Source organism: Succinispira mobilis DSM 6222, from assembly GCF_000384135.1.
In the GTDB taxonomy this organism is placed as follows: Bacteria; Bacillota; Negativicutes; order Acidaminococcales; family Succinispiraceae; genus Succinispira; species Succinispira mobilis.
Map to the genome: position 1 here is coordinate 302,022 of NZ_KB913028.1, position 404,829 is coordinate 706,850.

365 protein-coding genes, 8 tRNA genes, 1 other RNA gene, 5 pseudogenes, 6 riboswitches and 2 other annotated features (1 of these 387 cut by a window edge) are annotated in these 404,829 nt (G+C 37.3%); of the genes and pseudogenes, 318 read left to right on the forward strand and 61 right to left on the reverse strand.

All coding sequences use genetic code 11. The features are described from left to right. Together SUCMO_RS0101455 and SUCMO_RS10860 are read right to left on the reverse strand one after the other, a co-directional pair. A protein-coding gene (locus SUCMO_RS0101455) for a calcium-translocating P-type ATPase, PMCA-type (protein WP_019878620.1) crosses the window boundary here: on the reverse strand, positions 1 to 2,071 show its 5' portion. The gene continues 557 nt to the left of window position 1, outside the view; only the first 2,071 of its 2,628 coding nucleotides appear in the window; its start codon is at positions 2,069 to 2,071; its stop codon lies beyond the left edge, outside the window. Between the two features lie 106 nt (positions 2,072 to 2,177). Continuing rightward, on the reverse strand, positions 2,178 to 2,804 hold the full coding sequence (locus tag SUCMO_RS10860) for a TerD family protein (RefSeq protein WP_019878621.1): 627 nt from the start codon (positions 2,802 to 2,804) through the stop codon (positions 2,178 to 2,180). 106 nt (positions 2,805 to 2,910) lie between these two features. Between SUCMO_RS10860 and SUCMO_RS0101465 the strand changes: the two genes are divergently transcribed. After that, the gene (locus tag SUCMO_RS0101465) at positions 2,911 to 3,732 is read left to right on the forward strand and encodes an MBL fold metallo-hydrolase (protein WP_019878622.1); all 822 of its coding nucleotides are present in this window, start codon (positions 2,911 to 2,913) and stop codon (positions 3,730 to 3,732) included. A gap of 157 nt (positions 3,733 to 3,889) precedes the next feature. On the opposite strand, the gene citX is transcribed toward SUCMO_RS0101465, so the two are convergent. Further along, positions 3,890 to 4,399, reverse strand: a complete 510-nt coding sequence (citX, locus tag SUCMO_RS10110; RefSeq protein ID WP_019878623.1) for a citrate lyase holo-[acyl-carrier protein] synthase — start codon at positions 4,397 to 4,399, stop codon at positions 3,890 to 3,892. 21 nt (positions 4,400 to 4,420) lie between these two features. Further along, a complete protein-coding gene (locus SUCMO_RS0101475) occupies positions 4,421 to 6,019 on the reverse strand; it encodes a putative polysaccharide biosynthesis protein (RefSeq protein ID WP_019878627.1) in 1,599 nt (532 codons plus the stop codon). Positions 6,020 to 6,142: 123 nt separating this feature from the next. On the opposite strand from SUCMO_RS0101475, the gene SUCMO_RS11360 reads away from it, so the two are divergent. Further along, the gene (locus SUCMO_RS11360) at positions 6,143 to 6,310 is read left to right on the forward strand and encodes a hypothetical protein (protein ID WP_156819221.1); all 168 of its coding nucleotides are present in this window, start codon (positions 6,143 to 6,145) and stop codon (positions 6,308 to 6,310) included. A 62-nt stretch (positions 6,311 to 6,372) separates the two neighbouring features. Here the strand turns inward: SUCMO_RS11360 and SUCMO_RS0101485 are convergent, their stop codons facing one another. Beyond that, positions 6,373 to 6,807: a C-GCAxxG-C-C family protein gene (locus SUCMO_RS0101485; RefSeq protein ID WP_019878628.1), complete on the reverse strand. Its 435-nt coding sequence runs from the start codon at positions 6,805 to 6,807 to the stop codon at positions 6,373 to 6,375. A 269-nt stretch (positions 6,808 to 7,076) separates the two neighbouring features. Between SUCMO_RS0101485 and SUCMO_RS0101490 the strand changes: the two genes are divergently transcribed. From SUCMO_RS0101490 to SUCMO_RS0101515, 6 genes are all read left to right on the forward strand, one after another. Then, a complete protein-coding gene (locus tag SUCMO_RS0101490) occupies positions 7,077 to 7,625 on the forward strand; it encodes a hypothetical protein (protein WP_019878629.1) in 549 nt (182 codons plus the stop codon). Positions 7,626 to 7,638: 13 nt separating this feature from the next. Then, positions 7,639 to 8,109, forward strand: a complete 471-nt coding sequence (locus tag SUCMO_RS0101495) for a CYTH domain-containing protein (protein ID WP_019878630.1) — start codon at positions 7,639 to 7,641, stop codon at positions 8,107 to 8,109. A gap of 51 nt (positions 8,110 to 8,160) precedes the next feature. Beyond that, positions 8,161 to 8,382, forward strand: a complete 222-nt coding sequence (locus SUCMO_RS0101500; RefSeq protein WP_019878631.1) for a hypothetical protein — start codon at positions 8,161 to 8,163, stop codon at positions 8,380 to 8,382. 293 nt (positions 8,383 to 8,675) lie between these two features. After that, positions 8,676 to 8,907: a binding site (T-box leader), on the forward strand. A gap of 68 nt (positions 8,908 to 8,975) precedes the next feature. Continuing rightward, the gene (locus SUCMO_RS0101505) at positions 8,976 to 9,233 is read left to right on the forward strand and encodes an ACT domain-containing protein (RefSeq protein ID WP_019878633.1); all 258 of its coding nucleotides are present in this window, start codon (positions 8,976 to 8,978) and stop codon (positions 9,231 to 9,233) included. A 9-nt stretch (positions 9,234 to 9,242) separates the two neighbouring features. Next, positions 9,243 to 10,934 carry a biosynthetic-type acetolactate synthase large subunit gene (ilvB, locus tag SUCMO_RS0101510; RefSeq protein WP_019878634.1) on the forward strand — a complete coding sequence of 564 codons (1,692 nt, stop codon included), beginning with the start codon at positions 9,243 to 9,245 and terminating at the stop codon, positions 10,932 to 10,934. A gap of 187 nt (positions 10,935 to 11,121) precedes the next feature. Continuing rightward, positions 11,122 to 11,901: a histidinol-phosphatase HisJ family protein gene (locus tag SUCMO_RS0101515; protein ID WP_019878635.1), complete on the forward strand. Its 780-nt coding sequence runs from the start codon at positions 11,122 to 11,124 to the stop codon at positions 11,899 to 11,901. Here SUCMO_RS0101515 and SUCMO_RS0101520 read toward each other — a convergent pair. Beyond that, positions 11,898 to 13,064 (reverse strand): right-handed parallel beta-helix repeat-containing protein, encoded by a 1,167-nt coding sequence (locus SUCMO_RS0101520; RefSeq protein WP_083938632.1) that lies wholly within the window; start codon positions 13,062 to 13,064, stop codon positions 11,898 to 11,900. The two genes, SUCMO_RS0101515 and SUCMO_RS0101520, sit on opposite strands and share 4 nt — an antisense overlap. Then, complete coding sequence (locus SUCMO_RS0101525) at positions 13,051 to 14,562, reverse strand: dynamin family protein (protein ID WP_019878637.1); 1,512 nt, start codon at positions 14,560 to 14,562, stop codon at positions 13,051 to 13,053. The genes SUCMO_RS0101520 and SUCMO_RS0101525 overlap by 14 nt, the downstream gene beginning before the upstream one ends. Positions 14,563 to 14,880: 318 nt before the next feature. Next, positions 14,881 to 15,033: riboswitch (cobalamin riboswitch) on the reverse strand. 225 nt (positions 15,034 to 15,258) lie between these two features. Here SUCMO_RS0101525 and serS point away from each other — a divergent pair. The 31 genes from serS to SUCMO_RS0101680 all read left to right on the forward strand — a co-directional run bounded on the left by serS (position 15,259) and on the right by SUCMO_RS0101680 (position 47,729). Then, positions 15,259 to 16,530 (forward strand): serine--tRNA ligase, encoded by a 1,272-nt coding sequence (serS, locus tag SUCMO_RS0101530; protein ID WP_019878638.1) that lies wholly within the window; start codon positions 15,259 to 15,261, stop codon positions 16,528 to 16,530. Between the two features lie 559 nt (positions 16,531 to 17,089). After that, positions 17,090 to 18,928, forward strand: a complete 1,839-nt coding sequence (locus tag SUCMO_RS0101535) for a methyl-accepting chemotaxis protein (RefSeq protein WP_019878640.1) — start codon at positions 17,090 to 17,092, stop codon at positions 18,926 to 18,928. A 538-nt stretch (positions 18,929 to 19,466) separates the two neighbouring features. Continuing rightward, positions 19,467 to 20,180: a precorrin-2 C(20)-methyltransferase gene (gene cobI / locus SUCMO_RS0101540; protein ID WP_028953827.1), complete on the forward strand. Its 714-nt coding sequence runs from the start codon at positions 19,467 to 19,469 to the stop codon at positions 20,178 to 20,180. Positions 20,181 to 20,188: 8 nt separating this feature from the next. Then, the gene (locus tag SUCMO_RS0101545; RefSeq protein ID WP_019878642.1) at positions 20,189 to 21,253 is read left to right on the forward strand and encodes a FecCD family ABC transporter permease; all 1,065 of its coding nucleotides are present in this window, start codon (positions 20,189 to 20,191) and stop codon (positions 21,251 to 21,253) included. A 4-nt stretch (positions 21,254 to 21,257) separates the two neighbouring features. After that, positions 21,258 to 22,028 (forward strand): ABC transporter ATP-binding protein, encoded by a 771-nt coding sequence (locus tag SUCMO_RS10115; RefSeq protein WP_019878643.1) that lies wholly within the window; start codon positions 21,258 to 21,260, stop codon positions 22,026 to 22,028. Continuing rightward, a complete protein-coding gene (locus SUCMO_RS0101555) occupies positions 22,028 to 22,951 on the forward strand; it encodes an ABC transporter substrate-binding protein (RefSeq protein ID WP_019878644.1) in 924 nt (307 codons plus the stop codon). The genes SUCMO_RS10115 and SUCMO_RS0101555 overlap by 1 nt, the downstream gene beginning before the upstream one ends. Positions 22,952 to 23,395: 444 nt before the next feature. Further along, entirely contained in the window at positions 23,396 to 25,084 is a 1,689-nt protein-coding gene (locus SUCMO_RS0101560) for a methyl-accepting chemotaxis protein (protein ID WP_019878645.1), read from the forward strand. A 130-nt stretch (positions 25,085 to 25,214) separates the two neighbouring features. Then, positions 25,215 to 26,366 (forward strand): sensor histidine kinase, encoded by a 1,152-nt coding sequence (locus SUCMO_RS0101565; protein WP_019878646.1) that lies wholly within the window; start codon positions 25,215 to 25,217, stop codon positions 26,364 to 26,366. An 18-nt stretch (positions 26,367 to 26,384) separates the two neighbouring features. Next, on the forward strand, positions 26,385 to 27,824 hold the full coding sequence (locus tag SUCMO_RS0101570) for an aminotransferase class I/II-fold pyridoxal phosphate-dependent enzyme (protein WP_019878647.1): 1,440 nt from the start codon (positions 26,385 to 26,387) through the stop codon (positions 27,822 to 27,824). A gap of 14 nt (positions 27,825 to 27,838) precedes the next feature. Next, on the forward strand, positions 27,839 to 28,456 hold the full coding sequence (tmk, locus tag SUCMO_RS0101575) for a dTMP kinase (protein ID WP_019878650.1): 618 nt from the start codon (positions 27,839 to 27,841) through the stop codon (positions 28,454 to 28,456). 18 nt (positions 28,457 to 28,474) lie between these two features. Next, positions 28,475 to 28,924, forward strand: a complete 450-nt coding sequence (locus tag SUCMO_RS0101580; protein ID WP_019878651.1) for a YaaR family protein — start codon at positions 28,475 to 28,477, stop codon at positions 28,922 to 28,924. A 12-nt stretch (positions 28,925 to 28,936) separates the two neighbouring features. Beyond that, complete coding sequence (locus tag SUCMO_RS10865) at positions 28,937 to 29,914, forward strand: DNA polymerase III subunit (RefSeq protein ID WP_019878652.1); 978 nt, start codon at positions 28,937 to 28,939, stop codon at positions 29,912 to 29,914. 17 nt (positions 29,915 to 29,931) lie between these two features. Beyond that, positions 29,932 to 30,774, forward strand: a complete 843-nt coding sequence (locus SUCMO_RS0101590) for a PSP1 domain-containing protein (RefSeq protein ID WP_019878653.1) — start codon at positions 29,932 to 29,934, stop codon at positions 30,772 to 30,774. Next, complete coding sequence (locus SUCMO_RS0101595) at positions 30,764 to 31,504, forward strand: tRNA1(Val) (adenine(37)-N6)-methyltransferase (RefSeq protein ID WP_019878655.1); 741 nt, start codon at positions 30,764 to 30,766, stop codon at positions 31,502 to 31,504. Before SUCMO_RS0101590 ends, SUCMO_RS0101595 begins: the two co-directional genes overlap by 11 nt. A 12-nt stretch (positions 31,505 to 31,516) precedes the next feature. Continuing rightward, on the forward strand, positions 31,517 to 32,374 hold the full coding sequence (gene rsmI, locus SUCMO_RS0101600; protein ID WP_019878657.1) for a 16S rRNA (cytidine(1402)-2'-O)-methyltransferase: 858 nt from the start codon (positions 31,517 to 31,519) through the stop codon (positions 32,372 to 32,374). Between the two features lie 31 nt (positions 32,375 to 32,405). Then, positions 32,406 to 34,310, forward strand: a complete 1,905-nt coding sequence (gene metG / locus SUCMO_RS0101605) for a methionine--tRNA ligase (RefSeq protein ID WP_019878658.1) — start codon at positions 32,406 to 32,408, stop codon at positions 34,308 to 34,310. 1 nt (position 34,311) lies between these two features. Then, positions 34,312 to 35,085, forward strand: coding sequence for a TatD family hydrolase (locus tag SUCMO_RS0101610; protein ID WP_019878659.1), 774 nt, complete (start codon positions 34,312 to 34,314; stop codon positions 35,083 to 35,085). A gap of 77 nt (positions 35,086 to 35,162) precedes the next feature. Beyond that, positions 35,163 to 36,149, forward strand: coding sequence for a resuscitation-promoting factor (locus SUCMO_RS0101615; RefSeq protein ID WP_019878660.1), 987 nt, complete (start codon positions 35,163 to 35,165; stop codon positions 36,147 to 36,149). Positions 36,150 to 36,216: 67 nt separating this feature from the next. After that, positions 36,217 to 36,759, forward strand: a complete 543-nt coding sequence (rnmV, locus tag SUCMO_RS0101620; protein ID WP_028953830.1) for a ribonuclease M5 — start codon at positions 36,217 to 36,219, stop codon at positions 36,757 to 36,759. Positions 36,760 to 36,763: 4 nt separating this feature from the next. Further along, positions 36,764 to 37,627, forward strand: coding sequence for a 16S rRNA (adenine(1518)-N(6)/adenine(1519)-N(6))-dimethyltransferase RsmA (gene rsmA / locus SUCMO_RS0101625; protein WP_019878662.1), 864 nt, complete (start codon positions 36,764 to 36,766; stop codon positions 37,625 to 37,627). Positions 37,628 to 37,728: 101 nt separating this feature from the next. Further along, entirely contained in the window at positions 37,729 to 38,580 is an 852-nt protein-coding gene (gene ispE, locus SUCMO_RS10125) for a 4-(cytidine 5'-diphospho)-2-C-methyl-D-erythritol kinase (RefSeq protein ID WP_019878663.1), read from the forward strand. A 60-nt stretch (positions 38,581 to 38,640) separates the two neighbouring features. Continuing rightward, positions 38,641 to 39,330 (forward strand): GntR family transcriptional regulator, encoded by a 690-nt coding sequence (locus tag SUCMO_RS0101635; RefSeq protein ID WP_019878666.1) that lies wholly within the window; start codon positions 38,641 to 38,643, stop codon positions 39,328 to 39,330. 19 nt (positions 39,331 to 39,349) lie between these two features. After that, the gene (locus SUCMO_RS0101640; RefSeq protein WP_019878667.1) at positions 39,350 to 40,105 is read left to right on the forward strand and encodes a nucleotidyltransferase family protein; all 756 of its coding nucleotides are present in this window, start codon (positions 39,350 to 39,352) and stop codon (positions 40,103 to 40,105) included. A gap of 156 nt (positions 40,106 to 40,261) precedes the next feature. Continuing rightward, positions 40,262 to 41,068, forward strand: a complete 807-nt coding sequence (purR, locus tag SUCMO_RS0101645; RefSeq protein ID WP_019878668.1) for a pur operon repressor — start codon at positions 40,262 to 40,264, stop codon at positions 41,066 to 41,068. A gap of 26 nt (positions 41,069 to 41,094) precedes the next feature. After that, positions 41,095 to 42,306 carry a threonine ammonia-lyase gene (gene ilvA, locus SUCMO_RS0101650; RefSeq protein ID WP_019878669.1) on the forward strand — a complete coding sequence of 404 codons (1,212 nt, stop codon included), beginning with the start codon at positions 41,095 to 41,097 and terminating at the stop codon, positions 42,304 to 42,306. A 14-nt stretch (positions 42,307 to 42,320) separates the two neighbouring features. Then, positions 42,321 to 43,682: a bifunctional UDP-N-acetylglucosamine diphosphorylase/glucosamine-1-phosphate N-acetyltransferase GlmU gene (gene glmU / locus SUCMO_RS0101655; protein ID WP_019878670.1), complete on the forward strand. Its 1,362-nt coding sequence runs from the start codon at positions 42,321 to 42,323 to the stop codon at positions 43,680 to 43,682. Positions 43,683 to 43,769: 87 nt separating this feature from the next. Continuing rightward, positions 43,770 to 44,738: a ribose-phosphate diphosphokinase gene (locus SUCMO_RS0101660; RefSeq protein ID WP_019878671.1), complete on the forward strand. Its 969-nt coding sequence runs from the start codon at positions 43,770 to 43,772 to the stop codon at positions 44,736 to 44,738. Between the two features lie 75 nt (positions 44,739 to 44,813). After that, on the forward strand, positions 44,814 to 46,745 hold the full coding sequence (locus SUCMO_RS10130) for an LTA synthase family protein (RefSeq protein WP_211209215.1): 1,932 nt from the start codon (positions 44,814 to 44,816) through the stop codon (positions 46,743 to 46,745). Between the two features lie 114 nt (positions 46,746 to 46,859). After that, positions 46,860 to 47,492: a cyclodeaminase/cyclohydrolase family protein gene (locus tag SUCMO_RS0101670; RefSeq protein WP_019878674.1), complete on the forward strand. Its 633-nt coding sequence runs from the start codon at positions 46,860 to 46,862 to the stop codon at positions 47,490 to 47,492. Positions 47,493 to 47,544: 52 nt separating this feature from the next. After that, positions 47,545 to 47,633 (forward strand) — tRNA-Ser (locus SUCMO_RS0101675). 5 nt (positions 47,634 to 47,638) lie between these two features. Then, positions 47,639 to 47,729: transfer RNA gene (locus SUCMO_RS0101680), tRNA-Ser, on the forward strand. 75 nt (positions 47,730 to 47,804) lie between these two features. Here SUCMO_RS0101680 and SUCMO_RS0101685 read toward each other — a convergent pair. Further along, entirely contained in the window at positions 47,805 to 48,077 is a 273-nt protein-coding gene (locus SUCMO_RS0101685; RefSeq protein ID WP_211209216.1) for a GHKL domain-containing protein, read from the reverse strand. Between the two features lie 337 nt (positions 48,078 to 48,414). Here SUCMO_RS0101685 and SUCMO_RS0101690 point away from each other — a divergent pair, with 337 nt between their 5' ends. Next, complete coding sequence (locus SUCMO_RS0101690) at positions 48,415 to 49,374, forward strand: glycosyltransferase family 8 protein (protein ID WP_019878677.1); 960 nt, start codon at positions 48,415 to 48,417, stop codon at positions 49,372 to 49,374. A 5-nt stretch (positions 49,375 to 49,379) separates the two neighbouring features. Next, complete coding sequence (locus SUCMO_RS0101695) at positions 49,380 to 51,344, forward strand: autotransporter outer membrane beta-barrel domain-containing protein (protein WP_019878678.1); 1,965 nt, start codon at positions 49,380 to 49,382, stop codon at positions 51,342 to 51,344. Between the two features lie 537 nt (positions 51,345 to 51,881). On the opposite strand, the gene SUCMO_RS10870 is transcribed toward SUCMO_RS0101695, so the two are convergent. The 4 genes from SUCMO_RS10870 to SUCMO_RS0101710 form a co-directional block, all read right to left on the reverse strand. After that, positions 51,882 to 52,325, reverse strand: a complete 444-nt coding sequence (locus tag SUCMO_RS10870) for an ATP-binding protein (protein WP_019878679.1) — start codon at positions 52,323 to 52,325, stop codon at positions 51,882 to 51,884. A gap of 4 nt (positions 52,326 to 52,329) precedes the next feature. Continuing rightward, positions 52,330 to 52,926: a hypothetical protein gene (locus SUCMO_RS11365; protein ID WP_156819222.1), complete on the reverse strand. Its 597-nt coding sequence runs from the start codon at positions 52,924 to 52,926 to the stop codon at positions 52,330 to 52,332. A 350-nt stretch (positions 52,927 to 53,276) separates the two neighbouring features. Further along, a complete protein-coding gene (locus SUCMO_RS0101705; protein WP_019878681.1) occupies positions 53,277 to 54,140 on the reverse strand; it encodes a hypothetical protein in 864 nt (287 codons plus the stop codon). A gap of 25 nt (positions 54,141 to 54,165) precedes the next feature. Next, positions 54,166 to 54,891: a LytR/AlgR family response regulator transcription factor gene (locus SUCMO_RS0101710; RefSeq protein ID WP_019878684.1), complete on the reverse strand. Its 726-nt coding sequence runs from the start codon at positions 54,889 to 54,891 to the stop codon at positions 54,166 to 54,168. A 270-nt stretch (positions 54,892 to 55,161) separates the two neighbouring features. Between SUCMO_RS0101710 and SUCMO_RS0101715 the strand changes: the two genes are divergently transcribed. From SUCMO_RS0101715 to SUCMO_RS0101795, 17 genes are all read left to right on the forward strand, one after another. Continuing rightward, complete coding sequence (locus tag SUCMO_RS0101715) at positions 55,162 to 56,106, forward strand: glycosyltransferase family 8 protein (protein WP_019878685.1); 945 nt, start codon at positions 55,162 to 55,164, stop codon at positions 56,104 to 56,106. A 72-nt stretch (positions 56,107 to 56,178) separates the two neighbouring features. Further along, on the forward strand, positions 56,179 to 58,017 hold the full coding sequence (locus SUCMO_RS10140; protein WP_019878686.1) for an autotransporter outer membrane beta-barrel domain-containing protein: 1,839 nt from the start codon (positions 56,179 to 56,181) through the stop codon (positions 58,015 to 58,017). Between the two features lie 204 nt (positions 58,018 to 58,221). Next, positions 58,222 to 58,788, forward strand: a complete 567-nt coding sequence (locus tag SUCMO_RS0101725) for a hypothetical protein (protein ID WP_019878687.1) — start codon at positions 58,222 to 58,224, stop codon at positions 58,786 to 58,788. Positions 58,789 to 58,845: 57 nt separating this feature from the next. Continuing rightward, complete coding sequence (locus tag SUCMO_RS10145) at positions 58,846 to 59,814, forward strand: hypothetical protein (RefSeq protein WP_019878688.1); 969 nt, start codon at positions 58,846 to 58,848, stop codon at positions 59,812 to 59,814. 113 nt (positions 59,815 to 59,927) lie between these two features. Then, complete coding sequence (locus SUCMO_RS0101735; RefSeq protein WP_019878689.1) at positions 59,928 to 61,454, forward strand: LPS-assembly protein LptD; 1,527 nt, start codon at positions 59,928 to 59,930, stop codon at positions 61,452 to 61,454. A gap of 11 nt (positions 61,455 to 61,465) precedes the next feature. After that, positions 61,466 to 62,044: a D-sedoheptulose 7-phosphate isomerase gene (gmhA, locus tag SUCMO_RS0101740; RefSeq protein WP_019878690.1), complete on the forward strand. Its 579-nt coding sequence runs from the start codon at positions 61,466 to 61,468 to the stop codon at positions 62,042 to 62,044. Further along, complete coding sequence (rfaE1, locus tag SUCMO_RS0101745; RefSeq protein WP_019878691.1) at positions 62,034 to 63,512, forward strand: D-glycero-beta-D-manno-heptose-7-phosphate kinase; 1,479 nt, start codon at positions 62,034 to 62,036, stop codon at positions 63,510 to 63,512. The genes gmhA and rfaE1 overlap by 11 nt, the downstream gene beginning before the upstream one ends. Then, positions 63,513 to 64,478, forward strand: coding sequence for an ADP-glyceromanno-heptose 6-epimerase (gene rfaD / locus SUCMO_RS0101750; RefSeq protein WP_019878692.1), 966 nt, complete (start codon positions 63,513 to 63,515; stop codon positions 64,476 to 64,478). Further along, entirely contained in the window at positions 64,475 to 64,999 is a 525-nt protein-coding gene (locus SUCMO_RS0101755; RefSeq protein WP_019878693.1) for a D-glycero-alpha-D-manno-heptose-1,7-bisphosphate 7-phosphatase, read from the forward strand. Before rfaD ends, SUCMO_RS0101755 begins: the two co-directional genes overlap by 4 nt. Continuing rightward, positions 64,989 to 66,035: a lipopolysaccharide heptosyltransferase II gene (gene waaF, locus SUCMO_RS0101760; RefSeq protein ID WP_019878694.1), complete on the forward strand. Its 1,047-nt coding sequence runs from the start codon at positions 64,989 to 64,991 to the stop codon at positions 66,033 to 66,035. The genes SUCMO_RS0101755 and waaF (SUCMO_RS0101760) overlap by 11 nt, the downstream gene beginning before the upstream one ends. A 6-nt stretch (positions 66,036 to 66,041) precedes the next feature. Further along, complete coding sequence (waaF, locus tag SUCMO_RS0101765; protein WP_019878696.1) at positions 66,042 to 67,091, forward strand: lipopolysaccharide heptosyltransferase II; 1,050 nt, start codon at positions 66,042 to 66,044, stop codon at positions 67,089 to 67,091. Next, entirely contained in the window at positions 67,081 to 67,866 is a 786-nt protein-coding gene (locus SUCMO_RS0101770) for a glycosyltransferase family protein (RefSeq protein ID WP_019878698.1), read from the forward strand. Before waaF (SUCMO_RS0101765) ends, SUCMO_RS0101770 begins: the two co-directional genes overlap by 11 nt. 24 nt (positions 67,867 to 67,890) lie before the next feature. Then, on the forward strand, positions 67,891 to 68,655 hold the full coding sequence (locus SUCMO_RS0101775; RefSeq protein WP_019878699.1) for a glycosyltransferase family 2 protein: 765 nt from the start codon (positions 67,891 to 67,893) through the stop codon (positions 68,653 to 68,655). A 2-nt stretch (positions 68,656 to 68,657) separates the two neighbouring features. Further along, entirely contained in the window at positions 68,658 to 69,677 is a 1,020-nt protein-coding gene (locus SUCMO_RS10875) for a glycosyltransferase family 9 protein (protein ID WP_019878700.1), read from the forward strand. Positions 69,678 to 69,706: 29 nt separating this feature from the next. Further along, positions 69,707 to 70,504, forward strand: a complete 798-nt coding sequence (locus SUCMO_RS11120) for a glycosyltransferase family 32 protein (RefSeq protein WP_019878701.1) — start codon at positions 69,707 to 69,709, stop codon at positions 70,502 to 70,504. Positions 70,505 to 70,539: 35 nt separating this feature from the next. After that, the gene (locus tag SUCMO_RS0101790) at positions 70,540 to 71,748 is read left to right on the forward strand and encodes an O-antigen ligase family protein (protein WP_019878702.1); all 1,209 of its coding nucleotides are present in this window, start codon (positions 70,540 to 70,542) and stop codon (positions 71,746 to 71,748) included. A gap of 81 nt (positions 71,749 to 71,829) precedes the next feature. Beyond that, entirely contained in the window at positions 71,830 to 72,762 is a 933-nt protein-coding gene (locus SUCMO_RS0101795; RefSeq protein WP_019878703.1) for a diacylglycerol/lipid kinase family protein, read from the forward strand. Between the two features lie 209 nt (positions 72,763 to 72,971). Here SUCMO_RS0101795 and SUCMO_RS0101800 read toward each other — a convergent pair whose 3' ends face one another. Further along, positions 72,972 to 73,535 carry a metal-dependent hydrolase gene (locus SUCMO_RS0101800; RefSeq protein ID WP_019878704.1) on the reverse strand — a complete coding sequence of 188 codons (564 nt, stop codon included), beginning with the start codon at positions 73,533 to 73,535 and terminating at the stop codon, positions 72,972 to 72,974. Positions 73,536 to 73,641: 106 nt separating this feature from the next. Next, complete coding sequence (locus SUCMO_RS0101805) at positions 73,642 to 74,460, reverse strand: MurR/RpiR family transcriptional regulator (RefSeq protein WP_019878705.1); 819 nt, start codon at positions 74,458 to 74,460, stop codon at positions 73,642 to 73,644. 88 nt (positions 74,461 to 74,548) lie between these two features. Here SUCMO_RS0101805 and SUCMO_RS0101810 point away from each other — a divergent pair, with 88 nt between their 5' ends. Together SUCMO_RS0101810 and SUCMO_RS0101815 are read left to right on the forward strand one after the other, a co-directional pair. Continuing rightward, complete coding sequence (locus SUCMO_RS0101810) at positions 74,549 to 75,322, forward strand: threonine/serine exporter family protein (protein WP_019878706.1); 774 nt, start codon at positions 74,549 to 74,551, stop codon at positions 75,320 to 75,322. A 1-nt stretch (position 75,323) separates the two neighbouring features. Further along, entirely contained in the window at positions 75,324 to 75,803 is a 480-nt protein-coding gene (locus SUCMO_RS0101815; protein ID WP_019878708.1) for a threonine/serine exporter family protein, read from the forward strand. Here the strand turns inward: SUCMO_RS0101815 and SUCMO_RS0101820 are convergent. Genes SUCMO_RS0101820 through SUCMO_RS0101845 form a run of 6 tightly spaced genes read right to left on the reverse strand, consistent with a single transcriptional unit; the run spans position 75,763 to position 82,362 of the window. After that, entirely contained in the window at positions 75,763 to 76,335 is a 573-nt protein-coding gene (locus SUCMO_RS0101820; RefSeq protein WP_019878709.1) for a chromate transporter, read from the reverse strand. The genes SUCMO_RS0101815 and SUCMO_RS0101820 overlap by 41 nt on opposite strands. Next, a complete protein-coding gene (locus tag SUCMO_RS0101825) occupies positions 76,335 to 76,895 on the reverse strand; it encodes a chromate transporter (protein ID WP_019878710.1) in 561 nt (186 codons plus the stop codon). The genes SUCMO_RS0101820 and SUCMO_RS0101825 overlap by 1 nt, the downstream gene beginning before the upstream one ends. 5 nt (positions 76,896 to 76,900) lie before the next feature. Continuing rightward, a complete protein-coding gene (locus tag SUCMO_RS0101830) occupies positions 76,901 to 78,223 on the reverse strand; it encodes a sugar transferase (protein WP_051084554.1) in 1,323 nt (440 codons plus the stop codon). 22 nt (positions 78,224 to 78,245) lie between these two features. Further along, a complete protein-coding gene (locus tag SUCMO_RS0101835) occupies positions 78,246 to 79,589 on the reverse strand; it encodes an MATE family efflux transporter (protein ID WP_019878712.1) in 1,344 nt (447 codons plus the stop codon). After that, a complete protein-coding gene (locus SUCMO_RS0101840) occupies positions 79,589 to 80,602 on the reverse strand; it encodes an aldo/keto reductase (protein ID WP_019878713.1) in 1,014 nt (337 codons plus the stop codon). The genes SUCMO_RS0101835 and SUCMO_RS0101840 overlap by 1 nt, the downstream gene beginning before the upstream one ends. Before the next feature lie 56 nt (positions 80,603 to 80,658). Further along, positions 80,659 to 82,362, reverse strand: coding sequence for an ABC transporter ATP-binding protein/permease (locus tag SUCMO_RS0101845; RefSeq protein ID WP_019878714.1), 1,704 nt, complete (start codon positions 82,360 to 82,362; stop codon positions 80,659 to 80,661). Between the two features lie 323 nt (positions 82,363 to 82,685). Between SUCMO_RS0101845 and SUCMO_RS0101850 the strand changes: the two genes are divergently transcribed. Continuing rightward, positions 82,686 to 83,942, forward strand: coding sequence for an Nramp family divalent metal transporter (locus SUCMO_RS0101850; RefSeq protein ID WP_019878715.1), 1,257 nt, complete (start codon positions 82,686 to 82,688; stop codon positions 83,940 to 83,942). Between the two features lie 209 nt (positions 83,943 to 84,151). Here SUCMO_RS0101850 and SUCMO_RS0101855 read toward each other — a convergent pair whose 3' ends face one another. The 6 genes from SUCMO_RS0101855 to SUCMO_RS0101880 all read right to left on the reverse strand — a co-directional run bounded on the left by SUCMO_RS0101855 (position 84,152) and on the right by SUCMO_RS0101880 (position 91,329). Beyond that, entirely contained in the window at positions 84,152 to 87,280 is a 3,129-nt protein-coding gene (locus SUCMO_RS0101855; RefSeq protein WP_019878716.1) for an efflux RND transporter permease subunit, read from the reverse strand. A 13-nt stretch (positions 87,281 to 87,293) separates the two neighbouring features. Beyond that, positions 87,294 to 88,442, reverse strand: coding sequence for an efflux RND transporter periplasmic adaptor subunit (locus SUCMO_RS0101860; RefSeq protein ID WP_019878718.1), 1,149 nt, complete (start codon positions 88,440 to 88,442; stop codon positions 87,294 to 87,296). A 124-nt stretch (positions 88,443 to 88,566) separates the two neighbouring features. Continuing rightward, positions 88,567 to 89,457, reverse strand: a complete 891-nt coding sequence (pheA, locus tag SUCMO_RS0101865; RefSeq protein WP_019878720.1) for a prephenate dehydratase — start codon at positions 89,455 to 89,457, stop codon at positions 88,567 to 88,569. A 200-nt stretch (positions 89,458 to 89,657) separates the two neighbouring features. Then, a complete protein-coding gene (locus tag SUCMO_RS0101870; RefSeq protein ID WP_019878722.1) occupies positions 89,658 to 90,425 on the reverse strand; it encodes an ATP-binding cassette domain-containing protein in 768 nt (255 codons plus the stop codon). A gap of 19 nt (positions 90,426 to 90,444) precedes the next feature. After that, positions 90,445 to 91,095: an amino acid ABC transporter permease gene (locus tag SUCMO_RS0101875; protein ID WP_019878723.1), complete on the reverse strand. Its 651-nt coding sequence runs from the start codon at positions 91,093 to 91,095 to the stop codon at positions 90,445 to 90,447. A 54-nt stretch (positions 91,096 to 91,149) separates the two neighbouring features. After that, positions 91,150 to 91,329 (reverse strand): hypothetical protein, encoded by a 180-nt coding sequence (locus SUCMO_RS0101880; protein ID WP_019878725.1) that lies wholly within the window; start codon positions 91,327 to 91,329, stop codon positions 91,150 to 91,152. A gap of 59 nt (positions 91,330 to 91,388) precedes the next feature. Between SUCMO_RS0101880 and tnpB the strand changes: the two genes are divergently transcribed. Continuing rightward, positions 91,389 to 92,483, forward strand: a complete 1,095-nt coding sequence (gene tnpB, locus SUCMO_RS0101885) for an IS200/IS605 family element RNA-guided endonuclease TnpB (protein ID WP_019878726.1) — start codon at positions 91,389 to 91,391, stop codon at positions 92,481 to 92,483. 178 nt (positions 92,484 to 92,661) lie between these two features. Here the strand turns inward: tnpB and SUCMO_RS0101890 are convergent, their stop codons facing one another. Continuing rightward, positions 92,662 to 93,420: an amino acid ABC transporter substrate-binding protein gene (locus SUCMO_RS0101890; RefSeq protein WP_019878727.1), complete on the reverse strand. Its 759-nt coding sequence runs from the start codon at positions 93,418 to 93,420 to the stop codon at positions 92,662 to 92,664. A gap of 173 nt (positions 93,421 to 93,593) precedes the next feature. Here SUCMO_RS0101890 and SUCMO_RS11125 point away from each other — a divergent pair, with 173 nt between their 5' ends. The 46 genes from SUCMO_RS11125 (at position 93,594) to SUCMO_RS0102120 (ending at position 142,751) form a co-directional block, all read left to right on the forward strand. Beyond that, positions 93,594 to 94,034: a cupin domain-containing protein gene (locus SUCMO_RS11125; RefSeq protein WP_281166591.1), complete on the forward strand. Its 441-nt coding sequence runs from the start codon at positions 93,594 to 93,596 to the stop codon at positions 94,032 to 94,034. A 24-nt stretch (positions 94,035 to 94,058) separates the two neighbouring features. Continuing rightward, entirely contained in the window at positions 94,059 to 94,691 is a 633-nt protein-coding gene (locus tag SUCMO_RS0101900) for a flavin reductase (protein ID WP_019878729.1), read from the forward strand. 119 nt (positions 94,692 to 94,810) lie between these two features. Beyond that, positions 94,811 to 95,578 carry a basic amino acid ABC transporter substrate-binding protein gene (locus tag SUCMO_RS0101905; RefSeq protein WP_019878730.1) on the forward strand — a complete coding sequence of 256 codons (768 nt, stop codon included), beginning with the start codon at positions 94,811 to 94,813 and terminating at the stop codon, positions 95,576 to 95,578. Positions 95,579 to 95,854: 276 nt separating this feature from the next. Next, positions 95,855 to 101,533: a calcium-binding protein gene (locus SUCMO_RS0101910; RefSeq protein ID WP_019878731.1), complete on the forward strand. Its 5,679-nt coding sequence runs from the start codon at positions 95,855 to 95,857 to the stop codon at positions 101,531 to 101,533. 41 nt (positions 101,534 to 101,574) lie between these two features. Then, a complete protein-coding gene (locus SUCMO_RS10165; protein WP_019878733.1) occupies positions 101,575 to 103,743 on the forward strand; it encodes a peptidase domain-containing ABC transporter in 2,169 nt (722 codons plus the stop codon). Further along, positions 103,724 to 105,070, forward strand: coding sequence for an HlyD family type I secretion periplasmic adaptor subunit (locus tag SUCMO_RS0101920; RefSeq protein WP_083938652.1), 1,347 nt, complete (start codon positions 103,724 to 103,726; stop codon positions 105,068 to 105,070). Before SUCMO_RS10165 ends, SUCMO_RS0101920 begins: the two co-directional genes overlap by 20 nt. Before the next feature lie 105 nt (positions 105,071 to 105,175). After that, positions 105,176 to 105,712, forward strand: coding sequence for a winged helix-turn-helix domain-containing protein (locus tag SUCMO_RS0101925; protein ID WP_019878735.1), 537 nt, complete (start codon positions 105,176 to 105,178; stop codon positions 105,710 to 105,712). Beyond that, positions 105,709 to 107,436, forward strand: coding sequence for an ABC transporter ATP-binding protein (locus tag SUCMO_RS0101930; RefSeq protein ID WP_019878736.1), 1,728 nt, complete (start codon positions 105,709 to 105,711; stop codon positions 107,434 to 107,436). Before SUCMO_RS0101925 ends, SUCMO_RS0101930 begins: the two co-directional genes overlap by 4 nt. 19 nt (positions 107,437 to 107,455) lie before the next feature. Next, complete coding sequence (gene pseB, locus SUCMO_RS0101935; RefSeq protein WP_019878738.1) at positions 107,456 to 108,439, forward strand: UDP-N-acetylglucosamine 4,6-dehydratase (inverting); 984 nt, start codon at positions 107,456 to 107,458, stop codon at positions 108,437 to 108,439. After that, positions 108,439 to 109,587, forward strand: a complete 1,149-nt coding sequence (pseC, locus tag SUCMO_RS0101940; RefSeq protein WP_019878740.1) for a UDP-4-amino-4,6-dideoxy-N-acetyl-beta-L-altrosamine transaminase — start codon at positions 108,439 to 108,441, stop codon at positions 109,585 to 109,587. Before pseB ends, pseC begins: the two co-directional genes overlap by 1 nt. Before the next feature lie 9 nt (positions 109,588 to 109,596). Next, positions 109,597 to 110,295, forward strand: a complete 699-nt coding sequence (gene pseF / locus SUCMO_RS0101945) for a pseudaminic acid cytidylyltransferase (RefSeq protein WP_019878741.1) — start codon at positions 109,597 to 109,599, stop codon at positions 110,293 to 110,295. Then, positions 110,295 to 110,912: a pseudaminic acid biosynthesis-associated methylase gene (locus SUCMO_RS0101950; RefSeq protein ID WP_019878742.1), complete on the forward strand. Its 618-nt coding sequence runs from the start codon at positions 110,295 to 110,297 to the stop codon at positions 110,910 to 110,912. Before pseF ends, SUCMO_RS0101950 begins: the two co-directional genes overlap by 1 nt. A gap of 2 nt (positions 110,913 to 110,914) precedes the next feature. Next, complete coding sequence (gene pseG / locus SUCMO_RS0101955) at positions 110,915 to 111,955, forward strand: UDP-2,4-diacetamido-2,4,6-trideoxy-beta-L-altropyranose hydrolase (protein ID WP_028953832.1); 1,041 nt, start codon at positions 110,915 to 110,917, stop codon at positions 111,953 to 111,955. A 16-nt stretch (positions 111,956 to 111,971) separates the two neighbouring features. Next, positions 111,972 to 112,451, forward strand: coding sequence for a UDP-4-amino-4,6-dideoxy-N-acetyl-beta-L-altrosamine N-acetyltransferase (pseH, locus tag SUCMO_RS0101960; protein ID WP_019878744.1), 480 nt, complete (start codon positions 111,972 to 111,974; stop codon positions 112,449 to 112,451). Continuing rightward, a complete protein-coding gene (locus tag SUCMO_RS0101965) occupies positions 112,448 to 113,143 on the forward strand; it encodes a formyl transferase (RefSeq protein WP_019878745.1) in 696 nt (231 codons plus the stop codon). Before pseH ends, SUCMO_RS0101965 begins: the two co-directional genes overlap by 4 nt. Then, the gene (locus SUCMO_RS0101970) at positions 113,136 to 113,828 is read left to right on the forward strand and encodes a PIG-L deacetylase family protein (RefSeq protein ID WP_019878746.1); all 693 of its coding nucleotides are present in this window, start codon (positions 113,136 to 113,138) and stop codon (positions 113,826 to 113,828) included. The genes SUCMO_RS0101965 and SUCMO_RS0101970 overlap by 8 nt, the downstream gene beginning before the upstream one ends. Before the next feature lie 11 nt (positions 113,829 to 113,839). Continuing rightward, positions 113,840 to 114,865 carry a pseudaminic acid synthase gene (pseI, locus tag SUCMO_RS0101975; RefSeq protein WP_019878748.1) on the forward strand — a complete coding sequence of 342 codons (1,026 nt, stop codon included), beginning with the start codon at positions 113,840 to 113,842 and terminating at the stop codon, positions 114,863 to 114,865. A 14-nt stretch (positions 114,866 to 114,879) separates the two neighbouring features. Then, a complete protein-coding gene (locus SUCMO_RS0101980) occupies positions 114,880 to 115,716 on the forward strand; it encodes a hypothetical protein (protein WP_019878749.1) in 837 nt (278 codons plus the stop codon). A gap of 124 nt (positions 115,717 to 115,840) precedes the next feature. Continuing rightward, positions 115,841 to 116,245, forward strand: a complete 405-nt coding sequence (locus SUCMO_RS0101985) for an RNA polymerase sigma factor (protein ID WP_019878750.1) — start codon at positions 115,841 to 115,843, stop codon at positions 116,243 to 116,245. 458 nt (positions 116,246 to 116,703) lie between these two features. Beyond that, the gene (locus tag SUCMO_RS0101995) at positions 116,704 to 117,228 is read left to right on the forward strand and encodes an N-acetylmuramoyl-L-alanine amidase family protein (RefSeq protein WP_019878752.1); all 525 of its coding nucleotides are present in this window, start codon (positions 116,704 to 116,706) and stop codon (positions 117,226 to 117,228) included. A gap of 8 nt (positions 117,229 to 117,236) precedes the next feature. After that, the gene (locus tag SUCMO_RS0102000) at positions 117,237 to 117,554 is read left to right on the forward strand and encodes a hypothetical protein (protein ID WP_019878753.1); all 318 of its coding nucleotides are present in this window, start codon (positions 117,237 to 117,239) and stop codon (positions 117,552 to 117,554) included. Between the two features lie 68 nt (positions 117,555 to 117,622). After that, the gene (locus SUCMO_RS0102005) at positions 117,623 to 117,841 is read left to right on the forward strand and encodes a DUF1659 domain-containing protein (protein WP_019878754.1); all 219 of its coding nucleotides are present in this window, start codon (positions 117,623 to 117,625) and stop codon (positions 117,839 to 117,841) included. 36 nt (positions 117,842 to 117,877) lie between these two features. Next, the gene (locus SUCMO_RS0102010; RefSeq protein ID WP_019878755.1) at positions 117,878 to 118,096 is read left to right on the forward strand and encodes a DUF2922 domain-containing protein; all 219 of its coding nucleotides are present in this window, start codon (positions 117,878 to 117,880) and stop codon (positions 118,094 to 118,096) included. 17 nt (positions 118,097 to 118,113) lie between these two features. Beyond that, positions 118,114 to 118,266, forward strand: a complete 153-nt coding sequence (locus SUCMO_RS11130; protein WP_071592799.1) for a YvrJ family protein — start codon at positions 118,114 to 118,116, stop codon at positions 118,264 to 118,266. A 191-nt stretch (positions 118,267 to 118,457) separates the two neighbouring features. Further along, positions 118,458 to 118,733: a hypothetical protein gene (locus SUCMO_RS11460; protein WP_019878757.1), complete on the forward strand. Its 276-nt coding sequence runs from the start codon at positions 118,458 to 118,460 to the stop codon at positions 118,731 to 118,733. Between the two features lie 3 nt (positions 118,734 to 118,736). Continuing rightward, on the forward strand, positions 118,737 to 119,408 hold the full coding sequence (locus tag SUCMO_RS10790; protein WP_211209218.1) for a hypothetical protein: 672 nt from the start codon (positions 118,737 to 118,739) through the stop codon (positions 119,406 to 119,408). A gap of 246 nt (positions 119,409 to 119,654) precedes the next feature. Continuing rightward, positions 119,655 to 120,599 (forward strand): hypothetical protein, encoded by a 945-nt coding sequence (locus SUCMO_RS0102025; protein ID WP_156819225.1) that lies wholly within the window; start codon positions 119,655 to 119,657, stop codon positions 120,597 to 120,599. After that, complete coding sequence (locus tag SUCMO_RS0102030; RefSeq protein WP_019878761.1) at positions 120,583 to 121,503, forward strand: hypothetical protein; 921 nt, start codon at positions 120,583 to 120,585, stop codon at positions 121,501 to 121,503. The genes SUCMO_RS0102025 and SUCMO_RS0102030 overlap by 17 nt, the downstream gene beginning before the upstream one ends. 18 nt (positions 121,504 to 121,521) lie before the next feature. Beyond that, positions 121,522 to 122,376: an FkbM family methyltransferase gene (locus tag SUCMO_RS10890; protein ID WP_019878762.1), complete on the forward strand. Its 855-nt coding sequence runs from the start codon at positions 121,522 to 121,524 to the stop codon at positions 122,374 to 122,376. Positions 122,377 to 122,434: 58 nt separating this feature from the next. Then, entirely contained in the window at positions 122,435 to 123,025 is a 591-nt protein-coding gene (locus SUCMO_RS10180) for a methyltransferase domain-containing protein (RefSeq protein ID WP_211209219.1), read from the forward strand. 4 nt (positions 123,026 to 123,029) lie between these two features. Continuing rightward, positions 123,030 to 123,992, forward strand: a complete 963-nt coding sequence (locus SUCMO_RS0102045) for a polysaccharide deacetylase family protein (RefSeq protein ID WP_019878764.1) — start codon at positions 123,030 to 123,032, stop codon at positions 123,990 to 123,992. Next, a complete protein-coding gene (locus tag SUCMO_RS0102050) occupies positions 123,989 to 125,230 on the forward strand; it encodes a glycosyltransferase (protein WP_019878765.1) in 1,242 nt (413 codons plus the stop codon). Before SUCMO_RS0102045 ends, SUCMO_RS0102050 begins: the two co-directional genes overlap by 4 nt. A gap of 11 nt (positions 125,231 to 125,241) precedes the next feature. Further along, entirely contained in the window at positions 125,242 to 126,327 is a 1,086-nt protein-coding gene (gene gmd, locus SUCMO_RS0102055) for a GDP-mannose 4,6-dehydratase (protein WP_019878766.1), read from the forward strand. A 61-nt stretch (positions 126,328 to 126,388) separates the two neighbouring features. Beyond that, positions 126,389 to 127,327, forward strand: coding sequence for a GDP-L-fucose synthase (fcl, locus tag SUCMO_RS0102060; RefSeq protein ID WP_019878767.1), 939 nt, complete (start codon positions 126,389 to 126,391; stop codon positions 127,325 to 127,327). Continuing rightward, complete coding sequence (locus tag SUCMO_RS0102065) at positions 127,328 to 128,446, forward strand: glycosyltransferase (protein ID WP_019878769.1); 1,119 nt, start codon at positions 127,328 to 127,330, stop codon at positions 128,444 to 128,446. It begins immediately after the preceding gene. Positions 128,447 to 128,488: 42 nt separating this feature from the next. After that, on the forward strand, positions 128,489 to 129,634 hold the full coding sequence (locus tag SUCMO_RS0102070) for a glycosyltransferase family 4 protein (protein ID WP_019878770.1): 1,146 nt from the start codon (positions 128,489 to 128,491) through the stop codon (positions 129,632 to 129,634). Further along, positions 129,634 to 130,587 carry an acyltransferase family protein gene (locus SUCMO_RS0102075; protein WP_019878772.1) on the forward strand — a complete coding sequence of 318 codons (954 nt, stop codon included), beginning with the start codon at positions 129,634 to 129,636 and terminating at the stop codon, positions 130,585 to 130,587. Before SUCMO_RS0102070 ends, SUCMO_RS0102075 begins: the two co-directional genes overlap by 1 nt. Continuing rightward, positions 130,584 to 131,669: a glycosyltransferase gene (locus SUCMO_RS0102080; protein ID WP_019878773.1), complete on the forward strand. Its 1,086-nt coding sequence runs from the start codon at positions 130,584 to 130,586 to the stop codon at positions 131,667 to 131,669. Before SUCMO_RS0102075 ends, SUCMO_RS0102080 begins: the two co-directional genes overlap by 4 nt. A 10-nt stretch (positions 131,670 to 131,679) precedes the next feature. Further along, complete coding sequence (locus SUCMO_RS0102085; protein ID WP_019878774.1) at positions 131,680 to 132,852, forward strand: glycosyltransferase family 4 protein; 1,173 nt, start codon at positions 131,680 to 131,682, stop codon at positions 132,850 to 132,852. Between the two features lie 165 nt (positions 132,853 to 133,017). Then, entirely contained in the window at positions 133,018 to 135,048 is a 2,031-nt protein-coding gene (locus SUCMO_RS0102090; protein WP_019878775.1) for an LTA synthase family protein, read from the forward strand. 19 nt (positions 135,049 to 135,067) lie between these two features. Continuing rightward, positions 135,068 to 136,423, forward strand: a complete 1,356-nt coding sequence (locus tag SUCMO_RS0102095; RefSeq protein ID WP_019878776.1) for a phosphohexomutase domain-containing protein — start codon at positions 135,068 to 135,070, stop codon at positions 136,421 to 136,423. A gap of 212 nt (positions 136,424 to 136,635) precedes the next feature. Continuing rightward, a complete protein-coding gene (locus tag SUCMO_RS0102100) occupies positions 136,636 to 138,018 on the forward strand; it encodes a mannose-1-phosphate guanylyltransferase/mannose-6-phosphate isomerase (protein WP_019878777.1) in 1,383 nt (460 codons plus the stop codon). A 404-nt stretch (positions 138,019 to 138,422) separates the two neighbouring features. Further along, entirely contained in the window at positions 138,423 to 139,298 is an 876-nt protein-coding gene (gene galU, locus SUCMO_RS0102105) for a UTP--glucose-1-phosphate uridylyltransferase GalU (protein WP_019878778.1), read from the forward strand. Between the two features lie 187 nt (positions 139,299 to 139,485). After that, entirely contained in the window at positions 139,486 to 140,451 is a 966-nt protein-coding gene (gene galE / locus SUCMO_RS0102110) for a UDP-glucose 4-epimerase GalE (RefSeq protein WP_019878779.1), read from the forward strand. Positions 140,452 to 140,470: 19 nt separating this feature from the next. Then, the gene (locus tag SUCMO_RS0102115) at positions 140,471 to 141,886 is read left to right on the forward strand and encodes a hypothetical protein (protein WP_019878781.1); all 1,416 of its coding nucleotides are present in this window, start codon (positions 140,471 to 140,473) and stop codon (positions 141,884 to 141,886) included. Positions 141,887 to 142,049: 163 nt separating this feature from the next. Beyond that, the gene (locus tag SUCMO_RS0102120) at positions 142,050 to 142,751 is read left to right on the forward strand and encodes a response regulator (protein ID WP_033297050.1); all 702 of its coding nucleotides are present in this window, start codon (positions 142,050 to 142,052) and stop codon (positions 142,749 to 142,751) included. Between the two features lie 145 nt (positions 142,752 to 142,896). Here the strand turns inward: SUCMO_RS0102120 and SUCMO_RS0102125 are convergent, their stop codons facing one another. Continuing rightward, positions 142,897 to 143,676 (reverse strand): basic amino acid ABC transporter substrate-binding protein, encoded by a 780-nt coding sequence (locus SUCMO_RS0102125; RefSeq protein ID WP_019878783.1) that lies wholly within the window; start codon positions 143,674 to 143,676, stop codon positions 142,897 to 142,899. 464 nt (positions 143,677 to 144,140) lie between these two features. Here SUCMO_RS0102125 and SUCMO_RS0102130 point away from each other — a divergent pair, with 464 nt between their 5' ends. From SUCMO_RS0102130 to brnQ, 8 genes are all read left to right on the forward strand, one after another. Beyond that, positions 144,141 to 146,054, forward strand: coding sequence for an ABC transporter ATP-binding protein (locus SUCMO_RS0102130; RefSeq protein WP_019878784.1), 1,914 nt, complete (start codon positions 144,141 to 144,143; stop codon positions 146,052 to 146,054). A gap of 183 nt (positions 146,055 to 146,237) precedes the next feature. After that, entirely contained in the window at positions 146,238 to 146,435 is a 198-nt protein-coding gene (locus tag SUCMO_RS0102135; protein ID WP_019878785.1) for a YjfB family protein, read from the forward strand. A gap of 188 nt (positions 146,436 to 146,623) precedes the next feature. Next, entirely contained in the window at positions 146,624 to 147,595 is a 972-nt protein-coding gene (locus SUCMO_RS0102140; RefSeq protein ID WP_019878786.1) for a metal ABC transporter substrate-binding protein, read from the forward strand. Between the two features lie 2 nt (positions 147,596 to 147,597). Further along, the gene (locus SUCMO_RS10185) at positions 147,598 to 148,326 is read left to right on the forward strand and encodes a metal ABC transporter ATP-binding protein (protein ID WP_019878787.1); all 729 of its coding nucleotides are present in this window, start codon (positions 147,598 to 147,600) and stop codon (positions 148,324 to 148,326) included. After that, entirely contained in the window at positions 148,326 to 149,231 is a 906-nt protein-coding gene (locus SUCMO_RS10190; protein ID WP_019878788.1) for a metal ABC transporter permease, read from the forward strand. The genes SUCMO_RS10185 and SUCMO_RS10190 overlap by 1 nt, the downstream gene beginning before the upstream one ends. Beyond that, entirely contained in the window at positions 149,228 to 150,046 is an 819-nt protein-coding gene (locus SUCMO_RS0102155) for a PHP domain-containing protein (protein ID WP_019878789.1), read from the forward strand. Before SUCMO_RS10190 ends, SUCMO_RS0102155 begins: the two co-directional genes overlap by 4 nt. A gap of 17 nt (positions 150,047 to 150,063) precedes the next feature. Then, positions 150,064 to 151,608 carry a DUF4127 family protein gene (locus SUCMO_RS0102160; RefSeq protein ID WP_019878790.1) on the forward strand — a complete coding sequence of 515 codons (1,545 nt, stop codon included), beginning with the start codon at positions 150,064 to 150,066 and terminating at the stop codon, positions 151,606 to 151,608. Positions 151,609 to 151,632: 24 nt separating this feature from the next. Next, entirely contained in the window at positions 151,633 to 152,973 is a 1,341-nt protein-coding gene (gene brnQ / locus SUCMO_RS0102165) for a branched-chain amino acid transport system II carrier protein (protein ID WP_019878791.1), read from the forward strand. Positions 152,974 to 153,069: 96 nt separating this feature from the next. Here the strand turns inward: brnQ and SUCMO_RS0102170 are convergent, their stop codons facing one another. Together SUCMO_RS0102170 and SUCMO_RS0102175 are read right to left on the reverse strand one after the other, a co-directional pair. Further along, complete coding sequence (locus SUCMO_RS0102170; protein WP_019878792.1) at positions 153,070 to 154,497, reverse strand: alanine/glycine:cation symporter family protein; 1,428 nt, start codon at positions 154,495 to 154,497, stop codon at positions 153,070 to 153,072. 242 nt (positions 154,498 to 154,739) lie between these two features. Continuing rightward, a complete protein-coding gene (locus SUCMO_RS0102175) occupies positions 154,740 to 157,106 on the reverse strand; it encodes a putative bifunctional diguanylate cyclase/phosphodiesterase (protein ID WP_019878794.1) in 2,367 nt (788 codons plus the stop codon). 230 nt (positions 157,107 to 157,336) lie between these two features. On the opposite strand from SUCMO_RS0102175, the gene SUCMO_RS0102180 reads away from it, so the two are divergent. From SUCMO_RS0102180 to SUCMO_RS0102215, 8 genes are all read left to right on the forward strand, one after another. Then, complete coding sequence (locus tag SUCMO_RS0102180) at positions 157,337 to 158,524, forward strand: FprA family A-type flavoprotein (protein WP_019878796.1); 1,188 nt, start codon at positions 157,337 to 157,339, stop codon at positions 158,522 to 158,524. A gap of 265 nt (positions 158,525 to 158,789) precedes the next feature. Next, positions 158,790 to 159,518 carry a LuxR family transcriptional regulator gene (locus SUCMO_RS11615; RefSeq protein WP_019878797.1) on the forward strand — a complete coding sequence of 243 codons (729 nt, stop codon included), beginning with the start codon at positions 158,790 to 158,792 and terminating at the stop codon, positions 159,516 to 159,518. A 6-nt stretch (positions 159,519 to 159,524) separates the two neighbouring features. After that, positions 159,525 to 161,495, forward strand: a complete 1,971-nt coding sequence (locus SUCMO_RS0102190) for an ATP-binding protein (protein ID WP_019878798.1) — start codon at positions 159,525 to 159,527, stop codon at positions 161,493 to 161,495. A 40-nt stretch (positions 161,496 to 161,535) separates the two neighbouring features. After that, positions 161,536 to 162,438: a response regulator gene (locus SUCMO_RS10895; RefSeq protein ID WP_019878799.1), complete on the forward strand. Its 903-nt coding sequence runs from the start codon at positions 161,536 to 161,538 to the stop codon at positions 162,436 to 162,438. Positions 162,439 to 162,589: 151 nt separating this feature from the next. Continuing rightward, positions 162,590 to 163,576, forward strand: coding sequence for a 4-hydroxyphenylacetate decarboxylase activase (hpdA, locus tag SUCMO_RS0102200; RefSeq protein ID WP_019878800.1), 987 nt, complete (start codon positions 162,590 to 162,592; stop codon positions 163,574 to 163,576). 214 nt (positions 163,577 to 163,790) lie between these two features. Further along, the gene (gene hpdB / locus SUCMO_RS0102205) at positions 163,791 to 166,505 is read left to right on the forward strand and encodes a 4-hydroxyphenylacetate decarboxylase large subunit (RefSeq protein WP_019878801.1); all 2,715 of its coding nucleotides are present in this window, start codon (positions 163,791 to 163,793) and stop codon (positions 166,503 to 166,505) included. Positions 166,506 to 166,511: 6 nt separating this feature from the next. Beyond that, the gene (hpdC, locus tag SUCMO_RS0102210; protein WP_019878802.1) at positions 166,512 to 166,781 is read left to right on the forward strand and encodes a 4-hydroxyphenylacetate decarboxylase small subunit; all 270 of its coding nucleotides are present in this window, start codon (positions 166,512 to 166,514) and stop codon (positions 166,779 to 166,781) included. Between the two features lie 198 nt (positions 166,782 to 166,979). Beyond that, the gene (locus SUCMO_RS0102215; RefSeq protein WP_019878804.1) at positions 166,980 to 168,293 is read left to right on the forward strand and encodes an MFS transporter; all 1,314 of its coding nucleotides are present in this window, start codon (positions 166,980 to 166,982) and stop codon (positions 168,291 to 168,293) included. A 434-nt stretch (positions 168,294 to 168,727) separates the two neighbouring features. Here SUCMO_RS0102215 and SUCMO_RS0102220 read toward each other — a convergent pair whose 3' ends face one another. Next, positions 168,728 to 169,063 carry a hypothetical protein gene (locus tag SUCMO_RS0102220; protein WP_019878805.1) on the reverse strand — a complete coding sequence of 112 codons (336 nt, stop codon included), beginning with the start codon at positions 169,061 to 169,063 and terminating at the stop codon, positions 168,728 to 168,730. Positions 169,064 to 169,189: 126 nt separating this feature from the next. Between SUCMO_RS0102220 and SUCMO_RS0102225 the strand changes: the two genes are divergently transcribed. The 39 genes from SUCMO_RS0102225 (at position 169,190) to SUCMO_RS0102420 (ending at position 208,396) form a co-directional block, all read left to right on the forward strand. After that, positions 169,190 to 169,867 (forward strand): SGNH/GDSL hydrolase family protein, encoded by a 678-nt coding sequence (locus SUCMO_RS0102225; protein ID WP_019878806.1) that lies wholly within the window; start codon positions 169,190 to 169,192, stop codon positions 169,865 to 169,867. Beyond that, positions 169,860 to 170,423 (forward strand): DUF4125 family protein, encoded by a 564-nt coding sequence (locus SUCMO_RS0102230; protein WP_019878807.1) that lies wholly within the window; start codon positions 169,860 to 169,862, stop codon positions 170,421 to 170,423. Before SUCMO_RS0102225 ends, SUCMO_RS0102230 begins: the two co-directional genes overlap by 8 nt. A 51-nt stretch (positions 170,424 to 170,474) precedes the next feature. Then, positions 170,475 to 171,011, forward strand: a complete 537-nt coding sequence (locus tag SUCMO_RS0102235; RefSeq protein ID WP_019878809.1) for a DUF4125 family protein — start codon at positions 170,475 to 170,477, stop codon at positions 171,009 to 171,011. Between the two features lie 361 nt (positions 171,012 to 171,372). After that, complete coding sequence (locus tag SUCMO_RS10900) at positions 171,373 to 171,801, forward strand: CtsR family transcriptional regulator (RefSeq protein WP_019878810.1); 429 nt, start codon at positions 171,373 to 171,375, stop codon at positions 171,799 to 171,801. A 5-nt stretch (positions 171,802 to 171,806) separates the two neighbouring features. After that, positions 171,807 to 172,364 (forward strand): UvrB/UvrC motif-containing protein, encoded by a 558-nt coding sequence (locus tag SUCMO_RS0102245; protein ID WP_019878811.1) that lies wholly within the window; start codon positions 171,807 to 171,809, stop codon positions 172,362 to 172,364. A 30-nt stretch (positions 172,365 to 172,394) separates the two neighbouring features. After that, positions 172,395 to 173,438 (forward strand): hypothetical protein, encoded by a 1,044-nt coding sequence (locus SUCMO_RS0102250; RefSeq protein WP_019878813.1) that lies wholly within the window; start codon positions 172,395 to 172,397, stop codon positions 173,436 to 173,438. 4 nt (positions 173,439 to 173,442) lie between these two features. Next, on the forward strand, positions 173,443 to 175,863 hold the full coding sequence (locus SUCMO_RS0102255) for an ATP-dependent Clp protease ATP-binding subunit (protein WP_019878814.1): 2,421 nt from the start codon (positions 173,443 to 173,445) through the stop codon (positions 175,861 to 175,863). A gap of 53 nt (positions 175,864 to 175,916) precedes the next feature. Then, positions 175,917 to 177,281: a DNA repair protein RadA gene (radA, locus tag SUCMO_RS0102260; RefSeq protein ID WP_019878815.1), complete on the forward strand. Its 1,365-nt coding sequence runs from the start codon at positions 175,917 to 175,919 to the stop codon at positions 177,279 to 177,281. Between the two features lie 108 nt (positions 177,282 to 177,389). Continuing rightward, a complete protein-coding gene (locus SUCMO_RS0102265; RefSeq protein ID WP_019878816.1) occupies positions 177,390 to 177,872 on the forward strand; it encodes a CarD family transcriptional regulator in 483 nt (160 codons plus the stop codon). An 84-nt stretch (positions 177,873 to 177,956) separates the two neighbouring features. Further along, a complete protein-coding gene (locus SUCMO_RS0102270) occupies positions 177,957 to 179,105 on the forward strand; it encodes a PIN/TRAM domain-containing protein (RefSeq protein WP_019878817.1) in 1,149 nt (382 codons plus the stop codon). 19 nt (positions 179,106 to 179,124) lie between these two features. Beyond that, positions 179,125 to 180,309, forward strand: a complete 1,185-nt coding sequence (locus SUCMO_RS0102275) for a bifunctional 2-C-methyl-D-erythritol 4-phosphate cytidylyltransferase/2-C-methyl-D-erythritol 2,4-cyclodiphosphate synthase (RefSeq protein ID WP_019878818.1) — start codon at positions 179,125 to 179,127, stop codon at positions 180,307 to 180,309. Positions 180,310 to 180,338: 29 nt separating this feature from the next. Next, complete coding sequence (gltX, locus tag SUCMO_RS0102280) at positions 180,339 to 181,796, forward strand: glutamate--tRNA ligase (protein WP_019878819.1); 1,458 nt, start codon at positions 180,339 to 180,341, stop codon at positions 181,794 to 181,796. Between the two features lie 18 nt (positions 181,797 to 181,814). Further along, positions 181,815 to 183,254 carry a cysteine--tRNA ligase gene (gene cysS / locus SUCMO_RS0102285; protein ID WP_019878821.1) on the forward strand — a complete coding sequence of 480 codons (1,440 nt, stop codon included), beginning with the start codon at positions 181,815 to 181,817 and terminating at the stop codon, positions 183,252 to 183,254. After that, entirely contained in the window at positions 183,239 to 183,736 is a 498-nt protein-coding gene (locus SUCMO_RS0102290) for a Mini-ribonuclease 3 (protein ID WP_019878822.1), read from the forward strand. The genes cysS and SUCMO_RS0102290 overlap by 16 nt, the downstream gene beginning before the upstream one ends. Before the next feature lie 148 nt (positions 183,737 to 183,884). After that, positions 183,885 to 185,216 carry an FAD-dependent thymidylate synthase gene (locus SUCMO_RS0102295; RefSeq protein ID WP_019878823.1) on the forward strand — a complete coding sequence of 444 codons (1,332 nt, stop codon included), beginning with the start codon at positions 183,885 to 183,887 and terminating at the stop codon, positions 185,214 to 185,216. Positions 185,217 to 185,244: 28 nt separating this feature from the next. Next, positions 185,245 to 185,988 carry a 23S rRNA (guanosine(2251)-2'-O)-methyltransferase RlmB gene (rlmB, locus tag SUCMO_RS0102300; protein WP_019878824.1) on the forward strand — a complete coding sequence of 248 codons (744 nt, stop codon included), beginning with the start codon at positions 185,245 to 185,247 and terminating at the stop codon, positions 185,986 to 185,988. Positions 185,989 to 185,994: 6 nt separating this feature from the next. Then, the gene (locus tag SUCMO_RS0102305; protein ID WP_028953838.1) at positions 185,995 to 186,525 is read left to right on the forward strand and encodes an NYN domain-containing protein; all 531 of its coding nucleotides are present in this window, start codon (positions 185,995 to 185,997) and stop codon (positions 186,523 to 186,525) included. Between the two features lie 84 nt (positions 186,526 to 186,609). Continuing rightward, a complete protein-coding gene (gene sigH, locus SUCMO_RS0102310; protein ID WP_019878826.1) occupies positions 186,610 to 187,323 on the forward strand; it encodes an RNA polymerase sporulation sigma factor SigH in 714 nt (237 codons plus the stop codon). A gap of 619 nt (positions 187,324 to 187,942) precedes the next feature. Continuing rightward, positions 187,943 to 188,410, forward strand: a complete 468-nt coding sequence (gene brxF, locus SUCMO_RS10205; protein WP_019878827.1) for a BREX-3 system P-loop-containing protein BrxF — start codon at positions 187,943 to 187,945, stop codon at positions 188,408 to 188,410. 14 nt (positions 188,411 to 188,424) lie between these two features. Next, positions 188,425 to 189,513 carry a 6-phosphofructokinase gene (locus tag SUCMO_RS0102320; RefSeq protein WP_019878828.1) on the forward strand — a complete coding sequence of 363 codons (1,089 nt, stop codon included), beginning with the start codon at positions 188,425 to 188,427 and terminating at the stop codon, positions 189,511 to 189,513. Between the two features lie 238 nt (positions 189,514 to 189,751). Further along, positions 189,752 to 191,287: a diguanylate cyclase domain-containing protein gene (locus tag SUCMO_RS10905; protein ID WP_019878829.1), complete on the forward strand. Its 1,536-nt coding sequence runs from the start codon at positions 189,752 to 189,754 to the stop codon at positions 191,285 to 191,287. Positions 191,288 to 191,395: 108 nt separating this feature from the next. Then, the gene (locus tag SUCMO_RS0102330; RefSeq protein WP_019878830.1) at positions 191,396 to 192,202 is read left to right on the forward strand and encodes an undecaprenyl-diphosphate phosphatase; all 807 of its coding nucleotides are present in this window, start codon (positions 191,396 to 191,398) and stop codon (positions 192,200 to 192,202) included. 195 nt (positions 192,203 to 192,397) lie between these two features. After that, positions 192,398 to 193,714, forward strand: a complete 1,317-nt coding sequence (locus SUCMO_RS0102335; RefSeq protein WP_019878831.1) for a hemolysin family protein — start codon at positions 192,398 to 192,400, stop codon at positions 193,712 to 193,714. Between the two features lie 179 nt (positions 193,715 to 193,893). Then, positions 193,894 to 193,969, forward strand: a tRNA-Thr gene (locus tag SUCMO_RS0102340). A 31-nt stretch (positions 193,970 to 194,000) separates the two neighbouring features. Beyond that, positions 194,001 to 194,085, forward strand: a tRNA-Tyr gene (locus SUCMO_RS0102345). A 30-nt stretch (positions 194,086 to 194,115) separates the two neighbouring features. Continuing rightward, positions 194,116 to 194,191 (forward strand) — tRNA-Met (locus tag SUCMO_RS0102350). A 9-nt stretch (positions 194,192 to 194,200) separates the two neighbouring features. Next, a tRNA-Thr gene (locus tag SUCMO_RS0102355) sits at positions 194,201 to 194,276 on the forward strand. A 27-nt stretch (positions 194,277 to 194,303) separates the two neighbouring features. Continuing rightward, positions 194,304 to 194,380 (forward strand) — tRNA-Met (locus SUCMO_RS0102360). 209 nt (positions 194,381 to 194,589) lie between these two features. Continuing rightward, complete coding sequence (rpmG, locus tag SUCMO_RS0102365; protein WP_019878832.1) at positions 194,590 to 194,739, forward strand: 50S ribosomal protein L33; 150 nt, start codon at positions 194,590 to 194,592, stop codon at positions 194,737 to 194,739. 51 nt (positions 194,740 to 194,790) lie between these two features. Continuing rightward, a complete protein-coding gene (gene secE / locus SUCMO_RS0102370; RefSeq protein WP_019878833.1) occupies positions 194,791 to 195,009 on the forward strand; it encodes a preprotein translocase subunit SecE in 219 nt (72 codons plus the stop codon). 68 nt (positions 195,010 to 195,077) lie between these two features. Next, on the forward strand, positions 195,078 to 195,614 hold the full coding sequence (gene nusG / locus SUCMO_RS0102375; RefSeq protein ID WP_019878835.1) for a transcription termination/antitermination protein NusG: 537 nt from the start codon (positions 195,078 to 195,080) through the stop codon (positions 195,612 to 195,614). Positions 195,615 to 195,627: 13 nt separating this feature from the next. Continuing rightward, positions 195,628 to 196,053, forward strand: coding sequence for a 50S ribosomal protein L11 (gene rplK / locus SUCMO_RS0102380; RefSeq protein WP_019878836.1), 426 nt, complete (start codon positions 195,628 to 195,630; stop codon positions 196,051 to 196,053). 67 nt (positions 196,054 to 196,120) lie between these two features. After that, positions 196,121 to 196,822 carry a 50S ribosomal protein L1 gene (rplA, locus tag SUCMO_RS0102385; protein WP_019878837.1) on the forward strand — a complete coding sequence of 234 codons (702 nt, stop codon included), beginning with the start codon at positions 196,121 to 196,123 and terminating at the stop codon, positions 196,820 to 196,822. Between the two features lie 12 nt (positions 196,823 to 196,834). After that, positions 196,835 to 197,023, forward strand: a sequence feature (ribosomal protein L10 leader region). 21 nt (positions 197,024 to 197,044) lie between these two features. Continuing rightward, positions 197,045 to 197,578, forward strand: coding sequence for a 50S ribosomal protein L10 (gene rplJ / locus SUCMO_RS0102390; RefSeq protein ID WP_019878838.1), 534 nt, complete (start codon positions 197,045 to 197,047; stop codon positions 197,576 to 197,578). A gap of 105 nt (positions 197,579 to 197,683) precedes the next feature. After that, positions 197,684 to 198,058: a 50S ribosomal protein L7/L12 gene (rplL, locus tag SUCMO_RS0102395; RefSeq protein WP_019878839.1), complete on the forward strand. Its 375-nt coding sequence runs from the start codon at positions 197,684 to 197,686 to the stop codon at positions 198,056 to 198,058. Between the two features lie 131 nt (positions 198,059 to 198,189). Beyond that, positions 198,190 to 198,930 carry a sulfite exporter TauE/SafE family protein gene (locus tag SUCMO_RS0102405; RefSeq protein ID WP_019878841.1) on the forward strand — a complete coding sequence of 247 codons (741 nt, stop codon included), beginning with the start codon at positions 198,190 to 198,192 and terminating at the stop codon, positions 198,928 to 198,930. Positions 198,931 to 199,344: 414 nt separating this feature from the next. Further along, a complete protein-coding gene (gene rpoB / locus SUCMO_RS0102410; protein WP_019878842.1) occupies positions 199,345 to 203,070 on the forward strand; it encodes a DNA-directed RNA polymerase subunit beta in 3,726 nt (1,241 codons plus the stop codon). Between the two features lie 34 nt (positions 203,071 to 203,104). Beyond that, positions 203,105 to 207,067 carry a DNA-directed RNA polymerase subunit beta' gene (gene rpoC / locus SUCMO_RS0102415; protein WP_019878843.1) on the forward strand — a complete coding sequence of 1,321 codons (3,963 nt, stop codon included), beginning with the start codon at positions 203,105 to 203,107 and terminating at the stop codon, positions 207,065 to 207,067. Positions 207,068 to 207,277: 210 nt separating this feature from the next. Then, the gene (locus tag SUCMO_RS0102420) at positions 207,278 to 208,396 is read left to right on the forward strand and encodes a M20 family metallopeptidase (protein ID WP_019878844.1); all 1,119 of its coding nucleotides are present in this window, start codon (positions 207,278 to 207,280) and stop codon (positions 208,394 to 208,396) included. Between the two features lie 331 nt (positions 208,397 to 208,727). Here the strand turns inward: SUCMO_RS0102420 and SUCMO_RS0102425 are convergent, their stop codons facing one another. The 3 genes from SUCMO_RS0102425 to SUCMO_RS0102435 form a co-directional block, all read right to left on the reverse strand. Beyond that, a complete protein-coding gene (locus SUCMO_RS0102425; protein WP_019878846.1) occupies positions 208,728 to 209,495 on the reverse strand; it encodes a TPM domain-containing protein in 768 nt (255 codons plus the stop codon). A gap of 25 nt (positions 209,496 to 209,520) precedes the next feature. Further along, a complete protein-coding gene (locus SUCMO_RS0102430) occupies positions 209,521 to 210,078 on the reverse strand; it encodes a LemA family protein (protein ID WP_019878847.1) in 558 nt (185 codons plus the stop codon). A gap of 220 nt (positions 210,079 to 210,298) precedes the next feature. Beyond that, positions 210,299 to 210,886: a beta-class carbonic anhydrase gene (locus SUCMO_RS0102435; protein WP_019878848.1), complete on the reverse strand. Its 588-nt coding sequence runs from the start codon at positions 210,884 to 210,886 to the stop codon at positions 210,299 to 210,301. 174 nt (positions 210,887 to 211,060) lie between these two features. Between SUCMO_RS0102435 and SUCMO_RS0102440 the strand changes: the two genes are divergently transcribed. The 42 genes from SUCMO_RS0102440 to rpsI all read left to right on the forward strand — a co-directional run bounded on the left by SUCMO_RS0102440 (position 211,061) and on the right by rpsI (position 235,295). Beyond that, a complete protein-coding gene (locus SUCMO_RS0102440; RefSeq protein WP_245539340.1) occupies positions 211,061 to 211,342 on the forward strand; it encodes a ribosomal L7Ae/L30e/S12e/Gadd45 family protein in 282 nt (93 codons plus the stop codon). Between the two features lie 75 nt (positions 211,343 to 211,417). Beyond that, positions 211,418 to 211,801 (forward strand): 30S ribosomal protein S12, encoded by a 384-nt coding sequence (gene rpsL, locus SUCMO_RS0102445; protein ID WP_019878850.1) that lies wholly within the window; start codon positions 211,418 to 211,420, stop codon positions 211,799 to 211,801. 39 nt (positions 211,802 to 211,840) lie between these two features. Further along, entirely contained in the window at positions 211,841 to 212,311 is a 471-nt protein-coding gene (gene rpsG, locus SUCMO_RS0102450; protein ID WP_019878851.1) for a 30S ribosomal protein S7, read from the forward strand. A 25-nt stretch (positions 212,312 to 212,336) separates the two neighbouring features. Next, a complete protein-coding gene (gene fusA, locus SUCMO_RS0102455) occupies positions 212,337 to 214,424 on the forward strand; it encodes an elongation factor G (protein ID WP_019878852.1) in 2,088 nt (695 codons plus the stop codon). A gap of 50 nt (positions 214,425 to 214,474) precedes the next feature. Then, on the forward strand, positions 214,475 to 215,659 hold the full coding sequence (tuf, locus tag SUCMO_RS0102460) for an elongation factor Tu (protein WP_019878853.1): 1,185 nt from the start codon (positions 214,475 to 214,477) through the stop codon (positions 215,657 to 215,659). A 161-nt stretch (positions 215,660 to 215,820) separates the two neighbouring features. Beyond that, positions 215,821 to 216,132 carry a 30S ribosomal protein S10 gene (rpsJ, locus tag SUCMO_RS0102465; protein ID WP_019878854.1) on the forward strand — a complete coding sequence of 104 codons (312 nt, stop codon included), beginning with the start codon at positions 215,821 to 215,823 and terminating at the stop codon, positions 216,130 to 216,132. A gap of 15 nt (positions 216,133 to 216,147) precedes the next feature. After that, positions 216,148 to 216,789 carry a 50S ribosomal protein L3 gene (rplC, locus tag SUCMO_RS0102470; RefSeq protein ID WP_019878855.1) on the forward strand — a complete coding sequence of 214 codons (642 nt, stop codon included), beginning with the start codon at positions 216,148 to 216,150 and terminating at the stop codon, positions 216,787 to 216,789. A 27-nt stretch (positions 216,790 to 216,816) separates the two neighbouring features. Further along, positions 216,817 to 217,440, forward strand: coding sequence for a 50S ribosomal protein L4 (gene rplD / locus SUCMO_RS0102475; RefSeq protein ID WP_019878856.1), 624 nt, complete (start codon positions 216,817 to 216,819; stop codon positions 217,438 to 217,440). Next, positions 217,440 to 217,730, forward strand: a complete 291-nt coding sequence (gene rplW / locus SUCMO_RS0102480; protein WP_019878857.1) for a 50S ribosomal protein L23 — start codon at positions 217,440 to 217,442, stop codon at positions 217,728 to 217,730. Before rplD ends, rplW begins: the two co-directional genes overlap by 1 nt. A 23-nt stretch (positions 217,731 to 217,753) precedes the next feature. After that, complete coding sequence (gene rplB, locus SUCMO_RS0102485) at positions 217,754 to 218,581, forward strand: 50S ribosomal protein L2 (protein ID WP_019878860.1); 828 nt, start codon at positions 217,754 to 217,756, stop codon at positions 218,579 to 218,581. Between the two features lie 32 nt (positions 218,582 to 218,613). Next, complete coding sequence (rpsS, locus tag SUCMO_RS0102490) at positions 218,614 to 218,889, forward strand: 30S ribosomal protein S19 (RefSeq protein WP_019878861.1); 276 nt, start codon at positions 218,614 to 218,616, stop codon at positions 218,887 to 218,889. A 20-nt stretch (positions 218,890 to 218,909) separates the two neighbouring features. Further along, positions 218,910 to 219,242: a 50S ribosomal protein L22 gene (rplV, locus tag SUCMO_RS0102495; protein ID WP_019878862.1), complete on the forward strand. Its 333-nt coding sequence runs from the start codon at positions 218,910 to 218,912 to the stop codon at positions 219,240 to 219,242. A gap of 27 nt (positions 219,243 to 219,269) precedes the next feature. Further along, entirely contained in the window at positions 219,270 to 219,938 is a 669-nt protein-coding gene (gene rpsC, locus SUCMO_RS0102500; protein ID WP_019878863.1) for a 30S ribosomal protein S3, read from the forward strand. Next, complete coding sequence (gene rplP / locus SUCMO_RS0102505; protein WP_019878864.1) at positions 219,938 to 220,417, forward strand: 50S ribosomal protein L16; 480 nt, start codon at positions 219,938 to 219,940, stop codon at positions 220,415 to 220,417. The genes rpsC and rplP overlap by 1 nt, the downstream gene beginning before the upstream one ends. Beyond that, positions 220,407 to 220,601 carry a 50S ribosomal protein L29 gene (gene rpmC, locus SUCMO_RS0102510; protein WP_019878865.1) on the forward strand — a complete coding sequence of 65 codons (195 nt, stop codon included), beginning with the start codon at positions 220,407 to 220,409 and terminating at the stop codon, positions 220,599 to 220,601. The genes rplP and rpmC overlap by 11 nt, the downstream gene beginning before the upstream one ends. A gap of 59 nt (positions 220,602 to 220,660) precedes the next feature. After that, positions 220,661 to 220,897 (forward strand): 30S ribosomal protein S17, encoded by a 237-nt coding sequence (gene rpsQ / locus SUCMO_RS0102515; protein WP_033297231.1) that lies wholly within the window; start codon positions 220,661 to 220,663, stop codon positions 220,895 to 220,897. Between the two features lie 39 nt (positions 220,898 to 220,936). After that, entirely contained in the window at positions 220,937 to 221,305 is a 369-nt protein-coding gene (gene rplN / locus SUCMO_RS0102520; RefSeq protein WP_019878867.1) for a 50S ribosomal protein L14, read from the forward strand. A gap of 39 nt (positions 221,306 to 221,344) precedes the next feature. Continuing rightward, positions 221,345 to 221,680, forward strand: a complete 336-nt coding sequence (gene rplX, locus SUCMO_RS0102525) for a 50S ribosomal protein L24 (protein WP_019878868.1) — start codon at positions 221,345 to 221,347, stop codon at positions 221,678 to 221,680. Between the two features lie 28 nt (positions 221,681 to 221,708). Beyond that, positions 221,709 to 222,251 carry a 50S ribosomal protein L5 gene (gene rplE, locus SUCMO_RS0102530; protein ID WP_019878870.1) on the forward strand — a complete coding sequence of 181 codons (543 nt, stop codon included), beginning with the start codon at positions 221,709 to 221,711 and terminating at the stop codon, positions 222,249 to 222,251. A gap of 17 nt (positions 222,252 to 222,268) precedes the next feature. Continuing rightward, positions 222,269 to 222,454: a type Z 30S ribosomal protein S14 gene (locus SUCMO_RS0102535; RefSeq protein ID WP_019878871.1), complete on the forward strand. Its 186-nt coding sequence runs from the start codon at positions 222,269 to 222,271 to the stop codon at positions 222,452 to 222,454. A gap of 27 nt (positions 222,455 to 222,481) precedes the next feature. Further along, a complete protein-coding gene (rpsH, locus tag SUCMO_RS0102540; RefSeq protein ID WP_019878873.1) occupies positions 222,482 to 222,880 on the forward strand; it encodes a 30S ribosomal protein S8 in 399 nt (132 codons plus the stop codon). Between the two features lie 29 nt (positions 222,881 to 222,909). Further along, positions 222,910 to 223,458 (forward strand): 50S ribosomal protein L6, encoded by a 549-nt coding sequence (rplF, locus tag SUCMO_RS0102545; protein ID WP_019878874.1) that lies wholly within the window; start codon positions 222,910 to 222,912, stop codon positions 223,456 to 223,458. Positions 223,459 to 223,490: 32 nt separating this feature from the next. Then, positions 223,491 to 223,859: a 50S ribosomal protein L18 gene (rplR, locus tag SUCMO_RS0102550; protein WP_019878875.1), complete on the forward strand. Its 369-nt coding sequence runs from the start codon at positions 223,491 to 223,493 to the stop codon at positions 223,857 to 223,859. A 17-nt stretch (positions 223,860 to 223,876) separates the two neighbouring features. Continuing rightward, a complete protein-coding gene (gene rpsE / locus SUCMO_RS0102555) occupies positions 223,877 to 224,377 on the forward strand; it encodes a 30S ribosomal protein S5 (RefSeq protein ID WP_019878876.1) in 501 nt (166 codons plus the stop codon). 16 nt (positions 224,378 to 224,393) lie between these two features. After that, positions 224,394 to 224,579: a 50S ribosomal protein L30 gene (rpmD, locus tag SUCMO_RS0102560; protein WP_019878877.1), complete on the forward strand. Its 186-nt coding sequence runs from the start codon at positions 224,394 to 224,396 to the stop codon at positions 224,577 to 224,579. A gap of 18 nt (positions 224,580 to 224,597) precedes the next feature. Next, positions 224,598 to 225,038 (forward strand): 50S ribosomal protein L15, encoded by a 441-nt coding sequence (gene rplO, locus SUCMO_RS0102565; protein ID WP_019878878.1) that lies wholly within the window; start codon positions 224,598 to 224,600, stop codon positions 225,036 to 225,038. Next, a complete protein-coding gene (secY, locus tag SUCMO_RS0102570; RefSeq protein WP_019878879.1) occupies positions 225,039 to 226,295 on the forward strand; it encodes a preprotein translocase subunit SecY in 1,257 nt (418 codons plus the stop codon). It begins immediately after the preceding gene. 9 nt (positions 226,296 to 226,304) lie between these two features. Further along, positions 226,305 to 226,967 (forward strand): adenylate kinase, encoded by a 663-nt coding sequence (locus tag SUCMO_RS0102575; protein WP_019878880.1) that lies wholly within the window; start codon positions 226,305 to 226,307, stop codon positions 226,965 to 226,967. Then, the gene (gene map, locus SUCMO_RS0102580) at positions 226,954 to 227,706 is read left to right on the forward strand and encodes a type I methionyl aminopeptidase (protein ID WP_019878882.1); all 753 of its coding nucleotides are present in this window, start codon (positions 226,954 to 226,956) and stop codon (positions 227,704 to 227,706) included. The genes SUCMO_RS0102575 and map overlap by 14 nt, the downstream gene beginning before the upstream one ends. A gap of 37 nt (positions 227,707 to 227,743) precedes the next feature. Further along, positions 227,744 to 227,962 carry a translation initiation factor IF-1 gene (gene infA / locus SUCMO_RS0102585; RefSeq protein ID WP_019878883.1) on the forward strand — a complete coding sequence of 73 codons (219 nt, stop codon included), beginning with the start codon at positions 227,744 to 227,746 and terminating at the stop codon, positions 227,960 to 227,962. Between the two features lie 29 nt (positions 227,963 to 227,991). After that, positions 227,992 to 228,105 carry a 50S ribosomal protein L36 gene (gene rpmJ, locus SUCMO_RS0102590; RefSeq protein WP_003373491.1) on the forward strand — a complete coding sequence of 38 codons (114 nt, stop codon included), beginning with the start codon at positions 227,992 to 227,994 and terminating at the stop codon, positions 228,103 to 228,105. 17 nt (positions 228,106 to 228,122) lie between these two features. Continuing rightward, on the forward strand, positions 228,123 to 228,491 hold the full coding sequence (gene rpsM, locus SUCMO_RS0102595; RefSeq protein ID WP_019878884.1) for a 30S ribosomal protein S13: 369 nt from the start codon (positions 228,123 to 228,125) through the stop codon (positions 228,489 to 228,491). A 22-nt stretch (positions 228,492 to 228,513) separates the two neighbouring features. Beyond that, positions 228,514 to 228,909 (forward strand): 30S ribosomal protein S11, encoded by a 396-nt coding sequence (gene rpsK, locus SUCMO_RS0102600; RefSeq protein ID WP_019878885.1) that lies wholly within the window; start codon positions 228,514 to 228,516, stop codon positions 228,907 to 228,909. 28 nt (positions 228,910 to 228,937) lie between these two features. Next, positions 228,938 to 229,564, forward strand: coding sequence for a 30S ribosomal protein S4 (gene rpsD, locus SUCMO_RS0102605; RefSeq protein WP_019878887.1), 627 nt, complete (start codon positions 228,938 to 228,940; stop codon positions 229,562 to 229,564). Between the two features lie 66 nt (positions 229,565 to 229,630). Then, positions 229,631 to 230,611: a DNA-directed RNA polymerase subunit alpha gene (locus SUCMO_RS0102610; RefSeq protein ID WP_019878889.1), complete on the forward strand. Its 981-nt coding sequence runs from the start codon at positions 229,631 to 229,633 to the stop codon at positions 230,609 to 230,611. Between the two features lie 23 nt (positions 230,612 to 230,634). Beyond that, on the forward strand, positions 230,635 to 230,973 hold the full coding sequence (gene rplQ, locus SUCMO_RS0102615) for a 50S ribosomal protein L17 (protein ID WP_019878890.1): 339 nt from the start codon (positions 230,635 to 230,637) through the stop codon (positions 230,971 to 230,973). A gap of 77 nt (positions 230,974 to 231,050) precedes the next feature. After that, the gene (locus tag SUCMO_RS0102620) at positions 231,051 to 231,890 is read left to right on the forward strand and encodes an energy-coupling factor transporter ATPase (RefSeq protein WP_019878891.1); all 840 of its coding nucleotides are present in this window, start codon (positions 231,051 to 231,053) and stop codon (positions 231,888 to 231,890) included. Continuing rightward, positions 231,875 to 232,735 (forward strand): energy-coupling factor transporter ATPase, encoded by an 861-nt coding sequence (locus SUCMO_RS0102625; RefSeq protein ID WP_019878892.1) that lies wholly within the window; start codon positions 231,875 to 231,877, stop codon positions 232,733 to 232,735. Before SUCMO_RS0102620 ends, SUCMO_RS0102625 begins: the two co-directional genes overlap by 16 nt. Beyond that, a complete protein-coding gene (locus SUCMO_RS0102630; protein WP_019878893.1) occupies positions 232,732 to 233,529 on the forward strand; it encodes an energy-coupling factor transporter transmembrane component T family protein in 798 nt (265 codons plus the stop codon). The genes SUCMO_RS0102625 and SUCMO_RS0102630 overlap by 4 nt, the downstream gene beginning before the upstream one ends. Next, a complete protein-coding gene (truA, locus tag SUCMO_RS10220; RefSeq protein ID WP_019878894.1) occupies positions 233,526 to 234,323 on the forward strand; it encodes a tRNA pseudouridine(38-40) synthase TruA in 798 nt (265 codons plus the stop codon). Before SUCMO_RS0102630 ends, truA begins: the two co-directional genes overlap by 4 nt. A 117-nt stretch (positions 234,324 to 234,440) precedes the next feature. Next, complete coding sequence (gene rplM, locus SUCMO_RS0102640) at positions 234,441 to 234,878, forward strand: 50S ribosomal protein L13 (RefSeq protein ID WP_019878895.1); 438 nt, start codon at positions 234,441 to 234,443, stop codon at positions 234,876 to 234,878. 24 nt (positions 234,879 to 234,902) lie between these two features. Next, positions 234,903 to 235,295 (forward strand): 30S ribosomal protein S9, encoded by a 393-nt coding sequence (gene rpsI, locus SUCMO_RS0102645; RefSeq protein ID WP_019878896.1) that lies wholly within the window; start codon positions 234,903 to 234,905, stop codon positions 235,293 to 235,295. A 48-nt stretch (positions 235,296 to 235,343) separates the two neighbouring features. Here rpsI and SUCMO_RS0102650 read toward each other — a convergent pair whose 3' ends face one another. Beyond that, a complete protein-coding gene (locus SUCMO_RS0102650; RefSeq protein ID WP_019878897.1) occupies positions 235,344 to 236,252 on the reverse strand; it encodes an O-acetylserine/cysteine exporter in 909 nt (302 codons plus the stop codon). 667 nt (positions 236,253 to 236,919) lie between these two features. On the opposite strand from SUCMO_RS0102650, the gene SUCMO_RS0102660 reads away from it, so the two are divergent. Continuing rightward, entirely contained in the window at positions 236,920 to 238,368 is a 1,449-nt protein-coding gene (locus tag SUCMO_RS0102660; RefSeq protein WP_156819230.1) for a diguanylate cyclase, read from the forward strand. A 72-nt stretch (positions 238,369 to 238,440) separates the two neighbouring features. Here the strand turns inward: SUCMO_RS0102660 and SUCMO_RS11740 are convergent, their stop codons facing one another. After that, on the reverse strand, positions 238,441 to 238,707 hold the full coding sequence (locus tag SUCMO_RS11740) for an SLAC1 family transporter (RefSeq protein ID WP_071592801.1): 267 nt from the start codon (positions 238,705 to 238,707) through the stop codon (positions 238,441 to 238,443). Positions 238,708 to 238,793: 86 nt separating this feature from the next. On the opposite strand from SUCMO_RS11740, the gene SUCMO_RS0102670 reads away from it, so the two are divergent. After that, positions 238,794 to 239,753, forward strand: coding sequence for a cysteine hydrolase family protein (locus SUCMO_RS0102670; protein ID WP_019878900.1), 960 nt, complete (start codon positions 238,794 to 238,796; stop codon positions 239,751 to 239,753). 222 nt (positions 239,754 to 239,975) lie between these two features. Here the strand turns inward: SUCMO_RS0102670 and SUCMO_RS0102675 are convergent, their stop codons facing one another. Further along, positions 239,976 to 241,076: a 4Fe-4S binding protein gene (locus SUCMO_RS0102675; RefSeq protein WP_019878901.1), complete on the reverse strand. Its 1,101-nt coding sequence runs from the start codon at positions 241,074 to 241,076 to the stop codon at positions 239,976 to 239,978. Between the two features lie 173 nt (positions 241,077 to 241,249). Continuing rightward, positions 241,250 to 241,350, forward strand: a riboswitch (SAM riboswitch). A 77-nt stretch (positions 241,351 to 241,427) separates the two neighbouring features. On the opposite strand from SUCMO_RS0102675, the gene SUCMO_RS0102680 reads away from it, so the two are divergent. From SUCMO_RS0102680 to SUCMO_RS11375, 3 genes are all read left to right on the forward strand, one after another. Continuing rightward, a complete protein-coding gene (locus SUCMO_RS0102680) occupies positions 241,428 to 242,231 on the forward strand; it encodes a MetQ/NlpA family ABC transporter substrate-binding protein (protein ID WP_019878903.1) in 804 nt (267 codons plus the stop codon). Positions 242,232 to 242,483: 252 nt separating this feature from the next. Then, the gene (locus SUCMO_RS0102685; protein WP_019878904.1) at positions 242,484 to 243,965 is read left to right on the forward strand and encodes a methyl-accepting chemotaxis protein; all 1,482 of its coding nucleotides are present in this window, start codon (positions 242,484 to 242,486) and stop codon (positions 243,963 to 243,965) included. A gap of 112 nt (positions 243,966 to 244,077) precedes the next feature. Next, entirely contained in the window at positions 244,078 to 244,254 is a 177-nt protein-coding gene (locus SUCMO_RS11375) for a hypothetical protein (RefSeq protein WP_019878905.1), read from the forward strand. 229 nt (positions 244,255 to 244,483) lie between these two features. Here SUCMO_RS11375 and SUCMO_RS10910 read toward each other — a convergent pair whose 3' ends face one another. Then, positions 244,484 to 245,245, reverse strand: coding sequence for a hypothetical protein (locus SUCMO_RS10910; RefSeq protein WP_019878907.1), 762 nt, complete (start codon positions 245,243 to 245,245; stop codon positions 244,484 to 244,486). Between the two features lie 537 nt (positions 245,246 to 245,782). Between SUCMO_RS10910 and gap the strand changes: the two genes are divergently transcribed. The 12 genes from gap to SUCMO_RS0102750 all read left to right on the forward strand — a co-directional run bounded on the left by gap (position 245,783) and on the right by SUCMO_RS0102750 (position 265,508). Then, positions 245,783 to 246,787 (forward strand): type I glyceraldehyde-3-phosphate dehydrogenase, encoded by a 1,005-nt coding sequence (gene gap / locus SUCMO_RS0102700; protein ID WP_019878908.1) that lies wholly within the window; start codon positions 245,783 to 245,785, stop codon positions 246,785 to 246,787. Between the two features lie 301 nt (positions 246,788 to 247,088). Beyond that, the gene (gene tpiA, locus SUCMO_RS10230; RefSeq protein WP_019878909.1) at positions 247,089 to 249,014 is read left to right on the forward strand and encodes a triose-phosphate isomerase; all 1,926 of its coding nucleotides are present in this window, start codon (positions 247,089 to 247,091) and stop codon (positions 249,012 to 249,014) included. A gap of 3 nt (positions 249,015 to 249,017) precedes the next feature. Next, positions 249,018 to 250,541 (forward strand): 2,3-bisphosphoglycerate-independent phosphoglycerate mutase, encoded by a 1,524-nt coding sequence (gpmI, locus tag SUCMO_RS0102710; RefSeq protein ID WP_019878910.1) that lies wholly within the window; start codon positions 249,018 to 249,020, stop codon positions 250,539 to 250,541. 20 nt (positions 250,542 to 250,561) lie between these two features. Then, positions 250,562 to 251,845 (forward strand): phosphopyruvate hydratase, encoded by a 1,284-nt coding sequence (eno, locus tag SUCMO_RS0102715; protein WP_019878911.1) that lies wholly within the window; start codon positions 250,562 to 250,564, stop codon positions 251,843 to 251,845. A gap of 795 nt (positions 251,846 to 252,640) precedes the next feature. After that, the gene (gene secG, locus SUCMO_RS0102720) at positions 252,641 to 252,871 is read left to right on the forward strand and encodes a preprotein translocase subunit SecG (RefSeq protein WP_019878912.1); all 231 of its coding nucleotides are present in this window, start codon (positions 252,641 to 252,643) and stop codon (positions 252,869 to 252,871) included. A gap of 74 nt (positions 252,872 to 252,945) precedes the next feature. Then, positions 252,946 to 254,967: a sodium-translocating pyrophosphatase gene (locus SUCMO_RS0102725; protein ID WP_019878913.1), complete on the forward strand. Its 2,022-nt coding sequence runs from the start codon at positions 252,946 to 252,948 to the stop codon at positions 254,965 to 254,967. Positions 254,968 to 255,079: 112 nt separating this feature from the next. Beyond that, positions 255,080 to 255,823 carry an alpha/beta hydrolase gene (locus SUCMO_RS0102730; protein ID WP_019878914.1) on the forward strand — a complete coding sequence of 248 codons (744 nt, stop codon included), beginning with the start codon at positions 255,080 to 255,082 and terminating at the stop codon, positions 255,821 to 255,823. Then, a complete protein-coding gene (locus SUCMO_RS0102735; protein ID WP_019878915.1) occupies positions 255,810 to 256,214 on the forward strand; it encodes a PaaI family thioesterase in 405 nt (134 codons plus the stop codon). The genes SUCMO_RS0102730 and SUCMO_RS0102735 overlap by 14 nt, the downstream gene beginning before the upstream one ends. Further along, positions 256,214 to 258,904 carry a ribonuclease R gene (rnr, locus tag SUCMO_RS10235; RefSeq protein WP_019878916.1) on the forward strand — a complete coding sequence of 897 codons (2,691 nt, stop codon included), beginning with the start codon at positions 256,214 to 256,216 and terminating at the stop codon, positions 258,902 to 258,904. The genes SUCMO_RS0102735 and rnr overlap by 1 nt, the downstream gene beginning before the upstream one ends. A 9-nt stretch (positions 258,905 to 258,913) precedes the next feature. Continuing rightward, entirely contained in the window at positions 258,914 to 259,384 is a 471-nt protein-coding gene (smpB, locus tag SUCMO_RS0102745; protein WP_028953841.1) for an SsrA-binding protein SmpB, read from the forward strand. A 75-nt stretch (positions 259,385 to 259,459) separates the two neighbouring features. After that, positions 259,460 to 259,805, forward strand: a transfer-messenger RNA (tmRNA) gene (ssrA, locus tag SUCMO_RS11140). Between the two features lie 684 nt (positions 259,806 to 260,489). After that, on the forward strand, positions 260,490 to 265,508 hold the full coding sequence (locus SUCMO_RS0102750; RefSeq protein ID WP_019878920.1) for an AAA domain-containing protein: 5,019 nt from the start codon (positions 260,490 to 260,492) through the stop codon (positions 265,506 to 265,508). A gap of 510 nt (positions 265,509 to 266,018) precedes the next feature. On the opposite strand, the gene SUCMO_RS0102760 is transcribed toward SUCMO_RS0102750, so the two are convergent. Further along, positions 266,019 to 266,879, reverse strand: a complete 861-nt coding sequence (locus tag SUCMO_RS0102760; protein ID WP_019878923.1) for a tetratricopeptide repeat protein — start codon at positions 266,877 to 266,879, stop codon at positions 266,019 to 266,021. A 692-nt stretch (positions 266,880 to 267,571) separates the two neighbouring features. Between SUCMO_RS0102760 and SUCMO_RS0102765 the strand changes: the two genes are divergently transcribed. The 13 genes from SUCMO_RS0102765 to SUCMO_RS0102830 all read left to right on the forward strand — a co-directional run bounded on the left by SUCMO_RS0102765 (position 267,572) and on the right by SUCMO_RS0102830 (position 284,599). Continuing rightward, a complete protein-coding gene (locus SUCMO_RS0102765; protein WP_019878924.1) occupies positions 267,572 to 267,790 on the forward strand; it encodes a hypothetical protein in 219 nt (72 codons plus the stop codon). Positions 267,791 to 267,880: 90 nt separating this feature from the next. Beyond that, complete coding sequence (locus SUCMO_RS0102770) at positions 267,881 to 268,939, forward strand: WD40 repeat domain-containing protein (protein WP_019878925.1); 1,059 nt, start codon at positions 267,881 to 267,883, stop codon at positions 268,937 to 268,939. Positions 268,940 to 269,264: 325 nt separating this feature from the next. Then, a complete protein-coding gene (locus SUCMO_RS0102775) occupies positions 269,265 to 269,690 on the forward strand; it encodes a MarR family transcriptional regulator (protein ID WP_019878927.1) in 426 nt (141 codons plus the stop codon). A 139-nt stretch (positions 269,691 to 269,829) separates the two neighbouring features. Next, on the forward strand, positions 269,830 to 270,186 hold the full coding sequence (locus tag SUCMO_RS0102780) for a hypothetical protein (RefSeq protein ID WP_019878930.1): 357 nt from the start codon (positions 269,830 to 269,832) through the stop codon (positions 270,184 to 270,186). Positions 270,187 to 270,267: 81 nt separating this feature from the next. Next, a riboswitch (guanidine-I (ykkC/yxkD leader) is annotated at positions 270,268 to 270,362 on the forward strand. A gap of 115 nt (positions 270,363 to 270,477) precedes the next feature. Then, the gene (locus tag SUCMO_RS0102790; protein WP_019878932.1) at positions 270,478 to 271,164 is read left to right on the forward strand and encodes a radical SAM protein; all 687 of its coding nucleotides are present in this window, start codon (positions 270,478 to 270,480) and stop codon (positions 271,162 to 271,164) included. Positions 271,165 to 271,661: 497 nt separating this feature from the next. Further along, positions 271,662 to 274,943 (forward strand): autotransporter domain-containing protein, encoded by a 3,282-nt coding sequence (locus SUCMO_RS0102795; protein WP_019878933.1) that lies wholly within the window; start codon positions 271,662 to 271,664, stop codon positions 274,941 to 274,943. 610 nt (positions 274,944 to 275,553) lie between these two features. Further along, on the forward strand, positions 275,554 to 276,330 hold the full coding sequence (locus SUCMO_RS0102800; protein ID WP_019878934.1) for a Na-translocating system protein MpsC family protein: 777 nt from the start codon (positions 275,554 to 275,556) through the stop codon (positions 276,328 to 276,330). A 262-nt stretch (positions 276,331 to 276,592) separates the two neighbouring features. Then, a complete protein-coding gene (locus tag SUCMO_RS0102805; protein ID WP_019878935.1) occupies positions 276,593 to 277,807 on the forward strand; it encodes an EAL and HDOD domain-containing protein in 1,215 nt (404 codons plus the stop codon). A 151-nt stretch (positions 277,808 to 277,958) separates the two neighbouring features. After that, complete coding sequence (locus tag SUCMO_RS0102810) at positions 277,959 to 278,741, forward strand: Na-translocating system protein MpsC family protein (protein ID WP_019878937.1); 783 nt, start codon at positions 277,959 to 277,961, stop codon at positions 278,739 to 278,741. A gap of 93 nt (positions 278,742 to 278,834) precedes the next feature. Then, the gene (locus SUCMO_RS0102815) at positions 278,835 to 280,175 is read left to right on the forward strand and encodes a GTP cyclohydrolase IIa (protein ID WP_019878938.1); all 1,341 of its coding nucleotides are present in this window, start codon (positions 278,835 to 278,837) and stop codon (positions 280,173 to 280,175) included. 236 nt (positions 280,176 to 280,411) lie between these two features. Then, the gene (locus tag SUCMO_RS0102820; RefSeq protein WP_019878939.1) at positions 280,412 to 281,611 is read left to right on the forward strand and encodes a M20 metallopeptidase family protein; all 1,200 of its coding nucleotides are present in this window, start codon (positions 280,412 to 280,414) and stop codon (positions 281,609 to 281,611) included. Between the two features lie 44 nt (positions 281,612 to 281,655). After that, positions 281,656 to 283,224, forward strand: a complete 1,569-nt coding sequence (locus tag SUCMO_RS0102825) for an AbgT family transporter (RefSeq protein WP_019878940.1) — start codon at positions 281,656 to 281,658, stop codon at positions 283,222 to 283,224. Between the two features lie 241 nt (positions 283,225 to 283,465). Further along, a complete protein-coding gene (locus SUCMO_RS0102830) occupies positions 283,466 to 284,599 on the forward strand; it encodes a diguanylate cyclase domain-containing protein (protein ID WP_156819233.1) in 1,134 nt (377 codons plus the stop codon). Positions 284,600 to 284,626: 27 nt separating this feature from the next. Here the strand turns inward: SUCMO_RS0102830 and SUCMO_RS0102835 are convergent, their stop codons facing one another. Next, the gene (locus SUCMO_RS0102835) at positions 284,627 to 285,694 is read right to left on the reverse strand and encodes a heparan-alpha-glucosaminide N-acetyltransferase domain-containing protein (protein ID WP_019878942.1); all 1,068 of its coding nucleotides are present in this window, start codon (positions 285,692 to 285,694) and stop codon (positions 284,627 to 284,629) included. Between the two features lie 256 nt (positions 285,695 to 285,950). On the opposite strand from SUCMO_RS0102835, the gene SUCMO_RS0102840 reads away from it, so the two are divergent. Further along, a complete protein-coding gene (locus tag SUCMO_RS0102840) occupies positions 285,951 to 290,108 on the forward strand; it encodes a DUF445 family protein (RefSeq protein WP_019878944.1) in 4,158 nt (1,385 codons plus the stop codon). Between the two features lie 162 nt (positions 290,109 to 290,270). Here SUCMO_RS0102840 and SUCMO_RS10240 read toward each other — a convergent pair whose 3' ends face one another. From SUCMO_RS10240 to SUCMO_RS0102855, 3 genes are all read right to left on the reverse strand, one after another. Then, the gene (locus SUCMO_RS10240; RefSeq protein ID WP_019878945.1) at positions 290,271 to 291,788 is read right to left on the reverse strand and encodes a tripartite tricarboxylate transporter permease; all 1,518 of its coding nucleotides are present in this window, start codon (positions 291,786 to 291,788) and stop codon (positions 290,271 to 290,273) included. Between the two features lie 32 nt (positions 291,789 to 291,820). Continuing rightward, on the reverse strand, positions 291,821 to 292,288 hold the full coding sequence (locus SUCMO_RS0102850) for a tripartite tricarboxylate transporter TctB family protein (RefSeq protein WP_019878947.1): 468 nt from the start codon (positions 292,286 to 292,288) through the stop codon (positions 291,821 to 291,823). Between the two features lie 106 nt (positions 292,289 to 292,394). Then, complete coding sequence (locus tag SUCMO_RS0102855; RefSeq protein ID WP_019878949.1) at positions 292,395 to 293,372, reverse strand: tripartite tricarboxylate transporter substrate binding protein; 978 nt, start codon at positions 293,370 to 293,372, stop codon at positions 292,395 to 292,397. A gap of 684 nt (positions 293,373 to 294,056) precedes the next feature. Here SUCMO_RS0102855 and SUCMO_RS0102860 point away from each other — a divergent pair. Then, positions 294,057 to 295,022 carry an L-lactate dehydrogenase gene (locus tag SUCMO_RS0102860; RefSeq protein ID WP_019878950.1) on the forward strand — a complete coding sequence of 322 codons (966 nt, stop codon included), beginning with the start codon at positions 294,057 to 294,059 and terminating at the stop codon, positions 295,020 to 295,022. A 150-nt stretch (positions 295,023 to 295,172) separates the two neighbouring features. Here SUCMO_RS0102860 and SUCMO_RS0102865 read toward each other — a convergent pair whose 3' ends face one another. Beyond that, the gene (locus SUCMO_RS0102865) at positions 295,173 to 296,057 is read right to left on the reverse strand and encodes an amidohydrolase family protein (protein WP_019878951.1); all 885 of its coding nucleotides are present in this window, start codon (positions 296,055 to 296,057) and stop codon (positions 295,173 to 295,175) included. A 657-nt stretch (positions 296,058 to 296,714) separates the two neighbouring features. On the opposite strand from SUCMO_RS0102865, the gene SUCMO_RS11620 reads away from it, so the two are divergent. Together SUCMO_RS11620 and SUCMO_RS11510 are read left to right on the forward strand one after the other, a co-directional pair. Then, positions 296,715 to 296,849 (forward strand): hypothetical protein, encoded by a 135-nt coding sequence (locus tag SUCMO_RS11620; protein WP_281166576.1) that lies wholly within the window; start codon positions 296,715 to 296,717, stop codon positions 296,847 to 296,849. An 84-nt stretch (positions 296,850 to 296,933) separates the two neighbouring features. Then, a pseudogene (locus tag SUCMO_RS11510) lies at positions 296,934 to 297,464 on the forward strand (methyl-accepting chemotaxis protein); the annotation flags it as partial. A 36-nt stretch (positions 297,465 to 297,500) separates the two neighbouring features. Here the strand turns inward: SUCMO_RS11510 and SUCMO_RS0102875 are convergent. Further along, positions 297,501 to 298,871 (reverse strand): GDSL-type esterase/lipase family protein, encoded by a 1,371-nt coding sequence (locus SUCMO_RS0102875; protein WP_019878953.1) that lies wholly within the window; start codon positions 298,869 to 298,871, stop codon positions 297,501 to 297,503. 415 nt (positions 298,872 to 299,286) lie between these two features. Here SUCMO_RS0102875 and SUCMO_RS0102880 point away from each other — a divergent pair, with 415 nt between their 5' ends. The 18 genes and pseudogenes from SUCMO_RS0102880 (at position 299,287) to SUCMO_RS0102975 (ending at position 315,536) form a co-directional block, all read left to right on the forward strand. Beyond that, the gene (locus SUCMO_RS0102880) at positions 299,287 to 299,580 is read left to right on the forward strand and encodes a hypothetical protein (protein ID WP_019878955.1); all 294 of its coding nucleotides are present in this window, start codon (positions 299,287 to 299,289) and stop codon (positions 299,578 to 299,580) included. Beyond that, on the forward strand, positions 299,546 to 300,496 hold the full coding sequence (locus SUCMO_RS0102885; protein WP_019878957.1) for a hypothetical protein: 951 nt from the start codon (positions 299,546 to 299,548) through the stop codon (positions 300,494 to 300,496). Before SUCMO_RS0102880 ends, SUCMO_RS0102885 begins: the two co-directional genes overlap by 35 nt. A 27-nt stretch (positions 300,497 to 300,523) precedes the next feature. Further along, on the forward strand, positions 300,524 to 300,715 hold the full coding sequence (locus SUCMO_RS0102890; protein WP_019878958.1) for a hypothetical protein: 192 nt from the start codon (positions 300,524 to 300,526) through the stop codon (positions 300,713 to 300,715). Positions 300,716 to 300,774: 59 nt separating this feature from the next. Next, entirely contained in the window at positions 300,775 to 301,443 is a 669-nt protein-coding gene (locus SUCMO_RS0102895) for an MORN repeat-containing protein (protein ID WP_019878959.1), read from the forward strand. Between the two features lie 11 nt (positions 301,444 to 301,454). Further along, positions 301,455 to 302,108, forward strand: coding sequence for a hypothetical protein (locus tag SUCMO_RS0102900; protein ID WP_019878960.1), 654 nt, complete (start codon positions 301,455 to 301,457; stop codon positions 302,106 to 302,108). 194 nt (positions 302,109 to 302,302) lie between these two features. After that, entirely contained in the window at positions 302,303 to 302,617 is a 315-nt protein-coding gene (gene ppnP / locus SUCMO_RS0102905; RefSeq protein ID WP_019878961.1) for a pyrimidine/purine nucleoside phosphorylase, read from the forward strand. A 119-nt stretch (positions 302,618 to 302,736) separates the two neighbouring features. Next, entirely contained in the window at positions 302,737 to 303,501 is a 765-nt protein-coding gene (locus SUCMO_RS0102910) for an SDR family NAD(P)-dependent oxidoreductase (RefSeq protein WP_019878962.1), read from the forward strand. A gap of 31 nt (positions 303,502 to 303,532) precedes the next feature. Continuing rightward, positions 303,533 to 303,670, forward strand: a complete 138-nt coding sequence (locus tag SUCMO_RS11145; protein WP_019878963.1) for a tetratricopeptide repeat protein — start codon at positions 303,533 to 303,535, stop codon at positions 303,668 to 303,670. Between the two features lie 298 nt (positions 303,671 to 303,968). After that, positions 303,969 to 304,057, forward strand: a tRNA-Ser gene (locus SUCMO_RS0102920). Between the two features lie 254 nt (positions 304,058 to 304,311). After that, a complete protein-coding gene (locus SUCMO_RS0102925) occupies positions 304,312 to 305,595 on the forward strand; it encodes a hypothetical protein (protein ID WP_019878964.1) in 1,284 nt (427 codons plus the stop codon). A 601-nt stretch (positions 305,596 to 306,196) separates the two neighbouring features. Further along, positions 306,197 to 308,311, forward strand: coding sequence for a type I restriction-modification system subunit M (locus tag SUCMO_RS0102935; RefSeq protein ID WP_019878966.1), 2,115 nt, complete (start codon positions 306,197 to 306,199; stop codon positions 308,309 to 308,311). Between the two features lie 4 nt (positions 308,312 to 308,315). Next, positions 308,316 to 309,662, forward strand: coding sequence for a restriction endonuclease subunit S (locus SUCMO_RS10920; RefSeq protein ID WP_019878967.1), 1,347 nt, complete (start codon positions 308,316 to 308,318; stop codon positions 309,660 to 309,662). After that, positions 309,662 to 310,684: a PDDEXK nuclease domain-containing protein gene (locus SUCMO_RS0102945; protein WP_019878968.1), complete on the forward strand. Its 1,023-nt coding sequence runs from the start codon at positions 309,662 to 309,664 to the stop codon at positions 310,682 to 310,684. Before SUCMO_RS10920 ends, SUCMO_RS0102945 begins: the two co-directional genes overlap by 1 nt. Beyond that, positions 310,681 to 313,647: a DEAD/DEAH box helicase family protein gene (locus SUCMO_RS0102950; protein WP_156819235.1), complete on the forward strand. Its 2,967-nt coding sequence runs from the start codon at positions 310,681 to 310,683 to the stop codon at positions 313,645 to 313,647. The genes SUCMO_RS0102945 and SUCMO_RS0102950 overlap by 4 nt, the downstream gene beginning before the upstream one ends. 11 nt (positions 313,648 to 313,658) lie before the next feature. Further along, entirely contained in the window at positions 313,659 to 313,889 is a 231-nt protein-coding gene (locus SUCMO_RS0102955) for a YdbC family protein (RefSeq protein ID WP_019878970.1), read from the forward strand. Between the two features lie 20 nt (positions 313,890 to 313,909). Continuing rightward, positions 313,910 to 314,110, forward strand: coding sequence for a hypothetical protein (locus SUCMO_RS0102960; protein ID WP_019878971.1), 201 nt, complete (start codon positions 313,910 to 313,912; stop codon positions 314,108 to 314,110). A gap of 270 nt (positions 314,111 to 314,380) precedes the next feature. Next, on the forward strand, positions 314,381 to 314,926 hold the full coding sequence (locus tag SUCMO_RS0102970) for a HAMP domain-containing protein (RefSeq protein ID WP_019878973.1): 546 nt from the start codon (positions 314,381 to 314,383) through the stop codon (positions 314,924 to 314,926). Next, positions 314,923 to 315,536: pseudogene (locus SUCMO_RS0102975) on the forward strand (methyl-accepting chemotaxis protein). Before SUCMO_RS0102970 ends, SUCMO_RS0102975 begins: the two are co-directional and overlap by 4 nt. A gap of 139 nt (positions 315,537 to 315,675) precedes the next feature. On the opposite strand, the gene SUCMO_RS0102980 reads toward SUCMO_RS0102975, so the two are convergent. Further along, a complete protein-coding gene (locus tag SUCMO_RS0102980; protein WP_019878976.1) occupies positions 315,676 to 316,014 on the reverse strand; it encodes a winged helix-turn-helix transcriptional regulator in 339 nt (112 codons plus the stop codon). A 127-nt stretch (positions 316,015 to 316,141) separates the two neighbouring features. On the opposite strand from SUCMO_RS0102980, the gene SUCMO_RS0102985 reads away from it, so the two are divergent. The 9 genes from SUCMO_RS0102985 to SUCMO_RS0103030 all read left to right on the forward strand — a co-directional run bounded on the left by SUCMO_RS0102985 (position 316,142) and on the right by SUCMO_RS0103030 (position 323,973). Beyond that, the gene (locus SUCMO_RS0102985; protein ID WP_019878978.1) at positions 316,142 to 316,768 is read left to right on the forward strand and encodes a flavodoxin family protein; all 627 of its coding nucleotides are present in this window, start codon (positions 316,142 to 316,144) and stop codon (positions 316,766 to 316,768) included. A 104-nt stretch (positions 316,769 to 316,872) separates the two neighbouring features. Beyond that, positions 316,873 to 317,340, forward strand: coding sequence for a hypothetical protein (locus SUCMO_RS0102990; protein WP_019878979.1), 468 nt, complete (start codon positions 316,873 to 316,875; stop codon positions 317,338 to 317,340). Positions 317,341 to 317,480: 140 nt separating this feature from the next. Then, positions 317,481 to 318,608 carry a M20 family metallopeptidase gene (locus SUCMO_RS0102995; RefSeq protein ID WP_019878980.1) on the forward strand — a complete coding sequence of 376 codons (1,128 nt, stop codon included), beginning with the start codon at positions 317,481 to 317,483 and terminating at the stop codon, positions 318,606 to 318,608. 109 nt (positions 318,609 to 318,717) lie between these two features. Further along, complete coding sequence (locus SUCMO_RS0103000) at positions 318,718 to 319,107, forward strand: hypothetical protein (RefSeq protein ID WP_019878982.1); 390 nt, start codon at positions 318,718 to 318,720, stop codon at positions 319,105 to 319,107. Positions 319,108 to 319,473: 366 nt separating this feature from the next. Continuing rightward, positions 319,474 to 320,160, forward strand: coding sequence for a hypothetical protein (locus SUCMO_RS0103010; protein ID WP_019878984.1), 687 nt, complete (start codon positions 319,474 to 319,476; stop codon positions 320,158 to 320,160). Between the two features lie 188 nt (positions 320,161 to 320,348). Further along, entirely contained in the window at positions 320,349 to 321,536 is a 1,188-nt protein-coding gene (locus tag SUCMO_RS0103015) for a MalY/PatB family protein (RefSeq protein WP_019878985.1), read from the forward strand. A 124-nt stretch (positions 321,537 to 321,660) separates the two neighbouring features. Further along, complete coding sequence (locus SUCMO_RS0103020) at positions 321,661 to 322,113, forward strand: N-acetyltransferase (RefSeq protein ID WP_019878986.1); 453 nt, start codon at positions 321,661 to 321,663, stop codon at positions 322,111 to 322,113. A 199-nt stretch (positions 322,114 to 322,312) separates the two neighbouring features. Next, complete coding sequence (locus tag SUCMO_RS0103025; RefSeq protein ID WP_019878987.1) at positions 322,313 to 323,653, forward strand: YeiH family protein; 1,341 nt, start codon at positions 322,313 to 322,315, stop codon at positions 323,651 to 323,653. Continuing rightward, positions 323,653 to 323,973, forward strand: a complete 321-nt coding sequence (locus SUCMO_RS0103030) for a hypothetical protein (protein WP_019878988.1) — start codon at positions 323,653 to 323,655, stop codon at positions 323,971 to 323,973. The genes SUCMO_RS0103025 and SUCMO_RS0103030 overlap by 1 nt, the downstream gene beginning before the upstream one ends. A gap of 43 nt (positions 323,974 to 324,016) precedes the next feature. Here the strand turns inward: SUCMO_RS0103030 and SUCMO_RS0103035 are convergent, their stop codons facing one another. Next, positions 324,017 to 325,579: a nitrite/sulfite reductase gene (locus tag SUCMO_RS0103035; protein ID WP_019878989.1), complete on the reverse strand. Its 1,563-nt coding sequence runs from the start codon at positions 325,577 to 325,579 to the stop codon at positions 324,017 to 324,019. 265 nt (positions 325,580 to 325,844) lie between these two features. Beyond that, positions 325,845 to 325,943, forward strand: a riboswitch (SAM riboswitch). A 75-nt stretch (positions 325,944 to 326,018) separates the two neighbouring features. On the opposite strand from SUCMO_RS0103035, the gene SUCMO_RS0103040 reads away from it, so the two are divergent. From SUCMO_RS0103040 to cysK, 4 genes are all read left to right on the forward strand, one after another. Next, positions 326,019 to 327,164 carry a trans-sulfuration enzyme family protein gene (locus SUCMO_RS0103040; protein ID WP_019878990.1) on the forward strand — a complete coding sequence of 382 codons (1,146 nt, stop codon included), beginning with the start codon at positions 326,019 to 326,021 and terminating at the stop codon, positions 327,162 to 327,164. Between the two features lie 176 nt (positions 327,165 to 327,340). Then, a complete protein-coding gene (locus tag SUCMO_RS11380; protein ID WP_019878991.1) occupies positions 327,341 to 327,514 on the forward strand; it encodes a YezD family protein in 174 nt (57 codons plus the stop codon). Positions 327,515 to 327,576: 62 nt separating this feature from the next. Beyond that, positions 327,577 to 327,765 carry a YezD family protein gene (locus tag SUCMO_RS10255; RefSeq protein WP_019878992.1) on the forward strand — a complete coding sequence of 63 codons (189 nt, stop codon included), beginning with the start codon at positions 327,577 to 327,579 and terminating at the stop codon, positions 327,763 to 327,765. Positions 327,766 to 327,828: 63 nt separating this feature from the next. After that, positions 327,829 to 328,761, forward strand: coding sequence for a cysteine synthase A (gene cysK / locus SUCMO_RS0103055; RefSeq protein WP_019878993.1), 933 nt, complete (start codon positions 327,829 to 327,831; stop codon positions 328,759 to 328,761). A 139-nt stretch (positions 328,762 to 328,900) separates the two neighbouring features. Here the strand turns inward: cysK and SUCMO_RS0103060 are convergent. Further along, positions 328,901 to 329,205 (reverse strand): annotated as a pseudogene (locus SUCMO_RS0103060) (efflux RND transporter permease subunit); the annotation flags it as partial. A 46-nt stretch (positions 329,206 to 329,251) separates the two neighbouring features. Further along, positions 329,252 to 329,770 carry a 4Fe-4S binding protein gene (locus SUCMO_RS11745; protein ID WP_083938766.1) on the reverse strand — a complete coding sequence of 173 codons (519 nt, stop codon included), beginning with the start codon at positions 329,768 to 329,770 and terminating at the stop codon, positions 329,252 to 329,254. Positions 329,771 to 329,881: 111 nt separating this feature from the next. Here SUCMO_RS11745 and SUCMO_RS0103070 point away from each other — a divergent pair, with 111 nt between their 5' ends. Further along, complete coding sequence (locus tag SUCMO_RS0103070; RefSeq protein WP_019878997.1) at positions 329,882 to 330,469, forward strand: LURP-one-related family protein; 588 nt, start codon at positions 329,882 to 329,884, stop codon at positions 330,467 to 330,469. A 167-nt stretch (positions 330,470 to 330,636) separates the two neighbouring features. On the opposite strand, the gene SUCMO_RS0103075 is transcribed toward SUCMO_RS0103070, so the two are convergent. Further along, positions 330,637 to 332,622: a methyl-accepting chemotaxis protein gene (locus tag SUCMO_RS0103075; protein ID WP_019878998.1), complete on the reverse strand. Its 1,986-nt coding sequence runs from the start codon at positions 332,620 to 332,622 to the stop codon at positions 330,637 to 330,639. A gap of 314 nt (positions 332,623 to 332,936) precedes the next feature. Then, positions 332,937 to 333,001: riboswitch (Fluoride riboswitch) on the forward strand. Between the two features lie 53 nt (positions 333,002 to 333,054). On the opposite strand from SUCMO_RS0103075, the gene SUCMO_RS0103080 reads away from it, so the two are divergent. Then, complete coding sequence (locus tag SUCMO_RS0103080; protein ID WP_019878999.1) at positions 333,055 to 333,414, forward strand: DUF190 domain-containing protein; 360 nt, start codon at positions 333,055 to 333,057, stop codon at positions 333,412 to 333,414. 6 nt (positions 333,415 to 333,420) lie between these two features. After that, on the forward strand, positions 333,421 to 333,798 hold the full coding sequence (crcB, locus tag SUCMO_RS0103085) for a fluoride efflux transporter CrcB (RefSeq protein ID WP_019879000.1): 378 nt from the start codon (positions 333,421 to 333,423) through the stop codon (positions 333,796 to 333,798). 12 nt (positions 333,799 to 333,810) lie between these two features. On the opposite strand, the gene SUCMO_RS0103090 is transcribed toward crcB, so the two are convergent. Next, a complete protein-coding gene (locus SUCMO_RS0103090) occupies positions 333,811 to 335,106 on the reverse strand; it encodes a purple acid phosphatase family protein (protein WP_019879001.1) in 1,296 nt (431 codons plus the stop codon). Positions 335,107 to 335,329: 223 nt separating this feature from the next. On the opposite strand from SUCMO_RS0103090, the gene SUCMO_RS0103095 reads away from it, so the two are divergent. Continuing rightward, positions 335,330 to 336,475 (forward strand): GGDEF domain-containing protein, encoded by a 1,146-nt coding sequence (locus SUCMO_RS0103095; protein WP_019879002.1) that lies wholly within the window; start codon positions 335,330 to 335,332, stop codon positions 336,473 to 336,475. Between the two features lie 127 nt (positions 336,476 to 336,602). Here SUCMO_RS0103095 and SUCMO_RS0103100 read toward each other — a convergent pair whose 3' ends face one another. Next, entirely contained in the window at positions 336,603 to 337,091 is a 489-nt protein-coding gene (locus tag SUCMO_RS0103100; protein ID WP_019879003.1) for a hypothetical protein, read from the reverse strand. 229 nt (positions 337,092 to 337,320) lie between these two features. Here SUCMO_RS0103100 and SUCMO_RS0103105 point away from each other — a divergent pair, with 229 nt between their 5' ends. The 14 genes from SUCMO_RS0103105 (at position 337,321) to SUCMO_RS0103170 (ending at position 353,687) form a co-directional block, all read left to right on the forward strand. Further along, complete coding sequence (locus SUCMO_RS0103105; protein ID WP_019879004.1) at positions 337,321 to 339,039, forward strand: ABC transporter transmembrane domain-containing protein; 1,719 nt, start codon at positions 337,321 to 337,323, stop codon at positions 339,037 to 339,039. Beyond that, the gene (locus tag SUCMO_RS0103110) at positions 339,040 to 340,881 is read left to right on the forward strand and encodes an ABC transporter ATP-binding protein (RefSeq protein WP_019879005.1); all 1,842 of its coding nucleotides are present in this window, start codon (positions 339,040 to 339,042) and stop codon (positions 340,879 to 340,881) included. A gap of 299 nt (positions 340,882 to 341,180) precedes the next feature. Then, positions 341,181 to 342,902, forward strand: coding sequence for a methyl-accepting chemotaxis protein (locus SUCMO_RS0103115; protein ID WP_019879006.1), 1,722 nt, complete (start codon positions 341,181 to 341,183; stop codon positions 342,900 to 342,902). Positions 342,903 to 343,045: 143 nt separating this feature from the next. Continuing rightward, positions 343,046 to 343,435 carry an ACT domain-containing protein gene (locus SUCMO_RS0103120; RefSeq protein WP_019879008.1) on the forward strand — a complete coding sequence of 130 codons (390 nt, stop codon included), beginning with the start codon at positions 343,046 to 343,048 and terminating at the stop codon, positions 343,433 to 343,435. 48 nt (positions 343,436 to 343,483) lie between these two features. After that, complete coding sequence (locus tag SUCMO_RS0103125; protein ID WP_019879009.1) at positions 343,484 to 344,233, forward strand: hypothetical protein; 750 nt, start codon at positions 343,484 to 343,486, stop codon at positions 344,231 to 344,233. Between the two features lie 534 nt (positions 344,234 to 344,767). Further along, positions 344,768 to 346,063 (forward strand): lysine 2,3-aminomutase, encoded by a 1,296-nt coding sequence (gene kamA / locus SUCMO_RS0103130; protein ID WP_019879010.1) that lies wholly within the window; start codon positions 344,768 to 344,770, stop codon positions 346,061 to 346,063. Further along, positions 346,047 to 346,901 carry a putative beta-lysine N-acetyltransferase gene (gene ablB / locus SUCMO_RS0103135; protein ID WP_028953845.1) on the forward strand — a complete coding sequence of 285 codons (855 nt, stop codon included), beginning with the start codon at positions 346,047 to 346,049 and terminating at the stop codon, positions 346,899 to 346,901. Before kamA ends, ablB begins: the two co-directional genes overlap by 17 nt. A 373-nt stretch (positions 346,902 to 347,274) precedes the next feature. Then, positions 347,275 to 348,528: a C4-dicarboxylate transporter DcuC gene (gene dcuC / locus SUCMO_RS0103140; protein ID WP_019879012.1), complete on the forward strand. Its 1,254-nt coding sequence runs from the start codon at positions 347,275 to 347,277 to the stop codon at positions 348,526 to 348,528. A gap of 644 nt (positions 348,529 to 349,172) precedes the next feature. Continuing rightward, entirely contained in the window at positions 349,173 to 349,520 is a 348-nt protein-coding gene (locus tag SUCMO_RS0103145; protein ID WP_019879013.1) for an ArsR/SmtB family transcription factor, read from the forward strand. Beyond that, positions 349,510 to 350,568 carry an ACR3 family arsenite efflux transporter gene (gene arsB, locus SUCMO_RS0103150; protein WP_019879014.1) on the forward strand — a complete coding sequence of 353 codons (1,059 nt, stop codon included), beginning with the start codon at positions 349,510 to 349,512 and terminating at the stop codon, positions 350,566 to 350,568. Before SUCMO_RS0103145 ends, arsB begins: the two co-directional genes overlap by 11 nt. After that, positions 350,555 to 350,965 (forward strand): arsenate reductase ArsC, encoded by a 411-nt coding sequence (locus SUCMO_RS0103155; protein ID WP_019879015.1) that lies wholly within the window; start codon positions 350,555 to 350,557, stop codon positions 350,963 to 350,965. The genes arsB and SUCMO_RS0103155 overlap by 14 nt, the downstream gene beginning before the upstream one ends. A gap of 176 nt (positions 350,966 to 351,141) precedes the next feature. Then, the gene (locus SUCMO_RS0103160) at positions 351,142 to 352,266 is read left to right on the forward strand and encodes a CCA tRNA nucleotidyltransferase (RefSeq protein WP_019879016.1); all 1,125 of its coding nucleotides are present in this window, start codon (positions 351,142 to 351,144) and stop codon (positions 352,264 to 352,266) included. Positions 352,267 to 352,284: 18 nt separating this feature from the next. Then, the gene (locus tag SUCMO_RS0103165) at positions 352,285 to 352,917 is read left to right on the forward strand and encodes an ABC transporter ATP-binding protein (protein ID WP_019879017.1); all 633 of its coding nucleotides are present in this window, start codon (positions 352,285 to 352,287) and stop codon (positions 352,915 to 352,917) included. Continuing rightward, positions 352,914 to 353,687, forward strand: a complete 774-nt coding sequence (locus tag SUCMO_RS0103170; RefSeq protein ID WP_019879019.1) for an ABC transporter permease — start codon at positions 352,914 to 352,916, stop codon at positions 353,685 to 353,687. The genes SUCMO_RS0103165 and SUCMO_RS0103170 overlap by 4 nt, the downstream gene beginning before the upstream one ends. Before the next feature lie 104 nt (positions 353,688 to 353,791). On the opposite strand, the gene SUCMO_RS0103175 is transcribed toward SUCMO_RS0103170, so the two are convergent. From SUCMO_RS0103175 to SUCMO_RS0103190, 4 genes are all read right to left on the reverse strand, one after another. Further along, positions 353,792 to 354,076 (reverse strand): hypothetical protein, encoded by a 285-nt coding sequence (locus tag SUCMO_RS0103175; protein ID WP_019879020.1) that lies wholly within the window; start codon positions 354,074 to 354,076, stop codon positions 353,792 to 353,794. Positions 354,077 to 354,144: 68 nt separating this feature from the next. After that, positions 354,145 to 355,323, reverse strand: a complete 1,179-nt coding sequence (meaB, locus tag SUCMO_RS0103180) for a methylmalonyl Co-A mutase-associated GTPase MeaB (protein ID WP_028953846.1) — start codon at positions 355,321 to 355,323, stop codon at positions 354,145 to 354,147. Between the two features lie 2 nt (positions 355,324 to 355,325). Beyond that, a complete protein-coding gene (gene scpA, locus SUCMO_RS0103185) occupies positions 355,326 to 357,512 on the reverse strand; it encodes a methylmalonyl-CoA mutase (protein WP_019879022.1) in 2,187 nt (728 codons plus the stop codon). Then, entirely contained in the window at positions 357,513 to 359,678 is a 2,166-nt protein-coding gene (locus SUCMO_RS0103190) for a methylmalonyl-CoA mutase family protein (protein WP_019879024.1), read from the reverse strand. It abuts the gene before it with no gap. Positions 359,679 to 360,079: 401 nt separating this feature from the next. Continuing rightward, positions 360,080 to 360,256: riboswitch (cobalamin riboswitch) on the reverse strand. Between the two features lie 244 nt (positions 360,257 to 360,500). Between SUCMO_RS0103190 and SUCMO_RS0103195 the strand changes: the two genes are divergently transcribed. The 9 genes and pseudogenes from SUCMO_RS0103195 to SUCMO_RS0103235 all read left to right on the forward strand — a co-directional run bounded on the left by SUCMO_RS0103195 (position 360,501) and on the right by SUCMO_RS0103235 (position 374,348). Further along, a complete protein-coding gene (locus SUCMO_RS0103195; protein WP_019879025.1) occupies positions 360,501 to 361,289 on the forward strand; it encodes a carbon-nitrogen hydrolase family protein in 789 nt (262 codons plus the stop codon). A gap of 140 nt (positions 361,290 to 361,429) precedes the next feature. Then, a complete protein-coding gene (gene cobN / locus SUCMO_RS0103200; protein WP_019879026.1) occupies positions 361,430 to 365,152 on the forward strand; it encodes a cobaltochelatase subunit CobN in 3,723 nt (1,240 codons plus the stop codon). A gap of 71 nt (positions 365,153 to 365,223) precedes the next feature. After that, positions 365,224 to 366,171, forward strand: a pseudogene (locus tag SUCMO_RS11685) (two-partner secretion domain-containing protein); the annotation flags it as partial. Positions 366,172 to 366,180: 9 nt separating this feature from the next. Beyond that, the gene (locus SUCMO_RS11690) at positions 366,181 to 367,497 is read left to right on the forward strand and encodes an S-layer family protein (RefSeq protein WP_342664662.1); all 1,317 of its coding nucleotides are present in this window, start codon (positions 366,181 to 366,183) and stop codon (positions 367,495 to 367,497) included. Positions 367,498 to 367,522: 25 nt separating this feature from the next. Further along, positions 367,523 to 368,667, forward strand: a protein-coding gene (locus SUCMO_RS0103215) for an IS3 family transposase (RefSeq protein WP_156819238.1) whose coding sequence is annotated in 2 segments (ribosomal slippage) — positions 367,523 to 367,790 and positions 367,790 to 368,667 — 1,146 coding nt in all. Because the reading frame shifts where the segments join, the coding sequence is not laid out codon by codon here. A gap of 238 nt (positions 368,668 to 368,905) precedes the next feature. Continuing rightward, positions 368,906 to 369,166, forward strand: coding sequence for an SHOCT domain-containing protein (locus tag SUCMO_RS0103220; RefSeq protein WP_019879032.1), 261 nt, complete (start codon positions 368,906 to 368,908; stop codon positions 369,164 to 369,166). Positions 369,167 to 369,394: 228 nt separating this feature from the next. Next, entirely contained in the window at positions 369,395 to 369,862 is a 468-nt protein-coding gene (locus tag SUCMO_RS0103225) for a hypothetical protein (RefSeq protein ID WP_019879035.1), read from the forward strand. A 192-nt stretch (positions 369,863 to 370,054) separates the two neighbouring features. Further along, positions 370,055 to 371,209, forward strand: coding sequence for an exonuclease SbcCD subunit D (locus tag SUCMO_RS0103230; protein ID WP_019879036.1), 1,155 nt, complete (start codon positions 370,055 to 370,057; stop codon positions 371,207 to 371,209). Between the two features lie 4 nt (positions 371,210 to 371,213). Continuing rightward, positions 371,214 to 374,348, forward strand: coding sequence for an AAA family ATPase (locus SUCMO_RS0103235; RefSeq protein ID WP_019879037.1), 3,135 nt, complete (start codon positions 371,214 to 371,216; stop codon positions 374,346 to 374,348). A gap of 83 nt (positions 374,349 to 374,431) precedes the next feature. Here the strand turns inward: SUCMO_RS0103235 and SUCMO_RS0103240 are convergent, their stop codons facing one another. Then, positions 374,432 to 374,971 carry a hypothetical protein gene (locus SUCMO_RS0103240; protein WP_019879038.1) on the reverse strand — a complete coding sequence of 180 codons (540 nt, stop codon included), beginning with the start codon at positions 374,969 to 374,971 and terminating at the stop codon, positions 374,432 to 374,434. A 440-nt stretch (positions 374,972 to 375,411) separates the two neighbouring features. Between SUCMO_RS0103240 and SUCMO_RS11395 the strand changes: the two genes are divergently transcribed. The 18 genes and pseudogenes from SUCMO_RS11395 to SUCMO_RS0103320 all read left to right on the forward strand — a co-directional run bounded on the left by SUCMO_RS11395 (position 375,412) and on the right by SUCMO_RS0103320 (position 392,486). Next, positions 375,412 to 375,681: a hypothetical protein gene (locus SUCMO_RS11395; RefSeq protein WP_019879039.1), complete on the forward strand. Its 270-nt coding sequence runs from the start codon at positions 375,412 to 375,414 to the stop codon at positions 375,679 to 375,681. Beyond that, entirely contained in the window at positions 375,636 to 376,508 is an 873-nt protein-coding gene (locus SUCMO_RS10925) for a methyl-accepting chemotaxis protein (protein WP_071592804.1), read from the forward strand. Before SUCMO_RS11395 ends, SUCMO_RS10925 begins: the two co-directional genes overlap by 46 nt. Before the next feature lie 98 nt (positions 376,509 to 376,606). Then, positions 376,607 to 377,263, forward strand: a pseudogene (locus SUCMO_RS10800) (methyl-accepting chemotaxis protein); the annotation flags it as partial. Positions 377,264 to 377,341: 78 nt separating this feature from the next. Beyond that, positions 377,342 to 379,318, forward strand: a complete 1,977-nt coding sequence (locus SUCMO_RS0103250) for a methyl-accepting chemotaxis protein (RefSeq protein ID WP_019879043.1) — start codon at positions 377,342 to 377,344, stop codon at positions 379,316 to 379,318. Between the two features lie 167 nt (positions 379,319 to 379,485). Continuing rightward, positions 379,486 to 379,896, forward strand: a complete 411-nt coding sequence (locus SUCMO_RS0103255; RefSeq protein WP_019879044.1) for a bacteriohemerythrin — start codon at positions 379,486 to 379,488, stop codon at positions 379,894 to 379,896. 153 nt (positions 379,897 to 380,049) lie between these two features. Next, positions 380,050 to 381,783, forward strand: a complete 1,734-nt coding sequence (locus SUCMO_RS0103260; RefSeq protein WP_019879045.1) for a radical SAM protein — start codon at positions 380,050 to 380,052, stop codon at positions 381,781 to 381,783. Continuing rightward, positions 381,780 to 382,592 carry a peptidoglycan editing factor PgeF gene (pgeF, locus tag SUCMO_RS0103265; protein ID WP_019879046.1) on the forward strand — a complete coding sequence of 271 codons (813 nt, stop codon included), beginning with the start codon at positions 381,780 to 381,782 and terminating at the stop codon, positions 382,590 to 382,592. The genes SUCMO_RS0103260 and pgeF overlap by 4 nt, the downstream gene beginning before the upstream one ends. A gap of 22 nt (positions 382,593 to 382,614) precedes the next feature. Beyond that, positions 382,615 to 383,301: a YggS family pyridoxal phosphate-dependent enzyme gene (locus tag SUCMO_RS0103270; protein ID WP_028953849.1), complete on the forward strand. Its 687-nt coding sequence runs from the start codon at positions 382,615 to 382,617 to the stop codon at positions 383,299 to 383,301. Between the two features lie 49 nt (positions 383,302 to 383,350). Next, on the forward strand, positions 383,351 to 383,803 hold the full coding sequence (locus tag SUCMO_RS10270) for a cell division protein SepF (protein WP_019879048.1): 453 nt from the start codon (positions 383,351 to 383,353) through the stop codon (positions 383,801 to 383,803). Then, entirely contained in the window at positions 383,788 to 384,600 is an 813-nt protein-coding gene (proC, locus tag SUCMO_RS0103280; RefSeq protein WP_019879049.1) for a pyrroline-5-carboxylate reductase, read from the forward strand. Before SUCMO_RS10270 ends, proC begins: the two co-directional genes overlap by 16 nt. Next, positions 384,597 to 385,379, forward strand: coding sequence for a YlmH family RNA-binding protein (locus SUCMO_RS0103285; RefSeq protein ID WP_019879050.1), 783 nt, complete (start codon positions 384,597 to 384,599; stop codon positions 385,377 to 385,379). Before proC ends, SUCMO_RS0103285 begins: the two co-directional genes overlap by 4 nt. Positions 385,380 to 385,399: 20 nt before the next feature. Further along, positions 385,400 to 386,617 carry a Tm-1-like ATP-binding domain-containing protein gene (locus SUCMO_RS0103290; RefSeq protein WP_019879051.1) on the forward strand — a complete coding sequence of 406 codons (1,218 nt, stop codon included), beginning with the start codon at positions 385,400 to 385,402 and terminating at the stop codon, positions 386,615 to 386,617. Between the two features lie 17 nt (positions 386,618 to 386,634). Then, complete coding sequence (locus SUCMO_RS0103295; protein ID WP_019879052.1) at positions 386,635 to 387,456, forward strand: phosphoenolpyruvate hydrolase family protein; 822 nt, start codon at positions 386,635 to 386,637, stop codon at positions 387,454 to 387,456. Positions 387,457 to 387,606: 150 nt separating this feature from the next. Further along, entirely contained in the window at positions 387,607 to 388,293 is a 687-nt protein-coding gene (gene ftsE, locus SUCMO_RS0103300; RefSeq protein WP_019879054.1) for a cell division ATP-binding protein FtsE, read from the forward strand. Further along, entirely contained in the window at positions 388,283 to 389,170 is an 888-nt protein-coding gene (gene ftsX / locus SUCMO_RS0103305; RefSeq protein WP_019879055.1) for a permease-like cell division protein FtsX, read from the forward strand. Before ftsE ends, ftsX begins: the two co-directional genes overlap by 11 nt. 10 nt (positions 389,171 to 389,180) lie before the next feature. Continuing rightward, on the forward strand, positions 389,181 to 390,320 hold the full coding sequence (locus SUCMO_RS0103310) for a murein hydrolase activator EnvC family protein (protein ID WP_019879056.1): 1,140 nt from the start codon (positions 389,181 to 389,183) through the stop codon (positions 390,318 to 390,320). A 99-nt stretch (positions 390,321 to 390,419) separates the two neighbouring features. Next, positions 390,420 to 391,553, forward strand: coding sequence for a S41 family peptidase (locus tag SUCMO_RS0103315; RefSeq protein WP_019879057.1), 1,134 nt, complete (start codon positions 390,420 to 390,422; stop codon positions 391,551 to 391,553). A 15-nt stretch (positions 391,554 to 391,568) separates the two neighbouring features. Then, positions 391,569 to 392,486 (forward strand): fumarylacetoacetate hydrolase family protein, encoded by a 918-nt coding sequence (locus SUCMO_RS0103320; RefSeq protein ID WP_019879058.1) that lies wholly within the window; start codon positions 391,569 to 391,571, stop codon positions 392,484 to 392,486. A gap of 82 nt (positions 392,487 to 392,568) precedes the next feature. Here SUCMO_RS0103320 and SUCMO_RS0103325 read toward each other — a convergent pair whose 3' ends face one another. After that, positions 392,569 to 394,359 carry a C69 family dipeptidase gene (locus tag SUCMO_RS0103325; protein WP_019879059.1) on the reverse strand — a complete coding sequence of 597 codons (1,791 nt, stop codon included), beginning with the start codon at positions 394,357 to 394,359 and terminating at the stop codon, positions 392,569 to 392,571. 311 nt (positions 394,360 to 394,670) lie between these two features. Between SUCMO_RS0103325 and uvrB the strand changes: the two genes are divergently transcribed. The 3 genes from uvrB to uvrC are packed head-to-tail and all read left to right on the forward strand — an operon-like array spanning position 394,671 to position 401,297. Continuing rightward, entirely contained in the window at positions 394,671 to 396,659 is a 1,989-nt protein-coding gene (gene uvrB / locus SUCMO_RS0103330) for an excinuclease ABC subunit UvrB (RefSeq protein WP_019879060.1), read from the forward strand. Between the two features lie 9 nt (positions 396,660 to 396,668). Further along, positions 396,669 to 399,488, forward strand: coding sequence for an excinuclease ABC subunit UvrA (gene uvrA, locus SUCMO_RS0103335; protein ID WP_019879061.1), 2,820 nt, complete (start codon positions 396,669 to 396,671; stop codon positions 399,486 to 399,488). Between the two features lie 9 nt (positions 399,489 to 399,497). Continuing rightward, positions 399,498 to 401,297 carry an excinuclease ABC subunit UvrC gene (uvrC, locus tag SUCMO_RS0103340; protein ID WP_019879062.1) on the forward strand — a complete coding sequence of 600 codons (1,800 nt, stop codon included), beginning with the start codon at positions 399,498 to 399,500 and terminating at the stop codon, positions 401,295 to 401,297. A gap of 89 nt (positions 401,298 to 401,386) precedes the next feature. Here uvrC and nrdG read toward each other — a convergent pair whose 3' ends face one another. From nrdG to nrdR, 3 genes are read right to left on the reverse strand one after another with little or no spacing between them, the layout of a single operon-like run. Beyond that, positions 401,387 to 401,875: an anaerobic ribonucleoside-triphosphate reductase activating protein gene (gene nrdG / locus SUCMO_RS0103345; protein WP_019879063.1), complete on the reverse strand. Its 489-nt coding sequence runs from the start codon at positions 401,873 to 401,875 to the stop codon at positions 401,387 to 401,389. Between the two features lie 19 nt (positions 401,876 to 401,894). Then, positions 401,895 to 403,907, reverse strand: a complete 2,013-nt coding sequence (gene nrdD, locus SUCMO_RS0103350) for an anaerobic ribonucleoside-triphosphate reductase (RefSeq protein WP_019879065.1) — start codon at positions 403,905 to 403,907, stop codon at positions 401,895 to 401,897. A 46-nt stretch (positions 403,908 to 403,953) separates the two neighbouring features. Continuing rightward, entirely contained in the window at positions 403,954 to 404,406 is a 453-nt protein-coding gene (gene nrdR / locus SUCMO_RS0103355) for a transcriptional regulator NrdR (protein WP_019879067.1), read from the reverse strand. Positions 404,407 to 404,829 lie beyond the last annotated feature (423 nt).

Below are 404,829 nucleotides of genomic sequence, written 5' to 3' on the forward strand. Positions count from 1 at the left end.
AGGAAATACTTACGGCGGCCACATTAATTGTGAGCTGGAAGGTGATAAATTTGCGAATGCTGTTATAGATAGTTCGGCCGTATAAAATCGCTTTTTCGATACTATTAAAATTATCATCGAGAATTACAATATCACCAGCTTCTTTGGCAACTTCCGTACCGCTACCCATGGCAAAACCTACGTCAGCTTTTTTCAGTGCTGGCGAATCATTTACCCCATCACCAGTCATGCCTACGACCATATTTAGCTCTTGAGCTATTTTTACGAAGCGCGATTTGTCACTTGGTAAGGCGCGAGCTACAACTCTTAATTTAGGCAATAACTCCTTAAGTTGGGCATCGCTAAGTTGTTGCATTTCTTCGGACGTTAAAGTTACATCGGAGTCAGAGGTAATAAGATTACTTTCTTTAGCAATAGCCACCGCTGTTTCGCGGCGGTCACCCGTAATCATTACGACTTGCACACCGGCTTCTTGCACGGCTTTTATGGCTTCGACTGCTTCGGGACGCACATCATCGCGGATGGCAAGAATTCCTAATAAAATTAAATTGTTTGCCGGTAGACCACCAGATTCAACATCATAGTCTCCTTCGTAAACACAAAGAGCTAACATCCGCATTGCTTGATTGGCATAAGCTAGCATTTGCTCTTCTAAGGCTTGCTGATAGTCAGTTGTTAAAACTTGTTTTTGACCATTTTGGTCGTAGTAAAAGTCGGTGTGACTGAGTAATTTTTCTGGAGCGCCTTTGATTAAAGCGCCAGTTAAATCACCAGCAACGACGGCGATAGAATACTTATCAGCGCTATTGAAAGGAATCATGAATTGGCGCTCGGTACGAATCATTGTCGAACACTGCCAAAGAATAAATTGCCCTAAAGCGCGTTCAGTGGAATTGCCGCCAATTACCTTGTCTTCAGAAATTTTCGCAGAACTATTGTGACAAATACTAGTAACTAATAGCTGTCTTTGAGCGGTGGGGATGGATTCAATGTTATTATATTCCACTTTATCGCCGCTAAGAAAACGGACAACTTCTAGTTGGCCTTTAGTAATCGTACCCGTTTTATCAGAAAACAACAGATTTAAACTGCCGGCGGTTTCAATGCCCACAATTTTACGAACTAAGACGTTATCTTTGAGCATTTTACTCATATTTAAGGAAGAGACAATCGCAATCATCAGTGGTAGCCCTTCGGGCACTGCCATAACGATAATTACTACCGCGAGGATAATAGCTTGGAGTAAGTCGTTGATTAAAACGGGATAATTGCTGAAATAGCCCCAGAAATTACCACTATGAATGGCATTTTCAATCATTACGGCTACTGCAATTAACACCCCACCAGCATAACCAAACTTACTGATTTTATGCGCTAACTGTGTGAGTTTAATTTTTAAAGGGGAATCACGTTCTTCGCTTGCGAGTTCTAGAGTTAGCTGGCCGTAGACAGTTTTATCGCCAATTTTAATGGCTTGCATTACAGCTTCGCCCTCTACAACTACAGTACCGCGAAACAGCTTATAGGTGTCGAGAAAATCTACGGGACAGGCATCAAAATCAAAGCCTGCGGGAGCAGTATGTTTAGCCGCTTCTTTGCTTTCGCCATTTAAAACTGATTGGTCGACTTTGATAAAACCTTCGAGCATAATCCCATCTACAGGAATTTTATCACCACTTTGGATGATGATGGCATCCCCACAAACTAATTCGTCAATTAAGATCTCTTGCACTTTTTCATCGCGCCAAACCTTGCAGTAAGTACGACTAGCCTCTTCTTGTAATTGTTGGAAGGTGTTTTCGTTAGAGTACTCAGAATAGGTGCTAACAAAGGTAGCTAAAATTATAGCTAACAAAATGCCCAGCGTCTCAAACCACTCGCCGTGTCCAGCTAAAGTGAAAATCACATTAATAGCTAGAGCTACAAGTAAAATGCGAATAATCGGGTCAGAAAAATTGCCCTTATACTTATCCCAAAAACTTTCTTGTTTATGGGGTGTAAGCTTATTAGAACCAAATTCTTGGAGTGATTTTTGCACTTGGGTACTACTTAAACCGAATTGTTTTTGCATGATTGGTAATAACACATCCTTTAAAAGTATTTTGTAAAATCTATAAAATATTCTACCAAAGGTAAAATAGTCGTAGTCACTTAAAAAAGCACTAAGGTAATTTTAATTAAGTTGTTGTAGGGGTATAAATTTTCAAGAGTTCAGGCAGGGTTGTTATGGGCAACGGCTCTAGCAGTGCTTGCAATAGCCAACTATTATTATCTTGGCGGGTTAACTTAAGTAACTGAAGATAGGTTATGGGGGTCTCGAATTTAGGTAAGCAGAGGCTCAGCCAAGGCTTATGGTCTACGGGACTGACTAATAAGCAGGCGTTTTGAATTTGGGAAAAATCTTGATGGCGTTTGGCGGCCTCATAAATACTAACGACAAACACCAGCGATTCAACCCAAGTGGGCAGAGTATCAAAACAGACCTGAAGACGCTCTTGTTTATTGGCGGCGTTTGTACCCGTCAGATTATCGCTAAGATGGCGCACACTTTTGCAAGCACTAATTGGGGTGGCAAAAGAAATAAAAGCAGCAGGTGTAGGTAATTTCGTTTGGGCATTCAACAAGAGCACTGCTAAATCACAATCTAGAGCAGCTGGCTGTAGGCCACGAAAAACACTGCCTAGCGAGCGGGGTGCTTCTAATGTGCTGGAGTTGCTCCAAGTAAAATCAAAAGTTAGAGTAGTCGGCTGAGTAGCCGCTAATTGAAATCGCCAAGAATCTTGGGCTACGAGTTTGATACTCATGAAACTTGCCTCCTATCTATCTGAAAATATTACCGCAAAGCAAATAAATTATGATAATATATTAATTATAATTTAGCACAAAAGATTTTGAAAGGGGTAGGACAAAATGAAAGTAACTATTTTAGTTGATAATACTACTTATAGAACGAATTTGTTGGCCGAAGACGGATTTTGTGCCTATATAGAAGATGGAGATTTTAAAGTTTTATTGGATACCGGCGAAAGTGATGTGTTTTTACGCAATGCTGCGCAGTTAAAGCTAGATATTTTGCAGGCAGATTATGTGGTGTTATCACATGGGCATCATGACCATACTTGGGGTTTAAAATATTTTATCGCCCAAAAACAAGCGCAACTAGGCATGAAAAACAGCAAATTACTAATGCACCCGCGGGCATTATACCGCAAAACTGCGGATTTGCGAGAAATTGGTTTTGATTTGCAGTGGGCAGAACTCGAAATTTTAGAACCGCAATTAAGTAGTAAACCTGTTTGGTTAAATGAGCGGCTTTTATATTTAGGTCAGATCGAACGCTTAGTAGAACATGAAGGGAAAAATACTTTAGGCGAAGAGTACTTACCTGATGGTACTAAACAGGCCGATTATATTTATGATGATACGGCTATCGCTTATAAAGGTGAGCAGGGGTTAGTAATTATAACAGGCTGCTCACATTCGGGGATTGGTAATATTATTGCTCAAGCTAAGCGGCTTTGCCAGGAAGAACGAATCCAAGCGGTAATTGGTGGTTTACATTTGCGTAATCCACAACCAGAGTTATTAGCGGCTACCGTAGAGCATTTGGCGACACAAGCTATTGGGGATTTAGTAGCTTGTCACTGTACAGATCAAAATTCGCGTATTGCTTTAGCCAAATTAGGCAATTTAGTCTCACCTACAGTAGGGCTAACTTTAGAATATAAGTAAACAATTAACTCGAGCAACAGGAAGTACATAACCTTTGAGTTTGTCGCTTAGAAAATTATAAAGAACACAACTAACGTAACTTGAACCACATCTAAAATTAGACCAAAAAGCTAACTTTAGGGGGAACATCAGCTGTTGGTGGTGTTCTTTTTTATTATTAAGACTGCTTTGTTGCTGGCACTTTTTGAAATTGTTTCAACAAGTTATGGGCATAAGCTTCTAATTCGCGGAGTGAATGTGTTTGCTCCCGAATACATAAACTTGCTGGTCGGGTGCACAAAAAACAATTACGACCTTGCGGGCGAGTACTAAGGCGCTGATAAGTTGCATCAAAAACATCAATATCCAAGAGGCGAGAAAATTCACTAGTTGTTTCTAGTTTTTGTGCAAAGCTTTTGACTTCCGTAGCTGGAGCGGCTAAAACAAGCAGACATTCTGGACCACTAATTAAAGCCAGAGTTTCTAGGTAGCAGTGCGAGAAACTCTGCAGTAGTTGTTGGGTAGCCCAATTTAGTAGCTCCGTACTGCCAGGCGGATTTTTATTGCTGCCAGGCAGATTTAAAGTTATAGATACGAGAGTTTGTTGATATTTACGGCAGAGGACTTGTTGTCTTTCCGCACGCAATTCTTTAGCCTCGAGTAAGGTTTTCAAAGTTAAGTTGGACATAAAATCTCCCCCGAAAATAGCTTAAATGAAACGTTGAAATATCATGGTGAGGCGGGGCCCAATTACAGGTAATTTTTGGAGACTGTCACGATCCACAGCACCTAATAATAGGGTCAAGAAAGTGTACACGGGAATGGCAAATAAAATTGCCAAAAATAGATTTAAGTTGGCGGAGGTGGTAATTTGCCAGTAGATGGTTGCGTAAACTACAAGGCCCATACAAAGTGAAGCAAAACTTAATTTGCCCAGCTGCCATAAATTGGGGGAAAAACCAGTATATTTATAAATGAAAAATAAATTTAAAATTGCAGCAAAAGCAATATCCACTACCGTTGCTAAAGCGGCTCCTTTAATTCCTAAAAAAGGTAGAGCGGTTAATTGATAGTTAAGTAATACTTTTAGTAAAGCCGCTAAAATCATATTAAACATGGGAATACTTGTATGCCCTAAGCCTTGTAAAATACCAGTACTAACTTGATGAACACCCAAAATAAAAATACCAAAACTCATAACTTGAATGGTAGGCGTGGCTAAAGGCGCGTTATAAATTAAGCTGGAAATTGGTTCAGCTAAGACAAAAAGACCGACACTACAGGGAATAGTAATCAAAGCCGCAACATTAAAGGCCGTATTCACCTGCTTGCTAATCGCTTCTTTAGCTTTTAAGGCAGCTAATTTGGCGATAGAAGGCACTAAACTAATTGCTAAGCTAGCAGTTAAGATTGTGGAGAGGTTTACTAAAGGCACAGCCATACCGGTTAAATAGCCAAAAAGCTCCGTGGCTTGACTCACGCTGAAACCAGCTACTTCTAGGCGAGCGGGGACAATAAGTAAGTCCATGTTAGCGACTAACGGCAACATTAAGCTAGACATAGATACGGGCAGTGCCAGTCGCAATAAACGCTTAATAATAGTTAGAGCGCTGTCGCTAATAGTGAGGGTAGTTTGTTGATTGAGTTTAAGTGCCATTTCTTTTTGCATTCTTTTATAAAAAAACATTAACACTAATAGTCCGCCAACAGCGCCGACACCAGCTCCTAAACTCGCTCCGGCTGCGGCGTACTCTAAACCATAGGGCAAAAGAGCATTAGCCATAGCAATCATCGTAATAACGCGTAAGAGTTGTTCGCAAATTTCGGAAACAGCAGTAGGCGTCATCGTTTGCCAACCTTGAAGATAGCCACGAAAACTGGAGAGAAAAGTTACGAAAAATACAGCGGGGGCTAGAGCAATAATTGAATAATAAGCACGAGCGTCACGGATTAAACCCCAAGAAACCAGAGCTTTGGCACCAAACACTAGCGCGAGTGAAAACACTAAACCGGTCAGAAACAGAAAATACAAGGAAGTGTGAAAAACCTTCTTGGCGCCGATATAATCATTTTTGGCTAGTTTCTCTGCGGTAATAATCGAAATGGCTACGGGAATGCCAGCAGAAGAAACACTTAAGGCTAAAAGGTAAATAGGAAAACCCATTTGATATAAGCCAATGCCTTCACCACCAAGAACACGAGACAGGATAATCCAATTCAAGGAGCCTATTACTTTTACGACAATTCCCGAAATAGTAAGTATTAAAGTGCCAGTCAGAAAACTGGGCATTAAATTATTTTTGCTCATAAGTTAATTATATATTCCTTTAGTTTAAATTTATCAATATACCCATCACTATATTCTATATAACTAATTAGGTTTTAGCAATAACTTAAAATAAGATTTCCAGAAATCTACTGAATTTAAAAGGTGATTGTTGTTGATTTAGGCGATTATTTAAAATTAACTCAAGCTCGGCAATTTAAACAACAAACTGGGACGGTAGTTAGTGATAAGTTTAGACCACTAACTACCGCCCCGTTTAAGTATAATTATATTAAGATTAAATTCAAGTTAGCAAAATCAGTTAAGTTTTAGGCAGATCGACCTAAGTCACGGATACAAACTACCTAGGGTAGGTAACAGGTAAAGTGAGAAAATTATTTTAGTAAGTTTTTAGCTTGAAGAAAATCGTTTAATAAGCCTGCGGTCAAACTAGTTACTTGAATACAATTGCCAGTTGGGCCAGCAGAACCGTAAGCAGTGTTTTTTACGACCTTACAACAGGCTGAAGAGAATTTGTTAGTAAATAAATCGTGAAATTCTTTGCTTAAGGCATAGATTTCAGTTTTATCAGCATCACTAGGTTGATTGCGCCCAATAAAGTTACTAAGAATCATAGTGCTAGCGGCTAAAGCACCACAAAGACAACCAGTTCCTAAGCCACCACCAAAGGCAGAAGCTAAAGGAACCAGTTGGCTAGAGATTTTTTTGGGGTAGGTACTGGCAAAACTAGCGGCTACGGATTCAGCGCAGTTAAAACCTTGGTTATATTTTTCTTGAGCTGTTTGTATAAGAATTGCTGTTTCTGACATAATACAAAACTCCTTTTTAATTAGAAATATAGACTATTTTTTTAAAGTATGCAAGAGTTAGATAGGTTACTAGTTTTTTTAGTGGAAAATCTAGCTTGGAGATGGGTAAATCGACTTAAAAAACCTGTTTCTAAACTCTTTTAGCCTAAGGCATATTGGCAAGAATAGCTTGTTGTAGTAAAATCATATATTATATAGGAATATATGATTTTTATTGGCATTATAACTACCGTAGGTAGCAGGACAATATTGGTGAGGAGGAAATGATCATGAGAAATATAAAGAATTCTTGGAAGTGGCGTATTGCTATCGCCACAGTCTTATTAGCACTAATTAGTATAATTTTTGTAAGTTGCTCTGGACCATCGCCAGAACAAAAACGGGCAGAAATGCAAGAGGTAACTGGAAAAATCACTAAAAATATTGCTGTTCTAGAAAATCTTACATTGGAATGGAAAAATATTTGGCAAAACATTGCTTTAGGGGGCATTACTTTTGATGAAGGGGTAGCAAAATTAAATGCAATCTCTGTAGCCGCTAAAGAAGTTTCTGAGTTGGTAGCTACAGCACCAACGCCAAAATGGTTAAAAGAAAAGCCTTTAGAGGACTTTGATAATATGAAAAAAGATATTAGTTTATCGGCAAATGCTTTAGCAGTTGCTTCGAAAGCAGGCGCCCAGATGTTGCAAGCTGGGAAGCTTACAGCGGGTGATATTTCCACAATGGCTAGTTACAGTAAGGAGGCCAATAACTATTTGGGTAAAACAATTTCGATGCTAAACAAGTTTAAAGATGGCTATGGTGTTGATAAAAAATAAGGGTGGTTAGAATATGGCACTAGAAATTGAACGGAAATTTTTAGTAAAAAAAAATCTTTGGCAACCCCAAGTGAAAGGTGAAAAATTAATTCAAGGTTATTTGACGAATGCAAAAGAGAAAGCCAGTGTTAGAGTTCGATTAAATGGTACCCAAGCTTACTTGAGTGTCAAAGGCTTGAGAGGGGCGGATTTGATTAGTCGTCTAGAATACGAATATCCGATACCCCCAAGCGATGCTCAAGAAATGCTGGAAAATTTTGCGGGACAAGTAATTGAAAAAATAAGATATACACAAACCCTTCGAGGTTGTATTTGGGAAGTCGATGAATTTTTGGGGGCTAACGCAGGGCTATTGGTAGCAGAAATCGAGTTGCAAGCCCCAGATCAAGACTTTTATCGGCCCGAATGGTTAGGGGCAGAAGTTTCGTCAGACTATCGCTATTTAAACTCTTATTTAGCAGAACATCCGTATACAAGTTGGTAATCGGGGTGCAAGAATAAAAGCAGGGCAATAAAGAACAAAAGAGGCTTAAAAATGGAGCGAATACAAGAAATCTGCAGTTTGTTAGAACAAATTGAGAAAATATTGCTGGAAATGAAAGCTCTTGCCTTGAGAGCTAACGAACAAGGCTGTAGTGTTGAGGAAGCACGGGCTTTAAATGCGCAGTTGACAATTTTAAAATCAGAGATTGATTTTTTGGCTGATTGTATTGCTGAAATCGAAAAAGGCGAGGTTCAAGAAAAATTCTATCAATAGCAGGTAATGCTCTTACACGAGGTTGACAAATAAAATTGAATATAGTAAAATTATTTTGGTGGTAGTGGTAAAGATGGTGTAGGTATGGTGGCAAAATAGAGCGAATTCCTTGAGCGGAAAAAAGGAATTTGGCTCTATTTTGTTTTTTGTCCGTATTTTCTCGACAAAAACAGGCAAAGTACACTGGGGAAACACAAAAACATAACATAAAGAAAAAACAAAGAAAAAAATAAAAAAATGTTGACAAGAGTGCATACCTTTGTGTATAATCTAGCTAATTTAATAAACAAACAAAAAAGACGATGATTGGGAATAAATATTTGGGGAACATGGTTTCAGAGAGCTAACGGTTGCTGCGAGTTAGTACTATGCTGAATAGATTAAATCACCCATGAGTTCATTGGTGAAACTCGAAAGAGGAGTAATTTAGTGCGTAACCCAGACGTTATCTGGGAGCTAATTGTTGGATTAGCGTTGAGTGATAAATTAGGGTGGTACCGCACAACTTGTATTTGTGCCCCTATGTAACTGGCCGCAGTTGCATAGGGGCTTTTTTGTTTGCCAAAATTAACTAAAAGTTAGGAGGAAATATTATGAAAAACGTGTTAAGTATAAAAGTTAAAAATCAACAAACTTCATTGCCGAGGGTATTGCGGATAATTAGTCGGCAAGGCTTAAAGGTTGAAAATCTAGTAATGTCGTTATCTATGGATGAAAAATACCTAGATATTAATGCTAAATTAGATTGTATTAATGTTCCCGAGCAACTGGTTAGATTGTTGGAAAAACAAATCGAGGTGGAAAGTGTAGATAGCACAGCGGGACTTAATTCACTAGTGATGGCTATTTAGGGGGAAAAGATGGAAAAAATTACAGGTGCACAAGCGATAGTAAGAGTGTTAGCCCAAGAAGGGGTAGATGTTGTTTTTGGTTACCCTGGTGGTTCAGTAATTCCCTTATATAATGCTTTGTATGATGCGCCCTTTAAAAATATTTTAGCAGTACATGAACAAGGCGCAGCCCATGCGGCTGATGGTTATGCTAGAGCTAGTGGCAAAGTCGGCGTTTGTATTGCTACTGCTGGTCCAGGTGCGACTAATTTGGTTACTGGCTTAGCTACGGCTTACTTAGATTCAGTGCCAGTAGTTGCAATTACCGGACAGGTGGCTCAAAACTTAATTGGTAGGGATGCTTTTCAAGAGGTAGACATTGTTAGCGTGAGTATGGCGATAACTAAATATAATACAATGATTGAAACGGTGGAAGAATTAGTTCCAACTTTAAAATATGCTTTTGCTTTAGCCAAGGCGGGTCGTCCAGGTCCAGTATTGATTGATGTACCTAGTAGCATTCAAAATGCTTTGTTAGATTGGGATGAGGCTAAGCTTTTGCCAATTCAAGAATTACCGGTTGAGAAGGCTGTTTTGAATGATTTGGGCGGCATGAGTGTTTTACAAGAGGTACAAGGTGTAATCATGCAAGCGAAGCGCCCTGTATTAGTAGCTGGCGGTGGGGTAATAAAGGCTAACGTGAGCGACCTATTAGCCGAATTTATTCAAACCACACAAATTCCAGTGGTAAGTACTTTAATGGGGTTAGGCGCAGTAGACTGCACCTATAAGAATTATCTCGGTTTGACAGGAATGCACGGGCATAAGGCAGCTAATTTAGCTATTTCACAGGCCGATGTGATTGTTGTAATTGGCAGTCGCTTTAGTGATCGGGTGACGGGAAATAAGGAAATCTATGCTAAAGATAAAAGAATTATTCAATTTGATATAGATAATTCCGAGTTAGATAAAAATATTGGCGCAGATATCGGGGTTTTAGGTAGTTTACAAGAAAGTTTACCGCTATTATTAAAGTTGGTTTGGACTAAATTAGAGATAGAGCCTTGGCGCCAAGCAATTAATAATTGGCAAGCAACAACAGTTACCGCGCATACAAGTAATTGCCTAACAGCACAGGTGATTATGGAAAGTTTAAATGCACAATTTGCTGATCAAGATGTGGTATATGTGACTGATGTGGGCCAAAATCAAATGTGGGCAGCACAACATTTGCAAATTAGAAAACCGCGTACCCATCTGACCTCTGGAGGTTGTGGAACAATGGGTTTTGCTGTGCCAGCTAGTGTGGGTGCGAGTTTTGGTAATAAGCAGGCGCGGATTGTGAGTATTTCTGGTGATGGTGGTTTTAAAATGACTGGGATGGAATTACATACCGCAGTGCGTGAAGGATTACCGCTAATTAGCATTGTAATTAATAATTATTGCTTGGGTATGGTGCGGCAATGGCAACATTTGTTTTTTGAGAAACGTTATTCGTCAACTATCTTAGGTAAAGGGTTTGATTTTGTGGGTTTTGCACAAAGTTGCGGTGCTGTGGCTTATCAAGCAAATAGCCCGGCTGAATTTCAACAAGCTTTACAACAAGCAGTGCAGTCATCGAAAGCGGTGCTGATTGAAGCTTGCATTGCCTGTGGTGATATGGTAGAACCGATGGTGGCACCAGGCCGGCCCCTAGATGAATTTGTTGATGTATACAAGTAGCAGTTCAGCTGTTGTTCCTAAGTAAGCTGAACTATTGTGTATTTCACAACTAGCTAAATATTTTCAATAGTTAAAACTATGATAAAAACGCCAGGCAAATTGAATTGTCTGGCGTTTTCGATATTTTTTTATAAATCTAGAAAAATTAGAGGCTATATGCTATGATAAGGCTTAAGAGGTGAGATTGGTGATATTTGATACACACATTCATTGTGATTTTTCTTGCGACTCCAGGCTACGCTTAGAAGAGGCTTGTGCCGTGGCAAAACAAAAAAACATTGGGATAATTATAACTGAACATATGGACTTGCACTATCCGACTAATCCTTTGGCTTTTGTTTTTGATATTGCGGAATATTTTAAAAGCGGAAATGCTTATCGAAACGAGCAGGTGCTATTAGGGATAGAACTAGGTTTACAAACTACCTGTCATCAAGAAAATGAAGCCGTGCTTAAGCAGGGTAATTTTGATATGGTAATTGGCTCCATTCATGTGGCCAAGCAAATCGATGTATACATGGAGAGGTTTTATGAAGGTTTTAGCAAACAGCAAAGCTACCAACGTTATCTAGAAGATATGTTGGCTTGTGTGCAACAGTTTAAAAACTATGATACTTTGGGACATATTGATTATATTTGTCGCTATGCACCTTATGAAGATACTAACTTAGAGTTAGCAGTGCATCGGGAATTATGGGCAGCAATCTTCGCACAATTGATTGCAGATGGCAAAGCCCTAGAACTTAACACTAGACGTTTGGATGAGCCATTAGCTAGAGCAAGCTTGCAACCGCTCTATAAGTTGTACTATGATTTGGGTGGCCGTTATGTAACATTGGGTTCGGATGCACACGCGCAAGCGGAAGTGGGGCGCAGAATTTGTTTGGCGGATACTTGGGTAAGAGATTTGGCCTTAGAGCCTGTGTATTTTAAAGAACGGCAGATGTTTAAGGCGAGCCAAGCTTAATCGAGGACAAGTTCGCCGTTGCAGTTTTGAAAGTCAAGATTATCATAACTAATATTACCGAGATAACCAGAAATTTGGACAATACTGCCAGTATCACTAAAACAATTAGTGAATTGGCAGTTTTTTATGCTTATTTCGGCAGGGGCTACGGTTTGTGCATAGATAGCGGCGCCAAAAGAAGGCGTATAGCTATTTAAACCTTTCGCTTGGCAATTAACAAAAGTGCAAGCTGTAATCTGGCTCTTGAGACAATTTTTCAAATATACGGTACCAGCGATAATTGTGCTACGGGCATTATTGGTGCTGTTTTCAAAATGACAATTTGTAAGGGTGACTTCTTGGGCAGTATCAATAAAAAGAGTACGATTGGAAAAATTTTGAAAAGTGCAGTTGTTGAATTCGATTTGTTGACAATTTATCAAATCAAGATTGCGACCGTTGCTAAAGGTGCAGTCTTCAAAACGAACACGGGTAGCATCCTCAAAAATCAGTTTGCAGTTTTCGGCAAAACTAAGATTTGCTTGGACAAAATGGACATCAGCACTAGTGTAGGTAGTAGTAGTGTTTAACGGGAAGTTGCCAAGGACTCTAAGTTGTGTGGCGTTATGGACACTAATTCCTTGAACAAAATTTTTACTGTAGTAGAGAAAATTTTCTTCGGCAATATTGGTACGGGTGTTTAAAAATTGTTGATATAGATCATTATCCTGTTGGACTATTGCCTGCACTAGTAGGAGCATTTGTTCCATTTTTAACAAAGAGATTTCTAAAAGCTCGGCGAACTCAGCAATATAGATAAAGTTTTCGGCAAGGGGTTTACGGTTGCAAAATAATAATAGTAGAGCATCTACTAAAAAATTATCCGCTAAAGGTTGGTGTTTGAAGCAATCTAAAAAAGTGGAAACATCTTTTAAATTAATATTTTTGGCTGCTTGGAGAAAAAAAGCTAAGTCTTCTTTTAACTGTAGGGGTTTGAGCAGGCGTTGCAAAAAGGACAACTTTTCCTTGCTAAAACCATCAGTATAAATTGCTAGGGAGGCTAAAAAAGTCAAATATGAAGATTTTTCTAAGGGGCTAGCCTGAGTTAGGGGATGCGAATCAAATGCAAAAATAATATTTTTGCTATTCGTAAGAGCTAAGTGCAGATTATTATAATTCATCATTAGTACCTCGAAAAACTTTCCGGACTAGACCAGAAAATTCCTTTGCATATTCAGAAAAATTACCAAGACGTAGTTGTTGATCAAGATAGTTTACAGCAATGGGGCGCTTGATAAACAGCTCTTCAAAGAGATAATGAACATAGAGACTATTGCCTAAATGCTGCGTGGCAAATTTATTATAAATATTAGCGAGATTTTCTTGCAAAAGCTGTTTAAATTCAGCACTATTCGTGTCCGTTTGCGCTGGGGTTAGGCGTTTATATTCTTGTAAAATGTTGAGAATATCTTGGCTAAGTTTAGTTTGGACGGGATCTAAGTTGCTTAATTCTGGTAAGTATAAGCCGAAACTGATAGCGGCAATTCGTAAACGCTGAAAGAAAACTTTTTGTAATTTCGTGCAGTAAGTTTGTTGGTTAATAATTGCCAAGAGTAAATTTTCTTTTTCGGCAATGAGCGCTTGGAGTTCTTGTTGGACAGTTAAATCTTGGCTGAGGCGGAGGATATATTTTAATTTTTGGATTTTTTTGCGCAAAGAGGCTTGTTGCGTTTGATAAAAATTAAGGCAGGCGGAAAAAAAGGCCAAGAAATTATCATTAAAAGATTGTTGATATTGGTATTTATTCAAACGTTGTAATTGTTTTAGGAGCTGAGCATTTTCGAAAGCCTGTGGTTTAAAGCTCGAAACAGCCAAAATACCAATATGGTCAATATTTTCTTGGGCGAGTTTATCGGCAATAGTAGCTTTAATTTTTAGAAGCTTCTCTAAAGCCACGCTATCACTTTTATTAACTAAAATCATCAACTTACTTTGGGGCCGCAAGTTTTTCAGCAAGAGCAGGTCGGAACGGGAAATTCCTTGCTCGTGAGCTTCTACAAACCAAAGCACAATATCGGCAGAATTTAACTGCGCTAAAGTTTTTTGGCTATCGGTATTTTCTGTAAAGTTAGGATTATTCGGTAAGGCATAGCCAGGAGTATCAAGAAAAGCTAGGTGCTCAAAAGGTTGTTTAGGAGTGCTGATAATAGTGTGACAAAGTAATTGCTGAATATTTTTTTGATAATTATCTTGGAGGGTTGCGCGGATTGTTTCGAACTCGGTAGGGGCAAGTGTAATGCTATTGCCGAAAATTCCAATTGCTAAATAAGATTCCTGGCCTTGGAGTATGTAGGTGGGAATAGTGGCATTAGCGGTTGTGGAATGTGGCAAGAGATTGGTTTGCAAAAGCTGGTTAAGAAAGCTAGTTTTACCAGAATTAAAGGCTCCGGCCAAGACCACGATATTTTTACCAACGAGGGAATTCATAGTTTTATACTGTGTGAATTTCGTGAATTCATGCATAAAATTGAAATATAATTCTGGGAAATTGGGTGGCGCATAACTTTTTAATTTTTCAGGAATACTTTTTTTAGCAATAAAACGGAGGATTAGGAAATCTTCTTTTTCTTCGATTTCTGGTTTAGGTAAGAGTTCAATTAGAAAGCGCGTAAAGTTATCCATCGCAATACCTCATTTATTTTAGCATAGAGCCATTATTTTTTAATTTTTTACCTTACTAGTTAATCGAAGCAAATTACAGTTTTATTAAGATGAGTAGGCGGATATTTTTTAGCAATAAGAAAAAACCAAAAGCAGCTTTGCCTTCCCAGGAGCAAAGCTGCTTTTGGTTTTTGGTAGGAGACTTTAAGAATGGAAAACAGATACTTTGCGTAGGTGGTTTTTAAAATAAAAAAACCTTTTCATAAGCGAAAAGGTATATAACAACAAAGTTCGAAAACTCAATTGGCACATATCTCCACCCCATCGCTCGTAGGGTATACGGTGATTTTTAAATAGGCAGATATCCTGGCTCAGAAGAAGTTAGGTCACAACCCAAATGACTAACTACTTCCTTACAGTGGCGGGACCGCATTAGCATTGCACTAATTTCCCTATTAAGCCTTACTAGGCACCTATTTGTCAGTATTTATTTTCCTAAGGGGATTATATAATATTGTGCAATTATTGTCAATAAATGTTAACAAAAAACATTTACTAAAGCGAAAAAATGCTACTTGACGCAGAATTGTAGTGGTTTGGTGCAAAAAAAATGCAAAGTAGCTATTTTTGGTTGATATATTTGGTAAATATTGATAAAATGGGTGTTATGAATAATTTGCAATTTTAGTGAGAGATAAATTTTAGGGGGCTTTACAGATGTTAGATATTAAATTTGTGCGTGAAAACTTAGACTGTGTGCAAGAGGCACTAAAAGCAAGAAACAATAGCTTGAGTTTAGAAAATTTTTCGCAGTTAGAACAAGACCGCCGGCGACTCTTACTTGAGGTAGAAAACCTCAAAAGTAAACGTAACCAAGTTTCACAAGATATTAGCAAAATGAAGCGTAATGGCGAAGATGCTAGTGAACAAATTTTAGCAATGCGTAATGTAGGCGATGAAATTGCTACAATCGAAGCGGATTTAAGAGCAGTAGAGGCGCAACTGAAAGAGATTATGTATAGCATCCCCAACATTCCTCACGGCAGTGTACCAGTTGGAAAAGATGAGCATGACAACCAACAAGTTAGGGCCCAAGGGACACCCAGAGAATTTGAGTTTCCAGCTAAACCACATTGGGAAATTGGTGAACAGCTAGGTATTTTAGATTTTGAACGAGCTGGCAAAGTTTCTGGAGCACGGTTTGTGTTTTATAAAGGCTTAGGCGCTAAATTAGAGCGGGCCGTAATAAACTTTATGCTCGATGTGCATACCATGCAACATGGCTATACAGAATTATTGCCACCTTACATTGTAAATAAAGACAGTATGTATGGGACAGGACAGTTACCTAAGTTTGCCGAAGATATGTTTAAATTAGAAGGCTTAGAATATTATTTAATTCCGACGGCGGAAGTGCCAGTTACCAACTATCATCGGGGCGAGATTTTGGCGGCAGAACAATTACCGCTGTGTTATACAGCTTATAGTGCTTGCTTTAGAGCTGAGGCCGGTTCCGCAGGTCGCGATACCCGCGGCTTGATTCGCCAACATCAATTTAACAAAGTAGAATTAGTTAAATTTGCGCATCCCGATAATTCCTATGAAGAGTTAGAAAAACTTACGCAAAATGCGGAAAGAATTTTACAGTTGTTAGAATTACCTTATCGGGTAATGTTACTTTGTAGTGGAGATATGGGCTTTTCTTCAGCGAAAACCTATGATTTAGAAGTATGGTTACCAAGTGCGAATTGCTATCGGGAAATTTCTTCTTGTTCCAATTTTGAAGATTTCCAAGCACGGCGCGCAGATATTAAATTCCGTCGCTCGATAAAAGAAAAGGCGGAATATCTACATACTTTAAATGGTTCTGGATTGGCGATTGGGCGGACTGTTTCAGCGATTTTGGAAAATAATCAACAAGCTGATGGTAGTGTACGCATTCCGAAAGCACTAGTTCCATATATGGGTGGCTTAGAAGTTATTGGCTAACAGGCTTGGTTTGCCAGAGTAAATAGATAAATAATAAATATTAAGAGCATGGTTTAAAAGTCTTCAGCTGCTAGGTGTTACAATTTTAGCAGTTAGGACTTTTCAAGCGCATGCTCTTTTTGTTTATAGAAATACTGGGTTAGACAGAATTTTTTCGCACAAAAGAGCCAAGGTTATTGAGCTGGATATTATCAGTTTGCAATTGAATTTTTGATAAATTGCAATAGTTATGAATGAATAAGAGTTTTAATTAGTTGTTCGTATTAAAATGACAATTAGCAAATATTCCCTATAGAGTGAGCTATTTATATAAAAAGCCACGGCAACTTGTTAAGAGGGTTAAAAGCATTTTTGCTATAGTATGGAAAAAATTTGTAGGTAAAAGTGGAATTTTTACAAAAAGAATTTTTGAGTAAAATAGTTGTTGTTAAGACTATGTTAAATTTGCGTAAAACCTCTTATATAGCCATTGTAAGTAGAGTGATTATATTTTATTATTAACTTGTACAAAGAAAAATAAGAAAATATAAATAGCTAGGTGGCTAGATAGAGGGGCAAGATGAACAAACAAACTAGAAAATTATTCACCAGCGAAATAAAAATCGGAAAATTTTTAAAGCATAAGTTTTTAGTACTGCTAGCGAGAGGCTTGAAAAAAATTGCCAGTATTGCTGATTTGTGGATTCGAGCCTTAGAGAAAAAATCAATTAAATTTCGCTTGCAGTTTTTATTTGCCGTGGTATTTATAATTTTAAGCTGTGTAAACCTGTATGGAATGAGCAGTTTGGCGAATGTTAATCATAGCAACTATTTGCTCGGGCGAACTTGGTTGCCTGAGGTTGCCCAAATAAGTCAAGCTAAGGCCTTAGTGTTAGAATATCGCAGTTATCAATATTTGTACTTGCAAACTATCTACCCCGCTGACCGTGAAAATATCAAAAAAACTTTATTAAAAATAGATCAGCAGGTTAATCAATTGCTAGAGCAAAACCTGAAATTAACTGCGGATCTTAAAGAACAAGAACAAACGGCCTTAATTAAAAATCAATGGCAGCGGTATCAAGCGAAACAACAAGAGCTTTATGTAGTGGAATTAAAAAATAAATCAGAAGCTCAGGCAATGCTTATTGGCGAGATGCAAGCTATTTTAAGCTCAATTATGCAAACTAGTGAGAAAATGGTTGAAGCCAAACTCCAAGGGGCGATACAAGCCGTAGAAAGCGGCGAAAAACTTTACGTACGTTCGCAATTGGTGCTAGTGGGAGCGTTAATTGTGGTTTGGCTGTTGGCTTCAGCTAGTATTTGGCGGTTGGTCGCAGGCATTAATAATTATTTGCAAGAATTAGTGGCGGTGGCTGATCAGGTGGCTGATGGTAATTTAGCAGTCCAAGCGCCAGTACGTGGCAATGATATGCTGACGGCTTTAGCGTTAGCCTTAAATAAAATGAGCCATAACTTACAAACTTTAGTGCAACAAATAGATCTAAATGGACAAGATTTGTATTTGGCGGCGGGAGAACTTAATCAAATTACGGCAGCAACAGTGGATAGGGCACAAAAAATCACACTCAGTAGTCAAGCTGTGACGCAAGCGGGCAGTATTCAAGAGCGAGAAACCAAGGCGGCTTTAGTGAGTATTAGAGAAATTACGGCTAATGCTAATCAGGTAGTAGATTATAGCGATAGCTTATTAATGAAAGTGGCCAAGGTAGATGAGTTGGCTACTCAAGGTAGTGAAAAATTAATCGCGGCCGCGACGCAAGCAACACAGATGGCGCAACAGGTGGAAGGGACAACCCAAATCGTGCAACAGTTAAGTGCTAGTTCGCGCTTGATTGATAATATCATTACAAACATCAGTGTAATTGCCGAACAAACGAACTTATTAGCGCTTAATGCCGCAATTGAAGCGGCTAGAGCGGGAGAGGCAGGTCGTGGTTTTGCCGTGGTGGCGCGGGAAGTGCGAGCTTTGGCCGAGCAAGCGCGGCAGGCGACCCAAGAAGTGCGGCAAATTTTAGGTACGGTAAGTCAGCAAACTGAACAAGCACGCATAAGTATGGACAGTGGACGCCAGGAAGTATTGTTAAATGTGCAGGCGGTTAATGTAGCTAGTTCTAATTTTGCTTCACTTAAGCAAGAGGCGGGGGCAATAAAACAAGAAATGGACTTACTTACGGGTAAAATTAAAGCGGTAACAGCTGGCAATATGGCTTTTGTAGAAACGAATAATCTATTGGTGCAAACTGCGGGCACGGTAAAAGCTGAAACGGAGGAAATTGTGGGTGAAATTGCAGCTCAAAACCAAACGATTGAAAGTCTAGAAAATTTAAGTGCACAACTGCAACAGTTGACAGTTGCTTTACAAACTCAAGTTAGCTCTTTTCAATTAGAAAAATAGGATAGGCAACCCTAGTTAAGCTTTGCTTTCAAAAGTTTAACTAGGGTTACGGGAAAAAATACATATTTATTAAAAATTATTATGAATAATAAAAAATGCGCTCTAGTAGCCAAGAAAAATGTTTTGCCCTAGCGAGATAAGCAGTTTAATGAATTAAAAAAAATGCTGGCTATTAGACGTGGGTTAAAAGGCAATAAAAACATTATATAAGTACATATTGAAGGGACTGCAAGTTGAAATGGCGGCAGTTCCTCTTTATTTTATGCAGCAACTAGAAATAAATTAACGGTAGAGTCGCGGGCGGAAACTTCCGCGCGGCCTAGCCTCTTGACAATAGCGGTAATATCACATAAAATTCAATAGTACGTAAGATAAGTAGTAAAAATTTGTTTGTAGAGGGGCTACCTCGAATAGGGCTAGCTCCTTAATTATTTTGGCGATTAAGTAAGGAAATTAGGTAGTTATGGGACTTGTTTACCGCCGCTAGTTAGAGGGAAAATAAAAAACATTGTTTTAGGAGGGTTTTTAGTTAATGAGTATGACAGGTATGTTTTATGGAATTGGTGTAGGGCCAGGAGACCCAGATTTATTGACGGTAAAAGCAGTAAAAGTAATGCAAAAAGCAGATGTTTTAATTGCACCACGCAGTGAAAAAACCGTAGATAGTACGGCCTTAGCAATTGCAAAACCACATTTAAAAGCGGATGTGGAAATAATAGATATGGTTTTCCCGATGGTTTTTGAAGGTGATGTCTTAGACGAGGCCTGGGAAGATAACCGTCGGATTATTGGTTCTTTATTAGAACAAGGCAAAAATGTTGTGTTTTTAACTTTAGGCGACCCAATGTTTTTCAGCACTTATATATATGTATTTCATGCTCTTAAAGAAGCTGGGTTCCCAATTGAAACAGTACCTGGCATTCCAGCTTTCTTGGGTATTGCTAGTTATGTAGGTTTTCCGGTAGTAGAAGGCGAGGAAGTATTGAGCGTAGTTCCCGCGACTGCAAGTGAAGATAAAATTGATAAAATTATGGAAACTTCTAGTAATTTGGTAATTATGAAGTGTTCACGTAATTATGAACAATTAGTGGCGAAGCTAGAGCAACATGGCTTTTTGGAGCACTCGATTATGGTTACTAAGTGTGGCCGTCCTGATGAGCAAATTGTACGCGATTTAAAATCCGTAAGTGCGTCAGAGGTTAATTATTTGTCTACCATTTTAGCGCGTAAAAATAAAATAAATAAGATATAAGGTTTATTATGGAAGAGAAAAAAGTATTACAAACCTTACTAGATAAGCAGAAAAAACGGGTCTGGCTTGGGGCAATAATACTGGTAATAATTTTGGGAGTTGTGGGCATTTGTTCGACAATTTCTGGGAAAGCAGATATTCAAATCGCTGAAGTTTGGCAAATTATTTTTGCCAAACTCAGTGGTCAAACTGCCGCTTTAGAAGAAATAAAAAAATCTACGGTAAGTATTGTTTGGAATATTCGTTTACCAAGAATTATCACAGGCATTTTAGTAGGTATGGGCTTGGCGATTGCAGGCGTTATTTTCCAAGCAGTATTAATGAATCCCCTTGCGGACTCTTTTACCATGGGAGTATCACCTGGAGCAGCCTTTGGTGCTAGTATTGCCTTGTTCATTGGCATGTTTTTCAATTTAGATATTTCGATATCATTATTTGCCTTTTTGGGGGCAATGGGGTCTTTGCTGGTTGTATTATATCTAGCAAAAGTAGATGGCTATGCAACCGCAAATAACTTGATTATTTGCGGCATTATTATAAGTTCGGTACTTTCGGCAGGGATTAGTTTTATAAAAAGTATGGCGGGCGAACAGGTCGCCGCGATTGTCAATTGGCTGATCGGCTCTTTAGCTGCCCGCACCTGGGAACAGGTTGTGCTAATTGCGCCTTGGTTGATATTAATCAGTATTGGTTGTATTCTTTGTGCAGATTATTTAAATATCCTTTCTTTAGGTGACCAAGAAGCACGAAATTTAGGCGTAAGTGTGACTAAAGTGCGTTACGGCTTTTTAGTGGCCGCCTCCCTAATTACGGCCTTATGTGTTTCGGTTAGTGGGATTATTGGTTTTATTGGGTTGATTGTTCCCCATATTTTGCGAATGGCGATTGGCTCAGACAATCGTTACTTGTTACCTTTAGCTGGTTTGTGCGGAGCTTGTTTATTGGCGGCGGCTGATTTGGGCGCACGAATTATTTTGGCGGTGGAATTACCAGTGGGGGTACTTACGACTTTATTAGGTGGTCCTTTCTTTTTTTATATTTTTAAATTACGTAAAAAGCAAATGGCGGATTAAGCAGATGATACAGGCGAAAAATATAAAATTTTCATATCGACAACAACAGATTTTGCAACAAGTGGAGTTCTCTTTGCCACCCGGAATATTTGCGAGTATTATCGGGCCTAATGGCTCCGGAAAAACGACGTTTTTGCGCTTGTTGACACGTGAGCGGCAAGATTTTCAAGGTGAATTGAGTTTGTTTGGTAAACCTTTAGCTAATTATAGTTTAGCTAGTTTGGCGCAGACAGTTTCCACAGTAGCACAAAATTTGCAAATACGCTTTCCTTTTAGCTGTCTAGATTTAGTGTTATTGGGGCGACGCCCTTATAATTCAGGCGTGTTGAGCAAAAACTCTGCAACTGATTTAGAAATTGTTTATCAAGCGATGCGCGATACAGAAACCTTACAGTACGCTGATCGTTTGATTACAGAACTTTCTGGGGGGGAGCGTCAACGGATTTTTTTGGCGAAAGCCTTAGCACAACAACCCAAATTATTAATTTTAGATGAATCTTTTGCTAATATGGATATGTATTACAGTTTGCAGTGTTTAGATATCTTAAAACAAAAAGTACAAAAGCAAGAACTCAGCGTGTTATCTGTAATGCATGACTTGAATTTAGTTAAACAATACTCAGACCAGGTGGTTATGTTTAGTCAGGGAAAAATTTTCACTTATGGACAATGTAACCAAGTAATGACGGTGGAAAACATTAAACAGGTATTTAATATTGATGTTTTGCCCGTAGGAGAAAATGCCTTAGCGGTAATTCCTCCAAGGAGGGTTTAATGAAAAAATTATTTATTTTTTTCTTGGTTGCGAGCTTGTTGCTAGTTGGTTGTGGTCAACAGGGCGGAAACCAGCCAGCTGGAGAAAAAACAAAACAAGCTACGATTGAATTTACTGATGACACGGGTAAGCTGGTTAAACTAGCAAAACCTGCCAAAAAAATAATTTCTTTATACTCGGCACATACGGAAAACTTATTTAGTTTAGGCTTAGATGCGGAAATTATTGGGGTTAGTACAAGCGAAAATTATCCGCCGGCGGCATTGCAAAAAACTAAGTTTGATTATCGAGCTGATCCAGAACGAGTAATTGCGCAAGAACCGGATGTTGTTTTGATTAGACCTTTTGTTAAGCGGGGTTATCCCGATTTTGTTAAAGCGCTAGAAAACGCAGGTATTCAAGTAATAAGTTTATATCCCGAGAAATATGCTGATTTCCCAGAGTATATTCAAAAATTAGGTTTATTAACTGGCAAAAGTGTTAAAGCGCAAGAATTATTGACGAATTTTGAGCAACAACTTGCCAAATTAACGCAAGCTAATACCCAAAAACAAGCGAAGGTGTTTTTTGAGGCCACTAGCAACCAACGGACGACAACCCCAGACAGTATTCCTGCAGGTTTAATAACCAAACTAGGCTATCAACCAATTTTCATTGGTAAACCCGTGGTTGACAAGGGTACAAGTATTGCCAGTTTTGATTTAGAAGAATTAATGTTACAGGCCGATAAAATTGATATTTATATTGCTCAAAAAGGCATAATGAATGCTAAGGTAAGCAAAGAAGTTATTATAGCTCGCCCAGGTTATGAGAATATCAAAGCAGTGCGCACTGCTAAAGTTTTGATAATGGATGAAAAATTAATTTCTAGTCCAACTTTTCGCTTATTATTAGGGGCAGAACAATTAATAAACATGCAATAATATGCAATAAAAAAGCTTTGGCAAGGCTGGAAATGCAATATTTATCACAAATTTTTAGACAAAAAGGCTAAATTATACTGAATAAATTAGAAAAAAATGGCGATATAATTTTATATGTGTTTGTCAGTGCGACGAATAAGCTCTGAAGTTACGAGGCACAATAACTATTTTTAGATAATTATGAGGAATTTAGATAATTCTTTAGCAGTTTAAGAGGAATTTCTCAGTTTTTGTCGAACTATAACTGTATACTAAGATATTTTATTTTGTATTAAATATTGAAGTTTAGTTAACTCTAAAATTTTATGGAAAAACGTTACTAGCAAGATATACCAGCACTTATTAACTAGGCTTATATTTGGGTAATCTAAAATTATAGGAGGTGAACTAGTTTTAGGTAGTGGGGGGAGTTTTAAGAGTAAAAGAGATTAGGGGGAGAGAGATTTGAAATTAACAATAACCAAAAGAATTTTATTAGGTTTTGGATTAATTATTGCAATTTTTGTTAGTTTAAGTTTTTATGCACAAAAAGGGATGAATGATATTGAAGTTTCTTACCAAGGTTTAGTACTTAGAAGTGCACCATTGGTATTTGAAATTAAGGACTTAGCGATGGTTGCCGAAAAACAACAAATGCTAATTCAAGACTATACTTTTACGGGGAATAAAGCTTCTTTGGAAGCTTATCAAGCTAATACCAAAAAAGCTAACGATTTGTTGGCAAGTTTAGGTAAAAAGATGATTACTCCCGAAGGTAAGGAATATGTAAAAAAATTAACTTCGGAAATTCGTAAAGATGAAGAAGTTTCGGCAAAAATAATGCAAATGATTCAACAAGGACAGGTTGCACCAGCACAAGCATATTATCGTGCTAACGAAAAAACATATGCGACCACTACGGCTTTGACTACGGAAGTAAGTGCCTTTTTGATTGACCGTATGCAACTGCGGGTAACGCAAAACAATGAAAAAGTAAGAGGCATTGAAAAAACTTATTTGTTGATAATGTTACTAGGAATAGTAGCTGCGGCAGCTGCAGGTGTTTATACAGCACGTAATATTACTAAGCCTTTGGCAGTTGTGGTGGAAAGAGCAAATTCGGTTGCGGCCGGAGATTTAAGTGGCGCGGCAATTGCCAATAATCGTTCGGACGAAATTGGCGAACTACTTACAGCGATGAATGTAATGGAAAAAAATCTTGTAGATATCGTGCAAAATATCTCCGAAGCCTCAGAATTAGTGGCTGCATCTAGTGAAGAATTAAGTGCTAATGCCGAACATTCTGCGGGTGCGGCAATGCGGATTGCCGAAGCTAGTGTAAGTGTGGCTGATTTAAATCGTCAACAACTTAATAGCTTTGATGCCTCTGTAGCTACTGTGGATGGTATGATTGAAAATATCGAAGAAGTAGTACAAGTGGTAGATAACCTGGCAGGTAAATCCAAAGAAACCGCACAAGCCGCAATGGTAGGCCAAACAGCGGTAGTGGAAGCAACTACGCAAATGAATAGTATCAACCAATCAGTATCAGAATCCACACGTGTAATTAGCGTGCTCAATGATAGTTCGCAAAAAGTAGGCGAAATTGTCGATGTAATTAGTGCCATTGCTAGCCAAACTAATCTATTGGCGTTAAATGCAGCAATTGAAGCAGCTCGCGCTGGAGAAGCAGGTCGTGGTTTTGCAGTAGTTGCGGAAGAAGTACGCAAATTAGCTGAACAATCGCAAGCAGCCGCCTTAGAAATTAGTGGCATTATTGAGCGTATTCAACAAGAAACTATGCAAGCAACGCAAATCATGCAAACTGGTAATCAAGAAGTAGCCAAAGGTACGCGGGTAATTGGCGATATGGGTGAAAGATTTACAGGCATTTTGGGCATGGTTGAAAATCTCGACCGAGAATTTGTCCATATTACCAAATCAATGCGTGGTCTATCTAGCTTGGCTGGCACTGTAAGTGAAAGCGTTGATGGTGTAAAACAATTAGCGGATAAAGTAAATAAAAATACGCATAATATTAGTTCTACAACTCAAGAACAATCAGCGGCAGTAGAAGAAATTGCGTCTGCAAGTACGGCTCTGACCAATTTGGCTTGCCGTTTACAAGAAACAGTAAGTAGAATAAAATTATAATAATTAGCTAAACTTTAAAAGTTACGTTGCAAAACGCGGCGCAAAAAAAGCCGTCCGCTACAATTGGGGAAGCGCCAATGTAGAGGACGGTATTTTTGTCTAAATATTGAATGGCAAAGGAGGTGTGGCTTTGAATAAAGGTTCCTTAGATGAAATAATTCAACAGGTGTTAATGAGTGTCAATAACGGACGTTGGCAGGTTGAAGAATTTAATAAAATGGTAAAAAATGAATTTAAAGTAGTGAGTATTTTCGACCATAAGCTACAAAAAAACATGGCGGATATTCAAAAAAAATTAGAAGAAAAAGAGCGGGAAGAAAAGCGAGCCCGCCGCTTTTTAGCCGAAGTAAGTAGTGCGGTAGAAGATTTGTCCGAAGACAAATTGCAACAAGCTTATGCCCAGGTAAGTTATTTGCAAGAAGAAGTAGAGAAATTGCGGAGCCAAGCTTTGGATGTAAGTAAGGAAATAAAGAGTAATAAACAAAAGCAATTAGCTTATATCAATAAAATAAAAAAAGCGGCAAACTTAGCCCATCATTTGCAAGAAGTGACGAATTATTTGGGCAACCAAATGTTAGAAATGTTGGGTGAAATCAAGGATTTACGCTATCGCCAATTACAAAGTGAATATATTATTTATGGTCAAGAAGAAGAACGATTGCGTTTAGCTCGAGATATTCATGATGGGCCAGCACAAAGTATTGCTGGAATTAGCTTCAAGGCAGAATTTTGCAAGAAATTGATCGATCAAGATCCGATTCGTTGCAAACAAGAATTGAGTTTGTTAACTGATATGGTGCGTGAAACCTTAGGGGACGTACGCAATATTATTTTTGATTTAAGACCAATGTCCATAGATGACTTAGGTTTGACTCCGACTCTAAAAAATTATGTAGAAAAAATTAAAAAAGAAAATGAAATAGATTTGCAGCTTAAAATTACCGGGCGGGTAGTACGGTTAGCAAGTCACTTAGAGGTAGGCATCTATCGAATTGTCCAAGAAGCTGTGAGTAATGTTTTACGCCATTCTAAGGCAACGTATGCTTGCATAGAAATAACCTATACTAATGAGCAAATTTGGGTAAGAATTATCGATAATGGCGAGGGCTTTGAACTAGATAAAATTGCCAGCGGCCATTATGGATTGCTTGGGATGCGGGAGCGGGCCAAGTTGTTTACCGGTGATTTAGATATCACTTCAGAATCAGGTAAAGGCACGACTATTCGCTTGGTAATAAATACGGAAAACTATATTTTAAAAGTTACTGGTAGTACAGACTAGAGAGGGATAGTAAAGAAGATGAACAAATCAATGCCGATTTTACAAGCAATGCAAAACTATGCGCAGGCAGATGTCTATCCTTTGCACACGCCAGGGCATAAAGGCGGCCGTTGCCTTAACCGCGAGTATCAACAATTATTAGGCCCCGCGGCTTTGGCGATTGATGTCTCTTTAATGCAAGAACTCGATGATTTACATGCCCCTGAGGGTTGTATTGCTTTAGCTCAACAATTAGCGGCAGAAACTTTTGGAGCCGATAAAAGTTTCTTTGCTGTAAATGGGACTAGCGGTGCGCTCCAAGCTTTGTTGCTCGGGAGTTTTCAACCGGGAGACAAGTTGTTAATTGCTAGGAATATGCATCGTTCGCTTTTGGCAGCGCTGGTTTTAGCTAATTATCAAGTGCGCTTTTTGCAACCCGAATATCAAGCAGATTTTGCAATTAGCTTGCAGGTAAAACCGGAGCAAGTAGCACAGGCTTTAGCGCAAGAGCCAGATATCAAAGGGGTACTGCTTACTAGTCCGAATTATTATGGTTTAAGTGCTGATATTGTCGAAATTGCGCAAATCACGCATGCCTATGGGGCAGTATTATTGGTGGATGAGGCGCATGGAGCTCATTTGGGGTTTAGTGAAAAATTTCCTGCTCCAGCTTTAAGTTTGGGAGCGGACGCTGTGGCGCAAAGTACCCATAAAAGCTTGAGTTCTTTAACGCAAACTTCAATGTTACATTTAAAATCTGTGCGGCTTGATTATCAAAGAATTACGGCGATGATGAGTATGCTAACGACCACTAGCCCTAATTATTTGTTGCTGGCTTCCTTGGATGCGGCACGCTATTTAATGCAAACTCAAGGAGCAGAATTGCTGGAGAGAGCTTGGCAGATGGCAAATAAACTGCGGCAGCAGCTAAAAGCTATCCCCGGGTTAACGGTGTTGGAACTGCAAGATTGCGCTGGAGAGAGTGTGGTCAGTCAAGATATTAGTAAAATATTGCTGAAAGTGAGTGGATTAGGCTATACAGGTGTCGAGTTTGGGCAATTGTTGCGTCAGGCTGGCTATGCTGTAGAATTAGTAGATGCTCATAATGTACTGCTACTTCTTAGTTATGCCGAAGAACCGGCGCGCTTAGAGGGGTTGGTCCAAGTTATTCGTGCTTTGCCACAACGTTCCCCAAAATCTGTCAGCACTTTGCCTAAGCTAGAATTGCCAGAACGTGGTTTTGATTTTGGCAAGGCTTTTTATGCCCCGCGCGAACGAGTTTTATTTAAAGAAGCAGTGGGGAGAATAGCCGCAGAAAGTATTGTTTTTTATCCACCAGGAATTGCCTGCATTTTACCTGGGGAAATTTTAAGCAAATACTGTTTGCAGTATTGTCAACAGATGGTACAATTAGGAGTAGCAGTTACTGGTTGTCAAGATTCTAGTTTGCAGTATCTAGAAGTGCTAAAAGAAAGTTAGAGTACAGGTGAAAAATGAAAAGTTTATTTATTAGTTTTGAAGGGGCTGATGCGTGCGGTAAAAGTACGCAGGTACAGTTGTTGGCGGAAACTTTGCGCACTCAAGGACGAGAACTTATTATAACAAGAGAACCTGGAGGTACTAAAGTTGCGGAAAAAATTCGCGATATACTTTTAGACAAGGAATTGCAGATAAGCGCGCGGGGGGAATTGTTGTTGTATTTGGCAGCTAGAGCAGAGCATGTACAGCAGGTAATTAAACCAGCGTTACAGGCGGGAAAAATTGTTATTTGTGATCGCTTTCTGGATTCAACCTTGGTATATCAGGGGCTGGCTAGAGGTTTAGGTTTAACGGAGGTTCTCCGACTTAACGATTTTGCTACCCAAGGCTTGTTACCACAGGTAACATTTTGGTTAGCTGCGTCAAGAGAAGTTTTAGAAACGCGGCGCTTACAGCGTGGCGTTCCACAAGATCGCTTGGAATTAGAACAAGAAAGTTTTAAGGAATTAGTGCGCCAAGGGTTTGCGCAGTTACAAGAACTATACCCTGCGAGAATCAAAAAAATAGATGCCAGTCAAGAGATTAGTGCAGTACAAGCTGCAATTTGGCACAGTCTACAAGAGTATATATAAAAAGGCGGGCGATGTTTAATGTTAAAGGTACAAGGATTTGCAACACCGCAGGCAACTATTTTAAATGAGCGTGAAAATAATACTAAAGTGGAAAAAAGCAAAGGGGCTTTTTTCACTGAATTAGTCGATAAAACTGATGGTGATTATCAAAAACGCTTAGAAGAATTGTTTGAAAAAATTAATGAGCAGGGAGCTAAGTTAAGTCAAAACCCTACTTATGCAGAATTGAAAAGCTATCGTGAATTGGTGAAAAATTTTATGTCCGAATCGATAAACCGTGCATATCTCTTAGAATCCAGTGTGGGTTGGGATTATCGTGGTCGCCAAAAAATGTACACGGTTGTCAAAAAGGTTGATAGCAAATTAGCAGAATTGGCGGAAGACGTACGGATTGGGCAAGAAAAACAATTATCAATTATGGAAAAATTAGATGTAATTAAAGGTATGTTGGTGGATATGTATACCTAATGGGGTGAGGTTTTGTTATTAGCAGATCTATTATTGTCACGAGCAGATCAAGAGTATTTACACAGATTTATAACTTCTAAACAACGACCCCATGCTTTGCTCTTAGATATTAGTCAAGCGGGCTTAGATGAACGAGTCTTGCCAAGTTTGGCAGAATATGCCTTGTGTTTGCAACCGCAAAGTGCAGGCGCTTGCGGGCAATGTAGTAGTTGCCGCAGTTTGAAAGTGCAGGCACATCCTGATTTGCAAATATTACAACCAGCTGGCAAAGCGGGCATAATAAAGCTAGAACAGGTTAAACAATTGCTTGAGAAATTAGCTTATGCACCGCGAATTAGTAAATTAAAAGTCATTATAATTTTAAATGTGGAGCGGCTAAATAAAGAAGCAGCTAATAGTTTGTTAAAAAATCTAGAAGAGCCAGATGGCGAAAGACTATTTTTGTTTACCACGGAAAACTGTCAAGCAGTTTTGCCAACTATTTTATCGCGGACCTTGCAATGGCGTCTGCAAAAAAATGATTCCGAAGCAGTATATCAAAGTTTAGCCTTAGTAGAAGGCACTGAGCTGCAAAAACGTGCCTGTGTATTACTGGCGGAACTCAAACCGCAGTTGGCGCGCCTCTATTTGCAAGAAGAAAGTTTACAGTTGCGCGAACTAGCTTTAGAAATACTTACAGCTAGCGCACAAAGAAAGTTATTATTGGTGGCCAATAAACTTAATTGTCAACAAATTAGTAAGCGGGAGCAACTACAACTTTTAAATACTTTTTTGCAATTTTATTTACGCGATTTATTGCTCTTGCAAAATGGTTGTGGACAATTATTGTATAATATAGATAGACAGTTAGAATTACGAAGCTTACAAACAAGTTTTACTGGTGAGCAATTGCACGGCTATCTTCAATTTTTGCAACGCCAAGAGAAGATGCTGGCTTTAAATATTAGTGTTAAGTTACTAGTAGACGATTTATGTATATATTTTGATTGAAAACAGGAGGGGTTATTTTGCCGATTGTAGTAGGAATAAGGTTTAAAAAAGCAGGCAAGGTGTATTACTTTGATCCGATAAATACCAGTATTGCCAAAGGTGACTTTGCGATAGTAGAGACTATCCGCGGTGTAGAATACGGTGAAGTGGTTATTGGTCCGAAAGAGGTTAGCGAAGAAGAGGTGGTGTCGCCTTTAAAACCGGTAATTCGCAAAGCCAATGAAACGGATGCCAAAGTTTACGAAGAAAATTGTCGCAAACAAAAAGAAGCCTTCAGCATTTGTGAAGAAAAAATTATCTTTCATCAATTACCGATGAAATTAATTGATGTAGAATATACTTTTGATGTAAATAAAATAATTTTCTATTTTACCGCTGAAGGGCGGATTGATTTTAGAGATTTAGTAAAAGATTTGGCCGCGGTATTTCGGACTCGCATTGAATTACGTCAAATTGGGGTGCGCGACGAAGCAAAAATGCTTGGCGGAATAGGTTGTTGTGGACGGCCGTTGTGCTGTGCTACTTTTCTGGGTGATTTTGAACCAGTATCAATTCGCATGGCTAAAGATCAAAGTTTATCTTTAAATCCTGCCAAAATTTCAGGTATTTGTGGTCGTTTGATGTGCTGTTTGAAATATGAAAACCATATGTACGAAGGAAATTGCAATCAAAATTGCAAGAGTTGTCGGGAATTCATTCCTCGCCCTGGACAAAAAGTGGTAACTCCCCTAGGTGAAGGCATGGTTCGAAGTGTAAATCGCAAACAACATCTAGTTACTGTAGAGTTGGCGGCTGACAATGTGCTAACTTTAAGCATCGATGAAGTGGTGGAGGTTACAGCGGTCAAAAATGAACTGTAAAGAACGCTTAGATAATTTATTAGGCGCGGAATATCAAATTTGGCAAGCGGAAGATGTGCTCTGCTATACGATGGATAGTGTCTTGGTGGCGAACTTTTTGAATTTGAAAAAGCAGGCCCGAGTTCTAGAATTAGGTGCAGGTACAGGCGCGATTAGTTTGTTAGTTGCCTTGCGTGGTGCACAACAAGTAATAGGCGTGGATATTAATCCACGTCTTGTCTGTTTGTTGCAGCGGAGTATTAACCATAATAATTTGCAAACACAAGTACAAGCTTTGCAATTAGATTTAAAAGTTCACAAACAACTACAAAGCCTAGGTGTTTTTGATGTGGTGGTGGCCAATCCACCTTATCGACGCGCTCAAACTGGTAAAGTACGGACAGATGTCGCCGCTAGTAGTGCTTGTCATGAACTGACAGCCGACTTGGAGGATTTTATTGTGGCCGCTAGTAAGGTGCTGAAAACCCGAGGTCGCTTGGCAATAGTAAATTTGGCTGAACGCTTAACGGATACACTTTGTTTTTTAAAAAAGTATCAATTAGAGCCTAAACGCTTACAGTTTGTCCATTCTTACGCCAGCGGCCCGGCAAAAATTTTTTTGCTAGAAGCTGTTTTTCAAGCCAATAGTGGGGGCTTAGAAATTCTCCCCCCGTTAGTGGTTTATCAAGATAATGGCCAGTACACGGCTGCGTTACAAGCCTATTATGCTTTGCAGAGACCAGAAAATTAAGGAGAAATAGTCATGGGTAATTTATATATGTGCGCTACGCCAATCGGGAATTTAGCGGAAATGACAGCCCGCGGTATTGAAATTTTAAAGGTGGCTGATTTGATTTGTGCCGAAGATACTAGGCATACCTTAAAATTACTCAATCACTTTCAAATAGTAGCGAAAAAATTAATCAGCTATCATGAGCATAATAAAGCAAGACAAAATGAATATATTTTATCGACCTTGGCTCAAGGCGGTGAAGTTGTGGTTGTCAGTGACGCTGGTTATCCAGGGATTTCCGACCCAGGCGAAGAATTAGTAAGTTTAGCTGTACAACGGGGTTTTAAAGTATTTACAATTAGTGGCGGCAATGCAGCTCTCAGTGCTTTAGTAGCCTCAGGACTACCGACTCGCACCTTTTATTTTGCCGGGTTTTTGCCCAAAACGTCGAAACATCGGCGCCAAGAGTTGCAACAACTAGAGAAACTCAATACTACTTTGATTTTTTACGAAGCACCACACCGTTTGGGTGAGACTTTGCGGGCCTTACTGGAACAATTAGGGGATCGCCGTATTGCTGTAGCCCGGGAATTAACTAAAATCCATGAAGAAATTTTCCGCGGGCGAATTTCTGAGGCCTTACAGTGGTTGGCGGAAAATGGTGCGCGCGGTGAATTTGTTTTGGTTGTTGCTAGTGCGGAAATTAGTGGCTTAGCGCTAGAGAGCGAGCCTCCTGCCACAGAAAACAATCCTGCTGACTTAGAACAGTTATTGCTAAACTACTTAGCGCAGGGCTTAGATAAAAAGCAAGCAATCGCTCAAATTGCAAAAAAACTTAATATCCCCAAAAAAGTAGTGTATAATACATTTATTAACAAAGAAAATTAATGGTTTTTATTTGGAGGAGGACGAAAGTTAGATGACGAAACAACCTTTTTATATTACAACACCAATTTATTATCCTAGTGATAATTTGCATATCGGCCATGCTTATTGTACGACGATTGCTGATACTATTGCGCGTTACCAACGCTTACAAGGTAAAGAAGTATTTTTCTTAACTGGTTCGGATGAACATGGTCAAAAAATTCAACGCAAAGCTCAAGAAAAAGGGATAACTCCCTTAGAATATGTAACACCGATTGTTGATAATTTTAAAGTTTTGTGGGAAAAATTAGGTATTACAAATGATGATTTTATCAGAACTAGTGAAGAACGCCACTATAAGGTAGTGCAAGCAATTTTTGAAAAGATTTTTGCTAAAGGTGATATTTACAAATCTACTTATGAAGGCTTATATTGTACACCATGCGAGACTTTTTGGTTAGAGCGCCAATTAGAAGATGGAAAATGCCCTGATTGCAAGCGACCTGTGGAAACGGTGCAAGAGGAAAGCTATTTCTTTAAAATGGGTAAATATCAAGACGCGTTATTGGCACATATCGAAGCTCATCCTGAGTTTATTCAACCTGCTTCGCGGCGCAATGAAATGATTAATTTCATTAAACAAGGCCTAGAAGATTTATGTATTTCGCGCACGACTTTTGATTGGGGTATTCCTGTGCCTGTGGACAATAAACATGTAGTATATGTTTGGTTTGATGCCTTGACAAACTATATTACGGCTGCCGGTTATTTAGATAATCCAGAAAAATTCGCTAAATTTTGGCCAGCTAGTTTACATTTAGTTGGCAAAGAGATTATGCGTTTTCATACGATTATTTGGCCGATTATTTTAATGGCCCTAGAATTACCCTTGCCCGAGAAAGTTTATGGTCATGGCTGGTTAGTAGTTGAGGGCGATAAAATGTCTAAGTCTAAGGGGAATGTAATTGATCCATTAGGCTTAATTGAAGAATTTGGTGCCGATAGCATTCGTTACTTCTTGTTGCGCGAAATTACTTTGGGTTCAGATGGCAACTTCTCACGCGAGGCTCTGATTAATCGCATTAATTCTGATTTGGCCAATGATTTAGGTAATCTCTTGCATCGCACCTTAGGTATGATAGAAAAATTCAGTAATTCTGTAATTTTACCCGCGGCACAGCCCAATGCTTTAGATCAAGAACTGATGGCACTAACGCAACAAACTGTGATTAATTATCAAGAAAACATGAATAATATGGAAATAAATAGTGCGATGCGGGAAATTTGGCAATTAATTAGTCGGGCCAATAAATATATTGATGAAAGTATGCCTTGGGCATTAGCAAAAGACCCCGCACAAAAAGAGCGTCTCAATACGGTTTTATATAATTTGGCAGAAGTATTACGGATTGTGGCAATTTTAGTAAGCCCTTATATTCCGCATACTAGCCCGAAAATTTACGCTCAATTGGGCTTGTCGATAGCGGAATTTAGTTTGGTAGATACTGCTTGGGGTGGCTTGCCAGCTAATACCGCAATTAACAAACAACAACCAGTTTTCCCACGCATTGATTTGGCCGAAAAAATGGCTGAAGTTGCGCCACAATTACCTGAACCCTTAGCACCGCTTAAAGAAGAATTTAGCATTGATGATTTTGCTAAGTGTGATTTGCGGGTTGCTAAAGTTTTAGCCGCCGAAAAAGTAAAAAAAGCCGACAAACTCTTAAAATTAGAAGTGGATTTAGGGCATGAAACGAGAACGGTAATTTCCGGTATTGCCTTACATTATCAACCTGAAGAATTGGTGGGCAAACACGTAGTTATGGTAATTAATTTAAAAGCGGCCAAAATTCGGGGCGTAGAATCGCGCGGCATGATTTTAGCTGCTTCGGATGATCAAGGCAATTTGCAGGTAGTTGAGGTTCCAGGGATGAAAATAGGAAGTTTGGTGAAGTAAGTTGACGAGAATATTTGATTCGCATGCGCATTTTGATAATGATTGGTATGATGAAGATCGGGAATTAATTATGCAAGATGCTACTCAAGAATTGTTGGGAATAATAAATCCAGGAACGGACTTGGAAACTTCGCGACTTGCGAAAGAATATGCAACACAATATCATAATATTTATGCTGGCTTGGGTTTTCATCCGCATGATGCTAAAAAAATGCAGAGCACTGATTTGCAGACCTTTGCGGAGTGGGCAGAACATCCTAAAGTAGTAGCAATTGGCGAAATTGGCTTGGATTACTACTATGACCATTCGCCACGTGAAGTACAAAGACGAGTGTTTATTGAACATATTGATTTAGCAAAACAATTGCACTTGCCGATTATTGTCCACGACCGCGATGCCCATGGGGATATTATGGAGATAATAAAAACAGAGGCTAAGGGCGTGCCAGGAGTATTTCATTGTTATTCAGGTTCCTTGGAGATGGCCAAAGAACTTTTGAAAATGGGTTATTATTTGTCTTTCGGTGGTAGTGCAACTTTTAAAAATGCGCATAAATTAAGAGAAGTCGTGCGTTTTGTACCATTAGAGAGAATTTTATTGGAAACTGATTCGCCTTATCTAGCGCCAGAGCCTTATCGGGGCAAACGGAATATCCCGAACATGGTGCAGGTAGTCTTAGCAAGAGTGGCCCAAGAACGTGGTGAAAGTACTGAAACCCTGGCGCAGGCCACAAATAAGAACATCAGCGACTTATTCGCGAAAATCAAGCTCTAAACGCCTGTAAACAGCTAAATTTGACAAAAAACTGAAAATCGTGCTATAATACTTCAGCCTTGGTGAGGAGTGATATAATGTTAAAAACAATATTAAACCCAAAACAAAGGATTTTTGTATTATCGGCGGTTTTAGTGTGTGTAGCTTTAGTCTTGACAGGATTTGTGGCAAGCAAAAAAACTTTAGAAGTTTTAGTTGATGGAAAAAATATAAAAATCGAAACAAGAAGCACCAACCCAAAAAAAATCTTGCAAGAGATGGGGGTGCATTTGTCAGAACACGATGGTTATGCTCTAGACACGCCTAAAGTGCGTGATGGTAGTAAAATCGAAGTTATTCGAGCTATTCCTGTAACTGTAATAAATCAAGGTAAAAGGCACGTAGTTAATACGGGCTTGGCAACAGTTGCGGAAGTTTTGAAACTGATGAAAGTGGATTATGCAAACAAGGTAGTAAGTGTGAAACTTACCGACCGTCCACGAGTGGATCTTCCTATTCACGTGTTAGGTAACAATGAAAAACTAAATGCAGTGGAAGAAACTATGGAATTTGCAGTACGTGAACAGGCAGATAGTCATTTAGAATTCGGCGAAAAACGAGTAATAACCCCTGGGGTTTTGGGGAAAAAACAAGTTTTATACAAAGAAACGCTAACAGCTGATGGCAGTGTGAAACGCGAAAAACTTTCAGAAGAAGTGTTGGCACAACCGCAGGAACAAATCGTAGCGGTAGGTAAGAAAAATATGATAGAAACTTCGCGGGGATCATTCCGCTATCGAGCTGTGTATGATATGCAAGCTACGGCTTACACACCATACTTAGATGGTTCGGGTAGTGGGATTACGGCAACGGGCATTCCTGCTCGACGTGGGGTTGTCGCTGTTGATCCGCAAGTTATTCCTCTAGGGTCGCAAGTATATATTCCTGGATATGGACACGCTATTGCGGCAGATACTGGTGGTGCAATTCGAGGCCACAAAATTGACTTATGTATTGATACTTATCAAGAAGCGATAAGTTTTGGGCGCAGACAGGTAACAGTGTATCTTTTGGATGAGTATTAAAAGAGGCAGGGTTGACCAAAGCTAAGCTTTTGGTCAACCCTATTTTATATAAAGGATGATGATGAAGTTGCTTAAAGAAGTTATTGTAGCTGAAGGTAAGCAAGATATTGTTGCGATAAAAAAAGCGATTGAAGCAGAAGTAATTATTACAGGTGGTTTTGCTTTAAATAAACGAACTATGGAAAAAATTCAAATTGCTTATGAAAAGCGAGGCATTATTATTTTGACCGATCCTGATGGTGCGGGAGAACGTATTCGCAAATATTTAGCGGAACGCTTTCCAGCAGCCAAACATGCTTTTATTCCGCGGTTGCAAGCTTGCAAAAATAATGATATTGGTGTGGAACAGGCTAGTCCAGAGGCGATTCGGACTGCTTTGAGTAAAGTGCGCACTCAAAATATGAGTGCCCAACAAGAGTTTAGTCAGCAAGACCTACTAAATAATTCATTAGTAGGCACGGCACAAGCCAGTGCCAAACGAGATCGACTAGGAGAATTACTGGGGATTGGCTATGCTAATGCCAAGCAATTTGTATATAGATTAAATAATTATGGAGTAACGCGCTGGGAGTTTGAACAGGCACTACTTACATTAAATAAAGAGGAGTAACAGCATGCCAGCAATTATTGCCCAAAAGGAAGTAACGCAACATATTCTTAGAACTTTTAATATTCGGGCTAACAAAAGCTTGGGGCAAAATTTTTTGATTAGCCCCGAGGTGGTTAGACTAATTGTTGAAGCCGCAGAAATTACCCCGGACGAACCAGTATTGGAAATTGGGCCAGGTATAGGTACTTTGACGCAGGGTTTGGCTTTGGCTGGTGCTAAGGTAACAGCAGTAGAGCTGGATAAACGTCTCTTGCCGATTTTGGATAAAACGCTAGAAGGCGCAGGTCAAGTACAGGTGATACATGGCGATATTTTACAGACTGATATAAAGGCGTTGATGCAAGGGCAAAGTTTTAAAGTAGCGGCGAATTTACCCTACTATATTACAACGCCGATTGTTTTAAAATTACTAGAAGAAGACTTACCGATTGAGCGGTTAGTGACTATGGTACAAAAAGAAGTCGCAGAACGGATGGTAGCCAGCCCGGGTGGTAAAGACTATGGCGCGCTATCGATTGCCGTACAATACCACGCGGAAGTAAGTTTAGCTTTTGTGGTACCCGCGAATTGTTTTATGCCCGCCCCCAATGTGCAATCGGCGGTAGTTGTTTGTAAAAAACGCACGCAACCAATAGTGGAAGTAGTAAGTGAAAAATTATTTTTCCGCGTAGTAAAAGCGGCTTTTAGCCAACGCCGCAAAATGCTCTCCAATTGTTTGAAAAATATGGGCGTCGATAGTCAATTTGTGGAAAACTGGTTGCAGACGGCAGCGATAGATGGAAAGCGCCGTGCGGAAACACTTAGTTTGCAAGAATTTGCCTTATTAACAAATAGCTTTGCTACTTTACAAGAAGCCGTAAAAAAATAAAATATTTTCAACTTAAATTTACAAAACCAAAAGTATTATGTATAATAAAAACAGATAAAATATAAAAAGAGTGTAAATTATGATAATAGTGAGGTGAAGCTGTGTATATAGAAGTTGCTAAGGCCAAGATTAATCTTGGGTTACGCGTGTTGGGAAAACGTGCAGACGGCTATCATGAAGTTGATATGTTGATGCAAAGTATTGAATTAGCGGATCAGCTAACTTTTGTGAGGGATTCACAACTAACTTTGCAACTCGATAACCAGCAATTGCAGGCTGATCCTCAAGAAAACTTAATTATAAAAGCCGCGCGAGTGTTAGCGGCGCACACTGGTTTTAAAGGTGGCGCTAAAATTACTTTGCAAAAACGAATTCCCATTGCGGCTGGTTTAGCTGGGGGAAGTTCGGATGCAGCGGCAACCTTGCGTGGTTTAAATCGACTTTGGCAGACGGGTTTAACTATGCGCGAACTAGAAAATTTGGCTACGCAAATTGGTAGTGATGTGGCCTTTTGTGTACAAGGTGGGACACAGAGAGCCACTGGTCGCGGTGAAATTTTACAACCGTTAGCGCCTTTACCGAAAATGAACCTAGTTGTTTTTAAACCGAATTTTGGTGTGTCTACCCAAAAAGTTTATCAAGCTTTTAATTTGCAAAAAGTAACTAGAAAAGTAGATATTGGACAGTTGATAACTGCTGTACAAACTGCTAAAATAGAAGAGATTATTGCATCAATGGGCAATGATCTCGAAAGTGTAACTCTTGCTTTACATCCGGAAATTGGCCTAATAAAAAGGACAATGCTCGATTGGGGAGCAAGTTATGCCTTGATGTCTGGAAGTGGGCCGACAGTTTTTGCAGTAGTGGATAATTTGGCTATTGCTCGCAAAATTGTAGAAGAATTACCTAAGGAACATTTGGGTGATAGTTATTTGACCAGTACCTGTTCATAAAAAAAATGCAAGAGAGGTGAAGGGACAATCATTTAAGCTTAACTTAAATGATGTCAAATTATGAGCGCAAAATTGTTACCCATTAAATTAGATAGTTATAAACCTTTGAGAGAAATTGTTTGTGATACTTTGCGTCAAGCTATTGTTGATGGAATCTTCAAGCCTGGCGAGCGGTTGATGGAAATTCAGTTAGCCGAAGAAATGGGTGTAAGTCGTACTCCGGTTAGGGAAGCTATTCGTAAGCTGGAATTAGAAGGCTTTGTGGCCATGATTCCGCGTCGCGGCACCTATGTGGCAGATATCTCGATAAAAGATATTAATGATGTTTATGAAATCCGGATTGCTTTAGATGTGTTGGCTGTAGGTCTAACCGCAGAAAGAATTTCGGATGAAGATCTGGTTAAATTAAGAGCTCTACTTATTAATGTCGAAAAACAAATCGAAAGTGGCGATATTGATAAAATAGTGGAAGCTGATAGTCAATTCCATGATGCCTTATATCAATCAAGTCATAATCAGCGTTTGGTAGGGATAATTAGTAATTTGCGTGATCAATTTACACGCTTACGCACTCGGTCTATGAATTATCCTGGTCGACTTGATAATACTTTAAAAGAACATAAAGATTTAGTTGATGCAATTGCCAGTCGCGATGTAACAAGAGCGCAAGAATTGGCTCGTTTACATTTAGAAAATGCGGAACAAACCTTATTGGCGGCAATTAAAGAAGCTAGTATGAAAAATAATTAATAGATGTGGGCAGACAAAAATGATAGATGCAATAATTCTTGCTGGTGGGCAGATGACAGGCAGCCTAAAAGAAGCTTTTCCGGAAGTGCAAAATAAAGCCCATTTGCTGTTGCAAGATAAAATGCTCCTGGAACATGTTCTTCAGGCGGTTTTAGATAGTCCGCGCATTGATAAAATTTATGTGGTGGGCGATAAAAATTTTTTGTGTAAACAACTTAAGCAAGAGCGCGTGCAAATCTTATCAAGCAGTGCTGATATTTATGAAAATTTTATGCGGGCTGCACAGTTAACTACTCGGCCGCGCGTCTTATTACTTACTGCGGATATCCCCTTGATTACAGGCGCAATTTTAACAGATTTTATTGAACGCTGTGTGCGTAATCCTGCTGATATTTGCTATTCTATTGTCAATAGAAAAAACATTGAAGAATTTGCACCAACTAGTAAACGTACTTATGCAACATTGCAAGAAGGTACCTTTACGGGCGGGAATGTGTTTATGGTCAAGGTGGCAGCACTAGAACAAGCTAAGGCAGGCGTAGATAAAATTTTTGCTAAGCGTAAAAGTGTTTGGGGGCTAGCGAATCTTATTGGCTGGGGCTTTTTACTAAAATGGGCGTTTACGAAAATCTCACTGCGTACAGTGGAATTACGCGCTTCTAAATTATTGGGCTGCCAAGCCAAGGCGATTATATCACCTTATGCGGCTATCGGTATTGATGTAGATAAAATAAGTGATTGGCAGTTAGTAAAAGAACAATTAGAAAAAATATAAATAAGGGACTAGTAACTAGTTGCGGGCAAAAAGTAGCAATGAAACTTGCAGGATTTTGCTAAAGCAATGGTTTCTTAGTCCCGTTTTTCTTGTGAGAATAAATTGTGCGTGGTATAATAAAGAAATATTTAGTTTACAGTAGAGGATGGGATATTTGTGAGTAAAGCGAAGCGGGTACAAAGAATAGTCGGATTGACTAAAAATTTTATTGATAACCCATCACATTTATTTTCTCTAGCGGATTTTTGTGAGGAGTTTAAAGTAGCAAAGTCTACCTTGAGCGAGGACATCCAAACTATTAGAAGTACTTTTGAAGAGTACAAGTTCGGGACGATTGAGACGGTAACAGGAGCAGGGGGCGGGGTACGTTACTTGCCATTAGGGGATTTACAAGAGGAACAACAGCAATTGCTAGAAATTGCCCAACTATTAAAAACGCCAGAGCGAATTTTACCTGGTGGATTTTTGTATATGAATGATATTTTATTTTCCCCACAAACCTGTAAACGTTTAGCGAAAATGTTTTATACAAGGATGCACCATTTGCAACCTGACTATATTATGACTTTAGAAACCAAGGGAATTCCAATTGCCCTAATGGTGGCAAAAGCGTTTGATATTCCTTTAGTTACGGCGCGGCGTGGCAGTAAAGTTACTGAAGGTTCCACAGTGAGTATTAATTATGTAAGTGGCTCTACCAAGATGGTGCAAACTATGTCTTTACCTAAGCGGTCGTTACCGCCTGGCGCAAAGGTGTTAATAATAGATGATTTTATGAAAGCTGGTGGCACGGCCCAAGGATTAATTGATTTAATCAAAGAATTTAATGCAACGCCAGTGGGAGTAGGGGTTTTAGTAACGACAAAAGAACCAGTTGAGAAATTAGTGAAGGATTATTTAGCATTTTTAGTGCTTAATGGAGTAGATGAACATACCAAAATTGCGGATATTGCTCCCCTATAAAAATTAGAAAAGGTGTGGGTTATGTAATGAAAGATCAAGTGACAATTGAAGATATAAAGTTAGCACAACAAAGATTGGCGAAGGTAGTAACCAAGACGCCTTTGGATCAAAGCACAACTTTTAGTAAAATTGCTGGTTGTAATGTATTTTTAAAGTTAGAGAATATGCAAAAAACAGGTTCGTTTAAGATTAGAGGCGCAGGTAACTGTATAGCCTCTTTATCGGATGCGGAAAGAGCTAAAGGGGTTATTGCTGCCTCGGCAGGAAACCACGCGCAGGGAGTTGCTTTAGGGGCAACTCGTTTTGGTGTTAAATCGACAATTGTAATGCCTGAACCAGCACCTTTATCTAAAGTCGAAGCGACTAGAGGTTATGGGGCGGAAGTTGTTTTACATGGTACTTATTACGATGAAGCAAATGCCGAAGCGCGACGTATTCAAGAACAAACTGGACAGACTTTTGTCCATGCCTTTGATAATCCACAAGTAATTGCCGGACAAGGGACCGTGGCTTTAGAAATGTTAGCTCAAAATCCGAATTTGAAGTCCATTGCGGTGCCGATTGGTGGTGGCGGCTTACTGGCGGGAATTGCGGTGGCTGTAAAAGCTTTAGCGCCACAAATTAAAGTTTATGGCGTGCAGTCAAGTGGGGCACCGAGTATGTATCTTTCTCGTAATGCTGGGAAGATTATTCAAACTGCCGAAGCGAACACTTTAGCAGATGGGATTGCCGTTAAGCGTCCTGGAGAGATAACTTTTGATTTAATTCAAAAATATGTAGATGATATTGTTGTGGTAAAAGATGAAGATATTGCAACGACGATGTTACTAATGTTAGAACGTTGCAAAATGGTGGTCGAGGGAGCGGGTGCTACAGCACTTACAGCTGTATTACACGGGTTGTTGCCTTATGCTGAAGATGTTGGTAGTGTAATTTCTGGCGGTAATGTGGATGTTAACTTTATTTCTCGGATTATTGAAAATGGTTTGATCAAGGCAGGACGGCGGGTAAAACTTTTAACTAGCCTCAATGACCGTCCCGGCGAATTACTAAAATTTATTACTTATATTGCCGAACAAAAGGCCAATATTGTATATATTTATCATGAACACGCGGCACGCAATTTGCCGATTGGACAGACGATGGTAGAAATAGATTTAGAAACTAGAGATCAAGAACATGCCAAAAATATCATCTATAATCTGCGTAAAGCTGGTTATCGGGTGGAATTGATTTAGTGGAGGATTTATAAATGAAGGAGCTTATCTCGATTATCTTGGCTGCTGGTAAAGGCAGTAGAATGAATTCGGAATTGCCAAAAGTGTTGCATAAAGTCGGGGGAAAACCGATGCTACAACATGTAATGAATGCCGCAGAATGTGCTGGGGCGACAAAAAATGTAGTAGTAATTGGTTATTTAGGTGAACAGGTTAAAGCTTATGTGGGTGAAAGTGCTGAGATTGTAGAACAGCGAGAACAGCTAGGCACAGCACACGCGGTTTTACAAGCAAAAGAAACGCTTAAAGATTTCAGCGGCACAGTAATGATTCTTTGTGGCGATACACCGTTACTAGATGCGGCAGAATTGCAAGAGTTTTTTTCCACGCACGAACGAACACATGCGGCAGCGACAGTTTTAACTGCAGTTATGCAAGACCCTACTGGCTACGGACGTATTGTGCGTGACGCTGATGGGAAAGTATTGAAAATTGTGGAGCACAAAGATGCTAGCGCGGAAGAGTTAGCAATTGCTGAAGTTAATACTGGTATTTATTGTATTAATGCGCCACTAATGTTTGAAATGCTCGAGCAAATAAGTTGCGATAATGCTCAAGGCGAATTCTATTTGACAGATATTATTCATTTATTGGTAAAAAATGCTAAACTAGTTTTGGGCGTTAAAAGTAAAGATGCTACTAGTACTTTAGGTGTTAATTCGCGTCAACAACTGGCTATGGCTGAAAAATTGATGCGCGAGAGAACTTTAGATCGTTTAATGTCACAAGGGGTTACGATTATGAATCCCGAAAGCACTTTTATTGATGCAGAAGTAGTAATTGGCCGCGACACGGTTATTTATCCTTTTACTTGGCTAGAGGGTGACTGTGTAATTGGTGAAAAATGCCAGGTTGGTCCGAATGTGCGCTTGTATAATGTGTGCATGGGTGACTCGAACACTATCCAATATGCCTATGCTCATGATACCCATATTGGTGAAGCTTGCAATATTGGACCTTTTGTCCACTTGCGTCCCGGAACACGTTTGGCGGATGATGTGCGAATTGGCAATTTTGTCGAAGTGAAAAACTCTTGGGTAGGCGATGGCAGTAAATTACCACATTTAAGCTATATTGGTGATACAGACATCGGTAAAAAAGTTAATATTGGTTGCGGAACAATTACCGTTAACTATGATGGTAAGAAAAAATATCGCACTAACATTGAAGATGGGGCTTTTATTGGTTGCAATGCTAATCTCGTAGCACCAGTAACTGTGGGCGAGAATGCTTTTGTGGCCGCAGGCTCTACCATCACTAAAAATGTACCCAGTGACGCTCTAGGGGTTTCCAGAGCTAAACAAAGTAACATTGAAGGCTGGGCTAAGGACAGATAGGGCTTGAAGTATCGTCTTAAAAATAGTATAATACCTTTTTGTGGGTACAATACAAATATATAAAAAAATATATGGGGGTTTTTTTGGATGTTTGGGGATGACAAAAAGAAGTTGTGTGTATTTTCGGGAAGTGCCAATCCGGAATTAGCTTTAGAAGTTGCACAAAAGCTAGGAATTGAATTGGGACACGCTGTGGTTAGTAAGTTTAAAAATGGCGAAACACAAGTAATGATTGACGAGAGTGTACGGGGCAGAGATGTCTTTATCCTACAATCAGTTAGTAATCCAGTAAATGAACATTTAATGGAATTATTAATTATGATTGATGCTTGTAAACGTGCTTCAGCGAAGAATATTACGGTAATAATGCCGTATTACGCATATGCGCGTCAAGATCGTAAAACTCGTGGTCGGGAACCTATTTCTGCAAAATTAGTAGCAAATCTGCTAACTGTAGCAGGCGCATCTCGTGTTGTGACTATGGACTTGCATGCAGGACAAATACAAGGCTTTTTTGATATTCCGGTAGATCATTTACCTGGAGCACCAATCTTAGCAGACTATCTAAAAAAACAAGATTTTGGTGGTAAAGAAATCGTAGTAGTATCACCAGATTTAGGTGGTGTAAGCCGCGCGCGGGTTTTGGCGGATCGTATTGGTTGTAACTGTGATATTGCGATAATTGATAAACGTCGTCCTGAGCCTGGTGTAGCTGAAGTAATGAATTTAATTGGTAGCGTAAAAGACAAGGTGGCAATTCTCGTTGACGATATTGTCGATACAGCTGGTTCTCTTACTGAAGGGGCAAAAGCTTTAGAAAAATTTGGAGCCTTAGAAGTTTACGCCTGTTGTACACATGCGGTGTTAAGCGAGCCTGCGGTAACACGTGTCGCAGATTCTAATATTAAGAAACTAATAGTAACCAATACCATCCCTTTAACTGATGAGAAAAAACATGAAAAAATAGTAGTTTTATCTGTAGCTAGCTTGCTTAGCGAAGCAGTTCGAAGAATTTTTGGCGAATTATCGGTAAGTAGCTTGTTTGATACAAAATAATTATAAAAACAGATAAGAAAAGCTGTCTTGGTATTTAACCGAGGCAGCTTTTGAATTATGATGAGGATGATGACTTTGCGTTCAAAAATATTTTTTGCTAATTTGCAGCAAGATTTAAAATTGTTTATTGCTTTAAATCTTATCTTGAATTTTTCGCGCGTTCTATTTGTTTACTTATTTGCGGGTCAATTAACTCAAGAAACTGGTGCGACCATTGGGCAGGCGTTATTCTTAGGGCTGCGTTTGAGCTTGAAAACAGCTGGCGCGCTTACTCTGGGGGTTGCCGCCTTTACAACTTTGCCAGCGACTCTTTGGGGCCGAGAAGTTACCCTCTTTAAAATGTTGCGACGTAGCCTAACCTTAATAATTTTGACAGTTCTAATTTTGGCTGCGGCAATAAAAATACCCTACTACGAAATATATAATAGTAATTTTGATTTGCATATTTTCAATTTCTTTCGCGACGATAAGCAAGCTATCTTTTTAACCGCTTATCAAGAATATGGTTTATTATGGCGCTTAAGCCTAAGTATTGGCGCAATAATTTTGCTAGCGAAACTTATTTTTGTCGTCTATGACCGGCCACTTTTGCCGCTACCGAAACTTTGGCAAAATCGACCTTATGTAGCAACTAGCTTATTTTTGCTAGTTTTTATAGTTGGCGCTATTTTTATTAGATTTGGCGGAGCCCTTAAATATGCCAAATCGGTAAACTGGGAAAATTGTGCGCGCTTTAAAAACAACTTGCTAAATGAAGCCGTGTTAGATGAAGTACAGGCTTTATATCGGGCTAAAAGCATTCAGAAACGTCTGCTAAAGCAGGTTAAAAAAAATCTAACCCCAGAAAAAGTACAAGCAAGTATAAATTTGTTAGGTGGCAAGACAACGGCTGGGAATATTGAAACTGCTTTTGTCCAAACTACTAAAGGTGGTTATTTTAGCAAACCGCCCCAACATGTGATTGTAATTGTTGGTGAAACCTATGCTGAATGGCCATTTATGGAACCATATCGACAAATGGGCTTAGTTGCTAAAGGGGAACAGCTAAGAAATAGTTCCAAAGCTGTAAGCGTGCCTGTGTTTTTACCAGCAGGTGATGGAACAATGACAACGTTAAATGCTGTGATTACTGGGATGGTTGATGTTAATTTAGCCGCTAATTATCAGCCGCAATCCTATAAAGAAATATATGCAACAGCCATAGGACAACAAATGCGCGCTTTAGGGTATAAAACTTATTTTTGGTATGGTGGTTATGCTAGTTGGCAAAATATTAAAAAGTTTACAGAGCAGCAAGGGTTTGATAAGTTTGTGGAAACTAGTTCGAACAGTGAAAATAAAGATGCTTGGGGTTGTCCAGATGCGGAATTATTTAAGCAAATTCAAAGTTTTATTAATAATACGCAGGGGCAAAATGAGAAATATTTTCATGTGATTTTAACTACCAGTAACCATCCCCCCTATACAGTCGATTTAGACAATACCGCTTTCCCGGCTGCAACTGTTCGGGCTAATTTGCCCGCAAATATCGCCAATAATCAACAAAAAATTAAAGAGCTGGGGCATATTTGGTATGCGGACCAGGAAATGGGTAAGTTCATCGAGCAAGTTGAACAAAGCTTTCCCGACAGCTTATTTGTAATAACTGGAGACCATGCGGAACGATTTGAGTTTAAACAGCAAGTCTCAGCTGCTGAACGGAGTCTAGTGCCCTGCGTTTTTTATGGTGCTGGTTTGAAACAAGAGTGGTTTCAAGGTTTGAAGTATGGAAACTCAGTGCAAATTGCCCCAACTTTGATAGAATTACTAGCACCATCAGGACATAAATACACCAATTATAATGGCAATTTATTAAATCAGCAACAAGACTTTACCTTTAATTATCTACTATATGCAGAAACGGAAAAATTAGAAAAAATCGAAAATGCTAACACTGCTCAACGAGAAAAAATAGCCGCTTGGCGGACTTTAGCTGCTTGGCGCATTTTAAAAGGCAATAATTTTTAAGCTGATGTTTTCTGTATACAGTGTTTTTGGCGCATAAAATGGTCAGCGGCAATTTATTTTGTTATAATTACTATCAAAGTGAAAATTAACAGTGAAATTCGGAGGACCAAATTAATGTTTATACAAGAAAGTTGTGCAGGATTTTTAGACAAGCTGGCCGCAAAGGATGCCGTACCTGGTGGGGGTGGGGCAGCGGCTTTTGCGGGAGCTTTAGGCGCCGCCTTAGCCTCAATGGTTTGTAACTTAACCCTTGGCAAAAAAAAATATCAAGAAGTAGAAAATACCGTGCAAGAAATTCTACAAGCAACAACGCAGGTGCGACAAGAGTTAACTGCTTTGGTGCAAGCTGATGCCGAAGCTTTTGGTGCTTTAATGCAAGCTTATAAATTGCCCAAAGAAAGTAGTATCGAACAAGATTTTCGCACGCAAACCATTAGCCTTAAAAGTATTGCCGCGTCTGAAGTGCCTTGGCAAATTGCTCTAGCCTGCAAAAAAGTATTAGAGTTGGCCGATCAAGTGGCGCAAGTAGGTAATCCCCAAGCCATAAGTGATGCGGCGGTAGCTGCTTTGTTGGCGCGTGCGGCTTTGCGAAGTGCTTGCTATAATGTTTTAATTAATTTAGGCAGTATTACTGATAAAAGTTATATTGACAGTTGTTTGCAAAATATGAAAGCTTTAAAGCGGGAAGCTTTTTTATTAGAAGAACAGGTTTTGGAAAAAACGGAAAATATTCTGTTGCGTCCTTAAAAGATGATTGACAAGAGTTCTGCAATTTGATATAATCTATTTGTGCTAATTTGGAGAGGTGGCCGAGCGGTTTAAGGCGCTAGTCTTGAAAACTAGTGATCCTGGAAGGGACCGTGGGTTCGAATCCCACCCTCTCCGCCACATATGGAGTGATACTCAAGCGGCTGAAGAGGACGGTTTGCTAAATCGTTAGGGGTGTTAAAGCCCGCCAGGGTTCAAATCCCTGTCACTCCGCCATTTAAAAGTTAAGAGCTTTCAAGATTATTTCTTGAAAGCTCTTTTTGTTTTCAGAGTTAACCTTATAGGTTGGCTCTAATTTTTTTTGCTGGGCAAAGGCAAGACAATCGAACTAGCAAAATTCTTAGCTTGAATTTCCATATTAAAAGTACCGTCATATTTTTCTACACTACTACGAATACTATCCAGACCAATGCCGCGCGACTTAAAGTCAAGTTTGCTGGACAGATAGTTCTGTTCTTCATCCTGCTTTAACTGGCCGTCAAAGCTGTTATCCAGAGCTATGACAAAGGCACGACCTAATTGTTGCAGCGTAAGATTAAGCAGACGATCTTGTCCTTCCTGCACCAGCGAGCAGAGTTTATCGACCTCGGCCCCGCATAGTGCACACCACAATCCGCATGCCACTCCCTCACTTCTAAAACAATGAAATCCTTGTATTTAAAATATACAAAGATTTCATTGTTTTTATCACGCATAGCTATCTTTTTCGTCCCCTTCAAGCAAACTTTTTGCCTTCAAGCAAACTTTTTGCCTTCAAGCAAACTTTTTGCCTTTCAAGCAAACTTTTTGCCTTTCAAGCAAACTTTGCTTTGTTTTTGCCAAAATTTCGCTATAATACAGAAAATGGCAGTCTGTTTGCCTGTTGCCGAAAACGCAAATAACCAAGGAGGAGATTTTAACTATGGAAGAATACCATTTTGCCTTCGGAATAGATGCCAACTACGTAAAATACGCGGGTGTTGTCATGACATCCATCGTCTGGAACCATCCCGGCCAGTCTATCTGCTTCCATCTGGCCTGTGACGGCCTGCATAAAGAAGACAAATCACGCTTGGAAACCTTCAGTAAACTCTATAGCCATACGCGCATCGAGCTCTACGACGTGCGCGAACAACTGCAAAGTATAAAGCTCTTTGCCGGCACCGTGCCGGAGAGGCTGAATCGCACAGTATTTTTGCGGATACTGCTGCCGGAGTTGTTGCCGGAAACGGCGCGGCGCCTGGTGTACTTAGACGCCGACATGCTCTGCGTCGGCGACCTCGCCCCGCTGTGGAATGCAAATCTGGAAGAACGGGCCGTCGGTGCGCTCCTCAATCCTGGCAACCTGCGCCTGAGCCGCGGCTTGGGCCTTTCGCACACACGCTATCTGAGCGCCGGAACGTTGGTTATCGATGTAGCCAAATGGCGCGAGCAAAAGCTAACCCAACGCGTGCTCAAAGCCTATAGAAAGCACGGCGCGCGCTTCAGCCTGCTGGAAGAAGACGCGCTCAATCTGGTGCTGGACGGCGACTTTACCGAGTTGCCTGCTGAATGGATTGCCTTCAGCGAAGCCTTTAATCCGCTGTTGCTGCGACGGCAGCCGGGAAACCTGCTGCTGCACTTTGTCAATGACGGCAAACCTTGGATCCGTTACTGCGCCCCTGAGATGGAAGAGCTCTACTGGGGTTATGTGCGTCGCTCCCTCTGGGCCGATATGCAACCCCTGGAGCCATGGGAAGTAAAGATTGCCTTTCTCGCCGGTCTCAACGCCAAAGAAAATCGCCGCTTTGAGGACGCGGCCCATTACCTGAGCCTAGCTGGCGAGCGTCTGATGCAATACTACCTTGAGCATACCGGACAAATCATATCAGGAAAGGATTGAAACCCATGAAACGAAGAAATAAGAAAAAACAACTTGCCTGCGCCCTGCAGGCCATGTGCCTCGGTGGCGTCCTGCTCGCAGCAGACCCTGCGGCGGTCTGTGAAGCGGCGACGATCATCACAACACAGACCTACAGCAATCAAAGCCCGACCATTACCGACGACATCAACATCACCGACGGCTACATCTCTGTAAGCGGCTATAACGGATCGGATACGGTCAACCTCACTGGGCAGAACATTTATATTAATCAGGGTAGTAGTGCCTACGCCCTCCTGGCAAAGGGGGTAGCAGGAGGCTGTGCGTCTGGCTACGGCGTCTTAAGGATCAACACAAACGATTCCTCTACAGTGCGAATTATCGGTAATGTAGAAACCGCCCCGCCTGATGGTTGCGCTACTGGAAGAATATATCTTTACTTAACAAACGCCGACTCCTTTCTGGCTGGAATGCCAATACAGGGCAGTGGCAGTATAAACCTTAGCTTCACCAACGGCGCTACCTGGTATATACCGGAAGACGTTAACACTTTCACCGGAACAAGGGAAGGGGGGGTATCAGTATCTGCTGTCGGAGGCAATATCGACATTTACCATACACGGCCTGGCACAGTGCGCAGTGCCGCCGTCGGGACGCGCACCTTTAGTGCCGCTGGTGCTGACAACACTGGAGAGGGCAGCTTGTCGTTAAACGGCGCCACCTTCGCCCTCTCCAGTGACATCAAAAACAATCTGACCGATAAGGTCGTGCTTACCAAGGTCTCCGGCAATCCCCTTGATATTGTTGGAGCCGGTTGGGGGAGGGTCAACAACTACGCCCTCCAGATTGTCTACGACCCGGCCATGAGCAAGGACGGCACCTATACGGCCAGTGACCTAACGATCCTTACTACCGACAATACCGGTGATACGGTGACGGCCAAGGACTACCTGACTACCCGCACCGAAGCGGCTGGTCTAAAAACGGTAAATATCAAGCTTACACCTACCCTCAGCACCAGCGGCGGCGTGACCAAGCTCACCGCCCTCACCGTCAAGAACACTGATAGCGCCGGTCCAGCGGCAACCATGGCTAGTGCGGCGTCCGCCGCCCAGATGGCGGCTCTTGGCGCCTGGCGGGCGGAAAATAACGATCTGCAACGGCGTCTAGGCGATTTGCGTTGGGATGAAGGCAACGCCGGGGCCTGGGCGCGCGCCTATGGGGGCAAGAGTCAGATTCATAGTGGTGCTGGATCGGAAATTAGCTATCACGGCATTCAGGTCGGCTATGACCGTGCCCGAACAATCGAAGAGGGCCGGATTTTCACCGGCATTGCAGTTTCCAATATGAAAGGCGATGCCTCGGGAACTGCGGGCAGGAGTGATCTCGACTCCAAGCTTTTTGGTATTTACGGCAGTTATGTTGGTAAAAGCGGGCACTTTATCGATGCGATTGTTAAATACGGACGCTTCACCAACGACACCAATCGTACCCATGAGGGGATAAATTATGCCGGTGACTATGGCACGAACGGTCTCAACATGTCCCTCGAATACGGCTACCACCAGCAGCTACATAACGGCTTTTACTTAGAGCCGCAGGCCGAGGTGAACTACAGCCATCTCAACAGCAGCTCCTATACCATGAACGCCGGCGGCACCAGCGGCGCCTTTGTCCGAAATAGTGGCGTAGACTCGCTCATCGCCCGCGTCGGCGTCAATGCCGGACGCAATACCAAAAACGGCAATATCTACCTCAAGCTCTCCTGCCTCCACGAGTTCAACGGCGACACCGGCATGACGGCCAACTATAATGGTACAACCGTCAGCAGTGATTCCTCCGGCAGCGATACCTGGATTGAGTACGGTGTTGGCTTCAATCAACGCATTGGGCAGAGCCAGAACCTCTACGGGGAGATCACTCGCAGTGCTTGCGCTGACAAGGTCAGCGACGACTGGAAGGCGAACCTTGGCTGGCGGGTTAGTTTCTAAAACAGTTTTGCTGGCTTAAGGTGGTGGAGCAGACTTATATTTTCAATTTTTACATGATTTGCCCACGGCATAATATAATTGGCAGGGCTAAATCATATAGCGGTTTGTGAAATCGTTAGAGGTGTAAACCTATATAGCCATGCGTTATTTAACAATTCCGTTATTTGACAATATTATCATGTTGCGAATGTCGAATTTCTATGTCTGAGAGATGTCGCTAATGTAGATTAAGATCGTTATTCTGTCTGGTGGTTAGGTATGTCAGGTTATGAGACCTGATGCGTTATTAAATAATTTAGTTTATATCGTTATATAATTGAAATGCAAAGGCAAAATATGGGTTGATTATAAAAACTTATAATTAACCCATAGGGAGTGGTCTTAGATACGATGATAAAAAAGAAGGCATTTATAACATAAACGCATGTTTTTAGGGGGAATCAGGATATTAGTGATATTCCGACCCACTCCGCCATTTAAAAGTTAAGAGCTTTCAAGATTATTTCTTGAAAGCTCTTTTTGTTTTCAGAGTTAACCTTAAGGGTTGGCTCTAATTTTTTTGCTGGGCAAAGGCAAGACAATCGAACTAGCAAAATTCTTAGCTTGAATTTCCATATTAAAAGTACCGTCATATTTTTCTACACTACTACGAATACTATCCAGACCAATGCCGCGCGACTTAAAGTCAAGTTTGCTGGACAGATAGTTCTGTTCGTTGTCTTGTTGACTTTGACCATCAAAACTATTATCGAGAGTAATAACTAGATTATCGCCTAGTGTTAAGAGAACGAGTTTTAAATATCTTTTTTCTGGTGCTGTAACTTTAGTTAAGGCTTCGGTGGCATTACGCAATAGGTTGCCTAAGATTGCTGTCATATCTAAAGGATCAATGGGATTTTGCTTACCTAAATTAATTTCCCAAGTAGTTTCTACTGCTAAATTTTGTAAAACCCCTTGCCAATAATTAATGAGTGCGTTCACTAAATCATTGCCACAAAGCGGTATTCCTAAAGGAAAAATTGCTTTGGTCGAGAAAACCGTGGGCGTAATTGTTGAGCGCTAGATAATTATTTTGAGCCAGAAAATTATTGATGTTGTCGACAAATACTTGTAACTTGTTTTGGAATAATTGCGTGTTTTTTTCTATTTCCGTTAAATTTTGGTAATGTTCCTGCTCGGCTAAGTGCATTTCCTGCGTAACGGCTAAAATTGAGTTTAGTTGTCGTTGTCTAATTGCTTCGCGTGCCGCATACAGAGCGATTATCGTCCCTATTAAGCCACCGCAAGAAGCGATTAGGCGCACACAAAAGGCCGTGAAACTACGATCCTCATTAAACGGACTGGCCAAAATTGATAGAGCTAGCGTGACAAAAGTCAGTCCAGCCAGTGGTGACCAAAGTTTGGGGATAGAGTTATTGGCAAGTAAGGGTGCGGCAAAATGTTCGCTATAAAGCCAAAAAAAATAAAGGCAAAGCAAGGTTTCTAATAATAAGATGAAACCAGTTTGAAAAAAAGGTACAGGGAACAGGGGGAAGTTATATTCAAGGGCATAAGCAATGGAAGTTAAACAAAACCAGACCATACCTAGGGGGGCAATTAAACAAAATTGCTTAGCCCAGGGGACTTTAATTACTATAGATAGATAAAAAAAATAGACTAGATGGAAAACAAAGCCAATGCGCGGTGAAAAAATCTGCGCATACTCTAACTGAATAGCTGATTCTAAACTAATAAGGATAAGTAGCCCAAAAAAAATTTTTTTTAAAGGGTACCGCAAATAGTGTCGAAAAATATAACATCGGATGAGATTGGCTGGTAAAATGTGGGCGAAAGTATAAAAAATGCTGGCTAACAAACTTAGTAGTGGCCAGTTTTGGATAATTTCGCTGGCATTTCCAGAAAAAATATAAGACACAACTAACCTCCGGATAATTATTTCATATTGTTTTTAGAGCCAAGACTATCACTAATACCTTGTAAATAGCACTTAAGCTCTTGTTGGCTAGATGCTTTAGCTAGCGCTAGCACGGTAAGGACATGGGATTGTAAATCATGGCGTAAACGCCTAGAAGAGCGCCAGCGTTCCATAATATCAGCATAGCGTTGCCGCTCAAATTCTTGTAAAACTTGCAGACTGTTAAGGAGATTACGGGCATAATCGCGCGCATTAATACTTTGGCAGAGGTAGACCATTATTTGAACACAAGCGATATTCGCTACCAAGAGCAAAAAGCGTGAAATTAGCACCCGCGGTGCTAAAGTTTGATGCCAGGGATCAATAAGTAAGACAATAAAAATTAAAACTAATTCGTAAGCTGCTAAATAAAGCCAAGGTTTTTTCTCTTGAACAGCTATTAAGGGGCGGAGTACTTGACGGATATACACTAAAGTGGGGTAGATAAAGCTTAGAATAATTACCGTAATAACTAGGTTAGCAGTTAGATACGGAATTGTGGTCGGGAAAAATGCTTCAGCAATTCGCGCTAAGCTAAGCGTTAGAAAGGCTAAGGGGAGGGTTAATAAACTGATGGCTAGGACTTTGCCGGCAAACGCCTTGATGGTTAGAAGTGGATAGAGGATATACAGTAGTTGGAGCAGGAGGGATAGTTGCTGGTTAAAAGCGTTTGGAAATTGAACTTGAACTAAAACCTCACCACTTAATAACAATAAATACAGCGAGCTAGTAGGTAAAACTCCCCAACGGAGTTGGGTGCGAAAGGTATAAAAAATCAAACAGCTAAAGGGCAGAATATGGATAAAAGTATAATACAGGGTGCTGAAGGTTGCCAGTGTCATTGCAAAACTCCTCTACTAGACTAGATTACGAGGTGTGTGCTGTACGCACTTTGAGAATTAAGTACTCGTGATATTGGCTACGAATACGACTATAACGCTTACTGGAAATTGGTAACTTGAGTTGCTCGCTTAGAGTTAGTCCCGTTTCATCTAGGCTTTGGACATAATCGGCATTGATCAGTAGACCGCGATAACAGGCGAGAAATTGGGCTGGGGGCAGTTGCTCGCTAAGATGGGCTAAGGCAAGATTGCAATCGACCAGGCTCCCATTACTAAGATGCAGGCGCGTTTTTCTGTCAACTGTTTCTAAATATAAAATATCTGTGAGCGGAATTTGTAGCGGCATATAGTCTACGACTAAATCTAAGGTAGGGCGTGGGGCTTGGAAAAAGCGGCTACGTAATAAAGCGGTTTGCAATTTTTCTAAGCTCACTGGTTTGAGAATATAATGGGCGGCGGTAACCTCGAAAGCATCTAAAGCATAATCGGGGCTGGAGGTAATAAAGATTATGACACAATCGGCATTAAAGCGGCGCAAAATTCGGGCAGCTTCAATACCATTATCAGAACCTAAACAAATATCGAGCAAAACAATATCGGCGCGTACTTTGGCCACATCCTCTAAAAAGCGCTTATAACTAGTAACAGGGCGAATGTCAGCCGTTACATTTTGCTGGGCGCAAACTTTTTGTACGAGATCGCAAAGTTTATTTACTTGGCAGACTTCATCATCACAGATAACAATGCGCATAAACAAACCTCACTTTGCAAAAAATGTATTTAACAGCGATTAACAATGATTTAAGAGCATTTAATAGCATATTATAAATTATACAGCATTTTTTATATTTTTAGTAGAGGCGGAGAGTACTATTTTGCCACTGGAGCAAACTTTTTGCCTGTTATACAAACTTTGCTTGGCTTTTGGCAGATTTTCGCTAAGATAAATAAGATAAGTTAGGGTGTACTGTGGATAGAAATGAGTAAATGAATATTTTAACTAACAAAAGGAGCGATATTTATGGGAGAATATCAAATTGCCTTTGGAGTAGATGCCAATTATGTGAAGTATGCAGGGATTGTGATGACCTCGATTGTACTCAATCACCCGGGGCAACCGATCACCTTTCACTTAGTCTGCGATCGCCTGTTAGTAGCGGACAAAGAAAAATTGGATACTTTTACGCAGTTATATCGCAATACGCGTATTTTCATTTACGATGCGCATGAGATGTTACAGAAAATCCCGAGAGTTTCGGCTGCGGTAGCGCCAGAACGTTTAAATCAAACGGTGTTTTTGCGCGTATTAATGCCGATGCTGTTACCACTAGAATTTAAACGGGTAATTTATTGTGATGCAGATATGCTGTGTTTAAAGAATATGGCCGAGCTGTGGCAGTTGGATTTGCAAGGTCAGCCTTTAGCGGCGGCTATGGAAGGCGATTATCAAGACAAAGCAAAACGCTTGGGCTTAAAGCAAAATCGCTATTTTAATGCTGGGTTTATGGTGATTGATTTAGAACGTTGGCGACAGTTAGATTTAACTCGCCAGGTTTTAGACTGTTACCAACAGCAGGGCGCAACCTTTTCTTTATTAGAACAAGATGCGCTAAATAAAGTGTTGGAGGGTGCTTGGTTGGAAATAAGTCCCTATAAGGTTTATTTGCTAGATGCTTTTGAAGAAACTAGGATTACGCCACAGCCAGAGAATATTTTTTGGCACTTTCTTAATGAAGGGAAGCCGTGGATTGCTTATTGTGCGGCGCAAATTGAAAAAACCTATTGGAGTTATGTGCGGCGTTCCTTGTGGTATGAGTTGGAGCCTTCAGAACCTTGGGAAGTGCGGATTGCCCTATTAGCGGGCAAAAATGCCCGGCGGCGCGGCCAATATAAAGCTGCGGCTGATTATTTAGAAGTTGCCGCAGAGCGGTTATTTGAATTTTATTGTGCGCAGACTAAACGCTAGTTTTAAAACTAGCACTAAGCAGCGAAAATGACAATCAGTATTTAAGAAAAAACAATAAAGGAGTTTTAGCTTATGACAAAAAAACAAAAAGCCCAATTATTAAGTGCCTTACTATTAAGCACGAATCTACTATGCCCAAGTATAACTCAAGCAGCTTTATATGATGGCGGCACTTATAATGAGGATATTACGTTGACAGAGGAAATGGGGGTGGGCGCTTATGCAAATAATATCCCCGTAAACATCAATGGTAATCTAAAAATAACGGCACCTATAGCTTTGTTTGTGTCTGGCACTAGTGCTGCTGTTCGGGGGATATTAAAGATCAATATGAATAAAAATAAAACAGTGCAGCTAGAAGGGGATATCTTTGGCAGCGGCGCAGGCACCCTGGGGGAAGTTTATGTAAATTTTGCGAATTCCGACTCCTATTTAGCAGGTCTTGTCAACGATGGATTCTCTGTGGCGAATATAGCTTTTAGCAATGGCGCTACTTGGTATGTGTCAGAGGATGCGGGAATTTGGAACACTACGGTCAGCGGTGCTAATATTAATCTTTGGCAAACTAAGCCTAATACAATTCGGGGCACAGATGCGGGGGACAGGACTACAACTTTAGGGAAGACTGATGGTATGGTTGAAGGTAAGTTAAATGGCGCTAATTTTGTGCTATCCAGTGATATCGAAAATAATGCCGCGGATAAGGTGATTTTAAAAGGGGTTACTGGTAGTAATACCTATACGGTGCAAATTGCTTATGACCCAGCCCTAGAAAAGGGTAATGCAACTTATCTGCCCGCTACTGCCCCAGTAGTGTTAAAAACTGAAGATTCCAGTGGTAGCTATACTGCCTTGCCCAAAACCTACAAAACTACGCGGCCGGCAGCTATGGGCTTAACTACAGAAGATATTCAACTTACCCCACAACTTACTACAGCTGCCGGGGAAACTAAATTGACCGGCTTGCTAGTAGAAAAAGCGACAACGGGCGAGGGTCCGGCGGCAGTTATGGCTGGGGCGGCGGCTAGTGCCCAAATGTCGGCACTTAGTGCTTGGCGGGCAGAAAACAATGATTTGCAACGTCGTATGGGGGATTTGCGTTGGGACGAAGGGGAGGCTGGTGCTTGGGTAAGGGCTTATGGTGGTGAAAGCGAGATCAAAGGCAGTAGCGCGGCTACCGCCAGTTATCATGGCCTTCAAGCCGGCTATGATCGCGCTCATAAATTAGCTACGGGTAAGTTGTTTACAGGCTTGGCAATCTCTAAGATGAAAAGCGATGTAAGTGGTAGTGGTGGCAGTAGTGATTTAGATTCGAATTTGGTGGGGATATATGGTAGTTATGTGGGTGAGCGGGGGCACTTTGTAGACGCGATTGTCAAATATGGGCGAATTGCCAATAGCAGCATCCATCACCAAGACGGGGTCAGTTATGCAGGCGATTACGCGACTCGCGGCTTAAATATGTCGCTTGAATATGGTTATCGTCAACAACTAGCTAAGGATTTTTATCTAGAACCGCAAGTAGAGTTAAACTATAATCGGGTTAATAGTAGTAGCTATACCATGACCGCTGATGGAACGGCAGGCGCACAGGTGCAAAACCAAGGCTTAGATTCTTTAATTGGCCGTTTGGGAATTAATGCTGGGCATAAAACAGAAAAGGGCAATGTCTATTTGAAATTATCCTGCCTACATGAATTTAAAGGCGATACAAATATGACGGCAAATTATAACGGTACGACGGTACAAAAGCAAACTTCGGGAAGTGATACTTGGCTAGAATATGGGCTAGGCTTTGATCAACGTTTGGCAAAAAATCAAAATTTATATGGTGAAATTACCCGTGCCGCCTTTGCCGATAAAATTAGCGACAAATGGAAAGCAAACTTAGGTTGGCGGATGAGTTTTTAAAATATTAGCCTGTTGGTAAGGGACAACTTTACCGACAGGCTAATATTTTTATCTTTTTAATTTGGGGATTGTATAAGGACGCAAAACATTTGTTAATCTAAAAAACAAATATCAGATAAAGAAACGGCAATTTTGAAAAAAATAGTGCGATTTTTCCAAAGTTGTGTTAAAATGAAGTATATTTAAAAATTTAGGGGGTTAGTCATGAGAAAAGTATTATTTAGCTTCTTACTCTGCAGCGTACTAATGTTAAGTGGGCTTGTAGGTAATGTACAGGCGGCCAACTTTGTTATGAGTCCAAAAGTTGTAGTGTTACCAATTGTTAGCGATATGCAAGAAATCCCAGAAGGGGTTAGTAGTCAAATTATGGATCGTATTATAGAAACTTTCCAATATCCTAAATATAACATGATCGCAGACGATTTTGTGATGCCAGTTTTGGATAAAGTTGACTATCAAAATGTTGTAAAAACACAAGGTTTAAATGAAGGCATGTTGAAAAACATTATGCTAGCAACTAACAGTGATATGGTCGTGGCTATTCATATTAAAAATATTGAGTCTGGTTATAGAACTGGTAAAGAAACTGATTATGCGACTTTAGCGGTAAAAATGGATATGATGACAGTATATTCTTGGCAAAACAAAGCTCTTGTAAAAAAAGTAAATGATGAATTAGAAACCGAATATGTTACAATTGTCAGAACTAACTGGCCAGCTAAAGAAGTAGGCAAAATTGTTTCTAGATATTTAGCTCAAGCAACAAAATAAGAAGAAATTAAAGCAGGCTGAGCAATCTGCCTGTTTTTTTTAAAGGAGGACAAGGTAATGTTTAAAAGATATCTACTTTTAGTAATGCTTTGTTTAACAATTTTTTCCTTAGTGCCTTTAACGACAAGTGCGGCAACACCACCAACGGCAGTGGGGAAATTAGGTGCGATTGAAGAGGAACTGTACGGTACGGAGCAAGCAGGAGCCTTGATTGAACGCGTAAGTCGGTTAGAATTTGACCTTTACTCGGAATCACACAGCCAACCGATTTTAGAGAGAATTGATCAAATGTATGTAGATGTAAAAGGCAATGAAGAAACTCATGCCCCAACATTTGTGTCACGGTTAAATGCGGTAGAATGGATGTTTACTAAAGCGATTACGAAGCGTCCGTCTAAGACTAGACTGGAAGAATTAGAGAAAATGATTGCGGGCGATGTTAGTGTGGGCGGTTTAATGGGCAGATTAAATGCTTTATTAGCGATGGTATATACGCAAGGCGATATTGCCGTAGAACATACTACTTTACCGAAAGATTCTTTAATTAAGGTATCTTTATTGCAAGAAGTGAACGGGAAATTGGCACGCGAGGGTGACATTATTCAATTTAGAGCAGAAGAAAATATCTTTGTTGGCAATTTGCTGATTGTACCCAAAGGTGCAACCGGTGAAGCGACGATTGTAAAAATTAAGCATGCTAGTAATTTTGGCCGCGATGGTCGCGTAGATATGGACTTTAAAGCCCTGTTGACAATTGATGGTACAATAGTGCCCTTGTACTTAGGTGAATTGGCTAAAAAAGCTACGGAATCACAAATTGCAGCAGCTGGGGCAAGCGCCGCAGGCATGTTGGTATTTGGACCAGTAGGCGCAATCGGTGGTTTGTTTGTGCATGGTAAGGAAGCAGTTATTCCAGCGGGCACAGTTTTTTATACACAAGTAAAAGAAGATGTAGCTTTAAATGGGTTGGTACGCAAGAACCAAACAGCTGATAGCTTAGATAAATTTATTGAACAAAATAAATAGACTAAATTAGTCAGAAAAAAAAGCAACCAAGGCAAAATAGCTATTTTGCCTTGGTTGCTTTTGTGTTAAAATATATTAGAATAGGTGTAGTGTCGGTAAATGGAGGAAAATTTATGGAAAAGATCGATTTAGGTAAAAAAATAGGGCAAATTCTAGTGGCAGGCTTAGTTTTGGGGCTGTGGGCAAACTCACCAGTTAATGCCAGCGAACTAGAAGAGCCACTGTTAAAATTGCACAAAGATGCACAAGGTAATTATTATCAAGTGCCCGAGACCAAAGCAACCACTGTTGAAGCAACGAATACAACAACTCAAGAAATAAAAAAGAAGAAAAAAAATAAAAAGCAAAAACAGGAACAAGTAGCTTTACCGACAACTGTCTATGCAGAAAATTTAACTTTTGACAATAAGACGGGTAATATTCAAGCAACTGGCAAGGTACAAGTAGTACGTGGTGGCGAGAGTATTATCACGGAAAAATTAGATGGTAACTATAACACCGGTGATTTGTGGTTACATGAAGGTGGACAATATCTAAGTCCTACCGCAGATTTAACTGCTGTTCAAGGTCAGTATAACTATAATGATAAAGTTGGCGCCATGCAAACGGTTAAAGGCAAAATAGATAAAGAATATATTACTTCCGAGCATGTTGATATTTATCCCGATCGGTACAAGGCAGGCAAAAGCACGATAACTCGCTGTAATGCGCATAAACCAGACTTTTATGCGAAAGCAGAGCGGGTAGATATTTTTCCTGGTAAAAAAATGATTGCCTATAATATGAAAGTGTATATTAAGGATCAGTTAATGTATACCCAAGAACGCTATGTTCAGGATATTACCCCTGGACAAGAAGATTCAATGTTTCCAACCATTCGCTATGACAATAAAGATGGCCTAGAGATTAAAAAACGCTTTACGAAATCCATAGGACATGAAGTAGAGGCTTTTTTTGATTTTGATTTATATACAGAATCGGGATTTAAACCAGTTGCGGGTGTGATTCATGATACCGATAATTATGCGGTACAGGTTTTAACTGGAGAGCAGCGCGATAGTGATAAAAATTGGATTACCAAAGAACCAGAGGCACGCTTTGATTATAAGACGAAAAAAATTGCGGATACTCATTTGAATTATAGTTTCTATGCACTGCATGGTAAGTGGGTAGATGATGATAAAAGTAGTTGGCATACTGATTTGGGCGTACGTTTATCTAGAGATCCGATTTACTTATCGCCTGATAAAAGCTGGTGGTTGAATCTAGGGACAGGTTATAGTCGCATCTTGGAAAGCTATGACCATTCAAAACGCAATGTGTTTACCGCTAACGGGGTATTTAATAAACGCTTTAATGAGCGATTGCAAGCCTGGACTGGATATTACTATACTAGTGACAAGAGTTCACTTTTTGACTATGATGACCCAGATATGAGTAAGGAAATTAGAACTGGTCTTAGTTATCAACTAACCGCTAGAGATGTGTTGAAAATTGAACATCGTTACGACGTGCAAAACAGTAATACTTATGATTTAGATTTCGCAATTGTTCATAATATGCACTGTATGGAATTAGAAATAGGTTATCGTCATAAACGCAATGAGTTTAATATGCATTGGCGGTTAGTAAATTGGTAAGGAGTGTAAATATGCAAGAAATAATACAACAACGAATAGCAGAACATATTAATGTAGCACAAGCCCTCTATCAACAGCAGGGGGAAAAAATAGAAGTTGCCGCGAGTGTTTTGGCGTGGGCCTTAAAAACCGGTAAAAAAGTTTTATTTTGTGGTAACGGTGGTAGTGCCGCAGATGCGCAACATTTAGCGGCAGAATTTGTGGGGCGTTATTTGTTAGAACGTGAGGGCTTACCGGCAATTGCTTTAACCACAGATACCTCGATTTTGACAGCAGTTGCTAATGATTATGATTTTGCCAATGTTTTTGCGCGCCAAGTGCAAGCCTTAGGCAATAATGGCGATGTTTTAATTGGGATTTCTACGTCGGGCAATAGTCCGAATGTGGTACGGGCGATCGAGGTTGCTAAAGCTAAAGGCATTGCGACAATTGGTTTTACTGGCCAAGGCGGTGGAAAGATGCGCGAATTATGCGATGTTTGTTTGGCCGTAGATAGCAAGGTAACTGCGCGTACGCAAGAGATGCATATTCTTATGGGGCATATTCTCTGTGAATTGTTAGATGGAGTTTTAATAAATCATGAAAAATAAAGAACGAGTTAATGAGTTTTTTAATAATGCAATAACTAAGCTTAAAATTGCAGTAATTGGGGATTTGATGCTCGATCGCTATTATTTTGGCGAAGTAAAACGAATTTCACCGGAAGCTCCAGTGCCAGTTAACCGCGTGCATCGCGAGAGTATGACTTTGGGTGGCGCAGGCAATGTAGCCAATAATTTGGCACAACTAGGCGTACAAGTTTTTGCGGCTGGATTAGTTGGGGCGGATAGCAACAAAGAACAGCTGTTAACTTTGATGCAGGCACAAAATATTGATACTACAGGCTTAATTGTCAGTCAAGAGCGACCGACAATTACTAAATTGCGAGTTATTGGTGGAAGTCAGCAAATGTTACGTCTGGACTTTGAACAAGCAGGGATTTTGAGCAATCAAGAACAGGTAGAACTCCAAGCTTGGCTCGACAAGTTGCTAGCACAAGGTTTGGATGCTGTGATTATTTCTGACTATGCTAAGGGGGTTTGTACCCCAGAACTATGTCAATATATTATAAAACAAGCTCATTATCAAAAAGTACCAGTGTTAGTAGATCCTAAAGGCAGTGATTGGCATAAATATGCTCAAGCTGATTATATAACTCCTAATGTTAAAGAAATGGGCGAATGTATTGGACTTGATTTAATAAATGAGGACGAAGCGATAATTCAAGCAGCCCAAGAAGCGATGTCTACCTACGCTGTGCGCAATATTGTGGTAACTCGCTCAGAAAAAGGGTTAACTTATGTAGGGCGGGGGCTTGTCTTAAGTGATCAGGCTACAGCGCGTGAGGTTTTTGATGTTTCAGGTGCGGGCGATACTATGGCCGCAACTTTTATGAGTGCAGTTGCAGGCAAATTAGTCTTAGAAGACTGTCTACAAGTAGCTAATTTAGCGGCAGGTGTAGTAGTTGGTAAAGTTGGGACGCAACCAATTATGCGGGCCGAATTGCTCGAAAGCTTGCAATTGGCCAATAACAATCCCATTTGCGCTAAAATTGCTAGTTGGGAACAAGCGCAATTATTGATTAAAAATTGGCAACAACAAGGTAAAAAGGTGATTTTTACAAACGGTTGTTTTGATATTCTCCACATTGGTCATGCCAACTATTTGGCACAAGCCCGTAATTTGGGCGATAAATTAGTTGTAGGCTTAAATGCAGATAGCTCTGTTCGGGCCTTAAAAGGGGCAACACGTCCTTTAGTGGATGAAGAAGCTCGTGCTGGTTTGCTAGCTAGCCTAGCTTGTGTGGATATGGTAGTGTTGTTTACTGAACAAACGCCAGAACAATTATTGAGCGTGCTTAGACCAGATGTATTGGTAAAAGGTGGCGATTATCAGCTAGAACAAGTATTAGGTCGCGAATATGTGCAAGAAGTGGCCTTGTTAGATTTTACCGAGGGTTACTCTACGAGTAATTTGGTAGAAAAAATAAGTAAATTAGCGAAAGAGGGTAAACTATAAATGATTATTGTAACTGGTGGAGCAGGCTTTATTGGCAGTAATTTAGTTTATGAATTGAACCAAAGAGGCGAGAGCCAAATTTTAATCGTTGATAACTTGACAAATGCGGCTAAATTTAAAAATTTAGTAGGCTTAAAAGCCGCCGACTATATCGATAAAGTGGAATTTCTTGAAAAAGTTCAAGCGGGCAAGTTTAATAGTGCTAATATCCGCGCTATTTTTCATCAAGGCGCTTGTTCTGATACAATGGAATACAATGGCAAATATATGTTGCAAAATAACTTTGAATATAGCAAGCAATTATTGCATTTTGCTTTAAATAAAAAAGTCCAATTTATTTATGCGTCTTCTGCTTCTACCTATGGTAATGGTGTAAATGGGTTTGTAGAAAAGCCAGAATGCGAACACGCCTTGAATGTGTATGCTTTTTCCAAATTGTTTTTTGATCGCTATGTGCAACAATTACAAGGGGTAAATAACCGTCAAATCGTCGGACTAAAATATTTTAATGTTTACGGACCACAAGAAAACCATAAAGGGCGGATGGCCTCAGTTGCATATCAATTTTATAACCAACTGAAAGCTGGCGATACTTTAAAACTTTTTGAAGGCGTAGATGGCTATGCTAATGGAGAACAACGCCGTGATTTTATTTATGTGAAAGATGTGGCTAAAGTTAACTTGTTCTTTTTGGATAATCCCCAAATTAGTGGGATCTATAATTGTGGAACAGGTAAAGCTCAAAGCTTTAATGATGTAGCCCAAGCCGTAATTAAGCATTTAGGGCGCGGAAAAATTGAATATATTCCTTTTCCAGAAGTCTTAAAGGGCAAATATCAAAGCTTTACGCAGGCAGATGCTAGTAAACTGTTAGCCGCAGGTTATACAGGTGGCTTTAGTGATGTCGCGACTGGGGTAGCGGAATATTGTCAGATTTTAGATCAGACTGAGGGGTATTACGCATGAGGAAAACGGTCTTTTTTGACCGCGATGGAGTTTTAAATGTAGAACGCAACTATCTCTATAAGATTGAAGAATTCCAGTGGCAAACGGATGCTGTGGCGGCAATTAAACTGTTGCAAGCACAGGATTATCGCATTATAGTTGTTACGAATCAAAGTGGTGTAGCGCGTGGCTATTATAATGAGGCTGATGTGAGCAAGTTGCATAACTATATGCAGGCTCAATTAGCGCTCCAACAAACTCGGATAGATGCCTTTTATTATTGTCCACATTTGCCTGATGCCAGTCGGGCAGAATATGCACAAGAGTGTGACTGTCGCAAACCAGGGCCGGGAATGATTTTAAAGGCCATGCAAGAACATGAGGTGCTTAAGGAGCAAAGTTTCTTAATTGGCGACAAAGAAAGTGATTTACAAGCTGCTCAAGCGGCAGGAATTCGCGGCTACCTATATCAACAAGGTAGTCTCCTAGAATTTGTGAAAAATGTGCTGGCGAAGGAAGCTGATTTAGGTAATGGGATATAAAAACATTTTAATAATAAAAACTAGCTCACTAGGCGATGTTATTCATGCTTTGCCTAGTGCGGTAGCTTTGCGCCGTTTATATCCGCAAGCAAAAATCAGCTGGCTGGTAAATCGGCCCTTTGCTGATATTATCATAGGGAACCCAGTTTTAGATGAGGTAATTATAATTGAACAACAGCGCTTTACGCGGGGCTCGCTATCAGAACGCTATGCCTATTTTAAAACTGTGCGCAAGGATTTAAAGTCGCGGCAATTCGATCTAGTGTTGGATTTACAAGGGCTGTTAAAAAGCAGTATTTTGGCGCTAATGACAGGTTGTAAGAATCGCTATGGCTATTGGGAATTGCGGGAGGGTAGTTGGTTAGTTAGCAAAGCTATTAAGGGTGAATACGCTTATGGGCATGTAATCCAACGCTATTTAGATGTGGTGCGTTATTTTGGTTCAGAAGTTGAACATCCAGAATTTGTTTTACCCAACCTCCAACCGGAGCATTTAAAAATTACGGCCTTGCTGCAAGCCAATGCAGTTCAGCCGGGTAATTTTATTGTAGTTGCCCCAGGTACAAGTTGGCCGTCGAAAGAATGGCCGTTAGAACACTATGTAGTTTTGATAAAAAAATTGCTGCGTAAAGGTTATCAAGTAGTGTTAGTAGGCGCTAAAGCAGACCAACCTAAGGCGGACTTTATTACTACACGCGTGAACAATGTTAATTTGGTGGATTTTACGGGCGCGACTAATTTACGGGAGTTAATGGCCTTATTTCAACAAGCTAGCTTATATGTCAGTGGCGACACGGGCCCACTACATATTGCTGTTGCTACTGGATTACCAGTCGTGGCAATGTATGGACCAACCAAGGCGGAACGGACAGGTCCGTATGGAATAAAAAGTCGGGTATTAACTAGTAAGATTTTATGCTCACCTTGCCGCAAACGGGAATGTACACCTTTAGTTTGTATGAGCAATATTTTACCAGAAGAAGTGTTCCAAGCTTGTGAAGATTTTCTCAAGCTTAAAAATATTAGTTTGGAGTGAAACCGTATGTTGCCTAGACAACCTCAAAAAATCTTAGTAACTTTTTTGATGCACTTAGGAGATTTACTCCTAACCACACCTTTTTTGGAAGTATTGCGACGTGCTTATCCAGAGGCGCAAATTGATTATTTGGTGGATAAAAAATTAGCGGGAGTAGTTCAAGAGAATAAACATGTAAGTCGTGTGTTAGAAATTGATAAAAAAGGTCAAGATAAAGGTGTAATGGCTTTATATCGTTACGCACAAAGATTAAGCCAAGAAAACTATGATTTAGTAATTAATCTACACCCTAACGAGCGCACCTCTTTTTTGACAGCCAACATTAAGGCAAAATGTAAAGTGGGCGCTTGTCATTTTCTGTTTCGACCATTTTATAATCAGGTGATTAAGCTTAAACGCCAACTGCACGCTGCTGATATGTATTTGCAAGTATTGCAGCAGTTAGGAATTACCCAAGATTTAACTAATCAAGGTTTGCAAATGCCTGTAAGTGAAGCGGCTTTGGCAGTAAGTGCGCAATTTTACCAACAAGCAGGTTTAAAGGTGCAGGAAAAATTGATTGGCTTAAATATTGGCAGTGCAGTACTAACTAAGCGCTGGGCGGGGGAACGTTTTGCGCAGGTAGCCGATAGCTTAAATGCGCAAGGGTATCGAGTAGTGTTTTTTGGTGGGACAATGGATGCTGAATTAGTTCAAGATGCAGTAAGTTATATGCACACTCAACCACTAATTGCGACGGGTAAGTTTTCTTTACAAGAGCTAGCCGCGGCAATGCAGCGATGTAGTTTGATTATCACTAATGATAGTGGGCCGATGCATGTAGCTATTAGCCAAAATGTACCGATTGTAGCGATGTATGGTCCGTCTAGCCCGAAACTCTATGGTCCGTATACGGAACGGGCGCTAATCGTAAGGGCAGAACCGCCTTGCTTAGACTGTGCGGGCGGAATGCGACATAAATGTGAAAAAATGGATTGTATGCGCAATCTGACCGTAGCTCAGGTTTTACAGGCCGCGCAAGAGATGCTAAGGAGTGAAGATAAGAGTGAATTATAGAATAACGCTAATGCTCTTTAGTGATAAAGCAGAGGAAATAATTCAAGCAAAAAAAATAAGTTGTTTACTGAGAGAAAAATTTTTAGAAGCTCACATAACTCTAGCTACGTTTGAGCAATACAAAAGTTTGTTTTCTAGTGACTTGAATTTAGATGAACTTTTGATTTTTAAAAATAAGTTAGGAATAAAAGAATTTATGGAAATCAGAAAAACTTTTTATCGGCGTGAAACAAACCTAATAATAAATATGGCGAAAAACAGTTTATCGAGAGCATTATTGTTTTTTACTAACTTGAAAAAAAAACCAAATAGATTTGATACGTTAAAGATAAAGTCGGCTGAAGAGGCAATAAAAAGTCTATCATTATCTGGGATTGAAAATATTGAAACTGAAATATTCTTTTCAGGAAAAGATGAAAAAATATTTGAAGAAATAATAAATTTAAATAAAGACATTAAGAAAGATTTAAATAAAAATGTGAATTTGATTTTTATTGAGAACATTAGTGATTCAAATTGTTTATTTAAAAGGAAAATAATATTAGAAAATGAAGATAGAGAACATACAATTAGGATTGTGCTTGTTAATAGTGAAAAAGAAAAAAAATTTTTTGAGGAAATATACGGGAAAAAAAGGAAAATAATATTTATGAAGTTTAGTTATAGTTTAGCAAGCTTAATAATAGATAATATAGATAAAGTATTGACCAACAATAAAATTATAAGTTATATAGCTAGGGTTAAAAAGAAGAAAAATTTGTTACTCGACATTTAAATATAATATTTAGGAGAATGAATTATGGATTTAAGTGTACTAATTTTGGCTAAAAATGAAGAGAAAAATATCAAAGAATGTATTGAAAGTGTGAGTTTTGCAGAAGAAATAATTGTTATTGATGACTTTAGTGTTGATAATACAAAGAAAATAGCTGAAGAGATGGGCGCAAAAGTTTATCAACGTTCTATGAGTGGTGATTGGGGGGCTCAACAAACTTATGCTATAGAAAAGGCATCAAAAAAATGGATTTTTTTTATAGATGCAGATGAGCGAGTTACTCCTGAATTAGCACAAGAGATTAAAGAAACAGTTAAAGCAGATAAAAATTATGGGTATTGGATAAAAAGAATAAATCATTTTAATTATAAATTGGTTAATTATGGACCATTGAGTCCAGATTATGTTTGCCGTTTAATGCCTAAAGAAGGATCTTATGTTGAAGGGTTTGTACATCCGAAAATTGTGCATAAATTTACCGACAGAAAGATGAAGTCAAATATGATTCACTACACTTATAATAATTGGGAACAATATATTAATAAAATGAATCAATATTCCTCATTAGCAGCAGAAAAAAACTTTAAGAATGGGAAAACTATGAATTTTATTCTAGACATAATATTAAGACCATTATTTGCTTTTTTCAAGATGTATATTTTAAAAAAGGGCTTTTTAGATGGGAAAATAGGGTATATGCTTTCGGCAAATTATGCTAATTATACCATGAATAAATATATAAAACTTGGTTATTTGCAAGAAAAAAGGAAAAGTTGCTATAAGGAGTAAATATGTATAAGAATATACTTGTTTCACAAGTAAAGCATATTGGCGATGCGATATTTACAACAGGAAGTATACAAATACTAAAAAAAAGATTTCCAGAAGCTAAAATATATTTATTGGTTTTGCCACATATAGAGCCACTTTTCTATCAACATGAGTTGCTAGAAGGTGTTTTAGTTTTAAACTATAATTCGAAGAAAACTTCTGCAATAGAAATGTTTAGATTTTCGCAGGAATTAAAAAATTATAATTTTGATCTTATGATATCATATGATTATAAACCAAGACCACTTATTTTAGGCTTTTTAGCAGGGATTAAAGAACGCTGGGCTGGATATGTTTATGAAAGACAAGACAAAAATATAGTTTTAAAATTTAGCACGAGATTTTTAAGAACTAATTATGATGAGAATACAATACATCAATCAGAAATATTTCGGAGATTTACAGTTGGGTTATTAGAAAAGGATTATTCTTTAGAACCCAATAGTTTACCGCAACCAACAAAAATAAATATTGACAAATGGGAAAAAACTTTCAAAAGTACTAAGAAAAAAATAATATTTTGCGTTAGAGGAACACATTATTCTAAAAACTGGAGTAAAATAAAATTTGCGAAATTATTGGATAGGTGTGCAGCTAACGGATTTGAATGTGTAATATTAGGTGCAAACTTAGACTATTACTATATTGAAGAAATAAAAGAATTGTGCTTTTCTAATCCGAAAAATATAGCGGGTAAGACAAGTTTGCAAGATCTTACAAGTTTATTTGCAGTTTTTGATTTATTAGTAAGTGTTGATACAGGTACAGGTCATATTGCGGCAACAACTGATATTCCGATAATTACTATTTTTTTAGGGAGTAATCCCGCTAAGTGGCGACCAATTAGTAAAAACAGTTATGTTATTTGTTCTAAAGAGAATGAGGATGCAATAAACAAAACAGGAAATAATATTTATATAAAAGATAGAGTTGATGTAGATGATGTTTACAAATTGATAGAAGAAATAATTTTTAGTTAAAAAATAAGTTGTTTATCTAGGAGAAAATTATGATACCAAAGATAATACATTATGTATGGGTAGGAAATGCAGTAAAAGATGAATTAGTCGAATCTTGTATTGCCTCATGGAAGAAATATTTACCAGATTACCAAATTATTGAGTGGAATAATGAAAAAGTAAAAGATATCGATAATAGATATATGCAAGAGGCTTTTAAGGCTGAAAAATGGGCGTTTGTTTCAGACTATGTGCGTCTATATGCCTTGAACAAGTTTGGTGGATTTTATTTTGATACAGATTTAGAAATAAAAAGAAATCTAGATGAATTTTTAAAACTTGATTTTTGTACTTGCTATGAAAAACTTGGGAATAAAAGTAATCCAGTAATGACGGCATTTCTAGCTGCAGAGAAAGGTAATTCAATCATTAAAGATTTAATGATTGAATATGATGGTAGAACTTTCATAACAGCAAAAGGTTATGACTTAACGACAAATGTACATCATGTGAAAAAATATTTTGAAAAAACCCATTCCCTTTATGCCCCCTATAATATACATGAGAAGAAAGAAATTAGGAAAGGTGAGATTATCTTCCCTTATTTTTATTTTTGCATAGATGAAGGTGAAAATACTTATGCAGTTCACAAACTAAGTGGGTCATGGCTTAATGGATATGAAAAAAGATTAAAATTACGATTAGGTAGATACTTTCTTGTGGTATATAAAAGACAGAAAAATAATTCCACAAATGAAATAGAATTAAAAGGCAAGGAAAAGATCATTGCCAAGATAAAGATAACTAAGCGAAAATATTTAGCTATAGTAAGTGATTTAGAGTATTAACATAAATTTATAAAAAGAAAGTAGTTGTGTTATTAATGAAAACTGTTGGATTGCATGATATAGGTGTAAAACTTATTATTGCCTTAACATTTATATTGACTTTTTACAGAACTGGTAGCAATATTGTTTTAGGATTGTTAGCAGTAACTTCAATAATTTATTATCTGAAAAATTGGCGTCAAATAAAGCTGGAAATATATCCTTTTGTGGATCGGTTTTTTATAGCAATGTTCATAATGATGATTATTGTAGTATTTTTTTCGCAAAATATTAATATTAGCATTATTTGGTTTGCGTGGATATGTACACGATATTTGCCGATCTTTATTTATCGACCGTTTTTAGAAGAAAATTTTGTTGCGGAAAATTTTTTTAAGGCTTTGGCTTTAGGAAGTGTTTTATGCTTTGTTTTTGTGGCCGGGCAAGTATTTATGCACAAGGCGATAATTCATAATGGTGCGCCCCGTGGGGCTGGAATTTTAGGAATTATGAATGTAGCTGGAATGTGTAGTATTATAATACCTATTTTTGTAGCTCTAACAATGGAAAGCTGGCAAAAACATCAATATCGCTTAGGCAATATTTATCTAGTGGTAGTGTTAGCTAATATGGCTACGTTACTGTTGAACGGTACAAGAGGTGCGTGGTTAGCTACAGCTGTAGCGATAATAAGTTATTTTATTTTGTTTTGGCGGCCGCGGCTAAGAACTTGGCTAATAGTGCTAATTATTTTAGCGGCGTTATTATTAGGAATTAGTCAACTAGGTATAATAAAAAGCCGTACTGCCAACAATATGGAAAATCGGATGTCGGTTGTTACCAGATTGCAGATGTGGGAATTGGGCTGGAAAACCTTTTTGCAACGACCTTTGGTTGGGGTAGGCTATGGTAATGTACCTAATTATGAATATAAGGTGGAACAGGGCGACTATAAGGTAGTACTAAGAGATAAGCTAAATAAGCAGGATATGGCTCATTTACATAATCTATATATGCAAACTTTGGCCGAAGCAGGGATCGTTGGGATGACAGCCTTAATAAGTTTTCTCGGGAGCATTTTTTATACCTTTTGGCAAAAACGAAATTTTCTTTGGAGTAAAATTGCAACGGTGGCTTTAATTGGATTTCTAGGACATAGCATGTTTGATTATACGTATGGGATAAGTTCAGAAATGTATTTGATTACATTAGTAATAACTTTGACTTTGGTTCGTTTAAAAAAAGGAGCAGATCATAGAGATTAGTATGGATAAATTAGAGAAAATTTATCGGGAATTATAAAACTTAGAGATAATAATTGTAAAAATTAGGTAGGGAAGTAAAAAATGCAGAATCAAATGCTGAGTAAAGCGGGAAGTTCTTTTGAACAAATTTTTGTGATCTTTAATATGTCTTCAGGTAAAAGTGTTTTTAGCGATAGTCTAGAACGAGTGCGTAAGTTGGTTAAAGGCTTACGGCAAGCATATAGTAAATCAGAAGTTCATTTTGTAGGCGTGGATACTTTTGCCGAAGCGCGCCTACAAACCAAAGTAGCTTGTGATATGCAAGTAGATTTATTGATTGTAGCTGGTGGCGATGGCACCTTGCGCGAAGTGACAGATATGGTTTGTAAGAGTTCTTACCAACCTAAGATGGCTATTTTTCCGGCGGGGACAGTGAATTTAGTTGCACATGAATTAGATATGCCAGTCGATATCAATGCCTGGATTAAGCGACTAATGCGTGGCGAAGAGAAAGTAGTTTTTCCAATGTATGCCAATGAACAATTATTTCTTTCCGTTGCGGGGATAGGCTTTGATTCTTATATTGTATCGCAGGTTAAACCAGCCGAAAAACAACAATTTGGTCGAGCGGCCTATATGTTACATGCTAGCTCACTCTTAAAAAAAGAATGGCAAAAACAGTTTAAATTAACTATTGATGGCGAAGAACTAGCAGAACAAGCTGCCAGCGTACTGGTTTTACATGGTAAATATTATGCAGGCACTTATAATGTTATTCCCGAAGCCCGCTTATCCGATGATTTTTTCTATGTCTGCACGATTAGTAGCGTTGTGGCGAAGGACTTAATGAAGTATGTGTTATTGTTGGTTACCGGCTCGTTATTAACTGATAGTGCTGTACAAGTTTACAAAGCCAAAAATTTGCGTATAACTAGTTGTTTGCCTGATTTTCCTGTACAAGTAGATGGTGATATTTTAGGTAATTTGCCAGTTGAAATAAAAATCGCTGATAAATCGTTGTGTTTTATTAAATAATATAAGGTAGATATACTTGAATATATAGAATATATAACATGAATAGTGAGCTTGATTAAGTAAATATCATTAGTGGTTTGGGCATAAGTAAATAAGGTTCTTAAACTAAAAGCAGTCTATAGTAGCAAAATTCACTTGCTACTATAGACTGTTAATTTTTTTGAAAGTTTACTAAACTTAAGGAATAGCTAAAGATAAGTCAAAGCTTTTTATAAAAAAAACTTCGGTAAATTGGGAGCTTTTAAATAGTGCAAAATTTGCAAATCGGCAGCTAAACGCCAAATAATTAAAAACACACTGCTCGGGAAAATTAATAAATACTCTAACATTGAGCCGACTTTAAAGAGGCGAATTCCAATTTTATACTTGGGAAAAATCAAAGGCACTTTGCCACAGAGTGCATCTTGGAGAATATGCAGTACACAACCGAGACTATAACAGCCCAAGAGATGTGCAAGTAAGACGGAGATTGTAGCCCAACTGGGTTGATAGAGAAATAACGGGATACTACTAGGAGCTAGAGTTAAAAAACCAAATTGAGCAGTATAAGCAAAACAACTGAGACAAACAATAAAATATGGTGGCAACCAATGGGAGCCTTGACGATGTTTACGGCGCCACTTAGCATAGGCCGGTGTGCCTTGTGCAGGCGGCTTACCTTCAATCCAATCAGGAAAAGTACTGCCTAATACGCCCGTGCCAGCAACAATAATATTACCAGTAAAACTATATAAAATTGCAGCGGTAGCAACTTTGTGTGATATCCATTTCAAACTTAGCCCACATCCTTTATGAAACGCTTAATTAGCAAAACCACTTATCCCATAATTATAGCAAAAAGCGTCCTATTAGACAAACGTAAGTTCGAGTAGTTTTAGTCTAATGAATATGGGTTTTCACTTTTTTCAAGAGACTTTCTGCTTCAGAGAGCCGTAATTTAGTTTTTTCAGGCATGCTGGCGGCCACAGCCGTAATCAAAAAATCTAAGAGAAAGATAGCTCCTGTAAGCGAATTATGAAAAGATAAGCTATTATAATAGCAAGGCAAGAGAATGTCTGCATGCTTTATTAAGGGCGAATGAACCGAATCGGTAATGGCAATAGTTTGCACTTGCCGCTCTTCTTTAAGGGTTTTAAAAAGTTCGACGGTGTAGTTTGAATAGCGGGGTAAACAAATAGCAATTAACAAATCCTGGTCGCTAATGTGCAAAACTCGATCCAGTAAAGCTCCTTGGGAGTTAGTTACTAGTTCACAATTGCCTAATAATTGATTAAGACCATGGTGGAGCGCATAAGCCAAAGAAAAAGAACTGCGCATGCCAATAATGTAAATACGATTAGCTTTATGAATAGTTTTCAAAGCTTGGGTAATTAGATCGGTCGTTAAATTGGTATAGGTGGTGTTAATATTGTTAAGTTGCATATCCCAACAATCAGTCAAAAGACTTTGCACATCAATATTCAATTGAAAATCAGTGCATGCAGGCTGAAATTCTTTTTGAAAAGCTAGGAAATCTGGACAGTTTAACCTTTGTAAGAGGCTGACAAGGTCGGTTTCGGCTGCATTACTTTTAATAAGTAGTTCAGCTTGTGAATAGCTGCTAACATCGATACTATTATTGAGAATATAGCTAGCTATATTCTTTTCTGCGGCTGTTAAGGTGGGGAGCAATCGATCAATATTTTTTAGTATTTGCATAACAAGCCTCCGTAACATATAATTATAAGTATATTATAACAAATTTTACAGAAATGGTTGGAAGAAAATTTTTGCGGTGGAGGTTGGAATGGTTACGCAACTAACAAAAGAAGAAAGCATTAAAGTTGCTCTCTTAGTGGGGGAAATCTTGTTAAAAAGTGGCGCAGAAACATATCGGGTAGAAGATACTGTTAAACGCATTTGTGCCGTAAATGGCTATCATGATATTCAACCCTTTGTGACACCAACCTTAATTTTGATTGGTGATAATTCTATGGATAACAAAATGAGTTTAGTCAGAATTAATACGCGCAGCATCAACTTAGAACGGGTAGCGGCAATTAACGATTTTTCCTATGGTTATGCTGCTTGCAAGTTGGATTTTACGGAAACGCTCTTATATTTACAAGGAGTTGCGAAACAAACTGGCTATAAGGCCCAAAGTCATATTTGGGCTTCAGGTATTGGCTCGGCGATGTTTACGGTTATGTTAGGCGGTAATTGGGCTGATTTTGTAGCTTCGTTAATGGTAGGCGCGATTGCTATGTATTGCTATCAAGCTTCAGAACGGATGTATTCCTCGTTTTTTATTTCCAATATGTTAGCTGGTTTAGTAATTGGCGGCTTAGCCTGTATTGCTAGCAGTATCTATGCCATTTGTAGTGTTGATAAAATAATTGTTGGTTCAGTAATGCCCTTTGTGCCAGGTTTAGCTTTTACTAATGGGGTGCGCGATTTTCTTTCCGGTGATCTAATTGCTGGCAATTCACGGATTGCAGAAGCGATAATTATTGCCTGTTCCATTGCCGTAGGCGTTGGATTTATGATGAAAATATTTATTATTTTACAAGGTAGGCTGTAATATGGAAATTTTATTATTGCATTTTGTGGCGGCATTTTGTGCAACAGCAAGTTTTTCTCTGTTGTTTAATGCCCCTTTAAATACGTTTATTGCGGCAGGAATTACTGGCGGGGCGGGTTGGGTGACATTTGTAGCTTTACGGGATTTTGTGCTCTTATCCTCGATTAATGCTAATCTATTAGCTAGTATTGTTATTGCCTTTTTGGGAGAAATTTATGCGCGCCGCGAAAAAAAACCTGTAACCATTTATGTGGTTCCAGGTATCGTGGTCTTAGTGCCAGGGTATTCAATTTACAAAGCAATGAACTTATTTCTCAATGATTATAGCTCGGATGGAATGACCATTTTGCTCAGAGCAAGCATGGAATCAGGGGCAATTGCTGTAGGTATTTTAGTGGTGGGTGTAATTGCCCGCATTACTAAACAACAACGGGCACGCCTTACAGTAAAACTAACCCAAGTACACCGCAAAATAAAATAAGCTTAATAGGTGAAAGGTTGCGGTAATAGTTTAAATAGCAAGCTATTAAAAAGATTAAAAATCCCCAAGGATTTAAGTTAGTAAGTTGCAAGCCCAAATCTAGATCATAAAAAAATGCGAGCTTCCCGAAGGCTAAGCTGGCTACAAACATAAATCCAATAATGGCTGGACGAATTCCAGCCATTATGTATTTTACGGCGGTAGAACTCTGGAATTCTTTTAAAGACTTTGCGACAGCTAAGACAATAAAAAAAGAGGGCAAGCCAACACCGACCGTAGCTACAAATGCCCCTAGAAAAGCGCTAAGTAGACTTTGGGGACACATTTTACTTCCCACAAAGGTCGCGGCATTAATTACAATCGGACCAGGGGTCATCTGCGAAATAGTAACTATTTGAGCATATTCAGCGAGACTTAGCCAGTTGCGGGAAACTATTTCATTTTGAATAACTGATAAAATAGTATAACCGCCCCCAAAAGAAAACAGGCCGATTTTGAAAAAAACGGTAAAAAGTTCTTGCAAGATGTTCATTAAGATTGCACCTCCCGCAGAGCTTTTATATAGTGATAAAGATAGCTGAGTGTAGCACTAACCAAAACGACTACGGAGATATCGGTATTAAATAGTAATACCGAACTGACCGTAAGGATTGCTAAAAAAAGAGCAAAGTTTGAATTTAGGATATTTTTTAGCATCCGCACTGTTGTAAGAAAAATAAGTGCCGTAACTCCAGCATTAAAGCCAACAAAGGCTTTATGAATATAGAGGTTTTGGGTAATATTACTATCATAAAACAAACTAAGGAGAAAAATGATAATAAAAGAAGGCAGGATTACGCCGAGCGTAGCTAAAAAAGAGCCTAAAATCCCCGCAATTTTATAGCCTACAAAAGTAGCCGAATTGATGGCAATAACTCCAGGCAAAGCTTGCGATAAAGCTAACACATTAGTTACATCTTGATCATTTAACCATTTTTGCTTGTTGACAAATTCGTCTTGAATAATGGGAATCATGGCTAAGCCACCGCCGATGGTGAAGAGACCGATTTTGAAAAAAGTGAAAAATATTTTTAGTAGTTGTTGCTTAGCCATAACTATCAGACTCCTTCGGTACTGCTTTTAATAAACAAAACTTTAATAGTTTGAATAAGAATAATAATATCCGTAAAGATATTACATTTTTGAATATACATTAAATCATAGACGAGTTTATCATAAGCAGTAGTATTATATTTGCCATAAACTTGAGCCATGCCGGTAATGCCCGGTTTTACAGTATGTCGATAGGCATATTCAGGGAAATCAAGCTTATATTGCTCTACAAAATACATTCTTTCTGGGCGGGGGCCGACAAGACTCATTTGTCCGAAGAGGACATTAAATAATTGCGGTAATTCATCTAAGCGCGTGCGGCGAATAAAGGCCCCGATGCGAGTAATGCGATCATCATCTTGTTTAGCTAAAACTGGTCCAGTACCGCGTTCTGCATCTAGGCGCATGCTGCGGAATTTAACAATGGTAAATTCTTGTTCGTCACGACCGACACGTTGTTGAGTATAAATAACTTTGCCAGGATCATCTAGATAGATGGCGATAGCTACTAATAGCATTATTGGTGCAAAAACAATAATTGCAACTAAGGCGATGCTAAAATCAAAAATTCGCTTTAGCGAGCGCTGTTCTAGAGTAGGTCGTAGATAATTAGACTTAAACACTGGGACATCATCGAGCGTTTCTAAAAGCATGTTTTGACAGAAAACCTCATAGGCAGAAGGGAAGATTAAAATCTGTTTGCCCATTTGATGACAAAAATGTAGGATTTGCTCTTTTTGGACTAAGGTGAGATTGTTGGCGAGGGCAATAGTATCTACTTGGGGCAAAAGTTTTTGCCAATCGGCTTGGTAGTCTAGACAATATTGTTGCGCCGCGAAAACATTGCCCGATTGGATTTTTATCTTGCTCTGAATGCGAGCACATTCACAGTCATCACCAATGATTAAGAGCCGTTTGGGCACAATTAAAGAGCGCTCAATCCGCCAAAAAGTATAATTGACGATACTTAATAAGAAAATTTGCAATAAAGCCGAATACACCAGCACGGTGCGTGAATAGAGAAATTCTCGGAAAAAGAAGCTTACAGCCATTAAAATAATAAACATCGCTAGAGTATTAATGACAATACCCAAGAGAATTTCCCCAAAACGTTTCCGCGATAGAGAAAACATGTTGGTAATATTAAACAGTAAGCCAAACAATAAGATCATCAAGGGTATAGAGTAGTAGTGAGTACTAAAAACTTTTTGGCTACTATCATAAAATTCCAAATAGATACCTAAATAGGCGGCTAAGATAATAGCGATAATATCTAAAACTAATAAAAATAATTTACGCGTGGCATGCAAGTTGCGTATCAATAACATCAAATCCTTTGCTTGAAAATAGTTAAATTTTAGGCAGACTAGTTTTTTGTAAATAATTAATTCGATACAAAGAAATTAAGGCGCCGACACTCATCCCGCAGACAAAGCCGTTCCAATAGGCTACAGCACCAAAATTATAATAATTATCGAGAATATAACCAATTGGGAAACATACTAGCCAGTAGGAAATTAGAGCGATGTAAAAAGCCATATTAACATCTTTGTAGGCGCGCAAAATTCCTTGGCTAGGAGTTAAAATAGCATCGGCAAGTTGATAAAATAAGACATATACTAAAAAATCTTGAATAAGTATTTGTACAGTCGGGTCATTACTATATAAAGCTGCGACTTGGGCGCGAGTAAAAAACAATAATACGATTACAGCCAAAGACAAAAACAGCGAAAATTTTAAACCGTAGTGGGCGAATTGTTTGGCAGTCACCGGATTATTTGCGCCCAGTTCATAGCTAATAATAATATTTAAGGCAATTGATAAACTAAGTAAGAACATATAGATAATCGTAACGGCGCTAAAGGCAGCCTGATTGGCAGCAATAGTTACGGTCCCGAATTTAGAAATGATTAAAGCGGTAAGACTGAAGATACTCATTTCCAAAAAAATTGAAAATCCAATTGGTAAGCCAAGCCTTAATTGTTCGAAAAAAATGCGATAATCTAGGCGAATAATTTGAAAAATACGATAGCTAGCAAACGGTTGTTGCTGGGTGATGATAATCAGTAAAATTAAACAAATTATTGTATAGGTTATAGATGTAGCATAACCAGCCCCAATACCGCCAAGTTTCGGTAAACCCCAATTGCCAAAAATCAAACCATAATTAATCAAAGCATTTAGTGGCAAGGCACTGAGGTAAACCAAAGAAATAATGCGGGCGAAATTTAGGGCTTCGATGAATTGTCGCAAAGTATTACAAAGACAGAGGGGGATTACACCCCAAGAAATTGCTCGAATATAACCAACTGCAACTTCTTGAACATAGGGTTCAATAGTAATGAAGTAGTTAATATTACTAATAATTAAATTAATAAAGAAAATTATCGCAGCGCCTGTAAGTATGGCTAAATATAAGCCATGCTTTAGGGCAGTGCTTACTTCTTGGGGCTTATTTTGCCCTAACAAATGGGCAATTATTGTAGTTAAGGCAATAATTACACCATTAAAACCGGTGTAAATAGGAAACCAAATACTATTACCCACCGAAACACCAGCTAAATCAGCCGTGCTTGCGTGTCCAGACATAATAATATCAATAGCATTCATGCCCGCGACAGTAAGCATGGTTAGTAAAATAGGCAACATAAATTGCAAAATACGCTTGCTGGCAACAGCAAAAGATAACTTCATTAAACCTCCATGAGCTGGCGCATTTCTTGGAGACGTTGGCGAATAGGAATATCATAAGGGCAACGTTTCTCGCAAACCCCACAACCAATGCAGGCCGAAGCTTTTACGGCAAGATTGTTATAACGTTGTGGAATTGCTGCTTTAAGGCCATAACGCTCGTATTGTATTTTAAAAATAAAAATTTGCGGGATATCAATCCCTTTTACGCAGGGCAAACAATAACCACAACGGCGACAAAAAGTTTTGCCGACAATATCTGCTTCAGCTTGAAGTTTAGCTAATTCTGAGACAGTTAAAGATTGATAAGGTTGTAAAACCTGTAAATTTTGTTGGACCTGGGCAGCGGTATCCATCCCAGGAATTAAGACTACATCAGGTTGTTGCAGAATAAAGCGTAAAGATAACTCCACTTGAGAAATTTGTCCGCCACCTAGTGGTTTCATGATAATAATACCCATGTTTTGAGCGCGGGCTAGGGGAAATAATTCTTGCGCAGCTGTTTGTTCAATAAAATTATAAGGAACTTGGACAGTGTCAAATTCCCCAGTCTGCACAGCTTGCTTGAGGATAGCTACACTGTGCCCAGTTATACCAATATGCCCAATTTTGCCCGCAAGTTTAGCTTCTTTTAGTGCTTTTAGAGCTCCTTCTGGCGCTAAAACTTGTTGTAAATCCGTGGCTAATTTAGCATTGTGAATTTGATATAAATCAATATAATCGGTTTGGAGTTCCGCAAGACTGGTGTCGATATCTTGACACATTGCTTGATAACTACGAGCCATGCTTTTGGTAGCCAAAAAAAACTCGTTGCGGCGGGAACTCAAAAATTGACCGATTTTTTGTTCACTATCGGTGTAAGCACGAGCTGTATCAATAAAATTAATGCCTTGAGCCAAAGCCGTAGTTAAAACTTCTTGAGCTTCTGGGAAAGTGCAACGTTGCAGCGGTAGTGCGCCTAAACTGATAGCACTAACTTCAAGATTAGTTCGACCTAAAACTCTCTTTGGTAACATAAGAGGACACCTCCATTATAAATTTATTGTTTAATAGTTTAGCGTAAATAAGTCAATTATAATTTTGTTAACTGCCAAGTGCCACAGCCACGGAGTTCGAGTAGTTGCTGATGAAACTGATCTAGTGTGGGTTTGTGGGCTACACTTAGTAAAGTAAGTTGAGGAATTTGTTCTTGTAAGGCTAGATATACCTGTGCTTCGAGTTTACTATCTAAAGCACTAGTGGCTTCATCTAAAAATAACCATTGCGGCTTTAATAACAGTGCACGCGCAATAGCAATACGCTGTTGTTCCCCTAAAGAGAGAATATGCGACCAATCAGCCGTAGTATCTAGCTGTTCGGACAAATAATCGAGTGCACAACTAGTTAAGGCTAATTTAATCAAACTATCGGCAACAGGTTCAGTTTGGGGATATAAAATTGCTTGGCGCAGGCTACCTAACGGTAAATAGGTGCGTTGCGGCAAAAACATGGTTTTTTGTCCGCTGGGTAGTTTAATTAGGCCGCTGCCTAATAGCCATAAACCAGCTAAGGTACGCATTAAAGTGCTTTTGCCACTACCACTAGCCCCTTTGATTAATAAATGTTCCCCAGGGTTTAGTTCTAAGTTGAGATCTTTTAACAAGGATACTTGATTGGGGAGATAGATATTCAAATTAGTTAGTTGTAATGTAGCTTGGGAGCTTTGGTGATAGTTGATTTGTCGAGCCTGCTGTAAATTTTGCATAGCTTGCATATCATTTTGAAAATTGCTTAACCGTTCGACTACGGCTTGCCATTCGGCAATAGAAGTATAAGCATCCACAAAGAAAGAAAGTGCATCTTGGACACGCCCAAAAGCCGAAGCTATTTGCATTAGGCCACCGAGATTGATTTCTCGCGCCAAATAACGGGGCATACTGACTAAAAAAGGAAAAATAATCGCAATCTGTCCATAGAAAGAATTATACCAGACTAGTTGTTTGCGCTTGCTGATAATTTTTTTAAAGTTACGAATGACTTGCGTAAAATAATTGATAAAATTAAGTTGTTCAAGATTTTCGCCACGATAAAAAGCAATATTTTCACTGTTTTCGCGGAGGCGAACCAAGGCAAAACGAAAATTAGCTTCTTTTTGTTGTTGTAGATAATTTAAGTCGATTAATTTTTTACCGATTTTATGGGCCAGATAACTGCCTAAAGTAGCATAGATTAAGGCCACATACACTAAATAACCATCTAGGGGGATATTTAGCCAAGGAATAATGGTTTTACCAGATAAGCGCCATAAGATAAAAACAAAGGCCACGAAAGTACCTACAGAACGCAAAAATCCTACTGTTAGGGTAATAGTGATATTCGTAAATAACTTAATATCCTCACTAATCCGTTGGTCGGGATTGTCTGTATCGTGATTAGTTAATTGTAAGAGATAGTAGGTGCGTTGGCTTAACCAATCTTCAATAAACACTTTGGTAAGATGAGTGCGCCAATGTAGCTCGAGAATTTGTTGCAGATAAAAAGAATAAACTGCAACTAAAATATAGATTCCCGCAAGTAAGCTAAATTCACCTAACGAAGAAAACATTATCTGCGTATTATACTCTTGCAAGGCTCCATAGAAAGTATTGTTCCAGCGATTAAGCAAGACTAAGAGGTATACATGGGCAAAAGTTAGGGTGATAATTGTTAAGCTAAACAGCCATGCTTGCCGCTTATGTTCCGAATTAAAATAGATTTTTGCTAAAGCTAGCGATGCTTGTAAATGCCGCATTTTCATAGGAAATTATACCTCGCAAAGTTTTGGTAATCTTTATTATAGCACAGTACTTAGGCTAAAAAAACTTTTTGTGGAGAATTAGGACTTGGTCTTAGGCGGAAATGATATAAAAAATATAAAAAAATTGAAAAAAACCTAGAATATGTTAAGATATAGATACAGCTCTTTGGACAAAAACTCGGCCAATACAAGCACTATTGGCTAATCTTACAAGACTGTAATTAGTTTATCTGGAGCAATAAAGTAATTGCAGAACGATAAACAGCTAGGAACAGCTAGCAAAATAGTTAGCAATAAAGACTAAAAAGAAACGAGGTCAAGCTATGCTGAAAATTTTTACGCATTCCGAAAAATATTCTAACTACAAGAATGCATTTGCCTTTTTAAAATACATTGGCCCAGGACTCTTAATTACCGTGGGCTTTATTGATCCAGGCAATTGGGCGGCCAATATTGCCGCAGGCAGCCAGTTTGGCTATATGTTGTTATGGGTTGTGACTTTTGCCACCTTAACTTTAATAATTTTGCAACACAATGCGGCTCATTTAGGGATTGTCACGGGAAAATGTTTATCAGAGGCTGCCAGCGAATATTTACATCCTTGGTTGGGTCGGTTTGTTTTAAGCACAGGTGTGCTGGCAACGGTTTTTACTGCTTTGGCGGAAATTTTAGGTGGGGCAATTGCTCTGAAAATGCTGTTTGGCTTACCGATAAAAATCGGCGGCACCTTAGTTTGTATCGCTTGTGTACTGGCGTTACTTACCAATTCCTACTATAAGTTAGAGAAGATTATTATGGCGTTTGTTTCCTTAATTGGGATCTCTTTTTTATTAGAAATTTTTATGCTGGATGTAGACTGGGGTAAAAGCGCCTATGCTTGGGTAGTACCACAGGTTACTAGTGAAGCTTTGCCCTTGATAATTTGTATTTTAGGGGCGGTGGTAATGCCTCATAATCTGTTTTTACATTCGGAAGTTATTCAAAGTCGCCAGTGGAATCTACAAGATGAAAGTGTAATTGTTAAGCAATTAAAATATGAATTGTTTGATACGATTTTTTCGATGCTTGTGGGTTGGGCAATTAATAGTGCGATGATAATTTTGGCTGCAGCTACTTTTTTTGCCGCTAAAATTCCCGTAGAAGAGCTGGAACAAGCGTATAACTTATTAATACCTTTAGTAGGAGAATATGCGGGCTTGATTTTTGCTTTGGCCCTATTGTTTGCCGGATTTTCTTCAACGATTACAGCGGGGATGGCTGGTGGCAGTATTTATGCGGGGATATTTAAAGAACCCTATGATATCGCTGATAAACATTCTAAAACGGGCGTGTTATTAACCTTAATCGGTGGCTTATTGATTATCTTTTTCATCTCCGATCCCTTTCAAGCGTTAATTTACTCCCAAATGGCCTTGAGTGTGCAATTGCCAGTAACTTTGGCCTTGCAAGTTTACCTAACTTCGCAAGAAAAAGTAATGGGGAAATATAAAAATCGTCCCCTAACAAAATGGACGATGATTGTTTTAGGAGTAATTGTAAGTATTTTAAATGTGTTAGCTTTACAACAAATATTTGCCTAGCGAAATAAAAACATAGACAATAGTAAAATATGTAGTTAAAATAGCTTAGCGAAAAATTTTGGCCTTAGATTTAAGGCAACTTAGCTAACGATAATGATAGGTCTTGATGACTAAAAATTTAAAAATTGTCCCGAGTTGCTGATAAGGCAATTCGGGACAATTTTGTTGTTTTAGATATTAACTTTTTGCATCAGGTTAGTAACTGTTGCTTATAAAACTTTCTTTTTGCGACTAAATTTATGAATTAGGCGTTCTACAGTAACAAATAATACAGGAATAATAAATATCCCTAAAATTGTTGCCATAATCATCCCGCCAACAACCGCAGTACCCATAGCATTACGAGCACCAGCGCCGGCACCACTAGCCATTGCCAAAGGCACACAACCTAAGATAAAGGCAAAGGAGGTCATGAGAATTGGGCGTAAACGGAGCTTAGCCCCTTCAATTGCGGCTTCGACAATATCTTTGCCTTGATCTACCCCTTGTTTAGCAAACTCTACAATTAAGATTGCATTTTTAGCTGCCAAACCAATGAGCATTACTAGCCCAATTTGCATATAGACATTATTTTGTAAACCGCGGGCATATTGGAATAATACAGCCCCGAGCACAGCCGTTGGGACTGATAACAGTACGGCAAAAGGAATGCTCCAACTTTCATAAAGGGCAGCCAGACATAAGAAGGCAAACAAAATTGCAAAACCAAAGATCATGGAGGAACGACCACTAGATTGTTTTTCATCACGACTTTGGTCAACCCAGTCATAGCTGTAAGTGCCTGGTAAAGTTTGCGCGGCTACTTCCTCTAAAGCGGCCATAGCTTGTCCGGTACTATAACCAGGAGCTGGACTACCGCCGATATTAAAGGAGCGGGTTGCGTTAAAACGAGTTACCGTAGATGGCCCCGAGGAAGTAACAGGTGTTACTAAAGTATTTAGTGGTACCATAGTGCCATTGTTACTGCGGACAAAGAAGAAACGTAGCGAATCAACATCCGCCCGAAACTCTGGTTCGGCTTGCATAATAACTTTCCAAGTACGACCAAAACGATTAAAGTCATTAACTTGCAAGCCTCCTAGGAAGGTTTGCAAAGCACTGAATACTTGATTTACCGGTACACCGAGTTTTTCGGCTTTTTCCCGATCTACTTCAAAACGATAACTTGGGGTATCAGCGCGGAAAGTTGAATAAATCGAGCCTAATTCGGGGCGTTTACGTGCCGCGGCAATAAATTTATTCGATTGCTCACTCATTTCTTGGATACTACCACCACTACGATCTTGGATAGCCATCGATAGCGAACCGGTGCTACTAGCTCCAGGTAACGCGGCGGCATTAAATGGTAATAAAGTAACTTCAGGCATAGACATGCCGATACCATAAACTTGACCGATAACTGATTGAACTTGAGTTTGGACAGTTTTCCGATCTGACCAAGGATCTAAACCCACAACAAGTAAGGCTCCACTTGATTTAGGAGCCATAACTAAGATATCTAAACCAGAAACTAAAATTACATTACTTACGCCAGGGATTGAGCGTACTTTTTTGATGATCTCTTGCCCAACAGCTTGAGTACGCACATTGGAAGCTGCTTCCGGCAGACTGATCGAGGCTAAGAAATAACCTTGATCCTCATCAGGTACGAAACCGGATGGCAAAACGCGCATAATCGCAATCGCCAATACGCAAACTATCAATAAGCAAGCCAGGGAGGTTTTCCACAGGCGAATACTAGAAGTTACTCCTTTAGTATAACGACCAGTTAGACGCTCGAACCAAGCATTGAATTTATCGAAAAATCTAGCCACCATACCTTTATGCGCAGTTTCAGCATGTGGTTTAAGCAACATGGCGCAAAGGGCAGGTGTAAGTGTTAAAGCTACTAAGGCCGATAAAGCCATAGATACTGAAATAGTTATCGCAAATTGTTTATATAATACTCCAGCTGTTCCCCCGAAGAAAGCTACAGGGATAAATACCGAGGCCAATACGAAAGCAATCGCCACAACTGGACCAGAAACCTCTTCCATGGCCCGATAAGTAGCTTCTTTAGGAGAAAGTTTAGTAACTTTAATATGATGCTCTACCGCCTCAACTACGACGATCGCATCATCAACTACTAGACCGATGGCGAGTACCATCGCAAATAAGGTTAAAGTATTGATACTGAAACCGAGGAAAATAAAGGAAGCAAAAGTTCCGATTAGCGAAACTGGTACAGCTAACATCGGAATCATTGTCGCTTGCCAACTTTGTAAGAAAATAAACACGATAATTAAAACTAAGAGCAAAGCTTCCGTAAAAGTCTTAATAACTTCTACCATGGATTCACGAATAAATTGCGTGTTATCCATAACGGTAATTAGCTTTAAATCTGGTGGAAAACGTTGTTCGGTTTCTTTCATTACACGTTGCACTTCGGCAACTGTTTCCATCGCATTAGCTTCTGGAGTTAATTGAATTGCAAAAATTACCGCTTCACTGCCATTGATATTACCAACAGTAGATAAATCTTTAGCATCTAACCTAACATCAGCAATGTCGCCAAGTTTTAAGAAAGAGCCATCAGAATTAGCTTTTACAATAATATTTTTGAATTCATCTTCATTAACTAAACGGCCCCGTACTTGGGCGGAATATTCAAATTGCTGTTCCTTAATCGACGGTAATTTACCGATAGAACCAGCCGGAGTTTGGGTATTTTGCGATTTAATAGCCGTAGAAATATCCGTGGCAGTTACGCCTAATTGAGCCATTTTATCAGGATGTAACCAAATCCGCATACTATATTCTGGACCGTATTCACTAATACTACCAATACCTTTGATCCGTTTTAAATCTTCAATTAAGTTAATACTAGCATAGTTCTTTAAAAATAAACTGTTATAAGAACCTTCAGGTGAATAGATGGCAAAAAACATAACTGTATCCGCAGCTTCTTTTTTTGTGTTTATTCCCGAGGTTATTACTTCAGATGGTAACTGTGAATTTGCTTGTGCTACACGGTTTTGCACCTGCACACTAGCCATGTCGCCGTCACGTCCAATTTCGAAAATAGCTGAAAGTTTGTAACCACCACTATTATCTGAAGTAGAACGCATATCGATCATTCCCTCTACCCCGTTAACCTGTTGCTCAATAGCTTGAGCTACGGATTGTTCAACGGTTTCAGCACTAGCCCCGACATAGTTAGTCGAAACTGTTACCCGTGGAGGACTGATTTGAGGATATTGGGCGATTGGCAAGTTGAAAATTGAGATAAGACCAGCCAAGGTAATAAAAATTGATAGAACTATCGCAAATACCGGGCGATCTATAAAAAATCTTGCCATTTAGAATCCTCCCCTATTTTGCGTCTTTTTTATATAATTCTTCAAGCGTAACTTCTTTAGCAGCTACAGGAGTGCCTGTTGGTGCTTTTTGGAAGCCTTCGACAATGATAACGTCGCCTGCTTGTAAACCACTTTCTACTAACCAAAGGTTCCCAATCCGTGCCCCCATTTTTACGGCGCGCATTTCGGACTTACCTTCAGCGTTTACGACGCTGATAAATGTTTTATCTAATAATTCTTGTACGGCTTTTTGGGGCACTAACAGTGCGTTAGGGCGAACATCGCCTTGGGCTTTGAGGCGGGCAAACATTCCAGGGACAAGTAGTCCATCTGGATTGTCGAAAACAGCTTTAATAGTAAGTGTTCCCGTATTGCTACTTAAAGCACGATCCACTTGTTCAACTTTACCTTTATATTTATAAACAGTACCATCGCTTAAGGTTAACTCTAAGTCGCGAGAAGTGGCTGTTTGTAAATTTTGGCGCGCTTGAACCAATTTAATATATTCATTTTCACTGATACTAAACTTAACACGTACGGGATCAGTTGAGGAAACTGTAGCTAGAACCGTATCGCCAAGTTTAGCATAAGTACCAATGCTGATATCTTTGGTATCTAGCTTGCCATCAATGGGTGAGCGTACTAAAGTATCGTTGAGATCTACTTCAGCTTGATTTAAACTAGCACTACGCGCTTCTACTTGCGCTAAGGCTTGTTGTTCTTCGGCACGAATATTGTCGAGGGTTTGACGGGCAATGGCGTTTTGCGAAGCTAGAGTTTCGTAACGGGCTACATCGCGTTGTACTCTAGAAAGCGTGGCTCTGGCATCAGCGAGTTGGGCCCGCGCATTCCAAGTTGTAGCTTCATATTGACGCGCATCAATTGTAAATAACGGTTGTCCTTTGGTAACGTATTCGCCGCCTTTGACATGCTTGGCAATAACTGTGCCAGAAACATTAGCTTTAATAGGCACTTCATCGCGTGCTTCTACTTCACCAACAAATTCATAAACCATAGGTGTGTCTTTTTGGATAACATGCATGGTTAACACAGGAACTTGTTTAGGTTGCATCGCGGCTTGCTTGTTGCCACAAGCGGTTAAACTAACAGCTAGGGCGACGGTAACGGCACCGACTAGCAGGGCTTTTTTTGCTTTATGCATAATAATCCTCCCGAGTAAAATTTATTAAACATTTATGGGTTATTTTTCGCAACGTACAATAATAATACAACAGAGTTGACTAGTAAGTCAACTCTGTTGGGGAAATTTTGTTACCAAAGATCACTTAATAATTGAATACGGGATACTCACCCATAATATAGTAAACCACATCATTATTAAGATCTTTTAAAGCATCTTTTAAAGATTTTTTGGCATTTTTGTTATTTAATTCTAATAAAAAGTTATATTCGCCAAGCACTGTTTTGGCAGGTTGATCGTGGATAGTATCAAGAGTATAGCCAGCTTTTAATAAATTTTGTAAGGCTACAGCCACATCATTAGCTGAGGCTTTAAAGTAAATAGTACTCTTAGGTCCAGCTTTTACTGGTTTGGCTTCGGGATCGACTAACTTTACGACCCAAAAACGAGTAACATTTTTACGCGTGATTTGTAAATCTTCGGCTAAAGTTTTTACAGGATAGACTTTACCAGCTTGGGGGCCAGCAATACCCGCTAAACTAAGGTCATTAGATTCGGCAACTAAGCGTACGGCTTCGGCGGTACTACTAGTTTCGATTAATTTAGCATGAGGCAGGTTTTTGTTTAACCAAGTTCGAGATTGAGCTAAACCTTGTGGGTGCGAATAAACTGTTTTGATATCAGTTAACCCTGTATTGGGTAGGGTAAATAATTGTTGGCGAATTGGCAAGTTTAACTCAGCCACAATTTGGTAATCGCCACTAGTTAAAACATCATCAAGATATTTGTAAACTGGTCCGCCTAAGGTGTTTTCTACGGGGACTACGGCAAAGGCGATTTGCTCACTTTTAAGTGCCTGCAAGCTTTCGGCTACTGTTTTGTAAATAACAAATTTTTCCTCGGGGCTAGTGAAATATTTTTGGGCAACTTCCTCGGTAAAAGTTCCAGCAGGGCCTAGATAGCCTACGGCGGCTAATGCAGGACTAGTGGAAAACAAACTTACAACTAGAACTAAAATGGCTAATAGTTTTTGCAAAAAAATCAACTCCTAGATAAAATTTTATTTAGTCTCGCCAAGCAGGAAAAAGAAGTGCGGCGGGATTAATTACAGAAAAAATAACTGAAAAAACTAATTAAAGGTAAGGATTTTAGAGAAAATACAATAGCTGTTAGGTGTATAATTTCTTAGTTTGTAACTAGAATTAGAATTAAAGTTAAGTAAGAACTTTAGCAAAGCTAAAACTGCATAAAATAATTTTTTAAAAATTCTCGGGTGCGTTCTCGCTTCGGCTGAGTGAAAATTTCGGCACTAGTACCTTCTTCTTCAATTACACCTTTTTCTAAAAAAATGATGCGATCAGATACATCACGGGCAAAAGCCATTTCGTGAGTGACAATAACCATAGTCATTTTCTCTTGGGCCAGATTTTGAATAGTTTTAAGGACTTCCCCGGTAAGTTCTGGATCGAGGGCTGAAGTAGGCTCATCAAACAGCATAATTTCCGGCTTCATTGCTAAGGCCCGAGCAATAGCTACCCGCTGTTTTTGACCACCTGAGAGACTATTGGGAAAACTGTGTAATTTATCGAGCAAGCCCACTTTTTCTAATAAAATTTTAGCCTCAGCGATTAAGCTGGTACGCTCCCGCCCTTGAACAATTAGCGGGGCTTCAATTAAATTGTCTAGCACACTCATATGCGGAAACAGGTTGAAATTCTGAAACACCATGCCCATGGTCGAGCAAAGTTGCAAGGCTTGCTTTTCGGGGATATATTCAATTTGTCCTTGAGCATTGCTAGTAACTAAAGGCTGACCGTTGATTTTTATTTCGCCACTATCGATGGTTTCGAGTTTATTTAGGCAACGCAAAAAAGTGCTTTTGCCCGAGCCCGAAGAGCCAATCATGGAAATTACTTCGCCAGCGCGAACTTGTAAGTTCACCCCTTTGAGTACTTCTAAACTGCCAAATTTTTTGCGAATATTGTTGGCTTCTATTTTATACAAAATTATTTCCTCCGCAAATTTAATTATATTGAGAATATTTTTTCTCAAGTTTTTCGAACATTACCGTTAATACCAAAGTCATCAACAGATAAAAAATGCCGGCAACCACAAAAGGCATAATATTAAAATCTCTTTGCACTAACGAGCGGGTAGTACGTAAAAGGTCATTCATGGCTAAAACGTAGATTAGAGAAGTATCTTTAACTAGCGTAATGGTTTCATTACTTACTGGTGGTAACACATGGCGAATTACTTGGGGCAGAACAATACGACGCATGGTTTGCGTATAAGTCATACCTAAAGAGCGAGCGGCTTCATATTGTCCTTTATCGATGGCTTGAATTCCTGCTCGGAAAATTTCCGCAAAATAAGCGGCATAATTTAAGCTAAAGGCTAATAAAGCCGCAGGAAAATCATCTAAGCGTACACCGATAACTGGGACAAAAGGTAGACCGAAATAGACAAAAAGTAGTTGTAACATTAGCGGTGTGCCACGCATTACCCAAATGTAAGTGGCGATACTAGAACGCAAGCCACGATTACTAGACATCCGCCCTAAGGCCAGTAATAGCCCTAAAGGAATAGAGAGAATTATCGTGATAAAAAACATCTGCAAAGTTGCGGATGTACCTTCGAACATCGCGGGTAAAATCGAAATTATATAGTCCAAAATTCTATACCTCAATCTTAAAATTTATCATCGTTTGCAAGAAGACTCCCACCTCTAAGTTTCCTTGCTCGCGTTAGCGAGAACGAAGGTGGGGGATGAATTGTCCTTCTTTTTGAGATATTCAATACTTAGTTTTTCAAGTATTTTGCTAACATCGGTTCCTTCTTGAATAGCTTGGATTTTCAACTCTTTCAATATTTCGCTGTCTAATGTTGTAGTAAATTTCACTCGCATAAATGATTCCTCCTATTGACTTAATACGTGTATAATATGGGTAAAGGAGGTGAAAGTCAATGCATAAAGCTTATAAATTTCGTCTATACCCAACAAAAGAGCAGGAAACTATAATTGCCAAGTCGATTGGTTGTAATCGTTTCGTGTATAATCACTTCTTAGCAAAAAGAAAAGAAGCCTATGAGGAATATGATACAACAATTAACTATAATGGCTGTTCTGCGTTGCTAACCAAGCTTAAGAAAGAATTTCCTTGGCTAAAAGAGCCTGATTCTACTTCACTACAAACTACACTAAAAGACTTAGATTCTGCTTATCAGAAGTTTTTCAAAGAAAAGAAAGGCTATCCCAAATTCAAGTCTAAGAAAAATCCTGTGCAATCGTATACTAGTAAATGTAATAATTCCTCTATCCGAATCGTGGATAATATCATTAAACTACCTAAACTTGGACTAGTGAAATTCGCAAAATCAAGGGAAGTTGATGGGCAAATAATCAGTGCTACGATTCGTCGTAATCCATCGGGTAAATATTTTGTATCAGTATTGGTTGATGTGGAAATAGATCAATTACCCGTAGTTGGTCAATCTATCGGTGTAGACTTGGGAGTCAAAGACTTCGCAATCCTCTCTACTGGTGAAAAAATACATAACCCTAAATACTACCGCAAATTAGAGCGTAAATTAACTAAATTGCAACGATCACTATCTCGAAAAACAAAAGGTAGTAATAACCGCAATAAAGCTAGAATTAAACTTGCTAGACACCACGAAAAGATTGCTAATTGTCGCCGTGATTTTCTACAAAAGCTATCTACTAGGCTAATTCGTGATAATCAAACGATTTGCTTAGAAGATTTGCAAACTAGCAATATGATTAAGAATCATAAATTAGCAAAATCAATTGCCGATGTGGGATGGTCTGAATTTCGTTCTATGCTTGATTATAAGGCTAATTGGTACGGCAGGACTATTTCAGTCATTGGAAAGTCATTCCCGTCTAGTCAAAACTGTTCTGTTTGCGGATATCGCAACAGAGAGGTAAAAAACTTGAACCTTAGAGAATGGGAATGCCCAAACTGCCATACTGTGCATGATAGGGATGTGAACGCAGCAAATAATATACTTGCTGAAGGACTTCGACTTTTGGCTTAGTAGCCAAAGAACCGTGGGAATTACGGGGATAGCTTGGTTAAACGCTGACACTGGTCGGCGTGTTCCCAAGAATCCACCACTTCTATAAGTGGTGGTAGTTCAAGTACTTATTATACCATAAGCTGACACCAAAAACAGGGGCAGTAACTGCCCCTGTTTATAAATTGTCGAGCGTATTTTATTTTACAATATTGGCACCAAACCATTTTTCGGAAATCTTAGCACTAGTGCCATCTTTTTTCATTTCATCGAGCGCTTTTTGTAATTGTGTAACTAATTCTTTATCTTCTTTGCGCATGCCTACGCCGTATTCTTCTGTACCAAAGTTATCAGTGAGCACCTTATACTCATTGGCTTTTTTAGCAATATAATAACGAGCAACAATTTCATCTAAAACAATCGCTTGCGTACGACCAGCTTTTAAATCCATAAAAGCGGCAATATTATCAGCATATTTTTTTACTTCTTTAAATTGCTTGCTAATTGGCTCTTTGTTTACTGCATCAAGACTGCTACTGCCATCTTGGAGACCTACGCTTTTACCAACTAAATCGGCTTTAGTTTTTATTGGTGAATCCGCTACCACTACTAGTACTTGGCGATTTTCCATGTACGGTTTAGAAAAAGCAACTTTTTCTTTGCGAGCCTCAGTAATCGTAAAGCCATTCCAAAGCATATCTACGCGTTTACCGTTTAATTCAGCCTCTTTAGCGGACCAATCAATTGGTTTGAATTCTACTTCTTTCTTCATTCTTTTGGCAGCTTCGCGCGCCATATCAATATCAAAACCAACTAAATTATTTTTATCATCACGAAAACCCATAGGTGGAAAATGATCATCGAGGCCGATAACTAATTTTTTCTTTTCACTACCGCAACCTACGAGCAATACTGTTGTTAATAAAAGCAAACAAACTAAACTAAAAATTTTTTTCATCACAATGACCTCCGTTTATTAATGCTGTGCTTATTATACTTTAGTTAGTTAAAGTTGTAAAGAGTGAAAGAGTGAAAATTAATCAGCTTGACGAAAACTTAGGCTACAACTAAAATGAAGATAATCATTATATATATTAAGGTAGGCGATAAATTATTGAAGCGAAAAAAATAATTGCAAAACTGGATTTAGAAAAACATCCAGAAGGTGGCTATTATCGGCGTTTATATTTGCAAACCGAGAACTTTGCCAGCAGTATCTACTATCTACTACCCGCGGGTGAGAAATCTTGCTTTCATAGTATGTGCGCTGATGAGCTCCTATTGTTTCATCAAGGAGCACCCTTGCAGGTGTTGATAATTGGGGAGACTGGAGAAATCGGAAATTATAGCCTGGGAAATAATCTTTTAGTTGGCGAACAGCCCCAATTGAAAATTAAAGCTGGGCAAATCTTTGGCATGCAAGTGCGGCCTGAAGGTGAATATAGCTTAATTAGTTGTGTAGTAACTCCAGCCTTTACGTTTGAACAGTTTAAACTGTATACGCAAGCTGAATTAGTAGCACGTTATCCCCAAATAGCTAAAAGTACCCTAAAAGAATTTTGTTTTGCTTAAAAATATTAAAAGGGTGTGAACGACATGAGAAAATGGAAATGTACAGTGTGTGACTATATTCATGAAGGGGATAATCCCCCGGAGGAATGTCCTTTATGCGGCGTTGGGCCAGAACTTTTTGTAGAAATCATTGATACAGTCCAAAGTCTTTGCCCAGAAAGTGTACGTAGCTGCAATGTGGGCACAATTCGCTCGAGTTTAGAAAAAATTTCTTATGGCTTGTACGTGCTAACTAGTCGCGATAAGGCTGGGAAAATTAACGGACAGTGTGTAAATACGGTATTTCAGTTAACGGACATTCCCCCACAAATTGCCGTGAGCGTTAGTAATGAGACTTTAACTTGTGAATATATCAAAGAATCAGGCGTAATGGCGATTTCCTTTCTGCGCGCCGATGATATTGCTAATGTACGGCACTTTGGTTTGCAAACTGGCAGAAAAGTAGATAAATTTCAAGGTATAGACTATATTTTGGGGAATTTAGGCTGTCCAATTTTGAGCAACTGCCTATCTTACCTTGAAGGAAAGGTCTTGTGGGATAAAACAAGTAATGTGGGCACGCATACTTTGTTTGTAGTAGAAGTAACAGGCGGGTTGGTAGCTAATACTGGTGCGGCTCTAACTTATGAAAAATATCGGGAAAGTAAAAACAAATAAGCTTGCTAATTGACTACTATATATGGTAAATAGTGGCTCGGGCGGGAAAACTTGAAAAAAGCCAATTAAAATACTATAATGATAAAGTATGCAATTATATTTTAAGGAGTGTCGTAAAAGTGAGTTTAAAAAAAGTTTTACTAACAGCCCTGTTAGTCCTAAGCGTAGCTTTAGTAGGTTGTGGCAGTGACAAAGCTGCCAAACAAGATAAGGTGCTTAAAGTAGCAACTAGCCCTGACTTTGCCCCTTTTGCTTTTACAGAAGAGAAAAGTAAAGAGTATGTAGGTTTTGAAATGGATTTAATTAAAGCCATCGCTAAACAAATGGGCACGAAAGCTGAAATTAGCAATATCAGCTTTGACGGTTTAATTCCCGCATTGCTCGCTAATAATGTGGATTTAGCAATTTCTGGAGTAACAATTACGCCAGAGCGGCAACAAAAAGTTGATTTTAGCCAAGCTTACTATCGTTCAGGGTTATCAATTATGGTGCGGACAGAAAATAATGAAATCAAGAGCTTTAAAGATTTAGCAGGTAAAAAAGTAGCGGTGCAAATTGGTACTTCTTCAGCTACTGCCGCAAAAAACATTCCTAATGCCACGGTACGGGAGTTTAACTTAGTTCCAGAAGTAGTAATGGAGCTGCAAAACAAAGGTGTAGATGCGGTAATTAATGATTTACCAGTAAACCAATATTTCTTAGCCACTACTAAAACTAAAGATGTGAAATTAGTAGGCGAGCTTTTAAGTACAGAAGATTACGGAATTATGGTAAATAAAGGTAATAAAAAATTGCTCGAACAAATCAATAAAGCCATGGATGAACTTAAGAAAAATGGTGAATACGATAAAATTTATAAAAAATGGTTCGGCGAACTAAAAAAATAAACACTTTGACTAAGTAAAGTAAGTTAAAGGGAAAATAAAAAATAAGAAAAGTGTTCTCTGGTGAGGTTGTTGAACTGTCTCCGAAATTCGGATCTGAAAAATCCAACTTTGGAAGGCCGTTCATAATTGCTAGAAAACACTTTTGTTTTTTTATTATGGTCCTATTTTTCGCCGGTGACGACAATTTAAATTGAAAAATAATACTTACTAAAGTATAATTTATAAATAAATATAGGAAATATTAAAAGCAATTATTTAATGGGGGGCGAAATTCAGGTGGCAAAAAAGTATATTATAGGTACGGACAACAATGAAACCTTAATAGGCACGGAGTTAGATGAAGTTATAGATGCAGGAATAGGTAATGATGTTTTAGATGGTGGTGCTGGCAATGATATTCTATTAGGCGGTGCTGGCAATGATGTCTTAAATGGCAATGATGATGATGATTTATTAGATGGAGAACTTGGTGTTGACAAAATATACGCAGGGATTGGCAATGATCGAATCATTTACGATGCCGCAGATGCTTATATAGATGGTGGTGCTGGCGATGATACATTAGATGCAAGTCGCTATGGCACTGGTGTTAATATCGATTTAAATTTGAGCGGTAAATTTGCAGGAATTGAAAATGTAATTGGTGGTAATGGCAACGATGTAATTAAAGGGACGCAAGCTTCAGAAAAGTTACAAGCCGGTAGCGGTAATGATATCATAGATGGTGGTGCTGGTGACGATCTAATTGCTGGTGGTGCAGGTTTAGATCAGTATATTTTCAAGGGTAATTTCGGTCATGACACTATTGAAAGCAACAAGAGTAATTTTGAAGATACTATTGTATTAGATAAAGGTGTGGAGTATGAAAATTTAATTTTTGAACAACAAAGCAATGACTTAATAATAAGAATAACAGATGCAAATGGCGCTGTTAAACAAGACGATGATATTTTACTTAAAGGCTACTTTACAAAAGATATTAATGGTGATGCCGATTCTAACTATAAATTGATTAATTTTAAAACAGGTAGTGGAAAAACTTTTAAATATGTTCATGGTGATTTGGCAGGAGAGTATATTCGCTCTGGTAATGGCGACGATATAATAAAGGCGGGCGCTGGCAATGACTATATATATGCTGGCGGTGGTCGTGATAAGATATATGCGGGTAGTGGTGATGATACAATACTTTATGATGCTGTTGATCTTTATGTAGATGGTGGAGAGGGAACAGATATTTTAGATGCCAATGAACAGAAAGTTGCAGTTGCAATTGATTTAAATAATTTGAAATATAAAGATATAGAGAAAGTTTATGGTGGTTGGGGTGCGGACAAGCTTAAGGGAACAGCTTTAGGTGAAGAAGTTTTAGTTGGGGGATCAGGGAATGATATTTTAGATGGTGGTGGCGGCAATAATGTTCTCAGTGGTGGAGATGGAGCTGACCAGTATCTTTTCAACTTGCAGAACAACACGATTGGATCAACGATAATAACAGCACACGAAAGCAATGAACAAGACACGATTGTCTTTGGGAAGGGGATCGAAAAAGAAAACCTTCAATTTTCTAGGCTCGATGATAATTTAATTATTAATGTTGTTAACGCCAATGGCGATTTGAGCGGTGATATAAGACTTGAAAATTATTTTGCAACATCTGGGGACTATAAAATTAAAAACTTTAAAACAGGTAGCGGTAAAACCTTTACTTATACAATGGGAACTTTGGATGCAGATTTTATCGTAAGTAATGGTACAAATGATATTATTGATGCTACTAATGGTGACGATACTATCGATAGTGGAGCTGGCGATGATTTCATCAGAGCTGGAGCTGGCGATGATTTCATCAGAGCTGGAGCTGGTATTGATATCTTAAATGGTGAGGCTGGAGCGGATATTTTGTTAGGGGGAGCTGGCAATGATATTTTAGATGGCGGAGCTGGAGCAGATGTTTTAGATGGCGGCTTAGGCAACGATAAAATTTATGCTGGGACAGATGATGATCGGATAATTTATGATGCTGCCGATATATATCTAGATGGTGGTAGTGGCGTAGATACCCTTGATGCCACAAATCAAGTACGTCCAGTGGTTATCGACCTAACTAATACCACCAAATATCAGAATATAGAAATTGTAAAGGGCGGCAATGGTAATGATACAATCAAGGGCTACGGAGAACAACAAGAACTATATGGTGGAGCAGGAAATGATACTGTCTACTCTAATAATGAGGGTGTAGCTGCTGAACAAATAATTTTAAATGGTGAAGCTGGCAATGATACGTTGTACTTAAGTGGAGCAGGTAACCTTATAGGTGGGTTAGGCAACGATACGTATGTAATTGGCGGTGTTAAAGCTGGAACAGTAATTACTTTAGACGATCAAGGTGAACTGGACGAAGTTAATAAGCTTGCCTTCAATGGGACTCTAGCAAATTTAAAATCAACTGAGGTAGGGTTTGAAAGTTATGGGGCAGACTTAAAATTAAACATAAGTGGCGCGACTCTTCTGATAAAAAACTGGAGCAATAATCCTTTAGCGAACATAACGTTCAAAGATAAAGTTGTAAGCAATAAAGAAATCAATACTTTGTTGGCAGAGCAAGCTTTAGTACGTCAAGTACATGAAAATGAAACTATTGCAACCTTGCCTAGAAATGAGCGCTTTAAATTTGCTGGTGAGTTTGGCATGGTTACAATTGAAGATATTGCCAGCGATGATATTTTAGATTTCAGCGCCTATACTGATGGCGAATATGGCCCGAATATGATGAAAATAGCTGATGACCTGCAAATTAGATTTAACAAGTGGGATGACGATAATGATACAGGTGTTTTAGTGGGGACAATATTATTAAGAGGCTATTTTAGTAACGATACAGCAACTAGCGGCATAATGATGAGCCTGAATAATCCTAAAGATGGCAAAGTTGTGACAACAAGAGTTTTGGTTGGAGCAGAAGGAGCAGATTTAAATTTGCAGGGTACGACTGGCTCAGACTATATTTTAGGTGGAGCGGGCGATGATGTAATTTATGGTGGAGCGGGCAACGACTTTATAACTGGTGACTGGGGCGATGAAAGCCCTAGTAGTGGTGATGATAATTTATATGGTGGCGACGGTGATGATGAGCTTTGGGACGATCACGGTACTAATGAATTATATGGTGGCAATGGTAATGATAATTTAAGTGTTGATAAAGTTGAAAGCAATAAGCTATATGGAGAAGTGGGCAATGATGTTTTAGAAGCATGGGGCAATAATAATTTACTAGATGGTGGCGATGGTGATGATGCGCTGCTAGCATCAGGGGAAAACAACATGCTAAAAGGCGGTAGCGGTAATGATACTTTGACTGTAGAACACTCAGGTAATTTAAATAATCAAGCTGGAACCTTAGAAGGCGGATTAGGCATAGACACCTACGTGCTAAAAGAAAGTAGTCTATACAATGTTGTGATTGACAATAGAACGGACAATTCGCTTAAAGATATACTTAAAATCGAAAATGATGCTAACTCTGCGTTATCAGGAGATTTTCTATACTTGTTAGTTGCGAATGATTTGAAGCTAAAACATAGAACTACTGGAAACGAAATAACAATAGCGGGTTGGAAAACTAAACCATTAAGTAAAATTGTTTTTGCGGATCGTGAATTATCTACAGCGCAAATCAATACGAAATTAAATAGTTTTGTGATAAAGAGTGTTAATCCAGGACAAAATATAACTGCAAATGTTGGAGACAATGAAAAATTTGTATTTAAGGGCTTGTTTGAGGATGTAAGTATTACGGATATTGCCATAAATGATGCCTTGGATTTTTCGAGTTATAAAGGGGGCGACTATGGCCCTAGTTTTGAAAGAAGTGGTGCAGATTTAAAGCTTGTATTTAATAAATGGGAAAATGATAGTGCAACAAAAATGGGTTCAGTCCTGTTGAAAGACTGTTTTGCAAGCCCCATAGCTGGTGAATTAGGGTTTATCATGACTAATCCGAGTACTGGAATTGCGGTGAATAGTAAACTAATAATTGGCACAGATGGTAATGATGCTAATATTATTGGTACGGCTGGTGTTGATTATATAATGGGTGCCCATGGTGATGATGTAATACATGGTGGAGCGGGCAATGATATGATTACTGGTGACTGGGGTGATGAAATCCCTGCCACAGGCAACGATGAGTTATATGGTGATGATGGTGACGATATGATTTGGGATGATCATGGAGTTAACAAGATGTATGGTGGTAATGGTAATGACACAATCGTAGCTGATGGTGTAAACAATAATGAGCTATATGGACAAGAGGGAAATGATAAACTAGAAGCGTGGGGAAATAGTAATTTGCTTGAAGGTGATAATGGGCATGACCAGCTATTGGCAGTTGGTGCTGATAATAGCTTAAATGGTGGTGCCGGCAATGATACCCTAACAATTTCAGGTAGGCAAGGTGGAATTTTGGCTGGCACAATGACTGGCGGAAAAGGTTCAGACACCTATATTATAAAAAACCTGGCAGGTTGCAATGTAATAATTGATAATAGCAGCAATGATACGGGAACAGATATTTTAAAATTCCAAGGCGAGACAATTGTTAGAGCCGCTGACTTTAGCTATACTTTGTTAGAGCGAGATCTACAGATGAAACACGAGGCTACTGGAGAAATAGTTACAATTCAAGGTTGGTTAGACAAGCCTTTGACGCAGATAGTTTTTGCTGATAAGACATTGACCACAGCACAAATAAATGCGCTAGCAAATTTAAAAGTTGCCACTGGTGTTGCGGAAGTTTTTAGCTTTAAGGGTAACTTTGAAAATACGGTAATAAAAAACATTGGCAGTACAGATACTATCGACTTTAGCAGTTACATTAGCGGTGACTGTGGGCCTGTATTTAAGAGGGACAATCAAAATTTAATTATGGAAATACATGACTGGGATGATGCTAGTGATGACGATAAAATTATGGGCGAGATAAAATTTGCGGACTATTTTAATAATCCGACAAATTTCTCGGTTAAACAATTCGATGCAGAAACTGGCAAAGTATTGACAAGTAAAATAATGATTGGCAGTGAGAATAATGAGACTATCAATGGTTCAGCAGGAGCAGACTACATTTTAGGTGCTTCTGGTGATGATATAATTTATGGCGGAGCAGGTAATGACATTATTACCGGAGACTGGGGTGATGAAAGTCCTAGTGCGGGGAATGATAAATTGTATGGTGGAGCGGGCAATGATTATCTCTGGGATGATTATGGGCAAAATGAACTGTATGGTGGCGATGGCAACGACGATTTGATGGTAGAAAATACTTATGGCAACAAGTTATATGGCGAAGCGGGGAATGATCGCCTAGAAGCTTGGTTTTGCCCATATCCGGAAACACAATATACCACAGGTCATTTATTAGATGGCGGTAGTGGCGATGATGAGTTGTTAGCATGGGGTAAGGACCATAAACTATATGGTGGCAGTGGGAATGATAAGCTGGTTTTACATGATGCAGGTCATTATGATGGAATGGCAGGATTATTAAATGGTGGAGCGGGCAATGACCAGTATTTTGTGGCTCTGAATGGTGCAGGGAACAAAAATATCACTGTCGAAAATGCGGGCGGCCTAATTACGGATATCGACAAACTAACTTTGGGCTATTCTGTTACATGGGAAGATGAGGAAGTTGCTACGACTGGAGTAGATAAGTTTACATTTAATAAAAATGGTACAGATTTAACAATTACAACGAGTAATCTTGAAGGTGGAAATTCAACGATTACAGTGAAAGATTTTTGGGATATTAATAATAACTTAGCTGTAGATGCTTTAGACCAATTTGTCTTTGATGAGGGATATCTCCAAAAAGAAGATATTAATACAGCTTTTAATACGGGAAATAGCAATGTTGTTTTTGCAAGCAGTGATTTAAAAAATAATTAATTTACAAAATATAAAGACGAAAGGTGGCTTTTAACCAAATAATGTGGTCGAAAGATAAAATCTTGAGTCTAGAAACCAGCCAAGAGCAGCTCTTATTTTTGAGAGCTGTTCTTATTGCTACTAAATTCATGCGTATACCTTTAGATATTGGCAAAATCCAGCAAGAGTTGTCTTTAAGCAACACGGCAGATTGGTCAATGGAATTGTTGCGTGCATTAAAAAATGCTGGTTTTCGGGCAAAATGGAAAGAATACAGCACAACAAAAGAGATAGATGATATCCCTAAACCTTTTATCGTAAAAAACACAAGTGGTGAAATTGGTGTTGTAGTAAGGACAGAGGCTAAGAAGGTAGTCTTTTATAATGCTAAAACAGCACAACCGGAAACCATGGGAGAAGAAGAGTTTCGAGAAAAATGGGATGGGGTAGTATTTTTAATAAAAACACAGTTAAAGTTAGATAACCTAAAACACAAATTTGGTTTAACTTGGTTTTTGCCAGTTTTCTGGCAGTTTCGCAAATATTTTCGTGAAGTGTTAATGGCTTCGTGTTTTATTCAAATTTTTGCATTGGTGAGCCCGCTATTTACACAAGTAATCATTGATAAAGTTTTGGTACACAAAGGGTTTTCGACCTTGAATGTTTTGGCGATGGGTTTGGCAATAATAGCCGTATTTCAAATGATTTTAGGTTTTTTACGAACTCATATTTTCACAACTTTAACAAATAAAGTTGATGTGATTTTGGGGGCGCGTTTATATAAACATATAGTATCCTTGCCCTTGCGGTATTTTGAAAATCGGCGAGTGGGAGAAACAGTAGCCAGAGTCAAGGAACTAGAAAACATTCGTCAGTTTGTCTCAGGCTCTTCGTTGATTTTGATTATTGATACGATTTTTGGCATTATTTTTATAATTGCGATGTGTTGGTATAGTTTAAAACTTAGTGCTGTAGCTTTGGCGCTTATTCCATTTATGATTATGTTAAATATGATAATTACCCCAATTTATCGACAAAAATTAGATGAGAAATTTGCTGCTGGAGCTCTAAATCAATCATTTTTAGTAGAGTCAATAACTGGGATGACTACAGTAAAGACGCTGGCATTGGAACAACAGTTTATGAATAAATGGGAAAATCTGCTGGGAAGCTATGTGAAAAAATCATTTAACGTGTACAATGTGGCCAACATAGCTAACAATATAGGTGGTTTTTTTCAACAAATCTCAGTGCTACTAATATTGTGGGTAGGAGCACATCTAGTTATAAGTAACGAACTATCAGTAGGACAGTTGGTGGCATTTCAAATGTTAGCAGGTCAGGTTAATGGACCAATTTTACGTTTGGTGGGAGTTTGGCAACAATTTCAACAAACACGAGTTTCGATAGAAAGAATTGGCGATATCATGAATACGCCCATAGAAAAACAAAGTAGCGGCGAGCAAGTAGAAATTAGTGCAGGTGAAATTTGTTTAGAAAAAATTTCTTTTAAATATCAATTCGATGGCTTAGCTGTTTTGCAAGATATAAATTTAAAAATTTCTGCTGGTACGATGGTTGGCATTGTAGGGCCGTCTGGTTCAGGGAAAAGCACTTTGGTTAAAATAATTCAAAGGTTATACGAGCCAGATAATGGACGAGTTTTAGTTGAGGGAGTAGATATAAATAACTATAGCCCTAGCGAATATCGTAAAAAAATCGGTACTGTACTACAAGATAATCTTTTGTTTCAGGGTACGATTGCTGAAAATATTGCAGTAAGCAAACCATATGCCAGTATGGAGGAAATTATACAGGTTGCTAAATTATCAGGGGCACATGATTTCATTATACAAATGCCCCAAGGTTATGAAACAGTAATTTGTGAACGAGGTGATTCCCTCTCTGGGGGGCAACGACAAAAAATAGCTATTAGTAGAGCTTTAATGGGTAATCCGAAAATATTGATTTTTGACGAAGCCACTAGTGCCTTAGATGCTTTGTCAGAAAGAGAAGTTATGAAGCAGATTGAAAAATTACGTCAAGGGCATACTTTGCTGATAATTACGCATCGCTTGGTTAATGTGAAAAATTGCGATTTTATTTTTGTGATGGATAAGGGCGAAGTTTGTGAACAAGGAAAGCATCAAGAACTACTAAATTTAAGGGGCATATATCATCAGATGTACCAACAACAAGAAGGGGGTGCAAATGATGTGGAAGAAATTTGAAAAATTTATACAAAGTTTAGAAACTGATGACAAAGAGTTTTTGCCAGTAGCGATAGAAGTTTTGGAAAAACCACCTTCACCAATGGGACGCTTGTTGATATGGTTTGTTTTATTGTTGCTAATAGTTGCTTTAGCTTGGGCTTTTTTGGGAAATATTGACGAAGTTGCAGTGGCTCAAGGTAAAATAATTCCTAAAGGTTATACAAAGGTTATTCAAGCTGAAGATAAAGGTATTGTAAAGAATATTAATGTTAAAAACGGGCAAAAAGTAAAAAGTGGGGAAATTCTCTTAGAACTGGACCCAACGGTTACGGAAACAGATTTAAATAGTGTGCGGAAAGAAATTGCCTATTACCGCTTAAATATCGAAAGAATAAATGCAGAGTTAACTAGTAAACCATTTAATATTACAGATAAAAAAGGTTTTGATGCTAAAGATTTGTCAGCACAACTAAGTTTGTATCAGAGTAGACAAGCAGAGAAAAATTCACGTCTAGAACTTTTAGATGCGCAAATACGACAAAGTAGCAATGAGGCACAGGTCATAGCGGCAGATCTGCAAAAAAACATTGAATTGTTAAAAATTGCCCAAGAACGAGAGCAAATGGTGGAAAAACTACATCAACAAGATGCGGTGGCCTATTTTACCGTTTTGGGTTATCGTTCTAGTCGGGTAGAAATAGAACAAAATATGCGTGCGGCAAATGCAAATTACGAAAAGGCAACAGCGGCAATTTTGGCAACAAAAGTTAGTAGACAGAGCTATCTAGCAGAGCATACTAGAGAATTACAAGAGCAATTGGCACTGTATCGGAAAGAGTTAATGCGCTTAGAAGAGACGGAGCGAAAAGCTGCTCAAAAAAATCGATTAATACAAATAATTTCGCCAGTTGCTGGTATTGTGCACAGTCTCAATATTCATACAATCGGCGCAGTTGTGACAGAAGCCCAGGCTATCTTGATGATTGTTCCGGAAGAAACTGAATTTGAGGTAGAAGCATGGTTAGAAAACAAAGATATCGGCTTTGTGAAGATGGGTCAAGAAGTGGAAATAAAAGTCGAATCTTATAGTTTTCAAAAATTTGGGGTTTTAAAGGGATTAGTAAAGGAAATTGGTGCAGATTCCATTGAAGACCCAAATAAAGGAAGATTATACAAAATAATTGTTAGTTTAGAAGATAATAAACTATCTCGCGCAGAGCAAGAACTTAAAATAGGACCGGGTATGAATGTTACTGCTGAAATTAAAACGAGACAGAAACGAGTGATTGATTTCTTTTTAGAACCCATACAAAAATATAAAAGTGAAGCTTTGCGGGAACGTTAAACTGAAAAGTTTTTGGGAACTTGTCAAACAAGATGAATTGAGTTAAAATATTGGCAAGAGTAAAAAACTTACTCATGTAAAAGAAATTAAAATGAGGGTAAAATTTTGTTAGAACATTTAATTACTTCGAAAACTAGGATTAAATTATTATTGAAATTCTTTGCTAATCCTGGCAATAAAGGTTATCTGCGCGAATTAGCCAAAGAGTTTGCCGAATCGACTAACGCGGTACGGGTGGAACTTAATCGCCTAGCCCAAGCAGATTTGCTGAAATGCGAGGATGAAGGGCGAACCAAAGTGTATTCGGCTAATGAACGGCATACTTTATTTCCGGAAATTAGCTCAATGGTGCATAAATTTTTGGGGATTGATATATTGGCGGAGCTTATTGAAAGTAAGGTCATAGCTCTTGGTCAGGTACAGCTAGTGGCGATTATTGGTGACTATGCCCAAGGAATAGATAGTGGGCTAATTCAAGTAATGATTTTTGGCGAAAGCCTAGATACAGAATTATTAGCGCGATTCCAAGAAAAAGCACAGGAATTATTAGGGAAAAACATTAGTGTGCAAATTTTGCCACGCAGTGAGATTAAAAACTGGCAAGCAAATGAGATGCTGGTAGTATGGGGAGATAAGTTATGAGTTTGATTGGGAAAATTCTCAGCATTTTTAATCGACGTGAACAGTGGCAGTGTTTTGGTATTATAGTTTTGACCTTAATTGGGGCGGTATTTGAAGCTGTAGGTATTAGTGGGATTTTGCCATTGGTATCAATGTTAGCGGATGAGAATTTTATTAGTAAATATCCTCAGGCACAGAATTTATTTGCTCAAGTCGGTTTAACAGAACCTAGGGAAATATTACTGGCTTGCACTTTTGGTTTGATGGGTTTCTTTCTTTTTAAAAATATCTATATGTTTGGCATCGCCTATTTGCAAATGCGCTTTACTTATGCAAAACAAAACTATTATGCTAGTGCCTTGATGCGCCTATATTTGTCGAAACCTTATCTGTATCATGTAGAGAAAAACAGTGCAGAATTAATTAGGAATGTTGTAGGAAACGTGCAAAACATTTTTTCTGTAATGGTAGTAAATGCTTTTTCGTTAATAACAGAAATATTTATAATAGTTTCAATTTGGGTAATGTTAGTTTATGTAGATGCATTTTTAGCAATTATAGTTGTTTTTTTCTTACTAATAGTCATATATTCTTTGGTTAAAAGTATAAAGAAACGATTAACCGAACAAGGAGAAATACAGCAAAAATACTCTCTTGAAGCTTATAAAAACTTAAATCAAGCATTGGGTGCAGTTAAAGAGACTAAAGTTTTAGGAAAAGAAGAATATTTTGCTAATCAATTTTCACTGGCTTTTACTGCCTTTAATAAAGCAAATAATAATTATAATTTAATAAATCAATTGCCAAGATTTTGCATAGAAACAATAATTATACTAGGGATTCTAATACTTATTTTTTATAAGATATCAAATGGACAAAATTCTTCACAAATAGTACCAATATTAAGTTTGTTAGCTCTAGCAGCATTCAGGTTAATGCCATCAGCAAATAGAATAGTGGCTCAATATAATACGGTACGTTTTTATATGCCGTCGCTAGACACAGTGTATAAAGATTTTATGCAAATAAAATCTGAAAAAATTATTTTTAGTGATAAAGTACTAAAAGAATATTTTTTCGAAAACTTAAAAATAGAAAAATTGGAATTTATTTATCCGCAAAACAAAGAAAAGGTATTGAAAGAAGTATCTTTTGAAATAAACAAGGGGAACTTTGTAGGCATAATTGGTGAAAGTGGGGCTGGGAAAACCACTTTTGTAGATATTTTGTTAGGCCTTTTAGAACCAGCAAGTGGGAAAATAACTGTAGATGGCGTAGATGTTTTCCAAGACATAAGAAGCTGGCAGAAAATCTTGGCCTATGTACCGCAGAGCATTTATTTAGTGGATGGAACAATTAGAGAAAATATTGCTCTAGGCGAAGAAACAGAACATATAGATGAGGCAATGGTTTGGCAGGCACTAAAAATGGCAGAACTGGATGAATTTGTGCAAAAGTTACCAGAGGGGCTAGCAACAAAAGTTGGTGAACGGGGTGTAAAGCTATCAGGGGGACAACGACAAAGAATTGGGATTGCCAGAGCCTTGTATAGTAAGCCACAGGTGTTGATTTTAGATGAGGCTACTAGCGCTTTAGATAGTCAAACTGAGCAAAATATTACCGAGACAATTTTGAAACTTAAAGGCCAGTTGACGATTATCGCAATTGCGCATCGCTTAAGTACGTTAGAAAAATGTGATTTTAAAGTGGAATTTAAAGATGGTTATGCAACAGTTGTAAAATAAAAAATAGGGGTGTTGGGTATTGTTTAATAATAAAAATATTTTAATTACAGGTGGTACAGGATCCTTTGGTAAAGAGTTTATCAGAACGCTATTGAAAAAATATAGTCCCAGAAAAGTTATAGTTTTTTCGCGGGATGAGTTAAAACAATTTGAAATGAGCCAAACCTATAATCAAGACTGTATGCGCTATTTTATCGGTGATGTGCGCGATGAAGCACGGCTGAAACAAGCAATGTACGGTATAGATTATGTAGTGCATGCCGCAGCTTTAAAGCAAGTTCCAGCCGCAGAGTACAATCCGATGGAGTGTATCAAAACCAATATTAACGGGGCTCAAAATGTAATTAACGCTGCAATTGTCTGTAAGGTAAAGCAAGTTATTGCCTTATCAACCGATAAAGCTGCCAATCCGATAAATTTGTACGGTGCCACGAAACTAGCGTCTGATAAATTATTTGTGGCGGCTAATAATATTGTAGGCGATCGGCCGACTCGTTTTGCTGTGGTTAGATATGGCAATGTGGTTGGTTCTAGAGGTTCGGTAGTACCATTTTTCAAAAAATTAATAGCCGCAGGTGCTAAGGAAATTCCGATTACTCACCCAGCAATGACCCGCTTTTGGTTGCCGCTACAGCAAGGGGTCGATTTTGTGTTTAAAAGCTTTGAAAGAATGCAAGGCGGTGAGATTTTTGTACCGAAAATTCCTTCGATGCGGGTAACGGATTTGGCAGAAGCAATTGCTCCAGGCATCCCCCAGACAATTATCGGTATTCGACCTGGGGAAAAGTTACATGAAATTATGTGTCCGTTAGATGCTTATTATTTAACCTTAGAGTTTCATGATCATTATGTTATCAAACCGACAATTAATTTTGGCCGAGAAATTAATTATGAAATCAACAAATTAGGCGAACAAGGAAAGTTAGTGCCAGAGAATTTTGAGTATAACTCGGGGACTAATGAGCATTTTCTCACAGTAGAGGAGCTAAGGGGGTTAGAATAGTGATACCTTATGGCAGACAAAGTATTAATAACAAAGATATCGAAGCGGTACTCGCAGTATTGCAATCAGATTTTTTAACTCAAGGACCAGCAGTAGAACAGTTTGAGCAGGCGGTAGCTAGCTACGTGGGCGCAAAGTATGCTGTGGCAGTGGGTAATGCCACGCAAGCTCTACATATTGCCTGTTTAGCCGCAGGTTTGACGGACGCAGATGTATTGTGGACTACCCCAAACACCTTTGTGGCATCAGCGAACTGTGCTCGTTATGTAGGCGCACAAGTAGATTTTGTAGATATTTGTCCTAAGACTTATAACCTGAGTGTAAGTGAACTACAAAAGAAATTAGAAAGTGCAGAAGTACTACCTAAAGTAGTTATTCCTGTGCATTTTGCTGGACAAGCCTGCGCGATGCAAGAGCTAGCAGAACTTGCTAAGCAATATAACTTTAAGGTTATTGAAGATGCCTCACATGCAATTGGTGGGGAATATTTGAGTGGTAAAATTGGTAATTGTAAATTTTCAGAGATGACAGTATTTAGTTTTCATCCAGTTAAAATTATTACAACAGCCGAAGGTGGGATGGTTACTACTAATAGTAAAGAGCTGTATGAAAAGTTAAAGTTATATCGCTCACATGGGATAACTAGAGATGCGGAACTATTGCTAGATAAAGAAGTTGGCCCATGGTATTATGAACAACAATTATTAGGGTTTAACTATCGAATGACGGATATGCAAGCAGCATTAGGTTTTAGTCAATTACAAAGGGTGGATATTTTTGTAGCTAAAAGACGGGAGTTGGTGGCTCGTTACAATGAGCTACTACAAGAACTACCACTAATTAGGCCATATCAAGCACCAGAGGCGAATTCGGCTTGGCATTTATATGTAATTTGCTTACAGCTCGAGAAACTTAGCAAAACTAAAAGACAAATATTTGAAGAACTGCGCGCAGCAGGTATAAATGTAAATTTACATTATATTCCCGTACATACTCAACCATATTATCAAGCACTAGGTTTTAAGTGGGGGGATTTTCCCAAAAGTGAAAGTTACTATCAAGCCGCAATAACATTGCCGCTATATTATGATTTGAGCTATGAGCAACAAAATGAGGTAGTTGCTTGTTTGAAGGAAATATTAAGGTAGGCGATTATTATGAGTAATTTAGCTATTATTACCGCTCGTGGTGGTAGCAAAAGAATTCCACGCAAAAATATTAAAGACTTTTGTGGCAAGCCAATAATTTATTATTCCATAAAAGCGGCAGTAGAAAGTGGTATATTTTCAGAAGTAATGGTGTCAACTGATGATCAAGAAATTGCTGATTATGCATTGCAATGTGGCGCGAAAGTGCCTTTTATGCGCAGTGCCGTTACGGCTAATGATTATGCAACAACGGCTGAAGTTTTGATAGAAGTTTTGGCAGAGTATAAAATGCGAGGACGAGAGTTTGATATTGCATGCTGCATTTATCCTACAGCCCCATTTATAACAGCGGAAAAATTAAAAATAAGTTATAAAAAATTGTTGGAAAAACAAGCCGATAGTATATTGCCAGTTGTACGTTTTTCTTTCCCACCACAACGCGCTTTTGTTATTGAAAACAGGAAATTGTGTTATAAATGGCCAGAAAATCGAAATACAAGGTCGCAAGATTTAGAACCGTTTTTTCATGATAGTGGACAATTTTATATGTTTTGCGTGTCTAGGTTTTTAGAAACAAAGAGTTTGATAATGGAAAACACCATTCATCATGAAGTAAGCGAATTAGAAGTACAAGATATTGATAATATCGAAGATTGGAAATTAGCAGAAATAAAATATCAAATCTTAAAAAGCAAGGAGAATATATAGTGAGTACATATAAAACAGAGCAGGAAGAATTTTGGGCAGGCGAATTTGGGAATGATTATGTAGAGAGAAATAAAAGCCAGGAATTGCTAAGTACTAAACTGGCTTTATTTAGCAAGATTTTGCAATCAACGGAAAAAATCGATTCTTGTTTAGAACTAGGAGCCAATATAGGTTTAAATTTGAGAGCGATAGGTTTACTGTTGCCAAAAATAAAAATGACTGCAGTTGAGATAAATAAAAATGCAGCAGAGGAATGTAGGAAAAACCCTCAGGTAACAGTATATGAGCAGTCAATATTAGATTTTTCATCTAGCGAAAAATGGGATATGACATTTACTGCAGGTGTGCTGATACATTTAAATCCAGATGAGTTAAATAAAGTCTATGATATTTTATATAATAATAGCAATAGATATATTTTAGTTTCAGAATACTATAATCCTTCGCCAGTAGAAGTGGAGTACCGAGGGAATAGCCAGAAACTTTTTAAACGAGATTTTGCAGGAGAGATAATGAATCGTTTTTCTGATTTAAAATTAATTGATTATGGTTTTATTTATCATAGAGACAATGTTTTTCCAGGTGATGATTTAACATGGTTTTTAATGGAAAAATAGTTATGAAAGTTGCGATTCGGGTAGATTCATCATTGCTAATGGGAACAGGCCATTTAATGCGCTGTTTGACTTTAGCAAAACAAATAAAATCTCAAATACAGGCGCATATAGTATTCATTTCACGTGATTTAGAAAAAAATCTTAATTATCTGGTAGAAAAGCAAGGTTTTACGCTATATGTTTTACCAAAAAAAACAAGTCATAAACAATTAACTGGTTATGAACAATGGCTTACGGTAAAGCAACAAGAGGATGCGAAAGAGGTAAAAGATTTTTTGCAAAAGCAACAAGTAGATCTACTTATAATCGATAGTTATGCTATCGATTATAAGTGGGAAAATATAGTTAGACCACTTGTGAAAAAAATTATGGTAATTGATGATTTGGCAAATCGCAAACATGATTGTGATGTTTTATTGGATCAAAACTACTATGCTGATATGAAGTTAAGATATCAAAGTTTAGTGCCTAAATATTGTAACCAATTACTAGGTCCAGAGTATGCACTCTTGCGAGAAGAATTTTATATTGCCAAAAAAACGTTAAGGAAAAGAAGTGGAATAATTAAAAATATTTTAGTTTTTTTTGGCGGCAGTGATCCGAGTAATGAAACTGGTAAAACATTGGAAGCTTTGATTCAGCTAAAAACAACTGACATTGCTATAAATGTAGTAGTTGGTGCGAGTAACCCTCATAAAGATAGTTTAAAGTTAATTTGCGACATAAATAATTTCAATTATCTATGTCAAGTAAGTAATATGGCGCAACTGATGGCGGAAGCGGATTTAGCAATAGGTGCTGGCGGCACGACTACGTGGGAAAGATGTTTTTTAGAATTACCAAGTATTGTTGTAGCCATAGCTAAAAACCAAGTTAGATTATGCGAAGAAGCCGCAAAAGCAGGAGTAATAACATTTTTAGGGGTTAAGGAATGTGTTACAGCTAAAATAATAGCAAATGAGTTGGCCAAATTACAAAACAAGCTTCTTGAGAAACCTAAGACATTAAATAACAAGAAGATTCCCATAAAAAATTTTTTATAAGCATGGAGATTGTTATATGATTGAGATAAGAAAGATGCATAAAGATGACTTGAAAAATGTTTTGAAGTGGAGAAACTCAAATATAGTAAGACAATCAATGCTTAACAAGGAAATAATAAAATGGGAGGAGCATTTAAAGTGGTTTGAAAAGTGTCAAAATGATGATAGAATCACAAATCTTATTGTAGATAAAGATAAAAAGACAATAGGTGTTGTAAATATAATGGCAAATGATATTGAGTCGAAAAGTTGTTCATGGAGTATTTACTTAGCTGAAGAACAAGGTAAAGGCTTAGGTACAGCTATGGGATTTGCTGTTATTGATTATATAAAGAATATACTAAAATTAAAAAAAATATATGTTCAGGTATTAAAAGAAAATCTTATCAGTGTAGCTTTTCATAGAAAAATAGGATTTAGTTTAATTAATGAAACCAGTATAAATGTAAAAGAGCGAAGTGTAGATATTTTCAATATGGAGATGAATATTGATTGAATAAAAATATAGTAATTGCAGGCAATAAGTCTTGGAATAAAAGTTTTTTAGAAGAATTGTTAAGCGCAACAGGGCAAAATATAATAATGATTACTAAAGCTGAAGAACTTAACTATGAAAACTTAGTTAAGTTAGACTTGCGATACATATTTTTTTTCCACTGGTCAAATTTAATTCCAGCAGAAATATATGAAAACTTTGAGTGTGTTATTTTTCATATGACAGATGTGCCCTTTGGTAGAGGTGGTAGTCCATTACAAAACCTAATTGCAAGAGGTATATATGAAACAAAACTAACTGCACTAAAGTGCGTTAAAGATCTAGATGCAGGCCCAGTATATTTAAAAAAATCCTTGTCTTTGCACGGTAATGCGGAAGAGATATACTTAAGAGCAACTAGGTTAAGTGCTGAGATGATGCTTGAGATTTTAAGTAAAGAAATTATACCTGAAGAACAAAAGGGTGAACCTACTATCTTCAAGAGAAGGAAACCAGAAGAAGGAAATATAGTAGGTAAGGATAATTTGCAAGAAATTTATGACTTTATTAGAATGCTAGATGCCGAAGGGTATCCGAGAGCTTTTTTAAATATAGGCAAAATAAACTTGGAATTTGAACGTGCTGCACTTAAAGATGGGTACATAAAAGCAGATGTAACAATACGCCTTAGAGGAGCTGAAGAGCATGAATAAAGTTTTAGTTGTAGCAGCACATCCAGATGATGAGCTACTAGGTTGTGGGGGAACAATAATTAAGCATATCATAGCTGGAGATGAAGTTCATATTTTAATTATGGCAGAGGGGATTACTAGTAGAGATGAATCTCGAAATGAAGGGCTAAGAAAACTTGAACTAGAAGAATTGCATAATGTGTCTGAGAAAGTTTGTAAATTTTTAGGTGCGAAAAGTTTAAAAATGCTGAACTTTCCAGACAATAGAATGGATAGTGTAGCTTTGTTAGATATTATAAAACCAATTGAAGAAATTGTAGAAGCCGTTAAACCTAGCATTGTATATACGCATCACGCAGGCGATGTAAATATTGATCATGTAATAACTAATAGAGCAGTTATTACAGCTTGTAGGCCATTACCTGATACTAGTGTTAAAGAAATATTATTTTTTGAAACTTTATCTAGTACAGATTATCAGATAGCCAATCACAATAATTATTTTATGCCTAATTGGTATGTTGAGTTTGAAGAAATTATCTTAAATAAAAAGCTGAAAGCTCTAGAATTTTATTCTGCAGAAATGCGACTTTGGCCACACACAAGATCATATGAAGCAGTAGAATATTTGGCTAAATATCGAGGCAGCTCCGTGGGGAAAAAATATGCAGAAGCTTATGTTTTAGGCAGAAAAATTATTGACTAGGAAGTGAGTTAATGTTTTCAAAATTAAAAGACAAACCTTTTATAATAGCAGAAATGTCGGGAAATCATAATCAGTCTTTAGAACGAGCATTGGAAATTGTGGAAGCTGCCGCAAAAGCAGGTGCAGATGCAATTAAGTTGCAAACCTATACAGCTGATACCATGACTCTAGATATTTCTGAAGGCGAATTTTTTATCGAGGATAAAAATAGCCTGTGGGCAGGACGGTCTTTATATGATTTATATCAAGAAGCGCATACTCCTTGGCAGTGGCACAAACCGATTTTTGATAAATGCAAAGAATTGGGTATTATTGGCTTTAGTACACCTTTTGATGCTACAGCAGTTGATTTTCTAGAAGAATTAGAGGTTCCTTGCTATAAAATAGCATCTTTTGAGAACACCGATTTAGAATTGATAAAAAAAGTAGCTAAAACAGGTAAGCCGCTTATTATCTCGACAGGGATGACTACCGTAGCTGAATTAGCTGACTTAGTTCAGACGGCAAAAGAAAATGGTTGTAAAGAGCTTATTTTATTAAAATGCACCAGTAGCTATCCAGCAACTCCTGAGGGGACAAATTTACTAACCATTCCGCATATGAAGCAATTATTTGATTGTGAGGTTGGATTGTCAGATCATACAATGGGTATTGGGGTAAGTCTAGCAAGCGTAGCTTTAGGGGCAGCTGTTATTGAAAGACATTTTACTTTAGCTAGAGCTGATGGTGGAGTTGATTCGGCATTTTCTTTAGAACCAGCAGAACTAAAGCAGTTAGTAGAAGAAGCATTGAAAGTTAAGCAAGCCTTAGGTCAGGTGAGTTACCAAGTTGCTGAGCAAGAGAAGAAAAGTTTGCAGTTTAGAAGGAGTTTATATTTTATCGAAGATATTAAAGCTGGAGAAGTAATTACAGAAAAAAATATGCGGGCTATTAGGCCAGGACTAGGATTAAGTCCTAAATATTATAGATTTTTTATTGGGAAAACAGTTGTAAGTGATGTAGCTCGCGGAACGGCAGTTAAATTTGACAAAGTATAAATAAGGAGCATGTTGTGATAAATAAATTTGTGAAAAGAAATATTTTGAATATAAAAAAGAGCAAAATATATGACAAACTAAAAACACTGTATTTCGAATATAAATATAAGGATATTCTAGTTGAAAATAAAAAAATTGAAAATAAATATTTAGGAGAAAGGTGCTTTATTATAGGTAATGGCTCATCAATAAAATATATGGATTTGAAAAAGTTAAAAAACGAATTCACATATGCGGTTAATAGTTTACACAAGCATGAAGAAATAAAAGAAATAAATATTAAATTTTATGGGTTTATAGAACCGTTAAAAGCATTAGAGAGTTATGGTGAAAAATCCGAATTTTATCCAGACAATTATTTTACGGAAGTTAGCAAAACTTTTAATGATAGTAAAACAATCATTTTTCTTAATGCCGATGCTTCTGCCTATATTGAAAAATCAAGATTTTTATCTGATAATGAAATATACTATATATTGGGGAAGAAAAGCATAGGGTTGTCAAATAAAAGTGAGATTAATGAAGATATCAGTAAGGCTAATTCATTTATGGATGGGGTAATATATTCGGCTATTTGCAACTGTGTATATATGGGATTTAAGGAAATTTATTTTTTAGGTTGTGACTGTGATTGGTATTTAAAAAAACGTGAAGCTCATTTTTACGAAGAAATTTGCATAGACAGTAGAAGTAATGAGGAGCTAATGTATGCTAATTATCAGACTTTACGGAAGTGGAGATTAGTTACAAGTTATTTTAAGGATAAGGGCATTAAGATATATAATATAGGCATAGGTGGAGAAAACGATACATGCGAAAGAGTAGATTACAATAAATTTAATTTTAAATAATTTTTTAAATTAGGACTTTACTTTTTCTCGATTTGCAATATAATACAGTTAAAAGTTGTCTTGCTAAGGACATTAACCTTAGGCGAGGCAGCTTTTTTTTATTTTTATATTGGGAGGGACAATCATGAAAACAGTTAAGTACAATTTTTGTGTAGGCAAAATGCAAGAATTTAGGGTGGAAGACTATTGGGCAGAATATATCCAAGAATTAAATCGACAAGAGTACAATAATGATCATGCTGAGACTCGAAGACATACTAGTTATTGTGAGAACCAACATAACATAGCAACTGAATATCAATTGGTTGAAAATCTTGTAATAAATAGAGAAGTTAAGCAATTAATAGAAAATATTTTAGAAAAACTTGAACCAACACAAAGAAAATTAATCGAAAAAATTTATTTGGAAAATATTTCTTTGCGTGAAATTGCCCATGTTTTGGGCGTTAGTGAAGCCGCGATATCTCATCGGCGTGACCGCGCTTTGGCTAAATTAAGAAAATATTTTGATAAGGGGGTTAATTTTTAGCTTGGAGAAGGCTTATAGGTAGAGAGACTTTTTTAAAACAAATTGCAAAGGAGGGAGAGAAGATGATACAGGAGCTAATAATGCAGTTTCGAACTAATACTAAGGCAGATATTCGAATATCAGGAATTGATTTTAACAGTTACCCAAGCTTTGCCAACTAAGATGTAATGTACTTGGGTAAGCACAATTATTAACTTGAATCCCTAGCAAAAATCTAATTGGTGAAATTACTGTTGTAAGTAATAAGCCCAAGGTAGGTTATCTTAATCTTTGCCAGAGTGAAATATAGGAATTCAAGCGGCACAGTTTAAAAAAGTCTATCAACAATTAAGGAGTTTAGTAAGGGTGGAAACTGCGTTAGGGCAATAATTTTAAACACAAATTGAATAAGTTTAACTTAGCAAAATGACTAATTAAAATCAAGAAAACAGGGAATATTGGAGGTTTTAAATTAAAAAATGAAAATAACAATTAATGCAGGGCATAGTGAAGTTGATCCAGGGGCAATTGGCAGCCGCGGTACGTTTGAGGCTACTGTTTGTCGGCAAATATCACAATTGTTTGAACAGGAACTATTAAAGCGCGGACACCAAGTACAATTCTTACAATTAGATGACTTAGAGGTAGTATGTCAACAGGCCAATGCCTATGAACCAGAACTATTTATTAGTTTACACGCTAATGCGCATGGCAATAGGCAGGCTCAAGGAACTGAGTGCTATTATTATGAAGAAAGTAATGATGGCGAGTTACTGGCAGTATGTTTGCAACAGGCGTTAGTTGCAACTTTGCAATTGCGAAATCGTGGGGTTAAGACAGCTAATTTTTATGTGCTAACTTTTACACAGGCACCTGCGGTTTTAGTGGAATTGGCATTTATCAGTAATCCTTATGAAGAAAATTTATTATGTACTAAACAACAAAGTTTTGTGCAAGCCTTACTGACTGGGCTAGAAGATTATCTAAAAATTAAGCAGTTATAGGTGAGTAGATGAATAGTGTACAAAAAAATTATATAGAATTTGAGTTAGCTAATTATCAAAGAAATTTACAAACTTTGCAAGATTTAGATAAGCATACGGACTTAAATAGTATTGTTTGGCAAAGACTAAGACTAGTTACGGAAGGGATTACTTTGGCTTTGGCGGATTTAACGCCAGAATTACAAAGGTTTATGCAATTAAAATATGGACAAAACAAGCACTATACCACAGCTGGTTTGGCATACCAACTCCATGTATCCGAGCGGACAATTCAGCGCTGGCACAATGAAGTGTGTTATCAAGTAGCTAAATATATTGGCTTTTAGCTTGTCGGAAACTTGGCGTTTGCAAACTTACTTTAGGTGTATTCTAAACACAGAAAGGAGGTGAGCAGATGGCAGTTGAAAAAGTTTGTGAAAAATCCAGCTTAAGCTTGCTCGTGCAAGTTGGAACCTTAGCTAATGGACTACCTAAGTATAAGGCTTATGGCTACAATAATATTGCGGAATCAGTTTCTGATGAAGCAGTACATACTGTAGCTTTAGAGTTAGCTAAACTCTTTAAGCCAGATATTGCTAAAGTAGTTCGGCATGATGCGGGCACTTTAGCCTAAGCTTAGGGGTAAAAATTAAGAAAGGAGGGTAAGCAGATGGCGCAAAGTTTGCAAATGGTGTTTAAAACTGTAGCTGGCAAAAGTTTATCGTTAATGGTCAATGATCCGAAAGAAAACTTGACTAAAGCTGAAGTAGAAGCGGTGATGCAGGCTGTAATTGCTAGTGGGGCAATTGAAACAGCTAAAGGCGATAAACCAGCAGCAATCAAAGAAATATTCGTAATTAGCAAAGATAAGCAGTTGTTATCAGCCTAGTCTGCTGAAAGATGCCTATGCAAGAGACGGATTTGCTGAGTATTATCGCAAACTTCGGCTTTCCTATGGCACTGAGTTGGTATCTATTATTGCGCATGGAGCGTAAACTAGATATGCTAACTGAAGTAATCAATAGACTAAGCAATTTGCTAAATGAAAAAATTAAATAAGAAAAAGATAGTTAATAGCGTAAGCAAGACACTTCTAAGGTTAGATTGCAAGATCTAATAAATAGCTATTAACTATCTTTTTTCTTGTTAATTGAAGGTTATATATAGGAAAAAAAGCGATAAAATGATATAATTAAATGTAAATTTTGAAAAACGGAAAATAAAATATAGAGGGTAGGAAATAATTAAATATGGGTACAATTAATGAAGAATATATCTCAGTGGAAAATCTTAAACATGAAAGATTTGCGCCAATTGTGCTATTTGTTTACAATCGGCCTTGGCATACGCAGCAAACAGTAGAAGCCTTGCAAAAGAATGTATATGCAGCTGAAAGCGAACTTATTATTTATGCGGATGCGGCGAAAAATGCTCAAGCTGAAGAAAAAGTGCAAGAAGTAAGAAAATATATAAAGAGCATTACTGGATTTAAAAGTGTAAAAATAATAGAGCAAAAAACTAACTAAGGATTGGCTAATAGTATAATTAACGGTGTCACAGAGGTTGTGAACAAGTATGGGCGAATTATTGTCTTAGAAGATGATATAGTGACTTCAAAATGGTTTTTAAAGTATATGAATGATGCCTTAGAAGTTTACAAAGATGAAGAAAAAGTTATGACTATTGGAGGGTATTTGTATCCTATTGATAATAAAAGTCTCTCAACTCCATTTTTTCTTAAAAAAGGGAATTGTTGGGGCTGGGCTACTTGGTCAAGGGCATGGGCTTACTTTGAACGTAATCCAGATAAATTGGTAAAAAATTTTGATAGTGTCAAAATTAAAAAATTTAATTTTGACAATGAAGAGAATATATGGGGGCAGGTTTTAGATAATATTGACGGGAAAATATATACATGGGCTGTGTTTTGGAGTGCTATAATGTTTTTAAAAGATGGGCTAATACTTCATCCAAATGAATCGATGACAAAAAACATTGGCTTGGATGGTTCAGGAGTTCACTGTCAAGCAGATAACAAATATTTAACTACTAAGTTGTCTGATGAGCTTAAATATCTACCATTAGTTATTGCAGAGAGTTATGAAGGATATATTATTTTTAAAAAGTTTTTTCATGATAATAGATTAACATTATGGAAAAGAATAAAAAATAAATTGAAAAAAATTTTAGTTAGTCTGTAATTTTTATTGTGTAAAAAACTAACCATCCAAGAAATATTATTAATTAGCAAATTAATAAACTGCAATGATGAAATATGTAGATTATAATAACTTCAACTGAATGGAGAAAAAATGTGTAAAAATAATGAGATAGAATTAATAAATGAAATAAATAGGTTATGCAATATTTATTTTAATGATTGTATAACTAAAAAATCATATTTTTTGCCAAGGACATTAAAAAAAATTAGGTATAAGCAGAGAGAGATGTCTGAAAAAGAAATATATTTAGAAATTAATAACTTGATTAAAACTATCGATGAATTTAAAAATAAGAGAGAGTTTAAAAAAGAATTATGTTTAGAGATAGAAAAAAGTGGGAAAACGTTTTTCCCATTTGATATTTTCGAAAAAAAATATAATAATAATAAATATTTTTATTATTTTATACACGGAAGCTATGCGGATGAAACGCAAACAGCGTTTTCGGATATTGATGATATTATTATATTAAAAAAAGAAGTTTTTTCTAGTTTTGAGAATTTTAAAAATGTAAAGAAGATTTTAAGTGGATTAAACAAGACATATCAGCTCATAGATTCGCTACAACATCATGGACACTGGATTTTTACAGAGTATGATTTGTCTAATTATAATCAAAGCATAATGCCTATAGCAGTTTTTAGAGAATGTATAGCTATTGGAAAAGATAACGTTAGTTTAAAATTATCGGTAGAAGAAAAAGTCTCTATGGAAGGATTTTTAAATATTTTTGATTGTATAATAAATGAAGGAAAAAGTGAAACTGAAAAATTATTTGCAAATAAATGCAATTTATATAGCTTGAAAAACCTAATATCTGCTATATCATTATTAATTCCATTGACTTTTCAAGTAAGGGGAGAGATTATTTCAAAATCTGAGGCTATACGGCGTTCGAATGAAATCTTAGATGAAAAGGCGCAGATAGTATTAGATTGGGCTAGCTACATTAGAATTAAGTGGGATAAAACACCTACTTATAAAAGTTGCTGTTTTTTTAATGAAATATTTAAATTTTTGGACAACAGAAATATGATGGAATTTATTTCTAGAAAATTTATGCCTACGATTAAGGTATATAATTTAGAAGGTATCGATAAAGTAAGAAAAGAGGATTTTCTTTATTTCTTTGATTATATAGAAAGGATAAAAAATGAATATTATTTATGATTTAAAAAAGTTGGATGATGCTGATTATGATATCTGTATAGAATATATTGTTGAAAATTTGAAAAAAAAATCATTTATTTTTGGGGTTTATCAGTTCGGTTCAATAAAATTTCCAGGTATTTCAGATATAGATATTATGATTGTGCTAGATGATTTAAATGAATATAGTTTAAAAAAAAACTGCATAGAGGAAATAATAAGAAATGCTCCAAACTCTGAATATTGTTTTTGGCATGAAAGTATAATTATTTCAAAAAAAGATTTAGCGTATATAAAGTATTTTCATACTGTTGATAATATTAAAAAGCTTTTTGCTATAAGTGAAGACATAATAGAAGAACAATTAGATAGTAAAACTTATTATAATCTAATTCTAATGTGGAATGCATATTTTTATCAAATGTTTTTGCAAATTCAAAACAACGCGAATGTTTCATTGCGACAAATTCTTTTGATTCTAAATAACATGAAAATATCTATAAATAACAACAATATCATATATAGACTTAAACATGAATATGATTTTGAAAGTAGAGTAGCAGCGATAAGAAAAGAAAGTATTAGCAATTTCAGCTTGAGTACTTCTGATAAAATAAATAAAATATTTAATGATGGTCTAGATATTATTAGTAAACAAGAAAAATTATCTAATTCTGATTTCGGAAATTTTGATAAAGGTATTTTGTTTGACTTTAAAGAACGAAAATTATTTATTAGTGGGGATTGTCTAAGTTTTTATAATTTCAGGTTATTTCAATTATTTATATTGCCTAAAAAATATTTTATTGCTAGGGATATTATTAAAAATAATTTTAAAACAGTTATTAAAGAAAACAGTATGAGCGTTGAAGGTTTTTATAAAATGAGAGAGCGATTTGCGTCTGTGAAAATTTTAGATATTTAGTAAAAAGGAAGAAAAACAATGAATGGATTAATAAAGCCGGTTTGGTACTATCCAGCAAAGCATATCTATAAGTTTTTAACTTGCAAAAGTTACCGAAGCTTATCGATATTATTTTCTGAAAACTCGGGTTATCCTCGTTATAAAGACAAACTTATAAAGTTTGATAAAAATCAGCCAACATTTTTAGTCCCTGATGTTGCTAGCTTTTTATCTACATATGAAGAACTTTTTGTAAAGCAAATATATAAATTTAAGTCAGTGTCTGAAAAACCAGTAATAATAGATATGGGAGCAAATATAGGTTTGAGTATTTTATATTTTAAAACGCTATATCCAGAAGCCATTGTAGAAGCTTATGAGGCAGATGCGAAAATCTTTAAATATTTAGAACAAAATGTTAGAGGATTTAGTAATGTATTTTTGTTAAATAATGCAGTATGGGATAAGAATACGAAGTTGTATTTTGATTCAGAAGGGGCAGATGGAGGCAGAATAACAGATGAAGGTACTCATAAAAAAATTGAAGTAGTAGCAGTTGATGCGAAAAAAATATTAGATAAATATGATAGAATTGATTTTTTGAAAATTGATATTGAAGGAGCAGAACGAATTGTTTTACCACGAATAAATGATTTGCTTTATAAGGTGAACACATTATTTATTGAATATCATTCGGAAATGGATAAAGAACAATGTTTGCCAGAAATATTAAGAATAATTAAGCAATCAGGGTTTAGAATTAAAATACAAGATATAGCTACAGTAGATTCACCATTTGTGGAAAAAAATCAAGGTGTTTTTGATTGCCAATTAAATATTTTTGCTATAAGGGGTGAAGTAAATTGTGATCAATTTTCTGAAAAAAATATTTAGAAATCAAGTTGTTTTTAATAGTTTACAAATAAATACTCCTATTAGTTCTGTTTTTGGTATGGATAGAGGGACCCCTATAGATCGATATTATATAGAAAAATTTTTAAATAGCCAAAAGCATTTTGTTAAAGGAACGGTTTTAGAAGTTGCAGAACCGTATTATACTAAAAAATATGGCGAAAAAGTTAGTAGAATTGAAATATTAAATGCGGTTCCTAGTGATTTGGCAACAATTGTAGCTGATTTATCTAAGCCAGATAGCCTTCCAACTGAAAAAGTTGATTGTTTCATTTGTACACAAACATATAATTTTATTTATGATGTAAAGAAAGCTATCGAAGGAAGTCATAGAATTTTGAAAAAAGATGGTGTTTTGCTTGTTACTGTGGCAGGTTTGACACAAATAAGTCGATATGATATGGATAGATGGGGTGACTATTGGCGTTTTACTGATAAAAGTATCGGCAGAATGATTAGTGAAGTTTTTGGTGTAGAAAATGTTCAAGTGTTCATTTATGGCAATGTATTAGCAGGGATTGCTTTTTTGCAGGGAATTGCGGTAGAAGATTTGCCGGAACCTCAATTATTAGATAAAGAAGATAACAATTATCAAATTACAATAGGTATTGTTGCTAAGAAGAGTGGTTAATATTATGTTAAGAGCAATTTATAAAAAGATTAAAAAAACAAGAAATATAATTTTCAACATTATAGACACACCTGATATAGTATTGCTTTATCATCGTGTGAATAATCTAAACAGTGATATTCATCAATTGGCAGTTACACCAGAAAAATTTTATTTACAAATGAAGTTTTTAAAGGATAACTATACAATAGTAAACTTTGAAGATGTTGGTAAAATAAGAAACAAAAGATGCGTAGCTATAACTTTTGATGATGGTTATATGGATAATTATTTAAATGCTTTGCCGATTTTAGAAGAATTAAAGATTCCGGCTACTATATTTATAAGCACAGATATGATTGCTAATAGGCAAATTTTTTGGTGGGATAAATTGGAAAGTATCATAATGGGTTCGGAAATATATGGCGAATGCATTGAAATAGAAGTAGAAGATTTAGTTTTTAGAAAAAAAATTTGTGACAGAAACGATTTAATTGTTATACACAATAAGATACATCCAGTCCTGAAAAAATTAGAAAAGAATAGGCGAGAAGTATATTTAAGTAATCTTCAAAAACTATTTAAAACAAGTGAAATTGAAGTAGATGCACTAGGCATGACTAAGGAGCAATTGATTTCTTTATCAAAAAGTAAATACATTACGATAGGGGCACACACTATTACTCATACAGCACTATCTTCTCAGAATTATAAAACTCAGATGCAAGAAATATCTGGTAGTAAAAGTTATTTGGAAGAAGTTTTGAGCAAGGAAATTAAAGTTTTTTCGTATCCTTTTGGTGGAAATAATGATTATAATAAAGATACAATTCGCATATTAACAGATTTGGGTTTTACAAATGTGGCGTCTAATTTTAGGGGACAAGTTCACAGATGGACAGACTGCAAGCAGATTCCTAGATATGTTGTGAGAGATTGGGATTTGCAAAAATTTCGCGAAGCGATGAATGGATTTTGGGTAAGATGAAGATATTACAACTAAGCACATTTGACTCTGGTGGTGGAGCTGCTAGATCAGCGTGTAGATTGCAAAAAGAATTTGTGAAAAATAATATAGATAGCCGATTATATGTGCAAAAGAAAACTTTAGGTGACTATTGGGTTCAAGATGATGATAGATATATCGGTAAGATTAGATCTCTTTTTGCACCACACTTAGAAAACGGATTCAAAAAAATATTTCAAACGAAACTATCAAAGCCATTTAGTCTAAATATTATCCCTAACCCAACTTTAAGGAAATACATTAAATCTAATAATTTTGATATTGTAAATTTACACTGGATTAATGGAGGATTTTTCAGGTTAGAAGAATTGGATTTTAAGAAAAAATACATTTGGACTCTACATGATTCGTGGGCTTTTACGGGTGGATGTCATATACCATATTATTGTTTAGAGTATGAACATAATTGTGAAAAGTGTGCTATGTTAAAAAATAAAAAGTTATTTAATTTAGCGAAAACATTTTGGAAAAAGAAAAAAGCAATATATGAAATACTTGATATGACAGTAGTTGCTCCTAGTAATTGGTTGGCTAAATGTGCCCAAAATAGTTCGCTGATGAATAATAAAAGAATCGTTGTTATTCCTAATGGTATTGATACAAGTATATATAAACCGATAGAAAAAAAAATTGCGCGAGAAATATTGAATTTGCCTGAAAACAAAAAAATAATTTGTTTTGGGGCTATTAGTAGTACTGCAGATGAAAACAAAGGTTATAATTATTTAAAGGATGCCCTAAAATATTTAAAAACTAATTGCGGAAATTTAGATTTTGAAATTTTGATTTTTGGTTCTGACAAACCTTTGACTCCAGAAAATTTTGGAGTTCCAATAAACTATTTGGGGAAAGTTAATGATGATTATACATTGGCACTTGTTTATTCTAGTGCAGATGTTTTTGTTGCACCTTCTAAATCCGAGAATTTACCGAATACTGTAATGGAATCTCTGGCTTGTGGTAGACCAGTAGTTGCATTTGATATAGGTGGAATGAGTGACTTAATTGTAAATGGTAGCAATGGCTATTTGGCGAAACCTTATGACGCTATAGAATTAGGTAAATGTCTATTAAGAATACTTTTAGCAGATAATTTGGCACAATATGAAGTTAATGCTAGACGAAAAGTTGTAGAAAATTTTACTATAGAACATGTTGCTAGAAAATATATAGATCTTTATGAGGAAATTAACATTTAAGGAGTACTATTATGCAAAAAACAGCACTAATAACAGGAATAACAGGACAAGATGGGGCGTACTTAGCAGAACTTTTATTAGCTAAAGGCTATATTGTTCATGGAATTAAACGTCGCTCATCACAATTTAATACAGATAGAATTGATCATTTGTACAAAGATTTACATGAAAAAGATGTTAAATTTTTCTTGCATTATGGCGACTTAACAGATGCCACTAATTTAATTAGAATAATTCAACAAGTACAACCAGACGAAATATACAACTTGGCAGCACAAAGTCATGTGCAAGTATCTTTTGATACGCCAGAGTATACGGCGAATTCTGATGCTTTGGGTACTTTGAGAATTTTAGAGGCAATTCGAATTTTAGGTTTGCAAGAAAAAACTAGATTTTACCAAGCCTCTACCAGTGAGTTATATGGTCTAGTACAAGAAACTCCTCAAAAAGAAACCACGCCTTTTTATCCGCGCAGTCCTTATGCTGTGGCTAAGTTATATGCATACTGGATTACCGTAAATTATCGTGAAGCCTATAATATGTATGCTTGTAACGGTATTTTGTTCAATCATGAGTCACCTTTGCGTGGAGAAACCTTTGTTACACGGAAAATAACTCGAGCTGTAGCTAGAATAAAACTAGGATTGCAAGATAAATTATACTTAGGTAACTTGAGTGCAAAACGGGACTGGGGTTTTGCTAAAGATTATGTACAAGCAATGTGGTTGATGCTTCAACAAGAAAAGCCTGAAGACTTTGTAATTGCAACAGGCGAAACGCATGAAGTAAGAGAATTTGTAAGCCTAGCATTTGCTGAAGCTGGAATTCAAATTACTTGGCAAGGTGAAGGGGTAAATGAAAAAGGCTTAGATCAAGATGGACGGGTATTGGTAGAAGTTGATCCGCGCTATTTCCGCCCTACAGAAGTAGAGTTGTTGTTAGGGGATGCTACTAAAGCGCAACAAAAATTAGGCTGGAAACCAGAGACACCCTTGCAGGAGTTGGTAACGATGATGGTGCGGGAAGATATCAATAGCGCTAAACGTGACGTGCTTTGTGAGCAACATGGCTTTGATGTTAAACAATATAACGAATAAAATTAATAATACCCCAGCGGTTTTTAGCTGGGGTATTAAATAATAGTAATAAGGTGAAAACATGCAAAAAGATAGTAAAATATATATCGCGGGACATCGGGGCTTAGTAGGTTCTGCATTAGTAAGAGAGCTACTAGCACAAGGTTATACTAATTTAGTTTATCGGACTCATGCACAAATGGATTTGCAAAATCAAGCTGCGGTAGAAGAGTTTTTTGCTTGCGAAAGGCCAGAATATGTTTTTTTAGCGGCGGCCAAGGTAGGTGGTATTTTAGCTAATTCTACTTATCCAGCTGATTTTATTTATAGCAATTTGAGTATCCAAAATAATATCATTTCTTTAGCACATAAATACCAGGTAAAAAAATTATTGTTTTTGGGTAGTTCTTGTATTTATCCTAAAAATTGTCCGCAACCTATTAAAGAAGAATATTTGCTAACCGGGGAGCTTGAGCCTACTAATGATGCCTATGCGATTGCTAAAATTGCCGGGATAAAAATGTGCCAAGCGTATAACAAGCAGTATGGGACTGACTTTATATCGGTTATGCCGACTAATTTGTATGGGCCTAATGATAATTTTGACTTAAATAGCTCGCATGTTTTGCCAGCATTGATGCGGAAATTTCATGAGGCTAAAGTAAATAAGCAAGATAAGGTCGTAGTCTGGGGTACAGGCAAGCCGATACGTGAGTTTTTGTATGCGGATGATTTAGCGGCAGCTTGTGTGTATTTAATGAATAGCTACAGCGATGATAAAATTGTTAATATTGGAACCGGGATAGGCATTACTATTAAAGAATTAGCTGAAGCTATGGCTAAGGTTGTTGGTTTTGAAGGTCAACTAGAGTTTGATACGACTAAACCAGATGGGACAATGGTAAAAATAAATGATGTCAGCTATTTAAAAACTTTAGGTTGGCAGGCTAAAATTGAGCTAATAACTGGTTTGCAGATGGCTTATAAATGGTATTTAGAAAATGTTGATGAGGCTAATTAAGTGAGAAGAATATTGTTTTTAGGAACCTATTTACCGGAGATAGCAATTGCCAAAATCGAAAGTAGCTCACAAGCGGCAAATATTTTTCAAGGAAATTTACTTAATAATCTAAGTAAGAATAATCAAACAACAATTTTATCATATATTGGGATGCCAATCCCGAGCGATTATCTCGATACTTTAAAATCGGAACTGCATAAACAAAAAATTGAAGCTGTTATTGCTAACACTAAGATTGCTAAAATACAAGCGGTTTTTTCTTATTATCTTAAATTATGGCGTATGGGGAAAAATTGTGATGCAATCTTATTGTATAATCACTTACATATTAGCTTTTTGGTAAATATATGGGGAAAATTATTAGGGGTTAAAACATATTTAATTGTTGCAGATTTTGATGATTACCAAAAAGAAGAGAATCTTTTACGCAAGTTTATATTATGGTTATACACTAAACAATTATGTGCTTATTCTGGGTTAATATTTTTGTCTAAAACTTTGCAAAATAAATATTCAGCGCAGAAAACTTTTTTGTTGGAAGGCGGAATATCTTGGAATGAATTTGCTAAAATTACTTTAAATCGCAATAACAATGTAAAAAAAGTAGTGTACGCTGGCCTAATAAATCAGGTAACGGGCATAGATATTTTCTTAGATATGATTAAACAATGTCAAAGGCAAGATGTTCGCTTTATTTTCAGTGGGCGCGGGGAGTTAGTATCAGCTATACAGGCTTTGTCTAAACTTGATGAACGCATAGAATATCGTGGCTTTTTGAGTCGACAAGAGTACCAACAATTACTTAGTGAAGCACATGTTTTTATAAACCCTAGAAATATGCATTTACCAGAAAATGCGAATAACTTTCCCTCGAAAATTCTAGAGTATTTGGCTACGGGGAAAATTATTATTTCGACTAAGTTTCCTAACTATGAAAAATTTCAAAACCATATAAAATTTTGCGAGTCTGATGCGCGAAGTATGAATAAAACCTTAGAGCTAGTCTTAAATAAATATCAAGAAGAAGCCGAAATAATTTTCGATAAAAATCGTCTTAAGGCTAAGGAATTTACATGGGATATCCAAGCAATTAAAATTGAAGAGTTTATGTTTGAATAAAATCTTCAATTTAGCTATGTTGCTTAATGATGGAGAAAATAAATGAAAAAAATACATTTGTTTCATAATATTATTTCCCCGTATAAAACATTGCTATTTAATGAACTTAATAGCTTGTTGGAGGGAGATTTAAAAGTTATATATTGTACTAATACAGCAGGTGAGCGTGAGTGGTTAGTTGATAGAGATAAGATTCAGTATGAATATGCAGTGTTAAATGAAGTAAAGTTAGAAAAGTTATCGCAAGTAAAACTTAGTATACAAGTTTTTAAATATCTGTGCCAACATAGACCAAAGACAATAGTTGTCGGCGGTTACGATCTCTTGGCATTTTGGTTAATTTGGTTGTGGAGACTAGTCCACAATGTGAAATTTGTGGTTATCATGGAGTCGCAAGAACAGGATCATCAGCGTAATGCCGTTAAAGAGGTTGTTAAAAAAATATTTTTTTCAGTTTGTGATTTAGCTATTGCCGCAGGAGAAAAACATCGACAATATCTTTGTAAATTAGGGCTAGCAGACACTAAAATAGTGGTTATGAAAGGTGTTGGCGGTGTTGAAAAAACGTTGTATGATAAATATTTACAAAAATATCATAACGAGGCAAGCAAAGAAGAATTGTATAGTAAATTAAACATTCCCAAGCGGAAATATTTTATTTATGTGGGGAGATTTTCGCCTGAAAAAAATATTAGAATGTTTTTGCAAGCATATGCAGAGACAGTGAAAGAATTAGGAATTGAAGAACAATGGGGTATAATTTTAGTTGGTAGTGGTAAACAAGAAACAGAACTGCGAAGTTTGATAAATGCTTTTAGGCTAAAAAATATTATTATGCCAGGATTTGTGCAACAGGAATTTTTGCCACAATACTATTTGGTTAGTAAAGTTTTTGTGTTGCCGAGTTTATCGGAAACGTGGGGACTAGTAGTAGACGAAGCTATTTCTTTAGGTTTACCGGTGTTGATATCAGAGAGATGTGGTAGTGTGCCTGACATTGTGCAACCAGGATTCAATGGGCTTACTTTTAACCCGGATAATTTATCTGAATTAAAACACCGAATAAGTTTAATTGTTAGAGATAAAATAGACTTAGAGTTATTCGCGCAAAGGTCTTTGGCGATATCACGAGCTAATAGCCCTTTGAAATCGGCGGAAATAATTGCAAGAGGGCTAGGTAAGTTATAGTGAATATTAGAATTGATAAAATTGATCTAGTAAAAACGATTGGGATTCTGGCTGTTGTTTTAGGGCATATTGGTAATCCTTATTCAAAATATATATATTCTTGGCATATGCCGTTATTTTTCTTTATAGCAGGCTATTTATTGAAAAATAATTATCAAAACTGTTTTTCAGTTATAGCAAATTATGCTAAAAAATATTTTAGGATATTTGTGCTAGCCAATATCGCAGGGATTCTTTTGGCGAGTTTACGTAATTATTTTTTAGCAAGAGAAATGCTAACTTGGCAAGAAATGCTAGTTGATACATTTTTATATGCCAATAGCGCTCCGATTGCTCACTATGGCTTTGTACTCTGGTTTTTACCAGCATTATTTTGGGCAAAAAGTTTTTTTGTTTGGGGATCTAACTCTAGGAATAGCTGGGTAGCTTACATTTTATTGTTGGTTATAGCGAGCTTATATAAATTCGAGTTTCATAATTACTTAGGGATACGTGCTGGTTTAGATGCAAGTTTGTATGTTTTTCTAGGATATTTGTATAAGCAAGTTGAAAATAATATCGTTCTGGTTCGCGGATTAAGTATCGTTGCCTTATTAGCGATTTTAAACTTGCCTATTCCGGATACCAATATTCAAATGGGTTTATATGACAATAAAATAATTAGTATAGTTTATGCTTTATTAAATATAGTAATTATTTTTAATTTAGTGGAAATTATTGATAGATTGCTACGAGGACGTTTTCCGATTTTGAGTTATTTAGGTAAGCATTCCTTGCAAATTATGATTTTACATGTTTATACAAATAATATTGCTCATATTATTGTAGAGAAGGTCTTAAAACAAAATTATTGGCAAGTAAAATTGTTAATATCAGTTTTACTGAGTGGATTGTTGCTTGAAGGCTATTATTTTATAAAAGGTAGAATTAGATATAAGGCTGGGATTATATGAAGAACATTGTTATTTCCGGAGTGAATATAGTAGCGGGAGGAATGCTGTCTGTTTTCAAGGATTGTTTGCTAGAAGCCACTAAATATTTAGATCTTTATAAAATCACGGTATTTGTACATCGCAAAGAATTATTTGCAGAATTTGACCAGCGCTTTGAATTTATAGAATGTCCTAAGGCTAAAACTTCTTGGTTTTGGCGTTGTTATTATGAATATCGCTGGTTTAAAAAATACTCTCAAGACAAAGATATTTATTTCTGGTTATCCTTACATGATATGTCCCCTTTAGTTAAAACGGATTTTCAAGCAGTATATTGTCATAATTCTGCGCCTTTCTATAAAATGCCTTATAAAGACTATTTTATTGATTTTAAGGTAACATTATTTACCTTGTTTTATAAGTTTTTATATAGAATTAATATATATAGCAATCGCTATATAATTGTGCAACAAGAGTGGATGCGGCATAAATTTCAAGAGCTTTTTAAATTAAACAATATTATAGTTGCGCATCCTTGTCGAGAGCTGATTTTAGTTGAGCAAGTTGATTCAGAGTTAGCTAATAATACCTTTATTTATCCGACATTACCTAGTGTATACAAGAATATTGAAGTTATTTGCGAGGCAATACAGTGTTTAAAAGATATAGATATAAAGGTATTAATAACAATTGATGGTACGGAAAATGCTTATGCCAAGAAAATAGTTACTAAATATGGACACAATCCTAAACTAAGATTTATTGGTTTGCAACCACGGAGTAAAATTTTTGAATATTATAGCCAGGTTACAGGGATGATTTTTCCGTCTAAATTAGAAACATGGGGTATGCCGTTATCAGAGTTTGCCAGTACGGAAAAACCAATAATTGCAGTTGACAAAGAATATGCACGCGAGACTTTATCAGGGTATGAGCGAGTACAATTTTTCCCGGAAAATGACTATATAAAGTTGGCGTCAATATTAAAAGAATTGGTAATTGACAAAACCTTTGCAACAGAAATAGCGATGGTAAAAAACGAAGAACCTTTTGCTAAAAACTGGCGTGAGTTATTTGAAATATTATTGCGAGATGTTAGGTAGGAGAGTTAATTTGAAAAAATTATTGGTGTTTTCACAGTTTTTTTATCCAGATCAAACTGGAACGGGGAAGGTTTTGGCTGAATTATTTTCATATTTAGCAAGGAAAGGCTTTGCGGTAACGGCTTTAAGCAGTCGCCAAATTCATAATGATAGTAAAAATACAATTTTAGCAGCGCATGAAGTTTGGGAAAAAGTAGAAATTCATAGGGTTTTTAAAAATTTTAAAGACAAAAACAAAGCTTTAGGACGTATTTTTAATTATCTGATGTTTTTTATGCAAGCATGTTTTTACACTTTACAAACAGGGTTGCATAAAAATAAAGATATTTTAATTAGTGTGTCTAATCCGCCAATTATGCCATTGTTGCCAGCAATATTAAAAGGTAAGCGGAAGTTTATCTATTTAATACATGACCTATATCCAGACATAGCAATTAAGATGGGCGCAACAAGACCTAACAGCCTTATGGCTAAAGTTATATTGGTAGTAAATAATTTTGTTTTTCTTAAAGCCGATAAAATAATTGTTTTAGGTCGTGATATGAAACAATATTTAATTGATAATTATTTGGTAAACGCCGATAAAATAGTTGTGTTTACTAACTGGGCTGAAAAAGTTAACTGTCCAAGTTGTTCTCCAGGAAATGAGTTTCAACTAATATATTCTGGAAATATGGGGAAGTTTCACAGCTTAGAGATGTTGTTGGATTTGGCTGTTTCCATGGTTGATATCAATATTTGCTTTATAGGCGCTGGCGCACAACGAGATTCCTTACAAGCAAAAGCCGAAAAATTAGCATTAACAAATGTTGAATTTTCGCCCTTTTTAGAACAAGAGCAATACTTACGGAAAATGCAACAGGCAAGTGCTTTTGTAGTTTCTTTGGAAAAAAATTTGACTGGACTAGCAGTTCCTAGTAAATTTTACACATATTTATCATTAGGTAAGCCAATTATTTGTATAAGTGAGCCTGAAAGCGAAATGGCACAGATAATAGTCGAGGCAGATTGTGGTTTTGTTGTGGCACATGGAGATTTAGTAGCATTGGAAAGAGCAGTTGCAAAACTTTTGGACAAAAAAACTCAATTGCAAATGGCGGAGAATGCTAAAAAAGTGTTTACTGAAAAATATGAAAAAACTTTAGTGGTTGCTCAATATGAAAAGTTATTAGAAAGTTTATAGCCTCAGCTATGTCTGGGGTTATTTCTTTTGCCCAATTTGCCGAAATCTAGCTGTTAACAAATTACAGATTATGGTAAAATGTATGGGAATGTATACATTGCATTTAGGGCAGGTATTTGGGGCAAGATGCAGTTAATTTTAACGGTTAGGTGGTAGTCTTAACAAATGAAAAAAATGCAAAAACAGCCAAAAAAATGGCTATATTTAGGGTTTGCGGTTTTGTTATTGTGCGAAATTGTCTGGGCTTATTATTTTTATTTGCCGATTGTGCCCTTTCCCGAGAACGAATTCTGGTTTAAGGTTGTGAACGTGGGCTTGCGGGATTTATTATTGCTCGGGAGCGTACGCTTTTTGTATAGTAACCGCAAACGTATTCCCGACCGTTTAGTTCGTTATTTTCCTGTGGTGGTTGCTGGTGGGGGTTATTTATTAAGTGCTGCCCATATAATCCATATGATCGAGTTAGACTTGGGATTTTTAACGTTTATTGCGCTGTTAACAGGGTTGATAAATAATATTTTCTTGCTGCTACTAGTGAGTATTTGTTATCATCACTGGCAAAGTCGCACTTGGCAAATAACTTATTTTCTCACTTATTTATTTACCGTATTTGCCTTGTTAATTGATAGTCTGTATTTTGCCAATACCTCGACACATGTACAAAGTGTGTTTTTTGATAATATAAATATTTATTCTTTAGAAGGGGTATATTCTAGTTTAAAACTTGGTCAATTATTGCTTGTCGCTGCCTTAGTTTTGCTGGTTTTTCCCTTGTTTCGCCTGCCCAAGCTTACTAAAATTAAACCGAACTTTACCTATTCGTTATTTGCGGTAGTTGCTTTTTTCTTGGTGTTTAATTTGCTTAATAAAAGTATTTCTTTTGTTAGCTATAAGCTACTAGATCAGGTGCAAGGCTTGGGTTTAGAAGTAGAACTAGAACAAACGCGCCAAGAGTATCGCGATATGGTCAGTACTCCAGTTAATATTAATTTAGTAGCAAAAGGTTTATTTAAAACGGATAAGGTGCTAAAAGTTGGTAATGGCACTGCAAAACGTAAGTTGAGTGAACAAGATTTACAGCAATTAGCAGGGTTATATATTTACCCTGATGAGACACCACGTCCAGCGACAGTAGCCAAGTATAAGCGGGTAGTGCTGCTGGTAATGGAGTCTGTGCATCGCGATTATTTCCATTTTTACAATAAAAAAATTCCTGCCGAGGCTACACCGTTTATTGATGAGTTGTTAGCTAACTATCCGCGCTTGGATAATTATTATTCTAGTGCGATTCCCACGACTCAAGGGTTAAATGCTACTTTTCGTTCGCAATATATTTATGACGCCGATGTTCCTGGCAAAGCGCGGCCTACGATATATCGCCAGTTAAATGCGGCGGGCTATCGCAATATTTTTTTAAATGCTTCTAGTAAATATTATGCGAATGAGTTGCGTGAATATCCAGAACAATTTGGCATGAATGAATATTATTCCCGGGAATATTTAGAGACCAGAGGTTATAAAGGTGCTTCAGGTTGGGGTTTTCATAATGATGTGATGTATCAAGAAGGTTTAGAGTTTTTACGCCAGGCTAAGCAAGAGGATGGCAAGTTGTTTTTAGTAGTGAAAACTTTAGATATGCACCAGCCTTACCCCTATTATGGAGAAACCTATGAAAATCTACCGCCCGCAGTACGCGATAGCAAGTATGCAACTGTGCGGGGCATGCATTGGGTAGATAGTTGCGTACGGAACTTTATAACTACTGCAAGGCAAGAAGGCTTATTAGATGAACAAACTTTAGTGGTGCTGACTAGTGACCATAATCCGCATTCAGGCGGAGAGTATAAAGAATTAGTTGATAAAAATAACTCGCAAAGTATTGCGCCTATTCCTTTGCTGTTTATCAGCAAGAATTTAACGCCGTTAGATAGTTTAGCGAGCAATATGTATGCTGGTCAGGTTGATTTGGCGCCGACTTTATTATATTTGTTAGGGGTTACCCCAAGTGCTAGTTATGTCGGGCGGGATTTATTGCAACGTGACGCTTATGAATCCTTTGCTTTGGGCTATTTTGGTGGCAAAGCCTACTATTTCTCAGAGGAAAAGAATTTTAATATTAAGCTAGATAATCCGTATCCCAATAATTTACAAGAAGATGCGCTGGCAAATTATTTGATGTATGAGTATGCCAAATAAAGGAAAGTAAGGTGATTTTATGTTAACAACAACAGCTTTTAAGGCCTATGATATTCGGGGGCGTGTGCCGAGTGAAATTAATGAACAATTAGCCTATACTTTAGGACGGGTTTTTGTGGACAAATATGCGGCACAAACCGTAGTTGTCGGGCGGGATATACGCGAATCTAGCGCTAGCCTATGTACAGCCTTAACTAAAGGCTTGCGGGCCGCTGGAGCGAAAGTTTTGGATATTGGCTTATGTGGTACGGAGATGGTTTATTTTGCGACTACGCATCTTCAAGCTTGTGGGGGCATTATGGTTACAGCTAGTCATAACCCGCAAGATTATAACGGCATGAAGCTGGTGCGCGCTGGGGCGGTGCCGATTTCGGGTGATACGGGCTTACAAGATTTAGCAAAGTTGGTCGTAGAATTTCAAGAAGATGGGGAAGATAAACAAGGTGAATATGCGACGGTAGATATTATGCCTGCTTATCGCGCCAAAATTCTTAGCTTTGTAGATACACAGGCTTTGAAACCTTTGAAAATTGTTGTAAATGCAGGTAATGGTTGTGCGGGACCAGTCTTTGATCAAATAGCGGCAACTTTACCGTTTGAAGTAGTTAGAATTAATCATCAACCAGATGGCAGTTTCCCAAATGGCATTCCCAATCCGATGTTAGTAGAAAATCAAGGAGTAACGGCACGCGCAGTTGTCGAACATCAGGCGGACTTAGGTATTGCCTGGGATGGCGATTTTGACCGCTGCTTCTTATTTGCCGCGGATGGGGAATTTATTGAGGGTTATTACTTGGTAGGGTTTTTAGCGGAAGTATTTTTGCAGCGTCAACCTGGGGCAAAAATTATGTATGATCCCCGCTTGACTTGGAATACATTAGAGATTGTAGAAAAACTTCAAGGACAACCAGTTATTTCTAAAGGCGGGCATGCTTTTATGAAAGAAACTATGCGTCGTGAAGAAGTGTTATATGGGGGCGAGATGTCGGCGCATCACTATTTTAAAGATTTTACTTATGCGGATAGTGGGATGATTCCTTGGCTATTAGTTTTAGAATATATGAGCCAAACCGGCCGCAGTTTAAAAAGTTTGGTGGCAGAGCGGATGGCTAAATTCCCTTGTAGCGGGGAAATTAATCGGCGGGTAGCGGATGCAAGTACAGTGCTGGCCGAGTTACAAGCTAAATATGATCCAGATAAACAAGGCTTATACATTGATGGGATTGCCGTGGATTTTCCGAAATGGCGCTTTAATGTACGCGTTTCGAATACCGAGCCAGTAATTCGCTTGAATTTAGAGACGCGGGGCGATCGACAATTGCTAGCTGAAAAAACAGCGGAAGTTTTAGCCCTTATTGGTGGCGACGAGGCCTAAATTTGTAAGTTAAGGCAATTAAGCTTGGAATGATGTTGGCTGGCAGCTAGTTATTTTAGTTAGCGCAGAACTAGTCAGCGTCTGTGCGGAATTGTGTTACTTAGGCCAGCTAATGTTTACAGTTAAGTTGTCGCAGGTAACTAATTTTGCAGGTAACTATTAGGATAATATTCAGTAAAGAGCAAATTTACTCAAGCGAAAAGAGGTTGGTTATGAAGGTTATTATTTTAGCAGGTGGCGGCGGAACACGTCTATTTCCTTTATCTAGAGGTAACTACCCCAAACAATTTTTAAAAGCATTTGGCGACACTTCGTTGTTAGTGCAAAGTATTTTACGCTTTACGAACACTTTGCCCCAAACTGATATAGTGGTGGTTACAGGTGAACGTTATGCCGAACAAGTACGGGGGGAGTTAATTGCTAATAAGCTGGAACAAGTGCATATTTTGCTTGAACCTGAAGCCCGCAATACTGCGCCGGCGATTTTATTGGCGGCAAAATTTTGTGAGAGTCAATTGAATTGTACACCGCAAGAAGTTTTGTTTATTTCGACATCTGATCATCTAATTCGGCCACAAAACTTGTTTGAAGCGAGTTTGCAAGAAGCTTGCGATTTAGCTGCGGGTAATAAAATCGTAACTTTTGGTATCAAGCCAGATAAACCAGAAACTGGTTATGGTTATATTCAAGCCGGTGCTAGTTATCAAAATGCTTATCAAGTACAGTCTTTTAAAGAAAAACCAGAATTGGCGGTGGCCGAGGCCTATTTACAAGCGGGAAACTATTTTTGGAATTCCGGGATGTTTGCTTTTAATATTGCGACTTTTTATCAAGAGTTACAACAACATATGCCCGCTTTATATCAACAAAGTCAGTTAAGCTTAGCGGAATTGTTAGGCGCTTTTGCGCAGGCTCCGAATATTTCTTTGGATTATGCGGTGGCGGAAAAATCTGCGCAGGTTGTAATGTTGCCCCTTACTTGTAGTTGGAGTGATATTGGCTGTTGGGATGCGATGTATGAAGTTTCCGAGAAAGATGCAACTGGCAATGTAGTACAGGGTGACTGCACTTTGGTGGAGTGCACTAATAGTATGCTCATGAGCAAAAACCGTTTGATTGCGGGTGTCGGTTTAGAAGATATTTTGGTGGTGGAAACTGACGATGTTATTTTGGTGGCGCGTAAAGGTGAGTCACAAAAAGTTAAGCAAGTGGTGGATCGGTTAAAGCTCGCTAAACGTAAAGAAGCCGATGAGCCAACTACTGTATATCGCCCTTGGGGTAGCTATACAGTGCTTAATAATGGCGCGGGCTACAAAATGAAGAAAATTGTGGTTAATCCAGGCGCGAAACTTAGCCTGCAATTACATTATCATCGTAGTGAGCATTGGATTGTTACAGCTGGTACTGGCTTGGTAACAATTGGCGAGAAAGTTTGTTTGTTAGAAACTAATCAAAGTGTGTTTGTACCGATTGGGGCCAAACATCGTTTGGAAAATCCTGGGAAATTGCCGCTAGAAATTATTGAAGTCCAAAGTGGTGATTATTTAGAGGAAGATGATATTGTGCGTTTTGATGATATTTATCAGCGTGTCTAGGTGTATAGAAGATAGTGGCGGCTGCGAATTTATTCGGAGTCGCTTTTTGCATTGAAGAAAACCATGTGCTAGGCATCTGGTTTGGGAAAGTTTAAAGCTATACAAAAATTCTCTATTACGGTTGTTTATCAGAAAGACTGCTGCAAACTGTCTTGGTATTTACAAAAACTGCAGAGGCGCATAAGTTGTGTAATAATAACAAATATTTTTTAGAAACTAACAAATAGCAAACTTGAAATTAATAACGCAACAAGTTTTAAATGCTCGTTAGTTAAGTTTGCGCTGTGTTTTAGTAGCAGATTATGATAAATGGGCTTTCTAAAAGTATCGAAAATTAGTTTGGCTAGGAAAAAAAATCTGAAACTGGTATAATTATATTAAAATAAGCGTTTATGAGGTGGCAAATGAATAAAGTAAGAAAAGCGATAATTCCAGCGGCGGGCTTAGGTACAAGGTTTTTACCAGCAACTAAGGCGCAACCGAAGGAAATGTTGCCGATTGTAGATAAACCAACTATCCAATATATTATTGAAGAAGCCGTAGCTTCGGGCATTGAAGAAATTCTTATTATTACGGGGCGCAGTAAACGGGCTATTGAAGATCATTTTGATCGGTCGATTGAACTGGAGTTTACCCTGGAAAAACAAGGTAAAGAAGACTTATTAAAATTAGTTCAAGAGACTTCTAATATTCCGATTCATTATATTCGCCAAAAAGAAGCCAAAGGCTTAGGCCATGCGGTGCTATGTGCTAAACAATTTGTCGGTAATGAACCGTTTGCGGTACTGTTAGGTGATGATGTCGTAGATGCAACGGTTCCTTGTTTAAAACAACTAATGGATGTTTATGAACAATATGGTAAAAGTGTGCTAGGGGTGCAAAATGTGCCGCCGGATAAGGTGTCTAGTTATGGGATTGTTAGCCCCGGGGCGCAAGAAAACGCTGCGGTGTGGCGGGTGCAAGGGTTAGTAGAAAAACCAGCCCAACAAGTAGCTCCCTCGACTTTAGCAATTTTAGGGCGTTATATTATTAATCCAGAGATTTTTGCTTTGTTAGAAGAAACGCAACCAGGTAGTGGGGGCGAAATCCAACTTACCGATGCCTTGGCTAAATTGGCGGAATTACAAGAGATGTATGCTTATAATTTTTTTGGCCGCCGTTATGATGTGGGTGATAAACAGGGATTTTTAGAGGCTACGGTAGAGTTTGCTTTGAAACGTCCCGAGCTAAAAGATAAGTTTTTAGCTTATTTGCGGGAATTATTGCCGAAGTATCAATAAGTTACAGGCCACGGTTGCTGTTTGGGGCTAATTAAAAAGCGGCTTGGGTTATTAAAGAAAAACTAAAAGAGCCTGAAAAATTGCTAGTGGCGCTTAGAAAAGGGGCAATTGTGCCATTGTATTTGCTTACTTAAGCAAATAGATTGGAGCTTTTCCAGGAAATAATAAAGTTGTTGGGAGCGAGAAGATGAACGTATTAGTGGTAGGTGGCGCGGGCTATATTGGCGCACATACGGTGCAAGCTTTACGAGAGCGCGGCCATAAGGTTTTTGTATATGATAATTTAAGTACGGGTAATTTAGAAGCGGTGCCTGAGGATATACATTTTTTTGAGGGCGATATTCGTGATGGTGATTTTTTGCGCCATATTTTTGCCGAATATTTAATTGATGCGGTAGTACATTTTGCCGCGTGTTCTTTAGTCGGAGAAAGTATGCAGGATCCAGCAAAGTACTATAATAATAATGTTGTGGGCACGTTAAGCCTGCTAAATGCCATGAAAGGTGCGGGTGTAGAGTATTTGCTGTTCTCCTCTACCGCAGCAGTGTACGGTGAACCAACGAGTTTGCCAATCACCGAGACGGCGCTTTGTCAGCCTACTAATGTTTATGGACGGACTAAATTGGCCATTGAGTGGAGCCTAGCAGATTACGCTCAAGCCTATAATTTAAAATATACGGCACTGCGCTATTTTAATGCGGCTGGAGCTAGTTTAGATGCTAGTATCGGTGAGGCGCATCCTGTGGAAACGCATTTAATTCCGCTGATTTTGCAAGCGGTCACAAAACATAAAGCCCTACAAGTTTTTGGCGATGATTATCCAACTCCTGATGGTACTTGTATTCGGGACTATATCCATGTGCTGGATTTAGCTACAGCCCATGTTTTAGCTTTAGAAAAGATGGTGCAAACGCAGCAATCGGCTGTCTATAATTTGGGGACGGAGACGGGATTTAGTGTCTTAGAAATTATAAAAATGGTTGAACAAGTTACAGGGCTAGTAGTTCCCTATACAATTAGCCCCCGCCGTGCTGGCGATCCAGCGCGCTTGGTGGCTAGTGTGAATAAAGCTAAGCAACAATTAGGTTGGCAATTGCAGCATAGTGATTTACAGCAGATTATTAGTTCAGCTTGGCAATGGCATTGTAAATAGCGGTTGTGGAGGGATATTTATGCAACGAATTTTGACTTTAGCTTCGGGTTTTAGTGTTGATTATACCAATATGTTTGGGGCAGAACGATTGCAAGAGAGCGATTTCGCTGAATATCAGCAACAACTGTTAGCAGCGCATCAAGCGGTGCAAGAACTTACAGTGACAGGAAATTCCACTTATGGACAACAGGTTTTATTTACCCAGATGCCGGAAGTTAAGTTTGGGAAAATAAATACTCCCGCTAGTATAGCCAAATTGCAAGCTTATGCGCAAAATATGCAAAATCGAGTGCAAGCTGTAGTTTCCTTAGGGGTAGGGGGGTCCTACTTAGGGGGGCGCGTTATTTTTGAAAGCCTAGTGGATGAATATTGGAATGGCTTATCGGCAAGAGAACGTTTTGGTCGACCCAAACTTTATTTTGCCGGCAATAGTTTATCAGCAACGGCTTTGCAAAGTTTATTACGGGAATTATTACGCCAAGCTCAAGCTTATGTACTTAAATATAAAAAACGCTATACTCTAACTTTGTTAGTAACCTCTAAATCGGGGACGACTTTAGAATGCATTACTGGTTTTATGAATTTATATACTACCTTTGCTGATTATGCCGATGTCCTTAATTTAGAAGTTGCAGTCCTAACTCAGACTGATGCTCAAGCGCCCAATCCACTCGAAGAACTAGCTCAGGTATGGGGTTGGGAAGTATTTCGGGTGCCAACTGGTATTGGCGGGCGGTTCTGTGTATTTACAGATCCAGGGTTGTTAATTGGGGCAATTTTAGGTTTGGATATTAATAGTTTTTTACAAGGGGCATGTGATATGGCTTTAGCTTGCCAAAATGCAGATATTTGGGCAAATCCTGCTTGGTTAAATGCCGCTTTGAAGTATTTAGCTGCTCAAAAAAATGGCAAATTTATTGAGGTTTTTATGCCTTACAGTCCTAACTTAAAAGCTTTAGGGGAATGGTATGTTCAGCTTTTAGCCGAGTCTTTAGGTAAAAAGCGTGCGGATGGAACAGCTTATAGTCGGACGCCAGTTGTAGCTATTGGTAGCACGGACATGCATGCTCAAACTCAAGAACATCAAGAAGGGTTAGCGAATAAATTGGTGCAATTTATTCAAATCACGCATGAGAGTATAGAAGTGCGAGTACCTGAGGTGTTCATGCAACAGGAGTTTTTTGCTAGATATGCAGGCCTAAGTTTAAATAATTTAAATAAACAAGCATTACAGGCGAATGCTCAAGCTTTAGCTAGTGCCAATCGTCCTAGTTTAACAATTAACTTGCCAGTTTTAGATATGTACTATCTAGGTAATTTGATGTATTTTTATATGTTAAGTATTGCTTATGAGGCAGAATTAGCTGGCGTTAATGCTTTTGATCAACCAGGCGTAGAGGTCTATAAACAGTATTTGCGCGCTCATGGCGGCTGAGAGCTAAGGTGTCATAACTGTGACTTAGGCAGTAGGTATACATTATATATGGAGAATGATATTTTGCAAATAAAATAACTAATGGTATAATAGTCGTAGGTATGAGTTTTGTCTTGCAAGGAAGCAGGTGAAAAACTCGCAATAGGAAAATTTGGACTTATTAATGCTGTTGTTTGCAAGGAGGCAGAAGAAAGTGGTTAAGATTTTAATTGCTGATGACCATAAGATCTTACGGGAAGGTATCAAAAATGTTTTAGAAATGGAAAGCGACTTTGAGGTTGTTGGGGAAGCTGGCAATGGTGAAGAAGCTTTGCGTTTTGTTAAAGAGCATAAACCAGATATTGTGTTAGTAGATATTAATATGCCGAAAATTAATGGCATTGAATTGGTGCGTAGAATTTCTGAGGGCGGTTATAATACGCGCTGTATAGTTTTAACTATTCATGATGATGAAGGTTATGTTTTAGAAGTGATGCAAGCAGGTGCGGCAGGTTATCTTTTAAAAGATGTAGAACCGTCGATTTTGGTGATGGCAATTAATAATGTTATGCAAGGTGAAACTTTCTTTCATCCAACTTTAGCTAAGAAAATCATTAATGAAGCGATGCGGGTCGGACCAACAACTACTGAGGAAAAGAAAAAGGGCAAACGGAGTAAGAAGATTAAACTTACGCCTCGTGAACTAGAAGTTATGCAGCTTATTGGTAAAGGATTAAGAAATTGTGAAATTGCAGATACTTTGTTTTTAAGCGAAAAAACAGTTAAAAATCATCTGACTAATATCTTTAGAAAATTAGGCGTTAACGATCGAACTCAAGCCTTATTATACTCGATAAAAAATCATTATGTTATTTTGCAAAAATAGTAATTAATAAGAAAAAGGTTGTAAGTCGGAGAAATATTCTCGAACTTGCAACCTTTGTTTTATATAAAAAATATGCTGTGCTATGCAAAAAGTTTTCGCACAACACAGCATATTTTACAGAGTTGTTTTATTAGTTATTGGGAAGTTATTTAATTTGTTTGCCAAACCATTTTTCGTAAATTTTATCATATTCGCCATTTTTCTTAAGTTCTGCTAAAGCGGCATTTAATTTCTTTTGCACTTCAGTGTTCTTTTTATCAAGGGCGATACCGTAGTCTTCAGCTTCTAGAATTGAACCGACGATTTTCAATTCTTTATTGTTGGCAGTTTTAATATAATATTGGTTTACTGGTAAATCATTAATTGCGGCATCTACACCACCATTTTTTAATTCCATATAGACATCGGAAACATTGTTAAATTCACGCACATTAGCATTAGCAATTTTCTTTGCTGCCATTGCGGAAGAAGTACCGATTTGTACAGCTATTTTTTTACCTTCTAGATCTTTAAGATTGTTAATGGCTGTATTGCTAGTTTTAGTAATGATTGATAAACCAGATTTGTAGTATGGGTCAGTAAATAATACTTTTTCAGCCCGTTCTTTAGTGATCGTCATGCCAGAGATGGCAACATCAATATTGCCCGCCATAAGTGCAGGTAATAGACCATCAAAAGCTAAACTGGTAACTTTTGCTTCGTAACCAGCTTGTTTAGCTAAGGCTTTGATTAAATCCATGTCGAAACCAGCATAATCTTTAGTTTTTTCATCTTGGAATTCAAATGGGGCAAAATCAGGGTTAGTACCGATTTTTAGAACTTTAACGGCGGCTTTGCCGTCGGCAGCTTTTTTCTCGCCACCACCACAGCCGACAACAGCTAGGGCTAGCATGAGTAAGCTAATAATTAAAATTAGTTTTTTCATAATAAGATTCACTCCTTGTTTATAGTCTTTTAATGAAGCTTATTATATTACAAGCAGAATAATAATGCAAGAGAAATTTTTAAAAATACAATATAAAAATTAGCGAGATATTACTAAGAAAATAAAAAACACTCTAGAAATAAAGAAAGTAGTCTTGTTTCAGTAAAATAAGGTGTTGGAAATGATTGTTAATGGAAGTGCAAAGCGATTTGGAAACATTATTTGGCTAGTTGGGTTTGATGCAAAATATGTATATTAATACCGAAAACTTTAGGGACACTAAGTGCTTTTTATAAATACGGGGTTTTAATAGTTCAGCGCGCTAATAATTAAGGGTAGTTTTGGTTATTAAGTGGACTCTATGGCTAAGGAAAAATTGCTGAGGCACGCGCTGCTACTTGTATATTTGGGCTGGATATAGTAAAATATCTAACTAGTTTGAAAGAAGTTGTAGTGGAGGAAGTATGCAGTTAAGAGTAGAAAATTTAGCTAAGAGTTTTGGGGTTCAAGAAATTTTCAAAGATGTAAGTTTTTTTATAGATAAAGGCGACAAGGTCGGATTAATTGGGGCAAATGGCATGGGCAAAAGCACCTTAGTTAAGTGCTTGTTGGGAGAGCTGGAGCCTGACGCTGGTCAAATTAGCTTTACGAGTGGGCTGACTGTAGGTTATGTAGAACAAGCCGCGCAATGTCCCACAGGCAACCTATGGCAAGTGTTACTTACCGCACAAGAGCGAATTTTGTTTTTGCGGACTGAAATGGCTCGTTTGGAGGAGCAGGTGGCTAAAAGTCCGCCAACAGAGCAACCGGAATATATTCAGGCTTATGAGCGGGCTGTGCATGAGTACGAACATTTAGCCGGCTATGAGTATGAGAGCTTGGTAAAAAAAGTAGCTTATGGCTTAGGCTTTAGTGATGTTGACTTTACCAAAGAGGTGGAAGAATTTTCGGGGGGACAAAAGACACGGATTAATTTGGCTTTAGCTTTAATTCGTCAACCGGAATTGTTGATTTTAGATGAACCCACCAATCATCTGGATATTCAGATGATTGAATGGTTGGAAGAATATTTGCGGGCGTATAATGGGGGATTACTTTTAATTTCCCACGATCGATATTTTTTGGATAAGGTCACCACTAAAATTATGTTGCTGCAAAATACGAAATTACAAACTTACCGAGGTAATTTTAGTGCTTATAGTCAACAATATGAATTGCAGTTACTTAGTCAACAGGCGGCGTATGCCAAACAACAGGAACATATTCAAGAGACGGAAGAATATATTCGTCGCTATAAAGCGGGGATAAAATGTAAGCAAGCTCGGGGTCGTCAATCTCAGTTAAATCGTTTAGTGCGGGTAGAAAAACCTGATAATCTTAAAAATATTAAATTGCAATTACCGGCGGCGGCGATGTGTGCCGAGCGAGTTTTGCTATTGGAAAATGTTAGTATTGGCTATGATGCGCCATTATTAGAAAAAGTTGAGCTGTTATTACGGCGGGGCGAAAAAGTGGCCCTTATTGGTGCTAATGGTGCTGGAAAAACAACTTTGCTTAAGAGCATTATGGGGGAACTAGCAGTTTTGCAGGGGCGAATTAGCTTAGGCAACCGGGTGCAAGTGGCTTATTTTTCGCAAGAACATGAAGATTTAAATTTAACTAATAGTTTGTTAGAAGAGTTAATGCAGATGGGTGTAAGTACCGAGGGGGAGGCGCGGAATTATTTAGCGAGTATTTTATTTACGGGTGATGATGTTTATAAATCAATTGCCACCTTATCAGGTGGTGAGCGGGCTCGCTTGGTTTTATTAAAATTGATGTTACAAGGCGCTAATTTTTTAGTGCTAGATGAGCCGACAAATCATTTAGATGTATTAGCTAGACAAGTTTTGGAAGAAACCTTGCGGACTTTTGATGGGAGTATGTTGGTAGTCAGCCATGACCGCTATTTTCTTGATGAGATGGTTGAAAGAATTTGGGAAATTGAAAACGGCAAATTGCAAGACTATCAAGGCAATTATTCCGCCTACAAAGAACAAAAACAAAAAAATATTGAGCAACAGACTAGCACTAAATCAGTTGCACCCCAAACTTCAAAGGAGTTAGTTTACACTGACGAAAATTTAGCTAAAAAGAATAAAGGTCCCGTGAAAAGAAGCAAAAGTCCTTATGAATTGGAAAAAAGACTGGAGAAAGTCGAGTTAAGTATTCGCGAACAAGAAGCTTTATTGATGGTTTTGGAACTAAAAATGGCCTTGCCAGAGAATCACATTGATTTAGAACAGAGTTTGCAACTGGCAACTGAACACGAAAACATAAAAACGCTCTTAGCACAATTGCTCGCAGAATGGGAAGATATAATGTTACAGTTAGAGTAAATTTTTCAGTGAATTAATTGCGGTACAAGAGCAGATATGCTATAATAAATCCTGTATACAAGATTAGTCTATTAAAGAAATTTACAAATCAGTCGATATATTTAATGGTAGAATAAAATCAGCGATTTATTTAATTGCTCGAGAGCAGTTAGGTATTTTGGCAGTAAAGTGAGGTGCATAAACATGGATTTGGCAAGTGTAGCTATGGGAACTAGCATTATACAAACAGCTGGAGCTGTGGATGTTGCCTTGACCAGAAAGGCAATGGATTTTAATGCGCAACAGGCCGCTGGGGTTGTGGAGCTAATGCAAGATAGCCGTAGTGCCATGGAGCAAAGTGTACGGCCACATATTGGAAGTAGTATTGATATACAAGCTTAGATAAGTGGGTACAGGGTAAATATTCTAAAGACTATTTCAAACAGGTTTTGGCAAAAAAACACATGTGAACAATACTTGGTTGTGGGTTAGCCTGCGACCAAGTTGTTCATGTGTTTTTGCAGATTTTGCGAAAAACAGCTTTGCGATGGTCTTTATTTATTTTTAGAGAAAATTTAAGGGGTGAAGAAATGAAAAGAATTTTGCTTTTATTTTTAGCAGTAAGTATGTTGTTAATGACAGGTTGTGCGAGTAAACAGAGTACGCCAGCGACTAAAAAAGTGCAAGTGGCGGTAAGTATCTATCCTTTAGCTGAATTTGTTAGAGCTGTAGGCGGGGAAAAAGTTCAAGTGAATACTTTGGTTCCGGCAGGAGTTGAGGCTCATAGCTACGAATTAAGTGCTACGGATATGAAAACAATTACTCAAGCACAAGTGTTTGTATATAATGGCGGTGGTATGGAGAGTTGGGCAGATAAGGTTGAGCAAAGTCTTAAAGATAAACCTGTGAAAATTTTACAAGCGGGTAAAGGGTTGTTTGTGAAATTAGATGAGGAACATCAACATGATGAACACAAAGATGAACATAAACACGAAGAGCATAAGCATGAAACTGGTCATGTACATGACCATGGCGGCTTTGATCCTCATGTTTGGTTAGATCCAGTTTTAGCTAGTAAACAAGTAGCAGCGATTTCTGAAACTTTACAAGCTGCAGATCCAACGAACAGAGAGTATTATCAAAAAAATGCCGCTGCTTACCAAGCGGAATTAAATAAATTAGACCAAGAATTTAAAGCAATGCGGGCTCAAGCCAAACAAGATGCTTTTGTGACAACACATAGTGCTTTTGGTTCACTGGCTAAACGTTATGATTTACACCAAATTGCAATTATGGGCATTACACCTAATGTAGAACCAACGCCGCAGGCTTTGGCAAATTTAATTAATCTAGTTAAAAAAGAGCAAATAAAATATATTTTCTTTGAAGAACTAGTAAGTCCTAAAGTTGCGCAAACAATCGCGGCTGAAGCTGGGGTTAAAACTTTGGTATTAAATCCTGTGGAAGGCCTAACTAAAACACAGCAAGAGAAAAAAGTAACATATTTAGAATTAATGCGTCAAAATATTGCTAATTTAAAAATTGCTTTGGAGAATAAATAATTATGGGCGTTATCAACTTACAAAAAGTTGGTTTTACTTATGGTGAACAGTGGTTATTTAAAGATATAAGTGTTCAAATTACGGAAGGTGATTTTGTAGCGGTAATTGGGCCCAACGGTGCGGGAAAATCAACTTTATTACGCTTGATTGCCAATATTTATCCGCCTACAGCAGGGCACGTGTATTTATTTGGTCAACCGATAACTATGTTTAAAGATTGGCAAAAAATTGGTTATGTACCTCAAAATCCTGCACGGCAACAAAAAAGTTTTCCAATTACGGTGCGCGAAGTAATTGCCTTGGGTTGCTTGCGCGCTAATAGTCTATGGTCCGCCTTAACCAAAACGGACAAGCAAGCGATTGATGCTGTATTGACTGAATTTGACTTGCAAACTTTAGCCGAACGACGTATTGGGGATTTGTCAGGTGGACAACAACAGAAGGTTTTTTTGGCCAAGGCTTTAGTGAAAAAACCGCAACTATTATTGTTAGATGAACCCGCTACGGGAATTGATAGCCAGACGAAGGTCGAACTATATGAACGCTTGGCGATTTTGAATAAAGCTGGTTGTACGGTTGTGATGATTTCGCATGATTTAGAACTTACAGCGCGAGTGGCTAGTTCTGCCTTATGTGTAGATCGCGGCGTATGCTTTTATGGAAAGGCGCAAGCTGTATTGAAACACCAAAATAAAAAACATACCGATTATTATCAGGGACAGGTGCAATAATGGAGATACTGAGTTTTGATTTTATGCAACGAGCTTTATTGGCAGGCTTGATTGTCGCGATAAGTTGTCCGTTGATTGGCGTTTTTCTAGTTGTGAGACGACAATCAATGATCGGTGATGGTTTAGGGCATATTGCTTTTGCGGGTGTTGTAGCTGGTTGGATTTTGGGCTATAAGCCTGTGGCTAGTGCCGCTTTATTTACGACCTTAGGCGCTTTAGCGATTGAACGGGTACGCTCTTTAAAAGCTGAGTTTTCGGAAATGATTTTGGCAATATTTTTCTATGCGGGGATGGGTATTGCGGTAGTCTTATCCAGCTTACCGCAAGCTGGGGGCTTTAATCTTAGTAGTTTTTTATTTGGCAGTATTATGACCGTAAGTAGTGAAGATTTATATTGGGTTGCGGGATTGGGGCTGTTAAATTTATTGTTTGTTTTGCTAATGTACCGACCGTTGGTATATGTGTCTTTTGATGAAAGTTCAGCCCGGGTAAGTGGGATGCCGGTAAATAGATTAAATTTACTTTTGAGCATTCTTACAGCACTGAATGTGGCTATTGCGATGAGAGTGGTGGGCATTCTCTTGGTCTCGGCTTTACTGGTTATTCCCGTTGCTTGTGCCTTGCAAATTGCTCGGAGTTTTAGTCGCACAATGCTTTGGGCGACAGTGTACTCTTTGTTAGGGGTACTTTTAGGTCTAACAGCTTCTTATTATTGGGATTTAGCGCCGGGGGGAATGATTGTACTCTTGTTAGTTGCAGCTTTCTTTATTACGACTTTGTGCGCCAATGTTTTTCAAAAAAATACGCTGCTTTTACAGAGCGGGAGCGCAGAATGTGCTTGTGGCTTTCATCATGTAGAGTGTGACGGTGATTGTAGCAAAGCAGAATGTGAGGATAAACCATGATTGTAGATTTACATATACATACGGATGCTTCTGATGGTTGTGATAACCCTGTGACTCTAATTCGGAAAGCGCAGGCCAAAGGTATCGGATTGTTGGCAGTTAGTGATCATGACAGTATTGATAATGTAGCGGCAGTACAAAGCTTAGCTAAACAAGCTAATATTGAAGTTATTAGCGGTGTGGAAATTTGTTCTAGTGTGCATAAAGAAAGTTTTCATATCTTGGCTTATAATTTTGATTTGCAAAATAAGGGGCTACAAGAGTTGCTGCAATATAATCAGCAATTGCTTAGCACTAAAGATCAAGAAACAATTGAAATTTTAAAAAAACTGGGTTGGGCAGTGGATTTAGCCGAATATCAAGCTTACGAACGGCCGCGCAATTTAGGTGGCTGGAAAACCTTGAATTATTTGCAGGCCAAGGGGTTGTGCACTGGTGTAAGCGATTTTTTTGAACGGATTTTTACCGCTCAAAATGGTTTGAGCTTTCCAACCTTTTTAAGTCCGAGCGAAGTGATTGCAGTAATTCACCAAGCGGGCGGTGCTGCTGTTTTAGCCCATGCTGGCAGTAGTTTTCATGGACAGGGTTTGCAACGTGCCTTGGATATTTTTGCGACTCAAAAGCTAGATGGTTTTGAGTGTTATCATCCGGAACATAGCTTGCGCGATACCCAACTATTGGTGGAACATTGTCAGCGGGAAAACCTCTTAATTACTGCGGGCTCGGATTATCACGGTGATTTTGTGCCCACTAGGCACTTGGCACAACCGGAAGTAGGACTAGAAGTCTTGAACTTAGTTGGATTGCGTGATTGAACAAAGGAGGGATACTGATGTGCTGGCGGGGTTTGATTTTAGCTTTATTATTAATTTGTGTGAACATTTCTGAGGTTCAAGCTAGTAAACTATTATATATTCCCATGGATACTCGTCCTGTTTGTCTAGATTATACACTAACTAGTTTACAGGCTGCGGGCGTGCAAGTTGCTTATCCCGACAGAGAGTTTTTGGCGGACAATAAACAAGATGCACAAGTGGATAAACTATTTAGCTGGTTAGAAAGAGAATTACCAGTGGCTGATGCAGTAGTTTTGTCCACAGATAGTTTGATTTATGGTGGTTTGGTAGGCTCACGCACCCATGAATTGCCCTTAACAATTTTACAGGCGCGTTTGCAACGTTTATTGGATTTATTAGATAAGTATCAAGTGCCAGTTTATGCTTATAGTACAATTATGCGTACACCGCGAGCTAGTTCAGGGCGGGTAGAACCAGCTTATTATGCTCAGTATGGGGCACAAATTTTTCGCTATACACAGTTGCAAGATAAGCAGGAATTGGAAAAGTTAAGTCCCAAAGAGTGGCAAGAATATCAGCTTTTGCAACAACAACTGCCACAGGCTGTTTTGACTGATTGGCAAACGAGACGCGATAAAAATTTAATTATTAACCAAAGGCTCCTAGAGGCAGTGCAAGCGGGTAAGTTTACCTATTTTATTTTAGGGAAAGATGATACGGCTGTATATTCGGCTTCGCACCGAGAAGCTCGGATTTTGGGGCTACAAACCGAAAATCTTTTGCCTAATGTCTATGGTAATTTTGTCGGTGCGGATCAGTTAGGCTTAGTTTTAGCAGTAAGAGCGGTTAGTAGCTGGCAACAGCAGTTGCCATTTATTTATGTGGATTATAATCAAGGTGTTGCGGGTAAAACTATTCCCAGTTATGAAGATATGCCTTTAGAACAAACTGTAAAAGCTCATATTTGGGCGGCTGGAGCTTTTGAGACTAAGAGTTTAGCTCGGGCGGACTTGGTTTTGGCTTTAAATACGCCAGCAGATGGGGTCACTTTAGAGGCCTCAAATCCAGTGAACAGTGTAGACAAACTTCAGACAAAAGCAGAGTTTTTACAAATCTTAGAAGTATTTCAAGTTATTAAAAAACCAGTGGCTCTAGCGGATGTAGCTTATGGTAATGGAGCAGATAATGCTTTAGTGGCAGGTTTGTTTCAAAAAGATTTAGCTTGGAATTTAGCTGCTTATGCTGGTTGGAATACCGCTAGCAATAGTCTGGGTTATGCCTTAGGACAAGGAATTTTAAGTCCGCAAATTTCTAGGGAGGCACGCGAAAAACTGTTAGCCGTGCGTTATCTAGATGAATGGGCGTATCAGGCTAATGTACGCCAACAAGTTTATCAACAGTTAGTATGGCCAGAACAATTAAATGGTCAAGCTTTAGGATTGCAAACAGCAAAAGTTGAGGCTAAAATTGCTACAAACATGCGGGCTTTTATCAAAAATAAAATGCCAGCAAGCTACCAACAAGTGGAATACAAGTTGCCTTGGCAGCGTATGTTTGAAGTGCAAGTTAAAATAAATTAAAAAAATTAGAGTGAGGTAGATTATTTGAAAGCAAGTTATTCTGATGTTGTCGCTTTTGGGTTAGCCTTGTTTTCCTTATTTTTCGGAGCAGGCAACTTTATTTTTCCCCCTTTGTTGGGTCAAATGGCGGGAGAACATTTAGGTATTGCCTTAATTGGCTTTGTAGTTACGGCCGTAGGCATGCCGTTATTAGGGGTGTTAGTAGTTTCGCTGATTGGTAGTCCAGACCCCCAAACCTTACCGAGTCGAGTTAACAAACGCTTTGCGTTAATCATGATGACCTTAATTAATTTAACGATAGGTCCGGGTTTTGCTATTCCACGCACGGGTGCAGTTGCCTTTGATGCTGGTATCAAGCCTTTTATCACTAATCCAGACTGGGTGACAGCGGGATTGTTAATTTATTCGCTCTTATTTTTTGGGGCAAGTTATTATATTGCCCTTAATCAACAAAGTATTACAGAGCGTGTTGGTAAAATACTAACACCAGGATTGTTAATTTCTTTAGCATTGTTGGTCGTAAATGCCTTTTTGCAACCTGCTGGCAAGTTGCAACCAGCTTTAGGAAATTATCAAACAATGCCTTTAAGTGAGGGCTTTAAAGCAGGTTATTTAACGATGGACACGCTGGCTTCGATTGTTTTTGGAGTTTTGATGTTGAATATTATTCGCAGTAAAGGGATAACCTCTAGAAGAGAAACACTAAGATTTGGTCTAGGGGCTAGTTTTATTGCGGCAAGCTGTTTAATGTTAATCTATGTTTCTTTAGCTTATTTAGGTGCGACTAGCTTAGAAGTAGCTGGTAAAGCGGAAAACGGTGGCATGATTTTAGCTTGGGCTGCCAATTACTATTTCGGGACTTTGGGTAATGTAATTTTGGCCATATCTTTTACCCTAGCTTGTCTGACAACTAGTATTGGTTTAATGTGTTCTAGTGCTACTTTTTTCACGACTATTTTCCCGAAAATGATGTACGAAAAGTGTGTATTGTGGATAGCAGTTTTTGCTTGTTTGGTAGCTAATGTGGGTTTAACGAAACTAATTGCGATATCTATTCCGGTGTTAGTATTATTATATCCAGTGGTAATTGTCTTAATCGCTTTGGCTTTTGTACATAATTTTGTTAATTTAGCCCCCAAAGTATATCAACTTTCGGTAGGCGTAACCGTAATTATGGGTTTAATAGAAGCTGTTAACGCACTGGAGCTTAATATTAGCTTTATAAATAGTTTTTTAGCTAAGATTTTACCGCTATATAATCAGGGGTTTGGTTGGGTAGTTCCCGCAATTATTGCGGCGATAATTGGTTACTTTATTGCGGCGGATAATGGCAGCGGGATGGAAGAAAATACCTTCAGTTTATAAAAAATTAAAAATAAAAGGGTGTAACGACTTGAATTTCAAGGCGTTACACCCTTTTGTGCGTATGACGTTAGGCAGATGCGCCTAGGTTTTTAGAAATTATTTTTTTGCTTTAGGTTTTACTTTGCTATTAGGCCAACAGTGGATACCTTTTTGTGAAGGCATAATGCTAGCATCAAAAATTGGCTCGGCAATTCCCGCGCGTTTTTGACGCACATAATCTTCTAAGGCAATATAGACATGCTTGGCTAGCATAGAGATTGCCCCCAAATTGGTAAGCGCCATTAGAGCCATAAATAAATCGGCCATATCCCAAACTAAAGCAACTTTAGCTACGGAACCGAACATTACCATCGCTACTACGCCGATTCTGAAGGCTGTTAGCCAAACTGGATTGGAGTGTAAAAAACCGATATTGGCTTCGCCATAGTAGTAGTTGCCAATAATTGAACTAAAGGCAAATAAACAGATTAATAGGCCTAAAGCTACTTGGGCAAAAGGACCAATATGATAAACTAGCGCTGCTTGGGCTAATTCAATTCCCGTAAGTTTAGTTGTTAAATGTTGTCCAGATAATAAAATAATAAAGGCGGAAGCAGAACAAACCATTAAGGTATCAACAAATACGCCAAAAGCTTGGATTAAACCTTGTTTAACAGGATGGGTAGCTTCAGCAGTTGCAGCTGCGTTAGGCACAGAACCCATCCCTGCTTCATTAGAAAATAGTCCTCGTTTGATACCAGTCATCACGGCGACGCCGATACCACCGCCCATAGCCGCATTGGTATTAAAGGCCGAAGAGATGATTTCCATAAATATTGCAGGAATTAAGTTGATGTTTAGTAAAGTAATAATTACAGCTAATAAAATATAGGCACCAGCCATAATAGGTACTAGCCATTCGGTAAACTTAGCAATACGGGTAATGCCCCCAAATATTATTACCCCAGTAGCTACGGCGAGAATTCCACCGATGATACTACGATCAATATTGAACGCAGCACTAAGCGCTACGGAAATAGTATTTGCTTGTACAGAATTAAAAATTAGTCCGAAACTAATACTGATTAAAACGGCAAAGGTTGCGGCAATTGCTGGTTGACCTAAAGCATTTTTAATATAATAGGCAGGACCACCACGAAAACCACCTTGTTGATTGGGAACTTTATATATTTGCGCTAGGGTGCTTTCGACAAAGCCACTAGCTGAGCCGATTAAGGCAATCATCCACATCCAGAAAATTGCGCCGGGACCACCGCTGACAATTGCAATTGCAATTCCGGCAATATTGCCGACCCCTACGCGGGAAGCCGTACTGATACAAAAAGCTTGAAAAGAAGAAATTCCTTGTTCAGCTTTTTGTCCGACTCCTTCATGTAAGAGCCGAAACATTTCGGGAAACATTCTTATTTGCACAAATTTGGTTTGTAAGGTGAAGAGAATTCCTAACCCTACTAGCAAGACGATTAAAACATAAGACCAAAGAATATCATTGGCAAAACTTACAAAAGTTTCAAGAACAGACATGAAATACCTCCTAAAATTTTAAATTCAGCTTAAATTTTACCATAAAATATTGATTTTGCCTATTCATGCGGGCTATATTTTACAAAGACCTGCTGACTAGATTAAGCTACTGTTTACACTGTAAAGCAAGCGTTTTGGGAGAAGAGTTTTTAGATTTTGTTGTTTGATGCAGTTGCTTATAAACAAAAACAGCCTCTGGTATTTTGAGAGGCTGTTCAGGAATACATTTTCAGTTTAGATTTTTAGCTTTGATTTGTCTGGTGTAATTGTTTTGCCAAATCAGAGAGCGAAAGCGGTTTGCTAGAATAACAACCCTGAATTTGGCTACAACCGAGTTCGCGGAGCGCCGCCACTTGCGTTGGTGTTTCTACACATTTAGCAATGGTGATAACTCCGAGTTCTTGGCAAAGTTTAATGATTGCGCGCACTACACGATAGTGATAATTACTTTCGGGTAATTGTGCAACCAATTCATGGGAAATTTTAAGCATATTAATCGGATATTCTTCGAGGTAGGCTAAAGTAGTGTAACCTAAACCAAAATCACTTAGAGCCACATTTACCCCTAAATCCCGCAATTGTTTTCGCTTTTGCAGGTTGAGGATTTTGGCTTCGGGATCTTGGGCTTCCGAGATCTCTAAAGTTAACCAATGTGGTTTAAGGTTATAATTTTGCAGGTAATGTTTGATTCTTTCGGGAAAGTCATTGCAGGAGAATTCTTTGGCCGAAATATGAGCGCAAACACTGAGATCCTGGGCGTAAGTTTCGTTAAGAAATTTAATATCTTGGCAAATTTTTTCAAATAAATAATGATTTACTTGTGTGATTAGGCCGCTTTCTTCGGCTATGGGGATGAATTCTTTGGGTTCAACTAAGCCCAGTTCAGGACTTTGCCAACGTACGAAAGCTTGAATGCCTACTAGTTTATCATCTAATAAGCGAATTTGTGGTTGATAATTAAGAAAGAGCTCTTGTTCGCTTAAGGCTTTGCACAGATTGCTTTCGATTTCTAATTTGCGGAACTCTTTTTTCAAGAGATTATCTGTAAAGAGGCTTACGCGATTTTTACCTTTGTATTTGGAATTATAAAGGGCAATGTCGGCAAAACGCACTAAATCACTGCTGTTTTGCGCATGAAGTGGGTAGATGGAAATACCAATACTAATTGTCGAGAGCACCTTATGGTTGCCAATATAAAAAGGTTTTTGAAATATATCTAAGAGTTGATTTGTTTTTTTGATAGTACTGGCAACACCACGCAAATTATTGAGAATAATTACAAATTCATCGCCGCCATAGCGTGCTAAAAAATCAGTACTATGCAAATGAGCCCGCAATTTTCTCGCTGTAGAAATCAAGAGTTTGTCGCCTATTTCATGACCATAGTGATCATTAATATACTTAAACTTGTCTAAATCAATAATTAAGAGCGCGAACATTGTTTGGGCATCGGCGTTTTGGATTAAATGTGTGAGATATTCGTTAAAGTTGCGGCGGTTAGGAATATTGGTGAGCGGATCGATGTTCGCGGCCATATGCAAATCTTTGGTGCGCGCGACAATCTTATCTTCCAAAGATAGATTGATTTCGTGGATTTCATGAACTTTTTCAAGAAGTTCGTTATTGGTAATTTGATATTTGCGATTTAGCATATCTAGGGATTCGTACATTTGCAAATGTTTATTAATTAGTTGACGGATAATAAACAGCGCCAGAAAAAAGAGGTTAATTAACCAGTTTTGGTAATTAGTGATAATAATTACACCTAACAGGCACAGCAAAAGTAAATTAGTTCGGAGATTAAGGTTTGGCAGGGTTTGTTCTGGATTATAAGTTAAATTTAAACTACGATTAATTTTTACAAAACTAGCCAAGCCAATGACCATTAAACTTATCGGCCAAAAAAGATTAATTAAAGGATAATCATAGTAGATTTCGTGCCCTTCCAAATAGATATAGATAAAATCAGTTAGAATCCAAATTACAAAACCATACAGCGCAAGTTTTTCTAAGCGGGTTTTGGAACTATCTTCGCTTTGTTGAATAAGAAATAAGGCCAAAATAATAAAAAAGTCTAAAATAGCAGAAAAAAGCAAGTATAGATAAAAATAATTAGACCAATTAAAATTGGGCATTAGAGGTTTAACTAAAAAAGTTAAAGTTGGATAGGCTAAAAATGTACCTAACAAGAGCGAATCGAACAGCAAACGAAACTTTTCCCACTTTTCTGAATTCTGAGCCAAAATAAAAAAGGCGGCAACGGTCATAAACAAAGTTGATAACAGATAAAAAATATGACTAAGATGGTCTTGAGGAACGGTTAGCGATTGAGCGCTATAAATGTAAGTAACCCATAACAAATCGGCTAACCAATAGGTCGCCGCGGCCAAAAAGAGCACTAATTGATAAAATTTAGCTTCCGTGGTACTTTGCCAATTTTTATAAAACAATAACATAGCAAAGCTAGAGCCTGCTAGCGAAAAAAGATTATTGGTGTCAATTGCACCTAAATGAAAAAAATTGGGCGCGGTAATGTCAAAGAGCAGATACACACATAAATACAATAGTGGAACCAGAAAAATCAAACGAATTCGAACTTGCGCTAGCATAAAAATTCCTCCTTTCGAGCAATTAATAATGCAGTTACTTTAGTACATTCTACCGCAAAGTAAAGTGGCTTAACAAGTCCTACTTTAGCTGTATTTTCAAGATTATTTTGCATATTAGTTATGGATTTTATTTAGTAAAGGAAATTGAATTTTGATTAGGCATTTGTTATAATGAAAATATCGAAAAGAATAATGTATACCAAAAATTTAAAGAAGAGGTGGTATGGCGGATGAATAAACAAGAATTGGCTAAAGGCGTATATTTTGTGGGAGCTATGGATTGGAATATGCGTGATTTTCATGGTTACACAACACCACGAGGTGTAACTTATAATTCTTATTTAATTGTTGATGAGAAAATATGTTTAGTAGATTTAGTTAAGTCGCCTTTTGCCAACGAATTATTAGAGCGCATTAGTGCTATTGTAGATCCAGCAGCGATTGATTATGTCGTAATAAACCATGTAGAACCAGATCATGCAAGTGCGTTGCCGCAAATTGCGCAAGTAGCCAAAAAAGCGAAATTTTTGATTACGGATAAGGGGCAACAAGAAGCAGAAAAACTTTATGGAACTACAGTTGATTATCAGATTGTTAAGACGGGTGACACAATTAGCTTAGGGGCGAACAGTTTAACTTTCGTACCATTGCCAATGCTTCATTGGCCAGATTCAATGGTATGTTATTGTCCAGAGCAAGGAATTTTATTTTCTAATGATGCTTTTGGGCAACATATTTGTACCAGCAAGCATTTAGATTATGAAGTTAATTTAAACGATGTGCTCTATGAGGCGGAAAAATATTTTGCCAATATCTTAATGCCTTATGCTCGTTTAATTCCTAATGCGCTTAAAACTCTGAGCAGCTTACAGATTAACTATATAATGCCAAGTCATGGGATTATTTGGCATAAACATATTCCGGAAATTATGGCGAAATATGCTGCTTGGGGTGCTTTGGAAAAAGAAGCACGGGTAGTTATTTTATATGATACGATGTGGGGAGCTACGGAATGTATGGCTCGAGCTATTTTGGAAGGGGTCGCTAGGGCAGGTGTAGAGGCTAATTTTTATCGAATAAGCTTAAGTGAGGAAAGCCATGTAGTAAGTGATGTTTTAGGTGCTGGGGGAGTATTGGTAGGTTCACCTACGCTTAATTATGGCATGATGCCGACTACAGCTTCGCTGTTGTATTATTTGAAGGGGCTAAAACCAACTGGTAAGTTAGCGGCGGCTTTTGGTGCTTATGGTTGGAGTGGTGGTTCGCAAAAAGAGATGGAAGAATTGCTGACTAAAGCAGGTATGCAAGTACAACCAGGCATGACAGTAGCTTGGAAGGGGAACGCAGAAGAATTGGCGGCATGTGAACAATTTGGTTATGAGTTTGCCCTGAAAGTACAAGAAACTTTTGGTAAATAATTTTATCAGGGTTTAAAATTTAAATCTAAGAAGGTTTAGCAACATGGATAGTGGGGCTAAACCTTCTTTTTTTTATATGGCCTTTAAGGCGGTTAGGTAGAAAGTCGTGTTTTCTGGAGTGGACAAAAAATAATAGTTTTTCTTGGTGACAGACAATGTTTGTGATATGCTAAGAGTAAATAATTATTAAGTAATAAATTATTAGGGGAAATATTTTAATATAAGCTTTGGAAACGGCAGAGATGAAACTTTAGGAGGATTCAAAGTGGGACAAGAAGAATTGACTAGAAAATGGGTAAAATTTATGGGCAAAGATAAGCTCCAATCCTTGCAGGACGCTTTAGCGGCGGCTGTAGATATGAGTGTTTGTCTGTTAGATTTGCAAGGACGAGCCCTTACCGTGCGTTCCAAACCATTATTGTTATGTCACCAAGTGCGCAAGAGTAAGCGAGAATTATGTAAAAAGGAATTTTTAGTGGCTTTAGAAAAATGTAAAACGGAGCTAGCACCTTGTATTCACGAATGTTATTTTGGTCTGAAATATTTTTTGTATCCAGTGTTAAGTAATGGAAAACTAGTTGCGATTGTGCATTGTGGCGGTTATTATGAGGGGAAAAATATTTTACCAGAACGGCTAGCGGCAAAATTTGCGGTGCCAGTTTTGCAGAATGAGCAAGTTGAGAAAATCTATCAATTGCTCTTACAGATTTTAAATATTATGGATTTTGATGTGGATATAGCTACTTGGCAAAATGATACAGATACGCCAGAAACACCAGCTAAGGCGGATACTTATGCTTTGGAATTTTTCGAAGGCAAATTAAGTAAACGGGAATGTGATGTGGCGATGCTAGTTTGTGAGGGGATTAGCAATAAATTGATTGCTGAACGGCTTTATATCAGCGAAAAAACTGTGAAAACGCATATTAGCAACATTCTTAATAAATTAGACGTTAAAGATCGGATGCAAATTATGATGTTGGCGAGAAAGTAGGCAAATATGCAAAAGCAAATGACAATAAAGAAGCAGCTGTTAATTTTTGCCGTAATTATGGTTATTTTGCCAATGATGGTGCTGTATGTAACCGCCCATGTTTTTGTGGTCGATCAGATTCGTGAAAGTCAAAAAAATTATTTGAGTATTGCGATGAAAGTTGCGCGTTCGGAAATGCATAAGCGTGAGTACGAGATGCTGAAAGTGGTGAACTTTTTGGGTAAATCCTCGCAAATTGCCAAAGAAGTACAAAAACCACAAAGTGCTTATATTGAAAAAATGATTGACAATTTACAAGAATCTTGTCAATATTTGGATTTTATAGTCGTGGTGGATGAGGATTTGCGTGTAGTTGCCCAATCTAGTGAAGATATTCAGGCTAAGAGCCAGTGGGATTTAAATGGGCTAATTGCGATCGCGATGCAACGCAAAGCGGGAATTTGTTCGGAAGAAGTTACCGATATTGCGGATGTGTTTGTGCCGCAATCTGCTAGCTATAAAAAATTTGTTGTTAGTAGTTCCAAAGCTAAAACTGAACAATTAATGACTAAAATGGGTGTAGGTGTGGCAATTTCGCCGATTTTTTCAGAAGCGGGAGCGGTTTTAGGGGCGATAATTGTGGGAGATATTGTAAATAACGATGATTATTTTCCTAATCAATATAGTGCGATGGTAAATAATTCTTTTTTAGCTTTTTCGATTGATGGAATTCGGGTAACCTCTAATATCAGTACTGGTTTGGGAAGTAATTATGTAGGCACAAAAATGCCAGTAGATATCGCCGATTGGCAGGGGAAATATCATTTTGGTAAAGTTAAAATGGGGAACGAACAGCATATTTTTTTAGACGAAGAAGTAAAAAATTATCGTGGAGAAGTTGTTTCAGTAATTGGCGTGGGGATTCCCGAACAGGCTTTTTCGGGAATAGTTACTAATAATTATGTGCATGTAGCCATAGTGGCGATATTTTGTTTGGCGATTTTATTGTTTTTGGCGCGGATTTTTGCTCAGAGTATAACGAAACCGATAGTTTATACAACGGATTTGGCTAAACAGATCGCCGAAGGCAAACGGGATTTAGAAATTTGTACCGAGCAAGAAGGAATTGGGCGCGAAAATATGATTTTGCTAAGTACTTTTCGGTATTTGTTAGAGCAAATAAAACGCAAAGAAGCAGATATTGATAATTACATTGCCCAATTACATGAATTAAATGGGGAATTGGAAAATAAAATTGCCAGTCGGACAGTAGCCTTAGAAGATGCCTTGCAACAATTGTTGAAAGCTGATAGAGTGAAAAATGAGTTTTTGGCGAATATGGGACATGAGTTGCGGACGCCATTAAGTGTGATTATTTCTTCGGTGGATTTGTTGGGACAAGAGTTTGTCGGTGAATTAAATGATAAGCAAAAAAAATACGCCAACAATATTTTGCAAAGTGCGACTAATTTGTTGCAGTTGATTAATGACATTTTAGATTTATCTAAAATTAATGCTGGAAAAATGAATATTTCTTATAGTCAATTTTATCTATGTAGCTTGGCCAATCAGGTTATAGACGAGTTGCGAAGTTTAACGCGGGGCAAAGAAGTGGAAATCAAGCTTAGTTGTGAACCGGATGATTTTTTGATTTGGGCCGATGTGATTAAAGTAAAACAGATTTTTTATAATCTCGTGTCTAATGCGATAAAATTTACTGATGCGGGAGAAGTAACAGTGACTATTTCTTTGAAAGGTGATATTTGTGAGGTGGTAGTGCGGGATACTGGTATTGGGATTGCTCCGAGCAATTATGAAAAAGTATTCCAAGAATTTGTGCAAGTGGATAATTCTTACCAACGCAAATATGAAGGTACAGGCTTAGGCTTACCACTTACTAAGAAATTGGTCGAAATGCATGGGGGGCATATTTTCTTGAAAAGCAAATTACATAAAGGTACAGAAGTATTATTTACTTTGCCGATAAAGGAACGCTGAAATTTAGAGCGTTAACAAAAGAAAACTAGGGGGATTTTTAGTGGTGAAAGTATTGGTTGTTGATGATAATATGCAAAATAGCGATTTACTAAAAGATGTGCTAGAAACCTGGGGTTATAAAGTAGCAATTGCTACGCAAGGTTTGGAAGTAATGCCCTTGGCTTTGGAATTTCAACCAGATTTAATTTTATTAGATATTATGCTCCCTGGCATGAGTGGTTTTGAAGTTTGTATGGAGTTGCGTAAGACTGAAGCTACTAGCTTGTTGCCAGTTATCTTATGTTCGGCTTTAAATGCAGTTGAAGATCGCATTCATGGGTATCGGGTAGGAGCGGATAATTATCTGACGAAGCCGATTAATTACAATGAACTTAAGCAGTTATTGGCTTCGTTGTTAGCACGTAAAGTTAAGGTTGATAATATGGAGATGCAGAATAAAAATGCCCAGCTAGTTTTGGAATTGGCTGGTTATCAGGCCCCACAACTTAGACAGCAAAATCAAGATTTACAGAGTTTATGTAGTAAAGTATTGGCACGCAATAGTTTGGCTAAAATTGAGGAAAGTCGGGTGTTATTAGCGGCACAGTTGCTCGGGGTGTCTGAGGTACTCGCGGGAACTCAACTGGATAAATATGCTTGGTTGGAAAACTGGAAATGTGCTAGTTGGTTAAAACCACTGCTTAAAGCAGCAGAGTTAGCTGAAACAGAAGTTAGTAGTGCTCTTTTGCAGGAGTTACAGCATTTGAAATTATTTCGGGAATGGCAAATTTTATTTATTGCCTGCGTGTGCTCGGAGCAATTACGTCAAGAAAGAATTCCAGCTCGGATGTTAATCGATGTGTTGGGCAAACAATTCTTGAATATAGGTTGTGAACAAACTACACTGGATATGTTTAATAAGGTTTTCTTGGGTGAAGACCTACTGCTCAGTATTGGGGTGTAGAAACTAAGCCTTTAGCAGGAAAAGTACTACTTTAGAAGTAGTACTTTTTTTCTTTTGGTTAAATTTTACTACGCAGGGTTCATGTGAAAAACTCATAATTAAGATAAAATCAAGGCAAAATATAAATATCAGCAGAGGAGTTGAGGAAAGTATGACTTTTTCATTAAGTCCGATGGGCAAACAAAATGATTTAGTTGGGGAAATTTTTGACATACAGGCTTATTCTGTACATGATGGTCCAGGATGTAGAACTTTGGTGTTTTTGAGTGGCTGTCCATTAAGATGTGAGTGGTGTGCTAATCCGGAAGGCTTAGAAAAACGTAATCGTAACTTATACCGAGTTACTAAATGTATTCATCGGACACGCAATTGTGAACGTTGTATTGCGGCTTGCCCGCATCAAGCAGTAGCATCTAATACGGATTTAGATAGTGAAATCCCGTTGTTAATTGATTGGGATAAATGCTATCAATGCACAACCTTAGAATGTACGCAAGCCTGTTTAGAGGACGCTTTTAAAGTTTGCTCGAAAAAATACACGGTACGAGAATTATTAGCAATATTTAATCGAGATCGCCATTTTTGGGCGGGGAAAGGCGGCGTAACCTTCAGTGGTGGCGAACCAATGTATCAATATGAATTTTTGCAAGCCGTACTAAAGTCTTGTCGTGAAGTTTATATTCATACCGCCATTGAAACTAGCGGTTTTGCTAGTCGCGAAGTATATCTAAATACAATGAATTTAATTGATTTTGCCTTTAATGATTTAAAACATATTGATTCAGCGAAACACCAAGAAAAAACAGGGGTATCAAATGAACAAATTTTAGGAAATATTGAGGCTTTAGCGCGAAGTAATTGGCCAGGGCGCTTAGTTTTGCGCTCACCGATTATTGAAGATTTCAATGATACTGCAGAAAATATGCTGGGAATTGCTGAATTTATGAAACGGGTAGGCTTAGAAGAGTTTAATTTGTTGCCTTTTCATCGTCTCGGTGACTCGAAGTGGAAACAATGTGGCATGGAGTATCCTTATACGTTTTATGAGGCTACACCACCCGAAAAATTAAGAGCTTTGCAAAAAATCTTATTAGATCAAGGCATTAAAGCTTATGTAGGCTCAAGCACTCCATTTTAAGCCAAAATAAATCAGACTAGCTTGCAACTAAAGTATGAGTTTAAAGTTAAATTGAGAAAAATTTACTCCGTCTAGCCCATGTTCGCAAACATGGAAAAACATACAATAAACTCAAACGGGGGACTGAGAGTAGTTAAGTTTTTTGTAGAAATTGTTTAATTGCTTAGAAAAACAGTATAACTCCCTAAGGAGATTAAAGGAGGTTTAAAAGTTTATGGCAAGAAAGTTAGTGGACATTCTAGCAAAAGAGGGGATTCCTTTACAACAACAAGTTGGTGGGGTTGCTCCTGATGAAATCGTGGATCGTGAGATACACAAAGAACCTACTCCTAGAGGTAAATATTTGAAAGACATCTATTTGCAAACTCTTTCTTCAACCACTTGCGAATTTACTTATTGGTATAATCGCAAATACAAAGAAACCGAAGGGGATTTACCAGTAATTAGACGGGCAGAAGCTCTCAAAGCTGGATTTAGCAGACAATCTGTAGTTATATTCCCGAAAGAATTACTAGTTGGTGGTAAGGCGCCTTATTATCGTGGCTCTTTCCCAATGCCTTGGTTATCAGAAGGGTTTTTCTTAGCTAAAGAAGATGAATTGTATCAAGCAGCTCTTTCAGCAGGTAAGGCAAGTGCGGATGAAGTTAGCGTATTTGGTGCTGGGGGCGGTAACGTAACCAAAAGCTTTGGTAATGTAGTATCTATTTCTGGTAAATATGGGGTACGTAAAGATGAAGTGCCAGTAATGACCAGATTAGCTAAAGAATGGTTTAATAAATCAGTTGATGATATTGGTCATAAATATGAACAAATGGTACCGGAATATGACATTAAAGAAAAAGTAATGCGTTCAGTAATTTGTATGTTTGACTCTGGTTATACCTTACCACAAGGCCGCGAAGTAATTAACTATTTCTTCCCACTAAACTATGGTTATGATGAACTTATTAAAATGTGTGAAGAAGGTAAAAATGCTGTAGCCGGTCGGGCTGATGGCGATGGCGTTATTGGGATGGATAGATTATACTTCTACGAAGCTGCTCGCTTAGTATTTGAAGGTATCCAACAATGGCACTTAAACTATGTAACTGAAGCTAAACGTTTAGCCGGTATTACTAAAGATGAAAAACAAAAAGCGGAATATCTCGAAATCGCAGAAATTATGGAACATATTGCCCATAAACAACCAAGAAACTTCCGTGAAGCTTTGCAAATGATGTACCTAATTCATATTGGCGTACTTAATGAAGATGCAATTTCTGGGATGTCTCCAGGTCGGGTAGGCCAAGTATTATGGCCATGGTTTGAACAAGATATGGCTGCTGGCCGGATTACAGAAGAACAAGTTATTGAATTGCTTGAATGTTATCGTGTAAAAATGACTTGTATCGACTGCTTTGCGTCTATGGGTGTTGTAGGTGGCGTACTTTCTTCTAATACTTTCAACAATTTAACTATGGGTGGTTTGACTAAAGATGGTCAATCTGCTGCCAACCGCTTAGAAATGTTGATTATGGAAGCTTCGATTAGCTGTCAAACAACTAATCCAACTTTATCAGTAATGTATGATGAAAAAACTCCAGAAGAATTTATGATGAAAGCTATGGAATGCGAAAAAGCGGGCTTAGGGATGCCGGCCTTCATGAATAATCGCGGAGGTATGGAATTTTTGTTACAACAATATGGTCCAGAAGGAATGACAGTAGAAGAAGCAAGAGCAATTGCAATCGGTGGCTGTCTAGAAACTTCGCCATGTTGCTGGAAAGAATTGACTTTAAACGGCAAAAAATACTGGATTCCTGGCGGCGCTGGTCAACCAACTTCTGTAGGCGTACACTTTATTGCTAATCCAAAAGTATTGGAAATGGTATTAACTAATGGTTATGACCACCGTACTGGCTTACAAATTTTACCAGCTCATAACAAAAAATTTGCAACATTTGAAGATCTTAATGATCAATTTAAAGAATACTATGCAATTGTTATTGACTGTCTAGCAACTACCAATAACATTCAACATGATATTTGGCGCAAACAAAATATGGGTATTTTCAACTCCTCTTTGAAACCAGATTGTTTGGCTAAAGGACAACATATAGGCAACCTTGGCTATCGTTATAATGGGACTTTCAACGTAGAATCATGCGGTACGGCAAATCAAATTAATGCTCTAGCAGCCATTAAACACTTGGTATATGACACTAAAAAATATACTTTAGAGCAAATGATTGATGCAATCCAAAACAACTTTGGCTTTAAAACAGCCGCAGAAGTTGGTAGCTTCTCCTTGGCAGCCCAAGAAAAACGCGATAATGATAAAGGTGAATATGACCAAATCCATGCAGACTGCTTAAGAGCACCTAAACATGGTAATAATATCGAAATGGTTGATGAAATTTTGAAAGATTATGAAGCTTGGTTCTGTCAAGTTTGCCGTAACTATGAATCCTTATACGGTAAACCAATGTATGCTTGCCAAATTTCAGTATCTACGCATGGAGCACAAGGGGCTGTAACCTTAGCGGGTGCTGACGGTCGTCTCTATGGCACAACCTTTGCTGATGGCTCAATGTCGGCTTACCCAGGTACAGACCTCCATGGTGCTTATGCGTTGTTTGAATCAGCTTGCTGTTGGGATCACAGTCAATCACAAAACTCACAAATGAACTTAAAATTACATCCAAATGCAGTAGCAGGGATTGAAGGTTCACGTAAATTGCTTGACTTGACTCGTTCTTATATGCGTCGTGGTGGTTACCACATCCAATATAATATCGTTGACTCCAAAGTATTGAAAGAAGCACAAGCAGATCCAGGTTCATACCGTGACTTGTTAGTACGGGTAGCTGGGTTCACTCAATACTGGGTAGAAATTGGTAAACCAATCCAAGATGAAATTATCTCTAGAACAGAGTATGAAGGGGTGTAAGCGAAGATGATGAACGAAAAATATAATCACTTAGACTGTGTGAATTTCACACCAATAGATGTAGCTAAAGGTTTTTGCAATGCACATCATGCGCAAATTATGTTAATTGATAGTGATACTTGCCCAATGTTTGAAGCTAAACAAAAATGCAAATTTTGCTCTAACTTAGCAGATATTGATGAAAAAGGCATGGGTACTTGCCAAGGTTATGCGAAAAAGGATTGGGCTTATGCAGAAATGGCAGCGCCATTTTGTGAAAAATTCTCTAAAAAATAGCATTTAACAATAAAAAAGCGGGTGTATTTATGCACCTGCTTTTTTAAAAAGCAAATTATGGGAAAAAACTAATTATTTGCACTAGATAGGAGCGCTTCAGAGTTGAATTGTGCGAATATGGTTTTTAACTAAAAACTACAGGCATAAAGGTAAGTATTTGGATTTTCAAGAATTTTAAATATATAGAGGTGAAATGTAATGGATGAGAAAAAAGCCAAGAGCATGTCTTATTCCGTAATTGCTGCCGCATGGCTCGCAGTATTTTGCTTGTTTGGCTATCGAGCTACGTTTGCAATTTTATCAGGGCCGATGTCGAAAACTATGGGTTGGACAGGGGCTGAAGTATCTTTAGGCTACTCCTTGATGATGACTGTGTATGCAATTACCGCTTTTTTCAGTGGCATGATCTTAGATAAATGGGGTACGAAGCCGGTATATGCAATAGCTTCGGTATTTTGCATGTTGGGCTTTTATTTAACCGCCCGTGTAGATAATTTAATGATGTATTATGCTTGCTATGCAATTTTTGCTGGTATTGGTACAGGGATGTTGTGGGTATCTTCGACTATTTCTGTAAGAAAATGGTTTGTGGGTAGTTATTATGCCAAAATGTGGGGTATTGCGTTTGCCGGTGCACCAATGGCACAAGTTCTTTTGAGCTTAGGCGTAAAACCAATGTTGGTGCAAAATGCCGCGCAATGGCGTGATGCCATGAATTATTTGGGCTGGCTATCTTTAGTAGCGCTATTAGTAGCGGCAATGTTGGCTAAGAAAAATCCAGAGCAATATGGAATTCAAGCTTTTGGTAGTCCGCCAGCAGGAGCAGGTGGTGCCGCAGCACCGAAAGAATATGTTTGGAATATTAGTCAGGCTTTTGGTACTTTCCCAATTTGGGCAGCAATTATCGCCTTTTTAACTAGTATGGTTGCCGAGTTCTTGATTTGGACACAAGTTGTACGCTATTGGACAATGGACTTAAAAATGTCTTTGGATTTAGCAACTAATTTGTATGTAGTAATTGGGATTGCCGGAATTTTCACTATGCCACTTATGGGCGTAATTTCCGATAAATTAGTTGGCAAGTTGCAAAATGAGGTAAAAGCTCGGAAAACGATGTTGATTTTTGCGCCACTTGTAGGTGTGGCGGCTTGTGTTTTGTTGTTAACCATGGGACCTTCTTCGGTAGTATTAGGGGGCGTGATTTGTATTTTATTTGCCACTTACTGGGCGATTGAACCAGGGGGCGTAGTTGGTTATACTGGGGCAATTTATGGTCGGGTAAGTTTAGGTAAAATTTGGGGTTTGGCGACTTTAATTGTTATGGGAATTGGGCCAGCTCTAGGTAGTTTTATGGGTGGTTATTTGGCAGATAGCACTGGTAACTTTTCTGCTTCAATTAAATTTGCGATGGTAGCTTTTGCAATTTCAGCGGTAGTAGCTTTTCTAATGCCGCTAACTGTTAAAGTTCCCGAAGAAAAACCTGTAGAAGTTGGGCAAGCTCAACTTAGATAAAATGAGCATAAAGTAGAGTACAGTTAGACTGATAAATGCAGTTAGTAGATTAAATGAAATACTGAGTATTTATAGTGCGTAGCTAAAAATATAAATCTGTAAGCGTGTTTTTCGCTGCTCTTGTTTGCAAAAGAGAACTAGGGGCTACGCAGCAGATTTTGTAGACCGATATAAGTAAGGCGGAAACTAAGGAGATAGACTAATGGATATTTTGACTTTGACTTATAAAGTGCTTGAAGTTCTAGATGGTTTATATAGCTATTGACTGGTTTTTGCCTAGGAATTTTTAAAACCACAAGTTTGGAGAACACGACTCTAGAACTTAATATTTAGGATAAGATAATTTAAAAAGCTAAGTGTTAAACTGGTTAGCTTAACACTTAGCTCCTAAAAATTTAGTTTGGCTATGTTAGATGGTTAGGGTGGTGATTAGATTAACGTTTGTTATTTACTAAAATCTTTTTTAAAACCAAGCCGGTGAATAAAAAGCCGGATTCGAAGGCAATAAGACCCTCGTTAGCGTCGGCATATTTATAAACCGATTCGTGCACGTACAGACAAACATCACCATTTTGTTGACAGTCGAATTCTTCGAGGTTTTCCGTAGGTGCTCCGAGTTCAGCATCGGCGGTGAGGTTGATTTTGACAGTTCCTGCTCCTTGGTGGATGTGGGTGTTAATATAGAGCCGAGCGGCACCTTTGCCCCGCGCGGCAATGTATTTACGAGCCTTGTCAGTTATGCTAAAAGAAAAGTTTCTTTCGAGTAACATGGGAACATCTCCTCTCATCATCTTAATAAGTTGTTGAGAAAATTATAACATAAACAAGAAAACAACACAAATTTTTATTATAACATATTTGTGAAAAAATAAAAAGAAGAAAGTGGGGAGCCTATCTTGGGAAAACAAATAAAAATTTTGCTGATTGCAGATAGCTATGCTTTACCACGTTTAGCGGTAAAATCCGCGCAGGTAGAATTGAAATATTTACAAACTTATCCCGAACAGTTGCGCCGCAATTTACATAACAACCTAAACACAGATATTGTTCTACTAACCTTGGCGGAACACGCTCAAGTTACAACTTGTTTGCAAGTTGATATGCCGATGCAAGTGCGGTTTTTAGAACCTGATTATATTGTTATTCAATTAGGCTTGGCAGATTTGTGGCCGGCTACAGTTAAGAGGGGGGCGCCACGATATCCTTTTTTACAAGGCTGTGATCCATGGGTAAATTTAGCGGAATATCGTGCCAATATCAAAAATTTTGTCGCGTATTGTCGCCGAGAAAATTCTGCTGTACAAGTGATTTTAATAAATATTCCGTGGGTGTCGGAAAATCAGTATTGGCGTAATCCAGAGGCTTATGAGCGTACACAAACCTATAATAATTGTTTACAAGAACTGTCTGAACAACTAAAAACAATTTTATTAGATTGGTATAATCTTAGCAAACAGTTGGGAGAACAGATTTTGGGTAGCGATGGGCTGCATCTTAATGTAGTTGGTAGCAGCTTGCTAGGTTCTGAGTTAGCAAATAAAATTATACAGCAAGTAGGTGAGAGTGATGGATGAGCGGGAAACACTAATTAAGGCGATAGTTGTCTTGGAAGAGGAAATGTTTGTGCAAGTAAATGCCGCTAAACAAGAACCGGCCTGGTGCCAGCAGGCATTGGCGACATTTAGGTGTATGCGCAATATGAGCCACAGTGTTTTAAGTGCGGAAACCTTACGTTCCTATTTGCAAGATTTACAGCGTGCCAAACTGGAAGGCCGAAATTTGATTTTAGAGAAATATGCGCGGATGGATAATCTTTGGCCACAAGTGACTCCACATCAGTATTTAGATTTTATTGCGGTTACCGAAAATACTTGGTTACAAGATTTGAAAGCGGAATTTCCTAATTTGTTGGGACAACAGGATCGTTTTTTGAACTATGCGATAAGTGAGTGGTCAACCTATTCCGCGCAAACTTTGGAGTTGTATTATCAAGATTTGTTAATGGCTCAATTAGCCGGGATAAATTTAGTTAAAAAGCGTTATGAAAATTTATATAAGAGATTAGGTTTTGCAAATTTGAAAGAAGTGGAAAAATTAGCTAAGAAAAAACTCGCAATTCTAGAAGTTTAGAAGGTGAATGATAAGAATTTGCTCAAAAAAATAAAAATATGGAGGGTGGATATGAATAAAAAAGATCTTTTAACCGAAATAGTAGCAAAAGAAACGAAACTATTACAGGCTTTGCATACGGCAGAACCAGTACCAGCCAACACCTTGCCAGCGTTTAAAAGAATGCGTCAGATGACTTATGTTGTGCTTAGTGAGCAAACTTTACAGAGTTGGCTAAATGATTTGCAAATAGCCGAACGTTATGGGCGCAATCCGCTAATGGAAAAATATGCTTTGATTGCTGGGCAGATAGCACCACTTAAAGAAAATCCCTTGATTGGGAAAATTGTAGAACAAGAAATGCAATGGATGGATGCTTTGAGTAAAAATTACCCGAAATTAATTAAGCGCGAAGCTCAAACAGTAGAGCTTTTCGAAAAATATGCACAGTCGGAGTTGCAAAGTTGGTCCGATGCCTCTATTGAACTTTATTGGCAGGATGTGCAGTGTGGGGCTGCAAAACAAGAAAATTTTGCGCAACTGCGCTATGAATGGTTAGCAAAAAGTTTAGGCAAGAGCTGTTTACAAGAGCTGGAAGACAGTCTCTAACCTTTACATATATTATTTTCTCCTCTTTTTTTAGTAAGCTTGCTTAGAATTATTCTGAGCAAGCTTACTTTTTTATAGATATATTTTGTAGGTATGCCTTCTACAAATAAACTGATTTTTTCTAACTACTAAACTGAAAATATTAGGTTGAAATTAAGATGAAATAGTAATATTTACCTGCTTTTGATAATTAAGAGGTCGTTAATTCGATTTTGTTGTGAGATACTAGCTTGAAAATGGTTAAGGAGAATAAAAGGTTATTTAGAAAAATTGTAAATTTTTTGTGTCGTGGCGTTTTTTACTTGTGAAAAGTCAAAAAGTCAAATATAATATAAGCAGCGAACTGATAGGAGGGGTGAAGTTGGGGAGAAAAATAGCTGATATTATTGAAGAGTTTATTTTATGTCAGTTAGCGGCTGCCGAACACGAAGATATTTTGCTAAGTCGTAATCAGTTAGCACAACAGTTAAAATGCGCACCATCGCAGATCAGTTATGTATTGCAAAGTCGCTTTACGGCGGCTAAAGGTTTTTGTTTGCAATCTAGACGGGGTTCGGGTGGCTTTGTGAAAATTTCACGGCAAAATAGTGAATTAGCCGAAGACTTGCAGCTGGAACAAGAAGCTTTGAAAAAGATATTACAGGAGTTGTTAGTTGCCGAAGAATTAAGCGAATGTCAAATACACGTGTTGCGGGCACTACAAGACCTATTAAAGCAAGAAACATGTAGTAAGGCACAGTTAGATTGGGTAAAAGGAGCTCTTGTGCATATAGTAAAATTATCGGGGTGATAAAAATGAAAGATTTGAGAAATATGTTATGCAGTAAATGTCATAAAAATCCAGCTGAAGTTTTTATGACTAGTATTGTCAATAATAAAAAAATAGAAGAAATTTTGTGCTTGGAATGCGCGCTGAAAAAAGAAGAAGTATCGCAAATGTTAAAACAAGATAGTCAATTTCAGCAGTTTGTTGATCAGGCACTACAAATAAGAAAACAAGTTGCACCAAGGGAGGTGGCCAAAATAGAAACACAAACTAAAGAATATAAGTTAGAGGTTATGGAAGATTGCCCAGTTTGCGGCACCGGTTTAGAAAAAGTCTTAGAAAGCGCGAGTGTTGGTTGTGGCCATTGCTATCAGATTTTTGCGGCAGATATTGAAAAAATGTTACCAGAAAATATTTTTGCTAACTATATGGGAAAAATTCCTAAACGGTCACGCGCAGAAGATAACATAGAACGAAAACTATTGATTTTAGAGAAGAAACTTGAAGAAAGCATTAAAAAAGAAGAATATGAGAAAGCCGGGGTACTGAAGGCTGAGATTAAAAGCTTGCAACAGGCGCAACAATAACAGTACGGCTGAAAGTAAACGAGGTAAAATATGAAAAAAAGAGAAATACAAAAAATACCTGCATGGTTGGCGGGAGTTAGTTCCGAAAATCAAGAAGTGGTGTTGTCTAGTAGTTTAAAGTTAGTAAGAAATATTAAAAACCTACCCTTGCCTTATACTGCCAACAGAGAGCAAATGTTAGAAGTCAAAGAACGTTTAAGCGTGGCTTTAGACGTTTTGCAGACGCAAGGCTATACGGCTTGGGAAATGGATGAGCTAACGGAATTAGAAAAAGATGTGCTTTATGAAAAACATTGTTGGTCGCCAGAATTGACTGTGGCGACAGATGTTATGTCTTTATATACTAGCTCAGAGTTTAATAGCAATATCTTGCTGAATTATAAAGATCATATTCGAATTCGCAATTTTGCCGTAGGTCTGAAATTACAAGAGCTTTATCCGCAAATTAGTTTATTAGATGATTTATTGGAAGAACAAGTCGAATATGCTTTTAGCAATAAATATGGCTATCTAACCAAAAGAATAGCTGATGTGGGCACGGGTTTGACGGCCAGCGTAGTTTTGCATTTGCCTGCTTTAGTGGGGATGGAAAAAATTGAAAAAATAGTTAAGGGACTGGGTAAATTAGGTTTAGAACTGACTAGGCTATATAAAGACGATCACAAACATGCCTTAGGCAATTTATATGTATTACGTAATTTACCGAACTTCACGGAAAATGAACAAGAAATTATCAATAAAGTTACGGGAATTGCCAAAGATTTTGTCCGCCGGGAAAAACAAATGCGCAATGTTTTGTATTCTAAAGCCAATAATATCGTGGAAAATTATGTTTGGCGAGCGATTGGTTTATTGAAGTATGCACGCAGACTTAGTGCGGCAGAAATGTTAAGCTTACTAAGCTATGTGGGGATTGGGATAGATTTAAAGATTGTTACTAGTGTTGAGTGGTTAACCTTGAAAAAATTGATGGTACAAGCTCGCGACGGGCATATCCAAGCACAATATGGCAGTAAAATTAATATAGATGAATTACGCGCGACATTAGTGCGTGACGTATTTAAGGAGGTGTAGTTAATTGTATACTAGACTTACGCCAGAGGCGGAAAGAATTTTAAAAATTGCGGAACAAGAATGTGCACGCTTTAAGCATTCACACGTGGAAGTGGAACATTTGTTTTTGGCAATGTTACTGGATGAAGAAAATATCGTAAAGAAAATTTTACGAGACTTAAAAATAGATATTGCGGAATTAAAGGAAAGTATCTTAAGTGTTATTCGCGAAGGTAGTAAAGGCGGTAAGGTAACTTTTGGCAATAAAATCAATGATGTATTTATGATTGCAGCTCAAGAAGCAATTAAGCAGCAAGAAAAATCAGTAGATGTAATTCATTTGTTTATTGCAATATTATTAGAGGGTAATAATATTGTAGTGGAAATTTTAGATGATTTTGATGTTACCTTAGAGAGTGTGGAAAAATTTGGCGAACAGTTTTTAGAAAATAATCCTTTAGAAGACTTCTTGCAAGCTTATGATTATAAAGCTGACTTTCTAGAACGCTTAGGTGATTTTGGGCGTAATTTAAATAAATTGGCCCAAGCCGGGAAAATTGACCCGTTAATTGGTCGCGAGAACGAACTAGAACGAGTAATCCAAATTTTATGTCGCCGGACTAAAAACAATCCGATTCTTTTGGGTGAACCAGGCGTGGGAAAAACGGCTATTGTGGAGGGGTTGGCGCAACGCATTGTGGCTAAAGATGTCCCGGAATTTTTGTTGGATAAGGTAATTGTTTCCTTGGAAATTGGTTCTTTGGTTGCTGGGACAAAGTACCGTGGTGAGTTTGAAGAACGCTTAAAACATATTATTGAGGGCGTTCAAGAAGCTGGAAATATAATTGTGTTTATTGATGAAGTTCATAGCTTAATAGGCGCTGGTGGTTCGGAAGGCTCGGTAGACGCTGCTAATATTTTGAAACCTGCTTTAGCTAGGGGGGAATTTCAAGTAGTGGGAGCAACCACCTTAGACGAATATAAACGCTATATTGAGCGGGATGTAGCTTTAGAGCGCAGGTTTCAACCAGTGCAGATTACCGCGCCGACTGTCGAAGAAGGTATGAAGATTTTGCAGGGCTTGAAAGAGCGCTATGAAAAATATCATAATGTGCAGATTACAGCTCAAGCAATTGAAAGTGCTGTACAGCTATCAGAACGCTATTTGACCGAACGCAGTTTGCCAGATAAGGCGATTGATTTGTTAGATGAGGCTTGTGCACGAGCCAAAATTAAAAGTTGTTTGCCAAGTCCTAAAGTCAAAGCTTTACATAGCAAGATTGAGAGTAAACAACAGGAAAAAGAGCGGGCTGTTAAAGCTGAGGATTTTGCACAAGCTGCGAAATTACGGGATGAGGTTTTGGCCTTGCAAGAAAAGTTAGAAAAAGAACAAGGCTTGCAACATAAAGATAATCGCAAGAATTCTAAGGTAGACGCGGAATTGATTGCCAATGTTTTGTCGGCTTGGACTAAAATACCAGTTACGCGTTTAACGCAAGGTGAAAGTGAACGTCTGTTAAACTTAGAAGCGCGGTTGCATGAACGAGTTATCAGTCAAAATGAAGCAGTGCAGGCGGTGTCTAAAGCGATAAGACGGGCGCGGGCAGGAATTAAAGATCCTAAACGTCCGATCGGCTCATTCTTGTTTTTGGGACCAACTGGAGTCGGGAAAACTGAGTTAGCACGTGCTTTAGCAGAGGTACTGTTTGCCAATGAAAATAGCATTGTGCGTTTTGATATGTCGGAATATATGGAGAAACATACAGTTTCTCGTTTGTTGGGAGCACCTCCTGGCTATGTAGGCTATGCAGATGGCGGTCAGTTAACTGAGGCTATTCGACGCAAACCCTATTCAATAGTTTTATTTGATGAAATTGAAAAAGCACATACTGATGTATTTAATGTCTTATTGCAAGTTTTGGAAGATGGTCGGTTGACAGATAGTCGAGGTCGGATTGTTGATTTTAAAAATACGGTAATAATTATGACTAGTAACATTGGGGCTAATCATTTTAAAAGTTCCGAGGGACGGCGCTTGGGTTTTGCTACGGAAAGTTCGCAACAAGCGGCAAGTAATGTGAAAAAATTAGTGTTAGAAGATGTACGGAAACTTTTTAGACCAGAGTTTTTAAATCGGATTGATGATATTATTGTCTTTGATTCGTTGCAGGATACAGATTTGATTAATATTGTGAAAACGATGATTAAACAGTTGCAGACGAGATTACTTGAAAAAGAGATTAAGTTAGAGTTGACGGATGCTGCTTATCAAGAAATTATTAAAAATGGCAAAGATTTAAAATATGGAGCTAGGCCGTTGCGTCGCGCTATTCAGCGTTTATTAGAAGATGAATTGAGTGATAAATTATTAAAAGGTGAATTGCAGAGTAAAAAAACCTTACAGGTTGATTGCCAAGAAGGCAAGCTGTCTTTTGCCCAAGTATAAAAGTAGAGACAGGGGCAGGATGGTTTGCGTAGGGCAAAAGGCTAGGGGGAAATATGGCAAAGATAAAAACAAAATTTGTGTGTCAAAACTGTGGCTATAATACGAGCAAATGGCAGGGGAAATGTCCTGAATGTCAAACCTGGGATAGTTTAGTAGAAGAGCTTGAGCAAGCGAGTAAGGTAACCACTGGTTACCTTACTGCTAATGCGGCAAAACCGAGAAAATTGATTGAAGTTCAAGTTGGGAGCGTGGAACGTTTGCCTACGGGGATTGCTGAATTTGATCGGGTGCTAGGTGGTGGAATTGTACCTGGCAGTTTGGTGCTTTTGGGGGGCGATCCTGGAGTTGGTAAATCTACGCTAGTTTTAGATGCCGGGATAAAATTTAGTATGGCTGGGCAAAGAGTTTTTTATGTTTCTGGGGAAGAATCGGAAATGCAAACGAAGATGCGGGCGCGCCGAATTGGGGAAGCGGGCTCGGAGTTGTTTATTATGACGGAAACGCTATTGAGTAATATTTTGTTGCAAGCCGAACAATTGCAACCCCAGATATTAGTAATTGATTCTATTCAGACAATGTATAATGAAGAAATTGCTTCATCGGTAGGCAGTGTGGGACAGTTAAGAGAGTGTACGGCAAAACTCTTGAAATTTGCTAAAACTAGTGGGATTGCGGTGCTGATTATTGGACATGTAACTAAAGAAGGCAATATTGCTGGCCCGAAATTGTTGGAGCATATGGTAGATGTAGTTTTGCACTTTGAAGGGGAACGTTCTTATTCTTTTCGGGTACTTAGAGCCTTGAAAAACCGTTTTGGCACAACGGATGAGGCAGGAATTTTTGCGATGACTGAACAAGGCTTGCAGGAAGTTCCTAATCCTGCGGCGCTGTTTCTACAAGAACGCAAACAAGCGGTGGCTGGGGCGGTAGTAACAGCTTGTTTAGAAGGTAACCGACCATTATTGGTAGAGTTCCAAGCGTTAGTAGCGCAAACTCCTTTTGGAATGCCCAGGCGTACGGCAGTAGGTTTTGATTATAATCGAGTGAATATGCTGTTGGCAATTTTAGATAAGCGCCAAGGAATTGATATGGGGATGCAAGATGCCTACATCAATGTTGTGGGTGGTTTGAAAATTACGGAAACCGCGGCGGATTTAGCGGTTATAGCGGCATTGGTATCTAGTTTTAAAAATATTGAGATTGAACAAGATGTATTAGTTTTAGGCGAAGTGGGGCTGACGGGAGAGGTACGGCGGGTACCGCATTTGGCTAAACGACTTAAAGAAGCACAGGCTGTGGGTTTTAAAAAATTTATAGTTCCAGCCGCAAATTTATCAGAAATAGGTAAAATGTCGGGAGTATTTGCTGTAGATAACCTAGAAGAGGCTTTACGGAAAATTTTTCCACGAAACCGTTAGAGTATTTGACAAGCTAGTAATGGCATGGTATAATACAAAATTTGACAGAATGCTCGGGTATGCTAATATTAAGCTAGTCAATTATTTTTACAAGGGGGTAACAACACAATGTTTGATATAGGAGATAAGGTTGTTTATCCTATGCATGGTGCTGGGGTTATAACTAGTGTAGAAAATAAACATGTGAACAATAAAGATAGTAAGTATCTAATTGTACAAATGGTCGTAGGTAGCATGATCATTATGATTCCCGAGACAAACGTTGAACATGTAGGTTTGCGTGAAATAATTAGTAAAGATAAATTGCGAGTTATTGAAGAGATTTTACAAAATAAAGAGCTGACTAAAGAGCCGATGGTAAATTGGAATAAACGCTCTAATTTGTACATTGAACAGATTAAGTCTGGAGATATTTATCAAGTGGCTACGGTGGTGAATATTCTTATTCAAAAAGAACGACATAAGAAAATATCAACGGGTGAAAGACGGATTTTAAACACCGGCAGACAGATTTTGCTAAGTGAATTATCCTTGGTCTGCAAACGTGACTATCATGATATGCAGGAATGGTTAGATAAAATTTCTAGTTAGTTATCAACTATATAAAACTCCCCCTACAGATAAGAGGTGGGAGTTTTAGTGGTTTTTTTAGATACATAAAAAGGAGGGTTGTCTATGTTAGAGAAAGTATTAAGATTTACGGTTATTGGTTTGTTCTCCGTAGTGGGCTTTGTAATTTTTGCAAATTACTTAACACCCCTAATAATGCCCCTAATAGATTTGGAATTCTTACATATTGGCGTGTTTGGTTTTACAATTTTAAACTTACTATCGATGTTAGGTGGCGGCATTTTATTTGGACTTATAGGCTATATATTAGCACCAATTGGCATAGCTCGAATTATCCATTATACAGAGGCTAGTACTGCGGTATTAGCAAAAGTACCTACCGTAGATATTTTGTTGGCATCTTTAGGGATGTTTATTGGCTTATTGTTGGCTAATTTAATCGGAGAACCAGTGTCACGTGTACCGATTGTTGGACGATATTTGCCCCTGTTTGTTAGTATTATTTTGGGGATAACTGGTTTAAAAGTGGCTCTACGCAAGAAAAATGATGTACTAGAAATATTGCCTGCTTTGTTGCCTAAAGGTGGTTTTAAGGATAAGTTAATCCAAAGTTTAGGTATTAATAAGGCGACTAACCCCAAAGAACTATGCGCGCAAGGGTTTTGTATGTACAAAATTTTAGACACTAGTGTGATTATTGATGGACGGATTGCCGATATTTGTAAAACTGGTTTTGTCGAAGGGATTATTGTAGTACCGAAATTTGTGTTAGAAGAGTTACAGAAAATAGCAGATTCTTCAGATGCGTTAAAAAGAAATCGTGGGCGTCGCGGTTTAGATATCCTTAATGAAATGCAAAAGGATAAAGCTTTCCAAATTCATGTGGAAGACACAGATTTTGATGATTTAACGGAAGTTGATGCTAAGTTAGTGAGGTTAGCTCAGGTAATGGGTGGGGCCGTGGTAACTAATGATTTTAATTTGAATAAAGTAGCAGAATTACAAGGTGTAAGAGTTTTGAATATTAATTTATTGGCTAATATGGTTAAGCCATTGGTTTTGCCAGGTGAGGAAATGCGTGTTCATGTGTCCAAAGAGGGTAAAGAACCAGGACAAGGCGTAGCTTATCTGGAAGATGGGACCATGATTGTCATTGAAGGTGCAAGACGCTTTTTAGGTGAGGATCTTGTAGTAATTGTAACTACAGCTTTACAAACTGCGGCTGGTCGGATGATATTTGCCAAACTAAAATAAGTGTAAGGAGCGAGAAAATATGAGACTAGCAGTAGTTATACCAGCAGCAGGTTCAAGTGCCCGGATGCAAGCCGGTATGAACAAAGTTTTTATTGAAATTGCTGGTAAACCTATTTTAATCCATACTTTAGAAAATATAGCTAAATGTGAGTATGTGGGCACCGTATTTGTGGTAGTGGGAGCACAAGATGTTGAACCTACCAAAGAGTTATTGCAAAAATATCAAGACACTTTTCCCGAGATCGCCTGGCAAGTTTTAGCTGGTGGCAGCGAGCGCCAGTACTCAGTATTTAGTGCACTTAAACTTCTGAAACCTAATATTACGCATGTAGCAGTGCATGATGGGGCTCGTCCTTTTATTACCAAAGAGATATTTTCTCAATGTATAGCAGTAGCGCAGGTAACTAATGCAGCGATTGTAGCGGTGCCGTGCAAGGATACTATTAAACGCGTCCAAGAGCAGTTTGTGGACAGCACTTTGGAACGTAACGGGTTGTATGCGGCCCAAACCCCGCAAGTATTTACTAAGGAATTGTTATTACAAGCTTATGAGCAAGCTAAAAAAGATGGCTTTCTGGGTACGGATGATGCTAGCTTAGTAGAGCGATTAGGGGTGCGAGTGGCTGTAGTTAATGGAGAATCTCGTAATTTTAAGATTACAACCCCAGATGATTTGATTGTTGCGCAAGCTTTTATGCAAGAAAAATCAGCGCAAACTATTTGTCCGGTGGCTCGTGTGGGGCAAGGTTATGATGTGCATGCCTTAGTTCCAGGGCGAGAGTTGATTTTAGGGGGAGTTAAAATTCCTTATGAATTTGGTTTAGCGGGACATTCTGATGCTGATGTTTTGTTGCATGCTATCAAAGATGCGATACTGGGAGCGTGTGCTCTCGGTGATATCGGGGATCACTTTCCAGATACGAGTGAGCAATATAAGGATGTATCCAGTTTATATTTATTAAAATGTGTGCACAAAATCATTAGTCAAGCTGGATATCAAGTTTGCAATGTGGATGCGCTAGTAATGGCGGAACAACCTAAATTAGCACCTTATAAACAAATGATGCGCGCTAATATTGCCCAAGCGTTGCAGATTGACATTGACTTTGTAAATATTAAAGCTACAACGACCGAAAAATTGGGGTTTGTTGGGCGACGTGAAGGGATGGCAGCGCAAGCAGTTGCGACTGTGTTGAAAAAATAATTTAGTGGATTTTTAGGAGGATTTTAGTAATGGAAAAAATGCGTGTACGTTTTGCCCCTAGTCCAACAGGACCATTTCATATTGGTGGAGCGCGTTCAGCACTCTTTAATTGGTTGTTGGCCAAAAAAACTGGTGGCGATTTTGTGTTACGAATTGAAGATACAGATCGAGAACGCTCTAGCCAAGAGTCGGAAGATAATATCAAAGCGGCTTTAAAATGGTTGGGCATGGACTGGAATGAAGGGATTGATGTAGGCGGTGCTTATGGCCCTTACAAACAAACTGAACGCTTAGAAACTTATCGACAATATGCGCAACAATTAGTTGCGGCAGGCAAAGCTTATTATTGCTATTGTAGTGATGAGGAATTAGAGGCGCAACGCCAAGCGTTTACTGATAAGGGGGAAACTCCACGTTATGCGGGCGTTTGCAGCAATCTAACACCAGAGCAACAAGCAGAGTTAGCGGCTCAAGGTCGTAAACCAACGATTCGCTTTAAGGTGCCAGCTAATCAAGATATCGTGATTGCCGACTTAGTACGTGGCAATGTTGTCTTTGAGTCTAATGGTATTGGTGATTTTGTAATTGTGAAATCCGATGGAATTCCTACCTATAATTTTGCGGTAGTTATCGATGATGCGTTAATGAAAATTACGCATGTAATTCGCGCTGAAGAACACCTATCTAATACGCCACGCCAAGTGTTAATATATCAAGCATTACAATTACCTTTGCCAGTTTTTGGGCATATTTCTTTAATCTTAGGCAAAGATCGTACAAAAATGAGCAAACGTCACGGGGCGACTTCGGTAGATCAATATCGTCAATTGGGCTATTTGCCACAAGCTTTGGTGAATTTCTTAGCGCTGTTAGGCTGGGCTCCAAGTGGCGAGCAAGAGTTGTTTAGTACAGCAGAATTGATTCAAGAATTTTCGATGGAACATGTTGCCAAAAATCCTGCTGTTTTTGATGTAGATAAATTAAATTGGATTAACCAACAGTATATTCGGGCTTTAAATCCGGAGGAATATTGTACTTGGAGTATGCCTTATGTAATAGCTGCGGGCTATGCAACGGAACAAGAAAGTCCAGAACGTTTAGCCTGGCTTAAAAAAGTAATTTTGATGTCACAAGAATATATAACTTATCTTAGCCAAGTGCCAGAACAAATTTCTATGTACTTTACGGATGAATTTGAATTTGAAAATGCCGAAGCACAAGCTGTGTTGCAAGAAGATACAGCGACGGCGGTGATAGAATTATTTTTAGAAAAACTACAAGCTGCGGAAACTTTGGAAGCGGCGGCGGTACAACAAGCTTTAAAAGCCACGGTAAAAGAAACTAAATTAGGCGGTAAAAAAGTATATATGCCAATTCGTGTGGCTTTAACAGGCAATATGCATGGGCCTGATTTAACCCAAATTATCCCTTTATTTGGCTTGAACAGAACAATTGAGCGCATAAATGGTAGCATGAAAAAAATATAAGCTTTCGGAGGTGCTTTGATGGCGTTAAAAGTATATAATACCTTGAGTAAACAAAAAGAAGTTTTTGAGAGTGTTCAACCAGGCAAGGTAAATATGTATGTTTGTGGAGTTACTCCTTATAATCATCCGCATATTGGTAATGCTCGCCCCTTTGTTACTTGGGATGTATTTCGCAGATATTTAGAATTTTTGGGCTATGATGTTACGCACGTACAAAATTTTACCGATGTTGATGATAAAATAATTAATAAAGCTAATGAACAAAAAAGTAGCTGGGATAAAGTATCGGGTGAATATATTCAAGCTTATTTTGAAGTTATGGATAAATTAAATGTAAAACGGGCTCATGTTTATCCTAAGGTATCTACGCATATGCAAGAAATAATTGCTATGGTAGCTACCTTAATCGAAAAAGGTTTTGCCTATGAACTTGAGGGTGATGTATATTTTAAGGTAGAAGCTTTTGCGGATTATGGTAAACTTAGTGGTCGCAGCTTAGAAGATATGCAAGCGGGAGCGCGGGTTGATGTTGATACGCGCAAACAAAACCCGATGGATTTTGCGCTGTGGAAAAGTGCTAAGCCTGGCGAACCATCTTGGTCTAGCCCTTGGGGAGCTGGTCGACCTGGTTGGCATATTGAATGTTCCGCAATGTCCACAAAATATTTTGGTGGTAGCTTTGATTTTCATGGCGGGGGTAGTGATTTGATTTTCCCACATCATGAAAATGAGATTGCACAATCCGAGGCTTGTACCGGTTGTGTGCCGTTTGTGAAATATTGGTTACATAACGGTTTTATAACAGTAAATGAAGAAAAAATGTCTAAGTCCTTAGGTAATTTCTTTTTAGTGCTTGATATTTTGCAACATTACCGTCCGGAAGTAGTGCGTTTCTTTATTTTGTCTACGCATTATCGTAGCCCGCTAGATTTTAGTGATGCCCGCTTGACAGAAAGCACTAAAAGTTTAGAACGGTTGGAAATCGCGCAAGGCAATTTGCTGGAGTTACAAACTTTAACTGGAGATTTCTTAAGCACTGAGGCACTGACTTATGAAAAAATTACCGCGGAATTGCGCCGTGAATTTTTAGCGGCCATGGATGATGATTTTAATACGGCTTTGGCAATTAGCCATTTGTTTGCTTTAGCGCGAGAAATTAATAAATACAAGCAAGAAGTTGAGAATGGGAAGCCGGTTGATGGTAAAGTGGTAGATCTATTGGCTAAAACTTGGCAACTCATGACAAGTATTATTGGGGTGTTAGAACACAACACTACGACTGTAGCCACTGAAGAACAAGATGCTTTAGGTAAATTAGTAGAAAAAATGATTGCTTGCCGGGCTCAAGCAAAATTAGAGAAAAACTATGCACAGGCAGATGCTATTCGTGATACCTTGCAGGCCGCAGGCGTTATTTTGGAAGATACTCGTCAAGGAGTACGGTGGAAAAAAGCGTGAAATTCGAACAATATAAAACTTTAAAACAGCAACTACTTACAACTATGGATTTACCACAAGTGGCTGCAGAACAACAAATTGCGACGATGCATCCTTTAGTGTTGGCGTATATTGGTGATGCTGTTTTTGCGTTGTATGTAAGGTTGCGGTTACTCGAAAGAGAAAAAAACAAGGTACGGGTTTTGCATGACGTAGGTGCTAAGATGGTTTCGGCCGTAATGCAATCACATGCTTTTGATAAACTCGCAGAAACGCTTACGGAGACCGAACAGGCTATAGCTAGAAGGGGTCGCAATGCCAAATCTACTGTGCCTAAAAGCGCCTCAGTGCGTGAGTATCGCCAAAGTACAGCGTTGGAAGCATTGTTTGGCTACTTGTTTTTGCAAGCTGAGTATGAACGCTTAGACGAATTATTTGCACAAGTGTTTAGCGCAATTGCTGAAAAAATGGTTGCCGACGAACAAGAAAAAAATAAGAAATAAGAAATAAGAAGAATACTCGTTGTATATGCACGGCATTATAGAACGAGTATTTTTTTAGGAAACGGTAGCTGTTTGCAGAATTGTGCGGCTGTTATATAATAGATAGCGGTGATTGTGTTTTACGATAATACCTAACGGAGGTAAATTCATGAAAATAGAAAACTTTGAGGCAACTGGTTTAGAAAAACTAGCTAAATGGTTGCAAGCTAATAACATCAACAGCTTAAGTGAGCCTGATTTAAGAGAACTACTGAAAACAGTTAATATATCTTTTGTAATGGAAGAATTGAATCGTTTGCAAAGTACTTTGGTTTGCGAGTTGAAAGACTCCTATGTACAGCAAAGCCAGCGTTATGTTACCGTGACAGACCAAGGCTACGTATTGCCACAGTTAGAAGCAACAGATCGCCTTAATGCGGAAAATTTAATTAAAAGAACTTTGGCTTTATATCAACAGATGTCACAAATGAAACAGGGAGAATTTAAAGGACGCCCTAAACTAGAGAATTATGAATATGGTATTCCAATTGAAGATGCACGATATATTTTGCCCTTGGCGGTAAAAACTAATGTTTGTGTAGCTTTGGCTGGCGATAAATTGATAGATTTCGTGAATTTACTAAATAAACCTGATTATCGGTTAATTTTTGCGGATTTGTTAGGGCAATTACTCAAGCTTTTGCCCTCTAGTATTGCGGAATTAGTGCAGCAACATTATCAACAAGTTGATAATAATTTAGTGGGCCAATATTATGCGGCTTATTTGCAGTTGCTTAGCCCAGAAAACAATTTAATATTGTTGGAGACCTTTTCTGATCTTGATATGAAGGTTGGTTTTGGAGCTTTAACTAGTACAATGCAACAGCCACCGAGTGCAGCTATTACTAGATGGGGTGCGGAAGCTCCGCAGAAAGCTCAAGGTGTAGTTGAGCGAGTTTTAAGTTATGGTCATGATAGCATTGCTGAACAAGCGCGAGTTACTGTAGGAATGATGTGTAGCTTGGTTACTTACCATCAGCAACTACGACACCGTTTAACTGCGAATTATCGGGAACCGTTAGAAAGTTTAGTAACAGATTTACAACGCGCCGTAAAAATACCGTCAACAATTGCAACTTCGCCTTTTGCCGAGGAATTTTTGCAATTAGTGGCCGAAATAAAAACTTTTAGAGCTCAGCTTCTGCAAAAATATGATAAGGCAACGGCACTGTTTTTCTTGCTTAATTGTGAACAACTGAAAATAGTGATGTCTACCAACGCACGGGCGGATATTTCAATGTTGGCGGATCGAACTTGTCGGAATGCGCAGTGGGAAATTAGAGAATTGGCTATAAAAAAATTAATTTGTTTGCGGAAACTGTCGCCAGTTTTGTACGAAAAAGCTTTGCCTAGTTGTGTTTGGGGAAAATGTCGTGAAGGTAAGCTAACTTGTGGGCAGCAACTTCAGGTTAGGGAACAATTTAGTAAATTATTAGACTGATAAATTTTACAAATAGGGAAGTGAAAAGATGAGTGAGTTTTTGGCTGGTCGTAACGCCGTATTAGAAGCTTTAAAAAGCGAACGTAGCATTAATAAATTGTTTGTCCAACAAGGGCAAAGTACTGGGAGTATTCGAGAACTGATTGCTTTAGCGCGGGATAAAAAAGTAATGATTGAAGAAGTGAGTGCTAGTAAACTCAATGCTTTAGTGAAAGATGTCAAACATCAAGGGGTAGTAGCGACAGTTGCGCCAGTAAATTATGCAGAGTTAGAAGATGTTTTAGCGTTAGCGAAAGCGAAAAACCAAGCGCCGTTTTTGATTTTGCTAGATGAGTTACAAGATCCCCAAAATGTTGGGGCGATTTTACGGACAGCCAATATTGCGGGTGCGCATGGGGTATTAATTACTAAACGGCGGAGTTGTCCTTTGACAGGCACAGTGGCTAAAATTTCCGCTGGGGCAATTGAGCATACACCAGTGGTACAGATTGGCAATGTGGCTCAAACTTTAGAGCAATTGCAAAAACAGGGTTTGTGGGTAGTTGGCGCTGATATGGATGGAGCAGCAGATTATTTTGCTAGTGATCTTACGGGCCCGATTGTTCTGGTTATTGGGGGCGAAGGTAAAGGGTTAGGTCGGTTAGTTAAAGAAAAATGTGATATCTTAGTGAAAATTCCAATGTTCGGTCAAATTACTTCTTTAAATGCCTCGGTAGCTTGCGGAATTTTGGCCTTTGATATTGTTCGACAACGCCTTTTGGCTAATAAGTAGGGTGTAATGTTAGGAGCGGAGTACTTGTTTATTGATGGTTATAACGTCATCAATAGCTGGAAACAATTACAAGAGTTGCAAATTAAAAGCTTAGAGCATGCGCGGGAAAAATTAATTACAATGATGGCGAGTTATGTTTCGTTTAAGGGTTTTAAATCGACTATAGTTTTTGATGGTCAAGGGATAGTGTTACCTGGAGTAGCGCCAGTGCAAAAAATAAGTCAACAGCTACAAGTTGCATTTACGCAAGATGGTTTAACAGCGGATTCCTATATTGAAAAAGAGGTCTATGAGCTTTTGAAGTTGAAAAAAGTTGTGTTTGTAGTAACCAATGATTGGGCGGAGCAACAGAATATTTTAGGAAGTGGTGCTTTTCGATTTTCCGTGCGAGAACTTAAAGAAGATTATGCGCGCGCTCAACTAGATATTAAACAACGAGCGTCTGGTAAACATGGTTTAGCGCGGAATGAACTAGCGGGACGGATTAACAGTGGTGTACTTGCGAAACTAGAACAAATGCGTCGTGATAAGAACTAGGAAATAAGACTTGTAATAACTAAGGCGCTATTATATAATCTAGTAACAAGATAAAGAATGTCGGGTTTGGTTGGAGGCGATCTAATGCAAAATGAATTTCAACGAGAAAGTTTTGCTAGCTTTGAAGATATGACAGACGAGGAAATTGTCTTAGATGCAAGGCTAAATGATAATATAATTGCCCAAGAGTACCTACTGAGCAAATATAAAAATTTTGTGCGGGCTAAAGCACGAAGTTATTTTTTAATTGGTGCAGAAAAAGAAGATATTGTGCAAGAAGGCATGATTGGTTTATATAAAGCAATTCGAGATTTTAAAAGCGAAAAGCTATCTTCTTTTCGGGCTTTTGCGGAACTTTGTGTAACGCGTCAGATAATTACAGCGGTTAAAACGGCGACTCGTCAAAAACATATTCCGTTAAATTCATATATTTCTCTGAATAAGCCAATCTATGAAGAAGAATCAGATCGGACTTTGATGGACGTGGTAACAAATACACGCGAATCAGATCCAGAGGAAATTTTAATTAATCAGGAAGATTTTTTAGATATCGAAGATAAGATGAATCAGGTTTTGAGTGATTTAGAGTGGCAAGTATTAATTAGTTATTTAGATGGCAAATCGTATCAAGAAATCTCTTTGGAGCTTAATCGACATGCAAAATCGATTGATAATGCTTTGCAACGTGTGAAAAAGAAAATTGAGAAATTTGTAGTTGGACAAGATAGTGCGAATAAATTAGATTTGCATGGTGCTTGTAAGGGTATTGTAGGTATGAAGAAAAAAGCTAGCGGTTAAAAAAATAATAGAAATGCGAAGATGGCAAATTTGGCTGTTTTCGCATTTTTTTTGTTGCAGCCTATAGGTTTGAAAAATAAGTTATAATCAGTTAGACAGTCCCGCGAAAGAGAAGAACGAATTTCTGAGAAATATATTCAAAAAATAAAAAAAGAAATGTTGGGTCCGCTAGAGTATGGTTTGGATATTTTTGGAGGAAAGTGGAAGTCGCGGTTTTGCTTAAGCCTGCAGACACATCTTTGGTGAAAAGCTTGTAATTTACGCTTAAATGAATTATTATAAGCAAAGTGTGTTAATATTCCCGAGATTTATAATTAAACAAGGCGTTTGGTGGAAACGCCTTGTTTAAATTAAGTATATGAACTAAGTGCTTAGGTAATTAAAAATTTATTCTTGCTTTTTGGTTTAAACAAAGGTGACTATTTATAACTGGATTAAGCGGTTTTATTGCTTAATCCAGTTTGCGTTTTAGTGCAAATTATTAGCACAGCGCCTTTAGGGTGGAAAATATTTTGTAGTTAATTTTGAAAAATTAAAAGGAGTTTTAACACTATCGTCGAATTACTTAATTAAATAACTAAGGCTGTAAAGCTGAAATTTAAGTAAGGGGATGAGTGCAATGGCTAATTTAAAAGAAGATTTAGTGTCATGTGTAAAACAACTATCTGGTGTAAAAGAAAAGCTTGTGATAGTAACTGGTAAACCAGGCAGTGGCAAAAGTCAAGTATTGCGTGATTTAGCAGGAACTCAGCGGTGGCGGTATGTAGATTGTCGTGATTTGGTAAGCGTACATGATTTATACGGTGTATTACCGACTGAGAAAAATGCTAAAGCTGTAGAAGCAATGCAAAGTATTTTAAATAATTATAATGCTGATGTTTTAATGTTAGACCGAATCCAAACCTTATTTAACCCAGAATTAGGAATTGATGCTTTACAAGTAATTAAAAAAGTCAGTGAAGAAAAACCGTTGATTGTTGCTTGGCCAGGATATTATGAAAACGAACAATTGAATTTTAAAAAGGAACATAGTAATCAAATAATAAGTTATAATGTGCAGGGAGTGCAAACATTCTCTTTGGACTAGAAATGAGGGATAAAATGGGAGAAAAGGAAAGTGTAGCAATTTTAACAGGAGGAGGAGATTGCCCAGGCTTAAATGCGGTGATTCGCGCAATTGTTACGAGTGCTTTGCAAGCCGGTTTAAATATTTATGGGATTCGCGATGGTTTTGGCGGCTTGATTGAGGATAAATTTAAATTGTTACAATTGGAAGATGTTGCGGATATCTTGGCTCGGGGTGGAACAATCTTAGGAACTACTAATCGAGATAATCCTTTTCATTATGCTGTGCATACAGCTAAGGGTATTGTTTTTGAAGATCGACATCAAGTTGTTATAGAAAATTTGCGTAAGCACAATATTAAAATGTTGTTCACGGTCGGCGGCGATGGTAGCTTGAAGATTGCCTCCGAACTAGCAAAAGTTGGGGTGCAAGTAATTGCCGTACCGAAAACCATTGATAATGATATCAGTGGTACGGAACGAACTTTTGGCTTTGATACAGCAATGAGTGTTGCGGCGGAAGCGCTAGATAGATTAAAAACTACAGCGGATTCTCATCATAGGGTGATGGTCTTAGAAGTTATGGGCCGTTATGCAGGCTGGATTGCTTTGCATGCGGGCGTTGCCGGCGGAGCGGATTGTATTTTAATTCCGGAGATACCTTTTGAACGCGAGAAGGTTTTTGCGGCAATCGAACAACGCCGTCGAGCTGGCAAAAAATCAAGTCTGGTTATTGTAGCTGAAGGGGCAACAGAAGTAGGAGGAGAACTGACTGTAGCTCGTTTGGTGGAAGATAGTTTTGAGAAAATTCGTCTAGGCGGAGTGGGTAATAAGGTTGCGGAGATGATTGAGCAGGCCTTGAAAATTGAAAGTCGCTGTACGGTTTTAGGCTATTTGCAAAGAGGGGGAACGCCTACGCCTTATGATCGAGTTTTGGCAACTAGATATGGGGTGGCCGCTTTTGAAGCCTATCAGCAAGGCAAAACCAATGTTTTGGTGGCTTTACGCGATGATGCCATAGTAACTGTGCCAATTGATTGTGTGGCCGATAAACCTCGGTTTGTGGATATTGAGGGTGAATTGGTACGCTTTGCGAGAAAACTAGGGATTTGCTTAGGCGATTAGTGTATAGTTTAAATGCTGAAAAGCTAATTTTAAGCTTTGCTTGAAATTAGCTTTTTTTATGTGCTAAAAATGCTGGAGTTAAGAAGCTGACGATAATCTAAAACTAGAAGTTGATTGTAAAGCAACTAGTTTTAGATTATTGTGGACAAATGTTCTATTTGATATAATATTAAGAAAATACTAAAATTAGTGGCGGACTTTGTCAGCGGAAAAATTTGTTTAAAAGGAGGGGAACACGGTGCGGCTAGGCAATCGAAAAATGATTGTAACAATGTTAAAACAACGCTATATTTTAGCTTTGGGCATTATTGTAATAATGTTAATCTTAGGTGAAGTTATGTTGCAACGCGCCCTGAAATTTGAACAAGATGATTCGCGGGTGATTAATATTGCTGGACGGCAACGAATGTTGAGCCAGAAAATTAATAAAGCTGCTCTGGGGTTATACTTTAGTAGTGATAGTGCTCAGCGGGAGATGTATCATTATGAAATATATACAGCTTTGAGCTTGTGGCAACAATCGCATCAAGGACTACAACAAGGCAATAAAAGTATGGGTTTACCAGGTGATAACAGCTCTAAAGTGCAAAAAATGTTTGCGCTTATTGAACCTAATTATCAAATTATGGTTGAGACGGCTCAGAATATTTTAGAACTAGGTCCAGAATATAGTTTAGAAAAACATCGCCAGCTATTTGCTTATTTGCAGATTATGCAAGCGAACGAAGGTGACTTTTTGCGGGGGATGGATGCCATTGTTTTTCAATACGACCAAGAATCACGTGATAAAATTGGCGAAATAAGGTCGTTAGAATGTTTAATATTATTGGTGGCCTTGATTACCGTTTGTTTGGAATTTATCTTCATTTTCCGACCAACTTGGGAGCAGGTCGGTTTAGCTTTACGAGAGGTAGAAATTAGTCGGAGAAATTTATTTAAAATTTTTGAAACGGCTCCAGCAGCGATGTTGTTTGTCGATATTGATGATTGTAAAATTGTTAGGTTGAACAATCTAGCGAAAAATTTACTGAAAAATGCGCTAGCGGCAAGCCAAGATATGAATTTTGCGCATACTTTAAATTTATCTCCAGAGCAATTTTCCCAGCTGTGGGAAAAGATAATTGCTGGTGAAATTTTAGAAAATGTGGAAGTTGAATTGTTGGATAAGGAACACCGTGGCAGAGTGGCCTTGCTTTCGGCTAATATAATTAGTTATGAAGAAAAATATGGTGTACTTATAGGCTTAGTAGAGATAACGCCGCAAAAAGAAGCTGAGGAGATTTTGCGGAAATATGCCAGTATTGATGATATGACAGGCTTGATGAACAAAAGGTCGGGGCTGAATTTTTTGGAAAATGCTTTGGAAAATCGCAGTAGCGAGCCTTTGAGCGTGGCCTTTATTGATGTTGACGGTCTTAAATATGTAAATGATACTTATGGGCATGAGGAAGGCGATGCCTACATTCGTCAAATTGCGAAAGTTATTCGGGGCAATTTGGGGAGCCATGATGTGGTTTTTCGTTATGGTGGCGATGAATTTGTTTTGATTTTGGATAATTGTGCGCGAGCAATAGCTGAAGTAGTTTTACAGCGTATTGTGCAAAAACTAGAACGCTTAAATGCACAAAGTACTAAACCTTATGCTTGGCATATAAGCTATGGGATTGCTGAATATGGGGAAATTACCAATGAAGATCTTAAAAGTATTTTGGCCCGTGCTGACCAAGAAATGTATCTGCAAAAAAGACAAAGAAAACAGGCCCAGAAAAAATAAGTAATAGTTAATGGAGGAGTATTTAAGGAAAAATGCGGGAAGCGCTTGTGAATATTCGCTATCTAAAGTATAATTAAATAGTTGTTTTTTAAAATTGGGGGTATGAAAATGAGTGACACTTTGATAGCGATAATAATCGGGATTGTAGAAGGATTAACAGAATTTATTCCTGTGTCTTCGACGGGGCATATGATTTTGGTGGGAAACTTAATCGGCTATAATGATGAGGCGGCAAGTGTTTTTGAGGTTTTCATACAATTAGGAGCGATTTTGGCGGTAATATTTTTTTACAAAGATAAGTTTCAGCGGTTTTTTACAGCCGAGGCTTGGGATAAAAATAATAGTTTGAGTGTTTGGCATGTAGCAGCGGGGATTGTACCGGTAATGGGAATCGGGTATTTGCTACATAAACCCATAAAAATGTATTTGTTTTCTCCGTATACAGTAATCATTGGCTTAATTGCAGGCGGGGTAATGATGCTGTTGGCAGAGCGCTTTGGGGGAAGAAAACATACAGAAGATGTTATGCAAATTACTTTAAAGCAAGCATTTTTTGTCGGCTTATTTCAAATTTTTGCGTTATGGCCAGGTTTTTCTCGCTCGGGCTCTACGATTTCTGGAGCGCTGTTTATGGGGATTTCGCGCAAGGCAGCGGCTGATTATTCTTTTATAATTGCAGTACCGTTGATGTTTGTGGCTTGTATTTATGATTTACTAAAGAGTATGCATGCTCTTTCGGGAAATGATTTATATATGATTAGTGTAGGGTTTGTGGTAGCGTTTTTAGTATCTTATGTAGCCATAGTTTGGTTTTTAAGATTTTTAAATAAATCCAGTTTGGCAGCCTTTGCCTACTATCGTTTTGCTTTAGCGGCTTTATCTTACTGGTATTTCACTTGCAAGTTAATAAAATAGTTTTGCTAATAATATGTTGTAATGTCTAGTTTTGCCACTAAGCATTACAACATATTTTCATATAATTGCTGGTGAATAATTAGCGGTAATTATTATGATAAAAGTTGAAAAAATTCATAGGATGTGCTATTCTGCAAAAAAAAGTAGCTGGAGGTTGATTCTAGCTATATTATAGAAGAAAATGGAGGCTAAATTTTGACTACAGAAATTTTATTATTGATTGCTCTGATTATGTTGAATGCTTTTTTTGCCGCCTCAGAAATTGCGTTGATTTCTCTAAATGATAACAAGATAAAATTATTAGCTGCTGAGGGGGATATAAAAGCTGGAAAATTGGTTAAATTATTAAGTGAACCGAGTAGATTTTTAGCAACAATACAAATCGGGATAACTTTGGCGGGCTTTTTGGCGAGTGCCTTTGCCGCCGAATCTTTTGCTACGCCGTTGTTAGAGTTTTTGCAAAAATATAATTTGCCGGTAAGTGCGTATATATTGAAAGTTGCAGTTGTCCTTTTGATTACTTTGATTTTGTCATATTTCACCTTGGTTTTAGGCGAATTAGTGCCCAAAAGAGTTGCGATGAAGAAAGCGGAAAGTATTTCCTACATGGTAGTTGAACCACTGCTATTGCTACTAAAAATAGCCAGCCCTTTTGTGAAATTTCTTACGGTATCTACTAATTTTTTTGTGCGGTTATTAGGTATAGACCCGCAGTCGGTTGAGGATGATGTTACTGAGGAAGAAATAAGAATGTTAGTTGATGTTGGTGAAGAAAAAGGGACCATTCACAAATGGGAAAAAATGATGATTAATAATATCTTTGAGTTTAATAATAAAACTGTTGAAGAAATTATGACGCATAGGATTGAATTGGTAGGTGTTAAGGCCGATATAAGTTTGACAAAACTATTGGCTACAATAAATAAAGAACAATTTTCGCGTATTCCGGTGTATGAAAACAATTTAGATAATATTATTGGTATGGTTTATATCAAAGACTTGATTGCTCTAGTGGCAAAGTCGGATTTGGAAAACTTTAAGGTCCGAGATTACATGCGCAAACCATTTTTTGTTCCTAGTAAGAAAAATATTGATGAAGTTTTTGAAACCATGCGGATAGCTAAGGTGCATTTGGCGATTGTAATAGATGAATATGGCGGAACAGCCGGGATTGTAACCATGGAAGATTTGTTAGAAGAGATTGTGGGCAATATTTTTGATGAGTATGATAGCGAAAACGATTTGGAGTTCAAAGAATTAGAGGCGGGTTTGTACGAAGTAAATGGGTTGATTAGCTTAAATGAGTTGAGTAGAGTATTGGAAATGGAACTACCTACTAAAGAATATGAGACTTTAAATGGCTGGTTAATTGGCATTTTAGGAGAAATACCGCCTAAAGATAGTACACGGGAAGTAGTATTTAAGAATTTACAAATTCGAATTTTAGAAGTTACGGAGAAAAAAATAAGAAAAGTATTAATTAGTAAAAATTTAACTCGCGAAACTGAGTAAATAGTAATTGAAAAATTGTCTGGAAAAAGCTTGTGTAGTTAATTTTTAGTGCTATAATATAGAAGTATAGTGCGTAAAATGGCGGATATTTGTTATTTTTAATTTTCCACAGAAAAGTTGTAAAAAAAGTGTTGACATAATATCTCAAATGATATATAATAATTTTTGTCAAGAAAAGCGCTGGTGTAGCTCAATCGGTAGAGCAACTGACTTGTAATCAGTAGGTTGTGGGTTCAATTCCTATCACCAGCTCCAATCTTTTTTTGTTTAAGGTTGATTTTAATATGGAGAGATTCCCGAGTGGCTAAAGGGAGCAGACTGTAAATCTGCCGGCTCCGCCTTCGCTGGTTCGAATCCAGCTCTCTCCACCAATAAATTCATCAACAATTTCATATTGATATCGCGGGGTGGAGCAGTTGGTAGCTCGTCGGGCTCATAACCCGAAGGCCGTAGGTTCAAGTCCTGCCCCCGCAACCAAATGATTTTGCTGGTGTAGCTCAGTCGGCAGAGCGTATCCTTGGTAAGGATAAGGTCACCGGTTCAATCCCGGTCATCAGCTCCAAAACTAAAAAATTAAATTGCTTAATTTGGCGGCGTAGCTCAGTTGGCTAGAGCATTCGGTTCATACCCGAAGTGTCCGCGGTTCAAATCCGTGCGCCGCCACCAAATATATACAAACAAACCTCGATTAGAGGTTTTTATTATTTTAATCGCTAAAATAATATTTTTAAAGGCTAACAAATATTGACATTAATTTTTAATTATGATACAGTATATCAGTAATATTTTATCTAATTACCTATAAGCATATGCTTTTTTTTATGCTAAGATTGTAATAGGGTGATATAAATTTTGTAATAAGTGAGGTGTAGCACATGCGTAATTTAGTAACTATGGCTTGTACAGAATGTAAGCAACGTAATTACCAAACAAACAAAAACAAGAAAAATGATCCGGATCGTATTGAGCTAAACAAATACTGCAAGTTTTGCAAAAAACATACTTTGCACAAGGAAACAAAATAATTACTAGATTAATTGTCGAAAGACGGTTAATTGCAGAGAGGAATGTGACAGATGGCTGATCAAGAGGCTGTAAATACAAGAGGTACTTCACAGTGGAAATACTTTTTGCGTGAAGTGAAAACTGAACTAAAAAAAGTAACATGGCCAACTCGACAAGAGTTAGTAGCCTACACTGCGGTAGTGTTTGTAGCAGTTGTTATTGTTGCCAGCTTGATTTGGGGCATTGACGCTTTGTTTAATGTTTTGTTTCGTTGGATTATGAAGGCTTAACTTAGGTTAAGGTATATTGTTAGTTTAGGAGGATAGGGTAAAGCAGGGCTTTATCTTGATACTATAATATGGAATCAACTAAAAGATGGTATGTAATCCATACATATTCTGGCTATGAAAATCGCGTTACCGCTAACTTAGAGAGAAAAATTCATTCTCTAGGGATGGAAAACGAAATTTTTCGTATTCTAGTACCTATGGAAAATGAAGTAGAAGTTACTAAGGATGGCAAGAAAAAGGTAAAGAAGAAGAAGAAATACCCAGGTTATGTTTTAGTAGAGATGATAGTAACTGACCGGTCTTGGTATGTAGTTCGTAATACCCCAGGCGTTACTGGCTTTGTTGGTTCTGGAACTAAACCAGTCCCACTGAGTGACTATGAGGTTTCGCAACTATTTAAAGATATGGGCATAGAAACTCCTAAGCCGAAAATCAACCTAAAACTTAAGCAAGTAGTTCGCATCACAGATGCTGCTTTTAAAAACTTAACTGGTACTGTTATTGAAATAGATGAAGATAGAAGTCGAGTTAAGGTTCTAGTTGCGATGCTTGGTCGAGACACTCCGGTGGATTTAGATGTATCGCAAGTAGAAAGTATTGATTAAGGAGGTGTAAGAAATGGCAAAAAAAGTAGTTAAAATGGTAAAATTACAAGTTCCAGCAGGAAAAGCTACTCCAGCTCCACCTGTAGGTCCAGCTCTTGGTCAAGCAGGTGTTAACATTATGGCTTTCGTTAAGGAATTTAATGAACGCACTGCAGCTCAAGCGGGATTAATTATTCCGGTTGAAATTACAGTTTTTGAAGATCGTTCTTTTACATTTATCACAAAAACTCCACCAGCTGCTGTATTACTTAAAAAAGCTGCGGGAATTGAAACTGCTTCAGGCGAACCTAACAAGAAAAAGGTTGCTAAATTAGGTAGAGATAAAGTACGCGAGATTGCTGAAAGCAAAATGGTGGACTTGAACGCTGCTAATGTTGAAGCTGCAATGAGAATGATTGAAGGAACTGCACGTAGCATGGGTATTACAATTATTGACTAAGTTGTTGATAACTGTCTGTGCTGTGGGAGGAAAAATCCGTTAGACCACAATTAGGAGGAAAGCTAAAATGGCTAAATTAAGCAAAAAATATCAAGAAGCTTCTAAGCTTGTTGAAGAAAACAAATTATATGACTTGGCAGAAGCAATTGAATTAGTGAGAAAAACTTCTGTAACTAAATTTGATGCAACTGTAGAAGTAGCAATAAAATTGGGTGTTGACCCTAAATATGCTGACCAACAAGTGCGTGGCGCAGTAGTGTTACCACATGGTACAGGTAAAAGCAAAACTGTATTAGTTTTTGCAAAAGGCGATAAAGTAAAAGAAGCGGAAGCTGCTGGCGCTGATTTCGTTGGTTCTGAAGAATTGGTAGCTAAAATCCAAGCTGGCTGGTCTGATTTTGATGTAGCGGTAGCTACACCAGATATGATGGGTCTTGTTGGTAGATTGGGTAAAGTATTAGGTCCTAAAGGTTTAATGCCAAATCCAAAAGTTGGTACTGTTACTCTTGATGTAACTCGTGCTATTAATGAAATTAAAGCTGGTAAAATTGAGTATAGAACAGATAAAGCAGGTAACATTCATGCTCCTGTAGGAAAAGTTTCTTTTGATGAAAGCAAACTTCTAGAAAATGTTCAAACTTTGATTGAAACTCTTATAAAAGTTAAACCATCTGGCGCTAAAGGCCAATATGTTCGCACGATCACTTTGTCTACAACTATGGGACCTGGTGTGAAAGTGAATGCGGTTAAAGCTGTATTGGGTAAATAAAACTGTTATAAGTAAATATAGATAATCAAACTGTAGACAGTAGGTTTAGGAAACTAAGTAAGTATATTTATCGCCTACCGAGGTTAAGCGAAATAACATTTGTTATTATTTGCTTGTGTTTTACTGTCCGTAAGGCTAGTAAAATATTCAGAGTTACTCTGACCTCCGGTTTCCTACCGTGAGGTCTTTTTTGATTATCTTTTAAAAAGGAGGTGGATTTACGTGTCAGTTATTCGTTCTGAAAAACAAGCTGTTGTAGCTGAGTTGAAAGAAAAATTAACTAGTGCTAAAGGTGCTGTGTTGATTGACTTTCGTGGCTTAACAGTTGCTCAAGATACTGTTTTACGTCGTAAAATGCGTGAAGCTGGTGTTGAATATCGCGTAATAAAAAATACTTTAACTGCAATCGCAGCTAAAGAAGCTGGTATTGAAGGGTTAGATACTTATTTAGTAGGCACTACTGCAATTGCAATGTCTTCTGCAGACCCAGTTGCCGCAGCTAAAATCGTTAGTGAATTTGCTAAAGATAAAGAGTATAAAAACTTTAAAATTAAAGCGGGTATTGTTGAAGGTAGTGTAATCGATGCAAATGGCGTTAAAGCTCTTGCAGATTTACCATCACGCGAAGTGTTGCTTTCGAAATTACTTGGCAGCATGATGTCGCCAATCAGCGGTTTTGCTACAGTTCTTCAAGGAACTATTCGCAACTTCGTTTATGTGCTTGATGCTGTTAAACAACAAAAAGAATCTGCATAATAATTTTATATGCGAGTTTCTTGTTTCCTAAGGGTTATTACGACTGGTGACAGTCTGATAAAAATATTAAAAAATAAAAAAACAAAATTTTTGGAGGTATATATAATGAATAAAGAACAAATTATGGAAGCCGTTAAGGCAATGACAGTATTAGAACTTTCTGAGCTTGTAAAAGCTATGGAAGAAGAATTTGGTGTATCTGCATCTGCTCCAGTAGCAGTAGCAGCAGCTCCAGTAGCAGCAGCAGGTGGCGCAGCTGAAGAAGAAAAAACTGAATTCGACGTAATTCTTGCTAACGCTGGCGCTAGCAAAATCAACGTAATCAAAGTTGTTCGTGAAGCAACTGGTCTTGGCTTAAAAGAAGCTAAAGAAGTAGTAGATGGCGCTCCTAAAGCAGTTAAAGAAAAAATTTCTAAAGCTGATGCAGAAGCTCTTAAAGCAAAACTTGAAGAAGCTGGCGCAACTGTTGAAATTAAATAATTTAGCCAAAGCTAAATTAAAACCCGTATGCAAAGAAATTTGCATACGGGTTTTTGCTTGTCTAAAGCGAAAATTTGCGATACAATAGCAGTAATTGAACAGTGAAAATAAATAGTCAAAAGGAGTAGGCGATGTTTGTTGATATCTATGTTTTTTGCGTGATTTTATTTTCGAATTTTTTACAGACAACTACTGGTTTTGGCTATGCAATTGTGACGACACCGCTATTGGCCCTGGTGTTGCCAGCCAAAGAGAGTGTGATGTTAACGATGTTAACGGCTTTGATTGCGCGGTTGTCGATGTTAAAGCTGGTTAGTGGCGCGGGTAGTTTCAGGGATATTAGGCCATTGTTATTTACTGGGCTTATTGGTTCGGCAGTAGGAGCTTATACTTTGGCTGCGATTAATGAATACTGGCTAAAAATTTTTATTGCGATTATTTTATTATTTACGGCTTGGGGCTTGTGGAAAGAGCGGCGGATTGAAATTAAACACCCTAAACGGATAGAGCGCTTAGTCGGAGCCTGTTCGGGATTTTTGGGCTCGACAACTAGCATTAATGGACCACCGATAATTATGTATTATTTAAATGCCGGTATGGCTGAAGATAAGGCGTTATTTAGAGGACATTTAACACGATATTTTTTAGTAATGAATGTTATTGGCGTAATTTTAGCTTTTGGTTTTGGTACAATGCAGGTTGGTTCGCTGTGGAAATTTGTCTTGTACTCTCTGCCAGCACTGTTTTTTGGCCTATATTTTGGTGAAAAACTTTTTCAACGTATTAATGCTCAAGCTTTTAAACGGATGACCTTGTTGATGGTAGTTTGTAGTGCGGTGTTGATTTTAGCAAATGCAGCGAATGTAAAATAAAAATTACTCAAGCAGCAATTGATAATTGACAATTGATAAAGCTAGTCACATATTATTTTACCCAATTAAAAATTAAATATTAGAAGAAACGGAAAATAACGAAGAAAATTATGGTTGCGAAAAAAAGTGCTTTGCTCAATTAGAGTTTTGAGCCTGTTTTAGACCTTTTGGCTAAAAATGAGAGAAACTAAAAAAGCTTGCAATTTATTTTTTTTCATGGTATAATACAAAACTAGACTGGTATTACTATGGTTATAATCAAAATAATAACTTAGCGGTTAAGTATTGTTTTTATTTATAATGCAATCCGTTGTTCAACAAGATAAGCAAGGAACTTATGCTGATAAAGTAAGCCCTTGCTATTTTCGTCTTTACAGATAAGAAAATTTAAAAATAAACTTAAGAGGTGGTTATATGTTCAAGCCAGTTCCAGTTGGTAAGAGAATGCGTTATAGCTATGCAAAGATTAAAGAAGTTCTCGCCATGCCGAACTTAATTGAAATTCAGAAGAATTCCTACAAATGGTTCTTAGAAGCCGGTTTACGCGAAAGCTTTAAAGAAATGTCCCCAGTACAAGATTTTGCGGGCAACTTGGAATTGAGCTTTGAGGATTTTCAAATTGGAACTCCTAAGTATAGTGTTGAAGAATGTAAAGAACGCGATGCGAGTTATTCTGCGCCAATAAATGTAAATGTTCGTTTATTGTATAAAGAAACTGGTGAAATTAAAGAATCGCGCGTATTTATGGGTGACTTGCCTTTAATGACTGATACTGGCACTTTTATTATTAATGGAGCTGAACGGGTTATCGTAAGTCAGCTAGTTCGTTCTCCTGGTGTTTATTACACACAAACGAAGGATACTACTGGTGATAATCTTTACGGGGCGACAGTAATTCCTGGTCGTGGTGTTTGGATTGAATTTGAAACGGATGCTAATGGGGTTATTTATGCACGAGTAGATAGAGCGCGCAAATTCCCGTCTACCTTGTTGTTAAAAGCTTTAGGTTTAGCAAGCAATGGTGAAATAGCTGCATTTTTTAACAATGACCACCGTGTACAAGCGACTTTAGAGAGAGATCATACTAATTCTCGTGAAGAGGCATTAGTGGAAATTTATAAACGCGTTCGTCCTGGTGAGCCTGCAACTTTGGAAAATGCGCAACAATTGATTGAATCAGTGTTTTTTGATAGTAAAAAATATGATTTATCGCAAGTTGGTCGCTATAAATTAATTAAAAAACTAGGGTGGCGGAAACGTTTACTGAATAAAGTTCTCGATGCGCCATATATTGATAATCAAACGGGTGAGGTAATTATCCCCGCCGGTGTAGAAATTAGCAAAGAAATGATTGCTGAATTAGATGAAGCGGGCGTGTTTAGTGATCCAAGTATTAAAGAATTTAAAATTCGCAAAAAAGAAAAAGTAGTTAAAATGCTGTGTATTGGCGATACTTCCTATACACAAAGAACTTTAATGGTAGAAGATGTTTTTTCTGCCTATAACTATTTGTTAAATATTATGGATGAAGTTGGCAATACTGATGATATCGATCATTTGGGGAATCGTCGCTTACGTTGTGTAGGGGAATTGCTGTATGGACAATATCGTAGTGGCTTAATGCGTATGGAACGAGTTATTCGGGAACGGATGGCTGTACAAGACATTGAGCAAGTATCACCAAATGCGTTGATTAATATTCGTCCTGTGGTAGCAGCGGTTAAAGAATTTTTTGGTTCCAGCCAATTATCACAGTTTATGGATCAAACTAATCCTTTGGCTGAACTTACACATAAACGTCGTCTTTCTGCACTTGGGCCTGGTGGTTTGAGTAGAGAACGCGCCGGTTATGAAGTTCGGGACGTACATCACTCCCATTATGGTCGGATGTGCCCAATTGAAACACCAGAAGGACCGAATATTGGTTTGATTGGTTCTTTATCAACATTTGCGATTATCAATGAGTTTGGCTTTATGGAAACTCCATATCGTTTAGTTGATAAAACAACCAATAAAGTTACCGATGAAATTGTTTATTTAGCAGCGGATGAAGAAGATGAATTCTATTGCGCACAAGCTAATGAACCACTCAATGAAGATGGTTATTTTAAAGATGATAAGATTACGGTACGTTATCGTCATGATATTTTATCAGTGCCAGTAAAACGTGTTGACTTTATGGATGTTTCGCCTAAACAGGTTGTTTCTATTGCAACGGCACTAATTCCTTTCTTGGAAAACGATGATGCGAATCGGGCTTTGATGGGTGCGAACATGCAACGTCAAGCAGTGCCATTACTTAGAACTCAGGCGCCATTAGTTGGTACAGGTATTGAGTATAAGGCGGCAGTAGATTCTGGAGTTTGTATTTTAGCTAAAAATGAAGGGGTAGTTGAACGCGTAACTAGTGATGAAATTCATATTCGTACGGATTTCGGCGCTTTGGATCGTTATAAATTGTTAAAGTTTAAGCGTTCTAACCAAGGAACATGTATAAATCAACGCCCAATTGTTTATAAAGGTGACCGAGTAGTTAAAAATGAAGTGTTGGCAGATGGTCCAGCAACTGATGGTGGCGAATTAGCGCTAGGCTATAATGTGATCGTAGCCTTTATGCCTTGGGAAGGTTATAACTATGAGGATGCGATTTTGCTAAATGAAGATTTAGTAAAAGCCGACGTATTTACTTCGATTCATATTGAAGAATATGAGTGTGATGCGCGTGATACTAAATTGGGACCAGAAGAAATTACTCGCGATATCCCTAATATTGGTGATAATGCCATAAAAGATTTGGATGAACGTGGGATTATCCGTATCGGTGCGGAAGTTCGCCCTGGTGATATTTTAGTAGGTAAAGTAACTCCAAAAGGAGAAACAGAACTTACGGCGGAAGAGAAGCTTTTAAGAGCTATTTTTGGTGAAAAAGCCCGGGAAGTACGTGATACTTCACTGCGCGTACCACATGGTGAAGCTGGTAAAATTGTTAATATAAAAGTATTTAGTCGCGAAAATGGTGACGAGTTGCCACCAGGGGTAAACGTACAAGTGCGCGTATATATCGCTCAAAAACGTAAAATCTCTGAAGGGGACAAAATGGCGGGTCGTCATGGTAATAAAGGGGTTGTGTCGCGGATTATGCCGCGCGAAGATATGCCGTTTTTACCAGATGGTCGACCAGTACAAATTGTACTAAATCCTCTAGGGGTACCAAGTCGGATGAATATCGGACAGATTCTGGAAACTCATTTAGGTTGGGTAGCAGCAACTTTAGGAATGCAAATCAAGGCTAGTGAGCTAGGTATTGCCGAAAAACTTGATGAACTTGGTTATGATATGGATAAATATGGCATGCCAATTCCTGACAAAGCTGGTATTCACATTGCTACACCAGTATTTGACGGTGCGCATGAAACTGATATTTTCCGTGGGTTAGAGCTAATCGGTCGTGATCCAGATGGTAAAACTGTGCTCTATGATGGTCGAACCGGGGAACAATTTGATAATAAAGTAACTGTTGGTTATGTATATATGCTGAAATTACATCATTTGGTTGATGATAAAATTCATGCGCGTTCTACAGGCCCGTACTCTCTAGTTACACAACAACCGTTGGGTGGTAAAGCTCAATTCGGTGGACAAAGATTTGGAGAGATGGAAGTTTGGGCACTGGAAGCTTATGGTGCTGCATATACGCTACAAGAGTTGTTGACTGTTAAATCTGATGATGTTGTGGGCCGTGTAAAAACCTATGAAGCAATTGTTAAAGGTGAAAACGTGCCAGAACCAGGAGTACCTGAGTCCTTTAAAGTACTTATCAAAGAATTACAAAGTATCGGCTTAGATATTAAAGTGCTAAATGAGGATGAAGAAGAAATTCCTATTGGGGATAATGAAGATGATGTCGAACCAGTTAAAGATATAGAAATACCAGGAGCAGATTTGCCAGTGTTCGAATCGCATCGTCATATGCCGAAAAAGGTTGAAGAAAAAGAAGCTGTTGAAGAAGTTAGCTTGGAAGAAGAGCATGAGCCAGAGGATTTAGAAGATCCTCTATATGATATAAATAATTTTGATGAAGATGTTGTTGATGAACATGTTTTCACGACAATTAATGATGATGACGACGAGCTATTCTAAGTAATTATCCTAAACAGAAGGGAGCGAGCTACTCTTGTTAGATGTAAATAATTTTGATTCTATGCGTATCGGCCTTGCTTCTCCAGAGCAAATTACAAAATGGTCATTTGGAGAAGTGCGTAAGCCAGAAACAATAAATTATCGGACTCTGAAGCCGGAACGGGATGGTCTGTTTTGCGAAAAGATTTTTGGACCCACAAAGGACTGGGAGTGTCATTGTGGTAAATATAAACGTGTGCGTTATAAAGGGGTAGTCTGCGATCGTTGCGGTGTTGAGGTAACTCGCTCGAAAGTGCGTAGAGACCGGATGGGTCATATTGAATTGGCTGCGCCAGTTTCTCATATCTGGTATTTTAAAGGTATTCCAAGCCGGATGGGTTTAATTTTAAACTTATCACCACGTTCTTTAGAACGCGTATTATACTTTGCTTATTACATAGTTCTTGACTCAGGAGAAACCCCCCTAGCTAAAGGCAGTTTGTTAAGTGAGCAAGAATATAGTGAAGCACGTGATAAATACGGTGAAAGTTTTGTTGTGGGCATGGGTGCTGAAGCAATAAAACAACTCTTGAAAGAAATTGATTTAGGTACTTTGGCGGATAGCTTAAGAGAAGAATTAAAAGAAGCAACTGGTCAAAGAAAAGTTAAAGCAGTTCGTCGCCTAGAAGTTTGCGAAGCCTTTAAAAAATCCGGTAATCGTCCAGAATGGATGATTATGGACATAGTGCCGGTAATTCCACCAGAGCTAAGACCAATGGTACAATTAGACGGCGGACGTTTTGCGACTTCTGATTTAAATGATTTGTATCGTCGGGTAATTAATAGAAATAATCGTTTGAAAAAATTATTAGCGCAAGGTGCACCGAACATTATTGTGCGTAATGAAAAACGGATGTTACAAGAAGCAGTAGATGCTTTAATTGATAATGGTCGTCGGGGTCGCCCGGTAACAGGACCGGGCAATCGTCCGCTTAAATCTTTATCAGATATGTTAAAAGGTAAACAAGGACGTTTCCGTCAAAACTTACTAGGTAAGCGGGTTGACTATTCTGGTCGTTCGGTTATCGTAGTTGGTCCAGAACTGAAAATGCACCAATGTGGTTTGCCGAAGGAAATGGCTTTAGAATTATTTAAACCGTTTGTAATGAAAAAACTGGTTAATAGCGGTCAATCGCCCAATATCAAAAATGCTAAACAACGGGTAGAACGAGCTAATGCAGAAGTTTGGGATGTTTTGGAAGATGTTATTAAAGAACATCCTGTTCTATTGAACCGCGCCCCCACTTTGCATAGACTAGGTATTCAAGCCTTTGAACCGATTTTATCAGAAGGTCGGGCTATCAAAATCCACCCATTGGTTTGTACAGCTTATAACGCCGATTTCGATGGTGACCAAATGGCGGTACATGTACCGTTGTCAGCTGAAGCGCAAGCGGAAGCACGCTTACTAATGTTGTCAGCGCACAATATTTTGGCACCGAAAGATGGTAAACCTGTAGCTGTTCCATCTCAAGATATGATTTTGGGAGCTTACTATTTAACAATTATTCGGGATAATGCTAAAGGTGAAGGTACTTGTTATACAGGTATTAATGAAGCCTTATTAGCTTATCATCACCAAGAATTACATTTGCAAGCACGGATTAAAGTTCGTATTCCTAATAAGGAAATTTATGGTCATCCAGACCAAGAAGGTCGTACTTTAGTAAATACAACCGTGGGTAATGCAATTTTCAATGAAGTATTACCTCTAGAATTAAGATATTTTTACCAAAAAAATGGCGAATGGCATTTGGAAAAATTAGTAGGTAAAAAAGAATTGGGCGAGTTAGTCGCTAAATCTTTTAAACTATTTGGCAATACGCGTACTGCTTCTTTGTTAGATGATATTAAAAAAATGGGCTTTGCTAATGCGTGTCGCGCTGGTATTACTATTGCGGTATCGGATATTAAAGTTCCAGAGCGTAAAGCCGAAATTTTAGCAAGAACTGAAGTGGAAGTAGATCGTACGGAAGGTTTATTCCGTCGAGGTTTGCTTTCTGAAGATGAACGCTATAAAACAATTATTAAATTGTGGACAGAAACAACTCAAGAGATTACTGATGAATTGATGCAAAGCACGCTTGATGCTTTCAATCCAGTATATATGATGGCCAACTCTGGAGCGCGTGGTAATAAGCAACAGATTCGTCAGTTAGCAGGTATGCGTGGTTTGATGGCTGATCCATCAGGTCGAATTATCGACTTACCAATCAAAGCGAACTTCCGTGAAGGGTTAACAGTATTGGAGTACTTTATATCTACACATGGGGCTCGTAAAGGTTTGGCGGATACGGCGCTAAGAACTGCCGATTCGGGTTACTTAACACGTCGTTTGGTTGACGTAGCTCAAGATGTAATCGTGCGTGAAGATGATTGTGATGTAACTACTTTTGATCTAAATAAAGCAAAATCAAAATTGCGTAGGGTGGAAACTGGTTGCTCGGCTGGAAAATTAGAGGAAATTCTTACGGGTCGTAATTTAGCTCAAACTATTGTAGACCCTGAGACAAATGAAGTTATAGCTGAGGCTGATAGCATTATTGATGCGACGGTTATTACTGCGGTTGTTGAAAAACATATTTTAGCAGTTGTTGTTTATGCAAAAGACAGTGAAGATGCCAATGCTACTGAAACTATTATTTGCAATGTGCCGATGGATAAATTGAATAAAATTCTTAAAGCCGATATTATGTATCGCGTAGGTAACTACCCATTAGAGGAAGATGTGCGTGATGCTAATGCTCAAGTTGTTTTCGCTAAAGGGACAGTTGTAGATGAAAATGTAGTGGATACTATCTTAGCAAGTGATGGTGTGTCCACAATTAAAGTTCGTAATGATGAAATTGTCGGTATTGAAGTTAGTGTAATAACAGATGAGAAAGATGAAAAAACTGTTATCGTACCGCTTAAAGACCGTCTAGAAGGTAGAACTTTAGCTGAAGATATTTGTGATCCAGAGACTGGTGAAGTTTTGTTCAAATGTAATAATTTAATTACTGAAGATGATGCAGCGGCAATTGCTAAATTGAAAAAAGTTGTTCTCATTCGTTCAGTATTAAATTGCAAATCTAAATATGGCGTATGTAAAAAATGTTATGGTAAAAACCTAGCTACTGGACAAATGGTAGATATCGGGGAAGCTGTAGGTATTATCGCGGCTCAATCTATCGGTGAGCCTGGTACACAGTTGACAATGCGTACCTTCCATACTGGTGGGGTTGCTGGGGACGATATTACCCAAGGTCTACCTCGTGTCGAAGAATTATTTGAAGCGAGAAAACCAAAACGGGCGGCTGTTTTAGTTGAACAAAGTGGTAAGGTTAATGTTACTACTGATCCAAAAGGTAATAAACGAATTCTTGTTACTGATGAGAATAAGGAAGAGCATGCTTATCAAATCCCATATGGTTCTAAGTTGCACGTAGAAACTGGCGATATTGTTAAAATTGGTGATCGTTTAACTGAAGGATCTAAAAATCCACATGATGTATTGCGTTTGAGCGGTATGAAAGCAGCTCAAGAATATATTGTGGGCGAAGTACAACGTGTTTATAAATCTCAAGGGGTTGAAATTAATGACCGCCATCTAGAAGTAATGGTGCGTCAAATGATGCGTAAGATTAAGATTGAAGAAGCTGGCGATACCGAAATGTTACCAGGCGAGCTTATTGACATTAATGAATTTAATGAAGCGAATAAGCTAGTTATGGAACGTGGTTTAGAACCAGCCCAAGGTCGTGGCGTAGTCCTAGGTATTACCAAAGCGTCCTTGGCGACAGACTCTTTCTTATCAGCAGCTTCATTCCAAGAGACAACGCGCGTATTAACAGATGCGGCAATTAAGGGCAAAATTGATCCATTGTTGGGTCTAAAAGAAAATGTTATTATCGGTAAACTTGTACCAGCAGGAACTGGGATGAGTCGTTATCGCAATATAAACATTAGACATAATTAAGCAAGCTCAGAAATTGTAGGCTTGAAGTTTGTTTAGGAAAAATAAAAAACAGCTCCAATCAAATTAATTTGATTGGAGCTGTTTTTGCTTTAGGGTACGGGAAAAACCATATACTCAATGTTTGAGCAAAAGTACGTTGCATTCTTGGCAAAGTTGTATTATCTTAGTAGTAAGAAGTAGCGCTAGTTTACTAAGTGAGGGAGTGAAATAATGAGTTTGCAATTAGATAAGTATTTACAAGAGCTAGAGTTGTTGGTTAACATTGATAGTGGCAGTCGCTATCCTGCGGGGGTACGCAAGGTAGCGGAATTTTTTGCGGAAAAATTTACTAAATTAGGTTGGCAAGTGCAATGGTTAGATTTGGGCGAAGACGTAGGGCCGGCCCTGAAAATAGTAAATCGCCCAGCTGACAAATATGACTTGTTGGTCTTGGGGCATATGGATACCGTATTTCCTGAAGGAACAGTAGCGGAACGACCTTTTAAAATTGTTGGTGAACGAGCTTATGGACCAGGTGTAATTGATATGAAAAGTGGCTTACTATATGCTTATTATTTAGCGGAGCAGTTACAAACAGAGCAATTGCTAGATACTGCTAATATTTGTTTGCTGTTTAACAGTGATGAAGAAATTAGCTCCATATATTCTCGCTCCATAATTGAGGAAACGGCTAAAAAGGCAGCACATGCAATTGTATTAGAACCAGCACGGGCGAGTGGGGCTAATGTTTATTTACGCAAAGGGGTAGGACGTTACAAATTAACTTTTAAAGGTTTAGCGGCACATGCAGGTGTAAATCCGCAGGAGGGAGCTAGTGCAATTCATGAATTTGCACACTGGTGTACCAGTTTGGTACAGCTTAACAATCCAGAGACGGAAACAACTTTGAATGTGGGCATGATTACAGGTGGAAGCGCCGCCAATGTAGTAGCTGATTATGCCCAAGCTCAAATTGATATCCGCATAAAATATTATCGGGAAGCGGAAAAAATTCAAGCGCAATTGGCTAAATTACAAGCACAACCGCTAGACACTAGGGTTCAAGTTGAGGTAGAGGGTGGCTTGACTCGTCCGCCAATGGAAAACACCGCAGGAAATCAAAAATTAGGCTCTATAGCGGATTCAGTTGCTGCTAATTTGGGGATGAAAATTGATTGGGTTGCGACTGGTGGTGGTTCAGATGGGAGCTTTACCTCGGCGTTAGGCGTGCCAACTTTAGATACTTTCGGGCCAGTTGGTGGCTTAGGACATGGTGTGGGCGAATATATAGATATTCCTAGTATTGAACCAAGGTTTGAGCTATTAATGGGGATTGTAAAAAAATATTAGTTAAAGACTGAGAAAGTGATAATTGAGAAAATATCGGGCAACTGAAATTTTTAAGTAGTCGACAAAAAACATTTTTAGGTAGCTCTTGTATTGTTAGTTTTATCGTCATACTAGTAGAGAGAGTCGCTTGCTTCTTAGAACTTAGAACTTTTTAGTTGATATTTTTTTCAATTAAAGTTCACTCGTCGGAGTTGCTTAGACTAACTAAGTTGTAATTGCTAACAATATTGTGGTAGGTAAATTTAAATTTTTATCGGAAAAGTGCAAATAAAAAGCAGCTGTGGGGCGGAATTAACCGCTACACAACTGCTTAGTTTATTTATTTGGGACTTTACCAACTACGGCTAGAACCGCCTCCGCCGCCCGAGCCGCCTCCGTAGCCACCGCCACTAGAACCGCCTCCGCCGCGACCGCCACCACGCAACAGAATGGATAAAATAAGTTGTAAAATAAAACCGCCTAAAAATATTTGATCAATAATCATCAGGCCCACAAAACCAATTGCCAAAAGCGCAATTGCCCAAGCTGGTAATTCAGTGGGTTGCTCCAGTTGCTTGTTGGCTTTGGCTGGTTTAGTTACTGGGGCATCTTTCAACTCGATTTTATATTCTTTAGCAACTAATTGGGCTAAGGCGTTATAGGCGTTGTTAATGCCTTTATCATACTGGTTTTGTTTAAAGTACGGCAGCATAAACTCATCTTGAATTCTGCCTGTTAAACCATCGGGTAAAGCTCCTTCGAGGCCATAGCCGACCTCAATTCGAGATTTGCGATCATTTACCGCGACCAGCAGTAGGACCCCGTTATTCTTTTCGCGATCGCCAATTTGCCATTTGCGAAATAATTCGAGACTGTAATCTTCGAGGGCATTGCCTTCGAGACTTTTTATAGTAACAACTACGATTTGCGCTTTGGTTTGACGCTGTAACTGTTCGCCTAGAGCGTTAATATTGGCTTTGGTTTGGGGCGTCAGAATTTGGGCGAAATCTTGTACATAAAAACTGCTGGTGGGAGTTGTTGGAACTTGTGGCGCAGCAAACGCTACTAAGGAGCATAGAAGTTGCCCTAGTAACAAAATACTGATTAGCCAACGTTTCATTAAATCACCCCTTTAAGTTTGTTTGTTACTTAAAGGAAACTTTAGGCACTGCTTTAGCAGCTTCTTCTACCTTGAAGTAATCCTTAGAACTGAACCCAAACATGCCAGCGTAGATCACTGTTGGGAAAGATTTTACTTTAGAATTATAAACTTGAACGCTATCATTATAATCTTTACGAGCAACAGCTATACGGTTTTCTGTTCCTGCTAGCTCATCAGATAATTGACGGAAACTAGCATCAGATTTTATTTGGGGATAGTTTTCGACAACTACCATTAGGCGAGAAAGAGCACTGCTTAACTCACCATTGGCTGCCGATACTGCCGCTGGACCTTGAGCACCCATCATTTTAGCACGTGCTTCAGTTACGGCTTTAATTAAGTCTTTTTCCTGATTAGCCATGCCTTGGACAGTGGAGACTAAGTTAGGAATTAAATCGTTGCGGCGTTGTAATTGGTTTTCTACTTGACTCCATTTACCGCTCACGTTTTCTGACATACTCACTAGAGAGTTATAACCACTAACGCCCATAATGGCGATTAGTGCAATGACAACGATTGTAGCAATTAAACCTTTATTCAATGTTTGGCACCTCACTTTATTTTAGAATTTTAAAAAGGTCTACGCTTGATATTTTAGCTGTTTTTGCAGGCCTTGTCAAAATGGCGGGAGAAAGGTAAATAAAATTTAAATATTATATCTTGATGTAAGGAGTTGTAAAGAGCAATTTAGAGGCTACCGTTAGAGTCGAAAATTTTTAAAAATCTTATAAGACTGTTATAAGAAATATTGCTGAAGAAAATTAGCTTATGTGCTTATAGCCATTGACAATAACTTTGATGGCACCACTTTGTGGACAAAACAATAACCCGTGAATAGGGACATCGCCAGGAATGAAAGGGTTGAGACGAACGGTAGCGACAGTTTCTTCGATGTTTTGTACTGGATGGTTAAAGCCGTCTACCCAGTGTTCTAGCTTGTCCTTGACTAGATGAATAGCACTTGGATGTACACCGCGAGCTAACATTTTTTGAATTAAACCCTCGGAAGTACTGTTGGCCAAACCGCAGTCTTCGTGACCGACGATAAAAATTTCTTGCACGCCTAATTCGTAAACGGCGATAATCAAACTGCGCATGATATTATCGAAAGCCGAAGTGATGGTGTTACCAGCAGCTTTAATAATTTTTGCTTCGCCACGGGCAATGCCTAAAGCTGGTTCGAGAAAATCTACTAAACGTGTATCCATACAACTGTAAATGGCCACTTGTTTATCAGGATATTTACTAATTGTAGCGGAATGTTCACAATCAGTGCAGTGCAAATATTCTGCGGGGAGATTGTTTACAAAATTATCATTTGCTTGGAGCATTTTTTCTAAAGTGTTCATTTTACACCTCCTAAATCTAAGATTATTATAGCATATTTTTAATACTTTTAAGACAAATGAAACACTAGGACGCGTGTGCAAAAAGAAGGCCGTAAAACATTGTTTTGTAAGCAATTATTTTATAAAAAAAAGTTGACAAAGTGTTTTTGTGGTGCTACAATGTAGTAGTGTCTAATGACGGGAACCTTTATTGAAGGGATGTTTAATATGTCGATTGATGCAATAAGCAAGAGTAAGAACAAGGTAGTTGGCGTAAAACAAGTACTCAAAGCTTTAGAAAGAGACCAAGCGGAGTGCGTTTTCATCGCGACAGATGTTGATGAAAGAATTGTTGAGCCAATTTTATTTTTGTGTAAAGAAAGAAACATTTCGGTAACTCGAGAGATTACCAAACAAGAGCTTGGTAAAGCTTGTGGGATTCAGGTCGGAGCAACTGCAGTCGGGTTGCTAAAATAACTAGGTAAGGGCCGAAGCAAAGCGCTTTAGGTTTTTATAAATATTAAATACGAATTTTGGGAAGGAGGTGCCATAGTGCCTACTATTAATCAATTAGTACGCAAAGGTAGAACGGTTATTGAGAAAAAGTCTACAGCACCAGCATTGAAAAATTGTCCACAAAAACGTGGCGTTTGTACAAGAGTGTATACAACAACACCTAAAAAACCTAACTCGGCGTTACGTAAAGTTGCCCGTGTTCGTTTAACAAATGGTATTGAAGTAACAGCTTATATCGGTGGTATTGGCCATAACTTGCAAGAGCATAGCGTTGTTCTTATTAGAGGCGGAAGGGTAAAAGACCTTCCAGGGGTACGTTACCATATCGTTCGCGGTGCGTTAGATACTGCAGGCGTTGCGAAACGTAGCCAAGGTCGTTCCAAATACGGTGCAAAACGCGCCAAAGCAGCAGCGAAATAATAATTGTTGCGCAACACAGTCTAATAAGGAGGGATATGTATGCCAAGAAAAGGTCCAGTAACTAAAAGAGACGTGCTTCCAGATCCAGTGTATAACTCGAAACTAGTAACACGTTTTATAAATAAAATTATGGTTGATGGTAAAAAAGGCGTTGCAGAGAGCATTGTATATGATGCATTCGATACTATTCACGCTAAAACTGGTAAAGATGCGTTAGAAGTTTTCGATACAGCTCTTAAAAACGTTATGCCGATCCTTGAAGTTCGCGCTCGTCGCGTAGGTGGTGCAAACTACCAAGTTCCAGTAGAGGTTCGTGCAGACCGTAAATTAGCTCTAGGAATTCGTTGGGTGGTAAACTACTCAAGATTACGTGGCGAAAGAACAATGCAAGAGCGTGTAGCAGCTGAATTAATGGATGCAGCTAATGGTACAGGCGCTGCAGTTAAGAAAAGAGAAGACACGCATAAAATGGCAGAAGCTAATAAAGCATTTGCGCATTATCGCTGGTAATCTCTAAATAAGGAGTGGAAATTTAGTGGCTAGACAGGTTCCTATAGAAAGAACAAGAAATATTGGTATAATGGCTCACATTGACGCCGGTAAAACGACGACAACTGAACGTATCCTATTTTACACTGGTAAAGTACATAAACTAGGTGAAGTTCACGATGGTGCGGCTACTATGGACTGGATGGTCCAAGAGCAAGAAAGAGGTATTACAATTACTTCTGCTGCAACTACCTGTCAATGGGATGGCCACTCAATAAATATCATAGATACGCCTGGACACGTTGACTTCACAGTTGAAGTTGAACGGTCTTTGCGGGTACTAGATGGCTCTGTGGCTGTATTCTGTGCTAAAGGTGGCGTTGAGCCTCAATCAGAAACAGTTTGGCGTCAAGCTGATAAATACAGAGTACCACGTATGGCCTATGTAAACAAAATGGATATCACTGGTGCTGACTTCTATAACGTAGTTGACATGATGAAATCTAGATTGGGTGCAAATGCTGTGCCAATCCAAATCCCAATCGGCTTTGAAGATACTTTTGCGGGCATGATCGATTTGATCGAAATGAAAGCAATTATTTACACTGACGATTTAGGTAAAACAAGCGAAGCGTCTGAAATCCCAGAAGATATGAAAGACCAAGCAGAATTATATCGTCAAGAAATGCTTGATGCAGTAGCTGAAGCTGATGACGAATTAATGATGAAATATCTTGAAGGTGAAACATTCACTGTAGAAGAAATCAAAGCTGCGATTCGTAAAGCAACTATTGCTTGCGCGATGACTCCAGTCCTTTGTGGTTCTTCTTATAAAAATAAAGGTGTACAAACATTGCTTGATGCAGTAGTTGCGTATATGCCAGCTCCAACTGACATTCCAGCTATTAAAGGTGTACATCCAGATACTGGTGCTGAAGACGAAAGAGCCGCAGATGACTCGCTTCCATTTTCTGCATTAGCATTTAAAATTATGGCCGATCCATTCATTGGTAAATTAGCGTTCTTCCGGGTATATTCTGGAACACTTTCTTCTGGTTCTTATGTATTTAACTCTACAAAAGGCAGAAAAGAACGTGTAGGTCGTATCCTTCGGATGCATGCTAACCGCCGTGAAGAAATCGACATGGTTTGCACTGGTGATATTGCGGCTGCAATTGGTTTAAAAGATACTACAACTGGTGACACTCTTTGCGATGACAAATCACCAATTATCTTAGAATCAATGGTATTCCCTGATCCAGTTATCTCTGTTGCCGTTGAGCCAAAAACTAAGGCAGACCAAGAAAAAATGGGTATTGCCTTGCAACGTTTGGCCGAGGAAGATCCAACTTTCCGCGTGCATACAGACCAAGAAACAGCACAAACTATCATCTCTGGTATGGGTGAGTTGCATTTAGAAATTATCGTAGATAGATTACTTCGTGAGTTTAAAGTAGGTTGTAACGTGGGTAATCCTCAAGTTGCATACCGCGAAACAATTCGCAAAGCTGTTGATTCGGAAGGTAAATTCGTGCGTCAATCCGGTGGTCGTGGTCAATACGGTCATTGCTGGTTGAAAATCGAACCCCAAGAGCCAGGTACAGGCTTTGTGTTTGAAAACAAGGTTGTTGGTGGTGCAATTCCTCGTGAATACATCAACCCAATCGAAGCTGGTGTTAAAGAAGCTATGGATAACGGTGTATCAGCTGGTTACCCAATGGTTGACATCAAAGTTACTGTATATGATGGTTCTTACCATGATGTCGATTCTTCGGAAATGGCGTTTAAAATTGCGGGTTCAATGGGCTTTAGAGCAGGTTGCTTGAAAGCTAGCCCAACAATTTTAGAACCATACATGAAAGTTGAAGTAACAGTTCCTGAAAGTTATATGGGTGATGTAATCGGTGACTTAAACTCTCGTCGTGGCCGTATCGAAGGTATGGATTCACGCAATGGTGCTCAAGTTATCCGCGCATTTGTACCACTTTCTGAAATGTTTGGTTACTCAACAGACCTTCGTTCTAAAACACAAGGTCGCGGTAACTACTCTATGGAATTTGATCATTATGAAGAAATTCCACGCAGCATTGCAGAAGCAATTGTTGCAAAACGTGGTGTGAAAAACAGCGATTAATCGCTGTTCAAAAATATAAAAAAATACAAAATTTAGGGAGGCATTTAACAATGGCTAAACAAAAGTTTGAAAGAAACAAACCACATGTTAATATCGGTACAATCGGACACGTTGACCATGGTAAAACAACTCTAACTGCTGCAATCACTAAAACACTTGCAAAAGCAGGCGGAGCTCAATTCATGGCATATGACCAAATAGATAAAGCTCCAGAAGAACGTGAACGTGGTATCACAATCAATACTTCACACGTTGAGTATGAAACTGCTAATCGTCACTATGCACACGTTGACTGCCCAGGCCATGCTGACTATGTTAAAAACATGATCACTGGTGCTGCACAAATGGATGGCGCTATTCTTGTAGTAAGTGCTGCAGATGGCCCAATGCCACAAACTCGTGAACACATTTTGCTTGCTCGTCAAGTAGGTGTTCCTGCGATGGTAGTATTCTTGAACAAAGCTGACATGGTTGATGATGCTGAGTTAATCGAATTAGTAGAAATGGAAGTTCGTGAACTTCTTTCTGCATATGATTTCCCTGGTGATGATATTCCAATCATTGTAGGTTCTGCATTAAGAGCATTAGAAGATGATGAACAATATGTTAACAAAATTCTTGAACTAATGGCTGCTGTAGATTCTTACATCCCAACTCCAGAACGCGATACTGACAGACCATTCTTAATGCCAGTTGAGGACGTTTTCACAATCACTGGTCGTGGTACAGTTGCTACTGGCCGTATCGAACGCGGTATTGTAAAAGTTGGTGATACTATTGAAATCGTTGGTATGCAAGAAAAACCAAAATCAACTGTTGTAACAGGCGTTGAAATGTTCCGTAAACTTCTTGACCAAGCAGTTGCTGGTGACAACGTAGGTTGTCTACTTCGCGGTGTTGAGCGTAAAGATATCGAACGTGGACAAGTTTTAGCAAAACCAGGTTCAATTAAACCACACACTAAATTCCAAGCAGAAATTTATGTTTTAACTAAAGAAGAGGGCGGACGTCACACTCCATTCTTCCAAGGTTACAGACCACAATTCTATTTCCGTACTACTGACGTTACTGGTGTTGTAACTCTTCCAGAAGGTACTGAAATGGTTATGCCTGGCGATAACATTCAAATGGCTGTAGAACTTATCACTCCAATCGCTATTGAACCAGGTCTTCGTTTCGCGATCCGCGAAGGTGGCCGTACAGTAGGCGCTGGCGTTGTAGCTACAATCGACTAATATAAACAAAACCAAGTATTCTTTTAAGGGGTGCTACCCACCCCTTAAAATTTCGTTTTATGGTAACTGCGATGATGTGAGAGGTTGCTCACTGCGGTGAGGGGATTTTCACGGAGTATGTCCGTTCGATAGAAACAGGGCGACAAGGAGGATTTTTAAAAATGGCAAAACAACAAAAGGTAAGAATTCGTTTAAAAGCATATGATCATAAAGCACTTGATCAAAGTGCAGCAAAAATCGTGGAAACTGCGAAACGTACAGACGCGAAGGTGTCTGGTCCTATTCCACTACCTACTGAAAAGAATGTATTTACAATTCTACGTTCTCCACATGTTAACAAAGATTCTCGTGAGCAATTTGAAATGCGCACACATAAAAGATTAGTTGACATTTTGGAACCAACACAGAAGACAATTGATGCGTTAATGCGCTTAGACCTTCCAGTTGGTGTAGATATTGAAATCAAGCTGTAAGGAGGAGGTGCAATAATGACAAAAGGAATTTTGGGTAAGAAGATAGGCATGACACAAATCTTTACTGCAGAAGGTAACTTATTACCTGTAACAGTAGTAGAAGCTGGTCCATGTGTAGTACTTCAAAACAAAACAGTGGAAAACGATGGTTATAACGCTGTGCAAATCGGTTTTGGTGCGAAAAAAGAAAAACATTTAAGCAAACCAATGAAGGGTCACTTTGAAAAAGCTGGCGTAGCCCCAGTTAAATTCATTAAAGAATTAAGACTAGCTACACCTTCAGAATATACTGTAGGACAAGAAATTAAAGTGGATATCTTTGCTGACGGCGAGCTAGTTGATGCAACTGGTATTTCTCGTGGTAAAGGTTTTGCTGGTGGTATTAAGCGTCATAATTTTGCACGCGGACCAATGACACACGGTTCTAAATCACATCGTGAGCCAGGGTCAATCGGATCTCGTATGTCAGGTCCTGGTGGTAAAGTTTTTAAAGGTAAAAAACTACCTGGACGTATGGGTTCAGCTCAAGTAACTGTACAACGCCTTGCGATTGTAAAAGTAGATGCTGAGCGTAATTTACTACTTATAAAAGGTGCTATCCCAGGTGCTAAAGGCTCTTTTGTAATGGTAAGAAATACGGTGAAACCGAAAAAATAATTTTCGCGTAAGAAAGGAGGAAGACTAATGCCAAAAGTTGAGATATATAATATTGCTGGTCAAACAACCGGCGAAACAATAGAATTAAACGAATTTGTTTTTGGCGTGGAAATGAACGAAGCAGTTGTTCACCAAGCAGTTGTAATGCAACAAGCAGCACAACGCCAAGGAACATCAGCAACAAAAACACGAGCTATGGTTCGTGGTGGCGGTCGTAAACCATGGCGCCAAAAAGGAACAGGACGTGCACGTGCAGGTAGCATCCGCTCTCCATTGTGGATCGGTGGTGGTGTTGCTTTCGGACCACATCCTCGTTCATATGCAAAAAGCATGCCTAGAAAAGCACGCCGTTTAGCAATCCGTTGTGCACTTTCTGCAAAACTTGCAGCTGGTGAATTGATGATTGTTGATGGTATGAATTTCGAAGCACCAAAAACAAAACAAGTTGTAAGCATGATGAGTGCATTCACAGCGAACAAAGCGTTGTTAATCACTGAAGGTATGCAAGAAATGGTAGAGAAATCTGCACGCAATATTCCTGGTGCAAAAGCATTATCAAATCAATATTTAAATGTATTTGATCTTTTATATCATGATAAAGTGTTGGTTTCCCGTGAAGCTATAGCTAGAATAGAGGAGGTGCTTGCGTAATGGCTGCGAATCCTCGTGATGTGTTAATTCGCCCACTAATTACGGAAAAAACTTCTATGATGATGCAAGAAAATAAGTATGCTTTTCAAGTAGCACTTAATGCAAACAAAGTAGAAATCCGTCAAGCAGTTGAGCAAATTTTCGATGTAAAAGTATTATCAGTAAACACAGTGCGTGTACTTGGAAAAGTTAAACGCATGGGCCGTACACAAGGCAAACGTTCTGACTATAAAAAAGCAATCGTAAAGCTTGCTGAAGGTCAAACAATAGAATTTTTTGAAGGTATGTAATCTGTTTTAAAGGAGGGAAAAAAATGGCTGTTAAAAGTTTTAAACCGTATTCTCCAAGTAGACGTTTTATTACAGTTGCTTCTTTTGATGAGATTACAACTAATAAACCTGAGCGTTCTTTAGTTGCTCCTTTAAAAAGTAAAGCAGGCCGTAATCAGCAAGGTAAACTTACTGTACGTCATCAAGGCGGCGGTCATAAACGTTTATACCGTATAATCGATTTCAAAAGAACAAAAGACGGCGTTCCAGCTGTGGTGGCAACAATTGAGTATGATCCAAACCGTAGTGCGCGAATTGCCCTGCTAAACTATGTAGATGGTGAGAAAAGATATATAATCGCTCCTAACCATTTAAAAGTTGGCGATAAAATAGTAAGTGGTGCTGATGCAGATATCAAAATTGGTAACTGCTTGCCATTAAAAAACATCCCTGTTGGTACAATGGTTCATAACGTAGAAATGAAAATTGGTAAAGGCGGTCAATTGGGTCGTTCAGCTGGTTCTTCAATTCAACTTATGGCTAAAGAAGGGGATCATGCATTGTTAAGATTACCATCTGGCGAATTGCGCAAAGTACATATTAACTGTCGTGCGACAATCGGTCAAGTAGGTAACTTAGATCATGAAAACATTACAATCGGTAAAGCTGGTCGTTCTCGTTGGTTGGGCATTCGTCCTGCTAACCGCGGTGTAACAATGAATCCTTGTGACCATCCACATGGTGGTGGTGAAGGTCATTCACCTGTTGGACGTAAGCATCCAGTTACTCCTTGGGGTAAATGTGCTTATGGTACACGTACACGCAGACCAAAAGCTTCTGATAAGCTAATTGTGAAACGTAGAACAAAATAAACCGTGATGGTAAGTAAAAGGAGGCTGAAGTAGTGTCCAGATCAATAAAAAAAGGACCTTTCGTCCAAGAAAGTCTTCTCAAGAAGATTGAAGCAATGAATGCTGCTGATGAGAAAAAAGTTGTAAAAACTTGGTCTCGTAGCTCAATGATTCTTCCTAGCTTTGTAGGACATACTGTTGCTGTTCATGATGGTCGTAAACACATTCCTGTTTACATCACAGAAGACATGGTAGGCCACAAACTTGGTGAATTTGCAGTTACTCGTACATACAAAGGTCACGCAGATAAATCAACAGGCTTGAGATAAGAGGAAGGGGCAAAGATAACATGGAAGCAAAAGCAATTGCTAAATATGTTCGCATAGCACCGCGCAAAGTACGAATTGTTATAGACCTCATTCGCGGGAAATCCGTGGCTGAAGCGTTTGCAATTTTAAAGCACACTCCGAAAGTTGCCTCAGAGGTAATCGAGAAAGTGCTCAAGTCAGCTGTTGCTAATGCAGAACACAATTATGATATGAATGTGGATAATCTATATGTATCTAGTACATTTGTAGATCAAGGTCCAACATTAAAAAGAATACACCCACGTTCACGTGGACAAGCATTTCAAATTTTAAAACGCTCTAGTCATGTAACTGTAACAGTTTCAGAAAAATAATCCCCAGGGAAAAGGAGGGAAACCGTAGTGGGTCAAAAAGTACATCCGCATGGATTTCGAATCGGCGTTATCAAAACTTGGGATTCTAAGTGGTTCGCTGATAAAAATTATCAACAGTATTTACTAGAAGACATTAAAGTACGTGAGTTTGTAAAAGAAAAATTATTCACAGCTGGTATTTCTCGCGTAGAAATCGAGCGGTCTTCAAATCGCATGGTGGTAATTATTCACACTGCGAAACCTGGCATGGTTATTGGTCGTGCTGGTTCAAATATCGAATTACTAAAAAAAGATATCAAAAAAATGACAACAAGTGATCTTGATATCAAAATTCAAGAAGTAAAACAACCTGATATGGATGCTACATTGGTTGCGGAAAATATCGCAGCTCAATTAGAAAGACGTATCGCTTTCCGTCGTGCTATGAAACAATCTGTAACACGTACAATGCGTATGGGCGCAAAAGGTATTAAAGTACAAGTTGGCGGTCGTTTAGGCGGCGCTGAAATAGCTCGTTCTGAAGGTTATCGTGAAGGTAGCATTCCACTTCATACTCTAAGAGCTGATATCGATTATGGTACAGCAGAAGCACATACAACTTATGGTCGTATTGGTGTAAAAGTATGGATTTATAAAGGTGAAGTACTTCCAACAAGCAAGGAGCCTGTGGTTCAGCCTGAGGGAGGGAAAAAATAATGTTATTACCAAAAAGAGTTAAACGCCGTAAACAACATAGAGGTCGCATGACTGGTCGTGCGTATCGCGGTAATATGATAAGCCATGGTGAGTTCGGTCTAGTTGCACTTGAACCATCTTGGATTACAAATCGCCAAATTGAAGCAGCTCGTATTGCGATGACTCGTTATATTAAACGTGGTGGTCAAGTTTGGATTAAAATATTCCCAGATAAACCAATCACAGCAAAACCAGCTGAGACTCGTATGGGTAGCGGTAAAGGTTCACCTGAGTATTGGGTAGCAGTAGTAAAACCAGGTCGTATCATGTTCGAAATGAATGGTGTGCCTGAAGATGTAGCTCGTGAGGCAATGCGTCTTGCAGCTCATAAACTGCCAATCAAAACTAAGTTTGTGACTCGTGCTGGACAAGAAGCTGAGTTAAAAGCAAAGAGTGCTTCACAAGAAATTGAAGTGGGTGGTGAAGCAAATGAAAACTAATGAAATTCGTGAAATGTCAGCAATAGACCTTGACAACAAGATTGGTGCTTTAAAAGATGAATTGTTTAGATTACGTTTTCAAATGGCAACAGGACAACTTGACAATCCAATGCGTATTCGTGAAGTGAAAAAGTCTATTGCCCGCGTTAAAACCATCCAACGTGAACGTGAGTTGAAAGCCTAAAATCTTAACAAGGTTTAAGGAAGGAGGCAAAAATAGTGACTGAAGAAAGAAACCTGCGTATGGTTCGTACTGGTAAAGTTGTAAGCAATAAAATGGACAAAACTATTGTTGTTGCTGTAGAACGCAAAGTACAACATGAACTATATAAAAAAGGTATGAAACAAACTATAAAATTTAAAGCTCATGATGAAAATAATGAGTGTAACATTGGTGATATCGTAAAAATTATGCAAACAAGACCGCTTTCTAAACAAAAACGGTGGAGACTTGTGGAAATACTGGAACGCGTAAAATAGTCATTTTGATTAACGCAATTCGGTAAAGGAGGAGAAAGCATGATACAACAGCAAACAATACTCAATGTAGCTGATAACACTGGCGCAAAAAAGGTAATGTGTATTCGTGTACTTGGCGGTTCTTATCGTAGATATGCAAATATTGGCGATGTAATCGTTTGTGCAGTAAAAGATGCATCACCCGGCGGCGTTGTTAAAAAAGGTGACGTTGTAAAGGCAGTTGTCGTACGTACCAAGAAAGGTTTGCGTCGTCAAGATGGCTCTTACATTCGTTTTGATGAAAATGCAGCAGTTGTTATAAAAGAAGATAAGAGTCCTCGTGGAACTCGTATTTTTGGGCCTGTTGCTCGCGAGCTACGCGATAGAGATTACATGAAAATTATTTCTTTGGCACCAGAAGTGCTGTAATTATAAAGCAAATCTGCACTAAAAGGAGGTGTGTCTAACATGGCTACAGCTGTAAAATTGCATGTAAAAAAAGGCGATACAGTAAAAGTATTGTCTGGTAAAGATAAAGGTAAAGAAGGTACAATCATTCAAGCTTCACCTAAAACTGGCAAGGTAGTGATCGAGAACATCAATAAAGTAAAACGTCACACAAAACCAAGCCAAGCTAACCCACAAGGTGGCATTATAGTTAAAGAAGCGCCAATGTCTTCATCCAAAGTCATGTTGGTATGTCCCGCTTGTAAAAAAGCGACTCGTATTAAAAAGACTGAACTCGCTAGTGGTAAGTTCGTAAGAGCTTGCAAAAAATGTGGCGAAGTAGTAGATAAAGAGTAAGATATTCTTAAGAAAGGAGGCAACTTGAGTGGCTGCTAGACTTAAAGAAAAATATTTATCAGAAGTAGCAAAAGCTATGATGGATAAGTTTGGTTATAAAAATATAATGGAAATTCCTAAAGTTGAGAAAGTTATTATCAACATGGGCGTAGGAGAGGCTGTTGCTAATCCAAAAGTACTAGATGCAGCTATTGGTGATTTAACACTAATTTCTGGTCAAAAACCAGTAATCACACGTGCGAAAAAATCAATTGCAGCATTTAAATTACGTCAAGGAATGCCAATCGGAACGAAAGTAACTCTTCGTGGCGAACGCATGTATCATTTCTTAGATAAGTTAATCAACGTATCTTTACCTCGTGTACGTGACTTCCGCGGTATTAGTCCAAAAGCATTTGACGGACGCGGTAACTACGCTCTAGGTATGAAAGAGCAATTGATTTTCCCTGAGATTTCTTATGACAAAATTGATAAAACTCGTGGTATGGACATTGTAATTGTTACAACTGCGAAAACTGACGAAGAGGCAAGAGAATTGCTAAAACTTTTAGGAATGCCTTTTAGCGCATAATTTAAGGAGGGAAAAACATGGCAAGAGCTGCACTTATAGAGAAATGGAATAAAGAGCCCAAATATAAAGTGCGTAAATACAATCGCTGCAAAGTTTGTGGAAGACCACATGCTTACATGCGTAAGTTTGGTTTATGCCGTATATGCTTCCGTGAATATAGCTATAAAGGCGAAATTCCGGGAGTTACCAAAGCCAGCTGGTAAACAGCAACAGGAAGGAGGTTATGTTAGATGGTAATGACTGATCCGATCGCCGATATGCTTACGCGTATTCGTAATGCAAACTCGGTTTATCATGATAAAGTAGAGATTCCAGGCTCTAAAATAAAAGAAGCAATCGCGGTAATTTTGAAAGCTGAAGGCTTTATAAAGGACTTTGAAACCATCGCCGATAACAAACAAAACACAATTCGTGTAAGTTTGAAATACGGCTCTAATCGTGAAAAGGTAATTTCAGGGATTAAACGTATATCTAAGCCAGGTCTTAGAGTATATGCGAAAAAAGACCAATTACCACGCGTATTAGGAGGTCTGGGTGTTGCGATTATATCTACATCACAAGGTATGATGACAGATAAAGCAGCACGTAAAGCAGGTCTTGGTGGCGAAGTAGTCGCATATATTTGGTAAGATTCTGCAGACAAAGGAGGTGCTTATAAGTGTCAAGAATTGGTAAAATGCCTATTACTGTACCAGCAGGAGTTACAGTTTCTATAGAAGAAAATTTTGTGGCTGTTAAAGGTCCTAAAGGCGAATTGAGCCGTCAAATCCACAAGGATATGATTATAGAATTAAACGATAATATTTTAACGGTGGCGCGTCCATCTGATGAAAAAGAGCATCGTTCTATGCATGGTTTATCCCGTACACTAATTGCTAATATGGTGATTGGGGTTACACAAGGATATACTAAAACATTAGAAATCGCTGGTGTTGGTTACCGTGCCGCTAAAGCAGGCAATAATGTTAATATGACATTAGGTTTCTCTCATCCAGTAGTTATAGAACCACCTACAGGTATTACAATTGATGTTCCAGCTCCTAACAGAATTGTTATCAGCGGTATCAACAAAGAAACAGTAGGGGCTATGGCAGCACAAATTCGTTCATTACGCGAACCTGAACCATATAAAGGTAAAGGTATTAAGTATGAAGGTGAAGTTATCCGTCGTAAAGTTGGTAAAGCTGGCGGTAAAGGTAAGAAATAAATAAGAAGTTTTAAAGGAAGGGAGTGAATACCTTGCTTAATAAAGAAGATAAAAATGCAAAGCGTAAAAAACGCCATCTTCGTTCCCGCAAAAATGTGATTGGCACGGCAACTCGTCCTCGTTTGAACGTATTCCGTAGCTTAGGCAACATTTATGCGCAAGTTATTAATGACGAAACCGGAGTAACTTTGGTTTCTGCAAGTACAATTGATAAAGAAATTAAAGCTTCTGTAGAGTACGGTGGTAACATAGAAGCAGCTAAAATAGTTGGTAAAGCGATTGCTGAAAGAGCTAAAGCAAAAGGTATCGATCAAGTTGTATTCGACCGTGGCGGTTGTATATATCATGGACGTATCGCAGCATTAGCAACTGCAGCACGTGAAGCGGGCTTAGAATTTTAGAAGAAGGAGGGATATAAGTGGCGAAAATTGACTATAGAGACCTTGACCTAAAAGAAAAAGTTGTATTTATCAACCGTGTAGCGAAAGTTGTAAAAGGCGGACGTAGATTTTCTTTTAGTGCCTTAGTTGTTGTAGGTGATGAAAATGGTCACGTTGGTATGGGACTTGGTAAAGCAGGAGAAGTGCCTGAAGCAATTCGTAAAGGCGTTGAAGATGCGAAAAAGAACCTTATCAGTGTTCCGATTGTAGGAACTACTATTCCACACATGATTACAGGACAATTCGGCGCTGGTAGTGTATTGTTAAAACCAGCTTCAGAAGGTACTGGTGTTATTGCTGGTGGTGCAGTACGTGCTGTATTAGAATTAGCTGGAGTACATGACATTTTAACTAAATGTTTAGGCTCAAATAACCCAAACAATGTAGTTCGCGCTACATTAAACGGACTTCAACAATTGAAACGTGCTGAAGAGGTTGCGCAATTGCGTGGTAAATCAGTACAAGAATTGTTAGGCTAATAGGAGGCTAAAGAAAATGGAAAAAGTAAAAGTTACATTGACTCGAAGCCTTATTGGTCGTCCGCAAGATCAGCGTGCTACTGTAAGAGCTTTGGGCTTAACAAAAATAAATCATAGTGTTGTAAAGGAAAACTCTCCATGCGTACAAGGGATGATACATAAAGTAATCCATCTTGTAAAAGTAGAGAAAGTTGAAGCTTAATACAAGGAGGTGCTAGGGATGAAATTATACGAATTAGCTCCTGCTCCAGGTTCACGTAAGACTCGCACTCGTGTAGGTCGTGGGCTAGGTTCTGGACTAGGTAAAACTTCTGGTAAAGGCCATAAAGGACAAAATGCTCGTTCAGGCGGTGGCACTCGTCCAGGTTTTGAAGGTGGTCAAAGACCTTTATACTTACGTATACCTAAACGTGGTTTTTATAATAAGTTTGGAAAAACATATGCCGAAATCAACGTAGGCGTGTTAGAATGCTTTGAAGACGGTACTGTGATTGACCCAGTAATGTTGATTGAATGTGGCCTAGTGAAAAATATTCGCGATGGTGTACGTATTCTAGGTGATGGCGAATTAACTAAGAAGTTAACAGTTATCGCTATGGGCTTCAGCAAAACTGCAATGGAAAAAATCACAGCTGCTGGCGGAAAAGTAGAGGTGATTTAGTTGTTATCAGCCCTTTCAAATGTATTCCGTATAACAGAGCTTAGAGATAAGATATTATTTACGTTAGCAATGTTTGTCGTATTCAGGGCTGGAACACATATTCCTGTACCAGGGGTTAACGCAACAGTAATTGAGCAGTTGTTTAACAATGGTAATTTGTTTGGTTTGCTCGATCTATTTGCAGGTGGAGCTTTAAGTAAGTTTTCTATATTTGCGATGAGCATTACACCATATATCAACGCCTCCATCATTTTACAACTACTAAACGTAGTCGTTCCAACTTTAGAACGGTGGTCTAAAGAAGGTGAAGAAGGTCGGAAGAAAATTGGCAAGCTTACGCGCTATGGAACAATTGTCTTAGGCTTTATTCAAGCTCTGGGAATGGCTTTTGGTCTACGCCAAGCGATAAATAATCCAACAATCCCGTCTATTTTGTTAATTGCGCTAACACTAACCGCAGGTACAGCATTTTTGATGTGGATAGGGGAGCAAATTACGCAAAAAGGTATAGGCAATGGTATTTCGTTAATTATATTTGCTGGGATTGTTTCTCGGTTACCTGATGGAGTGTTTACAATCTATCAGTATCTAGTGGCAGGAACAGTAAGTATTTTAAATGTTATTCTGTTTGCGATTATCGCTACAGCGATGATTGTATTTGTAATAGCTATTTCACAAGGAATTCGTAAGGTTCCAGTGCAATATGCGAAACGTGTAGTCGGTCGTAAAACGTATGGTGGACATTCTACTCATTTACCATTAAAAGTAAATCAAGCAGGTGTTATTCCAGTAATTTTTGCGTCATCTGTGTTAATGTTTCCAGTAACTATTGCCCAATTTATTAATATACCTTGGGTGAAAACAGTAGCTGATTGGTTCGCATGGGGAACACCACTACAAACCACAATATATGTGATCCTGATTATATTCTTTACGTATTTTTACACAGCTGTTACGATGAACATTCCAGATATGGCAGAGAATATGAAAAAACAAGGTGGATTTATTCCAGGGCTACGTCCTGGCAAACCTACTGCGGAATATCTAGATCGCATACTAACTAGAATTACCTTGTCTGGGGCGGTGTTTTTAGCTCTAATCGCAGTAATGCCAAACCTAATTGTTTGGATTACTAGCATCCAAGGTGTATATTTTGGTGGCACTGCGCTACTAATTATAGTTGGTGTAGCCTTAGATACAATGAAGCAAATAGAGTCCTTAGTGTTGATGAGACACTATGAAGGCTTTATGAAGTAGGAGGTAAAAATGTATATTCTATTAATGGGACCGCCGGGTGCTGGTAAAGGCACGCAAGCGGAAAGAATGATTGAAGAATACAAAATCCCACATATCTCTACTGGGGATATGTTCCGCGCTGCTGTGAAAAAAGGCACGGAATTAGGGAAAGAAGCAAAAAGATATATGGATTCTGGACAGCTAGTGCCGGATGCCGTTACCATTGGTATCGTGCGTGAAAGCTTAGCTAATCCAGAATGCAAAAATGGGTTCATTTTAGATGGGTTTCCTCGCACATTAGAGCAAGCGCAAGCATTAGATGCTATATTAGCAGATTTGGGTATAAAATTAAGTGGTGTAATTAATATATCCGTTGCTGACGAAAAACTAGTGGGCAGGGTAACTGGCAGACGCATATGTAAAAATTGTGGTTCTACCTACCATGTAGAGTTTAATCCAGTAAAAGTTGATGGTATTTGCGACAAATGCACAGGGGCACTTTATCAACGTGATGACGATAAAGAGTCAACTGTTATGAAACGCTTAGAAGTGTATCATGAACAAACAAGACCACTCATTGAATATTACACTCAACAAGGCGTATACTTTGCAATAAAAGGTGACCAACCTATTGATAAAGTATTCAGTGATATAAATAGCAGTATTAAGGGAATGAACCATGATAATAATTAAGTCTGAGCGAGAAATTAATTATATGCGTGATGCAGGCAAAATCGTGGCACTTGCACTAGATGCAGTGCGTAAGATTGTAGAGCCTGGAATAACGACAGGTGAACTAGATGAGGTCGCTAGAAAAGTAATTGCTGAATGCGATGCGATTCCGACCTTTAAAGGTTACCATGGTTATCCTGCTAATATTTGTACTTCAGTTAACTCAGAAGTTGTGCATGGAATACCAGGTTCGCGTATTTTGAAAGAAGGAGATATTGTTAGTGTTGATTGTGGAGCATTATATAATGGCTACAATGGAGACTCAGCAGTTACTTTTCCTGTCGGCAAAGTAAGCCCTGAAGCAATAGCACTTATGGACATAACTCGCGAATGTCTTGAGAAAGCTATTGAACAAGCGGTGGTAGGAAATAGACTTGGTGCTATTTCTCATGCTGTACAAACTCATGCTGAAGCAGCTGGTTACGGCGTTGTTCGTGATTATGTAGGCCATGGTATTGGTCGCAAAATGCATGAAGATCCTCCTATTCCAAATGTTGGGGAACCCGATAAAGGTCCAAAGTTAAAAGCGGGCATGGTTTTAGCCATAGAGCCAATGATAAATATTGGCACTTATGAAGTTAAAACCTTAGGTGATGGCTGGACGGTAGTGACGAAAGATGGAAAGTATTCTGCCCATTTTGAACACACGGTAGCTATAACTGAAAATGGTCCAAGCATACTTACAAAACTTGATCAATAGATTAAGTCGCACAATTTTCTAAGGAGGTATTGATATAATGTCAAAACAAGATGTTATTGAAGTAGAGGGTACAATATTAGAAGCTCTACCAAACGCCATGTTTCAAGTAAAATTAGAGAACGGTCATGTTATTCTCGCTCATATATCTGGTAAAATTCGCATGAACTTCATTAAAATTTTGCCTGGCGACAAGGTAACCGTGGAGCTGACTCCATACGACCTTAATAGGGGACGTATTACATACCGTTTCAAATAAACAAGCAGGCAAGAGGAGGTTTTACATTTATGAAAGTCAGACCATCTGTTAAGCCGATATGTGAAAAATGCAAAGTCATAAAACGTAAAGGCCGTGTTATGGTAATCTGTGAAAATCCTAAACATAAACAAAAACAAGGCTGAGAAGGAGGTGCATCCTAATGGCACGTATAGCTGGGGTTGATTTACCAAGAGATAAGCGTATTGAGTATGCACTGCCGTATATTTACGGCATCGGCCTTACGCTATCTCGCGAAATTCTTACTAAAAATCAAATCGACTTTGATACTAGAGTCCGTGATTTGACTGAAGAAGAAGTTTCGAAATTGCGTGAGACCATAGATAGAGAATACAGAGTAGAGGGCGATTTAAAACGCGAAGAGCAATTAAATATTAAACGCCTTATCGAAATTGGTAGTTACCGTGGTAGACGTCATCGTATGGGCTTACCTGTACGCGGACAAAATACTAAAAACAATGCTCGTACCCGTAAAGGTCCAAAACGTACAGCAGGCGGTAAAAAGAAATAACGCATAAGGGAGGGATATACGAGTGGCTGCTGCTAGAAAAGTTGTCCGTACAAAACGGAAAGAACGTAAAAACATAGAGCATGGTGTAGCGCATATTCGCTCTACATTCAACAACACAATCGTTACAATCTCTGATGTTAGAGGTAACGTATTGAGTTGGGCAAGTGCAGGTGGCATGGGCTTCCGTGGTTCACGTAAAAGCACACCATTTGCTGCACAAATGGCTGCAGAGCAAGCTGCAAAAGCTGCAATGGAGCATGGCTTGAAACAAGTAGAAGTATTTGTTAAAGGCCCAGGGTCAGGACGAGAAGCTGCGATTCGTTCATTACAAGCTGCAGGTTTAGAAGTTAACTCTATTAAAGATGTTACCCCTATTCCTCATAATGGATGTCGTCCACCAAAACGTAGAAGAGTATAATTTTAAAACCGGGAGGTGTACCCAATAAATGGCAAGATATACAGAAGCCGTATGTAGACTATGCCGCCGTGAAGGCGCGAAGTTGTACTTAAAAGGCGACAGATGCTACTCTGATAAATGCGCATTTGCCCGTCGTAGCTTCGCACCTGGTCAACATGGCCAAGGTCGCAAAAAGGTATCAGAATATGGTATACAATTACGTGAAAAACAAAAAGCACGTAGAATTTATGGAATTTTAGAGCGTCAATTCCGTAGCTATTTCGCTAAAGCTGACAAACAAAAAGGTATCACTGGTGAGAACTTACTTGTTATGCTTGAAAGAAGAATGGATAATGTTGTGTATAGACTAGGCTTTACTGATAGCCGTACACAAGCTCGTCAATTAGTTCGTCATGGACATATTTTAGTAAACGGCAAACGTTTAGATATTCCGTCTGCACTAGTTAAAGTTGGCGATGTTATTAGCATTGCTCCAGCAAGCACTGGTAGCGAGTATATAAAAGCAATTTCTGAAAAAATTACAACAAAAACTACACCAGCTTGGTTAGTTCTTGATGCAGAAAAAATGGCTGGTAAAGTTGATAGATTCCCAAGCCGTGAAGAAATTGATGCTCCAATTGCGGAACATTTAATTGTTGAGTTGTACTCTAAATAATTAGTCCCTACTCAAGAATCAAGAGTATTTTCGAGAGTATACTCCAAAAGAGGAGGGTTTTGTCGCATGATAGAAATTGAAAAACCAAATATGACGGTTATCGAAATGAGTGAAGATGGTCGTTATGGTAAGTTTGTATGGGAACCACTTGAACGTGGTTATGGTATAACTTTAGGTAACAGTTTGCGTCGTGTACTCCTATCTTCTTTGCAAGGTGCAGCAGTAACCGCCATCAGAATTGATGGCGTACTGCACGAATTTTCTACCATTCCAGGTGTTAGAGAAGACGTAACCTCTATAATTTTAAATATCAAGGAATTGTGCTTGAAACTACATGTAGATGCACCTAAGATATTGAGAATTGATGCCAGTGGCGAGGGGGATGTAACTGCAGGAGATATTATTGCCGATTCAGATGTTGAAATCCTAAATCCAGATTTGCATATTGCCACTTTAGATGCAGATGCAACCTTAAAGATGGAAATATATGTAGATACTGGGCGTGGCTATGTGCCCGCTGATAAAAATAAAAAAGCAGATCAGCCAATTGGTTTAATTCCAGTTGACTCAATCTATTCGCCACTAACTAGAGTTAAGTTCCAAGTTACCGATACTCGTGTTGGCAATGTAACGAACTATGATAAATTAACTTTAGAAGTTTGGACTGATGGCAGTATTAGACCTGATGATGCAATAAGCAAAGCAGCAGGAATTCTAGTTAGCTACCTACAGTTGTTCCAAAAAGATACTCTCGAAACGGTTGCTCATGTGGTAACTAGTGATGATGAATCTGTGGAAGCGGATATTGATGAAAACGATGCAACTACAACTACGGATAAGGTATTGTTAATGACAATTGAAGATTTAGATCTTTCAGTTCGCTCTAACAATTGCTTGAAACGTGCGGGTATCAACACCGTTTTAGATCTAAGCAAAAAATCGGAAGAAGATATGATGAAGGTTCGTAACCTTGGTCGCAAGTCTTTGGAAGAAGTAAAGAAAAAATTAATTGAGCTCGGGCTAGCACTACGTGGTAGCGAAGAATAAAAAGAAAGGGGGCTAATCTTTAAATGGCATACAGAAAGTTAGGTCGTGATTCTAGTGCTAGAAAAGCACTATTTCGCAGTGTTTTAGTGGCTTTGTTCAAAAACGAAAAAATTGAAACTACTGTTGCAAAAGCTAAAGAAGTAAGTGGTCTTGCCGCAAAAATGATTACTTTAGCAAAACAGGGAGACTTACACGCACGCCGTCAAGTTTTAGCTTTTCTTGTGGATGAGCAAGTAACCACAAAACTTTTTGATGAAATTGCGCAAAAGTATCAAGAAAGACAAGGCGGATACACTCGTATTTACAAATTAGGGCCCCGTCGTGGCGATGCAGCTGAAATGGCTGTAATCGAACTTGTCTAATAATTAAGTAAATGCTTATTTTGGGGCAGGTTTTTCCTGCCTCTTTTTTTACATCTTACAATGGAGGCATTGAGTATATGCAACCGATTATCAAAGCAGTGGACTTATCCTATACCTATATGGACCTTAAAGGGCAAGAACTTCTGGCACTCGATAAAATAAATTTAACGATTAATCCAGGTGAATTTGTAGCAATTATCGGCACTAATGGTTCAGGAAAATCAACACTTGCGAAACACTTCAATGCTCTATTACAACCTAGTGGTGGTCACTGTTATATTGCTGGTTTAGATAGTCTATTGCCAGACAATATCTGGGATATTCGTCAGAAAGTTGGTATGGTTTTTCAAAATCCAGATAATCAAATAGTGGCGGCAATTGTTGAGGAAGATATTGCCTTTGGCCCAGAAAATTTGGGAATTCCTCCAGCTGAGATTCAAGAACGCGTAAGTAAAGCTCTAGAACTAGTAGGGATGGAAGAATATCGCCTGCATGCACCACACTTACTGAGTGGGGGGCAAAAGCAACGGATAGCAATCGCAGGAGTACTAGCTATAAAACCTACTTGCTTAGTGCTAGACGAACCTACAGCGATGTTAGATCCAAAATCACGTCAAGAAGTTATGAAAACTGTATTAGCTTTAAATAAACAAGAAGGAATAACCATTGTTCATATTACTCATTTTATGCAAGAGGCAATTTTAGCTGATCGAGTAGTGGTGATGGGAGATGGGAAAATCCATAAGATGGGAACCCCTAAAGAAGTTTTCCAAGATGTAGAGAGTATTACACAGTTAGGACTAGAAGTGCCAGTAGCTAGTGAAGTTGCCTATTTACTGCGCAAACAAGGTATTAAGCTTGGCAAAGATATAATTACTGACGAGGAGCTAATTGGGGAATTATGTCTATTAAAGTAGAAAATATTACGTTTACCTATATGCCTGGTACTCCTTACGAGCGTCAAGCGTTAAAACAGATAACGTTAGAAATAAAAAAAGGTGAGTTTGTTGCGATTATTGGGCATACCGGTTCGGGCAAATCCACACTTGTACAACACCTTAATGGCTTACTTAATCCAAGTACTGGCAAGGTGCTTATTAATGGTGTCAATTTAGCAGAAAAAAATAAGTCTAAGCAAGAACGGCGGTTAGTGGGAATGGTTTTTCAATATCCTGAACACCAGTTGTTTGCGGAAACTATTTATGAAGATATTGCTTTTGGGCCGCGTAATCTTTTGATGACAGAAATTCAGGTAGAAGCACAAGTGCGTGAGGCAATGCGTTTTGTCGGTTTAGACTATGAAACTTTTAAAGATCGCTCGCCTTTTCAATTGAGTGGTGGGCAAATGCGCCGCGTGGCAATTGCTGGCGTAGTAGCCATGCAACCTGACTTTTTGATTTTAGATGAGCCATCTGCTGGTTTAGACCCCAAAGCTAAAAAAGCAATTTTTCAAGAAATCTATAAGCTGTATAAAAGCCAAAATATCGCGATAATTTTAGTAACTCACAATATGGAAGAAGCAGCTAAATACGCCCAACGCATTTTAGTGATGTCGGAAGGGGAAATTGTCTGCGATGATACTCCAGAAAAGATATTTTTAGAGAAATTACAGCAATTAGATGTAGCTGGTGTAGATATTCCAGAAGTAGTAAAACTAGCTAACAAACTAAAAGCGCAAAAATTAACTTCGCACGCTTATAATGCGACCACTCTAGAGTTGCAACAAGATATTTACCAAACACTGCGAGGTAAGAGCAAATGATGAATATCACAATTGGCCAATACTATCCAGGAAATTCAGTAATTCATCGTTTAGATCCGCGGACTAAGATAATTTGCACCTTGATTTTTATTACGGCCGTATTTTTAGCGAAAACATATGTAGCTTATGCCTTATTAGCTGGTTTTGTCGGATTGATTATTATATTTTCACGTCTACCTTTGAGTTTGATAATTAAGGGCGTAAAGCCGTTATGGTTTATAATTTTACTAACAGTATTAATCCATTTTTTTACAACTAAAGGTGAAATTATCTTTAGTTGGTGGTTGTTGTCGGTTACGCAAGAAGGCTTGGATCAAGGGTTAATGATGGCGATGCGGCTGGTATTTTTACTAATTGTTTCCTCGCTACTGACTTATACTACCTCGCCAATTGTGCTTACTGACGGAATTGAAAAACTATTGCGTCCTTTTAAAAGAATTGGTGTACCAGCTCATGAATTAGCGATGATGATGACAATTGCTTTGCGCTTTATTCCTACTTTATTGGAAGAAACCGATAAAATTATGAAAGCTCAAATGTCTCGTGGGGCTGACTTTACGAATGGTAATATCTTAACTAAAGCAAAAAACCTAGTACCTTTATTAGTACCATTATTTATTAGCGCTTTTAGGAGAGCTGATGATTTAGCTACAGCTATGGAAGCACGTTGTTATCGTGGTGGCGAAGGACGGACAAGAATGCATCAATTGCAACTTACTCGACTAGATACCTACGCTTACCTGTATATAAGCGGTCTAGTGTTAGGCCTAGCGTATTTGAGGTGGCTAGCTTGAACTATTACTATCGAATTGACCTAGCCTATGATGGTGGCAATTATTATGGCTTTCAGAAGCAAATCAAGCATATTACGATTCAAGCGGTAATTGACAAGGCCTTAAAGAAAATTTTCCAACAAGAAATCAAAACTGTTTCTTCAGGTAGAACAGACAGCAAGGTTCACGCTTATGCTCAAGTAATTTCATTTAAAGCCAATGTGGCGGTGCCAGCGGCAAAATTAAAATTTGCGCTAAACAACCTGATGCCGGCCGATATCGTGATTTTAGCGGCGGCAGAGGTTTCAGAAGAATTTCATGCGCGCTATTCAGCAGTTGCAAAATGTTATACTTATAAAATTGCCCATTTGGCAGAACAATCGCCTTTTCGGAGCCGCTATGTTTGGCAGATTCCGCAAGAGCTGGATTTAACGGCAATGCAAGTTGCGGCACAATACATAATTGGCGAACATGATTTTTCGAGCTTTCGCTCAGCGGGTAGTGTGCAAAGTGATCCTGTTCGGAAAATGTATGCGATAGATTGGGATGAGCAGCCCGAAGAGCTAGTTTTTAAGATTATTGGCAATGGCTTTTTATATCATATGGTTCGCAATATTGTTGGTGCCTTAGTGCAAGTTGGACAAAGAAAGTTTACGGTGGAGCATTTTCAAGAAATACTTGATCTGAAATCTAGGGCCCATAGAGGATTAACAGCGCCAGCGCAAGGATTATACTTACAACAAGTTTTTTACAGCGAGGAAGCTGTAAATGCTTATATTGATAAATATTTTACAAAAAACAGTAAAAAAGCTTGACAGAAAGCTTAATTTTGCTTAAAATATCTTCATGAGATTTTTATAATTCCATTAGCCCGGAGAAGTAAAAGTTCATGACGTATTTAAGATAAATACTTATATAGGGAGGTAAACACAATGAAGTCATATATGGCTAAACCATCTACTATTGAACGTAAATGGTATGTTGTAGACGCGACTGATAAAATTCTTGGTCGTTTAGCTACAGAAGTTGCCAAAATTCTTCGTGGTAAACATAAACCAACATTTACACCACACATGGATACAGGCGATCATGTTATTATCATTAACGCGGATAAAGTAAGATTAACTGGTAAAAAATTAATTCAAAAAGAATATTTCCGTCACTCTGGGTATCCAGGTGGCACTACATTCACTAAAGCTGGTGAAATGTTGGCAAAAAGACCAGAACGTATGGTTGAATTAGCAGTATTCGGTATGATTCCTAAAACTCGTTTAGGTAATCAAATTTGTAAAAAATTACAAGTATATGCTGGTAGCGAGCATCCACATGCAGCACAAAAACCAGAAGTACTAGAATTAAATATTAGATAAAACATCCGGAAAGGAGAACAGAAAATGGCAGTAGTTAGTTACAATGCAACAGGTCGTCGTAAATCTTCAGTTGCTAGAGTTCGTTTAGTTCCGGGTGAAGGCAATATCATCATTAACCAACGCGAACTAAAAGCTTATTTTGGCTTAAAAACTCTAGAACTTATCATCAAACAACCTTTAGTTTTAACAGAAACAGAAGGTAAATATGATGTATTAGTAAATGTAATCGGTGGTGGCGTTTCCGGTCAAGCGGGCGCAATCCGTCATGGCATTTCTCGTGCATTATTAAAAGTTGATGCAGAATATCGTAAAGGCTTGAAACAAGCTGGCTTCTTGACTCGTGACCCTCGTGAAAAAGAGCGTCGTAAATACGGTCTTAAGAAAGCTCGTAAAGCTTCTCAATTCTCAAAACGTTAATTTGTTGCAAAACAAACAAAACCGTACAGACTCAGTCTGTACGGTTTTTTATTTCGCCTTAAATGCGTTAGCCCAAGGTAAACTTTTAAAATTAAGAACCAATAAAGCCAAGATAATAATAATACCTCCTAGAGTTTGCCAAAAAGAAAGTTGCTCGCCTAAAACTAGGTTAGCGGTAATTAAACCCGTAACAGGAACTAGTAATGATAAAGGGGCAATTTTGGTAGGCGAATATTTACTGAGGAGGATATTCCACATACCACAAGCAAAAACTGTAGCACCTAAGGCCAGATAGAGAACGGCTGCTAAAGAACTTGGTTTAAGATTAGTAACAACGCTTAATAATTCTTGCGGGCTATTAAATAACAGCGCTAGCAAGAAAAATGGAACTGGTAAAAGCAGACTTGACCAAATTACTACGGCTAGCATATCTAACTTTTCTTGTTTTTGCGTGGCTTCTATGGCACTATAGCGGATAACAATATTAGAAATACTCCAAAAGCAGGCCGCTAAAATAGTTAATAAAAAAGCAGCTAGGGGCAGCGGTACTCCCGAAGTGTCGCCACCAATTAAATACAAACCAGTAAAGGCGATCGCAAATCCTAAAATTTGGAGCCGGTAGAGACTTTCCTTAAAAAGAAAGGCTGAAAAAATTACTGTGAAAAATGGTTGTGCTTGTAAGACAATCGAAGCAATACCAGCAGGCATGCCGATTTTTAGGGCATAAAATAAACAAGAGAATTGGCCGATACCAACGGTTAACCCATATAGAGCTAAATATTTCCAGCTGATATTAGGGCGTTTAATAAAGAAAATTGCTGGTAAGGTGGCAAATACATAACGTAAGCCCGCTAAAAGCATGGGCGGAATATCAGCAAGGCCCAATTTAATTACCGTAAAATTAGCACCCCAAATTGTTACAATTAATAAAGCCATAAATAGGTCGCGGGGTTTCATAGTAAAAATCTCCTTTAGTTAGAATTAGGAATATTAATGGGCAAGTTTTCTCCACTTTAGCACAATGCGAGTACTTGTTAAATAAGGGCGCTTTGATAATTTGGCTAAACTTATTTAATTTTAGTAGTGACAAACTTTGCCTTGCGCTCTAAGCTGGAACTTTACACACAAAGGCCGCTGATAAATATCTTTCAGTTTAGCAGATAAAGCTGATTTTGCCTAGTTAAAATAATTATCAAATAGTAAGTGAAGCAAGTCGTAGTTAAGAAAAAATAGGCTGTAGCCTAATATTTATGGGGAGAAATAAAAAATTGATAGTTACTGGAGCGGAGCTAAAGTCATTGTTTCGCTCGTGAAAGACTATGAAAAAACATTTTAGTAATTTCCCTAAATACAGAAATAAAATTAGCTAGCTAATTGTTACTAGTTATATAACAGAGAATATAAGGCAGATAAAGGCTTGCTTATTGACTTTATAGGCTAAAAGTTTTAATATGTTTTTGCATATGAATATTTGCCAAAAAAATAGAAAAACCTAGTTTAAATGTTACAAAATGGGAGTTGAAAGTACTTAGTGGAGTTAGCGAGAAATGTAATAATTGTCCTTAGTGGACTAAGCGGATTTATTTTAGCGATTGTAGCAATTTTAGCTTGAAAAAAACGCAACGTGCGCATAAGTAGTGCTGTTCTTTTTTTGTCAGTTGCCGGGATGATTTATTGCTTTGGTTATATGGCCGAACTATGTAGTAATACACTAGAAGAAATTCGCTTTTGGCTACATATTCAATATTTAGGCATTTCTTATATACCTGCGGCGTGGATAATTTTAGCAGAAAAACATACACAAGTGCGTATTAAAAATTGGGAAACTGTAAAAGTTGTTTTAATTACAATTTCGACAATCACTTTAATATTAAGTAGTACCTTTGATATTCACCCCTATTACTATAAATCGCTAACCCTAAACCCAGCCGCACCATTTCCCGTAGCGAAAATTGAACCAGGAATTTGGTATATTGTGCATAATACCTTTAATAATATCAGTGCGATATTTGGAAATATTTTATATATAATTTTTTGGCGAAGAGCAGAAGCTCACAAAAAACAGCAAGCATTTGTATTCTTTTTAAGTTCTTTTTTTCCCTGGACTATGCTATTGATCTATTTATCAGGCGGAATTCCTTGGGGTTTGGATCCATCGCCGATAGCTTTTATTGTGCCTGGTGTGCTATATGGTTGGGCAATATTTAATCTAGGGTTGTTTGAAGTAGCCCCTTTAGCGAAACAATTGATTTTTCAGCGTTTTACAGAAGGGATATTGATCTTTGATCGCAATGGTGTTTTAGTCGATTTTAATGCTGCCAGTAACAAGCTTTTTCCCAAAATAAAGCGAACGGATATTGGCAAAAAGGGGCAAGAACTTTTTGCGAACTTTCCCAAACTATTAGAGTTGCTTGATGCGGTTAAACGAGTTAAGGAAATATTAGTTTTAGATGATAACTCCCAATATCAAATGCAAAAAACAATTTTGGCAGAAGCTACTGAAAAAGCAGAAATAGTAGGCTATATGCTCGTATTTCAAGATATAACTTACTATCACAATATTGTTACCGATCTGCAAATAGAAGTGGGCAGAGACTCTCTGACAGGCAGTTTAAATCGCAATAAACTGACTAGTGAAGTTGAAATATTAATGACAAAAATGCAAGCGGAGGAGAATTTAGCGATATTAATGATCGACGTAGATTATTTTAAGCAAATCAATGATACTTATGGGCATTTAATCGGGGATGAAGTTCTAAAAATATTTTCACAGATTTGCCAAGATAATTTGCGGCATAAAGATATTTTTGGCCGCTATGGTGGCGATGAATTTATTGCTGTTTTACCGTATACTAAAGAGGAAGAAGCCCTAATTATTGCTAAGCGAATAAGAAAAACCGTTGCAAGCAGAGAATTAGTTTTGGAAAATGATACCATGTTACGTTTAACTACGAGTATTGGCGTGGCTGTAAGCAAAAAACAAGAATTTGGAGAATTAGCTAACTTGATAAGGCAGGCTGATCAAGCATTATATAGAGCGAAAGATGCTGGTCGTAACCAAGTGCAAATATAAATAACAAAAATTAAATAGATAAAACAGACTTTACTTAGACACTGATGAGAGTGTTGGAGCAAAGTCTGTTTTTTAGTCTTCCTGTACACAAATGCGACTATTTAGCATGGCACAGATAGTATTTTTCAGTAGTAGTAAAATAAAAAGTGATAATAAGGTAAAAAGACAAAGTAAAATAAATTTATATAAAAGTAAATGTGTTTGGCTATACATCAAGTAAGTGGCAATGGTAATTGCGGCAATTGGGAAAGAGTAAGCCCACCAAGAAAGATAGAGTTTATCACGGAAGTAGCTAAAAGAAAAAATAACTTGAATCTTTCCAAATTGCCTAAGTTGCATTATAATGGTTTAAATTATGCTATTTAGGTAAAATTAGCTGGTAACTAGTAAATATAACAAGCCAGTTAATTAATTGGAGGTTCAATATGAGTAAATTACCCGCGTATTATCAAGCAACAGATAGCCAAAACATATACTTGCCCCGCTATGAGGAGATTGCCCAGGCCGCAAGTTCAGCTAAATCCCAGTTGCCACATCGCTCAAGCAAGGCTCAGACAGCTTTATTTGTAATTGATGCGCAAATTGGGTTTTGTCACCCGCAAGCCAGTCTATATGTTCCCGGCGCGGAGGCGGACATGGCGCGATTAGCTGAGTTTATCTATCGGAATGTCAGTGATTTAGATGCCCTATATTTTAGTTTTGATACGCACTCTTGTTTTCAAATATTTTTTCCCGCCTTTTGGGTAAATGCCAACCAACAGCAGCCTGCACCTTTTACGATTATTACCGCTCAAGAAGTGGCTCAAGGTAAATGGCGGGCGGTGCGTGAGCCGGAATTTGCCTTGCAATATCTGCGTCAGCTAGAGGCTACAGGTAAATATCAGCTTTGTATCTGGCCTTATCATACAATGATGGGGGCCATTGACCATGCTTTAGCGCCAGTGCTCTTTGAAAGTGCTCTATTTCATGCCCAAGTAACAGGACGTGAGACTTTTTGGCAGGTTAAGGGGCGGGCACCACTTACAGAAAACTATAGTGTGTTTGCGCCAGAGATTACGAAACTAGTTACAGCTGATACGCAGCTTAAGGTAGGGAGCTTTAATGTCGAGCTATTAAATAAGCTAATGCGTTATGATCGGATTTATATTGCGGGTGAGGCTAGTTCACATTGTGTGCGGTTTACGATTGCAGATTTAGTGCAGCAATTAATGAGTGTAGATCGCAGTTTGTTAACTAAACTGTATATTTTGCAAGATTGTATGTCGCCAGTACCGGCAATTCCCAATGTAGTGGATTTTCCAGCTTTAGCGACACAAGCTTTAGCGGAATTTGCCGCTTTAGGCGTAAATATTGTCAAATCTACGGATGAAATTTATACTTGGTGATGAAAAATAAAGTGCAGGCGTAGCGATTAATTATTTCCTGGCGATAAGAAACAACAATTGCTGCTAAGCGAAATTTTTTGACGCCAGCAACAGCTAAATTTTACGTAATATTTTTTTAAAACTTATTCATGTTCCGATTGATTGTCAATAAAGAATATAAAAGCTGGTAATAGCTAAATAGTAGAAAAAAGTCAGGCATAAAGTCTGACTTTTTTAGTTAACTTATTTTTTAGGCAGTAGTTTGCGAATGATTTCTGCAAGTTTAGTTTCGGAGATATCATGTTGGGCGCGAAATTGTTTTACGGTCAGATTCGTCTCTGTATTAGCAGGGAGCTGTAGTTCTTGCATTAGTTTAGTTCTATCAACTTTTAGAGCCGTTAAGGCTTGGTCTAGGTTCATCCAACCGCGGATATCTTCGGTGCTAGTAACATTTTTACCAGTAATCATATTGGGAGTTTTAGATTGCCAGTAGGGGGTATGTTGGACGGTCAAAATAATTGCACCAAACAAAAGTACGGCACTTAGCATAACGGCAATTGTTTTAGACGTTTGCCAATTGCCAAAACGAGCTTTAAGTTCTAGGGCTTGGACTGGACAGGCCTCGGTACAGCGGTTACAACGAATACATTGCCCTGAATCTGTAGGTTGGCTAGCAATCTTAATTGCGGTAGGACAGGTGCGGTCGCATTTGTGACAGTTAATACAGTTGTCCTTACGGTTGATTTTCAGGAAACTGATTTTAGATAAGGGATTAATGATAACACTGAGCGGACAAAGATAACGACACCAAGCTCTTTCAAGAGTAAGTGAAATTAAAATAAAAAACACAATTACCATAGCGGAGCTAAAGTCTTCGACATTCATATGAAAAATTTTTTTATAGGGGTCAAATTCTTCAAACCAAAGTCGTTTAGTATTGATGGTCATGTAGATAATTAAAAGAAAAAATAAATATTTACTATAGCCTAAAATTTGGTCTAAAGCAGGTGGGAGGATTAGTTTTTGAGGATAAAATTTTTCACGGAGGCGATACAGCCATTCGCTCAAACTACCTAGCGGGCAAATCCAGCCACAGAAGACAGCACCAAATAATAGGGTGGTAATAATTAGCGCTAGTAGGAGCCAAAGATTACTGGGGGCAGTTTTCATCAGGTAAGAACCGCCACTAACTAAACTAGGGAGAGTTTCGATAGCTCCAAATAAACAATAAGAATCAATTGGTGGAACTCCCTGAGGCCCGCCACCAACTATTTGATGGCGTAAACCAAGCCAAGCTGCCAGCACGACAAAGCCTAATTGAATAAGATGACGAACTTTTAGCATTTTAAATCACCTCGTGCGATATTTTAGCTAAATTATAGCACTATTGCGAAAAATTAACAGGGATAATAAAACAAAATAGACAAAAGTACTTAAAATAAATACAGATAAGCTAAAAATAAAATATTCTTGACAAAGATACTAGGAAAATGTATAATAACAAAAAAGTTAATAGACTCTTATCAAGAGTGGTCGAGGGACTGGCCCGATGACACCCGGCAACCAACACGTAAAGTATGGTGCTAAATCCAGCAGGATTAATCCTGGAAGATGAGAGGGAGCGTGTATATGCGACCTTTCGCTTTAGAAGGGTCGTTTTCTTTTATTAAAAAAATTTTTTGGAGGTTATTATTTATGAAAAAAAGTTATTTATCTATTTTCCTAGTAGTGCTATGTTTGGCACTTACCGCTTGTGGTGGCCAAGCTAAAAAAGAAGAAGGCAAAACTCTAAAAGTGGCGGCGACAGCTGTGCCACATGCAGAGATTTTAAACTTTGTAAAACCGTTGTTAGCTAAAGAAAAAATTAATTTAACTGTAGTAGAAATGGCCGATTATGTGCGTCCTAATGTGGCTGTTGCTGATAAAGAGTTAGATGCAAACTTTTTTCAACATACCCCTTATTTAGAAAAATTCACTAAAGATCGTAAGCTGGATTTAGTGAAAGTCAATGGTGTTCATGTAGAACCAATGGGTATTTATTCTAAAAAAGTTAAAGATTTAAAAGATATTCCCGCAGAAGCTACAATTAGTATTCCGAATGATCCAACTAACGGGGGTCGCGCTTTATTATTATTAGAAAAAGCAGGCATAATCAAATTAAAAGATAAAGCGGGTATTACAGCTACAGTTCAAGATATTGTGGCTAATCCTAAAAACGTAAAAATTAAAGAAATTGAAGCCCCACAATTACCAAGAACTTTAGATGATGTAACTTTAGCGGTAATTAATACTAACTACGCTTTAGATGCAAAACTTAATCCAACTAAAGATGCCTTAGTTATCGAAGATAAGAATTCTCCTTATGTAAATATTTTAGTTTGCCGAAAAGGTGAAGAAAACAGACCAGAAATTCAAGCTTTAGCAAAAATATTAAATAGCCCAGAAGTTAAGAAATTCATTGAAGAAAAATACAAAGGTGCTGTTGTAGCAGCATTTTAATAAAAACAAGCTATCTCTTTAGGAATAAAGGCTGTGTTTAGATGTTTGAGCTTAAATTTCGACTCTAGTTAAAGCACTTGAAGACTAAAAAAGAGATAGCTTGTTTTTTATTTTATACAATAGTTTACTAAACTGCTAGTAATCCTATTGTATTTGAAGATAAAAGTTAATTAATAAAAATTATCCGTTGACAAAGCATATGTTAAACAGTAAACTAAAAAATAAAGAGTTTATCTTTAAGAGGTGGAGTATATGGTTAATTTTTTTAGAAAACAAACCGGTTGCAGTGAAGTTATAGATATTTTGAAAATTGTAGATGCCAAAATGCAAGGACAAGAGGCTTCATTAGTAGGCTTAAAAGTAGAGAATCCTTTACATCAACGGATTTTAAATCAATTCGAACGATTGTTTAACAATGAATCTAAGATGTCTAAGGTGAGTAATGGGATGTTGGGCGCGGTATCTTCTTTGAGTGATTTTGACGTGCGCATGAAGCATTCGGCAGAGTCATTGGCAGATTTTTCCGAGCAATTATCCTTATTAAGCGAGTCTAATTTGGCGGTGGTTGAGCAAATAACAGCAAGCATGAATGATGTAAACGAAACTATTGAGCAAACATCCAATAAAATGGTACATTTGTCGAAGGATTCTAGTGATTTAATTGCCAAAAATGATCAAAGTATTATTCAAATAACCGAGATTGATCAACTTAAAGAAGCTGTTGTCGGTGATACTCAAAAACTAAGTAAACAATTTGAAGAATTAACAGCCATGACGGCTCATATCAGTGATATTGTTAATGGGGTGGCAGCAATTGCCGAACAAACTAATTTGTTAGCGCTAAATGCTTCGATTGAGGCGGCACGAGCTGGCGAGATGGGCAGAGGTTTTGCCGTAGTAGCTGAAGAAATTCGCAAGTTGGCGGACAGCACTAAAGGTAGTTTGCAAGATATGCGGGGCTTTGTCGGGAATATTCAACTAGCGGCTCAGGCCGGGAAAGATAGCTTGCAAGAAACCTTAAATTCTACGCAATTGATGAATGAAAAATTAGATAATGTCTCTGGGACAGTTCAAGAAAATGTGGCGATGTTGAAAAATACAGTACAAGATGTTGAGGGTGTGGCAGAATTATTGGTTCAAGTTAAGGAAGCGGCCAATCAAGTAAATCAAGCTATGAACTTGTCAGCCAGTGATGCTGAAAAACTTACGACAGTAACTAGAGACATTCACCGCGACGCAGTCCAAAGTCGTGAAAATGCAGAATATATTTCGAAGATAGATACAGAATTGAGTGGTTTTGTAAAAGATATGTTTGTAGCGCTTAATGGGAGTGTGCACGCTATTTCGAATGTAGAGCTTTTGCAAAATTTAGCTAAAGCTAAGGAAGCACATCGGGCTTGGATAACTAAGCTTAAGACAATGGTTGCCGATATGAAAACGGTGCCATTACAGACAGATTCTAAACGATGCGCGTTTGGGCATTTTTATCATGCGATAACGATTGAAGATCCGGCGGTAAAAAAAGAGTGGCACTCAATTGATGCCGTACATGATGAATTGCATAGTTTAGGCGGGGAAGTTATTGAGGCGATCAAGGCGGGCGATAGTAATTTAGCGCGTCAGTTAGTTGCCAGAGTTGACGGCCTATCAAAACAGATATTTGCGAAAATTGATAGCACTATTCAAGTGATTGAACAAAAATCAAAAATTGGCGAAGAATTGTTACGGCACTAAGGAAAACTGCGCAATAGTTTTAGTATTACAGTTAGATAGACTAACTAGTTGATTTTTGTCGGATATGTTTTGTTTGGATAGTCTTATAAGGCGCACTTAGCTGATAAAGGTATTGGCTAAGGTTGACAAAATTAGCTTGGTTAAAACCAAAAAGAAAAAACTGGCAATAATTGCCAGTAAAATTGAAAAGCCGTCTAGGCTAGCATTGGCTAGCTCAGACGGCTTTTTAGTTAGTTTGAATATATTGTGCATATCATTGGATTTGCAGATAGCGGCAAAAGATCCATAAAATATGGTGCTTAAGTTATTGAAGCTTGGTACAACGCATGTTACGTACGGTGCCTTAGTGGTCGACTGGTTCAACCAATGAGCAACCCCTATTATATTAATAGGAAAAACAGCTTAAAAATTTTCGGGAAAAGTTGTCTGCCAAATTATTGGGGTCAGAAAAACTAGGAGAATATTAGTTTTTAGTTTTAATTAGCTAAAGTGGTAAAACTAGTTTTGTCTAAGTTTGCTTAGCTGATGTCTGTGCTGTTAGTAGTTTCAGCACTAATATTTAAACTGCTAGCGGTAATACTAGTTTTTTCACTGATAGAAATTTCAATACTGGTATTATTAGCGACTGTTTCGGTGTCTTCAGAATCGTTTTTACCCCAAGCGTCAAATAATTCTAAGGTGCGAGCATGAGTTTTTTCGGTTATTTCGGGAAGTTTACCGCCAAACATTTCATTAACTTGTTCATAGGCTTTTATCACAGCATCTTTTAAAAGGGCGGCTTTTTCTGGGTTATCTCCCGATAGGGCTTTAGCAAATTCTAAGGCGCGTTGGGCGGTATTTTCGATGCCGTAAAAACCAGTGTCGCTAATTGCGGCTTCAGCCTGAGCTTTGGTTTCGGCATCTACGACAATTTCTTTGCCTTGATACATAATTTTTCCTTGGGAAAAATCCAACTCACTAAGATTAGCTAGCGTAACTTGTAAACCCTGTCCGAGTGAATCATCGAGCACTTTTTGAAACATTGCTGTTACATTTTTAGTACTCTCTTCCATTTGGGCTTTAAGCTCACGAATTTTTTCTTCGTCCAAGCCTTTTTTCACCTCTGGCTTAGCATAAGCAGTGGCAGGCGGAGAGGATTCGCCTAAGGAAACTACGGCGGCAGGCGAATCACCGTTGATTTTAATACTAACATTGGTCTCTTTGGTAATGCTGACAGCTTTTTTTTCGATGTTTAAGTTACTTGTAGTGGTGGGGTTTTGTGAATTTGGTGTTATTTGCATGAAATTCACTCCTTGTATGTAAAATTTAATTGTTAAGTAGATGACTTATATACAATATATCGATGGTTTTGTTTGAATATTAAGCAAAAGCTGAGCTAATGTAATTTTATCCTTGAAAATAGCTAAAAATACAAATATTTGCAGATGTAAGATAAAGCTGAAATTATAAGGCAATTAGATATGGATAGTGAAATTTTTAGGTTAGTAGCTTTTTTAGTTAAAACACTGTTAATATTAAACGGATAAACTGTGTTGCCAGTAAATCGCAATTAAAATTTGAAAAATCAGCAATAATGGTTGTTTATTAAGTAAAAACTGATTTAGAATTGAAAAGCTTAGCATAACAAGAAAAAACTTGCAAAAACAAATATAATGGCTAACAAGGCTAAAACAACTTGGATTTGCAAGTGTAAAATTACTTGCAAATAAAGTAGCGAGGGAATGTAACATATGTTATAATGTATGCAGGTAAAAATCAAGATAAATAGTTGCATATCTATAAAATATTATGAAAATGTAAACTGGAGGGTTTTTAAAATGGCAACAAAAGTTGGGATTAATGGTTTCGGTAGAATTGGACGTAATGTATTTAGAGCAGCAATTGGAAATCCAGAACTAGACATCGTAGCTGTAAATGATTTGACAGATGCAAAAACTTTGGCGCATTTGTTAAAATATGATTCTGTACATGGAGTTTTAGATGCGAAAGTGACTGTTGAGGGTGACTATATTTGCGTAAATGATAAAAAAATTAAAGTGTTGGCTCAAACTAATCCAGCAAACTTGCCTTGGGCTGAGCTTGGTGTAGAAGTTGTTGTTGAGTCTACAGGTAGATTTACAGAAGCTGAAAAAGCACAAGCACATATCCAAGCTGGTGCCAAAAAAGTTATTATTTCTGCGCCTGCCAAAGGTGAAGATATCACAATTGTAATGGGTGTAAATCATGAAAAATATGATGCGGCTAAACATCATATTATTTCTAATGCTTCTTGTACAACTAACTGTTTAGCACCATTTGCAAAAGTATTACAAGATAATTTTGGCATTGTAAGTGGTTTGATGACCACAGTGCATTCTTACACAAATGATCAAAATATTTTAGATTTACCACACAAAGATTTACGTAGAGCGCGTGCTGCGGGCATGTCAATTATTCCGACTACAACTGGTGCCGCAAAAGCTGTTGCTTTGGTATTGCCAGAGTTAAAGGGTAAATTAAATGGTTTTGCGATGCGGGTACCTACGCCTAATGTATCAATCACAGATTTGACTGTAACTTTAGAAAAACCAGCTACAGCTGAAGAAATTAATGCGAAGCTAAAAGCGGCTAGCGAAGGCGAACTTGCTGGAGTTATGGGCTTTAGCGAAGAACCACTAGTGTCCCATGATTATAATGGTTGCCCACTTAGTTCAATCGTGGACGGGTTATCAACAATGGTTGTTGGCAACATGGCTAAAGTGGTAGCTTGGTATGATAATGAGTGGGGCTATTCTAACCGCGTAAATGACCTAATTATTTACATGGCTAAAAAAGGTATCTAATCTAAGTAGTAGCAACTAATTTGTAGGAATTTGTAATTTTAGACCATCTTAAACTATAGCTTAATTCACAAGATAAATTAATTATATTGGTATAGGGAGTAACTAGAACTCCCTAGCCAATAACTATCTGCATTATATGGTGTAGATAGTTATTGGCTAAATAATACCAAATGTGAAGATAGTTACTTTAAGGTGGTTCCTTTTTTGAAAAAAATTATGTACAGCTAAGCTATTTTGGCGTAGTTACTAGTTAGCTTATAAGAAACTATAAAGATAGAGAGAATTTTGAAGGGATGGAATTATGAATAAAAAGTCGATTCGGGATATTAATGTTACGGGTAAACGGGTTTTAATGAGGGTTGATTATAATGTGCCGATGGATGAGCATGAACAAATTACAGATGATACGCGGATTGTGGCTTCAATTCCCACAATCAACTATTTGTTAGAACAAGGTGCAAGTGTTATTTTGATTTCACATTTAGGTCGTCCTAAAGGTAAAGTTCAATTAAAATATAGTTTAGCGCCAATTGCCAAACATTTAGAAATTAAAATAGGTCGTCCAGTAACTTTTGCATCTGATTGCCTAGGCGAAAGAGTGCAAGAGTTAGCAGGCAAAATGGTTGCAGGCGATATTTTAATGCTCGAGAATTTAAGATTCCACCCAGAAGAAGAAGAAAATGATTGGGAATTTGCCGAGGATTTAGCAACTTTAGCAGATATTTATGTTAATGATGGTTTTGGCGTATCCCATCGGGCGCATGCCTCTACGGAAGGAGTCGCTCATTTTTTACCAAGTGTAGCGGGACTATTATTAGAGAAAGAAATTCAATTTGTTGGTGGGGCAGTAGCGAATCCACAACGACCTTTTGCGGCGATAATTGGTGGGGCGAAAGTTTCCGATAAAATTGGGGTTATTGAAAACCTATTAGATAAAGTGGATGTACTAGTTATTGGTGGCGGCATGGCCAATACTTTTTTAGCCGCTGAAGGCTTTAAAATGGGTCGTTCTTTGGTAGAAGAAGATAAATATGAATTAGCTAAAACACTAATTAGCAAAGCCCAAGCTAAAGGCGTAAAACTATATTTGCCAGTAGATATGATTGTAGCTGATTGCTTTAGTGCCGAAGCGCAACACCATGCTTGTGCTATTGGCGAAATTCCTCAAGACTGGATGGCCTTAGATATTGGGCCACAAAGTCGGGAATTGTTCGCAAAAGCCTTAGAAGGTATGCGGTTGGTTGTTTGGAATGGGCCAATGGGTGTGTTTGAAATGGAAGCTTTCTGTGGTGGTACCGAAGCTGTAGCGCATGCGGTAGCTGGTTCGGGGGCAATTAGCATTGTTGGTGGCGGTGACTCCGTTGCGGCCATTGAAAAATTAGGTTTAGCTGAACAAATAACGCATATTTCCACTGGTGGCGGCGCATCTTTAGAATATTTAGAAGGCAAAATTTTACCTGGAATAGATTGTTTAGATGAAATTCGCAAACCTTTGATAGCTGGGAATTGGAAAATGCATAAAACGGTAACTGAGGGTGTACAATTAGCGAAAGAAATTGTGCAATTGACTAATGGTGCTTTAGCAGAGGTAGTAATTTTCCCACCGTTTACAGCTTTAGAAAATATTGCCGATGCGATTGATGGCAAACATGTGGGTTATGGAGCGCAAAATATGCATTGGGCGCAAGAAGGTGCATTTACGGGTGAAATTTCTGGGAAAATGCTCCAAGATATTGGCTGTGAGTATGTGTTACTTGGACATTCAGAGCGACGCCATATTTTTGGGGAAAATTTAGAAACAATTGCTAAAAAATTGCAAACGGCCTTAAATTACTCCTTAAAACCAGTACTTTGTGTAGGCGAAACTTTAGCTGAACGTGAGGCTGGACAAACTGAAGCAGTGATTACGGCGCAATTGCAAACGGCTTTAGCTAATTTAGATAGTAGTAAACTTTTAGATATGGTAATTGCCTATGAGCCAGTTTGGGCAATAGGTACAGGCAAAACAGCGACGGCTGAGCAAGCAGCGCAAGTTGCTAGTTTTATTCGGACCTATCTCTTAAATAACTGTGGTGAAATTGCCAGTCGGAATATCCGCATTTTGTATGGTGGTAGTGTTAATGAAAAAAATATTGCCGAATTAATGGCGGCGGCTGATATTGACGGCGCTTTAGTAGGTGGTGCGAGTTTGCAAGCTGAAAGCTTTGCGAATATTGTGAGGTACTAAAATATGGCAGCAAAAGTGGCATTATTGATTTTAGATGGCTGGGGTGTAGGTAAGTCCTATGCTTATAATGCTGTAGACAATGCCTCTACACCGAATTTAACAGCTTGGCAGGCGCAATATCCACAAGTTTTGTTAAATTGTTCTGGAGAAGCAGTGGGGTTACCAGAGGGGCAAATGGGTAACTCCGAGGTCGGACATTTAAATATTGGGGCTGGGCGTGTTGTTTACCAAGAATTGACGCGGATCTCTAAGGATATTCGCGAAGGTGGGTTTTATCAAAATCCACAATTGCGCCAAGCGATGCAAAGTGCTGTGGATAAAGGCCGAGCGCTACACATAATGGGTTTGTTATCAGATGGTGGGGTTCATAGTCATAATACGCATTTATATGCTTTATTAAAATTAGCTAAGCAAATGCAAGTGCCTAAAGTATATATCCATGCTTTTTTAGATGGGCGGGATGTGCCCCCACAAAGTGGTCTAGGTTTTGTGCAAGATTTAGAGGCGCATATAGCGGAAATAGGTGTCGGAGCGATAGCTTCGGTGGCAGGACGTTATTATGCGATGGATCGCGATCAACGTCATGAACGGGTAGAGCTCGCTTATCAGGCGCTTACAGGTTCCGCTCCAGCTTATGCAACTGCCGTAGACGCAGTGCAAGCTGCTTATGAGCAACAAATCTATGATGAGTTTGTGAAACCTTGTGTAATAGCACCAGCAACTACGCAGGGCATTACTAGCGGTGATAGTGTGATTTTCTTTAACTTTAGACCTGATCGGGCGCGACAAATTACGCGGGCCTTAATTGATCCGGAATTTATAGGTTTTAAACGTCAGTTAATTGGCGATTTGAATTTTGTGTGTATGACAGAATATGATAAAACTATTTGTGCCCCCGTGGCTTATGCGCAACAGAATTTAACTAATACCCTAGGTGAGGTATTAGCTAAAGCTGGAAAAACGCAACTGCGAATTGCGGAAACAGAAAAATATGCGCATGTTACCTTCTTTTTTAACGGCGGCGTGGAAGCACCTAATCCGCTTGAAGAGCGAGTTTTAATTGCTTCACCTAAAGTTGCGACTTATGATTTGCAGCCAGAAATGAGTGCTTATCAAGTGAAAGAGCGCTTAATAGAGTTGGTACAAGCGAAAAATTATGATACAATAATTTTGAATTTTGCTAACGCGGATATGGTGGGGCATACAGGTAATTATCAAGCAGGTATTCAAGCGATGCAAGCTGTAGATGCTTGTGTGGGCGAAGTAGTTGAGAAATTGTTAGCGGCTGATTATAAAATTTTAATTACCGCGGATCATGGCAACTTAGAATATATGCAAGATGAACAAACTAGACAGCCCTATACAGCGCATACTAGCAATCAAGTAAGGTTGCTTTTGTTAAGTCGGGAACAGTTGCAGTTAGATACGCAAAGAACGGGCAGTTTAGCTGATATCGCCCCGACGATTTTACAACTATTGTCTTTAGAGCAGCCAGCAGAAATGAGCGGTACAAGTTTATTAAAATAAGTTTAGGAGATGTGGTAACAGTGAGTATGATTATTGATGTATATGCAAGAGAGATTTTAGATTCACGCGGTAATCCAACAGTAGAAGTAGATGTAACTTTAGAAGATGGCACTTTCGGACGCGCTCAAGTTCCTTCAGGAGCGTCTACTGGAGCTTATGAAGCGGTAGAATTGCGTGATGGCGATAAAGCGAGATATTTGGGCAAAGGCGTATTACAAGCTGTAAAAAATGTCAATGAAGTAATTGCTCCAGAAATCGTGGGTTTAGATGCAACAGCACAAGTGGAAATTGATAATTTAATGTTGGCACTTGACGGCACGCCTAATAAAAGTAAACTTGGGGCTAATGCAATTTTAGGCGTATCGATGGCCGTAGCTAAAGCTGCAGCTAAAGCTTTGAAATTACCTTTATATAAATATTTAGGTGGCGTTAATGCTAAAGAATTACCAGTGCCTATGATGAACATTCTAAATGGTGGCGAGCATGCTGATAATAATGTGGATATTCAAGAATTTATGATTATGCCCGTGGGCGCAACTAGTTTCCGCGAAGCTTTACGCATGAATACTGAAATATATCATCAATTAAAAAGCGTTTTAAAATCTAAAGGTTTGAGCACCGCTATTGGTGATGAAGGTGGCTTTGCACCAAACTTAGCGTCTAATGAAGATGCGATTAAAGTTATTTTAGAAGCTACAGAAAAAGCAGGTTATGTGGCAGGCAAAGACATTATGATTGCCTTAGATGTAGCGGCGACAGAAATATATAAAGATGGTAAATATCATTTAGAAGGCGAAGGCGTGGTTAAAACTTCTGAAGAAATGGTAGCTTACTATGAAATGTTAGTTAATAAGTATCCAATTGTATCGATTGAAGATGGTTTAGCCGAAGATGATTGGGCAGGCTGGAAGTTGCTTACAGAAAAATTAGGTAAATGTGTACAACTTGTGGGCGATGATTTGTTTGTAACTAACGTAGAGCGCTTGAGCACAGGGATTGAAAAAGAAACTGCTAATGCAATTTTAATTAAAGTTAACCAAATCGGTAGCATTACGGAAACTTTTAATGCGATTGAAATGGCGAAACGGGCAGGATATACTTGTATTATTTCACATCGCTCAGGTGAAACTGAAGATACTACAATTGCCGATATTGCCGTAGCTTTAAATGCTGGTCAAATAAAAACTGGCGCCCCAGCACGTACGGATCGTGTAGCTAAATATAACCAATTACTAAGAATTGAAGAAGAACTTGGTAGTGTGGCGGAATACCGTGGTTTAAAAGTTTTTTATAATATTATCTAATTAGGCAAAAAAGATTAAAGTTTTTGCAGCACAATAAGGGCAGATAAGGGATATTATAGGCGATTCAATGAAGCTTTAAGTTTCATTGAATCGCCATTGAATTTTTGTTATAACGACATATTCCAGTACTATTTCAGTCCTAGGAATTTTTGTGTATAATTATTTTTATTGAGCATGATTTGAAAATCCACCTTTGAGCGATTTCGCAACTTTATCAGAAAGGATTTTTCAAGATCATGCTCATTTTTCTATAAAAAATATGCTGTGATATGCAGAAAATTTCCCTAGCACACAATATATATTATAGAGCCGCTGTTTAATTTAGCAGGTACCTCAAACTTAGCTATCGAGGACCTTTTTGATTATTTACAACCCTTAGAGAAAAATTCCTAAATTTAAATTAGGGTGAAAAAATAGCTACAGCCGTTTTTTAGAAAAAATTGCTGGCAGCAAGAAAAATTAAACTTAATTAAGTTGTTAATTAGTTGAAGCTGGCTAAGATATTAGCGTTAGGCTCTTAAGCACTTAGCAGAAAACAGCTAAATAATAAAGCATAAAAGTTATGCACAATAGGAAAAAAGCAGAAACAACAAAAAAATACAAAAAAATGTGGATAACACTGTGGATAATATGGGTAAAACTTGTTGATAAAGTTTATGAGCTGAGATAAAAAAATTTTTGTTAAATTTATTACAGAAAAAGCTCTAAAAAAGCATAAAAACACCATAAAGTTAATTGTAAGGCTTGACTTGATGTGTTAAAATATAAAGGTATGAGTAGTAGGGAGGGATTTGCGTGGAAACCGCTTTAATGATATTAGATGCTATACTGGCTGTAATTTTGATAATTTCGGTAGTTTTACAATCTGGCAAAAGTTCAGGTTTAGCTGGGGCCTTAGGTGGTGGGAGCGAAGGACTTTTTACTGGTAAAGCAAAAAGCAGTGATGCTATGTTGGCACGAGTAACGATGATTACTGGTTCGCTGTTTGGGCTCGTAACACTATTATTGGCAAAAATCACTAGTTAATTGTTTAAGCAGCTTGATTACATGTTAATTAAGCTTTTAATTTTTAAAAAACAAGTTTGAAAGGAGTAATAATTTTGGGTAATTTTTTATTTTTAGCTATGGCCATCGGCCTAGTAGCACTTATTGTAGCTTATTTATTGGATTTAGCTATTAGCCGTGCAAGTGCAGGTAATGCGCGTATGCAAGAAATTGCTGGCTACATCTCTGAAGGGTCTATGGCCTTTTTGAATCGCGAATATAAATATTTATTCGTGTTTGTAGCAGTAGTTGCGGCAATTATTGCCGGATTTATTGGTTTTGAAACAGCAGTATGTTTCGTAGCAGGAGCTATTTTTTCAATTTTGGCTGGTTATTTTGGTATGCGAGTGGCAACTATTGCTAACGTGCGTACTGCAGAAGCAGCTAGACATGGGATGAGCGAAGCTTTAAAAATCGCTTTCTCTGGTGGGGCAGTAATGGGTCTTGCCGTAGTAGGTTTAGGTATTTTAGGTTTAGCTATTGCTTTTATGGTATTTAAAGGTGATACAAATATTATCACTGGTTTTGGTTTAGGTGCAAGCTCAATTGCCTTGTTTGCCCGTGTAGGTGGCGGTATTTATACTAAAGCTGCTGACGTAGGTGCTGACCTTGTAGGTAAAGTTGAAGCTGGTATCCCTGAAGACGATCCTCGTAACCCAGCAGTTATTGCCGATAACGTAGGTGATAACGTAGGTGACGTTGCGGGTATGGGTGCTGACTTATTTGAATCTTATGTTGGTGCGATTATTTCTGCACTTACTTTAGGTGCAATTGTATATAAAGGTGGCGAAGGTGCAATTTTCACATTTGCACTAGTAGCAGCTGGGATCGTAGCCTCTGTAATTGGTATTGTTTTTGCTAGAAACATGAAAACTAGCAATCCACAACAAGCTTTAAATATGGGAACTTATATTGGCGGTACGCTAGTAATTGCCGCTGCTGCATATTTGAGTACTACAATTTTTGGTGATTTCAAAGCATTTTACGCAATCGCAGCTGGTTTAGTAGTGGGTATGATGATTGGTAAAATTACTGAGATCTATACTTCTGGCGATTATGGATATGTTAAGAAAATTGCCCAACAATCTGAAACTGGTCCAGCAACGACAATTATTTCAGGTTTAGCTGTAGGGATGTATTCAACTTTATGGCCAATGGTATGTATTTGTGCTGGGGTTTTGATTTCTTTCTTCGCTATGGGTGGCGCACAAGACGTAGGTATGGGTCTATTTGGTATTGCTCTAGCTGCAGTAGGGATGTTGTCTACAACTGGTCTTACTGTTGCGGTTGATGCTTATGGTCCAATTGCTGATAATGCAGGCGGGATCGCTGAAATGTCAGAATTGCCTCCATCAGTACGGGAAATCACTGATAAACTTGACTCTGTAGGTAACACTACAGCGGCTATTGGTAAAGGTTTTGCGATTGGTTCAGCAGCACTTACTGCACTAGCATTATTTGCTTCTTATGCACAAATCGTTGGTTTAAATACAATTGACTTATTAAATCCATTAACACTTGTGGGTTTATTTATTGGCGCAACGCTTCCATTTGTATTTGGGGCTATGACTATGGAATCTGTAGGTAAAGCCGCATTTGAAATGATTGAAGAAGTTCGTAGACAATTTAGAGAAATTCCAGGTCTATTAGAAGGTAAAGGTACTCCAGATTACCGTAAATGCGTAGATATTTCTACGGCAGCAGCACTTCATGAAATGATGTTGCCAGGTATTTTGGCGATTGCTGCACCACTTGTAATGGGTATGTTATTTGGCGCAGAAGCACTAGGTGGTATGCTTGGCGGCGCTTTAGCAGCTGGCGTACTTGTAGCTATTTTGATGGCTAATGCCGGTGGTGCTTGGGATAATGCGAAAAAATATATTGAATCAGGTGCACATGGCGGTAAAGGTAGCAACGCGCATAAAGCGGCAGTTGTTGGGGATACTGTTGGTGACCCATTTAAAGATACTTCAGGTCCAGCAATGAATATTTTAGTAAAACTTATGACTATCGTGTCATTGGTATTTGCACCAGTAATTGCACAATATGGTGGAGTATTAACACATTTATTTAAATAAACTTAACTAAATGTGAAATTAGCAAGAGGCATTTGTCCTCTTGCTTTTTTTATTGGGGATAAAATGATATAATGTTTATAGATTGTTTATATTTAAAGGAGATGATGTACTTTTGGGTATAGAAAAGGGAGCTGAACCCTACCTATTATCGGCGGGCAAGCGAGGTGTATTGTTAATACATACCTTCACGGGTTCGCCGGCAGAAATGAAGTTGTTAGCAGATTATTTACATGAAAATAATTTTACTGTATTATCCGTAAGACTACCGGGACATGGCACTAGAGTTGAGGATTTAAACTGTGTGCGCCATCAAGAATGGACAAGTGCCGTAGAAGATGCTTACTATATATTACGGGAGTTATGTTATGAAGTTAATGTTGTGGGGATTTCTTTAGGTGGTCTGTTGGCGTTGCAATTAGCACATAAATTGCCAATTGCCAAAGTAGTTTCATTATCAGCACCAATATTTATCAAAGACAAAAGAGTGCCTTTTTTGGGTCTATACAGAATTCTCAATAATTATATTAGCAAAAAAAGCCGTAAATTTGAGGCCGAATACAGTATCGGTTATGATAAGATACCTTTGCGCGGCTTAACGCAAGTCTTGAAATTGGTAAAAGTAGTGAAAAAACTCTTGCCAGAGATTACGACGCCGTGTTTAATTGGTCAATCAATTAGAGAGCATACCATTAAGCCTGAAAGCGCAAATTATATATATAGCCATTTGGCAAGCGACTATAAAAAATTAATGTGGTTAGAAAAGTCAGGACACATGCTGGTCTTAGATAAGGAACGGGAGTATGTAGCAGAGCAAATACTCGATTTTTTGGAGGCGGATGTGAGTGAGTGTACGTGAATATAACAATTGTTTTGCCTGTGGTAAGGACAATGAAATTGGCTTGAAGTTAAAGTTTGTGGAAAATGAAGGAAAATATCAGGCTTTGTTTACACCTAGCTCCAATTACCAAAGTTATGACGAAATGCTACATGGTGGAATTATCGCCACGCTATTAGATGAAGTCATGGTTAATTACGTATTGCATTTAACTGGCCGCGCAGCAGCATTTACGGCTAAACTAGAGGTGCGGTATCGCAAACCTGTGAAAATCGGGGCACAACTGCGTGTGGAAGCAACAGTGAGTAAACATAAGGCAAATTTATATGAAATGGAAGGCAAACTTTACCAAGTGCAAGAAAATGTGTTAGTGGCACAGGGCACGGCAAAAGTTATGTTAGGTGCAGAATAATGTTAGAAAAAATATTAGCAGCTTTGGATGGCAAAGAGAAATATCCAGAAGATTTAGCGAGAGAGTTAAAAATAAAAGGTGAAAGCTTAGAAGAATTTTGGCAGTTAATGCGCACACTTGAAAAACAACAGCGGATTAAACCTACTAAAAAGGGCTTAGTTACTTTAAATAAAAAAAATAAAGAGGCTTTATTAATAGGGAAAATTGAGAGCAATGCCAAAGGTTTTGGCTTTGTGATTTTAGATGATAAAAGCAAGATTACCTCCGATGTTTTTATTCCCGCCAATGCAATGAATACGGCAATGAATGGCGATAAAGTATTAATTCGCTTAATAAGTAATATTGTGGGCAAAAAACCAGAAGGGGAAATTGTAAGCATTTTAGAGCGCGCTAATGATAAAATTGTGGGCACATTTATTATTTCTGGGGCATATGCTTTTGTTTTGCCAGATAGTAAACGAATACTAGGCGACGTGTTTGTTGCAAAAAAACACTTTAACCAAGCGGTACATGGGCAAAAAGTTGTGGTTCAGGTTATAAAGTGGCCAGAAGCAGGAAAAAATGCTGAAGGTCGTGTAATAGAAGTTTTGGGCAATAGTGACGATAAAGATATTGAGATTTTATCGATTATTCGCCAACAAGGGTTGCCAATAAATTTCCCGGAAAATATTTTGCAAGCGGCTAAAAATGTTCCTAAGGAAGTTAGCGAAAGCGAACATCATGGGCGCCGTGATTTAAGACACTTGCCGATTGTAACGATTGATGGTGAGGATGCTAGAGACTTAGATGATGCTGTTTTAGTAGAAAAACAAGCGAATGGCAACTATAAATTAGGTGTATATATTGCCGATGTTAGTTACTATGTGCCCGCAGGAAGTCCAATTGACTTGGAAGCGCGGGAACGGGCTACTAGTGTATATTTAGTTGATAGAGTGCTACCAATGTTACCAGTGCAACTATCTAATGGAATTTGTAGTCTTAATGCGGGGGTAGACCGTTTAGCTATGGCTTGTGAAATGCAAATTGATCCACAAGGCCAAGTTGTAAATTATGAAGTGTTTCCAGCCTTAATTAATGTAAAACAACGCTTAACATATACAGCAGTGCGCAAGCTCTTAGAAAATGAAGAAATTGATCAAGCAGCTTATCAAGAAATTTATCCGGAATTGTTGAAAATGCGGGAATTGTGCCAAGTTTTACGCGATAAAAGAATGTTGCGGGGCGCAGTTGATTTTAATTTCCCTGAACAAAAAGTAAAGCTCGATAAAGATGGAAAACCAATTGATATAGTGCAAAGAGTTCGCTCGATTGCCGAGAGCATTGTCGAGGAATTTATGCTTGTGGCCAATGAAACAGTGTCAGAACATTTAAGCAAATTAAATTTTCCAAGTATTTATCGGGTGCATGAATTGCCTGATGAAGAAAAGATTTTTGCTCTGAAAAAACTGTTATATAACTTTAACATCAAATTAGAATATCAGGAAAATGTAACCCCGAAAGCTATGCAACAAGCGCTAAAAGCGGCGGAAGAAAAACCAGAAGCTAGGTTGCTATCTACCGTAATGTTACGTTCTTTAAAACAAGCAAAATATCAAGTGGAAAACTTAGGTCATTTTGGTTTGGCCGCAGAATTTTATACGCATTTTACCTCCCCGATTCGACGTTATCCCGATTTAATGATACATAGACTTTTGCGCGAATCCTTTAAATATCGTCGTCAGTTACCAGAAAAACAAATGCTGCATTATAGCCAAGTTTTACCTGAAATTGCAGAGAGGGCGTCTTTGCAAGAACGGGTGGCGGCAGAAGCGGAACGCATGACCGTTGACTATAAAAAAGCAGAATATATGTATGATCGTATTGGTGAAGAGTTTGAAGGCACGATTTCTTCAGTAACTCCATTTGGCTTTTTTGTGGAGTTGGATAATGGTGTAGAAGGCTTAGTGCATATGGGCGCGTTGCTAGATGACTACTATATTTATGTTGAAGAACGTTATGCTTTAATTGGCGAGCGTTTGAAAAATAGTTATCGCTTGGGTGATAAAGTACGGATTGAAGTTTTACAAGTAAATGTTAAAGAACGCAATATAGATTTTGTATTAGCTGGGACGAGTTTAGAAGATAAATTAATTTTAAAAGCTAATTCGCCAACGGGAAATCGGGAAAAAATGTTGTTGGCAGCAGGTAAAGCAGCGGCCAAGAAAAAAGGCAAGAAAAAAACAGCGGCAATAGAAGCTCGCAAAGAAAGTCGCACTTCTCGCAATGATGAATCTGCTACAAACTCTGAAAAACGTCAAGCTTATCCTACTAAAACTAAAGCAAAAGATAAGCCAACTGCAATTGATAAACGTAAAAAATCTGAAAAAGCTAGTGGTTGGGAAACGCCAAAATCCAGCCCGAAAAATAAAGGCAGTATGGATAAATTTATCAAAAAGCCTGAGGCGCGTGAGTCGAAAGATGGGTTTGATAATCCTTATTTCAGTGAAGAAACTGGAGCCAAACGGACGAGTCGTAGTAGATTTTCCAGTGAAAAACGCCAAGATAGTCCCGAAACAACTAGCAAACCAAATAGAAACGCTAAAAGCACTGAAACGACTGTGAAAAAGTCCACAGCAAAAGGTGCTAGCAAAACATCTAATCGTAAGCCAGCTGGGGGAAAACCAGTTAAAAGTAAAAAGAACAAGAGGTAGGTGATTTGCTTGAAAGAACAGGGGATTAAAGTTATTGCTGAAAATAGAAAAGCAAGGCATGACTATCATATCCATGAAGTCTTTGAAGCCGGAATAGCACTTACGGGTACAGAGGTTAAAGCATTGCGCGCGGGTAAGGCCAATTTAAAGGATTGCTATGCGCAATTTGATCGCTATAATGAGTTGTATATTGAGGGGATGCATATCAGTCCCTATGAACAAGGCAATATATTTAACCATGAACCGCTAAGAAGACGGAAATTATTAATGCATCGTGCCGAGTTAGATAAATTAATGGGGAAAATAAAAGAAAAAGGTTTTACTTTAGTTCCTTTAAAATTATATTTTGTGCGCGGTAAAGTTAAAGTGGCCTTAGGGTTAGCAACAGGTAAAAAACTTCATGATAAACGCCAAGATATGGCGGAGCGTGATGCTAAACGCGAAGTAGAGCGTTTTATGAAAGAGCGTAATAAAAGTTAGGCACCTCTTGCATAGCTAATTTATTTATGATACAATCAGCTTTAGTATAGAGTAACATCTAACTATACAGTACACGGGGGTGTACTGGTTTCGACAGGGGTAGTTGTGGCTTAATAAGCGAGTCAGGGTTCCATCTGCCTGCAATACGGTGGGAACTGTTTAAACGCAGAAGATAATTTTGCATTAGCAGCTTAGGCTGCTCGTCTTACCTCTCCTAGCCTGCGGGCGGGGATAAGGCGTCACACAGTAGGCTACTTGAAAGTTCAATGCTCGGAGAACTTTTGGGGAATGTTATCGAGCTAGCAAATGCGGAGCTTGTCAATAGGCGACAAATGCGCGAAGTTTAAATTATTGACTGCACTCGGAGAAAGTTCTGTAGCAATACTTCTGGACAGGGGTTCGACTCCCCTCACCTCCACCAATTAAATGTAGAAGTTTTTTAGAATTAAATATTTAGCTTTAGAAATAAAATGAACCCGCGAATTTCGCGGGTTTTTTTGCGATATGTGGTTTTGAAAAGGGGGGACTTTAAAAAAGTAAAATAATTTTATTGAAAGTATGCAATATGCTATTGAATACAAAGAGATCATATAATTTAGAAAGAATGATAAAAAATAAAAATATGAGCTGGAAAATCGTAATTTGACTCATCTGAGAAAAATTTATTGACAATGGGTTAGTACTTTATATTATAGCAAGATATTAAATTTGCTCCCAAAAAGGAACGTCCCTTATGCCTTTCTAGAATAATGGTAACTATTATTTTTAGCAATAATTCTACCATGTAGACAATATATGACTGTGAAAACATGCTTGAAAGTGCTATATATTGAGAAAACATTTTGTTTGGATGAATTTGATTGCTAATAGGAATTGCCGCTGGGGATGGTTTGTGGAAGTTGTATAAATTAATGGTGTTTTAAAAAATGACTTCAAGACAAGGCTTGTTTTTTTACTAGTTTGATTTAATTGGTTTAGTTTTTATCACTTAATAGTAAACACTAAAAATGCAAACGTAGGTATAAAAATATAAGTAAATATCTTAAATATGACATATAATATATTTTGTTTAAGGCGATGTAGTTGTAACTTTGGAGGGTATGTTATGAATGACTTGGAAAAAAAAATACTTGATATATTGAGGGATAGTGTCAACGGACTGAAGGGAAGAGAAATTGCTGTAAAAGTAGGAGTAGAAAAAAAGAAAGTTAATGCCTTATTATACAGCTCGAAATCATTGAATAATATGTGTTATCGAGACGAAGCATACGTATGGCATATAAAAGAAAAACAGGAAGGTATAAAACCTGTAGCTAAAGATTTAGAATCATCTGAACACCATGAGAAAACAATCATTATAGCTAGTCGAGATCACACGAGAACAATGGAACTTTTTACAGAAAAAGCGAAGCCTGCGAATCATAAAAATTTTGAAAGACAGGGGATTAATCAGATGGAAAGAGAAAAACTTGCAGTTACTGGAGCGGAAAATTTAGTTGAGCGGAAACAATGTGTTTTGCCATCTGATATGAGAGGCTTTAAGGATTCGGAGCTTGAAAAAGAAAGTTCCAATAGACGGCAAAAGAAATTGACCAATCAAGATAAAGTAGTTGCACTTTTTACATACATTGAAAAGCTATATGCATCTTTATATACAAAAGATAAGAACCTTTCTAGTCATATCAATCAGCTGGAGTGGAAAATAATACTAAAAGATATTCCAGACAGTGAATATGTAATCCTTGTTGGTAAAGGAGAAAGCAAATTTGATGATAGAGGAAATAAGGTTTTTCTCAGCGTCGAGAAACCATCCTCTGTTTTGCCTCCACAGTTGCCTAGAGGTTTAGAAAAATGGGTTGCTTCATCATGGAATAAATTTGATAGACCGATTTCATATATGGAAAAAATTGATGAAGAAAATTTTACTGACAATATAAATCGTGTGGAACTGTATAACATATGGAAAGTTGAGCGAGATGCTTGGGCGGTTTTAGAGAGGAAAAATTATTCGGTACGAGGATTATTCAATGAACTTTATCAGTATTACAATATATTTAATCGAGATCCAGAAACTTACGAATTGATTGGTAGCAATGGTATGCTGGTTACCGTTAATAGCTCGCAGATAAAAGCTCCAGTTCTATTGAAACGCATGGATTTACGATTTGATGCAGATAATAACGTTATGATGATAGTAGATACGGAAGCGCAAGTTACATTAAATGACGAAGTGATTCGTGAATTAAATCAAACGAACTTAGAAACTTTAAAAACCATAGGGGCAGAGCTTGAACAAGAGGATTATCAACCTTTTGATGATGAACGAGTAGAATCTTTTATTAAGCGTGCTGTGCATCAGATATCACAAGATATCAGTTATGTGTTGTCGGAAGATGAAGTACATCAAGTATCGGAACCCTATGCTGTTTATTTGGAGCCTATTTTATTTATTAGAAGGCGAAGTACCGGTGTTGCAAGGGTTATTGCTGAAATTATTGACGATGTCCAGGAAAATGGAATTGAGTATGGTCCACTAGTAGAAATGGTTAATCCTTCCACTAAGAACACATTAGCAAGTAGTGACGAAGGACAAAATTCAAATGTTTCTTTCACAGAAATTAACGGGCAAGATAGGAATATTTTTTTATCCAAAGCGTCTAATAAAGAGCAGTTAGAAATAGCGAGAAGAATCGAAACTGCCAAAGCAGTATTGGTTCAAGGACCTCCTGGGACTGGAAAAACACATACAATTGCTAATTTAATAGGACATTTTTTATCTCAGGGAAAAACGGTATTGGTTACCAGCCAAACATCGAAAGCATTATCTGTACTGAAAGAAAAATTGCCTGAATCTATTCAAAATATGTGTGTAGCAGTATTAAATGAGAATAACAAAGACTTTGAGCAAGCAATAGGTATGATAACAACTGGTTTATCAACCTATGATGAAAAACATTGGAAATGTATAAGCGAACAATATCTATCAATTCATAAAAAATTATATGAAGATGTAGAATCTGTGAGAAAATCAATTTTTACTATTCGCAATAAGGAATTTACTCCAATTGTAATTGCGGGAGAAGGGCATTCTCCAATAGATATTGCTAAATTCATTTATGCTAATAAGGATTTGTTGGATGGTATACCAGGTAAAGTAGATATTAATTCGCCATTACCAGTGTCTTGTGATGATATTCGTTTTTTATACTCTAGCAACAAAGATGTGTGTTCTGAAGAAGAAGTTGAATTGGGACAGGTTAAGCTAAATCCTTCGGACTTGATGGTACCAACTGATTTTGAAAAATGGGTGTTGCATAGAAACCAATATGAAGAACAATGCCAGAGATTGTGTGCTGCAATTGCTGAATTACAGATGGAGACAATTAATGTTGATTTAGAAAAATTAACAATTTATTTGGGTAAGAGATCGATAGAACCCATTTCGCCTGTGCATATAAATACTTTTTCAAATCAATTGGAAGATGGAATTATAGTTATAGAAGAATGGCAACATAAGGCGATTTTGGATGGTAAGCGTGGAGACTCTTATGCGGAAATTTGGCATAGTCTTATCTTTAAAATCCAAGACACATATGAATATTGTAATAAAATTATGAGTGATATTTTTGGGAAAAACATTAAATCAGATATTTCATTAACAGACGGAACTTTGCAAGAGCAGCTTGCTAAATTGGCTAGTTATTTTGATAAACCAGGCTTGATTCGGACAATGTCTGGGATGTTTAATAGTTCACATCAAAAATTAGCAGTTCAAATAACAATAAACGGGCAGCCGTTGAAGGAAAGGGCGGATTGTGAGATCGTTCAAAAGTATGCAAAATGCCTTCAAAAGCGCGAACAATTAGGTGTTATGTGGAATCAGCTGATTGGTGATTCTTCCCCGTGTTTACAGTTTGAAAAATTAGGGTCTACACCAGAGCGAAATTGCTATAACTTTGTTTTACAAATTGAAAAGCACTTAAGTTGGTATCATACGGTTTGTGCAGATATTAAGAAAAATTTTGAAACTATGGGAATTATTATTTCTTTGAAAGATTGCAGTACCTTTATTTCAGAGGAAGATGAAATAAAGCATTCAATAAAAATTATTCAAGAAATTATGCCATTATATTGCCAGTTATTTCGGTTGCTTTATATTGAGTATGGAGAATTCCTCAAACAATATGATCAAGCGCTCATATTGTTAAAAAATGCCGCAGAAAATGGTGGTAAATCAGCAAATGCTTTATATCACGAGTTTAAAATTCTTAGTGTTGATGGATATACTAAGGCGTATAATGAGTTTGTTGCTATGTATAATAAAAATTCTATTATTACCAGAAGAAAAGAAATTCTAGCCAAATTACATAAGTATGCTCCAGAATGGGCTAATGCAATTGTTGTTAGGGCAGGTTTGCCAGATGAACAATATATGCTAGATCACTTACCAGAACTTTGGAAATGGAACCAGTATAAACAATTACTAGATAAATATTTAGAAACATCTTTGGATGAATTACTTATTAAGGATAAAGAGTGTAGCAAGCGACTGTTACAGGTTACAGAAAAAATTGTAGAAGCCTTATCTTGGTATCATTTAATAAAAAGAATTGGTGGAAATACACAAATCCAACAGAGTCTTTCTGCCTGGCGTATTGTAAATAAAAAATATGGAAAAGGTACCGGAAAGAATGCTCATATATACAAGCGAGAAGCAAGAATGTTAATGGAAAAATGTCAAGTGGCAGTTCCAGCATGGATTATGCCTATTAATCGAGCTTTGGATTCCATGAGCCCAAGCAAGACACGTTTTGATATTGTTATCGTAGATGAAGCAAGTCAATCAGATATTTCATCACTGCCGATTTTATATTTAGGGAAAAAAATAATTGTAGTTGGCGATGATAATCAGGTGAGTCCAAGTGCTATAAATGCCATAAGATCTGAAGATATGCAAGCTTTAATGAAAACATACTTATACGGGGTTATTGAGCATCCGACCGTATATGATATGAAAACATCATTATATGATATTGTCGGAATGACGTTTCCTTCGTTGATGTTAATAGAACATTTTCGGTGTGTTCCAGAGATAATTGCATATAGCAATAAATTGAGCTATAGAAATAAAATTAAACCACTACGAGATGCGAGCAATGTTGTGATTAAGCCATCTACAATGGTCTATCGGGTGGATGGTAAGCAAAATGGTAAAACTAATGCTGTAGAAGCAGAATGTATTGCAGCTTTAATGATAGCCTGTATGGAACAGCCAGAATACAAAGAGCAAACTTTTGGTGCTATTACACTGCTAGGGGCTGAACAGTCGGATGTAATTATGATGTATTTGCAGAAGCATATGTCGTTAAAAGAAATTAGTGAACGTAAAATTCTGTGTGGTAATCCAGCACAATTCCAAGGTGATGAACGCGATATTATATTTTTGTCGATGGTTTACAGTAATTCTACCGATGGTCCATTGACAAAGGTATCGTTTGATGAAGGTGGGCTTGCGAACAAACAACGATACAATGTTGCAACTAGTCGGGCGCGTAATCAGTTGTGGTTGGTTCATTCGTTAGATATAGAAAGAGATTTAAAGGCGAATGACATTCGAAAAGATTTATTGGCTTACATGACAAATCCAGGATTATTGGAAAATCAAAAGAAGACTATTGAAGAGTTAAGTCAGTCACCTTTTGAAGTCGAAGTAGCTACAGCTTTGATTACGCAAGGATATAATATTGTCCAACAATGGAAAGTGGGAGCATATAGTATTGACATGGTAGCATGTTATAAAGATAAAAAAATTGCTATAGAGTGTGATGGAGAAAAGTATCACTCTGGTCAAGAGGCACTGTTGGCTGATATGGAACGACAAATTATACTTGAACGGTTAGGTTGGACTTTTATTAGACTTCGCGGAGGGGAGTATTATTCAGCTCCAGATAAAGCAATAAATCGTGTTGTTTCTGATTTGAATAACCTAGGTGTTTATCCAGAATCCAATGTTGGTAAAGATATCTCAGAAAATGATAGTGTATCTGATAGAGATAACGATTTAACTTGTCGTGTAAAAACGCGTGTAAGCGAGTTGCTAAAAGAATGGGATGGGGAGAAGTGAGATGAAAATTAGAAAGACGCAATAGTTGTTTTATAATCCATTTCAAAAGCCATTTAGCGCAGTAAATCAGCTGATATACTAGCAGTAAACTCCGTCGCTCTTTGATTAATTTTATGAATAAAGTCTTGCTTATTATTTTTTGCAAGTTTTAAGGATAGACTTTTTATTACACTTGGTGCTATTTAAGTGTAGGGGTTCATAATGTTACTATATTTATTAAGGGGGGAGTTGCAATGTTGCGGCTTAACTCAACATTCTAAGGTACAAACAAATGTATAAATTTTTTAGAATTAAATATTTAGCTTTAGAAATAAAATGGTTCTTTGTCAAATGTTGTGGTGTGAATAATAAAGAAAAATATTTAGACTGGATTAAGAATGAAAAAGTTCTTAATCCAGTTTTACCTTTTTGAATAAGCAGAGAGTAATAATCCGTTGGTAAAGATTGAAATTTAAAAGGTGAAAAAATTGTTGTGTAGAGATAGAGAGAAAAAATGCTAAAAACCAGGCGTTATTTTTGTAGAATCTCAATACGCTGTTTGGCATAATCAATAAGTTGTATATTTTGAGGAGATTCTTTGGTGATAAATTGAAGATAACTATTAATTGCATCTGTTTTTAGTCCGATTTCCTCTAAAACCTGTGCTTTACATAAGTGAATATACGCATCTTCTGGAGTTAGTTTTAGCGCTTGATCAAAATTATCAATTGCCTTATAGTAGTTTCCTTGTTGGTAAAAAGCTGCGCCGCGCCAATAATATATTCTGTGAAAATTTGGATTTAGCTCAATCATCTTATTAAAATCGGCTATTGCTTGTTCATATTTATGTGTATCATAATAAAAGATGCCACGAGAGTAGTAGGCGACAGCTTTTTTTGGATTTAATGTTATAGCTTGATTATAATCTGCAAGAGCATGTTCAAGTTGACCTGTTTTATAATAAACAGTGCCACGGGCGAAATATGAATCAGCATCTGATGGGTTAAATAAAATAGCTTGATCCCAATTTGCAATAGCTTGGTCGTATTGCCCTTTTTTAACATAAACTATTCCGCGGGAGCTGTAGGCTACTGTTAATTGCGAGTTGAGGGTAATCGCCTGATTAAAATTGGCTATAGATTCTTCGTACTTACCGGTTTTATCATAAGCAATGCCACGCCAGTAGAAGACTTCCGCATTATGATCATTTAGTTCAATAGAATAGTTAAAAGCCATGATCGCGTTATCGTAATCTTGCTTTTTAATAAACTCATAACCTTTGTGAAACCACTGTATATCAGCAGGCGTGTCTAGTGCAGCATATGCAAAGTTGGTATTTAGAATAAAACATAGAGCTAACATAAGTGAATTTGATAAAACAATCTTCTTCATTAAACTCCTCCTCGCTATAAAGAACGTTTTGTTAATTTATATTAATATTTTACTATTATATTTATAAGTTTCCAATAAAAACAGATTATATTTAAATATAATATTAAATCATTTGATAGTTTTAGGCTTAATAAAGGAAATTGCTATATTTAGATTAGGCTGTGTATAAAATAGCAAGAGATTGCTTGATTATTTTGTTAAGTTTTGCAATAATAAAGAATAAACATGAGAACTTAAATATATGGCTTTATTTATAAATGGACGTTGAAACTTATATAGTATAAATTTATTAAACAAAATTTGAATATATACTTGTTTTAAAATGCCAAGTTTATGTTTTTACGATATATGGAGGTTATAAAATTTTCAGTTTCTTGCGTCCATGAAATATAGTAAAGGGTGTAAGCGCTATTCTTGTGAGATTTAATTTTGCTGGAAGATGCGACTCGTGTTAGTGCTTAAAAAAATTGTGGCGGATTAGATAAAGCTTTTGCGGCGTGTGAGTTTTCGTGCTATGGCTTAATTGAAGATTTTGATAAAGTTAAAGATGTACAGATAAGATTGCGAGATAATTACCCAAATGACGAACAGGCAAATTGTATTCTATGGGCTATTTGGAAGCTGGACTATTATTGTAAACTGAGGATATCTATATGGCATAAATAGATGCATATTGTTTTTAGGAGGGGAATATGGATCAAACCGAGAGACAGATGATTTCTCCTAGTGGGAAATACAAGGCTACAATATTGGAAAAACCTAATTGCTATAAATTGGAGGTATACATTTTGTCGGAAGATTTTGATCCGAAAACTGGAGATATATATGGAGAGTATTGGTCGAGACAAAATACAAATCCAATATTAATTGATAAAAGTACTATAAATCCGATGCTGAATGATTTGCGATAGAAATTGGATTAAGCGAGTTCAGTCTTATATTCGAAGGTCAGAAAAAATTGATTAGAGAGAAAAATTAATGAAACAAAGGAAGAAATAAGAATGAAACAAATCGTATTTCAAAAAAAACGACTATCAAAATTTATAATTTGCCTGTACGCAGTGTTAGGATACATGTTTTTAAGCACTGTTTTTGTAGAAGCAGCAGTAAAAGAGCTGACTTTATCTGGGCATACGGCTGAGGTTTATAATATAGATATTTCGAGTGATGGAAAATACTTAGTTAGTGGTGGAAAGGATTGTGTGGCAAAGGTTTGGAATTTGCAAGATGGGACATTGCTTAAGACACTTACAAGCTATAGGGAAATTAACAATAAGAATAAAGAATATATAGTTACGGGACATAAAAAAGGTGTATACAGTGTTGCTTTCTCCCAAGGCAATGAGTGGATAGCAACAGCGGGTGAAGATAATAAATTGAATATTTGGTCGTTTGATACTGGTAAAATTATTAGAAGTATTAAGTGTGGATATCATTATTTAATGATAAAGTTTTCACCTGATGGAAACTATATTGCTGGAGCACTTGACGACTTAGTATTCTGGAATACCTCTGATGGAATTTTCGATGGCTTTACCTTAGGTGTAACAAATATGCTATTTACGGTTGCATTTTCTCATGATAGTAAAATTGTTGCTGCTGGAACTTTAGATGGGAAAGTTCAACTATGGAAAAATAAAAAGGGAAATCGTGGCGAATTGCGTACGCTGTCTAAGCGCAAAACATGGGCGGATATCTTTGATATTGCATTTTCGCCGGATGACAGATTGCTGGCTGCTGTCAGCAATCTGTACGCAGATAAGAATAAAATGCCAGAAATTTTGAAGATATGGGAAGTGGATACTGGTCGACTTCTATGGAGTAAAGAGGGTGAACAACTAGCTGTGGTAACTTTTTCTAACGATGGCAAATTTATAGTTACAGGAGGAAACGATGTTATACAGGTATGGGATATACAAGGTAATTTGTTGAGAAAAATCCCCATTCCAATTAATGAAAGAGTCCTTAGTAAAGTTTGTATGTTAGATGATGGCAGAATTATCGTGGGTACGATAGAAAAAAATAATATTAGGATTTGGAGCATAGATCCTGAGGGATAAGCTTTTATGACAGATCTATTAATTAAAAATGAAAAGATAGCTAATGTTTCACTTAGATAGAGTGCAGCGAGTTTAAAAATAAGTTAGTCGATAAGCTTCACCAAATTTTTTAGAATTAAATATTTAGCTTTAGAGATAAAATTAACCCGCGAATTTCGCGGGTTTTTTGTATTTGGAAAAACAATAGACTAACATTGCTGGCTATGTTAATTTAACATAGAATTGCCCTTGACAAATAGTACTATACAGAACTATACTATATAGTACAAGACAGGAATTTGATATGAAAATTATTGCAAGAACAAAAAGGTGGTGAGAATAAAATATGGAGTGTCAGGGTGGATTTTTAATTTCCCAAATAAAACAAATTAGTGGGAGGGTTCTGTCTAAGATATTAGCGGAACGCAACATAACCGAATTTAATGGTGCTCAAGGACGTATTTTATATATATTATGGCAGGGTGATAGTATCTCTATAAAAGAAATTGCAACGAAAACAGGCCTGGCAAAGACAAGTCTTACTGGGATGTTGGATCATATGGAAAAAATTGGTCTTATTCAAAGAATTTATGTTAAGGAAGATCGGCGAAAAACGCTTATTAAACTTACAGAAAAGGCTCAATCTTTAAAACTTGAATTTGATGAAGTGTCTAGAGCAATGAGTACACTTATATATAAAGGTTTTAGCAGAGCTGAAATTTTATCTTTCGAAGAAAACTTAAAAAGAATTTTGGCAAATCTGGAAACATAGACAATAAACTTAATAATAAATAATTTTCATAAATGATTAATTATAACTTAATGTAATCCAAAGTTAGGACAGTTAATTTTACTAGTTTATTTAACAAACTAGCAAGTATTGTAGATAAAAATAAGAGAGGTTGATAAATATGGAAAATCAAGATGGCAGAGAATTTATAGTAGAAAAAATAAAGGCGGTTATTTCGGCACCTAGTTGTTGTAAGGAATTAAAGATTATAGCGCAAGAATATTTAGATTCGGATAAAAGCTCTAAAAAACCACTAATAACAGAAAAATTTTTAGCTGAATTAGAAGCAGATGTGCAAACTATTGATGAAGTTTTAGCTTTCTTTAGTTCAGCGGCAGGGGAGAAATTTTTTGGCTTAGAAACTGCAAACCGGTTAAAAGCGCAGGCGCAAAAAGTTAAGCGTGAAGGTGGTAAATTTTGCTTTTGCCCAGCATGTGAAAATGGAAAAATAATTTTAGAACACAGAGAGCTACTTTAAAGATCAAATATAGTTTAAGAGGAACTTGACAGCCAAGAAATATTTAGGTAGAATTTCTCTAGTATATTACGAAAAAAATATAGAAAAGTTTTCTAGGGTTCCGCAGTTGCTACTGGCAGGTCCGAGAGAAAACACGCAAGTTATAGCGGACACGGAAGGATAAAAACCTGGGAGATATTATTAAAATATCTCTTGGGTTTTTCTATATTATAAGCGGTTTAAAAGCAGTTCGTATTTATAAAAAAGTGATTAAAAGAAAGAATGTTTTAATTAACGAAGGCGGTGCGATTTATGGGTGAGTTCAGTTTTAAAAATATTTATTTAGAGCATAATCGAAAAGTATTAGAAGTTAATATTTTGCCAGAAAAACATTGTAATTTTGATTGTATTTTTTGTCCCCTAGGTAGAGCGAAAAATAGGGCAACTAATCAAAAAATTATTAGTCCGATTGAACAAGGATTGATGGAACTAGGAGCTAAAATCAAGGAAATACAGCCAGAATTAATATTTATAAATTCAAAAGGTGAGGCATTGTTGCATGAACAAATTGCAGTTATCATCGAATTTATTAAAAACAAAAATTTACCAATTCGACTACTTTCTAACGGATATTTATTGGGAGAAAAAGAATATCAAGAAATTGCTAATAAATGTGATGAGATAATTGGTGAAATTAAAGTAGCTAGCGATGAAAATTTTCAAAAATTGCAACGCCCTATAACGGGATACACTTTTGCGGAGCATATTGATAATATGACAAAATTTGCCAAACAATATACTGGTAAGTTTATTTTAGAAATTACATTGCTCAAAGGATATAACGATACCCCAGAATCGATACAAAAATTAAAATCTATAATAAAAACAATAGACCCACAAGAATTGCAGGTAGTGCGAATAACCGATACACGTTTTCAAAAAAAACTGGGAATAGTTGATGCTGAATTTGAGTCTTTGCAAAATTTATTGACTAAATAGAATTTTTCTAGCAAAATCTTGGCAAATATGGCTGACGGTTTAAATCAAGCTGTGAAGAAATAGATAAGAAAGAAAAAAGACGCGAAATTTGCGGTTTTTTTGTATTGCCTGCAACAAATAGTATTTTCATTTAATTTAGAAAAATATTTACCTTTTTTAATAATTATGATATATTTATAATAATCCATGCAGAGCTTTTCCGTTATTTATTATTAAATAAACTTATTTAAACGGAAAATGCCCGTAAGGGATTTTTTGTTTTTGGTCGAAGGTTATCTGGCAAAATGTGGGTTAGAGATTGATCGGGATTTCAACGTAAGTTTAAATCTAATAAATTTAGCAATGGGCTATAAGACAGATTTCTAATCGGGGATGGTACTACAGCCCTTAGAGCCGGGGTAAACTTGCTGCGGTAGTGGTATTGACCAGCAAACCACTAGCCTCCATAGGTTATGGTAGTTTACTAGTACAACTTGCGGATATAAGGATATAAAAATATGAAGATTTTTAGACGGAAAATATTGCCGATTATCTGTAGTTGCTTATGTTTGGCTTGGTCAAACAGCGGTGGGGCAACAGCTCCAGAATTATTTAAAACTACAGAGTATTATAAAAGCACGGGTCTTGAGTATATAAAAGCCGCCGATGCCTATGCTCTTGGTTATACAGGCAAGGGGATTCGCTTGGCTTTGTTTGATCAAATAGTACGCTTTGATCACAGTGAATTCGTTAATAAAAGCGATTTACAAGGATATGTGAATTTTGCTAATGCCGGCTGGGAGATAAATCGGCATGGCACGCATGTTGCTGGGATTATGGCGGCTAGTAGAGATGGAGTGGGAATGCATGGGGTAGCCTTTGATGCGGGACTTCTGTCTTTAGGCACTAATCTGGAGCTGGATGAAAATGGAACCTATGATGTAGCTGCGTTATACCCTAAAACTTTTGCAGACAATTCATTAAAAATTATAAATAACAGTTGGGGAGAAGATCTTGTCTACCCTGAATACTATCGAAATGCTCAAGAATATTTAACTTTTTTTAATATCTTTAGGCCTAGTGATATCTCAACATTTAAAACCGCGATTTTAGATCATGACAAAGTGATAGTTTGGGCAGCAGGAAATAGTGGGCATTTGTCGGCGCAACACTATGCGAATCTCGGCATGGCAGTACCGCAATTATCAGGCAATATCGTAAATGTTGTGGCATTTGATCCTAGTAAAAAAACTACGGATGTCAATTTTTTAGCTGAATTTAGTGATCATGCTTTATTTGTTGAAGAAAATAGCATCGCGTCTCCTGGGATCGATATTTATTCGGCAGTTCCCTATGGAGAGGGGCGGAGCTATGAAAAATGGTCGGGAACGTCGATGGCGACACCATATGTAAGCGGTACATTGGGCTTAGTGCAGCAGGCCTTTCCCTATATGACAGGGAAGCAATTAGTGGATACGGTGCTATCAACAGCTAATAATACTTTTGCTTTGCCCCGCTATACGGTGGGGGTACAGGTAGATTATTCTAAAATTGATAAGGAATATAGGGCTAGTAATTATCTAGTATATTTTACTAACGAGGTTTTGACACCGCAACAACGGGAGCAAGATTTACGAGATTATTATGCGGCTTCCCCTTATATGCAAATACAATTTGGTAGTGTGGAAAATTTTCTAGATAAATACTCTCAGAACTTTGAGGGCTATGGTAATGAAAGATATTATGTAAATGTACCGCGGGAAATTATGTTTGGGCAGGGGCTATTAGATGCAGGCAAAGCAGTAAGGGGGCCAGGCTTATTTAATGCGCGACGGCTCACTGATGCAGATTATAGCAATACTTATAGTAAGGCTCAGGCGTTATATAAAGTAGATACCCAGGGCTATAATAGTATATGGAGCAATGATATCGCTGAAAAACGAGTAGCTAAATACTCTAGTGCATATCTTGATTTTTACAAAGCATTTTATGGTGGTCTTTATGCGCAGGGACGCTATGGGGCAGGTTTAAGTTATGCAGATGGTGAGGCCTATGGACAGACTTACTATGATTCTCTCAATACGGCGATTGAAAATAATATTTTATATAATTTACCAGTAGGGCTATTAAAAACAGGTAATGGAACTTTAGCTTTGACGGGAAATAATAGTTATCAAGGTGATAGCGTTGTTGTAGGCGGTACGTTACAGATAGATGGTAGCGTAAGCAGGAATGTTTATAGCGAAATAAATGGGATTGTTGCTGGTTCTGGAAGTATTGGCGGAAACTTGATTAATCGGGGAACAACACAGGCAGGTAGCTGGGGCACAAGTGGCAATTTGTTAATCCAAGGGGACTTGCTTAGTAGCGGGATTATTGCAGTTACGGTAGAAGATAGTGGTAGCAATAGTAAGATTTTGGTAAATGGTAAGGCCGAAGTTGCGGGCAGTAAAATTACAACTAGCGGCATTGTTATACCAAATGCAAGGTATCAATTTCTGAGCGCAACGCAGGGGATTACGGGGGATTTTGTGGCAACTTCAATTTCGCCATTTTTAAGCCTTAATCCTACTCATGACGCTAATATCGCTAGCTTTCTGGTTAACAAAACAGCTTCTTTAACTTCAGTAAATAACCTGAACGGTAGTCAACAAATTAGTGCAGATGAGTTGGAAAAAATGTATAATTCCCTCCCTAGTCAGCAACTACCTGTAGAATTAGTAGCAATTTATAATAGCAAGACTAAGCTATTGGCAGGGGCGGCATTACAAGAAACTTACGGTGGCGCGCAAGCCAGCATGACGAGACTTGCCCCGTTAAACTCTGTAATAGGGCAGTCGATTAATGCCAGAATGTCTTCGCTAGGCTCTCCAAGTTATGCTAGTGCCTACAATCAAAGCGAGAGGTTTTCTTTGTTACTGAATAACTTACAAAGTAATAGATACGTTAATACAGTAGTACCGCTAAATTTTGACTTAAATAATAGCTGGTGGGTGAAATTAAACGCTGGCTCTGGGAATATAGTTGCGGATAGTAGCAGAGGCTTAGCGGCTGTAGATGGAAAAAGCTCTGGCTTTGTCGTAGGCTACGATCAAAAAATTAACTCTAATTGGCGTTCGGGACTGATCTTGGGCTATGGTAAGGTGAAAATGTCTACGGCAAATGCGACGGGAAATAGTCGCGACTATCGCTTCGGAATATATACGGGCTATAACCATCAAGCTGTAGATGTTAATGCCTATATCGCCGCAGGCAAACAAGCCAATGACACTTTAAGACAGTTGCCGAGTTTAGGATTAACCGCAAGTAGTGATTATGGCGGTCAAACACTTGAATTTGGCGTTCGGGCTAAATACAATTTGCATTATCAACAAAAAAAGAACTGGGAACTAGCTCCTTACGCAGAATTAAATGTGCAACGTAATAGTCAAGATGGGTTTACGGAAAAAGGTGCGGGCGTATTATCGCAACAGGCTGAGCGCTTGGTCAATGTGGCGACAACGGCAGAACTGGGGTTAGAAGCCAGTCGAAAAGTCCATGAAGGAAAATACACCTTGTGGGCAGGTTACAAACGCGCACTTAGTGGCAATAATCCAGAACTAAGGATGAGTTTTGCGGGAAATCCGAGTTCAAAGTTTGCAGTAAGCGGCAATGAACAAAGTTGTGAGCGCTTGGTACTAGGGGTTATGGCTGAAGGTAATTTGGCTAAAAATTGGACAGTATATGGGGAGTTACAAGGCGAGTTTTCGGCAAAAGGCAAAAATAACAGCGCCAGCATTAGCCTTAGACATAGCTGGTAATAGAGGTGATCATAGTCCGGAAAATTATATTTAATATACCGAAGAAATATGACAGCAATAGCTTATAACTATAGGTTTTAAGCTATTGCTATAGTAAAGGCAATAGAAAGAAAAATATAACTGAGCAGTTGTAAATTGTTAATATAAAATAAATTAATATTTATTTAAAAATAGCCTAAAATTAGTAATAAGAGCATAATAAAAACTACGAAGCTTAAGATAAGTTTATAAAATTAATAATTGTTTTTCCGAGACAATTGTTCTATACTATTAGATAAATTAAAGCAGCCTTGAAAACAAAAGGATATTTAACAAATTTTTCACAAGGTGCCTACTAATTTGCAAAATTTCGCTAGTTATGCTATTATATAAACATTAACTATGCTTGTGTAAAGCTTTACTGCTTATTTGCAAGCATGCTAATTGTTATTGTGTTTTTTGAACGGATTAAGGACTATAAATCAGTTACTGAAGGCTAAACTTTAGTACGTTAAAAAAACATAATAAATAGGAATATATACCCCTAAAATTAAATATTAGAGTTATATCAAGGAACAAATATGGTAATTTAAAAGATAGCGTCATAGTAGAATTTGAGATTAGGAGAAATATGAGAAGTCATATACTAAAACAAACATCTTATGCTGAAACTATTGAGAATTTAAAGGCTTATCAGAAGCTTCTAATTAATGAAGTAGGTGATATTTTTAAATTTCCTAATTTGTCGAGCAATCAGTTTATTGCTTTAAGGAAAAATATCGAACTTGGTTTTGTGTCTAGTGTTTTAGCAGAGTGGGAATATCAGGCAGTGTTTGCATATGGGCGGAAACATATTTATCAAGAATATTTTCCTTTAATAGTTGACTATGTAAAAAACGTTGCTATTCCGAGGAAAAGTTTTGATTATGGCAGCAAAATAAGCTGTTTTTATGTTTTTCCACCACTTTATTATCAAAATACAATTTATAGTTTTTTTGTTAATATATTTGAAAAACCACTATTTAAACATTTTAATTCAGAACATAATGTTTTAGAACAAGAAATAATGTCAAAAGTTGCGGCATACTTTCGGAAACAAAACAAATACGGACCAGAAAAAATTAGTGTGGCTATTTTAGATGCACAATTTTTGGTAATTGGCATTTCTGGATTACTAACTCCATTTCTGCGAAGTTTTATAAGTATCCACCAACAGGATGCTGATTTTGTGGAGAAGATGTTTATTGTGGAAGCGCGAGAAATTTTGCAACAAATTCTTGCAAGCTATTTTGCTGAACAACAGCCAGAACCATTTATTTGTTTTGATAGAGAACAAGATAAGTTAATTATCTTGTCATGTTTATCGCAAGATTTATGGCTAGATTTTTTAGAGAGAATGTCCGCTTGATTTGCGAGCTATATTTTACAAAAACGTTTGAGAAAATATAGTGTTAATTAAAGCCTGAGGTTTTCTATAGCATAAATCTTCAAATTTTGATAAAGATATAAGTTTATCGAGTAGGTTGACAGTATATTTTGTATATAGCTGTTTAATACACTTGTGCGTTGGTACAGGTGTATTTTTTATTTAATAGAGTAATTATGGACTGTTTATAGCTTGTTTCAGCATAAAAAACAAGGAATTTTTAAATAAGGAGACTGGTTTTGTTTTGGAAACAGAAGTACATGTAGCTAGACAAGCGATTTTTGATGCCCGACTTAATGTTTTTGCTTATGAATTGTTATTTCGCAATGAACTAGTAGATCATTATGATGGTACAGATGGTGACGGCGCAACAAATCGCGTTATTGTAAATTCTTTTTTATTAATTGGAATAAAAGCACTAACTAATGGGAAAAGAGCATTTATTAATTTTACTGCTAATTCTTTAAAAAGTAATATTCCTAGACGTTTACCTAGGGAACTAATTGCGGTAGAAATTTTAGAAGATGTTATTTTTGATGAAAAAGTAATTAGAGCATGTAAGGAACTAAAACGAAAAGGTTATTTATTGGTTTTAGATGATTTTCAAATGTCGGAGCGTTTTAAACCGATTTTGCCTTTGGTGGACATAATAAAAATAGATTTTCGGGCGACACCTGTTGGACAGAGAAAAAAACTAGTTGCAGATTTGAAAAAATATCCAATAAAACTTTTAGCTGAAAAGATTGAATCTTATGCGGAATATCAAGAAGCTTTAAAATGGGGCTATTCATATTTCCAGGGGTACTTTTTTTGCAAACCTACTTTGGTATCGCACAAGGATATTTATGAACAGAAAGTTAATCATATGCAAATATTAAGAGAATTTACTCGCCCGGAGATAGAATTTAGACAAATTGAGAGCATCATTAAGCGCGATGTGGCTTTATCTTATAAATTATTGAAATTTATTAATTCACCAGTTTTTGGCTTGAAAACACGAATAAATTCTCTCCATCATGCCTTGGTATTATTGGGAGAAAAAGAATTGAAAAATTGGATGTTATTAGTTGCGTTAAAAGATATTGTAGGGGAAAAACCAGGGGAAATAATTATCGGTTCTTTAATTAGAGCTAGATTTTGCGAAAAATTGGCATTAGCGAAAACCACAAAGAAGCTAGCAGCGCATGCTTTTTTAATTGGCTTATTTTCTTACATTGATATTTTGTTAGAACGGCCAATGAATTATATTTTAGATGAAATACATTTAGCTGAAGAAATAAAAGATGTTTTGCTAGAGAAGGTTAACAATCCCTTACTTATGATTTATAAATTAGTTAGAAGTTATGAGCGGGGCGAATGGGCAGAGTACTCCGATTATGCTAAAAAAATGGAAATTTGTGAAAATGATGTGGTTAGAGTTTATCGTGAAGCACTAGTATGGGCGAATAATATAGGTTAAGAGCGAGAGAACTGTCAAAAATAATAGTGGCAAATTGGCAGTTCTTTTTGAATTAATAGTTAAGCGTAATTTGGTGTACGCGTTAAGGATAATTTAAATCAATTTTACTGTATACAGTTTTGTAGCGGTAGATTATTAGGTTGGGTGAAGTATGCGAAGCAATGTCATTGAACAAACTTCTTATGAACGAACAATTAGTAATTTATTAGAATATGATAAAAAAAATATTGATGAAATATGCAGAAACTTGAAATTTCCTAAGTTAGTTTCAAGCCGTTTTGTTGCTTTGCGAAAAAATGTCGAAATAGGGTTTTTAGCTAATAATTTAACTAAGTGGGAATACCAAAATGTTTATAAGTATGGGCAAAATCATATTTATCAAGAATATTATCCGGCGATATATGATTTAGTAAAAAATACAGGTTTAGCTCGTAAAATTCAAACTTATGGCTTTACAGGCAATTACTATTTTCATCTTTTTCCACCAACTTTTTATGACAAGATGATCTATAATTTTTATATTATTTTGTTTGAAAGGCCTATTTTTAAGCAATTTCATGCTATGCAGGGGCAGTTAGAGCAAAAGATCATGAATCAAATTTCAACTTATTTTCGAAAACAAAATAAATATGGTCCAGAGAAAATAAATGTTGCAATTCTAGATGAGCAGTTTATTTGTGTTGCTATTTCTGGTTTGCTAACCCCTTTTTTAAAGGATTTAATTGGGCGCAAGGAAGAGGCCTTATTTATTGAACGGCTATTTATTGAAGAGGGGAAAGATATTTTAAAACAGATTTTAATTATTTATTATGCAGGGCAACAACAAGAGCCCTTTATTCACTTCGATAAATATGAAGATAAACTAATAATTATATCAAGTTTATCAAGCCTTATCTGGGAAGAATTTTTAGAGAAAATGTCAACTTTAGATTAGGCGAATGATGTAAATAAACAGTAGTCAACAACAAGCTTGGTGGTAGTTGCTTATTTTATGTTATAATTACAGAAAGTAAGCTAAGTGGGTAGGGTGAGAATTTTGAAAAAAATTAATTTAGCAGTAGTTGGGCCTTCGGATTCAGTAGCGCTAATTACGGAAATAGCTCAAGAACGTGAAGTCTTAAATATACTATCACTAGTTTATCAAGATGCCTCTGAGGTTCCAGGAATTATAAAAAAAATGGATGATTATGTTGATGTATGGCTGTTTTCAGGCAAAGTTCCCTACTTGCATGCTAAAGATTCGGCAGTTACTCTAAAACCTCTATATTATATCCCCCATACTGGTTCAAGCTTGTATCGGGCTTTACTCCAAATTTTGGATGTAGAAAATTTGGAGGTTGGGAAGATCAGTTTCGATACTTTTAATAAAAAAGAAATTGAAGAATCTTTTGCCGATATTCCTATAGTTGTTCCTGAAATTTATGTCAATGACTATAGTAATATTATTTCAGCTGAAGAAATAACACATTATCATTATCAATTGTGGCTAGATGGTAAAAGCAATATTGCTGTGACTTGCTTTTTGTCAACCTATAATGAATTAAGAGAGCTAGGTGTGCCAACTTTTCGTATTTGGCCAACTAGAGATAATATAAGAACAATGCTAACTATAGCAATTAGCAAGGTTCAAGAAATTCGGTCTAAAGGAAGCCAAATAGCTATTCATCACATAGCTATAGATAAATATGATGATTTAATAGCACAAGTTGCTTCAAATTATGAAATAAGGCGCATTGAACTAAAATTATATGAATTGCTGATTAATTATACGGAAATGTTAAAAGGTTCTATTTTAATGTTAGGTGAGGGACATTACACAATATATTCTACTAGAGGTATTATTGAAAATATCACGAAAGATTTTACGGTGATGCCTCTCTTTGAGGAAATTACTAGCAATATGGCGCTTAATGTTAGTGGTGGGATTGGCTTTGGGCCAACTGCTTATGCTGCTAATGAAAATGCTCACAGTGCTTTAGCTTTAGCAAGGCAGGCTGGTTATTCTAAATGGATGGTTGTATTAGACGATAAATCGGTTATTGGACCATTGAGTTCTGCAACTTATTTGCAATATGCAATAAAGTCCGATGATCAAAACATGCAGAATTTGGCAGTGAAATTAAATATCAGAACTACTACGCTGATGAAAATGCTAGCGGCATTGAAAAGATTTGATAGTGAAATTATTAATGCAGAAGATTTAGCACTATATTTGTCGATTACAACTCGGAGTGCGCGGCGCTTATTGAGTAATTTGATAAATAATGGCCTAGCTATAAGTGCTGGTGAAGAAGGGGTAGGCAAAGGTCGACCTAGGAATTTATACAGAATTTTAATTGATAAAATAGTTGCTGTACAAAATAATTAAAAAATTCGCTTTACAAATTTACAAAAGTAAGTTAAAATCGTAAACAATGTAGGATTAATTAAAGTAGTTTGGTTAAAGTTGAATGGTTATTTGATAAAGCAATGAGGCTTTGTGCGGTTTGTACATGGTCTCATTTTTTTATTTAAGCAATTAAGGAAATTTCCCAAAATAACCCGAAAAAGTTTTTTTTTAATTACTTTAATAATCACTAATTAAAAGTTGAAGGAGAAAATCGTATGTGGAATCAAGAACAAGATAGTGAATTGCTGAAAATTCTTAGCAAGTTGCGACAGACATTCCATACTTATCCCGAATTAAGTGGTCAGGAAAAACAGACAAGAGAGACGATAAGAAAATTTCTACAGGAGTTGGGCATTGAAACGCAAACTTTTAATGAGCAATATGGGCTATGTGGGTTGATAAAGGGAGAGCAGTCTGGACCAGTAATTGCTTTGCGAGCGGATATGGATGCTTTACCAATTACTGAGGAAAATGAGGTTGCTTATAAATCTAAACATCAAGGCGTTATGCATGCTTGTGGGCATGATGGTCATATGGCGATATTAATGGGGGCCGCGAAAATGCTGATGCAAAATAGACATAAGCTAGCAGGTACAGTTAAATTAATTTTTCAGCCAGCAGAAGAAGCTTCTCCACTAGGTGGCGCTAAAGCAATGATTGAAGCTGGAGTTTTAGAGGGCGTTGATGCAATATTTGGCTTGCATCTATGGCCAGAAGTTCCTAGCGGGGCACTTGGCATTAGAACTGGTGGGTTTATGGCCGCATCGGATCGCTTTAAAATTAATGTTATTGGTCGGAGTGCACATGCAGCGCAACCTCATAAAGGGATTGATGCGATAACGATGAGTGCAGATATAATTCAAGGACTAAATAATATTGTGAGTCGCCAAATTGATCCAGTGGACGTAGCGACTATTTCTATTGGCGAAATTAGTGGTGGTGAACGCTATAATGTAATTGCGCAAGAGGTTATTCTGGGGGGGACAATTCGCACTTTAAATGAGACAACAAGACAAGAAATCCCTAAAAGAATAGAAGCGGTCTTAAAAGGCATTGCCAAACCACAAGGTGGAGACTATATATTTGATTATCAACAAGGCTATCCAGCGTTAGCTAATTGCAAGAAAGCAACAGAGGTTGTGGTTCAGGCAGGTAAAAAAGTAATTGGCGAAAATAATGTCTATGCAGAAATTAAACCTGTATTAGGCGCAGAAGATTTTGCTAATTATTTGGCGGAAAAATCAGGAGCTTTCTTTTTTCTAGGGTGTGCTAAGGCCGGAGAACCAACTCCGATTTTACATAATTCACACTTTGACATTGACGAAAATGTTTTATTGATTGGCTCTAAGTTGCTGTATCAAGTGGTGTTTGAAGGAGTGGAGGCTTACAAAATTGTAGGAGGTGAAGTTGGTTAAACTAAATAGCGGCAAGGTCGAGTAAAGAGGGAGGTATATATTAAATGAGTAAAGTTGAAAGTTCCCCACAAAAAAACGGTAGTAGTACTTTTCAAAAAGTACTAGATGTGATTGAATTTGTAGGCAATAAGTTTCCCTCACCATTTATTTTGTTTTCTTTATTAGGGTTGGCGGTGCTTATAATTTCCGCAATTTTTGATGGTGCTTCGGGTACTTATATTGGGAAGGGTGGCAAACTAGTTGAAGTAAAGATCCTAAGTTTGTTAAATGCCGATGGTTTTCGTTATATTATAACGAGTATGGTTAAAAATTTTATAAATTTCCCACCTCTAGGGTTAGTAGTAGTTATGATGTTAGCTATGGGTTTAGCTGAAGCTACAGGTTTTGTAAGTGCTTTGGTTCGCAAAATTTTAGGTGGCGTACCTTCTTGGGCGATTACAGCTACGATATTTTTAATCGGAATTAATGGTAACTTAGCTTCAGATGCGGCCATGGTTTTTGTGCCCGCTGCAGCTGCAGCAGTTTATGCTAGTATGGGCAAAAATCCAATTCTAGGGATGTCAATTGCTTTTGCAGCTACGGCAGCAGGTTTTAGCGCCAATTTTATTCCCGCAGGTACTGATGCTTTGATCGCAGGGATAACACAAACAGCTATTGGCAATGTAGCCGCAACGGCTAATTCACCAGTACATCCGCTTATTAACTATTATTTGATGAGTTCATCTGTTATCGTATTAACAGTGGTAGGAACTTTTGTAGCGGAAAAAGTAGTTGCGCCTCGTTTAGAAAAAATTGAGATGAAAAAAATTGTGGAAGGTGAAACAGAAGACCACAGAATTACGCCAGAAGAAATTAAGGGTTTAAAATATGCAGGTTGGACGGCTTTAGTCTATATAATTTTATTGATGGTTTTAATGATACCAGAGTCAGGGTTATTGCGTGATCCTAAAACACACCAACTATTGCCTAAATCTCCATTTTTAGATGGTATTATTCCGATATTGTTTTTATTATTCTTTTCAATAGGCACAGCCTTTGGGATTGGCAAAGGAGTAATAAAGAAAGAAAGCGATATTCCCAAATTTCTCTCTCAAGGTTTGGCAGGTTCTCTTAGCTTTATCGTGACAGCTTTTGCGGCTGCACAATTTGTTGCTTGGTTTAATAAAGCTAATATAGCTACAGTTGTGGCTATTAAAGGGGCAAAGTTTTTACAAGCTCTAGATTTTACGGGTGTTACACTAGTTGTTTCACTGATTTTACTCGCAGCGTTTGTTGATTTATTTGTAATTAGTGGTTCTGCTAAATGGCTTGTTTTGGCACCAGTTTTTGTGCCAATGTTTGGGTTATTAGGTTATGAACCAGCTTTAACTCAAGCTGCTTATCGGATTGGGGAAAGTTCAGTAAACTCCGTAACCCCACTTAATTATTATGTACCAGTTATGTTGGGAATTATGTCTAGGTATATTAAGGATGACAAAATAGGTATGGGGACTTTGATGGCAACTCAAATTCCTTACGCCCTTGGCTTCTTAATTTCTTGGACACTTTGGTTGTTGCTATTTATGGCTTTAAATATTCCTCTTGGTCCTGGAGCTAATATATTTATTAAGTAAAAGTTTTAGGGGTAGGTTTTAATAATTCGATTTTTAACTCAAAATAAAAGACAAGCGCTCTAGTTCGATTATAAAATGGACTAGAGGCGCTTGTTTTTTATTTTGTAAATATGCGGTTATTTAAAAATTAATTGTAAATAAATAGTTAATTTAGGAAGTTAAATATTGACAAGCGAAAAACAAAATGAATATAATGAGTAAAATATCCTAATATGTTACTCGTGTATAGATTGTGGAGGGGATGCTTGTGTTTTTATCCCATAAAGAAATATTGTTGTCTGGGTTGATTGCAATTGGCGGAGTTAGTATTACAAGTTTAGTATATATTGGGTTGGTAAAGGTCGGTGTTGTAGGCGATGTGCTTGAAAGAATAGGGATTAGCTTGGGCGTAATGTTCAGCTATATTTTTTTCTTTCAATATTATTTGTTAAAGCAATACAAAAAACAAAAGCAACGGTTAGAACAAGAGATAATGCTAAGAAAAGTTAGTAATAGTCTGTTTTACAATGTTTTGGAGGCTGATTTGACCTTAGATAAGGTTTTAGGTGATAATTCTCTGGCTTTATCGAGATTTCTTGGAACACATAATAATAGTTATGAAGCAATTATAGAAGCGATAGTACATAAGTTGGTACGGGAAGATTTTCAAGAAGAGTATCTTCAGCGATTTTCGCGACAAAATATCTTAAAGATGTTTGCAAGTAAACAAACTAATTTTGAATATGAATTTGTGGAACGCTCAGACGGTGTTAATTATCATTGGGTGAAGACCTATGTTTGTGTTTATCAAGACTATCATAGTGGTAATGTTCGAATAGTTTCACATGTGAAAAACATTCAAAAAGAAAAAGAACGAGAACTAGCGTTTATAAATCAAGCGCAACGTGATTCATTAACGAATTTATATAATAAGATGGTTACACAAGATTTGATAATAAATACTTTGGAAAATATAAAACCTAATAGCAAACATGCCTTATATTTAATTGATCTAGATAATTTTAAAAATGTTAACGATAGTTTTGGTCATGCCGCTGGGGATATAGTTCTGACTCAAATAGCAGATAAACTTAGACAATCCTTTCGGGAAACAGATATAGTGGGGAGAATTGGTGGCGATGAGTTTTTGGTAATGCTAAAAAATATTCATGATTTAGATGTTGTTGCTAAAAAAGCCGAGCAAATTTCGACTATTTGTCGTGAAATAATTGGCAAAAACGGTCATAGAATAGAGATATCCTTGAGTATTGGTATTTGTATTATCCCTTTAGACGGACAATCTTTTGATGAAATTTTTAAAAAAGCGGATAAAGCTCTATATAAGGCTAAAAACAGAGGTAAGAATTCATTTGCTTTTTATACAGATTTGAATTAGTTCATAACAAGCAAATTGCAAGCTAAATCAACCTTGAATATAAACTTTAAGTTTGTGTAGTACGGAAAATAATTTTGCTGAAATCAAACAAAAAACATAAATATATATACTATATATAACTACCTGGGATAGTGTTAAAGAGTTATTCCAACCTTCAACAAATTTTAAATAGCAGATTATTTGCCAACTAGCTAAGTAAATAAAAATAATATTTTTGCTAGTGAAAATCAAGATCTTTTGAAGCAAGAGCGGGAATTTGGTAAAAAGATATTCCGATAATACTGGCATAATAAGGCAAATACCCAAGAGTAATATCCCTAATGTATAGTCATGTTGATAAAAGTAAGCGCGCATTTTGAAAGTAGCTAAGGTGTATTCCGCCTGAAAAATAAATAGGCCGAGGCAGGTTAAAAAACAACCAAGAACCGCTAAAGTTCTAAAAAAAACTTCTGGCGGTTTTTGCTTATAAAAAATACCACAAGCGATGCCGAGAAAAAGATAGGCTAGCCAAGGTAAAAAGGGAAAATAAACATTCGGCTCAAGCGGTAAGGTTAAATGGCTTATGAAATCCGCATAAGTATTAGGCAAGAGTTCTAACCAGCTTGTAACAAAATCAATTTTACTAGTTAAATACATAGTTGTAGCACTTAAAATTAAGTACAAAAAGCTATAATGACTTGGTAAACAAGCTAGAGGTATTAGCAGTAGGCAAGCGTATCCTAAAAATAAATAGATATCTACCATATTTACATAGTATATATTTGAGTAAAAGTATTCTGAAAAATTATCTCCGGAATCTGCTAGATATAGCATATAAGGGTAGCGGCTGATATTAATCAAATAGCCAAGGAAAAGTAAAAACACCCCTTTTTTTAAAAGTCGGATAGCATTAAAACTTTTGGAAATAATTAAGAAAAAGCCCATGAGAAATATGAAAACATTAGGTACTAGCGCGGTAATAAAAACATCAATACTGCGGCCTAAATTTGAATAGAGTAGTGATTCGTGGGTGACCTCATCAAAAAAATTAATAAAAATCATCAATAAAATAGTAAAACCTTTTAGTAAGTCTAGACTGATGATCCGAGAAATCATGGAATATATGCCTATACAGCAAGTTTGAAATATTGCTGCCCTTCCGTTAAAATTTGCGATAGCTATATTTTATTTGCTGACGAAAAAGCTGTCAAATATTTTGAAACATGTTGGGAATTTTAGAGTAGCAATATTTTAAAATACAAATAGGGTAAGAGCAGAAAATTAAAAAAGTTAAAAATAAAAAAGCAATGCTTAAATAAGCTTTAAAGCTTGGCAAAGTTGCAGAGCTAAACAAAGGATTAAGAGGCGGATAATGGAATTAAATAAATTAATGCTACCGCTATTAAGTGGGGCAGTAACTGGTTATATTACTAATAATTATGCTGTTAAAATGCTGTTTAAGAAATATGGACCTTTCGGGGGGATGATTTTATCCACACGACAGGAATTTACGACACAAATAAGTGAGTTAGTTGAACGGGATATTATCAATAAACAGACGCTAGAAAACGAATTAGAACGATATGAATTTCGTAAAAGTTTTTATAATTTAATTAATGGGGTGCTTAAAAAACACATATATATAAATACTCCTAATATTAAATTTAAAGAAATACCAGAATTTGAATTCGCAAGAGAAAATGTTCAAAAATTTTGTGGTTTACAATTGAGTAATGTGGCACGGGATTTGGCACAGGCGCTTTTAGAAAAAATAGCGGTAGAAGAATTAATAGGTGAACAGCAACAGGAATTTTTAATAGGGCAACTTCAAGAAATATTAGTTAAAGAATTGCAGGATGATAATGTTTTAGCGACGCTTATTCAAGGTTGTTACCTGGAACATCAGGATAAAATGCTGCAAGAATTTATTGAACCAGAATTTTTTACAAGGCTTGCAGGCAATTTACAAACTTTAACTAGCGATTTTCACGAAAAACTTCAAAAAGAATTAGCTAGTGAAATTACGCAGTCTATTGCTGAAATTTACAAAAACTTAGATGGTAAACAATTACTTGATAATTTTTTGAGGTCCATTGAAGATAAAAGTTTGCAGGGTATTTTAGGGGCAACAAGTTGTGACCAAATAGCGGAAAACTTGCAAGCGGAAATTAATAAAAAATGGAATACCACAGTTGGCGAAAATCTTAGCTTAGAATTAAGTCGGCAATTGTTATTAGCCTTGCAAGAGATAGAACGACCAATTCTAAGTATTTTTACGACTGATGTTCAAGAAAAAATAACAGCATATTTGCAAGCGAATTTGCCGATAATAATTGAAGAAATAATTAAGTGGTTAAAGTGTAATAATGTGGAGTTAGAAAATTTACTAAACCAGTCTATAGACGAAGTTTTAACGAGTTCAAGCGGAGACTTTTTGAATTGGCGCAGTAAAATAAAAAAAATTTTGAAGGAAAATTTCACTGAAAATTTAGCTAAACGCTATGATATGCTGGAATATTTAGTGAAGTATATCAGAGAAAACACAGATTATAAAACTTTAAGCCAGAAATTAAGCCAAGAATTGTTAGAATATATCTCGAAAAAAAATATCAGTCAAGTTATTAAAGATTTACAGACTTACAAGATATTACAAGGAGAACAAATTAGCAGTTTAGTACAAAAAACTATTGGACAATATTTAGTAACAGGAGAAAAAACGTTGTTCTCTAGTTTGTTTGGCAAAAAAATAGGCGCGATAGTGCCGCTAGATTTAAGTATTGCTAGCGAAAAATATTTGAGTCAAGCCTTGGTTAAGTATGTACAAGAGGCCTATTTATTTACACCAAAATCAACTGAATTTTTGCAGAAGCAAATCGCAACTAGATTTAGCCAGTTGCCACAAACAAAAATTAAACAGGTTGCTAAGGAAGAAATCATAGTGAAGTGGGGCGAATTGGCACAAAAGGAGTTGTTGCGCAAAAACTCTCGCTATCAATTGCAAGTAAAGAAAAAATTAAATAAGCTGGCAAAGCAAGAATTTGAGGCTGCAAAGTTAATAAATTTGCTACCAACAAGTCGATTAGCAGATGCTAGAAGTAGATTTGAAGAATGGCTCATAATTTTTTTGAACCGAGAATTAGACAAACTACAAGAATATGATTTAAAAAATCTTTATGATAAACTAAACAATCACAAGGATAATGTAAAAAATTTTACAGGGTTTGCACTTGATATAAGTAAAAAAAATCTGCAAGAGATTTTAGCTGGAAAAATAAAAATCGCAGTAGCCAATAATTTAAGTAAAATGTCAGATAGCGCAATCCAAGAATTAGTAGAAAATTTTATGGGCAAAGAACTTAAACCAATAAATTTGTTTGGGGCTATTTTAGGGGCGGCTACAGGTATAGGTACTTTTTTATTGGAACAAAGTTTCTTGATTAAGTTCAACTATGTGGGCACTTTGGTTTATGCAGCTTTAGTTTATGGTTTAGTTGGCTATCTTACGAATATAATTGCGCTGAAAATGATTTTTCAACCATATGTTGAGAAAAAAATTTGGGGGCTAGTGTTGCCATTTACGCCTGGAGTAGTTAGCAAACAAAAACCACGTTTTGCCAAATCGATGGCTGATTTTGTGGGGGGGAATTTGTTGACAGCGACTTCGGTACAAGAACTATTTCAGGCTAACCGAAAGCCCTTGGCAGAAAATATTAAGCGGCATATTGCTGCTGAAAACTACTTAGTTTTAGAAAACATTCTGAAAGAACAAAATGAATTGCTAGCTAGACAAGGTTGGCAACAGTTGTACAAATATGGGCAAGAAAATTATAATTTTTTGTCTAGCAGAGGCCATCAATATTTGGGAAAATGCTATTGGCAAGATTTTAAGTTTTTAAATTTGCCAATTGATTTGGATAGTAAAGTTCGTGGATATTTAGGCAGCAGTGTTAAAGAACTTAGCCGTGAATTTGTTTTACAACGACAAAGCACAGCTAAATTAGGTGATGTAGTCTCACCGCTACTTAAAGTTGCCAGCGTAGAAATGATATGCGATATAGTTGAGGCGGAAATTAAAGATGCTAGTAAACTAGTTGCCGGATTAGTATTAGGACCCAAAATGGAGGCGGAGTGGACGGCGGCATATCATAGACAATTAGAACGGAACTTTGGCGAGTTGCTTGGCGTAGAGCATTGGCAGGAAATAAAAACTATGGTAGTATCTTGGGTATTAAAACAAGCACAGACAGAAAAACTCATAAAATTTTTACCAGTGGACTTGAAAACTAGCATTGACAGCGCACTAAATTCCGCAGCTACAATTGAGGAGTTGTTCTCTGGTGGCTTACTAAATACCTTACAGGAAAATAGTGAGGTTATTTTACAAAATATACTTACTAGCCTACAACTAGAGCTCCAAAGTCAAAATCAACACATAAAACAAACTGTCTATGAAAATTTTAGGCAGTCCAGTGGTGTAGTATTAAAAGGTGCAGATTTAATTTTAGATATTGAAGGTGATATTTATGCGATTATCGATAAATTTCTATATACTAAGTTGCCAGAGTTTGTGCAAAGTAAAGAATACGATCTGCAGCGGATTTTACAAGAATTTCTGTGGAATAAAATTGCAGTAACTCCTATAAAAACGCTAGGGATAGGCTTGGATTGTCAGGGAATTCGTGAACTAGGCTTGGAGTTATTGCATAAGCCCCAAATTCAACAAGGCTTAGAATTATTGATAAATAAATTAATCGATATGGTAATGGAAATACCAGGGGAAAAAATAGTAGCAGGCACAAAACTTTCGGAATTTAAAGGTACATATAATCTGTTGGCACAAGAAAGTGAACAACTAAGGCATGATTTTGTCGCTCAATTAGTTGCTAAAAGAGAAGCTGTAACAGCGGTAATTAACAGCTTAATTAGCAGTATTTTACAAAAAACACTCTGGCAATTTCCAATAAATAAACTTATGCAGGGAATTAGCGAAGAGTTTTTAGAAAAAAATATTGTAGCTGTAGTTGACGCGGTTTGGAAAAGTGAGGTTGTTAAATCTCAATATGAGGAACAGAGTCGAAAAATTGCTAATGTTTTGCAGAATACAGCGTTAGATAAATTTGTGGATTTGAACCTTATGCAAAAGGACTTAGAAAAACTGCTGTTGAAAATTGCTAAGGATGAAAACTTGACTATGCAGGTAGAGAAAATTTTGCAAGACCAAATACTGATATTAGCAGATGCTGTAAATAGTTTAATTCCTAACGCAAGCAAAGATTTTGTGTTAGATATTGTTGTGGATAGTTTATTAGATGGATTAGCAGAGCAGCTGTTAAAGATACTTGAAGCGGTTGACATCCAAGCGGTGACCGAACGGGAAATAAGTGCAATGGAACCTCAGGCAATAGAAGAAATGTTTAACTCTTTTGCGCAACCATATTTTTCTAAAATAGCAACGTATGGTTGGTTAGGTGGAGGTATTGGTGTGTTAGCTAAAATTATAGAAAAAATAGCGCTTCAAATTAAAATTTAATTTAAGCACAGTTGTTATAGTTGGGAGAAATTCAATGAAAAATGGAGTAACTTTAAATTGCCATAGTTTTGTTAGATAAGGCGCTATTTAGCGAATTATTAACAAGCTATGCAAAAAGTTACTCCATTTTAATTTAACGATTTTAACAAAAATTATAACGAATTATAACGAATCTTCATCAGCACTAGGATTTAAGGAAAGGCGTTTAGCAATTTTTCTTTGATTAATAAATGAAATAACCAAGGAAATAACAGCTAAAACCAACAAAGTAACTGCAATTGGCTTTGTGAAAATTATCGAAAATTCACCGCCCGAGATAACTAGGGTACGACGCAGATTACTTTCGGCCATAGGTCCTAAAATTAAGGCTAGGAGAATTGGTGATAACGGGAACCCATAACGCTGCAAGAAATAGCCAATAACTCCAAAACCAATTGTAAAATAAATATCAAAAAAGCTATTGCGCATTGAATAAGAGCCAACTAAAGATAGAATAAGGATCACTGGCAGCAAGATAGTTTTATCAATACTGATAATTCTAGCAAAAAAGCGCACTCCGAGAGCACCGATAATAAACATGGCACAATTAGCAACGAGCATGGCAGCAAAAACTTGATAAACAATATCAATATGATCTTTATAGAGCAGTGGCCCAGGTTGAAGACCATGAATGATAAAGGCTCCAAGCAAAATAGCCGTAACTGAGTCGCCTGGGACACCGAGTGATAATAAGGGAATCATTGCCCCACCGGTACAGCCATTGTTAGATGACTCTGCGGCCGCAACTCCTTCAATCATACCTTTGCCAAATTTCTCAGGGGTTTTAGAGCTGCGTTTAGCTTCACCATAAGAAACAAAGGCGGCAATATCACCACCAGCACCAGGAATGGCCCCGATAAACGAACCAATAATTCCACCTTTGCAGATTGTTGGTAAACAACGTTTAAAGTCGGACATCGTGGGCAAAATTTGCGTTACTTTTTCTTTTATTTTGGGAGCTGAAACTATTTTTTCCGCACCTGCGAATATTTCCGATACAGCAAATAGACCAATTAGAGTTGGGATAAAGGGCGGGCCTTCATAGAGATCCATACGCTCAAAGATAAAACGCGGAAAACCTGATATGGGATCTGAACCGATAGTGCAAAGTAGTAGACCAAATAAGCCAGCCATAATACCTTTGATAACTGATTGACCAGAAATAGAAATAATGATACTTAGACCAAAAATAGCTAAAGCAAAGTATTCCACAGTACTAAACTTTAGGGCAAATGTCGAAACTTGGGGTGATAAAAAAGTCATAATAATACAACCAATAAGACCACCACCAAAAGAGGCTGCAAGGCTCATGCTGAGGGCGCGACTGCCTTGTCCGCGTTGCCCTAGCGGATAACCATCTAGTAAAGTTGCAGCCGCCGCAGGGGTACCTGGAGTACGAACTAAAATTGCAGAAATAGAGCCGCCATACATAGCGCCAGCATAAATTCCGAGGAGCATGCCAATAGAGGCATTCATCTCTAGGCCAAAGGTAAAAGGAACTAAGAGCGCCACACCCATAGTTGCTGTAAGACCAGGTAAGGCGCCTAAAGTAATACCACCTAGAGCCCCTGCGAAAACCATCAGTAAAACACTGGGTTGTAAAATATTGCCGAGGCTTGAAATAAATAAAGCTAAATCCATAGTAACAACACCTTATCCTATAAATTTCTTAACTAAAAAAACATAGCTAATAAGCCACTAGGTAATTGGATTCCTAAAATGGAAGCAAAAGCAAAATAGACACCCATGGCTGTACCTAAAGAAACAAGAACCATGTTCTTGAGATTGCGTAATTTTAAAATATACATGGCAACCAATAAACAAATAATTGTAGCGATGATAAAACCAAGAAAATCCATGACGCTTACATAGACAACTGCTAAGATTAAGAACGCTAAGGCTCTTAAAATTCCCGCATCTTTAAGGTTAAGAGTCTGTACAGCTTCTTCAGGAGTTTTATTAGTAACTGCTTGAACTAGGAGAAACAAAGAGGCAATAGCCAAGGCCCCAGCGATAATGCGAGGGAAAAAATCTGGGCCGATTTTCATAACTACATCTTGAGGAAAACTAGCACTGGCTATCCAAACGTAGGCAGAAAGCAAAAGGCCTATAATTGCCGAGATAATATCAGCCGTTTTCAAATTGATCACAACCTTAAATATAGTTTTAATATAAAATGGGAGCAATCAAAAGAGCTAAAGGCTCACGAGATTGCTCCTACTTTAATGCTCAGATACGAGTACTTAACTATTTTTTCTTTTTAAGACCGATGCTATCCATAGTTTTATCAACCATTTCAGCATTATCGGCTAAGAATTTAGCGAAGTCAGTAGAATTTTTATAGTTTAAAGTTAAGCCCATTTTTTTAGCAGTAGCTACAAACTCAGGATCTTTCATAGCTTTTGAGAAAGCTTCTTCAACTTTAGTTTTTACATTAGCAGGAGTACCTTTAGGTAAAGCGATCCCTCTCCAAGTACCAAATACTACGTCAATACCTTGTTCTTTAAATGTTTTAACTTCTGGGAACAAGCTATCACGTTTATCGTCCATTACCCCAAGAATCCGTAATTTGCCAGCTTTAACTTGAGATTGAACTTCAGCAACTGATACAGAAACTGCTTGAATGTGGTTGCCAACAAGAGCTGTAACCGCAGGAGCACCACCTTCAAACGGTACATGTTTAACTTTGATACCGGTTTTTTGAGCCATAAGACCAGCAGCAATATGCCATACTGAACCAGGCGCAGAGTTACCGATGCTAATTTCATCTGGATGAGCTTTGGCATAAGCAATAAACTCTTCTAGAGTTTTGTATGGTGCATCAGCATTTACTGTTAACGCAGCAGCATCAGTATTAACTAACATTACTGGATCGAAATCTTTGTAAGTAAAAGGTGCAAGACCTTGAGGTGGTAAAGAATTTAATTCAAAAGTGATCATTCCAATGTTATAACCATCTTTTTTGGCATTCATAATAGCAGCATGACCGGTAGAACCACCGCCACCAGTTACATTAGAAACGGTAACAGTTTGACCGAATTCTTTTTCAGAGGCTTTAGCAAGGGCGCGCAAAATAGTATCGGTACCACCACCAGCACCCCAAGGACAGATTACAGTGATTGCTTTAGTCGGATACTTTTCGGTCTCTTTTTTGCCACCGCAACCTGCGGCCAACATTGCGACACACACTAACAATGATGTTAAAATGGCTAGGGTTTTTTTCATAGCAAAACTTCCTTTCATTTATAAAATATAATTGTTATGGTGCTTTATATCCAACAAAGAAGAATAAGTGAAAATAAAACTGGATACAAGTTTCAAAGTTGGATACAATACATCCTACATAATACTATCAAATCAGAACTAGCTTGTAAAGAAAGTAATTTATAAAAAAAACTATATAAATATAAAAATTCAAATAATATTTAGAAGGAAGAAGGTTAAGATAAACAAGAGTTAGATAAGAAGAGTTGAAAAATAATCAGTTTGTAGTATAATGTCTATATGCATAAGAAAAACAGGATTTAGTGCTAAAATTTTAGTATATGGGTTTGAAAAAACTGTATAATTAGTGATATTAAAATTGATTACAATGGTTTGAAGTGTTAGGTTTTGCAAAATTATAGATTGTTTAAATCTCGTTTCAAGATACATTTATTTTAAAGCTTTAAAATTAAGATTGATTAGTATGTAAGTCTTAAGGAAATTTTAATTAAATATAGAAAAATATTAAAGCTTAGCCAGAGGCTTAGGATATGTAAGTTATTGCAACAAGATAGTGGGGTTAGGCTGTAAAGGAGATATTTTTAGAAGTAATAAAAAGACTAGATTGAGTATTTTACTCAAAAAGTCTGTGACTTTTTATTGAATACACAATAAAAGAAAAAGAAAAAGAAGGGAAGTTTAATTATGCGAAAAACAAATAGGAAATTAGTGATTGTAGGTGCTGGACATGTGGGTTCAGCGGTTTTAAATTGTGCTTTGAATTTTGACTTGGCTGATGAAATTGCGATTATTGATATTATCAATAAAAAAGCCCATGGTGAAGCTTTAGACTCTTGCCATGCTTTGCCTTTTCCTTATAACACTAATGTTAATATTCATGAAGGGGTAGAAGAAGATTATAAAGATGCTGATCTCATTATTATTGCGGCAGGGCCTAGTATTGTGCCTGGTGAAAATTTAGATAGATTAACTTTAGCGGCTCGGAATGTAGAAGTAATTAATGATGTAATGAGTAAAATCACTAAACAAACGCGCGAGGCTATTGTAATTATGATTACAAACCCGCTTGATATTACAACCTATTATGCGGCAACAAGCTTTGGTTACCCTAAGGATAGATTATTTGGCACTGGCACAACTTTAGAAACTGCACGTTTAAAACAAATTTTAGCCAGCAAATACCAGATTGATCCTAAAGATGTTCATGGCTATATGTTAGGTGAACATGGTAATTCAGCCTTTCCAGCTTGGAGCTTAACTAATATTGCTGGTATTGGTGCTGAGCAATTAGATGAATTTTTTCAATCAGCTACACCTTTAGATAAAGAAGCTATTGCGCCTGCGGTTGTAAATGTAGCTTATGATGTGTTGATGTCTAAAGGTTGGACTAACTCAGGAATTGCGATGGGAGCGTGCCGCTTGGCTAAAGCTGTATTATGGAATGAGCGTTGCATTATGCCTGTGTCTACGGTTTTAGAAGGGGAGTATGGCTTGTCGAATGTGGCTTTGAGCATTCCGTGTATCATTGGCGCTAATGGAGTAGAACGACGGTTAGAAATGAAATTAACAGAACAAGAAGTAGAAAAATTGCATAATAGTGCTAATTGTATAAGAGCAGTACTAAAGTCTGTGAATCTTATTAAGGAATAAACTAAGACAAAATTTGCAACTTGATTTTTATAAAGAAATAGAGTCAGCTAGGGTGAAATTTCAATGCGATAGGATTTAAACTAATCGAAAAGAAATACACCCTAGCTGGCTCTAGTTTTGTTTGAGAGAATTATTTATTTTGTTCGCTGATTATGGCTTAAGTTTATTGCCGAAAATATTTAAGGCATTTTCATAAAAAACTTGCTGATGGTGTTGAGGCGGAATAAGTTTAGCAATTATTTGCAAATAAGTAGGAATATTAACTAACGGCCAGTCAGAGCCATACATTAATTTATCGTAGTGGCTTAGATATTGAAGCCAAGTTTTTAGATGCCCACAATAGCCGCTGTATTCGCTAAAAAACCAGGCAGGGTCAAAATTACCTTCAGCTAGTCCAGAAAGATCAATATATACATTAGGGTTGTTTTTGGCTACGGCAACAGCATCTACAATCCAAGGGTTACCTACATGCGCTAAGACAAACTTAGTTTGGGGGAATTTTACGGCGACCTCATCAACTGTAAGGGGATGCGAATATTTAAGTAAGCCGGTGCTACGAGCGGTGTCGCCAGTATGAATTACCACGGGCAAATCGTAATGGGCAGCCAAAGCATAAAATTCATCGTAAAGCGGATCGCTTACATAAAAATCATTATAGCCTGGATAAAGTTTAAGGCCGACACAATGCGGGCTACGCAGATGTTGTTCAAAGAGTTCTAAACTAGCATTAAGGTTTTCTGGTCTTAAAGTGCCGCTATCAACACCAGCACAGTAAAAAATTTCAGGAGGTTGGTTGTAATTAGTTAAGCTAAAATCACCAGCTAGATTAATAGTGCGGGGATAGCTTATTGAAGAACTTTCGGGATTAAGATTGTAGGTGCCCATAGCTATGCCTTGGACGATGTTATATTTTTTAAAGATATCAAGTAAATGAGCACTAGAAGCAATATGCCCCGCTGCTTGAGCGCGTATCGCGAAATGCTCTTCTTGAACAAAATGTAAATGCGCATCAATTATTTTATTAGTATTAAGCATAGTTATACCACCTTATGAAGAAAATATAATAATTTTAGATATTAGTTTTTAGGAAATTTAATTTTAAGTTAGCGCCTATTATATCACATTAACAGCAGAGAAGCGAGATATTTAAACAGTACCAGTCTGAAAACAACGAAAGTTGGGAAAATTTACAATTTATAAAAAACGAAAGGAAAATTTGCTTTTTTGTCGAATTATTACAGTAAGTATAGATAAAACGGAAAATCGTAGGGAAGAGTTACTGGGGATAATTGAGCGGAAATCTTTATTCGAGAAAGGGGCGGTGAAAATAAATAGTATCAAAGTGAAAATTACAATTTTAATTACATGCATAATAATTTTAACGGGATCTTTTTTAAGCTATATAATCCATAATTCAAGAACAGAGCAATTTAACTCAGAAAATAAAAGTTACATCGGCAGATGAAATTGGGAGGTTTGCAACTTTAATTAATAAAATGATCGATCATTTTATTAATTAAAGGAATTGCTGAAAATTCGGCTAAAGTAGCGGGGGCATCCGAAGAGTTAACCGCAAGTTCTAGTGAAACAGTAGAAGCTGTTTCAGCTTTAGCCTCGGCAACTGAACAAGTAGAAGATTGTTTACAGAATATCTCAGCTGCAGTTCAAGAAATTACAGCTTCCTCGGAAAGCATGGAAGCAAGCATTGAAAAAATATCTGTTGATGCTACACATGGTAGTGAGGTAGCCAAAGGGGTAGAACGGCAGGCAGTTACGTTACAGAAGAACGCCCAAGAATCTCGCCAATCTGCTGTGGATTTATATTAAGATATCCAACTAAGAATGGGTAGGGCGATTGCGGAAGCAAAAATTGTAGATGAAATATCTAACATGGCAGAAACTATTGCGAATATAGCCGCACAAACCAATCTATTAGCGTTGAATGCAGCAATAGAAGCAGCAAGAGCAGGTGAAGCGGGACGAGGTTTTGCTGTAGTAGCTGAAGAAGTGCACAAATTAGCGGAAGGATCAGCACAGGGCGTAGCTGGAATTCAAAATTCAACTAAAAAAGTTCAGAGCTCAATTGGAGTATTGATGGTAAATAGTAATGATTTATTAACCTTTATTGATAATACTGTAAGACGTGATTATGATGCTTTTGTTGGTGTAGGTGAACAATATAAGCGTGATGCTGATACATTTTTAAATATAACCAATGATATAGGTGAGAAGTTGAAACAAGTAGCATATGAAATGGCGGAAGTGAATAAGGCAATTGCAGCAGTTGCAGCAACAGTGGGTGAGTGTTCTTCCGGTATATCAGAATTAGCAGGTAGCGCCAATGATGTTTCACAGCAATTGGCAGATGTAAATGGCTCTGCTAGCTCTTTAGCAAATACGGCAACGATGCTTAATGGATTAGTTGTGAAGTTTAAAATTTAAATTGAACTTTAGACACAGAGATAAGGATTACAAATTTTATTTAAGCCAAGCATACCAAGGCAAGTTGAGGATTAGTGCCCAGTTTTTGTTTATAGCTTGAGCAATTCGTTTTTTGCCAGCTATATCTAGATGCAAGCCATCTACAGCTAGATGACCTTTAAGATTGCCATTAGAATCCTCCATGTTTGGGCAGATATCTATATAAACTTGTGAACGAATATATTCATTTACTAACCGCCTTTGAAGTTGCCAATCAGAGGCGGTTGTTTCATTAAATATTTTTTCGATGTTTTCAGGATTAATAGGGGGTAAAGTTAAAAATACTGGCAAGATATTGTTATCTAGACATTTTCCTTTTAATATTTTCAAGTCTGCAATTACCTCAGTAGCGGAAGTACCCCCGCGGATACTATTTGTACCCGCTAGAATTAAAAGGTATTTAGGTTTAAATGGCAAGACATCGGTATCAAACCTTTCCACCATAGCCCTGCTAGTGTCACCGCTTCGCCCTAAGTTCATTGTTGGGAAAGTTAGATAGTTTTGATAGCTATATTCCCAATCAGCTGGGGAATAAGATACACTTCCGCCACCATGAGTAATGCTATCACCGTAGGTTGCAACTGAGATATTAGCATCTGGTGTAATTACAAACTTTTCGGCATCTGAATAGACACTTATTGGATTGCCCATATCATCTAAACCGCGTACTCGCCAATAAAATGGTTGATCAGAAAAGCGCGGTTGTTCATCATAACAGTCAAAGCCAGTTGCGGTTAAGACATCAATACGATTAACTGATGGTTCGGTACCGTTAGGGTTTTCGGGAAGAGCAGATAATATCTCAACTTCATATTTGCTAGCACCTGCGATTGGTAGCCACGCATAAACAGGATAGAGAAGTGTGGAACCATTAGCTAGGTTAAAAATAGAAGTAGGCACAGGCTTTTGTAAAATTTCTAATTGACGATCAACACAAACTTTTTCAGGATTTGAAAATAAACTTATTGGGGCACCATCAATATTTAAACCGCGTACCCGCCAATAGAAGCAATCACCAGCAAAATTTTCGCTCAGATCAGCATTAAAACCATTAGTATAGATATAGCGAGTGCTAAAAAAACAGTTGGGGTTAGTTTCGCTCTGACTTTGATTTTTAGCAGAAGTATATAGCAACTCTAGCTCATATGCTACAGCGCCTTCAACTTTTGTCCATTGCAACATTGGTTTAGTGGAAGCCGGTTGTTCGCTGGAAAAATTGGTCAGTGAATTTGGTGCTGCTAAAATAGTTTGTTTTTGGCAACTCGCATAAGTTATGCTTAAAATTGGTGCTTGAAAGCTACTGCTAAACATAATAAAACTAAGGCTGAAAATACTTAGGATAAATATTTTAATTTTTTTTAAATTCATTTTTAACTCCTCAGATAATATTTATTCACATTATAATACACCTTGTAGCTAACATAAAGTCAAGGATTTTTATAAGTTGGCAATAATTTTATAAAAATAAAATACAATTGCTACTTTAAAACTATAAATACACAGATTACAATTGACGAAAATCGGCAAATGTTGTTAAGTTACCCCAATATATAAGCTAGGAACTATTTAGTTTAGCTAGGAGATAGTTGTCTCAAGAAAAAGTTTAAAGGTACAGAAAGCACATTTTTTAAAAGGAAAATTATCAGAAAATTCCTTGTATTGTGTTTGGCGGTATGCTATATTATAACTAAAAAATAAAATTATGTAGCTAATTGTTAGTAGCTTAAAGTTTTATTAATTAAAAGCTATAAGACTGGGAATATGTTGAAGGAAGGTGTGGAAAGTGCGATTTAATTCAACTTACCTAAGGATAATTTTACTAACATTAATTTTGCTAGTAGGCGGACAAGATAAGCTGGTTGGAGCAATGGCGCAACAACGTTCTTTTTGGGGGATGATTGTTAGTGATGCGGCTGGTACTGGAGTAAAAATAACAGCTTTAAGAGATAAATCGCCAGCGGGAAATTGCTTAAAACTAGATGATGTATTATTAGCAATTGAATCAACACCCATAAAATCAGTACAACAATTTGAGTTAGTCTTTGGCGGCAACTGCCTATCTAGCTCAGTTAGATAAAGGCAGTTCGGCCGTCGCTAATAATCAGACTAGTCAAGCGGGAGTAGTTGATGTTAGAGGTGAAGAAAGCTTTTGTACACAAAAGCAGCAAGGGATTCCAGAAATAACGCCTGAAAGACGAGTATATTTGCTTAAACGCCTGCAAGAAACAAAACAAAATCTAGCTAATATAGATGCAGCATTAAAAAAAATTGCGGAACTAAATGCTCAAGATTTAAAAGCTTTGCAGCAATTAGGAGCAGAAATTAATCTTGCATATGATGATTCGGTAGCTAGACTTGCGGAGGTAGCGGTAGACTTGTTACATGATTCTTTATTATGGAAAGATAAAAAAGCCTTTGATAAGACCACGGAATATTACGAAGAATCATTGGCAGAAATTGACAAGAGCCTTAGCTATCGCCTGGGCATGAAAACCACGGCGCTAGAACCTAAGGAATTGCAAAAAGTTGAAGAGCGGATTAAAGTTTTACAAAGCTCTAAGGTGCGTTTACAAGAGTGGTATGAGCGAATCAAATTGCTTTATCAAGAACAGCAATTAAAAAAAGGTAAAGTAATAGTATATACAAAGGATGTTGCCGTAGTAGCCAAACAAGAAAACTTTATGGAAAAAGCAAAAGAAGGATTTTTGGCAACCGTGGGCATTGCTTTAGATTATCCTGGATTAGAGGAAGCCTGGAAAAGTGTTAAAATTTTCAGTAAAGCTAGATTTGATATAGTCAGTGGTACTTGGACTTATGGGCAATATATCGTTGATTATACTATCGATATTTTAGCACAACGCTATGCTTGGGAACCGCTATTAAAACAATTAAATAGCAACATCGAAGCGAATCGTGCGGCTGTTTTGAGTTTGCAACAAAAATTCAAAGAACAACAAAAAGAACTGGAGTGCTTAGAAGCTGTACTACGCTAAGACAATAAAATTTAAGGAGTGGTAGATATGAAAAAATATAGTTGGCTATTTATTTTATTAGGATGCCTTTACTTAAATTTAGTAGCGATACCTTCGGTGTATGCTCAAGAAATAACTTTTAATATTCCCGTGCTCGGGGAGAAATTCTTTCAGCATGATATGAGCAAAGTAAGATTAGTTTGGGCGGAAGATAAAAAAACTGGAGCGCAGGTAGGTTAATTTTAAAAGGAGATTTTTTTGATTCATAGTTACAGTCTGTTAGTTGGGATGGTGCAATTGTGGACGTTAAAGCGTCAGGCAAAGGACATTTGCAAATAGTTTTAAAAAGAACAATTGCCGCCGTAGTTTCAAAGGAAGTAAATAGTAAAGCACAAATAATCGAATATTTTATACAAGGTGATGTGGAAATGTTAGAGGGCTTATTACACGGAGCGGCTAATTTAGAGCGAATAGCTAAAAATAAAACGCAAGTAGCCAAAGATAATAAAGGTACAGTAGTCAGCTTTACTGGAACTTTCATAGCTGGACTAGAAGAAGGCTATGGCAAAATGTTATGGAAAGACAAAATTTTATTTGAAGGCGAGTGGAAGGCAGGTTGGGAAGATAGAGGGTACATGTTGAAAGTAGGTGGACCAGCCTTAAGATTTACTTATGAGGGCGAAATCAATCAAGGTAAAGCGAATGGAATCGGCAAGGTAACTATTCGTAACTTTGGTACTTATGAAGGCGAATTTAAAGATGGTAAATATCATGGTGAAGGTATTTTCCGATATCAATCCTTTCATAAAGGTGGTTTAAATAGAGATGATGAAATAGCTGGTGGGGCAAGCTTTACAGGGACATTTAGTAATGATCAAGCCAATGGTTATGGAGTGTTTAAAGATGGACACGGACAAATAATATATGCTGGTCAATGGCAAAATGGTAAGGCAGTCAATAATAATTAAAGGAGAAAGATATGGCAAATTACTATTTTCCAAGTTGTAAATTGCGTACTTATTCCCCGAAAAATGCTTTTAAGTTAGAGCAGTATTTACAAGAAAAGCATGGGCTTCTGATTGCCAACTGTTGTCGATTGCAACATAAACATTTAACACCTGAGGATACAGCTTATTATATTTGTAACACTTGTGCGGCGATCTTACGCGAGGGAAATTTAAAAACAAAAGTGCAGAGCATTTGGGAATTGTTGCTAGAAGATCGCGATTTTGTTTATCCGAACTATCAAGGCGAACCAATGAGCATACAAGATTGTTGGCGGGTATATGACAATTCCGCACAACAACTTGCTGTGCGGAAAATTATTAAGCTATTAAATATTAGCGTTTATGAGCTCGGGGATAATTTTATTAAAGCAGATTTTTGTGGGACGTCATTATGGGAACAATTACCTAGCCAAAATGCAATTTTAGCACCAGATAGATTTTTAATTAAGGGACGAAATAAATTTATAGTCCGCTCGGATAGAGAACGTCAAGAATTGATGCAAAAGCACTGTCAACAATTTAGGACGGCTAAGGTAGTAAGCTATTGCGTTTCTTGCACAAAGGGTTTAGCTCTTGGTGGAGCGAATGTACAGCATTTATTAGATTTGCTATTTAGGGAGGCGTAAGAGTTGTTTTGAATTATGTTAAACTGGATTTTTCCATTACAAGTTTTTAGCATAAATAAAAAAGTTACTTAATAAATGGTATGGTTGTCAATTCGTATGTTAGTTAAAATTTTTTACAACTGCTACTTGTGAGATTAAAAGTAGAATGGTACTATTTATTATAAATATTAATAAAAATGAAAGAAGGTTAGAATATGGATAGATTTGAAAAGGTGACAGTTGTTAAAGCCGCAAATATTTATTTTGAAGGTAAAGTTACTAGCAGAACGATATTATTTGCTAATGGAGAAAAGAAAACTCTAGGGATTATGATGCCAGGAGAGTACGAATTTGGGACAGGGGCTAAAGAGTTGATGGAAATTTTGGCTGGGAATGTAGAAATATTATTGCCTGACAGTAATGAGTGGACACCTATTGTTGCTGGCAAAAGTTTTGAAGTGCCTGCGAATTCTAAGTTTAAAATTGTGGTTACTGAGGTAACAGATTATTGCTGTTCCTATTTGGATTAATTATTATAAGCAGCTGACTGAAATTAAAGTTTTGGTCAGCTGTATTTATATATAGGTGTTGAAAATATCTGATAAAATATAATTATTGTTTACTAAAATAAGGGAGCAGAAGACGGGAAATGGAAAGTTTTAATAAAAAAGTAGTTATAATTACTGGTGGTAGTTCGGGAATTGGGTTGGCTACAGCAGAAAGCTTGTTGCGTAATAATTACAAAGTGGCGATAGTTGGTCGAGATATAACCAAAGGAAAGCAAGCAGAAAAAAAGTTGAAACTAATAGCAGCAGAGTGCCAGTTTTTTCAGGCGGATATTAGTCAGGTAGCGGAGTGTGAACGAGTTGTACAAGCGGTGGTAAATTTTTTTGGGCACGTAGATGCTTTGATAAATTCGGCAGGAGTATATTTAGAAAAATTACTGGCAGAAATGACGGAGAAAGATTATCAAGAATTGATGGATATAAATGTAAAGGGAACATATTTTATGTGTAAATATGTGGTGCCAGAATTGCGGAAAACCTCGGCTGGAGCAATTGTAAATGTTTCTTCTGATGCTGGGCAAAATGGCAATTTATTATGTTCGGCTTATTGTGCTTCCAAGGGGGCGGTCAATACTTTTACGAAGGCTTTAGCTTTAGAGCTTAGTCCGTATAATATCCGGGTTAATGCTGTATGTCCGGGCGATATTGATACGCCACTTACACGTGCCCAACTAAGTACTTATCCAAATCCAGAAGCGTGTTTAAAAGAAATGCAAAGTTTATATCCCAGTAATAGAATTGGCAAAGCCGAAGAAGTAGCGGCAGTTATTGCATTTTTGCTTTCTGATGCAGCTTCTTTTGTAGTAGGGGCTTTGTGGGCTGTTGATGGCGGGATAACAGCTTGCTGAGATTTAGTAGAATAAATCTTATTCATGTTATTTGGGGAGCAGAAAAAAGTATGAACAAGCGATAGCTGATTTTGATAAAGCAATTTTAATAAACGCTAAAAATGCTCCAGCTTATTATAACAAAGCACTTATTTGTGAAAAGGCTGGGCGTAAGGCAGAAGCAATTTAGGCCTTTAAAAAATTTGTAAACTGCTTTAATGGAGTTGTAATTGCGCCTAATGATCAAGCTTGTATTGATTATGCGAAACAACGCATTGCTACTTTGCAAAAATATGTGAAGAGAAAAAAGCAAATAGTACTAGTAAATCGCACTAAATGATAGGGAAAGCGGGAATATATGCCTTTATCAACTTAAGGGTATATTTTCTGGAAACTGCTTATATTGCGAGAGCTTTTGGCTTGTGCTATACTTTAATTAAGTATAAAAATACTATCTATAATACTTAGTATTTTTTGCTGATAAAATTGGAGAGGTGTCCGAGTGGTCAATGGTGCTTGACTCGAAATCAAGTGTGGTTAATAGCCACCGTGGGTTCGAATCCCACCCTCTCCGCCATTGAATTCAATGCTTCTAGCGTTTTGCTAGAAGCATTATTGTATGTGAAGAAAACCATGTGCTATGCACATGGTTTTCTTCACATACAATAATGAGTTGGTTAGTGCTACTAACCAACTGAAATTGACGGCGGTCTACAAAAAAATATCTGACTTATACATTGAAAACAGGCAAATCGAATTATAGAATGGGTTACTTATAGTGATGAAGTCCTTGCCGATATTTATTTTTACAATGAAGGAGTGTTAAGCCTTATGATTATAAAATCAGAAGAATTCAAAATAGCGATGTTTGCTGTACGTGACAGGATAGCAGAAGCCAAGCGGCGTGGAACACATAGGGGATTTATTGATTACGAGGGTTGTCTTACTGTGTGCCATGAGCTTATAGATATTCTTGAAGATGCGGGAAAAGCCGCAGAGCGTGGTGAATGTGCGTATGCCTATTCGGTTGCCGCTCTCATTCTCGTTAACTGTGCTAAACTTGCTAACTATGCCGATGATAGCGCGGGCGGTATTACTGATACACGAAGTTGGGTTGTGGAAGTTTTGGCGAAAGCCTGCTCGCATGTGGAGTACGGTTCGGCTGAAGCTGAATTTATATTTATCCAGTCATTGAAAGATAGTAGAAACAAGGCGTTTGAATATTGGGAAGAATTTGCCTATGACCTACTCCTAGCAACTGCTAGATTGGCAACGAGCAGAAATATCAATAAGTTGAATGCTGTTCTGGAGGCGTTTTCTGCAAGCTTATCACCAAAAGAATATTGCTCTTGGCATTTAGAAAGTAATAGCCTTGTTCGCCTTGCGGCGATTGCAGTAGTTGAGGGTGAGGTAGCAGCTGACAATTTTATTGCGAACAACCTCCAGTATGATGGTGTTTCGCGTATTGCTATTCAAAAGGCAATTAGCAAGGGTGATTATAGGGCTGCCGAAGTTCTGTGTCATAACAAGATCAACAGCAGCAGTGACCGCAACTACTACTGGACACGAGAGTGGTATGAATTCTTGTTTGAAATTTATCTTAAAATGGAGGATACGGCTAAACAAATAGGCCTTGCGGTAGATTTGTTGGTTTATAAGCATGATATAAAGTATTATGATGTATTAAAAAAACTGCTTAGGGAAAGTGGAGCTTGGGAAACGGAATATCCATCGCTGTTAGAGCGACTTGAACAAAATCTTCCTTACAATTTGTATATGCAAATTCTCTCTACAGAGGGAGAACTGAGTAGGTTGCTTACTGTAGTTTCTGCCCACCCGTCGAGTGTGTTTAATTATGGAGAACAGCTGTCTGTAGAGTTTCCACAAGCAACATATGAGCTCTGCTTGGAAGAAATTCGCAGCCAAGCTGTAGAAACTGGAAATCGCAGGAAATATAGGCAGATCTGCGACAATATTAAACGCTTATTTGTGTATGGGGCTGTTGCTGAAACATATGGCATCATTGATGAACTAAAAGCAAAGTATCCACGTCGTTCTGCGATGCTTGATGAGCTTCAAGGGCTACAGATAAGGCTGGCAAGGAAACAAAAATGATTGGTAACACTTGCAAATATCATGATGGAAGAACAAAAGGCTAAGATTTCTTAAAATACATCAGCAATGTTGTAATATCTACTGAAACATGTTAGGGATTTTGAGTGAATTAGGCTTTTGTGTATTTGGCTCCGCCACCGATTGCTTTTTGTTAACGATTAGGAAATGAGATTGAACGGATTGATTATCTAATAGAATAATCTAGCCTTAGGTAAAATATTATAGGCTAGAAAATCAGGAAAATGGAGGATATCTTAAGTTTGCTTTTGTACTATATGTTGAAATGTAAAATTATATAAAAATGATGTTTTTATGATTTTGGTTTTACTATAAATCGTATTGAAAAATTCTTTGATATGAGCAGACAATGTATCTGCTATAATTTAAATAATATTTATAAATAGAATGAAGTGGAGCTAGAAGAAACTGTAAAAGAAATTTTGACAGGTCAAATTGAAGAGCAACTGGAAGTGTCGCGTAAGCGTGAATATTATAATCTGGCTACCATTATTGCGGTTGGATAGTGGGTAAGCAGTTGTTAGGCAACACAGACATTAAAAAATTAAAAAAAGAAAATAGATAGATTAACGGAGGAAATTAAATGAATAACCAAACCTATAACCAAATTGTGAATTTTATCTGGGGTATTGCAGACGATTGCTTAAGAGACGTATACGTCAGAGGTAAATACAGAGACATTATTCTACCAATGACAGTTATTCGAAGACTAGATGCTGTACTTGAACCGACCAAGGAAGCTGTGCTACAAATGAAAAAAGCGCTGGATGCTGCTGGTGTTATTGAGCAGACCGCTGGATTGTGCAGTGCAGCAGGACAAGCTTTCTGCAATTCCTCACCCTTTGTACTTAGAGATCTTAAGTCTAGAGCGAAGAATCAACAGCTAAAAGCAGACTTTATCGCCTATCTGGATGGCTTCTCTCCAAATGTACAAGAGATACTTGCAAAGTTTGAATTCCGAAATCAAATCGACCGTATGATTGACGCAAACATTCTGGGAGCAGTCATTGAAAAATTTGTTAGTCCGACTGTTAACCTCAGTATTAATCCGGTTTTAGACGAAAAAGGCGAGGTTAAACTTCCTGGGCTTGATAATCATACAATGGGTGTTATTTTTGAAGAGCTAATACGAAAATTTAATGAAGAAAACAACGAAGAAGCCGGAGAACACTTTACGCCAAGAGATGTGGTAGAGCTCATGGCAGATATGACCATTTTGCCTGTAGTCGACAAATTGAAGGATGGCTCTTACCTTGTTTATGATGGCGCCTGTGGTACTGGTGGAATGCTTACCATCGCAGAAGAGCGTTTGCTAGAGCTAGCAGAGAAACACAATAAACAGGTTTCCATAAATCTCTTTGGGCAAGAAATCAACCCTGAAACTTATGCCATAACAAAAGCAGATATGCTTTTGAAAGGTGAAGGCGATCAGGCTGATAATATCAAACTGGGGTCAACGTTATCAGATGATCAGCACGCAACAAAGTATTTTGACTTTATGCTTTCTAATCCACCGTACGGTAAGAGTTGGAAGACGGATATGGAGCGCTTGGGAGGAAAAGGTGATATTTCCGATACTCGTTTTGTGGTTTCGCATAAAGATGAAGTTGAACTGAAAATGATTCCACGATCAAGTGATGGGCAGCTTTTGTTCTTAGCCAACAAGATCAGTAAGATGAAACACAATACAGAGCTAGGAAGCCGTATTGTTCAAGTTCACAACGGATCTTCATTATTTACCGGTGATGCAGGCCAAGGTGAAAGTAATCTCAGAAGGTACATTATAGAGAATGATTGGTTAGAAGCTATAGTGGCGCTTCCGGAAAATATGTTCTACAACACAGGGATAGCTACGTTCATCTGGATTGTCTCAAACCGAAAAGCTGCTCATAGACAAGGTAAAGTACAGTTAATCGATGCAACTTCCATGAAATCTCCACTTAGAAAAAATCTTGGTAATAAAAACTGTGAACTCACACCTGAAATACGAACTGAAATTGCAAAGCTTCTGATTGACTTTAAGGAAACAGAAGCATCCAAGATCTTTGATAATAAAGAGTTTGGATACTCAAAGATTACAGTTGAAAGACCGCTTAGACTCTCAGTGGATTTATCGCAAGTACATTTAGAGGCATTCGAGGCAGTATGTCGTGCAGTAGATGATATGCCAGTTATGAGCCTTCTTGAAGAAGTTGCAAGGGCGTTTGACTACGAAAAAGTAATGGATTTTAATTTATTCGAAAAAGCTTTAGATAAGGCGGCGGATAAGCTGAACATGAAATTGCCAGCTAAACGTAAGAATTTTATTAAAAATCATTTTGCTGAGGTAGATGAATCCGCAGAGAAAGTCATTAAGAAGATTCATAAAATCGGGAAAGTAGAAGCAAATCCACTTCATGGACTGTACGAGACTGATCAGGGAATTGTTGAATATGAACCTGACACCAATTTGCGTGATACAGAACAGATACCTCTTTTACACGAGGGTGGTATTCAAGCTTTCTTTAGGGATGAGGTATTAACATTTGCGCCCGATGCGTGGATTGATTCTACAAAAACACAGGTGGGTTATGAAATAAGCTTTACAAAGTATTTCTATAAGCCAGTGAAGCTGAGAACGTTACATGAGATTGTTAAAGACATTAAAACTTTAGAAGCTGAAACTGAAGGTTTACTGAATGAGATTATAGGGGGCTAAGAAGATGATGAATAATGAACTTAGACCTTATGAAGAAATGAAGAATAGCTATCAAGACTGGTTAGCTGAAGTTCCAAATCATTGGAGATTAGCGAAAGCAAAAAGAATATTTAGAGAAACATCAATTAAAGATCATCCGAATGAAGAACTATTGTCAGCAACACAAACACGAGGTGTAATACCAAGAAAGTTGCTTGAAACAAGAGTTGTTATGCCTATGGGTAATTTTGAATCTTTTAAGTTAGTGAAAGAGGGAAACTTTGTTATTAGTTTAAGATCTTTTCAGGGAGGATTAGAGTATTCAAAGTATCACGGTATTGTAAGCCCAGCGTATAATGTTTTAGAAGAATTTACGGGTCAAAATAGGATGTATTTTAAACATTTGATGAAATCGCAAGTATTTATAAGCGAACTGCAACGGAATGTAACAGGCATTAGGCAAGGTAAAAATATTGATGTTAATGATTTTAGAGAAATCATTATGCCAATTCCTCCACGCTCTGAACAAGACCAGATTGTTAGGTATCTCGACCATCAACTAGCAAAAATCAATAAATTCATCAAGGCAAAGAAAAAGCTTATTGCTGTTTTTAAAGAACAAATTGAGTGTTATGTATATGGTAATGATGCGGAATTCTCCGAAGATATTAATTCTTGGGAAACGAGTTTTCCAAAAGAATGGAAAATGATAAAAGCTAGCAGGCTGACAAAAGAAAAAAACATTAAGAACAAAGGTGAATATGAACTTTTAGCAGTTACTCAAGATAGAGGCGTTGTATTTAAAAAAGATTGTGAACAAAATTATGTATCACCTGCAGGAGATTTAAGCGGTTTAAAATTGGTAAGTGATGGTGATTATGTAATCAGTTTGCGATCATTTCAGGGTGGAATTGAGTTCTCTAATATTGAAGGTATTGTCTCTCCGGCTTATAACATATTTTCGTTAGTGAACGATTACGAATCTGAAGAATACAAACATTATTATAAGCAACTTTTTAAAACTAAAGCGTTTATATCGCTATTAAATACTGTTGTATCAGGAATCAGAGATGGCAAAAACATCAACTATTCCGATTTTGTAAAGTTGTTACTACCAGTACCACCACAGAATGTAGCAAATAAAGTATATAAGCTATCTTTAAAAATTGATAAAATGCAGAATGAATTTAATGCTGAGTTTGCGCTTCTTAAGGAATTTAGAGATGCTCTCATTTCAGATGTAGTAACAGGTAAAGTAGATGTTCGAAATATTACTATTGAAGAACTTGAAGAGGAAATCATTGAGGACACAGAACTTGATGAAGACTCAATAGACGATGAATCTCTTGAATCAGAGGATGGTGATGAATAGTGCCAGAATTACTGGACAATCAAATTGCTAAGGATATTAAGGACATTGTTTTTTCTGCTAGAGAGAATATCGCAAGACAAGTCAATAATGAAATGCTTATGGCTTATTGGCAAATTGGTAAACGGATATGTCATTTTGAGGAATCACAAAAATACGACGAAAAAAGTGCAAGAACCCTAATTATTGAGTTATCGGCATACCTTACAAAAGAGATTGGAAAAGGTTTTTCACGCTCCAATTTGTTTAATATGAGACGGTTTTACAAGCTGTATCCGTCTGTCCAGTCACTGACTGGACAACTATCGTGGACGCATTACTGTGAGCTCATTGCCATTTCAGACGAACACGAAAGAAGCTTCTATGAGAAGGAATGCATCCATTCTAAGTGGTCTGTTCGGGAACTTAAAAGGCAAATATCAACGTCTTTGTTTGAACGACTACTGCTTTCAAAAGGTGAAGCCAATAAAGAAACAGTGCTATCTCTTGCTAAAAATGGTAATGAATACATGAAGCCGATGGATATTTTAAAAGATCCCTATGTATTTGAGTTTTTAAACCTACCGGAAGAAAAGCCTGTTTTGGAAAAAGATCTGGAGCGAGCACTTTTGCTGCAATTGGAGCACTTTCTTCTAGAATTGGGCAGGGGCTTTATGTTTGTAGGCTCTCAGCAACGTATAACCCTTGGAAATAAGCATTACTATGTGGACTTGGTGTTTTACAACAAAATATTAAGAGCCTATGTACTGATTGACCTGAAAATAAATGATTTAGTGCCTGAGCACTTTGGGCAAATGAATATGTATGTAAATTACTACAATGCAGAAGTCAATGATGAAGGGGATAATCCACCCATTGGAATACTGCTGTGTAAAGGCAAAGATGAAATTGTGGCCGAATACGCCATCGGTGGTTTAAGTACCAATATTTTTGCATCAACCTATGTAAAGTATATTCCTGAAAAAGAACAACTGATTAAACAGATGGAGTATGTTTTAAGGAAGAACAGAGGCGGTGATGAATAGTGCCGAGTAATGTTAAAGAAGAAGGGTTTGAAACTCTTATAGTCAAGTATTTGACTGAAGTTAATGATTATGAGGAAGGCAAGAATTCCGACTATAATCGGGACTATGCTGTCGATGAAGCGAGATTGTTTCGATTTCTTGAAGCAACTCAGCCGGAAAAGCTTGAAAAGCTGGGGTTAGACATTGAAGCAAACAAGATTAAATTCTTAAATCGTTTGCAAGGGGAGATTGCTAAAAATGGTGTAATAGATGTTCTGAGAAATGGATTTAAGATTTACCCTGTTACCTTGGATATGTACTATATGATGCCATCGGTACAAAACCCAGCTGCGAAGGTGATGTATGAAAAGAACATTTTCAGTGTGACACGCCAGTTAATGTACTCAAAGGATAGTACCAGATTGGCATTGGATTTTGCTGTATTTTTAAACGGTCTCCCACTGATGACTTTCGAGCTTAAGAATCGTTTTACTAAGCAAAACTTAGACGATGCTATTTTGCAATATAAATCGGACAGGGATTCTAAAGAGCTTTTGTTCAACTTTGGTCGCTGTATGGTTCATTTTGCAGTAGACGACAATCAGGTTGCTATGTGCACGAAACTGGATGGCAAGAAGTCTTGGTTCCTGCCGTTTAATAAAGGCTATGAAGGTGGGGCGGGTAATCCCCCTAATCCTTCAGGGATAAAGACCGACTATCTGTGGAAAGAGGTTTTAACCAAGTTAGAACTATCAAATGTCATTGAAAATTTTGCGCAAATCATCGAAGAAAAAGATGAGGAAACAAAGAAAATCAAGCGCACACAGATTTTTCCGAGATATCATCAGCTATCTGCGGTCAAAACTCTGCTTGCGGATGTTGCAGGCAATGGCGTGGGACATAAGTACTTGATACAGCATAGTGCCGGTAGCGGAAAATCGAATTCGATTGCATGGTTGGCACATCAGCTGGTTTCTATGCAGCGATTGGGTAAGCCTGTGTTTGATTCAATCATTGTCGTAACAGACCGTATTAACTTGGATAAGCAAATCAAAAATACCATTAAAGGATTTATGCAGGTGGCTAATACTGTTGGCCATGCAGATAGCTCTGGAGATTTAAAGAAGCTATTACAAGATGGAAAGAAGATTATTGTAACGATTGTTCATAAATTTCCATACATCCTTGACGATATTGGGACATCTCATCGACAGAATAATTTTGCAATCATTATAGATGAAGCACACTCCAGCCAAAGTGGCAATATGTCAGCTAAAATGAATATGGCTCTTTCCTCTGACTACGAACAAGGAGAGGAAGAGTCTACGGAGGATAAGATTAATAGTATCCTTGAAGGCAGAAAGATGGTTAAGAATGCTAGTTATTTTGCATTTACCGCTACCCCAAAGAATAAAACTCTAGAGATGTTTGGTGTGCCATATGAAGCGGAAGGTAAAATAAAACACAGGCCGTTTCATAACTATACGATGAAGCAAGCGATTCAAGAGGGGTTCATCCTGGATGTCCTTAAGCATTACACGCCAATTAACAGCTATTATAAGATTGCAAAAACAGTTGAAGATGATCCTCTTTTTGATAAAAATAAAGCTCAGAAAAAGTTGAGAAAGTATGTTGAATCACAGGAAAAAGCTGTTCAGATTAAAGCAGAGATTATGATGGATCACTTTCAGGACTATGTGATTTCCAAAGGGAAAATTGGCGGCCAAGCTAGAGCCATGGTAGTGACAAGCAGTATCGAAAGAGCAATTCAATATTACTATTCCATTGAAAATTACCTACAAAAACGCAGAAGTGCTTATAAAGCCATTGTAGCTTTCTCGGGTGAGTATGACTATGGTGGTAAAAAGGTGACGGAAAGCTCTATTAATGGCTTTGCAAGCGGTGAAATTGAAAAACGAATGAAAAAAGATCCCTATAGGATTTTGGTAGTGGCAAATAAATTCCAAACCGGTTATGATGAGCCGCTTCTCCACACGATGTATGTTGATAAAGTACTGACGGATATTAAAGCTGTTCAAACGTTATCAAGGCTTAATAGGGCTCATCCTCAAAAACATGATACGTTTATTTTGGATTTTGCGAACGACACGGAAACCATCAAGGAATCTTTTGAAAAGTACTATACAACAACGGTGCTTTCAGATGTGACGGATCCTGATAAATTGAACGACTTAGAATCAGATATTAGGGCCTATCATGTTTTTACGGACTATCATGTAAATTCAGTGGTTGAACTTTATTTGATTGGGGCGGATAGAGATCAATTGGATCCTATCCTTGATGCTTGTGCTCATAACTATGAAAAAGATTTGGATGAAAATGGTCAAGTAGATTTTAAGAGCAAGTGCAAAGGTTTTGTTCGTACTTATGGGTTTTTAGCTGCTATTTTACCTTATGGAAATGCAGGCTGGGAGAGGTTATCAATTTTCTTGAATTTACTGGTTCACAAATTACCAGCGCCTATTGAAGAAGATTTGTCTGCGGGGATTTTGGAAGCGATTGATTTGGATAGTTACAGAGTAGAAGCGCAGACTGCTATGTCGATTGTTCTTGAAGATCAGGGAGAGTATAATATTGATCCGGTTCCGACTAGTGCAGGTGGTGGAAAAGGAGAAGCGGAACTTGATTTGCTAAGTAATATCCTTTTTGAGTTTAATGATTTATTCGGAAATATTGAATGGAAGGACATCGACCAAGTTAAGAAGCGTATTTCTGAGATCCCAGAAATGGTTGCAAAGGATAGAGATTATCAGAATGCAATGAAAAATTCAGACAAACAAAACGCAAAGATTGAAAGCAATAAAGCCCTGAACAAAGCAATTATCAATATTATGTCAGATAACATGGAAGTGTTTAAACAATTTAACGATAACCAATCATTTAAAAAATGGCTGTCAGATATGGTATTTAACTTAACATTCAATACAGATGGTGATGTTTATCAAGGACAGCCGAGAATATAGGAGGTTTAATTATGGCAGAAATTAAATATGAAATCAAAGAAAAATTCGGGATACTGTCAGAGTCGGCAAAGGGCTGGACAAAAGAACTCAATCTTGTGAGTTGGAATGACAAAGAACCAAAGTATGACTTGAGAGAGTGGGATTCTAATCATGAGAAGATGAGCAAAGGTATTACACTTTCTAAAGAAGAATTAATTAAATTAAGAGAAATTGTAAATGATATAAATCTTTTCAATTTCTAATTTGTTTGTAGAAGAAACATTTGAATACAAAAACAATGCTCTTGGGTACAGATGGAATTAATTTGGAAAAAATGGTTCGAAATTATGATGATGGCATTATATCAATATCAGAGCTTGCAGATTCACTTAATTTATTCTGCAAAAAACTTTCGGATGTTGGTATAGAAGATCAAATAGATGATGAAGACCTAGAGGAATTCCGAGAGCTTTTGGAGGAATAGTTGCTATGAAACTAAATCAGGTTCTTAAAGCTAAAAATTTATCTGTAGTTGTGTTGCAATGCGTTACGGTAATGGAGTTCCAGGAAATCTCCGTAAATTATACAAATATTTGTATTACATAACAAAAAGCGATAAAGAATGCAATCCTTCCTGGGATGAATTTAGCAGTATAATGAATAAACTTTACAAGGTGAAGAGCGTATAGCGGCATATTCAGTAGTTAATTCTAGTGGTTGGCGGTTATTAGCGATTTCTCCTAAAAAAGATATTTTGGCGAATGTAAGTGATATTCAGCGCAATACTTTATTGATTTATGTGCTAGCTTTTGTGATCTTATTAGTTGTGATAATTTTCACTATGAAAGTTATGTTAAAACAAATTCCGGATGTATTAACTGGTTTAGATAAAGTTAAAAATGAGGACTTTATTGCCCAATTAGCCGTTAAGTCTAGTGATGAAATTGGTCAAATTGCTGAAGCCTTTAATTCAATGGTTACTAATATCAAAGCTTTATTGCTAAGTGCTAAGGATGTAAATAGTCAAGTTAATGTTTCGGCTACCGAGCTTACTAATATTGCGGAAACAGCCAACGAAATGTCACAAGAAATAAGTAAAGCTATTGAACAAACTGCTATTGCAACTGGCGAACAAGCTAAAAATCTAGAAGTAGCTTCGATGCATGTTTTTGAGCTTGATAAAAAATTTGAACAAATTTTAGATAATAGTAGCAAATTAAATGGTGCGGTAAAAGAAGCTGAGGCAAGCAATCGTAATGGTATGGGTGCCGTTGAAGATCTGAAAAACGCAATGATTTGACTAATCAAGCGTCAAGAGCAATTGAGCAAACTGTAAGACAGCTTTCTGATAAATCAGAGGCAATAAATAGTATTTTAAATACAATTACTTCGATTTCTGGACAAACTAATCTATTGGCGTTAAATGCTAGTATTGAGGCAGCAAGAGCGGAAGAGGGTTTGCGGTTGTTGCCAACGAAATTCGCACCTTGGCAGAGGCTTCGGCGAGTTCCACAAATGATATTAAAAATATCATTGCTTCCATTCAAGAAGAAGTTTCTATTTCAGTAAACAAGGCAGTAGAAACTTGCGAGATTATTGAAGCTCAAAATAAAAGTGTGGAAGATGTTAATATTGTTTTTAGTACAATTTATGAAAAGATTAATAGCATGGATGAACAAATTGAAGCGACTACGCAGCTAATAAATGAGCTTAGTAACTCTAAAGATGTGATTGTGGATAATATTACCAATGTATCTGCAGTGGCTGAAGAAAATGCAGCTTCAGCGGAAGAAGTTACGGCGACTTTAAATGAGCAAGCCAATACTTTTAATAAAGTGTATGAACGTGTTGTGGAGTTAGAAAAATTGGCAAAAGATTTGGATCAAGATATTAATAAGTTTAGATTTTAATTAATACTTAAAGTTAAACAGCAACTAAGCGTGGTAAGAAAATCTAGTAAAAATTAACTAGAAAATAAACCAGTTTAGTTGCTGTTTTTGTGTATTTTCTACTAGTGAATAAATAATAGCTAGTCCTAGTAGATTAAATTTATTTACTTTCCTTTTGAGAATAGATTTTTGCCCATTCGCACATTGAATTAATAATCGGCAGTAGCGTTTGACCTTTTTCGGTTAAAGAATATTCTACTTTTGGAGGGATTTGTTGATATTCTTTGCGGTTAAGTAATTTTTCTGCTTCTAGTTCTTTTAACTGTTGACTTAGCATTTTATGGGTTATGCCAACTAGTTTACGTTTTAGTTCGCCATAACGTAGGAGTTGGTGTTCAAACAACATGTAAATTATTAACCATTTCCATTTGCCGCCCAAAATAGAGAGGGTATAGACAACTGGGCAATTGAGATTTAATTCTTTTTTTTCTTTGCTCATAGACTCTCCTAAAAGTTAGTATGCTATATAAAAGATAGTATCTAACGAAAAAGTGCATACTTTAATATTTAGAGAATAACACATATAATGAAAAAATACAAACATTAAAATTTGAGGAGGGCAAATAATGAAAGTAGTAGCATTTAATGGTAGTCCGCGCAAAGAAGGGAATACTTATCAAGCAATTAAGCTGGTGGCAACAGAGTTAAATGCAGCAGGAATTGAAGTAGAAATTATCCAAGTAGGAAATAAAGTTATTCGGGGTTGTTTAGCTTGCGGAGCTTGTTCGCGCAATAAAGATGAAAAATGTGTAATTGCTAATGATGAGGTTAATGAGTGGATTCAAAAAATCAAACAGGCAGACGGCATAATTTTAGGTTCACCCGTACATTATGCAGCGATAGCGGGGACGATGAAGTGCTTTTTAGATCGGGCTTTTTATGTAGGGGCTAATATTTTTAAACGCAAAGTTGGGGCAAGCGTAGTAGCCGTGCGCCGTTCTGGAGGCGTAAATGCTTTTAATCAACTAAATAATTATCTTAATTATGCGGAGATGTTAATGCCGAGTAGCAATTATTGGAATGTTATTCATGGTACAAAACCTGGCGATGCAGGGCAAGACGAAGAAGGTAAGCAGATTATGCGAGTGTTAGGGAAAAATATGGCTTGGCTACTTAAGATGGCGGAGCAAAGTAAAACACAAGTTTTAGAGCCTGAGCAGGAAAATAAAATTTATACAAACTTTATTAGGTAAATAAGACAAATAGAATTTATTAGTAAAAATAAAAAGCTAGGTTAAGAAACCTAGCTTTTTTACGATAAACATAGTATAAATAAATTTACTGTGGGGTGATTAGGTTGATTCAAAATGTAAATAGTAGCGTTAATACTGTGTTTTCAGGAACTGCAAATAAACAGAAAACAGTTCCGGTGCAGGCAACTAACTTTGGTAGCTATTTGAAGACGGAAGAAAAAGCAAGTGAGCCAGCTGTATATAAATTTCCTGAAGAAAATTCTGGAGAAACAGCAGGGAAAAAGGCCGAAGAAAAAAGTAAAAAAACAATTTGGTCACAGGTTGAGGGCAATTATTATTGCACCTATATGATAGATGCCAAGGGTAATAAAATTTTACTAAGCCAGGTGCCAGTAGATGTAGCACAGCTTAACAAGACAGACAATATGGCAACTTTGGCAAGCGGTATTACGGCAAATCAAGCTAACGAACAAAATGGTGTAAATAGTGAGAACACCAAAAACACTTTAGAGTTAATTAAGTCCGTAGTGGGAATTCCAAATGAAATTGACACTAAAAAAGAACTGAAATAAAACTAAAACCGACTATAATGAAAAAATATAGTCGGTTTTGTGCTATAATATAGCTAATTTTACAATTTTATCAGAGCGTAAAGCACAAAGGGCGAGTAATGAAAAAGTTCAAAGTGCAGAATTTAGAGGGGGAACGATTTATGACATTTAACTTAGATACCTATTTGCAAGAACTAGAAAAACTGGTAAACATTGATAGTGGATCAAAATGTCTAGCTGGAGTTGAAAGAGTTGGCGAATATTTTGCAGATAAATTTAAAACTTTAGGCTGGAAAATAACTAGACATAATTTTGATCAAACTATTGCGCCTTGTTTTGAAATAAGCAATACTGATAAAGAAGCATATGATGTGTTACTTTTAGGTCATATTGATACTGTTTTTCCAGCGGGGACTGTGCAAGAACGACCTTTTATAATTAAAGATAAGCGTGCATATGGTCCAGGGGTTATTGATATGAAGTCTTGTATACTCTCAACTTATTACGCGCTGGAACAATTGCAGGCAGAGGGGAAGCTGCAAGACAAAGCAATATGCTTGATTTTAAATAGTGAAGAAGAGGTAGGTTCTAATTTTACCCAGACTTGGATTGAAACTTTAGCAGCAAAAAGTCGTTATGTATTGGTAATTGAATCAGCACGTGTAAATGGGGATTTGGTTTTAAGCCGTAAGGGTTTAGGCAGATATGATCTAGAGTTTAAAGGAGTGTCTGCACACGCAGGTGTTGCACCAGAAAATGGAATTAGTGCTATTGGTGAATTAGCCTATTGGATTACGCAACTACATAGTTTAACAGATATTGCGGCAGGGCTCACGGTAAATGTAGGTGTTGTTTCTGGTGGAACAGCTGCTAATGTTATTGCTGAACAAGCTAAAGCAGAAGTTGATTTTCGCTATGTAAATCCTCAACAAATAGAGCAAATAGAAAGAAAGCTTAAAGAGTTGATTGCCCACTCACAACAAACAGGGGTGAAAGTAATTATCCAAGGAGGAGCTAATCGTCCGCCGATGATACCGAACGAGAAAACTAAAGTTTTATGTGCTTTGACGGAAAAAATTGGTCAAGAGGTAGGAGTTGAAGTAAATTGGGCAGCTACTGGTGGTGGCTCAGATGGCAATTTTACTGCGGCAATTGGTATTCCTACTATTGATGGATTAGGACCAGTTGGTGGTGGTGCACATAGTGCGACAGAGTATTTGGAAATTGAATCTATTGAAAAGCGCCTACTGTTATTAAAAAAACTTATAGAAAGAGCACCGCAATTATAGAGTTTAGTAATAAAAGTAGTAAATAAATTAAGTTAAATTAGAAATTAACTATATATTTTCGACTAAATTCCTGCTAAAATTATAGTATAACAAGTAAGGGGGAAACAAAGTGCGTTATCAGTATAAACAAATGCAACAACAACAAATGCAAGCTAATTCTAGAGCATTAATTAAAGCAGACAATAAATTATTTAGAGTGCAAAATCCTATTCGCAATGAATTAACAACTGCTATTTTATTTTTATTTAAATTTCATTTAAAAAATAGCATAAAGAAAACGATGGCAAAACATCCACAAGCGAATATAATTTTTGATAGAGTAGGTGGCTCTTGGTGGAAACCAGAATTTCACATTGTGGTAGGTGGTAAGACGAAAAAAATTGTTGATGCGGCAACAGAAACTTTGCAGTTTAATTTGAACCGTGGTAAGAAGAAAGATGAAAAAGACAATAGCAAAACTGCCAAAGATGAAAAAAAACCAGCTAACAATAAAAAATAACTTCAGTTTTAAAAGTGTGCGCAAATTGAACTGCTTTCTATAAGTTAGAACCAAATCTAACTTGTAGAGGGCAGCACAAATAAAAAAGCGACGCTTTTTTTTATTTTGTATTTAGATTATTTAAGAAATAGGAAAAAAGTACGATAGAATAGTTAAATTAGCCGATTAAGTCCTTAAAGGGAATATATGTGCAACAGTAGGTTAATCATATGAATAAAAGGGGTTGCTCCGACTTTAGGCTGAAGTTTGGATTGTTTATAAAAATTTGGATGTGTGAAAAATTTTTTACAAAATTTTTATATATGGTCCTATATTTTTCAAAAAGTGGTATAATAGTACTAAAAAAAGAGGAAGGAAGTTTTGAAGATGGCACAAATTAATGATGTTTTATCAAGTAGCACCATGTCCTCAATGTATACTTCTGCACTTCAAAGTGCAAAGGCTAAAAAAGAAGAAGAGTTAAAGGCACAGCAAGAAAATCCAGCAGCTAATGCCGTAAATATAGTTTCCACAGCTAATGTCGAGGCTGATAAAGAAGTAGCTGAAGCTGAAAAAAAAGATGCTGTAGGGCCAGCTTATTCAGTAGAACTTAGTAAGGCGGGAATTCTTTTAAGTGAAGCGAGTGCGGCAACTGCAGCTCAAGCTACAACTGTAGTTACAGATGTTAAAGAAACAGCAACTGATGTTGAAGTTAAAGCAGCTGTAAACAAAATAGCGGGAGCTGTTTCTGGCGAAAAATCAGTAGGAGCAGCACCAACTGGAGCGCCGCCAGCAGGAGCGCCTCCAGCAGGTAAACCGCCAACAACTAGTAGTACTGAAGAAGATGAAAGTTCAGAATCCAGCTCTAGTTTAGCACAATATACGGAGGCACAGTTGCAAGAGATGCTTAGCAATGGTGAGATTAGTCAAGCAGCGTATGTTGCAGAAATTGCCCAACGCAAAGCTAGTGATGAGAAGGTTGTTCTAGACCTTCAAAAACAAGAAGTAGAAGAACCCAAAGAAGCTGCAAACAGCGATGATATTGTAAATAAAAAACAAGAAGCACAACTTTAATTTAGCTTTAGGGCTTTAAGGGAAAAAATCGATTAAATAGGCTTGACTATATAAAGTAGTTTAGTTATAATATATGAAATATCAATTAGAATTGAAAAACAGATAATTGCCGATCAGAAATCTGAAGGCCTAGTTTCTAAGTAGAAACTAGGCCTTTTTTTATAAAAATTTAAAAAGGTGGAAATAACATGGATAATAATGCAGATAATTTTGAAGTGGTTATCAATAGGCGAGGAACTGGTAGTAGAAAATGGGATGATGTTGCTGCAGTATTTGGTAATGATAAAGTGTTACCACTTTGGATTGCAGATATGGATTTTGCTGCACCTAGCAATGCAGTAGAGAAAATCATAGAGCGAGCAAAGCATCCGATATATGCCTATAATAATAATGATTTGGAATTTGTAGAAGCAATTGTAAATTGGACAAAAAACAGGCATAATTGGGATATTAAAAATGAATGGATTGTCCAAACTCCAGGAGTGGTACCCGCAATAGTTATGTCAATTTTGGCATTGTCTAAGGAAAATGAAGGTGTTATTATTCAGACACCAGTATATCCACCGTTTTTTGCGGCTATCGAAGATAATAAACGGGTAGTGGTTAAAAATGAACTTGTTTTTAATAAGGGGCGTTATGAAATTAACTTTGTGGATTTAGAAGAAAAGTTTGCAGATAAAAACAACAGAATATTTTTATTGTGCAGTCCACATAATCCAGTTGGACGAGTATGGACAAAAAGTGAACTAGAAAAAATAAATAAATTGGCAATAAAATATAACATTCAAGTACTATCTGATGAAATCCATAGTGATATTGTATATGAAGGGCACAAACACACAGTTTTTGCATCTTTAGCTAAAGCTGAGAACAGTGAAGTTGTTACTTTTATGGCTGCAAGCAAAACCTTTAATATTGCCGGGTTGAATACATCGTATGTTATTATCCCTTGTGGATATAAGCGGGAACTTATTAGAGGGCAGATTAATCGTTTGCATATAAACAGGAATAATATTTTTGGTGTACTAGCCACAAAAGAAGTCTATAAGTCAGGAGAAGAATGGCTGAAAAATTTATTATTGTATTTAGAAAAAAATGCCGATACACTAGTGGAATTTATAGAGACACGTTTACCGAAAATAAAAGTTGTAAAGCCCGAAGGGACTTTTTTAGCGTGGTTAGATTTCAGTGCATATTTTGATAGAAGTGATGAACTAAATAAATTTCTAATAGAAAAAGCAAACCTGGGACTAAATTCAGGCATATCTTTTGGTGAACAGGGGGAGTGTTTTGCAAGGCTTAATTTTGCGACTTCGAGAAATATTTTATTAGAAGCGTTACTTCAGTTAGAAGAGGCACTCAAAATAATTGATTAAAAATACAAAAAAAATGGGGGGATTTGAACGAAAATGCACTATAATAATTAATTTCAAGTTAAACTATTGCATAACAACCTACTATCTAGTATGATATCTTTAATAAACTGGAAGAGGTGAGCGTATGATTTATCGGAAACCGACATTTAAAGATGTAGAAGCAATGTTTGAACTTGTTAATAATTATGCAGAACAAGGGTTAATGTTAGGGCGCTCGCGAAATGTATTATATGAATCTTTGCGTGATTTTATTGTCGCGGAAGAAAATGGTGAAATTGTCGGTATGGGCGCGCTATATTTGATGTGGAATGAATTAGCCGAAATTCGTGCTATGGCGATTGCTCCACAAGTCACTAAATCAGGAATTGGTAGAAATATTGTTCAGGCTTTGATTGAAGAAGCTAAAAATTTAGGTGTAACTACAGTATTTGCGTTAACTTATCAACCAGATTTTTTTAAAAAACAAGGGTTTACGGAATTACCTAAGGAAGAATTGCCCCATAAGGTTTGGAAAGAATGTATCAATTGCACCAAATTTCCTAATTGTGACGAAATAGCCTTAAGTATAAAAATCTAAGATTGTTTTTAGTTAGCTGGGAAGAGGATTGAAAAAGTTAATAGCTATTTTATAAAAGCTGATTGGAAGACCAAAGGCATTTTAATTTTCAAGGGGAAATTATTTGCTGTTGGTCTTTTTTTGTTTAATTGCATAAGCTAAAGATCACAGTTGATGTGTTTACTGCAAATTTAAAGAAATAATAAGAGGAGATAATTATATGCAAAAAGAGGGTAATTATTTGGATAATTGGTATAAAAAAGAAGATTATTGGGCTATTATTATAGCAATGGGAATAATATTAGTGGCAACTGTCGGGTTTTTTGCAGGTTATCATAAGCTACTAAACATTCTTACAGTGAATATTCCTACATGGAGTACTAGCTTTGAGAAGCTAGGTTTTTATTTTGCAGAACACGGTTTAAACGTTGGAGCTTTATTTATCTTTTTTGCCTTAGCTTTCACGGGCGCAGGTAGATTTTTAGGACATTACTCGAAAAATTATTTGGCAAGTTTTTCGACGCTGTTTATTTTATCAATTGTTGTGAGTATTTTGGGTTCAAATAAAATTTTGAAAAACTGGCAATTAGAAACTCCATTGTTAGCATTAATTATAGGCATGCTCCTCAGCAACACTTTTAAGTTGCCGCAGTGGTTTTATACTGGAATACGTACGGAGTTTTATGTTAAGACAGGAATTGTTTTAATGGGAGCTACATTGCCATTTACCGTAATTATGCAAGCAGGACCAATGGCAATTTTACAAGCTAGCATTGTAGCAATTACAACTTTTATCACTATATATCTTGCAGCCACACGATTGTTTAATTTAGATAAGCGTTTTGGAGCGACCTTAGCTGCTGGTGGTTCAATCTGTGGGGTTTCAGCTGCTATTGCAATTGGCGGAGCATGTCAAGCTAAAAAAGAACATGTATCGGTGTCAATATCTATGGTAATTGTTTGGGCAATTGCTATGATTTTTGCCTTACCCTTGTTGGCTAAATTATTTGGCTTAGAAGCTGGCCCAGCTGGGGCGTGGATTGGAACTTCGGAATTTGCTGATGCGGCTGGATTCGCTGCTGCAGAGGCAATAGGTGATGAAAGAGCAGTTAAAACTTTTACTTTAATGAAAGTAGTTGGACGAGATATGTTTGTAGGCGTTTGGGCATTGCTGGTAGCTTTTCTTTCAGTGACACGTTGGGAAAACAAGAGCATTAGGGAGTCTAGTAAAATTAATTTTAAAGAAATTTGGCAAAGATTTCCTAAATTTATTATTGGATTTTTAGTAGCATCTTTATTTGTGACGATAATTTTATCTTTTACTGAAGTTAGTTTAGTAAAAAGTTTCAACAAAGATGTTTTAGGGCCGATAAAAGGGTTGCGAGCTTGGACATTTACATGGACTTTTTTATGTATAGGGCTTACTACTCGCTTTAAGGAACTAACTTCTTTTGGCTGGAAGCCATTAGCTGCTTTTACTATTGGGGTGGCTATTAATGTACCATTAGGCTATATTTTATCGAATATAGTTTTTGTCAATTACTGGTTGGGGATTAAATAATGGTAGAGTACATAACTAGAGTAATTATTAACCTAAAAGAATTAGAAAAGGTGCATTTAGTTCTAAGTTCGCCAAGTAAAATGGCTGCTGAAATCAATGATTATGCTAAGCGAGTTGCCAATAAGGCTACACAAATTGCCAAGCTGATAGAAGTGCTAGGGGAATTAGGCTTTATCCTTAAAAATACAGGTAGCTATATCTACGCTGATTCAGAAACCATAGAAGCTCAGGTTATTAAAAACTTATTGAAGGAGCGCGGGTTTGAAAGTAGCGAGTATCAGCTATATGTAGAATATCGCCGATTAAAAGGAATAATGTAAATAGGTGGGCAGTTGATGCCCACCTATTTACATTATATTTAGGTTAGAGAAGGTATGCTTTAGTTAAGTTTAAAATTTGTAAATGTTGCTGTTCGAGAAATTCAGAGAAACTAATAGAAGGATATTGAGCTTTTAAAATAGCTAATTCTAAAAGAAAAGCTGGGATTCTTGTGGCTAGAATTTCACCAATGTTTTCCCCAAATTTAGCTTGATAACCAACTCTACCCCCTAAAGATAAAAGGTAAGTATCTACGATTTTTCCATCAAGACGTTTTTTTCGGCCAGTAAAACCAATTAGTCCTTTTTGATGTTGAGCACAAGAATTTGGACAACCAGAAATAAGTGGCGTTGGTAAGGCGCTTTTAATTGCTAGAGGCTGGTTTTTAAAAAACTCTAGAATACTAGTTAGTAAACTTTGAGAGTCATTTATACCAAAATTACAAAATTGCGGTCCTGCACAGCTAACGGTATTGTCTATCGAAAAAGGTGATATTAATGAATCTGTTAATAGCAATAGCTGATCTACTGCCTTAACACTCAAGTTGCGTACGAAAAAACCTTGACTTGATGTAAGGCGAAGCTCAACTTTGGGGGTAACAGCTTTGAGAAATTCGGTGAGCGTTAGTATTTGAGTGGGAAGTATTTCGCCTTTAGAGGGGTGGATATATATAGCATAAAGCCCAGATTGCTTTTGAGGAAAAATTATATTTTGATATTCTTTGTCCCAAGGGAAAAATGAATTATCCTCAGTAGCTACAGTTGTTGGATTAAGTGTAAGTTTTAATTCAGGATTAGTTAGTTTAAGTTGGTGTAATTCTTGCTGGAAATATGTTAAGAAAACTTCATCGCCTAGGCGTTGGCGAACAAATCTTAAACGGGCTTTGTTACGGTTTGTGCGATCCCCTTCGCGGGCAAAAATGTTTTTCATAGCTTCAACGTAAAAAAGTGCGTCTTCAGCTAAAATAAAATCGCTTAATTTTATTGCCAGTTGTGAATTAGAGCCAAGGCCACCAGCAGCATATACGCAAAAACCCAATTTATTATTTTCTTTTTTGGCAATAAAACCTAAATCGCTAATACTAGCATTAGCAGTATCATCAGCAGTGTTGGAAAAAGAAACTTTATATTTACGCGGTAATTGCAAATTTTCAGTTGTTCTTAACATGAAATTCGTAATAGCAATCATATAAGGCGTAACATCAAAGATTTCATCGCGGGCTATGCCGGATAAGGGTGAACAGGTAATATTTCTAATTCCATCGCCGCCAGCACCAGTTGTAATTAAACCAACTTGCAATAAATTATCTAAAATTATATTTACTTTTTCCAAGGGTACGGCATGTAATTGCAAATCTTGGCGTGTGGTGAAACGTAGGCGCAGGGAATATTTATTAGCTATATTTGCAATTGCTTGTAGCTGTTCAAGCGTAGCAATTCCGCCAGGAAAACGCGGTCTTATCATATAAGAGTTTTTAGAACCTTCTTTATAGATTCCCATAATTGAACTGTATGGTTTTAAATTCTCGAGAGTCCCGCTTAAATATTCGCTTACTTTAGTTTGAAAGTGCTTAACTTTAGTTATAATTTCTGGGGTATTAGTGATCATGTCTGTAAATCTCCTTTGTAGTTTAATAGTGAAATGAGGTAAAATTTTATAAAAAAAGACCAGAATATTCTTTTGAAATTTAAAAAGAATCATTCTAGTCTTCAGTTATCTGATCGACTGTCTATTAAATTATTGTAATAATAGCATAGTTTTTTGTAGGAAGTCAACTGAAAAATCAGAGTTGCTATTGACAAATAAAAATTATTATGGCAAAATAGCATTCAATGATAATGCTTTAGAAATTTAGCTATAAAAATAAATATGGTTCTTATCAAGAGTGGTGGAGGGACTGGCCCGATGATACCCAGCAACCAGCTTTTAAAGCAAGGTGCTAATTCCAGCGGATAAATCCGGAAGATAAGATTAATTGTTTTAATGACGGTTCTTCTTCGGGAAGAATCGTTTTTTATTTATTACAAAGATAAAGCGAGGGAAATTTATGCAAATAACAACCAAGATTGTTCAAGCTGGGCTAGTAACTGATAAAACTACTGGAGCAATTAGCACTCCTATTTATCAAACAGCTACTTTTCGACATCCTGCATTAGGGGAGAGTACGGGATATGATTATTCGCGGACTAAAAATCCTACTCGACAGGCAGTTGAGATAGCAATAGCAACATTAGAAGAAGGAGATGCTGGCTATGCATTTGCTTCGGGAATGGCGGCAATAACAGCTATAGCGATGTTATACGGAAGTGGAGCACATTTAATAATAACGGAAGATTGTTATGGCGGGACATATCGCGTTTTTGAGAAAATATTTAAGCAGTTTGGACTACAAGTTAGCTATGTAAATACTGCCGATGTTCAAGCGGTACGTTCTGCGATTACAGGCGATACAAGAGCAATATTCCTAGAAACTCCAACCAACCCGTTAATGAAAATAGCAGATATTCAAGCCTTGGTAGCTTTAGCCAAGGAACATCAGCTACAGACTATTGTTGATAATACATTTTTGACACCATATTTACAAAAACCCCTGTCTTTGGGTGCAGATATAGTTATACATAGTGGTTCTAAATATTTAGCAGGCCATAATGATGTTATTTGTGGACTAATTGTGGCAAAAGGAGCGGAACTATGTTCTAAATTAGCATTTATTCAAAATTCAACTGGAATGATTCTTGGGCCGCAAGATTCCTGGCTATTATTAAGGGGAATAAAAACATTAGCAGTGCGCTTAGATAGGCAGCAGGAAAATACTTTAATTATTGCCCAGTGGTTAGAAAAGCAAAAATGGGTAAATAAAGTATATTATCCTGGTTTAGAAAGTAGCCCACAAAAAGAACTTCAAAATCGTCAGGCGAGTGGTTATGGAGCGATGTTATCTTTTGAGGTTTGTGATGCGAAACTAGTGCCGCAAATATTACAGAGGCTGAAGCTAATTCAATTTGCAGAGAGTTTAGGTGGAGTAGAATCGCTAATTACTTTTCCCTTTGTGCAGACACATGCGGATATTCCCCTAGAAATTAGATTGAAATTAGGTGTAAATGAACAATTATTACGGTTTTCGGTAGGAATAGAATCTGTGACAGATCTTATTGAGGATTTACAGCAGGCTGTTGTTCACGAAATAAGTTGAAATTGTAAATTAAATTTGACGAGAAATTAGTTTCATGATACCATTAGATGAATTTGCTGACTAGATAGCTAGAGGCGTAAAAGATTCTAAGGATCTTTTACGCCCTTTTGTAATTTTGGGCTAAAATATAGTAGCCATATATGAATAAATATTTCTGTAAATGGGGGGAGTTTAAAGTGGGGAATTTTAATAAAAATAACACAAATGTACAAGAATTAGAATTGGATTCAGAGCTAATGGCCTTTATTGAGTTGTCTATCCGAGAAATTGCCCACGGATCGATAACTTTAATAGTTCAAGATTCACATTTAGTACAAATTGAAAAAAATGAAAAAATAAAATTATGCTAACTTATACTGAAATTAGTGGTGCTATTTAATTAGAATATTAAAAAGACCGAAGGGTGAGGGCAATGAAAGAAAAGCAAACAGAAAAGTTGAGCAAAGAAAATATTAAACTGAGAACCCACATTTTAGAATTATTGCGCACTTTGAAGTTTGGGCAGGTTGCCATTATTATTAAAAATGGTAAAATTGCTCAAATTGAAAAAACAGAAAAACAAAGAACGACACTAAAAGGCCTATATGGAGAAGGTATTTAGTTTAATAATTTCAAATAAAAGTTTTCAAGTAAATAAGTAAAAGAAATTAAGAGGTGTTGAAATATGGCAAAAATTGCTAAAAATTTAACAGAATTAATTGGGAATACGCCGTTATTAGAATTAGCTAATTTTAACAGAGAAAAGGACTTGCAGGCCAAAATTATTGCTAAATTGGAACAATTTAATCCGCTAAGCAGTGTAAAAGATAGAGTGGGTTATGCGATGTTAAAAATAGCAGAAGAACAGGGACTAATTAATAATAAAAGTATTATAATTGAACCAACAAGTGGCAATACAGGAATAGGTTTGGCTTTTGCAGCAGCGGCGAAGGGATATAGCTTAATTATTACTATGCCTGAAAATTTTAGTATGGAGCGGCGCAATTTATTAAGAGCTTTAGGGGCTGAGTTGATTTTAACTCCTGAAGCAGAAGGTATGAAAGGAGCTATTGCGAAAGCAGAGGCACTAGCTAAAGAAATACCCAATTCTTATATGCCACAACAGTTTAAAAATCCTGCAAACCCAGAAATTCATCGTAAAACTACAGCAGAAGAAATTTGGCAAGATACGGACGGACTAGTTGATATTTTTGTCTGCGGAGTTGGTACGGGGGGAACTTTAACAGGTGTGGGCGAAGTTTTAAAACAACGCAATCCTAATTTGCAAATAGTAGCGGTTGAACCCTGGGATTCTCAAGTATTATCAGGCGGAGATGCAGGTGCCCATTGTTTACAAGGCATTGGCGCTGGATTTATTCCTGAGATTTTAAATACAAAGATAATAGATCAGGTAATAGCAGTAAAGGAATACCAAGCGGAGACCACAATGCGTGCAGTGGCTAAAGCAGAAGGTTTATTATTAGGAATTTCAGGTGGCGCAGCTGTATTTGCAGCTGCAAAATTGGCTCAAAAGCTAGAAAATAGAGGTAAAAATATTATTGTTTTAGTGCCAGATACGGGAGAACGTTATTTATCAACAGAAATATTTAGTAAATAAGATTTAAAGCAGTCGACAAAAAGTTGTTACGGCTAAAGTTAAGTTTTACATTAACTTTAGTCGCTGATTAATTGGCGACTGTTTTTTCTTTAACCTGAAAAGCATAGAAGATAACAGTTTTAACTAGCTTGAGGCGGTGTTACTGTTTAGCCTTATACCAGCTAGCATATAGAACTGGCAGTACAATTAAAGTTAAAATAGTGGCAATAAAAAGTCCCCCGCGATAGCAATAGCCATAGGACCCCAGAACGTACTACTAGCTAAAGGTAGCATCCCTAAAATTGCCGCAGCCGCAGTAAGCATAATTGGGCGGAAACGGCTGAGCGTTGCGTTGATAATAGCATCACATAGTGGTTCTTGAGCTTGTAGATGTTGTTCAAATTGAATTAGGGTAGTAGCAACACCGATTAAGCCCAGCGTAGCTGTTAATAAGGTAATTATCATCTTACCGCTTGGACGCGTTGTTCTTCCAAGGTGAAATCTGTTCTAGTTAAAGTGTAAATACAGCCAAAAACATCATCTTTATGGTGAAAATTCTGCCTAGACTCAATAAACCGTGCCGAATGCCTTCGGGACAAAAAAAGTTACAAAAGGGACGCTCGAAAAACATTCCAATAAACAGAAAACTACCCATAACAGTTAAGGCCAGAGCAGTAATATTTTTACCAGCAGCAGAGTGCATAAAAGCTTTATAGCTATTAAAAAAACCTAAATCTAAAATTGTTTGACTAGCTAAAAATAAGGTTAAAACAGCTAAGAGATAGCGTGAGTATTGAAGATATTTTTGTAAAAATGGAGGAGTTTTAAATTTCTTTTTTAAAACAAGAGAACCTAGTTTGCCGACAAACTCTTGGGCGCTACCAAATGGGCAAATCCAGCCACAAAAAAAATTACCAGCTACAAAAGCTAAAGGCAGTAAGAAAATAAACCCTGGCCGGATTTTGCTATAGAAGCCAGCAATTAATAAAAGAAAAATACTAAGTTGAATACTTAGAAATAGTGTAGTAATTGATTATTTTTCATGATGATTTAAATGTAATTTATATAAAAATATTTAGTATATAGTAGCAATAAGTGCTATAATTAGCTTTACTAAATTAGTTGAACAAAGGGGAAACAAATGCATCCGATCTTGAAAAAAAATCAATATTTCATTAAAGAACATTTAGGAATTTTAAAAGCTGCCAATAATTATGATATTTATGATGTAGACACCGAAGAAAAGATTTTAGAGTGCCGCGAACCGAATCTTGGATTTTTCACTAAATTACTGCGGTTTTCCGATTATAAGCGAATGACGCCATTTGAAGTAGAAATTCGTACTTCGACGGGTGAATTGGTATGTACTGTAAAACGCGGAATTTCTATTTTCTTATCTAAAGTAGAGGTTTTTGACGAAAAAGGAATTTTAGTAGGGATTTTTAAACAAAAGTTTTTCACTATTGGTGGCAAGTTTGATGTGTTAAATACGGCGGAAGAAAGTCTTTGTACTTTGCAAGGAAAATGGACGAGTTGGGACTTTAAGTTTGTAAAAGAAGGACATGAATTTGCCCATGTTTCCAAAAAGTGGGCAGGTATTGGCAAAGAATTATTTACATCAGCAGATAACTATATCCTGACAATTAAAGAAACTGTTCCAGCAGAAAGTGATTTAAGGACTTTAATAATTGCTGCAGTTATGTGCATCGATATGGTCTTGAAAGAATAAGAACTTGCTAATATGGTAATAGTTAAGCATAGGGACAATTTGTCGCGAGTGTAGTTAGGGTCTAAAAATTCAATTGTTTATCGCGGTTAAAAATTATATATTAAAAAGGAGTTACTCATCACAGACTATGTGGCGAGTAACTCCTTTTAAGTACTAAATTAACAATTTTAAATTTTAAAAACGGCGATTGCATTTTGAAGTTCTTGAGCCATTTGAGCCAAGCTTTTGCTGGCAGAAGAAATTTCATCCATCGAAGCTAATTGTTCTTCAGCGGCTGCAGAAACCATTTGCGCCTCATCGGTAGAGGCTTGACTTATAGAATCAATAGTTTTTACAGAGGCATCAATACGTTGGCTGCCATCAATAATCTTATTAAGTGTCACTCGAACATTTTCCATACCGCTACTGCTATTATGGACAAGTGTTGCAATTGACTTAAGGTTAGTTCCAACCAAGTGAACACTATCTACGCCAGCTTTAACCTTAACATTGCCAGTAGCCATGGAAATAACAGCTGCCTCAGTGTCTTTTTGAACCATAGCAATTTCTTCGGAAATTTTTTGGGCGGCCTTTTGAACTTCTTCAGCCAGTTTACGGACTTCTTCCGCAACTACAGCAAAACCGCGTCCTTGTTCGCCAGCACGAGCTGCTTCAATTGCGGCGTTAAGGGCTAAAAGATTAGTTTGCGAAGCAATACTAGAGATAGTATCGGTTATCTGGCCAATTCGTTTAGATTGTTCCCCTAGTTTGCTAATTACTTGCGCCGAAGAAGAAACTGATTCTTCAATTTCGAGCATATTTTTGACCATGATGTCGACGTCGCTAGTGCCTTGATCAGCCTGTTTAGCGGCGAGACGTGCTCCGTCTACAGCAGTATCACTGTCTTTAGCAATGAGTTTAACGTTGTTACTCATAGTTGTGGCTATTGAAGAGGCTTCTTCTACCGAGATCATTTGCTTATGCGCGCCTTCAGCAACATTTGTTATAGAAACAGCAACTTGAGTTGCCGCTTGGGCGGTTTGTTCGGCGCTGGCCGTTAATTCCTCACTAGCGGCTGCCATATGTTCGGATTTTTCTTGAACTTTGCGAATTAAGCTACGCAGGGCATCACGCATTTGGTTAAACACATCTGCTAAAGCAGCGATTTCATCTTTGCCTTCGATATCTACACGTTGTGTAAAGTCGCCTGCCGCAACCTTTTCTGCTTGATGTTTTAATAACTCGAGAGGTTTAGCAATGCGACTAGCGATAAATAAGGTTGCTGGAATTACAATAAACAAAGCTAAAACTGTACCGATGATGAAGATCCAACGCAACGATTCTAGCGGTGCGTAGATTACAGCAACGGGGATGCTAATACCTAGTAACCATTGAGTTGATGGTAATTTTTCAAAAACCATTAAATACTCTTTGCCGTCTATGGTATAGGTAGTTAAGCCTTTGGTTTGCTTTTCAATGCTTTGAACTGCGGTATATAGAGGTTTTAAAGGAGCTAAGTCTTTGATGTTTTTATTTTGCATATTGGCATCGGGATAAGCCATCACAGTACCAGTTTGATTGAGTAAGAAAGCAAAGCTGCCTTCAAAAGGACGAATCTTAGCAATGGTTGCAAACATTGTGTCCATAAGCAAATCTTCAGACAGAACCCCAACAGTTTCGCCGGCAGAGTTTTTAAAAGGTATGGTTACAGATAGAGCCATTTTATTGGTAACACTATCTAAGTAGGGTTCGCCAAAAGTAAGTTTGCCAGAATTGATGGCATCTTTATACCACGAGCGAGTACGGGCGTCAAATCCTGCGGGCGGAATCCAACCACTACCATCAATAATTGCTCCATCACTAGCTCGACCAAAATATAAGTCGCTGATTTCTGGATCAACTTGTTTAAAACCTGTGAGCATTTGCATGGTAATCGGAGTTTTGTCGCCGGCAATTTGCTGTACGGTGGCAGCGGTTGTTTTTAGAACCATGGCTTTGCTAAGCAACCAACCATCTAGCTCCTTGGAAGAAGCGTTAGTTATAGCTTGAGCACCACTTTCTACAGAAGTCAGGAGCATTTTTTCTGTGTAGAAATAAGCAGCACAGGAGACAAGTATTAGCAAACTTGCCATTAAAGTAGAAAAGATTATGGTCATTTTCTTTTTTAAATTCATGTTCATTCCTCCAATTCTAGCACCTGTACTTTGGCAAAAAAGACTACGGAAAACTACAAATTCCCGTAGTCTTCATTGACCACCATAGCGCATTAATTTATACTCTAATTTTAACACAGTGAAATACAATTGTCCACTAAGGAGCAAGAAAAATAATAAAAAGTTAGTTAATGATAACGAGAATTAAAATAAATGTTAACTTTGAAATACAAATAGCGCTATGCCTTATAGATAATTTCAGTAAACTAAATTAACTTATAATAACAGTTAATCTCTAACTTGACCATTAAAGTCTAAATTGGTATAATCAGTACATTAATATAGGCGATGGAGTTCGCCATTAAGTCCGTTTTATAGCGGTGATGACTCCTACTAGTATTAAGTATTGTGCTAGTAGGAGTCATTTATTATTTTATAAGGAGTGGAATAGCTATGCCGAAAATTGCAGTTAAAGCCAAAAGACTAAGTATTTATATTGGGGAGAGTGATAATTATGAACGACAGTCCCTGTATAAAAGTATTGTTAGTAAAATGAAAGAACTCGATATGGCCGGCGTAACTGTTTTTCGTGGAATAATGGGTTATGGAGAGGATAAGCGCATTCATACAGCGAATTTGTTAGATTTGTCGAGCGATCTACCAATTTTAGTAGAAATTATTGATAGTGAAGAGTATATTGCCAAATTATTACCATATCTAGATCAAGTGCTAGAAAAAGGTTTGGTGACCATTGATGATGTTGAAGTACTTAAGTACGGTAAAGAGGCAATAGTAGCTAAGGGAGTGGAATAAAAAAAGATGGTGGGGATATTTTTTATTGCTATTGGTGGAGCAACGGGAGCAGTTTGTAGGTACTTGACGGCTAATTGGATGGCTTCTAAATTTGGCGCGAATTTTCCTTTGGGAACTTTAGTAGTAAATATAATTGGCTGTTTTGTAATTGGCCTATTTATGGCAATTACCTTGGGGAAATTAAGTATAAACCCATATTGGCGACTATTTATTGCGGTAGGTTTTTTGGGCGGTTTGACAACTTTTTCCTCTTTTAGTTATGAAACCTTTATGCTTTTACAGGGAACTGACTTCATGCGCGCTTTTTACAATATTGCTTTAAATTTATTTGGCGGGTTTGCAGCTACTTGGTTAGGCTTTGCTTTGGCTAGATTCATTGGATAGTAAACCCAGATATTATTTAGCCAACTCAATTTTGTCAATTTGTGTGCCCGAGGGTAAAAAAGCTGTAATAATAAGTTTTTGCTCTTGCCTTTCCAAGGTTAAGTAATTGTTGGTTTCAGGTTGAGGGGCGACAAAGGCATCTAGAGGATGTGGTTCCCAAAAATTTTGGTAACGTACATTGCCAGCTACTCCAGTTAAGATATACAGTGAACCAGTTAGATCAGGTTGAAAATTTTTTAAAGGCGTCCGACGGCGATATGTATGTAGATGTGCCGATAAAACTAGATCTACAGCAAATTCATCAAAGATAGGCATAAAGATTTTACCGAGCTCACTAATACCTGCTAAGCGGTTAGGGCGATTTTTAATGGCATATTGCAGCGGATCTTTATGCATTAAAACAACTTTCCATTTTTGTTTGCTGTTAGCCAAATCGTTTTTGAGCCAAGCCTGCTGTGCAGCTAACATTTCAGGTTGAAATCTATCCATTTCAGTAAGTTGTGTATTTAAAACAACAAAATGCACATCGCCATAATCGTAAGAATAATACTGTCCTTGATAAACAGAGCTATTATTAGTAGGCAGTGAAAAAAGTTTTAAATATGCTACTGGCATTCGGATTTGCCAGTTAAGGTCATAAGTCTCGTGATTGCCCAATACTGGAGCAAAAGGAATTTTATTGATTATACCGTTTACGCCATTGAACCAAGCACGCCATTGGCTATGATCTTCACCATTATCAACTAAATCGCCCATGTTGATAAAAAAGTCAGCGTTAGGGTTGCTGGCCCAGGCTTCTTGGGCAACATTTTGCCAGATACTATAGTCACTGGATTGAGAATCCGGGAAAATTATAGCTTTAAAATTACCATTATTTTGAGAAGCAGTATTTAATGGATACCAAGGACTGAGTTTTTTTTGCCAGCCAATACGGTATTCATAACTGCTGGCAGGTTGTAATTCGGTTAAAGTGATTTTGTGAAGATAATTAGTTTGTTTATTATCTGTGAACTCTTCATTGCTAACTGATTTCGTATTGATATTAGTACTGTTTTTTAAACGATATTCAATAAAGGCATCGGGCTGAGATAAGCTTGATTGCCACATTATGGTGCGAGAATTGCTACTGTCCGCAGTGATAATTTGTCGGAGATAAAAAGCTTCAGAAGAATCTAGAGTAGGTTGTTTAGTAGCGAAAATTGATAGAAAATTTATCTGGGAAGAAATATTTTTCAACTGTGGAAAAAATATTATAATTAAGCCTAAAAATAAAAACATGAATAAAATAATGGGTGTGTTTTTTTTCATAATGTTGCTAACCTCCTGGGTTTGAATGGTTATTATTAATTCGGTGAATTGGATATAAGAATAACACTTAGAGTTAACTACAGGTCAAGAAGAATTTTATAAAAATTCTTAAATTTATTAGTTTGTTATTTACGACACTGTAAAGTAGTTGATATAATGTAATAATAGATCTGGTGACGAATAACTCAAGAATAGATTCAATAAAAGTAGTGAGTTAGAAGGAGTGATAGTAATCGAGGCCTTGTTAGCAATACAAATAAATATTTTCATGTCGATTTTACTATCTATTGTTACAGCTCACGCCTACTTTAAATTAGATAGAAAAAATCAGATACATCAACTATTTCTATTTTTGCTGTTCACGACATTATTAGTGCTGCTTTTAGAAATTATTAGCGTGGTATTAAACTCGACAGAATATAAACAGTTCATTTTTGGTCATAAATTAGTTGATACAATTGGTTTTATTATAGCACCTTTTGTTAGTGTTTTTTCCATGCTTTATGTTTATAAAGTATTAAATAAATATCGACCGATAAATATTTTAAAAAATTGGCGTTGGTCAATACCACTACTGCTTAATACAATAATTGCAATAGGTAGCTATAAATTTGGTTGGATATTTAATATAACTCCCGATAATATATATATGCGCGGAAAATTATTTTTTATTTCTCCGACTACAATGTATTTTTATTATTTTATGAATGTCTATTTTTTATTTAGAGCTCGCAAAAAAATAAGTAGTGAAGCTTTGAGTATTTTAAGTTTGTTGACGATTATTCCTGCTATATTATCAATTTTTCAATTGAAATATTTCGTATATCTAACTATCTGGAATAGTGTAGCGATAGCTGTGGTGATAAACTATATTTATCTTATGCATAATCAGACTAAGTGTGATCCGCTTACGGGTTTGGGAAACCGCATAGCTTATCAGGAATATTTAGATATTTGGGGTCCGAAAAAAGATAAAATATTAACAGTTTTAAATATTGACTTAGATGACTTTAAAATCATAAATGACCGATTTGGCCATCATGAAGGTGATAAAGTACTGAAGTTTTTTGCTAGAAAACTGGAAAGTGTTTTTGCTGGCAAAGGAGTGGCTCTGCGTTTAGGTGGGGATGAGTTTATGGTTTTAATTAGAGAAGGTAATCGCGAAAAAATATTGCAACGGATGAAAATCTTTCAAGCGCTTATTGATAATTATAATGCGAATAATGATTTGTCTTATAGGATAAAATTTAGTTATGGTTTAGCAACATTTGCTAAGCATCATCATAACGTTCAAGAATTAATTTTAGATAGTGATAAAGCCATGTACGATGAAAAACGTAAAAGAAAAGAACGGCAAATTAAATTTTGATGACATTTAATTATAAAAAAATAAAAAATGCCTTTGTGCTGTAGAAAATATTAAGGGACATCCTTTGGTTAGTCTAAGAGATAACGTAAGGATGAAGCCTCAAGTATTTATGGTACAAGGGTATTTTTTATTTAATATGGGTAAGTTGATTTTGCCAGTATTTTAAATCTATAGCACTAAGGGGTAGAAGGATTGCTCTATTTTCGTGATAGTTAAAACCGATTTGAACTTTTTTAGCAGTTTTTAAATTTTTTAAGATCTGTAAAGGGAATTCGGCAAATAAATGATATTCGTTTTTAGCAAAATTTTTGTCCAGTAGTTTTGCTAAAGAATAATCAGAATTGATTTGTTTAATTTTTAGATTGCTTATTTGATAAATATTATCATCAACATAGATTGTTAGGGTTGGCTCAAGTGGCTTAGAACTATAACGATAATCGACTAATTCTAAGGTTGCGCCCAGAGTTTCAGTAGATGGCTTAACACCTTTAAAATCAATATTGCAATAAGCCGAGAGATTATTAGCCGAACGATTATCATAAGCCCAAATATTATAGCTTAGATAAATTAATAAACAAAGCGGAATAAATAAGAATTTGATTGAAAGTTTTAACATGGCGCCTCCTTACAAGTTTATTTTAGGAGAGTTAACTTCGAAAAATATAACTATTTTATGTTACAGTAACAATTCAATTTTGTCTAGTCAGTAGAAGAAATTAAGAAATAAAATTAAAAGATATTGAAAATCTTTTGCAAAATTTTATTTTTGTGCAGGAGTTTCCGCTTGCGGCATTGAATAGAACTAAATGGATAAAATTAAACATCTGAAGATACGAGGTCTAGAAATGCAAGTATATGGAAAATATATAAAAAAATATAGAGTACCAGCTTTTGGGGCAATGTTGTGTGTTACTTTAGAAGCAGGCTGTGATTTGTTAGGGCCAACACTTATGGCTAAGATTATCAATGAAGGTATTATTGCCCATTCTATGGCAGAAGTTACTAAATGGGGTGGCATGATGTTGCTAATAACTATCTGCGGGGCATTTTTTGCAATAACTCGCAGTATTTTAGCTAGCACAGTTTCGCAGCGTATTGGTGCTGATTTGCGTTACGAGGTATTTAAAAAAATATTGAATTTTTCCGAAGCTAGTGCAGATAAAATTGCGACTGGTTCTTTAATTACGCGTATGACTAATGATATTAATCAACTTACACAATTTATTAATGGAATGATGCGAATATTTATAAAAGCACCATTGGTTTGTTTAGGCAGTATTATTTTGGCAACTTTGCTTAATCCGCAGTTGAGTATTATCATTTATGGTTTTGTGGCATTGGTTGCTACCGTTATTGCTATAAGTTTAAAGTTAAGTTATCCGCTATACGCTAAGGTTCAACAGGCCATAGACAGAGTTAATTCTGTTGTGCAGGAATATTTGTTGGGAATTCGTTTGGTAAAAGCTTTGGGTACTTATAATGAAGAAACGGAACGATTTGAACAAGCCAATAAAAATTTGGAACAAAGGTCGCTTGCTTCACAGATGATATTTATGGTTTCTGGACCGCTTATTATGTTGTTATTTGGAACGGCGACCACAGGGGTATTATATTGGGGGAGTTCTTTGTTCGCTAAAAATTTAGCTAACCCAGGAGAAATTTCCGCTTTTATTATTTATATGACACAAATGTTAATTGCAATTATGATGATTACTAGTATTTTTAATGTTTTTGTACGTACTAAAACTTCTTCGGAACGAATTTTAGAGGTGTTAAATAGTGAAGAAGACTTTAGTAACAGTGGTATTGAACAAAAATTACAAGGTTCAATTGAATTTTCAAGAGTTAGCTTTGCCTACCCGAACGGTAGTGGGTTGTTGGCACTTAGGGATGTATCTTTTAAAATAAATGCTGGTGAAAATTTGGCAATTATAGGCCCTACAGGTAGTGGTAAATCAACTTTAGCTTGGTTGTTATTGAGATTTTATCAAGCAAATCAGGGGAAGATATTACTCGATGGGGTAGAACTTAATTCGTTAGCAGTACATAATTTGCGTTCGCAAATAGCGATTGTGCCACAAAAATCTTTATTGTTTTCTGGCACAATCGAGGAAAATTTATTATGGGGTAATATGCAGGCGGATAAAATACAAAGGCAACGAGCCTTAGAGCTTGCTCGGGCGGATTTTGTCCAAGAATTTCCCGCGGCAGAACAGACAGTATTAGGCAGTAGAGGCGTTAATTTGTCAGGGGGACAAAGACAACGACTTTCATTGGCGCGTGCCCTTCTAAAGCAAGCAAAAATTTTGATTTTAGACGATGCTACTAGTGCTTTAGATGGAGTTACGGAAGCTAAAGTATTAAAAAACTTACAAACAGTTGCTAGTAATCATACTGTAATTATTATTACACAACGCTGTAGTACAGCAATGGCTGCGGGGAGAATTTTGGTGCTGGATGAAGGTGAAAAAGTTGGTTTTGGTACGCATTCAGAATTGATGCAACAATGCCCTACTTATCAGGAAATTTATAAAACACAGATAGAAAGCAACAAGGTGAGTTAGATGGCAGAAAATAAAGAAAAAATAGCTAAAAAACAAGTTGGGTTTGGGGGGAGAAGACGAACGGGGATAAATCGTTTTGCCCCTACGGCAAAACCCAAAAATTTTCAAGGAACATTTTTGCGCATCTTACAACTATATTCTCGTTGGCGGAGCAAGATGGTGCTGACCATAACATTAGTGACTATGTCCACGGCCGTTTCAATTAGTGTTCCTTATTACATTGGCAAAAGTTTTGATGCTTTTGATTTGCAAACTCATAATCTTAATACGCAGTTGCTACTCAACTATTTAGTGATTTTACTTAGCTTATATTTTTGTAATTGGCTATTAATGACTAGTAATGGAATATTGATGGCCAAAATATCACAAAACTTAGTGTATGTATTAAGACAAGAGTTTTTTGAAAAAATGCAGAAATTACCCTTGCTGTTTTTTGATACCCATTCTCAAGGCGATACTATGAGTCGCATTACTAATGATATTGATAATATTAGTACTAATATTTCTCAAACAATCGCCGAATTTCTTTCCAGTGTGCTAAGTATTTTAGGAGCAGTGGCGATTATGTATAGTTTGAGCAAAGAACTTACTTTGATCGTATTGCTTGCAGTTCCCTTAGTTACGGGCTTAACTAAGTTGCTGGCTAGTAAAAGCCGCATTCACTTTGGACAACAACAAAAGAATCTAGGAATTTTAAATGGAATAATCGAAGAAAATATTACAGGTTTAAAGTTAGTTAAAGCTTTTAATCGTCAAGATGAGATACTTAAACAGTTTAATATTTATAATGAACAATTATATAATAGCAGCCGCTTAGCTCAAATTTGGTCTGGGTACATGATGCCCTTAATGAATGTTATTAATAATTTAATTTTTGCTTTATTAGCTCTAGTAGGAGCAGTCTTAGCCTTGAATTATGCCCTTAGCATAGGTACGATTGTAAGTTTTGTAAATTATGCTAAACGATTTTCAATGCCTCTTAGCAATTTAGCAGGAATGTTCAATACGATACAGTCTTCTTTAGCGAGTGCCGAAAGAATTTTTGAAATTTTAGATGAAATTGAGGAGACACCAGATAAAATAAATGCAGTAGAATTGAAACAACCCAAGGGCGAAGTAGTTTTTGAAAATGTATTTTTTGCTTATGACTCCGAACAGCCTGTCCTTAAAGATATTAGCTTTAGTGTTCAAGCTGGTCAAACTATTGCTTTAGTTGGGGAAACAGGCTCTGGTAAAACTACTATTGTAAATTTGTTAACACGATTTTATGATGTGGCTCAAGGCAGAATTTTGCTGGACGGAACTGATATTAGAAATCTTAAACGTTCTAGTTTGCGAGATTGCTTTGCGGTAGTATTACAAGATACTGCTCTGTTTACAGGGTCGATTATGGATAATATTCGTTATGCACGTTGTACGGCTACTGATGAGGAAGTAATCGCCGCGGCTAAGTTAGCTAGAGCACATAATTTTATTGAGAACCTCCCTCAAGGTTATTGTACGCAGATACATGGAAATATTGACAATTTAAGTCAAGGCCAAAAACAACTTTTATCTATTGCTCGGGCAGTATTAAGTGATAGTCCGATTTTAATTCTGGATGAGGCGACTAGCAGTGTAGACACCAAAACCGAAAAAGATATTCAGTATGCGCTATTACATTTAATGAAGAAACGCACTAGTTTTTTAATTGCCCATCGCTTATCAACTATCCGTGATGCCGATAAGATTATGGTTTTAAATCAAGGTCAAATTATAGAGGCAGGTAATCATGAACAGTTGATGGCCAGAAAAGATAAATATTATGAAATGGTATGTAGTCAAATGGGAGTTAATGCATAATAAGTACCTGGACAGGGACATTGCAATAGTAATGGTCCTGTCTTTTTTATTATATCTTGAAATATTATTAAATAATGATATTATTATTATTAATTAGAATAGTTTGAACGAAAAAAACAATAATGGTAACGATATTGGGTTTTAGGAGAAACTTAAAACTAAATTGTATACAAAACAACTTGAAAAGGAGGTTAGATTCCAATGTTTTAGAAATATGTTGGTGGAAATTAGTTGCTTAAAGGTTGTGGTTATGGCCCACGGTAGGTATTTAAATTGCGTACTATAAAGGGGTGGTAAAAGTGAACTGGTTAAACAACTTAAAGGTTTCCCAAAAATTAATCTTTTTAATAACAATTTTATTAGCAGCTTTAATTGGTGTTGGAGCTACGGGGTATTATTTCTTGAATCAGACTAATGAAGCACTAAGCAAAATGTATAATGAAAAGTTGATGGCGGTTGAATGGTTGAATGAGAATAGAATTCATGCGCGGAAAATAGAAGCGGATACTTTTGCGCTGATGTTGACTACAAATGAGAAGGAAAATCAAAATTTGTTGGCGGAAATAAATAATCGAAGCAAATTGTTTGATGAGAACTTGCTCAAATATGAAAAACTACCTTTAACGGATAAGGATCGCGATGGTTTAAAAACAGTAAGAGCAGATCTGTTAAAATATCGTGAAGTGCGCCGTAGAGTAATTGAATTAGCGTTGCAAAACAAAAACGCAGAAGCATATAATATTTATGCACAGCAAGGAGCAGGAATATCTTTGGCGTTTGCTAAAGAATTAAGATTATTAGCTGAGGAAGCTCAAAAAGCCGCGGCTAAAATGAATGAAGATAATAAAAAACAATCGGAATTTGTGCGTAATTTGTTTATTGGTGTGATAACTTTTATGGTTGTTTTAGGGCTGATATTAGGATTGTTAATTATAAAAAGAGTTACCAAAAGACTTAATGATGTGGTGTTATTTATTAATATTTTGGCTGACGGTAATTTCTCGCAAAAAGTTGCGGCGGAAAATATGGCCGATTTGAGTGAGTTTGGGGAAGTATCCCGAGCAATTAACACTATGAATAACAACATTGGCAGCTTAATTAAGCAATTAGCTAGTACTTCAGAGCAGATGGCTGCCGCTTCAGAAGAGCTTAACGCCAGTGCTGAACAATCTGCGCAGGCTTCTAATCAGATTGCTGTTTCGGTTACAGAGGTTGCTCAAGGTACAGATAAACAATTAAACTTGGTAGGGGAAACTAATACCTTGGTACATAAAATTACTAATGCCATCGAACAGGTGGCTGGAAATACGGAAGTTGTAGCGGCTTCAGCAGAGAAAACTGCGGATACAGCTAATAATGGTGAAGTGGCGATTAAAAAAGCTGTAAGCCAAATGCAAACTATTGAAGACAAAACCAATGCTACGGCTAGCGTCATTGGCGAATTAGAAGGACGATCTAAACAAATTGGGCAGATTGTAGAAGTTATCTCGAATATTGCGGCGCAAACGAACTTACTAGCTTTAAATGCGGCAATTGAAGCGGCTAGAGCTGGAGAAGCGGGACGGGGGTTTGCTGTAGTAGCTGAAGAAGTTCGTAAATTAGCAGAACAGTCTCAAGAGGCTGCTAAACAGATAACCGAGTTGATAAATGATGTTCAAACGCATACTAATAGTGCAGTTACTTTTATGAATGACAGTAAAAAAGAAGTTGAAAGTGGAACTCAAGTAGTTGCGATTGCAGGGCAAAACTTTGAAACTATTTTAGCTATGGTGCGAGATATGACGAATCAAATTAATGAAATTTCTGCGGCTGTGCAAGAAGTAACCAGTGGAGCACAAAATGTAGCTACGGCAGTGGAAGAAATTGATGAAGAGAGCAAAAAGTCCTCGGAGCAAACCCAAACAATTTCAGCAGCTACCGAAGAACAAGCAGCTTCTGTGGAAGAGATTGCCTCGGCCAGTCAACATTTAGCCAAAATGGCCGAAAGCTTACAAGTTGCAATCAGTAAATTTAAGGTTTAAGCTATTAGCGCACTCTTTGGATAAAGGAGTGCGCAGTAATTTTAATATTTATGTGAAAATGAGGCGGAAAATATAAAAACAACTGCGGATTACCAAAAAAAGGCAGGCAGATGTTTATAAAATAATATAATTTAGGAGTTAAGATGATAAAAAATAAAAAATTAGTTTTTACAGTTTTGGCGAGCAGTTTTGCTGTATGTAAATTGCGCCCCGAAGCTTCAATACCAAAATGGGCATATCAAGGTAGGTTTATTAGTATTACTAAAACGGAAGAAGAGGTTTCGATAGTTTGCCAGACGGATAATATCCCTGAAGATGTAGTTTGTGCTAAAAATTGGCGGGCTTTGAAAATTGTAGCCGAACTTGATTTTAGCTTAGTAGGTATATTGGCAAAAATAAGTACTGTTTTAGCGAACGCAGGTATAAGTATTTTTGCAATCTCTACCTATAACACGGATTATATTTTGGTCAAACAAGAACAATTAGACAAAACATTGCAAACCTTGTTGGATGCAGGTTATGAATTTATCTAATTGCAAAAGATTACGATTGTTTAACTTATTATACGAGGAGTGCTGCGAATGTTGAAGAAAACTTTGTTTATTTTATTTTGCCTAAATATCCTAGTTAATGTTGTTAGTGCCAAAGAATTGCGCCAAGTAGCAGAAGCTCCCGTGGGGAAATATTTTTATGTCAATAGCTATGAAAGTGAAAATAACATAAATCAGCTAGAGGTAGATATTTTATTTATTCCGAATAAAAAAGAAATAGGAAGTCCAGACCACACAATTTTTAAGTATGTTATTAATTTAACAGAAGGAACTAGTGTTTGCACTACCAGGCAAGACTATAATGAAAAAAAACAACTTTATCAAGAACATTATTACGGCAAATTAATAGTTGTGCCTGTAAAAGATGTAGATTGTTTAGTTAATTCTTTAAAGATAATTGCCCAACAACCCTTGCAAACAGAAGAGCGATTTAGGATTAGTGAAGCAACAGAAGGCTTGGAATATGTTACGGAGTGGTTAAAGAGTTTTCGAGCCTTAACAATAACTACTGAAAATAGTTTAGCAAAAAGTGAAAAAGAAAAAATTGGTAATTTGGGTGCGGATGTCCAAACTTTGGGATTTTACAATTGGCCTAAAACAATAGAAGGGACTTTGTTGAAACAAGAATACGAGATTAGTTATCTAGAATATCAATTAGCCTTAGAACGTAAAGCAAATGGCAAAACTAATTTGGCTGATGTGCAAGAAAAAGAAGAAAAGTATCTGTTGCTGAAAATAAAAATGTTAAATTTTTTGCGCAAATTTCATATTGCTGATTAGTAAAAATTTTGCTAAAAATATGGCAATTTATTTAATATATTTTGAAGAAAATGTATTAAATAGCTTTGCTTTGGGTGGTTACTATCCCAGATAATATTACTAAAATAAGTAATAACATTACGTATACTGCAAAAAAATATTTATACGTATTTTAAAATTAGCGAAGTAACTTTCTTTGCTAATGGAATCACTAGTTTTATATTCAGAATTGTATTTTTAAATATTAGGATGGACAAACAACAAATCGGAAGTTTTTCTAATATAAACTAGTAGATGCTTCTATGCACTGATAAGCAAAATAATAAAAAAGAACTATACTAAAATGAACCACCGCAAAAAAGTTAGGCTTAAAATCTAACTATTAAAGAGGTTGGTTTAAAACAAGTATAGTTTTTTTTATAAATGAAACATTGTGGTAGCAATAAATATGGGAGAAACTAATAGGAAAATAAATAAAAAACAGCTTGACAAAGCAACAACTTCGAATATAAAATGAAGTTGTTGGAAATGCGATAATAACTAGGGGGGAGAATTATGATTAGAGATTATCGGAAAATTAATTTGTGGAAAGGCGTAACTCCACAGCAATGGCAAGATTGGAAGTGGCAACTGCGAAATCGCATTACAAGCATAGAGCAGTTAGAACAGATAATATATATAAAACCACATGAACGCGAAGGTATACAGAATTGTTTGAAAAAATTAAGAATGGCTATTACTCCTTATTATGCGATGCTAATGAATAAAGAAGATCAAGAATGTCCAATCAGGATGCAAGCAGTACCGACGATAAAAGAAATGATAAATGACGTGGCTGATATTTTTGATCCGTTACATGAACACGAAGATTCACCAGTTCCTGGGTTAACACATCGATATCCAGATAGAGTATTACTATTAGTTACAGATCAATGTTCCATGTATTGTCGTCATTGCACAAGGAGACGTTTTGCAGGAAAGCAAGATAAAGCTTTGGCAATCGAGAATATAGATAAAGCAATAGTTTATATAGAAAAACATTCAGAAGTTAGAGATGTATTGTTATCTGGCGGAGATGCTTTATGTATTTCCGACGAAAAACTTGAATATATTTTAAAAAAAATACGCCAGATAAGGCATGTTGAAATTATTAGAATTGGGACAAGGACACCAGTAGTTATGCCTCAAAGAATAACAACAGAATTATGTTCAATATTAAAAAAATATCAACCAATTTGGCTAAATACGCATTTTAATCATCCAAAAGAATTGACAGTGGAAGCTAAATGCGCATTGAATATGTTAGCTGATGCAGGTGTTCCTTTAGGTAACCAATCAGTGTTACTGAAAAATCTTAATGATTGTGCATACGTAATGAAATCATTAGTGCAAGAATTGGTTAGAGCTAGAGTTAGACCTTACTATTTATATCAATGTGATTTGTCAGAAGGTATTGGGCATTTTAGAACGCCGGTATCTAGGGGTATAGAAATTATAGAAATGCTTAGAGGACATACTTCTGGCTATGCTGTACCAACATTTGTAGTAGACGCACCTGGGGGTGGTGGAAAAATTCCCGTTGCTCCGCAATATTTAATTAGTCAATCACCAGAAAAAGTGATCTTAAGAAATTTCGAAGGCGTAATTTGCACATATGAAGAAACAAAAGATAGTAAGAAATATTGTAAGCAATGTGGACTATGTGGTAAATATAAAAGACAAGATTATCGCGGTATAGAAAAATTATATAGAGGAGAGCGGTTGTGTTTAGTTCCTAGAAGTAATATTAGAGTAAATAAACGCAAAGATAGAGGGGGCTTTAAATTTGCCGAATATGATACAGCAAAGTAACAAAAAAATAGAATTTTTAGGTGTAGGCTTATATTTAGATTATACTAATTCTAGGCTTAAGGTAGTTGACTATAAGCAAATATCAAGAAACATAATTGATAAAATATGTTTTTTGGCAAAAAGCGAGGGTTTAGAAAAAATTATAGTTGTTTGTAGAAAAAAAGCTGTAAAAATTTTTCAAGAAAGCAAATTTGAAGTTGAGAGTACTATTGCAGGTTTTTTTGCAGGTCAAGATGGATATTTTTTAACATATTATGCTGAGCCAAAAAGAAAGCAAAGAAAAAATGCAGTCATGTGTGAAAAAGTTTTGGGCATAGTTAAAACTGCAAATAGCATAAGTAAAAATATAAAAAAAGCCAGCTTTAACTATAGCATTAGGGATGCTGAACTTGGAGATATTCCACAATTACAGGAATTATATAGTAGTATTTTCAAGAGTTATCCAACAGCGATTTTTAAAAGAGAATATTTAGAAATGCTAATAAATGGTAACGATATCGTTAAAGTTGCAATTGTTGAAAATAAAATTGTTAGTGTAGCATCGGCGGAAATTAATGAGAGATATTTGAACGCAGAGGTGACAGATTGTGCAACTAAACCGAATTATTCTGGGAATGGGTTGTTGTCGGAAATAATAAAAGAATTAGAGAAAGAGTTAATACAGAGAAATATAAAGACTGTATATAGCCTTTGTAGAGCTACAGAGGTAGGAATAAATAAATCTTTGAGAAACTTAAATTACACATATCAAGGGTGTTTGATAAATAATTGTGATATTGCAGGTGATTTAGAAGATATGAATGTATGGACTAAACAGAAGATAAATATTCATACTTAAGAAGTTAAATAAAATATACCGAAAATTTAATTAAAAATAATTTTGCTTTAAAAATAAAAGAAGCTAATAAATTCCGTGATTAAAAAATAATGTATACAAAAAGCACAAGTGTGTAAAATCGAATCGGAGACAAAGAATTATATGGTGGAAAAGCGGCTGTTGAAATAGATAAGTGTAACATTTTAACTATTTTCAGTAGACAAAAAAACAATCATGTGCTATAATATTAAATGTGGCAAAGGCGCCTTCTGAAAAAAGAAAGCGACCTTTGTTTTTTTGTATGAATATATATACTTTGATAAGGCGGTTATTATTTATGACTGTTATTTATATTCAACAAAATACAAATAATTAAAAGAGGAGATGTTGGCTGATGATGATTTATTTGGGTATTGTATTAGTTATAGCGACAATTTATTTTTTAGTAAAACGCTATGATGCGCGGTTAGTTTTATTAGCTTCTGGTATTATTATGGCATGTGTAGCTGGGACGCCAATGGCTTCTCTGAGTGCTTTTGCCAAAAACATGACTAACGGTGGATTGATTCAAGCTGTTTGTTCAGTTATGGGTTTTGCCATGGTTATGAAGTATACGGAATGTGACAAACATTTGATTAATTTTATGGCTTCCGGTTTGTCAAAGTTTAGATTATTTTTAATTCCGGGAGTTGTTTTTGCTACTTACGCTGTTAATATCGCTTTGCCTAGTGCAGCAGGCACAGCCGCAGCAGCAGGAGCTATTTTTGTGCCACTAATGATGTCGGCAGGAGTACACCCAGCAATGGCAGGTGCAGCTGTGAAGTGTGGTACTTACGGCAGTATGCTTAATCCAGGGTTAGCACACAATCCTTTTGTTGCAAAGATTGCAGGGATTAGCGTAATGGAAGTTATAGGCTTTCATTATAAAGCGAATATTGCTTCATTGGTTATGGCAGCAATTTTAATTACAGTTATTGCTTATTATAAAAAAGAGCACCAAGGTTATAAGGCTACTGATTATGAGACTGATGAATCCTTTAAGGTTAATTTTCTTTATGCATTAATGCCAATTCTACCAATTATTGTTTTAATTCTTGGTTCAACTAAAGTAGTGCCAGCTTTGAAAATGGGTGTGCCAGAGGCAATGATTTTAGGTTCTATTGCAGCACTAGCAGCTACGAGGAAAAATCCAGTTAAACTTACAAATGCATTTTTTGATGGCATGGGCAAAGCATATACGGATATTTTAGGTATAATTATTGCAGCAGGAGTATTTGTTTCAGGAATGACAGCTATGGGTCTAGTTAAAGCTTTTACTACAGCCATGTTAAACAATCCTGCAATAGTAAAAGTTTGTGCTGCTATTGGTCCATTTATTTTAGGGGTAGTTACTGGCTCGGGAGACGCAGCAACCTTTGCTTTTAATGAAGCAGTTACACCTCATGCTAAAGATTTTGGAATGTCAGCGGTGCAAATGGGAAGCATGGCAACTTTAGGGGGAACTTTAGGCAGAACAATGTCCCCAATTGCTGGTGCAACTATCATAATTGCTGGTATTGCGGGAGTAAATCCAATGGAAATTGCTAAACGTAATTATTTGCCAATGATTGGGGCTATGATTGCAGGAATGATTTTCTTATTGATGTAAATATGAATAACCTAGATTAGAAAAAAACTACAGCAGTAAGTTACCAAACTTAGTTTGATAACTTACTGCTGTTTATTTTAGAGAATATAAAAAATAAATTTAAACTTTAAATTTGCCGATTGCTACTTGTAAGTCTTCGGCCATTTTTGCTAAATGTTGACTGGCCGAGGCTATTTCTTCAACTGAGGCGGATTGTTCTTCGGTAGCCGCTGAAATAGTCTGGGTTTGTTCAGAAGCTTTTTGACTTTCGGCGTCAATATTAAGCTATACTGAAGCGGGATATCGTCAACCCACTTTTGACGTTTTAGAGCGGATTATAATAGCATTAGGTTTTTCCCTGTCAGACTTTTTTGCTTGTGAACAGAATGTTATTGATCCAGAACTTACTAAACTTTTGCAAGCAACAAAAAAATTGAATTCAGAGCAACGTAGATTACTGCGTAAATTTGTAAATAGTTTGTAATGTATACTTCATAATAATAAATTGTTTGTTATTTTAATAGTATTTAGATTTTGAGAACAGACTGGCAAATGTTAGTCTGTTCTTTTGATTTGGGAAAATATGATTAACTCAAAATACATATTGACAAACTTAAATATGTATTTTAGAATAACACATAGATAATCATCAATATGAGGTGTGTATGGAAAATAATTATCAAGAACAAGAACTATTATTTAAAGCATTTTGCGATATTAATCGCCTAAAAATAATAAGTTATTTACAAACAGGCGAAAAATGTGCTTGTGTATTATTAGCTAAATTACAGGTTACTCAACCTACTTTGTCGCATCATATGAAAATTTTAGAAAAAAGCGGAGTTATTAAGGTGCGTAAAGAAGGAAAGTGGCGGTACTATTCTTTAGAAATACAACAAATAGTAAAAGCTCAAAAATATTTGCAAAAATTGCAGACAGTTGAAGAAATTGAAATAAATGTCAACAATAGCTGTTTGGCAAAAAAAATAGGCGGTGAAAAAGTTGGCAAATGATAACTTAAGGAGAATTGGATTTTTTGAGAAATATTTAAGTATATGGGTAGTGGGTTGTATGATTGCTGGAATTGTAATTGGGGAATTTTTTCCCGCATTTCCTAAATTTTTAGCAAAATTTGAATATGCTCAAGTTTCTATCCCTATTGCAATTTTGATTTGGTTAATGATTTATCCGATGATGTTAAAAGTAGATTTTCAAAGCATTCGTGATGTCGGTAAAAATCCTAAAGGCTTGTTTATAACTTGGGTTATTAATTGGTTAGTAAAACCTTTTACTATGTTTGCGATTGCTTATTTGTTTTTCTACGGCGTTTTTGAGTCACAGATATCAACTGATTTGGCTAAAGATTATTTAGCGGGGGCAGTTTTGCTAGGGGCCGCTCCTTGTACAGCAATGGTATTTGTCTGGTCACATTTAACAAAAGGCAATCCGGCCTATACAGTAGTTCAAGTAGCCACAAATGATTTATTAATATTAGTAGCCTTTACACCAATAGTAGCTTTTTTATTAGGACTAGGAGGAGTTACTATTCCTTGGGATACATTGTTGTTATCAGTAATATTATTTGTAGTAATACCTTTGCTGTTGGGTATTATCACTAGGCAATATGTTGTTAAGCATAAAGGTTTGCAGTATTTTGAAGAACAATTTTTAGGTAAATTTTCTAATGTAACGATTGTAGGTCTATTATTAACTTTGATAATAATTTTTTCTTTTCAAGGTAATGTAATTTTAAAAAATCCCTGGCATATTCTATATATTGCAATTCCTTTAACAATTCAAACTGTGGTTATTTTTTTCTTAGCTTATATATTAAGTTTAGCTTGGAAGCTACCACATGATATAGCAGCTCCCGCAGGAATGATTGGGGCTTCGAATTTTTTTGAATTGGCAGTAGCTGTAGCGATTTCTTTGTTTGGTGCAACTAGTCCTGTTGCTTTAGCTACAATAGTAGGTGTTTTGGTAGAAGTGCCGATAATGCTCGTATTAGTTTTCATAGCAAATAATACAAAAGGATGGTTTAAAAATAATGGAAAAAATTAAAATTGCTTTTATTTGTGTTCATAACTCCTGTAGAAGTCAAATTGCCGAAGCTTTAGCTAAAGAGTTTGCGGCAGACATTTTTGAGAGTTATTCAGCTGGAACAGAACTAGTTGCACAATTAAATCAAGATGCAGTGCGACTAGTAAAACAGCTTTATGGAGTAGATATGGAAAAAACACAAAAATCCAAGTTGCTTCAAGATATCCCCTACAAAGTAGATATTCTTGTAACTATGGGTTGTAATGTTGCTTGTCCGGTAGTATTTGCTAAAGAAAAATATGATTGGGGTTTAGAAGATCCAACAGGCAAAACAGATGAAGAATTTCTTAAAGTGATAAACACCATTGAGGCTAATATTAAAAAATTAGCCAAGGAATGTCGGCAACGTAATAAGTAAATTGACTTAAAAACACAACAATTAAAGATAAATTAAGGGTAATTTTAGTAAGAAAATTAGCTCGCAGAACAATAAATTCAACGAACTAATGATAAAAAACATGATATAATCAAAGAAAAACATTGTTAAAGTCTAACAATGTTTTTCTTAATAATAGGGAAAATATAGGTGGTTAAATGTTAGAACGAGAGCTAGCTAAAATAATAATGGCAGAAAAGGGGAAGTTATATCGAGTTGGTGGTTGTGTTCGAGATGAACTTATGGGCAATGAACCACAAGACATTGACTATTGTATTGTCGGGATGGTAAAGAAAAATTTTAAAACCTTGTTTCCCGCAGCAATCGAGGTAGGCAAAAGTTTTCCGGTATTTAGAATTAACATAGACGGTAAGAGCTGTGAAATTGCTTTTGCGCGCACAGAAAGAAAAGTAGGTAGTGGTTATCGGGGCTTTAAGGTAGCTTCAAATCCTAAAATTACGATCGAAGAAGATTTAAAACGGCGGGATACAACCATTAACTCCATGGCGAAGGATTGCCTAACAGGTGAAATATTAGATCCCTATCAAGGGCAAGCGGATTTGGCTAAAAAAGTTTTGCGGGCGACCAGTACACATTTTGTCGAAGATCCAGTGCGAGCTTTACGGTTGGCTAGTCAAGCCGCAAGATTTGGTTTTAGCATCGACCCAGATACTTTTGCTTTAGCTAAAACGATGGGCGTAGAATTAGCCTTAGAACCAGTGGAAAGATTTTTGACAGAATTAACTAAAGTACTGACACAAGCAGCCCAACCAGCAGAGTTTTTACGTGTTTTAGCTGATTTAGAGTTGTTAGCAATAACTTTTCCAGTTTTAGCTAGTTTAGATAAAGTTGGATTTACTAAATTACTTGGGCAGTTAGATAAAGTAGCAATGATAGCTGGACAAGCCAAAATTCGTTTTGCGACTTTAGGGCTGAGTTTGTCGAAAGAACAATTGGCAAGTTGGAATCAGCAAATGACTTTACCGAGTGACTGGCTAAATGCGGCGAATAGTGTAAGGCAAGTAGCCTTACTATTACAACAAACAAGTGCTGAAAATTATTGGCAAGTACTAAATTCTCTAAGACGGGGGAGTTTAAATATAGCGGAATTTATGTTAATAAACCAGGGTTTGGGCTTAAGTAAGCTAGATTTTGGGTTGTTTCAAGCAACTTTAATGAATACAACAGTTCCTATTCCGCAAGAATTAGTTGGCAAAGAAATTCAAGCATATATAAAAAAAATTCAGATACAAACACTCGAAACATTAATTAAAAAAACATAGCTCAAAGGGGAATGGTATATGCAATTGTTATTTAAAATAACCGCAGCTAATTTTCAAAATATAGTTCGCTATCCACATATCGAAATTAAAGCAGAAACAATGACTTTTCTGTCGGGGGAAAGTGGAAGTGGTAAGAGTACTTTGCTAAAACTTTTAAATGGGGTATATTCGCTGACACGAGGTAAAATATTTTACAACGGGCTAGAACTAGAAGAATATGAGCCAATAGCCTTGCGACAACAAGTAATGTTGGTAGCTCAAACGGTATACCTGTTCGATACGAGTATATATGAAAATTTTTGTAGCTATTATGAATATCGCCAACTAGCGGTGCCAACGAAAGAAGATATAAAAGATTATTTGCAGTTATGTCAATTAAACTTTCCATTAGAAACTAATTGCCAAACTTTATCTGGTGGCGAGCGACAACGGGTTTATTTAGCGATATTTTTGTCATTTAAACCAGCAGTATTATTGTTAGATGAACCAACTAGTGCGCTAGATGATTTTACTGCGCAAGAATTATTAGGCAATATTAAAAAGTATGCGAAAAATAATAAAATAAATGTAATAGTTATTTCTCATAATAAAAAATTGATAGATTTGTTTGCTGATGATACGATTTATCTAAGTGGAAAGGAAAAACTATGAAAGAAGTAATAGTATTAAATATCGGACAATTTTCTTTGGTATACTTGTTATTACTAGTAGTATTGGCAATTATGAAAAAATGTCGCGTAGCACAGACTAAATTATTGATTGTAGCAAGTTTAAGAATGACTCTACAATTAGTTTTGGCAGGCTATATTTTAACTTATGTTTTTCAAGAACCTAAACCTATTTTTACAATATTATATCTAGTAGCTATGACATGTTTTGCTATATATATGGTTTTAAATAAAAATGCTGACTTAAATAGAAATTTTAAAATAATTGTGGCAACATCTTTGGGAAGCACCGGCTTAATTATTGTAATATTTTTTATAACTGTAATTGTTGGCGTGGATATTTTTAATCCGCAGTACACTATCCCGATAAGTGGGATGATTATGGGTAATGCTTTGACAGGTGTGGCCTTAGGACTTAAAACTTTTCGCGAGAGCCTAAGTGCGCAAAAAAATCGAATTGATACTTTGATTAACTTAGGAGTGCAACCTGAGCGAATTTTACAGCCATTTGCTAATCAAGCGTTTGAAACAGCATTATTGCCAACCTTAAACTCTATGCTAGGGATGGGCATAATTTCTTTGCCAGGGATGATGACTGGGCAAATACTTTCGGGAACATTGCCAAGTACGGCAATTTTATATCAAATAGCAATAATTATTGCTATTTGCACAGTAACTTGCTTAGCCGTATTTTGTTCCTTGTATTTTGGTTATCGCACCTTATATAATGAGCGTAAACAAATGCTTTTTTAAAAAATTAAAAATTACCTACCATTATATATAACTAAATACAGATAAAACGCCACTAAAAATAGCCTGCTAATTAGCAGGCTATTTTTAGTGAGAAAGTATAGGGGTTAGGAATATAGTAAACTATCTAAGATAAGGAGAATGTTATTACCAACTTCAGCATTAAATTGTACTGTGTCTTTATATACACTCCAAGCAACATGATTAAAGCTAGTTTTACCAGCATAAATCTCTAAAAACTTTTGGTACATATCAGCTTTAAAACGAATTTCGAGCATAATATTATAGCGATCAAATTTATCGTCAACTAGGATGTAGTGTGAATTTACAACTTCTAGACAATAGCGTTTTTCAATTAGGCTAATTAGCCCTTGGAGTGGATTTGTTTGCATAATGTGCTCCTTATAAAGTAGAGGGGTGCTTCTTATAGAAGAAAGCAACCCCTCGGGAGTAGTTATTTTTAGAGGGTAAAAGGTGAAGTAGAGGTGGATGCTTTGCTAGCCAAATTTGCTTCAGCAAAGCGATTGATTAATTTTTGGACTGCAATTGTCGCCGAAAGTTGGCCGCTAATTACTTCATTTTCAATATTTTTTTTAATAGCAACTATTTCCGGTGAACGATAAAATAAATTGTGGAGATGCTCTTCGACCATAGTATAAACCCAAGATAGAGTTTGTTGTTTACGTCTTTCAGCAATAACTCCATTTTCACGGCCTTGTTGCATGAACTTGCCAATTACTTCTTGCCAAAGTTCAAAAATTCCCGCGCCAGTATAGGCCGAACAAGTATAAGCTTTAGTAACCCAATTTTCCGTAGCTGGACGAAGAAAATGCAAGATGCGCTCATATTCCGTTCTTGTTACTTGTGCACGTTGCTTATTATCACCATCAGCCTTGTTAACAACAATCGCATCAGCCAATTCCATGACGCCTTTTTTCATGCCTTGGAGTTCATCGCCAGCACCAGTTAAGACAACCAAGAGAAAGAAATCTACCATTGAGCGGACAGTAGTTTCACTTTGACCAACGCCGACTGTTTCTACGAGAATAGTGTCATAACCAGCGGCTTCACATAAAAGCAAAGTTTCTCTGCTTTTACGCGTCAACCCACCTAAAGTACCACCAGAAGGAGAGGGACGAATAAAAGCGTTTTTTTCGCGCGTAAGCTGTTCCATGCGAGTTTTATCCCCGAGAATACTACCCTTGGTGACAGTACTAGAAGGATCGACAGCAAGTACCGCTACCCGATGTCCTTCATTGCAAAGCTTAGTTCCCAGGGCTTCGATAAATGTACTTTTACCAGCGCCAGGAACTCCAGTAATACCAATGCGCGTAGATTTGCCAGTATAAGGCAAAAGTTTTTTTATTACCTGTTGAGCCATTTCAAAATGGGACGCAGCATTGCTTTCCACTAGCGTAATAGCTCGCGATAAAATCATACGATCGCCTTCTAAGACTCCTTCTACATAATCATCAACCTCTAGTTTACGGCGCTTGATAACAGGCGCGGTTTTTCTTAAGGGATCAATATCAATATTAGGCATTCCTTCATGGCCACCTTTGACGCCGTACATTACCCGGCACGCAAATTTGTCGTCGTCCTTCTCAGGTACCCAGTCGGGTTTATAAGTATCTGCCATAGCTAATCAGCCAAACGTTTATTTAATTCATTGAGAACTTTTTTAGCACATACCGGGATGATTGTGCCAGGGCCAAATACGGCGGCAGCGCCATGTTGATAGAGATAATCATAATCTTGAGCAGGAATTACGCCCCCGATTACAACCATAATATCTTCACGACCACGTTTTTTAAGTTCTTCAACTAATTGTGGCATCAAGGTTTTATGACCAGCAGCAAGTGAGCTCATGCCCACGATGTGCACGTCATTATCTACTGCATCTTGAGCAGCTTCGTCTGGAGTTTGGAAAAGTGGACCGATATCAACATCATAGCCCATGTCGGCAAAGGCTGTAGCAATTACTTTAGCGCCGCGGTCATGACCATCTTGTCCCATTTTAGCAATCATAATCCGTGGACGGCGGCCTTCGCGTTTTTCAAAATCATCAGTCATAGCCCGTACTTCTTTGATAACATCTTCATCGGCGAATTCGCTGCTATATACACCAGATATAGAACGAATAATTGCTTTGTGACGACCACAAACTTTTTCGACCGCGTCAGAAATTTCACCTTTAGAGGCCCGAGCTCGAGCAGCTTCTACCGCCAAAGCTAATAAGTTGCCTTCGCCAGTTTCCATAGAATGAGTAATGGCATCTAAGCAATGACGAACTTTATCGTTATCACGATTAGCCCGTAATTTATTTAAACGTTCAATTTGGGCTAAACGTACCGCAGTATTATCAACTTCAAGAATATCTAGAGGATCTTCTTTTTCTAAGCGATAGTCATTTACGCCGACAATTTTCTCGCGTCCCGAATCGATATGTGCTTGACGACGTGCGGCAGCTTCTTCAATCCGCATTTTAGGGAGGCCAGTGTCGATAGCTTTAGACATCCCGCCCAATGCTTCAACCTCTTGAATATGTGACCAAGCTTTGCGAATTAAAGAATTAGTTAGAGCTTCTACATAGTAAGAACCGCCCCAAGGATCGATAACTTTGCAAACTTTAGTCTCATCTTGAATATACAATTGAGTATTACGCGCAATCCGTGCCGAAAAGTCAGTTGGCAAAGCAATTGCTTCATCTAGGGCATTAGTATGTAGAGATTGCGTATGACCTAAAGCTGCAGCCATAGCTTCAATACAAGTACGCGTAATGTTATTAAATGGATCTTGCTCAGTCAAACTCCAACCAGAGGTTTGTGAATGTGTCCGCAAGGCCATAGATTTAGTGTTTTTAGGACCAAACGAGTTAACAATTTTAGCCCAAAGCATCCGTCCAGCTCGCATTTTAGCAATTTCCATAAAGTAGTTTTTACCCATGGCCCAGAAAAATGATAGACGTGGTGCAAATTGGTCAATATTTAAGCCGTGATGAGTACCCGTGCGTAAATATTCTAGACCATCAGCCAAAGTATAACCAAGTTCGATATCCGCAGTAGCTCCAGCTTCTTGCATATGATAGCCTGAGATAGAAATACTGTTGAATTTAGGCATATAATTAGAGGTATAAGAGAAAATATCACCGATAATACGCATGGAAGCAGAAGGTGGATAAATGTACGTATTCCGCACCATAAATTCTTTCAAAATATCATTTTGAATAGTACCAGCCATAACTTTTTTATCAACGCCTTGTTCTTCACCAGCTAAAATATAAAAAGCCATTACCGGTAAAACGGCACCATTCATGGTCATAGATACTGACATTTGATCCAAAGGAATCCCAGAAAAGAGAATTTCCATATCTAAAATGGAGTCAACCGCAACGCCAGCTTTACCAACATCGCCGACTACCCGGGGATGATCAGAGTCATAGCCACGATGTGTAGCTAAGTCAAAGGCAATAGAAAGCCCTTTTTGACCAGCAGCAAGATTACGACGATAGAAAGCATTACTTTCTTCGGCAGTGGAAAACCCTGCGTATTGTCTTACTGTCCAAGGCCGAGTAACATACATAGTTGGGTAAGGGCCACGTAAAAATGGCGGTACCCCAGCCATATACATTAGATGTTTGCAGTCATTGTAGGCACTTTGGTCATAAAGTGGTGCTACGTCGATTTGTTCCATAGTACGATAGAAGTTTTCGTCAAAAGATTTACCAGTTTCAGCTTTTAGTTGTTCCTTCCAAGCTTCTAAGTTCTGAGCAGTGCAGTCAGGCGCTTGTTTAAAGGGAATTTTACTAAAATCAGGAAATTGAGCCATTTAGAACATCCCCCTTTCTTTTTGCATTCTGACTAAGGTTTCATAGCAATTAGATCTAACACTAATATAATCATCCATGCCCGCAGCATCGCACAATTCTTTTAGTTCTTTGCTTGGTGCTCCAGCTAAAAATACTTTGATTTTAGAATTCGCAGCTTTTAATTTGCGAGTAAGTTCAGGTGCTAAATCTGGATAAGTAGCATCAGTAGAACAAATAATTGTGGCATCAGCTTTAGAAGCTAAAACCGCTTGCACAGCTTCATCAACTGTTGGGAAGCCGTCATTGCCAATTACATCAAAAGCGGCAACTTGCATGAAAGAAGTTACAAATTCAGCCCGGGCTTTATGCTGCGGAATTGGACCCATGTTCGATAAGAAAATGGTGTAATTTTCCCCTGTTGTGGCTTTAAAAGTTTCAGTGCGTTTTCGCATTTCTTCGTAATTTTCCGTCCAACGATGTGCGGCAATTGCCTCAACCGTAGGTTGTTTATGATTAGAGCCAGTTAGCGCTTGGTTTAGTTCGCCCGCAGTTGCGCCAACGAGCATGGCTTTAATCGCTAAAGTAACTAAAGTACCTACTTCGCTAGCATCACAATCACTGATTTCTTTTAACAGGGCTTGGGCCATAGCATTATCACGATTTTTAGCATTAACTTCTAGACTAGTAATGCGTTGCGCTTTAAGTTCAGGATAATTAACTGGTTCGACAGTTAAAGGAACTTCGGTCATGTTAGGATACATGTTATTGCCAACCGCACGGTCACTACGCATTGCTAACTTTTTAAATCTATCAGCTAAAATACTAGTTAAATCTGAGTGAATTTTACTAGTTTGTAAAGCTTCTAAAATACCACCTTGAGCTTCCAGTTCTTGGAATTTAGCCCAAGCTTTTTCGGTTAATTGGTTAGTAAGTGGCTCTAAATACCAAGAACCGCCCGCAGGATCAATTGGTTGAATTAAATTGAACTCATGTTGCAACATTATTTGCACATTACGCGCAATACGACGCGAAAACTCATCGCTAGGACGAATTACATGGTCAAAAGGTTTGATAAACATGCCATCTATGCCACCAATAACGGCAGAAAAAGATTGTGTTGCGGCACGTAACACATTTACATAAGGATCATAGGCTGTTTGGCAGAAAGTCGAGGTGCTAACAAATAAGTCGATTTTCTCAGCCGCTTTGCTACCAGCAAAACTTTGTACGATTTGGCTCCAAATCATTTTTACGCTACGCAATTTAGCGATTTCCATAAAAAAGTTAGCGCCAATACTAAAGTGAAAACGTACATGTTTGCAAAATGCTTCAATGCTAATCCCGCGCAGTAGCATGGCTTTAATATAAGTTACCGCAGTGCTCATGGCATAACCAATTTCTTGCACGTCATTGCCACCCGCATTATGATAAACATCTGTATCAATAATTACAGTTTTTAAATTAGGGGCATGTTCTTCAGCCCAAGCAATGCTATGAGCCATTTCGTCATAGTATTCATCTAAAGAGCGCGCCAAAGTACCAGAACTAGCTAGTTCACCGATCGGATCGGCTGCTACAGCTCCAGTTAATTTATGTGTATCAAAACCTTGTTTTTCAGCAAAAGCAGCAATAGCTGCTAGCAAGGCAATATTCGAAGCCCCTGCATAAAGTGCTAAATCTTGTTGAACAAGGTTAATATCTTTTAAGATAACTTCTAAATCAGCTAAAGTAGAAACTGAAACTCCTTTATCGGCAAATTCAACATCTAAAGCCTCAGGAGCATCGATACCTTTGCGGCTAGCAGTATCTAGGACAAAACTAACAGCAGTAGTTCCTTTTAATAGCTCGCGTTTTAAAACAGCGTTTGCTTCTGCTAAACTTTTAGCATCACATTGTTGAGCAATGATCCAAGGTTTGCTAATATAGCCACTGGCATGCGCCCCACGAAGATTGCTAGCTTGTGCTGGATAAGTTTGCGGATGCGTGAGTTTTTCTAAATCTTCTGGGAGGTAAATTGGATTTAAAGTAATTCCCTCGTATGTTTTAGTAAACATACTTTTATCAAAATCAGCACCTTTGAGGGCAATAATTGCTTGCTCTTTCCATTGGTCATAGCAAGTAGCCTCAAATTCGTCAAAGTTGATTTCAGGAATTTCCGTGTTCTCAAGGTCTTTTACTTGTTCCATATACGGTATCCTTCCTTTTAGTTATATATTTGCGGGGGAACGAATACTATTTTCTTGGTTTATTTAGCAGAGTGGTTCGAGTACCTCCTACCTAAACTGCCAATAAACGTCTCAAAGTATTAGACACGTTTTAAACGTGCTGTAATATTGCTTGGCGCACCCTTGCGCCAAATTCAAGGAGAAAGAAAATAATAAAGATGGTGTTAAGGTAAAAGAATGGTGTATGCTGGAGCTAAGTTAAAATACCCTGTGGCCCTAACTTAAAAAACGCAGAAAACCGCCTTTCTTAAAGAAAGACGGTTTAAAATGTCAGTAAAAGATTCGCAATAAATATCCAAGCTGAAAAGAACATTATGGAATAAATTCTCGCGACATCTCCTCCCCGTCTCTCGCAGGTCAAACAGTGATGCTAGATACAGGCAGTTCTTCTGACTTAGATTCATAGCTTGTTTCGCCTTCCCAGTAAAAACCAGTGGCAATGTGAAACGCGCTCCTCATTACAGCGGCGGGACCGTGTTGGAATTACACCAACTTCCCTATTAAGCTCCGTTAGGAGCACCTGTACAACAATATATTAACTTATGGTTCTTAATTCTAAATCTTCTTTTTGTGATTGTCAAGCAGAAAAAACAAAAAATAATAAAAAAAATATTGACTCTACCATAAGTATATCCTTTAAGCTTTAGCAAAGTTAGGAGCTTAGAAATTTGTAATAATAGAAAAAATATGTATAAAATAAACTTAAAAAGAATAAAAAAACAAACGACAAGGAATACAAATACAATATTCAATGATAAAAAACACCTGAAAGGAGGATATTTAATGAAAATAGCCTTGTTACATTTTTCCTTGGTAGCAGGACCATTAGAGAAAAATTTGCAAAAACTGTGTTGGGGGATAGAAACTGCAGCTGAAAATGGCGCTAAATGGATAATAACTCCAGAAATGGCTCTACAAGGATATTATATGAATTGTATCGCGGGCAATTATCAACCAGTAAGCGAAAATTCCTCAGAATTAGAACCGTTAAAGGCGCTGGCCAAAAAATATCAATTGACTATTTTTCTTGGTTGTGCAGAATTAACAGCTAAACAGGCCTATAATGCCTGTTTAGTGATAGATGCTAGCGGAGAAATAGTAGCTCGACATTATAAAATTCGTACTTTAAATTGGATAACTGAAGCCTGGTCGACTCCTGGCGATAGCTTAGAAGTAGTAGAAATAGCGGGAGTTCGTGTAGGCTTATTAGTTTGTGCTGATGCTTGGTTTGCTGAAAATGCAGCGGTATTAACGCAAAAAGCGGCGCAACTGATAGTCGTTGTGGCCGCGTGGCCACCAGGGTGTGGCGGCCCACCAGAGGCAGCTTGGAAAAGATGCTCACAAGCTGCCTCTAATATTCCCGTTATAGTGTGTAATCAAACAGGCAGAACAGAAAAATTAGATTTGACAATTGCACAAAGTGCAGTTGTAGTGGCTGATAAAATTATAACGGCTTATCAAGGTGTAGCAGAAAAAATTTTATACGCGCAGTTACCAGCTGATCTGACTGATCCTAGTAAGTGGCAGACAGTAAATTTTGAATTAGCTCCAGGTAATTGTAACTTGCTTTAAACAGCTTTAGGAGTAGTAAATAGCAAAACTAACTACTTAGGTAAAGGATAATTAAACACTTAGTTTGGTAGTTTAGCTGATAAAGCTAGACAAGGGTTTAGCGTTCTAAGAATTAGTAAATGTTTAAGGAGCATAACATAATGGCAAAAATTATAGTAATAACAAATATGGAAAATCATTTTACAGGCTTACAGCGGGCATCTCAGAGAATTTTAGCAACTGAGCAGTTACTAGATAAAATGGAAATAATTCAAGTTAATGACCAAGAAATCTGGAATAAAAACTGGGAAAATAAAATTAAACAAAGTGCTTTTGTTTTAACGACTTGGATGGGGACGGGTTTATGTTGTGATTTTTTGAAAAAAGCTTCAACTTTTATGCAAAATAATCAAAAAAAGCATTTGTTTGCAATTATTGATCCTGGCGATGATGCTTTAAGTTTTGGCATTACAAGCCAAGAAATTGAACGCATTGGCAAATATTTGTCTTATGGTGGTTTAGACAATTATATTAATTTATGTGCATATTTAATGAATTATTATTTGCCTGAAAAGGTTAGTTATCTGGAACCGCAGCAGTTACCTTGGTGCGGTATATACCATCCTAAATTTTCTGGTCAAGCTTTAACTACAGAGGAATTTTTTGAAAAAATATACCAAAAAGATAAACCTGTTGTCGGGTTAGTGTTTGCGCGAGAAGATTGGCTTTGGGATAATATTGATTATCAAAATAGTATTATTACGGCCTTAGAGCAAGAGGGATGCAATGTTTTAGCGTTGTTTAGTAGTAATTTGGCTAACTCTGAAACTGGAGCTCCGGCCTTAGGGGAAAGTATTCAAAAAATGTTTTATTACCAGGGGCAGGTGGCGATAGATGTTTTAATAAATCCGTTTGTTTTCTCGCTTACTGTCACGGGCTTTGCAAGTCTTAAAAATTTACAAGAGCTAGGTGTGCCAATATTACAAGTGCATAATATGTATATGGATTACAAATGGTGGGAAGCAAGTTATGTCGGTTTAACGGCCAATGAAGTTGCTTATGCGGTAGCAATGCCAGAGTTTGATGGGGTAATCCATGCGGTGCCGACAAGTACCAGAGAACAAGCAGCTGACGGAACGCATTATCGCTATGTTCTGGAAGAGCGAATTAAGATGCTAGCTAGAAAAACTCGTAAATGGGCAATGTTAGCCAAAAAACCTAATTCTGAGAAAAAAGTAGCGATTGTATTTCATAATTATCCACCGACAAATTCTAATATTGGTAGTGCCGCTTGTATCGACTCCATTGAAAGTGTGCGTGTTTTATTAGGAAAATTGGCGGATAAAGGTTATAAAGTCGGCGAGATTCCGGCTTCGAGCCAAGAATTTATTGAAGAAATTACCGCACATGCGACCAATGATCGTAGATTTATTTCCGAAAAACTTTTGGATAATGCCGATGCAACTTTAAGCGCGGCGGAGTATCAAAAATTTTATAACAGCTTACCAGAAAAAGTCCAACAGCAATTACAAAGCGATTGGGGCGATGCGCCTGGGGAAGTGTTTAATCATAAGCAAAAGTTGATAGTGCCTGGAGTTATTAGAGATAATGTTTTTATTACCGTACAACCACCACGGGGTTTTGGGGATGATCCAGGTAAAATATATCATTCGCCAGATTGTGCCCCGACACATCATTATTTAGGCTTTTATTATTGGCTAAGAGATGTTTGGCAAGCTGATGCAATGATTCATGTAGGTACACATGGTAATTTGGAATGGTTACCAGGTAAAGGCAATGCAATGTCCGCGGCCTGCTATTCGGATATAGCTACAGGTGATATGCCCAATATTTATCCCTATTGGATAACTTGTGTAGGCGAAGGTATTCAAGCTAAACGGCGAAGTGCTGCTTGCTTAATAAGTTATTTATCGGCACCGATGAGTACGGCAGGGACCTATGAAGAACTAGCTGAGTTAGAACAATTATTGGAAGAATACTGCCATTTTGCTAATGATGAAAGTGCAGTCGCAGCTCTACCGGCAATAGAAGAGTTAACACATACTAAAGTGCAGGAATGTAACTTACAAGAAGATGTGCCAACTATAGCAGGTGAAACCTTTTTAGCTTATGTAGGTCGGTTGCATGTATATATGACTGATATTAAAAATATGCAAATAAGTACAGGGTTACATATTTTAGGTGAACCGCCAGTTGATCAAGAACTAATTGAATATTTATTAGCTTTAACAAAATTAGAAAATGGGGAAAAACCTTCTCTATTAAAATCGCTAGCACAATTTTATGGATATGAATATTACCAATTGTTAGAAGCTAGTAGCCAAATGTTGCCTAGTGGGAAACAAACTTATGGACAATTTTTAGATGAGCTTCAAGCTAAAGCGCGGGAGCTATTAGTATTTTTACAAATTAATAATTTTGAGCCTGCGGTAGTTGAACAATTGCCAAAGCTTGACTGGATAAAAGCTTTAAGCCGAGAAAATCTAACAATTTTACAAACAATTAGTAGCTATATTTGCACACATATTGCGCCTAGCTTGTTATTGACAACACAAGAGCAAGATAACATTATGGCGGCCTTAAACGGCGAGTATATTGAACCGAGTGCATCGGGAGCACCTACGAGTGGTGGTGCAGATTTATTGCCTACGGGTAGAAATTTTTATAGCATTGATCCGCGAGCCTTACCAACGAAAGTTGCTTGGGAAATTGGCAAGAAAATGGCCGATGATGTTATCGACAGATTTATTCAAGAGGAAGGGCACTATCCAGAAAGTGTGGGCATAATTTTATGGGCGACTAGCAATTTGCGGAATCACGGTCAATGTATTGCTGAATTTTTGTATTTGATGGGCTTAAGACCAGTATGGCAAGCTGGTAGCGGTCGTGTGGTTGGCTTAGAAGTTATGTCCTTAGCTGAATTGCAAAGACCGCGCATTGATGTTACGGGTCGAATTAGTGGTTTGTTCCGCGATAGTTTGCCTGCTTCAGTTACTTGGCTAGATACAGCGGTAGATTTAGTAGCAAAGCTAGAGGAAGATTTAGAATTGAATTTTGTGCGGAAACATGTTTTGCAAGAAAGTGGTGAGTTGATAGAAGCTGGGCTGACTGAAGAAGAGGCTTGGCGTGAAGCCTCATATCGAATTTTTGGTGATCCACCAGGGGCACATGGGGCTGGAATTGGGGCAGTGTTAGAAGCGAAAAATTGGGAAAATGTAGATGATTTGGCGGCGGTTTATACGAGATGGGGCGGACATGTATATGGTAAAGGTGCAGCGGGGGAATATTCGCCAGAACGCTTTAAAAGACGAATGTCACAGCTAGAAATAACTTTACAAAACGTGGATCACCGCGAATCATCAATGTTAAGTGGCGATGATTATAATAATTATCGTGGCGGGATGGTAGCGGCAGTACGTAGCTACCGTGGTGAAATGCCTAAGAATTATGTAAGTGATAGTTCGGATCGTAAACAAATTCAAGTACGAAGTTTAAATGAAGAACTCAAACGTTGGTTTCGTGGTGAAGCAATTAATCCTAAGTATGTTGAAGGTATGAAAAAGCATGGCTATAAAGGTGCAGGTGATTTGGCAACCTATGTAGCTGTAAGTTATCAGTGGGATGCAACTAGTGAAGTTATGGAAGACTGGATGTATGAAAAATATGTAGAAAAATATGCCTTAGACCCTAAAATGCAAGAGTGGATGAAAGAAGTTAATCCTTGGGCCCTGCATCGTATAGCCGAAGTATTGCTAGAAGCGGAACAACGCGGACTGTGGAATGCTAAAGCAGAGAGCAAAGCAGAATTGCAAAAACTATTTTTAAGTTTAGAAGGAGAACTAGAAGAAAAACAAGATAATTAAAAATTAAGGTAAAAAAGGTGCTGTCTTTAAATAGGTTTATGAACCTGTTTTAGGCAGCATCGTTAAATGGCTTTTTAGAAGTAGCAGGTCAGCGAGCAAGTGTAGTAATTGCCAACCCTAATGGAATAAAAATAAATGGCTTTGGCTATATTAATACTAGCCAAGCAACCATTTCTACTGGCTTAATTGACGACTGGCAACAAGGACGAGTAGCGTTTAAACCCCTCGCTCCAGCCAATATCCTAGTGCAAGGTGAAGGACTAAACGCTGAGCAAACGGATAAGTTAGAGCTATTTAGCTTAGAGTTTAACAATTCTGCTTCAGAACTATGGGCTAAGCAGTTAGATATAACGGCCAATACTGAGCTAAATAATACAGGTAAAATAGTTGCGACTGGCAAAACCAAATTACATAGCCAAAACTTTAAAAACACAGAAAATGCCCTGCTAAGTAGTGGTGCTGACTTAGAAATAACAGCAACTGAGCAAGTATTAAATCAAGCAGCGACAATTACCGCTTTAGGTCAAGGTAAAATAGCAGGCAAAAACTTTTTAAACAAAGATAAGGCCCTAGTTAAAACCCAAGATGCTTTGGCAATAACTACCCAAGAAAATATTAAAAATCAAACAGCAAGTATTTTCGCTACAGGAAAACTGGAGCTTACAGGTAACTCCTTAGAAAATACAGGCAATGCCCTGCTGTATACAGGCTCGGAACTCACGGCCGACTTGAAAAATGATTTAAAAAATCAAGAAGCCACAATGCAAGCTACTGCTAAAACAAGTTTAAGTAGTAAAAACTTCTCAAATCGAGATAGTGCACAGCTTGTAAGTGGTGGCGCCTTGACAATAACAGCTAGCGATAGCTTGCTAAATCAAGAGTCAAGCTTAAAAAGTAAAACCAATTTGCAATTACAAACAGGCAAATTACTAAATCGTGCAGGTGGCGTGCTATTAAGTGAACTTGATACGACCCTCCAGACCGATAGCCTAACAAACAATAATTCAGTAATTGCAGTAAATGGCAAAATGCAGATTTTAGCAAACGAAATCAACAATCAAGACAATGCCTTGCTGTACAGTAAAAATGATTTAGAGTTAAAAGCGAAAAATAAAATTTTAAATCAGTCTTCGACCATAGAAAGTCAAGGCAATATTACAATTAATACAGCAGAGCTAAGTAACGAAAAAAGTATTTTTGAAACTGATTGGGCGATAAGTAATCAATATATAGCCTACGGTATTAGTCCCATGTCGGGCTGCTATAGCGCAACACGGAACTTTAACCGCAATATAATGACCGGCAAAATTGATAATGAAACAGCGGCAGGCCAAATTTTGGCAGAAAAAGATATCGCAATTCAAGCTAATGTCAGCAATCATTACAGCAAAATAGTAGCTGGCAATGACTTAAATATTCAAGGCGACCGTGTAGAAAACCTTGGTTATCAAGGCACAATAATAACTACAGATGTCGGCGCAGATAATCATAGCTGGAAATATAAAAAGAAACACAAATTACGCCGCTCAACTTGGGTATATGGTAATACCGCAATTCCCTACTATAAACAAGTAATCGTAGATGATAATATTGCACGTCTAGGGATATTAAGTGGGGTAAATACGGTAACTATTACCGCAGATAACGTTGAAAATAAAACTTTAGATGCAGGCAAAGCTGTTATAGAAAACAAAACCCCGGCTGCCAAACAACCACAAGTACAAAACTTAAAATGGCAAGAAAATAAACTAGATAAAAAAAGCACTTTAGCGAGCTTGGTTCGCAATGAACATCTCTTTAGTGTAAATAGCAATCCAAGTGCTAAATACCTCATAGAGACAAAAGCAGAATTCGCTAATTATAATAATTTTATCTCTAGCGACTATTTACTAGAGCGAGTAAAAACAAGTCCAGAGAAAGTAATAAAGCGTCTAGGTGATGGATATTACGAACAAAAACGAATTAGTGAACAAATAACTGAATTAACCGGAAAAAAATATCTGCATAACTACAGCTCAGAAATAGAACAATATAAAAGCCTTCTAGAAAATGGCGCAACCTATGCCAACCAATATAACCTTAATATCGGTATAGCTTTAACTAAAGAGCAAATGGCAGCGCTAACTAGTGATATAGTTTGGCTAGTAGAAAAAGAAATAGAGGGCGAAAAAGTCTTAGTGCCAGAAATTTACCTAGCAAATCTAAAAGCAGGAGATTTAACAAGTGGCGGCGCGATCATTACTGGAACTGATATCCAATTAATTGCCCAAGAAGACTTAAAAAATATCGGTATGAGATGGTATAGTAAAATTGTAACAGCAACGCTGATATTTATGATAAAATAATTCATAAGAAAGTGAGGCTATTACAATGGCAGGAATAAAAAAAACTTACACACCAGAATTCAAGAAAAAAATGGTGAAATTAGTCCTTGAAGAAGGACGTCAAATGAAAAGTGTAAATCAAGAATACAATCTAGGTGAAGGTAGTTTGCGTAAATGGATTCGTGACTACAGTGAAGAATGCGAAACAAATCCAGAATTAAATAATGAAAAAGACCAAATGGCGGAAATCTTAAAGTTACGTAAGGAATTAGCTGAAGCCAAAAAGGAAAATGACTTCTTAAAAAAAGCCGCCGCATTCTTCGCAAAGGAACTAGATTAGAAAAATACAAATTCATTGATATTTATAATGATAAGTTTGGTGTACGATGGTTATTATCAAAGTTCAAAATAAAACCTAATGCTTATTATAATTATAAAAAGAATAGAAAAGCTGATTATTATGCCAACAAGTCCAGTATTCAATCTACCATAGAAGATATCTATCACGAGTATGCAGGTAGACCTGGTTATCGAATGATGAGGATTTTTCTCAATAGAAAAAATATTAATATTAGTAATCTAACCGTTCATAAATACATGAAGGAACTAAGCCTTCATTCTATTGTTATACGCAAAAAACCAAAATATAAAAAAGGTGATTGTTATAAAAAATTTGACAATCTAGTGAAACAAAATTTTACAGTGGATGTCCCTAATAAAGTGTGGTGTACTGATTTTACCTACATGTGGCTTGAAGATGGAGCAAAACGTTATAATTGTACTATCATTGATTTATTCGATCGTTCTCCTGTTGCTACGCTAAATAGTAATCGTATTAATGCTGAATTGGCAATTGAAACTCTTAAAATAGCATTAAACCATAATAAAATAAAAGACGGATTTATTCTGCATTCAGACCAAGGTACCCAGTTTACTTCTAGAGATTTTACTGAGTTTTGCTCTTTACAAAATATCACACAAAGTATGAGTAAAGCAGGGTGTCCTTATGATAATGCACCAATGGAAAGTTTTTATGGAACGTTCAAAGCAGACTTCATAAATCATCATAGTTTTGAGAGTGATGAGGCTTTAAATGAGGCAACTTACAATTATATTTGGGTGTATTATAATCATGTTAGATCGCATTCATCAAATGGATACTTGACACCGTTTGAAAAAAGATTTAGTTAAAGTTGAAAATATCAGTGTTTGCGTTACAATTTAGCTTGACCATCTCAGTGGGAAATATTAGAGTGAGAAAGTTTAGCAGAGCTACAGTGGAAATGTGAAAAATCCCTAATTTTAAGAATTTTTAAATATGCTAGTTGACAGAAAAACTAATAATTAGTATTATTAGGTAGAAAGTAAATTCGGAAAATTGTAAATATTAGAACTATAGTCCTAGGTTTGAAGTTTGGGAGGTGAAATAATGTTTGCAGGTATAAACAACTCAATTTGGCCACAGATTTTTGGAATAGTAATAGTTTTGTGGATTGGTTATGTTGTTGTTTATCGTCATATTTGTCGGGAATGTTGTACGGCTGAGGATTTAGAAGCGGAGCGAGCAGAAGCACAACTTGAGATTCTGCGAAACAAGTGTTTGCAAGGTGAGATTACTAAAGAAAAATATGAAGAATTAAAACGGGCCTTGGTTACAGGTGAGGTGCCAAGGGATAAATTTAAAGCTTGAGTCTGAGGAACTTTATTGTTCGAGGCTTGAGCTTTAGTGTTTTGCGTAAATTTTTTTGACAAAAAAACATATATGTGGTATCATCATTAAGTAAGCCTTTTTGTAGATACTATAGATGCTATTTAGACGAGGTCATTCGCTTATTGGAAAGAGCGAATAGGGTTCGTTTTTTTGTGTGCAAAAAGCTAAAATTTGATTAAGGAAGTAGGTGATTAAATAATTACGATATTGATTCCAGTAGTGATTTTATTTATGGTTAAATTGTTTGACTGTGCTTTTGGCGTGTTAAAGACGATGTTTATTGTTAAAGATAAATATTTTTTGGCGGCTGTTTGTGCGTCTTTAAGTGTAGTATTCTTTGTTTATTCGGCGCAACAAAGCGGCGAATATGTTTATATAACAATATTTTTGGCGACTTTTCTAGGGAACTATCTTCCGCCTAAGGTTTTGAATTATCTAAGAAAAGATAAGCTGTTTATATATGAAGTAATGTCAAATGATTTATCAAATGGGAAAGAATTTGCAGATAAATTAAGAACATATAATTTGCAACTTAGTACTAATGTTTGTCTTAACAATGAGTTAAAAAAGGTAGTTTCTTGTAGAATTTATAGTAAAAACAAAGAAACTAGTCGCTTGATTGAAGAAAGTATTCCGAAAACCTTCAATTATAATGTTATTACGGCTACTGCCTAGTACACAAAACTCAAGACAAAAGCTATAACTGTTTCAAAGTGGGCTGATGGCCTGTTTTGGAACAGTTTTTTCTATTTTCTAGTCTAGTTTAAGAAAAATCTTCTCAAGCAGATAATTATTGATATAATAGATGTTAAGACAGGTTGCGGATTTAAAATGCAAAAATACAAATAGAAAAGCAGGGATAATTATATGAAATTTATGCATATATCGGATTTACATATTGGGAAAAGAGTCAATGAGTTTTCTTTGGTAGAAGAGCAAAAACATATTTTAGGGGAAATACTTGAACTGCTTAAAAAAGAGGCTGTTCAAGGACTTTTAGTTGCCGGGGATATATATGATAAGGTAATTCCATCGGCAGAAGCTGTAGATATTTTTGATGAGTTCCTTACGCAAGTAGCTCAAATTAATATTCCGATTTTTATTATTAGTGGCAATCATGATTCACCAGAACGTTTAGAATTTGGTAGTAGAATTATGCATAATAATAATATATATATATATGGTGAATATGATGCTAAAGTGCAAAAGATAGTTTTAAATGACGAATATGGGCCCGTTAATGTGTTTTTATTACCGTATATAAAGCCCGTGATAGTTAATAAAAAGCTATCGAGTCAAACAGAAAGTTATCAAGAATGTGTACAACTAGCTTTACAAGATTTAAAGCTTGATACTTCGCAGCGAAATATTTTAGTTGCCCATCAATTTGTCACAGCTGCTGGGGTGAGCCCAGAAAGGTCGGAATCAGAAAGCATTTCTTTAGGCGGAGTGGACAATGTTGATTTCGGTGTTTTTGCTGATTTTGACTATGTGGCTTTGGGGCATATTCATCGTGCGCAAAAAATAGGTCGCGATACTGTACGTTATAGTGGTTCGCCATTGAAATATTCTTTTTCTGAATGTAATCACAATAAATCAGTGACATTGGTAGAGATTAAGCAAAAAGGTGAAATTTTTATAAATTTAATTAGCTTGAATCCGTTAAGAGATTTACAAGAATTAAAGACTACTCTAGCGGAACTACAAAGTGGCAGTACTTTGGAAAAAGTTTCGCAGAATAATTATGTGCATATAACGCTAACTGATGAACAAGAAATTTTAGATGCGATTGGCAAAGTTAGAGAAATTTATCCAAATGTAATGCTCCTTGACTTCGAGAACAAGCGTAGCCAAAATGACTTAGAATTGGAATTGTTAACTAATAAAGATCTGCAAGAGAAAACACCAGAACAATTATTTGCCGATTTTTACTTAAAACAAAATAATCAAGAATTAACAAATCAGCAACAGAAAATATTACAACAGGTTTTGGCAGAGGCCTTACAAGAGACTGAAAGGTGAGAATATGAAACCAATAAAATTAGTGATGAGCGCATTTTGTCCTTATCCAGAAGAAGTGGTAATAGATTTTACTAAATTTAAAAATCAAGGCTTATTTTTGATTACAGGGGATACTGGTTCAGGGAAAACTACAATTTTTGATGCGATTTCTTTTGCTTTATATGGTGAAGTTAGTGGGGAAAATCGCGGCGTTGATATGTTGCGAAGTGATTTTGCTCAAACTGAGATAGAAACTTTCGTACAATTTAGCTTTGAACATAAAGGGAAAGTTTATGAGATTAAACGTAGCCCACAATATTTGCGACCCGCAAAGCGCGGTAATAAAGAAAAATTGGTTAAAAGTGAAGCTAGCGTAGAATTGCATTTAGCAATAGACAAAGTTATTACGGGTAAAGAACTTGTGAATAGTGCGATTATAGAATTGTTAGGCGTAGATCACAAACAATTTAAGCAGATTGCGATGATTGCACAAGGGGAATTTTTGAAATTGTTATTAGCGGAAAGCAAAACTCGAGAGGAAATATTTCGGAAGATTTTTGATACCCATATGTATGAAAAATTACAACAAAACTTAAAAAATAAAAGTTTAAAATTAAAAGGAGAACTTGCAAATTTAGAGTTGGCGATTGAGCAGTACAAAAAAGATATAGTTTGTGATACGACAAATTCGTTGTATCCAAACTTACAAATAGCTTTGCAAAAAAAAAGCACATTAGCTGAAGTTTTTACTTGTTTAACTGAGCTTATCGATGCAGATGCTGAACTTAGTAATAATTATAGATTGCAGCAAGAAACTTTATCGAGGTTGTGGGATGCGAATCGCCAAGCATACAATGAGGGTTTGACTATTAATTTACAGCTTGAAAATTTAGAAAAGTTAAATACAACTTTAATAGCTTTAAAAAAACAAGAAGCGGAGCATAATTTATTAGAAGATCAGTTAGAGAAACGTAAAAAAGCTGTATATATTGTCCGACCGGTTCAACAAAAATTACAAGAGTCACTAAAGCGCGGGGAAAGCTTAAGAAAAGATCTAGATAAAAATCTGCAGGTTGTGGCTATTAATGAGCCAATATTGAAAGCTAAACAACAAGAATTACAACAGCTACAATCCCAAGAAGAGTTAAGAGAAAAATTGGCAATTGAGATTAAATTATTAAAAGACAGTTTTCCTAAATATCAAGATTTAGAACAAGCGGAGCGTGAATGCAAAGTAAAAAATGCTCAGTTAGAAAAAACTATGGGATCCTTGCTGCAGGCCAACAATGTTCAACTATTACTAAGCAAAGAAAAGGAACAGTTAGAACAGTCCCTGTCAGCATTAGTAGATAGTGACTTAATATTACTTACAGAAAAAAACCGTGCGCAACAATTAGCGGGGCGTTTAGAAGAAATTAGAAGTATTGGTCTGGAAATAGAAAAACAAAAAGTACTAAGCGAAGATTTAAGCTGTCAGCAAGATGTTTTTAAGAAAAATTGGCAACTTTATCAAGAACAGAATGAAAAATATTTGCAGTTGGAAAAATTTTTTTATGCTGAGCAGGCAGGAATTTTGGCGGCTAGTATTCAAGCTAATGAGCCATGTCCAGTTTGTGGTTCGCTATTGCATCCGCGCTTGGCGAGTAAAACTGAACAGGCACCTACACAGAAGCAATTAGAACAGGAAAAAACAAAACAAGAAGCGCAACGCAAAAATTGCGACGAACAAAAAGCGATTTGTGTGCAATTAGCGACAACAATACAACAAAAAAAAGACCTGATTTCTGAAAAACTTACAAAACAGCAAATTACTTTAGTTGAGGGAGATATTGGAATACAGCTAAATTCGTTGCTGAAAAAAATATTAGAAGAGCAACAAGAACTAGCACAGCAAATTAAAGTTTTGGAACAGGAAAGCCAAAGGAAACAAGAGTTACAAGAACGAGCCGGTAAATTGGTGCTTGAGATGCAGACAAATGATGAACAAATAAAAAGCTATCAACAGCAGGAGCAAGGTTTGAAGCTGGAGTTAAGAACACTTGCTGTTAATATTGAGGAACTAAAACGACAATTGCCGTATGCTGATCTGAAAACGGCACAACTAAGCCTAGTAAGCAAAGAACAAGAACTATTTAAGTTAAAAACAATTTTAAGCGAAGTACAAAAAGCCTATGAAATTCTAATGAAGACTGTAGAGCAAGCTCAAACATTGGTTGCACAAAATGAAAAACTCTTGGAAAATGTACGGAAAGAATATCAAGAAATTAAAGGGGAATTTAGTAATCTATTATTACAGACAAATTTTGCAGATTGCTCAAATTATGAAAGTTATCTTTGTTCGCTAGAGGAGTTGGAAAAGCAAGAAAGACAATTAAATGATTATAGGTTGCAGGTTAATAAAATTTTGGGACAAATTGAAGAAGTCAAAAAAATTACTTTGGGAAAAGAACGGGTTGATGTGGAAACTTTACAGGTGCAGGCTCAGAAATTGGAACAAGAACGAAGTATTCTACAAGAAAATTTAATGAAAGTAGAAAATGGCTTGCTAAATAATCAAAGGGTTTTAAGTAATTTGCAGCATAAGCAAGCAGAATATCTAGAGATTGAAAAGAAATATTTAGATTATAAGATACTATCAGATACTGCCAATGGAGAATTAACCGGTCGCTCTAAAATAGCGTTTGAAAGATATGTTCAAGGGGTTTATTTTGATTTAGTTTTATTGGAGGCTAATAAGCGTTTTGTTAAAATGACAAATAAACGTTATAGCTTAGTTAGGCGGTATGAAGCAGGAAATTTACGGGAACGGGCTGGTTTAGATATCGATGTTCTTGATACAAACACCGGAAAGATAAGAGGAGTGAAAAGTTTGTCGGGGGGAGAGTCTTTTCAGGCCTCATTAGCTTTAGCGCTAGGTTTGGCGGATGTTGTTCAACAGTTTTCAGGTGGGGTAAAGTTAGAAACAATGTTCATTGATGAGGGTTTTGGCTCATTAGATGCAGAGGCGTTGGATAAAGCTTTGCAAACATTGGGGAATTTGACTACGGGAAATAGATTGGTGGGAATTATTTCCCATGTAGAAGAGTTGAAAAACAAAATTGATAAAAAGATTGTAATCAAACGCGAAGCAGGTGTTAGTAGAATTATCTTAGAATTTTAAAATTATAATAAAAAAAAACAGGAACTATTTTTAAGGTTACACCTTAAAAGTAGTTCCTGTAAGCTTTTGGGATTATATTAGTTTTACAATTTGAAGGTGGCGCCGACAGATATACCTTCTGAGCGAGGACTAGAACCACCAATGTGGTCAGTTTTAGTATTATAGTAGCCTAGATTAAGTTCCAAATTGCTAGTTAGTTCATAAGCTAAACCTAAATCTTGGTCAAGAAAGTCTTTACTCCAAAAAACATTGGTATAGGCAGAGGTTTTGTCGGTTAACTTAAATCTTTTTTGCACCCCGATTTGGGTTTTCCAAGTACTATCATTATTATATTCTAATCTTCTAGTACCTAAACTAACACTTAGATCATCGATAAGTGGTAGAGCTTGATAGTAATTAAATTCCAGAGATTTAAAGTTGGCATGATTTATTTTGTCAGAACCATATTTAGCCTGAAGCGTCCCCCCAGGTAAACCACCGATAGAAATGCTATAATCTGGATCGGCATTACTCTTTTCAGAAACATGTACAGAAAATCCCTCAGGTGCAGGTGCAGCCGAAGCTGTAGTCAACAAGCCAAGTGATAAAGAAATTAAAAGAGAGGTAACAAATAATTTTTTCAATGTTTTAAATTCCTTTCAATAAATATATTTGACCATTATATAGCCAAATATATTATATAATAAATGCTTTAAGAAGTAAATGGACCGGCGGTCATAATAAAATTTTCCAAGAAAGGATTGTGTTTTTAGAAAAAAACAGATAAAATTATATAAAAAGAAAAAACAGAAAATAGAGAAAAATTCAACAAAAGAAATTGGTAAATTTGCAACAAAAAACAATTTAAAAATACGAAAATCACAATTTTTATTTTACCCAAATTTAGCAAATAATCGCTTATCTATTAACATATAGTTATAAAGATTAAAAGAAATGGGGGGGGAATATAGTGAGGAGTATTAAGGTTAAGTTGCTGGTAATTATATCTTTAATTATGTTGGTTTCGGTAACGAGTTTAGCCAGTGTGAGCTATTGAAAATCAAGTGCTTTATTAGTTCGGCAAGTGGAAGAAACGCTAAAACTACAAATCAGAGCTTTGGGAACGGAAGTATCGCTATGGTTGGCAGATAGTAAAAGTGATATCGAATTATGGGCAAATACTGCAGAGTTAAACTCCGATAACCCCGCAGTTATTTTACAGTATTTGACGAGGGAAGATAAGCGTGTTGGTGTTTATGACGGCTTGTTTTATGCAAATGCGGCAGGGGATGGATTTTCAACGCGTGGTTGGCAAGGATCAGTAAAGGAACGGGGTTACTATCAAGATGTTTAAAAAAAGGGACTACGGTTATTTCTGAAGTTTTGCAAAACAAGTCTACAGGCAAATTAACCGTAATAATTGCAACACCGATTAAGAAAAATGGTCAAATTGTTGGTTTGGTTGGTGGCAATGTACCAATGGATAAAATTCAAGTGTTAGTCGTTGGAACTAAAGTTGGGGATACCGGTAGAAATAGCATAATTGATGGCAAGGGCTTGGTTATTGCCCATCCCAATAAGGATTTAATTATGCAATTTAATATTGCAACTGATAAAGATGCCAGTGAAAGTTTAAAACAGTTAGCAAATAAGATGATCAAAAAAGAAAGCGGGATTGGTGGTTACAATTTTAAAGGCATGGATTTAATCGGCGCTTATGTGCCAATAGCAGGTACAGAGTGGTCTATTATAGCTAATATTACTAAAGGTGAACTTTCTGGACGGGTAAATGAGTTAATTGTTTTATATGCGGTTTTGACTATTTTAATTTTGAGTATTAGTTTAACTGTTGTATATTTATTTACAAAACGGGTTATAAGACCTATTGATGTTTTGAAGGATATATCCGATAAAATGTGTGCAGGTAATCTTCGAACTACGAAAGTAGATGTAAATTCTAATGATGAATTTGGACAGTTGGCACATTGTTTTGAACAAATGATTGGTAATACAGCTAATTTATTGCGGGGGATTCAAAAAAGTTCGGAACATTTAGCCTCCGCCTCGGAAGAGTTAACGGCTAGTGCAACACAATCGTCTGAAGCCTCGTCAGTAGTTGCAAAATCTATTCTGACGGAGCTAACGAACAAATGGTTATGGCAAAAGAAACTGGTGGCGTAATTGGCAATATGGCCGAGAACATTGATCGGTTAGCCCATAATACTAAGCAGGTTGCGTTAAACTCTAATACTGCGGCAGATAAAGCGCGTTTTGGAGGCGATTCTGTGTCCAAGGCCGTAACTCAGATGGCGCAGATTGAAAATACAGTCAACAGTTCAGCAAAAGTTGTAAGTAAGCTAGGCGAGCAGTCTAAAGAAATAGGTGAAATTGTTGGTACTATTTCGGGAATTGCCAGTCAAACTAATTTATTAGCTTTAAATGCGGCAATAGAAGCAGCTAGAGCCGGGGAACAGGGGCGTGGCTTTGCCGTTGTTGCGGATGAAGTTCGGAAACTAGCAGAACAATCACAAGAGGCTGCCAAAAAAATTGCCCAATTAATTGGTGAAATTCAAATAGATACAGATAAGGCTGTGGAAGCAATGAACTTAGGGACACAGGAGGTGAAAACAGGAGCAGAGGTCGTAAGTGTTGCGGTAAGTACTTTTGGAGAAATAGCTAATCTGGTGTTTGAAGTAGCCAGTCAAGTAGAAGATACATCTGTAGCTATGGAAAAAATGGTGGAAGAAAGTAGAAATATAGTTCAAGCTTCGGAAAAAATCAACAAGATTAGTGATAAAACTTCTGCCGAAGCCGAAAATGTTTCGGCTGCCACGGAGGAGCAATTAGCTTCGATGGAGGAAATTGCTGGTGCTAGTAAGTCTTTAGCGCAACTTGCCCAAGAGCTACAACAAGAGGTCGGGCGGTTTAAATTATAGATAAGTTGCTAAAAAACAATATGGCTAGTAATAAGGTACGCGCATTGCAAAACAACAAAATAACTGGAGATGAAGAATATGATGCAGAGTATTAAAACTAAACTAATGTTAGCAATTGCAATTATAATGGTGACATCTATTGTGATTGTGGCGGGCTTTAGTTATTGGAAAGCCAGTGATTTACTTGTAAATCAAGTAGAAGACACGTTGAAAATCCAGGCACGTTCACTGGCAACAGATGGTGCTTCTTGGATTGATCAACACAAAATGTACGTAGAAACCTTAGCTAATACTAATGAATTAAAGTCTGGAAATGAGGCGCTCATTTTTGATTATATTGCGCGTGAAGATAAAAGACTAGGAATTTATGGCGTAGTTTCTACTGCAAATCTTAATGGGGATTTTCATTCGTCTAAAGGAGCGCGGGGTTCGATTAAGGACCGCCCATATTTCCAAGAAGCACTAAAAGGGCAAACAGCAATCTCTGATGTAGTGGTAAGTCGCTCAGATGGTCAGATGATTGTAGCAATTGCTAGCCCAATTAAAAAAGATAATAAAGTTATCGGTGTCGCTTACGTGACAATACCTATAACGAAGTTGCAAGAATTAGTAACGGCAACAAAAGTAGGTGAAACAGGACGCAACTATATTATTGACAAAAGTGGGATTATTATTGCTCACCCTGATAAACAATTAGTTATGAAATTAAATCTGCTAACTGGTGCTGAGGTAGAGGCCAATCTTAAAAATATGGCAGCGAAAATGGTAAAAGGAGAAAAGGGTTTAGGTTTATATAATTTCGCTGGTAAGGGCTTAATTGGTTCCTATACTCCAGTAGAAGGAACAAACTGGACAATTGTAGCAAATATTGAAAAACAAGAATTAGATGGGAGACTTAATTCTTTAATTGTGATGTTTACCTTGATTACTATTGGAATTTTAATTGTTAGCTTAGGCATCGTATATGTGTTTACTGCTAAAATTATTAAACCAATAGGTTTGTTAAAAGCAGTTTCTGAACAAATTGCAGCTGGTGATTTACGGGTTAATAATTTGGAAATTGAATCTAAGGATGAATTTGGCCAATTAGCTATAAGTTTTGAAAAAATGATTGGCAATACCGCGAATTTGCTAAGAAATATTCAAAAAAGCTCAGAACACTTAGCGGCAGCTTCGGAACAATTAACTGCTAGTGCCCAACAATCTTCTGAAGCATCGTCGATGGTAGCCACAGCGATAACCAATGTGGCTGAAGGTGCACATGAACAGATGAATGCAGCTAGTAGTACAGCAGATATTGTAAGTGCCATGTCGACGAATATTCATCAAGTTGCTGAAAATTCTAAGCAAGTGGCAAAACAATCTAATCAGGCTGCTGATAAAGCTAAAGACGGTGGAAAAGCGGTAGAACAAGCTGTGAGTCAAATGTCGCAAATCGAAAACACTGTTAATAGTTCTGCACAGGTAGTAATTAAGCTTGGGGAACAGTCTAAAGAAATAGGTCAGATTGTTGATACTATTTCAGGGATTGCTAGCCAAACTAATTTATTGGCCTTAAATGCGGCGATTGAAGCAGCAAGAGCTGGGGAACAAGGTAGAGGTTTTGCTGTTGTAGCTGAAGAAGTTCGCAAATTAGCTGAACAATCACAAGAAGCAGCTAAGAAAATTGCGGAACTAATAAGTGATATTCAAGTAGACACTGAACGGGCAGTTGTGGCGATGCAAACAGGAACTAAAGAGGTTAAAACTGGAGCAGAAGTTGTTAATTTAGCAGGTGGAGCATTTAGAGAAATAGCTAACTTGGTTGTTCAGGTTGCTGATCAAGTAGAGACAAGTTCTAAAGCAATGGACAAAATGGTTGCAGAAAGTCAAAGAATTGTTACAGCTTCTGAACAAATTAATCAAATTAGTAGCAAATCGGCTGGTGAGGCCCAAAGCGTATCAGCAGCTACAGAAGAGCAATTAGCTTCGATGGAAGAGATCGCTAGCTCAAGCCAAGCTTTAGCTCAATTAGCCCAAGATTTACAACAAGAGGTTGCAAAATTCAAAGTTTAAAATAGCGCTATGTTAGACAGGTAATCATAGAGGAAAGTATCCTCTTGGTTACCTGTTTATTTTTATAGCGATCTTAAAATCTAGGACTAAGTATTTAAGACTAATTATTGACAAAAAACATTAAGAGGTGTATTATTTTAAAAGTTTTTACAAAAGGGGGACTAGAGATGATTTACTGGAAAAAAGAATATGAACTAGGTTTAGTTGATGTAGATAAGCAGCATAAATATTTAATTGATGTCGCTGTGGAAGCATATGAGTTATTAAAGAATAAATTAGCTGTTGATAAATATGACAAAATAGTAGGGATATTACAGGAGTTAAGAGATTATACGATTTTTCATTTTGAATACGAAGAAAACTTTATGAAAAAAAATTCTTATCCGAAATTTTTGTCACACAAAATGGAACATAAAAAATTTATTGATAAAATTAATGCTGTGGACTTAAGTACAATTGATGAAAATCAAGAGGAAGCTTTGCTTAGTATTTTAGAGTTTATAGCCACTTGGTTAGAAAGTCATATTTTAGAGACTGATAAGCGGGTAGCGAACTATTTACAGGAAAATAACGGATAATATGGAGATAACTGCGAACTGGTTTAAAATAACTAGGGCGCAGTTATTTTTTATTTTATAATATTGCGACTTAGGATAGAATTCAACTTTGCACAAGAGCGTGGTATAATAGCATTATATTTGATAAAAGATTGTGAAATGAGGATGAAATTTTTGACGTGGCAACTTAAAGAGCAGATAAAAAAAATTGCAGCTCAAGAAGAGTATTTAGAAAAATTTAACTATCATAAACCATTTAAGGTGGCATTCTTATATCCTAATGTCTATGAAGTAGGGATGTCTAATTTAGGTTTGCATATTTTATATACATTACTAAATCGTGAACCGCAAATAGCATGTGAGAGGGTTTTTTTGCCAGATAGAAAAATTATCAGTGAATATCAAAAAACTAAAAGTAGTATATATAGCATGGAAACACAAAAACGATTACAAGAATTTGATATTATTGGCGTGAGTATGAGCTTTGAAGCGGATTACTTTAATCTTTTGACCATGCTAAGTTTAAGTAAAATAAAATTACGGGCCCAAGAGCGAGGCGAGCAAGATCCGTTTATTTTGGTTGGGGGTCCTTGTGCAACTTTCAATCCCGAACCGTTAGCAGTGGTTGCCGACGCTTTTATTATAGGTGAAGGGGAAGTAACTTTAATAAAAGCCGTTAATTGTTTGCTTGCTGCAGAGCACTTGACACGTAGTGCTAAATTAAGCTTATTAGCGCAAATACCAGGAGTCTATGTTCCGAGTTTACGAAACAAAATTAATCAAGGTGAACAAAGTACTGGAGAAAAAAGCATACAAGCAGTCAGAATCTCGCGACAAATAGTAGCTGATTTGGCTAATTATCCTAACCATTCAATAATTATTACCCAACAGACCGAATTTGCTAAAATGTTGATAGTTGAAATCAGCCGAGGTTGTGGGCGGCATTGTCGTTTTTGCATGGCTGGTTATGCTTTTCGCTATCCTCGTCACAGAAGTTTAGAGCAAGTACAAAAAGCTATTAATGATTATGGAGACAGAGCCGAAAAAATAGGTTTAATGGGGCCAGCAGTTTCTGATTATCCTGATATTCTGCCATTAGCGGAATATATTTTAAATAAAAATTTGAACTTTAGTGTTGCCTCTTTGCGCGCTGATAGTTTGACACCTCAACTAGTGGATCATTTGGCTCAAAGTGGGCAACGTACACTAACTATAGCTCCAGAAGCAGGTAGCCAAAGGTTAAGAGATATTATAAATAAAGGAATAACTGAGACTGATATTTATTCAAGTATTAAACTTTTGGCTTTGGCTAAAATTCCCAATTTGAAATTGTATTTAATGTTAGGACTACCGTTGGAAACCATGGAAGATATCGAAGAATTGATTATAATGGTTAAGAACTTGCGCCAAGAGATGAATGCTGTTCAGGCCTATGGGAATTTAATATTAAGTATTAATACCTTTATCCCTAAACCAGCAACGCCTTTCCAATGGCAACCTTTAGCAAGTAAACGGGAGATTGAGAATAAGCTTAAATTAATAAATAATGCTTTAAAGCCTATTCGTGGAGTAATAATAAATGTAGAGTCTTACAAAGAAAGTGTGGTGCAAGCAATCCTGGCCCGCGGAGATCGTCAAGTTGGAGAATATTTATTGCAAGCGCACGAGTTAGGCGGGAGCAAATATTTCTTGCAAGTTGTAAAAGCGGCCACTTATGATTTGCAAAAGCAACTTTATACAATAAAAGATTTTGCTGAGTCTTTACCTTGGGATAATTTAGATATGGGCTTTTCGAAAGATTATCTAAAGCAAGAATTTGAACGAGCAAAATCAGGTAAATTTACAATTCCCTGCCTAGCAAAATGTCGCAGGTGTGGGGTTTGTAAGGATGGGAGTGAGGTGCAGTGAAAAATTTCGTACTAGAAAATCAAGGTGATTTATGGTATGGCGTGTTTCCCAAACTGCAAGAATATAATATAAAGCACGCAATATCTACAAAAATTTTAGGGGAAAGTGATTTATTTGGACAGGCGCTGAATATATCTTTTAATGTAAATGATTCTCCAGAGAAAGTTTATAGAAATCGTGAAAAAATAACAAAAGCTATTGGAATTGATTGTGCTAGTATAATCGCCACCCAACAAGTTCATAGTACTAATGTGCTTCGAGTGGATAAAACCTATTTGGGACGAGGTAGCAAAGATTTCTCCAGTGCGGTGGAGGCAACAGATGCTTTGATAACTAATGAACCTGGTGTGCCATTATTGGTTTTTGTTGCGGACTGTGTGCCTTTAATTATTTTTGATCCAACTAAAAGAGCCATTGGGGTGGTTCATGCTGGTTGGCGGGGTACAGTTCAAAGAATAGCTGTAAAAACTATTTTGAAGATGCAAGAGGAGTTTGCAACTTGTCCAGAAGACTGCTTAGTTTTTATTGGTCCATCTATTGGCCCTTGTTGCTATGAGGTGGATATGTTGGTAGAGCAAGTAGTGAGACATGAGTTTGAATTCGCCGCGCAAATTTTAAAACCCACTAGAGTGGGACATTGGCAGTTAGATTTGTGGTTGGCAAATAGTTTACAATTGCAAGAAATGGGTTTACCAAAAAGACAAATTTTTAGTAGTAATGTTTGTACAGTGGATAACAATAACTTGTTTTTTTCACATCGCGCTGAACAAGGTTTTACAGGCAGAATGGGCATTTTTGTTAGTTTATGATTGGTAATGGGGGTGGTTGGTTTTGCTAAAAGAAAGAATTGAGATAATAAAGCAAGAAATAGAAGCTGTTCTAAAAAAACGCAAAGATAAGTTTATTACTGGCGAGCATGTTCAAATAGTTGCGGTTAGCAAAACTAGAAGTTCCAAAGAAGTACAAGAAGTTTTAGCGGCAGGGATTAATATTTTGGGCGAAAACAAAGTTCAAGAAGGTAAAACTAAAAAAGCACAGGTTTTGGGTGGAACTTGGCATTTAATTGGTCATTTGCAGACCAATAAAATTAAGCAAGCTGTAGCTAATTTTCAACTAATTCATTCTGTAGATAGCGAACGTGTGTTACTAGAAATAGAAAACAAAGCTAAAGAACAGGGGAAAATTCAAGAAATTTTGTTACAAGTAAATATTGCGGCTGAAGATAGTAAGTTTGGACTCAAAGAGTTGGAAGTATTACCTTTAGCAAAATTAGCGACAGGATTGACTCACATTAAATTAAGAGGATTAATGATTATTGGGCCACACACTACAGACCAGGAGTTAATACGTAGTGTTTTTAAAAAAGGCTATAGTTTCTTTGTGGAGTTACAAAAAATACTTCCAGAGGCTGATGTTTTATCAATGGGGATGAGTGCAGATTATCTTATTGCTATTGAAGAAGGTTCTAACATGGTAAGAATTGGCAGTAAAATTTTTGGGGAACGAAATTATAATTAAGAAAATATGAGGAGGAAGACTAGAATTAGGAAACTAGTCGTGGCAGAATATGAAATTATTTGACAAATTTCGGGAAATTTTCATTACGGAAGAGGATGTATACGAAGATTCGCCAACACCAGTTCCAACTAAAAAACCACGCTTGAATATACCACAACACAGTAATGTAGTTAATATTCCTTTTAATCAAACACAAGTAAAAGTGGTTATCGTGGAACCATTAAAGTTTGATGATGCACAAAAAATTGCGGACTGTTTAAGAGAGCAACGGCCAGTTGTTGTTAATTTTGAAAATACAGAGGCTGAAGTTGTAAGAAGAATTACAGATTTTGTTACGGGAACAATTTATGCAATAGATGGAAATTTACAAGCTGTTGGCCGTGATATTCTGCTTTGTGCTCCGAAAAATGTTGATATTGCAGCAAATTCTGTTAGCAAAACTAGCAAGACAAGTAGCACGACTGAGCGCTCAAAGGAGTTTACGCCATGGAGAGAAAAATAGGCTTTATTGGCGCTGGGGCTATGGCAGAGGCGATAATTAATGGATTAATTTGTTCGAATTTTATCGAAAGCGATTGCATTTATGTTAGTGACGTCAATGAAGTAAGGTTACAGTATTTAGCCGAGAAATATTTAATTAATACGGCAACTGATAATACTAGTTTCTTAGACAGTGTTGATGTTTTGGTTTTGGCCGTAAAGCCACAAATTTTCCCCAATGTGTTAACGAAAGAATTTTTAACAGCATTACCAGAAAATCGTTTAATTGTATCTATTATGGGTTCAATAAATCTAGAACAACTACAATATGGATTGGGTAGACAAAGAATAGTTAGGACAATGCCGAATACCCCTTTGGCGGTGGGGGCAGGTATGACAGCAATAACAGCAACTAGTTCAGTTAGTGCAGAAGATTTAAATTTGGTTAAAGTGATTTTTGCTACTTGTGGTGAAGTAGTGGAAGTTAGCGAGAACCAGATGGAAGCAGTAACGGCAATTTCAGGTTGTGGTCCAGGTTATGTATTTATGATGATAGATGCGCTAGCTGACGCAGGTGTCATGGCGGGATTATCTAGAGAAATGAGTATTAAATTAGCAGCACAAACCTTTTATGGTGCAGGAAAAATGTTGCTTAATACTAAGGAACATCCTGCTATTTTAAGAGATAAAGTAACTTCTCCAGCTGGAACGACAATTGCGGGAATAAGAACTTTAGAACAATGTGGGGTGCGTAGCGCCCTAATTGAATGTGTTGCTAGTGTGCTAGAGCGTTCAAAGGAGATTATGACGAAGAAATGATTGATAAGGATAAAATTATCAGATATTATAAGGCTACGGAAGAAGATATTCTTGCGGCACGCTTGATAGAAATAGCTGAAAGCGTTGAAAAAAATAAAAAGTACAAAGCTAGCTTTTTTCTAAGTCCGAGTGAGTTTCAAATTGCAGAGGTTATTTGCAATGCCAGTGAGGACTTGAGCGTTGTTGCTTATGGTGGTTTTGAAAATGCCGAAAGAAATAAAGCGGTTTTTGTTCACCGAGACTTTAAGTATCAAATAGTAATGGATTTTGTTGCCTTAGAAATAAATTGGGATAAACGCTATTACTCAATTGCCCACAAGGATTTATTGGGTGCAATTTTAGCAATATGCAAGCGTGAATTTGTTGGTGATATTGTTTTAGTGGAAACCGGTGCACAAGTAGTAGTTGAGGAAAAAATGGCCGAGTTCTTATTACAAAACTTAACTAAAGTTGGGGCGGCAGAAGTTAGTATAAAAAAAATAGCTGTGGAAGATTTGCAAGTTAAAGAACAAAAAACTAAAGTAATTACGGCGACAGTTGCTAATTTGCGCTTAGATGCAGTTGCGGCGGCTGGCTATAGTACCTCGCGTACTCAGATGAACGAAGGCATTAAACTTCAACAAGTTAAACTTAATCACAAACCAGCTAAGGGGGCTGCACAAGAAGTTAAAGTTGGTGATACTATTTCGTATCGCGGTCGTGGTCGTGTAGAAGTAGTTGAAATTAAAGGGATTACCAAAAAAGGTAGAATTAGTATTGTTTTGCACAGAATTTTATAAAAAATTTTTGGAGGTTGATTATGCCGAAGAAATTAGTGATTGTGGGCACTTTAGATACTAAAGGGGTAGAATTTAAGTTTATTCGCGATATTGCCAATCGCGAAGGCGTTCAGACATTAGTTATTAATACCGGGATAGTTGGAGAACCTTATTTTAAACCAGATTATAGTAGTGAACAGGTTGCTGAATATGCTGGTGAAACTTTAGAAAATTTGCGACAAAGAGCTGATCGTGGCTATGCTATTGGGGCTATTATGCAAGGGGCAGCAAAACTAGTGCTAGAACTATATGCTCAAGGTAAAGTGGCAGGGGTGATTAGTTTAGGGGGGTCAGCGGGAACAACTATTGCTGCGCATGTTATGCAAGCCTTACCAATTGGTTTGCCGAAGCTAATTGTGTCTACAGTTGCCTCAGGCGATACAAGACCTTATGTAAAAGAAAAAGATATTACGATGATGTATTCTGTAGTAGATATTTCGGGCATTAATAGTATTTCTAATAAAATTTTAACTAACGCAACTTATGCAATCTTAGGAATGCTTAAAGCCAAATATCAGGATTTAAAGACCCAAAAACCCTTAATTGCGGCAAGCATGTTTGGTGTGACTACTCCTTGTGTTACTGTAGCAAGGGACTATCTAGAAAGCAAAGGCTATGAAGTTTTGGTTTTTCATGCCACCGGTTCAGGGGGCATGGCGATGGAAAGCTTAATTCAAGCGGGCTTTATTAAAGGTGTTTTGGATGTTACCACCACTGAATTAGCGGATGAATTAGTTGGCGGAGTATTGACGGCAGGTCCAGAAAGACTAGAGATGGCGGCGAAAAAAGGAATTCCCCAAGTTGTTTCGGTGGGAGCACTAGATATGGTTAATTTTGGTCCAATTGAGACTGTGCCGGAAAAATTTCAAGGACGCAATCTATATAAACATAATGCTACAATTACTTTAATGCGGACAACGTTAGAAGAAAATCAAGCTTTAGGAAAAATAATTGCTGAAAAACTCAATAAAACAACTGGAAAGACCGCAGTTTATTTACCTCTAAAAGGCGTGTCCTTAATAGATACCGCTGGACAAGTCTTTTATGGACCACAAGAGGATCAAATGTTGTTTAAAACATTAAAAAATAATTTGAATTTAGATTTAGTAGAAGTACAGGAATTGGATATGGAGATAAATGATCCTGAGTTTGCATTAGCTATGGCGAAAAAATTAGTCGCAATGATTGAAGGCAAATAAAAAGGAGGCAGATATAAATGACTAGAAAAAAAGCTTTAAAGAAAATCCGCGAACAAATTGAAAAAGGCAAGCCCATTATTGGTGCTGGGGCTGGCACAGGTATTTCAGCTAAGAGTGCGGAAGCTGGTAAAACGGATTTAATCGTAATTTATAATTCGGGGCGTTACCGAATGGCAGGCAGAGGTTCTCTAGCAGGGTTAATGCCTTATGGTGATGCTAATAAGATAGTGGTGGAAATGGCTAGTGAAGTGTTGCCGGTTATTGAACATACTCCAGTATTAGCGGGAGTATGTGGAACAGATCCCTTTAGAATAATGCCCAAATTTTTAGAGGAATTGAAAAACATTGGCTTTATTGGTGTGCAAAATTTCCCCACGGTGGGTTTAATTGATGGGGTTTTTCGGCAAAATCTAGAAGAAACTGGAATGGGTTATGCTCTAGAGGTACAGATGATCGCTACGGCTCATGAACTAGGGTTGTTAACAACTCCATATGTATTTGATGTGGAGCAGGCTATAGCTATGACTAAGGCTGGGGCAGATATTTTAGTAGCACATATGGGTTTAACAACAAAAGGCACAATCGGGGCGAAAACAGCTTTAACTCTAGATGATTGTGTAATTAAAATTCAAGAAATTCATGATGCTGCTAAAAAAGTTAATCCGGAAATTCTAGTTATTTGCCATGGTGGGCCAATTGCGGATCCCGAAGATGCTGCATATATTTTGCAAAAAACTAAAGGCGTTGTGGGCTTTTTTGGTGCTTCAAGTATGGAAAGATTGCCTACAGAAATAGCGATTAAGAACCAAGTCGAAAAATTTAAAGCGATAAAACTATAATAATTCGTATTTAAAAATAACTATAGTTTAAAAAGCTAGTGGTAGCGAGAAAAGTGCAGAAATCTTTGGATTCTGTACTTTTTTTTTTTGAAACTAAGTTGTATAATGATAATTAGCTTTCTATTTTTAATAAGTGAGGTGTTGCTCTTCGTGATTGTAATGAAAGATATTTGTAAACGTTATCCAAATGGCTCTCAAGCTTTAATAGATGTTAATATCCATATAAAACAGAGTGATTTTGTCTTTATTGTAGGTTCCAGTGGCGCTGGAAAATCAACTTTTATTAAAATGTTATTTAGAGAGGTTCTGCCTAGCTCAGGAACTTTATATGTAAATAATTTTAATGTTTTAAAAATGGAAGAAAAACAAGTGCCCTACTTGCGGCGTTCATTAGGTATTATTTTCCAAGATTATCGGCTATTACCAGAGCGGACAGTCTATGAAAACGTTGCCTTTGCGATGCAAGTTATTGAGGCGCCATATCGTGAAATAAAAAGAAGGGTTAACTATGTATTGGAATTAGTAGGATTAAAACATAAGTTGCGTGCTTATCCAACAGAATTATCTGGCGGTGAGCAACAGCGAGTAGCAATTGCGCGGGCTATTGTTAATGATCCGATGATTGTAATTGCAGATGAGCCGACAGGCAATTTAGATCCAGAGACTAGCTGGGAAATAATGAATATTTTTAAATTGATTAATGCTAGTGGTACAACAATAGTCATGGCAACTCACGATAAAAATATCGTAGATTCCATGGGTAAAAGAGTGGTGGCCATTGAAGGTGGACGAATAATCCGCGATGAATCTAAAGGGGTATATGGTTATGAGTCTTAGAACAAAAGAATATTTTATTAGGGAAGCCTTTGTATCTATTCGTCGTAATGGTTTAATGAGTATCGCTGCAATTTCTACGGTGGCTATATCGTTATTAGTTTTAGGGTTGTTTTTAGTTTTAGTGTTTAATATTAATAATATGGCTAGTATGTTAGAATCTCAAGTGCAGATAACTGTATATGTAAAAGATGAAGTTTCGGCAGATAAATTGACCGAATTAAAAGGGCAATTAACTAAGATTACAGGCGTAACAAAAGTTGGCTTTACCAGTAAAGAACAAGCCATGAAAGATTTCCGTAAACGCTTAGGCGAACAAAAAGAATTGCTAGATTCTCTGGGGGATGTAAATCCTTTGCCAAATTCTTTTGCAGTACATGTTGATAAACCTGAGAATCTAAAGTCGATAGCTGAAAAAATTAGAAAACTAGAAAATATTGAGAGTATGCGTTTTGGACAAGAAATAATCGAGCAGTTGTTCAAAGTTACTTATTTTATAAGAGTTGGGGGCTTAGTTTTAATAGTTTTCTTAACTTTTGCAACCTTGTTCATTATCTCGAATACTATTCGTTTAACAGTATTTGCACGGCGCAAAGAAGTTAGTTTAATGAAATACGTAGGTGCAACTGATTGGTTTATTCGCTGGCCGTTCTTATTAGAAGGTATGATGTTAGGTCTAATTGGTGGAGTAGTAGCATTTGTTTTAATTGGGATTGTGTACAGCATAATAGTTGAACAAATACATTCGACTTTGGCCTTTATGCCAATTTTACCTAAGCAACCGCTACTTAGCAATGTAAGTATTTTAATAGTGTTTTTGGGGATGACAATTGGTGCTACTGGTAGCTTTATTTCTCTGAAAAAATTTCTGAAAGTTTAAGGTGCTGAATATGGATAAAAGAAAGTTCAGCCAAATAATAACACTAATTATGTTAGCAACTTTTTGCTTTAATCCGTTAATGAAAGTATTAGCGGCGACTGTAGAAGAAAAGCAACAAGAATTAGAAGCTGTAAATCAGCAGATAGAAGTAAAAAAAATTAAAAAAGAGCAGGCTAAAGAAAAAACACAAAGTGCTTATGCAAAATTTGTCGAAGTTGAAAGAGAATTGAAAAGAGAAGAAGAAAAATTAGCGGCTATTTTGTCTGACTTGGCAGATGTACAAGCACAGATAGACGCGCAAAATGCGAATATAGCTAAAACGGAGGCAAGCTTAAAAGCGCGCTCTGGTATTTATGCCAAAAGAATTCGCGATATTTATAAAAACGGACAAGTTAGTTATTTAGATGTATTATTTGGGGCAAAAGATTTTTCCGATTTTTCTACTAGAATGGAACTGTTAGAACGAATTATTAAGCAGGATTTAAAACTTATTGAAAAGATTAAACAGGAAAAACTGTCATTGCTAGAACAAAAAAGTCAATTGGAAAAAACTAAGAAACAATTAGTAATAGTTCAAGGTGAAGTAGAAAGTAAACGACAAATAGTAAATTTGCGTAAAAAAGAGCGCGAAGCAGTATATGAAAAAGCTTTATCTGAAAAAGAACAGTTAGAACAAGAATATGAAGAGTTAATGCAAATTTCGCAAAACATTACGGATATGATTCGACGTTTAGAGTCGGGGGGACAATTAAGTGGGCGTGGTTCAGGAAGTATGATTTGGCCAGTGCGAGGGGAAATAACTTCGTATTTTGGTTGGCGAACACACCCAATTTTTGGAACACAAAAATATCACTCAGGGATGGATATTGCTGTTGATTATGATGTTCCAGTTATGGCCGCTGATAATGGACAAGTAATTTATGCAGGTTGGATGAGTGGCTATGGCTATACAGTAATGCTTGACCATGGTGACGGGTTAGTAACGTTATATGCACATAATAATGAAGTTAATGTTAGTGAAGGCAGTTCTGTTTATAAAGGACAGACAATTGCTTTTTCAGGTTCTACAGGCTATTCGACTGGGCCGCATGTGCACTTTGAAGTAAGAAAACATGGTGAATTACAAGATCCGTTGAATTATCTGCCATAAACGATTAAAACTATTAGGAGCCGTTTTACAGTAATAGTTAAGCTAGTTGTTTAGTCTAGAACAAGAGTTGTCTAAATGATAACTGATAGGGAGGCAAGCATGCAAAGTAAGAAAAAGTTATTTCTTAGCGGATTTCTAGGAATTGTCTTAGGAATCCTGTTAAGTGTTTTGGCGCTAAATTATTTTATTGGTAATGCAACAGGTTCTGTAGCGGGAACTTTGAAAATTCTTTGGACTTTGAATATTTTGCATAGCAAGTATGTAGAACCTGTAAATACTAAAAATTTGGTGGATACGACGATTAAAAATTTAGTAGCTAGCGTGGGCGACCCACATACTACCTATATGAGTGGCGAGCTATTTAAAAATTTTATGTCAGAAACAAAAGGTGAATTTAGTGGCATTGGCGTAGTTGTAGGACAAAAAGATGGATTTTTAACAGTTGTTGCACCGGTAGAAGGTAGTCCAGGCGAGTTAGCTGGTGTAAAAGTTGGGGAAAAGATCTTAAAAATTGATGGTAAAGAAATAAAAGATCTGTCTTTAGAAGAAGCAGTGGGGAAAATTCGTGGGCCTAAAGGAACTAAAGTGATTCTAACGTTGCAGGCTGAGGATGCGACAATACGCGATGTGGAAATTGTTCGTGATGTGATCAAAACCAAAACAGTTGCCGGTAAAATGCTAGAAAACGATATAGGTTACATTAGGATTTCTATGTTTAGTGAAAATACGGCGCAAGATTTTGCAGTTAAACTTGATGAGTTAGATAAACTAGGTATGAAGAAGTTGGTGCTAGACCTAAGAAGTAATCCGGGGGGGCTACTGGATAGCTGTGTAAAAATTGCTAATAACTTAATTCCGAAAGGATTAATTGTGTCAGTAGTTGATAAAGATGGCAATAAACAAGAATATTTATCGAAACTAGAACAACAAAAGTATAAGTTAGTTGTTTTAGTGGATAAAGGTAGTGCTAGCGCTTCGGAAATTGTTGCTGGGGCGGTAAAGGATAGTAAGGCAGGCACGATTGTTGGTCAAACAACTTATGGCAAAGGCTCGGTACAGACCATAATGCCCTTAGATTATGAAAGTGCAATTAAAGTTACTATTGCCAACTATTATACTCCGGCAGGGACATCTATTAATGGTGTAGGCGTACAGCCAGATGTTGTCGTGGAATTAAAAAGCGTAGCTGATGAGCAACTACAAAAAGCACTAGAGATAATTAGAACTAAATAATTAGGAGGGGCGAAAATGAAATTATTAACTTTTTCTTGGCAAAATCAGCAATTAGTAGGATTATTAGGTGTTGACGAACAAACTGTTATTCCCTTGCAAAGTATAGCTGATAAATATTTACCTCAGTTAAAATTACCCAGTACCTTACTTGGCATAATTCAAGCTGGCGAGGAATGTTGGCAAGTTGTTAAACAATTGCAGCAAAAAGTGGATTTAATCGCAGATCAAGAACTTTTGTTAGCCTTAGAAGATGTTGAAATTTTAGCGCCCATACCTAAATTGGCGCGCAATATTTTTTGTGTGGGCAAAAATTATCGGGCACATGTATTAGAGTTTGATAAAAATTTACTGGATAAAAATCCTATACCACAGCATCCAGTTATTTTCACTAAAGCTACGAATACAGTGATTGGCACGAAAACTACGGTGCAAGCACATAAAGAAGTTACTAGTCGACTAGATTATGAAGCAGAATTAGCAATTGTAATTGGAAAAACTGGGAAAAATATTAGTAAAGAGCAGGCCTGGGAACATATTTTTGGCTATACGGCTTTAAATGATGTTACGGCACGAGATTTACAAAAAAAACATGCGCAGTGGTTTTTAGGGAAAAGCTTAGATACTTTTGCACCGATGGGGCCAGTTATTACCACGAAAGATGAGATAACAGATCCGCACAACTTGCAGGTACGCTGCAGAATCAATGGAGAGTTACGGCAAAATGGTAATACTAAAGATTTTATTTTTGATATACCAACAATAATTGCTTGTATTTCAGCGGGAATGACCTTAGAAGCTGGCGATATCATTGCGACCGGAACTCCAGATGGGGTAGGGATCGGGTTTAATCCTTATAAATTTTTACAAAGTGGCGATATTATGGAAGTAGAGATTCCAGGGATCGGTCGTCTGATTAATGTTATTGGTGATTAAAAAAGAATTGAGGTATGTAGATTTTCTACATACCTCAATTCTTTTTAGTTAGTTGGAAACTTAATTTAGAAAATTATATAAGCTACCTAGTCCAAGCAGTAGCTTTAGCAGCAGCTTTTTGCATATTAGTTTCAGCAGTATTTGCAGCTTGCAAAGCTTGCGCCGCTTTGTCAGCTACAAATTTATTTAACAGTTCTTGGGCGTGGCCTGGATGATTTTTAGCTACCATTTCTTCTTTATATTCTTCTTCAAAGTAGAAAAGGTCTTTCAGCAATTGCGTTTCATAAGGCTGGAAAGCGGCACGAATAGCATCGTGATACAAATCATAATTGCCGAAGGCACGCATAGCAATGCCGTGGAAGGCAAAAGCTGCTTCAGGAGTTTGGTAAGCTGTAGGCACTTGTTCTAAACCTACATAGAAAGGTACGAAAGTACTTAAACAAGGTTGCATATAGCTGTGTAGCATAAGTCCTAATTCATTGGGTTGTTCAGGACGAGCGACCATAATTGCCGTAGCCATAGTAGCACCCCAACCCAAGTCATGGCCACAAACACCACGAATATACATAGAGGTATTAATAGTATCTTTGCTAGGCCACTTGTCTACCCATTCGCGATTGTACCAATCAGCATATTCACTGCTATAGAAAGGTTTTTGGTGCATAGGTATTACTTTACCGCTAGGCAGAGTATATTCATCATAATGATCGCGCATCATCGGCATAATATTTTCTATGGAAATATAGCCGTTTTGTGGGGCGAGAAGTTGCATAGCACGTTGATAACGCATTTCTGTATTATAGAGCTTTTCCATAGCAGGTCGTTGCGCAAGGTTGTCATTATTAGCTGGATAAAGTTCTAAAGTTCCGTATACAGCACGGAAATTTATCTTTTTCAAACCGGGTTTTATCCACTGTTGGCTTTCGGCAAAAGACAAGAGATCTTTTGCGGCAAGGTCATAATCATCAGTTATCTGGTATTGATTGGAGCGTGCGGTAAAAGTATCAACATAGCGTTTAGCTACCCAACGTCGACCAGTTACTTCGACAATCCAAAACTCGTTGGGATCACCAATTTCAAACATGATACCATTCCACGCTTGACCATATTTTTCCACTAAATCGGTAACGACTTGAACACCTTCGCGAGCAGTTTTAGCGCGTTCAAGAATGAGACGAATTACATCGTTATCATGTAAGCCACTTTTAAAATCTAGGGCATCGCGACTGTTAGCATCGTTATCAGAGGCGATTACTTGAAATTCATTAATGCCCATCCCGTAACCCCAACGTCCTGCTGAGCGCGAACCGATAAATTTATAGGTTTCAGCAACTTGAGGAATATCGATATACGCAGCTTTATAAAGATGGTTGTCAGTATGACGGCGGGCTTCGTGGATATTAATTTCCGAAAGCGCATTTACACCGACATCACGATTTTTGGCGATAATAGTACCTTTACCACCAGCTACTGCTTTGCCATTAGCCATAAAAGTAGTGCATTCGCCTTGGAAACCAGTAATTGTGCGATCTGAGGAGTTGAAAATTAAGATTTTTTCGTAGGCTAAACCAGTTGCTGTAGCCAAACCTTGCATATAGGCTACTTTATCAGGTAAAATTTGTTGATAAAGAGCATCATTAGCATAGGCAAGTTTACGCAACTCGTCTAGATTAACTTTGTTTTGTTGGGCTAAGTTGTCTAGTTCAACAATGTTTTTTACAATTTCTTGACGGTAGGTTAGACCAAAGTCATAACCTTGTTGGTAGCTATCTGTAGCTGCAGCTACAGGGGTGACTAATAAAGTTAGGCTGACAACTAAACAGGCAATAAACATTTGAATAAGTTTACGAGAAAAATACTTGTTAATAAACATAACTGAGCCTCCTTTGATTTTAATTATCACTTTTGATAAAAAAACGTACCAACAGTAAATTGACTGTTGGTACGTTTAAAGCGCAATAATAACAAAATTAACAAGCGATATTAACTTAATAGTTATTATATTCTAATAATTACAATGTGTCAATTCCAGAAGATGTGTGAAAATAATTTATAAAATACTTGCACTTTTTCTGTAATTAGCGGATAATAACTATCAAATAATATTAAATTTCACACTGTTATTTATTAGGTGTTTATGGTATAATTTGTGCGAACAAAAGTTTGGGGTTGGTGAGGTGGAAAATGCAATTTAAAATACAAGCGCCATTTGCTTTGGCGGGAGATCAAATACAAGCTGTAGCAGAATTGACAGCAGGCTTGCAAGTTAACAAAAAACATCAAGTTTTACTGGGCGCCACTGGTACTGGGAAAACTTTTACAATTGCCAATGTCATCCAAAATGTGCAAAAACCTACTTTGGTAATAGCTCATAATAAGACTTTAGCAGCCCAATTAGCAAGTGAGTTTAAAAGTTTTTTTCCGGAAAATGCTGTGGAATATTTTGTTTCATACTATGACTATTATCAGCCAGAAGCCTATATTCCTAATACGGATACTTATATAGAAAAAGATGCTTCCATTAATCAAGAAATAGATAAATTGCGCCACTCTGCTACTAGCTCACTGTGTGAACGGCGGGACGTAATTGTTGTGGCCAGTGTATCTTGCATTTATGGACTTGGATCGCCAGATGAGTATTATAATTTGGTGTTATCTTTAAGATTGGGACAACAAATTTCACGACAAGATATTTTGCGTAAATTAGTCGATATTCAGTATCAACGCAATGATATAGAGTTTGCACGGGGGACTTTTCGAGTGCGGGGAGACGTCATCGAAGTTTTGCCAGCGGGTGTAAATGATGTGGCTATTAGAATAGAAATGTTTGGCGAGGAAATTGATGCGCTAACAGAGATGAATATTATAACTGGAGAAATTTTAGCACGGAGAAATCATGTTGCCATTTACCCAGCTTCGCATTATGTAACATCTAAGGAAAATTTGCAACGGGCAATTGGCGATATAAAAGTCGAATTAGCAGAGCGACTACAATATTTTCAAGCACACGGAAAATTATTAGAAGCGCAGCGCCTGGAACAACGCACAAATTATGATATTGAAATGATGCAGGAAATGGGTTATTGTTCAGGAATTGAAAATTACTCAAGGCATTTATCGCAGCGACCAGCGGGTGAAGGACCTTTTACTTTGATAGATTATTTTCCAGAAGACTTTTTGTTAGTTATTGATGAAGCACATGTAACTATTCCTCAAGTTAGAGCAATGTATGCTGGCGATCGGTCGCGTAAAGATATGTTAGTTAACTATGGATTTCGCTTGCCTTCGGCCTATGATAATCGTCCACTTAAATTTGAGGAATTTGTAGCTAGGCTTAATCAAGTTATCTATGTTTCGGCAACACCAGCTGATTACGAACTTAACTTATCAGAAGCCACGGTAGAGCAAATTATTAGACCCACGGGCCTGTTAGACCCTGTGGTAGAGGTGCGAGCCACGGCTGGGCAAATAGATAACTTATTAAGTGAGATCTATCAAGTTGTAAGTCGAAGAGAAAAAGTTTTAGTAACGACATTAACAAAAAAAATGGCAGAGGAATTAACAGCCTACTTAAAAGAAATGAGTGTACGGGTGCAATATTTGCATTCAGATATTCATACTCTACAGCGGGCAGAGTTGATAGATGATTTAAAGCAAGATAAATATGATGTGCTAGTTGGAGTAAATTTGTTGCGCGAAGGGTTAGATTTGCCAGAAGTTTCTTTGGTGATAATTTTAGATGCCGATAAAGAGGGGTTTTTGCGTTCTAGAACCTCGATGATTCAAACTATTGGGCGGGCAGCTCGTAATGAAAACGGCAAAGTAATAATGTACGCCGATAATATAACCAAGTCGATGCAAGCGGCAATTGAAGAAACTAATCGGCGGCGAGAAAAACAAATAGCTTATAATACTCAGCACAATATTAAGCCTAAAAGTATCAAAAAAGATTTTCGTCAATTAATTACGACTACCAAGGTTAGTGAAGAGGAAGCGAATTACAATGCCAAAACAGGTAAGAAAACAGCTCCTAAACTAACAGTAAAGCAACTGCAAACTATGATAAAAAAACTTACAAAACAAATGCAAGTGGCCGCAAAAGAATGGAATTTTGAAGAAGCTAAAGAATTGCGCGATCAAATTACCAAATTGCAAGCACAATTGCCGAAATAGGAGTAGAAAATGAATGACAATTTAATAATAAAAGGTGCGCGTCAACATAACTTAAAAAATGTAAATTTAAAATTGCCGCGAAATAAGTTTATTGTTTTTACCGGCCTGTCTGGCTCAGGTAAATCTTCTTTGGCTTTCGATACAATTTATGCGGAAGGACAAAGACGGTATGTGGAATCTTTGTCGGCTTATGCCCGGCAATTTCTCGGTCAAATGGATAAGCCAGATGTTGACTACATTGAAGGCTTATCGCCAGCAATATCTATTGACCAAAAAACAACTAGCCGTAATCCTCGCTCGACTGTAGGAACAGTTACTGAAATTTATGATTACCTCCGTTTGCTGTTTGCTAGAGTCGGCGTAGCCCATTGTCCGCATTGCGATAGTTTAGTCGAAAAACAAGCTCCAGAGCAAATTATTGATAAAATTATGCAAGCGCCTATCGGTAGTAAAGCGCTGATTTTAGCACCAATAATTCGGGGAAAACGCGGCGGTCAACAAAAAGTTTTGGAGAGTTTACGTCAAGCTGGGTTTGTACGGGTGAAAGTTGACGGGGAAATTCAATTACTGGAAGAAGAAATTAATTTAGATAAAAATAAAAAACATAATATTGCAATTGTAATTGATCGCTTAGTAATGCGTGAGGATTTGACCAGTAGAATTGCCGAGTCAGTGGAATTGGCTTTAAAGCAGGCAGAAGGGTTGGTAGAGGTAGAAGTAGATGGAGTGAGTACACTTTATAGTGAAAAATTAGCGTGTTTGAATTGCCAAACTAGTGTGGAAGATTTAGAACCACGAAGTTTTTCTTTTAATAGTCCCTATGGAGCTTGTCCGGCATGTACAGGTTTAGGGGTAACGATGGAATTTGATTTAAAATTGATAATCCCCAAACCAGACTTAGCAATTAATCTAGGTGGAATTGATGCTATTGGTAGTAATGTTAATTCTTACATGATGAAAAAAGTACAAGCGGTCTTAGAACGTTATGGTTACAGTCTAGATAACTGTTGGGCAGAATTGTCGGCTAAGGTGCAAGAAAAGCTTTTGTATGGCTTGGATGAAGAAAAGGTAAGCTTTTTTTATACTAATTTACAAGGTGAAACGAAAGAACATAATACCTATTATGAAGGAATATTACCCTTACTCTCAAGACGCTATCGAGAAGCAAGTGAAACTAGTAAACAGGAAATAGAAGAACTTTATATGAATACTAGTGATTGTACGGTGTGTAAAGGTGCAAGACTTAAACCAGAAGTATTAGCGGTGCGGGTTGCTGAAAAAAATATTCATCAAGTAACACAACTGAATATTACAGAAGCGTTGGGGTTTTTCCGTGATTTGCAGTTGCCAGCTCGAAGTTTAAAAATTGCTGAGCAAATTTTAAAAGAAATTATTAGTCGGCTAGAATTTTTAAATAATGTCGGTTTAAATTATTTGACCTTAGCTAGAGCTGCGGGAACGTTGTCGGGAGGTGAGGCGCAACGAATTCGTTTAGCTACGCAAATTGGTTCGGGGCTAGTAGGGGTATTATATATTTTAGATGAGCCTAGTATTGGCTTACATCAGCGAGATAATGAAAAGCTTCTGCAAACCCTGCAATACTTGCGCGATATTGGCAATACCTTGATTGTGGTAGAACACGATGAAGACACGATGCGCGTTGCAGACTGGATTGTAGATATTGGGCCAAGGGCTGGGGTTCATGGTGGCGAAATTGTGGCGCAAGGGAAAATTGCGGATATTTGTGCGTGTCCAGAATCAATAACAGGTGAGTATTTAAGCGGCAAAAGAAAAATAGCCGTACCCAAGCAACGTCGCCAACTAGGGGAAAGATTTTTGACTATTCAGGGGGCTCAGGCTAATAATTTAAAAAATATTGATGTGAAAATACCTTTAGGAATATTTACGGTGATTACGGGAGTTTCTGGTTCGGGTAAAAGCACTTTAATTAATGATATTTTATACAACGCTTTAGCACACAAGTTGCATGCTAGTAAAACTAGAGCTGTAGGTTATAAAGATATTTTGGGGCTAGAGCATCTAGATAAAGTTATTAATATTGATCAGTCACCAATTGGTCGGACACCGCGATCTAACTCGGCAACTTATACTGGGGTGTTTGACTATATTCGGGAGCTATTTAGTCAAACTACCGAAGCAAAAATGCGCAACTATAAGGCGGGGCGGTTTAGTTTTAATGTTAAAGGCGGGCGGTGTGAAGCTTGCCAAGGTGATGGGATGAATAAAATAGAGATGAATTTTTTGCCAGATGTATATATTCCCTGTGAAGTTTGTAAGGCTAAGCGCTATAATCGGGAAACTTTAGAAGTTCACTATAAAGGAAAAAACATCAGTGATGTTCTAGAAATGGTAGTAGATGAAGCTGTAGAATTTTTTCAAAATATCCCTCGTATTCAGCGTAAACTTGCGGTTTTACAAGAAGTGGGCTTAGGCTATATTCGTTTAGGCCAGGCGGCAACTACTTTATCAGGTGGCGAAGCGCAACGGGTTAAATTAGCTACGGAATTATCCCGTCGGAGTACCGGCAAAACTTTATATATCCTAGATGAGCCGACAACAGGGTTACATATTGCGGACATCCATAAATTGTTAGAGGTGTTGCAAAAATTAGTGGCAGCTGGTGATAGCGTCCTAGTAATTGAACATAATTTAGATGTAATTAAGACCGCGGATTATATTATTGATTTAGGCCCAGAAGGTGGCAGTGGTGGCGGAGAAATAGTAGCTTGTGGGACTCCGGAAATAGTAGCAGCTAACCCTCGTTCCTATACAGGTAAATTTTTGCAACCTTTATTAAAGAATAAATAGGTGCGATTTATGAATAAAATTGAAGAAAAACTACAACTTCTGCCAGAAAAACCGGGAGTTTATTTAATGAAAAATTCTCAAGGGCAGATTATTTATGTGGGCAAGGCGAAAATTTTAAAAAATCGGGTGCGGAGTTATTTTAAACAAATTTCAGGACAAACGACTAAAACGCAGATTTTAGTTAAACAAATTGTAGATTTTGATTATATTGTAACTGGCAATGAACTAGAAGCTTTGATATTAGAATGCAATTTAATAAAAAAATATGCGCCGAAATATAATATTTTATTAAAAGATGATAAAAGCTATCCTTATATTAAACTTACTGTTCAAGAACAGTTTCCCCGATTATATGTAACTCGTAAGTATGAGCGAGATGGAGCCAAATATTTTGGCCCGTTTGCAGATGCTCAAGCTGTGTATGCAACTTTAGCATTACTGCGAAAAACATTTAAGTTGCGCACTTGTCGTACTATGTCTACGGGTCGGGCTTGTTTGCGGTTCTATATTAAAGAATGTTGGGCGCCATGCCAAAAACTGATTACGGTGGCAGATTATCAAAACTTAGTCCAACAAGTAGAGTTATTTTTAGAAGGGCGAAGCGAAATTTTACTCCAGAGTTTAAAAAAGCAGATCAAACAGGCTAGTGCAACTTTAGATTTTGAACAAGCAATTGTTTTAAAGCAACAAATACAGGCTGTGGATAAAATCAGACAAGAACAAAAAGTTATTAGTCAATCGAATGCTGATTTTGATGTTTTAGGGCTAGCTCAAATTCATACGCAAATATCTGTGCAGGTATTATTAGTTCGCTCCGGAAAGTTAGTGGGGCAACATTTGTTTTATTTAAAACAAGTTTTAGATAGTGATTTGCAAGAAAATTTGCTAGAATTTTTAAAACAATATTATTTAAAAGCTACGTTTATTCCTAGTGAAATTATTTTGCCAATAAAGTTAGAGGAAGAAGCGTTATGGACTGAATGGTTTAAAGTTCAGGCCCAACAAACGGTAAAACTAATCAGACCACAACGTGGTATTAAAAAGGACTTATTATTGATGGCTCAGGAAAATGCTAAGATAAAATTAGAAGAAGAATTAGCCAAAAGAGAAAATAAATTAATTAAGCAATATCAAGCTTTAGAAGAATTAGCCCAGGCATTAAATTTGCCAAACTACTTAAAACGGTTAGAATGTTTTGATATTTCCCACAATCAAGGCCAGCAAACAGTAGCATCCATGGTTGTGTTTGAAGATGGGCTACCAGCCAAAAAATATTATCGGCGTTACAAATTAAAAACGGTAGAAGGAAAACCCGATGATTTTTTATCAATGCAAGAGGCAATTTCTAGGCGTTATCGTGACTGTGACAATTTACCTGATTTACTTGTTATCGATGGTGGTAAAGGCCAATTAAGTAGTGTTTGTGAAATATTATCAGCTTTAGGACTGAATAACCTGCCTGTTATTAGTTTGGCTAAGCAATTTGAGCATGTGTTTTTGCCCAACACTAAATACCCGATAATCCTGGATAAAAGCTCTCCAGCTTTGCATATTTTGCAAAACATTCGTGATGAGGCACATCGGTTTGCGATTACTTACCATCGCAAACTGCGCGATAAACGCAATGTAACGTCTATTTTAGAACATATTAGCGGAATTGGGGCAACGCGCCGTAAGGCATTAATGCAGTATTTTAAAAGTATCGAAGAAATAAAAAAAGCGAGTATTGAACAGTTAAAACAAGCGCCAGGAATAAATAATAGTAGTGCGCAACTAGTATATAATTTTTTTCATAAACGTGACTTATAAAATAAAATTAGCCCTAATAGTTGCAAATGCACCCTAAGGTTAGAATCCTAACTTTAGGGTGCATTTGTCTATAGGGGCTAATTTAGAATTTAGATATCTAAAAGTACAACTTGTTTTTCGACTAAGGTTTTGGGAATATCGATTAAGCGCTGGTTATTAGAACCACGAAATGGCAAGTAAAGATTACGTTCAGCCATAATAAATGGACCATCGATTAAAACGTCAAAACTTGAGATGATTGCCCAAGTAGCGACTTCTTCAAAGCTAAAGCCAGTATAAACCCAAATATTTAAATCAGGTTTAGCCTTGCGTAATAGATAAATTACATCCATTAAATCATCGGCTTGACTTAATGGTTCACCACCACTAAAAGTTATGCCGCGATGAATAGGGGTTAAATAGCGGAGAATTTCATCGGCTAATTCAGTGGCTGTATATTCTTCGCCACCATCAAAGGGGATTAATTTCTCGTTGTGACAACCCGGACAATGTCGAGGACATCCTTGGAGAAAAACTACGGTGCGGATACCAACCCCATCAACAACTGATTCGGGTAAAATACTTGCTACTTTAAGCAAAAAATCACCTCCTAAATTTTTAAACGTGATTTACGCGATCGTGCAATTCACACCGTTTAGCATCATTGAAATTATTAATTGTACTGAGATAGCCAGTTATACGGCGCACGCGGCGTACATGATCATCTGAACAATTCGGACAATAATCTTGGTTTATTACCCCTAAGTAACCGCAGTTTTCGCAAAAATCTACAGGAAAATTAATCCCAACATAACCGCAATCTGATTCTTGCATATGGCGTAACATATCTTCGACAGCTGTTAAATTGTTTATTGGGGGAGAACTAAATTCTACATAAGCGATATGACCAGCATTAGCGTATTTATGAAATTTACCCTCGATTTTCATTTTATCATAAGCACTTATTTTATAGGCAACTGGCACATGGAAAGAGTTTGTATAGTAGTCTTTGTCAGTAACACCGGGAATAAGACCATATTCTTTTTGATCTATTTTTAAAAAGCGACCAGAAAGACCCTCGGCTGGTGTAGCAATAAGTGTATAGTTTAGGTCGTATTTGTCGGCCATTTTATCGGTTTTATTACGCATGAAAGCAATTATTTCCTCACCTAAACTTAGCGAATCGCCACTTTCGGCATGATGATGACCAGTAAGTGAAGTTAAAGCTTCAGCCAGACCGATAAATCCAATGGAGAGAGTCCCGTGCTTGATTGCTTTTTCGACCGTGTCATTTGGTCCAAGATTTTCAGAACCTAAATATAAATGCTGGCCCATTAAAAAGGGCAAATCAGATACGCGTAAATTAGCCTGTACTTGATAACGATGATATAACTGTTCGCCAATTAAATCAAGCATTTCATCGAGATATTCATAGAATTTCATAATGTTTTTTTCGGCGCGAATAGCAAGCCGAGGTAAATTTAAAGTTGTAAAAGAAAGATTGCCGCGTCCATCGGTCACAGCTTCGCCAAAACGATCAGAAATAACGCGGGTTCTGCAACCCATATAAGAAACTTCGCCATTATAAGGGGCGTTGAAAGTTGTATCCATAAAGCTGAAAGTTGGATTTAAACGTTGGGCAGCAACACGGATTGCTAATTTATATAAATCATAATTAGGATCAGTAGGATTCATATTAACGCCTTTTTTAACTCGGAAAATAATATTGGGGAATATTGGGTTTTCACCACGGCCCAGACCTTTTTCATAAGCTAAAAGCAAATTTTTCACGACTTTGCGACCTTCGGGACTGGTTTCTAAACCAAGATTTAGGCTAGAAAAAGGTACTTGGGCTCCAGCTCGGGAGTGCATACTGTTTAAATTATAGATAAGTGCTTCCATTGCTTGGAAAACTTGTTCATCTGTGGCATCCTTCATATAAGGAGCTATATCGCGGTCGAAAAATCCGAACGACTGTCCACCGAACATATCATTTTGAGAACTTTGCAAAATGATAGCGGCGAGGGCAGTAGCAGAATTAGGACGTTTTGGAGGGCGGATATAGCCATGACCATTATTAAATCCATTAGCGAGAAGTTTTTTCAAAGGAATATTGACACAATTAAACGTTTTGCCGTAAAAATCTAAGTCGTGAATGTGAATATCACCACGTTTGTGCGCTAATGCCATTTTTTCAGGAATTAGTCGATTTAGATAATATTCCTTGCTTGCGGCACTAGCAATTTGAAGCATTTTAGCAGAAGGAGAATTAGAAATATTAGCATTATCGCGATTAGTTTCAACCAAGATTTCCGCAACTGTATCCATCAGATCGGATTTGGCGTCTCGAATAGCTGTACGTTTAGCGCGATACAGAATGTAAGCTTTAGCAGTGCGGGCATGACCGCTTTCAATAAGAATTTTTTCAACTGCATCTTGAATGTCTTCTACGCCACAATTACCGTCAGGAAATTGCAATTTTATAAACTTTAAAACATTTATAGTTAATTCCAAAGCTAATTGCTTGTCTACGCCACCTACAGATTTAGCAGCTTTAAAAATAGCCTCAGTTATTTTACTTTCATTAAAAGGGACTACACGTCCATCACGTTTTTTTATAGTTATAAGCATTTAATATCTCTCTCCTCATTTTATAAAACTTAGTTAAAATAGTAAGCTATTGCTTAGCCAGCTTTTGAATTTCTTGCATGAAATTATTAACATCAGCAAATTGGCGATATACAGAAGCAAACCGCACATATGCTACTTGATCAATATTTATCAACTGTTGCATTACTATTTCACCGATAACATCGCTGGAAACCTCGCGTTCGTATTTTTGCCTGATACTTTGCTCAATGTCACCAACTATTACTAAAATTTCATCCATAGAAATAGTACGTTTTTCGAAAGATTTAATAAGACCGTTAAGAATCTTTTGAGAATTGAACTGTTCACGACGACCATCTTTTTTTACGACGACCAAAGGGATTTCTTCAGTTTTTTCAAAAGTAGTGAAACGTTTTAGACAATTAGGACACTCTCTTCTGCGTTTAATGCAACGACCATCATTTACAACACGAGTATCGCTAACGCGAGTATCTAAGAATTGGCAAAAAGGACAACGCATGATCTGATTACACCTTCTTTGCTAAAAAATTATATTTACTGCCTCTAAAATTATAGCACAAAAACGAATGAATTCAACTAGATATTGATAAAAATAGGATTAAAAACACAATATATAGTATGAGAGTGGCTTAATAGGCTGAGCTTGAAAATGGGAGAATAAAAGAAAGGAATATGAAATAAAAAATAGACAGAAAAAGATAGAAAAAATGCAGTAAATACAGGAAATGCAAATTAACAATTGCTAAAGTCGTATAAAAGAAGAATAGTGAATTTGACATAAAAATAGCTAAATGATATTATATAGAAGTCGCAAACAGCGGCTTAAAAATATAAAGTATGTTCCTTGAAAACTGAACAATGTAAGATAAATAAAATGTGCGGGACAAACGAGTATGGAATACAATTCAAAGTACAACAAGTT

Bases quoted from the DNA above. Each gene is read 5' to 3' on its own strand.
- SUCMO_RS0101635 (WP_019878666.1), top strand. From the start codon at position 38,641: ATGAGCGCAAAATTGTTACCCATTAAATTAGATAGTTATAAACCTTTG.
- rplP (WP_019878864.1), top strand. From the start codon at position 219,938: ATGTTATTACCAAAAAGAGTTAAACGCCGTAAACAACATAGAGGTCGC.
- tnpB (WP_019878726.1), top strand. From the start codon at position 91,389: ATGCATAAAGCTTATAAATTTCGTCTATACCCAACAAAAGAGCAGGAA.
- SUCMO_RS0102810 (WP_019878937.1), top strand. From the start codon at position 277,959: ATGCGAAGCAATGTCATTGAACAAACTTCTTATGAACGAACAATTAGT.
- SUCMO_RS0101695 (WP_019878678.1), top strand. From the start codon at position 49,380: ATGAAACGAAGAAATAAGAAAAAACAACTTGCCTGCGCCCTGCAGGCC.
- SUCMO_RS0102860 (WP_019878950.1), top strand. From the start codon at position 294,057: ATGCGAAAAACAAATAGGAAATTAGTGATTGTAGGTGCTGGACATGTG.
- SUCMO_RS0101725 (WP_019878687.1), top strand. From the start codon at position 58,222: ATGAGAAAAGTATTATTTAGCTTCTTACTCTGCAGCGTACTAATGTTA.
- SUCMO_RS10875 (WP_019878700.1), top strand. From the start codon at position 68,658: ATGTATAAGAATATACTTGTTTCACAAGTAAAGCATATTGGCGATGCG.
- SUCMO_RS0101535 (WP_019878640.1), top strand. From the start codon at position 17,090: ATGAACAAACAAACTAGAAAATTATTCACCAGCGAAATAAAAATCGGA.
- SUCMO_RS0103325 (WP_019879059.1), bottom strand. From the start codon at position 394,359: ATGTTTATTAACAAGTATTTTTCTCGTAAACTTATTCAAATGTTTATT.
- SUCMO_RS0101555 (WP_019878644.1), top strand. From the start codon at position 22,028: ATGAAAAAATTATTTATTTTTTTCTTGGTTGCGAGCTTGTTGCTAGTT.
- SUCMO_RS0103170 (WP_019879019.1), top strand. From the start codon at position 352,914: ATGAAAGAAGTAATAGTATTAAATATCGGACAATTTTCTTTGGTATAC.
- SUCMO_RS0103155 (WP_019879015.1), top strand. From the start codon at position 350,555: ATGGAAAAAATTAAAATTGCTTTTATTTGTGTTCATAACTCCTGTAGA.
- SUCMO_RS11120 (WP_019878701.1), top strand. From the start codon at position 69,707: ATGATACCAAAGATAATACATTATGTATGGGTAGGAAATGCAGTAAAA.
- SUCMO_RS0102095 (WP_019878776.1), top strand. From the start codon at position 135,068: ATGTTAACAACAACAGCTTTTAAGGCCTATGATATTCGGGGGCGTGTG.
- SUCMO_RS0101505 (WP_019878633.1), top strand. From the start codon at position 8,976: ATGAAAAACGTGTTAAGTATAAAAGTTAAAAATCAACAAACTTCATTG.
- SUCMO_RS0102935 (WP_019878966.1), top strand. From the start codon at position 306,197: ATGAATAACCAAACCTATAACCAAATTGTGAATTTTATCTGGGGTATT.
- SUCMO_RS0102265 (WP_019878816.1), top strand. From the start codon at position 177,390: ATGTTTGATATAGGAGATAAGGTTGTTTATCCTATGCATGGTGCTGGG.
- SUCMO_RS10140 (WP_019878686.1), top strand. From the start codon at position 56,179: ATGACAAAAAAACAAAAAGCCCAATTATTAAGTGCCTTACTATTAAGC.
- SUCMO_RS0102670 (WP_019878900.1), top strand. From the start codon at position 238,794: ATGAGTAAATTACCCGCGTATTATCAAGCAACAGATAGCCAAAACATA.
- rpsG (WP_019878851.1), top strand. From the start codon at position 211,841: ATGCCAAGAAAAGGTCCAGTAACTAAAAGAGACGTGCTTCCAGATCCA.
- SUCMO_RS0103145 (WP_019879013.1), top strand. From the start codon at position 349,173: ATGGAAAATAATTATCAAGAACAAGAACTATTATTTAAAGCATTTTGC.
- nusG (WP_019878835.1), top strand. From the start codon at position 195,078: ATGGAATCAACTAAAAGATGGTATGTAATCCATACATATTCTGGCTAT.
- SUCMO_RS0102230 (WP_019878807.1), top strand. From the start codon at position 169,860: ATGGATGAGCGGGAAACACTAATTAAGGCGATAGTTGTCTTGGAAGAG.
- SUCMO_RS0102275 (WP_019878818.1), top strand. From the start codon at position 179,125: ATGAGACTAGCAGTAGTTATACCAGCAGCAGGTTCAAGTGCCCGGATG.
- hpdA (WP_019878800.1), top strand. From the start codon at position 162,590: ATGACTTTTTCATTAAGTCCGATGGGCAAACAAAATGATTTAGTTGGG.
- SUCMO_RS0101640 (WP_019878667.1), top strand. From the start codon at position 39,350: ATGATAGATGCAATAATTCTTGCTGGTGGGCAGATGACAGGCAGCCTA.
- SUCMO_RS0101485 (WP_019878628.1), bottom strand. From the start codon at position 6,807: ATGTCAGAAACAGCAATTCTTATACAAACAGCTCAAGAAAAATATAAC.
- waaF (WP_019878694.1), top strand. From the start codon at position 64,989: ATGGGATATAAAAACATTTTAATAATAAAAACTAGCTCACTAGGCGAT.
- SUCMO_RS0102030 (WP_019878761.1), top strand. From the start codon at position 120,583: ATGAATATTATTTATGATTTAAAAAAGTTGGATGATGCTGATTATGAT.
- rplA (WP_019878837.1), top strand. From the start codon at position 196,121: ATGGCTAAATTAAGCAAAAAATATCAAGAAGCTTCTAAGCTTGTTGAA.
- SUCMO_RS0103125 (WP_019879009.1), top strand. From the start codon at position 343,484: ATGTTGAAGAAAACTTTGTTTATTTTATTTTGCCTAAATATCCTAGTT.
- SUCMO_RS0101985 (WP_019878750.1), top strand. From the start codon at position 115,841: ATGAAAACAGTTAAGTACAATTTTTGTGTAGGCAAAATGCAAGAATTT.
- rplX (WP_019878868.1), top strand. From the start codon at position 221,345: ATGGCTACAGCTGTAAAATTGCATGTAAAAAAAGGCGATACAGTAAAA.
- SUCMO_RS0103320 (WP_019879058.1), top strand. From the start codon at position 391,569: ATGAAATTATTAACTTTTTCTTGGCAAAATCAGCAATTAGTAGGATTA.
- SUCMO_RS11690 (WP_342664662.1), top strand. From the start codon at position 366,181: ATGCAGATTTTAGCAAACGAAATCAACAATCAAGACAATGCCTTGCTG.
- SUCMO_RS0103110 (WP_019879005.1), top strand. From the start codon at position 339,040: ATGGCAGAAAATAAAGAAAAAATAGCTAAAAAACAAGTTGGGTTTGGG.
- rplB (WP_019878860.1), top strand. From the start codon at position 217,754: ATGGCTGTTAAAAGTTTTAAACCGTATTCTCCAAGTAGACGTTTTATT.
- SUCMO_RS0102855 (WP_019878949.1), bottom strand. From the start codon at position 293,372: ATGAAAAAAACCCTAGCCATTTTAACATCATTGTTAGTGTGTGTCGCA.
- proC (WP_019879049.1), top strand. From the start codon at position 383,788: ATGGAGAGAAAAATAGGCTTTATTGGCGCTGGGGCTATGGCAGAGGCG.
- rpoB (WP_019878842.1), top strand. From the start codon at position 199,345: ATGTTCAAGCCAGTTCCAGTTGGTAAGAGAATGCGTTATAGCTATGCA.
- SUCMO_RS0101845 (WP_019878714.1), bottom strand. From the start codon at position 82,362: ATGAAAATGCGGCATTTACAAGCATCGCTAGCTTTAGCAAAAATCTAT.
- SUCMO_RS0102135 (WP_019878785.1), top strand. From the start codon at position 146,238: ATGGATTTGGCAAGTGTAGCTATGGGAACTAGCATTATACAAACAGCT.
- SUCMO_RS0102770 (WP_019878925.1), top strand. From the start codon at position 267,881: ATGAAACAAATCGTATTTCAAAAAAAACGACTATCAAAATTTATAATT.
- SUCMO_RS0102050 (WP_019878765.1), top strand. From the start codon at position 123,989: ATGAAGATATTACAACTAAGCACATTTGACTCTGGTGGTGGAGCTGCT.
- rsmI (WP_019878657.1), top strand. From the start codon at position 31,517: ATGGGTAATTTATATATGTGCGCTACGCCAATCGGGAATTTAGCGGAA.
- SUCMO_RS0101525 (WP_019878637.1), bottom strand. From the start codon at position 14,562: ATGGATAACTTTACGCGCTTTCTAATTGAACTCTTACCTAAACCAGAA.
- uvrB (WP_019879060.1), top strand. From the start codon at position 394,671: ATGCAATTTAAAATACAAGCGCCATTTGCTTTGGCGGGAGATCAAATA.
- SUCMO_RS0101795 (WP_019878703.1), top strand. From the start codon at position 71,830: ATGCAGAATCAAATGCTGAGTAAAGCGGGAAGTTCTTTTGAACAAATT.
- SUCMO_RS0103165 (WP_019879017.1), top strand. From the start codon at position 352,285: ATGCAATTGTTATTTAAAATAACCGCAGCTAATTTTCAAAATATAGTT.
- rpsJ (WP_019878854.1), top strand. From the start codon at position 215,821: ATGGCAAAACAACAAAAGGTAAGAATTCGTTTAAAAGCATATGATCAT.
- SUCMO_RS0102190 (WP_019878798.1), top strand. From the start codon at position 159,525: ATGCAAAAGCAAATGACAATAAAGAAGCAGCTGTTAATTTTTGCCGTA.
- SUCMO_RS0101690 (WP_019878677.1), top strand. From the start codon at position 48,415: ATGGAAGAATACCATTTTGCCTTCGGAATAGATGCCAACTACGTAAAA.
- gltX (WP_019878819.1), top strand. From the start codon at position 180,339: ATGGAAAAAATGCGTGTACGTTTTGCCCCTAGTCCAACAGGACCATTT.
- rfaE1 (WP_019878691.1), top strand. From the start codon at position 62,034: ATGAAAAATAAAGAACGAGTTAATGAGTTTTTTAATAATGCAATAACT.
- gap (WP_019878908.1), top strand. From the start codon at position 245,783: ATGGCAACAAAAGTTGGGATTAATGGTTTCGGTAGAATTGGACGTAAT.
- rpsH (WP_019878873.1), top strand. From the start codon at position 222,482: ATGGTAATGACTGATCCGATCGCCGATATGCTTACGCGTATTCGTAAT.
- SUCMO_RS0102180 (WP_019878796.1), top strand. From the start codon at position 157,337: ATGAATAAACAAGAATTGGCTAAAGGCGTATATTTTGTGGGAGCTATG.
- SUCMO_RS0101890 (WP_019878727.1), bottom strand. From the start codon at position 93,420: ATGAAAAAAATTTTTAGTTTAGTTTGTTTGCTTTTATTAACAACAGTA.
- rplW (WP_019878857.1), top strand. From the start codon at position 217,440: ATGGCTGCGAATCCTCGTGATGTGTTAATTCGCCCACTAATTACGGAA.
- SUCMO_RS0101710 (WP_019878684.1), bottom strand. From the start codon at position 54,891: ATGCGCATTGTTATCTGTGATGATGAAGTCTGCCAAGTAAATAAACTT.
- SUCMO_RS0102120 (WP_033297050.1), top strand. From the start codon at position 142,050: ATGCTGTTGTTTGCAAGGAGGCAGAAGAAAGTGGTTAAGATTTTAATT.
- SUCMO_RS0103090 (WP_019879001.1), bottom strand. From the start codon at position 335,106: ATGAAAAAAAACACACCCATTATTTTATTCATGTTTTTATTTTTAGGC.
- SUCMO_RS0102675 (WP_019878901.1), bottom strand. From the start codon at position 241,076: ATGCTAAAAGTTCGTCATCTTATTCAATTAGGCTTTGTCGTGCTGGCA.
- SUCMO_RS0102100 (WP_019878777.1), top strand. From the start codon at position 136,636: ATGAAGGTTATTATTTTAGCAGGTGGCGGCGGAACACGTCTATTTCCT.
- ilvB (WP_019878634.1), top strand. From the start codon at position 9,243: ATGGAAAAAATTACAGGTGCACAAGCGATAGTAAGAGTGTTAGCCCAA.
- SUCMO_RS10910 (WP_019878907.1), bottom strand. From the start codon at position 245,245: ATGCAAATAACACCAAATTCACAAAACCCCACCACTACAAGTAACTTA.
- SUCMO_RS0101970 (WP_019878746.1), top strand. From the start codon at position 113,136: ATGAATAAAGTTTTAGTTGTAGCAGCACATCCAGATGATGAGCTACTA.
- SUCMO_RS0103175 (WP_019879020.1), bottom strand. From the start codon at position 354,076: ATGCAAACAAATCCACTCCAAGGGCTAATTAGCCTAATTGAAAAACGC.
- SUCMO_RS0101660 (WP_019878671.1), top strand. From the start codon at position 43,770: ATGTTTGGGGATGACAAAAAGAAGTTGTGTGTATTTTCGGGAAGTGCC.
- kamA (WP_019879010.1), top strand. From the start codon at position 344,768: ATGATTAGAGATTATCGGAAAATTAATTTGTGGAAAGGCGTAACTCCA.
- SUCMO_RS0101475 (WP_019878627.1), bottom strand. From the start codon at position 6,019: ATGAGCAAAAATAATTTAATGCCCAGTTTTCTGACTGGCACTTTAATA.
- SUCMO_RS0102760 (WP_019878923.1), bottom strand. From the start codon at position 266,879: ATGAAGAAGATTGTTTTATCAAATTCACTTATGTTAGCTCTATGTTTT.
- meaB (WP_028953846.1), bottom strand. From the start codon at position 355,323: ATGGCAGATACTTATAAACCCGACTGGGTACCTGAGAAGGACGACGAC.
- SUCMO_RS11130 (WP_071592799.1), top strand. From the start codon at position 118,114: ATGCAAGAGACGGATTTGCTGAGTATTATCGCAAACTTCGGCTTTCCT.
- SUCMO_RS0102090 (WP_019878775.1), top strand. From the start codon at position 133,018: ATGAAAAAAATGCAAAAACAGCCAAAAAAATGGCTATATTTAGGGTTT.
- rplL (WP_019878839.1), top strand. From the start codon at position 197,684: ATGAATAAAGAACAAATTATGGAAGCCGTTAAGGCAATGACAGTATTA.
- SUCMO_RS0102535 (WP_019878871.1), top strand. From the start codon at position 222,269: ATGGCAAGAGCTGCACTTATAGAGAAATGGAATAAAGAGCCCAAATAT.
- SUCMO_RS0102215 (WP_019878804.1), top strand. From the start codon at position 166,980: ATGGATGAGAAAAAAGCCAAGAGCATGTCTTATTCCGTAATTGCTGCC.
- SUCMO_RS0102425 (WP_019878846.1), bottom strand. From the start codon at position 209,495: ATGAAACGTTGGCTAATCAGTATTTTGTTACTAGGGCAACTTCTATGC.
- SUCMO_RS0103295 (WP_019879052.1), top strand. From the start codon at position 386,635: ATGACTAGAAAAAAAGCTTTAAAGAAAATCCGCGAACAAATTGAAAAA.
- SUCMO_RS0101930 (WP_019878736.1), top strand. From the start codon at position 105,709: ATGAGTTTGATTGGGAAAATTCTCAGCATTTTTAATCGACGTGAACAG.
- rplO (WP_019878878.1), top strand. From the start codon at position 224,598: ATGAAATTATACGAATTAGCTCCTGCTCCAGGTTCACGTAAGACTCGC.
- SUCMO_RS10860 (WP_019878621.1), bottom strand. From the start codon at position 2,804: ATGAGTATCAAACTCGTAGCCCAAGATTCTTGGCGATTTCAATTAGCG.
- SUCMO_RS0102955 (WP_019878970.1), top strand. From the start codon at position 313,659: ATGGCAGAAATTAAATATGAAATCAAAGAAAAATTCGGGATACTGTCA.
- SUCMO_RS0101595 (WP_019878655.1), top strand. From the start codon at position 30,764: ATGAACTGTAAAGAACGCTTAGATAATTTATTAGGCGCGGAATATCAA.
- SUCMO_RS0102820 (WP_019878939.1), top strand. From the start codon at position 280,412: ATGTGGAATCAAGAACAAGATAGTGAATTGCTGAAAATTCTTAGCAAG.
- tuf (WP_019878853.1), top strand. From the start codon at position 214,475: ATGGCTAAACAAAAGTTTGAAAGAAACAAACCACATGTTAATATCGGT.
- SUCMO_RS0102420 (WP_019878844.1), top strand. From the start codon at position 207,278: ATGAGTTTGCAATTAGATAAGTATTTACAAGAGCTAGAGTTGTTGGTT.
- pseH (WP_019878744.1), top strand. From the start codon at position 111,972: ATGATTGAGATAAGAAAGATGCATAAAGATGACTTGAAAAATGTTTTG.
- SUCMO_RS0102650 (WP_019878897.1), bottom strand. From the start codon at position 236,252: ATGAAACCCCGCGACCTATTTATGGCTTTATTAATTGTAACAATTTGG.
- SUCMO_RS0102070 (WP_019878770.1), top strand. From the start codon at position 128,489: ATGAAAAAAATACATTTGTTTCATAATATTATTTCCCCGTATAAAACA.
- SUCMO_RS0101755 (WP_019878693.1), top strand. From the start codon at position 64,475: ATGAGGAAAACGGTCTTTTTTGACCGCGATGGAGTTTTAAATGTAGAA.
- SUCMO_RS0102220 (WP_019878805.1), bottom strand. From the start codon at position 169,063: ATGTTACTCGAAAGAAACTTTTCTTTTAGCATAACTGACAAGGCTCGT.
- SUCMO_RS0102170 (WP_019878792.1), bottom strand. From the start codon at position 154,497: ATGTCTGTTCTTGAAACTTTTGTAAGTTTTGCCAATGATATTCTTTGG.
- SUCMO_RS0102175 (WP_019878794.1), bottom strand. From the start codon at position 157,106: ATGCTAGCGCAAGTTCGAATTCGTTTGATTTTTCTGGTTCCACTATTG.
- SUCMO_RS0102250 (WP_019878813.1), top strand. From the start codon at position 172,395: ATGAAAAAAAGAGAAATACAAAAAATACCTGCATGGTTGGCGGGAGTT.
- SUCMO_RS10165 (WP_019878733.1), top strand. From the start codon at position 101,575: ATGTGGTCGAAAGATAAAATCTTGAGTCTAGAAACCAGCCAAGAGCAG.
- SUCMO_RS0103160 (WP_019879016.1), top strand. From the start codon at position 351,142: ATGTTAGAACGAGAGCTAGCTAAAATAATAATGGCAGAAAAGGGGAAG.
- SUCMO_RS0101835 (WP_019878712.1), bottom strand. From the start codon at position 79,589: ATGAAGTTATCTTTTGCTGTTGCCAGCAAGCGTATTTTGCAATTTATG.
- SUCMO_RS0102875 (WP_019878953.1), bottom strand. From the start codon at position 298,871: ATGAATTTAAAAAAAATTAAAATATTTATCCTAAGTATTTTCAGCCTT.
- SUCMO_RS0102010 (WP_019878755.1), top strand. From the start codon at position 117,878: ATGGCGCAAAGTTTGCAAATGGTGTTTAAAACTGTAGCTGGCAAAAGT.
- SUCMO_RS0102140 (WP_019878786.1), top strand. From the start codon at position 146,624: ATGAAAAGAATTTTGCTTTTATTTTTAGCAGTAAGTATGTTGTTAATG.
- SUCMO_RS0102900 (WP_019878960.1), top strand. From the start codon at position 301,455: ATGGCAAATTACTATTTTCCAAGTTGTAAATTGCGTACTTATTCCCCG.
- SUCMO_RS11620 (WP_281166576.1), top strand. From the start codon at position 296,715: ATGGAAGCAAGCATTGAAAAAATATCTGTTGATGCTACACATGGTAGT.
- brxF (WP_019878827.1), top strand. From the start codon at position 187,943: ATGGCTAATTTAAAAGAAGATTTAGTGTCATGTGTAAAACAACTATCT.
- SUCMO_RS0102840 (WP_019878944.1), top strand. From the start codon at position 285,951: ATGGAATTAAATAAATTAATGCTACCGCTATTAAGTGGGGCAGTAACT.
- SUCMO_RS0103230 (WP_019879036.1), top strand. From the start codon at position 370,055: ATGAAATTTATGCATATATCGGATTTACATATTGGGAAAAGAGTCAAT.
- SUCMO_RS10890 (WP_019878762.1), top strand. From the start codon at position 121,522: ATGAATGGATTAATAAAGCCGGTTTGGTACTATCCAGCAAAGCATATC.
- SUCMO_RS0101850 (WP_019878715.1), top strand. From the start codon at position 82,686: ATGCTGAAAATTTTTACGCATTCCGAAAAATATTCTAACTACAAGAAT.
- SUCMO_RS0101830 (WP_051084554.1), bottom strand. From the start codon at position 78,223: ATGTTATTGATACGCAACTTGCATGCCACGCGTAAATTATTTTTATTA.
- SUCMO_RS0102080 (WP_019878773.1), top strand. From the start codon at position 130,584: ATGAAGAACATTGTTATTTCCGGAGTGAATATAGTAGCGGGAGGAATG.
- SUCMO_RS0102630 (WP_019878893.1), top strand. From the start codon at position 232,732: ATGATGAATATCACAATTGGCCAATACTATCCAGGAAATTCAGTAATT.
- SUCMO_RS0102830 (WP_156819233.1), top strand. From the start codon at position 283,466: ATGCTTGTGTTTTTATCCCATAAAGAAATATTGTTGTCTGGGTTGATT.
- uvrA (WP_019879061.1), top strand. From the start codon at position 396,669: ATGAATGACAATTTAATAATAAAAGGTGCGCGTCAACATAACTTAAAA.
- rplQ (WP_019878890.1), top strand. From the start codon at position 230,635: ATGGCATACAGAAAGTTAGGTCGTGATTCTAGTGCTAGAAAAGCACTA.
- rplD (WP_019878856.1), top strand. From the start codon at position 216,817: ATGCCAAAAGTTGAGATATATAATATTGCTGGTCAAACAACCGGCGAA.
- SUCMO_RS0102985 (WP_019878978.1), top strand. From the start codon at position 316,142: ATGAAAGTAGTAGCATTTAATGGTAGTCCGCGCAAAGAAGGGAATACT.
- SUCMO_RS0101490 (WP_019878629.1), top strand. From the start codon at position 7,077: ATGAGAAATATAAAGAATTCTTGGAAGTGGCGTATTGCTATCGCCACA.
- SUCMO_RS0103315 (WP_019879057.1), top strand. From the start codon at position 390,420: ATGCAAAGTAAGAAAAAGTTATTTCTTAGCGGATTTCTAGGAATTGTC.
- SUCMO_RS10255 (WP_019878992.1), top strand. From the start codon at position 327,577: ATGAAAGAAAAGCAAACAGAAAAGTTGAGCAAAGAAAATATTAAACTG.
- SUCMO_RS0103035 (WP_019878989.1), bottom strand. From the start codon at position 325,579: ATGATCACTAATACCCCAGAAATTATAACTAAAGTTAAGCACTTTCAA.
- metG (WP_019878658.1), top strand. From the start codon at position 32,406: ATGACGAAACAACCTTTTTATATTACAACACCAATTTATTATCCTAGT.
- SUCMO_RS0102160 (WP_019878790.1), top strand. From the start codon at position 150,064: ATGTGCTGGCGGGGTTTGATTTTAGCTTTATTATTAATTTGTGTGAAC.
- sigH (WP_019878826.1), top strand. From the start codon at position 186,610: ATGCAAAATGAATTTCAACGAGAAAGTTTTGCTAGCTTTGAAGATATG.
- SUCMO_RS11740 (WP_071592801.1), bottom strand. From the start codon at position 238,707: ATGCAACTTAGGCAATTTGGAAAGATTCAAGTTATTTTTTCTTTTAGC.
- SUCMO_RS0103100 (WP_019879003.1), bottom strand. From the start codon at position 337,091: ATGTTAAAACTTTCAATCAAATTCTTATTTATTCCGCTTTGTTTATTA.
- SUCMO_RS0103290 (WP_019879051.1), top strand. From the start codon at position 385,400: ATGCCGAAGAAATTAGTGATTGTGGGCACTTTAGATACTAAAGGGGTA.
- SUCMO_RS0102890 (WP_019878958.1), top strand. From the start codon at position 300,524: ATGAAAAAATATAGTTGGCTATTTATTTTATTAGGATGCCTTTACTTA.
- rfaD (WP_019878692.1), top strand. From the start codon at position 63,513: ATGATTATTGTAACTGGTGGAGCAGGCTTTATTGGCAGTAATTTAGTT.
- SUCMO_RS0103195 (WP_019879025.1), top strand. From the start codon at position 360,501: ATGAAAATAGCCTTGTTACATTTTTCCTTGGTAGCAGGACCATTAGAG.
- rlmB (WP_019878824.1), top strand. From the start codon at position 185,245: ATGAGTGAGTTTTTGGCTGGTCGTAACGCCGTATTAGAAGCTTTAAAA.
- hpdC (WP_019878802.1), top strand. From the start codon at position 166,512: ATGATGAACGAAAAATATAATCACTTAGACTGTGTGAATTTCACACCA.
- SUCMO_RS0101855 (WP_019878716.1), bottom strand. From the start codon at position 87,280: ATGGCAAGATTTTTTATAGATCGCCCGGTATTTGCGATAGTTCTATCA.
- SUCMO_RS0101520 (WP_083938632.1), bottom strand. From the start codon at position 13,064: ATGATGAATTATAATAATCTGCACTTAGCTCTTACGAATAGCAAAAAT.
- SUCMO_RS0102025 (WP_156819225.1), top strand. From the start codon at position 119,655: ATGTCTGAAAAAGAAATATATTTAGAAATTAATAACTTGATTAAAACT.
- SUCMO_RS0102775 (WP_019878927.1), top strand. From the start codon at position 269,265: ATGGAGTGTCAGGGTGGATTTTTAATTTCCCAAATAAAACAAATTAGT.
- SUCMO_RS0102235 (WP_019878809.1), top strand. From the start codon at position 170,475: ATGAATAAAAAAGATCTTTTAACCGAAATAGTAGCAAAAGAAACGAAA.
- ablB (WP_028953845.1), top strand. From the start codon at position 346,047: ATGATACAGCAAAGTAACAAAAAAATAGAATTTTTAGGTGTAGGCTTA.
- SUCMO_RS0102045 (WP_019878764.1), top strand. From the start codon at position 123,030: ATGTTAAGAGCAATTTATAAAAAGATTAAAAAAACAAGAAATATAATT.
- SUCMO_RS0102790 (WP_019878932.1), top strand. From the start codon at position 270,478: ATGGGTGAGTTCAGTTTTAAAAATATTTATTTAGAGCATAATCGAAAA.
- gpmI (WP_019878910.1), top strand. From the start codon at position 249,018: ATGGCAGCAAAAGTGGCATTATTGATTTTAGATGGCTGGGGTGTAGGT.
- SUCMO_RS11365 (WP_156819222.1), bottom strand. From the start codon at position 52,926: ATGGTCTGGTTTTGTTTAACTTCCATTGCTTATGCCCTTGAATATAAC.
- rplM (WP_019878895.1), top strand. From the start codon at position 234,441: ATGAAGTCATATATGGCTAAACCATCTACTATTGAACGTAAATGGTAT.
- SUCMO_RS0102155 (WP_019878789.1), top strand. From the start codon at position 149,228: ATGATTGTAGATTTACATATACATACGGATGCTTCTGATGGTTGTGAT.
- SUCMO_RS11460 (WP_019878757.1), top strand. From the start codon at position 118,458: ATGGGTACAATTAATGAAGAATATATCTCAGTGGAAAATCTTAAACAT.
- SUCMO_RS0102765 (WP_019878924.1), top strand. From the start codon at position 267,572: ATGGATCAAACCGAGAGACAGATGATTTCTCCTAGTGGGAAATACAAG.
- ppnP (WP_019878961.1), top strand. From the start codon at position 302,303: ATGGATAGATTTGAAAAGGTGACAGTTGTTAAAGCCGCAAATATTTAT.
- SUCMO_RS0102320 (WP_019878828.1), top strand. From the start codon at position 188,425: ATGGGAGAAAAGGAAAGTGTAGCAATTTTAACAGGAGGAGGAGATTGC.
- SUCMO_RS0102440 (WP_245539340.1), top strand. From the start codon at position 211,061: ATGACGGGAACCTTTATTGAAGGGATGTTTAATATGTCGATTGATGCA.
- SUCMO_RS0103030 (WP_019878988.1), top strand. From the start codon at position 323,653: ATGGTAGAGTACATAACTAGAGTAATTATTAACCTAAAAGAATTAGAA.
- cysK (WP_019878993.1), top strand. From the start codon at position 327,829: ATGGCAAAAATTGCTAAAAATTTAACAGAATTAATTGGGAATACGCCG.
- rplC (WP_019878855.1), top strand. From the start codon at position 216,148: ATGACAAAAGGAATTTTGGGTAAGAAGATAGGCATGACACAAATCTTT.
- SUCMO_RS0103075 (WP_019878998.1), bottom strand. From the start codon at position 332,622: ATGAATTTAAAAAAGAAAATGACCATAATCTTTTCTACTTTAATGGCA.
- rpsI (WP_019878896.1), top strand. From the start codon at position 234,903: ATGGCAGTAGTTAGTTACAATGCAACAGGTCGTCGTAAATCTTCAGTT.
- SUCMO_RS0102750 (WP_019878920.1), top strand. From the start codon at position 260,490: ATGAATGACTTGGAAAAAAAAATACTTGATATATTGAGGGATAGTGTC.
- SUCMO_RS0103310 (WP_019879056.1), top strand. From the start codon at position 389,181: ATGGATAAAAGAAAGTTCAGCCAAATAATAACACTAATTATGTTAGCA.
- SUCMO_RS0102910 (WP_019878962.1), top strand. From the start codon at position 302,737: ATGGAAAGTTTTAATAAAAAAGTAGTTATAATTACTGGTGGTAGTTCG.
- SUCMO_RS0102995 (WP_019878980.1), top strand. From the start codon at position 317,481: ATGACATTTAACTTAGATACCTATTTGCAAGAACTAGAAAAACTGGTA.
- SUCMO_RS0101570 (WP_019878647.1), top strand. From the start codon at position 26,385: ATGAACAAATCAATGCCGATTTTACAAGCAATGCAAAACTATGCGCAG.
- rpsQ (WP_033297231.1), top strand. From the start codon at position 220,661: ATGGTTCGTACTGGTAAAGTTGTAAGCAATAAAATGGACAAAACTATT.
- SUCMO_RS0101545 (WP_019878642.1), top strand. From the start codon at position 20,189: ATGGAAGAGAAAAAAGTATTACAAACCTTACTAGATAAGCAGAAAAAA.
- SUCMO_RS0103080 (WP_019878999.1), top strand. From the start codon at position 333,055: ATGCCGAAAATTGCAGTTAAAGCCAAAAGACTAAGTATTTATATTGGG.
- scpA (WP_019879022.1), bottom strand. From the start codon at position 357,512: ATGGCTCAATTTCCTGATTTTAGTAAAATTCCCTTTAAACAAGCGCCT.
- SUCMO_RS0101860 (WP_019878718.1), bottom strand. From the start codon at position 88,442: ATGCATAAAGCAAAAAAAGCCCTGCTAGTCGGTGCCGTTACCGTCGCC.
- gmhA (WP_019878690.1), top strand. From the start codon at position 61,466: ATGCAAGAAATAATACAACAACGAATAGCAGAACATATTAATGTAGCA.
- rplK (WP_019878836.1), top strand. From the start codon at position 195,628: ATGGCAAAAAAAGTAGTTAAAATGGTAAAATTACAAGTTCCAGCAGGA.
- tmk (WP_019878650.1), top strand. From the start codon at position 27,839: ATGAAAAGTTTATTTATTAGTTTTGAAGGGGCTGATGCGTGCGGTAAA.
- SUCMO_RS0101820 (WP_019878709.1), bottom strand. From the start codon at position 76,335: ATGAACATCTTGCAAGAACTTTTTACCGTTTTTTTCAAAATCGGCCTG.
- crcB (WP_019879000.1), top strand. From the start codon at position 333,421: ATGGTGGGGATATTTTTTATTGCTATTGGTGGAGCAACGGGAGCAGTT.
- SUCMO_RS0102295 (WP_019878823.1), top strand. From the start codon at position 183,885: ATGAAAATAGAAAACTTTGAGGCAACTGGTTTAGAAAAACTAGCTAAA.
- rnr (WP_019878916.1), top strand. From the start codon at position 256,214: ATGTTAGAAAAAATATTAGCAGCTTTGGATGGCAAAGAGAAATATCCA.
- SUCMO_RS0102575 (WP_019878880.1), top strand. From the start codon at position 226,305: ATGTATATTCTATTAATGGGACCGCCGGGTGCTGGTAAAGGCACGCAA.
- SUCMO_RS10240 (WP_019878945.1), bottom strand. From the start codon at position 291,788: ATGGATTTAGCTTTATTTATTTCAAGCCTCGGCAATATTTTACAACCC.
- SUCMO_RS0102115 (WP_019878781.1), top strand. From the start codon at position 140,471: ATGCAACGAATTTTGACTTTAGCTTCGGGTTTTAGTGTTGATTATACC.
- SUCMO_RS0102795 (WP_019878933.1), top strand. From the start codon at position 271,662: ATGAAGATTTTTAGACGGAAAATATTGCCGATTATCTGTAGTTGCTTA.
- SUCMO_RS0101790 (WP_019878702.1), top strand. From the start codon at position 70,540: ATGAAAACTGTTGGATTGCATGATATAGGTGTAAAACTTATTATTGCC.
- SUCMO_RS0102780 (WP_019878930.1), top strand. From the start codon at position 269,830: ATGGAAAATCAAGATGGCAGAGAATTTATAGTAGAAAAAATAAAGGCG.
- SUCMO_RS0102245 (WP_019878811.1), top strand. From the start codon at position 171,807: ATGAAAGATTTGAGAAATATGTTATGCAGTAAATGTCATAAAAATCCA.
- nrdR (WP_019879067.1), bottom strand. From the start codon at position 404,406: ATGCGTTGTCCTTTTTGCCAATTCTTAGATACTCGCGTTAGCGATACT.
- SUCMO_RS0101735 (WP_019878689.1), top strand. From the start codon at position 59,928: ATGGAAAAGATCGATTTAGGTAAAAAAATAGGGCAAATTCTAGTGGCA.
- SUCMO_RS0102000 (WP_019878753.1), top strand. From the start codon at position 117,237: ATGAATAGTGTACAAAAAAATTATATAGAATTTGAGTTAGCTAATTAT.
- SUCMO_RS0102130 (WP_019878784.1), top strand. From the start codon at position 144,141: ATGCAGTTAAGAGTAGAAAATTTAGCTAAGAGTTTTGGGGTTCAAGAA.
- cobI (WP_028953827.1), top strand. From the start codon at position 19,467: ATGACAGGTATGTTTTATGGAATTGGTGTAGGGCCAGGAGACCCAGAT.
- SUCMO_RS0103220 (WP_019879032.1), top strand. From the start codon at position 368,906: ATGTTTGCAGGTATAAACAACTCAATTTGGCCACAGATTTTTGGAATA.
- rpmD (WP_019878877.1), top strand. From the start codon at position 224,394: ATGGAAAAAGTAAAAGTTACATTGACTCGAAGCCTTATTGGTCGTCCG.
- SUCMO_RS0102925 (WP_019878964.1), top strand. From the start codon at position 304,312: ATGATTATAAAATCAGAAGAATTCAAAATAGCGATGTTTGCTGTACGT.
- waaF (WP_019878696.1), top strand. From the start codon at position 66,042: ATGTTGCCTAGACAACCTCAAAAAATCTTAGTAACTTTTTTGATGCAC.
- ilvA (WP_019878669.1), top strand. From the start codon at position 41,095: ATGAAAGATCAAGTGACAATTGAAGATATAAAGTTAGCACAACAAAGA.
- SUCMO_RS0102625 (WP_019878892.1), top strand. From the start codon at position 231,875: ATGTCTATTAAAGTAGAAAATATTACGTTTACCTATATGCCTGGTACT.
- SUCMO_RS0101775 (WP_019878699.1), top strand. From the start codon at position 67,891: ATGGATTTAAGTGTACTAATTTTGGCTAAAAATGAAGAGAAAAATATC.
- SUCMO_RS0101880 (WP_019878725.1), bottom strand. From the start codon at position 91,329: ATGCGAGTGAAATTTACTACAACATTAGACAGCGAAATATTGAAAGAG.
- SUCMO_RS0101815 (WP_019878708.1), top strand. From the start codon at position 75,324: ATGGAAATTTTATTATTGCATTTTGTGGCGGCATTTTGTGCAACAGCA.
- dcuC (WP_019879012.1), top strand. From the start codon at position 347,275: ATGATGATTTATTTGGGTATTGTATTAGTTATAGCGACAATTTATTTT.
- SUCMO_RS0102980 (WP_019878976.1), bottom strand. From the start codon at position 316,014: ATGAGCAAAGAAAAAAAAGAATTAAATCTCAATTGCCCAGTTGTCTAT.
- SUCMO_RS0101500 (WP_019878631.1), top strand. From the start codon at position 8,161: ATGGAGCGAATACAAGAAATCTGCAGTTTGTTAGAACAAATTGAGAAA.
- rplV (WP_019878862.1), top strand. From the start codon at position 218,910: ATGGAAGCAAAAGCAATTGCTAAATATGTTCGCATAGCACCGCGCAAA.
- SUCMO_RS0102405 (WP_019878841.1), top strand. From the start codon at position 198,190: ATGTTTGTTGATATCTATGTTTTTTGCGTGATTTTATTTTCGAATTTT.
- nrdD (WP_019879065.1), bottom strand. From the start codon at position 403,907: ATGCTTATAACTATAAAAAAACGTGATGGACGTGTAGTCCCTTTTAAT.
- SUCMO_RS10145 (WP_019878688.1), top strand. From the start codon at position 58,846: ATGTTTAAAAGATATCTACTTTTAGTAATGCTTTGTTTAACAATTTTT.
- SUCMO_RS0101495 (WP_019878630.1), top strand. From the start codon at position 7,639: ATGGCACTAGAAATTGAACGGAAATTTTTAGTAAAAAAAAATCTTTGG.
- SUCMO_RS0102270 (WP_019878817.1), top strand. From the start codon at position 177,957: ATGTTAGAGAAAGTATTAAGATTTACGGTTATTGGTTTGTTCTCCGTA.
- SUCMO_RS0101810 (WP_019878706.1), top strand. From the start codon at position 74,549: ATGGTTACGCAACTAACAAAAGAAGAAAGCATTAAAGTTGCTCTCTTA.
- SUCMO_RS0103040 (WP_019878990.1), top strand. From the start codon at position 326,019: ATGCAAATAACAACCAAGATTGTTCAAGCTGGGCTAGTAACTGATAAA.
- SUCMO_RS10270 (WP_019879048.1), top strand. From the start codon at position 383,351: ATGAAATTATTTGACAAATTTCGGGAAATTTTCATTACGGAAGAGGAT.
- SUCMO_RS0102125 (WP_019878783.1), bottom strand. From the start codon at position 143,676: ATGAAAAAACTAATTTTAATTATTAGCTTACTCATGCTAGCCCTAGCT.
- secE (WP_019878833.1), top strand. From the start codon at position 194,791: ATGGCTGATCAAGAGGCTGTAAATACAAGAGGTACTTCACAGTGGAAA.
- SUCMO_RS10180 (WP_211209219.1), top strand. From the start codon at position 122,435: ATGGATAGAGGGACCCCTATAGATCGATATTATATAGAAAAATTTTTA.
- citX (WP_019878623.1), bottom strand. From the start codon at position 4,399: ATGTCCAACTTAACTTTGAAAACCTTACTCGAGGCTAAAGAATTGCGT.
- SUCMO_RS0102835 (WP_019878942.1), bottom strand. From the start codon at position 285,694: ATGATTTCTCGGATCATCAGTCTAGACTTACTAAAAGGTTTTACTATT.
- SUCMO_RS0102865 (WP_019878951.1), bottom strand. From the start codon at position 296,057: ATGCTTAATACTAATAAAATAATTGATGCGCATTTACATTTTGTTCAA.
- SUCMO_RS0101920 (WP_083938652.1), top strand. From the start codon at position 103,724: ATGATGTGGAAGAAATTTGAAAAATTTATACAAAGTTTAGAAACTGAT.
- rsmA (WP_019878662.1), top strand. From the start codon at position 36,764: ATGCCAGCAATTATTGCCCAAAAGGAAGTAACGCAACATATTCTTAGA.
- SUCMO_RS10920 (WP_019878967.1), top strand. From the start codon at position 308,316: ATGATGAATAATGAACTTAGACCTTATGAAGAAATGAAGAATAGCTAT.
- SUCMO_RS0103250 (WP_019879043.1), top strand. From the start codon at position 377,342: ATGATGCAGAGTATTAAAACTAAACTAATGTTAGCAATTGCAATTATA.
- SUCMO_RS10185 (WP_019878787.1), top strand. From the start codon at position 147,598: ATGGGCGTTATCAACTTACAAAAAGTTGGTTTTACTTATGGTGAACAG.
- tpiA (WP_019878909.1), top strand. From the start codon at position 247,089: ATGAATAAAAAGTCGATTCGGGATATTAATGTTACGGGTAAACGGGTT.
- rpmC (WP_019878865.1), top strand. From the start codon at position 220,407: ATGAAAACTAATGAAATTCGTGAAATGTCAGCAATAGACCTTGACAAC.
- SUCMO_RS0101670 (WP_019878674.1), top strand. From the start codon at position 46,860: ATGTTTATACAAGAAAGTTGTGCAGGATTTTTAGACAAGCTGGCCGCA.
- pseF (WP_019878741.1), top strand. From the start codon at position 109,597: ATGAGTAATTTAGCTATTATTACCGCTCGTGGTGGTAGCAAAAGAATT.
- SUCMO_RS0103010 (WP_019878984.1), top strand. From the start codon at position 319,474: ATGGCACAAATTAATGATGTTTTATCAAGTAGCACCATGTCCTCAATG.
- SUCMO_RS0102305 (WP_028953838.1), top strand. From the start codon at position 185,995: ATGTTAGGAGCGGAGTACTTGTTTATTGATGGTTATAACGTCATCAAT.
- SUCMO_RS0102680 (WP_019878903.1), top strand. From the start codon at position 241,428: ATGAAAAAAAGTTATTTATCTATTTTCCTAGTAGTGCTATGTTTGGCA.
- SUCMO_RS0102610 (WP_019878889.1), top strand. From the start codon at position 229,631: ATGATAGAAATTGAAAAACCAAATATGACGGTTATCGAAATGAGTGAA.
- rpmG (WP_019878832.1), top strand. From the start codon at position 194,590: ATGCGTAATTTAGTAACTATGGCTTGTACAGAATGTAAGCAACGTAAT.
- SUCMO_RS0101465 (WP_019878622.1), top strand. From the start codon at position 2,911: ATGAAAGTAACTATTTTAGTTGATAATACTACTTATAGAACGAATTTG.
- pseI (WP_019878748.1), top strand. From the start codon at position 113,840: ATGTTTTCAAAATTAAAAGACAAACCTTTTATAATAGCAGAAATGTCG.
- serS (WP_019878638.1), top strand. From the start codon at position 15,259: ATGTTAGATATTAAATTTGTGCGTGAAAACTTAGACTGTGTGCAAGAG.
- SUCMO_RS0102620 (WP_019878891.1), top strand. From the start codon at position 231,051: ATGCAACCGATTATCAAAGCAGTGGACTTATCCTATACCTATATGGAC.
- SUCMO_RS0102800 (WP_019878934.1), top strand. From the start codon at position 275,554: ATGAGAAGTCATATACTAAAACAAACATCTTATGCTGAAACTATTGAG.
- SUCMO_RS0101840 (WP_019878713.1), bottom strand. From the start codon at position 80,602: ATGTTACCAAAGAGAGTTTTAGGTCGAACTAATCTTGAAGTTAGTGCT.
- SUCMO_RS0101805 (WP_019878705.1), bottom strand. From the start codon at position 74,460: ATGCAAATACTAAAAAATATTGATCGATTGCTCCCCACCTTAACAGCC.
- SUCMO_RS0102825 (WP_019878940.1), top strand. From the start codon at position 281,656: ATGAGTAAAGTTGAAAGTTCCCCACAAAAAAACGGTAGTAGTACTTTT.
- SUCMO_RS0101615 (WP_019878660.1), top strand. From the start codon at position 35,163: ATGTTAAAAACAATATTAAACCCAAAACAAAGGATTTTTGTATTATCG.
- ftsX (WP_019879055.1), top strand. From the start codon at position 388,283: ATGAGTCTTAGAACAAAAGAATATTTTATTAGGGAAGCCTTTGTATCT.
- SUCMO_RS0103070 (WP_019878997.1), top strand. From the start codon at position 329,882: ATGCATCCGATCTTGAAAAAAAATCAATATTTCATTAAAGAACATTTA.
- SUCMO_RS0103020 (WP_019878986.1), top strand. From the start codon at position 321,661: ATGATTTATCGGAAACCGACATTTAAAGATGTAGAAGCAATGTTTGAA.
- radA (WP_019878815.1), top strand. From the start codon at position 175,917: ATGGCAAAGATAAAAACAAAATTTGTGTGTCAAAACTGTGGCTATAAT.
- SUCMO_RS0103285 (WP_019879050.1), top strand. From the start codon at position 384,597: ATGATTGATAAGGATAAAATTATCAGATATTATAAGGCTACGGAAGAA.
- galE (WP_019878779.1), top strand. From the start codon at position 139,486: ATGAACGTATTAGTGGTAGGTGGCGCGGGCTATATTGGCGCACATACG.
- SUCMO_RS0103120 (WP_019879008.1), top strand. From the start codon at position 343,046: ATGATAAAAAATAAAAAATTAGTTTTTACAGTTTTGGCGAGCAGTTTT.
- SUCMO_RS0101715 (WP_019878685.1), top strand. From the start codon at position 55,162: ATGGGAGAATATCAAATTGCCTTTGGAGTAGATGCCAATTATGTGAAG.
- glmU (WP_019878670.1), top strand. From the start codon at position 42,321: ATGAAGGAGCTTATCTCGATTATCTTGGCTGCTGGTAAAGGCAGTAGA.
- cobN (WP_019879026.1), top strand. From the start codon at position 361,430: ATGGCAAAAATTATAGTAATAACAAATATGGAAAATCATTTTACAGGC.
- SUCMO_RS0103190 (WP_019879024.1), bottom strand. From the start codon at position 359,678: ATGGAACAAGTAAAAGACCTTGAGAACACGGAAATTCCTGAAATCAAC.
- SUCMO_RS0103235 (WP_019879037.1), top strand. From the start codon at position 371,214: ATGAAACCAATAAAATTAGTGATGAGCGCATTTTGTCCTTATCCAGAA.
- SUCMO_RS0103015 (WP_019878985.1), top strand. From the start codon at position 320,349: ATGGATAATAATGCAGATAATTTTGAAGTGGTTATCAATAGGCGAGGA.
- SUCMO_RS0102685 (WP_019878904.1), top strand. From the start codon at position 242,484: ATGGTTAATTTTTTTAGAAAACAAACCGGTTGCAGTGAAGTTATAGAT.
- SUCMO_RS0103025 (WP_019878987.1), top strand. From the start codon at position 322,313: ATGCAAAAAGAGGGTAATTATTTGGATAATTGGTATAAAAAAGAAGAT.
- rpmJ (WP_003373491.1), top strand. From the start codon at position 227,992: ATGAAAGTCAGACCATCTGTTAAGCCGATATGTGAAAAATGCAAAGTC.
- SUCMO_RS0103105 (WP_019879004.1), top strand. From the start codon at position 337,321: ATGCAAGTATATGGAAAATATATAAAAAAATATAGAGTACCAGCTTTT.
- SUCMO_RS0102330 (WP_019878830.1), top strand. From the start codon at position 191,396: ATGAGTGACACTTTGATAGCGATAATAATCGGGATTGTAGAAGGATTA.
- rplN (WP_019878867.1), top strand. From the start codon at position 220,937: ATGATACAACAGCAAACAATACTCAATGTAGCTGATAACACTGGCGCA.
- SUCMO_RS10190 (WP_019878788.1), top strand. From the start codon at position 148,326: ATGGAGATACTGAGTTTTGATTTTATGCAACGAGCTTTATTGGCAGGC.
- galU (WP_019878778.1), top strand. From the start codon at position 138,423: ATGAATAAAGTAAGAAAAGCGATAATTCCAGCGGCGGGCTTAGGTACA.
- SUCMO_RS0101705 (WP_019878681.1), bottom strand. From the start codon at position 54,140: ATGACACTGGCAACCTTCAGCACCCTGTATTATACTTTTATCCATATT.
- map (WP_019878882.1), top strand. From the start codon at position 226,954: ATGATAATAATTAAGTCTGAGCGAGAAATTAATTATATGCGTGATGCA.
- gmd (WP_019878766.1), top strand. From the start codon at position 125,242: ATGCAAAAAACAGCACTAATAACAGGAATAACAGGACAAGATGGGGCG.
- SUCMO_RS0103255 (WP_019879044.1), top strand. From the start codon at position 379,486: ATGATTTACTGGAAAAAAGAATATGAACTAGGTTTAGTTGATGTAGAT.
- SUCMO_RS0102005 (WP_019878754.1), top strand. From the start codon at position 117,623: ATGGCAGTTGAAAAAGTTTGTGAAAAATCCAGCTTAAGCTTGCTCGTG.
- fcl (WP_019878767.1), top strand. From the start codon at position 126,389: ATGCAAAAAGATAGTAAAATATATATCGCGGGACATCGGGGCTTAGTA.
- SUCMO_RS0101825 (WP_019878710.1), bottom strand. From the start codon at position 76,895: ATGGCTAAGCAACAACTACTAAAAATATTTTTCACTTTTTTCAAAATC.
- infA (WP_019878883.1), top strand. From the start codon at position 227,744: ATGTCAAAACAAGATGTTATTGAAGTAGAGGGTACAATATTAGAAGCT.
- cysS (WP_019878821.1), top strand. From the start codon at position 181,815: ATGGCGTTAAAAGTATATAATACCTTGAGTAAACAAAAAGAAGTTTTT.
- rpsD (WP_019878887.1), top strand. From the start codon at position 228,938: ATGGCAAGATATACAGAAGCCGTATGTAGACTATGCCGCCGTGAAGGC.
- SUCMO_RS10115 (WP_019878643.1), top strand. From the start codon at position 21,258: ATGATACAGGCGAAAAATATAAAATTTTCATATCGACAACAACAGATT.
- pseG (WP_028953832.1), top strand. From the start codon at position 110,915: ATGAAAGTTGCGATTCGGGTAGATTCATCATTGCTAATGGGAACAGGC.
- SUCMO_RS0101900 (WP_019878729.1), top strand. From the start codon at position 94,059: ATGAGAAAATGGAAATGTACAGTGTGTGACTATATTCATGAAGGGGAT.
- SUCMO_RS0101995 (WP_019878752.1), top strand. From the start codon at position 116,704: ATGAAAATAACAATTAATGCAGGGCATAGTGAAGTTGATCCAGGGGCA.
- SUCMO_RS0101580 (WP_019878651.1), top strand. From the start codon at position 28,475: ATGTTAAAGGTACAAGGATTTGCAACACCGCAGGCAACTATTTTAAAT.
- hpdB (WP_019878801.1), top strand. From the start codon at position 163,791: ATGGCAAGAAAGTTAGTGGACATTCTAGCAAAAGAGGGGATTCCTTTA.
- uvrC (WP_019879062.1), top strand. From the start codon at position 399,498: ATGAATAAAATTGAAGAAAAACTACAACTTCTGCCAGAAAAACCGGGA.
- rpsM (WP_019878884.1), top strand. From the start codon at position 228,123: ATGGCACGTATAGCTGGGGTTGATTTACCAAGAGATAAGCGTATTGAG.
- SUCMO_RS0102435 (WP_019878848.1), bottom strand. From the start codon at position 210,886: ATGAACACTTTAGAAAAAATGCTCCAAGCAAATGATAATTTTGTAAAC.